Raw genomic sequence first — 461,373 nt, 5'->3', positions numbered from 1 at the left:
ATGTGCGCTCGGGGCATCGGGTTGGGGGAGTCGAAATTGGTCGTACAATGATGCATGACCGTCAATCAAGCATCGTTCCGCCACGCGGGACCCAAGGAACTGGCCGTCGCATTGCAGGATGCGCGGCATTATACGCTCGCGCTGTTCGAGGCCCTGGCTGCCGCCGGCTACGACGACGCGGCCCGCGTGCCGCGCCTGCCCATCGTGAATCCGCCGTTGTGGGAACTCGGGCATACGGCCTGGTTCGCCGAGTGGTTCGTGCTGCGCGGGGCGATGGACAGCCGGCCCGGCGCCGCCAATGGCCACTCGCTGCTGGCGCGCGGCGACGACTGGTTCGATTCCGGCACGGTCCCGCACAGTGCGCGCTGGACGCTCGACCTGCCGCCGCCGGGTGCGGTCAAAACCTATTGCCACGAGGTGCTCGACCGCATCCTGGACCGCCTTGCGCACGAGCCTCACGACGACCTCGCCCTGTATCCGTATCGTCTGGCACTGGCCCATGAGGACATGCACGGCGAAGCCTTCCTGTACTCCTTGCAGACGCTGCAGTCGCGCGACGCACCGGCGCCGGCGGGCTCGCTGGCGCCGCGCGCGCAATCGGCGGCCGCGGGCAGGGCGGGCGAGATCGCGTTCCCCGGCGGGAGTTTTCTCCGCGGCGGCGACCAGTCGACCGGCTTCGTGTTCGACAACGAGCGGAACGCCGCGCTCGTCAAGGTCGCACCGTTCGCCATCGACGCGGGACTCGTCAGCACGGCTGCCTACCTCGACTTCGTGCACGACGGCGGCTACGAGCGCCCGCAGTATTGGACGGACGCCGGCCGCGCCTGGCTCATGACGCAGGAGCGCTCGGCGCCGCGCTACTGGGCGCGGGAGGGGGAGGATTGGTACACGGTGCGCTTCGGCCGGCCGGTCGCCCTCGACCTCGCGGAGCCGGTGCGCCACGTGAACCTGTACGAGGCGCAGGCCTGGTGCGCGTGGGCGGGCCGGCGCCTGGCGACGGAAGACGAGTGGGAATACGCGGCGGCATCCAGCCAGCCGGGTTTCGCGTGGGGCGCCTTGTGGGAATGGACGGCATCCGCCTTCCTGCCGTTCGCCGGCTTCGAGGCGGACCGCTACCGCGATTATTCGGCGCCGTGGTTCGGCACGCGCCAGACCTTGCGCGGCGCATCGTTCGCGACGCCGGCGCGGCTGCGTTCGCCGCACTTCCGCAATTTCTTCACGCCGGAGCGGGACGACATCTTCGCCGGATTCCGCAGCTGCGCGTTATAAAGAAAAACCCCCGGCACCTTGCGGTGCCGGGGTTTTACGGATCGACTGACGATCAGCGGTCGCCGAACGTGCGACGAGCCGAGTCGGCCGAACGCGGATGCGCGCCGAAGGCCGGGCGTTCACGGCGCTGGCCGCCTTCGCTGCGGAAGCCGCCTTCACGACGCTGGCCCTGGTAGCCACCTTCGGTGCGCGGTGCGCCTTCCGTGCGGAAGCCACCTTCGCGACGCTGGCCCTGGTAGCCGCCTTCGCTGCGCGGTGCGCCTTCGTTGCGATAACCGCCTTCGCGACGCTGGCCTTCGTAGCCGCCTTCGCGACGGGGTGCGTCACCGCGGTAGCCTTCACCGGCCGGCTTGTGGAAGCTGCGCTGGCCCGGCTTGCCCGCATTGCGGCCGTCGCCCGGCTTCCAGCCCGGACGCGCGCCCGAACGGGGTGCTGCCGAACGCTTCGGCTCGAAGCCTTCCACCACGTCGACCGGGATGGTCTGTTTGGTGAAGCGTTCGATGCGGCGAACGTTCATGCTTTCCGCGTGGTTCACGAGCGAGACTGCCGTACCGTTGCGGCCGGCGCGGCCCGTACGGCCGATGCGGTGCACGTAGTCTTCCGGGAACTTCGGCAGGTCGTAGTTGACCACGTGGGTGATCGACGGCACGTCGATGCCGCGCGCGGCGACGTCGGTTGCCACGAGCACGCGCACCTGGCCGCGACGCATGCTGTCCAGCGTGCGGTTGCGGGCGCCCTGGTGCATGTCGCCATGCAGTGCGGCGGCCGCGAAGCCGGCGATGTTCAGGCGGTCGGCGATCATGTCGGCATCGCGCTTGGTCGCCGTGAACACGACGGCCTGGTCCATGGTTTCATCGCGCAGCAGGTGGTCGAGCAGGCGGTTCTTGTGCGACAGGTCGTCGACGAAGTGCACCTTCTGCGTGATGTTCTCGTGGCGGTTGGCCGCGCTCATGATCTGGATCACCTGGGGATTCTTGGTGATGCGGCGCGCCATGTTGCCGACGACGCCATCCAGCGTGGCCGAGAACAGCATGGTCTGGCGCGATTCCGGCGTCGCGGCGACGATCTTCTCGATGTCCTCGATGAAGCCCATGTCCAGCATGCGGTCGGCTTCGTCGAGCACCAGGATCTCGAGCTGCGAGAAGTCGATCTTGCCCGACTCCATGTGGTCGATCAGGCGACCCGGGGTCGCGACGAGGATTTCCGGATTCTTGGCCAGCAGTTGCATCTGCTTCGGATACGGCATGCCGCCCAGGATCGACACGGCGCGGATGCGGCGCATGTGCGCGGTGTACTGTTCGGTCGCGGTGGTCACCTGCAGGGCCAGTTCGCGGGTCGGGGTCAGGACCAGCATCTTCGGCTGGGCTGCCTTGAACCGGACGCGCTCGCCACGGGCGCGCGCTGCCTGCGCTTCCTGCGCGGGCGTACGGCCGGCCGCGGCCGGTTCGGTGTCAGCGAATTTGTGGAGGGAGGGCAGCATGAATGCCGCCGTCTTGCCGGAACCGGTTTGCGACGAGACCAGCAGATCGCGGCCTGCGATCGCTGCCGGCACCGCCTGCTCCTGCACCGGGGTCGGCTTTTCATAGCCGGCCTGGAAGACTGCCTTGACGATGGACGCGTGTAAGCCTAGTGCTTCAAAACTCATTGTGTACTTTACTTTCGGTATGGATCAGTGAGCGTCCACGCTATTCGGAGCGGAACGCGAAATAGCAACGCGAGCCAACAAAACGAAATGACTCTGAAACGAAAGAAATTTCGGCACAAAAGCTTTGCGCCGGGACGGTGCCAATTTCGGCACACAGGGCGGGAGGGCTTTATAGAGAGGCATCCTTCGTGGATGCCTGGGCTTGCGTAGCTGCTAGTGGTACTGCTGTCGGTGCCTGCCGTCTTTATTGCAGCGCACAACCAACACTATACCGTACTTTTGAAGAGCGTGCACGGCACGCGTCGAGATGTGCACGTATTGACGGGCCGTGGACCCGTCGCGTAGTCAAAAAGACACGAAATCAGCGGCGCTTGCGGCCGTTGGCGTTGACGGCAGGCTTGGAACCACGCGACACGCGGCTCTTGATCTCGGCCACCGCATGCACGGCACTCGCTTTGAAGCGCTGGGCGCCGGACAGCTTCTGGCCCTTGCGGCGCGACTCGCCGCGGTCCGCTTCCAGCATCACCGATGCGTTCTCGACGATGCTCTCGGCGATGTCGTTGCCGGCGGTCGCGCTCGTCTTCGGCACGAGGATGGTCGAACCGGCCTTCAGGCGCATCTGCGGCGGGATGTTGTTGGCCTGGCGGATGACTTCCGGGGTCGTGCCCAGCTTCGTCGCCAGCGAGGCGATGCTTTCGCGGGCCGACGTGATCTTGTGCGTGGTCCAGGTCGACAGTGCGCGGCCCCATTGCGCGAGGTTCAGGTTGAACTTCTCGGCATTTTCCTTCGGCAGCAGGATCTTGGTCGATTCGCCCGTGATCACCGGCTTCTTGAATTGCGGGTTCAGGGCCTTGAATTCGTCGACGGACATTTCCGCCAGCTGGGCAGCCACGGCCAGGTCGATGTCGGACGTCTTGTCGACGGCGACGAAGTATGGCGTATTGTCGATCGTCGGCAGCGCGACGCCGTACTGGGCCGGATTCGCGATGATATTCTTGACGGCCTGCAGCTTCGGCACGTAATTGCGGGTTTCCGCCGGCATCAGCTCGGCCAGGCTTTCGAAGTCGGTGGGCTTGCCCAGCGAGCGGTTCTTCTGGATCGCCTTCTGCACATTGCCTTCGCCCCAGTTATAGGCGGCGAGCGCCAGCTGCCAGTCGCCGAACATCGTGTACAGGCGCTGCAGGTAGGTGAGGGCGGCGTCGGTGGAGGCGAGCACGCCGCGGCGCTCGTCCTTGAACATGTTCTGCTGCAGGTTGAAGTCGCGCCCGGTGCCCGGCACGAACTGCCAGATGCCGGCCGCGTCGGCGGTCGACAGGGCCTGCGGGTTGAACGCGGATTCGATCACGGGCAGCAGGGCCAGTTCGGTCGGCATGCCGCGCTTTTCCAGCTCCTGCACGACGTGGTACAGGTACAGCGACGCGCGGCCCGAGGTGCGCGTCAGGTAGTCCGGACGGCTCGCGTACCACTGGACGTGCTTGGCGACGAGGGCATTGTCGATGTCGGGGATGGCGTAGCCGCTGCGGATGCGGGCCCACAGGTCGGGGTCCTTGTAGTCGTCGGACTTGGACGGGGTCAGGGCTTGCGGCAGGATCGCCTTGGCCATGGCGGCCGCGCTGCTGCTGCTCTGGGCGATCGGGCTCGGGGCGCTGTCGGCGGCGTGGCTGATCGCGGAGACTGACAGGAGCGCGATGGCCAGGGCGTAAGTGGAGCGAGTCGTTTCGTTCATAGCTTTCCAGTGTTGCGTCCAGGAACGGCAGGACTGACGAGTGAAGTCGGAGTGTACGGACCAGTTACCGAGCCAGTCAAGAAATATGTCGGCGCAGTTACAAAAAATCTTGTCTATTCTTTTTGCTAACGCAGGCAACCGATAAGATGAGTTTGGCAGGGGTATGGTTCCGGCGAACTCGTCCTTGGCTGACAAAGATCAAGCGGTTTTCAGCATACCCCCAGGTGTACCGGAAATTTCCAAGGTGAAAAACGCCGTCTTCACCGGGTCTGCATTGTCAAATTTGTACCTGGACTTCATTGACTGACGATTAATACCACCCTGCGTGTCACGTTAGTCCGGCTGGTCCGAAGTTCCATGAGAGGACGCAAAAAGCGTACAATTGCCGTCTCTGCACGACGTGGTTTTGTATTTTCTGAAAGCATCAAATGAGCACTGCCAACGAGAAACCGGACGATGCCGCGATCATCGCCGCGACCCGGCGCTGGGTCGACCGCGCCGTCATCGGCCTGAACCTTTGTCCGTTCGCCAAGGCGGTGCAAGTGAAGGACCAGGTCCGCTATGTCGTCTCGCACGCGCGCACGCCGGAATCCCTTCTGGATACGCTGATGGACGAGCTGCAGCTGCTGGCCGACACCGACCCGGAACAGGTCGACACGACGCTGCTGATCCACCCGGACGTGCTGCAGGATTTCCTGGACTTCAACGAATTCCTCGACGTGGCGGATGCCGCGGTGGAAGACATGAGCCTGGACGGCGAGCTGCAGATCGCCAGCTTCCACCCGGACTACCAGTTCGCGGACACGGACCCGAACGATATCGAGAACTATACGAACCGTTCGCCTTACCCGGTGCTGCAGCTCTTGCGCGAAGACAGCATCGACCGCGCCGTGGAAGCGATTCCCGACGCTGCCGAGATCTTCGAGAAGAATATCGACACCATGGAAAAGCTCGGCCATGAAGGCTGGGACAAGCTCGATGTCGGCCCCGCTCGTTGACGCGCAGCAGGGAACGCCCCTGCCGGTGAGACCGGATACGCCGTGCGTTGCAGTCTGCTCGACGACGTTCGACGACATCTGCCGCGGCTGCGGCCGGACCGTCGTCGAGGTGGCCCATTGGGTCTCGATGACGGCCGAGCAGAAGGAAGCGGTGTGGCAGCGTATCCTGGCGCAGGGCTACCCGCGCCGCAACACCTGATCAGAAGGTCCCGACGAAATCCCGCTTGCCGATGTCCAGCCCGTTATGGCGCAGGATGTCGTACGCCGTCGCGGCGTGGAAATAGAAGTTCGGCAGCGCGTAGTGTAATAAATAGACCTGGCCCTTGAACTGGCGCTGGTTGGCGCCCGTGCCGATCGTCACGTCGCGCTCGCCGCCGGCGTCCACCGCCTCGCGCGCCACGGTGTCCAGGAAGGCCAGCGTCTTTTCCAGGCGCGCCTGCAGGCCCGCGAAATCCGTCTCCACATCGTCATAGCGCGGCACCTCGACGCCCGCGAGGCGCGCGGCCGCGCCCTTGGCGAAGTCCGTCGCCAGCTGTACCTGGCGCACGAGCGGGAACATGTCCGGGAACAGGCGCGCCTGCAGCAGGGCGTTCGGATCCAGCTTTTTCGCATCCACGTGCGCCTCGGCCTTCGTCAGGATGGCGGACAGGCTGCCCAGGATCTGGCGGAACACGGGTACCGACGCCGTGTACAAGGAAAGTGTCATCGATGCCTCCTCAATATATAAAGAGTCCGATGATAGCAAGCCTGCATCGATGCCGCTTGGCGCCCCTGGAATAACACTTTTGGCGTTTAAAACTTCAACTATTCGTATCCTCGTAGGAGTCGATTAAAAAAATTCTACAGGGAACAGGAAACCCGAAAAGATACTTTGGGACATCGTCGGATTGAAAAGAGACGTCCAGTCAGGACGCAACATGGAGACTGTCGCCAATGAAGTGCCCTAAAACACATCGCATTGCCTTGTTATTCGATGCCAACCAGGCGTTCGCCCGCGAGGTGATCGGCGGGATCGCCGGCTACCTGTCGAGCCGGCGGACGTCCTGGGAATTGTTCATCGAGGATGATTTTAGTTTACGTCTGTCGAGTCTTGCGCGGTGGCAAGGTGATGGCATCATCGCCCACTTCGACGATCCGGCCGTGGCCGAAGCGCTGGCCGACAGCCCCGTGCCCGTGGTCGCGGTCGGGGGCTCGTACGCCAGCGAGACCGATTACCCGACCGACGTGCCGTATGTCGCCACCGACAATTTCAAGCTCGTCAACCTGGCGTATACGCACCTGATCGACGTGGGCCTGCGCCAGTTCGCGCTGTTTTCCTTGCCGGACGGGGCGCGGCATCGATGGGCGCTCGAACGCGAAAAGTCGTTCCGGGCCCTGATGCAGCGCGACAATTTCGAAGTCGAGATCTTCCGCGGGGACGGCGCCTGCAGCTGGGAGGAAGACGTCGCGCAGCAGGTCCGGTGGCTGCAAAGCCTGCCGAAACCGGTCGGGATCGTCGCCGTCACCGATGCCCGCGCGCGTCAGCTGCTGCAAGCTTGTCAGTTGGCTAATATTGCGGTGCCGGAGGAAGTGGCCATCATCGGCATCGACAACGATCCGCTGGCACGCATGCTGTCATGTATTCCCCTGAGCTCCGTGATCCAGGGATCGGCCGAGATCGGCCGCACGGCGGCCCGGATGCTGCATCAATTGCTTGAGGGAACGTATCTCGAATGCACGCGCATCCTGGTGCCGCCCGCCGGCATCAACGTGCTGGCCTCCAGCAGTCATCAGCCCGTCAAGAATCCCCGCGTCATGCGCGCCCGGCATTTCATCCGCCAGTATGCCTGCCAGGGCATCAAGGGCGACCAAGTGGCTGCCTACGTCGGCGTCTCCCGTTCCACGCTCGAGACGTATTTCCAGCAGGAGCTGGGCTGCAGCGTACACGACGAGATCCTGCGCTTCAAGCTCGATGCCGCGACCGCGCTGCTGGCGCGCGGCGACTGCAGCGTGGGCGACGTGGCGCTGCGTTGCGGCTTCACGTCGATGCAATACCTGTTCGCCGTGTTCAAGCGCGAACTCGGCTGCTCGCCGCGTGAATTCCAGCAGCGCGCGGCGCACGGTACCGCCGCCACGGCCGGGGAGGCCGCACTGCAAACCTGAGTACGCCACCCATCGACAAACCCATGCGCGACCTGTCATTATATTGACGAGGCCGCGCGACGGCCGCCCCGGCGCCGCAATGGCGCCGCCAAGCATATCTTTGTCGAGGTGGCAGCAGGGTAATGCAGAGTTTCTACAACAAGGCGCTCGCCGGCCTGCTGGGGCTTGTCGTGGCGAGCGTTCTCATCGGTTATGCCTGTGTCCGCAGCACCTATGTCCGGTTGCCGCTGCTGCCCGCCGCGGACAGCGGCCTGCCGTGGCGCGGCGAGATCATGGCCGACTCGGCGGTGGGCGGGCGTTCGACGGCCAGGATGATCGACGACACCGCCACGTTGACATTCGAGTTCACGTCCGTCAAGGCGACGGACTACCCGTTCGTCCATGCGGAACTGGCGTTCCGCGACCGCGCTGGCAAGTTCGCGCACGTCGACCTGTCCCGCTACAGCGCCGTGGAGTTCGACGTCAAATGCATGCCGGCCAACACGCTGGCGTTCGGTCTCGTGATGTTCGAGGACCAGGTATCGGTTCCCGGCCGGTTCGATACGTATCGCGCTCCCTACACCTACTTTTTCTGCAACGGGAACGGCGAACACGTCGAGCTCGACCTGGCGCGTCTCCGGACCGACCAGTGGTGGTTCGACACGCACAAGCTGAACCTCGCGCGCCAGGAACACACGTTGACCAGGATCGCCAAGCTGTCGTTCGGCAGCACGTTCCAGAGTCCCTACGGCGTGCCCTCGACAGTCCAGGTCAGGAACCTGACCCTGACCGGGCGCGACATGCGCTACCTCGTCCTGTTCGCGGCATTCATGCTTGTCGCCTGGCCCGGTTATGGCCTGTGGTTCTTCCGCCGGCATACCCAGGCATTGCTGGCGGAAGTGAAGGACAAGATGCGGCGCGACATTCCGCTGGTCGCCTACCAGCAGTTGTCCCAGGACCTGCACCGCGACAAGGAGCAGAGCGCCATCCTGCGCTTCATGGCGACGGAATACGTCAATCCGGAACTGGATGTCGAGACCACGGTGAACGCGCTCGGCATCGGCCGCAACAAGATCAACGAGATCCTCAAGGCGGAGCTGGGCTTCACGTTTTCCACGTACCTGAACAAGCTCAGGCTGACCGAGGCGGCGCGCCTGCTGGGCGCGAAGGAAGACACGAGCGTGGCGGAAATCGCGTATGCCGTGGGCTACCGGAACGTTTCCTACTTCAACAAGCTCTTCAAGGAAGAATACGGCTGCACGCCCAAGACCTTCCGCAAGCTGCGCGACAGCGCACCGGAATCCGCCGGGCCGTAACGCTCCCGCACCCACGGATTTTCACCAGCAGATTGAGGAATTTCGTTCTGGCGACGCCCGGTGGCGCTTCGTAGAATGACATCGGTGGCTCGCGCATCGTTCCCCGATCGATGCGCGGCATCATCTCCTCCCGCGTTCAAGTGGGTTAGGGGCGGCTTTGGCCGTCCCATTTTTTTCGCCCGTGCCGAAGCGCGCCTTGTTTTCGTTGGCCGTTTGAGGGATTTCGAAATTGCTGCGGCCTGGTGCGGCAATCAGAATGAAACGGATCGCCGCACATGCTCGATGGCGACGACATCCAAGACAACACGGAGACTTGACAAGGTGAAGAATACCAGGAAAACAGCGATCGCCATCGGCGTCGCGCAGCTCGCGCTGATGGCGAGCGGCGCCGCGCTGGCGCAGACCGAACCGACTACCGTGGTCGTGTACGGCCAGCGCGCGGCGCTCGAATCGGCGCAGAACATCAAGAAGAACGCGGACGAAATCGTCGACTCGATCGTCGCCGACGACATCGGCAAGCTGCCGGACAAGTCGGTGACGGAAGTGCTGCAGCGCGTGGTCGGCGTGAGCATCGACCGGACGATGAACCGCGTCGACCCGCAGCAGGGCGTGGGCGACAGCGTCAACCACTACGCGGCGGAAGGCACGGGCGTGTCGATCCGCGGCCTGGGCGCGGGCCAGGTCCGCTCCGAATTCAACGGCCGCGACGCCTTCTCCGCCAACGGCGGCCGCGCGCTGAGCTTCGAGGACGTGCCGCCCGAGCTGATGGCCGGCGTGGACGTGTACAAGAACCCGTCCGCCGAGCAGATCGAAGGCGGCATCGGCGGCCTGGTGAACCTGCGCACCGCGCTGCCGTTCGATTCGAAGGGCCGCAAGGTGTCGCTGTCGACCGAAGTGTCGCGCTCGTCGCTGCGCCAGAAGACCGCGCCGCCGTCCGTGTCCGGCCTGTACTCGGACCGCTGGGACACGCAGTTCGGCCAGGTCGGCGTGCTGATCGACCTCGCGCACTCGAAGATCGCGAACCAGAGCGACAGCCTGTCGATCGCCCCGTACAGCTCGCGCGACGACCTCGTGCCCGGCAAGCGCGTCTGGGTCACCCCGTCCGCGAGCTGGGGACAGAACACCTTCGACCGCACCCGCGACGGCCTGTACGGCGCGCTGCAGTGGAAGAAGGGCGATTTCAGTTCGTACGTGACCTTCCTGCGTTCGCGCTACAAGCAGCACTCGGACGAGCATTCCTACTTCGGCGGCACGAACCCGGCCACCCTGTCGCTGGATCCGGGCGCCACGTACGACGCCAACGGCGCGCTGCTGACCGGCACGCTGCACGACACGACCAACAGCGGTCCGGGCTTCGGCACGGGCCTCGGCTTCGGCACCGATGCGCGCGCGAGCGGCCGCACGTCCGACACGCGCGACGTGTCCTGGTCGGGCACGTGGCGCGCCAGCGAGGCGTGGACCTTCAAGGCCGACCTGCAGCACGTGCAGGCCACGACGGACGGCTACGACAACACGGTCGGCCTGGGCGGCTGGGTGCCCGGCCAGACGGTCGACCTGCGCGGCGGCATGCCGACGATTTCGTTCGACCCGGCGTCGCGGGCCTACCTGGCCGATCCGTCGCACTACTACTGGGGCTTCACCCAGGTGCACCATGACGTGGCGAAGGCGCAGATGAACACGGCGCGCCTGGACGCCAAGTACACGTTCGACCATCCGATCCTCAACGACCTGCGCTTCGGCGTGCGCGTGACCGACCGCTCGGCCGTGACGCAGTCGACCCACGATTCCGAGTGGGTCCAGATCTCGCAGGGATGGGCGGTCGGCAACCAGTCGTGGCAGCCGCTGGCGCAATTCGCCGGCCTGGGCGACCCGCGCTTCGCCAAGGGCTTCGGCCTGCACCAGTTCAAGAACTTCTTCGGTGGTTCCGCGGCGTCGCCGGCACCGGTGATCGTGCCCGACGCCTCGCTGGCCAACTCGGTCGATGCCGTCAACAAGTTGCACGACTACTACACGACCCTGTGCAACGAAGCCAATGCCACCGGCCGTAATAACGACTGCAGCTACAAGCCGCCGAAGTTCGGCGATGCGATCGGCCTGAACGACCAGCACGAACGCACGCAGGCGGCCTATGCCCAGCTGCGCTTCGCGTTCGACAAGCTGGTGTATCCCATCGACGGCACGGTCGGCGTGCGCGTCGTGCGGACCAATCCGACGTCGATCGGCTACACGCTGTTCACGCCGCCCAACAAGCCGCTGCTGCCGGGCGTGCCGGACATTCCGGCGCAATCGGAGAAACAGACCTTCGAGAGCACCTACACGCGCGTGCTGCCGAGCCTGAACCTGCGCCTGAAGGCCAGCGACGAGCTGCAGTTCCGCCTCGGGCTGTCGAAGGGCATGTCGCGTCCGGACTTCTACCTGCTGCAGGCCTACACGACGCTGGGCATGGACATCAAGACGCACACGCCGCCCGGCGACAACCAGAAGCCGGTGGTCGACTCCATTGCGTATAACGGCCAGCTGCGCGGCAATACGTCGCTCCGTCCGGTCATGGCCACCAACCTCGACCTGACGGCCGAGTACTACTTCGGCCGCGCCAGCTCGGCGACGTTCGGTGTGTTCAACAAGCGGCTCAAGGACGTCATCATCGCGCAGACGACGGTCTATCCGCTGAAGGACGTCGCCGGAACGACGCACGACTTCATGGTCACCGGTCCCGTGAACGGCATGGACGCCCGCGTCAGCGGCGTCGAGGCGGGCTTCCAGACCTATTTCGACAAGCTGCCCGGCCTGTTCTCGGGCCTCGGGGTGTCGAGCAACTTCACGTACATCGACAGCAGCACGACGTACCACAACCCGGTCAACGGCACCTGGTGCACGCCGAAGGACACGCTGATGGCCAACATGGTCCGCAACCTGCAGGGTTGCGACACGGACGGCAGGGTATTCGGCGACATGCCGCTGGTGGGCCTGTCGAAGAACTCGTATAACCTGGCGCTGTTGTACGACAAGGACGCGGTGTCGCTGCGCCTGGCGTACAGCTGGCGCTCGAAGTACCTGCAGTCGACCAACTCGTGGGGCACGGCCGGCAACGATGGCATCGACCGCAACCCGGACAGCCCGAACTACGGCAAGGGCTACTCGGTCAACTACGGCCTGCCGACCTGGGGGGCGCGTACGGCCAGCTCGACCTGGGCTTCCAGTACAAGTTCACGGACAACCTGCGCCTGGGCGGCCAGGTGGGTAACCTGACGAACCAGGTCTACCGGCAGTACATGCAGCAGCAGGTCGGCATGAAACTGCACAACGCCTTCTACACGGGCCGCACCTTCAGCGCCCAGATGAACTACACGTTCTAAGCACCTCCGCTGCGGAACAGGCCTCCCGCGACCTTCGCCGGTCGCGGGAGGCCATTTCATTCACCCCGATTGATCCACGTATGAATAAAATCTCCAATCGCCTGCTCGCCGCGGCATGCGCTCTCGCCTTGACTTCCACCTGCGCACTGGCCGCCACGCCGATCCCGCGCCTCGTCCAGCACGACGGCCGCTATGCGCTGCTGGTCGACGGCAAGCCGTTCACCATGCTGGGCGTACAGGCCCACAATTCCAGCAATTACCCGGGCGCGCTGCCCAAGGTCTGGGCCGCCGTCAAGGATGCCCATGCCAACACGCTCGAGATCCCCGTGGCCTGGGAACAGATCGAGCCCGTCGAGGGCAAGTTCGATTTCGGCTATGTCGATACGCTCGTGGCCGAGGCGCGCCGCAACGGCGTGCGCCTCGTGCTGCTGTGGTTCGGCACCTGGAAGAACACGGGGCCCGCGTACACGCCGGAATGGGTCAAGTTCGACGACGGCCGTTTCCCCCGCATGCTCGGCCGCGACGGCAAGGCCAGCTACTGCCTGTCGCCGCTGGGCGAGCAGACCCTGGCGGCCGACAGGAAGGCGTTCGTGGCCCTGATGCGCCACCTGAAGCAGATCGACGAAGCGCAGCGCACCGTGATCATGGTGCAGGTCGAGAACGAGGTCGGCACCTACGGCACCGTGCGCGATTTCGGACCGCGGGGCGAGGCGGCGTTCCGCCAGCCGGTGCCGGCGGCCGTCCTCGCGCGCAAGAAGCCGCCGGTGCCCGGTGCGGCCAACGGCACGTGGTCCGAGGTCTACGGCCCGTATGCCGACGAGTACTTCCACGCCTGGGCCGTGGCCAGCTACATCGAGGACATCGCGAAGGCGGGACGCGCCGTGTACGACCTGCCGATGTTCGTCAACAATGCGCTGCGCGATCCGCTCGAACCGCTGGCGCCGTGGAAGGGCAATTTCGCGAGCGGCGGTCCGACGTACGACGTGATCGACATCTACAAGGCCGCCGCCCCACACATCGACATCGCCGGCCCCGACCTGTACGCGCCGCAATCGGCCAGCGTGGTGGCGACGCTGGACAAGTTCCAGCGTCCGGACAACGCGCTGTTCGTGCCGGAGATGGGCAACGCGGCCGCGTATGCGCGCTATGTCTACCGGATCCTGGGCAGCGGCGCGATCGGCGTGGCGCCGTTCGGCATCGACTATGCGGACTACAGCAATTATCCGCTGGGCTCGAAGCGCACGGACAAGACCATGGTCGAGCCGTTCGGGACCATCTATGCCGCATTCGCGCCGCTGGCGCGGCAGTGGGGACAATGGGCGCTGGAAGGGCGCACGGCCGGCATCGCGGAAGGCGACGACCGCAAGCCGCAGTCGCGCGCGCTGAAGGACTGGGGCGTCACCGCCTCGTTCCGCGAGTGGCAGTTCGGCACGATGGGCGCGGACGCCAAAGAGGAAGACTATCCGCCCGGCACCACGGCCCCGAACGGGGGCGCGGCGTTCGCCCGGATCGGCGACGACGAGTTCATCGTGATCGGACAGCACGTCCGCCTGCAATTCTGGCCCACCGGCGCGAACGACGGCAAGCGCTTCATGTTCGCGCGCGTCGAGGAGGGTCGGTTCGACGCGCAGGGGCGCTGGCAGATGGAGCGCAACTGGAACGGCGACCAGGTCGACCACGGACTGAACCTGCCCACGCAGCCCACGATCCTGAAGATCCGGCTGCGCACGTATTGAGAACGGAGATCCTTGCATGAACACGCTTCGTCTCTGTGCGCTCGCAGCCTGTATTTCCGCGTCCACCTTCGCCGCCGCGCAGGTCGGCGTCACGATCGACGCGGGCAAGCCCGGTCCCGTCATCAGCCGCTACGTCTACGGCCAGTTCGCCGAGCACCTCGGCACCGGCATCTACGGCGGCCTGTGGGTCGGTCCCGACTCGAAGATACCCAACACGCGCGGCTGGCGCAACGACGTCGTGGCCGCGCTGAAGGCATTGCACGTTCCGCTCGTGCGCTGGCCCGGCGGCTGCTTCGCCGACCAGTACCACTGGCGCGATGGCATCGGTCCGCGCGCGCAGCGGCCCGTGCGCATCAACACGAACTGGGGCGGCGTCGACGAGGACAACGCGGTCGGCACGCACGAGTTCTTCGACCTCGTCGAGCAGCTGGGCGCCGCCGCCTACGTCAACGGCAACCTCGGTACCGGCACCGTGCAGGAGATGGCGGAATGGGTCGAGTACCTGACGGCGGACGGCACGTCGAGCCTTGCGCGGCTGCGCGCCCGCAACGGCCATCCGGCGCCGTACAAGGTCGCGTTCTTCGGCATCGGTAACGAGGCCTGGGGCTGCGGCGGCAATATGCGGCCGGAGCAGTACGCCGACGCCTACCGCCGCTACGCGACCTTCCTGCATCCCGGCGGCGGCAACGACACGCAATTCATCGCCGCAGGCGGCCATGACGAGGACACGGGCTGGACCGAGTACCTGAGCCAGCATATCCACGGTTGGGGCGTGCGCGCGCACGGCATCTCGTTCCACTTTTACACGTCGCCCGGCGCGGACACGAACGGCAAATATGGCGCGACCGGCTTCGACGAAAGCCGCTGGATCCATACGCTGGGCGAGACGCGGCGGATGGAAGGGTTCATCGCCGCCAACGTCGCGAAGCTGGACGCGCACGACCCGCAGAAGAAGCTCATGTTCGCCGTCGACGAATGGGGCACGTGGTACGACGCCGAGGAGGGCAGCCGGGCGGGCTTCCTCCAGCAGCAGAACACACTGCGCGACGCGCTGGTGGCGGCCCTGAACTTCAACATCTTCCACGCCCATGCGGACCGCGTGCGCATGACGAGCATCGCGCAGATGGTGAACGTGCTGCAGGCGATGGTCCGCACGGACGGCGCGAAGATGATGCTGACGCCCACCTGCCACGTCTTCAGGATGTACGTGCCGTTCCAGGATGCGGTGTCGGTGCCGGTGACGCTGGCGCACAATCCGCTGTACACGTTCGGCGCCGACGCGATACCGGCCGTCAGCGCATCGGCGGCGCGCGGCAAGGACGGCAAGCTCTATCTCGCGCTCGTCAACACGAACCCGCACGAGACGGCCGACGTCACAGTCGACGTGAGCGGCACGGCCGCGCGCGGGGCGACGGGTTCCGTGTTGACGGCGGCCGCGATGGACGCCCACAACACGTTCGCCGCACCGGATGCCGTCCGGCCGGCGCCGTTCCAGGCCGCGGCCCGGGACGGCAGGCTGGTGCTGTCCCTGCCGGCGAAGTCCGCCGTGGTCGTCGCCGTGCAGGAGTAACGCGCGTCAGAACGACGGCAGGCTGCGGCGGCCCTTCACGTTCACGTCCAGGGTGACGCCGGCCGTTTGCGGACCGGGTTGGCCGCCGCCGATCCACACGGTGGCCCGGCCCGACGCTGCGCTTGCCGGCCGCGTCGACCGTGCTCAGGGCCTTGCCATCCAAGTCGAACGTCAGCCGGCGCTTCTCGCCCGGATCCGCGCCTTGCAGGCCACGGATGTAGGCCACGCCCAGGCGCGCCGTCAGGTACGGGTCTTCGCCATAGGTCTCCTGGCCGCGCCCCCAGCGCGGATCGCGGAAGATGTTCACGTTCGGCGACCACACCGTGAGGCCGCGGTACAGGTCGGAGCCGCCGTCGGGGTGCACGGTTTCCAGGTACTTCGCGCGGAATTCGGTACCGACGGTGTCGGCGACGCGCTGGGCGAGCGCGGCGTTCCAAGTGGCGGCGAGGCCGATCGCCTGCGGGAACACGGTGGCATTGCCGGCCCGTGCGACACCGTGCAGGCCTTCGCTCCACCAGTTGTAGGCGGGGATGCCGAGCCGCGCGATGGCGGGTGACGTGGATTGCAGCTGGCCGGCCTTTTCGTCCAGCGTCATGCGGGCCAGCAGGGCTTGCGCCCGCGCGGCGGGATCGGCCTGCGCTGCCGGGGCGGGCAGGGACAGCGTCAGGGCGACGGCCGCCGCAATGGCGGTCCGGGAGAGAAGTCGAGTTGTCATGGGCGTTCGTGATGGGGTGGCGCGCGGATGCTAACACCGGTACGGCCGCGCGCCGGCGTCGTCCGCGGCGGCTGGTAAAAATTTTGCCGCCTCTGCGGAATTTCATGTCGGGCCGCGTGCACGCTCCGGGATTTCGTGGATCGCCTGAGGGTTTTCGAAATTGCCGCCGTATGGACAGTCTCACAGAATGTTTCGAACCCGGCAGTCGGGCGTGCCCGCTGCAGGTATGTCATCACACTCATTCTGGAGACACAAACATGCACAAGATGCGACTCATCGCATTGGCCGGCATCGTGGCGGGCCTGGCGGCCGGCTGCGGCGGCAGCGACGCCGATCACGGCAATGGCAACACCGTCCTGGCGGGCACCATCGGTTCGGCCAGCCCCACCATCAAGCCCGCCCGCTTCGCGAGCGTGAAGTTCGGCGGCGGCGGTTATGTGCCGGGCCTGGTCTTCCACCCGACCAGCCCGGACGTGCTGTACGCGCGTACCGACGTCGGCGGCGCCTACCGCTGGGATCCGGCCACATCAAGCTGGATCTCGATCACGGACGGCTTCGGCCCCGACGAAGGCGGCTACCACGGCAGCGAAACGCTGGCGCTCGACCCGAACGACGACCAGCGCGTCTACCTGGGCGGCGGCATGTACGTGTCGGCCGACGGTCACGCGCGCCTGTACATTTCCACCGACCGCGGCAACCACTGGACGCACGTCGAACTGCCGTTCTCCGCGGGGGGCAACAGCCAGGGCCGCGCCGTCGGCGAGCGCCTGATGGTCGATCCGAACGATTCCACGATCCTGTTCTACGCGACGCGCACGGCCGGCCTGTGGAAGAGCACGGACCGCGGCCAGACGTGGAACCAGGTGACGTCGCTGTCCACGGCGAAGATGACCAAGGCGCAGATCGAGGCGACCTACTGGAGCAGCCCGGTCGGCATGGAACAGGTGATCTTCGACACGAACACGAAGGGCACCGGCAGCGCGACGCAGACGATCTATACGGCGGTTGCGCCGGATTATGCGGGCGTGGCGGGCCTGAACCACGCCCTGTACAAGACGACCGACGGCGGCGCGTCGTGGACCGGCATCGCGACCCCGGCCGACGTGCAAGGCTACATCATCCCGCACATGGTGCGCGCCAAGGACGGCATGATGTACGTCGCGTTCACGAAGGGCATCGGCCCCGGCGCCAACGGCCCGGCGAGGCTGTACAAGTTCGACGGCACCAACTGGACTCTGTTGAAGAGCTATGACGACACCCAGTGGTCCAGCTTCGGCATCGGCGGCCTGTCCGTGTACGGCACCGGCGCCCATACCCGCATCGCGCTGGGCGTGACCAACACGTGGGGCAACTGGCAGGGCCAGCCGGTCGTGCAACTGTCCGACGACGGCGGCGCCACCTGGCGCGAAATCGCCGCGATGATGCCGCACGTTCCGGCCAACGGCAGCTTCTCCGGCTGGATGGACGACGTCGAGATCGATCCGAACAACAAGGACCGCATCCTGCACGTGACCGGCGGCGGCGTGGTGGAGACGCGCAACGCGTCGGACGCGACGCCCACGTGGACCTTCCCCAACGAGGGCATCGAGGAAGTCGCGACGAAGGCCCTGATGGCGCCGCCGGCGGGCGCGAAGTACACGCTGCTGCGCAGCGGCCTCGACGTCGGTACGTGGGTGCAGACGGAGCTCACCAAGCGCCCGACGCTCGGTCCCAACGGGTTCTTCAACAGCGCCTACAGTGCCGACATGGCGTGGTCCAACCCTGCCTACATCGCCACCATCGGCGCCGCCACATGGGATACGCCCGATCGCCTCGGCGCCTATTCCACCGACTCCGGCGCGACCTGGACCGCGTTCGCGACCAATCACCCCGACGCGAAGGCGCAGCAGGACGAAGCGGCCAGCATCGCCGTCACGAAGACCGGCAGCGCGGTCTGGGCGCCGTCCTCCTCGGTACCGGCATGGACGGCCGACAACGGCAACACATGGACCTACACGAACCTGCCCCCGCTGGCCAATGCGTGGGTGTCGCGCGGCTACCACGTCGTGGCCGACCGCAAGAACCCGAACAAGGTCTATGCGTACAACTCGGGCGGCGCATGGTGGCAGCAGTGGAGCGAGACGGCGCGCTTCTTCACGTCGACGGACGGCGGTCATACGTTCACCGAGAGTACGACGTTCCCGACGAGCGGCACGGCGCTGAATTCGTTCCAGGCGACGTCTGTCGCAGTCAATCCGAACGTGGAAGGCGACATCTGGCTGGCGGACGGATTCAACATCCTGCACTCGACCGACTCGGGCGCGAACTGGACGAAGCTGAACGTCACGCAGTCGATCCCCGACCCGGACAACGCCTTCCAGCCGAAGATCTATGGTGCCACGTCGATCGCCCTCGGCAAGGCCCCGGCCGGCGCCAAATACTCGGCCTCGATCTACGTCGTGGGCGTCATCAACGGCCAGTGGGGCCTGTACCGCTCGGATGACGGCGGCGTGAACTGGACCCGCTACAACGACGACCTGCACCAGTACGCCGGCATCAGCAACCTGGCCGCCGACCAGGCCGTGCCCGGCCGCGTGTACTTCGCCGGCGCCGCCCGCGGCGTGCTGTTCACCTACTAATCGGAGACACTCGAATGACACTGAAATCCATCCTGGCCGCCCTCGCACTGGGCGTCGCGGCCGCCAACGCCGGCGCGACCGTCCTGACGTTCGACGGCCTGACCGAGATGATGTACGGCGACGGCTTCCCGCTGGCTGCGAACATGCACTACGATGGCACCAACCTCGTGTACGAGGAGTCGGGCTACCGCCTGACCCTGAACGCGCCGTGGGCGGACGCGGGCGCGGCCCACGTCGGCGACGGCACGTTCGATCCGCAGACGTTCAACTGGCACGACGGCTTCGAGAACGGCGACAACACCTTCGTCACGCTGACCCGCATCGGCGGTGGCCGGTTCGACCTGCGCAGCTTCGACTACTACACGACCGGCAGCGCGCTATCGACCGACGGCAACCTGCAGGCCTTCCTGGTCGACGGCGGCATGTGGAACACGGCGCTGAACGGCATCACGGAACTGCGCTTCACGTCGGGCGCGGTCAATGCGCTCGCCAACGTCGACGTGGAAGCCGCGGGGACAGTGCCGCTGCCGGGCACCTTGCCGCTGCTGCTGGGCGGCGTCGCGGCCTTCGGCCTGGCGCGTCGGCGCGGGACCTGATTCGGAGGGCGGGACGCAAAGCGGAGGCTGCGTGCCTCCGCTTTTTTTTCGCGGTCAATCGGCATCGGCGGGAATGACGGACAACTCGGCCGCGCTGGCCGAACCGGAGCGCCACACGTCGTCCAGCACGGTGAAACGGAAGAAGCGCGCGGCGACCGGCGCGAAACGCGCCGTCTGCAGGTCGGGGTTGTTGTGGACGTTCGCGAACGTGCCCCGTTCGACGGCGGCCTGCCAGTGCGTCCCGTCCGCGCTCGTCTCGAAGCGGTAGTTCACGGCCGTTCCCGCCACCTGCCCATCCTGCCGGGGCAGGTAGGCGAGGCCCGCGATGCGGTGGGATTGGCCCATGTCGACCTGGATCGACCGGCCGCCGCCCCACGGCGTCTGCCAGAACGTGGCGGGATCGCCGTCGATGGCGAGTGCGGCCGCGTGGCCGCCATCCTCGCCGTCCGCCGCCACGACGGTAAAGCCGCGCGGCGACAAGCCCGTGAAGTCGCGCACGCCGACGACGCCGAGCCGCCCGCCTGGCAGCAGGCGCGCCGCCTTCACGATGCCGCTGCCCGGCACGGACAGCGGCGCGCGGTACATGGGCGACGCGGCCGTCGGGGCCGAGCCGTCGACCGTGTAGACGATCGTGCCGCCGGCCGGATGGTCGAGCCGCACGGCGCCAGCGGCGTCGCGGTCGGCGATCGTGGGCGGCAGCAGGTCTTCCGATTGCTTGTACAGCCCGACCTCGGCCAAGGTCGGCTCGAGGCGCGCGCCCGTGATGCGCACGCGCACGCGGTCCGTCGTCACCGGCGCGCGCAGCCGGATCAGGCGACGGTGGCCGACCGTCGTCGTCACGTCGGCCGGATGGCGCGCGGGCGCGGTCCAGGCTGTGCCGTCCCACGTCTCGATCTCGAACGACTCGATGCGCTGGCCGCGCCGGTCCACCGCTTCCTGCAGCGACACGACGTCGAAGCGTGTGCGCCGGGGCAGGGCCAGCGTGAGCGTGCCGTCGCTGCGCCCGGGCGTCGCTTCCCACCATGTGTCCAGGCTGCCGTCGAGGACGGCCGGGGCGGCATGCCGCGGGGCCGCGTGGTCGGCCGTCACCCGCGCCCCGCGCGCCAGGTTGACGGCGAAGGTGGCACGCACGATGTCGCCCAGCTGCCCGAGCGTCGCGACCTGGTCGGCGGGGACGAGGCCACGGTTGTCCGGCGACAGGTTCAGGATCAGGTTGGCGTTGCGGCCGATCGACGAATAAAAGATGTCGACCAGCTGCGTGAGGGGACGGGGGCGCTTGTCGCGCGCCCAGAACCACTGGCCGTTCGCCAGCATGGTCACGTTGGTCTCGGCCGGGTACCACCACAGGTGCGATCCGGGCTTGAGCTGCGCCCGGCTGCCCAGGTCGCCGCCCGTCATGTCGGGCCACTGGAATTGCTCGGGCGACGTGGGCAGCGGAACGACGCTCCATTCGGTGGTGCGGCCATAACCGCTCTCCGAGCCGACCCAGCGCACGTCCGGACCCTTGCCCATGATGACGGCCTCCGGCTGCAGCTTGCGGATCAGGTCGTACCAGGCCGCGTAATCGTAGGTCTCGGCCACGCTCGGGTCGGGGTTGGCGCCGTCGAACCACACTTCGTGGACCGGTCCGTACTCCGTCAGCAGTTCGTACAGCTGGTTCAGGAAGTAGCGGTTGTAGTCGTCGACCTCGTACGTGAACGTAGGGCGGCCCGGCGGCGGCGTGCGCCCCTGTGCGGGGTCGCTCTGGAAGCGGGCCGGGTCGGTCGGGATCGTCGACCGCCGTTTCGCGCTGCCGTTGCCGTAATAGCCGGCCGGGTTCGCGGGGTTGGTCTTCAGCTGGTACAGGTCGGCCGGCGACAGGTAGATGCCGAGTTTGACGCCTGCGGCGCGGGCCGCATCGGCCACCTCGCGCACGAGGTCGCCCTTGCCGCCGTGCCAGGGGCTCGCGGCCGACGAGTGGCCCGTATAGCGCGACGGCCACATGGCGAAGCCGTCGTGGTGCTTGGCCACCAGCACGAGCATCTTCCCGTCGAGCTGCTTTACGGCGCGCAGCCACTGATGGGCGTCCAGTTGCGTGGGGTTGAACATGGCCGGCGTCTCCTTGCCGTTACCCCATTCCACTTCGTTGAATGTATTCACGCCGAAGTGCAGGAAGAACGTGCGCTCCAGCCGCATCCAGGCGGACTGGTTGGGGCGGGGCAGCGTCTTCGCGGCCTTGGCGGCGATCGCGGCCGGCGTGTCGTCAGCGGCAATGACGTGTTCCGTCGCGTAGGGGATGGGGGCGCAGTGCGCCCCGGCGCAGGCGAGCGCGAGGGCCAGGCCGAGGCAGCCATGTGGGTGTCGAAGTGGGAGCATGATTTGTCGGTGTGATAAGTCGCGTATCGATTCTGGGATCGGCAGTATTTCGCCTGCAATCGTGAAATCCCTCAACCGGCATGGAAAATCCCGTAAGCCGGCGCGCCCAACGTGGCGACTTGGTCACGGTTATCGCTACCACGACTGGTATAAGCCAAAAAAATGTGACGTACGGCAATTGTTGCGTGCATAATCGAAAAGAACATTAACTTATTGATTTACCACAGAAAGTTGTCGTATCAGTCACAGGCTGATCGGCACCGCATCCCTCCGCCATGGCTTTCCTGTCCCGCGCCGCCTTGTCCGCGTTACCGTCGCGCCTCGCGCGGCTGTACGGCCGCTCGCTGTACACCGCACTGCTCGTGCTGGTGGCCGGCGGCCTCGCGATACCGGCCGTCGTGGGCGGCTACCTGCTGATCGGCGTTCAGGAACAGCAGGCGGCGCGCCGCGAGCTGGACGAGACGCTGCAGCGCAATGCCGACATCCTCGCGCTCGGCATGCAGGAATCGCTGTGGAACATGAACATCGACGCGGCCCGCTCGCTCGTGGATTCGCTGATGCGCGACCCGGCCGTCGTGCGCGTGCACGTGGGCGCGCAGGCGGAGGGCGATTTCATCGACCGCCGCGCGGCCGCCACGCCCGGCGGCCACGTGCTGCGCGCCGAGCGCGAGGTCGTCGTGCACGGCCAGCCGATCGGCCACGTGACGGTCGAGATGGACGACAGCCTGAGCCAGCAATCGCTGCGCGCCAAGCAGGTGCGCTATGCACTGGTGCTGGCGGTGCAGCTGGGCGTATCGCTGCTGCTGATCCTGATGCTGTTGCGGCGCCGCCTGCTGGCGCCGCTGGGCACCCTGATGAGCTTTTCCGATCACCTGTCGCGCGGCCAGTTCGACGCGCCGCTGGTGCTGCAGACGAACGACGAGCTGGGCCGGCTGGGCGGCCAGCTGGAACACATGCGTATCGCGATCGGCGACCTGTTCCAGGACATCGCGCGGCGCGAGGAACGCTTTCGCACCATCGTCTCGCAGGTGCCGGGCGCCGTGTTCCGCGCGCGTCCGGGCGGGCTGATCGACTTCGTCAGCGACGCCATCGAAGACATCTCCGGCTATCCCGCCGCGCACTTCATCGGCGCGCACACGGACCGCTGGGCCGACGTCATCTGCCCGGAGGACCGCAAGATGCAGCGGCACTTCGTCAAGGAAGCCGTGCTGGGCGTGCGGCCGTACGAGATCGAATACCGCATCACGGACGCCGCCGGCATCGAGCGCTGGGTGCTGGAGAGCGGGCAGCCGGCCGGGTTCGACGGCAACGCCGCGTTCTGGATCGACGGGATCATCTCCGACATCAGCGAACGCAAATACAACGAGATGCGCATCGAGGCGCTGCTGGCCGAGCAGGGCGCCGTGCTGGACAACGTCATGTTCGGCATCATGTACGTGCGCGAGCGGCGCGTCGTGTCGACCAACCGCCGCTTCGACGAATTGTTCGGCTACGGCGAGGGCGAGCTGCTGGGCGATCCTGTCGCGGTGCTGTTCCCGACCGTCGAGGACTGCGTGCAGGCGCTCGGTGCCGCCGGCGAGGTGCTCGCGCGCGGCGTCGACTACGGTGAAGAGCGCCAGTTCCGGCGCCGTGACGGCAGCCTGTTCTGGTGTGCCGTGAGCGGCCGCGCGCTCGACCCCGACCGGATCGACGATGGTGCGATCTGGGTGTTCGCCGACATCACGGAGCGCCGCCAGACCGAGGAAAAGCTGCGCCTGTCGGCCACCGTGCTGGAACACATCGCCGATGGCGTGATGGTGATCGACCTGCACGGCAAGATCGTCGCGACGAACCCCGCCTTCACGCAGATCACAGGCTATACGGAGAGCGAAGCGGTCGGCACGCATTCGAGCCTCACGCGCCTGGCGAGCCACGACGCCGGCTTCTCCGAGGCGCTGTGGGCCGACCTGGCGGAGACGGGCTTCTGGCGCGGCGAGCTCCTCAACCGCCGCAAGAACGGCGACACCTATCTCGAGTGGCTGACCGTGTCGGCCGTGCGCGACGATGCGGACGCGGTGACGCATTACGTCTGCGTGTTCAGCGACATCACCAAGGTCAAGGAATCGCAGGACAAGCTGGACCACCTGGCGCACCACGATCCGCTCACGGGCCTGCCGAACCGCCTGCTGTTCCACGACCGCCTGCAGCACGCGATGGTGCGCGCGGCGCGCAACCACCGCCAGCTCGCGGTGATGTTCATCGACCTCGACCGCTTCAAGACCGTCAACGACACGCTCGGCCACCATGTCGGCGACGAGCTGCTGAAGCAGGTCGCGGGCCAGCTGGCCGGTTGCCTGCGCGACGGCGACACCCTCGCACGCCTGGGCGGCGACGAATTCATCGTGCTGCTGGAAGACGTCGACGGCAACCACGGCGCGCGCCAGGTGGCGGAAAAACTGATGCAGTTGTTCGAGCGGCCCGTGCTCGTCTCGGACTACGAACTGTTCGTCACGGGCAGCGTCGGCATCAGCCTGTTCCCGCAGGATGCCGTCGACATGAACATGCTGATCCGGAATGCCGACGTGGCCATGTACCAGGCCAAGGCGCGCGGCCGCAACGGCTACCAGCTGTATGCGCCGTCGATGGACGGCGACGGCGCCGAGCGCCTGCGTATGGAAGGCCTGCTGCGGCGGGCGATCGAGCGGGGCGAAATCCGCCTGCATTACCAGCCGCAGGTCGAGATCGAGACGGGCCGCCTGATCGGCGTCGAGGCCCTCGTGCGCTGGCACAGTGCGGAACTGGGTCACGTGCCGCCCGTGCGCTTCATTCCGCTCGCCGAGGACATCGGCTTCATCGGCCAGCTGGGCGCCTGGGTGCTGGAAGAGGCGTGCCGCCAGGTGGTATGCTGGGAAACGGCCGGGCTGTACGTGCCGAAGGTGGCGGTGAACCTGTCGGGACGCCAGTTCGACCGCGGCAGCGTGGCGCCGCTGGTCGCGCGCGTGCTGGCCGACGCCGGCCTCGCGCCGCAGCGGCTGCAGCTGGAGGTGACGGAGTCCGTGATCATGAATACGGGCGACGCGCTCCAGTACATCAACGACCTGCATGCGCTGGGCGTGGAACTGGCGATCGACGATTTCGGCACGGGCTATTCGTCGCTCGCGTACCTGAAGCAGCTGCCGGTGCAGACGCTCAAGATCGACCGCAGCTTCATTAAAGACATTGCGGCGGACAAGGACGACGAGGCGATCGCGGTTGCCATCGTCCAGCTGGGCAAGAGCATGGACCTCGCCGTGATCGCGGAAGGCGTGGAGACCGCCGAACAGGCGGCCTTCCTGCTGCGCCACGGCTGCAGGCGTGCGCAGGGCTATCTGTACGGCCGGCCGGTGGAGCCGGCTGAATTATTGGAGACATGGAGGCAGGACGATGCGGGACACGGGCGGACCAGGTTCGGATAAGGAGGACGGCGGTCCTGTGCGCAACGTGCGTACGGGCCGGCGCCGGTTCCTGCTCGGCGGCCTGGCCGCGGGCACGGCGCTCGTCGTCGGCTGGGGCGTTGCGCCGCCGCGCCAGCGCCTGCGCGCGACGGCCGCCGCCGACGTGCATCACGCCGGCACCGTCGCCCTGAACGGCTGGGTTGCGATCGCGTTCGACGGCACCATCGACGTCGTCGTCCCGCGCAGCGAGATGGGGCAGGGCGTGCACACGGCGCTGCCCGTGCTGCTGGCCGAGGAACTGGATGCGCCCCTCGAAGCGGTGCGCGTCGTGCAGGCGCCCATCGACAAGATCTTCGCCAACCTCACCGTCCTGCGCGACACGCTGCCGTTCCACCCGGACGACGCGGGCAATTTCCAGATCGGGGCGCGCTGGGTCGCGGGGAAGGTGGCGCGCGAGCTGGGCATCATGTTCACGGGCGGTTCGACGAGCGTGAAAGATGCGTGGCCGACGATGCGCACGGCCGGCGCTGTCGCGCGCGCGATGCTGCTGCGCGCGGCCGCCGAACAGTGGAATGCGAAGGTGGAGACGCTCGCCACGCGCGACGGCATGGTGCTCCACCCGGACGGACGGCGCGCGCCGTACGGCCCGCTGGCCCAGCGCGCGGCCGCGCTGGGCGGCGACATCGATGCAAACGACGTCCGCCTCAAGGCGCCCGCCGAATTCCGCCTGATCGGCAAGCCGCTGCCGCGGCGCGACGCGCCGTCCAAGGTCAACGGCCGCGCCGTGTTCGGCATCGACGTGCGGCCGGAAGGCATGCTGTACGCGGCACTGCGCATGGCGCCCGTGCTGGGCGCCAGCGTCGCCGGGTTCGATGCCGGCAAGGTCGCGGCGATGCCGGGCGTGGAACAGGTCGTCGACGTATCGTCCGTGCTGCAGCCGTTCTCCGGTGCCGGCGCGGGCGTCGCGGTCGTGGCGAAGGGCTGGTGGCAGGCGAAGCAGGCGGCACTGGCGCTGCCCGTGCAGTGGACCACGAGCCCGCATGCCGCGTTGTCGAGCGAGTCCGTATTTGCCGGCTTCGCCAGGACGCTGGATGAGGACTCGGGCCATGCGTACTTCGAGACAGGCAGCCAGGATGCGCCCGAACTGGCAGGGACGCGCACCGTGCAGGCCGAATACCGCGCACCGTTCCTCGCGCACGCGACGATGGAACCGCAGAACTGCACGGCGCAGGTCCTGAACGGCAAAGTGAAACTGTGGTCGCCCACGCAGGTGCCGAGCATCGCCGTGGACGTCGCGGCGAAGGTCGCCGGCGTCGCACGCGATGACGTCACTATCGAGGTGACGATGCTGGGCGGCGGCTTCGGCCGGCGCCTGGAGACGGACATGGTGGCGCAGGCCGTCGCCGTCGCGCTGCAGACGCGCGGCCGTCCCGTGCAGCTGATCTGGACGCGCGAAGACGACACCGCCCACGACGTCTACCGCCCGGCCGCGCTGGCCCGCTACACGGCACGCCTGGACGCCGGCGGGCAGGTGCGCGCATGGGACAGCAAGCTCGCGAGCGGCGCCATCGGCCACCAGTACTTCCCGCGCAATCTCGGCCTCCCCGGCGTCGGTCCGGACAAGACGACGGCCGAGGGCGAGTACGACCTGCAGTATGCGATCGCCAACCGCCGCAGCCGCCACGTCACGGTCGACAGCGTCGTCCCGATCGGATACTGGCGCTCGGTGGGCCACTCGCACAACGCGTTTTTCAAGGAGAGCTTTGCGGACGAGGTGGCGCATGCGGCCGGCCAGGACCCGGTCGCGTGGCGGCGCGCGCTGCTGAAGGACCATCCGCGCCACCTGGCCGTGCTGGACGCCGCGCTTGCGCGTGCCGGCACGCCGGTGGAAGGCCGCGCGCACGGCGTCGCCGTGCACCAGTCGTTCGGCACGGTGGTCGCGCAGGTGGCGGAAGTGTCGGTCGAGGACAAGGAGATTCGCGTGCACCGTGTCGTGTGCGCCGTCGATTGCGGCCTCGTCGTGAATCCGAACATCGTCGCGCAGCAGGTCGAGTCGAGCGTCGTGTTCGGGCTGTCCGCCGCGCTGGCGGGAGAGATCACGTTCAGGGATGGCCAGCCGCAGCAGGCGAATTTCGGCGATTACCCCGTGCTGCGGATGGCGCAGGCGCCCGAGGTGGAAACCATCATCGTGCCGAGTGCGGAACCGCCGGAGGGCATGGGCGAACCGGCCGTGCCGCCTGTCGCGCCGGCCGTCGCGAATGCCGTGTTCAAGTTGACGGGGCAGCGGCTGCGCAGCCTGCCTTTGCGTCTGGCGTGATCAGTCGCCTGCGCCGGCGATGAGGGTGCGCAGGTTGCATTCGCGCTGCCATGTCTGCCGCTCCGGCGTGGACGATGCCTGGCGTGCGAGTTCGGCGCTGCTCAGCTCCGCCTGGGCCTGGATCAGCCGGTCGGCCACCTTCGGATCCGGCAGCATCGTGCCGAAGAACGCGACGGTATCACTGCGCTGTACGAGCAAGGTCGGGAAATTCTCGACGTCGAGGTCGCCGACGACGTCGGCCTGGTCTTCCACGTCGATCCAGACGAAGGTCTTGTCGGGATGGCGCGCGGCCAGGCCGTCGAACGCGGCGCGGTAGGACGAGCAGGTGCCGCACCAGGCGGCGCACAGGCAGGCGACGATCCAGCCGTCGCCGTGGAGGGCGGCGGCGACCTGGTCGCGGGTATCGGGCTCGAGGGTCAGACTGGACATGGGCGCGATTCTACAACGGTTCCGCGCTTTTGGCTGGCCGGGCCGCCGGGTTACAATACGCCATGCCTATCATCCTCGCCATCGAAACCTCGTCCGAGCTGGCGTCCTGCGCGTTATTGAACAGCGCGGACGGCGCGGACACCCCCGTATTGACCCGCGAATCGTCCGGCGTGCGCACGCATTCGCAGTCCGTCCTGCCGATGGTGCAGGAACTGCTGCGCGACGCCGGCATCGCGCTGGCCGACTGCGACGCGATCGCGTTCGGCGCCGGTCCGGGCTCGTTCACGGGCGTGCGCACGGCATGCGGCGTGGCGCAAGGACTCGCATTCGGTGCGCGCAAACCCGTGCTGCCGCTCGTGACCCTGGAAGCGATGGCCGAGGCGTGCCGCGCACGCACGGGCGCGACCGACGTTCTCGCCGTGCTGGATGCGCGCATGGGCGAAGTCTATTGGGCGCAGTACCGCTGGACCGGCGCGTGGGAGACCGTGCGTGCGCCCGCGCTGAGCGCGCCGGGCGCCGTCGCGCCGGAAGCGGTCGATGGCCTGGTCGCGTGCGGCAATGGCTTTGCGGCGTATCCGGAAGCCTTCGCGAACGCGCCTTTTGCGGCCGGCGCGCATAGCGACATCCTGCCGCATGCGCGCGAATTCGCGGTGCTGGGCGTGGCCGCACTGGCGGCGGGCCGCGCGGTGCCGGCCGACGAGGCGCAGCCGCTGTACCTGCGCAACAAGGTCGCGTACACGAGTGCCGAACGCCAGGCCATCAACGCGGCCAAGGCGGACGCGCGATGACGGATGTGTCGCACCTGGAACTGCGCCCGATGGTCGTGGGCGACGTCGACGAGGTGCATGCCCTCGAATGCAGCGTGTTCCCGCATCCGTGGAGCCGCGCGAATTTCATGGATTCGCTCGCGAGCGGCTACGACGCCTGGGTGCTGCGCGCGCCGGCCGGCGCGCTGGCCGGGTATTTCCTGTTGATGTATGCGGTGGACGAGGCGCACCTGCTCGACGTGGCCGTCGCGGCGCCGCTGCACGGGCGCGGCGTCGGGCGCTATCTGCTCGACCGCATCGCGGCCAGGTCGCGTGCGCAGCGCATGGCGTCGATCCTGCTCGAGGTGCGGCCGTCGAACACGCGCGCACTCGACGTGTACCGGCAGTACGGCTATGAAGAGATCGGCCGCCGCAAGGGCTATTATCCCGCGCACGAAGGACGGCGCGAGGATGCGATCGTGATGAGGTATGTGTTATGAACGGTGTCAGCGAACGCGACGCCATCTTCCTGAACGAGATGGGGCTCGGCCCGCTGTGGCAGTTGCGCACGGCGCCGGCACCTGAGCCTGCGATCGCCGAGCCGGACGTGGCCGTCGTCGCGGAACCGACGCCGCTGCAGCCGGTAGCGCAGTCGGCATCCGCACTGGCGCCGGTCGCCGCGCCGGCCGCCCCGCCGCCTGCGCCGGTCGCGCCGCCGCCACGGCCCGCGCCGGCGGGACCTCGTCCGCCCGGACCGACGCCGCTGCAACCCGTCGCGCAATCCGTGTCCGCACTGGCGCCGCCGGCCGACCACGATTCCGCGTGGGACGACGCCGCGTTGCCGAGCGACGCAACGCCGGAAGAAATCGCGGCCATGGACTGGGACCAGCTGGCCATCGCCATCGCCGCGTGCCGCCGCTGCAGCGCGTGCCGCGAAGGCCGCGCGCCGGTGCCGGGCACGGGGGCGAAGCAGGCGCGCTGGGTCGTAGCGGCGGGCGCCACGACGGCCGCCGATGAAAAAGCGCGCGTGCCGCTCGCGGGCGATCCGGGCAAGCTGCTAGACAACATGCTGGCCGCCGTCGGCATGGGCCGCGAGCGCGACGTCTACGTGACGAACCTGATCAAGTGCCGCCCGACGAGCGCAAGCGGCGGCGAGCGCGCACCCACGCCGCAGGAGGCGGCCGCGTGCCGTCCCTACCTCGAACGCGAGGTGGCGCTGACGGGCGCGGAGACCGTGCTGACCCTGGGCCAGATCGCTGCCAACACCTTGCTGGGCCGGCCGCTGCCGGAACCGCTGGCAGGCGCGCGCGGCAGCAGCCACGCGCTGGAAACGGGTGGCGGCAGCGTGAATCTCGTCGCCACCTTGCATCCGGGCGAACTGCTGCGGCGCGGCGCCGACAAGGCCCTGGCGTGGGCCGACTTGTGCAGGGCAAGGAACGCCCGTGCGCGATCAGGCTGACACCTACCAGGCACTGTTCGAACGCCGCTGGCGCCATCTACGGCGCGCGCGGGTGAGGGCGCTGGCCTGGCTGCTGGACGCTCCGGACCTGCTCGACATCCACGACCCGCACTGGGAAGGCCGCATCGCGACGCTCGGTCCGATGACGGAAGAGACGGCGCGCTGGCTGGCCGAACTCGATGCGGATCCCACGCCGCTGGACGCCGCGCTCGGCGCCAAGATGTATACGCGCCTCGGCCTGTACGCGGAAAAGCTGATGGCCTTTTATTTCGCGCACCAGGGCCGCCTCGTCGCGCACGGCCTGCAGGTGCGGGCGAGCCGCAACGATACCGTCGGCGAATTCGATTTTCTGTTGGATGCGGGCGAGGGCGGTGTGGAGCACATCGAGTTCGCCACCAAGTTCTACCTGCTGCAAGGCGATGCCACGACGGGCTTCGACACGTTCGTCGGCCCGAACCTGGCCGACAGCCTCGGCCGCAAGATGCGCAAGGTGTTCGACCGCCAGCTCGAACTGGGCAGCCACCCGGCCGCGCAGGACGTGCTGCCGCGGCCCGTCGTCGCGGCGCGCGCGCTCGTGAAGGGCTGGCTGTTCTACCCGCGGGGAACGTACCAGGCCATGCAGGGCATCACGGCGGGCCACTGCCGCGGCTTCTGGTGCGCCTTGGAAGAACTCGACGCCTTGCCCGGCGACCGCTTCCTGATCCTGCCGCGCCTGCAATGGCTGCCGCCGTTCCGCGCGCAATCGGCCGTATGGATGCTGGACAAGGCCCAACTGGCTGCGGAACTGGAAGACCACTTCATGGCGTCAAGCGCGCCGGTGCTCGTGTCGCTGGTACGCGAAGAGCCGGGCAACATCGTCGAATTCGAACGGGGCTTCATCGTCCCGAACGACTGGCGCGACCGCGCCAACGCCCGCCTACACCCCTGACCGGGGTCAGACCCCGTTTTTTGGCAATTGCTCCGAGGCCCTTACCAAGATTCGGGTCAGAGCACGTTTTCGCAAAGATTCGGGGTCAGAGCACATTTCAGCGCACTGTTTTTCTCAACATTGTTCGGCGCTGGGCACCAGCATGCGGGCCCTCACGCGGTCACGGATGGACGTCGGCGCCCGTACCGATCAATTTCTCGAAAAAGTGCTCTGACCCCGAATTTCGAATCAGTGCTTGTGCTCGCCGATCAGCGCGAGCGAATCGTGCTCGCGCTGGTTCGCCGCGTGGCGGCGGCCGATCAGCCACATGATGCCGGCCAGCGACAGGCCGAACAGGACGATGATGACGTTCAGGTCCAGGTTCAGCGTGATCATGATGGCGTACAGCGCCAGCATGGTGAGGATGGAGAGGTTCTCGTTGAAGTTCTGCACGGCGATCGAGTGGCCGGCGCTCATCAGGACGTGGCCGCGGTGCTGCAGCAGGGCGTTCATCGGCACGACGAAGAAACCGGACAACAGGCCGATGATCAGCAGCAGCGGGACGGCGATCGTCAGCGAATACACGATCGTCATCGAGGTGACGACGAGGCCCATGATGATGCCGAGCGGGATCACGGTCAGCGATTTCTTCAGCGGGATCATCTTCGCGGCCATCGCCGCACCGACCGCCGACCCGATGGCGACGACGCCGATCAGGCTCGTCGCTTTGTCGAGCGGCATGTGCAGCGAGCGCTCGGCCCATTTCAGCACGATGAACTGCAGGGTGGCGCCGGCGCCCCAGAACAGGGTCGTCACGGCCAGCGAAATCTGGCCCAGTTTATCTTTCCACAGCGTGGCGGAGCAGTCGGCGAAATCGGCGATCAGCCTCGCCGGATTGCGTTCCTGGTGTTCGTAGCGCGCGCCGGTGTCCGGAATGCGCAGGTTGAAGCCGGCGGCCAGCGCGTATACGGCGATCAGCACGGCAAGCTGGCCCTTGGTCGGCGTATTAATCCCGGTATCGATATAAGGCACGTCGAACGTCATCAGCCACTCGCTGCCGTGGGCGCTGACGAGGGCGCCGCCCATGGCGGCACCGAGGATGATGGACATGACGGTCAGGCCCTCGATCCAGCCGTTGGCCGCGACGAGTCTTTCGGCCGGCAGCAGCTCGGTCAGGATGCCGTACTTGGCGGGAGAATAGACGGCGGCGCCGAAGCCGACGACGGCGCAGGCGATGAGGGGATGCACGCCGAAGAAGATCAGGCAGCAGCCGGAAACTTTGATTAAATTGGCGATGAACATCACCCGTCCCTTGGGCATCGAATCGGCGAACGCACCGACGAACGCAGCCAGCAGGACATAGAACAGGACGAACGACAGCTTCAGCAGCGGCGCGAGCGAAGCCGGGGCTTTCATCGCCGTTAGCAGACCGATCGAGACAAATATCAGCGCGTTGTCTGCCAGCGACGAGAAGAACTGCGCCGCCATGATGGTATAAAAACCACGATTCATTCGAAGAGTTCAAAAAACTGGATGGGTTGCTTTATACCATGAAAGACCGGTTAGCCCAAGGAATCGACAATACGGCATTTCACTGCCGGGAGTAAAATAAACCTTTCGTTCTCAGCCGTCGCCCCCATCTGCAAGCCATGCCACGTCCCCTGCACGCCACCATCCACCTCGACTCCATGCAGCACAATCTGGCCCGTGCGCGCGCCTGTGCGCCGCAGGCGAAGATCTGGGCGGTGGTGAAGGCGAATGCGTATGGACACGGCCTGGAACGGGGCATGCGCGGCTTCGCCCAAGCCGATGGCCTGGCCCTGATCGAGACGGAGAACGCGCTGCGCCTGCGCGAGCTGGGCTGGGTAAAGCCTGTCCTGCTATTAGAGGGAATCTTCGACGCGTCGGACATCCCCTTGCTGGCTGAACACAATGTCAACAGTACGGTCCACTGCATCGAGCAGGTCAAGATGCTGGAGTACACCCAGCTCTACCGTCCCATCGACGTGCACCTGAAGATGAATACCGGCATGAACCGTCTCGGCTTCCGGCCGGACGAGTTCGCGGCGGCGTACCAGCGCCTGCGCGCTGTCCCGGGCATCCGCAACATCACGTTCATGACGCATTTCGCGAACGCGGACGAGCTGGAGCATCCGCGCCTGTCGATCGGCGAGCAGGTGCGCCGTTTCCGCCTCGGCGCGGACGGCTTGCCGGGCGAGCGCAGCCTCTCGAATTCCGGCGGGGTGCTGCACACGGCCGAACTGGTCCAGGAATTGCAAAGCGACTGGGTGCGGCCGGGCATCATGCTGTACGGCGGTACGCCGGGCGGCCGCTCCGCCAGGGACTATGGCCTGTTGCCGACGATGACCCTGAAATCGGAAATCATCGGCATCCAGCACCTGCAGCCGGGCGACAGCGTGGGCTACGGCAGCCGCTTCCAGGCGGACCGGGCCATGACGGTGGGCGTCGTCGCCTGCGGGTATGCGGACGGTTACCCGCGCCACGCCGAGCACGGCACGCCCGTGCTCGTGGACGGCATTCGCACGACGCTCGTCGGCCGGGTGTCGATGGACATGATGGCCGTCGACCTGTCGCCCATCGCGAACGCCAGAGTGGGCAGCAAGGTCACCCTGTGGGGCGACGGTCTGCCGATCGACGAGGTGGCGCATGCCGCCGGCACGATCGGCTATGAATTGATGTGCGCCCTGGCGCAGCGCGTCCGCGTGGCCGAGGCGCCGCTCGGGTGCGATCCCGTTTTATAAAGATAAAGCAAAGAATCATGGCTAAACCCCGTACCAGTTTCGTCTGCAGCGATTGCGGCAGCGTCGCCAGCCGCTGGACCGGCCAATGCGGCGATTGCAAGGCGTGGAACACGATGACCGAGCAGGTCGAGACCGCCGGCCTGAACCGCATGTCGCAGACGCCGCACATGCACAAGAGCCTGGCGCAGACGGCGCCCGTGCTGTCGCTCAAGGATATCGAGGCCATCGACGTGCCCCGTTTCGGTACCGGCATCGACGAATTCGACCGGGTGCTCGGCGGTGGTCTCGTTGCGGGCGGCGTCGTGCTGATCGGCGGCGACCCCGGCATCGGCAAGTCGACGCTGCTGCTGCAGGCGCTGGCGAACCTGGCCACGGCGCGCAGCACCTTGTACGTGTCCGGTGAGGAATCCGGCGCCCAGATCGCCCTGCGCGCCCGTCGCCTGCAGGTCGAGGCGAAGGACCTGAAACTGCAGGCCGAGATCCAGCTGGAAAAAATCCTCGGCACCATTGCCGACCTTAAGCCGGACGTCGCCGTCATCGACTCGATCCAGACGCTGTATTCGGACGCGCTGACGTCGGCGCCCGGTTCCGTCTCGCAGGTGCGCGAATGCGCGGCCCAGCTCACGCGCGTGGCCAAGCAGACGGGCGTGACGATCATCCTCGTCGGCCACGTGACGAAGGAGGGCGCGCTCGCGGGCCCGCGCGTGCTGGAGCACATCGTCGATACCGTGCTGTATTTCGAAGGCGATACGCAGTCCAGCTTCCGCCTCGTGCGCGCCATCAAGAACCGTTTCGGCGCCGTCAACGAGCTGGGCGTGTTCGCGATGACGGAAAAGGGTTTGAAAGGCGTGTCGAACCCGTCTGCCTTGTTCCTGTCGCAACACGACAACCAGGTGCCCGGTTCCTGCGTGATGGTGACGCAGGAGGGAACACGGCCGCTGCTGGTCGAAGTCCAGGCGCTCGTCGACGCGAGCCATTTGCCGAACGCGCGCCGGCTGTCCGTCGGCCTGGAGCAGAACCGCCTGGCGATGCTGCTCGCGGTGCTGCACCGCCACGCCGGCATCGCCGCGTTCGACCAGGACGTGTTCATCAATGCGGTGGGCGGCGTCAAGATCACGGAGCCGGCGGCCGACCTTGCCGTGCTGCTGGCGATCAACTCGTCGATGCGCAACAAGCCGCTCCCGCGCGGCCTCGTCGTCTTCGGCGAGGTGGGCCTGGCCGGCGAAATCCGCCCCGCGCCGCGCGGACAGGAGCGTTTGCGCGAGGCGGCCAAGCTGGGCTTTTCCGTCGCCGTGATCCCGAAGGCTAACGTCCCCAAGCAAAAGATCGAGGGGATGAACATCGTGGCCGTCGAGCGGATCGACGAGGCATTCAGCAAGCTGCGCGAGCTCGACTGATCGCTTTTACTTGTATAGCGGTAACACGGGCGCTGCTGTTTCCACCTATAATGCCACCTCGTTTTTAAAAGTATCACAGGCTTATCGTGGCGATAGAACAGAGGCAATCCGCGCGCAAGATCCTGAAGGTGCGGGCAGTCCTGGCGATGGAAGGCCAGGCCCCCGTCCAGGGACGTACATCCGACATCGGCGCCAACGGCGTCAGCATTACCGTGCCGCACCCGTTGCAGCCGGGGCAGACGGGCCAGGTTGGCTTCGACCTCCTCGTCGACGGCACGCCGTTCCCCCTGCACGCGCGCATCAAGGTCATGTATTGTATTTTCAGTAATGGCGAATTCAAGGCCGGGTTGCAGTTCATGAACCTGGACCTGGCGGCGATGAGCCAGGTGTCGCGCTTCCTGCGCTGATATCGTAAGTGTCGACAAGAAAAGCGGCGGGTGCCTGTGGCCCCGCCGCTTTTTCTTTGTTGAAGCCTTTCCGGCCCCCAATGCTATTCGTGATAGCGGTCATGCAACTTTTTAGTACTCCCGATGCCTTCGGAAATCACCTCGTACACGACGAGGACGATCATCCCGGTCAGCATGCCTGTAATGAATAACATACCATTCAAACGCCGTTGAGCGCTCCCTCCCCATCTGCCTTCGAGATTGTAGGACTACTCCTCCATACTGCATAAACACTTTCAAATTAGCATAAGAAAAAGTATTTACAAGGCGCTTTTTCTCGACTGTGGAAGAGGGTGGAACCGCATATTGTGACAGCGGTCCAAGCGTTGTGTGACATGTCATCCGGGACTGTCACATTATGCGCCACGCATGTCATATGGTCAGGTTGCTCATGTCATAAAGCCGTCATATTTGCTCACTACACTGCGCAGCATCAACCGTGTCACACCTAACCAAAGGACCTTGATATGCGCATGAAGCAACTGCTGGCAACCATCATCATCGGCACCACCGCTGCGTTCGCGAGCACCGCGACGCTGGCCGCCGACATCACCGGTGCTGGTTCCACCTTCGCCTACCCGATCTATGCGAAATGGGCGGAGATGTACAAGAAGACCAGCGGCAATGGCCTGAACTACCAGTCGATCGGCTCGGGCGCCGGTATCAAGCAGATCAAGGCCAAGACCGTCGATTTCGGTGCATCGGACATGCCGCTGCCGGTCGAAGAGCTGAACGAAGCGGGCCTGATGCAGTTCCCGACCATCATGGGCGGCGTCGTCGCCATCGTCAACCTGGACGGCGTGGCGCCGGGCCAGCTGAAACTGACCGGTCCGGTCGTCGCCGACATTTACCTGGGCAAGGTCACCAAGTGGAACGACCAGGCGATCGCCGCCCTGAACCCGGGCGTGAAGCTGCCGGCCGAAGACATCACCGTCGTGCACCGCGCCGACGGTTCGGGCACCTCGTTCCTGTTCACGAATTACCTGTCGCAGACCAACCCGGACTTCAAGGCGAAGATCGGTGCCGGCACCGCGGTGAAATGGGCCGTGGGCGTGGGCGGCAAGGGCAATGACGGCGTCGCCGCCAACGTCCAGCGCATCAAGGGCTCGATCGGCTACGTCGAGTGGGCGTATGCCAAGAAGAACAAGCTGGCCCACACCCAGCTGAAGAACCGCGACGGCAACTTCCTGCAGCCGGACGACGACGCGTTCAAGGCCGCCGCGGCGAACGCGGACTGGGTCAAGGCGCCGGGCTTCGGCGTCGTCCTGACCGACCAGGCCGGCAAGAACGCGTGGCCGATCACCGGCGTGACGTACGCCATCGTGCACAAGTCGCAGGCGGACGCCGCGAAGGGCAAGGAAGTGCTGAAGTTCTTCGACTACGCCTTCAAGAGCGGCGACGCCGCTGCGGCCGAGCTGGACTACGTGCCGATGCCGGATTCCGTCACCAAGCTGGTGGAAGCCGCCTGGAAGAACAACGTGAAAGACGGTTCGGGCAAGGCGATCTGGTAATCGGGCAAACCCAAATTTGAGCAAACCCGACATGTGGGTAGCGCCGCTCCCACCTCCCGGCGCGAGGTCGGGGGAGCGGCGCGTTTTTGCTTCTAGGTAATAAATTGGACAAACACATGAACGCACACCCCGCGCTCGCCGCCGACGAGACCGGCCAGGCCGCGTTGCAGGAAGAAGCCCGCAACGTCGCACTGCGCAATACCATGCGCGTGCAGCGCATTCAGGACTTCATCTTCCACAAGGTGACCCTGCTGTTCGCCGCGAGCGTCTTGATCGTCCTCGTCGGCATCATCATTTCCCTGGCGATCGGCGCGGCGCCTGCGTTCCGCGAATTCGGCGCATCCTTCCTCACGACCAACGAGTGGGATCCCGTCAACGACAAATTCGGCGCGCTGATCGCCATCACGGGCACCCTGGTCACGTCGATCATCGCGCTGCTCGTCGCTTTCCCCATCAGCTTCGGCATCGCCCTGTTCCTCACCGAGATCTGCCCGGCCTGGCTGCGCCGCCCGATGGGCATGGCCGTCGAACTGCTGGCCGGCGTGCCGTCGATCATCTACGGCATGTGGGGCCTGTTCGTGTTCGCGCCGCTGTTCGGCGACACCATCCAGCCGTTCCTGAAAAAGACGCTGGGCGTGCTGCCGTTCATCGGCCCGTTCTTCCAGGGTCCGACGATGGGCCTGGGCCTGCTGACCGCCGGCCTGATCCTGGCCGTGATGATCATCCCGTTCATCGCCTCCGTGATGCGCGACGTGTTCGAGATCGTGCCGGCCGTGCTGAAGGAATCCGCATACGGCCTCGGCTGCACCAAGTGGGAAGTCGTGCGCAAGATCGTGCTGCCGTACACCCGCGCCGGCGTGGTCGGCGGCGTGATGCTGGGCCTGGGCCGCGCTCTCGGTGAGACGATGGCCGTCACCTTCGTGATCGGCAACGCCAACGACATCAAGCTGTCGCTGTTTTCGGCGGGTAACTCGATTTCCTCCACGCTGGCCAACGAATTCGCCGAAGCCAGCTCGCAACTGCACGTGTCCTCGCTGTTCGCGCTGGGCCTGATCCTGTTCGCCATCACGTTCATCGTGCTGTCGGCTGCCAAATTGATGCTCGTCGGGATGTCCCGCAAGGAAGGGGTGAAGTAATGGATGCCGTCGTCAATAACGTCTACCGGCGCCGCCTGCTGGGGCACCGCATCGGCATCGCGCTGTCCGTGCTGGCGATGGCCGTGGGCCTCGGCTTCCTGCTGTGGATCCTGGAGACCCTGCTGGTCAACGGTTTCGGCGCACTGTCGCACACGCTGTTCACGATGGACACGCCGGCCCCGGGCAGCCCGGGCGGCGTGCGCAACGCGATCGTCGGCAGCCTCATGATGGTGGGCCTGTCCACGGCGATCTCGACGCCGGTCGGCATCCTGGCCGGCATCTATCTCGCCGAGTACGGCCAGAACAACAAGTTCGCGACGGTCACGCGCTTCGTCACGGACATCATGCTGTCGGCGCCGTCGATCGTGGTCGGCCTGTTCGTGTACGCGCTGGTCGTCGCCCGCATCGGCCACTTCTCGGGCTATGCCGGCACGATCGCGCTGTCGCTGATCGCGATCCCCGTCGTCGTGCGCACGACCGACAACATGCTGCACCTCGTGCCGAACAGCCTGCTCGAAGCGGCGTTCGCGCTGGGCGCGCCGCGCTGGAAAGTGGCGATGATGGTGCGCCTGCGCGCCGTGAAGGCGGGCGTCGTGACCGGTGTTCTGCTGGCCGTGGCCCGCATCGCCGGCGAGACGGCGCCGCTGCTGTTCACCGCGCTGAACAACCAGTTCTTCAGCCTCGACATGAAACAGCCGATGGCCAACCTGCCGGTGGCGATCTACCTGTTCGCGATGAGCTCGTACGAAGACTGGCGCAGCCTCGCCTGGGGCGCCGCCCTGCTGGTGACGTTCAGCGTGCTGCTCCTGAATATCCTGTCGCGGACGCTGTTCCGCCAAAAGACCCCGCAATAAATCGACGAAGACCCTAGATCCCATGATGACCCAGACCCTGTCCACCCCGGCCCAGACCACCAACGGCAAGCCGAAGACCAAGACCATCGAGATCTCCGGCCTGGACTTTTATTACGGTAAGACGAAGAGCCTGAAGAACGTCAGCCTGGACGTCCACGACAAGCAGGTCACCGCGTTCATCGGCCCGTCGGGCTGTGGCAAGTCGACCCTGCTGCGTACCCTGAACCGCATGTACGACCTGTACCCGGGCCAGCGCGCCGAGGGATCGATTTTGTACCGCGGCCGCAATATCCTGGAGCCGGGTGTCGACGTGAACATGCTGCGCGCGAAGATCGGCATGGTGTTCCAGAAGCCGACGCCGTTCCCGATGTCCATCTACGACAACATCGCGTTCGGCGTGCGCCTGTACGAAAACCTGTCCAAGGGCGAGATGGACGAGCGCGTGGAATGGGCACTCAAGAAGGCCGCGCTGTGGACCGAAGTGAAGGACAAGCTGAACAAGAGTGGCCTGTCGCTGTCCGGCGGCCAGCAGCAGCGCCTGTGCATCGCGCGCGGCGTCGCCGTGAAGCCGGACGTGCTGCTGCTGGACGAGCCGACGTCCGCGCTGGACCCGATCTCGACGTCGAAGATCGAGGAACTGATCAGCGAACTGAAGGGCGACTACACGATCGCCATCGTCACGCACAACATGCAGCAGGCCGCGCGCTGCTCGGACTACACGGCGTATATGTACCTGGGCGAACTGGTGGAATTCGGCGAGACCGACCAGCTGTTCCTGAACCCGGTACGGAAAGAGACGCAGGATTACATCACCGGCCGCTTCGGTTGATGCGGTAAGATTACATTATTGAACAGGATGAACACATGGTAGGCGAGCACTCTTCCAAGCAGTACGACCAGGAACTGGAAGCGATCCGGTCGAAAGTGCTGCTCATGGGCGGCATGGTGGAAACGCAGTTCGACGAAGCGGTGAATGCTTTCCGCGTCGGTAACACCGAGCAGGCCGACAAGGTGGTGGCGGACGACCACGCCGTCAACCAGCTCGAAGTGCAGCTGGACGACGCCTGCAGCCACCTGATCGTGCGCCGCCAGCCGGCCGCCAACGACCTGCGCACGATCATGGCGACGATCAAGGTGATCACGGACCTCGAACGCATCGGCGACGAGGCCGCCAAGATCGCGCGCACGGCGAAAAGCCTGCACGAGCGCGGCATGGTGAGCTTCAACCACTACGAGACCGTGCGCACGATCTCGCGCGCCACGGCCGACATGCTGCACGACGCACTGGACGCGTTCGCGCGCCTGGACGGCAAGGCCGCCGTGCAGATCATCGCCCAGGACGACGTCATCGACCACGAGTTCCGCACCATCATGCGCAGCACCATCACGTTCATGATGGAAGACCCGCGCACGATTTCGTCGGCACTGGACGTGCTGTGGGTCGCGAAGGCGATCGAGCGCATCGGCGACCATGCGAAGAACATCGCCGAGTACGTGATCTACGTCGTCGAAGGGCGGGATATCCGCCACAGCAAACCACAGGCCGTCGCGGCCGGCGGAGAAGGGTGATCGATGGCGGCCAATACGAGCGTCCTGATTGTCGAAGATGAGCCGGCGATCGTCGAACTGGTGAGCTATTCGCTGCGCGAGACGGGGTGGGAGATTCGCACGGCCGCGAACGTGGCGTCGGCCTGGGATTCGATCGTGCACGGCAGGCCCGACCTGCTGCTGCTGGACTGGATGCTGCCCGACCAGAGCGGCCTGCGGTTGCTGTCGCGCCTGCGCGGCGACCGCGATTTCCAGGACATCCCCGTCATCATGCTGACGGCGAAGAGCATGGAAGAGGACAAGATCGCGGGCCTGAACACGGGCGCCGACGATTACGTGACGAAGCCGTTCTCGCCGCGCGAACTGGTGGCCCGCTCGAAAGCGCTGCTGCGCCGCAAGAGCCCGCACCTGGCCGAGGCGCCGCTGTCGGCTGGTCCCGTCACGCTCGATCCGGCCAGCTGCACCGTCACCCTGGACGGCCGCCAGCTCGAGATGGGGAATGCCGAGTACCGCCTGCTGAAATTCCTGATGGCGCACCGCGAGCGCGTGTTCTCGCGCAGCCAGCTGCTCGACAAGGTATGGGGCGACGCGGCCGCCGTCGAGGAGCGCACGGTCGACGTCCACGTCCTCCGCCTGCGCAAGGCGCTGAAGGAAGCGGAAAAGCTGATCAAGACCGTGCGCAGCGTGGGCTACATGCTGTCCGAAAAAGAAAAATAGAAAGGCCGCCCGCTTGAATCCTCGCGTCATGTTCTGGGTCCCGGCGCTGCTGCGCCTGGGCCTGATGCTCGCGGTCGCCGGCATCGCGTGGTGGCTGCTGGGTCCTGTCTCCGGGCTGGCGCTCGCGCTGCTCATCACCCTGGGCCTGCTGATCTCCCAATTGGCCTATTTGCACAAGCTGGGCGAATGGCTCGACGACCCGCAGAGCACGAAGCTGCCGGACGGGTGGGGCGCATGGACCGAGGTCTTCGCGCGTCTGTACCGCCTGCGCCGCGACGACGAACGCAACCGCGACGAGCTGACGGAATGGCTCGCGCGCTTCCGCCAGGCGATGCACCTGCTGCCGGAAGGCGTAGCGATCATGGACGACGTCCTGTTCCTCGAATGGTGCAACCCGGCGGCCGAGCGCCACCTGGGCCTCACGCTGGAACACGACAAGGGCCGGCGCGTGACCAACCTGATCCGCCACCCGGAATTCATCGACTACCTGATCCTCGGCCGCTACGAACAGCCGCTCACCCTGTCGATCCGTGGCCGCAAGCTGATCGTGCAGATCATTCCGTTCGAGAACCGCCGGCAAATCCTCGTCACCCACGACGCGACGGACACGGACCGCATCGAGGCGATGCGCCGCGACTTCATCGCCAACGCGTCGCACGAGCTGCGCACGCCGCTGACGGTGATCGTCGGCTTCCTCGAGATCGCGCTCGCCGATCCGGGCCTGGACGAGAAGACGCGCACCGCGCACCTGCTGCTGATGACGGAACAGGCGCAGCGCATGCAGCGGCTGATCGAGGACATGCTGACCCTGTCGCGCCTGGAGTCGGACGAGTATCCCCTGAAGCGCGAGCGCGTGGATGTGCGGGCCCTCGTCGAGCAGGTGGCGAACGATGCGCGCGCGCTCTCGAACGGCCGCCACGAGATCGACTTCGCCGTCGACGGTCCGGACGTGATGGGCAGCGCGGAAGAACTGCGCAGCGCGTTCGGCAACCTGGCCAGCAACGCCGTGCGCTACACGCCGCAAGGCGGCAAGATCGAGCTGCGCTGGCTGCGCGGCCCGAACGACCTGCGCTTCGAAGTGATCGACAACGGCATCGGCATCGACGAGCAGCACATCTCGCGCCTGACGGAACGTTTCTACCGCGTCGACAAGAGCCGCTCGCGCGAGACGCAGGGCACGGGCCTCGGCCTCGCCATCGTCAAGCACGTGCTGCTGCGCCACGGCGGCAAGCTCGCGATCCGGTCGGTGCCGGGCAAGGGCAGCGTGTTTACGGCGTCGCTGCCGAATACGTCGCTGCCGGGGTGAGACGAACGACGACCTTGCCCTTTGCGCGTCCCCCGGCAAGATAATCGAGCGCTTCCTTCGCCTGCTCGAACGGGAACACCCTGTCGACCACCGGACGGATGCGTTGCGACGCCAGCAGTTCGCCGATTGCGCCGAGCTGCTCCCCGTCGGGGCGCACGAACAGGAACGAGTAGGTGGCGTCGCGGCTCGCTGCCAAACGTCTGATCTTCCGGCTCATCAACCCGAACACGAACCGCAGCACGATGTTCAGGCGCCGCGCGCGTGCAAACGCAGCATCCAGTGGGCCGACGAGTGAAACGATCGTACCGCCCGGCTTGAGGATGGCGACGGATTTCTCGAGTGTGTCGCCCCTGAGCGTGCCGAGCACCACGTCGTAGCCGCGCAGCACCTCCTCGAATTCCTGCTTGGTATAGTCGACCACCTCGTCCGCGCCCAGGCCGGCCACCAGTCCGGCGTTGCCCGTGCTGGTCGTCGTTCCCACGCTGGCGCCGAAGTGCTTCGCCAGCTGGATCGCAAACGTGCCGATGCCGCCGGACCCCGCAGGGATGAACACCTTCTGGCCCGCCTGCAGATGGGCGCGCTCCTTCAACGCCTGCCACGCGGTGAGCCCGACCATGGGAATGGAAGCGGCCTGCACGAAGTCCAGGTTGGGCGGCTTTGGTGCCGCCACGCGCTCCGGCACCGCCACGAATTCGGCCAGCGAACCTCTACCGAGATCGAAGACGCTGGCAATGATGGCGTCGCCCGGCTTGAAACGCGTCACTTGGCTGCCGACCTCGATCACGACGCCGGCGACGTCGCTGCCCAGTGTCGCGGGCAACTGGAATGCCAGGACGGCCTTGAACATCCCGGTCGGAATCATGTTGTCGATCGGGTTCAGGCCGGCCGCATGGACCTCGACCAGCAGTTCATCGGGCTGCAGCCCGGGACGGGGTATCTCGGCCAGGCCGATCCCGGGGGACTTGCCGTAGCGCTGGAATGTGAGTGCTTTCATGGTTGTTCGACCCTGATGGTGTGATGAGATTGACTTACGCTGCAAGGAACGCGAGTGCCTGCGACACGAAGTCGTCGTGGTACTGGAAGATGCTCCCGTGCCCGGCATCTTCGTAGATGACGAGCCGCGCATCCGGAAAGCGGCAGGCCATGTCGCGGCTGAGCATCGGGGGCACCATGACGTCGTTGTCGCCGTTGACGATCAGGGCCGGCATACGCAGGCGGGCCAGGTCTTGCGGGGCTTGCCGCCCCCAGGCCTTGATCGCCTCCAGCTGCCGCAGGAACGCGCGGGGAGTCGGTCCTTTGTCGCGGCCGCGCCGGCGTTCCTTCAGCCTGCCCAGGAACGCGCTGGCAGCCTCGCGGCCGGTGGGTGTCCGGCTAAAGAACAAACAGGCTTTGGGGTCGCGCAGCGTCAGCAGGGCCTCCAGCATCAGCGGCCAGGACACCGCTCCGACCCGATCGATGCCCGGGCCACCGGCCGGACCGGTACCGGCGAGGATGAGCTTGCGCACCAGGCCCGGCGTCTTCAATGCCACATCCTGCGCCACGAAACCGCCGAGCGAAAAGCCGAACAGGTCGACCCGGGCGAAACCCAGTGCCCGGACCAGTGCGATGGTGTCGCGGGCCATCTCGTCCACCGTCACCGGCGCCGTACCGCCGGAGCCGCCGATGCCTCGATAGTCGATCGCGATGACATGGTGCTGTCGGGCCAGGCCATCGACGATGCGCGGGTCGAAGTTGTCCAGTACCGCGCCCCAGTGGTTGAGCAAGACAAGCGGTATGCCGCCGCGCAGGCCCAGCTCGCGGTAGGCGAAGGCAATGTCGCCAGCCCTGACCAGGCGGTTTTCCGCCCGGACCCAGGAGGCGGTCGGTTCAAACAATGTTCTTTCGGTCATGTCGTCGGCTTCCGGTTCGCGGCGTGGGTGATAATGATGATGAACGTCATCTAAAAAGTCAAGATTTTGATTACGCCTGACATCAATGTATAGTGCGGTCTTCACGCAGACATGAACCCACGAGGTCAGGACATGAAAGTCACCAAGGCACAGGTGCAGGCCAACCGGGCGCGCGTCGTCGAGACGGCGTCCGCGCTGTTTCGCGAGCGCGGCTACGATGGGGTCGGCGTGGCCGACCTGATGGCCGCCGCCGGACTCACCCACGGCGGCTTCTACAAGCACTTCCGCTCGAAGGCCGACCTGATGGCGGAAGCGGCGGCCTGCGGCATCGCGCAGACGGCGGCACTGAGCGCCGGGGCGGACAGGCCGACGTTCGTGCGGTATTACCTGTCGCGCGCGCACCGGGACGCGCGCGCGACCGGCTGCACCATGGCCGCACTGGGCGGCGATGCCGCGCGCCAGCCCGAAGCGGTCCGCGCCACGTTCGCGGCGGGGATCGAGAGCCTGCTGGCCGCGCTGGGTGCCGGCGGCCCCACGCGCGCCGACACCCTCGACATGCTTGCGCACGTGGTCGGTGCCCTTGTCATGTCGCGCGCCTGCCCGGACGACTCGCCATTGGCCGATGAAATCCTGGCGGTCTGCCGCGACCGCATCCTCGCGGCACCGAGGCTGGCTGCGCGTGCGCCAGGCACGGTAAACGGGTAAGTCCGGCCGGCAAATCGGCGGGATCGGGTTACAATCCCATCTTTGCCCGTTTATTCGCTCGCTCCGGATGATCCTCTCCCGACGTTCCCTTCTCGCCACGCTCGGCGCGGCGGCACTGCTGGCCGGCTGCGGCTCCACGCCCACCCAGCCGGCCGCGCCCGTCGCTGCCACACCGGCTCCCGTTCCATTGCGCCACGTGAAAATCGCACTCGCCCTGGGCGGCGGCGCCGCGCGCGGCTTCGCCCACATCGGCGTGATCAAGGCCCTGGAAGCCCAGGGCATCGTGCCCGACATCGTCGTCGGCACGAGTGCCGGTTCCGTCGTGGGCGCGCTGTATGCGTCCGGCTACAACGGGTTCCAGCTGCAGAAGATCGCGCTCGACATGGACGAGACGACGATCTCCGACTGGGCCATCCCGTTCTTCAGCAAGGCCCCCGGCGTGCTGAAAGGGGAGGCGCTGCAGACCTATGTGAACAAGGCCGTGCACAACCAGCCGATCGAAAAACTCAAGATCCCGTTCGGCGCCGTCGCGACGGATCTCAAGACGGGCCAGCCGATCCTGTTCCGCCGCGGGAATACCGGCATGGCCGTGCGCGCGTCGTCGTCCGTGCCGGGTGTGTTCCAGCCGGTCGTCATCAGCGGACGCAGCTACGTCGACGGCGGTCTCGTCGCGCCCGTGCCGGTGCGCTTCGCGAAGGAGATGGGCGCCGAATTCATCATCGCGGTCAACATCTCCAGCGCGACCGAGGCGCAGGCCACCGCGAGTTCCGTGGACGTGCTGATGCAGACGTTCACCATCATGGGCCAGCGCCTGAACCAGCACGAGCTGAAGGATGCCGACGTCGTCATCACGCCCGCGCTGGGCACGATGGGCAGCGCCGACTTCACCGGCCGCAACCTGGCCGTGCTGGCCGGGGAGCAGGCCGCGGCCGGTGTCATGGCCGACCTCAAGGCCAGGCTGAAGGCCAAACAGGGCACGCCGGCCCCGCTGGCGGCCGCGCGCTGATCGTATTACCTTTTTTGCAACACCACACGAAAGAAGACTCAAGATGCAAACCAAGCCCGTCCTTACCCTCGAAGACATCAAGAAGATCGCCGCCGCTGCCGAAGCCGAAGCGGTCGCGAACGGCTGGAAAGTCGTCATCGCCATCTGCGACGACGGCGGCCACCCGCTGTGGCTGCAGCGCCTGGACGGCGCCGCCCCGGTGTCGGCCCACATCGCCCCGGCCAAGGCCAGGACGGCTGCGCTGGGTCGCCGTGAATCGAAAATCTACGAAGACATGATCAACAACGGCCGCGTGTCGTTCGCCCGCGCGCCGGAACTGGACGGCATGCTGGAAGGCGGCGTGCCCATCGTCGTGGAAGGCCACGTGGTCGGCGCCGTGGGCGTGTCGGGTGTGAAATCGGCGGAAGATGCGCAGATCGCCAAGGCCGGTATCGCCGCGCTGGGCCTGTAATTTACGTAAACGTCAGGTCGGCGGGTGTGGTGCGACGGAGCGTCGCGCCCGCCCGCCGATTTGTTTTTCCGGGCGTCATTTAGAGGAAAAACGTGGGGCAGGCGATTGCCGGCCGATATAAATCACGCTATAATTCAGAGGTTTAGCCATCACTTATCTGCCGTAGCGACTACCCACCCATACCTCTATCTAGCGACCTGTGACACTGGGCGAGATGCATGCCCACACCCCCTGTCCGGGCCGGTCTGACGTGGCGCAGCCTACGGCAACTTTATCGGGAGTTGCCCTTGCCGCCATTTTTTTCTGGCCCAGCCGTTCCAGCCATCCTCGCTCTGGCAGATGGAACCATTTTCAAAGGATATTCGATCGGCGCCGCCGGTCACACCATCGGTGAGGTGGTCTTCAATACCGCCATCACCGGGTACCAGGAAATCCTGACCGACCCCAGCTATTCGCGTCAGATCGTCACGCTGACGTACCCGCATATCGGCAACTACGGCATCAACGCCGAAGACGTCGAAGCCTCGAAAGTCCACGCCGCCGGCCTGATCATCCGCGACCTGCCGCTGTTGGCCTCGAATTTCCGCTCCACCCAATCGCTGGCGGACTACCTGAAGCAGGAAAACGTCGTCGCCATCGCCGGCATCGACACCCGCAAGCTGACCCGCATCCTGCGCGAGAAGGGCGCCCAGAACGGCGCGATCCTGACCGGCACCCAAGGCAACGAGCCGTCGGAAGCGCAGGCGCTGGAACTGGCGCGCTCGTTCCCGGGCCTGAACGGCATGGACCTGGCGAAGGTCGTCTCCGTCAAGGAACCGTACACCTTCGACCAGACCGAATGGAAGCTGGGCGAGGGCTACGGCAAGCAGGAGAACCCGCAGTTCCACGTCGTCGCGTTCGACTACGGCGTCAAGCGCAACATCCTGCGCATGCTGGCCGAGCGCGGCTGCAAGATCACCGTGCTGCCGGCACAGGCGACCGCGGAAGAAGCGCTGGCGCTGAACCCGGACGGCATCTTCCTGGCCAACGGTCCGGGCGACCCGGCCGCGTGCGACTACGCGATCGCCGCGACGAAGAAAGTGATCGACTCGGGCATCCCGACGTTCGGCATCTGCCTCGGCCACCAGATCATGGCGCTGGCCTCGGGCGCGCAGACCGTCAAGATGAAGTTCGGCCACCACGGCGCCAACCACCCGGTGCAGGATCTCGACTCCAAGCAAGTGCTGATCACGTCGCAGAACCACGGTTTCGCGGTCGATGCGGCTACCTTGCCGGCCAACTGCCGCGTGACCCACGTGTCGCTGTTCGACGGCTCGCTGCAGGGCTTCGAGCGCACGGACAAGCCGGCGTTCTGCTTCCAGGGCCACCCGGAAGCGTCGCCCGGTCCGACCGACGTCGCCTACCTGTTCGACCGTTTCATCAGCAAGATGCAAGCCCACGCCAGCAAGTGAGAAGAAATAAATGCCAAAACGTACTGATATTAAAAGCATCCTGATCATCGGCGCGGGCCCGATCGTCATCGGCCAGGCGGTCGAATTCGACTACTCCGGCGCCCAGGCCTGCAAGGCGCTGCGCGAAGAGGGCTACAAGGTCATCCTGGTCAACTCGAACCCGGCGACGATCATGACGGACCCGGAAACGGCCGACGTCACCTACATCGAACCGATCACGTGGAAGGCCGTCGAGCGCATCATCGACAAGGAACGTCCCGACGCGATCCTGCCGACGATGGGCGGCCAGACCGCGCTGAACTGCGCGCTGGACCTGCACCGCCACGGCGTGCTGGACAAGTACAAGGTCGAACTGATCGGCGCGACGCCGGAAGCCATCGACAAGGCCGAGGACCGCTTCAAGTTCAAGGAAGCGATGACCAAGATCGGCCTGGGTTCGGCCCGTTCCGGCATCGCCCACTCGATGGAAGAAGCGCGCGCCGTGCAGCGCGAACTGGGCTTCCCGACCATCATCCGTCCGTCGTTCACGATGGGCGGTTCGGGCGGCGGCATCGCTTATAACGAAGAAGAATTCGAAGCGATCTGCAAGCGCGGCCTGGAAGCATCGCCGACCTCCGAACTGCTGATCGAAGAATCGCTGCTCGGCTGGAAAGAGTACGAGATGGAAGTCGTCCGCGACAAGAAGGACAACTGCATCATCGTCTGCTCGATCGAGAACCTGGACCCGATGGGCGTGCACACGGGCGACTCGATCACCGTCGCGCCGGCACAGACCTTGACGGACAAGGAATACCAGATCATGCGCAACGCGTCGATCAACGTGCTGCGCGAAATCGGCGTGGACACGGGCGGCTCGAACGTGCAGTTCTCGATCAACCCGAAAGACGGCCGCATGATCGTCATCGAGATGAACCCGCGCGTGTCGCGTTCGTCCGCGCTGGCATCGAAGGCGACCGGCTTCCCGATCGCGAAAGTCGCGGCGAAACTGGCCGTCGGCTTCACGCTCGATGAACTGCGCAACGAAATCACCGGCGGCGCGACCCCGGCCTCGTTCGAGCCGTCGATCGACTATGTCGTCACCAAGATCCCGCGCTTCACGTTCGAGAAATTCCCGACCGCGGACAAGCACCTGACGACGCAAATGAAATCCGTCGGCGAAGTGATGGCGATGGGCCGCACGTTCCAGGAATCGTTCCAGAAAGCGCTGCGCGGCCTGGAAGTCGGCGTCGACGGCCTGAACGAAAAGACCCGCGACCGCGAAAAGATCGAGGAAGAACTGGGCGAGCCGGGTCCGGAACGCATCTGGTACGTGGGCGACGCGTTCGCGCAGGGCTTCACGCTGGAAGAGGTGCACAACCTCACCAAGATCGATCCGTGGTTCCTCATCCAGATCAAGGAAATCGTCGACATCGAACTGTGGCTGGATCACCAGAAGCTCGAGAGCGTCGACAAGCCGACGCTGTATAAACTGAAGCAGAAGGGCTTCTCGGACCGTCGTCTGGCATTCCTGATGCAGACGACGCCGGAAGCCGTGCGCGCCAAGCGTCACGAGTTCGGCATCCGTCCGGTCTACAAGCGCGTCGACACCTGCGCCGCCGAATTCGCGACCAACACCGCGTACATGTACTCCACGTACGACGAGGAATGCGAGTCGAATCCGACCGACAAGAAGAAGATCATGGTGCTGGGCGGTGGCCCGAACCGCATCGGCCAGGGCATCGAGTTCGACTACTGCTGCGTGCACGCGGCCCTCGCGATGCGCGAAGACGGCTACGAGACCATCATGGTCAACTGCAACCCGGAGACCGTGTCGACCGACTACGACACGTCCGACCGCCTGTACTTCGAATCGCTGACGCTGGAAGACGTGCTGGAAATCGTCGACCTGGAGAAGCCGGAAGGCGTGATCGTCCAGTACGGCGGCCAGACCCCGCTGAAGCTGGCGCTGGACCTGGAAAAGAACGGCGTCCCGATCATCGGCACGTCGCCGGACATGATCGACGCGGCCGAAGACCGCGAGCGCTTCCAGAAGCTGCTGCAGGACCTGGGCCTGCGCCAGCCGCCGAACCGCACCGCGCGCACGGAAGCCGAAGCGCTGGCGCTGGCGTCCGAGATCGGCTACCCCCTCGTCGTGCGTCCGTCGTACGTGCTGGGCGGCCGCGCGATGGAGATCGTCCACGAGCAGCGCGACCTCGAACGCTACATGCGCGAGGCCGTCAAGGTATCGAACGATTCGCCGGTGCTGCTGGACCGCTTCCTGAACGACGCGATCGAAGTCGACGTCGACTGCATCTCGGACGGCGAGACGACGTTCATCGGCGGCGTGATGGAACACATCGAGCAGGCCGGCGTGCACTCGGGCGACTCCGCGTGCTCGCTGCCGCCGTACTCGCTGTCGCAGGCCACCATCGATGAACTGAAGCGCCAGACCTCGCTGATGGCGAAGGCGCTGAACGTCGTCGGCCTGATGAACGTGCAGTTCGCGATCCAGCAATCGGAAGCCGACGGCCAGACCGTGGACACCGTGTATGTGCTGGAAGTGAACCCGCGCGCATCGCGTACCGTGCCGTTCGTGTCGAAGGCGACGGGCCTGCAGCTGGCGAAGATCGCCGCGCGCTGCATGGTCGGCCAGACGCTGGCACAGCAGGGCATCACGAAAGAGATCGTCCCGCCGTTCTACAGCGTGAAGGAAGCCGTGTTCCCGTTCGTGAAGTTCCCTGGTGTCGATACGATCCTGGGTCCCGAGATGAAATCGACGGGCGAAGTGATGGGCGTGGGCACGACCTTCGGCGAAGCCTTCGTGAAATCGCAGCTGGCCGCCGGCATCACCTTGCCGACGACGGGCCGCGTGTTCCTGTCGGTGAAGGGTTCGGACAAGCCGCGTACCGTGAAAGTGGCGCGCGACCTGGTCGAACTGGGCTTCTCGCTCGTCGCGACGAAGGGCACCGCCGCTGTCATCGCCGCCGCCGGCATCCCGGTCACCCCGGTCAACAAGGTGATCGAAGGCCGTCCGCACATCGTCGACATGATCAAGAACCACGAGATCGCGATGGTGGTGAACACGGTCGAAGAGAAGCGCAGCGCCATCGCCGACTCGCGTACGATCCGTACGTCGGCACTGCAGTCGCGCGTGGTCACCTATACGACCATCGCCGGCGCCGAGGCGGCCGTGCAGGGCATGCGTCATCTGGACGAGTTGCGGGTGTACGATTTACAAGGCCTGCATAAAACCTTAAACTAAGCGGCAATGCAGTAACATAGCAGTACCGTTTAGTAGTACCTAAGACCACAGAGTTCGCGCGGCTCGCGCCGTGCGGCTCTGTGGTTTTCACTTGGTACGTCCGCAAACACAGAGAACAGATAACACCATGAACACTCCATTGACCAAATTCGGCGCCGAGAAGTTGAAGGAAGAGCTGCACCAGCTCAAGACCAAGGAGCGCCGCAACGTGATCGATGCGATCGCCGAAGCGCGTTCGCATGGTGACCTGTCCGAAAACGCCGAATACGACGCCGCCAAGGAACGCCAGGCCTTCGTCGAAGGCCGCATCGCGGAGCTGGAACAGAAGCTGTCCACCGCGCAGGTCATCGACCCGTCCACGCTGGATGCGGAAGGTCGCGTCGTGTTTGCCTCGACCGTCGACCTCGAAGACCTCGACAACGGCCAGAAGGTCACCTACCAGATCGTCGGCATCGATGAAGCTGACCTCAAGGAGAACAAGGTCTCCGTCACCTCGCCGATCGCGCGCGCGTTGATCGGCAAATACGCCGGCGACGTGGTCGAAGTGCAGGCCCCGTCCGGCCCGCGCGAATACGAAATCCTCGAAGTCCGCTACGTGTAAGCACGCCGCGATGCTCGCCAACACGCGCCTGCTGCTGGCTACCCTGTGGGCCGGCAGCGTGTGGGCCGTCAGCTACCTGGCCGCGCCGAGCGCGTTCGCCGTCCTCGACAGCACGCAGGCCGGCAATGTCGTCGGTGTCATGCTGACGCGTTCGGCCTGGCTCGCGATCGCGCTGGCCGTGCTGCTCGGGCTGCTGGTTGCGCGTTCGGTCGATCTGGATGCGCGGCGTCGGCGCTGGTTGTACTGGATCGTGGGTGGGATGCTGGCGTGCAGCCTCGTCGTCTACCTCGGCCTGCAGCCGATGATGGCGGCGATCCGCGAGTCGGCCGGGCCGGCCGGCGTGCGGGCGTCGCCGCAGTGGGGGACGTTCGCGGCGCTGCACGGGGTGTCGCAGGTGTTATACCTGGCCGAGAGCATCCTCGGTGCAATGCTGGTTGTAAAGGCGCGGTAGAAGAACGAAAAAAAACCGGGGCAGCGGCCCCGGTTAATTTTTGGTGAACACGGCTTATTTCAGGGCCGTCTTCTTGGTGCTGGCCTGACGTGGCTTGGCCCGCTTGATGTTGCCGCCTTGCGTGACGCGCTCGTTACCTTTCAGCAGGACCTTGGTCACGGTCGGCTTCTTGGTGCCGCTCGGGCTCGGCTTGACGATGGTGACTTCGCGCAGGCCCTTGCCGGACTTGGTCGAACGTTCCTTGACGTCGTCCTTCTTCGGGCGGTACAGCACGAGCAGCTTGCCGATGTGCTGGACGGGCGCGGCGTCGAGTTCCGCGCAGATGCGTTCGTAGATCGCGATGCGCTCTTCGCGGTCGTCGCCGAACACGCGTACCTTGATGAGGCCGTGCGCGTCGAGGCTGGACGAGATTTCCTTCATGACGGCCTCGGTCAGGCCGTCTGCGCCGATCATGACGACAGGATTGAGTCCGTGGGCTTCCGCACGCAGCGCTGCACGCTCGACCGGTGTAAGTTTGATCATGATGTTATTTTGAGATACCTATTAAAAGCAGTATTTTACGCGAATGGCCAAGAACAAATTCAATAAAAACTGGATTCACGATCACATCAACGATCCATATGTCAAATTGGCACAGAAAGAGGGCTATCGGGCCCGTGCGGCCTACAAGCTGAAGGAAATCGACGAAAGCGAAAAGCTCATCAAGCCGGGTCAGGTGATCGTCGACCTCGGCTGTACTCCCGGCAGCTGGGGGCAGTACACGCGGCGCAAGCTGGCCGGCGGCGAGGAGGGCGGCATCAAGGGCACGATGATCGGCCTGGACATCCTGCCGATGGAGCCGATTGCAGACATGCATTTTATCCAGGGCGATTTCCGCGAGCAGGAGGTGCTCGACGAGCTGGCCGGCGTTCTCGAAGGCCGTATGGCCGATCTCGTGTTGTCCGACATGGCGCCGAATCTCTCCGGTATTCCGTCGGCGGATGCGGCGCGCATGGAGGATTTGATCGATCTCGCTATTGAGTTCTCTCAAATGCACCTCAAACCATCGGGCGCATTGTTGGTGAAATGCTTTAAGGACATGGGTTTTACCCAGATCCTGGAGAAGTTCCGCACCGAATTCAAGGTCGTCAAACAGATCAAACCGAAGGCCAGTCGCGACAAATCCTCGGAAATTTTCCTGCTGGGGCGTGGTCTGAAGAATCCTTCTGCCTGAAATTGCGAAAATCGACGGAAACGCCCTTGATTTCCTGCGGTGCAACCGCACATCAGCGAAGGACAGCCACGTCTGTGTACATGATGGCTGCGCAACGGAAATAAAAACCGGCTATAGTGGAGCATAAGTACTATGGCGGTCGTGCGTGGCACGGGCTGCTTATTGCGGTAAAATCTGCCTTTGAAAAAATGGGAAAAGATGCGTTCGCATCAGAGGAGTCTTCGTGAATAATATGTTTTCCAAATCCGCCATCTGGGTGGTGGTCGCGCTGCTGTTGTTCATGCTGTTCAAGCAGTTCGACAACCACAGCGTCGCGGGCGGCAGCAAGACCATTGCTTATTCCGAGCTGCTCGATGACGTCAAGGCGAAACGCATCAAGGACGTCGTGATCGAAGGTTCGAGCATTACCGCGACCCGCACCGACGACACCAAGGTCCGCACCACCGCGACCATGCTCGACCGCGGCCTGATCGGCGACCTGCGCGACAACAACGTGCGCTTCGACGTCAAGCCGCCCGAGGAGCCGTCGTTCCTCCAGCAAGTCTTCATTTCCTGGTTCCCGATGCTGCTGCTGATCGGGGTCTGGGTGTTCTTCATGCGTCAGATGCAGGGCGGCGGCAAGGGCGGGGCATTCTCGTTCGGCAAGTCGAAGGCGCGCATGATGGATGAAACGAACAACACCGTCACGTTTGCCGACGTCGCCGGCTGCGACGAAGCGAAGGAAGAAGTGGGCGAGATCGTCGACTTCCTGAAGGACCCGACCAAGTTCCAGAAACTGGGCGGCCGCATCCCGCGCGGCGTGCTGATGGTCGGTCCCCCGGGTACCGGTAAAACGCTGCTGGCCCGCGCCATCGCCGGCGAAGCCAAGGTCCCGTTCTTCTCGATCTCCGGTTCCGACTTCGTCGAGATGTTCGTCGGCGTGGGTGCATCCCGCGTGCGCGACATGTTCGAGAACGCGAAAAAACATTCGCCGTGCATCATCTTCATCGACGAGATCGACGCCGTCGGCCGCCACCGCGGCGCCGGCATGGGCGGCGGCAACGACGAGCGCGAACAGACGCTGAACCAGTTGCTGGTCGAGATGGACGGCTTCGAGGCGTCGTCGGGCGTGATCGTGATCGCCGCGACCAACCGCGCCGACGTGCTGGACAAGGCGCTGCTGCGTCCGGGCCGTTTCGACCGCCAGGTGATGGTGGGCCTGCCGGACATCCGCGGCCGCGAGCAGATCCTGAACGTGCACATGCGTAAAGTGCCGATCGGCACCGACGTGAAGGCCGACATCCTGGCCCGCGGCACCCCGGGCTTCTCCGGCGCCGACCTGGCCAACCTGGTCAACGAAGCCGCGCTGTTCGCTGCGCGCCGCAGCAAGCGCCTCGTCGAGATGAGCGACTTCGAAGACGCGAAGGACAAGATCTTCATGGGTCCGGAGCGCAAGTCGATGGTCATGCGCGAGGAAGAGCGCCGCAACACGGCCTACCACGAGTCGGGCCACGCGGTGATCGCCAAGTTGCTGCCGAAGGCCGATCCGGTGCACAAGGTCACGATCATGCCGCGCGGCTATGCCCTCGGCCTGACCTGGCAGCTGCCGGAGCATGACAGCCTGTCCGGTTACAAGGACAAGATGCTGGAAGAGATCTCGATCCTGTTTGGCGGCCGCATCGCCGAGGAGATCTTCGTCGGCCAGATGTCGACCGGCGCATCGAACGACTTCGCCCGCGCGACCAAGCTGGCCCGTTCGATGGTGACCCGCTTCGGCATGTCGGAAAGCATGGGCGTGATGGTGTACGAGGACGATCCGAACGAAGGCTTCTTCGGCGGCTCCGTGAAGACCATCTCCGAAGCGACGCAGCAAAAAGTCGATGCCGAGATCCGCAACATCCTCGACACGCAGTACACGCTGGCACGCCGCCTGCTGGAAGAAAACCGCGACAAGGTCGAAGTGATGACGAAGGCGCTGCTCGAATGGGAAACCATCGATGCCGACCAGATCAACGACATCATGGCCGGCCGCGAGCCGCGCCCGCCGAAGTCGGTGGTACTGACCAAGCGCACGCCTCCGAGCGACAGCGGCGTCGCCCCGAACGCGACGGCACCGGCTTGATCGCTGCGTCATAGCACACACGAAAGGCACCCCGAGCGGGTGCCTTTTATTCTTTGTCCCGTTGGTTTTTCGTCATGCGTCAATATCTGCAATGCGGCCGTTTCGGCTATGACCTCGCCCAGCGCCCACTCGTCATGGGCATCCTCAACGTCACCCCCGATTCCTTTTCCGACGGTGGCCGTTACCAGGCCCTCGAATTTGCCGTGGAGCGGGCCGAACAGATGATCAAGGATGGTGTCGACATCATCGACATCGGTGGCGAATCCACACGTCCCGGCTCGCCCAGTGTCCCCGTCGACGAAGAACTGCGCCGCGTCATGCCCGCGATCTACGCATTGCGCGAACTGGGCTATCCGCTGTCGATCGACACGTGCAAGCCGGATGTGATGCGCGAGGCGATCATCGCCGGCGCCGACATGATCAACGACATCAACGGTTTCCAGGCACCCGGCGCCATCGAGGCCGTGAAGGACAGCGACTGCGGGCTGTGCGTGATGCACATGCAGGGCACCCCGCAAGACATGCAAGCCAGGCCGGATTACGAGGACGTCGTCACCGATGTGATCGCCTTCCTGCGCGAGCGTGTCGATGCGCTGCTGGCGGCGGGTGTGGCACGTGAGCGCATCACGATTGACCCGGGATTTGGTTTTGGGAAGAGTGTCGAGCATAATTACGCTTTGCTCCGAAGCATAAGCCGCATGGAAAGCGAACTGGGCCTGCCTGTACTGGCGGGACTGTCGCGCAAATCGATGATCGGCGCCGTGACGGGGCGCAGCGTGGAGCAGCGCCTCGCCGGCAGCCTGGCCGGCGCACTCGCTGCGGTAGCGCAGGGCGCCCGGATCGTGCGGGTCCATGATGTGGCAGAGACGGTGGATGCGCTGAAGGTATGGCAGGCGGCCACTACGAATAATCAATAGATGAAGAGAATTTAATTAATGGCACGCAAATATTTCGGTACCGATGGCGTACGCGGACTGGTGGGCAAGTCGCCCATCACCCCTGACTTCGTGATGCGGCTGGGCTATGCCGCCGGCAAGGTGCTGGCCAAGGGCCGCGCAGGTACGAGCGGGCGTCCGACGGTCCTGATCGGCAAGGACACGCGCATTTCCGGCTACATGCTGGAAGCGGCGCTGGAAGCCGGTTTCTCGGCAGCCGGCGTCGATGTGATGCTGGCCGGTCCGATGCCGACCCCGGCCATTGCCTACCTGACGCGTGCACTGCGCCTGCAGGCCGGCGTCGTGATTTCGGCTTCGCACAATCCCTTCCAGGACAACGGCATCAAGTTCTTCTCCGAGCACGGCACCAAGCTGCCGGACGCCGTCGAGCTCGAGATCGAAGAGGCCATCGACCAGCCGATGGGCTGCGTGCCGTCGGAAAAGCTGGGCCGCGCCGTGCGCCTGCGCGACGCGCAGGGCCGCTACATCGAATTCTGCAAGAGCACGTTCCCGAACGAGCTCGACCTGCGCGGCCTGAAGATCGTCGTGGACTGCGCCCATGGAGCCGCCTACAACATCGCGCCGCACGTGTTCCATGAACTGGGCGCCGAGGTCGTCGAGCTGGGCACCAAGCCGGACGGCTTCAACATCAACGACGGCGTCGGCGCAACGGCACCGAAGGCGATGGCGGCCGCGGTCGTCGAGCACAAGGCCGACCTCGGCATCGCGCTGGACGGCGACGCCGACCGCCTGATCATGTGCGACGCCAAAGGCCGCCTGTACAACGGCGACGAGCTGCTGTACGTGATGGTGCGTGCGCGCATGGCGACGGGGCCGGTGGCCGGTGCAGTCGGCACGCTGATGACCAACATGGCGCTCGAGGTGGCGTTCAAGGAGATGGGCATCGGCTTCGCGCGCGCCAAGGTCGGCGACCGCTACGTGCTGGAACTGATGCAGGAGCACGGCTGGCTGCTGGGCGGCGAGGGCTCGGGCCACCTGCTGGCGCTGGACAAGCACACGACTGGCGACGGCATCGTGTCGGCACTGCAGGTCTTGACCGCGCTCAAGCGTTCAGGCAAGGGCCTGGCCGATTGCTGCAGCGACCTGACGCTGTATCCGCAGACCCTGATCAATGTGCGCGTGCAGCCGGGTACGGACTGGACGAAGAACGCGGGCGTCGTGGCCGAAAAGGAAAACGTCGAGCGCGAACTGGGCGACAATGGCCGCGTGCTGATCCGCCCGTCCGGTACGGAACCGCTCGTGCGCGTCATGGTCGAGGCAAAGAGCGCGGAACTGGCCGAATCGATGGCCAAACGCATCGCCGCGCGCTTCGAAGTCTGACCGTCCGCGGGGCGGGGGCTTCATTGACGCCTCCCGCCCGGCGGGGTATGATCGTCTCAATCGGAGTGTAGCGCAGCCCGGTAGCGCACCTGCTTTGGGAGCAGGGGGTCCAAGGTTCGAATCCTTGTACTCCGACCACCGTTTGCAAACGGGCTGTCCTCGACGGCCCGTTTTCATTTATGAAGCCCTACTGCCCATAGCTCAGTTGGATAGAGCAACGGCCTTCTAAGCCGTAGGTCGCTGGTTCGAACCCAGCTGGGCAGGCCATCCCCCATCTTTCGTTGACTGCAGGCTAGCGAACGCCGGCGTGCATACCCCCATGCTAGTCTTGACTCGACAATGGCGAGGAGGCGCGAGGGCGATATGGTGCTGGTCCGGGTGATGTTGATGATGGCGATGTTCTTGTCGGGTTGCGTGATCGCAAGCGCGCAAACGAAGCCGCCGGAATCTGCCACGTTGTCGCTCAGGCTCCCGCCTGGGGGCGCACCCGCTGAAGCGAACGGCACCGTGCAATTCATCGGCACCGCGACAGTGCTGATCCGCTACCAGGGCTTCACGATCCTGACGGATCCCAATTTCCTGCACAAGGGCGACCATGTGCACCTCGGCTACGGGATCACGTCCGAGCGCCTCACGAACCCCGCTTTGAATCTGGAGCAACTGCCGCCGATCGATCTCGTCGTGCTGTCGCATCTGCACGAAGATCACTTTGACAAGCTCGTGCAGGAAAAACTCGACAGGAATGTTCCCATCATCACGACCAAATCGGCGGCAAAAAAGCTCAAGGACATGGGCTTCCAGCGCACGTTCGGCCTGTCTACGTGGGACCGGATCGACATCGAAAAAGGCGAGGCCCGGCTGCGTATCACGGCGGCGCCCGGCCGCCACGGCAAGGCGGGCATGCAGGCGCTGCTGCCGTCCGTGATGGGATCGGTCCTCGACTTCGGTCCGAACACGGCGGCGCCGAGCTATCGCATGTACGTCAGCGGCGATACATTGATCTTCGACGACCTGAAGGCGATTCCGCAGCGCTTTCCCGGCGTCGACCTTGCCCTGCTGCACCTGGGCGGTACGCGCATCCTGGGCGTGTTCAAGGTCACGATGGACGGCAAGGATGGCGTGACCCTGATGCAGATCGTCCAGCCGAAAAAGGCGATACCGATCCATTACGACGACTACGACGTGTTCAAGTCCCCGTTGTCGGATTTTGCGCAGGAAGTGAAGGCGGCCGGGCTCGACCAGCTAGTCGTCTACGTGGCGCACGGCGAGACCTATACGTTCGCGCCCAACGCGCACTGAGCTGGTGCGCTATTCCCGCTCTTCGGTGCGCGGGGCGAGGGTCGCGTCCTCGTCGAACGGCCAGCCGCTCGGCGGCGGCACGTGGCGCTGAAACTCGTGCGGCATCACGATCGGCACCTGCAGGCAGACGCTTTGCGTCGGCAGCACTTCCATCCAGGCCCGCACGAGCTCCTTGTAGGCAATGCCGACGGGACGGATCTTGCGGTCGAGGTCGAACAGACCCAGCGCATTGACGTTGCCGTTGTTCTCGCGCAGGGCCGTGTCCCAGTCGACCTGGTCCGTCAGCGAATACCAGGTAAAACCGACGAGCGGCACGCCGTTGTTGCGCACGCGCAGGACGTTCGCCCACTCCTTGCGCAGCCAGTGCACGGCCTCGTCGCCGCGCGGTCCTTCGCACAGATTCGTTTCCGTGTGCATCACGGGCAGCCGGTAGCGGTTGTAGTACTGGTGCGTGATGACGGCATACCCGAAGATCTCGCCCGCCGCGCGCGTGAGCCCGTCCGCCGACACGTAGTGCTCGTTGGTCTGGTAATAATCGTTGCCCATGATGCAGTGGTGCTTCAGATTATTGTTCAGGAAGAAGTGATACTCCTCGCGCGTCATGCCGTTGTCCATCATGTATTCGTACATTTCCGAATCGACGCGGCGGCCGTAGTTCAAGTCCAGCGCGAGGAAGCGGCGCGCGTTGTACAGTTCGGCCGGGCCGATGGCGGATGGGCTTTCAGCGTGAAAGTATTCCGTCGATTCGCTCTGCACGAACAGGGCATCCGGACGCACTTGGAGGATCGCATGCATGGCCAGGATGTTCGCCTTGACGAGATTCTTCGTCGCCGTGACGAAACCGCGATCCGTCGTCATCTGCTCGTTCCACCAGCCGTACAGGGCAGAGAAGAGGGCGCAGATCGACATCTCGTTGATCGGCGTGTACAACTGGAGCCACGGGTACCGTCGTGCGAACGTGCCGGCATAGTCGGCGAACAGCTCAGGGAAGTCCGGGTTCTGGAAGTTGCCGATCCAGTCGGGTACGCCGAAGTGGCACAGGTCGACGATCGAAGCGATGTTCCGCTGGCGCAGGTCGTTGAGGGCCAGGTCCGCGAATTCCCAGTCGTAGCGCTTGGGCCCCAGCCACGTCTTGTGCAGGGGCGGTCCGTAGCGCAGGACTTTCAGTCCGAGTTCCTGCACGAGGTCGAAGTCCGTGCGCCAGTACTTGTAGTGGCCGCACTTTTCCATCTCGTCCATGCGCACGCGACCGTTCTCGATCGTGGGAATGCTGTTTTCGATACCCGTAGCGAAAATAAATCCTGGCGACATGCGAACCTCTGGCTGCTGATCGGTCCAATTCATTGTAGCCGGGATTGCAAACAGCGTTCCGAACCGTGCGCGCCCCCATTTGTGCGCGCCCCCATTTGTGCGCACCCTCTTTACTGTCGCGTGTAAGCTGTGCTATCAATTCAGCAACATTTCATTTGTTCATCTCCTGACGCGACACGACCAGCATGCCCAATGCCACCGCGGCACGACCCGTCATATCCAAAGACGCCTCCGAACGCCGGCTGGCAATGGGCGTGTTCGTTTCCCTGCTGCTGCACGCGCTCGTCCTGTCCTTGCAGTTCGGCATTCCCGGGCTGCGGCCCGGGCCTGGCGGTCCGATCCCGGTCCGGCTGACGGCACCCGCGGTGCCTGCGCCCGTGTCACCGCCGCCGGCACCCACGTCGCCACCAGTCGCAGTCGTACCTGCGCCCACGGCAGTGGCGCCGTTGCCCTCGCCCTTGCCCATCTCGCCCGCGCAGCCAGCCACGCCGCATCAGGGCTTCACGCTCGTCGATCCTGCCGTGCCGATACCGGCGCCCGCGGCACCGGCGCCCACACCCGCACCGCCGCCGCGGCAGGTCGCCAAACGTCGCCGCAAGCCACCCGCTACCCGCCTCGCCGATGGCTTGCATACCCGGGTGATCGCTCAGGAAACCCATCAGGACAATACCTTCGAAGTACCGCTGCCAGCCGTCGAGCCCGATCCCGCGCCGGATCCCATGGCCCGCGCCGAGCTGCCGGCCGAGGCAGCCACACCTGTCGAGGACGATGCAACGGTTCAGGAAAACACACGGGCCGAGCGCACCCGCCTGGTGCAAGAACGGGAACGCGAAAGGGCGCTGCGGCGCGACGCGGAGGAGGCACGCCTGCGTCTCGACACCGAGGACAGGCTGCGGGCCGAGGCCGAGCAGCAGCGGCAGCGTCTCGCCGAGCAATCCGCGCAATACGAGACGGCGCTGGCCGAAGAAGCGCAGGCGAAGGTACGCCAGGAAGCGGAGGAACGGCGCTTGGCCGAGCGGCGTCGCGTCGAGCAGGCCGAGCAGGAGCGTGCGCAGCAGCTGGCCGAGCAGCAGCGTCTCCAACAGGCCGAACAGGAGCGGGCACAGCAGCTGGCCGAGCAACGCCGCGCGGAGGAGGCTGTCCGGCAACAGCTGGCGGAGCAGGAGCGGGCCCGCAGGCTCGCGGAAGAACAGTCGCGCCAGGAGCAGGCGCAGGCCGAACAGGCGGCACGCCGTCAGGCGGAAGAGAACGCCCGACTGGCACAGGAGCAGGCACGCCAGGCCCGCGAGCGCGCCGTTCCCGATTCCCCATTGCCGGGGCCCGCACGCGCAGGCGCGGACGGCAGCAGCGGTGACGGCGGCGGACGCGGCAACGGCATACTCCCGCGCGGGGCACTGGGCGGCGACCTGGCGTCGCGGGCGCGCGAGATGATGCGCGGCATCGACATGTCGACACCCGTGCCGCGGGCCGTGCAGCCCGCCGAGGACGCGGCACGTGCCGTGCGGCGCGCCCTGGCCGAAGCGGCGCGCCGCGACATTCCATTGCGCATGTACATGGACAGCGTGCGCCAGAAGATCGAACGTAACGCCGTCCTGAGCGAGGCCCAACTGGCGGCCGACGTCGTGCGCACCGATCCCATCGTCAGCGTGGCGATCCGCAGCGACGGCAGCGTCGAGGACGTGACCATCCTGCGCTCCAGCGGCCGCGCCGACATCGACGATTTCGTGCGCCGCATCGTGCGCCTCAACGCGCGCTACTCGGCGTTTCCGCCGAATGTCGCGGCAAACTACGACGTGATCGAGCTGAGGCGCGTCTGGCGCTTCGCCGGCGTCCTGCGGCTGATGGAAGAGATGCGCTGACGACATCGCGCCGCCCGCTGGAACCGCATTGTCATTCGAACACTGAAGCATACGACTGTTGTTTGAGCGTTCAGTCCGCTCGTCCATTATCCCCACGGTTCGGCTAACGGTTTCCCGCACACGCCCCGCCTGACGCTTTCACCCTGTAAAGCATCAAATCGTTGCGTCCACGACATGCGGCGATGCACTCCCATGTCGACCTCATTCGATAGCGAACAGTGAATGCCCAACCTCTCAATAAGTCTTTCTTTGAGGGAATTGTTTTTTATTGTTCATTACTCCCAAAAAATTTTTCTGCAAATTCATTGAACTTAGGAAGTTTCCACGCCTCAAAGCTACTCCTTTCACTTGTTGAGGCAGTTAAATGCAAAACGCAGTCAAGCTTGTTCCGAATGTCCGTATCAACCTGTTGTCGTGCTTTGGCGCTGTCGCGCTGCTCGCAGCTGGCGGGAGCGCAGTTGCCGCCACTAACATCTACGTGTCGCCCACGGGCTCGGATTCCAACCCGGGTACCCAGACGGCCCCAGTGAAGACGATCACGCGTGCGGACGCACTGGCAAGCGCTGGATCGACGGTCCACGTTGCCGCTGGAACATATTACGTGTCGGCACCTTCGCTGAGCAGCGCCGGCATTATCACCAGGAAGAGCGGCACCTCTTACGCTCGTATTCGCTTCGTGTCGGATGTCAAGTGGGGCGCCAAGATTGTCGTGTCCGGTACCGGTATCACCTGGGATTCCCGCGGCAGCTACGTCGATATCGACGGCTTCCAGATTACCGGCTCAGGCCGTCACGGCCTGCTGGCTTCCGGTGCGTACCTGACGTTCAAAAACAACTATATCCACGATCTGACAGTCAGCGGTGGTTGCAATGGCAGCGGCGGCGCAGCGATCGACACGTACGGTCCTGTCGGCAATGTCCTCATCGACCGCAACATCGTTCGTAACATCGGTTATCGCTATATTGGCGCGTGCAACACGATCCAGGGCATCTATATCGCCAACGCAAACAATGTCGTCACGAACAATGTTGTCTCGGGCGTTGCCATGGCCGGTATTCAGCAGTGGCATGGCGCCACGGCGTCGACGATCGTCAACAACACGACGTTCCACAACAAGATCGGTATTCTGCTGGGCCAAGGCGATGCGGGCACCACGACCGGCTCGGCCAACAACTACGTCGGCAATAACGTTGTCTACGACAACGTTGCTTACGGCATTATCGAAATGGGCTTGATGGGTGGTAACAACCGTTATGCCAACAACCTGGTCGCGCGCAGCGGCACCAGCTGGCGAGTAAAAGGCTATGTGACCGGTTCGATTTCGTCGGATCCGCTGTTCAGGAATTATCTGGCAAACGGCACCGGCGACTACCGCGTGTACAGCGGCTCGCCTGCAATCGACCGCGGCACGTCGACCAAGGCGCCGACGATCGACTTCGCAGGCGTGGCACGTCCGCGTGGCGCGGCAGTGGATGTCGGCGCATACGAGTACTGATCGGAACTCTCGCGCTGATTTGATCATCTCGCAATAGGCGAGGGAGACGCCCGCATCGATTTTTCGATGCGGGCATTTTTATTTCCGCGCCACATGAGCCGCCAGAGTTAATGCAGACCTGAGCCTGCCGTTTGACGTGCGCCAAAGCCATTCTAGGTAACGGGCTTACGCTGACTCGGATCGCCAGGGGTTGGCAGCATATTCTGACAGGCAAATCATGAAAGCTTCCTCTACGCAGTGTATGGCGACCGCCTTGCTGGCGCTCGCCCTTGGGGGGTGCGCCCCCACCATCCAGTTCCGCTCACAGGACAAAGCGGGGGCCAACGAATCCGCGCCGCCGACGGAAATGATCACGGAACAGTTGATCATTGCCGAGCGGCAGCAGCGTCAGCATCAGGACGTGGCCAACCAGAACCTGGACGAGCTGCTCGTGCCGAACCCGCGCCCCTACGCGATCGGCAACGGCGACGTGCTGTCCATCGTGGTCTGGGACCACCCCGAGCTGGCCGGGACCGCCGTGAACGCGCCCCCTGGCCCGCCCGACCCGAGCGGGACGAACGCGTCGCAGCCGGGTTTCGTGGTCGACCATCTCGGGCGCATCCAGTACCCCCTGGTTGGACTCGTGCCCGTCGAGGGCCTGACCGAGGAAGAGGCCCGCGCGATCCTGACGAAGAAGCTCGCCAAGTATCTTGCCGCTCCGAACGTGACGTTGCGGGTCCAGTCCTTCCGCAGCAAGCGTGTGTACGTCGACGGCGAAGTCAAGGCGCCCGGCCTGCAGGCCATCAACGACATCCCGATGACCCTGGTCGAGGCGCTCAACCGTGCCGGCGGCCTGCTGCCCACCGCCGACCAGAGCAGGGTCGTCCTCGAGCGCGGCCAGCAGCGCTACCGCGTCAACCTGCGTGACCTCGTGCAGAAGGGGATCAATCCCGGCCTGGTCATGCTCAAGCCCGGCGACGTCGTCCGCGTGCAATCACGCGACGAAAGCAAGGTATTCGTTTCCGGCGAGGTCATCACGCCGAAGGCGCTGACGATGCACGATGGGCGGCTGACCCTGAACGAGGCGCTCGGCGAGACCGGAGGCATCAGTCCGCTGAGCGGCGATGCCCGCCAGGTCTACGTGGTGCGCAAGACCCCCGACCGGACTCGGGTCTTCCGGCTCGACGCCCGCGAGGCCAGTTCGCTGGCGATGGCCGAAGCGTTCGAATTGCAGCCGAAAGACATCGTCTACGTGGCAGCGACGCCGCTGGCCAACTGGAACCGGAACCTGAGCCTCCTGATTCCGGGCGCATTGACCTCGGCCGTCAGCGCCACCTCCAGGCCCTGAAGCCCGCGCAAAACGAACGTACGCCACATCACGCACACTGAACCCTGCAGGAGCATGACCATGAGCACCCTTGGCGAGTCGCATTCCCTGACCCCAGTGGTCCATACGCCGCCTAGCATCAGCGTCCCCTTCGACCCGCGGGCGACCACGGGTGGAGCAGACGAAGCGCCTTTCGACCTCAAGGGCCACCTGGACACCCTCTACGACAGCCGCTGGCTGATCGGCGGCATCACGGCCCTCATCACTCTGGCGGCCGTGCTGTACGCGCTGCTTGCGATGCCGGTATTCGAAGCCGACCTGTTGATCCACGTGGAGGAGGAAAGCCCGAATGCCTCGAAGAACATCCTGAGCGAGGCGTCGTCGCTGTTCGAGACCAAGAAGGCAGCCATCGCCGAGATGGAACTGCTGCGCTCGCGCATGGTGGTGTCACGGGCGGTCGACAACCTGCAGCTGTACATCGACACGCAGCCGAGGTATTTCCCGGTTGCCGGATTCTGGTTCGCCAAGCAGAACAGTGGCGCGTTGTCCGAGCCGGGCATGTTCGGCTACGGCGGCTATGTCTGGGGTGGGGAAAAGGCCGAGGTTTCGGTATTTGAGGTGCCGGAGGCCTGGCTTGGCCGCGAATTTGCACTGACGGCACTGGGTAACGGGCGCTTCCGGTTTGCCGGCGGCGGACAGCGCACTGTCTTCGACGGTAACGTCGGCCAGCTCTACCGTGTGCCGACACCGGAGGGTACCATCGAGCTGAAGGTCGATCGCATTCAGGCCAAGGCCGGCGCACGGTTCCGCCTGCGCCGCATCTCCAGGGTGGCCATGATCCAGGCGATCCAGAGCGCCCTCGTGATCTCGGAACAGGGCAAGCAGTCCGGGGTGATCGAGGTCAAGCTCCAGGGCGAGAATGCCCAGCGCACCTATGCGGTCCTGAGGGAGATCGGCCGCGAATACATGCGCCAGAATCTGGCGCGCAAGACCGAGGAAGCGGAAAAATCGCTGGCCTTCCTGAACCAGCAACTGCCGATCCTCAAGCGCCAGCTCGAACAGGCCGAGGACCGCTACAACCAGTTCCGCAATACCCACGGCACCGTCGACCTGCAGGAAGAGGCAAAGGAAATGCTCGCACAGGCGGCAGCGACGCGCACGCGCAGCCTCGACCTGAGCCAGAAAAAGGCCGAACTGCTGGGGCGCTTCACGGAAGACCATCCGATCATTGCTGCCATCAATCGCCAGCGCAAGCAGGCGGAGGCGGAAGTCGATGAAGTCAACGCGCGCATCAAGGCCTTGCCGGCACTGGAGCAGGAAGAGGCACGGCTGACCCGGGAGATCAAGGTCAGCACGGACCTGTACACGGCACTGTCGAACACGGCCGAGCAGCTGCGGCTGATTTCGGTGGGCCGGGTGAGCAACGTGCGCATGGTCGACGAGCCGGTGCCGCCTGAAAAGCCGCTCAAACCGAACCGTCCCCTGATCGTCGCGCTCGCGGTGGTTACCGGTCTGTTACTGGGCACCATGATCGCGTTCACGCGCAACGCAATGAAGGGCGGTATCGACGATCCGCAAAAGATCGAGCGCTTGCTGCATGCCCGTGTGGTCTATGCCACGATCCCGCACAGCAGCAACCAGGACAAGCTGATGCACAAGGCACGTGGCGGTATGGACGCCCTGCCTCTACTCGCCCGTGTCATTCCCAACGACGCTGCCGTGGAGAGCCTGCGCAGCTTCCGCGCTGCCCTGCAGTTCGCGATGCCTCACTTCAGGAACAACATCGTCATGTTCGCCGGGCCGACCCACGGCCTGGGCAGATCCTTCGTGCTGGTGAATTTCGCAGCCGTCATGGCCGCAAGCGGCAAGCGGGTGTTGCTGATCGATGCCGACTTCCGCAGCGGCCACCTGCACCGCTATTTCGGCATCAGCCGCGACCAGGGATTGTCCAAGGCCATCAATGGATCGATGCGGGTCGAAGACGTCGTCCACCACGAGGTCTTCGAGAACCTGGACTTCATCCCGACGGGCCCGTTGCCGCCGAACCGCTCGGATTTTTTGCTGCACGTGAACTTCACCACATTGCTCGAAGCCGCGGGCACCAACTACGACCTTGTACTGATCGACACGCCCCCGATCCTGCAGGCCTCCGACGCCCTCATCATCGGCAACCATGCCGGTGCCATCTTCCTGCTTGCACGTGCGCGCATCACCACCGACGCCGAGATCACGGAATCGATCAAGCGCCTGAACCATGCGGGCCTCTCGCCGCGGGGCGTGCTGTTCAACGACATGGCCTTGCGTATCGGGTCCGGGCGTACGCAATACATTGACGACGCCGCCCAGCTGGGATATTCGACCTGACGCTTCGCTTGCACGGAACTTCAGCAGGCCGGAGCAGAACCCAAACCCGCCAAGCCAACGAGGAAGACAATGATGCGAAGCCTGTTTGCAGCGTTCTCATTGGGGCGATCTCCGGATTCGCGCTTGAACCTGTCTGCGACCATTGGCGCGACTGTCGCCCGCCAGATCATGTCCGGTTCCTTGTATTTTGCGGGGATGTGCATCACCGCGCGGATGCTCGGGCCGGCGGGCAACGGGGTCCTGGCCACGGCGATGTTGCTGCCACAGGCACTGTACGCATTTCTCAACCTCGGCATGGGCGCGAGCCACGTGTACCACCTGAGCTCCGGTTCCGGCAATCCGCGCCAGATGCGCATCGCGAACTGGATCCTCGCGGCCCTGCTATGGATCGCGGTCGCGCTGGTGCTGGTGGCAGGCAGCGAGCAACAAATCGCCCGTTACCTTCCCGGCATACAGAAAGGCCTGGCCCTGTATGCCAGCCTCCTGTTCCCGCTGCTGCTGCTGGCAGGGTGGTCATCGTCGATGATCCGGGGCCAGCGCGACTACCGCACCTACAACAAAACGCTGTTGGTCCACCCCTTCATATTTTTCGCCACGGTTGCCGTATTGGGCGTGACCGGGAACGTCAGCGTGGCGGCCGTGGTGACCTGCCACCTCATTGGCCAACTGTCGCTCTGGCTGATGAGCGAATCGCGGCTTCGGAAAATTGCGCCCGGCGCCGCCGGCGAGTACCGATTGCGTGATGCGATTTCGTTCGGGCTGCGCGCCCATGTCAGCAATGTCATCACGTTTCTTAACTACAGGCTCGCGTTGTATCTCGTTAGCTTCATGTTGGGCGCCACCGCGACCGGATTCTACGCGCTCGCGGTACAGCTGGCGGAGATGCTGTGGCTGTTTTCGGGCGCCGCGTCGTCGATCGTGTACCCGGAGTCGGCCGCCAACAGCAGGTCGCCCGAGGCGCTGGAAGCGATGGTGACGAAAGTTGCGAGACTGGTGGTGCAGGTGACGCTGGCCGGCGCGCTGGTCGCCGCCGCCGTCTCGTGGTTCGTGATCCCCCTCGCATTCGGCAAGGATTTTCGGGGCAGCGTGGCACCGTTCATTATTTTGCTGCCCGGGATCGTCACCTGGAGCTATATGAGCATCATCTCCAATGCTCTTGCCGGGATGGGATTTCAAAGAGTGAACATCCAAGGCGCAATCCTGTGCCTTGCGGTCAATGCCGGCTGCGGCGTCCTCGCCATTCCGGTCCTGGGAACGAGCGGTGCGGCACTCGCGTCGACGGTCGCGTTTTCGATCACAGCCCTTTATACCGTCGTCATGTACAGGAAGATCATGGCAGTGAAACGGGCAGAGGCCAGTGGCATGCGAGCCGATGTCGTGACCTTTGTCGATGGAGACGAGTGAATGAAACAAGAACGCATACTGGTGGTGACCACCTCTTACCCTTACGGCCGGAACGAAGCCTTCATCAAGGCCGAACTGGAATATCTGTCCCAGTGTTTCGCGCAGGTAGAACTTGTGCCGAGCTTCTATCCACAGGACGCCGCGCCGCGCCCGACATCGTTGCCGGTCAATCTCGGTTACGCGAATGCGCGGTGGGGCGTGCGGCGAAGCTTCATCCTGGTCAGTTCATTTTTGGGAGGATTGTGGCGTTACGCATGGCTCGATGATGCGCGGCGTGTCATGCGCGGCGCGCACCGCTGGGAGAACGTGAAGGAATTGGCGCGAGCCTTGTACCGCGCTTGTCTGTTCGAGCGCTTCCTGGTCGAGCAGATCAAGCACGCGAACAAGAAAATCGACATGGTCTATTTCTACTGGATGTTTCCGGAAATCGCAGGCGCGATCCGTTTCCGGGACGTGTACCAGCCCTCGCTCAAGGTGGTGGCGCGAGCCCATCGCGGCGACCTGTATGAGGACAAGCGCAGCGGTGGCTATGCAGGGTTGCGGCATGGCGTGTTGGCAGGCATCGACGCGGTCTTCAGTATTTCGGACCATGGCAGAGCCTACGTGATGCGGGAGCATCCGGTGGCGGCACGAAAATGCTTCACGGCGCGCCTCGGTGTGGATGACCCGGGGTTCGAAAACACGCAGCCGCAGGAGGAAGCGCTCTCGGTCGTCTCGTGTTCCTTCGTCGTCGAGGAGAAGCGCCTCCACCTCGTCGTCGAAGCGATTGCGCACCTGCTGGAGGAAAAACCTTCGCTGAGCGTCCGGTGGACCCACATCGGGGACGGTGGGCTGTTCGAGGAGCTACGGGCTTACGCCCAGTCGAAGCTGGGGGAAGGCGTGCCGAGGTCGTATTTACAGGCTATCTTGCGCAGGAGGATGTCATGAAGCTGTACCGGGAGCAAAAATTTGACGTGTTCGTCAACGTCAGTTCAAGCGAAGGGATTCCGGTCAGTCTCATGGAGGCGAGTTCGGTCGGGATCCCGATGGTGGCGACCGACGTTGGCGGCAACGGCGAAATCGTCAATGAAAGCAATGGGATCCTGATCCCGGCCGATCCGGACGCCGCAACGATTGCCGGCGCGCTGGCGCACTTCCGCGACAGGGTATCGGCTGCGCCGTACCGCACGCGTGCGCGCTCCGATTGGCAAGCAAAATATAGCGCCGCCCATAATTACCCGCAGTTCGGCCAATCCCTGGTCGACATTGCATCCCGTCCCTGACATGAGCGCGCCGAGCCGCCTCGAGTCGCCTCTGGTGTTCCTGGCGTTCTTTTGCACGCTGTTTCTGTTCTTTACGCCATTCGAACAGGGCGGTCCCAATCCTTCGATGATTCCGCGGTACCTGGTGGCGGGCGTGTCATTGATGCTGCTGTTTCCCTTGTTAGCGGTCCGGTCGGTGCGGCTGCGTGCGCCCACTGTGCATGTGTCGCTCGTGCTGTCGCTAATCTTTATGCACGCAACCCTGGTCATCCTCCGACCCCGGCCAGTTCGCCATGCTCATCGCCGCCGACATGTGCGCGGCGATGCTCCTGTACGAGCTCTCGTTCCATTGGCGACGGGAATTCCGGGCGGCAATCGCATGGCTGCTGGTGCTTAACGTTCTGTTCATCGTGTTGCAGGCATTCCTGTTTTTTGCGACGTCGGCCGGGATAGTCGACTTCTACAAGATGCTCTTCGGCGCGGAGAGCCGCTTTTCCGAAGACTACCTGAACATTACGCGGTTTTCCGGTTTCCACGTCGAGCCGGGCACCTATGCGAACTATATGGGTTGCCTGCTGGCGATCATGATGCTGGTGTCCGAATTCAGCGAGCGACTGGTGTTGCTGACTTGCGTGTCGATCATCGGCATTTTCCTGACCAATTCGGGCTCGTCCGTCTATTTCGTCCCGCTGGTGACATTGTTGGGCCTCTACCTGTGGCGAAAAGAGGTCCGGCCACTCCACCTCATCGTTCTCGCCGCGGCGATCGCGACGTATCTGATCGCATCGGGCATCGTGACACATTTGGAGGAGCGGTTCATCAATCAACCGTCCGACGGTAGCTTGACGCATCGGATCGAGGGCCTTGCCGCGTACCGCGCGAAGAGTGTCGAAGAAAAGTTCGTGGGCATCGGCTTCGTTAGCGATCCATGTGTTCGTTGCCACTACCAGGACATCGGCGTCCTGTTCAACCTGACCACACGGGGCGGCGCGGTGGTGACGCTAGCTCTGTTGGGGCTGCTCGTGCGGATGATCCGGGTCAACGGGGTGCTGTTGGCGATCTTGCTGGTACTCGTCCCGTTGAACGAGAAGATGTTTTTCTATGAACCGCCAGTGTGGCTGTTCGTGTTGTTTGCGTTGACCGGGCCGACTCACGCTGCGCGGCGTAAGGCGACCACGCCAGGAACGGTGCACCCCGGCGGGGTCGCACCGCCGAGGGAGCGCTTGCCGTAGCGAGACGTCGCTCGTTGCATGCCGGCGTCCTGTTGTCCGCGGGTGGCGTCGGCACGGCCGACAATGCCTGTCGACCCAAACAGTGGCCCTTATCAGGAGCGCCTTGTCCTCGGCCGGTGGAACTGCCGCCGCTGATGGCTCCTGGACCACACGGCGCAGTTGTCGACATCGGTGCTTACGAGTTTTAACATAGCGCCGTGCCTGCCCACCGGAGACCCCGTCCGGGCCCTAGTCGGCGCGAAAGGTCGGCGAGACGCGCGCGTGGGCAGGGCGCTGCAGCAGCATGCGTTTGAGCAGCCGCCGAATCTGGTACGTGCGCGATTCGAACAGCAGGTACGACAAGTAGGCTCCTGCGAGCAACGCGGCAAGCATCCCCAGATAGATCGCGAAGTGCAGCGGCTCGTGCGGCGACAGCTCGCGCAGCCCCCAACGCTTCAACGCCCAATGCTGCAGCAGGCCAATCAGCGGCACATGAACAACATAGAGGCTGAAGGAAAATTCTGCGAAAAAGGTTCCGATTCTGCCCAGGAGCGGCTGCAGCTTCGACGTTGCAGCGGCCTTGAATTGGAGGCTCGACAAGAGCACCAGGAACACCAGGCTGCATCCCAGGTCGGGCAGTATATTGGCCAGCGTGAACGCATTCATGTCGCCGGTGAGCCGGTAATACGCCCACAGCGCGGCGACCAGGATCAACCAGCCCGCACGCTGCGCGGTGCTGCACTCGATCCTGATCCGCGAAAAAGCCACGCCCAGCAGCCAGACCGCGAAATAGGCGACGATCGCAGCGGGCAACAGGGCTGCCAGCAGGAGCAGCGTGGCGCCGCACGCAACGCGCAGGGCGAGGCCGGGGGCGCGAAACAGAACGACCAACAGCGGGAACAGTATGTAATACCAGGTCTCGTTGGCCAGGCTCCACAGCGGGAAGTTGCCGCCGAAAGTGGGGGTTGCGATGGTCTGCAGGCCGACCAGGTTGGCGCCGAAGACGATGGCGGAGTAATCGTTGGCAGGGTGAAAATCGATGCCCTGTGCATCCACGATACCGGTACCGAGACCGAACAGCAGTGTCAGCACGAAGGTCGGAATCAGCACGGTCCACAAACGCGTTATACGGTCGATCGCATAGCTGGCGATCGCATCGGGCTGCCGGATCTTGTCGAGCAGGCTGCCCCCCACCAGCCAGCCGCTGATGACGAAAAACACCAGCACCGCATGGTGTGCGAAGCCGGTGGCGAACGTGAATCCCTTGAACCAGATCGATGGATCCGTCACGGTACGGAGGCCCGGGTACATGTCGGCACGCAGGTGCGCGGCAGCAACCTCAATAGCTGCCAGCCCGCGCAACAGCGAAATAAATACTGAATGCCAACTGTCATTGCCGCTTTGGCTGTGTACCTGGAATACAACCCTCGGTATTTTTTTAGTTCTCATAATAAATTCCCTTTTTGGAATAGCTATACCTGGCCGTCGGCATGCAATCGGTTCTCCGTCGGACGATATCGAATTGGGAATTGGTCTTATTGACGCCGCACAAAGCACGGGCGAGATTTTCAAGCGGCGTGCAACTTGATTTTAATCAGTCTGGATAATTCTTCGAAATATGATAATTCATCCTATTGGGCGATCGCCGATTGGAATTATCACATTTCGAAACGATGCGAATTCTTTACATCAATCACTATGCGGGTTCTCCACGCTATGGCATGGAGTATCGGCCATATTACCTGGCACGAGAGTGGGTGCGCATGGGACATGATGTGCAGATTGTTGGCTCTTCGCAATCTCACATTCGAAGCAGACAGCCCCAGCTCGCAGGGCAATATCGCCAGGAAGAAACCATCGACGGCATTGAATACACCTGGTTTCAAACGCCCCAATATTCCGGCAACGGTATCGGGCGGGTGCGCAATATGGCTTCCTTCGTCAGCCGTTTATTCCTCGAGAGCAAGCGGATTGCCACATCGTTCAAACCGGATGTGGTGATTGCGTCGAGCACGTACCCAATGGATATCTGGCCCGCGCACCGGATAGCAAAATCGGCCGGCGCCAAACTTGTTTTCGAAATACATGACTTATGGCCGCTGACACCAATGGAACTGGGAGGGATGTCGAGGTGGCATCCTTTCATCATGGTGCTTCAGGCAGCCGAGGACTACGCCTATCGTCATGCGGATACGGTCGTGTCGATGCTTCCAAAGGTGCATGAGTACGTGGAATCCCGCGGAGTACCACGTGACAGGCTACATATCGTCCCGAACGGCGTCGATCCGTGGGAATGGTCGTCAGGACGTGCCGAACTCCAGGCAAACGTCGAGGTGGCACTTTCCGCTATCAGGAATGCAGGAAACTTTGTGGTTGGCTATGCGGGGACTCACGGCGTCTCGAACTCGCTGAACACCTTGCTCGATGCCGCGGCACTCATGCGCGACGAGAAAGTGGTTTTTGTGCTGGTTGGAAGCGGGCCGGAGAAATCAGGCTTGCAGCGCCGGGCGCGGGCGGAGCAGTTGCAAAACGTCCGCTTCATCGATCCGGTGCCCAAGGAGCAGATCCCGGCACTGCTCCAGCGTTTCGACATCGCTTATATCGGCTGGCAACGCCAGTCCCTCTACCGTTTCGGCATCGCGCCAAACAAGCTGATGGATTACATGATGGCTGCCCGCCCAGTATTGCATGCCGTCGAGGCCGGTAACGATCCGGTAGGCGAAGCTGGCTGCGGTTTGACGGTTGCACCGGAAAATCCGGAGGTTGCGGCGCAAGGTATCCGGAAGCTGCTGGCTTTGCCCCCGGGGAGCGTCAAGCCATGGGGCTGTGCGGCAAGCGTTTTGTCATGGATAACCATACTTACCCCTTCCTGAGCGAACGTTTTCTGGCTGCCTGTTGTTAATAGAGCGCAGAAGCATTGCTCATTTGAGAGGTCGATAAAATGTCCAGAATCGACATTTTATTTAAAAGAGCATTTGACATCGTTGCATCGCTTGCGGGGTTGCTGCTGTTTGCGCCGGTAATACTCCTATGCTGGCTTGTCGCGGCGCTCGATACCCACAGCAATGGATTTTTTATACAAAGGCGTATCGGGCGCCATGGCCGTGTCATTCACGTTTGCAAGATCAAGACGATGTATCCGGGTGACGGCAAGCGCAGTCCCATCGCGTCAAGAAATATCAGTTCGATTTCGCGATCCGGCCGCTTTCTTAGAAAATACAAACTCGATGAATTGCCTCAGCTGTTTAATGTATTAATCGGAAGCATGAGTTTTGTCGGGCCCAGGCCGGATGTGCCTGGCTATGCGGACCGTTTGCAAGGAGAGGACCGCATCATTCTTTCATTGCGACCCGGGATTACCGGGCCGGCCTCCATCAAGTACAGGGATGAGGAGTCCATCCTGGCGGCGGTCGACGATCCGGAGGCATATAACGACAGGATCATCTGGCCCGATAAGGTAAGAATCAACCGGGAATACTTCAATAACTATTCCCTGTTGCGCGATTTTCAGTACATTTTTAACACTATTTTCGGATAATGTCATGAGTACTTCATGCGCTACCTGGCCAAGCTTCTCCGTCGAGGAAGCAACCGCGGTCAAGAATGTCATCTTGTCGAATAAAGTCAATTATTGGACGGGCACGGAATGCCGGGAGTTCGAAAAGGAATTTGCGGCATGGGTCGGGACGCGGTACGCCGTCGCACTGTCGAACGGTACGCTGGCGCTGGACGTTGCACTCAAGGCGCTTCGCATATCGCCGGGCGATGAGGTGATCGTGACGCCAAGGACGTTCCTCGCTTCCGCGAGTTGCATCGTCAATGCGGGCGCGATTCCCGTGTTCGCCGATGTGGACCGGGACAGCCAGAATATTACGGCCGAGACCATTCGGGCAGTCCTGACACCGCGTACCAGGGCGATCATCTGTGTCCACCTGGCAGGCTGGCCATGCGACATGGACCCGATTATGGAGCTTGCCCAAGAACACGACATATTCGTAATCGAGGACTGTGCCCAGGCCCACGGGGCGCGCTACAAGGGGCAGATGGTGGGAAGCATCGGTCACATCGGCGCCTGGTCATTTTGCCAGGACAAGATCATGACCACGGGCGGCGAGGGCGGCATGGTGACCACGAATTCCCGTCAGTGGTGGAGCACCATGTGGTCATACAAGGACCATGGCAAGTCGTGGGACGCCATGTACGAACGTCAGCATCCTCCCGGGTACCGGTGGGTGCACGAGTCCTTTGGTACCAACTGGCGGATGCTGGAAACCCAGGCCGTTATCGGGCGTATCCAGCTCCAGCGCATGGCGATGTGGACGTCTCAGCGCCAGTCGAATGCCTCGAGGATTGCCGCAACATGCCGGGAATGTGCGGCATTGCGGGTTCCAGTGGTGCCGGCCGACGTGCAACATGCCTTCTACAAGTTCTATGTGTTCGTGGAGCCCGAGAAGCTGGCAGGCGGCTGGACGCGCGACCGGATCATCGAGGAAATCTCTGCAAGGGGCGTCCCATGCGTCCAGGGCACCTGTTCGGAACTCTATATGGAGAAGGCGTTCGACAACACAGGTTTCCGCCCAACGAACCGGTTGCCGGTCGCGAAGGAATTAGGCGAAACAAGCCTGATGTTCCTCGTACACCCGTCCCTGAGCAATCAGGATATCCAGAAGACCTGCCTGGTCATCAGGGAAGTCATGGCCATGGCGGAGGGCGCCGAACTGCCGGCGGGCCCGTGATGTCGTGGATGCATGTCATCGATATCGGCCATACGGCGATGATGGTGCCGATGGCGGGTGCGATCGCCGTCTGGCTCATGTCCGGTCGCGCATGGAAGCTGGGTTCGTGCTGGTGCCTGATCTTTGCCGCTGGGCTGGGGCTGGTTGCACTGTCCAAGATTTCCTTCCTCGGGTGGGGGCTGTCTGTTCCTGCGCTCGGTTTCAAGGCGCTGAGCGGTCATGCGTGGCGGACAGCGGCAGTATTGCCTGTTCTGTTTTTCGTCCTTCTGCAGGGCGCTCCCGACACATGGCGCAAGCGCGGATTCGCGTTCGGTGTGGTGCTTAGTATCGGCCTCGGCGTACTGCTCATCGTGTTCAGGTTTCACACGACATCGGAGGTTCTTGCGAGCCTGCTCCTTGGCGTCGCTGCGGGCCGTGTCTTTGTACACCTGTCGGCCACACTGCCGGCACCTGTCGCCAATCCGCAGGCAGTAGCGATCAGCTTGCTCACTTTCTTTATCATCTGCAGTTTGAAGCCGTCTGCGATCAATCACCGGCTGGTCGACGTCGCGCTGTATTTCTCCGGGCGCGACCATCCTTATCGATGGACCTGCGATGTGGACGTGTGCGCCGCTCGGCAGCACGCGCCATTGAACGGTGCGTCGAAAGCGGATCTGCGCCGCTCCGGTTAATGTCCGGCTGCCCCGGAGCTGTATGCGCCGAGCTCTACCCGCGTGTCGTGGGCAGACGCGGAAGCCACGTCTGGCGATACGGGGGACTCGACGCTTTTACGGATAGCCGGTGAGGTTTTTTGTAAACGATAATCACCAGTACCATCTGCCTGGTAATTCACGAACTCGGGATCGGCTGAGATCGTGCCGCTGATGTGGCCAGCCGCGTGCACATTGGTGCCGCTCAAGTACACCAGGTTATCAATGTAGCGGTTGTTGGCGCCGACCTTGCCGCCTTCGATAATCCCGTAGGTGATGTTGTCGTAGACGATATTGTTGGCAACGTAGTTGTTTTCTGACCCGTTCGGCAAGGTTCCAGCGTCTCCGCCGCCGATGAGTATGCCGATTTTGCAGCGGAAAACCGTGTTGTGCATGATGGTTGAATCGGTGGCGCCATGCCACTGTTGAATGCCTGCCAGTGCAACGCCAGAAACAATGTTGTCGACGACCGTATTCTTCGGGTTGGCGATGTAAATTCCCTGCACCGTGTTGCACTTTCCGATCATCGAGTAGCCGATATTCCTGACGACGTTTCCTTTGATGAGCACCTTTCCGGCGCCGCCGTTGGTATCGATCGCGGCGCCGCCGTTACCCGTGCAGCCGCCGCTGACCGTCAGGTCGTGAATGAAGTTGTTCGCGATCGTGAGATTCGTCCCGTCCGCCAAAATGCCGTGCCGCCCGGTGCCGCTGATGTCGAACCCCTCGATATCGACATAGTTCCCCTTGGAGTGCCAGGCGATGCCGGTTCCCGACACGATGATTTTTGCGCCCCATCTGACGTCCGATACGAATTTGAGCCGAGCGGACGGTGTACCGCTACGCAGCGTGTCGATGCCCGCGCTGTCGGGACCTGGGGCGGAAACCTTGTATTCGCCGGGGGCCACATGGATGGTGTAGCCGGGCGCGGCGGCGGCATCTGCTCGCCCGATCGTCAAGAAGGGCTCGTCTTTCGTCCCGGGGTTCGAGTCGGCGCCATGGGGTGACACGTACAGCTGCCTGGTGTCGGCACAGGAGGCGAGCAGGACGGCCAAGCCCAGGAGTGAAACGCCGCGCGCGGCCACTGGAAGCCACAGGTCGCCGCGGGCTCGGGCTCTGTGAACGTCTGGCACACGGCAGGGTTTATCGAATGGTGTGGTCTCCGTCATGCGTACCTCCGTGATGTCGGTCGACGCCGCTCTGGCGTCGCCCTGCCAGGCAGAGTGCCGGCGGTTCAGGCAAGCTCGTTCGATAGACGTTGCACGATCCGGACTGCGGCGTCCCCCGAGCCATAAGGGGCAATGTCGTCGCCGATACTTCCAAGGCCGGCACGCAGCGACTGCAGCACCGAGGTGGCATCGACCGGTGGCGCCAGCCGGTTCCACCCGGCGTCCACCAACTCTGTCCATTCGGTTTCGTTCCGTAAGGTTACACAGGGAACTCGATAGAAAAAGGCTTCTTTCTGTACACCACCGGAATCGGTAGCAATGATCGCAGCGTGCTTCTCCAACTGCACCATCGCCAGATAACCCAGTGGATCCAGCAGGACCACTGCGTCCTGCAATGCCTGCAATTTGCCCTGTTCCGCGAGGGTGGTGCGTGTCCGGGGATGCAGGGGCATCACTATTTGGATATCCCTGGCGAAATGCGTAAGGGCGTCGACAATCGTCGTAACTCTGACGGGATCGTCGGTATTCTCTGCGCGGTGAATGGTGGCCAGACAATACTCGCCAGCCCGGACGCCGTGCTTGTCCCGCAGTCGGGCCAGTACGCCCCCGTCTGGCGTGACCCGTGCGCCATGCCGAAGCGCGACATCGAGCATGACGTCGCCAACCTGATGAATCCGACCGGGGCTGGCCCCTTCGTCCAGCAAATGCACGCCGGCCACATGGTTGGGTGTGAAAAGCCAGCGCGAGACCCGGTCTGTGAGAATGCGGTTGACCTCTTCCGGGGATCTCATGTTAAAAGAACGCAAACCTGCTTCGACGTGCGCGATCGGGATGTGCAACTTGATCGCCGCCAAGGATGCTGCAAGCGTGGAATTGGTATCGCCATATACCAGGACGGCATCGGGCTTTTCGTGGAACAATATTTTTTCAATGTCGATCAACATGCGTCCAGTCATGTCCCCATGCGTGCCGCCGTGAATCCCGCATTGATAAGCGGGCGGCATCATCCCCAGCTCTGAAAAAAAGACATCCGACATGTTGGTGTCGAAGTGCTGGCCCGTGTGCACGACGATTTCACGAAGTTGGTCGGACTCGGCGAGGACGGCGGAGACGGCACTCGCCTTGATGAATTGGGGGCGGGCGCCGATCACTGTGACGATTTTCTTTGGATTCATGAGCTTTTTTTGCTTGCCGGTTGAGTGGGGGCGAGGCTTACCAGGTCACAGCTTCATAAAAGCGGAAAAGATTGTCCTTGGTGTTTTCCTTCCAATTCGTTTCAAACTGCCGCGGGTGGGTCACGAGACAAAAGCTGCGGTGTGCGGCGACCACATTCAGGGGAGAGGTCGGCCAGTAATATTGTGGAGGCGGCCGATCCACGATATACATGTCGATGTGGTCGAGCAGGAAGCGGTCGTAGGCCTCGCACTCGATGCCGCATTCTTCGCGCAACTGGTCGTCGGCGAGAATCTCCGTATTGTTCACCTTCAGGCGGCGGTTCGCGAAGTCCCCATGGCCGGCGACGGTGCGAAGCTTTTTTCCGAGCTGCTGCTCGAACCACTGGAAGTTGTTGCGAAAGACATTCCTGATTTCGGGAAGACGATCCCGCACGAGGGCAGGATCCTTGATCTTGTTCTTCTTGGCGAAAGATGCCACTTCTTCGTAGTGGTAGCTGGCCTCGCTGCCGTAGTCTTCAATTTCACGCATCAGGCCAAAATCAAGCGTCGACAATCGGAAGTAATAGCTCGCCTTGATGCCATACCTTCTCTCCATCTCGAATAATTTCCTGGTCGTGCGCAGGTCCGTATCGATGTCATGCCTGTGCACGATGACTGTCGAGGCCGCCGAGTGGCCGGTCCGTGTACGGTCGAGGAAATCCCGGAGCGAGGTCTGGATATAGCCGGCGTCCCTGGCGGCACAAATCAGTTTTTCGTGCGTACGCAGGCGCGACGGCATCCCATAATCGCTGTAGATGCGCCTTAGTAAGGTAGTCATTGGAGTGAATATTTCGCGCGATAGGGTTCGAAACCGAGCATCGTCTTGAAGGTCCTGAGCCCGGGACTGGCACCGAAGAACGTGTCATACATGAGGTAGCCGTAGGCGTGGGTCTCGATCATCCTGCAGATAATCTCCGTCACCATCAGGTGCATGGCGCCGTCATTGTTGCGCAGGCCGAGCAGGCGATCGAAGGCGACAAAATTGCCGAACAACCCGACGTCACTGTAGGCCGTCAGTTTTCCAGCGGGATTTAACACCCCAAAATACTTGTAATTTTTTTCCACGATAAACTGAGCCTGTTTTTGCCGATATGCCTCGGGCATCGGCCGGCCCTGGCGCTGATCGAGCGAAGTGTTGATCTCATGGATGTCCTCCACGAAATCGTTCTTGTCGATCTCTACGACCGTGTAGCCGCGCGACCTGGCCTTCCTGGCGTGGTAGGCCGCCGAGTTTCGACCCTTCACGTTCTCCATATACGTTTCGGGGTTGGCAAAGCGCTTCAGGTCGACCAGCGCCGCGCCTAACGATTTGTTCTGGAAGATTTTGTACTTCGGGTGAGGCTTGGTGAAATGGGCGTGCATGCGCCGCACCGCATCCGGATTCAGGTCCAATCGAAATTCGAGGCGTGCGACGGGGAGTTTGCTGATGTCGAGCGCCAGATTAAACAGCTGCGAAAGCTTGCCTGTCATGGGATATCGCTCCGTAGAAGTCGGTCAGCCTGTTTGCCTGGACGGTCCAGTTGTACTTCTCCAGCACGGCCCGGCGGCCGTTTTCGCCCATTGCCTGCGCGGCCTGTGGATGGGTCACAACGTAATCGATCGCGGCTGCGATCGCTTTAGGATCGAGCGGGTCGACGCAGATCCCGCACTGATTGCCTTCGATGATGTCGCGCCAGAGCGGGAAATTCGAGGCGATCACGGGAATACCGGACGACATGTACTCGAACATCTTGGTCGGGTGGGAATCCAGGTGGTTCGGGAGCGGATGAAAGGTCACGATGCCCGCCAGGGAACGCTTCATCACTTCACGCACACCCCGGCGGTCGAGGAAACCATGCGCATTCACGCGCCGCCATCCAGGGCTGGCCTTCACTTCCGCCTCGACCGACGGTTCGGAAAACGTCCCGACCAGGTTCACCCGTGCCGCCGAGTCCAGGAATTGACCCGCCTGGACCAGTTCGCGGATGCCGCGGATACCGCCGATACCGCCGACATAGCAGACCTCGGCCTGCTTGTTTTCCCATGGTCCGCCGCCATCGAGTTCTCCCACCATGGGGAAATTGTTGACGTCGACAGTGAGGGGATGAATCTTGAGGAAATTGTCTCTGATGAACGGGGTTGCGGTGATGATCCCGTCGAAGCGCGAGCAGGCATGCCGCTCCACAGCCGAATAGGCGGAGGACAGCATCATGCGCGACAAAGGGCCCAGGTATGGCTTGCCCAGGAGCTGGCGCGCAACATCCTCATGCGAGTCGAAGATGACCTTCTTGCCGCGCCGCTTGAGCCGCAATCCGACGAGGAGCAGCTCGGGATCATGCAGTTGATAGATATCTGCATCGAGAGCGATCGCCTTGTCGCCGACGCGGTGCGTGGTCGTCAGGACGCGCTTGACGCGGCCACGCAGGCACCCAACATCGGTGATCGATACCCCATCGCGTTGTTCGTCACCCAGGCCGTCGGCAACGACCAGGGTCACGTCATACCCGTGCGCGGCCAGGGTCCGACACTGCTTGATGAAGATGCGCGTGTCGTTGCGAGGGTGGGCTGATGTGAGATGCACGATCTTGCACATTGTGGGGCATCCTTCTGCGTGAACGGCCTACTCCGGCAATGCCACGGGGTCCGAGCTGCTGCGTCGGGTGACGTCCGCGGCGGTCAGCAATACAGTGGCAACCTGTTGCGCATTCGCCGTCGACAGATAGGGGCCCATCGGCAGGCTCATCACTTTTCCTGCCATCTCGACGGAAACCGGACAGGCATCCGTTGAGCCCGGCGATGCATACGCAGGCTGGCGGTGGATGGGGACCGGGTAATGGATGGCGGTCGGAATCCCGGCCCGGAGCAGCGCCGCCTGCAGCACATCGCGCTGTTCCAGTACCACGGTGTACTGGGCGTAGACGCTGGTGCGGTCATCCCGCCGGCCGACAGGACGGACTTCCGTGTCCCCGTCGAGCAACAGCGAATCGTAGACGGCGGCGGCGCGCTGGCGTTGCTGCAATTCCCAGTCGAACAGCTCCAGCTTGGCCAGCACGATTGCGCACTGCAGGGTGTCCATGCGGCCGCCAACGCCGATGCGGGTGTGCACGTAGCGCTTCGACTGCCCGTGCACGCGGATTTCGCGCATGGCCTTGGCCAGCTCGTCGTCACTGGTGAACAGGGCACCCCCATCGCCATAGCAGCCGAGCGGCTTGCTGGGAAAGAAGCTGGTGCAGCCGATCGCGGACAGGTTGCAGCTTTGTCTGCCGCGGTAGGTGGCGCCGAAGCTCTGGGCGGCGTCCTCGATGACGGTGAGACCGTGGCGCAGGGCGATCGCATTGATCTCGTCCATGTCCGCCGGCTGTCCGTACAGGGACACGGGGATGATCGCCCGGGTGCGCGCCGTGATCTTCTCTTCGATCAGCCCCGGCGCGATATTGCAGGTGACCGGATCGATGTCGACGAATACCGGGGTCGCCCCGAGCAGCACGATGGCCTCGGCGGTGGCAATGAAGGTGAAGGGGGTGGTGATCACTTCGTCGCCGCGGCCCACGCCCAGCGCCATCAGCGCAATCAGCAACGCCTCCGTCCCGGAGGCCACGGTGATGCAGTGGCTGGCGCCTGTGTACCGGGCCAGGCGCTCCTCGAGTTCGGCCACTTCGGGGCCCATGATGTACTGGCCATGGTCGAGGACAGCCTGGATGCGGCCATTGATCAGGTCGCGCGATGCTTGATATTGGGACTTGAGGTCGATGAATTCCATGGTGATCGGTCCGTTCGCGATTCAGTGTGGTTCAGGGACAGGAGTGGGTGGAAACGATGCTGCAGACGCCGTCGACCAGCAGGTACGATTCGCCGGTATGGGGACAGACCGCCTCGCCGTTGCCGGCCAGCGGCAGCGGCAGGCGTTCGCCGAAACGGCTGATCCAGCCGACCTGGCGCGCCGGCACGCCGGCCATCAGGGCGAAGTCGGGCACGTCGCGCTTGACCACGGCGCCGGCGCCGATGAAGGCATAGGAACCGATCGTCACGCCGCAGACGATGGTGGCGTTGGCGCCGATGCTGGCGCCGCGCCGGACCAGGGTGCGCCGGTATTGATCCTTGCGGACGATGCCGGCGCGCGGGTTATAGACGTTCGTGAAGACCATGCTGGGGCCGCAGAACACTTCGTCTTCGAGCGTCACCGCGTCGTAGACGGAGACGTTGTTCTGGATCTTGACGCGGTCCCCGATGACGACGTCGTTGCCCACAAAAACGTTCTGGCCGAGCGAGCAGCCGGCGCCGATGCGGGCACCGCCGCAGACATGCGCGAAGTGCCAGACCCGCGTGCCGGGACCGAGCACGGCGCCGTCGTCGACGATCGCGCTCGGGTGGACGGCCTTGCTGTCGAAGGGAGCGTTCATGGTCAGTACTCCAGCGGCAGGGCCACGCGCTTGCCGTCGCGCGCTGATTTGTAGGCGGCGATCAGCACTTCGAGCGATTTCAGGCCCTCGCGTCCGTCGGTCTCGGGCTCCGCCTCGCCGCGCAGTACCTTGATCACGTTGTCGTAGTACAGCGGGTGGCCAAAGCCGTAGACCGAGGTGGTTTCATAGCTGGCGTCGCGCACCTTGTCGTCGTCCGGATCGGACGTGGCGAATTCCCATTGCTGAATCTCGTTCACGGCCACGCCGCCGATGCGCACCGTGCCGTGCTCGCCCAGGACCGTGATCGAGCCTTCGAGGTTGCGCGGGTAAGTCAGCATGGTGACGTTCATCGAACCCAGCGCGCCGTTGCGCCAGCGCAGGCTGAGTACCCCGGTGTCCTCGACCTCGATGTCGCGCGCCAGGGTAGCGGTATAGGCCTGCAGGCTCTCGACCGGGCCGACGATCCAGTCGATCAGGTCGACGTAGTGGCTGGCCTGGTTCATGAAGGCGCCGCCGTCGAACTCCCAGGTGCCGCGCCACTTCGCGCTGTGGTAGTACTCGGGCGGGCGGGTCCAGAACACGTTCAGGTTGACCATATAGATGCGGCCGAAGCGCTTCTTGTCGACCGCCTGCTTGAGCAGCTGCAGGGTGGCGTTGCGGCGGTTCTGCTTGACCACGAACATGCGTACCCCGGCAGCGTCGGCCGCGGCCACCATGCGCTTGCCGTCCTCCCAGCGGGTCGCCATCGGCTTTTCAGTCATCACGTGCCGGCCGCTGTTGGCGATCTGGATCGATTGCTCGGGATGCAGGCCGGAAGGCGTGGTGACGACGACGATGTCGGCGTCCACGCGGCGCAGCATCTCCTGGAGACTGGTATAGCCTTCGGCGCCGGTCATCCCGACCGCGCGGTCGAGCGCACGCGGGTCGACGTCGCAGACGCCAACCAGCTCGGCGCGGTCGTGGTGCTTGCGCAGGGCCTCGAAGTGGTTGTTGGCGATGCGGCCGCAACCGACCAGCGCGAAGCGGATCTTGCGGTCCGGGATGGGAGCAGGATAGTGGCGCATCATGGCGGTCCTCAGGCTTTTACGACGTTCGGCAGGGCGGCGAGGTAGACGCCGCGTGTGTCGACGATGAGACTGGCGTACTGTCGTACAAGGTCGTAGTCGAAGGCGGAGTGTGCCGTGGCCAGCAGTACGACGTCGTAGGAAGCGATGCGCTGCGGGGTGAGTTCGACGCTTTTCAGGTCGAAGTGGTGTTCGCGCATGCGTGGAAAGACGGGTACATGTGGATCGGCATAGTCGACGACCGCCCCTTTGTCGCGCAGGATTTCCATCAGTTCGACGGACGGTGATTCCCGCATGTCCTCGACGTCTTTTTTGTAGGCGATGCCCAGGACAAGCACGCGGCTGCCCATGACCGCTTTGCCGCGCTGGTTCAGGGCATCGGCGAGTTTGCTGACGACCCAGTGGGGCATGTCGCTGTTGATTTCCCCGGCGAGTTCGATGAAGCGCGTGTGCAGCCCGTATTCGCGTGCTTTCCACGTCAGATAAAACGGGTCGATCGGGATGCAGTGCCCGCCGAGACCGGGCCCGGGGTAATAAGGGGTGAAGCCGAAGGGTTTCGTTGCGGCCGCGCGGATGACCTCGTGGATGTCGATCTTCATGCGGTCCGCGATGATCTTCATCTCGTTGACGAGACCGATGTTGACGGCCCGGTGGATGTTTTCCAGCAGCTTGGTCAGCTCCGCCGCGCGGGTTGAACTGACGGGTACGACACGGTCGATTGCCGCGCTGTACAGTGCGATCCCCGCTTCGAGACAGGCCGGCGTGACGCCGCCGCACACCTTGGGTATCGTACGGGTGTGGAAGTCGGGATTGCCCGGGTCCTCGCGTTCCGGCGAGAACACGAGAAACATGTCGCGTCCAATGACGAAGCTGCGCGATTCGAGGCGCGGCTTGAGTTCCTCGTCGGTGGTACCCGGGTACGTGGTACTTTCCAAAGACAGTACCTGCCCAGGGCGCAGGAAGGGCAGGAGAGCGTCCGTCGTGTCCAGGACGAAGGACAGGTCGGGTTCGCGATACGGGTTGAGCGGCGTCGGCACGCAGATGATCAATGCGTCCGGTTCGCCTGCGCGCGTGAAATCGGTGGTCGCTTCGAAGCCGTGGCTGCGCGCATGTGCGATGTCGGCAGCGGGGATGTGGTTGATGTAGCTTTCACCCCGGTTGAGACGCTCGACCTTGCCGCCGTCGATGTCGATCCCGAGTACGCGGAAGCCGGCTTCGGCATAGCGTAGCGTCAGCGGCAGGCCGACATAGCCCAGGCCGATGATGCCGATGAGGGCAGTGCGCTCACTCAGACGGGTAGTGAGCTGTTCGAGATAAGCCGGTTTGCTTTCGTCACGCATGTGTGTCCTCGCCAAACGGGTTGGGTAAAAGGGGCGTTCAGGTCTTCGCGCCTATATCCGGAACGGCACGAATTTCTTGATCAGGGCCAGACGTTCCTGCGGCGCAGCGATCGGGGCCTGTGTCGCAACAGCCGGGGATGAAGCCGGGGCCGGAGCCGGCGCCGCAGATGGAGCCGACACGGGCCCTTCGGCATGCCGGCCGGGGTTGTATTCGGTGACGATGGCCTTGACCATGCCTTCGATCAGGCCGCGTTCGTGCGTGTCGCAGGCCATCATCAGGCAGTTGATGAAGGTGTCCAGCACGCTCGGCCGCAAGGCGTTTTCTTTCATGCGCATGATGCGCGGGTGTTCGCTCGGGAAGACGACGCCGTCGGTCAGCAATTCCTCGTGCAGCTTTTCGCCAGGGAAGAGGCCGACAAAGCGGATTTCGACGTCCCCGCCCGGATTCTGCTGCGTTTTCTCGGTCAGGCCGGACAACGCGATCAGCGTCCGTGCGAGGTCCACGATACGTACGGGCTCGCCCATGTCGAGCACGAACACGTCGCCCCCCTTTGCCATCGCCCCTGCCTGGATCACCAACTGGGCCGCTTCGGGAATCAGCATGAAGTAGCGCGACACCTCGGGGTGCGTGATGGTGACCGGGCCGCCGCGTGCGATCTGGCGTTGGAACAGGGGAATCACCGAACCCGACGACCCCAGCACGTTCCCGAAGCGGACCATGCAGAATGTCGTGTCCGTGCCGGGTCTCGCGGCCGCTGCCTGGAAGATGAGTTCTGCGATGCGCTTGCTGGCGCCCATGATGTTGGTCGGACGCACCGCCTTGTCGCTTGAAATCAGCACGCAGGTTTCGACGCCATGCCTTGCCGCAGCCGTGGCGACCACCTGGGCGCCCATCACGTTGTTGCGCAGGCCTTCGACGATATTCGTTTCGACAAGGGGAACGTGCTTGTAGGCGGCGGCGTGGTAAATGGTGTCGACGCGATTGTCGCGGAGGATGCGTTCGACCAGGTCCGCATTGCAGACGGAGCCCAGGTGTGCTTCGACGGGGACGTCCGGAAAGCGATTGGCGATCTCCTGGCGGACCGTGTATAGCGCAAACTCGGAGTGGTCGAGCAGATGCAACCGGCTGGGCCTCAGCGTGGCGATCTGCCGACAAAGCTCGCTCCCGATGGAGCCGCCGGCCCCCGTCACCATGACGTTTTTTGCGCGTACGCAGAGAGCGAACAGGTCGAGGCGAGGCGGTACCGGCGCGCGGCCGAGAAGGTCTTCGAATTTCAGGTCGCGGATGCTCTCGCGCGGCGTGACCTTGTCGTCGGCAAGGTCGACGAGACGGCTCAGGATCTTGGTGCTGATCCCGGCCTGGGCCAGCCGCTGCATGATGTCACGCAGGCGTCCGGGGGCCGCGGCCGGGATGGCGATCACGATGGAGCGGATGCCCATGGCCTTGACCGTTTCCACCAGGCGATCGGTGTGGAAAACGCGGAGGCCGCCAATGGTGCGTTCACTGAGTGCGCGCTTGTCGTCGAAAAAGCAGACCGGACGATATTCGTCGCTGTTGCGCATCGTCTGCGCCAGTTGGGCGCCCGATTCTCCGGCGCCGTAGATGGCGACCACTTCCGACGTGCCGCGCTGGTTCCCGTTCAGAGTGCGCAGAAGATTGCGCACGCCGACGCGGGATGCAATGACATACGAAAAAGCGATAAACCAGTAAATTGCCAAAGCACTGCGTGGAAAATTCGCTTCATTCACCGAAAATGTGATGGTATATGCGCAAAGAACGGCAATTGCCAGGGCAAGGCCGGTTGCGCTCAATAATCGCTGGTCGATAAAACGGATTACGGCGCGATAAAGATCCGAAATGAAAAAAGCCGCAATGGTGACGATCGCTACGAGGACATAAGAACCGGGCCCGTAATGGGACGCGAGTTTCAAATCGCCGCCGCGCAGGAGCATCGCGGCCAGAAAACAAAATGGCAATGCGATCAGATCGGCCGTGACCATCAGCGCGATTTTCGTCGTGCGATGCAGGGACACCATCCGGGTGCAAAAGCGGTGGACGAATACGTGGTTGAGCTTGGCCATAATTCTGGAGCATCGCGTGAGTTAATGAATGCAAACTTCCAACGTGCGAAACAGGCACTGGTATCCCGGGGGAAGGAGTTTTTGTTGTTATATTTATTGGCGGATAAATTGTTGTTGGATATTTTGCTGAGCGAGTTTCGTTATTATCTCGGCGCCTATTAATAAAGGTTTGACCATGCTCAACCGGCTATAGGGAATTCTTTTCGGAATCCCAAAAAGATAATATTTGGAAATTAACCGTAGGAATATATTTCCATGATTAATTTTTAATTGAAATGGGAACGATTGGAAAAGCGATGTGGCGCCGCGCATACGACGCGGCGCAGCAGTGGAGCGGAGGCGATGAAAGGAAGGCGGCGCCCGTCGATCCCATCGGGTGCGATGGGATCGACGGGGCGCGAGTCTCAGGCGCCGGCCGGATGGCCCGGTCGGGGCTGCGGTGCCATCGGCGGCACCACGATGTCGTCGTTCAGGCGCAGGAACTTGAAGCCGGCGAGCACCTGGCCGTTCTTGCCTGCCTGGCGGTTGCGTTCCTCGCGTGCGGCGGCGCGGGCGATATAGGACTCGAAGGTTTCCTCGCGCACCTGCGGCTCGGAGGAGTGGAGGAAGTGGCGCTCGCCGTCGGGCCCGAGCACGACGAGGCCCACGTGCGAGGCCCAGTACTGGCCGTCGCGCGTCGAGATCACGTTGACGAGATCGCCTTCGCGCAGCTGGCTCGCGATGGCCGCCACGCGCTCTTTCGGCACGTACGCCTGGCGGCTCGTCTCGACGGGGATGCTGGCGTCAGTGTGATGGCGCGTCTTGAGGAAGCGGGCACGGTCGATCGTCATCGTGTACGCGGGGCCGTCGGCGCCCGCCAGGTCGGCGCTGATGTCCGTGACGAGCCAGCGGTTCGCCACGTTCCAGTCCATCTCCGTGTAGTGGTTGCGCGTGGCCACGCCGACGATGCCGTCGCGGTAGCGGATGCGCTGCAGCATCCAGAAGAATTCTTCCCATGACTGCGACAGGGCCATCGCATACGTGTGCTCCGCGAACACGACGCAGTCGCTGTGGTCCAGGCTGAACATCGGCAGGTCGTCATGCACCTGGTACGGGAATTCGCCCAGCAGGTTCAGGCGGTACGGCTGGCCGAGGTTCTTGCGGCCGATGGCGGCGATGCGCTTGCGCAGGTCGGGTTCGGCCTCGTGCGCCCACGCGATGTAGCGGCCTGCTTCGACGGGATGCATGCGGTACAGCGGCTTGCCCAGGATCGTATCGAGCGGCTCCGTGGCGGCGGCTTGCGCGGTCGTGCTGGCCTCGGCGGCGACCGGCGCGGCGACCGGCGCGGCGGGCGGCGTCGCGCAGCCGGCAACGAGCGTGGAAAACAGGAGCGCGGGCAGCGCGCGGACAGGACGCATGGCGAGGATCTCGATGAATAAAACGCTACGCTAACCCGGCCGGCGGGTGCCGTCAAAAAGAAATTTGCGGGCCACGCATTCCTTTAAGTTATACATTCTGCAACAGTAATCATTATCCAACCGCTGTGTCATCAGTCAATACTGAGCGGAGACCGGGAAACACCGGTCCCGACGATGACAACAGAGGAGAGAGAAATGTTGAAGCAGAAGCCGCTCGCGGCCGCTGTCGCATTGGCATGGCTGGGCGTGGCAGGCACGCCCGCGCTGGCCCAGAACGATGCAGGCAGCACGCAGATGCAGACGGTCGAAGTGACGGGCATCCGTGCATCGATGGCGAAGTCGCTGGCCGTCAAGCGCGACGCTACCGCCAACGTCGAAGTGATCACGGCCGAGGACGTGGGCAAGATGCCGGACAAGAACCTGGCCGATTCGCTGCAGCGCCTGCCCGGCGTCGCGGTTCGCACCGACTACGACGAAGCGGAGAAGGTGGCGATGCGCGGCACCAATCCCGACATGTCGCTGATCGTGTTCAACGGCCACGCGGTGAGCAGCGGCGACTGGTACATCGCCGACCAGGCATCGAGCAGCCGCTCCACGAGCCTGTCCTTGATGCCGTCGTCGGTGCTGAACCAGGCCATCGTCTATAAAACGTCGCAGGCGAACATCGTCGATGGCGGCCTCGCGGGCACCATCAACGTCACGACGCGCAAACCCCTGGCGCAGAAGGAGCGCCTGTCGGGCGTGGCCAGCGTCGGCGCCAGCTACGCGACCCTGCCGGGCAAGACGGCGCCGGACCTGAACGCCTCCGTCAACTGGAAGAACGAGGCGGGCACGTTCGGCTTCATCCTGCAAGGCTTCGCGGAGAAGCGCTACATCCGCCGCGACTCCGCGTCGCGCCTCGCGTACGGCACGAGCAGCGGGTGGGACGTCATCAACACGACCACCATGAAGGGCATCACGGATGCGTCGCTGGCCGGCAGCGGCTACAAGGCCGCGGACCTGAACGGCGTGCGCCTGCCGGGTTCGATGAGCACGGAATTCGTCGAGGGCGTGCGCGACCGCAAGGGCGGCATGTTCTCGCTGGAGTTCAAGCCGAACCAGGACGTCGACGTCACCGTGACGGGCTTCACGTCCACGCTGAAGGCGCCGAACTATGGCCGCCTGAAGGCCGGCGCCATGTACAGCATGCTGCTCGGTAAAGCGTCGCTGGCCGACGGTGCCACCGGCGCGACCGCGCCGAACACGGTGGGCGCCCAGGGCCAGCAGGTGTTCGCATCGATCCGCAATCCTGTCATCGTCACCGAGACGACGATGTACGGCGACCAGCTGCGCGTGCTGAAAAGCGCCGACATCATGTTCGCCGACGGGACGCCGCCCCAGTACATCGGCAACTCGGAAGGCTTTTATCGCCAGGGCGCGCGCGCCACCAGCTCCTTCCTCGACCTGGACGGCAAGTGGCGCGTGAACCCCGACCTGACCCTGAAGACGCTGCTGTCGACGACGCGCGGCGTCGGCAAGACGGACTACGACCAGGGCCTGACGTACGCCAGCTTCGGCACGGGCGTGTCGTATGCGCTGGGCGGCGTCGACAACGCGCCATATGTGAAGTACTACGGCACCGGCGTCAAACCGGACCAGCTCGTGGTGCGCACGATCTCGGGCCTGAAAACGACGGACCGCGAGACGAGCGGCCAGGTCGACGGCGAATGGCGCGTCGACAAGGGCTGGATCCAGTCGGTCGAAGGCGGCGTGCGCTACGCCGACCACCACCGCGACAGCGCGCGCCGCTACCCGGCCTATCACAACCGCGACATCACGATCGGTGCGCCGACCGGCACGATCCCGTGGCCGTCCGACTTCGGCGCGGGTCTCGACGGCCCGGCCGGCTGGGACAACACGGGCTACACGTTCGACCCGGCCGTGCTGATGGCGTACTTCCAGGGCGCGACGAAGGCGACGAGCGACCAGTACGAGCGCCGGGTCGGGACCGAGCTGCACATGCGCGAACGCCAGGGCGCGGCCTATGTGATGGCCAACCTGGAAGGCGAGCGCTGGTCCGGCAACGTCGGCTTGCGCTTCGTGCAGACCCGCATCAACGCCGACATCCCGACGCCGATCCCGGCCGGCGTGTGCCTGCGCGCCGCGCCCGGCCAGCCGGCGATTCCGTGCGCGGCCTATCCGGATGCGATCACGACGTCGGGCGACCTGCAGCCGGTCTACGACAACGAACCCTTCAAGAACAACACGGGCAACACCTACTACTTCATCAAGACGGACCGCCGCTTCAACAACTGGCTGCCCAGCATGAACGTGCGCTACGAGCTGACGAAGGACCAGATCCTGCGCTTCGGCGCGAGCCGCACGGTGGGCCGCCAGAACTACAACCTGCTCGGCGCCGGCTTCGGCTCGCCGACCTGCGATGCGCAGGGCTGCCGCGTGACGGGACCGAACCCCGGCATCAAGCCGCTCACGTCGGACAACCTGGATGCGTCGTGGGCCTGGTACTTCGCGCGCCGGTCGATGGTCGGCGTGGACCTATTCTACTCGCGCATCCAGGGCTATGCGAAGACCGGCACCACCGGCGGCGCGACGATCGACCTGTGGGATTCGGCGGCGCAGGCGATGAAGACGTACACGGTCCAGACGTCGGAGCAGCAGGGCGCCCATATCGCGGGCCTCGAGCTGTCGTACGAGCAGCCGTTCGGCACGACGGGCTTCGGCTTCACCAGCAACATCAGCCGCGCCCACACGAAGGTCGACGACGGCCGGCCGATGGTCGGCGCGTCGGAATGGGCGGCGAACCTGGGCGGCTATTTCGAGAACGACAAGGTGTCGCTGCGCCTCGTCGCGAACTACCGCAGCGAGTACGTGAACAGCTCCACGGCGCCGGCGCCGACGGCCAACAGCCAGGGGCTGTACAGCGTCAACGGCGTCCTGATGCCGACTGCGCCCACGATGGCCGCGCCGGTGACGACGCTCGCCTTCAACGCCAGTGTCAACCTCGCGTCGAACCTGCTGCTCACGTTCGACGCGACGAACCTGACCAACGTGAAGCGCGCGTACTACCGTTACAGCGAGGAAGAACAGCAGAAGCTGGACGTCAGCGGCCGCCAGTTCTACGTGAATCTGAAATATCGATTCTGACGTCATCGTCGGCAAGCTTAAGGGGGCTGCGGCCCCCTTTTTTATTGCATTTTTCGACGTCACGTAGGCCTGTTTGAAGGTGGTCTGTAGGACTGGAACTCATGGGGACGTACAGTGTGCGGCAACTAACGGTTGCGACCCCGGCGGACTCGTTACGATAGAGGCGTCGAGTGAGGCACCAGCGATCTTCCGCAGGCGGCCAACCACCTCGACAGGTCAGCCGGTCGCCTCGAGGATCGGCACCAATTTCGAAGCCGGCGCCAGGCGCGCCGGCTTCAACGGAGCGGAGGTTGCCATGACCACGACGACGACGAATCACCCCCCCAAGCATCTCGTGCGCGAGTACCTCGAGCGGCGTTCGAAAGACACGAAACCGCCGCCGACGCCGGAAGAAATCCGGCGCCAGCTGGGGTGGGGCATGCTGATGCCGTCGGACGACCGGATCGGCGCCTCCCGTTCCTGAACCAGTTTCACCGTCACCGAACAGGAGAAGCATCATGACCGCCAAGATCGGCAGCAAACACGTCGCCCAGCACCGGGGCAAGAAAGAGCGCGAGGAAATCCACAAGATGAACGTCGCGCGCGAAGCCCTCAAGATTGCCGCTGCCCGCGCCAAGTACCGCAACCAGCAGAAGGGGCAGCGTCCACAAGCCGCCGCCTGATCCATCCGCTTTCCGAGGGCCCGCCATGGCGACATGGCGGGCCCTTTGCTATTCGCCGTTCACGTCGCCATTCACCGGCACCGCGCCGCCATTGGCCGAAAAGCGCTTCCACTCGGACGGCGGTCTCCGTTATCGTGTCGACATTCGATCACAACGGAGGAAACATGAATAGCGAAGCTTCCTACCACCTGCGGCGCCAGGTGTTGTGGGGCCTGGTCCTGGTGGGGCTGGGCGTGGCCTTCCTGCTGGACCAGATGGATGTGTTCGACATCCGCTCGCTGTGGCATTATGCGCCGCTGCTGCTGGTCGTCGTGGGCATCAACCAGACCATCGGCTACCCGAGCGCCCGCGAATTCTCCAATGGCCTGTGGACCGTGTTCATCGGCCTGTGGCTGTTCGCCGTGCTGGAAGGCCTGTGGGGCCTCACGTTCGGCAACAGCTGGCCCCTGTTCATCATCATCAGCGGCATCACGATGGCGATCCGGCCGATCGCCGAGCGCCGCTTCGGCCAGAAGGGAGGCGACGGCCATGGAAAATAATACGAACCGCGCGTCGAGCCAGGTCGTGCTGGGCCTGCTCGTCGTGGGCATGGGCGTCCTGTTCCTGCTCGATAACCTCGACATCCTGAACTTCCGCCACGCGATCGGTTTCTGGCCGCTTGCCTTCATCGTGGCCGGCTGTGCCGCGCTGTTCGGCAACGGTGCGCGCAGCGGCAACTACATGGGCGGCGTGCTGATCGCGGTGGGTGTGCTGATGATCGTCGGCCGCATGGGGTATTTTTACATCAGCTGGGGCACGCTGTGGCCGCTCGTGATGATCGCACTCGGCGGACTCGTGCTGTACCGGTCGCTGGGCCCGGGGCGGGTGGCGCGCGAAGACGTCGCCGCGGGCACGAGCCCCGACAACGTCGTCGACATCGTCGCCGTACTGGGCGGCTTCGAGCGCCGCGTCAGCGCGCAGGACTTCCGCGGCGGCGAGATCACGGCCGTGATGGGCGGCTGCGCACTCGACCTGCGCGATGCGTCCATCGTCAAGGAAGCCGTGATCAACGTCTTCACGGTCTGGGGCGGCATCAACATCAAGGTGCCGCCCGACTGGACCGTCGTCCTGAACGGCACGCCCGTAATGGGCGGCTTCGCAGAGAAGACGTCCCGGCCGCCCGACGCCAGCAAGCGCCTCGTCATCTCCGGCTACGCCATCATGGGCGGCGTGGAAGTGCGTAACTAAGGGCGCGGCCAGTGCACGGCATCTTCGCGAGCTGGCGCGCGACGGCGCTCTATCTGCTGGCCTGGCTGATGCTGGGCCTGCTGCTGGCGGCCATGCTGGCCGTCAGCGGCGCGGGCTGGGGCGCGAGCGTGCTGTTCGCCGTACCGCTGGCGCTCTGGTACGCGTACGCGGCGGGCTTTTCCGCTTACTACGTGTGCCGCGCGTACCCGCTGGGACGGCGCCGTCCGCTCGCCATCGCCGCCGGCGTCGGCATGACGGCGGCCTGTGTCTCCGGGCTGTGGTGCGGCATGGGCGCGGTCTGGAACAGTCTCCTGGCCGCGCTCGCGCCGGACGCTTACGTGCCCGTCGCGAGCGGCCCCGTGCTGGCATCGATGTTCGGCCTGGGCCTGATCCTGTACGGCCTGGCGGCGGCCGTGAACTACCTGTTGATCGAGACCGAACGCGTGCGCCAGCTCGAGACGCAGCGCCTGGAGATGAAGCTGATGGCCCAGGACGCCGAACTGCGGATGCTGCGCGCCCAGGTCGATCCGCACTTCCTGTTCAACAGCCTGAACTCGATCAGCGCGCTGACGTCGCTCGATCCGGCGGCTGCGCGCGCCATGACCGTGCAGCTGGCCGAGTTCTTCCGCCACACGCTGGGCCTGCGGGCCGACCGCAAGGTGACGCTCGACCAGGAACTGCAACTCGTACGGCATTTCATCGCCATCGAGCAGGTGCGCTACGGCGACCGGCTGCGCTTCGAGGCCGCCATTGATCCCGCCGCCGGTGCGTGCCTGCTGGCGCCGATGCTGCTGCAGCCGCTCGTGGAAAACGCGATCAAGCACGGCATCGGCCAGATGATCGAGACGGGCCTCGTACGCATCGAGGCGACGCGCGCCGGATCGATCCTGCGCATCCGCGTGGAGAACGACGTCGATCCCGACAGCGTCGACGGCGCAGGCAGCGCACGCGGCACGGGCCTGGGCCTCGTCAACGTGCGCCAGCGCCTGGCGGCGGACCATGGGCATGAGGCGAGCGCGCACTGGGCCCGGCGCGACGGCCGCTTCATCGTGGAGCTGGCGCTGCCGGCGGTGACGGCCGACGAACCCCAACCTGAACCCGAAAGGACCTGACGCATGCGCGTGATCATCGTGGACGACGAACCCCTGGCGCGCGCCGTGCTGCGCGAACATCTCGGGGCCCATGCCGACGTGGAGATCGTCGGCGAATGCGCCAACGGCTTCGAGGCCGTGAAGGCGATCGCGGAGCTGGCGCCCGATCTCGTGTTCCTTGACATCCAGATGCCCAAGCTGGACGGCTTCGAAGTCGTCGAACTGGCCGGCGCGAAGACGCACTACGTGTTCGTCACGGCTTACGACCAGTTCGCGCTGCGCGCCTTCGACGTCCATGCGCTGGACTATCTCTTGAAACCGTTCACGCGCGAGCGTCTCGCGCAGGCGCTGGCGCACGCGCGCGAACGCCTCGCCGCGCCCGCGGCCGCGACCCAGGGGGAGGCGGCGATGCGCGCGCTCGTGAGCGAGGCGCAGGCGCGCCACCAGCCGCTCGAACGCATCCTGATCCGCGACGGCGCACGCGTGCAGGTGATCCCCGTCGCGCGCGTCGACTACATCGAGGCCCAGGACGACTACGTGGCCATCTGCTCGGAAGGCCGGCAGTGGCTGAAGAACCAGCGCATGGCCGAACTGGAAAGCCAGCTGGATCCGCAGGCCTTCCTGCGCGTGCACCGGTCGTACATCGTCAACCTGGGCACCATCGCGCGCATCGAGCCGACCGGGAAGGATGGCCACTGCGCCGTGCTGAAGTCCGGTGCGCGCATTCCGATCAGCCGCAGCGGCTACCAGAAGGTGCGCGACCTGATGCGCTAAGCCGCTTTCTCGACGTGCCACCACGCAGGCAGCAGGGCCTGCACTTCGGGCCGCGCGAAACGGTCGTCGATCAGCCACACGACGCCGCGGTCCTGCTCCGTGCGGATCACGCGGCCGGCCGCCTGCACGACCTTCTGCATGCCGGGATAGAGATAGGTGTAGTCGTAGCCGGCGCCGAACATCGCCTGCATGCGCTGGCGCAGCTGTTCGTTGACGGGGTTCAGCTGCGGCAGGCCGAGGGTCGCGACGAACGCGCCGATGAGACGCTCGCCCGGCAGGTCGACGCCTTCGCCGAAGGAGCCCCCGAGCACTGCGAAGCCGATGCCGCGGCCGCCCGCGACGAAGCGCGCGAGGAAATCCGCCCGTTCCGGCTCGCTCATGCGGCGCGCCTGTCTCCAGACAGGAATGCCCGGATGGTCGCGCTCGAAGCGGTCCGCCACCTGCTGCAGATAGTCGAAGCTGGAAAAGAACGCGAGGTAGTTGCCGGGCTTCTCGTGGTACTGGTCCGCCATCAGGGTCGCGATCGGCGCGAGCGAGCTGCCGCGCGCCTGGTAGCGGGTGGAGATGCCGTGCGCGACGTGCACGTCCAGCTGGCTCGCGGTGAACGGCGAATCGACGTCGATCCACGCTGTGTCCGCCGGCATGCCGAGCAGGTCGGCGAAATAATGCCAGGGACTCAGGGTTGCGGAAAACAGCGTCGTCGAATGGGCGTATGCGAAGCGCGGACCGAGGAACGGGGCGGGGACGACGTTGCGGATGCAGAGCGTCGTGTTGCGTTCGTCCTCGCGCGTGACGTCGAACAGCGAGTGCTCGCCGAACGATTCCGCGAGGCGACCGAACTGCAGCGCGCCGAAATAAAAATCCTGCAGCTCGGGATCCAACGGGACCGGAAACGCAGCCATGTGCTCCGTGATGGCGCTGGCCGCGCCCTGCAGCGCGTTCAGGAATTTGTCGGGCAGGCCGTCCAGCACCTGGTAGGGCAGGGGCGCGGACTTGCTCACGTCCGTCCACGCGCGTTTCACTTTGTCGAGTGCCTTGTGCAGCGCAGGCGGGGCGATGGCCCGTGCCGCGCGCAGGTCCGCGCGTTGCAGCGTCGCCGTGTACATCGACCGTGCCCGGGACACCAGGTTGTGCGCCTCGTCAGCCAGCACGCTGACCTTCCAGCCGCGCTCCAGCGCCAGCGCGTACAGCATCGCGCCGCCGTCGAACCAGTAGTTGTAGTCGCCCACGACGACGTCGCTCCAGCGTACCATCTCGCTGCCCAGGTAGTACGGACAGACGTCGTGCGCGAGGCCGATTTCGCGCAACGTGGCGCGGTCGAGCATGTCCGCATTCGCCGCCGCTTCGCGCGCGGCCGGCAGGCGGTCGTAGAAGCCCTGGGCGAGCGGGCAGGAATCGCCATGGCAGGCTTTGTCCGGGTGCTCGCAGGCCTTGTCGCGCGCGCTCAGTTCGAGCACGCGCAATGGCAGCGTGCCGCCGGATTTGAGTGTTGCCGCCGCGTCCAGCGCGAGCTGGCGTCCCGGCGTCTTGGCGGCCAGGAAGAACACCTTGTCGAGACCCTGTCCCGGGGCCGCCTTCAGCACCGGGAACAGGGTGCCGACGGTCTTGCCGATGCCGGTCGGGGCCTGGGCGAGCAGGCAGCGCTTGCCCGAATTCGCGCGGAAGATGGCTTCCGCGAGCTGGCGCTGGCCGGGACGGAAATTGGCATGCGGAAAGCGCAGCGCCGTCAACGCGGCGTCTCGCGCGCCGCGGTGCGCGAGTTCCCGCTCGGCCCAGGCGACGAAGCGGCGGCACTGGTCTTCGAACAGCGCGGCGAGATCGGCGCGGGTGCGGGTTTCGCGCAGCACGGTCTCCTGCTGGGTGCCGATGTCGAAGTAGACGAGCGCCAGGTTGACGTCGTCCATGCCGAGTTCCTCGCACATCAGGTGCCCGTAGACACGCAACTGGGCCCAGGCCAGACGCAGGTGGTTGTCCGGAATGCGCGCGAACTGGCCGCGGTACGTCTTGACCTCTTCGATCAGGTTGCGGTCGGGGTCGTAGCCATCGGCCCGTCCACGCACGTGCAGCGGGCCCCAATCGCCCGCGAGCGTCACTTCGCTGCGGTAGTTGTCGTCGCGGCGGGATGCCACGACGGCATGACCCGCGATACCTTCCTGCGCCGTGGGCGACGGCGTGAAGCGCAGGTCGAGGTCGCCCTGCTTGGCCGTGAACTCGCACAGGGCACGCACGGATACGACGTAGCGCGCGCTGTTTTCCGCGTCACTCATGCCGCCGCTTGTTCCCATTGCAGATAGCACACCGTGATCGGCATGCCGTGCTCGGCGCAGTAATCGATCCAGCGCAGCTGGTTGTCCTGCAGGCGGTCGCCCGGACCCTTCACCTCGATCATGTTGTAACGCTGCTCGCCGGGCCAGAACTGGATCAGGTCGGGGAAGCCCGTGCGGTTTTCCTTCACGTCCTGCAGGATGCGGCGGAACCACAGTTTCAGGTGCGCGGCCGGGATGCAGTCCAGCGCCAGTTCGATGATGTCGCGGTCGAGCCAGTCCCAGGCGACGAACGGCGATTGCAGGCCCGCCTTCTCTTCGTACGTCGCGAGCATGGCGGCACGGTGGCGGCCGTCGTCCAGCAGTGCGAGGCAGGCGTTGAAATCGTCCTTGCGGCGCCGGTAGAAGTCGGCCGCGAACAGGTCGGCCGGGCCGCGGTGGAACGGGTGGAAGAAGGCGCCTGGAATGGCCGCGAAGATGGCGCGCCAGCACAACAGCCCGAACAGCGTGTTGGCCAGCGTGTTTTCGACGTAGAAGACCGGTGCGTCGTCGCGCGCCAGATGCGCCAGCACGACGCCTTCGACGCGCCATTCTCCACCCGGCAGCGGCAGGTTCAGGTCGAGCCGCGCGACCGGCGTCGCCCGGCGCGGCGGGCCCTTCGGGTGGCCCAGCTTGCGTGCCAGGCGCGGGCCGAGGCGCAGCAGGTGCTGGCGTTCCGCCTCGCTTTCCGGGGCTTGCTGCGCCGTCTCGAACAGGGCATAGGCTGCGTCGAACTTCTCGTGCTTTTCCAGTACGCGGATCGCCCGTCCGCGCGCGCCCGGATAGCGGCAATCCACATACACGGCATACGCATTGTCCCAGTCCCGCTCTTTTTCGAGCAGTTGGCCAAGCTGGAACAGGAGGCGTTCGCGCCGGCTGTCGAGCCAGTCGTTGCCGAACGCATGGCGGGGCAGGTCGGCCAGCACGTCCAGTGCCGCCTCGCCCGCGTAATAGCGCTCCTTGCACGCGTGAAGGTCGAGATAGTGGTCGATGTCCTGGCGGGCCCGGAAGCCGCGCGACGCCGGCGAGAATTCGACGCGCTCGTAGCGGAACAGGCCCAGGTCGGACAGGACGAACTCGGTCCAGTCCTGCGAGAGGTTGCCGAAGAAGATGAGGCGCAGGCGGTCGCACAGCGGTTGTACGAGCAGGCGCAATGCGAGGTCGTCGCAGTTGCCGTGCCAATGCGAGAACGGACGCTGAGCTTCGTGCGCAGGATCCGCGCGCAGCGCTTCGAGCTGGTCGGCCTTGCGCGCGCTCTTCTGCGCGCCCGTCAGGCCGAACGCCTCGGCCAGTTCCGGCTTCGACAGCAGGTCGAACAACTCGTCGAGCGTCAGGACGGGATCGGACTCGATCCAGCCGCTGGGCAGCAGCGCCTCTGTCGCTGCGCGCGGGCAGCCGATCTCTGCGTAGTTGAGCTTGCTGGCGCGGAACAGGGTGCCCTTGCGCATGACCATCCGCACGAACAGGGCGCGGGCCGGTTGCGGCAATTGCGGGAAGGCGGCGATGAACGCATGTTCCTCGTCGATGAGCAGGTCGGCGTAGCGCTCGGCGATCCAGTCCAGCACGCGCTGGAAGTTATCCAGATAATAAAACTCGTTTTCCAGGACTCTGATCATCGTCATACCGCACCAACTGTACTTTTGTACAGTATAACGGTGCCGGCGACGATGGCCCAGCAGTTTCGGTGTCGTGATGGCCTGCGGCGTGGTTTTCCGGGATTGCCGCCCTATTGTCGGGGTGGAATGCGCGGACCGCACGGTTTGTCGCTGCACGCCGCCGTGCCCGCGCCATCGGCCGCCTCGTTACGGGGGCCGGTGTGCTGGAGGATGGCCGAGATGAGGGCGACGTCCGTATCGACCGTGGCGGCCGATGACGTGGTCCTCGAGGGGCCGGCGCTCCGCTTCTGGCGCGGCGGTGCCGGGTCCGTATGAGCGAGCGCCTGGACCGAATTCGTCCGCAGCGCCGGTTGCGGCCGCGTGGATGGAATCGACGGCGTGGCGGGGTGCGTGGCCGTATGGCGCGGCGTGGCCCGATTCGTCTCCGTGCCGGCCGGGGCGCGCACAGGCATGGCGGATGCCGTCGCCGGGGCGGGTTGCGGCAGATCGATGATGACCGCGCCGCGCGCCGGACCGGCGGCGTCAGGGGATGCGACCATGTCCGGCGCCGGCCGCGAGGATTGGGAGGGCTGTGTCGACTGCAAAGTCGGCGCGGACGCCTGCGCCGTGCCGGCCGTATCCGTGCTGCGCGCCGGCGCCGTGCCGCGGACGAGCCAGGCGAGAGCGACGAGCAGGGAGCACGCCAGCACGCCGGCGGCGCCATACCAGACGACGGCGGGCAGGGTGCGGAGCCGCCGCCCGGGCGCCTGGCCGTCGAGCACGGCAAGGATATTGATCTCGCCGGTGGTCCGGCGCGACGACGACATCAGGTTGGGACGTCTGGAGCCGGGTTGATTTTCATCTGTAGGGCGCACCGCGTTACTCCTAAGATTGGAAAACTAATTCCAATTAGAAACAAACCGGAGAAGTCGATGCTGATCTTCCTCGCATTCTTGTACTTTTGTCTGGCCTGCAGCGTCATCTGGCTCGCCCTGTTCCCCGGCGGGCGGGCGATGGTGCTGCAGATGCTCGGCATGCTGCAACGCCGCCTGCAATGGCGCGTCGGCGGTTGGCAGCGCAGCGGGAATGCGACGCTGCAGGCATCGTGGTCGGGCGCGCGCGGCGTGTTGTACGACAGCCGCCGGCTGCTGCGCCGGCACTGGGCCTGGTTTGCCGTCGGGGTGCCGCTCGTGCTGGTCCCGACGCTGCTCGCGTTGCTGATGCGCCGGCCGGACATGCTGCCCGACTACGAGCCCGCCGACACGGTCGTCGACGCCCAGGTGGCCGTGCTGCTCAAGGGCGAGCAGCTGGTGCCGCCGGCCGCGTTGCCGCCGCTCGCGTTCGGCACGCGCGAAGTGGAACTGGTACGTCCGATGCTGGTGGACGCGAGCCGCAACTGGGGACTGTTGCGGCCGGAGTTCAGCCAGCGCCTGCTGTTGGTGTTCAAGATCATGAAGGAGAAATACGGTTACGAGATGGCCCTGCTGGAAGGCTACCGCAGCCCGGCCCGCCAGGACATGCTGGCCGGCATGGGCTCGCAGGTGACCAACGCCCGCGCATTCCAGAGCTGGCACCAGTATGGGTTGGCGGCCGACTGCGCGTTCTGGCGCGACGGCAAGCTCGTGATCTCGGAAAAAGACCCTTGGGCCATGCGTGGCTACCAGCTGTACGGCGAGGTTGCCGAATCGCTGGGCCTGACCTGGGGCGGACGCTGGACGATGATGGACTTCGGTCATACGGAGTTGCGCATGCGCGGGGTGATGCGGCGTTGAGGCGGGACCGTTCCCGGAGCGTTGTCTCACCTCAAGTTTTCAAGAAGGAAATAGTGCCAGTATTGCCGGTGGTATTCACCAACCTTCCGAACGAACATGATGGCCCGACTCTGGCAGTTCCTCACCGACAGACGTGTTTTGGCCGTGATCGGCATCGGCGTGCTTGCGGCACTCGTGCTGCTGGGCGCGGAATCCCCCGATGCTGCACTCATCTGGGCCGCGCTGCTGTGCCTGCTCCTCATGTGCGCGGGGGGCATCGCCTGGTTTGTCCGTGCCTGGCTGCGCAAGCGCGCGGCCAGCCGGCTGGCCGGAGCGATGCTGACCGGCGCGGAGACCGACGGCAAGGCCCAGGCGGCGCGCAACGACGCGGCCGTGCTGCGCAAGGGCATGCTGGAGGCGATCAATACGATCAAGACCTCCAAGCTGGGCCTGACGCGCGGCGCGGCGGCGTTGTACGAGCTGCCGTGGTACATGATCATCGGGAACCCGGCGGCCGGGAAGAGCAGCGCGATCAAGCATTCCGGGCTGACGTTCCCGATCCCCGGCAGCAAGGCCGTGCAGGGCGTCGGGGGCACGCGCACCTGCGACTGGTTCTTCACGACGGACGGCATCCTGCTCGACACGGCGGGGCGCTATTCCGTATTCGAAGCGGACCGTGCCGAATGGTTCAGCTTCCTCGACCTGCTGCGCAAGCACCGCTCCCGCGCCCCGATCAACGGGATCCTGGTCGCGGTCAGCGTCGCCGAGCTGGCCGGCGGTAGTCCCGAGGCCTCGATCGAGCTGGCCAAGAGCCTGCGCACGCGGGTACAGGAGCTGACCGAACGGCTGGGCGTCCACGCGCCCGTGTACGTGATGTTCACGAAGGCCGACCTGATCGCCGGCTTCGCCGATTTTTTCCAGGACTGCGAACGGACGGAACGCGAACGCGTCTGGGGCGCGACCCTGCGCTACAACCGGCGCAGCACGCCGCAGGACGTGCTGGCGTTCTTCGACCAGCATTTCGATGAACTGCACGACGGCCTCAAGGAGATGAGCCTGGCCAGCATGGCGGGCAACCGCAGCACTGCCCTGCGTCCCGGCGTATTCACGTTCCCGCTCGAATTCGCCGCGCTCAAGCCCCAGCTGCGCGCCTTCCTGGCTACCCTGTTCGAGGAAAACACGTGGCAATTCAAGCCCGTGTTTCGCGGCTTCTATTTCACAAGTGCCCTGCAGGAGGGCAGCGTGGAGAACCAGTCGGCACGGCGCGTCGCGGGGAGGTTCGACCTGCAGCTGCGTCCGTTCGGCGAGAAGGCCGGCGAGGACGCGGCGCCCGGCACGGAGCAGTCCGGCTTTTTCCTGTTGCAGCTGTTCCGCAAGGTGATCTTCGCCGACCGCGACCTGGTCAAGCGCTATACGAGCCCGGCCGCCACACGCATGAAGATCGGCGCGTTCTTCGCCGCGACCCTGCTGCTCGGCTGTGCACTGGGCGGCTGGAGCTGGTCGTACATGGGGAACCGGCAGTTGGTCGCGAACGTCAAGGCCGACCTGGACAAGGTCATGAAGCTGCAGGCCGGCCGGACCGATCTGCAGGCGCGGCTGGAGGGGCTCGATATCCTGCAGGACCGTATCGAGCAGCTCGATAAATATCGCCAGGACCGTCCGTGGGCGCTGGCGTTCGGCCTGTACCAGGGCGAAGCGCTGGAGCGCAAGCTGCGCGACGAGTATTTCGCCGGCGTGCGCGAAGTCATGGTGCAGCCGGTGGCGGGCGCGCTGGAAAACCTGCTGACGGAGATGAATGCGAACGCGTCGCAGCTCGACCCGAACGTGCGCGCGACGCCGGCCGCCAAACCCGGGCAGCCGTACCAGGACGTCTCGGCCACGAACGTCGGCGACGCCTACAACGCGCTCAAGACATACCTGATGTTGGCGGACAGGAGCCATGCCGAGCCCGGCCACCTGAACGACCAGCTGACGCGCTTCTGGCGCGGCTGGCTCGAAGCGAACCGGGGCGCCATGCCGCGCGAGCAGATGATCCGCAGCGCCGAGCGCCAGCTGACGTTCGTGCTGGCCCATATCGACGACCAGGCGTGGCCCCAGATCACGCCCAAGCTCAGCCTGCTGGACACCGCCCGCGAGAATCTGCGCCGCGTCGTGCGCGGCACCCCCGCGCGCGAGCGCGTGTATGCCGACATCCGCACGCGCGCGTCGACGCGTTACGCCGGCGTGACGGTGGCGCGCATCGTCGGCGAGCAGGACCAGGCGCTGGTCGTCGGCAGTTACGCCGTCAGCGGCGCGTACACCCGCGATGCGTGGGAAAAATTCGTCCAGGGCGCCATCCGCGAGGCATCGACCCGCGAATTGCAGAGCAGCGACTGGGTGTTGAAAAGCGTCGCCAAGGACGACCTCACGCTGGAGGGCAGCCCGGAGCAGATCCAGAAGGCGCTCATCGAGATGTACAAGGCCGATTACGCGCGCGAATGGAGCAAGTTCGTGCAGGGCGTGACGATCGCCGACCTCAACGGCTTCGACGCCAGCGTGCAGGCGATGAACCGCCTCGGCGATCCGCTGACCTCGCCGCTCGCGAAAGTGCTCAAGACCGTCCACGAACAGACGGCCTGGGACGATCCCACGCAGGCCCGGGTCGACACCGTCAAGCTCAAGCGCGGTCTCGCCGGCTGGTTCCGTGAAGTGGTGTTGCGTCAGGCGCCGAGCGAGGCGCGCCAGGTGGCCGATGCGATGGGGCCGCTGCCGGTCGGTGGCGTGCAGGCAGCCGGTCCGGTCGGCCGCGAGTTCGCAGGGGTCGCGCGGCTGGTCGGGGTCAAGGAAAAAGATGCGTCGCTGATGACGGGCTACCTCGATGCGTTGTCGAAGCTGCGCAGCCGCCTGAACCAGTTGAAGAACCAGGGCGATCCCGGCCCCGGCGCCAGGCAGCTGATGCAGCAGACGCTGGAGGGTAGTGGTTCCGAGCTGGCCGATGCGCTGAAATACGTCGACGAGCAGATGCTGACGGGGATGACGGACACGCAGAAGCAGATGTTGCGTCCGCTGCTCGTGCGTCCGCTCGTGCAGACGTTCGCGATGATCGTGCTGCCGTCGGAATCGGAGATCAACCGGACGTGGCAGGCACAGGTCGTCGAACCGTTCCAGAAGACGCTGGCCGCCAAGTACCCGTTCGCACCCTCCGCCCAGATCCAGGCCACGCCGGCCGAGATCGGCCAGGTGTTCGGACCGGACGGCGTCGTCGCCAAATTCGTGGGTACGACGATGGGGCCGCTCGTCGTGCGCCGCGGCGACGTGCTCAGCAGCCGTACCTGGGCCGACATCGGCATCACGCTGGCGCCGCAGGTGGTCAGCGGCTTCCCCGGCTGGGTGGCACCGTTGTCGGCCAACGGCGTGGCGGCCGGCGGCGGCCCGCAGACCGTGTTCCAGCTGCTGCCGCTGACCGCGCCCGGCGTCACCGAATACACGATCGAGATCGACGGCCAGCAGCTGCGCTACCGGAACACGCCACCGGCCTGGGTCAATATGGTGCATCCCGGTCCGCAGGGCAGCAGCGGCGCGAAGATCAGCGCCGTCACGTTCGATGGCCGCACGGTCGAGCTGTTCAACGAGCCGGGCGAGTTCGGTCTGCAGAAGATGATCGAGGCGGCAACGAAGAAACGGCTGGACGCGGGCACGCACGAATTGCGCTGGAATGCGGGCAACGTCTCGGTGGCCGTGAACCTGAAGCGCGTCAGCAGCACGGACACGTCCGGGGGCAACGCCCAGGCCAGCCAGGGCTTCCGCGGCCTGCGCCTGCCGGACGCCGTCGTCGGCCGCGCGGGCGCGGTGGGCACCAGTGGCGCGGGTCCCGCGCTGGCGGGAGCGGCGCAGTGAACCGCGCCCTGAACCGTGCCGCCCCGCGCGCGCGCGCAATGAGCCGCATCGGCTATTTCGGCAAGATCCCGGCGCACAGCGACTTCGTCAAGCTGGCCGACGACCAGCCCGTCATCGGCATGCTGGACGACTGGATTGCGCAGGTCATGACGCGGCTGCCGTCCGATGCACGCTGGAAGCTGAACTATGATGCGATGGCCCCGGCCAGCTTCGCCTTCGTGGGGCCGGACCGGCGCCATGCCGTCGCCGGCCACCTCGTCGCGAGCCACGACCGCTCGGGGCGCCGCTTCCCGTTCCTGATGATGCGCACCGTCGACGTGCCCGATCCCGCCGGCTTCGTCGCGCGCTGCCCGCTCGCTTTCGCGCCGTTGTGGGATTACCTCGAGGGCATGGCACCCCAGGTGCTGGGCAGCAGCGATCCGAGTGCCTACCTGCAGGCGATCGCGGACGCTCCCGTCACGCTGGGCGAACACGATGCCGCGCTGGACAGCTATCTGGCGTTGTCCACCGTCGGCGAACTGACGGCGCAACTTGAACTGGCGGTCAACCGGATGATCCTCGGGCTCGGCCTGCTGCTGCAGCCCGTGATGCACAGCCGTCCCGCCAGCCTGCACAAGAGCCTCGTGCTGCCGCTGCCGCGCACGGGTGCCCACCGCTATGCGGCGGCCGCCTTCTGGCTGGAACTGGTGCTGCCATTCATCCGGCGCAGCGGCTTCGACCTCGTGCTGTTCCTCACTCGCGTCCGCGAGCATCCGGCACTCGTCGTCGGTTTCGGCGGGGAGGCCGCCGGTACGCTCCATGCCCTGATCGATCCGATCGTGGCCGCCGACCAGCAGGTGCACCTCGCGGACAATGCCTGGATCGACGAGCAGCTCGGCCTGGACGTCGACGTGCGTGCGCTGGCCAGCTACCTCGAACAGCCGGCGCTGCCCCTGCGGCTCGCGCACGAACTGTTCCTGAAAACCTTTATCGGAGCCGCGCCGTGATGCCGAAGACATTTATTCTTTATGCCGCCCTCGCGTGCACCCCCATCGCCTCGCTGGCGCAGGTGCAACCCCAGCCCACGCCCGCGCCCGCGCCCGCGCCTGCTGCACCCATCGTCGTGTCCGGCACGGTCGCCGACGACGCCAGCAAGGCCGCGCTGCTGGCCCGCCTGCGCACGGTGTACGGCGCGGACCGGATCGTGGACCAGCTTGCGGTCGGCCGGGTCTCGATGCCGGCGAACTGGAACGACCATGTCGGCAAGCTGATCGGCCCGAACCTGAAGCTGATCAGCCGCGGCCAGTTGCAGGTCGACGGCACCAGCGTCAGCCTGCGCGGCGACGTTGCCAGCGAAGTCCAGCGCACGCAGATCGCGAGCGACATCGCGCTGGCGCTCGATCCCGGCTACACGGTCAACAACGGCCTGCGCGTGGCGGCCTCGGAGCAGGGGATGCTGGATGCGGCGCTGGCCAACCGCATCATCGAATTCGAATCCGGCCAGGCCACGCTGACGGATTCCGGCAAGGCCATTCTCGACCAGATGAGCGTGGCGCTGCTGCGCCTGAAGGACAAGCGGGTGGAAGTCATCGGCCATACGGACAATGCCGGCTCGCGCGCCGGCAATCTGTCGCTCAGCCAGGCACGTGCGGAAGCCGTGAAAGCGTACGTCGTCGGGCGCGGCGTCAAGCCCGACATGGTCGCCGTGTCCGGCGAAGGCCCGGATCGTCCCGTGGCGGACAACCGTACGCCCGAAGGAAGGGCCCGCAACCGTCGCATCGAATTCAAGGTCGTCCAATAATCCCCACGCCTTTTTGTTGTATATTTGCAAGGTTGACATCCTTGCAATGGCGCGTATGAAAATTGGTATACAAACGTGGGGCAGCCACGGCGATATCCGGCCCTTCCTGGCGCTCGCGGAGGGCCTGCAGGCGGCGGGCAACGACGTTCACCTCGTGATCACCTGCGTCGACAGTGATGCCTACGAAGGCATGGTGTCGGCGAGCGGCGTGAAGATCAGCGTCGTCGCGTCGCCCGTGCTCACACCGGAACAGCAGGAAACCGTCGGCCGGACGGCCTACGCCATCCGCAATCCCATGACGCAGATGGCGACCGTCCTGCGGCTGTGCCTGGACCCGGTCGAAGATGCCATGTTCGACGCCGCGCGCCGCTTGTGCGCCGAGTCCGACGTGCTGATCGGCCATTACTTCATGCACCCGTTGCAGACCGCGGCGGAGGCGGCGGGAAGGCCGTATGTCAGCGTCCTGTTGTCGCACGCGGCGATCCCCAGCGACTTCGATCACCCGCTGACCATGCCCGGCGCCGGCAAGCGCATCCATCGCATGCTGTGGTGGCTGACGCGGACGCTGCTCAATCGCACGTTGAAGCACTATCCCGACCGGTTGCGCAGCCAGCTCGGCTTGCCGCCGCTGCGGGACGTCGTCACGCAGGGCTGGATCTCGCCACATCTCACGCTGGCCGCCGTGAGTCCCACGATCTGCCGCGCGCAGCCGGATTGGCCGGCGTCCGTCCGCGTGTGCGGATTCCTCGATACGCCGAACCTGGCCATGGAAGGGCAGGTCCCGCCGGGCTTCGCCCGTTTCCTCGCCGCCGGCGACGCGCCCGTCTACATGACGTTCGGCAGCTGGATGCCACGCGACCCTGCGGGACAGGCGAAGGCCCTGCATCTGCTGACTGACGCGGCGCGTCTGGCTGGATGCCGTGCCATCATCCAGGCGCCCGCGGCCGCAACGTGCGGATTCCAATCGGATGACGCCATCCTGTACGTCGCGGCGGCGCCGCACCATGCCATCTTCCCACATTGCCGCGCGGTCGTGCATCACGGCGGGGCGGGGACGACGCAGTCGGTCATGCGGGCGGGGAAGCCGTCGGTCGTCGTGGCCAACATCAGCGAGCAGGAGCATTGGGGCAGGGAATTACGCCGCCTGGGGATCGCAGGCAGGCCGGCCAGGCGTCGCGATGTAACGGCGCCCGCGCTGGCACGACGGCTCCGTCACGTGCTGGCGTCACCTGGGATGGCGGCGCGGGCCGCGGACGTCGCCGGCGCGATGCAAAACGAGCATGGCGTCGATGCGGCGGTCGCGCTCGTCATGCAGGCCTTCGCGCATCACGGCAGCGTGATCGTCACATTGGCCGACCGCGGCGGCAGCTTGACGAGGTCGTTGTAACTGGCGAGCGCGCGATCCGTCTCGCGCCCCAGCGCGCCGCGGTAACCGAGATAGGCGCCCAGGCCGGCCAGCGCGAATACGCCGCACAGGACCCACAGCGACGTATCGCTCCCAAGCTTGTGGGCGACCTGGTCGGGCCGCTCCGCATGCGGGGCGAAGGTGCGGCTCTTGCCGCGCATGCGGGCGATTTCGTCGCCCAGGCGCGCTGTCAGGTAGTTCAGCTTGTCCCGGCCGTCCAGCGCGAAGCGGCCCTGGAAGCCGAGCAGCAGGCACAGGTGGTAGACCTCGAGCGCCTGCAGGTGCGCGCTGCCTTTCGCCCGCAAGTCTTCCAGGCGCTGGAAAAAATGTTCGCCGGCCAGTTGGTCGCCGAACAGGCGCAACTGCAGCGGGCGGGTCTCCCACGCTTCGCGGATGGCGTAGTCGGAACCGAGGATGATCTCGTCGACGGCCGCGCAGAATGCATATTTGGCGGCCGTCACGTCGTCGGCGGGAATGCCGAGCGACTTGGCGCTGCGGTCGACTTCGCCGAGGAAGCCGGTCATGCGGTCGGCGAAGGCGGCCTGGTCCTGCGGACCGCAACCGCTCTTGAGGAGGAACAGGGCATAGAAACCCTCGTACATCAGATCGACAAGGGAGGCGGGGGCGGTGCCGGCGGCGCCGCGTTGGGAGGGCGCGGCGCGCCGTTCGACGGGATGGTTCATGCTGCGATCGCAATCAGTTCGAGTTTGAGGTCACGGATACCGTTCGGGACATAGATCGAGATGGCCTGCGCCTTGAGCATGCTGTCGTACAGCACGCCCCGGTTGTCGAGCACGAAATACACCATGTCCGGGCGCACGGGCAGCGCGCTGGGTACCTGGGCCGCGTGGGTCAGCTTCACGCCGGGCATGGCGGTCAGCACCAGCTTGTCGACGTCTTCCGGGGCGCCGATCTTGAAGCGCAGCGGGACGATGTCGACGAGTTGCAGCGCCGGCAGGTCGGCGGCCACGCCCAGGTACAGGGTCGTCTGGACATTGATCTTGCCGGAGTCGAGTGCGCCCAGATGATACGAAGGGCGGTCGTTCGACAGCGCGATCGCGAAATAGCGCGACGAGATCACGGTGTCGAGCAGCTCGCGCAGGATGCCGTCCAGGCGGGCGAACGCAGGTCCGGGATCCTGGTGCGCATAGGCCGGCAGGTCTTCCAGCCGGGCCGTGCGCGAAAACGTCATCAGGCCGCCCGCCAGCGACAGGAGTTCCTGGAACAGGCGTTCCGGATGCAGTTCCCGGTGGGACAGGTAATGGGTCAGCGCCGCATAGCCCGTGCTGACCGTGTGCAGCAGCCAGAACGACGCGACGTCGCCCCCGCGCAGCTCGACGACATGCCGGCCCGGTTCGCGGTAATGGCCGTACAGCGCATTCACCTTGGCCAGCAGTTTTTCCATCAGGCGCACGAGGCGCGCGTGCAGGCCCTGGGCGCCCGCGATCGACAGGCTGGGCGGCGTGAACGCCGGGTCGATCTCGAAGCCGCCCGTCGGCACGCGCTGCAGGCGCACGAGCGGAAAGCTGTCGTAGGCGTCGAGCGCGTCGAGTTCGGACACGAGGCGCACCGTGCGGGTCAGGTAGGCCACCGGGGCCGGGGCGGCTTGGCTGAACAGGTCCTGGGTGTCGTGCTCGCGCTGGCCGAAGCGGGCGTCGGGCCGCGTCGCACCCCGCTCGGCGCAATTGTCGCCGTGCGGTTTCAGCACGGGCAGGGCGGCGTGGAAGGTGATCGTCTGGACGTCGGGCGGCAGCTCGTCCAGGCGCACCTGCGCCGGCAGCGGATCCTGGTCCGGCGCGCGCACGAGGTCGCCGTCCGGGAAGATCAGCGCCAGGTCGGTCACGCGCAGCATGTCGGCCTTGAGCGCATCGGTATCGATGGCCAGCCGGCGCACGCCCCAGCAATAGGGATGCAGGGCGCTGGCCGTCTCGTTCAGGCGCGCTTCGTGGTAGCGGTCCTGTTGCTGGAAGTGCTGGGGACGCAGGAACAGCCCTTCGCCCCATAAAACCTTAGCCGGAATGTTCATGTGCCTCCCTTCGCAAATCTCTAGCTTGCTGGAAACGTTGAGGCGCTTATTGACAGTGGACAAGAGACAAAGGCTTGGCGCCGCCGGCCGACAGCGCGCACGCATGCAGGCCGATGGTCACGCCGGCGCCTTCGGCATCCGCGGCCGGGATGGCGGTGCGCCAGGCATTGCCCGCCGGCGCATGGAACAGGGCGACGATGCCGAGCCAGGGCGTGTCGCGCGCGAGCCGGTCGCTGACGTCGAGGCGCTGGCCGGGCACCAGCGTGACTTCCCTGACCTCGACGAGGTCGGCGCCGAGGGCGTCGCGCTCCGTCTGGGGCGACAGGAAAGCGGCATAGGGTGCCTGGTCGAACGTGCCGCGCTGGCGCAGCTTGTAGATCTTGACCAGCAGCGCCAGCGACTGGCCGCGCGCGTCGACGTTCAGCCGCGGCGCAGCATGCAGGTGCACCACGACGTTGCGCGGCGGCTGCTGGGATTCAGGTACCGGCGCCGGCTTGCGCAGCCCGATGGTGCCGCCGGCACAACCGCCGAGCAGGCAGGCCACGCACAACGCGATCCACGTTCGTTTCATGGGTGCTCCTTGCATCAGGTAAAGAGAACAGAGAGATTTAACGGGATCGCCCGCCATGCACCCTGAGCAGGCGCAACACCGGCGCAACAGCCTCTTCGACAAGGCGCAATGGGGCGGCAAAGCTGCGTTGATGGCACGCAATTCTTCCCAGAAATCGTTCACCAATAATGGCGTCTGATTTCAACCCGGGAGAGCCAGATGACCTTCGAACGCCTGATGCCGCTTGCGGCGGTGCCCATCACATGTGTCATGTTGTTGTCGGCCTGCGCCAGTACCGCGCCGGCGGCAAGCCATGCCCCCAAGGCGGCGCCGACCATGGCGAGTGCGATGGCCGAAGTGGATGCCGCCGTGCTCGCGGGCCAGAACGACAAGGCCTACGCGATCCTGAAGAACGCCGGCACTGCCTTCCCGACCGACAAGACGCCGTGGGTGCGCATGGCCCAGATGCACTTCGACAGCACGAATTACGGCGAAGCGATCGTCGATGCGCTGGAAGCGCTCGAGCGCGACCCGGACGATACGCTGGCCAACAGCATCGTCGCCGTCAGCGGCCTGCGCGTGACGAGCAAGGCGTTGTCCGACCTGAGCCAGAAAAACAATTTGACGGGCAACGTGCGCACGGAGGCGCAGGACCTGGCCAAGCTGCTGCGCACGAGCCTCAACGAAGACGTGCTGGTGCCGAACAACCGTCCCGCCGCGCCGCGCGTGAAGGAGACGGTCAAGAAGGCCCTCGGCGCCGCATCCGCCGCCCGTTCCACCGCATCGAGCGATCCGTTCGGCGCGCTCAAATAATCCGCCCACAGCCCACTGGAGTCGACATGGCAAAGAATGAAAGCGTGCAGAAACGCCTGCAGAAGGTGCGCGCGCCGCGCGTGCAGATGACGTACGACGTCGAGATCGGCGACACGATCGAAAACAAGGAACTGCCGTTCGTGGTCGGCGTGCTGGGCGACTTCGGTGCGGATCCGGAGGCGGCGAAGAAGCGCCTCAAGGACCGCAACTTCGTCAACGTCGACGCCGACAATTTCGACGAAGTGCTGGGCGGCGTGGCCCCCGCGACGAGCTTCCGCGTGGAGAACCATCTGTCGCCGGAAGGCGGCGAATTCGCCGTGCAGCTGCAGTTCAAGCAGATGGACGACTTTCGTCCGGAAGCCGTCGTGCAGCAGGTGGCGCCGTTGAAGGGCCTGCTGGAAGCGCGCGGCAAGCTGGCCGACCTGCGCAACAAGCTGGCCGGCAACGACAAGCTGGAAGACCTGCTCAGCGACGTGCTGTCGAATACGGAAAAACTCGGCAGTCTCCGCAAAGGCGGCAAGGGCGGCAAGGAGGAAGCATGAGCGCGATCCTCGAGACGGCGAACGCGGTACCTGGACCGGCCGGCGAACTGGACATGTCCCTGCTCGACCAGATCGTCGAACAGAGCCGGGTGGCGAAATCGAGCAGCGAACACGAACGGGCGCGCGACATCATCTCCGAGCTCGTGAGCCAGGTGATGGAGGGCACGATGGTCGTGTCGACGAATCTGTCGGCGACGATCGATGCGCGCCTGGCGGAGCTGGACCGGATGATCTCGGCCCAGCTGTCCGCGATCATGCACGCGCCGGAGTTCCAGAAGCTGGAGCGCAGCTGGACCGGGCTGCACTACCTGGTCAAGAACACGGCGACCAGCAACGGCCTGCAGGTGCGCATGCTCAATGCGAGCAAGCGCGAGCTCGTGAAGGACTTCCAGTCGGCGCTGGAATTCGACCAGAGCACGTTATTCAAGAAAATCTACGAAGAGGAATTCGGCAGCTTCGGCGGCGCGCCGTACGGCACGCTGATCGGCGACTTCGAGATCACGCGCCAGCCCGAAGACATCTATTTTCTCGAGCAGATGTCGCACGTGGCGGCGGCCAGCCATGCGCCGTTCATCACGTCCGCCGGGCCGGAATTGTTCGGCATCGAGAGCTTCGGCGACCTGGGCAAGCCGCGCGACCTGGCCAAGGTGTTCGACACCGTCGAATACGCGAAATGGAAGGCGTTCCGCGAGTCGGAGGACGCGCGCTACGTCGGCCTCACGTTGCCGCGCTTCCTGGGCCGGCTGCCGTACAACCCGGCCGACGGCACTGCCACCGAAGGGTTTAATTTTGTCGAGGACGTGGATGGCACCGATCACCAGAAATACCTGTGGTGTAACGCCGCGTATGCCTTTGCGACGAAGCTGACGAAGGCCTTCGAGGACTATGGCTGGTGCGCCGCGATCCGCGGCGTCGAAGGCGGCGGCCTGGTGGAAAACCTGCCGACGCACACGTTCAAGACGGACGAGGGCGAGATCGCGCTGAAATGCCCGACCGAGCTGGCGATCACGGACCGGCGCGAAAAGGAGTTGTCGGACCTGGGCTTCATCTCGCTCGTGCACTGCAAGAACACATCGTATGCCGCGTTCTTCGGCGCGCAGTCGGCGCAGAAGGCGCGCAAGTATGCGAACGAGGCGGCCAATGCGAACGCGCTGCTGTCGTCGCAGCTGCAGTACATCTTCGCCGTGTCGCGCATCGCGCACTACATGAAGGCCATGATGCGCGACAAGATCGGCAGCTTCACCGCCGCGTCGAACGTCGAGGATTACCTGAACCGCTGGCTGACGCAATACGTGCTTTTGGACGATAACGCGAGCCAGGAACAAAAGGCGCAGTTCCCGCTGCGCGAAGCGAGCGTGCAGGTGCAGGAAGTGCCGGGACGTCCGGGTGTCTACCGTGCCGTCTCGTTCCTGCGTCCGCATTTCCAGCTCGACGAATTGTCCGTTTCGCTCCGTTTGGTCGCGGAGTTGCCGCAATCGACCAAGAACTGAATCTCTCAACAACTTGAACTGGAGTAGAACATGGCAATTGACGTGTACCTGCAAATCGACGGCATCAAGGGTGAATCGGCCGACGACAAGCACAAGGACTGGATCGAGTGCAAATCGGTCAACTGGGGCGTGACCCAACCCAAGTCCGCCACGGCGTCGACAGGCGGTGGCCATACGGCCGAGCGCTGCGAGCACGAGGAAATCGAGATCGCCAAGCTGGCCGACCTGTCTTCGCCGCTGCTGCTGCAGACCTGCTCGTCGGGCAAGACCATCCCGAAGGCGAAGTTCGAATTCATGCGTGCCGACGGGCAGGGCGAACGCGTCAAGTACTTCGAGATCGAGATCGAGAACGTGCTGATCGGTTCCGTCAAGCCGGCGGTCGCGGAAGGCGATTTCCTGCACGAGAAGGTCGGCCTGAAATTCTCGAAGATCAAATGGAAGTACACCCAGCAGAAGATCGGCGGCGGCGCCGGCGGCAATACGTCCGGCGGCTGGGATCTTGCCACGAACCGGGTCGTCTGAATACGTCTTCCCCGCGTCTTCCGCGGCCTCCGGGCCGCGGTTTTTTTACTACCGTTTGAAACGGAGCAGCGATGACCTATCTTCCCGGCCTGCTCGACCGCCTGATGGGTGAGCGGGCCCATCCCAGCCGCGCCGGTGTCGAGCAACTCAAGGACAATGTTGCGCGCGACCTGGAAGCCCTGCTGAACGCCCGCGCCGGCCTGCCGCCCGAAGCCTTCGACGCGTGGCCCCTCGCACGCGCCTCCATCCTGAACTATGGCCTGACCGACTTCGCCGCGTTCTCCCTGTCGAGCAGCGAGGACCGGGCCGCGATCTGCGCCTGCCTGAAGGACGCGATCGAGCGCCACGAACCGCGCCTGAAGAACGTCAGCGCGACCCTGGCTTCCGGGCAGGGCAGCGTCAACCGCCTGAATTTCGTGATCAACGCGACCCTGCACGCCGGTCCCGGCGCCGCTGTCGTACCGGTCAATTTCAACGCCGTGCTGCAGCCTGACTCGCTGAACTACGCGGTCAGCAAGGCCGCTCCGTCAACTCCACAAAGGACCTCGACATGGATATCAACCTGAAGACCCTGATCGCCAAGCTGAACGACGTCACGCGCTCCGCCGCCACGCGCGCGGCCGGCATCTGCGTGGGGCTCGGCCAGTACGAAGTCGACATCGAGCACGTGTTCCTCGCGCTGCTGGAGCAGCCCGGGAGCGACCTCGTGGTGGTGGCGCGCGCGGCCGACGTCAGCCTGACGGGCCTCGAATCCGATCTGCGCAAGGAGGTGGAACGCCTGCCGTCGGGCAGCGCGCGCACGCCCGTGTTCTCGCGCCATTTGCCGGTGCTGTTCGAGCATGCGTGGCTGATCGCGTCACTCGGCGCATCGGGGCAGCCGCAGCATATCCGCAGCGGTCACCTGCTGCTCGCGCTGCTGACGGAGCCGGGCCTCGCGCAACTGGCCCAGCGCGCGTCGCGCCATTTCGCCGGCTTCCCGCTCGACCGCCTGAAACACGATTTCGACAAGCTGACGCACGGCTCCGACGAAGCACCCGCCGTGATGGCCGCCGCCCCGGCGCCGTCCGCGGACCCCGTCACCGAACTGCAGGGGAGCGCGCACGGCAAGACGCCCGCGCTCGACCAGTACACGACCTGCCTCACGGCGCGCGCGCGCGAAGGCAGGCTCGATCCCGTGATCGGGCGCGACGCCGAGATCCGGCAAGTGATCGACATCCTCATGCGCCGGCGCCAGAACAACCCGATCCTGACGGGCGAGGCGGGCGTGGGCAAGACGGCCGTCGTCGAAGGCCTCGCGCTGCGCATCGCGCAGGGCGACGTGCCGGATGTCCTGCGTGGCGTTGAGATCCACACGCTGGATCTCGGCCTGCTGCAGGCCGGTGCCAGCGTCAAGGGCGAGTTCGAGAACCGCCTGAAGAACGTGATCGACGAGGTGAAGAAAAGCCTGCATCCGATCATCCTGTTCATCGACGAGGCGCACACGATGATCGGCGCGGGCGGTACGGCCGGCCAGAACGATGCGGCCAACCTGCTGAAGCCCGCGCTGGCGCGCGGCGAGTTGCGCACCGTGGCCGCCACCACGTGGAGCGAGTACAAAAAGTATTTTGAAAAGGATGCCGCGCTGGCACGCCGGTTCCAGGTCGTGAAGGTCGAGGAACCGGACGAGGAAACGGCGAGCGCGATGCTGCGTGCGATGGCGCCGCTGATGGAGGCGCACTTCGGCGTGCGCATCTACGACGAGGCCATCGTGGAAGCCGTGCGCCTGTCGCGCCGCTACATCAGCGGGCGCCAGTTGCCGGACAAGGCGGTCAGCGTGCTCGATACGGCGTGCGCCAAGGTCGCGCTGGGCCAGAAGGCCACGCCCGCCGTGCTGGAGGATTGCGCGCGCACGGTGGAGCGTCTCGATGCGCGCATCCAGGCCCTCGTGCGCGAAGAGAGCGCGGGCGCGGACCATGGTGCCGTGTTGACCGCGCTGCACGCGGAGCGGGCCACGGCGCTGGACGAACAGGACCGCCTGCGCGCGCGCTGGGATGCCGAGCAGGCGCTGTGCGCCGAGATCCACGCGATGCGCGCGCGGCTTGAGGCGGGGCAGGAAGCGGGGCAGGGCGACAGTCCCGCGCTGCGCGCGAAGATCGCGGAACTGCATGCGCTGCAGGGCGAGACGCCGCTCGTGCCCGTGCAGGTCGACGGCCAGACGGTGGCCGCCATCGTCGCCGCCTGGACCGGCATTCCGCTCGGGCGCATGGTGAAGGACGAGATCCGCACCGTGATGAATCTGCAGGGCTTGCTGGACGAGCGGATCCTCGGCCAGGGTCACGCCAGCGGCATCGTCGCCCAGCGCGTGCGCACGGCGCGCGCGAACCTCGAGGATCCCAACAAGCCGAAGGGCGTATTCCTGTTCGTCGGCACGTCCGGCGTGGGCAAGACGGAGACGGCGCTCGCGCTCGCGGACCTGCTGTACGGCGGCGAACGGAAGCTCGTGACGATCAACATGAGCGAATACCAGGAAGCGCACAGCGTCTCCGGCCTGAAAGGCTCGCCGCCGGGCTACGTCGGCTATGGCGAAGGCGGCGTGCTGACGGAAGCCGTGCGCCGCAATCCGTACAGCGTCGTGCTGCTGGATGAAGTCGAAAAGGCGCATGCCGACGTGCTCGAACTGTTCTTCCAGGTGTTCGACAAGGGCGTGCTGGACGACGCGGAAGGCCGCCAGATCGACTTTCGCAACACGATCATCATCCTGACGTCGAATGCGGCGTCGAGCCAGATCATGCAGGCCTGCCTGAACAAGGCACCTGGCGAGCGCCCTACGCCGGACCAGCTGGCGGAACTGATCCGGCCGAGCCTCATGAAGCACTTCAAACCCGCGTTCCTCGGCCGCCTGACGGTGGTGCCGTTCTATCCGATCGACGATGCCGTCCTCTCCAACATCGTCCGGCTCAAGCTGGACCGCATCAAGCAGCGCGTGGCCGTCAACCACAACGCCCGCTTCGAATACGACGACGCGCTCGTGGCGGCCGTGCTGGCACGCTGCACCGAGGTCGACTCGGGCGCGCGCAACGTCGACACGATCCTGAATGGCACGCTGCTGCCCGAGATCGCGGACGCCGTGCTGGCGCGCATGGCGGAAGGCGGTGCGATCGGCCGGGTGAAAGTCGGCGCCACCAAAACGGGCAAGATCAGGTACGCCGTCGAACCGGCGTGAGGAGGTCACCATGTTGAACCTGGAACGGCTGCTCGCGCCCGTCAGCGCGGACAAGCCCTGCGGCGACGACCTCGCGTTTTCCAGCGAGATCGACGCCATCGTGCGTGCGCGCCAGGCCGACGATCCGTCGCTGGAGCAGGGCGCCTGGGTCACGGAGCTGAAGGAGGCGGACTGGAAGTTCGTCGGCCGGGAGTGCGCCCGGCTGATCGAACAGCGCAGCAAGGACTTGCAGCTGGCCGTCTGGCTGGCCGAGGCCAGCGTGCAGACGGCCGGCGTGCGCGCGCTCGCCGACAGCCTGCTTCTCATCGCCATGCTGTGCGAGCGTTACTGGGATGGGCTGTATCCGCTGCCGGACGAGGATGGTGCCGAGCGCCGCATCGGCAACCTCGCGTGGCTGGCCGCGCGCATTGCGCCCTGGCTGCGCGCCGTGCCGCTCACCGAAGGCGCGGACGGCCGGTCGCTCAGCGATTTCGACGTCGCGCGCATGCAGGGCGCCGACGCGCTCGCGAAGCTGGAAGGGGCGCGCCAGCGCACGTCGCAGGCGTTTTATGCGAACCTGATGCGCGACTGCGAGCATTGCGCAGACGCCATCGACCGGCTGGAAAAGAGCGTCGACGCGGCGGTGGGGACGGACGGTCCCAGTTTCGGTGCCGCGCGCTCGGGACTGGAAAGCCTCGTCCTGTTCATCAAGCCGGCATTGAAGGAAGCGGTGCCGGCCCCCGGCGCGACCGACGTCGTCGTCATGGGGGCGGCGCGGGCGCCGGCGGCGGACGGGCCGCTGCAAACTCGCACCCAGGCGCTGGCCCAGCTGCGCGCGGTGGCCGACTACTTCCGCCGCACGGAGCCGCACAGCCCGGTCGCCTACCTGGCCGACAAGGCCGCGCAGTGGGGCGAGCAACCGCTGCACGTGTGGCTGCGGTCGGTGGTGAAGGACGACGCGGCATTCGCCCACATCGAAGAGATGCTGGGCGTGGGGACCCCGCCGTCCTGACCGCTCAATGCGCCGTTGGCGGTTGCGACTGGGCGGCTTTCAGCCGCTCGGTCGCGCTCGCGACCTCCTCCTCGACGCGGCGCATGGCCTCGCGGGTCGATTGCGTCACCTGCTCGTAGCCCTTGAACGCATTCTCGATCGCGGCCTTGATGATTTCCACCGCGTTTTCCTGGCCCGGCTTGACGTTTTGCGTGACGTCGTAGATCAGCGCGGACAGGGTGTTTTTCGCTTCGGCCAGATGGGTATCGGCGGCCTGCTCGAATTCGCTCTTGATGTCGCCGATGATCTGCTTGAGCTGTTCGCCATAGGCCGTCGCTTCCGTCACGCCCGGCTGCACGCGCGCCTGCAGGGCATCGATGGCCGTCTTCGGGTCCGGCGCCTGGCTGAACTGGCGGCTGGCCTCCAGCGTGTTTTCCATCGATTGCTTGGCGGTCGCCAGGTTCAGCGCCACCACCTGCTCGACGCCCTGCACGGCCTTGGTGGCCAAGGCATTGAAAGTCTGCATCTGCAGGTCGAACAGGGTCTTGGTGGCGTTTGCGAATTGCTCGGGGTTGTTGAACATCGATTTCTCCTCGGTTAGGGGACTACGGCGACCTTCGTGTTGCTGACTCCTCTGGTGGATTATTTAGCAGGCAATGGTTTTTCGCAACGGGCGTCACGATACGGCCCATCGGCGCGCGCCCAGCCTTCGCCGAGCGGCGTCTGCGAACAGACGATCGCGCCCGTGCTCTTGCTGTGCCAGTGATACCACGGCGCCGGGGCCGCGTTCAGGACGACGGGGCCGGCCAGTGCAAGGCCCAATGCGATGAGTAAAGTCTTCTTCATGGTTCGTCGAGCTTAACCGCTTGGCGCGGCAAGTCAAGCGACCCCTTGAGCTTCCCATCGTGGGAAGGTGTATGCTGGCGTTCATGAACGACACATATTTCAACATCGGCGAGGCGGCCAGGGCGTCCGGCGTGACGGCGAAGATGGTGCGTCATTACGAATCCATCGGCCTGCTGCCGCCGGCGCGGCGCACGGAGGCGGGCTACCGGCTGTACGGCGGCGACGACGTGCGCATGCTGCAATTCATCCACCGCGGCCGCGCGCTGGGCTTTTCGCTGGACCAGATCGCGGACCTGCTGGCGCTGTGGCGCGACAAGCACCGTGCCAGCGCCGACGTGCGCCGCCTGGCACTGGAACACATCGCCGAGCTGGACCGCAAGATCGCGGAGCTGGAAGCAATGAAGCGCACCCTTGCCAACCTGGCCAGTTCCTGTCACGGCGACGCCCGTTCCGATTGCCCGATCCTGGACGACCTGGCGGCCCACTGAGTCAGCCCACTGGATCATCCGGCTGGACCGGACGCAAGCATTGCGGTCTAATGATCGACATGCCGCTCCGCCTGCCGCTCTCCGCCTGCCTGATCGCTCTTGCCGTCCTCGTGTTGGTTGGCGCCGCTATCGTGTGGGCGATCGGTTCGAAACTGATCGCGGTCGAACCGCGGCAAGTGGCGCTGGCCAGCCCCGGCTTCGAAGACGTGCTGCTGCGTGCGGCGCCGGACCAGCGTGTCGCGAGTTCCTGGCTGCCGGGGCGGGGCCGCGGCGCCGTCCTGCTGCTGCACGGAATCCACGGCGACCGCCGCGACATGGCCGACCGCGCCCGTTTCCTCAACGACCAGGGCTATGCCGTCCTGCTGATCGACCTGCCGGGCCAGGGTGCCAGTACGGCGTCCTTCGTCACGTTCGGCCTGCGCGAGGCGGATGGTGTCCGGGCCGCGCTCGAGGAGCTCAGGCGCCGCGCGCCGGGGCAGAGGATTGGCGTGATCGGCGTGTCGCTGGGCGCGGCGGCGCTCGTGCTGTGCCGCGACTGCCCGCCCGTCGATGCGGTCGTGCTGGAATCGATGTATCCGACGATCGAGGAAGCCGTCGCCAACCGCCTGCGCATGCGTCTGGGGCCCGTGGGCGGGCCGCTGTCCGCGCTGCTGCTGTGGCAATTGCCGCTGCGGCTCAGTATCCGGCCGGATGCGCTGCACCCGATCAAATACGTGGGACAGGTGAAGGCGCCGGTGCTGATCGCGTCCGGCAGCGCCGACCTGCACACGACCCTGGCCGAAACGCAGCGGCTCTACGAGGCCGCCGCGCAGCCGAAAGCATTGTGGGTGGTGAAGGGCGCCGCGCACGTGAACCTGCATGCGTACGCGCGCGAGGAATACGAGCGGCGCATCGGCGCGTTTCTGGCGGCGCATCTGGATCCGGTCGCGGTCGGCGACGTACGCTGAAACGCAAAACGCCGCAATCCTTTTGCAAAGATTGCGGCGTTTTGCGCCAGTATCCTGGTGGTCTTCAAGACCGGGTCGCGATCGACCGGGTAGCTTTTGGTGCCCACGGAGGGACTCGAACCCCCACACCTCGCGGCACATGGACCTGAACCATGCGCGTCTACCAATTCCGCCACGTGGGCATGCAAAACATCAAAACGTACAACAACTACGGTAGCTTCTGGTGCCCACGGAGGGACTCGAACCCCCACACCTCGCGGCACATGGACCTGAACCATGCGCGTCTACCAATTCCGCCACGTGGGCATGCAAAATCAAACGTACAACAACTACAGGTAGCTTTTGGTGCCCACGGAGGGACTCGAACCCCCACACCTCGCGGCACATGGACCTGAACCATGCGCGTCTACCAATTCCGCCACGTGGGCATACAAAACAACCTTGCAATGCTCGCCAGCTGGTGCCCACGGAGGGACTCGAACCCCCACACCTCGCGGCACATGGACCTGAACCATGCGCGTCTACCAATTCCGCCACGTGGGCATTGGACCGCTTTGCTTGCATTGCTCGACGTTGCCGTCGAATTCCGCTACGATATCAGGCTTTGCCATTTTGCGCTAGACCAACTTTCGTTCGATCTCGGCGCGCATCGCCTGCGTAGCATCTTCGTTTCCGGCTGGGCCGTTTCCGAAGAGACCGAGAGTATAGCGGATGGATGGCAAATGTCAAAGACCCTCCGAACAGGACATTCCCTGCACGGTTCATGGACGACGTTAGGCGAATTCGCCGGTCCTCCGTTACACTACGCGTGCCTACGTGTCAATGTAACGATATCCGCGCTGTCAGACGGACGGCGCCACCACTGAGAAGATAAAGAATACAAATTTGAAGCACCCAACTCATACCATTCCAAGCCGCGAGGAAATCCTCGGCGTGTTCCGCGAAGCCAAGGGGCCGCTCGACAGCGGTGCCCTGGCCCGAGCCCTGCAAGTCAACCCGGAAGCGGAAGGCGTGCTGGCGCGCCGCTTGAATGCGATGGAGCGCGACGGCCAGTTGCGCGCCAATCCGGCGGGCGAATTCGCGCTTACGGACCACTCCAGTTTCATTTCCGGCCGCATCAGCGCGCACCGCGACGGTTTCGGTTTCGTCATCCCGGACGAGGGCGGCGAAGACCTGTTCCTGCCCGATAAGGAAATGCAAAAAGTCCTGCACGGCGACCGCGTGCTGGCCCGCGTCGTCGGCACCGACCGCCGCGGCCGCGCCGAAGGCACGATCGTCGAAGTCACGGAACGCGCCAATACCCACGTCATCGGCCGCCTGCTGAACGAGAACGGCGTGTGGGTCGTCGCGCCGGAAGACAAGCGCATCGGCCAGGACATCCTCGTCAGCGGCTCCCCAGGCAAGGCCAAGTCCGGTCAGGTCGTCAGCGTCGAACTCCTGGAGCAGCCGTCGCGTTTCCGCCAGCCCACCGGCAAGATCGTCGAAGTGCTCGGCGAACTGGATGACCCGGGCATGGAGATCGAGATTGCCGTGCGCAAGTTCGGCGTGCCGCACATCTTCTCGCCGGCGGCCATCAAGCAGGCCAATAAACTGCCGAACGAAGTGCGCGACGCCGACCTCGCGGACCGCGTCGACCTGCGCGACGTGCCGCTCGTCACGATCGACGGCGAGGATGCGCGCGACTTCGACGATGCCGTCTACTGCGAACCCGTCAAGATCGGCCGCACGAAGGGTTATCGCCTGCTCGTCGCCATCGCCGACGTCAGCCACTACGTCAAGCCGAACGATGCGCTCGACGGCGACGCGATCGAACGCTCGACCTCTGTGTACTTCCCGCGCCGCGTGATCCCGATGTTGCCGGAAAAGCTGTCGAATGGCCTGTGCTCGCTGAATCCGGCCGTCGACCGTCTCACGCTCGTGTGCGATATGGTCGTCGCGATGGACGGCGAAGTGAAGGCCTACCAGTTCTATCCCGCTGTGATGCACTCGGCGGCGCGCCTGACCTATAACGAGGTTGCCGCCATCCTGGGCAACACGAACGGACCGGAAGCGGGCCGTCGTCCCGGCATCGTGCCGCACCTGCTGAACCTGAACGAAGTGTTCCGCGCGCTGCTGCAGGCACGCCAGGAGCGGGGCGCCATCGACTTCGAGACGACGGAGACGTACATCGTCTGCAATGCGATGGGCAAGATCGAGAAGATCCTGCCGCGTACCCGCAACGACGCGCACCGCCTGATCGAGGAATGCATGCTGGCCGCCAACGTGTGCGCGGCCGACTTCCTGATCCGCCACGACCAGCCGAGCACGTTCCGCATCCACGCGGTGCCGACCGAGGAAAAGCTGAACCAGCTGCGCACCTTCCTGAAGCAGGTGGGCCTGAACCTGGGCGGCGGCACGACGCCGCAGGCGCGCGATTACGCCGAGCTGATGCAGCGAATCAAGGAGCGTCCGGATGCCACGCTGCTGCAGACGATGCTGCTGCGTTCGATGCAGCAGGCCGTCTACAGCCCGGACAACGTCGGCCACTTCGGCCTCGCGTACGAAGCCTATGCGCACTTCACGAGCCCGATCCGCCGCTACCCGGACCTGCTGACGCACCGCGCCATCAAGGCCGTGCTGAAGGGCAAGAAATACGAGCCGACCGGCATCGACCTGTCGAAGCTGAACACGACCACGTCGAAGGCGGTGCGCAAGCAGGCCGCCAAGGACAAGGCGGAAGGCAGGCAGAAGGATCCGAAGGACCTGACGATCTGGGACGCGCTGGGCGTACACTGCTCGGCCAACGAGCGCCGTGCCGACGAAGCGTCGCGCGACGTCGAAAACTGGCTCAAGTGCTACTACATGAAGGATCGCCTCGGCGACGAATTCACGGGCGTGATCTCGGGCGTGACGCCGTTCGGCATCTTCGTCCAGCTCGACCAGTTGTTCGTCGAGGGTCTCGTGCACGTCACCGGCCTCGGCACGGATTACTTCCAATACGACGAAGCCCGCCACGAACTGCGCGGCGAGCGCACGGGGCAGGTGTACCAGCTGACGGGCCGTGTCACGGTGCAGGTGGCGCGCGTCGATCTGGAATCGCGCAAGATCGACCTCGTGCTCGCGCAGCCGAAGGCGGACGAGAAGGTCCCGGCGCCGCTGGAGCGTGCCCGCGCGGCCGCACTGGACGCCATGGAGCCGAAGCCGCCGCGTCGCCGCAAGGCGAAGGGCGCCGCTGTGCCGGTGTCGCAGCAGGAAGCCCGCGTGACGCCGGCCGAACCGTCCGCGTCGACGTTCGGCGCGACCGACGAGAGCGAAGAAGACGTCGTGTTCGTGCCGCCGACGCGCGGCCGCCGCACTCCTCGCAACACCGCACCCGCAGCAAAGCCGACCGCGACGAACAAGACCGCGGCGAAAAAAAGCGCTTCCACAAAGAGCGCCTCCAAAACCAGGAAGAAGAAGTAACGCATGAAAAATAAAATGATTTTTGGCTTCCACGCCGTCACCTCGCGTCTCCGCCACGAGGCCGCCAGTGTGGAAGAGATCTTCGTCGACGCAGGCCGCCAGGACCGCCGCATGCAGGACCTGATCGCCAACGCGAAATCGGCCGGCGTGCGCGTGATGCCCGTCGACGCCGAGCGCCTCGACAAGATCGTCGGCACCCGCCGCCACCAGGGCGTGATCGCGTTCGCGAGCCAGCTGTCACTGGCGCGCAACCTGGACGAGCTGCTGGATGCGGTGGAAGGCCCACCGCTGCTGCTGATCCTGGACGGCATCACCGACCCGCACAACCTGGGTGCCTGCCTGCGCGTGGCAGACGGCGTCGGCGCGCATGCCGTCATCGCCCCGAAAGACCGCTCCGTCGGCCTGAACGCGACGGCAGCCAAGGTGGCGAGCGGTGCCGCCGAGACCGTGCCGTACATCACCGTGACGAATCTGGCGCGCACGATGCGCGACCTGAAGGAACGGGGCATCTGGCTGATCGGCACGTCCGACGATGCCGACAAGGGCCTGTACGAAGGCGATTTCACGGGCCCGACGGCGCTCGTGATGGGCTCGGAGGGCGAGGGCATGCGCCGCCTGACCCGCGAGACCTGCGACCTGCTCGTTTCCATTCCCATGTTCGGCTCGGTCGAGAGCCTGAACGTCTCCGTGGCCTCGGGCGTCTGCCTGTACGAGGCACGCCGCCAGCGCCTGTCGCGCGAGCCGCAATAATCACTTTGGGTGGGCTCTTCGGGCTCACCCAAAATTGATTCCCTCATAAGCAAGTACGGCGCGGATAAGCTACCATGCTGTTTCACTTGCACGAATCACGACTATGTTTTCCAACCTGCGCGAAGATATCCAGAGCATCATCGAACGCGACCCTGCAGCCCGTAACGCATGGGAAGTGCTCACCTGCTACCCGGGCCTGCATGCCGTCGTCATGCACAGCTGGGCGCACGCGTGTTGGCGCGCCAATTTCCGCTGGCTGGGCAGGTTCATCTCGTACTTCGCGCGCGTTCTCACGGGCATCGAAATCCACCCGGGCGCGACGATCGGCCGCCGCGTGTTCATCGACCACGGCTTCGGCGTCGTGATCGGCGAGACGGCCGTCGTCGGCGACGATTGCACGATCTACCAGGGCGTCACCCTGGGCGGCACCACGCTCGTCGCGGGCACGAAGCGCCATCCGACGCTGGAGCGCGGGGTGATCGTGGGTGCCGGCGCGCAGGTGCTGGGCGCGTTCACGGTCGGCGAGTACGCGAAGGTGGGCTCGAATGCCGTCGTGGTCAAACCGGTCCCGGCCGGCGCGACGGCCGTCGGCAATCCGGCCCACATCGTGCGCAAGGAAGAGCAGACGCGCAGCGCCCAGATGTTCGCTGCTTACGGCGTCACGCCGAACGGCGACGATCCGTTGTCGAAGGCGCTGCGCAACCTGATCAATCACGTGGCCCAGCAGGACGAGCAGATCGAGCGCATGTGCGCGACGATGAAGGCGGCCGGCATCCGCTGCCATACGCCGGACGAGAGTGATAAACTCGACCAGGCACAACTGAACCGGCTCGTCGATTGAAGCGATCGGCGGGCGCCGAACCAACAAAGGACCACCGATGCAAGACGATATCCCGGGCAGCTTCGACCCGGCATCCGACCTCGACCCCAACGAAATCCGCGTCCTGGGCGTCCTCGCCGAAAAAGAGGCGCTGACGCCCGACAATTACCCCATGTCGCTGAATGCGGTGATGAACGGCTGCAACCAGCTGTCCAGCCGCGATCCCGTGATGCAGCTGTCGGAAGACGTCGTCCACGACACCCTGCAGCGCCTCATGCAGCGCAAGCTCGTGAACGGCATCGCGCAGGCCGGAGCGCGTGTCATCAAGTACGAGCACCGCATGCGCATCAAGTGGACGCTCGAGCAGGACAAGGTCGCCGTGCTGGCCGTGCTGATGCTGCGCGGCCTGCAGACGGCGGGCGAGATCCGCAGCCGCACGGGCCGTTTGCACGATTTCAAATCGGTGGCCGAGGTGGAAAGCGTGCTGCAATTCCTCATCGATAAGTACCCGCCGCTCGTCGTCCGCCTCGAACGCGCGCCCGGCACGAAGGAATTCCGCTACGGGCAATTGCTCGGCGGGCCGATCGACGTCGCGCGCATGGATGCGGGCGGTGCCGCGGCCGGCGGCTCGGCCGGCGGCTCGACGGGCGCCCGCGTGGCGCAGCTGGAGCAGGAAGTGATCGCGCTGCGCAGCGAAGTCGACGAACTCAAGGCGCAGTTCGCGGCGTTCCGTCAGCAGTTCGAGTAAGATCCTCGGGCGCGCCCTCGTCGAATCGCACGAGGGCGTCGTCCGGCCAGCTCGTATCGCCGATCGGCACCATCATGTTCCACCCGTGGGTTTCCAGTGTGCGCGACCGTTCGCCGTCGCGCAGCACCGCCCGCACGCCCGGCCGCGGCGCCAGCGTGCCATAGTTGAAATCCTTTTTGGCGCACCAGTCCGACGTCAGCATCAGCGTGTTGATCGCTGCCTTCGCCATGAACGGCATCTGGTCCTTGACGATGGCGATGGTCACGCGGCATTCCAGGCGCAGGTCGCCCAGCCGGCGGGTGTTGTCCGGCAGCCCTGCCGTGCGCACCTCCGGATGCCCCGTGTACAAGCCGTTCTTCTGGTTCAGGATGAACGTGGCGTCCGCATCGTACGCGGCCTGGTTGCGGCCCACGGCGAGGAGGCCGGCGGCGTCGATGGGCACGTCTTCCTGGAAGCTCCCGTCGTCGCTCGCGAGCCGCAGCCGCAAGCCGTCGCCTGCGTTTGCCGGGGCGCCCTCGGCGTGGCGCATGCGGAAGCGCAGGGTGGCGTGCGGCGCCAAGGCGCGGTGCGCGTCGAAGGCGTCGAGGCCGGCGACGACGCTGCGGTACGAGCGCATTTCCGGATCCGCGATGCCCTTGACCTGCACCGACGGCATGGGTTCGTCGGCATGCGCAGCCGGCAGGATGCAGGCGAGCGCGAACAACAAAGCGATACGTCTGGTTCTCATGGCGCGGCTCCTTCGGGCGCGACGAACGCCAGGTCGACGACGGCATCGTTCCCCCAGCTGGTGTCGTACAGCGGCAGTTCGAACTGGCGGTTCTTCACCTTCAGCGGCAGCGTGCGTTCGCCTTCGCGCAGCACGGCGGACGCCAGCGGCGATTCCACATTCACGGACCACGTGCGGTCCCGGTCCTTGAAGAAGCTGCACCAGTCGCCCGTCAGGAACACGGTGTTGGCCAGCGCGACAACCCAGAACGGCGCCTCCTTCTTGGCGACCGTGACGAAGACCTGGCATTCGAGCCGCAGGTCGCCCAGGCGGCGCTGGTTGTCGGCCAGGCCGGGCGTGCGCACGTAGGGCCAGACCCGGATCTCCTTGCGCTTGCGGCTCAGCACCAGCTCCGCGTTGGCGTCCCACGCCTGCTGGCTGCGCGGCACGTCGAACAGTGCATCGGCGCCGACCGGCAGTGCCAGCGTGAACTCGTCGGCGGTCAGCTTCGCCGTCGGCAGGTCGCCCTCCAGCAGGGCCCCGCCGGGCCGGCGCACGCGGAACCGCAGTTGCGGGACGCTGGGCGCCAGCGCGTGCTGCGCATCGAAGGTGTCGAGGCCGGCCGCGATGGCGCGGTACGAATGCATTTCCGGATTCTTGATCGCATTCACGTGCACCACGCCTTCGCGGTTGGCGCCCGGTTCGACGTCCTGGGCGGAGGCGGCCGCGGACAGCAGGGCGAGGGCGATGAGGACTGGGCGCACGGCCTCAGCCTTCATCGCGCCAGCGCCGCATGCGGACCGCGGCAACCAGCATCGCGACACCCATCGCCACGCCGATCCAGGCATCGATGCCCACCAGCGACTGGTAGGACTGTGAGACGAGTCCACCCATGTCGAAGCCGTTTTCGGTCGGGTGCATGCCCGTCTGCAGGCCCGGCTTGAACGTGAACCAGATGCCGGGTACGATGCCGCCGAGGATCCGCGCGACGACGTCGCTCGCGTAGTGCGCCAGCAGCAGCGTCTGGCCGGAGAAATTCTCGAGCGCCGCGTTGATCCATTTGAGAATGACGAGTGCGACGACGGGCACGCCCACGGCCCACAGGAACGGCTTCGATTTCGCCCAGCTCGACACGAGCATCAGCCAGCCGACGGTCGGCAGCGCCCACACGACGTACACCGGCAGGAGGGCGGCGAGGCGCAACGGTGACAGGTACAGTTCGGACGACGCCAGCACTGGCGCAAACAGGTTCAGGCCCTGCGTGCTGAGCACCATGCAGACGATGAACAACAGGGCCAGCGACGCGACGACGGCCGCGGCCAGCGTGATTGCGGGCGCGACGACCATCGCCGTGATAGCCTTCGACAGCACCGTCATCGGATCGGACACGGGCAGCGATTTCCAGAACAGGATGCTGCGGTCGCGGCGCTCGTCGTACAGCGCGCCGAGGCAGTAGAAGAACACGACGCCGACCAGGATCGCGAACAGCGGTGCCGCGGCGCCCAGGTACATGCCGGAGGCGATCTTCGCGACCATCAGCTTCGTTTCGTCGGGCAGGATCTGGTCCAGGCGTGCGTGATCCAGCGTATGGCCATTGATCGTCACGTGCGCGGGAATGCCGTGCTGCATGATGCCGAAGGTGATCGTGCAGCCCAGCAGCACGACGAGCAGCGAGCCGACGATCAGCGGCGCCCAGAACATGGAGCCCTTGTGTTCCCAGAATTCGCGCTTGAGCAGCCATTTCATGGTGTTCGTGTTCATGCGTAGGTTCCTTTCATGGTCGCGACGAACAGATCGGCGACGGACGGATTACGGGTCTCGCCGAGCGCGGCCAGCTGCTGGCGCGACGCGCCACCGGGGCCCGCATCGAACAGCAGCACGGCCTTGCCGAACACGGTGCGGCGGTCGATCGGCTGCAGCGCATTGGCGGAGCTGAGTTTTTCCTGCGGCACCATCACCTCGACATAGCGCTCGCCGATTTCTTCCATCGACGCGGCCAGCACGATGCGGCCGTCGCGGATGAACATCAGGTCGGTCAGGATGTGTTCGACTTCCTCGACCTGGTGCGTCGTGATGACGATCGTCTTGTGCTCGTCAAAATAGTCTTCCAGCAGGTTCTGGTAGAACTGCTTGCGGTAGATGATGTCCAGGCCCAGCGTGGGTTCGTCCAGTACGAGCAGCTTCGCATCGATGGCCATCACGAGGGCCAGGTGCAGTTGCACGATCATGCCCTTGGACATTTCCTTGACCTTCATGCCCGGCTGCAGCTTCGTGTTCGCGATATAGCGTTCCGCCTTCTCGCGGTTGAAGCGCGGGTGCACGCCGGCGACGAAATCGATGGCGTCGCGTACGCGCAGCCAGCGCGGCAGGATCGCGACGTCGGCGATGAAGCAGACGTCCTGCATCAGCTCGTCGCGGTGGGTGCGCGGGTCGAAGCCCAGCACCGACAGCTGTCCCTCGAACGGGATCAGGCCCAGCGCGGCCTTGAGGGTGGTGGTCTTGCCCGAGCCGTTCGGACCGATCAGGCCGACGATGCGGCCGGCGGGGATGGTGAAGTCGATGCCGTCCACAGCCGTGCGCTTGCCGTAGCGTTTCGTCAGGTTCTTCGCTTCGATCACGGCGCTCATTTGTCGCCTCCGACCGGTTCGCGCAGCAATTGCTCGATGTTGAGGCCGAGGCGGCGGATCCGTTCCAGCATCGCCGGCCATTCCTCGCGCAGGAAGCGCTCCCTTTCGCTGGCGAGCAATTTCTCGCTCGCGCCTTCCGTGACGTACATACCGATCCCCCTTCGTTTTTCTACTAAGTTGTCGTCGACCAGTTCCTGGTAAGCCTTCGAGACCGTGATCGGATTCAGCTGGTATTCGGCCGCGATCTGGCGCACGGAGGGGAGCGGATCCCCAGCCTTCAGAGCGCCATCGAGCATCATACCGATCACCCTGTCCTTCAACTGCCGGTAGATTGGAGAGTTGTCATTCCAGCCGATCGTCATTGCCGGCCTCCTTTCGTCGCGGTGCAGTCCATGTCATGCCTGCCTCCATGTTGGTGATGTAGAGTCGTGGTGTTGTAGTGAAGTATAACACCATGTCGGCAACGGTCAATACGGGGATGACCTAGCAGGATTGAGAGGGAAGTTAGATGGCTTGTCCGTCGAGATCGAAGCGCGCGATACGTCCGGCGTCGTCGATCGCGATCCAGCCGCCGCGGACAGGATCCGCGTCGAGTTCCCAGTCGGGCAGCACGTAGCGACGCAAGCCGTCGGCCTCGTGCAGGGCGGGGCGGTGCGTGTGGCCGTGGATGATGACGTCCGTGCCGCTGTCCGCATGCAGCGCGGCGACGGCGGCCGGGGTGACGTCCATGATCTCGTATGATTTTTCGCCGTGGGCCGCGCGGCTGCCTTCCCGCAGGCCGGCGATGATCGCCTTGCGTTGGGCCAGCGGCATGGCGAGGAACTGGCGCTGCCATGCCGGGTCACGCACCTGGGCGCGGAAGGCCATGTACTTGACGTCGTCCGTGCACTGGGCGTCGCCATGCACGAGGACGACCCTGCGGCCGCCGATCGTCGCCACGTGCGGTTCGGGCAGCAGGGTGAGGCCGGACGCCTCGGCGAAGCCGGTGCCGACGAGGAAGTCGCGGTTGCCGCCGAGCCAGTAGACGGCCGTGCCGTCATCGCTCAGGCGGCGCAGCGCGGTGACGACGCTGCGGTTGAACGGGTCGTCGAGGTCGTCGTCGCCGGCCCAGTATTCGAAGATGTCGCCGAGCAGATAGAGCCGCTCGGCATGCGCCGCGCGTTCGGCCAGGAAGCGGAAGAAGGCTTCGGCCGTGCGCGGGTGGGACGCCTGCAGGTGCAGGTCGGAAATGAAGAGTGCGAGCGTGCGCGCGGTCATGTGCTGCCAGGATCAATCGCCGGAGCAGGGCCCGCGCGTCATGCCTGCCTGTTCAGATTACTGGACGACTTCGACTTTCTCGATGACGACGTCTTCGCTCGGCACATCCGAGTGCATGCCGGCACGGCTCGTCTTGACGTTGTTGATCTGGTCGACGATGTCCTGGCCTTCGACGACCTTGCCGAACACGGCGTAACCCCAGCCGTCCTGGCCCGGGTAGTTCAGGAAGTCGTTGTTCTTGGTGTTGATGAAGAACTGGGCCGATGCCGAGTGCGGGGCCATCGTGCGGGCCATGGCGATCGTGTACTTGTCGTTCTTCAGGCCGTTCTTGGCTTCGTTCTCGACGGTCTGCTCGGTCGGCTTTTGCTTCATGCCCGGCTCGAAACCGCCGCCCTGGATCATGAAGTCCTTGATCACGCGATGGAAGATCGTGTTCGAGAAGTGACCCTTGTTCACGTAGTCCAGGAAGTTGGCAACGGTCTTCGGTGCCTTGTCGGCGTCCAGTTCGACCTTGATGTTGCCCTTGTTGGTGGTCATGAGTACGGTGGTCATGTTTTTATCCTATCGTTGGAGTTGCGAGTTCGTTATTTTACCGCCTTATCACCCTTGAGGAGGGTGGCGGACCGGATCGTGACGGGCGTGACGGGTACATTTTCGAGGCCGCGGATGTCGTCCACGATGACGGCCTTGATCTTGTCGACGACGTCCTGGCCCTTCACGACCTTGCCGAATACGGTGTAGCCCGAGCCCTGCATGTTCGGATAATCGAGCGCCGGGTTGTCGACCACGTTGATGAAGAATTGCGAGGTGGCCGAGTCCGGATTCGATTCGCGCGCCATGGCGACCGTATACTTTTCGTTCGACAGGCCGTTGTTGGACTCGTTCTTGATCGGTTTGTTCGTCTTGCGGCCGTGGAACTGGGCATCCATACCGCCGCCCTGGATCATGAAGCCGTCGATTACGCGGTGGAAGATCGTGCCCTTGTAGAAGCCGGATTTGACGTACTTGAGGAAATTGTCCACGGAGATGGGGGCTTTTTCCGGGTTCAGTTCCAGCACGATCTCGCCCATCGACGTTTTTAAAGACACTTGCGGGTCGGCCGCGAACGCGGCGGCGGACAGGGTCAGCGCGGCCAGGCCAACACTAAAACGGGCAAAAAAGCGGGTACCGGGCGATTTCAGGACGTGCATCGTTGCTTCCTCTCGGTGGATATAGCGCAAAGTACTGTCAAGGGTTTTGCAGAAAAATAAACCTATTGCATATGCGGCCAGTCAGGATTTTATCAATGTTATACTTTGCGACGGACTGCCGATTCTATCAAAAAGAACAAGGTTCCCAAGATTCGCTGTCCTGCTCCAACCCTCTAGCAAACATCCGATGAGCCAACTCAAGATCTACAACACGCTCGCGCGTGACAAGCAGGTATTCGTGCCCCTCCAACCCGGCAAGGTCAACATGTACGTGTGCGGGATGACGGTTTACGATTACTGCCACGTCGGTCATGGCCGGATGATGATGGCGTTCGACGTCATCTACCGCTGGCTCAAGGCATCGGGTTACGAGGTTAAATACGTCCGCAACATCACGGACATCGACGACAAGATCATCAAGCGCGCCGTCGAGAACAATGAAACGATGACGTCGCTCACGACCCGTTTCATCAAGGCGATGGACGAGGACACGGCCGCGCTGGGTATCCTGCCGCCTGATTTCGCACCGCGCGCGACGGAGTACGTGCCGCACATGCTGTCGATTATCGAAAAGCTCGAGACGAAGGAACTCGCCTACCGGGGCGAGGACGGCGACGTGAACTATGCCGTGCGTAATTTCCCGGGCTACGGCAAGCTGTCCGGCAAATCGCTGGACGACCTGCGCGCGGGCGAGCGCGTGGACGTGAACACGGGCAAGCGCGACCCGCTCGACTTCGTGCTGTGGAAGGCCGCCAAGGAATCCGAGCCGGACGAAGCGAAATGGGATTCGAAATGGGGTAAAGGCCGTCCGGGCTGGCACATCGAGTGCTCGGCCATGTCGTGCGCCATGCTGGGCGAACACTTCGACATCCACGGCGGCGGCGCCGACCTGCAGTTCCCGCACCACGAGAACGAGATCGCCCAGTCGGAAGGCGCGTTCGGCCCGCCGATGGCGAACTACTGGATCCACAACGGCTTCGTGCGCGTCGACAACGAGAAGATGTCCAAGTCGCTGGGCAATTTCTTCACGATCCGCGACGTCCTCAAGAAATATGATGCGGAGGTCATCCGCTTCTTCATCCTGCGCGCCCACTACCGCAGCCCGCTGAATTACTCGGACGTCCACATCGACGACGCGAAGGGCGCGCTGACGCGCCTGTACACGGCGCTGTCGGAGGTAGATGTCGGCAGCGAGCCTGTCAGCGTGGACTGGGACGAAGCCCACGCGCAGCGCTTCCGCGACGCGATGGACGACGATTTCAATACGCCGCTGGCGGTGGCCGAGCTGTTCGACCTGGCGTCGGAAGTCAACAAGAGCAAATCCGTCGCAGCCGCGCGCCAGCTGAAGGCGCTGGCCGCCGTGCTGGGCCTGCTCGAACGCAGCCCGCAAGCCTTCCTGCAGGCCGGCACGCCGGGCGAGGGTGGTCTGGACGAGGCGGCGATCGTCGATGCGATCGCGCGCCGCGCCGCCGCCAAGAAAGCCCGCAACTTCGCCGAGGCCGATGCGATCCGCGCCGAGCTGACCGCGGGCGGCGTCGTGCTCGAAGACAAGCCGGACGGCAGCACCAACTGGCGTCGCGCCTGACGGCCGTCCAGGTACGTAACGAGCATGGCACTTTCCAAGGACCTCGCGGGCGCCGTCCCGGCACCGCCGGACGTTCAGCCTTCCGTCCCACCGTACTGGGCGGAGGCGAAGGCCGAGCTCATGCGTCGGGATCGCATCATGAACAAGCTGATCCCGCAATTCGGCGACATGCACCTGCGCGGTCATCCCGACCCGTTCACCACGCTGGCGCGGTCCATCGTCGGCCAGCAGGTGACGGTGAAGGCCGCCGAGGTCGCGTGGACGAAGCTGCGCACCTTGTGCCCGAAGATGACGCCGTCCCAGGTCATCAAGGTCGGCGCGGAAGAACTGGCGGGCTGTGGCCTGTCGAAACGGAAGACGGAATACATCCTCGACCTGGCCGACCACTTCAAGGCGAAGCGCGTCCATGCCGACCAGTGGTCGCAGATGGATGACGAGGCCGTCATCGCCGAACTGGTCCAGATCCGCGGCATCACGCGCTGGACAGCCGAGATGTTTTTGATATTTAATCTGCTCAGACCGAACGTCCTGCCCCTGGACGATCCCGGCCTGATCCAGGGCATCAGCCAGAATTATTTCTCCGGCGAGCCGGTCTCGCGCAGCGATGCGCGCGAGGTTGCGGCGAACTGGGAACCCTGGCGGACAGTTGCCACATGGTATTTATGGCGTAGCCTGGACCCGGTTCCGGTATAGAATAACGCCCTTGCCGCCGCGCGGATGATCTTCCGCGGCCACGAACACACCCGGAGGTACAATGAGTAAAACAACTTTCCTCAGTTTCGAGCAGCCGATTGCCGAGCTCGATTCGAAGATCGAAGAGCTGCGCTTCGTGCAGGACGATTCCGCCGTCGACATCTCGGAAGAAATCGACCGCCTGGCCAAGAAGAGCCAGCAACTGACGAAAGACATCTATGCCAAGCTGACCCCTTGGCAGGTTTCCCAGATCGCCCGCCATCCGCAGCGTCCGTACACGATGGACTATGTGAACGCGATCTTCACCGATTTCCATGAACTGCACGGCGACCGTACCTTCGCCGACGACCAGTCCATCATCGGCGGCCTGGCCCGCTTCAACGGCCAGTCCTGCATGGTCATCGGCCACCAGAAGGGCCGCGACACGAAGGAACGCGCGGCGCGCAACTTTGGCATGCCGCGTCCGGAAGGCTACCGCAAGGCCATGCGCCTGATGAAGCTGGCCGAGAAATTCAACCTGCCGATCTTCACGTTCGTCGATACGCCCGGTGCGTTCCCCGGCATCGACGCGGAAGAGCGCGGCCAGTCGGAAGCCATCGGCCACAACCTGTACGTGATGGCCGAGCTGAAAGTGCCGCTGATCGCCACGATCATCGGCGAAGGCGGCTCGGGCGGCGCGCTGGCGATTGCCGTCGGCGACGCCGTGCTGATGCTGCAGTACGCGACGTATTCCGTGATCTCGCCGGAAGGCTGCGCGTCGATCCTGTGGAAGACGTCGGAGCGCGCGGCGGAAGCGGCCGACGCCCTCGGCTTGACGGCACACCGCCTGAAGGCGATGGGCCTGATCGACAAGATCGTCAACGAACCGCTGGGCGGCGCCCACCGCGATCCGGCCCAGATGGCCCAGATGCTCAAGCGCGCGCTGGCCGACACGCTGCGCCAGTTCCAGGGCATGAAGACCAAGGAACTGCTGGATGCCCGCCACGCCAAGCTGCTGGCCTACGGCAAGTTCAAGGAAACGACGCCGCGCGAAGAGTGAGCCGTCGTACGCAGGGGGCGGCCGTGATCGTCGCCCGGTTCGCGCAGGCCGTCGCGGCCCTGCGCGAAGCATACCTTCCCGAAGCCATGCCACCCGTCGCGGTCGCCCTCAGCGGCGGCCTCGATTCGATGGTGCTGCTGCACCTCGCGCACGCGCACGGACTGCAGCCGCACGCGTTCCACGTCCACCACGGCCTGAGCCCGAACGCCGACGCATGGCGCGACCATTGCGCGTCCGCCGCGGCGGCCCTGGGCATCCCGTTCGACTGGCGCGCCGTCGTCGTCGCGAAAGGGAAGAGTGGCATCGAGGCCGCTGCGCGCAAGCAGCGCTACGCGGCACTGGGTGAGATGTGCCGGGCCCACGGCGCCGGTTTGTTGCTGACGGCCCATCACCTCGACGACCAGGTCGAAACGGTGCTGCTGCAATTGCTGCGCGGCTCCGGCCCGGCCGGCCTGTCCGGCATGGACCCCGCCAACCGTGCCCCCGGCCTGCTGGGCGACGAACGCCTGGCGATGGCGCGCCCGCTGCTGGGTGTCGCGCGCGCCGATCTCGAACAGTTCGCGCGCGAGCAGGGCATCGCGTGGGTCGAAGACGAATCCAATACCGATCCGCGTTACGCCCGCAACGCGCTGCGCCACCAGGTGATGCCGGCGCTGGCTGCCGCGTTTCCCGGTTACCAGCAACGCGTGGCGCGCAGCAGCGCCCACACCCGTGCGGCCCAGCGCCTGCTGGACGAGCTGGGCGAGCAGGATCTGCAAGCCTGCCTGGCCGGCGATGGTCTGGACCTGGTCCGCGTGCGCGCCTTGAGCCGCGACCGCATCGACAATCTGCTGCGCCACTGGTTCACCACGCGCCGTCTCGCGATGCCGTCCACGGCATGGCTGGCGCAGATGGTGGCGCAGATCCTGTCCGCCCGCGAGGACGCGCAATTGCTCGTCGAGCACCCGGACGTCGACGTGCGCCGCCACCGCGACCATCTGTTTCTCGTGCCGCGCCTGCCGGAACTGGCCGGCATGCGCGATCCCGAGGACGCCGGGATCATCGACAAGCACGCCCAGGCGTTCCGCTGGAACGGCGAGGCATCGATCGCGTTCCCGGACTACGGCGGCGTGCTGCATTTCGACGCGGCCGAGCGCGGGTTCGATCCGGCCTGGCTGCGAGGGCAGGGGCTCGAGATCGATTTCCGCAAGGGCGGAGAACGTCTGCGCCTGGCGCACAACCGTCCGACCCGCAGCCTCAAGATGCATTACCAGGCGAGCGGCATCCCGGCCTGGGAGCGGGGCCGCCTGCCCATCGTGAATGCCGGCCTCGACCTGCTGTTCGCGGCAGGGCTCGGCATGGACTGCCGGCACGTGACCGAGGAGCCGGGCCGCATCGCGCTGCGTTGGGAAAGCGCGACGGCTGCCATCCCGGGTTAATACCCTTTCCGTATTACCATATTCCTATTTGGTATAGCTTTCGCATCTTGACGTCTTGTGATTCCGCGCCGCAGCATGTAGAGTAAAAGGCTCATTTGATTTTTTACAAGCGGAAATCCCTTCAGTCATGGCCTTAATAGTCCACAAATATGGCGGTACGTCGATGGGTTCGACGGAACGCATCAAGAACGTCGCGGCCCGCGTCGCCAAATGGCACGACGCCGGTCATCAAGTCGTTGTCGTCCCTTCGGCAATGTCCGGTGAAACCAACCGTCTGATCGGCCTGGCGAAAGAGATTATGTCGCAGCCGGACCCGCGTGAACTGGACATGATTGCATCGACCGGCGAACAGGTGTCCGTCGGCCTGCTGGCCATGGCATTGCTGGCGCGCGGCAAGGATGCAGTGTCGTACACGGGCTGGCAGGTGGGCATCAAGACCGACTCGGCCTTCACGAAGGCCCGCATCCAGTCGATCGACGACACCCGCGTGCGCGCCGACCTGGACGCCGGCCGGATCGTCATCATCACCGGTTTCCAAGGCATGGATGAGGACGGAAATATCTCCACGCTGGGCCGTGGCGGTTCGGACACCTCCGCCGTCGCGATTGCGGCCGCGCTGAAGGCCGATGAATGCCTGATCTACACGGACGTCGACGGCGTCTACACGACCGACCCGCGCGTCGTGAGCGAAGCGCGCCGCCTGTCCAAGATCACGTTCGAAGAAATGCTGGAACTGGCGTCGCTGGGCTCGAAAGTCCTGCAGACCCGCTCCGTGGAATTTGCCGGCAACTACCGCGTGCCGACGCGCGTGCTGTCGTCGCTGACCGACCCCCTGATGTCGCTCGAAGAAGAAGCCAACTCGGGTACCCTGATTTCGTTTGAGGAAGAAAGCAACATGGAACAAGCCGTCATCTCGGGCATCGCCTTCCACCGCGATGAAGCCAAAATCACCGTCCTGGGCGTGCCCGACAAGCCGGGCGTCGCCTTCCACATCCTCGGGCCGATCTCGGAGGCCAATATCGAGGTCGACATGATCATACAGAACCAGTCGGTCGACGGTAAGACCGACTTTACGTTCACCGTGTCGCGCAACGATTACCAGCGCGCCATGGGCGTCCTGGAAGGCGTGAAGGCCGAAATCGGCGCCGCCAAGATCCTGGGCGATGCCAAGGTGTCGAAGGTGTCGGCCGTGGGCGTGGGCATGCGCAGCCACGTGGGCGTCGCGTCGCAGATGTTCCGTACGCTGTCGGAAGAGGGCATCAACATCATGATGATCTCGACCTCGGAAATCAAGATTTCGGTCCTGATCGACGAGAAGTACATGGAACTCGCGGTACGCGCCCTGCACAAGGCGTTTAACCTCGAGCAAGCTTAACTTTTTTCAAAAAAATGGCCGTGCTTCCTTGACCAAAAAGGGTGTGGCCATTAATATGCGTGCACTCAGCGCTGACGCATAAACGTTGAAGCTGACTGGAGGCGTGGCCGAGTGGCCGAAGGCACTTCCCTGCTAAGGAAGCATACGGGCTTAAACCTGTATCGTGGGTTCGAATCCCACCGCCTCCGCCAAGATGCGAAAGAAAGCCGTCGAAAGACGGCTTTTTTTTCGTCCGTCTCATAGGAGAATGCGGCGAAAACGTTGTCCAGTGAGCTCCTCCGGAAACCGGCTCAATCCAGATCAAGCGCGGGGGTAAAAGCGGGGGTACGATTGAGGCACCATGCCGCTCAACCTGAACAAGCTGTCCGCATTGGCAGTGACTAAACTAAGCAAGCCCGGCTATTAATGCGGGCAGGACGCTTAGTCCGTTCAGCTTGCCGGCTCGGTAACGCCGGTGCCCGTGATTGATGATGTAACGGCCAGGCACGTCGGCATTGACGCGGAGGGACAAGGGAGTCTTTGGGCCTTTTGCGCCATAGCTGGCCGCGAGCTCGGCAATACTTTCAGGTCGCAAGCCCGGATTGTTCTTACTGCGTGGTTGTGCGGGGTCTTCGTCAATCAGCGCAATCTCGATCATTAACGGGCTGCCGTCGCCGCTGGCGAGCGGTTTTACAGTGCTCGACGCAGCAACCTTATGTGGGCGCCTACGCGGCTGGCCCAGAAGTGTTTCTTCGTTGACCGTCATCGCTTGGGCTCCAGTGGCCTTTGATACTGAGCAGCTTACCTGAAACCTGATAGCCAAAGTTCAATATATCGCTAGGCTTCGATATTCGCTTTCGGTAAAACAATCGGTGCTTTTATGCTGATCTACGTCAGCGGTGCGTGCTGCCTTGCTGATCGCCGACGATGTTGGCAACGTCGTTTGGCGGGTCACAAGTGCCGGCCAATGATGTCCTCGACGGAGCTGTGCATATAACGTGTTAGCGGTGCTGGCCTCGTTCGACTGCCATTCGATAGCAGGTCGAATAGGTTGCTTGGCTGCTCCCAGGCGAGGAAGTCAGTTCGCGTGGATGAGCGAGATGATCGACCTGAAAAAGAAACGCAGCTTCTTAGAGACGCACATGACCGAATACCAGCCTCGGGGCGTGCTTCGTTGGACTAAAGTATCGTTGTAGCTGGGAAAGCTCGTTTTGACTTTGATACTTTGTGTCGCCAGTTCGCGTTCAAAATTTTGTCTACTGAACTTAAGGTAGTCCAAGTTGTGGTTGCGAGCTTGCATGAACCGGTCTCAAGCCGGTTCAACATGCAAATTCGCGAAGCCGCGCAGTCCCGCATTGTCGTTCCATGCACGCATGGAGCCAGCCAGGCGGAGGCCCGGCCAACGTCGCATCACAGCGCGTAATACGACATCGGCCTCGAGCAGCGCCAAGCCACCGCCGATACACACGTGCGGTCCGCTGCCGAAGGACAGGTGACTGCCATCGCGTCGGCCGATATCGAAAGTGTCGGGATCCGCAAATCGAGCGGGATCCCGGTTTGCGGCACCAATCATTGCGAGAACGAGATCACCACGGCGGAGCGTTTTACCATGCAGCGTGAGCTCCGTCGCGATCCTGCGACCCGTGTACTGGACAGGACTGTCGTAGCGCAACAGTTCGCGCAGCGCCAATGGCAGCGCGGACGTATCAGTGCAGAGTCTCGCCCATTGATGCGGATGGGACAGCAGGGTATGCAGGCCATTGCCGAGCAGGTTACGCGTGGTTTCGTGTCCGGCAAACAGCAACATCGCGCATTGCGCCACCAGTTCTCCGTCCGCCCGGACCGTGCCTGCGGCCTCCGCCTGCAGCAACCTGCTGATCAGGTCCGCACCTGGCTCCCGGCGGCGTGAGGGCAACAGAGCCTCGAAATAACGGACCATGTTTGACAGGCTGCGTTGGGCCGCAAGCAGTTGCTCGGCCGATGGCTGAAGTGCGCCGATGAATGTGGCAAGGTCGTCCGACCAGGCAATGAAGCGCTCCTCGTCCTTGCGGTCAATCCCCAGCAGCAGGCCCATGACGCGTGAAGGCAGCGGACGCGCGATCGCGGCGATAAAATCGAAGCTTGCGCTGCCTTCGAGCGGACTGAGCAGTTCATCGGTGAGGCGCTCGACATCGGGTCGCATTCCCCGGATCAGGTCGGGATGGAAGCCTGCTGCCATGGCTTGACGAAGGCGAGCATGGTCCGCACCGTCCAGAAAGACCATGGCTCGTCCAAACAGGCGCTGGAACGTGTCGAGGCCTGACCGAACACGCTTTCCGCGCGAATCAATATCGATGCCGGGGACGCGTTTGATCCAACCCGCGGTGCGTTGCGACGAAAAATGCGGATCGCGCAACGCCAGTTCCACATCGGCATGGCGCGTCAATAGCCAAGCACCTTGAAACACGTCCTCGCGCCACAGCACCGGACCCGCTTCGCGCAGATGGCGATAGACGGGATAGGGATCTTGAAGGAACGTGTGATCGAACGTCGGCGGTCCATGTTTTGCCAATGCTTCCATTATTCCGCCGCTAAGCCAAGGTCCGACGCGACCTGGTCGCGCAGGACGTGTTTTTGAATCTTGCCCGTAACGGTCATCGGGAAGGCACTTACAAACCGCACGTAGCGGGGATCTTGTATCTTGCGATCTGGCCCGAGCAGAAGGACCGGATTTCCTCGGCATCCGCTTTCGTGCCTGGGCGCAGGATGATGCAGGCGCACAGTTCCTCGCCATACTTGGGATCCGGGACACCAACACATTGCACATCCAGGATCTTCGGATGGCGGTACAGGAATTCTTCGATCTCGCGTGGATAGATGTTCTCTCCGCCACGGATGACCATGTCCTTGGAACGGCCCACGATCCTGCAATAGCCCTGCTCGTCGATTACGGCCAGGTCGCCCGTGTGCATCCAGCGCGCTGGATCGATCGCTTCGCGGGTCTTTTCCTCATCGCCCCAATAGCCGAGCATTACGGAATAGCCGCGCGTCAGCAGCTCGCCTTTTTCGCCACGCGGGACGATGCGTCCGCCGCCGTCGACGATTTTGACTTCGAGGTGAGGGTGCACACGGCCCACCGTGGATACGCGCACATCGACTGGATCGTCCACTGAACTCTGGAAACTGACCGGTGACGTTTCCGTCATGCCGTAGGCGATTGTCACGTCTTTCATGTGCATGTGCTGAATTACCCTGGTCATGATCTCGACCGGACAGGGCGAGCCGGCCATGATTCCCGTACGTAGCCTTGACAGATCGTAGGCGGCGAAATCGGGATGGTCGAGGATTGCGATGAACATCGTCGGCACGCCGTGCAGGCCGGTGCAACGTTCGGCCTGCACGGTATCCAGCACGGATTTTGCGTCGAATCCCTCGCCGGGGAAGACCATCGTGGCGCCATGGGTGACGCACGCGAGATTGCCCAGCACCATACCGAAGCAGTGATAAAGAGGTACTGGAATGCACAACCGGTCGTGCTCCGTCAGGCGCATTGTTTCGCCAATGAAGAATCCGTTGTTGAGGATGTTATGGTGCGTCAGTGTTGCGCCCTTGGGTGAACCGGTTGTCCCCGATGTGAACTGGATATTGACGGGGTCGTCGAATTGCACGAGGGCGGATACCTTGGCGAGATGGTCCAGGTCAGCAGCATCGACGGCGTCTGCGACTTCGTCGAAGTTGAGCATGCCGACCGTCTTTTCCACGCCCAGGCGAATAACATGGCGCAGGTGAGGCAGGTTGGCGGCGTTCAACCTGCCCGCGAGGGATAGCCGAAGCTCGGGCACGACGTCGTGCACCATCGCGATGTAGTCGCTGCTCTTGAAGCTCGGCCCCAGGATCAGTGCGCTGCATTGCACTTTATCCAGCACGTATTGCAGCTCGGAGCGCCGGTAAGCTGGATTAATGTTGACCATGACGAGGCCAGCCTGCGCGGTAGCGAATTGCGTCACGACCCATTCGGCACAGTTCTGGGCCCAGATGCCGACGCGTTCGCCAGGACTCAGGCCAAGCTTCAGTAACCCGGCGGCGAAGCGGTTGACGCGATCGAGCAGCTCGCTGTAGGTCCAGCGAATGTTCTGGTGTGCCACCACAAGCGCCTCGCGGTCGCCGAAGTGAGCTGTAATGCCGGCAAGGTGCGCTCCGATCGTCTCGCCGATCAGCTGCACGTCTCGTGATCCATGGACATAGCTTGACTGGTGCATCTGTTACTCCTCCGGTGGACTCATGAGGGCGCTCCGTATGTGAGTAATACTCACATATATAGGTTTGAAAGGAGTGTAGTAAAACATGGGCCGGGAGGCAACATTCAATACTGAAAAACTGAAAAAATAAAATAATGTGAGTTTGGCTCACATGACACGGCAGTCACCAAAGACTGCGGGCTGTTCCTCACCGAGACCATGGCTTACGCGACGCCGTCGCTTACGGAGGCGAACTGCGTGCACTGCAAGATGTGAGATATGAGGGACCGACGTGGAACATCGCCTCGGTTCCCTCGGAGGGCAGTAGCGAGCGGAACTACCCGAACATGCAGGTCGACCGGATGGTATCCTTGGCAGATACAAGAATTGCAGTCAACGGATCGCATCAGGAAGCGACAACGTGAATACATCATTGAGGCCAGTACGGAGGCGGGAAGCCCAAGGCTTGCGCTCGGAGCGGCGCGTGAAGGAGATTTTGTCTGTAGCACGCCAGACGTTTTCCGAACAGGGCTATGAGCGCTCCACCACGCTCGATATTGCGCGCCAGCTGAACATTTCCGAAGCAACGATTTTTTCCTACTTCATCAGCAAGCGCGATCTCTGCATGCATGTGATCAAAGGCTGGTATGACGAGATCACGCAGGTCCTGGAAAACGAATTGCCCCTTGTGCCCGGAACCCGCGCCAAATTGCACTTCGCGGTGCATCGGCACCTCGTCACGTTGATGCAAGAGGGCAGCGGGATGTGCCGTCTTGTGCTGAGCGAAGGCCGCACCGTGGATGACGAATTCGCCGGCCTTCTGGTCGAGCTCAAGCGCCGCTATACGGGACCGCTGATGAACGTGCTCGCAACGGCACAACACGCCGGCGAGATCAGGCCGAGCTCCCCGCTATCGCTGCTGCGCGACATGGTCTACGGTTCGATGGAACACGTGTTGTGGGACTACGTGGCCAACGGGAATAAACCGGATATCGATGAGACAGCCGAACAGCTGACATCCATGCTGTGGGCAGCGTTCATGCCGGTTCAGCAAACCACGGAAAAGCTCGCGCAGTTTCGCATGGACGTCGCGGATGCGTTGCGGCGGCTAGAGCAGCCAGGATAGCGTTTCCCTTGAGCCGGCAGCCAGCTCTGACGTTCAAGCCGCGTGCTCCGCGCCTGCGTCAACTTCCTTCGAATACTGGCGAACGACTTCGAGAAACCGCATGAGGGTTGGCGACGTATCGTCCGGACGATATATGCAGCTCAGGTCGACGACTGCTTGCGGAGCATCTTTGAGAGGACGATACACAACACCGGGTAATTGAAGCCGCGCGGCGGATTCTGCCACCAGCGAGAGGCCAAGGCCGCTGGCGACAAGTGCAATTCCAGTCAGCGCGTCAGTGGTCTCTTGCGATACGTTAGGCAAGAAGCCCTCTCTGCTGCAAAGTTCGATAATCTTGTCGATGAAATTTGGACGATGGCCAGTTGGGAACATGACCATTGGCTGGCCTTTCAATGCCTGTAGGGGAATCGACGTTTCCTTGGCCAACGGATGCAGAGCGTTCACCGCGACCATGATTGCCTCGGTCGTGACGCGCTCCACGGTGATGTCTGTACAAGGGTCAAGCAAGCGGTTGAACCCGACCGTGATCCGCCGCTGTCGCAGCGCTTCAATCTGTTCGCTCTTGGCCATCGTGTGGAGAACCACATTCACGTTGGGATAAGTGTTGCGAAAACGCAACAGCAACTGAGGTATGACGTCGAATGTGCCCGAGCCAAAGATACCGATGTCGATCCGTCCGATTTCCCCCCGCCCGGCCTGCCGCGTTCGTTCAGCGGTCTGTTCGATCATCGAGCGGATGTTCAGCCCTTCTTCCAGCAGGATGCGACCAGCCTGGGTCAACTCGACTCCCTTGGACGTGCGGATGAACAACTGGGCACCAACTTCCTCTTCTAACTGCTGGATCTGGCGCGTGAGCGGGGGCTGTGAAATATTAAGAGCGACGGCGGCACGACTGAAATTCAGCTCTTGTGCGACCGCGATGAAGTATTTCATGTGACGGAAATCCATACCGCTTCCTTGTAACGCCTACAGACATGTTCATCGAGACCGCGACAGACGGGTGTCAAAAATGACATGGCACAGTACGAGCTCGAGCGAGCGACGACAGGCGATGCAGCGTCGACCTGCCGCCAAATTATAACTTTGAAAAGCGAGCCGGAAAGAGTAATAGGTAATTTAGTTGCTCTAATTGCAACTAGTGACGGTTTTTTGCCTATGAAATTCATCCTTGATTCATAATCAAAACGTGAGTCGTAAGCGGATTATCGGGCTCGCCGCTGTTTGCGGGCACCGTTGACGTTCCCCATATGCAACATCTGCTTGTATGTACATCATGCGACCGGCATAGATTGCAAAAAATATATTGAAGGAGACAGGATGAAGTCGTCGGATTTGATTGAACGCTTGCGCCTACGGATGCGCCTGCGTTTCGACCCCGAGAATGGCAAGATCTGGTTCGGGGAGCACCGTATGTTGCTTTTACATACACACGCGTTTGGGGCGCTCCGTAAGGAACTGTTTGACTCTCTCGGTACCGAGCGGGCACGCGGACTGCTGGCGCGCATGGGGTTTGCGTCAGGAAGAAAGGACGCGGAGCTGGTCAAGAAACTTGTTGGCGACGATACGCTCGAAGAGATCTTCCTTGCGGGCAGGGAAATGCACATGCTGGAGGGTATGGTCAAAGCAACAAAGCTTCGATCCGACATCAATATCGATTCCGGCACCTTTAACGGTACGTTCAGATGGGATTCGTCGTGGGAAGCAGAATCGCATGTCCAGTTGTTCGGCGTGGGCGATGAGCACGCTTGCTGGAGCCAGATCGGGTACGCGTCCGGATACGCTTCAGCCTTCATGAACCGCTTCGTGGTCTTCAAGGAGACTCAATGCACTGCTTGCGGTGCCGACCATTGTCTTATCGAAGGGCGGCTCGCCGAGGATTGGAACGATCCTGCATACCTGAGCTACTTCAGCCCGGACAATATTGTTGCCGAGCTCAAGGAACTTAAGCAGGAAGTGGCTGACCTGAGAGCCACACTACGTAAACACCGCGACCCTGGCAGCCTCATCGGCGTGTCCGTCGGGTTCCGCGAAGCATTCAATTTATTGAGCCAGGCTGCAGCAACCACAATCAACGTTCTGCTTCTCGGCGAAACCGGAGTAGGCAAAGAGCGGTTTGCCCGCTGGCTGCATGAAAACGGTCCGCGGGCAAATAAACCATTCATTGCTGTCAATTGTTCTGCCATTCCGCACGACCTGATCGAGTCTGAGCTGTTTGGCGTGACCAAAGGGGCATATACGGGAGCGGAGCAATCCCGTCCGGGCCGGTTCGAACGCGCCAACGGCGGGACGCTTTTCCTCGATGAGATCGGGGACATGAGTCAGGCAGCCCAGGTCAAGTTATTGCGTGTTTTGCAGACGGGAGAAGTAGAGCGGCTTGGTGACGAAAACGTGCGCAAAGTGGATGTGCGCCTAGTTGCGGCCACCAACGTCGACTTGCAGCGAGCGATCGTCGAAGGTCGTTTTCGTGCCGATTTGTATTATCGGTTGGCCACTTTCCCGGTTGTCATCCCGCCGCTACGTGAACGTCCGGCCGACCTGTCGCTGTTGATCGATTCATTAATCGAAAAGAATAGTCAGCGTTACCAAAAGAAGGTAAGGGGCGTGACGGACCGTGCGAGGGAGATGCTTGCTCAACATTCATGGCCGGGCAACATACGCGAGTTGGAGAACGTGATCGAACGCGGTGTTCTTCTCGTGCCCAACGGCGGTTATATCGAAATAAATCACCTGTTCGCGATCGTGCCGCAGTCCATGGCTGAAGGCATGAACCTTGCCGGTAACGGATGTCTTGCGGACAAGAGCGACCGAGCCCGTGAGGAACTTTACGAGCAGCTGCTGGAGGAGGACTTCGACTTTGAGCTACATGAGCAAAAATTGCTCAAGCTGGCCCTGAAAAAAGCTGAGGGCAATTTTACCCATGCAGCGCGTATGCTTGGTATCACCCGCCGCCAGTTATCCTACCGGTGCTCCCGCCACCAAATCGACGCCCCGTCGCACGACGATCAATAGCCAGTTGGCGCGGGTGACCAAATGGTCGCCCGCGTTTGCCTGACGAGACGAAATCGTCAGGTAAGGCATCTCCTCACAAGCCTAATAAACAAAAAGTCCTGTTAATTCAGTGGCTTACGTATTGGCACGCTTGTTGCTCCCCATGAGAACAGAAGTCGCGGGGTCTGAATAGACCAGACGCGACCGTTGCGAGTTCTCAGGAGACATCAATGCTCACTTTTCATTCAGAGACAGCGTCAGTTGGCGACCTTCCGCCTGCTTCAGCTCGTTTCTATCTCGTACGGTTTCAAGACACAGATGAGACCGTAGCCTGCCGCGCCGATGAAAGCGTACTGGCGGCACTTGTCCGTACCGGAAAAAAAGGGGTTCCCGTCGGATGCCGCGGTGGAGGTTGCGGCATTTGCAAAGTCACCGTGAGGTCGGGGCGCTTTGCCAAGTTGAAGCCCATGAGCCGTAATCGGGTCAGCGAAGCCGATGAGCTTGCGCACAACGTCCTGGCTTGCTGTATCTGCCCGCAAAGCGACATTGAAGTTCGTGTAATCGGCAAGCTAAGTGAACGTTTAGCGACCGACAGGACCGGGAGGACCCTATGAGCCCTGTCGGCCAAGACCATGCGCAGGAAACCGGCTTCGATACCACTCGTAAATTCGTCCGCGTTCGCGGTGAACGCGGCGACGGCTTCGTCGAGTTCGAGTTCGCCATTGGAGAGACCGAGCTGTTTGCAGAGCTGATTTTGCAGCGCAGCGCATTTATTGCCTTCTGCGAAGACAATCAAGTCACGCTATTGCAAGGCGACAAGATCGTAAAGCCAGGGGAGGAAGATTGGTCGTGGAGCTTGCACGATGCGACTACCGCGCGATTCAAATCAAACCAGTAACTGTATCACCGTCCGAAAAGCAAAACGATAACAACTAGGAGCATCTATGCAAATCGATCTACGCACCGTCAATATCAAGCCCCTTCGGCACACTTTCGACCACATTGCCAAGCGTCTGGGTGCAGATAAGCCCGCGACTCGTTACCAAGAGGGAACGTTTGACCTGCAGTCGACGCACAACTTCCATTACCGTCCGACATGGGACCCTGAGCACGAACTATTCGATGCGAGCCGCACGAAGGTCGTCATGAAGGATTGGTACGCATTGAAGGATCCGCGTCAGTTTTACTACGCCACCTACACCATAGCGCGCGCGAAACAACATGAGGCAGCCGACGCCAGCTTCACCTTCGTCGAATCGCGCGACCTGGCGGATTCGCTCGCGCCTGAAACATGTCAACTCGCGCTCGATCTGCTTTTGCCTTTGCGCCATTTGGCTTGGGGAGGCAATCTGAACAATATTTTTATTGCGGCCTATGGATATGGGGCCGCGATTACCCAGCCGTGCTGTTTTCATGCAATGGACCAGCTTGGTATCGCGCAGTATTTGACTCGAGTCGGCCTCCTGTTGTCAGACGCGGACGCGCTGGTCAAGGCAAAGAGCGACTGGTTGAGTAGCGGTACCTGGCAGCCATTACGCCGGTACGCTGAAAACCTGCTGGTTAAGAAGGACTTTTTCGAGTTATTCGTCGCTCAAAACTTCGCCCTGGACGGTTTGCTGTACCCATTGGTGTACCAAAACATTGTCGATAAACGGATGACGTCAACAGGCGCAGCGCCTGTAGCAATGCTCACCTCGTTCATGAGCGACTGGTATGGCGAAACCCAAAAATGGGTTGACTCCTGTATCAAGACCGCGGCTGCTGAATCCGAAGAGAACAAGGCGCTGTTGTCGCAATGGACAGTGCACTGGCGTGAGCGCGCTATCGAAGCCTTGGCTCCGCTGGCGACGATGGCGCTGAAGTGCGACGCAAACGCTACTTTGAACCTGGTGGTTGACAATTTCAATGCTCGCGCCGCCCGGCTCGGCCTCTCGGTGTAAAGGCCCTGACATGTTCAATGTATTTATCGCTTTGCAAACCAGCGACGACAGTCGCGCCATTGTCGAGGCTATTGTTGCGGACAATCCGACCGCTTCGGTCAATGAGCAGCCGGCTATGTTCAAGGTCGACGTGCCAGGCCGACTGACCGTGCGCCGCGGCACTGTCGAGGAGAAGATCGGGCGCGATTTCGATCTTCAGGAGTTACAACTGCATTTGATCAGTATTTCCGGTCACGTCGAGGAAACCGACGAAGAGTTTACGCTCTACTGGGATTGATCACTTAACGACACACTATCAGGAGACTCGAATGGACATGCAAGTCAAGAAAAAACTGGGTTTAAAAGAAAAATATGCGTTGATGACGCGCGACCTCGGTTGGGAGACCACGTATGAATCGATGGACGATGTCTATCCCTACATGAAGTTCGAAGGGATCAAGATCCACGACTGGGACAAATGGGAAGACCCATTCCGTCTGACGATGGATTCTTACTGGAAATACCAGGCTGAAAAGGAAAAAAAGCTTTATGCGATTATTGATGCCTTCGCGCAAAACAACGGGCATCTTAGCGTAACAGACGCTCGTTACATCAATGCCCTCAAGCTGATGCTTTCGGCATTCCCGTCGCTGGAATATGCTTCGCATCGCGGTTTTGCTCATATCGGTCGTCAGATGCGCGGCGTCGGTCCTTCCGTTGCTTGTCAAATGCAGTCGATTGATGAAATTCGTCATGCACAAACGCAGATCCATTCGCTGTCGAACTACAACAAGTTCTACAACGGTATGCACGACTGGCGTCACATGAATGACCATATGTGGTACCTGTCGGTGGCGAAATCGTTCTTCGAAGACGCCACGACTGCCGGTCCATTCGAATTCATCACCGCAATCGGTTTTTCGTTCGAGTATGTCCTGACCAACCTGGTCTTCGTTCCGTTTATCTCTGGGGCAGCTTTTAATGGCGACATGGCCGCGATGACGTTCGGCTTTTCCGCCCAGTCGGACGAAGCACGCCATATGACGCTAGGACTCGAGTTTATCAAATTCATGCTCGAGCAAGATCCCAATAACCTGCCCATCGTTCAGGGATGGATTGATAAATGGACATGGCGCGGTGTCCGCGTGCTGACGCTGGTGGCCATGATGATGGACTATATGCTCCCGAAGCGAGTAATGAGCTGGAAGGAAGCCTGGCATATCTATTTCGAGGAAAACGGCATGGCGCTGTTCAATGACCTGGCGCGCTACGGGATCAAGATTCCGACATGTGTCGAGCAGATTCGCAAGGAACAGGACCACATTTCGCACCAAGCATGGTTGTCATTCTATAGCGCCGGTGCAATGACAAATTTCCACACCTGGCTGCCTAGCGAGGATGAGCTTGACTGGCTGTCATCGAAATATCCTACTACCTTCGATAAATATTATCGCCCACGTTTTGACCTCTTGCGCGAACGCGCCGAGAAGGGCGAGCGCTTTTACAGCAAGACGATGCCGATGCTGTGCCAGACCTGCCAGATTCCCCTGTTGTTTACTGAACCGGACGATCCCACCACGATTGCTTATCGAGAGACAACCTACAGCGGCAACAAGTTCCATTTTTGCTCGGATCACTGCAAGTGCATCTTCGAGAAGGAGCCTGAGAAGTATTCACAGGCCTGGCTGCCGGCGCATCAGATTGCAATGGGCAACTGCTTTGCCGAGGGTGACGACCCAACTGCGCCGGGTTTCGATCCAATTGCTTCCCTTATGAAACATTGGAATCTTCGTCATGGCACGGACAACCTGGACTTCGACGGTTCGGAAGACCAGAAGAACTTCGCCGCTTGGCGTGAAGCGTCCACTAAAAACTAAGGAGCAGTCATGTCTGTCGTCTCAGTTACTCCCTATCCAATCGATATCAAAGATCGTAAAGAAAAGTTTCATGGTGCCCAGTTACTTTATGTCGGCTGGGACAAGCACTTGTTGTTCTTCGCGCCCGCCCAGTTTTGCCTGCCACCTGACACCCGCTTCCGCGATTTGTGCGAGGTTCATCTGCCGGTCGCATTTTCCGAACATCCCGACTTCGCGAGCATCAACTGGGAAGAGGCTAAATGGTTGAAGTCTGGCCAGCCGTTTGAACCTGATTTGGAAAAAACGCTCGCTGCCAACGGACTCGATCACAAAGATGTCCTGCGTCTCCAAACGCCTGGCCTCGAGGGCCTGGGTGGCGTAGGGATCTAACGGAGAAGTTTAAAGATGAGTTATCAACTAACGATCGAACCGCTGGGCCGCACGATCGAAGTGCAAGACGGGCAAACCATTCTTGACGCTAGCTTGCGCGAGGGTCTGTACCTGCCTCACGCTTGCTGCCACGGCGTGTGCGCGACTTGCAAAGTGCAGGTTCTGGACGGCGAAGTTGACCACGGCGAGGCTTCATTGTTCGCTCTCATGGATTTCGAGCGCACCGAGCAGAAATGTCTCGCCTGTTGCGCGACCTTGCAGAGCGACGTAACTATCGAGGCAGACATCGAAGAGGACCCGGACGCCCTCGAATTGCCAGTCAGGGACTTCGATGGCGTGGTCAGTCGAATTGAGAACCTCACGCCAACCATTAAAGGCGTGTGGATCAGGCTCGATCATCCGGAAGGGATGAAGTTTCAAGCCGGCCAGTATATCAACCTCAATAGCGCTGACGGTGAAACCCGGCGTGCCTTCTCACTTGCAAATTCTCCTTCTGAACGCGGCGAGATCGAGCTCAACATTCGTCATGTACCAGGAGGAAGAGTTACCGGCTGGATACACAATGAACTTGCTGTCGGGGACCGTATCAGCTTGAGCGGGCCCTACGGAAGGTTCTTCGTACGCAAATCGGCCAAACTTCCGAACTTGTTCCTGGCGGGAGGGTCGGGATTGTCGAGTCCGCGTTCGATGATTCTCGATCTCCTCGAGAACGGTTGCACCACACCGATCACACTGGTGTATGGCGCCCGCACTTTAGATGAGCTGTATTACCACAAGGACTTTGTGGAATTAGCTGTCCAATATCCAAATTTCACTTATTTGCCCACGCTGTCCGGCGCGCAGGACGGCGATGGCTGGACAGGTGCACGCGGCTATGTGCATGACGTGGCGAAGGAACACTTCAACAACGACTTCCGAGGCCAAAAAGCATACCTGTGTGGACCACCGCCAATGATCGACGCATGTATCACGACCCTGATTCAAGGACGTTTATTCGAGCGTGATATCTACACGGAGAAATTTTTCTCCGCTGCCGACGCGCAACAGGTGCGTAGCCCGTTTTTCAAATCCTTGTAAGCGCTGCCTTGAGCTAAGGCAGCCAGTACAGGGGCAGACAGCCTTACCTGTCTTTAGTCATGCTTTAAAGGTATTGGCAATGGGATAAAAAGGTATTAGACGGTATGGCTTCTGCCCCATAAACTGGATTCAATTAGCTTGAACTGCTCAGCAACCTTATAAAACTGTCACGGGACATAGACATGCGTCAGATTGAGAATTTTATCAACGGCGAATTTTGCGCCAGCATCAGTGGGAACCGGTTTGAAAAGCGATCCCCTGTTGACAATACTGTCATCGCAAGTATCGCCGAAGCTGGCGAGGCCGAAGTCGATGCCGCGGTCAAGGCGGCACGTTCCGCTTTGCGCGGTGAATGGGGGCGGCTGACGCTGGAGCAGCGCACGCAGATGTTATACGAAGTCGCCGATCAGATCACTCGTCGGTTCGATGATTTCGTCGAGGCCGAGATGGCTGACACCGGCCAGCCGCATCACGTGATGACTCATGCGTTCATTCCTCGCGGAGCAGCCAACTTCAAAGTATTTGCCGATACCGTCAAGAACGTTGCGAACGAATCCTTTCAAATGTCCACGCCGGACGGCCGCGGCGCACTGAACTATTCCACACGTTCGCCCAAGGGTGTCATCGCAGTGGTCTGTCCGTGGAATGCACCGTTTTTGCTGATGACCTGGAAGGTCGGCCCTGCGCTTGCCTGCGGTAACACGGTGGTTGTCAAACCGTCCGAGGAAACGCCGCTGACCGCCGCGCTGCTGGGCGAAGTGATGAATTCGGTAGGTATTCCCAAGGGCGTCTATAACGTCGTGCAAGGCTTCGGCCCCAACTCCGCTGGGGAATTTCTGACCAGGCATCAAGGAGTCAATGCCATCACCTTCACTGGCGAGACGCGGACCGGTACCGCGATCATGAAGGCGGCGGCAGAAGGAATGCGAGACGTTTCATTCGAACTCGGCGGCAAGAATGCCGGTATCGTATTCGCCGATTGCGACTTCGACGCCGCGGTCGATGGCATTTTCCGATCTTCTTTCCTTAACAGCGGACAAGTCTGCCTCGGTACCGAACGAGTGTATGTCGAGCGACCGATGTTCGACAAATTTGTCCAGGCACTGAAAGCGAAAGTCGAGGCGGTGAAATTCGGCAGACCACAAGACCATGGGGTGACGTACGGACCGCTGATTAGTCAAGAGCATCGGAAAAAGGTGCTGTCGTATTACCAGCGTGCAAAGGACGAAGGCGCGACGGTGGTCACCGGCGGCGGCGTGCCAGACCTGCCTGCTCCGCTGAGCGAGGGGGCATGGGTCGAACCAACCATCTGGACTGGCCTGCCCGACGATGCCTCCGTAATCAAGGAGGAAATCTTTGGTCCCTGCTGTCACGTGCGTCCGTTCGATACCGAAGACGAAGTCGTGAACCTTGCCAACGATACCGAGTACGGTCTTTCAACCACAATCTGGACCCAGGATCTGGCGCGCGCGCATCGAGTAGCTGGACGGGTGGAGGTCGGCGTGGCTTGGGTCAACAGCTGGTTCCTGCGTGACCTGCGGACGCCATTTGGCGGCGCGGGACAATCCGGCATTGGCCGCGAGGGCGGCGTGCACTCGCTCGAGTTTTATACGGAAACGCGCAACGTCTGCGTAAAGCTCTGATAAGGCAACACTGTCATGATGACATCGGAAAAAATCGAGCGCTACGGCGACGAACTGTACCAGGCGCTCGTGACGCGTACCACGGTGGCGCCGCTGATTGAACGCGAACCCAACATTACGCTTGACGACGCGTATCTTATTCAGCAGCGCATGATTTCTCGTCGTTTGAACGCTGGCGAAACGATTGTCGGTAAAAAGATCGGCGTCACCAGTAAAGCGATCCAGGACTATCTTGGGGTATTCCAGCCGGATTTTGGACAGCTGACATCGTCAATGCTGTACGTCGAAGGCGACACTATCGATCTTGGCAATTTGATTCAGCCGAAGGCAGAAGCCGAATTGGCATTTGTTTTGAAAGAGGATTTGAACGGTCCTGGAATAACGGCCGTGGACGTGCTACGAGCCACCGCGTACGTCGTACCGTGCTTCGAGATCGTTGATTCACGTATCACCAACTGGAATATCAAAATCCAGGATACGGTGGCTGACAACGCATCGTGTGGGGTCTACGTGCTGGGAAAAACCCGCGGCGATCCGCGCCTTCTCGACATTACGTTGGCCGGTATGGTCGTCGAAAAAAATGGTGAGGTGGTGTCGACAGGTGCAGGCGCTGCAGTGCAAGGGTCACCTGCCAATGCTGTTGCCTGGCTTGCTAATACATTGGGCAGACTTGGGATTTCATTCAGAGCGGGTGAAGTCATCCTTTCGGGCTCTCAGTCGTCATTGATCGCTGTTCAGGACGGGGACGAGTTGGTCTGCACGATTGGCGGGCTTGGCAGCTGCCGGGTCGCATTTACGGGGAAGAGCGCAGCATGACCACAAATCTCAAATCAACCGCAGCTGTATCCCGTACCTTGGCGGACCAGGATCTCTTGCGCTTTGCAGAGCGGGTATCCAACGCACAAGACAATGGACATACGATTCCGTTGCTGAGCGAGGAAATTCCTGGCATGAACGTGGCGGATGGCTATGCCATTCAGACACTTTTGCGACACATAACGATTGGTCGGGGAGCACGCCTCGTTGGCTGGAAAATTGGCTTAACGTCTCGCGCAAAGATGGTTCAGATGAACGTGTTCGAGCCAGCCATCGGCTTCTTAACCGACGATATGGCTCGGCCCGAAAATAGTTCAATTACCGTTGCTGACATGATTCATCCGCGCGTCGAATGCGAGATCGCATTTGTGATGAAACACGCGCTGCATGGCCCGAACTGCACGAAAGAGCAAGTCTTGTCGGCGACCGATTTTGTCCTGCCTGCCGTGGAAGTTATCGACTCCCGGTTCGAAGCATACCGTTTTGATCTATGCAGCGTTATCGCAGATAACAGTTCCAGTGCACGCTTCGTTACGGGCGGCCGGGCTCGATACGCAACTGAGCTTGACCTGCGCACGCTCGGTGTAGCGATCGAGATCAACGGGGAAGTGGTTGCAACCGGCGCGTCAGCCGCTGTCCTTGGTCATCCGGCCGAAGCCATCGCCCACCTCGTCAATATTTTACATAGTCAAGGCGAGCATTTGGCTGCGGGAAGTTTCGTCATGAGTGGCGGGATCACCGAAGCACTGCCGGTCAAGGCTGGCGACCAAGTGGTAGCGCGGTTTCAGGAACTTGGCAGTGTTGCCATGCGGTTTATCTGATCCCGGTCGCAACAAGGTCATTGCAAAAAGTCAATGAATGGGCCATGTGGCCAATCAGGAGAAAGTAATGCCAATTATCGAAATCCATATGGCAAGAGGTAGAACGGTCACGCAAAAACGTGAGCTGGTCGCAGGAGTAACCGATGCTGTCGTCGCCGCGCTCGGCGTCCGTGCCGATCAGGTACGTATTTTGATCGATGAACTGGCGCCGGAACATTTTGCCGTTTCCGGTAAGACAACGGGTCAGCGGTTAGGCAATACAGAAGCGCTTGCCGGTGCTTGTGAACCTGCTTCCGCCAATTCAATCGTCCAGAACGAAGGATCTTTATTATGAAAAAGATTAAATGTGCCCTGATTGGGTCGGGCAATATTGGCACTGACCTGATCTACAAAATCCAACGTAGTGCTGTACTCGAGCCCGTGTGGATGGTGGGCATCGATCCGAACTCCGAGGGTTTGGCGAGGGCCCGCGACATGGGCTTGAAAACGACTGCAGGCGGCGTCGATGCCTTGTTGCCTCACGTCTTCGAGGACGATATCCGCATTGCCTTTGATGCGACGTCCGCTTACGTACATGCGGAGAACTCGCGCAAGCTCAATGCACGCGGTGTCATGATGATCGACCTTACGCCAGCGGCAATTGGTCCGCTGTGTGTACCACCGGTGAATCTGCGCGAGCTTGCCGGCGGTAGCGAGATGAATGTCAACATGATTTCCTGCGCAGGGCAGGCAACCATTCCTATCGTTCACGCGGTCTCCAGAGTACAAACCGTTGGCTATGCCGAAATTATCGCCAGCATTTCGTCCAAAAGTGCGGGACCGGGCACACGCAAGAACCTCGACGAATTCATGAGCACGACGTCGAACGCTATCTGTAAGGTAGGTGGCGCGAAAACCGGCAAGGCGATGGCGATCATCAACCCTGCCGAGCCTCCGCTGATGATGCGCAACACAATTTATTGCGAATGTGAAGATGAGCCGGACCAGGCTGCCATCGTCGCATCAGTGCTGGCAATGATCGAAGAGGTACAGAAATATGTCCCTGGATATCGGCTCATTAACGGACCGGTGTTTGAAGGTCGCCAGGTTTCGGTTTTCATGGAAGTGAAGGGACTGGGCGACTATCTGCCGACTTACGCAGGCAACCTGGACATCATGACTGCGGCCGCAGCGCGTACCGCCGAAATGTTTGCCGAAGAAATCCTCAGCGGCAGGATGATCCTGCCGTCCACCCTGATGGAGTTTGCATAATGTCGCTCAAAGGTCGAAAAGTTTTTCTCCACGATATGTGTCTGCGTGATGGCATGCATGCCAAGCGCCATCAGATGACATTAGAGGAGATGGTAAGGGTCGCTATCGCGTTGGATGATGCTGGGGTCCCACTGATCCAGGTCACCCACGGAGATGGCCTGGGAGGTCACTCGCTGAATCTTGGACGCGCGCGTCATACTAACGAAGAGTATCTGAATGCCGTAATCCCGAAACTCAAGCAAGCCAAAGTGTCGGTATTGCTCGTGCCTGGCCTGGGTAGTATGGACCAGCTCCGTGAGGCACGCGCATGCGGCGTACATAGCGTTCACGTTGCTACGCATTGTACCGAGGCCGATGTCGCCGAGCAGCACATTGCGTGCGGCCGCGAGTTGGGTATGGATACCACCGGCTTTTTGATGATGGCCCATATGAACACGCCCGAAGGGCTGCTCCAACAGGGACTGCTGATGGAGTCGTACGGCGCCAACTGTATTTATGTCACCGACTCGGCGGGCTATATGTTGCCCGAAGATGTCACGGCACGAATCGAGCTGCTACGCGCCCACCTGAAACCAGAAACAGAGCTGGGCTTCCACGGGCATCACAACCTGGGTATGGGAATCGCTAACTCGATCGCCGCAATTGCTGCGGGTGCCAACCGTATCGATGGTTCGGTGGGCGGCCTGGGCGCTGGCGCCGGCAATACTCCGCTCGAAGTGTTTGCGGCGGTATGCGAACGCATGGGGATCGAGACCGGTGTCGACCTGTTCAAAATGATGGACGTGGCGGAAGAGGTCATCGTGCCAATGATGGACAGCCTGGTTCGGGTCGACCGCGAGTCGCTCACTATCGGGTTTGCTGGCGTTTATTCGACTTTCTTGCATCCGTCTCGTCGTTACGGCGCCAAATACGGCGTGCCAGCACGTGACATCCTGCTCGAAGTCGCACGCCGCAACCTCATCGGTGGGCAGGAAGACATGATCGAAGACACGGCGATGACCATGGCGAAGGCACGCGGATTACTTCAAGGTTCCGCTTGAACCACAACGCGAGCTGAAGCGCGAGACTAATGCAGTGATATCAATAAACAGGAGACAGACATGGCGTTACGAGGCGTATTAAGATTGGGTGAAGTAAGTATCCGCGTTCTGGACATGAAGGCTGCGCGCCAGCACTACGGTACGCACATGGGGCTGATCGAGACCTTGGTCGACGAGGAGGGAAAGGTCTATTACAAGTGCTGGGATGAGCACGATCATCATTGCCTCGTGCTGCGCGAGGCCGACTCGGCAGGCATGGACCACTTTGCCTTCAAAGTGTTTGACGATCAGACCCTGACTGAACTGGAAGGCAAGCTGCGGGCCTACGGCATCGAAGTCGAGCACATCGCTGCCGGGGTCTACCCGAAGAGCGGTCGACGTCTCAAGTTTCTTTTGCCAACAGGGCATACCATGCACCTGTACGCGGAAAAAGAACAGATCGGAAATACCCTCGGCACCCGTAACCCGGGCGTGATGCCTGACGAAGGCGTGATCAGGGGCTTCCGTATCAACCGTATCGATCATCTGCTGATCGGGGGCGACAAGATCGACGAAAACGCCAAGCTGTTCCAGGAGGTTTTCGAGTTTGACATGACGGAACGCCTGGAAGATGTCGATACCAAGGCTTCGCTGTCCATCTTTGTAAGTTGCTCGACCAAGCCTCACGACATCGCTTTTGTCGTGCAGCCCGAGCCAAACCGTTTCCATCACGTTTCTTTCCTGCTCGAGTCGGTTTCCGACCTGGTGCATGCAGGCGACCTGATTGGCAAATACCGGATCCCTGTCGAAGTGAATTCGAATCGGCATGGTATCACCCGCGGCGCGACCATTTATTTCTTCGATCCCTCGGGTAACCGCAACGAGGTGTTCACCGGAGGTTACGTGCACTATCCGGACACGCCGACCCTGACTTGGGATACCAGCGAGCTGGGGGCAGCCGCGTTCTCGCAAGATAACACTTTCCGCGACAGCTTCTTTACCGTGCTGACGTAGGAAACACCACGGCTAGAGTACTCGAGCAATATAACGATCCTGCAGAGACGTAGGCATTCCAACTTATTTGCACCTTTTACCCATGTGCCAATCGTAAGGCTGCCACAGGAACTACCAGTCCCGGGAGCAGACCTGGCAAGCGTGTAAGTAAGTTGGATATGTATTCTCCTTCCATATCGGACTTCAGTCCGCCTGAAGCGACATGTGCCGCGGCAGTTTCCAATGCTGGCCAGCCAGACTTTCTGGTCTGACGAAGTGCGCAAAAAACCAGCGCGAACATTCGGGATCGAAGCGAAGGTGGGCGAGAAATATAAGCACGGGTACTCGATCAGCCGAGTAAATATCTAACCTGTTCAGCGAATTTATTATGGCCTGCCGCCTTTGGCGAAGCAGTAAGGCCCCCTTTTGCCAAAAATTCGACGATCCAACTCCTGCAACTTTTAGCGTGTCAAAGCCAATACTTTATTGGTATGGCGGGATAGGTAATAAAGCATTGGACGGCATGGCCAGGTTAAAAATAGGATTGACTCATTGCAGCGCTTGTCACGACGACTTACATATGCTGCTTTCAGACGAGAGAGAAAGATGCGACGCGCTTTTCAACTATTTATGTCCGCTCTGCCACTGATGATCGTGGCTGGGCTGCTTTACGCAGGTTTCTTTATCAAGCCAGAACCTAAAGGACACGCAGTCCCTCAACCGGTGTTCGCACGCGGGGACAATTTCTATGGTGTCACGGCAGGCGGCCCCGGGCTGGTTTGGGCGGTCGGCAGTAACGGAAAAATCGCGAGGAGCGGCGATGGCGGCCGCACCTGGCACCTTCAACCAGCCGCAGTCCGCGAGACGCTCCAGGACGTGGCAGCGTGGGATGCAAAACATCTGGTCGCTGTCGGTAACCACGGTGTGGTTTTGATTACCGAGGATGGCGGCGCATCCTGGAAAAACGTCGACGTGCCGAAATCAAACATCGCAAACAAGCTCGTGCGGGTCAAAGCTTTTTCCGATGGTAGCGCCTGGGCCACCGGCGAAGCTGGCAGTGTTTTGCATTCGACAGATTTCGGCAAAACCTGGGTGCAAACAGGACCAGGCGGCGACGCCGCCTGGAACGATATTCACGTTGCCTCAAATCTGCTTTGCCTTGTCGGCGAATTCGGCCAGATCAAAATTTCGGATGATGGTGGAGCCAGTTGGAAAGACTCTGCTTCGCCGGTCAAGACCAGCTTGATGTCCGTTGCGTTCAGCGACGACAGCAAGGGCGTGGCGGTTGGGCTAGGGGGAACGGTACTCGTTACGCAAGACGCCGGCCGCAACTGGGCACAGGAAACGGCTGCATCGTCGGATGACTTGTTCCGCGTAATGTGGGACGCGCGCCGCTGGCTTGCCGTTGGGGCCAATGGCACCGTTGCCATCCGAAGCGTCGAATCGTCCAACTGGTCTACGCGACGCATCTCTGCGCTTGACCGCAACTGGTACACGGCAATCGTTCGGCAGGGCGACAGTTATTACCTGGGTGGTTCACGAGTCGTGGCCGAGCCGATTGCGGCATTGTGACCCCAAAAACTAATTAAGAGACAGCGATGGACAATACGAAATTCAGCAGGCTCGCACGATTCGTTGAGGCGTGTATTCACCACCGGGTTCCCGTGACTTTGGCATTTACGTTGATGACCTTGCTCATGGGTTTTTTTGCGTCGCAGATCGAAGTCAAGACAGTATTCGACGATCTGCTTCCGCAAAATCACCCATATGTCCAGGTGCACAAGAAGTTCCGCCAGGATTTTGGCGGCTCAAATATGGTCAGCATCAAGCTGGAAGCCAAGCAGGGCGATATTTTTCACGCCGAGTTTCTGGAAAAGGTCAAGACTCTGACTAATCAGCTTGCCCTTGTCGACGGCGTGAATCCATTTCAGATCATGTCGCTTGCATCGAGCAAAATGAAGGATATCCGGTCCTCCACCGACTCGATCGAAACCAAACCTGTCATGTTTCCGGATGTGCCGAGAAACCCGGCAGAAATGGACGCGCTGAAAAACAAGGTGCTGAACAGCCCTCTAATTTACGGCGCGTACGTGTCACACGATTTGAAGGCAGCACTGATCACGGTCGATTTTTATGAAAACGCCGTTGACTACAACAAGATCTTCCCGCAAATAATGAAACTTGCCGATGCCATGCAAAGCAATAGCGTGCGCGTCAGTGTAGTTGGCGAGCCGATCCTGTTTGGATGGGTTAACCACTATGTCCCGGAGACCATTAAGATCTTCCTGGCGACGCTGCTCTGTTTGATGGCGCTGCTTTTCCTGACTTCACGCACGTGGCGCGGCACGTTGTTGCCTCTGCTGGCTGGACTGTCCAGTTCAGTCTGGGCACTGGGTGCCGCAAGGTTGCTCGGTTTTAATCTGGATCCCCTGGTAATTGTCATCGCTTTTCTGATCACGGCACGTTCGATTTCCCATGCCGTGCAATTGGTGACCCGCTTTTCCGACGAGCTGGCAGCGGGCGTGCCGACTTCGAAGGCGGCTGCAACCTCGGCCATGCTCCAGTTGTTCAAGCCGGGCATGCTCGGTGTGATCGCGGACGCTGGATGCATGATCGTGGTCGTCCTCACTCCGATTCCGTTGATGCAAAAGATCTCATTGATCGGGACGATCTGGGTGTTGACGATTGCACTGTGTGCTTGCGTCATGACGCCGGTATTGCTTTCCTGGGTCAAGTTGCCAGCAAAATACGCCCATCCGATCGATATTTCGGGCGCTTTAGAGCGGGTCTTGGGAATTTGCATCTCCACGGCGACCTCGCGCTGGCGCTATCTCGTCCTTGCAAGCGCTACGCTTGTATTCATCAGCTCGGGAATTTACGCCTTTAAGTTACAGGTCGGCGACGCTGACGCAGGTTCGCCAATCTTATGGCAGAACTCGCGATACAACCGTGATGCTGCGGACATCAACCGTCAATTCCAAGGCGCGGACCGAATGTACGTGGTATTTGCAGGTAACAGCCCAGGCGCGGTCAAAGAGCCGGCTGTCCTCGAAAGTATGACTTCGCTTCAACGATTCATGGGCGCCCAGCCGGAGATCGGGGGGAGCTTGTCTGTTGCCGACGTTCTTCCGATCGTCAATCAGGTTTTGCGGGAAGGTAATCCTCGTTACCGCAGTTTTGGGACCACTTCCGCCGAAAACGCAGAGTTGTTCTATATGTGGGCGCCTGACGCCGGCGATGCCGCGCGATTCATGAATCCACAACTGCAAAACGCACCGGTCACATTTTTCTTTAAAGATCACCGCGGCGAAACGGTTCGCACGGCCATCCAGCGCGTAAAAGAATTTGTCGCGGCGCACCCCACAGATCTCGGCAAGTACGTCCTGGCTGGCGGATTGGTCGGCATAACCGCAGCGGTTAACGAAGTTATTTTTTCCGGTCAAGTTGAAAGCATTGCGCTCGCACTACTGGTGCTTGTGATCTGTTGCGCTGTTGCTTATCGATCCATGCGCGCAGGCATTTTCTTCCTCGTCCCAGTGATGCTATCAAACACCATCACATTCTCCGTAATGGCTTGGCAAGGCATTGGCATGACCTTGAGCACATTGCCGGTAGCAGCTCTCGGCATTGGCCTTGGCGTCGATTACGCATTCTATGTAGTTGACGCGATCAGAGAAGAGTTGCACAACCACGATGACCTGGATGCTGCGATCGCACAGGCACTCCGGACTGCGGGTAAGGGCGTCCTGATCACCTCGATGACACTTACGACAAGTGTCGTTCTTTGGTTCGCTTCTTCCCTTCGCTTTCAAGCGGAAATGGGTTATCTGATGGCAATCTGGTTGTTTATTTCGTCCGTGAGCGCGTTGTTCATCGTCCCTGCCATGATTTCTGTATTCCGTCCCGAGTTTGTAGTGGGAAAAAGGAAGCTGGTAGGTGGCGTGGCAGCAACGGCGACGGCATCACGTAGTACTGCAGCGTTAGGGTAAAACGCGATCACCAGGAGAGGAAGTGTTCTGAAGGTCGCCGATTTTTACCCGATTTATTAAAAGTATAAATGGAGAAAACATGAGTAGAGACAAAGACGCGAAAATCCTTCTGCCCCGGATGCGCACTATTCCGGCATTATTGATAATGTTGGGTGCCGTGTGCGGCGGCGCGTCTGCTCAGGAATCGCCCGATGCTGAAGCCACCGTCCAGGATTTGACTAATACGGACGGGTCCACAAGTAGCAATTTGAAACTTGCGGGTTTCATTCGTACCTGGATGTCCTGGAATCTCAAAGATAATCAGGACGTAACCGCTCCATATCCGGGCCAGCCTCCCTACAGTCCCCTGGAGGGCAAAGGGGACATGTCCATGTTCCGTACTTCGCTGCAACTCGAGGCCGATTACAAAACCGGCCCGGTGAGTTGGCATGGAGTTGCTCGAGCAGACCGTGAAAAACTCACCTCGTACGGAAAAAGATTACAGGAACGCTCGTGTACCAGCGCGACCGTCATTGGCGCGCCGACCGGGCCCGGATGCGACGTACGGCAGCAATACAACCAGATTGAACTGCGGGAGCTCTACGTCGACTTCCCGGTCGGCGATCGCATCTCGGTCCGGTTCGGCAAGCAGCAAGTGGTGTTTGGCGAGACGGACTTCTTTCATCCTAACGATTTGCTGAACGGCTTCGATTACCGCTGGCGCCTGTTCGGGGAGCCTGAGAGCGATGCGCTCCGTAAGCCGGTCATCATGGCAAACGTCCAGATCGCCGTACCGGAGGCAGATGGTTCCTTGCAGGTCGTGGTGCGTCCGGGTTGGGATCGAAATAGGGACATCGGTAATACCTATGATATCTATGGCGGTCGCTGGATGGCCTCACCGAATATGGGAGTCGATTATCTTGCCTACGCAAGTCAGTTTAATTACGATCATCCGGCAGGTCGACAGAAAGACGTGACAGGGGCGATTCGCTGGAGCGGAAAGGCTGGAGGCGCAAATTACGCCTTCAGCTACCAACGGGTATTCCAACCGGACTTCGTGCTCAACCCGTGTGGCGTCTTCGCCGGAGCGGCTGACCGCGATGCAACGGGGTGCGTCTCGAATTTGTACTATCGCCAGGCACCGGTCAACAAGGCGTACGGCGACTGGATCTACCCGGTTATCAATGTGTTTGGCGCGAGCGTCAGTGCCGAGAGCGAAACGCTTGATGCAATCCTGAACGCCGAGGTTGCGTATCAAAAGGGACGGCTATTTAACAGCAACTCGAACGTCAGTGGTACTCCCAACGCGCTGGGCTATTTCCAGACTCCGAATAATGCGGGTGTGATGGGGCGACTTGTCGAAAAGGACGTTGTTCAGACCACCCTGCGCGCCGACAAACAGCTTCGCCTGCAAAGCTGGTTTGGTACCAACGCACCGTCATTCGCGTCGGTGCAAATTTTTGACACCTGGGTACAGAGCTTTGATCCTGCCGACGACGCGATCGTCGCGGTTGGTGGCGCCGCACGTCTTCGCAAGCACAACACGATTGGTACCGCTTTTGTGCAGTTCCCATACATGAACTCGCGGCTCGTTTACCAAATTGCAGTCGGCACTGAGTTCCAGGGCCACAATAGCTTCCTTATCCCAAGCGTATCGTTCAACATTGGCAACCATTGGCGCATTAATGCAGATGCCGTGCTGTTCCACTCCAGGAAAGCGCGGACGAATAACATCTCCGATCCTGGTTACGACAGCATGGGATTTGCTGCGCTGAATGACCACGACTACGCTACCTTGCGTGTAACGTATCAATTCTGACAATAAAGGAACAAACAAAATGCGTACCAAATCGTTTCAGTTTATCGGCGTACCTTTTCTCACCGGCTTGCTGTCGCTTGGCGGGCCCGCGTTTGCTGCCGAATTGCCGGAAGGAACAGTGATCAGTAAGGCAAATCTTGATCAGGTCAAGAACGACACGTTCATGGGACACAAGATCGGCGACCTGTTGACTGACAAAATGGAACTGCTGATCAGGCAATACAATAAAAAGTATCCGCTCGTTAAAAGCCCGCCGCTTCAGATGGATCCGCAATATATTGCAGCCACTAAAAAATATGCGGACCAGGTTAAATTTGATCCAAAGACGCGCGAAGTCACCGGATATGTAGCGGGTAAGCCTTTTCCCAATATCGACCCGGCAGATCCCTCCGCCGGCGACAAGGTGATCTGGAATTACTATTATGGCGCATCGACTGGTGCAGACCTTAACCAGGCTGTCTGGTTTACTTTGGCCAGCAAGAACGGCTTTGAATCGAGCACGCACTGGAACCTGCAGCGTGTGTATAACAAAGGGCGGCTTTGGACGCCGGACGGAGCGTTTCCGAGCGAACCAACCGTTCTGCACAAAACCATCTTGGTGGCCCTTACTCCGCAGGATTTGAAGGGCGTCGGTACCTTCACTACCCAGTACGATGTCGCCAATAAGCCGGACGACCAATGGGCATACATCAAGTCAGCCCGACGCATTCGTCGTATGTCGGGCAACGCGTGGATGGACAACGTTGGTGGTTTCGACTTCATCAACGATGACATCAACCTCTGGAATTCTCGGCCGTCGCGCTACAAATCGATCAAACTGCTTGGAAAACGCTGGGTGTTGGCTAGTACGGATTACAAAGCGTATCGAGCGCGCGCCAAGGACAAAGCCGGTACCGCGGGGGAGTGGCCTCATCTCGATTTCAGCGTGCCGGTTGCACAGTCGGTCCAGCCGGTGACCCCGGTGGAAGTATGGGTCGTCGAAGGTACGCCCCCGTCGGACCACCCATATGGCAAGAAAATTGTCTACGCTGACACGAACACAAACGTCATCTATTACGCCGAAATTTATGACAAGAAGGGTGACTTCTGGCGGTGGCAGAACTACCACTTCGAGCAGCGTGTCGGTGCCAAGTCCGGGATCAAGTACGTGTCGGTGGCGGGTGGCGAATACGCCGACATGAAGGCGCAACATGTCACTTTCTACATGACTCCAGGCGTGGACGATAGCGGCATTAACGCCACCAAGTTCGGCCCTGAAATTCTCGAATCACTGCAGTAAGGCGGTACTTGGCCAGCCAGTGGATAGCCGAAGCTTCAAGGCCGAGGCGTCCACGCGTTATTTTTGAAGGCCTGCTTCCATACGCAAGGTATTGGATGGAAGCAGGCTGTGTACACGTGAACATGGGTGCAGCATCTACCGACAAGGATTACGCAGTCAAAGATTTTTTCGATTAGCCGACCGGCAGTTCTCGGATTGCTCATCAAAGACGAATAAGCACAAGGAGACAGAAAATGGTTTCGAGTGGTTTTGGTGAATTTGATGTACATCGTACGTTAAGGAGTAATCAACATGGCTGAGCCGCTGCTTCCGAGTGGATTTGATGAGTTGGAGCAGTTTGTCGAGTACTGGGTACGTGACACGAATAACGAGCGTTGGAAGCAGCGTTCAAAAGCGTCGATGGAAGAAATTCAACGCTTTTATGATCACATGCTGGCACGCGCTGAGGACGCGATCGCGCACTTGGATGCGTTTCCTCTCGATGACATGCCGCCAGCGTCCGAACGTTTGTTCAAGCTGCTGCTTGCAATTGCTCACGTCGCCATGGCAGTTGAGATGCACGGTCAACCTATCGCGCACCGCGCACAGCTCCGCAGTGACTTGCAGATGACGCAAGGGCCCTGGCCGTTCGGAGGCAGCAGCAAGGAGCAATCCAAGCGAGATCTCGAGGAGACGCAATGATGAACGATATGGTGATAGGTGCAAATCTTGGTCAGGGTGGCGCCAAGGACAGTTTTACGACCGCACTAGGTCTTGGAACCGGACCGGTTCCGGTGGATTCATACATCTCTCCAGAGTTTTTTGAACTGGAGAGAACGCGGGTATTCGGAAGGGCATGGTTATATGTTGGCCGCACCGACCAGCTCCCGGATGCAGACAGTTTTTTTGTCAAGAAGATTGAGGTATGCAAGGCGTCGGTGCTGGTCATGCGCAACGCTGCTGGCAAGGTGCAGGCCTTTCACAACGTCTGTTCACACCGCGGGAACCTCGTCGTAACGGAGCAAAGCGGTAACAGCAAACTCCACCGATGTGCCTATCACGGCTGGGCCTACGGTTCGGATGGCTCGCTCGCCGGGGTGCCCGACCAGAAGAATTTTTTTCAGCTGAATAAGAAAGAATGTGGACTGACCCCGATTGCGACGGACGTTTGGGAAGGATGGATTTTTATTAATTTGCAGCGTGAGCCGGAAATCAGCCTTAAGGAGTTCCTGGGGCCTTACGCGGAGTCCTATGCGGGCGTTCCGTACGGTGAAGGCCACGAAACCTTGGTGATCGAAGCACGATTCAAGGCGAACTGGAAGCTCATTATGGACGCCTTTTCGGAGTCGTACCATGTTCCTGCGATTCATCCCGCAACGCTGGCTCCGGGATTTTCGCATCCTGTTCATAACAAGTACGCACGCCCATTGAGCGGCAATACGTTCGGCCTGCACAGTGCCTGGTCTGCATATGGCAACCCCGAATATGCGCCTCCGCCAAACTCAGAGGTTGAGCGTCTGGCTTGCAAGGTGGATACCGGTGGCTTATTGGGTAGCGACGTGAATGATGAAGTCTTGCGACTGCGTGCTCATCCGGCTATCAACCCGACCAAAGAAACATGCTGGTCGGCTGACGTGACCGCCATCTTTCCAAATTTCAATATCGACTATTCGACGGGAGGCTATTGGACGCATGAATTCTGGCCGATCTCGCGGAATGAGACACATTGGATTCTGACGATCAGGATTCCGAAGGCGAATAGTGTGCGTCGTCGCCTTCAGCTCGAGCACTATGCGGCCCGCTGGTGCGAGATCGTGCTGGAGGACGTTACCAATTGCGAGAGTATCCAGAAGGGCCTGGAATCGGGAGCAAAGGATGTCATGTACCTGCAGGACGGGGAATTCATGATTCGACATCAGCAGGAAATCTTGCGTAAATGGGTGAATGCCCAAACCGTTGCAGAGGCCATGAAGTAAGCCACTCGGGATGGCGGCGCCTGTGCGGGGCCGTCAGTTGCACCAAGCCGGTGAGCGTCGGAGCCGGTGTTCGCATCGGTAGGCAGGTTTCCGCAGGGACGGTAGTTGAAGTCGTTGTCGGACCAACAGATTTTACCGAAAGAATTGCGATGAATATCTATCAGTGTGTGGTTTGTGGTTTCACCTATGATGAATCCCTCGGTATGCCGGAGCACGGGATCGCTTCAGGTACTCTTTGGGCAGATGTTCCCGAAGATTGGGAATGCCCGGATTGCGGCGTGAGGAAAACAGATTTCGACATGCAAGCGGTTTGACTCATGCTCGCGACAGAAACCATGAATCCCGTGATTATCATTGGTGCGGGCCTGGCCGGCTACACGGTGGCGCGAGAATTTCGCAAGCTGGACAAATTAACACCACTTGTTATTGTTACTAAAGACAGCGGTGGATTTTACTCCAAGCCCATGCTGTCCAACGCGTTCGCCCAGCGGAAAACGCCACAGCAGTTGGTGACACAAACCGCCGAGCAGATGTCAGGGCAAATAGCTGGAGCGGTACTGTCCGGCACGACTGTGCTACGCATCGACCCGGAGAACCGTAGGGTTCATACCGATAAGGGCGTACTGGCCTATCGCGACCTGATTATCGCAGCAGGGGCTGAACCTGTTCGCTTGCCTATTCCAGGTAATGCCGCCGCGGCGGTTCTCAGCGTCAATCACGTCGATGATTATGCGATCTTTCACGCCCGTGTCGGCTTGCCTGAACACGCTCCGGCTACTCGAGTGGCAATTCTTGGGGCCGGCTTAATCGGCTGCGAATTTGCCGATGATATTTCAAGTGCGGGGCACGCCGTCACCCTGATCGATCCTAATTCCATGCCTTTGGCGTCAATCGCTCCTCCGGTACTGTCACGTGGCTTACAACAGGCGCTCATCGACAAGGGCGTAGCGATGCGGCTGGGTACAACAGCAGCGTCGATTGATCACGGCAACAATGCGACGCACATTACCCTCTCGGACGGAAGCGTGGTCGAGGCCGACCTTGTACTGTCGGCGGTTGGATTGCGTCCCAACTGTACGTTGGCATCCACTGCAGGCTTGACCATCGACCGTGGCATCGTCGTAAACGCGCTGGGTCTCTCGTCCGATGCCCATATATACGCACTAGGGGACTGCGCCCAGTATACGGTGGGCGAAGCCGGCGCGACTCACACCATGCCGTACATCGCGCCATTGATGAGTGCGGCACGTGCCATTGCGCGTACTCTCGCTGGAACACCCACGCCGGTCGATCTGAAACCCACTCCCGTGCTGGTGAAAACGCCAAGTTTCCCGATTGCCTTGGTGCCGCCACCGCCCGACGCTCTCGCTGGAGGTGCATGGGTCGACGCAGTCGTCGACCAACGCATGATCTCCCGCTTTTACGACGCCACTGGCGTGATGGTCGGTTTCGGTGTCGCTCCTCAAGACGCGGCGATTCGAAATACATTGATGACATCATTGGGGCGACGTTGGTTCCATGTTAATAGAACCTGCTCGGTCGGCGCCGAGCCACTGGTGCAGGCGCAGGCGGCCGAAGTACTGTGACTACATCACAGTGGCAATCTCGTGATCGACACTATGTGTGATCGCAAGGATGGCCACGCGACCGATCACGTGTCGAGCCAATGCCAGGGCTCCGTCGACAACACCGATAGCGGCATCGTCACGGTAAATTCGTTGTAGCCCATGTACTGGCGCTACCGCGACGGCCACGTCGAAACCGGGTGAGTCTTCGAGATGACATTGCCTGGCGATGGTCCCGGCAAGGGCGGTGAGGGCTCGACTCCCCGGCATCGACTCTTGCCGCCAGCGCGATGAAAGCCAAGTGCTCAGACAAGCCCACCTACGACAAGGCCTCGTCATGAGGGCGCACGCCGGGTCGACCCGATGCCAGGGTTTTACTCGGCACCGGCATCCCAGGCCAGGTTCTTGAGGTTTGCTATGCCCGCTTTCCCGCTCCACCCGGAACACGCTCATGCCGTACGAATCCGTCAAGCGTACTCCGTTCACGTGACGATTCCGTCAACGTCTGGAGGGGCGTGAGCAAGATATATAAAGGAAATGCGGCATTTTGGCTTGGCACGTTTCCTGCATCCAACGATAAGGAGTAGACAGGCGAAGAATGGGTATCCTGAAGCCCGTTAAAAAGCCGCAAGCAATGTGCCAGTTCAAGCACGGTGGAAGTTCAGGAAAATCTTTTAAGAATGTAGAACAGGCGAAGCCGTCTCTCTGGCCCATGTCTGCGGACATCGGAGCGAGCGTATTGAGAGGGGATGTTGTCCACCTCTTTTTTAAGTAGGACGAATCTAGCGTACTTGGAGGATGTAATAGTATGAATGAGAAAGAAAAGGATTTTAAAAAAAATCCACGCAAAGAGGAGATTACCAGGCGCGGTTTCATTGGCGCAGGCGCGGCAGGGGCGCTGGGATTGGCAACAATCGCGCAATCTGCTTCCGCAGCTAGTGGCAAAAAATTGCGATTCGATGCCGAGTACGACGTCGTCGTCTGCGGCAGTGGCGCGGGTGGGCTTGGAACTGCCCTGTTTTCGCGCTGGCAGGGAAATAGCGTCGTGGTACTGGAAAAATCCGGAAGTATTGGCGGAACCACTGCAAAATCCGGATTCTGGTATTGGATACCAAATAACGAACCAATGAAGAAGGCTGGCATCCAGGATCCGAAGCCAGATTTCATGAAGCTTGTCGCACGGCTATCGGCGCCGCACTCATACAGTCCTTCGGCTCCAAAGCTTGGACTTACCGATTGGCAATATGACATGTGCGAAGCATATTATGATACGGCGTCCACTGCTGCAGAATTGCTGAACGCACGCGGGGCACTGCCATATCAGCACCCGGCGGATGTGGTCGACTATTGGGCTGATCTGCCAGAAAACAAAGCGCCAAAAGGCCGGGCCTTGCTGCCCGCCGGCGCAAGCCTGCATAACGGAGGCAAGTTCGGCATTATGTCCCTCTCGAATGCCGCGCGTCGTGACGGCATTTCGATCAAGACTTCGCATCGTGTGCAGAGCATCATCCGCAACGGCCGCGGCGAAGTTGTCGGTGTGGAAGTGACATCGCCAGAAGGGGAGACGTTGCGTTTTCGGGCGAAGAAGGCAGTGGTCTTCGCGACGGGCGGTTTCACTCATGATCCCCAATTGAGGCGTGATTTCCTTTGCGGGAACATTGTCGGCGGCTGTGCAGCGAATTCGAACGAAGGCGACTTCATTCGAATTTCGAGCCCATTGGGCGTGCAGTTGGCGAATATGAACTACGCGTGGAATTGCCCGGTCGTGTTCGAAAAAGCCGTGGCTAACGACGGATCATTGTGGGGAGCTTTCATGCCTTCCGGCGACTCCATGGTGTTTGTTAACAAGTACGGAAATCGCGTCGTCAACGAGAAACTGCAATATAACGAAGTGACACGCGCGTTCTGGGCCTGGGATGGCCCACGCCAGGAGTACCCCAACGAAGTGCTGATTGCAATATGGGATCAGCAAGCGCAGGACAATTGCGCAGAGGAACATTACGGTTCTTACATCGTCCCGCCGGGTAGTGACGACCGACATGTCATCAAAGGGGCGACGCGAGAGGAACTGGCGAAAAACATCGCTGCACGGATGGCCGTTTATCGTGACCGGTTTAATATTTCGTTGGCGCCGGAGTTTGTCGCGACTCTGAATGACACAATCCGCCGCTTTAATGAATTTGCAAAAACCGGCAAGGATCTCGATTTTCATCGGGGTGAGCGTCCGGTCGAACTCATGTTCAACGGGAATAACAAAGCCACTGGAAAGGCGAACCCGACCATGTATCCGATCAGCGACACTGGCCCGTTTTACGCTACCTTGCTCGGACCGGGCAATCTTGACACTAAAGGCGGGCCGCGAACGGATACCCATGGGCGAATCCTCGATGTCAAGGGCCAACCGATTCCGGGGCTGTACGGTGTCGGGAACTGTGTTGCATCAGCATCTGGACAAGCATATTGGTCCGGCGGAGCGACCTTGGGGCCGATCGTGACGTTCGCATATCGTGCCGCTAATGCCTTGCAAAAAGAACGGACGAAAGAGGTCACGGCATGAGAATTAGCAAATTCATCCTCAGCACAATGTTAATGTCTGCCGGCTGCGCAGTTGCGCAGACTAACGTCGGTGAGCAGAACCTGTCGCCGCTGGTAAAAAACAGTTGCGCTTATTGCCACACCTTCAGCAAGGGCGGGCCAAACGGACAGGGTCCGAATTTATACGGACTGATCGGCAGAAAAGCTGGCACCGCTCCCGGGTTCGAATATTCTCCCGCTTTTTTGAAGGCGCTTGAAGGCAAAGTGTGGACAAAAGAGCTGCTGGATGCCTGGCTTTCCGATACTCAAAAGGTTGCGCCCGGTACGCTGATGACATATTTTCTCGACGACCCGAAACTCAGAAAGAAGATTGTCGGCTATATGGCGGACCCGAAGGATAAGTAGCGTGAATATCGGCTAAGTGTCCGTCGGCACTGCTTTCCGGATGACGGAGAGCGGTGCCTATCAAATGGGATAGTTCCTCGATTTGCCGGATACGGTCGAACGCAAGAGTCGAAACTACATACGACAGGAGACAAATATGGCCCTTAGGCTTGAAGGGAAGATTGCCGTGATCACCGGTGCGGGTTCCGGTATGGGCGCGGCAATGGCGGAATTGTTTTGTGCGGAAGGCGCGCGTGTCATCGCGGTGGACATTTCCGGTGCGCAGAACGGCGTGGCTGCGCGTATTGGCGAATCGTGTACGCCGTTTCAGGCCGATATCACCAAAACGGAAGACGTCCAGGCGATGCTTGGGCTTGCTGTTGAGAAGTATGGCCGGCTCGACATCCTGTGCAACAATGCCGCAATCGATGGTCCCCTGGGCCCAGCTGCCGAATATTCCGAGAGCGATTTCGATCGAGTCTGGAACGTCACCGGGCGCTCGGTATTCATCGGGATGCGCAACGCGATACCACTGATGCTGCGTCATGGCGGCGGCTCGATCGTCAACACGGCGTCGATCGCGAGCCTGGTCGCGTTTCCGACGATGGTCGCCTATGGCGCCGCCAAGGGCGCCGTACTTCAGATGACGAAAACGTTCGCCGCCGAGTATGCGCGCCAGGGAATTCGCGTCAACGCGCTGCTGCCCGGCGCAATCAGAACGGGAATGACGGACCAGATGCCCGCACAGTATGTCGAGGCAGCCAAGAACGCGACTCCCATGGGACGCATGGGCCAGGCTGCCGAAATGGCGCAAGTCGCGCTGTTCCTCGCCAGCGACGGGGCATCGTTCGTGACAGGGGCAGGTATGGTCGCGGACGGCGGCTACACCATCGTCTGATGATTGGAATCGCAAATGCGATGACAGCGATAGCAGCATATATGGTTGGTTAATCGACACGAAAAATGGATTAGTCGCGCCGCGACGACCGTTATCGGGTAGTTCTTGTGCAATGCAGAATCATGGTGTGTCTCTTCTATCTTCCTTTGGGAAAATAGTTCAAGCCCGCTTCACAGCGGGCTTTTTTTTCCTTTTCTTGTCCTGCTTCGAATCCGCGGCAGTCAGCGGTTTCGAGTTTATTGCAGTGCCGAATGTACGGCCCGGTTGCGCTGGCGGTCTGTAGCCTGCCCGCGTAGACAGTGGCGGATTCGATGACGACTGGTTGCAGGAGCCGCTTGAACCTGATTAGGGTGTCCTGATTGACGGCTGCACCGCTTCAGCGTTGCGGAGGGAGGGAGGACGGATACGGAAATGGCAGACGACAGTGGTCCGCCATATCCCCATGGCAGCGCATGCGCTGCCATGGGGAGTGTTGCTCAGGAATTATCACACTGTGCGATCAAACGCGCAGTGTAGCGAGAATGATGCCAGTCTCGGATTGGCTGTCGGCCGGGTCGGATGTCAGATCAGTTCAGCGAAGGCGCAGTGCTGGTACTGGTGCTGCGGAGGCGGGCGCCGAGTCCTGTCGGACTGCCGGATCCACACTTGAAAGCTTGAAAACCGCCACGGTTCGGGCCAGATTGGTAGCCTGTGCCTGCATTGATTGCGAGGCTGCTGCGGCTTCCTCCACCAAGGCTGCATTCTGCTGGGTCACCTCGTCCATCTGGCCCAAAGCATTGTTGACCTCCTGGATGCCGGCGCTCTGTTCCTGGCTGGCGACCGTGATTTCCTGCATGATCGCGGTAACACGCTGGACGCTCGATACAATTTCTTCCATGGTTCGCCCGGCTCGGTCGACCAGTCGAGTGCCTGAATCGACGTTCTCCACCGATTCCGTGATCAAGCCCTTGATTTCTTTCGCTGCCGCGGCAGAACGTTGCGCCAGGTTGCGGACCTCGCTGGCGACAACGGCGAAACCTCGTCCCTGCTCGCCAGCGCGGGCCGCTTCGACGGCGGCATTCAGCGCCAGGATATTCGTCTGGAACGCGATGCCATCGATGACGCCGATTATGTCGGCGATCTTCTTTGCAGACATGTCGATAGCGCCCATCGTCCGCACCACCTCGGACACGACCTCTCCACCCTTGAGTGCGATGGCGGACGCCGACGTTGCGAGGCTGTTGGCGTGCCGTGCATTTTCCGCGTTCTGCTTCACGGTCGCCGTTAATTCCTCCATCGACGATGCCATTTCTTCGAGCGAACTCGCCTGTTGTTCAGTTCGCGACGACAGGTCGAGATTGCCCATCGCGATCTCATTCGACGCCGTGGTAATCATGTCGGTTCCGAGACGCACATCGGTAACGACGTCCACCAAGCCATCATTCATGTGCTTGAGGGCTCTCATCAACTGGCCGGTCTCGTCGGTTGACTTGACCTTGATTTCTGTCGTGAGATTGCCGGTCGCGACCGCTTGTGCGACCCCGACGGCTTCGAGCAGCGGTACCGAGACGCTGCGAGCGACCGCCAACGCCATCAGTGCGCCGAGCGCCACCGCAGCGGCGAGCACGCCGATAATCCAGATTCGGGCCCTGCCATAGCTCTGGTCGGCCAGTTTGCCGACGTCATCCGCCGCTTGAAGATTTCTCTTGATGAGTTGATCGACCTTGCCAACGATCTGCAGGAACATGTCTTGAAGTTCCCCCTCCGATATCGCCCGGGCTTTTTCCTTCTCGCCAGCGCGCGATAGCGCGAGCATTTTGCTCCCTGTTTCAAGATATCTTGCCGAGACTGCCTGCATGTCCTGCAGCACCGCTTTGTCCGCCGGGTCGGAGGCGAGTTTGGCAAACTGGCTCTGGTACTTGGCTATCTCTCCTTGGACGGCTTTCATCTGGCGCTCCGTCTCGGCTATCTTTTCCGGATCGGTGTCCATGTAATGCTTCGATTCCACATTGCGATATCGCCAGGCTGCTGCCTTCCATTCCAATATGGACGTTACAGTCGGGAGCGAAATATCGCGCATGCGTTCCGTTGTCGCAAAGACCGCCTTCGTTTGCATGATCGAAAAAATGCCCAATCCAATCGTCAACGAAAGGACGATAGCGAAGGCCACGAGGAGCTTGTTCGCGATAGTCAGGTTATGAAAATGTCTCATTTGGCTTTAGATACTGAACGTGGGCACTCCGGGAAGTGAAGTCGAGTGCTTGCCATTGCGGATTTTAAAGAGGTGACGGATGGTGGCAACTTGCCAATGCCATAATGCAGGGACGATGCGCCGGGAAAGCGCGCATCAGGGATGAGGGCTAACTTTCTTGCGAATGGATAGTTCTTAGATCAGTTTTGCGCAAACAGACAGATGCTCGGATTCGCAGACCTTGCTCCAGCGGGTGAACACGTCTTCCCAACCTTTGTCACCGGCAAGCGTCAAAAGGGCGTTGGGGACAGCATTCGCATCCGGAACTTCCCAGATATCGTATAGATGGCAAAAATGCCCGATGAGTGGAGTGTAAGTAGCGAGCAGCTTCCAGCCCTGGGGTTCCATATAGCTTGCAATTTCTTTAACGATTCCAACGGCTTCTTCTACATGGCCGTATTTGATTTTGAGCTCAGCTACAAGATACATCGACATAATTTATCTCCTCGTTATAGTTTGGGAAAGCCGGCCAGGAAGCTGGTTTCGAAAATGGATTACCTTTTCACGTTGTCGCGTCGTGATGCGAGATGTCCATACGCCGGCTTAAGCAACAGTTGTGCCAAAACCTAAGTTGTTGATACCTAAGCTTTTTGCCTCCTGTAGAAAACTGGTGGACATGTGAGAAGTGACGGTTACGTCATGCTGCTCGAGCCTTCATGACGAATTGGTCAAGCTGTTGTGGATGGAACAAACCCGCTACCTATGACATTGACTCCGTTCCTCCGTTTCCAGAAAGCGCGGCCAACGCTGTGACAGGCACGTTGCTATAAATCGCAGCGTGCGCACGGCGTAGATGAAGACTCCAAGGATGGCCGATAAGGCTTGCTGGTTTCGCTATCCGGCCGGTGCATCCTCGACCTCGGCATTCAGGTGGAAGTCGCCAATTCCCATTAACGCTCGGCGCAGCGTTATCCGCGGACATAAAGTCCCGCCCACGCACAGAAGTGATCGACCGTGCTTCTTTAAAAAGTCGCACAAATTAATTGACGCCAATCCACGACATGCTTTACGTTTACGTAAACGTAAAGTAAATCGGCTTCAAAGTGGTCACCACCGAGATGACGAAAGTGACAACGCAAGCTCAGTCCCGATTGGTATTTCTAGATTGAAAAGCGGGGAGGGCAGCAGTTGGCAAGCTGTGCTTCCACGGACTAGCAGATTAACGCCGAGCTTTACCTGGCCGACCAGAATTCATTACACAGAGGAAAATATGACAAGGTATGTTGAGCTTCCAGGTTTATCGTTCGCTCATGGCGAAGACATTGCCGCGTTGCGCGAAGCGGTACAACAGTTCGCCGCGAGCGAAATCGCCCCGCGCGCGGCCGAGATCGACCGCACCGACCAGTTCCCGATGGACCTGTGGAAAAAGATGGGCGAGCTGGGCCTGCTCGGCATCACCGTCGGCGAGGAATACGGCGGCGCCAACATGGGGTACCTGGCGCACATCGTCGCCATGGAAGAAATCTCGCGCGCATCGGCCTCCGTCGGCCTGTCGTACGGTGCGCACTCGAATCTGTGCGTCAACCAGATCAAGCGCAACGGCAACGACGAGCAGAAGCGCAAATACCTGCCCAAGCTGATCTCGGGCGAGCACGTCGGTGCCTTGGCCATGTCCGAACCGAACGCCGGCTCCGACGTCGTCAGCATGAAGTTGCGCGCCGACCTGAAGGGTGACCGCTACGTTCTGAACGGCACCAAGATGTGGATCACGAACGGTCCGGACGCGGACACCCTCGTCGTCTACGCCAAGACCGACATCGAGGCCGGCCCGCGCGGCATGACCGCCTTCCTCATCGAGAAGGGCTTCAAGGGTTTTTCCATCGCGCAAAAGTTGGACAAACTGGGCATGCGCGGTTCGCACACGGGCGAGCTGGTGTTCCAGGATTGCGAAGTGCCGGTGGAAAACGTGCTGGGCGGCGTGGGCAAGGGTGTCAATGTGCTGATGTCGGGCCTGGATTTCGAACGCACCGTACTTTCCGGCGGCCCGCTGGGCATCATGTCGGCCTGCATGGACGCGGTCGTCCCTTATATCCACGAGCGCAAGCAGTTCGGTCAGGCGATCGGCGAATTCCAGCTCATGCAAGGCAAGATCGCCGACATGTATTCGACCATGATGGCCTGCCGCGCCTATGTCTACGCGGTCGGTCAGGCCTGCGACCGCGCATCGAACCCGGAACAGGTCCGCGCCCTGCGCAAGGACGCGGCCGGCGCCATCCTGTACAGCGCGGAAAAGGCAACGTGGATGGCCGGTGAAGCGATCCAGACGCTGGGCGGCAACGGCTACATCAACGAATATCCGGTGGGCCGTCTGTGGCGCGACGCCAAGCTGTACGAGATCGGCGCCGGCACGAGCGAGATCCGTCGCATGCTGATCGGCCGCGAACTGTTTTCCGAAACCGCGTGATCGAGGCGACCATGAGCACAATCGAATCCAAACTCAACCCGCGCAGCGAGGATTTCAAGGCCAATACCGCAGCCATGCAAGCAGTGGTGGACGACCTGCGCGCGAAAGTCGCCGCTGTCGCCATGGGCGGCGGCGAAACGGCCAGCGCGAAACACGTCGCGCGCGGCAAACTGCTGCCGCGCGAGCGCGTGCAAATGCTGCTCGATCCGGGCACCCCGTTCCTCGAATTCTCCCAGATGGCGGCGTACGCCATGTACGACGATGCCGCGCCCGCGGCCGGCATCATCACGGGCATCGGCCGCGTGGCGGGCCAGGAATGCGTCATCGTCTGTAACGACGCCACCGTCAAGGGCGGCACGTATTACCCGATGACGGTCAAGAAGCACCTGCGCGCGCAGGAGATCGCCGAGCAGAACAACCTGCCCTGCATCTACCTCGTCGACTCGGGCGGCGCCAACCTGCCGAACCAGGACGACGTGTTCCCCGACCGCGACCACTTCGGCCGCATCTTCTATAACCAGGCGAACCTGTCGGCAAAAGGCATTCCGCAGATCGCCGTCGTGATGGGTTCCTGCACGGCGGGCGGCGCGTACGTGCCGGCGATGAGCGACGAATCCATCATCGTCAAGGAACAGGGCACGATCTTCCTGGGCGGTCCGCCGCTCGTGAAGGCGGCGACGGGCGAAGTCGTCACGGCCGAGGACCTCGGCGGCGGCGATGTCCACACGCGCCTGTCCGGCGTGGTCGACCACCTGGCACAGAACGACACTCACGCGCTGGCACTCGCGCGCAAGATCATCTCGAACCTGAACCGCGTGAAACCCCAGCAGGGCGCGCTGCGCGAAAGCGTCGAGCCGAAGTACGCGCCGGAAGAACTGTACGGCGTGATCCCCGTCGACACGAGAAAACCGTTCGACGTGCGCGAGGTCATCGCCCGCATCGTCGACGGCAGCGAGTTCGACGAATTCAAGGCGCGCTACGGCACGACGCTTGTCTGCGGCTTCGCGCACATCTTCGGCATGAAGGTCGGGATCATCGCCAACAACGGCATCCTGTTCTCGGAAGCCGCGCTGAAGGGCACGCACTTCATCGAGCTGTGCTGCCAGAGAAAAATCCCGCTCGTCTTCCTGCAGAACATCACCGGTTTCATGGTCGGCCGCAAGTACGAAAACGAAGGCATCGCCCGCAACGGCGCCAAGATGGTGACCGCGGTCGCGACGGCATCCGTGCCGAAATTCACCGTGATCATCGGCGGCAGCTTCGGCGCCGGTAACTACGGCATGTGCGGCCGTGCGTTCTCGCCGCGCTTCCTGTGGATGTGGCCCAATGCGCGCATCTCCGTGATGGGCGGCGACCAGGCTGCGTCCGTGCTGGCGACCGTCAAGCGCGACGGCATCGAGGCCAAGGGCGGCCAATGGTCGCCCGATGAGGAAGCCGCGTTCAAGCAGCCGATCAAGGAACAGTACGAGCACCAGGGCCACCCGTATTACGCCACCGCGCGCCTGTGGGACGACGGCGTGATCGACCCGGCCGATACGCGCACGGTGCTGGGACTGGGCCTCTCGGCCGCGCTGAACGCGCCGATCGAAGACACGAAATTCGGCGTGTTCAGGATGTAAGGGAAAAAAATGAACAAATACGACACCGTCGAGATCTCCGTTGAGGACAAGGTCGCGACCATCACCCTGAACCGCCCCGACGTACGGAATGCTTTCAACGAGACCACGATCGCCGACCTGGCGATGGCCTTCGATGAAGTGGGCCGAGAGGAGCAAATCCGCGCCATCGTGCTGGCTGCGAAGGGTCCGGCCTTCTGCGCCGGCGCCGACCTGAATTGGATGAAGAAGATGGCCGGCTACTCTCGCGAGGAAAACGAGGCCGACGCCCTGCGCCTGGCCGACATGCTGTGCACTATCTACTTCAGCCCGAAGCCGGTGGTAGCCAAGGTCCAGGGCGACTGCTACGCCGGCGGCATGGGCCTGGTAGCGGTATGCGACATCGTGGTGGCGAGCGAGGGCATGAACTTCTGCCTGTCCGAAGTGAAGCTGGGCCTGATCCCGGCCACGATTTCCCCCTACGTCATCAAGGCGATGGGCGAGCAGGCCTCGCGCCGCTACTTCCTCACCGCCGAGCGCTTCGACGCCCGCGAAGCGAAGCGCCTCGGCCTGGCCCACGAGGTGGTGCCGGCCGAAGCGCTCGACGCCACCGTCGACGGCATCGTCAAGGCACTGGTGAACAACAGCCCGAACGCGGTGCGCGAAGCGAAGAAGCTGGTGCGCGACATCGCCAGGCTGCCGATCGACGACATGCTGCTGGCCGATACCGCCCGCCGCATCGCGCATATCCGTGCATCTGCAGAGGGACGCGAAGGGGTTGCGTCCTTCCTCCAGAAGCGCAAGCCGGCGTGGCTGTCATAACATTCAAGGAGACCAAATGTTCAAGAAAATCCTGATCGCCAACCGCGGGGAAATCGCCTGCCGGGTCGCGGCGACGGCGCGCCGTCTCGGCATCAAGACCGTCGCGGTCTACTCCGAAGCGGACACGGATGCGAAACACGTCGCGGCTTGCGATGAAGCCGTCCTGCTCGGCCCGGCCTCGGCCAAGGAAAGCTACCTGAGGGCTGACAAGATCATCGAGGCCGCGCTTGCGACCGGCGCCCAGGCCATCCACCCGGGCTACGGCTTCCTGTCCGAGAACGAGGACTTTGCCGACGGCTGCGCGCGGGCGGGCCTGGTCTTCATCGGCCCGCCGGCTTCGGCAATCCGCGCGATGGGTTCGAAGTCCGCCGCCAAACAGTTGATGGAGTCGGCCGACGTTCCTCTGGTGCCGGGCTACCACGGCGAGAACCAGGATGCCGGCTTCTTGCGCCAGCAGGCCGGCCAGATCGGCTATCCGGTGCTGCTGAAGGCCAGCGCGGGCGGCGGCGGCAAGGGCATGCGCATCGTCGAACGCGACGAAGACTTCGACGCGGCGCTCAAGTCCTGCAAGCGCGAGGCGATCAACAGCTTCGGCGACGATCGCGTCCTCGTCGAGAAATACCTGATCCGGCCACGCCACATCGAGATCCAGGTATTCGCCGACACGCACGGCAACTGCGTGTATCTGTTCGAGCGCGACTGCTCGGTACAGCGCCGGCACCAGAAAGTGCTGGAAGAGGCGCCCGCGCCCGACATGTCCGAGCAGCGGAGGCGCTCGATGGGGCAGGCCGCCGTCAATGCGGCGAAGGCTGTCGGTTACGTCGGCGCCGGCACCGTGGAATTCATCGCCAACCAGGACGGCAGCTTCTACTTCATGGAGATGAACACGCGCCTGCAGGTGGAGCACCCGGTCACGGAGATGATCACGGGTACCGACCTGGTCGAGTGGCAGCTGCGGGTCGCGGCCGGCGAGTCGCTGCCGAAGCGCCAGGACGAGCTGACCATCCATGGCCACGCGCTGGAAGCACGCATCTACGCCGAGAATCCGGAAAAAGGTTTCCTGCCCTCGATCGGCACCTTGCTGCGCGTGCGTACCCCGGCCGCGGTGCAGTTCGAACTCGGCGCGGACGGCGCAGGCGCAGATCCCGCGGCGGTGCGCATCGATTCGGGCGTGCGCGAGGGCGATGCGATCTCGCCGTTCTACGACCCGATGATCGCCAAGCTGATCGTCTGGGGACGCGACCGCGACGAGGCGTTGGCCCGCATGGCGCGTGCCCTGGCCGACTACCAGGTCGTCGGCCTGGCGACCAACGTTGCCTTCCTCAAGCGCCTGGTGGAAAGCGAGCCGTTTGCCAATGCGGATCTGGACACGGGCCTGATCGAACGCCATCGTGACGCGCTTTTCCCGGTACCGCAACCGGCCGGATTGCACGTGCTGGCACTGGCGGCCGTCAAGCTGCTCGACGGCGAACATGCGTGCGGCACTCGCGACCCGTGGAGCGATACGGATGGCTGGCGCATGAACGGCACATTCACCCGCAACCTCGCGTTCACCGGCGAAGCGGGCCCGCAGGTGCTGGGACTTCGCTACAGCCGGCAGGGCTGGGCGATGCAAGCCGCGGGACAGGATGCGTTGGTCAGCGTGGCGGGACAGAACGACGGACAGATCACCCTCAAGCTCGATGGGAGTGTCGTACGAGGCACCGTGGCCCGCGAAGGCGACACCTTCCACGTCTTTACGAACGGCCAGCACGTCGTACTGCAGTACAGCGATCCGCTCGCCCATGCCGGTGAGGCCGAGGCAGAAAGCGGCAGGCTCACGGCACCGATGCCCGGCAAGATCGTCGCCCTGCTGGTGGAAAAAGGCGCGGTCGTCGAAAAAGGCTCGCCGTTGCTGATCATGGAGGCGATGAAAATGGAGCACACCATTTACGCACCTGCCAGCGGCACTGTCGAGGAACTGCTGTATACGGTTGGCGACCAGGTGACCGATGGCGTGCAACTGCTGGCCTTTACCACTGACTGACGGAACGCCAATGACACTACCCAAGCATGTGAAGCTCGTCGAAGTCGGTCCGCGCGACGGCCTCCAGAATGAGAAGGAGACCGTCCCGGCCGAGGTCAAGATCGAGCTGGTCGAACGGCTTGCCGCAGCGGGCCTGCCGAATATCGAAGCGGCGTCCTTCGTATCGCCGAAGTGGGTGCCGCAGATGGCGACCTCCGGCGAGGTGATGGAGAACCTTCGCCGCCGACCGGGCGTGCTCTATTCGGCGCTCACGCCCAACATGAAAGGCTTCGAGGCGGCCCTGGCTGCACGGGCTGACGAAGTCGTCATCTTCGGTTCGGCCTCGGAGGCCTTCTCCCAGCGGAACATCAACTGCTCGATTGCCGAATCCGTCGAGCGTTTCCGCGACGTCGCGCGTGCGGCCAAGGACAACGGCATCCGGCTGCGGGGCAGCATCAGCTGCTCGTTCGGCTGTCCCTATGAGGGCGAGATCGCGCCGGATGCGGTGGCCGATGTGGTACGCCGCATGCGCGACCTCGGCTGCGACGAGATCGACATCGCCGACACCATCGGCGTGGGCACGCCAGGCAAGATCGCGACCGTCTACGAGGCCATTGCGAAAGAGTATCCGCTTGGCCAGCTGTCTGGCCACTTCCACGATACCTACGGCCAGGCGCTCGTCAACATCTACGCCGCGCTGCAGGTCGGCGTATCGATCTTCCATGCCTCGGTTGCGGGATTGGGCGGCTGCCCGTATGCGAAAGGCGCGACGGGGAATGTGGCGACGGAGGACGTGGTCTACATGCTCGATGGGCTCGGTATCCATACGGGCGTCCACCTGGACCAGGTGGTCGATGCCGGTCAGTTCATCTCGCGCCAGCTCGGGCGCAAGGCGGCAAGCCGGGCCGGCAACGCCATCGCGAACCGGCGGGCCGGCTGATTCCGAAATTCCAAACTGGAGAGTGAAGTGAAAGCATTAGTCGCTGTCAAGCGCGTAGTGGACTACAACGTCAAGATCCGCGTGAAATCAGACGGAAGCGGTGTCGATACCGCCAATGTCAAGATGGGTTTGAATCCCTTCGACGAAATCGCCGTCGAGGAAGCTGTACGGCTGAAGGAGGCCGGCAAGATCGATGAGGTGGTCGCAGTTTCCTGTGGCGTGCAGCAGTGCCAGGAAACGTTGCGCACTGCAATGGCGATCGGTGCCGACCGTGGCATCTTCGTCGACACCACCGACGACCTGCAGCCGCTGGCCGTGGCCAAGCTGCTGCGAGCGATCATTGACAGGGAAAAGCCGCAGATCGTCATCCTCGGGAAGCAGGCGATCGATGACGACTGCAACCAGACGGGCCAGATGCTTGCCGCCCTGCTGGGATGGGGCCAGGCCACCTTCGCCTCGAAGGTCGTCATCGAGGACGGCCGTGCTGTCGTCACCCGCGAAGTCGACGGCGGCTTCGAAACCCTGGCGCTGCCGCTGCCGGCCATCGTGACCACCGACCTGCGGCTCAACGAGCCGCGCTACGTCACGCTGCCAAACATCATGAAGGCGAAAAAGAAGCCGCTGGACAGCGTTAAGCCGGCGGACCTCGGTGTGGACGTGACGCCGCGCCTGAAGACGTTGAAGATCTCGGAGCCTTCGAAGCGTTCCGCTGGCGTCATCGTCAGCGATGTGGCCGAACTGGTCAGGAAGCTGAAGAACGAAGCCAAGGTCGTCTAGCCGGGAGGTCGAATCTGGACGGCATCCGGCAACCCGGATCGACGGCGCACAAACTTAAAAAGACTATACGAACGATCATGACAACACTGGTTATTGCAGAACACGACAACGTTTCCCTCAAAGGCAGTACGCTGAACACTGTCACTGCGGCGTTGCAATGCAGCGCCGAAGTGCACGTGCTGGTGGCTGGCTACATGGCCAGCCAGGCGGCCGAGGCAGCTGCTGGGCTTACCGGCGTCACCAGGGTGTTCCTCGCCGATGGGCCGCAGCTTGCCGACGGGCTGGCCGAAAACGTGGCTGAACAGGTGCTTGCGCTGGCCGGCAACTATGGCCACATCCTGGCACCGGCGACCGCCTATGGCAAGAATATCCTGCCGCGCGTGGCGGCGCGGCTCGACGTCGCACAGATTTCGGAAATCACCAAAGTGGTGACGCCGGACACATTCGAGCGCCCGATCTATGCTGGCAATGCGATAGCCACGGTGCAGTCGACCGAACCTGTGAAGGTGATCACTGTGCGCACTACCGGCTTCGAGGCGGTCTCGATGGGCGGCTCGGCGGTCGTCGAAGGGATCGTGCCGGTCGGTGAGGAGGGCAAGTCCCGTGTCGTGGCGCGCGAGGTCGCGAAGTCGGAACGTCCCGAACTGACGGCGGCGAAGGTGATCGTCTCCGGCGGCCGAGGCATGGGCTCGGGCGAGGCATTCAAGATCCTGGAGCCGCTGGCCGACAGGTTGGGCGCCGCGATGGGCGCGTCGCGTGCGGCGGTTGACGCGGGGTTCGTTCCGAACGACTGGCAGGTGGGGCAAACCGGCAAGGTGGTGGCACCGCAGCTTTACATCGCGGTGGGCATCTCGGGAGCGATCCAGCACCTGGCTGGCATGAAGGATTCGAAGACGATCGTGGCAATCAACAAGGACCCGGAAGCGCCGATTTTCCAGGTCGCCGATTACGGCATCGTTGGCGATCTGTTCGACATCGTGCCGGCCCTGAGCAAGGCGCTGGACTGACCCATGAACCTATTGGAACAATATGGTCCGCGCGACGCCATGGAATACGACGTCGTCATCGTGGGCGGTGGTCCTGCCGGCCTGTCGGCCGCGATCCGCCTGAAGCAGCTGGCGGCCGAAAAGGGCCAGGACGTGTCGGTCTGCGTGCTGGAAAAAGGCGGCGAGCTGGGCGCGCACATCCTGTCGGGTGCCGTGATGGATCCGCGCGCGCTGAATGAACTGTTCCCGAATTGGAAAGAACTGGGCGCACCGCTGAATACGCCCGTGACGGAAGACCGCGTGCTGTTCCTCACCGAAACCAAGTCGTACCAGACGCCGTCCATGTTCGTGCCAAAGATGCTCGAGAACCACGGCAACTACGTGATCTCGCTGGCCAACGTCGTGCGCTGGCTGGGCCAGCAGGCGGAAGCGCTCGGTGTCGAAATCTTCCCGGGCTTCCCGGCCGCCGAGATCCTGTACAACGACGACGGTTCCGTGAAGGGCGTCGCCACGGGCAATATGGGTGTCAACCGCCACGGCCAGCCGACCGATGCGTTCCAGCTGGGCATGGAGCTGCACGCGAAATACACGCTGTTCGCGGAAGGCTCGCGCGGCCACCTCGGCAAGCAGCTGATGGCGAAGTACGACCTGAACAAGGGCAAGGATCCGCAGACCTACGGCATCGGCATCAAGGAACTGTGGGAAATCGATCCGGCCAGGCACAAGCCGGGCCTCGTGATCCACACGGCCGGCTGGCCGCTGGACAACGACACCTACGGCGGCTCGTTCCTGTACCACCTGGAAAACAACCAGGTTGCCGTCGGCTTCGTCGTCGGCCTGGCCTACCAGAATCCGTACCTGTCGCCGTACGAGGAATTCCAGCGCTATAAAACGCACCCGGAGATCCGCCACTTCTTCGAAGGCGGCAAGCGCATCTCGTACGGCGCGCGCGCGATCACGGCGGGCGGCCTGCAGTCGCTGCCGAAGACCGTGTTCCCGGGCGGCGCGCTGATTGGCTGCGACGCGGGCTTCCTCAACACGAGCCGCATCAAGGGCAGCCATGCCGCCATCAAGACGGGCATGCTCGCGGCCGATGCCGCCTATGCCGCACTGGGCGATGGCCGCCAGCACGATGAGCTGCTGAGCTATCCGGTCGCATTCGAACAATCGTGGCTGCACGAGGAACTGCACGTCGCGCGCAACTTCAAGCCGTGGATGAGCAAGGGGCTGATCACGGGCACGATCATGACCGGCATCGACCAGATCGTGTTCAAGGGCAGGGCGCCGTGGACGCTGCACCACAACCACGCGGACCACGAATGCCTGCGCCCTGCCTCAAGCTTCAAGCCCATCGCCTATCCGAAGCCGGACGGCAAGCTGACGTTCGACCGCCTGTCGTCCGTGTTCATCTCGAACACGAACCATGCGGAAGACCAGCCCATCCACCTTACGCTGAAAAACCCGAACGTGCCGGTCGACGTGAACCTGGCCAGGTTCGCGGGGCCGGAACAACGCTACTGCCCGGCCGGCGTGTACGAGTTCGTGAAGACGGACGAAGGCAAGGACCGCCTGCAGATCAACGCGCAGAACTGCGTGCACTGCAAGACGTGCGATATCAAGGACCCGACGCAGAACATCGTGTGGGTCACGCCGGAAGGCGGCGGCGGGCCGAACTACCCAAATATGTAGGCGACGGCGGGATCGTGACGAAGCGCCGAAGGGCGTGACTGCATTGCTCGCCTTGTCGAAGGGCGCCACTCGAACCTGTAACAAACAAATCGTCGTCCCGGTGCACGGGAAGACATGCAACGGAAAACTCTGATGACCCACGTACCTCAAGTCAAAATCCCCGCCGTCTACATGGGCGGCGGCACAAGCAAAAGCGTGTTCTTTCGCTTGCACGATCTTCCCGAAGCGGCACAGGTTCTGGGAGAAGCGCGTGACAAATTGCTGCTGCGCGTGATCGGCAGTCCCGACCCCTACGTCAGGCAGACCGATGGCATGGGTGGCGTTACGTCGAGCACCAGCAAAACCGTCATTGTGTCGAAAAGCGCGCGTCCCGGTCATGACGTGGACTGCCTGTTCGGCCAAGTCTCCATCGACAAGGCACTCGTTGACTGGAGTGGAAACTGCGGCAACCTGTCCGCGACGGTCGGGATGTTCGCGGTGCGCGGCGGACTGATTCACCGCGAGCGTATTCCTCGGGACGGAATCGTGGCCGTTCGGATATGGCAGGCAAATGTTCGGAAGACCGTCATTGCGCATGTTCCAGTCAAGGATGGAAAAATCCAGCAGACCGGAGAATGCGAATTGGGCGGCCTTGCGCTCCCGGCTGCCAAGGTAAAGCTGGAGTTCATCGATCCCGTGTGCGATGCGGGCGACCATGGTGCTTGGGACAGCGACGGTGCCATGTTCCCGACCGGTCGCATGGTTGATGAGCTCGACGTGCCAGGCATCGGCATACTCCGGGCGACGTTGATCAACGCGGGCGCCCCGACGATTTTCGTCAACGCGTCCGAGATTGGTTACACGGGCTCGGCGCTTCAGGAGGCGATCGACGCGAACCCGGAAGCGCTCGTCAAAATCGAAACCATCCGTGCGCATGGCGCCTTGCGCATGGGTCTGATCGCCCATGTCGACGAAGCGGCCCGGCGTCCGCATACGCCGGCAATCGCATTCGTGGCACCGCCGGCCGACTATGTCGCGGCGTGCGGCAAGGAGATCGCGGCGGCGGAAGTCGATCTGCTTGTTCGGGCTCTATCGATGGGCCGGCTGCATCACGCGGTGACGGGCACGATCGCGATAGCGGTCGGCACGGCAGCGGCGATACCGGGCACGCTCGTCAGCCTGGCCGCAGGTGGACAGGCACTGGAATCCGTACGCTTCGGTCATCCGTCCGGGACGCTGCACGTTGGTGCCACCGTGAAGGAAATCCAGCACCAGTGGATTGTGATTAAGGCAGTAATGAGTCGCAGGGCGCCCGCGCTGAGGGACGGCTGGGTAGACGTGTCAGGCGACGCTTCTGATGGACATGGTTCTCCGGCAGTTGGAGCGTTGCCGGTTCGTTTCACGTGCTCGAGTCGTTTTGATCTGTAGGGTTCTCTTTCATGGACAGCACCAATGCATCGTTTCCTTCCAGGCGTTCCCTGATCCAGATTGGTCGCGGAAAACCCATCGGTTCAAACGAATTGCATCAGATGGGTATCACGTTGCGTCATATAAACAACCTCGTTCAGCACGGCTGGCTTGAACCCTTGGGGCGCGGCGTCTACGTACGGCAGGGACAAGAACTGACCTTCGAACATGCGATGGAATATCTGACGAGGAGCATTCCGGATCTGCATATCGCCAGCATGACCGCAGTTAAATGGCACAACGGTATCCACTACGTGAACAAAGATGTGCCGACCGCTGTCTGGGGTACTTCAACTCCCCGATTGCCAAAATGGTTCATGGAGCGCTTCGATTGCACCTATCAGGTGACCCAGCTTTTTTCGCCCGACATGCCGAGAGACCTGGGGCTTGACGCTTTGTCGGCTACGCATCCCACGCTTTATGTGTCGTCTCCTGAGCGCGCATTGCTCGAAATGATCGGCGACATCGGGAAAAAATTCACGATCGAAGAGGTCGCCGACGTCGCAAGGAATATGCAGTCCATCAGGCTGCCGCTGTTGAATGACCTGGTGGGCTACACGGTACGTATCAAGGTGCTTCGCATTCTCTTCCGCCTCGCGCGCGAGTCGCGCGCCTCCTGGGGGGATGATGTGAATAACCAGGTGGGCAGAAGTGACGCGACAGCTCGATCAACAGGGACGCGTGGCATGAGTGCAAGCACGTCAAAGGTGTATCCACTTTGAAAACGGCGTCGTCCGTTCCCGGCTTCTTCCCGCGCGCTCGCATGCACGTGCGCATGCGGTTCAGGATTTTCCACACGATCTACGCAGACAAGACCATGTAGTCAGCGCGGGGCAGAGCTCACATGCTTGATTCGAGCGCAGACCCCGAAAAGAGTGCTTCCCTTTAACGGGTGCGCCGCGGCGGCGGTGTACCCGTTCTTTTTTTCTAGACCAGGAACTTCCCATGCTGGGCTAACGCCATGCCCGTATCCTTACCAATACTGTCCAGTATGTTATTGAGACAATAACCATTGTCTCTTTGCGGCAACAATCTATCGAATTATTTCGATGGACCTGCTCTACGTATCGATGCCGGAAGCATAATCGAGTGTCAGTCCAGTGCGACCCATACTGTCGACAGGCGACCATTCAACGACAACGACAAGTCGCTCAACTCATCAGTTTGCTCTAATCTCATGTTCGCTCCTATTACGTGCATCGGCGGTATCTGGACGACGGATCGCAAGGGCATATGCGTTTCCATTGCCGAGCATTCGCCCGGGCTTCTGCCGTCGCCCGTCGGCAAATCATTCGTCGCGTGGCTGCAGACGGTCCAGACCGCAAGTGGTTGCACGCTTGCCGAAGAAGTCGCGGGCGCGATGGATCGGGAAAAGCCATTTCGGCATGAGCACCAGCTCATGTGCACTAACGGCAATTCCAGATGGGTCGTGTCGACTGGTATTCCCCAGTTTGACCGCGACGGCAATTTTGAAGGGTTTAGCGGTGCGCTGACGGATATTAGCGAGCACAAGGGCGTCCTCGAGCGCACGCTACGCAGCGAGGCAGAGCACCGCCTTATCATGGATAACTGCCTCGACCTGATCGGTCATTGTGACGCCTCCGGCAACTACGTGCATGTATCCCGGTCGTACACCGTGGTAGTGGGATGGGAGAGCGAAGAGATGGTCGGGCGCTCGGTTCTCGCCTTTTTACACCCTGAAGATCAGGAACGCGCACGGAATGCGCTGGCCCGCATCTTGGACGGGGAGGAGCTTGCGGAAGTCATCGAAGTGCGTAAGCGCCACCGCGATAATCGCTATATTTTGCTGGGTACGAAGGTACGTAAAGTGACCGATCCCGATACGGGAGCTATTGCCGGCGCGGTTCTGGTGTCACGCGACATTACACGTGAAAAGGAGATGCTGGCGCGAATTGAACGGATGGCAGAGCAGAATACCGCACTCATCGAGCACTCCCTGGACATCACAATGCTGCTGGATTTGGAAGGAACTATTCTGCACACAAACAGGGCAGTCGAACAGGTCTTGGGGTATCGTCCCGACGAATTGATCGGCTCGACGGGCCGGCGTTTCATGACCGAGCAAGGCTATGCCGACGCCTTGGGGCAGCTGAAGTTGATGGTAACCGGCCCGGGCAACCTGTTTATCAGCGATGACTGCCTGTCAAAGGATGGCCGAACAGTTCGACTGGACTGGAGCCTTTGCCATCCTGAAGGCAGTCGTCTGGTTTATGCGACCGCCAGAGACGTCACGAACATGCACCGGACAAAGGTGGCGCTCGAGCAGGCACATGCCCAGGTACATACGATCCTCGAGAGCATCGAGGATGGCTTCTTCTCGGTGGACCGCAACTGGGAGATCACGTTTGCTAACACCATTGCGGCCGCCTTCGTTGGCATCGACCGCGAGGCATCGTTGGGCAAGGTATTGTGGGACATCGCGGACGGGCTGGCGGACACGTCCGTCGCAGCGAACCTGCGGCGCGCGATGGAAATGCGCGAAAACATGTCGTTCGAGGTCTATTATGAACCGGCAGGGGTGTGGTTGAGCGAGCGCGTGTATGCCCACGAAGATGGGCTGTCCGTGTTCTTCCACGACATCTCGGAACGGAAGCATGCGGAAGCGAGGCTTGAACAGCTGGCGACGCGCGACGTGCTGACCGGCTTGCCCAACCGTGCCTCGCTCAACCAGCACGTCGAGACTATGTTGTGTGAGCAACGCGCCGGTGCGGTGATCGCGGTGCTGTTCATCGACTTGAACCGGTTCAAGGAAGTCAACGATTCGATGGGCCATGCTGCCGGGGACTGCTTGCTGAAACAGGTCAGCGCGCGACTGCAGTCTTGCATGCGACCAGGCGACGTTGTGGCGCGCCTCGGCGGTGACGAATTTGTGGTCGCGGCCACCTGCACCGGACGTGACGCGACCGCCGCGATCGCCCAGCGGTTGATAGCGGCGCTGACGAACCCATTCTATGTGGACGTCGTTGAAATCTGCGTCGGTGCCTCGATCGGCATCAGCCTGTCGGACCAGGACGTTGAGACCGTAGAGCAGTTATTTCAAAACGCCGATACCGCGATGTACAAGGCCAAGGCGACCGGTGAAAGTACCTACCAGTTCTTCGAGCCTGAAATGAGTGCGGAAGCAAAGCGCAGGCTGCAGCTCGAGGTGACGATGCGACGTGCCCTTGAACTGGGGCAATTCGAGATTCACTATCAGCCGCGCGTCGACCTGCATGGCATGCGGCTACGGGGTATGGAAGCCCTGCTGCGCTGGAACCACCCCGAGCTCGGGCAAATATCGCCTCTTGAGTTCATTCCCATTGCGGAGGAGCGCGGCCATATCGAAGCCATTGGAGCGTGGGTGTTGCGCGCAGCCTGCCGCGAAGGAAAACGACTATGCGACAAGTACGGAATCGCGCTGCACGTATCCGTGAATGTGTCGGCACGCCAGTTGCGTCATGCCGACTTCGTACTGGAAGTCGAGCGTGCCCTGGGCGAGTCAGGCCTGCGACCTGCGGCTCTGGAACTCGAGCTGACTGAAAGCGCGCTGATCGAAGACACCGAGCAATCAGCGCTGTTTCTCCGGCGTCTTAAGGGCTTGGGCGCGACGCTGTCGCTCGACGATTTCGGAACCGGCTACTCGAGCTTATCGTACCTGAAGCGCTTTCCGGTCGACGTACTCAAGCTCGACCGTTCGTTCTTCGACGAGCAATCGGTCGATCATGGCAACGCCGCCTTCGTCGAAGCACTCATCGGCATGGCGCACGCGCTGGACCTGACGGTTGTAGCGGAGGGGATCGAGACCACCATGGTGATGGATATGTTGCGTCTGGCGGGCTGTGACGAAGCACAAGGATATGTATTTGCAAAACCGATGTCGTTGCACACGTTTGAAGAATTCCTGCAGAGTGCAAAGTCAAACGGAATTGTCCGTGATTGAGAGGACATCTCGCTGCATTTTGGGCAAGGTCTGTTCATGCCGATAAATGTGTTTTCTAAAAATTCACATTTATCGATCACTTACAATACGCTTGCCCTTTTATGCAACATCCAGCCTAAGAGATTGCATCAGGCTTTATTCAGGCGGTCCCCGTGGTGCACATCAAGGACTGCCTCATGAACTCTGGCGTGAGTTCCATCTCGACGACGGCGTAGCGGATGTCCCGCGTCACACCGCTCTGCAGGTTGACTACGCCTCTGTTGAAGATCACGCACATGCGCATTGAGGCAAACGTCATGTAGAAGTCCATGCTGGCTTCGTCGATCTCCGGGCCGCCGCTCGCGCGATAGTGCGCGAGGAAGCGGTCCCATTCGATGTGATGCGAGATGATCTGTTTCAGATAGGCCAGATCCTGCTCCGGCGCACCGAACATTGCACATTCCCAGTCAAGCACACCCGTGATGCGTTCATTCTCCACGAGGATGTTATGCACATTGAAGTCGCCGTGGATCAGCACCGGCGGACTGGTGTGCTTCGGCACGTTTTGCTCCAGCCAGTCGAACAAGTAGGAAACGAAAGGCGACGGCAAATGACCGGACGTCTCGAAATATTGCTTCCATTCCTTGATGGTGCGGCGATAGCAGGACTCAACCGTGTCGGTATACAGATCAGGATGTCCGAAACGTTCGAGATAGTTGGGATAGGTATCGAGCTTCAAACTGTGCAGGCGTGCCATGAACTCCGCCATCTGCAAGATTACCGTTTCAGGTATGTCCGCCGTCGCGCCGCCGAGGAAGGTGCTTGGCACCGTGCCAGGCAGCGGCGACATCGCGTAAAACGTCGCATCGACACCGGGAAAGTCCTTGGCCAGATACAACGGCTCCGCCAAGGGCAAGTCGCTGTTCTTGAAGGCATCCTTTATCAGATAAAATTCCTGATCGAGCAGGAAGCAACCCATGCGCCCCATCGGCGTGGGATCGCACTTACGTACAATCAACGGCTCCAGCTTGCCGGAGGCATCCTTGACGGTGACGCGGAATGTCTGCTTGGCGAAGCCCCCGGGGATGGGATTCATTTCGACGACCGAGCAGCGCTCGCCGTCGGGATGCTGGGTACGCAGGAAGGCCTCGAGCCTCTCCCTGGTCAACGGTCCTCCCGGGCCCTTTTCTGGCGCCGCAAAGGTTGGGACTGGCGTTTCCCGCTGTGCTTTCCAATACGCGTAGTCCCATACCGCCACCTTGTGCATCAATGCCGAGAGCGCCTGCTGCTGCTTTGGATCGGCGATACGGCTGCGGTGTGCCACCAGACTGTCAGCCAGGTGTGCGATGCGCTCCGTCAGCAAACTATGTTGTTCGATCAGCGACCGAAAACTGGTCTCCGCATGTCCTGTTGCCAGCGGCGTAGTACCGGTTTGCTTACCGTCGATCTGACGATGGAAGGCCTCCAGTTCCTGCACCAGCGCATTGCCGTCGGCAAGATTTTGTTCAAGCACGCGCGGGGTGAAATCCTCACGCTTGAGGATCTCGCCGAGCACCATTTTCACCATGTCGGCACCAGCCTTGGCGTCAGTCGACTGGAGCTCCGGCACAATGCTGCTTTCCAAGGTGTGCAAAGCCAAGGAAATGTATTTCTCCGTGCTGCTGATTCTCATCTTAGTCTCCGATTTTGTTTTTATGACGGGGCGGTTTTTAATAGCGGGCGAGAAGAGCTTCTCGATTGCGCCCGAGATAAGCGCGGCTGAGCACCAGTTGCTGAATACCATACCCAATCCGGCCGTTGTGATTGACCCGCATCGCCGATTGCAGGTAGGTCACTGCCGGATAAGGGGCCCAATAGGCACAGTTTGTCGTTGAATACGTGAACTCGAATGTCTTGCCGCGAATGTCGGTGACTTCCAGCTGCCCACCGATCGGAATCGACTTGCGATACTCTTGCGAGCCACGGGCACTGGTTATCCCGTAGACCTTGCCGTCTTCGAGAATGTAACCGCTGACCAGTTCGCCGAATTCGTTAGTTTTGGCGATATCATGCTTGGTGAAAAAGTGTACGGCCAGGTTCTCGCCAAACGCCGCGTGCCACCAGATGATCGAGGCATTGTCGCGCTCCGGACGCGAACCCCAACTACGGTCACCGGTTTCCACGCAGTCCACCTTGTAGCGCTTGCCGCGTGCGACCAGTTCACCCTTGATGCGGTAAGTCTGCTCGTAGTGGCCTGACCATGAGCTGTCCCAGGCTGGCCCGTTGCGCGCGGCAGCGAGCGGATCCATGTTCGGATCGTTGCAATCATAGGGCTCATGCAGTCCGAAAAATTCCAGGTCGAAGCTGGTCTCGTCGATTCCCTCGTATTTCATACGGTAGTGCTTGAGCGGTTCGATCACTTTGAAGCTCAGGCCATTGGGCAACGAAAACTCCGTCAGCGACTTCGGGCAGGGCAAATGCTGTTGGTTATCGACATACAACTGATCCTCCCACAGGTCGGTAATCTTGTCGTAGAGCGTGACATCGCACATGCACACGCCGAGCATCGGACGCGTCACAAGATACACGATGCCATTGATATTGGCCTCTGGCACGGCAAATGGGAGCGCGATCGTCTCTACCCATTGCCAGTGCGAATCGGGTTTGAAATGAAAGTCAAAATCTGCTGGCTTGATCATTGTTACTTTTCCTTGTTGATAATAGTTTTATGCGTCGAATCGGCATCAGGTCTTGCTAGTGAGTGAGCCACGCAGCATCAACATTTCCTCCTCGTTGCCCAGCGTCTTGTATGCGGGCATCGCGGCTGGAGACGTCACGTCATTGTTGTCTTTAAGTTCCAACAAATGCAGGCGCAGCAGGCGAAGGTCTCTACGGCATTTTTCCGACCGCACCAGATAAGATCCGGTCAAAATGAGCAAGGGGGCTGATAAGCGCTGTCCTGCTAGAAGAAGAAACATGTGGCGTTTCTCCTGAGGTTTTCTTACCCTGCAGTGATCTTTCGACCGTTGTGCAAGGCGCTTGTGTCCTCTGCTATCAGCAACTACCGTGCCAAAATAAAGGTCCTTTCTTTTCAAGAACTTAATAAAAGACAAATGGCGATGACACAAATCGCTTGACGTTTACGTCAGGCCCGGCAGGTGCACTTGACCATATCGGCACCCGTCATGTGAGGTCTAGGTTCTAAGCGAGAGATGATGGTGGCGTCGTCGAAATGTTGGGCAACGTTCGACGGATGCACCTACGCGACAAGCTGTCGCTGAACGAGATCGCGAAGCTACGGGAAAACCGCGTTATCCCGAATGCGCAGGTGCAGTACAGCCCCCGACGTGCGTTCGCTCGCCGGGTGTCCGATGCCACATATCGGCAGATGCTGGACCTGCTCGGCCATGTGTTGATGGTCAACCTGACTGGCCTGCTTGGTACTAGACGTTGGTCGCCATGACATTGAACGTCTTCGAAACTCGCGCCAGCACGTAAACCGCGCTCGCGTTCCCCGAGTAATGTATCGCGCGCTACAGGTGTGACGTGGCGTCTGGGCCTCTTCAAACTTCCCATCAAGCTGGGTGATGACAATCATAACCCAGCGCCTATTGCTCGCCATCTCTGCCGACCGTATTTTTAAGGTGCGCGGTGTCTGGTGCGGAGGCGCCAGCTTGTCAGTCTTCGAGACGAGCAAGTTATAGCAGGCCGATAAAACATTAGCGGAGACAATATGAAACGTCGAATTTTGCCTGCGAAAGTGACTATACGCCTCGCCCTTTCCCGGCGTTTTCGCGATGCTTTATGGCGATATGAACCTTTTATTCGCATTAGCCAACTGATTGCGATTTCATGGGTGACCATCCGTGGTGCGGAATTGGTCGCGCATGCAATCATGCATGCCGGCCGTCTGATAGCCCAGCTCGATTTGTGAAGCCGGTTTCGAAACCGTCATCCTGCAGCAGCGTCACCCCGGCCATCAAACTGTGTGATGACGGTTATACGCCTGAGTGCATTGCTCAATATTTCCACCGAACATATTCTTTAAATATGCGAGAAGCGATAAAGATGCGTGACGACTTGCGCCGGTCGGACGGAGTTTTGGTGTCTACGCTTGAGCGGCGCATGAAGCAAGGATTTCGTATTTCAATCGGCCCTTTGGATAGGGCGCATTCTGGCAAATACCAACTTAAAAATCTCGGGGACAGAACATGAAATATCTTATCGCCTCGACGTCGATTGGCGTCCTGGCAGCTGCGAATACCGTGTACGCGCAAGAAAGCAACGAAACTGCAAATGCTGATGCGCCGAAACAGGCTATCACCGAAGTGATCGTTACGGCACAAAAGCGTTCGACCAGCATTCAGAAAACTCCTGTCTCGATGGAGGTTTACAAGGGCGATGACCTGGTGACCCGAGGTGTGACCGATATCGTCGCGCTGGGCAACACGGACACGAGTGTGAACATCCAGATGAACACTGGTGTGCCCGTTGTTGCCGTTCGAGGTGTATCGAGCAGCAATACATCCGAAACCGGAGATCCCTCCGTATCGATCGCGACCGATGGTATTTTCTTGAACCGGAATTATGCGGCGTTCGCCGGCTTCTATGACATCGAACGCGTGGAAATCCTCCGCGGTCCCCAAGGTACGTTGTTTGGCCGGAACAGTACCGGCGGCACACTGAACATCATTACCAGAAAACCTGAAATTGGTGAAAACAACGGACGGCTGACCAGCGAGTTCGGGTCGTTCAATCAGCGAAATTTCGATGGGTTTGCGAACCTGAGTTTTTCCGACAACGCCGCGATGCGGGCGTCATTCTCTTCACGTCACCACGACGGTTATCGCAAGGCAAGTGACATGCCGCTTCGAGGCGACGACGAGGACGCGCAGTCGACGCGATTGCAGTTCTTGTTTGAACCGACCAAGCGCGTATCGCTCTGGTTTGCTGCTGAATCCACGAAATTGGGAGGGAACGGATCGGTTTCGGAGAACCTGCCTTTCGTTTATCCAACGACAGGTGGTAATGAACCGCTCCATTCCTTTTCTGCAAGCCAGAGTTCGGATGGCAAGCGCTTTGCGTTCGGCGGTTTCCCCAAACTGAACGCGACGATCAAGGATTACAAGTGGTCCGCGACAGTGTCCGACATTTTCCCAAATGTTACGTTGACGTATGTTGGTGGATACAATTCTACAGATTATAACCGCCAGCTGAACGTGTTCAACAATATGAATACGCGAACCATGACGTTCATCCAGCGCGAACACCCGAATACGGTCAACCAGGAGTTGCGCCTGAGTTCGGATGCAAAATCGCCGCTCGTCTGGCAAGTCGGCGCATATTACTTCAAAGAGAAATCCAAGGTCTATACCAACGAATTCTGGGACTATCTCGCCTCGAACCAGACGGAACTTCTGTTGTTCGACTTCCCCCAAGTTGATTCGAGTTCGACCGCTCTTTTCGGACAGGTTTCCTATGACCTGACGCAGCAACTGAAGTTGAGCGTAGGCGCACGCGAAACGAAGGACAAGAAAGTTCGCACCGGTATCTTTTCGCTGTTCGGCCCGTACACCGGCGCGCCTTTCACCATCAACATTCCGCAGGATGGACGGTCCGACTCGAAAAAGGCGACCTGGGCCGTCGATCTCGATTACCAGATGACGCGATCGAGTCTTCTGTACGCGAAGGTAAGCACGGGTTACAAGGCCGGCGGCTTCTCGGGGACCGAGACTTATGGACCGGAAACCGTGATTGCCTATGAACTGGGTTCGAAAAATCGCTTCCTGGACAACCGGGTGCAGCTGAACCTGGCGGCTTACAAGATGGATTACAAGGATCAGCAGGTCAGCCAGTTCGTCAGCGGTGTGACGAGTTCCGGCATTCAGACTGTCAATGCCGGCCGTTCCGAACTCTATGGCTTGGAATCCAGTTTGTTGGCAAACCTGGACTATGGCCGTGTGAACCTGTCCGCAAACTATCTTCACGCGCGTTATAAGTCATTCGTGACCACGGCGGGCTACGACAGCACGGTCAATCTCAACCTGTCCGGAAATAAAGTGCCGCTCGCACCAGCCTTGTCGTTGAGCGCCCAGTACGAATACGACATTGCCGACGTGCTTGGCGGCATGTTAACGCCGCGGGCTCGCGTCAAGCATGAGTCGGAAAAATACTTTGCTCCCACGAATTTCGCGAACCAGAGGCAGGGCGGATATACCACGCTGGATCTCAATCTGGATTTCAAGCCGGGCAAGGCCAACTGGTTGTTGCAGTTCTACGTGAATAACGCAACTGACAAGAAAATCTTTACCCAGGCAGATGAGTCCTACCTGAATGCAGACTATACGTACACGTATGCGCCGCCACGCACCTACGGTGCGCGATTGACGGTCGACTTCTGATGGCTGTGGTCCCGTATGTAGTCGTGCGGGACCGCTAGCCAGGGCATTCAGCAACGCACATGGAGTCTAAGCATATGAACGACAATATTTCGCGCCAGATCCAATTGACGGCACGGGAGAAGTACAGCTACGGCGCGGGTGAAATTGCGTCGAATCTTGCCTGGAACATGGCGACGGGTTTCCTGCTTGTCTACTATACCGACGTTGCCATGTTGCCGGTCGCCGCGCTTGGCACGCTCATGCTGGTGACACGCATTCTGGATGCGATCTTCGATCCGTTGGTGGGCATCATGGTCGACCGCACCAAATCCCGTTTTGGCAAAGCAAGACCTTACTTAATCTATGCGGCGGTCCCGTTTGGCGTGCTATTTGTCGCCACGTTCAGCATTCCCGCTGTATCGCCAACTGCCAAGCTCGTCTATGCATATGTGACGTTCGCCTTGCTGGGATTGTGCTATTCGCTACTGTACGTTCCGTATAGCTCGATGCTTCCCATGATGACGCGCAATACGAATGAGAAGGTGCAATTGGGGAGCTTTCGCGCGATGGGAACCTCATTGGCGTCGATCGTGGCTTACGGTCTTGCCATGCCCATGGTCGCATATTTCGGCGGAACGGACCGACAATGGGGCTTCACCGTCGCGGCGGCGATCATGGCCGTCGCAACTTGTGTGCTCTATTTCGTGGTTTTCTTCAATTGCCGTGAGCGCTATACGGCCTCCACCCCTGCCTCGACGTCGATCACCGCTACTTTCGGCCAGATGATAAGAAACCCGGTATGGCGCGTCGTTTTCGCCTTGGGATTGCTTGTTTTCATCCGGATTGGTGTCATGGTCTCCAGCCTTGCGTTTTTCGCCAAGGACGTCATGCAGCAGACCTGGGTGGTGTCGGTCATTCTTCCGCTGATGTCGGTCATGATCTTCATTGGCGGTTTCATATCGAGGCCTTTTCTCGCCCGCTTCGGCAAGCGACTGGGATGCAACATCGGACTGGCCGCGTCGATCCTGCTGATTCCGCTCCTGTACGTGTTCGAGTCCAACCCCGTGATGTTCATCGCCGTGTTTGTTCTTTCGAATGTGGCCGGTGGCATCCAGGCCGCGACGATATTCGTTCTGAGCGCCGACGCCGTCGAATGGCAGGAGAAAAATTTTGGCCAAAGTGATGAGGGGCTGATGGCCGCGAGCGTCAGTTTTGGCCTGAAAGTCGGGATTGCGATCGGTACCGCAATCACGGCGTACACGCTGGGGATGGCCGGTTACAAACCGGGCGTCGTTACTGAGAGCGCCAATCTGGCGCTTCGCGTCCTGACGTATGGAGGGCCGATCGTACTGATGGTCTTGATGATGATCTGCATCTCATTCTATCGCGAGGACGATCGGGTCGCCAAACCCGGCAGGAATATCAAAGCTAATTTACGAGGAGTTTGAAAAATGATGGAACATCGCGTCGTCAGTGATGGCGGCTTGCAGGTAACGCCCAATGGATGTGCTATCGATATTCGTTTGCCGTGGTATCGATCCCTTCCTCTCTCTGTCGTCGAGGTCGGCGATGTCGAGATCGATGGCACACTCATCGATCGGAGTCGTATCAGGTTCGAACTGAATGGCGAGTCGCTGCGCCTGGATGAGTTGTTGCCGCGTACCGACGACTGGTGGTATGTGCTGGACAGTGCAATGCTCAGGATCGACGGGTACGTCGTCGCCCGAAACGAGCCGCACGTCGTCTCGGTAACTGTTTCGATCCGTCCGCCCTACATTCATGGATGGACGCGCATCACCAAGACAACCAAGACGATTACCGTGCAATAAGGATAAAAAATGAACATACCCAAAGATGGCCTGAAGTTGGGCACGACTCTCTACAGCCTGACGACCGAGTTCCATGCGCGTGAATACACCTTCGAGCAGTTGGTGCGAAAGGTCGCAGCAGAAAACCTGGGACCGGGACTGGAGATTGTCGGCTTCCAGAGTTTTCGCGGCTTCCCAAATGTTTCGGACGAGTTTGCGGACCAGTTCAAGGCGTTGATCGACGAAACCGGGCTGACGCTGTCCTGCCTCGGCATCAATGCCGACGTCTGGATCAATCCGGAAGTTCCCATGTCGGAAGAGGAAAGCGTCGCCTATCACAAGCGCCAGCTGGACGCTGCGGCGAAGCTGGGCTTCCCCCTCGTGCGCTACCAGTTCCCCGCGGGTGCCAACGTCATCGAAAAGTGCGTACCCCATGCGGAAAAACTCGGTGTCAAGATGGGCCTCGAGATTCACGCGCCGCATCATACCCAGCATCCGGATATCCTTGCATATCGTGAAATGTACGAGCGCGTACGCTCGCCGCTCCTCGGTTTCATTCCTGACTTCGGTGCATCGGCTCGCGCCGTCCCGCCGAGCTATTTCGACACGCAACGAGCGAATGGCGTTCCGGATGGCTTGATCGCACTGGCCGAGGAGTACTGGCACCTCGACGTGGGCACGCCGTTCGAGCGTCGGGACCAGTATGTCCAGGCCGCACGCGCAAAAGGCTACGAGGAACGCCACATCATCGGGCTCGAAATCATTTTCGGCTTGTTCAGCCGTGCCGATCCGCGCTCGTGGAGCGAGATTATGCCGCAGGTGATCCATATCCACGGAAAATTCTTCGACTTCGACGAGAGCGGCGACGAAATTGCGGTCGATCTTGCCAAGGTCTTACCTGTGTTCGTCGAAGGCGGCTACAACGGCTTCATGTCCAGCGAGTATGAAGGCTATATGTGGACCGATGCGGATGGCTTCGACAAGATCCGCCGTCACCATCAGCTGGCGCGCCGTGTGCTTGCGCCGCTGCAGGGCTAACGCGACACGGGGCAGAAGAATGACTACCACCGTCCGGGGACCCGCAATCTTTCTCGCGCAGTTCGCAAGCGACGTCGCGCCGTTCAACAGCTGGGATGCCATCACGCGCTGGGCCGCTTCGCTGGGCTATAAAGGGGTGCAGCTTCCATCGGGCGATACGCGGTTGTTCGATCTCGCCAGGGCGGCCGAAAGCAAGGACTACTGCGAAGAGATCACCGGCATTGCCGCAGCCAACGGTATATCGATCACCGAACTGTCAACGCACCTGCAGGGGCAACTCGTCGCGGTGCATCCGGCCTATGACGAGGCCTTCGACGTATTCGCGCCGCAGGCCTTGCGGGGCAAACCCGAAGAGCGCCAGCGTTGGGCCGTAGAGCAGATGCTGCTGGCCGCGAAAGCGTCCCGGAACCTGGGCCTGGATGCCACCATCAGTTTTTCCGGTGCGCTTGCCTGGCCTTTCCTGTATCCGTGGCCGCAGCGCCCGGCCGGCCTGATCGAAACGGCATTCGATGAACTGGCGCGGCGCTGGCGACCGATCCTGGACGCGTACGACGAGCAAGGCGTGGACATCGCCTTCGAGCTTCACCCCGGCGAGGACCTGTTCGACGGCGTCACCTTCGAGATGCTGCTCGATCGCGTCGGCCGTCATCCGCGCTTGAACATCGCGTACGACCCGTCGCATTTCCTGCTGCAGCAACTCGATTACCTTGAGTTCATCGACCTGTATCACGAGCGCATCAAGGTCATGCACGTGAAGGATGCCGAGTTCCGCCCGTCCGGGCGGCAGGGGGTGTATTCGGGCTACCAGCCGTGGATCGATCGCGCCGGCCGCTTCCGCTCGCTTGGCGATGGGCAGATCGATTTCAGGGCGATCTTTTCCAAGTTCGCCCAGTACGACTTCAAGGGATGGGCCGTACTCGAATGGGAGTGCTGCCTGAAGGACCCCGAGCAGGGTGCCCTGGAGGGCGCGCGCTTCATCCAGGAACACATCATCAAGGCGACCGGCAAGGCGTTCGACGATTTCGCGGGCGGCGCGACCGACCCGCTGCAGATCCGCAGGATGCTCGGATTGCGCTGAACCATCGTAGATTAGGTTGACGACATATGGACCGAAGAACCCTCATGAAGCGGATCGCCCTGGCAGCAGGCGCCGCATACTGGACCGGGCAAACGCTGGCGACCGAGCTGGCGAAGTCCGCCGCCAACCGCGCGGACGGCGGCGACGCTCCCAAGCCGTTTCCCGCCTCGCACCAGAAGACGCTGGCCGCGTTGTGCGAGCTGATCATCCCGAAGACCGACACGCCAGGCGCGATCGAGGCTGGCGTACCCGCCTTCGTCGCGGACATGTACGCGCACTGGATGGTGCCGTCGGAGCGCCAGACCCTCCTCGACGGGCTGGTCCAGCTCGACGCGGGCGCGGCGGCGGCGCATGGACGTGGATTCGCCGCCTGCACGCAATCCGAGCAGGCCGCATTGCTTGTCCCTGCTCGCAAGGCGGCATCGAGCTACCAGTCGCACGGATTCGACGGCCGCCTGGCCGATCCGTCCGCACCGTTCTTTTACAAGATGCGCGACCTCGTCACGCTCGGCTATTTCACCGCCGAGGCAGGTGTCAACGGCGAACTGGCCTATGTGCCCGTGCCGGGGCGCTGGGACGGCGACGTCGACACCAAAACATGGAACAGGCAGATTCAGATATGACCTACGAATTCGACGCGATCGTCATCGGCTCCGGCATCACCGGGGGCATGGCGGCCAAGGAACTGACCCAGCGCGGCATGAAGGTCCTGGTGCTGGAACGGGGCCGTCCACTGGAACACCAGAAGGGTTACAAGACCGAGTTCGTGACGCCCTGGGATGCACCCAACCGCGGCACGCTCGACCGCGACGAGATGGCGCGCGATTATCCGATCCAGTCCAGGCAGCCGTTCGGCCAGTTCAAGTGGGACAACAAGCATTATTGGGTGAAGGATAGCGAGCAGCCCTATGTGCAGGCCAAACCTTATGCGTGGCTGCGTGCCAATGTGCTGGGCGGGCGTTCGTTGCTATGGGGGCGGCAGGTCTATCGCTGGTCGGACCTGGACTTCGAGGCCAACCGGCGCGATGGCCACGGTAACGATTGGCCGATCCGCTATGCCGACCTGGCGCCATGGTACAGCCGGATCGAGAAGTATATCGGCGCTTCCGGCGAAAACCTGGGGCTCGCACACTTCCCCGACATGGAGCTGTTGCCGCCGATGGAAATGACGGCGGCCGAGAAACACCTGCGCGCGAGGATCCAGGCCAGGTGGCCCGAGCGTTACGTGACGATCGGGCGCACGGTCAACCTGACGAAGGAACACAACGGGCGCGGTCCATGCAACTACCGCAACATCTGTCAGCGCGGCTGTTCCTTCGGCGCCTATTTCTCTTCGCTGTCGGCAACGCTGCCCGACGCGCAGAAAACCGGCCTGCTGACCGTCAAGACCGACGCCGTCGTACACCGCATCGTCACCGACCCGAAGACCGGCCGGGCGCGCGGCGTCGAGGTCATCGACGCGATGACAAAGAAACGCACGACCTACACGTCGCGCATCGTGTTCCTGAACGCGGGAGCCGAGGCCAGCGTGCAGATCCTGTTGCAGTCCGCCGACGCACGTCATCCGAACGGCTTGGGGAACCAGGGGGACGTATTGGGCCGCTACATCTGCGATCACGACGCCGCCAGCGTGTTCGGCGTCCTGCCCGGCCTGACGGACCGCTACTACTACGGACGGCGGGCCAACGGCATCTACATTCCACGTTTCCGCAACCTGCGCGGGGTACGCGAGGAAGGCGTCGAGTTCGACCGGGGTTACGTGCTCCAGGGCGGCTCGGCACGCCTGGGCTGGGCCGACATGGCCGGGGACGGGGACGATTTCGGTGCCGATTTCAAGAAGCGTCTCGCGACGCCGGGGCCATGGATGGTCTACCTGGCCGGCGTCTTCGAATCGCTCCCTCGGCGCGAGAACCGCATTACCCTCGACCCGCAGGCACGTGACCGCTACGGCTTGCCGCAGCTGCGGTTCGACGTGGCACGCGGCGATAACGAGAACAGGATCGCGGAAGACATCGTGCGCGAAGGGACCGCGATGCTGCAGGCGGCCGGCGTACAGGACGTGCAAAAGATGCGCATCGGCAGCCTGCCGGGCCTGATGATTCACGTGCAGGGCGGCGCGCGCATGGGCAATGATCCGTCGCAGTCGGTTCTGAACGCGCACAACCAGGTCCATGGCGTGCCCAATGTATTCGTGACGGACGGCGCCATGATGGCGTCGGGGGGCAGTGTCAATCCTTCGCTGACGTTCATGGCGCTGACCGCGCGCGCCGTGGAGTTCGCGGTCGACCAGATCAAGGCAGGTGCGTTGTGAGCCGCGCTTCCGGGCGCATACGCCTCGGCATGGTCGGTGGCGGCGAGGGCGGTTTCATCGGCGCGGTGCACCGCTACGCCGCGCGCATCGACGACCAGTTCGAGCTGGTGGCTGGCGCCTTGTCCTCGAATCCGGAAAAGGCGCTTCGCTCCGGCCTGGCGCTTGGCCTCGCTGCGGACCGGATCTATGCCGATTACCGGGACATGGCCCGCGCGGAAAGCGCGCGTCCGGACGGTATCGAGGCGGTCAGCATCGTTACTCCCAACCACCTGCATGCGCCGGTGGCACGTGCCTTCCTTGACGCCGGCATCCATGTGATCTGCGACAAGCCGGTCACGACCACCAGTGCCGATGCGCGCGCGCTCTGCGAGCTGGTCCGGAAAAATGGGTTACTGTTCGCAGTCACCCATAATTATTCGGCCAACGCCATGGTGCGCCAGGCACGTCAGATGGTGCAGGAAGGCCAGTTGGGCGAACTGCGCGTCGTGCAGGTCGAGTATGTGCAGGACTGGCTGGCGGAGCCCATCGAACTCGACGGCCAGAAGCAGGCGGCGTGGCGCACCGATCCCGCGCAGTCCGGCGGTGGCGCCATTGGCGACATCGGTTCGCATGCCTGGCAACTGGCGGATTTCATTACCGGCCTCGACATCGAATCCTTGTGCGCCGAACTCTCCAGCCTCGTACCTGGGCGCCGTATCGACGACAACGTGCAGGTCATGCTGCGTTATGCGAATGGTGCACGGGGAAGCCTGTGGGCCAGTCAGGTCGCGCCGGGGCACGGCAACGACCTGTCGATCCGCGTCTATGGAAGCAAGGGCGGCCTGCATTGGCGCCAGGAGCAACCCGATGTGTTGCACTGGACCCCGTTGGGCGAACCCACCAGGCTGATATCCCGCAACGGGGCCGGCACGCTGCCGGCGGCGGCCCGGCTCGCACGCATTCCCGGCGGTCACCCCGAAGGCTACCTGGAAGCCTTCGGCAACCTGTACCGCGAAATCGCGGCCAGCCTGTTCGCACGGCGTCCCGGCAGCGTCCCCGCCGATCCAGCGGCTGAGTTCCCCGATGTCGAAGATGGCCTGCGCGGTGTCCAGTTCATCGAAGCGGTGCAGGCATCCTCCCGTGCCGGCGGTGTCTGGTTAAAGCCCGGCGAGCCGGGTTGAAGCACGCGCACCCTCAATCGAGGGTGCCGGCCACGCGTCGCAACAGGTCGCGGAACCATGCAATGGCCGGGTCGTGTTCCTGGTACTTGTGCCATTGCAGCGTTTCCGCGAGCACGGGCATCGGGAGCGGGCAGGGCAGCAGCCTGAGCGGATGACTCAAGGCCAACAACTTCGCCAGCCGGGTCTGCACAGTGGCGATCCGGCGCGTTCCCAGCAGCAGCTGGGGAACGACGGTGAAGTTCGGGGCCATCACTTCCCTGCGCCGTACATACTCGTGCTTGGCGATAACACGTTCGTCGGAGGTGGTGAGGCGCCCCGCACCCCATTCGATGATGACATGGCCAAGGCTCAGGTAGGCGTCCAGGCTGAGTTCTTCCCGAACATCCTCGTTGCCGATCCAGCTCAGGCAAGACCAGGTGTCCTCGAACAGCGGTTCGCTGGGATGCCCCGGTGCCTTGTAGAAGTCTGGCCCAATCAACATATCCACTTCCCCGTTGTCGAGATTCGCGAGAGATTGCGTCCCGATCAGGCGCAAGTCGAACTGCATGTGCGGTGCTTCGTGCCAAGCCCGTCTCAGGACCTCCCCGAGAAACACGTTCATTACGTAGTCCGACGCTTCGATCGTGATCTTGCGCGTCGATGTCATGGGGACGAACGACGGATCCGTGGTGATGATCGCCTGGATCTGGAGCAGTACCTCGCGTACCGGCTTCTGCATGCTTTCTGCCCTGGGCGTCAATACCATGGTCTTGCCGATCTGGACCAGCAGTTCATCCTTGAAATAGTCACGCAGACGCGCCAGGGCGCAACTGGCGGCGGGCGGGCTCAGGAAGAGACGCTCAGCCGCCCGTTTCACGCTGCGTTCGCTCAATACTGCATCCAGGACAACCAGTTGATTCAAGTCGAGTTTATTCAGTCGCATGCACTACCTCCATGGCGATGAGTTTATCGCGTAAAGGTAAAAAGTGAAAAGGATAAACTGTACACAGCCATGGGAGAGGCTCATCATCGAGTCCAGATATTAAAAACCAAACATAAAACTCAGGAGACATCCCATGCTGCCCGCCGCATCTCCCGCCTAGTTTTACCCATCATTTTTCTGGCAGTGCACGGAACGGTGCACGCCGACATCCCCCGATCCTGTTTTTCTCTGCCTGGACAGAGAGGGGGTAACTCATCTTAAGGATTCGCAACATGGCAATTGTAGGAATCGAGACCTTGACTTATGGAGTGGAAAACGTGCAGGAATGCACGCGCTTCTTTACCGACTTTGGCCTTCCGCTCGTCTCCAGCAGCGAGACCGAAGCGGAATTCCGCCTGGAAGAAGGGTCGCGTGTGCGCATCTTCGACCTCAACGATAACCGCCTGCCGCAATCGAGCCTGGTCGGGCCTGGCGTGCGCGAAGTGATCTGGGGTGTCGACAGCGAGGAAGCGTTGCATGCATTGGTCGCCAACCTGCGCAGCGATCGCACGGTCACGGTCGACGACGACGGGACGGCGCACTTCCTGACCGATTGCGGCCTGGCATTCGGCCTGCGCCTCTTCACGAAAAAGCAGGTGGTGAACAGCCCGGACCCGGTGAATGCGCCGGGCGTCGTCAATCGCCTGAACACGCATCGGAAATGGCGTACGCGTGCGCGGCCGAAGGCCATCCAGCACGTCGTATTCGCCGTCAAGGATTTCCAGAAAACGTACGAGTTCATGCGGACCCGGCTGCACTTCCGTCTCAGCGATTACCAGCGCACCTTCGGGGTTTATTTGCGCGCGGAAGGCAGCAATAGCCATCACAACCTGTTCCTGCTGAACGCGAGCCTGCCATTCCCCGGCATGGATGGACAGCCGCGCTTTCACCACGCGAACTTCGGCGTCGAGGACATCGACGAAATCATGGTCGGCGCGAATTACATGGAAAGGCAGGGCTGGCCGAAATCCCACCTGGGCCTTGGCCGCCACCGCGTGGACTCGGCGCTGTTTTTCTACCTGCCGTGTCCCACCGGCGGCGAGGCCGAATACGGCACGGATGGCGACTTCCTCGATGACAGCTGGGTGCCGCGCGAATGGCCGGTGCCGTTGTTCGGCTATGCCCACTTCGTGCATAACCTGCCCGGGTGGCTCGCCGAACAACCCGAGTGGCAGGTCAAGTACCTGCCGACAGGCGACCTGCCGCACGACGCCGCCTGATCAGGTTCGCAACGTAGACACTATTCGAGAACAACATGTCCATTGTCCAGAAAGTCCTCATCATCGGCGGCGGTATCGGCGGCCTGACCGCCGCGATCGCCCTGAAACGCAAAGGCATCGATGCGGAAGTCATCGAGCAAAACCCGGCGTGGTCCGTGTATGGCGTCGGCATCATCCAGCCGTCCAACTTGCTGCGCGCGTTGCGCAGCCTCGACCTGGGCGACGCGTGCCTCGAACAGGGCAAGGGTTTTCTCGGCTGGAATTTCTGCGATGTGCAAGGCAACGTGCTGGCACAAGTCCCGAGCGAGAATGTTGCGGGCCCCGGCTATCCGCCCGTGAACGGGATCTCGCGGCCGGCCCTGCACAAGATCCTCACCGACGCCACGCTTGCGCAGGGGACCCATGTCCGGCTGGGTGTAACCGCGACCGCGTTCGAAGAGCGCAAGGAAGGCGTTCGCGTCTCCTTCAGCGACGGTACGCAAAACACCTATGACCTCGTGATCGGCGCGGACGGGGCGTATTCGAAAACCCGTGCCCAGTTGTTCGGTGACGAATGCCGGCCCCATTACACCGGCCAGGCCGTGTGGAGGTACAACTTTGCGCGCCCGCGCGACATGCACTGGGGCTCTTTGCATTACGGGAAAAAGAGCAAGGCGGGATTGGTGCCGTTGTCCGAAACCACGATGTATCTGTTTCTCGTGACGGCGGAAGCGGGGAATCCGCGCATGCTGGCAGACCAGCTTCATGTGCTGCTGAGGGAACGACTGGCGGAATACGGCGGCATCGTGGGCGGCCTGCGCGACCAGATCACCGATCCTGCCGCCGTGGTGTACCGGCCGATGGAGGTGCTGATGATGCCGGCCCCGTGGTACCGCGGCCGTGTCGTGCTGATCGGCGACGCCGCCCACTCCGGTACGCCACATCTGGCGGAAGGTGCCGCGATGGCCATCGAAGACTCGGTCGTGTTGGCCGAGCTCCTGGCACAAGATCCCGACCTCAAATCCGCCCTCAACCGCTTCGTCCTGCGCCGCCTGCCGAGGACGCAATTGGTCTATGAGACCGGTGTGCGCCTCGGCGAATGGGAGCAGGCGGAATGGGCCGGTACGCCGGATCCGGCTGCCGATCATGGCGCATTGTTCAGCCGGGCCTACGCGCAGCTGATGGGGCCGATCTAAGTGGTGCGCAAACGATATTCAATGGAAGAGGAATCATGAGCAAAGTCATTATCAGTTGTGCGGTGACCGGCGCAATTCATACGCCGTCGATGTCGGAGTATCTGCCCCTGACGCCAGACGAGATCGCGGAGCAGGCGATCGAGGCCGCGGAGGCGGGCGCCGCCATCTTGCACCTGCATGCGCGCGACCCGGTCGACGGCCGGCCAAGCGCGGATCCGGCGGTGTTCCGGCAGTTCGTGCCGAGGATCGCGGCGGCCACGAACGCGGTGATCAACATCACCACGGGCGGCAGCATCAAGATGACGCTGGAAGAGCGTCTCGCGTATCCGCTGGCAGCGGGTCCCGAAATGTGCTCGCTCAACATGGGGTCGATGAATTTCTCGATCCACCCGGCGGCGCGCAAGATCAAGGACTGGCGCCACGACTGGGAAAAGCCCTATGTCGAAGGTATGGAAGACCTCATCTTCCGCAACACCTTCCGCGACATCAAGCACATCCTGAAAGTGCTGGGCGAAGAACGCGGGACACGCTTCGAATTCGAATGCTACGACCTGGGCCACCTGTATAACCTGGCGCACTTCGTGGATGAGGGCTTGCTCAAGCCACCGTTCTTCATCCAGTCGATCTACGGCATCCTGGGCGGTATGGGGCCGGATCCCGAAAACCTGGCGATCATGCGGACCACTGCGGACCGACTGTTCGGTCGGGACAACTACATGTTTTCGATCCTTGGTGCCGGACGTCATCAGATGTCCCTGCTCACCATGGGCGCGATCATGGGCGGCAATGTCAGGGTCGGTCTCGAGGACAGCCTGTATCTCGGCAAAGGTCGCATGGCGACGTCGAACGCGGAGCAGGTCAGGAAGATCCGGCGCATCCTCGAGGAGCTGTCGCTGGAGGTGGCGACGCCGGACGAGGCGCGGTCCATGCTTGGCCTGAAGGGGCCGCAGTCGGTGAAGTTTTGACCAACAGACCAGGTACATGGCGACGCCAATGGCTCACGGGGATGACCGCTCTCGCGCAGTCCCATTGCGTCCATCCATTCGCCTCACCCGACACAGCGTTCGCCCAACCCAATCGCGCCATGCTAAAAGTCATTCTCGTCCCGCGTCGCAACCCACAAATGACGCGCCCGCAGTTCTTCGACCATCTGACCAATCACCATGCGCCGCTGGTCAAGAGCGTGCCCGAGTTCACACGCTTTTTGAAACGCTACGTGCAGAACCATACTCGCCTGCCGGCTGAAGGGGCGGACTGCGTCACGCCTTACCGCCGCGCCACCGACCGCGACTCGGTCATCGAGTTGTGGTTCGACGACGCCGACGGGCTGCATCGCGGACTCGCCGAGCCGCGCTATCAAGAGCTCATCCGGCCGGACGAGGCGAGGTTCAACGACCTGTCCAGCCTCATCATCCTGGCTACCCGTGAAAGCGGCGGCCTGGCTGCCGATGGCCAGCCATCCGACTGCAAGCTGTTCGACGTCCTGAAGCGTCGCAACGATATCTCGCGGGAAGAGTTTGCCGTCCGCTGGGAGCGGCACTGCGATCTGCTGCAGGCGCGGGGCCTCTATCGCGGCAGCGTGCGCAAGATGACACGAAACGTGGTGGTTCCCGATGACGTCAACCCGTTCGGCCACGCTGCCGACTTCGACGGCGTGATGGAAACATGGCTGGGAACGTTTGCGGATGCGGGAGCGATTGCGAAGCTGCAGTCGGAAGACCAGGAGGTCGCCGAGAGCCTGGCGCGCTTCGTCGACAGGGCGGGGTCGTTCAGCCTGCTTGCGGTGGAGCGCCCCATCATCAACGCACCTGCCTGGACGAGCGCCTGAGGCACCGCACGCGCTTGTTCACCGGCGCGGATCATCAGATTCAATGAAAGGAATTCGATATGCTTGAATATTTTCCCACTAACTATGTGTGGAACCTGTCCACCAACCTTGCCCTTGCCATGGGGGGCAACATCGGCGAAATCGACGTCATTTGCCGCCAGCTGATCGATGCGTCCAGGCGCGGGGACGATGAGGGCACCGAAGCGTTCTTCAACGCCTGGTGCGCACAGGCGGACCGCCTGGTGGAACTGGCCGCCGAGGACATCGCGGCGGGCCGCCGCCTGAGCGCGGGTGCGAAGTTCGGCCGCGCGTCCACCTACTACCTGACGGCGGAACGCATGCAGCACCGGGACTATGCGCCGCGCAAGGTGGCATACCAGAAGATGCTGGACAGCTTCGCGAAATTCACTGAGTTGGGCGAGGAGAACTGCGAGCGCGTGACGATTCCCTACAACGGGAAAACGCTGGCGGGCCTGTTCGTGAAGGCGAACCCGGCTGGCGGCAAGCCGGCGCCTTGCCTGGCGTTCTTCAATGGCCTGGACAGCACCAAGGAAATGATTTACGGCTCGGGCATCCAGCAGGCGCTGGCGGCGCGCGGCGTATCGAGTATCTCCGTCGACCAGCCGGGCGTCGGCGAAGCGTTGAGACTGGAAGAGCTGACGGCGATCGTCGAGGCCGAGCAATGGGCCGGCGCAGTCGTCGACTATCTGGAGACGCGCGCCGATGTCGCGTCCAACCTGATCGGCGTGGGCGCCTGGTCGCTTGGCGGCTATTACGCGCCCCGGGCGGCAGCCATGGAAAAGCGCTTCAGGCTGTGCGTCGCGTGGGGCGCCAATTTCAACTGGGGCGAATTGCAGCGCCGCCGTCTCGCACGCGAAGGTGACCGCCCGGTACCGCATTATTGGGAGCACGTGCAGTGGGTATGGGGCAAGAAGACGCTGGACGAGTTCATGGCGTTTGCACCTGCAGTCACGCTGCAGCCTGTCATCGACAAGATCACGGTTCCCTTCCTGATCACGCATGGCGCCAACGACCGTCAGATTCCGCAGGAATACGCGCATCAGCAGTACGAGGGCGCGGTCAACAGCCCCAAGCGCGAACTGAAGTTCTTCACGCCGCGCGAGGGAGGCGTGGAGCACTGTAGCGCCGATAACATGGCGAATGGTCGTGACTACATCGCCGACTGGGTGGCGCAGACCTTCGTGGAACTGGGTGCGGAAGGAGTGCGCACATGAGCCGTCGCATCGTGGATTTGTCGATTTTCCTGGAAAACGATGTGATCTCGGATCCTCCCATCTATCGGCCGAAGATCGACTACATCGATCACAACATGTCGGCGCCGGAACTGATCGGGTTCTTTCCTGGACTGAAGCAGGAAGACTTGCCTGACGAAGAGGCGTGGGCCATCGAACGCATCCAGCTGATCACCCACAACGGTACCCACCTGGACGCTCCCTACCATTTCGCGTCCACGATGAACGAAGGAGAACGCGCCATCACGATCGACGAAGTGCCGTTGGAATGGTGTTTCCAGCCGGGTGTCAAGCTGGATTTCCGTCATTTCGAGGATGGCTACGTGGTAACGGCCGATGACGTCGACGCTGAACTGCGGCGCATCGGGCACACGCTGAAACCGTTTGAAATCGTCGTCGTCAACACCGCTGCCGGAAAACGCTACGGTCAGGACGATTATGTGACCGCAGGCTGCGGCATGGGTATGGAAGCCACGCTGTACCTGCTCGAACGCGGTGTGCGCGTCACGGGCACGGATGGCTGGAGCTGGGATGCGCCGTTCGTGCACACGAGGGAGAAGTACGCGGCGACGCAGGACGCGTCCCTGATCTGGGAGGGCCACAAGGCCAGCCGCCATATCGGCTACTGCCACCTCGAGAAACTGCATAACCTGGAAGCGCTGCCGGCGAGCGGCTTCACCATCGCCTGCTTCCCATTCAAGATTCGAGCCGCGTCGGCGGGCTGGACCCGCGCTGTCGCGATTTTTGACGAGTAGGCATGCAGGAGCGGTTGCCGGATGCATTACCGCAGGCACCGGGAGCGTTTTCGCCCTTTCGGTGTCTTGATCTGCCGGAGCATTTTTATCGTTATCTTTTGTGACAGTGGAAGGGCACTATGCTTGATAACACTCGCCGACGCGTTTCAGATGAGCCGCTCAAAATCGACCTGAACCTCTTGAACGTCTTTGACGTGGTGATGACCGAACGAAACGTAACGCATGCGGCTGAGCGTCTGGGCCTGTCGCAACCAGCCGTCAGCAACGTGTTGAACCGGTTGCGGGCCCAGTTTCAGGATCAGTTATTCGTGAAGGCCGCCCGAGGTGTGGATCCCACGCCCAAAGCGATCGCGCTGTGGTCGGAAATCCATGGCGCCCTCAAACAACTTTACCGCACCGTGGACCCGAACAGTTTTTGTGCAGAGCATGCGGATATCAGCTTTCGCGTTTCGATCGCCGATTCACTGGCCGCGTTGCTGACCCCCTATTTATACCGGCGTATCCATGCCGCGGCGCCCAACGTGAAAATCGTGTTCGTCCCCCCCGATCCGGACCTCAATACGCCGAGACTCATGCGTGGCGAGATCGATTTCACCTTGGGCGTGGATCCGCCAAGGGCGTCTACGCTACAGAGCGCAAGAATCTGTTCGGAGACCTATGTCGTGACGGCGCGCAAAGGCCATCCGCTGTTTGACGAGGAGTTGACGCTCGAGTCGATTTGCGCCGCTCGCCATCTCGCCGTGAATCTGACCGGGGAGCCGAATCCGTCAAGCATTTTCGACGAGGCATTGACGGAGCTCGGCATGTCGCGGCAAATCTACCTGACGGTCAATCAGTTCCTGGTAGCGGCGTCCGTGCTTCAGGATTCCGACCTGATCGCGGTGCTGCCATCGAGACTCGTAATGGCGGCCGTGAAAGACGGGAAGATCAGCGTCGCGCCACTGCCGATGAAACTTCCCGACAAGGACCTCTATCTGAGTTGGCACAAGCGCAGCAATACGATGCCGGCACTGCTCTGGTTGAAGCAGCAACTGATTGAGGCGACCGAGCACTTGAACGAAGAATTCCACGAAATTTTTCCGTTGCCTTGATCATTCTTTGTCGGGTTTGCACGCCTCTGCAGTCCATCAGTCTGGCCATATCGATTGCTCCGATTCCGAATGACTTCCTTCTCAGGCAAGCATGAATATCCTTGGCATTGACCATTTGCTGTTCGGTGTAGATGACATCCCCCGTTGTGCCGAGTGGTTGATGTCGTTCGGTCTCGGCGACGTGGCCAGCGATCGTCATGGCCGCCGCCTTGCCGCAGCCGACGGCAGCGCAATCGTGTTGCGCGACAGTAAAGCATTGCATCTGCCGCCGGCGCCAACGGCAGGAGTGGCGTTTCGCGCGACGCGATACACCGTCGCGGACCGGCACGCGCTTGCCGCCATCGGCAAGGCGCTGGCGCGCGACAGGCACATCGACCAGGGGCCCGACGGCTCGCTACGCACGATGGACGACGCCGGCTTTTGTATCGAGTTCCAGTGCGACACGGATGCCGTGATATTCCGCGATGGCGACAGGAAGAAACCCGCACGGGCCCTGGTGCAGGTGGCCTATCGCGTGCCGGATGTGGAGAGGGCGGTGCGTTTCTACGTGCAGCGCCTGGGATTCCTGGTCCGCGGCCCGGATCTGTTGCGCGTGCCGGCAGGGAATACGCTGGTCCTGTTCCTTCAGGGCGCGCCTGGTCAGCCATGCATCGAACGTATTGCGTTCGCGTCCCGGGAGGCGCGCGATGCCGACGTGCATGGACCTCTGGGGTGTGCTATCGGGTGGGGCGAATGGGCCGCGGCGCGCGGCCTTCATGACGACCGGGATGGCCTTGTAGCCCATTCATTGGCCGGATACAGGCCGCAGCGCCACGTGTGCCCGTTCGACTGCCAGACGTCAAACGCGCATTTACTTTGACTGATGAAATTCCCCAGGTCCTGGCTGTGCATTGGCATCTGGTAGATCACATGGGAGCCGCGTCAACGCCCCCTTGTTGCCTGCCAACCGCCCTTAGGCCGGCAATGGCGAAGGCATACAGGTGCCTCGCCAGCACTTCCCTCGGCATCTGACGGATCGCCTGCGCGGGTCCGGGCACATCGCTCCCGGCCACGACCAGCATGAGGCAAGGCGCCGCGACGCTGACCATGCAGCGCAGCAGTGCAGGGTCGCCGGGCGCAATGCCGCTGACTTCGGAAAGGATGCGCCGCACGATCACCAGCTTGGGCTGGATTTCCTCGTTCATGAGGACGGACAGGTGAGAGCTGGGCGAAAGCACCTCGCGCGCGAGCAGGCGCGCGGGCCATCCGTTGCCGGCGAAGGCCGCGCCGAGCAGGACGTCGATCAGTCGCGCCAGTTTCTCCGTCGCCGGCAGCCCCGACGCATCGATGACCTCCAGGTCACCCAGTCCAATCAGTTGCCGATGCGCTTCAGCGAGGGCTGCCTGGTACAGGCCGCCCCGGCCGCCAAAATGGTAGTTGATGGACGCTACGTCGACGCCAGCCTGCCCGGCAATGGCCTTGTTCGTGGTTTCCGCAAACCCCGAGGCTGCAAACAGGGGGCCGGCGGCGTCGAGGATGCGCCGCGACGTAGTGTCGCCATCGGCTCTTGTCATTCGTTCTTGCTTAGTCATGGCGCACAGGATAACGCAGCGCACGTTTGGATTGCGTTTAAATCAAATTTAAATTAAATTTAAACTAATCCAGGTCATTCGCTCTCCGCCAGCGCGCGGACCGACCCCGTCATGAACAAAAAGATCGTTGGCATTGCCGTTCTCGCTGTCGTTGTCGTGGCCGCGGTTGCCGTCTGGTGGGCGCGTTCCCACCGGCGGCATGACGATGCCCTTGTATTTCAGGGTAACGTCGACCTGCGCCAGGTGACGCTGGCGTTCGACGGCAGCGGCCGGGTTGCCGAACTGCGTGCGGACGAGGGACAACGCGTGGCGGCGGGCACTGTTCTTGCCGTGCTGGATACCCAAACCTTGCGCCTGGAACTCGACCAGGCACGCGCGCAGGCCGCAGCCCAGCAACAGGTCGTCCAGCGCTTGCGCAACGGAGCGCGCCCCGAAGAAGTCGCCCAGGCACGCAGCCGCCTGGCCGCCGCCGAGGCGGACGCCGGGCGCGCCGGCCGCGATCTCGCACGGCAGCGGGAGATCGCCGCCAATACCCAGGGACGCGGCGTCAGCGCGCAGGAGCTGGACCATGCCGCCGACACGGCGCGCGGGGCGAATGCCAGGGTAGACGAAATGCGCGCCGCGCTGCGCCTCGTCGAGCGTGGTGCGCGGGCGGAAGACGTGGCCGGCGCCGAAGCGCAATGGAAGGCCGCGCTGGCGCAGGTCGCCGTACTCGAACACCAGATCGGCCAGGGCGAATTGAAGTCGCCGGTCGATGCGGTTGTCCGCGCGCGGCTGCTGGAAGCGGGCGACATGGCCACGCCCCAGCGTCCCGTCTTCACCCTGGCGCTCGACCGGCCGAAATGGGTGCGCATCTACGCCGGCGAACCCGATCTCGCGCGCATCAGGCCCGGCATGGCCGCGCGCGTGCGGACGGACGGCCACCCGGCGCCGCTGGCCGGCCACGTAGGTTATATCTCGTCGGTCGCCGAGTTTACGCCGAAATCGGTCCAGACCGAGGAGCTGCGTTCCAGCCTCGTCTACGAAGTGAGGGTGCTGGTCGACGATCCGGCCGACGTGCTCAGGCTGGGACAGCCGGCGAGCGTCCAGCTGGCGAACGGCGCGACGCCATGAACGGGGTACGCCCGGCCGTCGTGGCGGAGAACCTGGACAAGTGCTTTCACGGGCCCGGCGGCACGCTGCGTGCCGTGGACGATCTGTCGTTCAGGGTTGAGGCCGGCAGCCTGGTCGCGTTTGTCGGGCCGGACGGCGCCGGCAAGACCACCCTGATGCGCATGATGGCGGGCCTGCTGCGCCCGGACGGCGGGCGCCTGAGCGTGCTGGGTACCGACGTGGCGGCCGGGCCGCAGGCCGTGCAGGACCGCATCAGCTACATGCCGCAGCGCTTCGGCCTGTACGAGGACCTCAGCGTCCAGGAAAACCTCGACCTGTACGCCGACCTGCACGGCGTGCCCGCCGAGGTCCGGCGCGAGCGCTTCGGCCGCCTGCTCGACATGACGGACCTGGGCCGCTTCACGGCACGGCAGGCAGGACAGCTTTCCGGCGGCATGAAGCAGAAGCTCGGGCTGGCCTGCACCCTGGTGCGCTCGCCCGACTTGCTGCTGCTGGACGAGCCCAGCGTCGGCGTCGATCCCTTGTCGCGGCGCGACCTGTGGAAGATCGTGGAACAACTGGTCCGCGACGAGCGGCTCAGCGTCGTGGTCAGCACCGCCTACATGGACGAAGCCGAGCGTTGTGCGCAGGTGTTCGTCGTGAACAGGGGCAGGCTGCTGGCGCAAGGCACGCCCGATGCGTTGCGCGGACGCGCGCATGGCCTGACGTTCACGGCGGCGCCACCCGCCGGCGTGGCGGCGCGGGATTTGCAGGCCCGCCTGATCGACGCGCGCGACGTGATCCTCGACGCGGTGCCGAGGGGCGGTGCGGTGCGCTTCATCCGCGCGCCCGCCGCCGCGGGCGCCGCCGTCGATGCGCTGCTCGCCGGCGTCAGGGCCGAGGCAAGGCCGGAGGCGCTGGAAGATGCGTTCATGATGATGTTGCGCGAGCACGAGGCCGCCGCAGGCGATGGAAACGGGCCGACGCAGGCCGCGCCGCCATCGGCCCCGCGATCCGCGCCGGCGGCGGCCGACAAGCCCGCCATCGTCGTGCGCGACCTGGTGCGCAAGTTCGGCGATTTCACTGCCGTCGCCAGCACCTCGTTCGACGTGAGGCGGGGCGAGATCTTCGGCCTGCTCGGCCCGAACGGCGCGGGCAAGACGACCACGTTCCGCATGCTGTGCGGCCTGTTGCCCGCCACCTCCGGCCACCTGGAAGTGGCGGGCGTCGACCTGCGCCGCGCACGCGCCACCGCGCGCGCGCGCATCGGCTATGTCTCGCAAAAATTCGCGCTGTACGGCAACCTGACGGTGCGCGAGAACCTCGCGTTCTTCGGCGGCGCCTACGGCTTGCGCGGGCGCGCGCTGCGCGAACGGATCGATGCGGCCCTGAAGCAGTTCGCGCTCGATCCATCGGCCCCGAGCGGCGAACTTCCCGGCGGCTACAAGCAGCGCCTGGCGATGGCAGCCGGGTTGCTGCATGAGCCGGACATTCTGTTCCTCGACGAACCCACCAGCGGCATCGATCCGCTGGCCCGGCGCGACTTCTGGCGTACCATCACGGCACTGGCGCGGCGCGGCGTGACGATCATCGTCACCACCCACTTCATGGAGGAAGCGGAATACTGCGATCGCGTCGCGATCCAGGACGCCGGCCGCGTGCTGGCCCTGGGAACCCCGGAACAGGTGCGCGCGCAGGGGGGCGCCGGGCACGCCGGCGACATGGACAGCGCTTTCATCGCGATCGTCGAACAGGGGCGCAGGCAAGCGGAGAATGCGGGCGAAGGGGGGCGGGCATGACCGGTCCAGGCGCCACGCCGCGCTCCGGCTTCGCGCAACGCTTCGCCGCGCTGCTGCGCAAGGAGATGCGCCAGATGCTGCGCGACCGGGGCAACCTGGCCGTGGGCCTGCTGCTGCCGGTGATGCTGATCCTGCTGTTCGGTTACGGCCTGTCCTTCGACGTCAGGAATGCGCCGGTAGCGGTGGTATTGGAGGACCTGTCGCCGACGGCGCACGACGTCGTCGCCGGGCTGCGCGGTTCGCCTTACCTGGCACCGGTCCGGGCAGCCTCGATGACGGACGCCGTCGAGCGCATGCGACTGGGGGAGGTGGCTGCCATCGTGCGCGTGCCGCCCGACTTCTCGCGCCGGCTGGCGGCGGGCGATGCGCGCGTCCAGCTCGTGCTGAACGGCGTCGATTCCACGACCGCGACCGCGCTGGAAGGCTATGTCGGCGGCGCGATCGGCACCTGGGCGCAGCACCGGCAGGACCGGGGCGGCGGCCGGGCCGCCGCCGGAGGTATCGAGGTCGTGCCGCGCGTCTGGTTCAACGAAGCCAATACCAGCACCTGGTACCTGGTGCCCGGCCTGCTGGCGCTGGTGATGACGCTGATCGGCGCCTTTCTCACGTCGCTGCTGATCGCGCGCGAGTGGGAGCGCGGCACGCTCGAATCGTTGTTCGTGACCCCGGTGCGGCCGACGGAAATCGTGCTTGCCAAGCTGGCGCCCTACCTGGTGGTCGGCGCCATCGACCTTGTGCTGTGCCTGCTGGCCGCGCGTTTCCTGTTCCACGTGCCGATGCGCGGTTCGCTGGCGGTCATCGTCGCCGCCTCGCTGTTGTACCTGGTGGTGTCGCTGCTGCTGGGGCTGTTCATCTCCGGGGTGACACGCAGCCAGTTCAAGGCGAGCCAGGTCGCCCTGCTGGCGAGCTTCATGCCGGCCATGATGTTGTCCGGCTTTGTCTTCGACCTGCGCAACATGCCGGTCGTCGTCCAGATCGTCAGCCAGATCCTGCCCGCGACGCACTTCATGGGACTGATCAAGACCCTGTTCCTGGCCGGAGACAACTGGCGCCTGATCGTGCGCGACTGCGCCATCCTGATGCTCTACATCGCCGCGCTGTTCCTCGCCACGCGCCGCACGATGCGCAAGTCCCTGGAGTGAACCGTGACCGACCTGCTTGACTTCGTGCTCCGCATCGCCTTCCTGTGCAGGAAGGAGCTGCTGGCCTTGTTGAAAGAGCCATCGAGCCGGGTGATCCTGTTCGCGCCGGCGCTGCTGCAGTCGCTGCTGTTCGGGTATGCGGCAACCTACGACCTGACCCATGCGCCCTACGCCGTGCTGGACCAGAGCCATGGCGCCGCCTCGGCCGTGATCGTCAGCCGCCTCGACGGTACGGGGGTCTTCGAGCGAACCGCGGTGCTGCGCAGCGCCGACCAGATCGCCGGTGCCATCGACGACGACGACGTGCTGTTCGTACTCGTGTTCCCGGCCGACTTCGAGGCGCGCCTGGCCGCCGCCGGCACGGCCCCGCTGCAACTGATCCTGGACGGGCGCAACTCATCCACGGCGGGCGTGGCCGCCGCCTACGTCGGCGCCATCGTCGGCGATGTCAACCGGGCGCGCGGCGCCGCGCCGCCGGTAAGTGTCGAACGGCGTGCCTGGTACAACCCCAACCTGGAATCGCGCTGGAACATCATGCCAGGCCTGATCGCCGCGCTCAGCATGCTGCAAACGCTGCTGATCGCCGCGCTCTCGGTCGCGCGCGAGCGCGAGCAGGGCACGTTCGACCAGTTGCTGGTGACGCCGCTGACGCCCATGCAGATCCTGATCGGCAAGGCGGTGCCGGCCATCCTCGTGGGCCTGGTGCAGTCGACGATCATCCTGCTCATCATCCGCTTCTGGTTCCATATCCCGATGAACGGGGCGGCCTGGCTGCTTTACCTCGGCCTGGTCACATTCACCGTGGCCGCCGTGGGCATCGGCCTGTCGATTTCCGCCCTGGCGCTGAACATGCAGCAGGCCATGCTCTATACCTTCCTGCTGATCATGCCGATGATGCTCTTGTCCGGCCTGTTGACGCCCGCAAGCAACATGCCGCGGATTCTCCAGATCGCGACGTATGCGAATCCCTTGCGCTTCGGGATGGATCTCGTGCGCCGTGTGTACCTGGAGGGGGCGGGACTGCACGAAGTCGGCGCCGACTTCATTCCCATGCTGGCGGTTGCCGCCGTGACCCTGCCGCTGGCGGCCTGGCTGTTCCGCAACCGGCTTTCGTAACCTTTCCCGATGTCCTGAAAGTGAGACGGCGATGCCTACCCGAATCCCCTCCACCCGATTTGTCACGCGTCTCGCGACGCCGGTGTCGCGCGTCATCGCGACGGCCCTTGCGTTGACACTGGCGGGCTGCGCCGGCGGTCCCGCCTACGTGAAACCGACCGTGGCCGCACCCGATCGATGGGGGACTGGCATGGCGGGGACGCGAGCCTGCTCCCGGCCGGAACGTCGGCCGCGCCAGGCTTGACCGGCCGCTGGTGGGAAGCACTCGGCGACCCCGTGCTCGACCGGCTGGAAGCCGAAGCGCTGGACGCCAGCCTCGATCTCCGCACGGCCGCGCTGCGCTTTGCCGAAGCCAGGGGCCAGCGCGGCGTCGCCGAGGCAGAGGGCGGCCCGCGTGTCGGCCTGACGGCCGCCGCGACGCGGCAACGCCAGAGCGAGCTCGGCGCAGGCACCCGCCTGATCGACGTCATCGGTACCGACCGCGACCGGATTGCGCCGCTTCTTGCCCAACCATTTACCCTGTACCAGGCGGGTTTCGATGCGTCCTGGGAACCGGACTTGTGGGGCCGCGTGCGCCACGCCGTCGAGGCGGCGGACGCGGACGTGGCCAGCCAGGCCGCGCTGCTCGACCTTGCGCGCCTGAGCCTGGCCAGCGAAGTGGCGCGCCGCTACCTCGACGTACGTACGGCGCAGGCGCAGATCGCGCTCCTGGGCGAGGACGAGGCGGCCCTGCGCGAGCGCCTGCGCATTGTCGCGGCGCGGGTGCGAGGCGGCACGCTCGGTCACGCGGACCTTGCGCGCCAGCAGTCCGACCTCGCCGCGCGCACGGCCCAGTTGCCTGCGCTGCGCGCGCAGGAAGCGGCGGGCATCAACCAGCTCACCCTGCTTCTCGGAAAGCGGCCGGGCGAATTGCGCACGCTCCTGGCACCGGGCACACGACCCGGGGTCGGGGAACTGCCCGACCTGTCGCTCGGGCTGCCGTCGGACGTCGCGCGGCGGCGCCCCGATATCCGGAACGCCGAGGCGCAGTTACGCCGGGCCACCGCCAATATCGGTATTGCGCGTGCCGACCTCTATCCAAGCATTCGACTGGGCGCGCATGCGGGTTTCGAGTCGTATCTCAAAAGCGATTTCACCGATTGGGGCAGCCGGACCTGGTCCATCGGACCCAGCCTCGACTTGCCCCTGTTCGATCACGGCCGGCGCCAGCGCGTGGTCCAGCTCCGCGAACTGCAGCAGCAGGAGGCCGCCATCCAGTTCCAGCGGACGGTCCTGCAGGCCTGGCAGGAAATCGACGACGGGCTGAGCAGTTATGCCGCCAACCAGCAGGAACGTTACGATCTCATGCGGAGGGTGGACAGTGCCCGGGAGGCTTACGAGCTGGCACAAGCCCGTTTTGCGGGTGGGACCACGGACTATGTCGCCGTCATCGACGCGCAGCGCAACTGGCTCCAGGCGCGCTTCGATCTGGTGGCGAGCGAAGGCAAGCTTCGCACCGCGTATGTCATTCTCAACAAGGCGCTTGGAAACGTTATATCGGGAAGACCGTCGGGGTGACGACCGCTGAGGGAGTGATGCGCGAGCTTGATTGATCCCGCAAAGTGAACCCCAACGGTTCTGCAATTTCTCTTAGTCATCCGGTACGTGCGACGGGGCGACCACCACGCGGCCCGCGTGACGGTTGGCGATACGTGAGCCTTGCCGTCGGCAATGTGAATACGGTTGCGCCGGCTTCCTTGGCGGCATACAGTGCTGTGTCGGCCGCCCCCGTCAATGCCGGCGGCGCTGGTTGCCGTCCGGTGCGTGCACTAGCGACGCCCGCGCTGATCGTGACGACGTACGCGGGACTGCCGCAATGGGCGAGGCGGCGTTCGCATACGGCCTGGCGGATGGATTCGGCAAGGAAAGCCGCGCCGGCGGTCTCCGGCGCTGGCAATCGTTTCCTCCCGCAAGTAGACTGCAGTTGCCGTCGTCCGTTCTCGGTGAACGCGCACGTCAACCGCAGCGCTTCATCAACATCCGGCGGGCGGCCTGTACTCAGGGCTGCCGGCTCCCGGACCTGCCTGCCTTGATGTTTCGAAGTGCAATAAGTTGTGGCGGACTTAGCCATGAAAAAACTCGACGCACAGACCGAACATTCCTCGATGACCGTCACGCCGGACGCGAGGAGCGCCCCTCAGTCGCTGCGCGCCGCCCTGCTGTGGCTGTTGCTGGCCTCGCAGCTACCGCTGGTGCTCGTGGCGAGCGCATTCCTCTGGATGGAATGGGGCCAGCAGCGCACCACCGTGATGGACGCGCTGCGCCAGCGGACGCAGACCCTGGCGCTGGCAGTAGGGCAGGAGCTTGACGTCAATCTGGCCATCGTGGAAACGCTTGCCGCGCTGCCTGCCCTCGAATCCCGAAACTGGGCCGAATTTCACGCGGCCGCGGCGGCGGCGATCAAACCGCGTGCGCCCAGCTGGATCACACTGCAGGACCCGTCAGGGCAGCAACTGATCAATACCAACGTTCCGTATGGTGCCGCTCTTCCCAGAAAGGTCATTGAGCCGCCTGAAGTGGAATGGCATGGGCGACTCCTCCCAACCTCCGATCCACGCATGGTCGACCTGGCGTATGCGCAGCGCCCGCTCGTCAGCGCCCTGGTGTACGGACCGGTACTCAAGCGGCCGGTGCTGGGTACCGCGATCCCGGTGCTGGGCGATGGCAAGCGGAGTTATCGTCTGATCGTAGGCTTCACGCCCGATACGCTGATTGCCTTGCTGGCGCGCGAACGCAGCGCGGATGCGACAACGACGGCGATTATTGATGGCAATGGCCGCCTGATTGCACGTAACCGCGACGGCGCTCGCTTCCTTGGCATGCGCGCATCGCCGCCGTTCGACCGGGGGGCCGCGCTCGGCCCGGAAGGCATGGGGGATATGATCAGCCGCGAAGGTGAGCCGCTCGTTTATGCTTATCGGCGCATCCAGCCCTCCGACTGGACCATCGTGGTTGCCGTTCCACGTCATCGCGTTTTCGCCCCGGTGTACCGGACCTTCGTGCCCTGGCTGGCCACGACGCTGCTGATGGCCGGGGTCGGGCTTTGGCTGGCGCACCGGCTGCAGCGCCGCCTGGCCCTGCCCCTCATCGCCCTGGCCGGGTCGGCCGATGCCCTGCGGCGTGGCGAGGTCCCTCAGATTCCAGGCACACGGATCCGGGAACTCGATACGCTGAGCCGGGCGCTGCAGCGCGCCGTCCGGCAGGAACAGGCGGCACGTGACGAACTCACGCACCGCCTCGCGTCGGAAGAACAGGCGAAGGTCGCGGCGCAAACGGCGGCGCAGACACTGAGCGAGAGCGAGGAGCGCTTTCGCGCGCTCAATGCCAATCTCGAACTGCTGGTCGCCGAACGTACCGCGCGCCTGGAGGAAAAGTCGCGCCAACTGGAGCAGGCGGCGATTGCGTTACGGGTCAACGAGGCGCGGCTGCAGGGAATACTCGAGAATTCTCCGGCGGTCATCTACGTGCAGGATCCCGAAGGGCGGTATGTGCATCTGAACCGCCAGTTCGCCGAGACCTACGGCCTGCCGCGTGACGAGTTGATCGGGAAGACGGTGTTCGACTTCCTGCCCGCTCACCTGGCCCTGCAGATCCAGCAGGAAGATGCCCGGATCCTCGCCGACGGCGTGCCGCTGCAACTGGAACGAAGCTTTCCGATACCGGGCAAGGGCCTACGGGACTTTTTGCTCACCCGCTTCGCGATGCGTGGCGACGACGGGACCATTTATGGCCTGGGCGGCATCGCCACTGACATTACTGAGCTCAGGCACGCGGAGCACGAACTGGAGGCGGCACTGACTTTTCTGCGCGCCATTCTCGAAAGCGCGAACTATGCAATCATCGCCACCGATACGCATGGCATCATCCGTACCTTCAACCCGGCCGCGGAGGCGTTGCTTGGTTATGGCGCCGCCGAAGTGATCGGCAAGGCAACGCCCGAACTGTTTCACGGTCCGGGCGAGCTCGCCGAGCGCGCAGCCATATTGCAACGCGAATATGGTGAGCCCGTGGGGACCGGCTTCGATGCTCTCATTGCCGTCGCCAGGCGCCAGGGGGTGGAGGAAGGCGAATACGATCTCCTCCGCAAGGATGGGCGCCAGGTCCCGGTGCTGGTATCGATCACCGCGCTGCGCGACGCGCAGGGGTGCATCACGGGCTACCTCGGCATCGTCGCCGACATCAGCGCGCGCAGGCAGGCCGATGCCGCGATTGCCCAGCTCAACCGTACGCTGGCGCGGCGCGCGGCGGAGCTCGAGGCGGTCAACCGCGAACTGGAGTCGTTTTCCTATTCGGTGTCGCACGACCTGCGCGCACCACTGAGGAGCATCGACGGGTTCAGCCAGGTGCTGCTGGAGGACTACGCCGAGCAACTGGACGACGAGGGGCGCGACTCACTGCGGCGGGTGCGTGCCGCGAGCCAGCGCATGGCGCAGCTGATCGACGACCTGTTGACCCTGTCGCGCTTGTCGCGGACGGAAATACGACGTGAGACGGTGGATCTGTCGGCCATCGCCCGCTCGATTGCCGGCGAGCTCAGGGCGCTTGAACCCCAGCGGGAAGTCGAATTCGTCATCGAGGAAGGTGTGACCGCGCACGGGGACGCGCGGTTGCTGCGCGCCGTGCTGGAAAACCTGCTGGGCAATGCCTGGAAATACACCTCCCGGCATGCGCGGGCGCGCATCGAATTCGGCAGTGAGCTGCGTAACGATGGGCGGCGGGTGTACTATGTGCGCGATGACGGCGCCGGTTTCGACATGGCCTACGCCGGCAAGCTGTTCGGTGCATTCCAGCGCCTGCATACGGCGGCCGAATTTCCTGGCACCGGTGTCGGACTCTCGATCGTGCAGCGCATCGTGCACCGGCATGGCGGGGAGGTATGGGCCGCGGCGGCACCGGAGGCCGGGGCCATGTTCCGTTTCGTCCTTGGGGAGCATTCGGATACGCCGTGACTGCCCCATACAATATTCCTTCGAGAGGCTTCATGGCAAACAGGTCCGTGCTGCTGGTGGAAGACAATGCCGACGATGAGTCGCTCGCCTTGCGTGCCTTCCGCAAGCACAACATCACCGACATCGTGGTCAAACGCGACGGTGCCGAAGCCCTGGAATACCTGCTGGGCAGCGGCGCTCTGCCAGCGGTGGTGCTGCTCGACCTCAAGCTGCCGAAGGTCGAAGGACTCGAGGTTCTTCGACAACTGCGTGCGAGCGGCCGTACCCGAATCCTGCCCGTCGTGATCCTGACGTCGTCGCGCGAGGAGGGCGACCTGCTGGAGAGCTATGGCCGTGGCGCTAACAGCTACATCCGCAAGCCGGTCGATTTCGTCGAGTTCACGGAGGCGGTTGGCCAGTTAGGGGCGTATTGGCTGGAGCTTAATGAAACGCCGCCCGGGGGAGGCTGATTATCGTGGCGGGACTGCGGCTGCGCGTGCTGATCGTCGAAGACGTCGAAGACGATGTCCTGTTGCTGATGCGCGAGCTGCGCCGCGGCGGCTATGATCCTGTACCGACCCGCGTGGACACCGAGACCGCGACCCGGACCGCACTGGGCGATTGCGATGCTTTCGACCTCGTCATTTCCGACTACACGCTTCCCAGGTTTTCCGGCACTGCGGCGTTGGAGATCTTCAAGGCCAGCGGCTGCGACCTGCCGTTCATTATCGTGTCCGGAACGCTGGGCGAAGAAACGGCGGTGAGCCTGCTGAAAGCCGGCGCGCACGATTTCATCCTGAAGAGCAATCTGGCGCGGCTCGTGCCGGCGGTGGCGCGCGAACTACGCGAGGTCGAGGTGCGACGCGCACGGAGGGAGGCGGAGGCACGCCTGCGCATCAGCGAGGAACGCTATGCGCTGGCCGCCCGGGGCGCAAACGACGGCCTGTGGGACTGGGACCTGCGCTCCGGAGCGGTGTACTACTCGCCCCGCTGGAAAGCCATGCTCGGCTTCGACGAGCAGGACATTGGCGATGGCGTCAATGAGTGGTTTTCGCGCTTGAGCGAGGAAGATCGTCCGGTTGTGCAGGCGCGGCTACAGTCCCACCTCGAAGGCGCAACAGCCCATTTCGAAAGCGAGCACCGGATGTGCAACAAGCGCGGCGAACTGCACTGGATGCTCACGCGCGGCCTGGCGGTGCGCGACCAGGATGGGCATCCGTATCGGATCGCCGGCTCGCAGACCGACATCACGGAGCGCAAGCTGGCCGAGGAACTGTTGCGCTTCCGGGCGCAACATGACGCCCTGACGGGATTGCCCAACCGGCTCCTGTTCATGGAGCGTCTGCGTGCGGCCTTCGACTGCAACCCCGGCCAGGCTCGGTGTGCCTTTGCCGTGCTGTTGATCGACCTCGACCGTTACAAGATCATTACCGACAGCCTTGGCCATGCCGTAAGCGACGCCCTCGTCATCGCGTTCGCGCGCGAGCTGCAGGCACGGATCGGTCCTCATGACACGGTGGCCGTCCTCGGCGGGGACGAGTTCGCCGTACTGATGGCCGAGGTCGGCAGCGCCGCCGTCGCGGTGGCGTTTGCCGATAAAATCCAGGCCGCGCTGACGGCACCGCTGTCTGTCGCCGGCCACGAAGTATTCACCACCGCCAGCATAGGAATAGCGCTCGGCCCGGAACACTATGCCAGTCCGGAAGAAATGCTGCGCGACGCCGATACCGCCAACCAGCGGGCCAAGGTGCAGGGCAAGGGCCACTGCGAGGTGTTCGACGCCCGGATGCATGCCTTCGCAATCAATCAGTTAAACCTGGAGACGGACCTGCGCCGCGCGCTCGAGCGGCACGAGCTGGCGGTTTATTACCAGCCTCTGGTGAACCTGGCAAACGGCGGGATCGAGGGTTTCGAAGCGCTGGCGCGCTGGCAACACCCGGAACGCGGGCTGGTGTCGCCACTTGAGTTCATTCCCGTGGCCGAGGATACCGGGCTGATCGTTTCCATCGGGCGCTGGATCATGCAGGAAGCATGCCGGCAGTTGAGCGCGTGGCAGGCGCAGTTCCCGGGCTTGCAGGCGAAGATCAGCGTCAACGTGTCAGGCGTCCAGTTCGCCCAGCCGGACCTGGCCGATACTGTACTCCAGGTGCTGGAAGACGCGCGACTGGAGGGGCGTTACCTGAAGCTGGAAATCACCGAAAGCGTGCTCATGCATAGCAGCGAGGGCGCCAACGCCGCGCTCGGACGGCTGCAGAAGCGTGAGGTCCAGTTCCTGGTGGACGATTTCGGCACGGGTTATTCGAGCTTGTCCTACCTGCACAGTTTCCCGATCGACGTGCTCAAGATCGACGCGTCGTTCGTGCGCAGGATGGCGGTGGAGGCCAAGCACGATGAAATCGTCCAGGCGATCGTCGCGCTCGCACGCAGCCTGAAGATGGAAGTGATTGCGGAGGGCGTCGAGACGCTTGCGTCGCTGGCGCGACTGCGCGAGCTGAAAGCCGATTTCGGTCAGGGCTATGTGTTCTCGCCGCCGGTCGACGCGCAGGCTGCGACGCATTTGCTGGCGAGCCGGCCGCACTGGTAGGTGATTAAGACTCGCTGTAACGGTTTAGGAGAGTGACGGTGCAGCACCATGACTAAGGCCGCGGGGTAGCCGTGTGGGTAAATCCGATAAACCGCGATTTCTCATAGGAGAGATGGCGGACGCCGCCTGCGCCAGAACATCGTCCTTGCAGGTTTAAGGACATCAAAGAACCCGCTGTTCTCATAGAGACGGCGGGTTTTTTTGCCTCACCGTCCAGCACAGTCCCCGTCTTGCCAGAGATTTTTGGAGCTTTCTTCGGAGCCCCGTGGACAGGAGGCCCCCAAAAAGCCCAAGCGTGTACCGCCGCTGACCCAACTCCAGATCCGCAACGCGAAACCCGCGGACAGGCCCTACAAGTTAGCCGACGGGGGCGGCTTGTACGTCGAAGTGACTCCGGCTGGTGGCAGAATACGTTTGAGCATGTGGCGCGCGACTGGCATCGGACTATTATCAACAAGTGGCAGCCGCGTACGCAGAGGAGATCATGCGCCTGATGTGCTCGACGCCATCCGGGGCATCGAGCGACGCGGCGCTCTGGAGATCGCGAACAGGCAGACCGTGAACTGCTCCCGCGTGTTCAAGTACGCGATCCGCTGCGGGCTGGCGGGAACGCAGTCCCGCGGAGTTCCTCCGCGAAGTCGGATACTGATCGCAAACACGCCCGTGCCCATTGCTTGCAGCATGGACGGCATAAGCGCGATGCAGGGATGGTCCTGCGTTTAGCAGTGCCTGTCAGCATCGCAGCCAGATATCATGATTTCCATTCCCGCAGACAGACCGGCGTAAAAAAACGATGAATCCCGGCACGCGGAATGGAGGAAGGGCCCGACCATGCCCTCTTCGCAGACGATATCAGGAGACAACATGCAGATGCTTTTCGCACGCCGGGCAGCCCTGTTCGGTTTCGCACTCGCCGCGGCCACGGCGCTCGCCGCGCCTGCCCTGGCGCAGTCCGTCGAGAATTTTTACCGCGGCAAGACGCTGAAAATCCTCGTCAGCGCCGACGCCGGCACGCCGAGCGACACGGTCGCGCGGCAGTTCGCCAGCTTCTTCGTCAAGCACATTCCCGGACAACCGAAGGTCGTGGTGATGAACCTCGTCGGGGCCGGCGGCATGGTGGCGGCGAACTCGCTGCAGTCCAGGCAGCCGAGCGACGGCACCGTCATCGGTCTCCTGCAGCGTAACAACCTCTATATTCCGCTGCTCGAGCCCAGGGAGGGCAGTTTCGATCCGCGCAAGGTCAGGTGGATCGGCAGCCTCGACAAGGTCAGCTACGTGATGGTCGCGATGGCCCGATCCGGCGTGACGACGAGCGACGACCTCTTCAGGAAAAAATTCTATATCGGCGCGACCGGCTTCTCGAACGAGAACCGGATGCTGCCGGCGCTGCTCGACGAGCGTCTCGGCGCGAAGATGCAGATCGTGCCGGGCTATACGGGGCGAGGCGAGGTCTACCTGGCGATGCAGCGCGGCGAAGTCGATGGCTGGGCCTCGACTGTCGATGGACTGAAGGTGGGCGAGCCGAAGAAGCTGCTCGCCAACGGCAAACTGAAGGTATTGCTGAACGTGGGGTGGAAGAGCCACCCTGACTTCGCGAACGTTCCGAACCTGAGCGCCTATGTCACCAGGCCGGATGACAAGGCCTTGTTCGATTTCATCCTGCTGCCCTTCGAGGCCGGGCGGCCCATTGCGGTGCCGCAGAACGTGCCGCAGGACCGTCTCGATGCCCTGCGTTCCGCCTTCGCGCAAACCATCGCGGATCCCGCGTTCATCAAGGCGATGAAGGTCCAGGGTTATCCCGTCGACGCCATCGACGGGGCCGCGGTCGAGCAGATCGTCGGCAAGCTGTATGCCGCCCCCCCTTCCGTGATCGAGAGCGCGCGCAAGCTCCGACACTGATTCCAGTCTGACAGCCGGGAAGACGTGAGCGGCGGCCCGACGGGCCCGCCCTCGCGAAGGACCCGTCACGCCTGTCGCTCACATCAACGCAGATCCAAGGACCGCTCATCATGCACCCGGAAATCATCGATATCCACCCGCACATCGTCTCGACCGACACCGTGCGCTACCCGATCGCGCCCCAGCACGGGCATCGCTCGAACTGGTCCGCCACGCGGCCGGTCGACTTCGAGCAGCTCGTCGCGCAGATGGACGAAGCCGGCGTGGCCAAGGCCGCCATCGTGCATTCCTCGACCACCTACGGCCACAACAACTCGTACGTCGCCGACAGCGTGGCGCAGCAACCCGGGCGCTTCACCGGCGTCTATTCGTTCGACCTGCTCGCGCCCGACGCGCTCGCGACCTTCGACTACTGGCTGGCGCGCGGCATGGGGGGCATCCGGCTGTTCACCGGCGGCGCGACCCACCAGACCGACGGCAACTGGCTGGTCGACCCGGCCACGTTCCCGATCTGGGAACGCTGTGCCGACATCGGCATGACCATCGTCGTCCAGACCACGCCGGCCGGCCTCGGGATGGTGGCGCAGCTCGCGGAGCGCTTCCCCCGCGTGAAGATCGCGCTGGATCACTGCGGCCGTCCGGTGCTCGACGGCGGCCCGCCGTATGCCGCCTGCGCGGACCTGTTCGCCCTGGCGAAATACGACAACATCTACCTCAAGATCACGCCGAAGACCTTCGAGCTCGCGCAAGCGGCGCCCGGCGGCGCGGATGCGTTCTTCCCGCGCCTGGTCGAGGTGTTCGGCGCGGACCACTTGGCCTTCGGCTCGAATTTCCCGGCGTCCGCCGGACCGTTGAAGAAGCTGATCGAACAGGGCCACGCCTGCTTCGCCGCACTGAGCGAGGACGACCGCGCGTGGATCTGGGGCCGCACGGCGAAGGTCCTGTATCCGATGCTGGCGGAGCGGGAGGAAAAGTAATACCGAAATCGCAGGACACTGGGGTAGAGTGGTTCAGGCCGACATGACCGGTACCACGACGCCGCCCATCATCCGCAGGCTCACGGCGTGAGCCCGCCTACTTATCAGATCAAATCATGGATTTTCTGAACGACTCACCCACCCTGACGGCGGCGTTGCACGCGCTGACCATCATCCTGTCATTCGACCGCCTGATCTTTCTCATTTTCGGTGTCGTGGTCGGGCTGACCCTGGGACTGGTGCCCGGGATCGGCGGCCTGACCGGCTTCGCGCTGCTGGTGCCATTCACGTATACGATGGATCCGTACGCCGCCTTCGGCATGCTCCTGGGCATGCATGCGGTGATCGTGACCTCGGACGTCATCACCGCCGTCCTGTTCGGCATACCGGGCCATGCGGCGTCGCAGGCGACCGTGCTGGACGGGCTGCCCATGACCCGCCGCGGCGAAGCGTCGCGCGCGCTGAGCGCGTGCTACACCTCGTCCCTGATCGGTGGACTGATCGGGGCGCTCGTCCTCGCGGTGTGCCTGCCGCTGGTGCGCCCCATCGTCCTGTCGATCGGTACACCGGAGATGCTGGGCCTGACGATCTTCGGCATCGCGATGGTCGCGACGCTGTCGGGCAACGCGCCGCTGCGGGGCGTCGTCGTCGCCTGCTTCGGCATCCTGATCGGGATGATCGGCACGAACGTCCAGACGGGACAGGAGCGCTGGACCGGCGGCACGCTCTACCTGCTGGACGGTATCCCGCTGGTGCCGATCATCCTCGGCATCTTCGCGCTGCCCGAGCTGTGCGACCTCGCCATCCAGCGCACGACGCTGGCGGCCAACATCCCGCTCAAGTCGCGCGCAGGCATGCGGCAAGGCGCCATGGACACCGTGAGGAACTGGTTCCTCGTGCTGCGTTGCGGCGGCATGGGCTCCTTCCTCGGCATGGTCCCGGGCATCACCGGGGCGGTGACGGACTGGATCGCCTACGGCCATGCGATGCAGACCTGCAAGGGCGGCAAGGAGACTTTCACCAAGGGCGACGTGCGCGGCGTGATCGCGCCGGAAGCGGCCAACAATGCGCGCGAAGGCGGCATGCTGGTGCCGATGCTGGCGTTCGGCGTGCCCGGCGGCGCGGCAACCGCCATCCTGCTCGGCGCGTTGATGGTGCACGGCTTCATTCCCGGTCCCGACATGCTGACCAAGCATCTCGACATGACGTACTCGATGGTGTGGTCAATCGCGCTCGCGAACATCTTCGGCGCCGGCCTCTGCTTCCTGCTCAGCGGCCAGTTCGCCCGGATCGCGACCCTGCGCTTCTCGCTGATCCTGCCGGTCATCATGCCCGTCGTCTTCGTCGGCGCCTTCGAAGGCTCGCGCAGTTGGGGCGACCTGTTCGTGCTGCTCATCGCCGGTGCGATCGGCTGGACGATGAAGCGCCTGAAATGGGCGCGGCCGCCCCTGATCCTCGGTACCGTGCTGGGCGTGCTGATCGAACGCTATATGTCGATCTCCGTCATGCGCTACGGCGTCGAATGGATGACGCGTCCCGGCGTGCTCGCCTTGCTCACGGTGTCGGCGCTGGTGTTCCTCAGCCCCCTGTACCGGCTGGCGCGCACCGGCGGACTGGCCAGCGTGCGGCCCAGCGGCAAGGTCGCGTTCAAAGCGGCGGACCTGATGTACGTGTTCTTCATCGGCGTCGCGCTGTACATGCTGGCGACCGCGCAGCAATGGCACTTCATGGCCCGGATCGGACCGACGGTGGTCGCCGGCATCCTCGTCGCGGCCGGCGCCATCAGCCTCGCCAACAAGGTGTTCTTCACGTCGGCACGACCGGGACAGGCGCACGCCGGCATCCACATGGACGTGGGCGGCGACCACGACGGCGCGGTATCGGACGAGACCGTGCTGCGCCGCGCCGCGGGATTCCTCGGCTGGCTGCTCGGCTTCCTCGCCTGCACGTCGGTGATCGGCCTGATTCCGACCGTGCCGCTGTTCATCGTCGCCTTCATGCGTGTCGAGGGACGCGAGTCGTGGCGGACTAGCGCGATCCTGGCGCTCTGCGTGACGGCCTTCCTGTACGGGATCTTCGACCAGGTCCTGCACATTCCCTGGCCGAGCAGCCTGCTGGGCGAATGGTTCCCTGCGCTGGCCATCGGCGGCGCCTGAGTATCGTTTTCATCGAAAAGGAGATCGACATGACACAGAACCGGCTCGAACCCATCGACCCCGCACGGGCCAGCGAGGCACAGCAGAAGGTGATCGCGCGCCTGGGCGAGGGGCGGGGGCGCATCCCCACGCCCTTCAATATCTGGCTGCATAATCCCCGCCTGGCCGAGGGGATGGAAATCATCGGCACCCATGTCGACCATTCGCCGGTGTTGAGCGAGGCGGAGACTGAAGTCGCGATCCTCGCCACCGCCGTGTTCTGGCGCGCGCCGTATGTCATCGCCAACCACCGCCGGCATGCACTGAAGGCCGGCGTGCCGGAAGAGGCGGTCGCGGCGATCCTGGCCGGGCGGCGGCCGGAGAATGTCGACGGCCGTCTTGGCGTGGTATGCGACGCGGTCGGCGACATCCTCGCCGGCGGCGTGATCGACGACGCGCGCTTCGCCGCGTACGAGGCCACGCTGGGCCGCGCCGCGATCGCCGAGCTGCTCGTCACCATCGGCTACTTCACGTCCGTGTCGCTGGCCATGAGCCTGCACGCGCTGCCGCCCAGGGACGGAACGGGAGACGTGGGATGACACATACCATCGACCGCCGCGGCTTCCTGCGCGGCGCCGCGCGGCTTGGCCTGGGCCTCGCCGCGGGCGGACTCGCGGCGCCGTACGTCGCGCGCGCCGCGGCGGCCCGGCTGCGGATCGTCAGCAATCCCGGACTGGAAAACGCCACGCTGAACGCGCTGATGGCGCAGCAGGGCTTGTTCGAGCGCTACGGCGTCGACGCGGTCATCGTCGAGGCGGTCGGCATCGCCGGCCCGTTCGATGCCATCGCCGCTGGCCATGCGGACGTCTGCATGGTGTCGGGCTACAACCGGGTGCTGTCCCGGATCGGGCAGGGCGCGCCGGTGAAGATCGTCGGCGCCGGCATGAAGAAGTGCGCGCTGACGGTCTATGCGCGACCGGGCGGTATCCGGACGCTTGCCGACCTGCCCGGTAGGACGGTGGCGGTCGGACCGCACCTCGGCCTGCTGCACGAATCGATGCTGCAGCTCCTGAAGGAAAAGGGGATCGACGAGCGCCAGGTCAAATTCGTCGACAAGGGCAGCAACGACCAGTGCTATCACGCGGTCGTCGACGGCGAGGCCGACGCCTGCTGCGCGAGCATCTCGCACCTGAACGACCGCGACGGACTCGTGACGGTCGCCGGCGGCAACCTGTGGGAGGCGCTCCCGCGCTACACCTTCCAGACCGCCTACGCGTCCGACACCGCGCTCAAGGATAAGCACGAGAGCCTGGTTGCCGCGATGGCCGCGTATGGGGCGCTGTACGAGTTCCTGATGTCGCCGGCCTCGCACGACGCCTTCTTCGAAGCGCGCAGGCGCGCGCAGAAGGCGTTCGACGCGCCGTCGGCGCAGGCGATCTGGGACTTCAACCGCGTGCAGAAGCCGTATTCGAAGAACCTGGCGCTGGACGAGGACGACATCGCCTACCTGCAGCGCATGTTCATCGGCCTGGGCAGCCTGAAGACGCGCCAGCCCTTTGCCGCCGTCGCCGACATGGCGGTGGCGCGCGCCGCGGCCGCGCTTCCATGATCATGACGTTCTGCGACCTGACGATTTCCACCCGCCTGCGTTTCGGTTTCGGCATCCTGATTGCGATGACGGTGGCGATGGTTTTCCTCGGCATCGACGCCATGGAGGCCCTGAACCGCACGTCGGACGACATGGCCAACAAGGTCTGGGTGCGCGCACGCCTGGCCAATCTCGTGGCCGATAATCTGCGCGGCAGCATGACCCGCCTGGCGCAGATGGCCACCGCGAGCGATCCGGTCGTCCGCGCGATGGCGGGCAAGAAGATCGGCGTGACGACCGGTAACCTGAACAGGGCATTGGCGGATCTCGAACCGCTCGTCCCGACGCCGGAAGGCAGGGCGCTGCTGGCCGATACACTTGCGCGCCGCGACCGCTACATGGACGCGTGCCGGCAGGTCGTGGCCCTGGCGAACGAGGGCAGGCGACAGGAGGCCGTCGCCCTGGCGTACGGCCCCGCCTACGACACCAACCTGGCATTCGCCTACGCGATCCGCAGGCAGATCACCTTCGAGGAAAAGAACTTCGAGTCGCGGGCCGCGGCGGCAGCGAAGATCTTCGCCGATGCGCGCCGGATGATGTGGGGCGCGGCCGGCGGTGCGCTGGTACTGGGCCTGGGGGCGGCGCTGCTGATCACGCGTTCGATCGTGCGTCCGATCAGGCGCGCCGTCGACGTGGCCCGCACGGTGGCGGCCGGCGACCTGTCGGCAGACATCCCGGTACACGGCCGCGACGAAACCGGCCAGCTGATGCGGGCGCTGAAGGACATGAATGCCGCGCTCCTGAAAATCGTGGCGCAGGTGCAGGCCGGCAGCGGTGAAATCGCCGCCGCGTCGCGCCAGATCGCCGGCGGCAATCTGGATCTGTCGGTGCGTACCGAACAGCAGGCCGGCGCGCTCGAAAAGACCAGCGTATCGATGGAACAGATGACGTCGACCGTATCTCTCAATGCCGCGCATGCGGAGGAAGCGAGTGCACTGGCCGTGGCCGCATCGGACGTGGCACGCGACGCCGGCGCGGTCGTGGCGCGCGTGGTCGACACCATGCGCGGCATCGACGCAACGTCGCGGCGGATCGTGGACATCGTGTCCGTGATCGACAGTATCGCGTTCCAGACGAATATCCTGGCGCTCAACGCGGCCGTCGAGGCGGCTCGGGCCGGCGAACAGGGGCGCGGCTTCGCGGTCGTCGCCGGCGAAGTGCGTAATCTCGCCCAGCGCTGCGCTGCGGCGGCCAGGGAGATCCATGCCTTGCTGGCCGCATCGGTCGCGCAAGTCGACACGGGTTCGGCGCTGGTGAGCGAAGCCGGTGCGACGATGGACCGGGTGGTCGACAGCGTCCAGCGCGTCACCGACATCGTCGGCGCGATCAGCAGCGCCAGCCGCGAACAGGCGGCGGGTATCGGCGACATCAACGGGGCGGTCGCGACCCTGGACGAGATGACGCAGCGGAACGCGGCGCTGGTGGAGGAGGCGGCCGGCGCGGCGGGCGGCCTTCAGGACCAGGCAGCGCGGCTGGAAAAGCTCATCAGTGCGTTCAAGGTCGGTGGCGTCACGTGCGGGAGCGCCGGGCCCATGTAGAAGTCCCGCGCAACCCGTTGTCCCGTGCACCCACGCGGCGCACGCACACGCCAGGCATGACGATGCGCTGGCGTTTTTCGTTTTCACGCGTGGCTGCCGGGCATAAGCAGCCAGCAGGGGCCGTGCGGGGTTTTGCAGTGCCCGCGAACAGCCCCGCGACCTATCATGATCTTCGTATTTTCCAATACAAAACAAGGAGATCTGACATGCAGAAAAAGGTTCACCTCAAGATCGCGATCGCCGATCACCCGCAGACCGCCGCCATCCGCAACGGTTCCATCCCTATCGAAGGCGTCGACGCTGAATTCGTCACCGTCAAGCCGCAGATCGGCGCGTTCCGCCGCATGGTGCGCGACGTCGAGTTCGACGTCTGCGAACTCGCGCCGACCACGTACATCATCGCCCGCGCCTACGGTGCCCCGTTCGTCGCGCTGCCGATCTTCGTCGTGCGCCGCTTCCACCACAGCGGCCTGCTCGTGCGCCCGGATGCCGGCATCAGGACGCCGAAGGACCTGGAAGGCAAGAAGGTCGGCGTGCGCGCCTACTCGGTGACGACGGGCGTGTGGACGCGCCAGGTGCTGATCGACGAATTCGGCCTCGATGCCTCGAAAGTGACCTGGGTCGTCGACGACGAGGAACACGTCACGCAGCTGCAGCTGCCGCCGAACGTCATCCACGCGCCGGCGGACAGCTCGCTGGCCGACATGATGGCCAAGGGCGAACTGGCGGCCGGCTTCGCGGCCAACGCGGGCATCGGCCGCACGGGCGCCCCGACCGGCGGCTGGCAGGAAGTCGAAGCAGACTACCCGGACCTGTTCCCGAACGCGACGGCGCTCGAGGCGGATTACTATGCGCGCACCGGCATCTACCCGATGCACGGCACCATCGTCGTCAAGGATTCGGTGCTGGCCGAGCATCCGTGGGTCGCCAGGGCGATCTACGACGCGTTCGACAAGGCCAAGCAGCAATGGCTGGCGCGCCTGGATGCGGGCGAAGCCACGACGGCGGGCGACAAGAAGTATCTCAAGCTGCGCGAGATCGTCGGCCACGATCCGCTGCCGTACGGCCTGCAGGAAAACCTCAAGACCATCGAAGCGCTGGAAGCCACGGCGTTCAAGCAGGGCCTGACCCCGCGCCGCATGTCGATCTACGAACTGTTCGTCGATCCCCAGCACTGATTCGCGAGGAAAGCACCATGATCATCGATTGCCACGGCCATTTCACCACGATCCCCAAATCGCTGCGCGACTGGCGCGCCCAGCAGACCGACGCCGTCAAGGATCCGTCCAGGACGCCGCCGCTGACCGGCGCGCGCGTGTCCGACGACCAGATCCGCGACGCCATCGAGAACGGCCAGCTGAAGCTGCAGCAGGAGCGCGGCAGCGACCTGACCTTGTTCTCGCCCATCGCCGGCCTGATGAGTCACCACCTGGGCGACGAGCGCACGAGCCTCGAATGGGCCGCGATCTCGAACGACCTCGTGTACCGCGTCACCGAGATGTATCCGGATAACTTCGCACCAGTCGGCATGTTGCCGCAGTCGCCGTACGCGCCGCCGAAGAACAGCATCCCCGAGCTGCGCCGCATCGTCGAGGAACTGGGCTTCGTCGGCGTCAACCTGAACCCGGACCCGACCGGGGCTACTGGACCGGCACCCCGGTCACCGACCGCTCGTGGTATCCGCTGTACGAAGTCCTGTCCGAGCTCGATGTGCCGGCGATGATCCACGTGGCCGCGTCGTGCAACCCGTGCTTCCACGGCACCGGCGCGCACTACCTGAACGCCGACACGTCGGTCTTCATGCAGATCCTGCAGTCGGACCTGTTCAAGGATTTCCCCACGTTGCGCTTCGTGATCCCGCATGGCGGCGGCGCGGTGCCGTACCACTGGGGCCGTTACCGCGGCATGTCGCTGGAGATGATGGAGCGCCCGCTCGAAGGCCTGCTGGACAACGTGTTCTTCGACACCTGCGTGTACCACCAGCCCGGCGTGGAACTGCTCACCAAGGTCATCCCGGCCGACAACGTGCTGTTCGGCTCCGAGATGATCGGCGCCGTGCGCGGGCGCGATCCGAACACCGGCAACTATTTCGACGACACGAAGCGCTACGTCGACGGCATCGCCGCGCTGAGCGACGACGACCGCTACAAGATCTACGAAGGCAATGCCCGCCGCGTGTACCCGCGCCTGGACCAGCGCCTGAAGGCACAAGGAAGATAAGCCATGAAACAGGACATCATCGATATCCATCCGCACATCGTGTCGGACGACGAGACCCGCTACCCGCCGGCACCGCTGTTCGGCAGGCGCTCGGACTGGTCGAAGGAACACCCCAATACCGTGGCGTCGCTGATCGCCGCGATGGACGAAGCGGGCGTCGCCAAGGCCGCCGTCGTGCATTCGTCGACGACCTACGGTTTCGACAATTCCTATGTGCTCGACGGCTGCCGGCAGTATCCGGACCGCCTCGTCGCGGTCGGGTCGGTCGACGTGCTTGCCGACGACGTGGTCGCGACCATCCACGACCTGAAGGACAGGGGCCTGGCCGGGCTGCGCATCTTCACCGGCGGCTCGACCAAGGACTTCGACCCGAGCGAGCTCGATAACCCGAAGTCGTTCCGGGCGTGGGAAGCGCTGGCGGAGCTGGGCCTGCCGATGTGCATCCAGACCGGGCCGATCGGCCTGCCGCAGGTGACGATGCTGGCGCAACGGTTCCCGACCGTGAACATCATCCTCGACCACCTGGCCCGTCCCATCGTGGCCGACGGGCCGCCGTACAGGGAGGCGGCCAGCCTGTTCGAGATGGCGGCGCTGCCGAACATCTACCTGAAGCTGGCGCCGCGCATCTTCAACGACGCGCGCAAGGACAAGGCGAGCCCCGACACCTTCTTCCCGCGCCTGGTGGAAGCGTTCGGCGCCGACCGGATGGCGTGGGGTTCGAACTTCCCGACCTCGCCCGGCTCGGTGGCGGAAATCCTGGCCACGGCCCGGGAGTGCCTGGCCTGCCTGAGCGAGGAAGACCGCGCCTGGATCTTCGGCGGCACCGCCAAGAAGCTGTACCCGGCGCTGGCATGAGCGGCCGACACCCACAACAGGAGACGAACCATGAGCAATAACCGCCTGAACGGCATCATCCGCGCCTGGGAACAGGGCAAGCCGGCGTTCACCGCCTTTTCCAAGATCGACAGGCAGAGCGCCATCGACATGAGCGAAGCGCCGTACGACGGCATCGTGTTCGAGATGGAGCACAACCCGTACGACGTGTCCGCGCTCGGCGACGCGCTGCAATACCTGCTGAACCGCAAGCAGATCGCCGAAGCGGGCTCGGTGGCGCCCGGCGTGACGCCGCTGGCGCGCATCCCGGCCAATGGCGCCGAGATGAACCAGAGCTTCGCCAAGCAGGTGCTGGACCGCGGCGTCTACGGCGTGATCACGCCGCACGTCGCAACCGTCGAACAGGCTTGGAACGCCGTCGCGTCGTGCCGCTATGCCCGTCCGAAGAGCGCGCCGCTGTACGAGCCGAAAGGCATCCGCGGCGACGGTCCGGCTAACGCCGCCCGCTACTGGGGCCTGTCGCAGGCCGAATATTACGCGAAGGCCGACGTGTGGCCGCTCGCGCCGCAGGGCGAGCTCCTCGTCGGGCTGATGATCGAGAGCACCCAGGCGATCGCGAACCTGGACGACATCCTGTCCAACGTGCCCGGCGTAGGCTTCGTCCTGATCGGCGAGGGCGACCTGTCGCAGGAGCTGGGCCTGGCGCGCCAGTACGAGCATCCGGAAGTGCTGGCCGCGATGAAGCAGATCGTCGACACGTGCCACAAGCACAAGGTCGTGGTCGGCAATCCGCACGTCACGGCCAAGAACTACGAGCGCCTGCTGAACGAAGGCTACAAGTTCCTGATGTCGGCGCCGCAGCGCAGCTACGGCGTGATCGGCAAGGCGCGCGAGATGGCGGGGTATTGACATGAATGGCGCCGAAAGCCTCGTCCAGACATTGACCGACCAGGGCGTCAACATCTGTTTCGCCAATCCCGGCACGTCCGAGATGCATTTCCTGAAGGCGCTGGAGAACCCCCGGATGCGCAGCGTGCTATGCCTGTTCGAGGGCGTCTGCACGGGCGCCGCCGACGGGTACTACCGCATGAAGGGCACCCCGGCCTCCACTCTGCTCCACCTGGGGCCGGGGCTGGCGAACGGGCTGGCGAACATCCATAACGCCAAGCGCGCGTCGTCGGGCATGGTGAACATCGTGGGCGAGCATTCGGCCGCGCACCTCAAGTACGATCCGCCGCTGACGTCGGACATCGAGGGCCTGGCCCGGCCGCTGAGTCACTGGGTGCGCCGGGTGCAATCGCCGCGCACGGTGGCCTGGGACGTGGCGACCGCGGTCGCCAGGGCCAGCGAACTGCCGGGGCAGATCGCCACCCTGATCCTGCCCGGCGACGCCTCGTGGCAGGAGGCCGGCGACCATCCGCTGCTGCCGTCGCTGGCGCCGCCGGGGCCGCGTGCGCCGGACCCCGCACGCGTGGAGCATGTCGCGCGCGTGCTGCGGTCCGGGGAGCCGACCCTGATCATCCTGGCCGGACAGGCCACGCGCGGGCGGGCGCTCGAGTTGGCGGGCCGGGTCAAGGCGGCCACCGGCGCGCGCCTCGCGACGCAGTTCTTCACGTCGCGCATCGAACGCGGGGCAGGGCGCGTGACGCTGGAACGCATTCCGTACGCGGTCGGCCAGGCGGTGGAGTACCTGAAGGGCTTCAGGCACATCGTTACCGTCGAGACCACCGAACCGATCGCCTTCTTCAGCTACCCGGACAAACCGAGCCTGCTGAAGGCGACCGGTACCAGCGTGGATGAACTGGCCGCCATCGGCGAGGACCCGGTGGCCGCGTTCGAGATGCTGCTCGACGCGCTCGGCGCCGCGGACACGGCGCCGGTACTGCAGGAGCGTGCGCCAGCCGTCGTGCCGAGCGGTGCGCTCGGGCCCGCGACGATCGCCCAGGCGCTGGCGGCCGCGCTGCCCGAGGGCTGCATCCTCGTCGACGAATCGCTGACGACGGGACGCGAGACGATGGGCCTGACGGTCGGCGCCGCGCCGCACGACCTGATCAACAACATGGGCGGCTCGATCGGCTACGCCACGCCGGTCGCCACCGGTGCGGCGCTGGCCTGCCCGGACCGGCGCGTGTTCTGCATGGTCGGCGACGGCAGCGCCATGTACACGATCCAGTCGCTGTGGACCCAGGCGCGCGAGGGCCTGAACGTCACGACGATCATCTTCGCCAACAACAGCTACGCCATCCTCAAGGCCGAATACGCGAACATGGGGGCCGGCGCGCCGGGACCGCAGGCGCTGGCCATGATCGACATCGACCGGCCGCGCATCGACTGGCTGGCGATGGCGAAAAGCATGGGCGTGCCGGCGGTATCCGTGGACAGTGCCGAAGCGTTTCACCGGGCCATGGTCGATTCGACCCGCGAGCAGGGGCCGATGCTGATCGAGGTGCGGCTCTGATCGGCCTGGCGGCCTAGGCGGATGCGGCGGTTTCCCGCTCCATCGCCTTGGCCGCCAGGTGCAGTTCTTCCCGCAACGCCTTGACGCCCGGCGACGGCGAGCCGTCGCGCCGCAGGGTCAGCCCGATCCTGCGCTGGGTGGCGTCCAGCGCAATGGGCAGCACGGTGAGTCGTCCCGCGGCGATCTCCGGTTGGATCTGGTGGGTGCAGAGCAGCGCCAGGTAATCGCTTTTTTGCAGGATCGAACAGACGGCCACGGGATTGTGGACTTCCAGCCGGGCTTCCGGCGGGGCGATGCCTTCGGACTGGAATGCCGCCGCGAACGAGGTCCGCATGGCGGTGTTGGGTACCGGCGCGATCCAGGATGCGTCGACGACATCGGGCAGCGAGAGAGTGCCCGCCTGTGCATACGGATGGCCGACGCGGCAAACGACGGACAGCGTGTCGTCGAACAGGATTTCCTGCTCGACGTCGTCGAACGTGGAATCGCGCAGGGCGCTGACGATGATGTCGATATCGGCATTGCGCAGCTGGTAGATCAGCGACGCGTGCGTGCCGTCGACGAGCGTGACCTTGATCTGCGGATGGCGGGCCAGGAATTGCGTGATGGCGCGCGGCACCAGGTCGGCGCTCGCATACGGTGACGCCGCGATGGTCACCCGGCCCTGCAGGACGCCCTGCATGCTCGCGAGCTCTTCCGAAGCCACCCTGAGCTCCATGAAGGCGAGCTTGATCCGGCGCAGCAGGATTTCGCCGGCGCCGGTGAGGCGCACGCCGCGCGGCGTGCGTTCCACGAGGGATGTATCGGCCAGGTGTTCCAGTTCCCGGATGGCCTGGCTGACTGCCGGCTGGGAGAGGTCAAGCCGCTCGGCGGCCTGGGTCGCACTGCCGGTTTCCGTGACCGCGATCAGCACGAACAGGAGGCGCTCGTTGACCATCCGCGAAAGGCGCGACGGCCGCAAGTCCTGCCTGGGCGCGCCGGCAGCCGTTTCGTGAACTTCCCTGGCGCCGAGTTCCAACTGGTCGAACGCGCGCGTCGCCCGCGCCACGACGATCCGGCCCGCGGCCGTCGGCACCATGCCGCGGGTATGGCGTTCGAACAACGGCAGCCCGACCGCTGTTTCCAGCAGCTGGATGCTGCGCGTGATCGCCGTCGCGGATTTGTTGATCGCGACGGCGGCGCGCGCCGTGCTGCCGTGGGCGACCACCGCGACGGCGGAACGCAGCGTCTTGAGAGAAAAGGGCAGGCCGTATTCGGCGTTGTCCACCGCCGCGCCGTCGGCGTCGGGTGTGACGGGAATGTCGTTCAACATGATGTCTCCTGTAGAGCACTCAGGCACGTCTGCGCGTGCTATTCCATTTGCATTGTATATCCGTCCACTGTGACGCTCAAGGCGCGGATTTCGCCGTGCGATTCGCGCACAGAACAACGATATATACGGTTTATACCGAACCAATCCGGCGGGCGCCATGGTAAGGCAGCGGCGCCCGTCCGGACGCCGGCCATAAGAAGGTCGCAGGGGATGTGCGGCGTTTCGCAGTGCCCGGCGGGGTAGTGGCGGCATATGATGGACTCGTACTTTTTGCATTTCACATCAGGAGCTGACAAGTATGACAACCACGACAAGCACGGTGCCGACGCTGCGCATCAACCTGGCCGAATACCCGGTGACGAAGGCGCTGCGCGACGGGCGCGTGCGTTCCGATATCGTGAATCTCGATTTCTGCGGCCCCACCCCGGCGCACAACGGCTTCAAGGCGATGGTGCGCGAGAGCGCCTTCGACGCGGGCGAACTCGCGATCGTGACGTTCCTGCAGGCGAAAGCCTACGGCAAGCCGTACGTGCTGCTGCCCACGCCGATCTCGGGCCGTTTCCAGCATCACTGCGCGGGCTTCAACAGCGACTTCGGCCACCTCGATCCGAAGGATATCGAGGGCAAGCGCGTCGGCGTGCGTACCTATACGCAGACGACGGCCCTGTGGATCCGCGGCATCCTGCGCCACGAATACGGCGTCGATCTCGACAAGGTGACCTGGATGACCCTGGGCGACGGCCACCTGGCCGAATTCACCGACCCGCCGAATTGCGAGCGCCTGCCGAAGGGATCGTCGATCCCGCAGATGATGCTGGACGGCGAGCTGGCGGCGGCCCTCCTGGGCGAGGACATGCCGAAGGATCCGCGCGTGCGCACGCTGGTGCCGAACGCGCAGGAAGCGGCAAAGGACTGGTTCGCGCGCGAGGGCGTCGTGCCGATCAACCACATGTTCGTCGTCCACCAGGACCTGTCGAAGCAGCGTCCCGACATCGTGCGCGAGCTGTACCGCATGGTCGTCGCGAGCCGCGAGCTGACCGAGGGCGGCATTCCCAAGATCTTCCCGCCGATCGGCTACGAAGCGAACCGCAAGGGCATCGAGCTCGCGATCGACTGGGCACTCGACCAGAAGATCATCCCGCGCCGCCTGTCGTACGAAGAGCTGTTCGACGACGTCACGGGCAGCCTGGGCTGACGCACTTCGACGAACAAGAACGTTTGCAGCTTTCATTGCCACACCAGATCACCATTACAATGACAACGGAGACAACCATGAAAGACGTTAACACCAACCGTATTCGACCTTTGCTCGCGGCGGCGGCATTCGCGGCCTGCGCGCCGGCGTGGTCCCAGACCGGCAACAATGTCCAGTTCTACGGCGCGCTCGACCAGGGCGTGGAATCCATCCACGGCACGTCCGCCACCAACCAGGGCTCGTCGGTCCGCATCAGCAACGGCATCATCACGCCGCACTGGGGCCTGCGCGGCGGCGAGGACCTGGGGGGCGGCATGAAAGCCAGTTTCAACCTCGAAGGCAGCTTTTCGGTGGACGACGGCACGATCGGCCTCGGCGGCCGGCTGTGGGGACGCCAGGCCCACGTGGACCTGTCCGGCCGGTTCGGCACGGTGAGCATCGGCCGGCAGTACACGATGGTGCGCTTCGGCTGGACCGGCGCCAACCCGTTCGGGACCGGCAACCAGGGCCTGAAACTGCTGGACCCGCGCATATCGAACCCGCGCGCCGACAATGGCATCACGTATGTCGGGACCTGGGGCGCGTTCAGTGCCGGCGTCAATTACAGCACCGGGTGGGACAACGTGAACGGCAATCCGGCCACCGTCGCCGCCGCCAACTGCCCGGGCGAGACGGCCAACCGGCGCCAGTGCCGGGAGTGGTCGGCGGGCGCGAAATACGACGGCGGCACCTGGGGCGTGGCGACGGCCTACGAGCGCCTGTATGGCGGGACGGCGGCCACGTTCGGCGGCCTCACGTCGCCGGACAAGACGGACAGCCGCTTCGTCCTCACCGGTCACATGAAATTCCGCGGCACCGGGACGCTGGCGGCCGGCTGGATCCGGCGCGACAACATGGGCATCGCCACGCCGAAGAGCGACATGGCGTGGGTGCAGGCCATCGTCCCGGTCGCCGGCCCGTATTTCCTGGACGGCATGCTGGCCGAACTGAAATACAAGGATTCCGCGAACAAGGCGGTGCTGGTGAACCTGCGTGCCAGGTACTTCCTGTCGAAGCGTACGAACCTGTACATCACCGCCGCCCACATGGCCAACAGCGGTACGCTGGCCTTGTCCGCCACCGGCAGCACGCCCGCCCTGAAACCCCTGGCCGGCGGCGCGCAGACCAGCGTCATCGCGGGCATTCTGCACCGGTTCTGACCCGGCACCACGGCGCGAGGCGCTGCGCCTCGCGCCACACATCAGGAAAGACACATGCCAGGAACAATCCAGCTCCATGGCCGGCACTTCGTCGCCGGCGAACGCATCGCGACCGAGGCGCGATTCCATTCGGCCCCGGTCGACGGCCCCGCGCACGCCTTCTCGGCCGGCACGCCGGCCCTCGTCGACGCGGCCTGCCAAGCGGCCGAAGCGGCATTCGAATCCTTCGGCTACGGCACGCGCGAAGAACGCGCTGTCTTCCTCGAGACGATCGCGGAGGAGATCGAGGCGCGCGCCGATGCCATCACCGACATCGGCGCCCGCGAAACCGGCCTGCCGCGGGCGCGCCTCGCCGGCGAGCGTGGCCGCACCGTGGCGCAACTGCACCTGTTCGCGCGCCATATCCGTGGCGGCGACTATCTCGAGCGCCGCCACGATCCGGCACTGCCCGAGCGGCAACCGCTGCCGCGCCCGCACCTGCGGCTCATGCAGCGCCCCGTCGGCCCGGTCGCCGTGTTCGGCGCCTCGAATTTTCCGCTCGCGTTTTCCGTGGCCGGCGGCGACACCGCGTCGGCACTGGCCGCCGGCTGCCCGGTGGTCGTGAAGGGACACTCGGCCCATCCCGGCACCTCCGAGATCGTGGCGGAAGCGGTCGTCGCGGCCGTCGCCCGCTGCGGCCTGCACCCCGGCGTGTTCTCGCTCATCCAGGGCGGCCGGCGCGACGTGGGCGAGGCGCTCGTGCGCCACCCGCTGATCCGCGCCGTCGGCTTCACCGGTTCGCTGGCCGGCGGCCGCGCGCTGTTCGACCTGTGCGCCGCGCGCCCCGATCCGATTCCCTTCTTCGGCGAACTGGGTTCGGTCAACCCGATGTTCCTGCTGCCCGCCGCGCTGGCGGCGCGTGGCGCGTCCATCGGCGCGGGCTGGGCCGCGTCGCTCACGATGGGGGCGGGGCAGTTCTGCACCAATCCCGGCATCGCCGTGGTCATGCGCGGTCCGGAGGGCGACGCCTTCGCCGATGCGGCCCGCGCCGCGCTGGGCGGGACGGGACGGCAGGCCATGCTCACCGACGGCATCGCGGCGGCCTATCGCGCCGGCCGCGACCGCATTGCCGCGGGCAGCGGCGTGCAGGCGCTGTTCGCCTCGACCTGCGACCGGCGCGATGCCACGCCATACCTGTTCCGCACGACGGCCGCCGACTGGCTCGCCGACCACGCGCTGGCCGAAGAGGTCTTCGGGCCGCTCGGCCTGATCGTCACGGTGGACAGCCTGGCGCAAATGCGCGATGTCGCGCGTGCCCTGTCCGGCCAGTTGACGGTGACGATCCACATGGACGACGCCGATACCGACCTTGCCGCCAGCCTGCTGCCCATCCTGGAGCGCAAGGCCGGCCGCGTGCTCGCCAACGGCTATCCGACGGGCGTCGAGGTCTGCGACGCGATGGTGCACGGCGGCCCGTATCCGGCCTCCACCAACTTCGGCGCGACGTCGGTCGGCACGTTGTCGATCCGCCGCTGGCTGCGCGCCGTCTGCTACCAGAACCTGCCCGACCAGGTGTTGCCACAGGATCTGCGCTGATGCGAACGTATCCGGCCCCGCTGCGGGTGCTGCTGGACACCCAGTTCGGCGTGTTCCTCGCGGGGAATGGACTGTCCCTCATCGGTACCTGGATGCAGCGCATCGCGTGCAGCTGGCTGATCTGGGACTGGACCCATTCGGCCTTCTGGCTCGGCATCCTGTCCGCCGGCGACCTGCTGCCTTCGGTCGTCGTCGGACCCTTCGCCGGGGTGGCCGCGGACCGCTGGGACCGGCTCAGGCAGAACATGCTGGCCCAGGCCGTATCCGCCGTGCTCGCGGCGCTCACCGCGGTCCTGCTCGCCACGGGCCACCTCGGCCTCGTCGGCATGGTGTTGTTGATCACGGCGCAGGGCACGCTGAGTGCCGCGATCCAGCCGGCGCGCCTGGCGATGGTCCAGCAGATGGTGGCGCGCGCCGACATGGGCACGGCGGTCGCCCTCAATTCGGTGAGCGTCAACCTGACGCGCCTGCTCGGGCCGGCCGTGGCGGGCGCGATGATCCTGCACATGGACGTCGTCTGGATCTTCGTCGCCAATGCCGCTGTCACTGCCGCCTTCGTGCTGATTTTGGCCCGCCTGCGTCTCGCACCGCATGCGCGGGGTGGGCGCGGACACGGCTTATTCGGCGAGATGGCGGAAGGCGTCGTCCACATCCTGCGCGTCCGGCCGTTGCGGCTGATCCTGCTGGCGATGTTGTGCGGCGGTGCCATGGTGCGCGCGATGATCGAGCTGATCCCCGCCATCGCCGCCGGGAAATTCGTGAACGACGCCACCGGCCTTGCGGTGCTCAGCGGCGCGGCGGCGTTCGGCGCGGTGGCATCGGGCCTGACCGCGGGCCGCGGCAGGACCGCGCACCTGCTGCAGGACGTCCTGTTGTGGTGGGGTCTCGGCGCGGTGGCGGCGATCGTGCTCACCTGGTCGCAGGGCCCCGTGCCGGCCGTCGCCGCCGCGGTGGCCATCGGCTTCGCGATCACGCGCGGCCTCGTGTCGACCCAGACCTTCGTGCAGCTGACCACGCCGGACGCATTGCGCGGACGCGTGCTGAGCATGCACGGCCTCATCGCGCGGGGAAGCCCGGCGCTCGGTGCGCTGGTGATCGGCTTCGCCGCCGACAGGATCGGTCTGGCGCGTGCCGTCGAGGTGTCGTCGGTGGCGTTGATCGTCCTGTGTGTCGCGCTCGTTCCGCAGGCCCGCAGCGTCTCCGCAAGCGTCGAGGAGGCGGCCTGAACGCGGGCGTGTTCCCGGCGGCGGCTCAGGCGAATCCCGGAATCGCCATGCCGGCGGCGCGCACCCCGATCCACGCCAGCGCCATCGCCGCCGCGACGACGGCCGTCGCCTGCCTGACCCGCGCAAAGTAATCTGTGCGCGCCAGCAGTACCAGCAGCGGCGCCGCCAGCAGCACCAGCATTGCCTGGACGGCTTCGACGCCCAGGTTGAAGGCGAGGATACCGGCCGCGAGCCGCGTCCCTTCGAGGTGCAGGTCGCGCAGGGCCGATGCGAACGCGAGACCGTGTACCAGCCCGAAGCCGCCGGCGATCCAGCCTTCGCGGCGCGGGAAGATGGGGCCCATGCATGGGCGGCCGAGACGAGAATCGACAGGGCGATCGCGACCTCCACCGGCCGCGCCGGCGCCACGACGAGCCCGGTCGCGCCGAGGGCGAGCGTCAGGGAGTGCCCGAGCGTGAAGGCGGTGACGACCGTCAGCAGGCTGCGCACGAGCTGGCGCGTGCCCGCGAAGCCGGCCCAGCGCCCGCCGTCGGCGCGCAGGGCGGCCGGTAGCAGCAGCGTCAACAGGAACAGCAGGTGATCGGTGCCGTGCGCGATGTGGTGCATGCCCAGCGCGAACAGGCCGCCGAAGCCGGCCCAGGGCGACGGCGCGACGTCGTGGATCCGCACCACGCGATGGCCATAGTACAGGGAACCGAGCAGGCGGGGTTGCGCGCCCGGCGTGCCGTCACGCAGCGCGACCAGCGTCGCGTGGTTCGGCACCTGGTGGCCGATGGCGTCGATGGTCAGGTCGAGCGTGCCGGGCGGCGCGCCGGGCGGCGGCCGCAGGACGACGTCCGCGACGATGTCGGCGGGCCTGCGCTCCAGTTCCCAGCGCACGCGCGCCACGCTGACCGTCCAGGCGCGGCCATCCGGCGCCACCGGCCGGATGTGCGCCGCCAGGTAGGCCGCGACCTGGCGATCGCTCGCCATCGCCCAGCGACCCGACGCATCGAGCAGCGGGCCCGGGAACGCCAGCTTCAGTTCGTCGACGGGCAGGGTGACTTCCGCGGCGATCGTACTCGCGCCCACGGTGAGGAACACCTGCGACGACGGCGACGGGTGCGCGTCCGCCGGCGCCATCGATGCGAACAGGCCGCACGCGAGCATGAGCGCCGCGATCAGCATGCGCATGCGGTCAGAAACTGCCACCGTAGTCCGCCGTCTTGTCGCGCCAGATCGTGTGATAGTGGACGTTGGTACCGTACAGGACACCCTGCTGCACGACGAATTCGATCCAGACGCGGGGCCGTCGATGCGCAGATAGGAATGCTGGGCGTCGAGCGGCGCGGTGCCGGCGTTCGGATAGGCGCCGAAATCGGCCTTCGTGCCGTTCTGGCCGACGCCGTACGCGACGTACGTGTCCTTCAGCGCGTCGTCGCCCAGGTAGGCCGCGAGCAGGACGCTCGCCACGTCCGCGGCCTGGTTGTCGACCCAGGCCCTGATCGCCGCGCGCACATAGGCCTGCTGGGTCGCGTTCATCGCACCATACTGCAGGCCGCGCCCGCTGGTCGGATACGCCAGCGTCTTGAAATTGGCGTCGGTGTTGCCGGACGCGCCCATGATGACGTCGGTGAACGTGCCGGACAGTTTCGCGGCCCCCGCGCTCGCGCTGTCGGACTGGATCGCTTCGGCCAGGTCGTACACCGCCTTGCGTTGCGCCTCCAGCGGGGCGTGCTGGACGCCGGGGCCGTGGCGGCGGCCGTGACGGTCACGGCGCCGTTCGCGTCGACGGTCCAGTTGGGCGGTTCGACGCCGAGGAAGTTCGGTGTGGCGCTTGGCTTGCCGGTGTTGTACGTGATGTTGTAGGCGAGGTGGTGGCCGGCCAGTTGCAGCATCCACGGGGACGTCTTCGACGGCGTGCCGACGAAGGCGATCGAATACTGGCCGCTGCCGTAGCCGCCCGCCATGCCGCCCGCGCCGCCGGCGGGCGGGGTGCCGGCACCGGCCGGGGCGTGGCGGTGCCTGCGGGCGGGGTGCCTGCGGGCGGCGCGCCGCCACCGATGCCCGTGCCGGTGCCGCTGGTCTGTGCGTTCGCGAGCACGTCGTCGGCCGTCCGCAATTCGTTCATCACGGAGATGCCGGTGGCGCCCAGCGCCTGGGCGACCAGCGCATTGGCGGCCGCCAGCTGGGCGCTGGTCAACGTCGTGCCGTTCAGGCGCAGGCCGTGGCGGTCGCCCGGCAGGTTGGTCCACTGGATCGCGTTGTCCAGCGCGTAGTCGAACAGCACGGTGGCCGACGACGTGCTGGACGTGGCGACCGTCTTCTGGTCGGTCGACAGGGTGGCGAGGAAGGCGTTCGCCGCGTTCACGACCGCGGCCGTGTTGATGCCGGCGGCCAGCACATTGACGGCCAGGGTGGCGCCGGCGCTGGTGACGCTGCCGGCCGTGTTCTTCACGGTGACGGTGTAGGTGCCGGCGTCGGCACCGGTCGCCACCGGGATGGTGTAGGCGCTGCCGGTGGCGCCCGCGATCGCGGTGCCGTTGCGGTACCACTGGTACGCGATGCTGGTCCCGCCGGCGGCGACTTTCAACGTGGCGCGCGTGCCCGAGTTGACGGTCACGTTCGCCGGCTGGGCCGTGATCGTCGGCGCGGCCAGGGTGGCGCTGACGGCGACCGCCGCCGTGCTGCTCGACACACTGCCGGCGGCGTTCGTCACCACGACGTCGTACGTGCCGGTTTCGGCGGCGTCATAGGCGGGTTGCGTCGCCCCGGCGATCGCGTTGCCGTCTTTGTACCACTGGTACGCCAGGCCGGCGCCCGTAGCTTCGACCCGCAGGGTCTGGGTCGTGCCGGCGAGGATCGTGGCCGGCAGCGGCTGCGTGACGATGGCCGGCCCGTCGGTGACGGTCACCATGGCGTTCGCGCTGCTGACCGTGCCGCTCGGGTCGGTGACGACGACGTAATACGTGCCGGCCGCCGTGGCCGTATAGGTCGGGGCGGTCGCTTCCGCGATCGGCGCGCCGTCCTTGTACCACTGGTAGCTGGGGGCGACGCCGTTCGCCACGACCGTCAGCACCGTGTTGCTGCCCGTCGCGATGACGGCGGAGGCGGGCTGGCTCGCGATCGCGGGCATGTCGTCGTTGCTGCCGTTGCCGCAGCCGGCCAGCAGCAGGGCCAGCGCGGCGGCGCAGGCGGCCGGCGGGCGGATTGTGAATGTCATTGTTCCGGTCTCCGTGTAGATGATGTCGCGGAGTCTAGGCAATGGCGATACCGCCGTGGCCGTTGCGGTTGGCGTTTTGCACGCTTTTACGCCGCTTAACAGGTTTTCGCCATCGCTTTACGTTTGTACGACGCGGCCAGCGCGCCGAGCCACAGAAGGGCGGCCAGCGCGAGCGGGATGGCCCCGCCGTCGGCCAGCCATGCGGGATCGCCGAAGCTCGCCAGCTCCAGGCGTTGCGCCACCCACGCGCAGGCCATCAGCCCCGCCAGCGTGGCGAGGGCCCGCCGCGCGTGCGCATACCAGACGGGACGCGCGGTGCCGAGCAGGAGCAGCGCCGGCATGACAAAGGCCAGCACCATCAGCTGCATCGCCTCGATCCCGAGGTTGAACGCGAGCAGCGCCTGTGCATGCTGCCACGGCGTGAGTCCGGCGCCGGACAGGCTGGCCGAAAACGCCATGCCGTGGATCGATCCGAACCCGAGCGCGATCCACGTCTCGGCGCGCGCGAACAGCGGGCGCCACGCGTGGACGGCCGCGATGGCAATGGTGAGCGCGACCGCGACTTCGACGGACCGCTGCGGCGGCGCGATCACGCCGGTGCTGCCGAGGACGAGCGTCACCGTGTGACCGACGGTGAAGGCGGTGACCACGAACGTCGTGTGCTTCAGCGTGTCCGTGGGCCGGCGCAGCGCGTTCCAGCGGCCGTGCCCGGCCGCCAGCGGCGCCACGAGCAGCAACAGCAGCAGGAACAGCAGGTGGTCGGTACCCTCGGCGATGTGATCCAGCCCGCCTTCGAACAGGCTGGCGAATCCGGCGCCTGTGCTTTCGTCGCCCAGCGGAATGGACAGGGCGTTGTTCTCGTGATCGAGTTCGCCGATCAGTCGCGGCGGCTGGCCCAAGAAGCCGCTCTTCCAGTCGGTGCGCAGGAAGACTTGCACCCGATGCGTGCGCACCTCGTGCGTGATGGCGTCGTACAGCAGGTCGGGCGCGCGCGGGTCCGCACCGGCGGGCGCGCGCAGGACGAACGTCGCCTGCAGCTCTTCCGCACCGCGCGTGCCGGTGACCGACAGCGCCGGCCGCAGCACCTGCCAGCCGGTCTCGCCGCTCTTCGCGCCCACGTGCACGAGCAGGTAGGCGGCGAGGGCGTCGCGGTAGCGCGCCAGCACCGTTTCCGGATGGTCGGTCAGCGTGTGCCCGAACGCGAACTCGAGCCGGTTCAGCGGCAATTGAGCCGTCAGGCGCAGGCCATCGGGCGCGGTGTCGATCCAGACCACGCTTTCCGGCATTGGGTGGGCGCCCGCGAGGGCCGCCCACCACAGGAACAGCAGGCTCGCGCCGAGCCGGCGCAGCCAGCGTTTAATTGACGCACTTGCCACCGTAGTCCCCGAACTTGTCACGCCAGATGGTGTGGTAGTGGATGTCGCTGTTGAAGATGACACCGCGCTGCACCGAGAACTCGATCCACAGGCGCGGCCCTTCGATGCGGAAGTAGTTGCCGTTGGCGGTCACGGTGCCCGTGCCGGCGTAGGCGACGTACGTCTGCGCCAGTGCGTCCGCGCTCAGGTAGGCGCCGAGCAGGTCGTTCGCGTATTCCGTCGTCTGCGTGTTCACGTAGGCGCGGATCGCCGCCTGCGCGAGGGCCTGGTCGGCGGAGGACAGGGCCGAGTAGGCGATGCCGTGCGTGGTGACGCCCGAGTAGGCACGCGGGCACGTGCCGTCGATGCCGCCGGAACCGTTGGCGCCGAACAGCAGGTCGCTGTAGGTGCCGGACAGTTTCGCGGCGGCGTAGGCGGTGAGTGCGGTGCCGAGGTTGGCGAACGCCGTGCGCTGCGCCGCCATCGGATCGTAGGTCGTGCCATTCACCGTGAAGGTGCCCTTTGGTTCGATGCCGAGGAACAGCGGGGTGGGCGACTTGTAGCTGCCGTTCAGCGCGATGTTCCACGTCAGGTGGTGGCCGGTGATCTGCAGCATCCAGAACCCGGTCGCCGTCGGCGTGCCGACGAAGGCGATGTAGTAGTTGCCGGTGCCGTAGCTGCTGCCGCCGCCGTTCGCGGCCAGGTAGTCGTCGGCGGCCTGCATGCCGGCCTGCAGTGAGCTGCCGGTATCGCCCAGCGCGGCCTTGATCAGGGCCAGGGCGGCGGTCTGCTGCGCGGTGCTCAGGTTGCCCCATTTGAGGCCGTTGCGCGACACCATCGCGGCCGGCAGGTTCGACCAGCGCCGTGCCGCGTCGACGCTCCACGCGACCTGCACCGTGCCTTGCTGGGTGCTGCTCAAGGTATTGTAGAACGCCGTGGCGGCGTTGTAGACGGCGGTGCCCGTCGACGACGTCGTGGTCGTGGTCACATCGAGCGCGACGGCGGTACTGGTCACCGAGCCGTTGGCGTTGCTGACGACGACGTCGTACGTGCCGGCGTCGGTGCCGGCCACCGTGGCGATGGTGTAGCTGCTCGCGGTGGCACCGTCGATCGCGGTGCCGCCCTTGCGCCACTGGTAGGCCAGCGTGCCGCTGCCGCTCGCGCTGACGGTCAGCGTGACGCTGGATCCGGTGGCGACGGACTGCGCCACCGGCTGCGTGAGGATGACGGGGGCGGCGTTGACCGCATTCACGGTCAGCGTCGCGGCCGCACTGGTGACGCTGCCCGCGCTGTTGCTGACGACGACATCGTAGCTGCCGGCGTCGCCGGTGGCCGCCGCTGCGATCGAATAGGTGGCCGAGGTCGCGCCGCTGATGGCGGTGCCGCCCTTGCGCCATTGATAGGCGAGCGTGCCGCCGCCGGTCGCGCTGACCGTGAAGCTGGCGGCGGCGCCGGCGTCGACGGCGAGGGAGGCAGGCTGCGTGGCGATCGACGGCGCCGTGACGCCGGAACCGGTGTCGCTGCTGGTGGTCGTGCCGGAAGTGGAACTGCCGCCGCTGCCGCAGCCGCTCACGGCGAGCGCCACGCACAGCAGCAGGGTGGGAAGACGTTTGATCATGAGAATTCCGAAGTAGTCGTTTGGACCTTCGGAATTCTAGGGAGTAAATATGTGGCTGGATGACAAGGCCCGTAAAACCGGGTAAATGCTTGTAAAGATGGGGGCGCAGGTGCCCGTCTCGCCGCAGTCACGGCCCCTTCGGTGCCGGGCACCGGGTTCCATGAGCCGATCCATTCGCAGGAGCCACATCGCTCAACTGCTGCGTTGGGCGTGGTCACGGGAGGCTGCCCGGAACTGGCTCGGCGTCTGTCCGACTTCCTTGCAGAAGAAGCGCGTGAAGTAGGCGGCGTTCGAGAAGCCCAGCGACAACGCGATCTGCTCGATCGACGTATCGCCGAAAATCAGACCGCGCCTCGCTTCCGTGACGAGACGCGCATGAATCATCTTGGTCGGGCTTTGTCCGAACGCGGCGGCGCAAGCCGCGCGCAATTGGGTCAACGACACTGCCAACATCGAGGCGTAATCGTGCGCCGACAGGTTTTCCCAGTAATGCTGGTCGATCAAATCGCGAAAGCGTTCCGTCAACTGGATCTCGTTGTGCTTCGCCCCTTCGTCGTCCAGCGGAGTCAAGCCGGCGCCGCGCACCAGCATCAGCAGCAGCACCGTCAGCAGCGCCTCCGTTTGCACCTCATGGCCAACCGTCCTGGCCGCAATTTCCTTGTCCAGTTTCCTGATCTGGTCATGCAACGCCATTGGCGCGTCCTGCCGATCCGACAAAGGAATCATCCGGGGCTCGGACCATAGCTGGATGAATTCGTCGAGCTTGCCGTTCACCCGCGCCAGATAGGCTGCTTCGACCGTTACCACCCAGCGGTCCACATCGAGCTCATAGTCCAGCCCATGTACGCATTCGGCCGGCAGCAGCAGGACACACGGGCCTTCGAAAGATACGATCGAACCGTCGAGGTTCATGACGCCACGTCCGCTGCGCACGAAGATCACCTGGCCATAGCCGGGATGCGCATGCGGCGACGTTTGCCGGCGGCCTCGGTTGACGACGTGGCCGACGTGCACGGACCAGTTCCCCGTCTCCTCGGCACGTTCGACATACAGGCGGACCTTGGGCACCGTCGCCAGCGGCACGATGTTGCTCAGGTAGCGTGTGCCATTTGTCGACGTGTTGCGTGTCATGCTTGTCTCCTTGACGACGTTTGATCAGCCAATCTGACGTTGGCCCTGTTGTCGATGGCAAGAGCCTGTTTTCGCGGCATTCCGTCATCGAGCGGTATTAATACTACATGCAGTTTTCTGCTAACGCTACATTCTGAACGCGGCTTTTATTTCACCCAGGCCTGGTAACAAAAGTGCCAGCGTTTATGATTTTTGTGCAGAGTCGCGCGAAGCCGGCTCAGCTATTCTCCTCTCAGAGCCTGTCTTAAAACTACATACGGCACGGAGGAGAACTTATATGCGGAATGATAAAAAGACCGCCATCATGGCGTCGAAGCGGAGCGGGAACCGGCGACCTGCGGACATCAACCTCAACGCCGTCACGCGCGGGATCAGATCAATCGGTTTTGCCTCCGCATTGGTCGGCACAGGCACGCTCCTCATCGGATCGTGCGCTCATGCGCAGTCCGAACAGCAGCCGTCCGCGCAGGCGATCAGCGAGGTGGTCGTCACCGGCTCGCGGGTAAGCCCGGGCAGCCAGAGCCCGACGCCGCTCACGGCCGTGAATGCCGACGACCTGCTCACCGTGAAACCCGGCAGCATCTCCGACGCGATCAACGAGCTGCCGATTTTCGCCGGATCGCGTGGCCAGAACGGCAATCCCGGCAACGGCACCACGAACAATTCGGGCAATCTGCAGAATCTGCGCGGTCTCGGGTATGCCCGTACGCTGGTCCTGTGGGATGGCCACCGGCTGCCGGCGACGACGCAGGACCAGCTGGTCGACACCGACATGATCCCGCAGATGCTGCTGAAACGCGTGGATATCGTGACGGGCGGTGCGTCGGCGGTCTATGGTTCCGATGCCGTCGCCGGTGTCATCAACTTCGTCACGGATACGCATTTCACGGGCGTCAAAACCCAGGTGCAGGGTGGCGTGTCGACCTATGGCGATGACAAGACTTCCGATATCGGTATCGCGGGCGGCAAGGATCTGTTCAATGGAAAAGGTCACGTCATCGCGAGCTATCAATACCGCGACGATCCGGGTGTCCCGTACCGGACGGACCGTCCGTGGGGCACGCATCAATGGACCGTGCAGGGTGCGGGGACGGCGGCGAATCCTTATCGACTCGCCGACAACACGCGCATCGCGACATCGTCGTTCGGTGGCCTGGTGCGTGGCGGCCCGCTGGGTGGCCTCGACTTCACCCAGAACGGCGTGCTGACTCCCTTCGTGCACGGTGCGCCAACCGGAAACGCCAACTATGAAAGCGGCGGCGGCGGCGCGTATTACAACGGCTCGATCCGTGGGTCGATGCGCTCGCACCAGGCGTTTGCACGGCTCGACTATGATGTCAGCGACAGCGTCCACGGCTATGTCGAAGGCAGCCTGACCGACAATCGCACGCAGAACTTCGGTGCCTACAACGCGCTTCTCAACGGGGTGACGCTCAGCGCGACCAATCCGTATCTCGCGCAGAATTACCAGAACCAACTGGCCGCGGCGAATGCCGCGACCTTCAACGTCGCGCGGGTATTTGCCGACGCGCCGCGCATCAACACCGCCGGCAAGAGCGACCAGTATTTCCTCAACGGCGGCTTGAACGGCGAGCTCGCCAATGGCGCGAAATGGAATATCGCCGGCACCCACGCACGCGCCAGGCTCGACACCCGCAACGACAACAACTGGAACAATCAGCGGCTGGCCGCGGCACTCGACGCGGTCGTCAATCCCGCTACCGGACAGGTCGTCTGCCGGGCCTCGCTCACCAGCAGCGCCTACGCAAATTGCGTGCCGCTGAATATCCTTGGCCCGACCGCGCCGAGCCAGGCGGCCCTTGGCTATATCACGCAGGCCACCTCGTTCGCCGTGACGAACACCCTCGACGAGATCGAAGGCACGATTTCCGGCGCGCCGTTCTCGACCTGGGCCGGACCGGTCGACGCCGCCCTGACGGGCCAGTGGCGCAAGCAAACCTACGCCGTCGCGACCGACGCGCTGCCGACCGATAAAGCCGACTGCAGCGGCATCAGTTTCAACTGCACGTCGTCGACCTTCCTGTATCTGGATCCCACGATCGCCGCACGTTCGAAGGTGTCGCAGACCGTGAAGGAAATCGCCGGCGAATCCGACATCCCCCTCCTCAAGAACGCGGGCTTCGCCAGGAACCTCAATCTCAACCTCGCGGCGCGATTCACCGACTACGACACCAGCGGCCGCGCCTGGACTTACAAGGCAGGCGTCGACTGGGACGTCAGCAGGGAGCTCAAGTTGCGCAGCAGCTATTCGCGCGACATCCGTGCGCCCAACCTCAACGACCTGTTCCAGCCGGCGACGTCGAACGCCGGATCGTTCACGGATCTGCTGACCGGACTCAGTCCCAGGGTGCCTGTCACGGTCGGCGGCAATCCCGACCTGAAGCCCGAGGTGGGCAAGACTTTCGCCGCCGGCATCGTGATCAAACCGGCGTTCCTGCCGGGATTCAACGCGTCGCTGGACTACTTCAACATCAAGGTGATCGACGCGATCACCAACATCCAGGGTACCAACCCTTCGGTGCAGGCAACCTGCTATGCCAGCGGCGGTACGTCGCCCTACTGTGCGCTGCAGACGCGTCCGCTGGGCTTCGCCAACACCAGCGCGGCCAATGCCGTCACCTCGTTCATCAACACGGTCATCAATATCGGCAGCATGAAGACACGGGGTTTCGACTTCGAAGCCAACTACCGGACCAAACTGCTCGGCAATCCGCTCGGCCTGCGTCTGCTGACGACCTATCAGCCGAGCATCGTGTACGAAACACCGGGTCTGCAGACCATCGATGTGGGCGGCGTCGGCTTCAGCTCCAACGCGCTCCAGGCCAGCGCGCGGGTGCGCGGCACCTTCTTCGTCGACTACAAAGTCGGAGATTTCTCGGTCAACGCCAGCGAGCGCTGGCGCAGCAGGCTGGCATTCACCGGCGATCCGACGCAGATCGTCTCGTCGCCCGACGCGCCGGCCATCGCCTACACCAACCTCAACCTCGGCTGGAACTTCAGTGCGGGCGCCGGGCGCAAGGCACAGCTGTTCTTCAACGTGCAGAACCTGTTCAACCGGCAGCCGCCACCCATCGCCTTCCTGGGCGGTAACGGTGCGGTCGGGACCTTCGGCGGCTTCGCGCAGGGCGACGACCCTGTCGGCCGCTACTTCACGGTCGGGCTGCGGATCAACCTGTAACCAGCCATCGGTCCGCGGCGGCCGGGGCCACCGCGGACTGTTCCAGACGTCGTCGATCGTGTCCCGCAAGCGACACGTCGGCTGCTTGCGCCTTGAATTTTTAACATCATGAACCTCGACCTCACACACACCACCTCGAGCGATCCCGTTCCCGCCGACGATGGGGCAGAAACGAACGCCGACCGTCCCGACCTGCGCGCATTCGTGTTTGCGCTGTTCTTCGTCTTTGGCGACTCTGCGCCGGGGTCTGCATGAAGGCCGGCGTCGAAGGTCTCCCGCTGTCGCCGCAGCCGAAATACGGCGCCGGTGCCATGCTGTTCCACTGGCTGCTGGCAGCGATGATCGTGCTGGCCCTGGTGCTCGGCTGGTACATGGCCGGCCTGCCGTTCTCGCCCGCGCGCGTCAGGCTGTTCAATTGGCATAAGTGGCTGGGCATGACCGTCCTGCTGGTCGCCGCGCTGCGCCTGGCCTGGCGGCTGGGACATCCGGCACCGCCCCTGCCGCCGTCCATGGCGGGGTGGGAGAGGGGGCTTGCCCATCTCAGCCACGGTCTGATGTACCTGCTGTTCTTCGCGGTGCCGCTGATCGGCTGGGCACGCAGCAGCGCGGCCGGATTCCAGATCGTCTACCTCGGCCTCGTGCCCTTGCCTGACCTGGTCGGCAAGGACAAGGCGCTCGCGGCCTTGCTGGCGCAGGCGCACATGGTCGGCGCCTGGCTGCTCGCGGCGCTGGTCGTGCTCCACGTCGCGGCCGCCGTCAAGCACGCCGTCATCGACAGGGACGGAGTCTTTTCCAGGATGCTCCCATCACTCTTCACCAACAGGAACCCATGAACACATTTTCCACTTCGAGGTTGACGGCAGTCGTCGCACTGGTCGCCGCCTGCGGGACCGGCGTCGCGGCGCCGGTCAAGTACACCATCGATCCAAGCCATACCTACCCGAGTTTCGAGGCGGACCACAAGGGCGGTTTGTCAGTGTGGCGCGGTAAGTTCAACAAGACGGCCGGCACCGCGGTGCTGGACCGCGAAGCGAGGACGGGCACCGTCGACGTCACGATCGACATGGAGTCGATCGACTTCGGCCTCGATGCGCTGAACACGCACGCCAGGAGCGCCGCGATCTTCGACACGGCGCGATTCCCCGTCGCCGTCTACAAGGGGACCATCGTTTTCGATGGCGATGTTCCCGCCGCCATCGACGGCGCGTTGACGATGCATGGCGTGACCAGGCCGGTCAGGCTGTCCCTCAATTCTTTCCTCTGCAAGCCCGACAACATGACCAAGGTCGAAGTGTGCGGTGCCGACGCGCTCGGCAGCTTCGACCGCGCCGATTTCGGCGTCACGTTCGGCACGGGATTCAAGATGCAGACGGTCTTGCGGATCCAGGTGGAGGCCCGCAGGGATCAGTGACGACGAACGGGCAAGCAGGGTCTTCCAAAAAATACAAGACAGGAGAGAGAGACAATGAATCATGCACCACGCACGCGCCTGGCCGGCGCGCTCGCACTCGCGTTCCCCTTGCTGGGCCAGGCCCAGACGACCGATCAGGACAAGCCGATGGAATCGGTGGTCGTCACGGGTTCGCGCGTCATCGTCAACGGCGACAACAGCCCGACACCCGTCACGGCGGTGCGCGCGCAGGATCTGCTGTCCCTGCAGCCGTCCACGATCGCCGACGCGCTGAACACGCTGCCGGTCTTTTCCAGCCCGCGCAACCAGACCTCGAATCCGAGCGCGGGCGGCGCGGCCGTTTCGGGTGGCGGCAACCCGGCCTCGAACCAGCTGAACCTGCGCAACCTGGGCGCGGTGCGGACCCTGGTCCTGTTCGACGGCCATCGCGTCGCGCCGACGACGGCGAACGGCACGGTCGACGTGGACATGATCCCGCAGATGATCCTGAAACGGGTCGACGTCGTCACCGGCGGCGCCTCCGCGGTCTATGGTTCCGACGCCATCTCGGGCGTCGTGAACTTCGTCACGGACAACCGCTTCAATGGTCTGAAGACGAATATCCAGGCCGGCATCGCGGAGAAGGGCGACGCACGCCAATCGCAGTTTGGCGTCGCCTACGGCACGAGCATCGGCGACAAGGGCCACTTCGTGGGCAGCTACGAATTCCGCGACGACAAGGGTATTTTGTACCGCTCGTCGCGCCCGGCCACGGCGCTGACCACCATCCAGGGTGCAGGGACGGCGGCGCTGCCGTACTTCGTCGCCGGCGACACGCGGCTGGCCACCAGTTCCTTCGGCGGGTATGTCCGGACCGGCGTGCTGGCGGGGCAGCAGTTCGGCGCCAACGGTGTGTTGACCGCATTCGACAAGGGCAACCGCACCGGCTTCAATCCGACGGTGCCGACCCAGAGCGGGGGCGACGGTGCCTACTATGACGGCTCGCTCAAGGCGCCCTTGCGCAGCCACCAGCTGTTCGGCCGGTTCGACTACGACTTCTCCGACACTACGCGTGGCTATGTCGAAGTGGCGGGCAATCTGAAACGCAATGCGTTCTATGCCAACTGGCCCTTGCTGAACGGCGTGACCATCAGCAGGGACAATGCCTTCCTGCCCACCGCCTACCGTGACCAGCTGCTCGCCGCCAACCAGGCCACGTTCACCCTGGGCAAGGTAATCCAGACCGCGCCGCGCATGAATCCGGTGATCGACGAGCACCAGCTCTTCGTGAATGCCGGCCTCGATGGCGAGTTCGGCAACGGCTACAAATGGGAAGCGGGCTATGTCCACAGCGTCTCGTCGATGCTGGTGACCACCAACGGGAATCTCAACAACCTGCGCCTCTCGGCCGCGCTCGATGCGGTGGCAGGGGCGGACGGCACGCCGGTGTGCCGCGTGACCCTGACGAATCCGACGGCCTTTCCGGGATGCGTGCCGCTGAACGTGTTCGGCCCCGGCTCGGAAAGCGCCGCGGCGATCTCCTATATTCTGGGTGACACCCATTTCAACGCCCACACCTTCCAGGACGATATCTCTGGCAGCATCAGCGGCGCGCCGTTCAGCACGTGGGCGGGACCCGTCAGCGTCGCGGTGTCGGGCGACTGGCGCCGCCAGGCCTATCGTGCGACCAGCGATGCAACGTCTTCGGACCCGGCGAACCTGTTTGGTTGCGCGGCAAACGGGTTGCGCTTCAACTGCACGCAGGCGACCCAGCCCTGGTTCCAGCCTTACTCGAACCGTTCGCGCGTGGCCCAGACGGTCAAGGAAGCCGCCCTCGAATTCAATGCGCCCGTGCTCAAGGACGCCGCATGGGCCAGGACCTTCGACGTGAACGGCGCCGTGCGCTACACCAACTACGATACCAGCGGCACGTACCTGACGTGGAAGGTCGGCGCCGACTGGCACCTGAACGACGAGGTCCGGCTGCGCTCGACGCGTTCGCGCGACATCCGTGCCCCGACCCTCGACGACCTGTTCGCGTCCGCGACGACGGCATCCGGATCGAACGCCACCGACAGCCTGCTGGGCGTGCAATCGACCGCGCCCAACACCACGAAAGCAAACCCCGACCTCAAGGCGGAGAAGGGCGACACGACGACCGTCGGCGTGGTGTACCAGTCGAGCCGTGTGCGCGGTTTCAGCCTCGCGCTGGATGCCTTCGACATCAAGGTCAGCGACGCCATCACCCAGGTGCAGGGAACGAATTTTTCCTATCAGGCCGCCTGCTACGCGAGCGGGGGCACGTCGCCGCTCTGCGCGACGCAGATCCGGGCGCTGGGCAACTTCCAGAACACGCCGGGCAACGTGGTGACCCAATGGTTCAGCTTCCCGATCAATTTCGCGAAGGTGCATACCTGGGGCGCGGATTTCGAGGCGAACTACGCGACGAGCATCCAGGGGCGTCCTCTGACCTTGCGCGGCCTGGTCACGTGGCAGCCGCATCTGCGCTACATGACGCCCGGCTTGCCGACCCAGGACATGGGCGGCGTCGCCTACGGCGCCAACGGCCTGCAGGCGAGCCCGGTCTGGCGCACGACCCTGTTCGCCCGCTTCAACCCTACCAAGGCGCTCACCCTCGACGTGATGGAACGCTGGCGCAGCGCGCTGGCCTTGAGCGCGGACCCGACCCAGGTCACGACCGGAAGCGTGAAGTCGTTCGCCACGACCAATCTGAACATCGACTACAGGATCAAGCTGGCGTCGGGCACCGTGAACCTGTATGCCAATGTGCAGAACCTGTTCAACCGGATTCCGCCGGGGGCGAACTTCAGCGGGACGCAACAGAACCCGGGCCAGTTCGGCGGCTTTCCGATGGGGGACGATCCGGTCGGGCGGTATGTCGCGGCCGGTTTGCGCTTCAATTACTGATGAACCCGGGAGCAATCCAATGAAACGAATTTTCACATACGCATGCCTGTGGCTGTTGCCGCTGTGCGCCTTCGCCGGGGAACCGGCAACGCAGAACATCCTTGAACTCGAAGACCAGTGGACGGCGGCGCTGATCAAGGGCGACACGGCGTTTCTCGAGCGGCTCTACAGCGACGATATCGTCTACACCCACACCAACGGCGCGGTGAACACCAAGGCGCAGGTGCTCGATGCGATCAAGGCCGGCAAGGCGAAGTATTTTTCCGTCGACCGCAGCGACGTCAAGGTGCAAAGCCATGGCGACACACGGATCGTCACGTTCCGCGCCGTCATCAAGGTCAATGCGGTCACCTTGCCGTCACGGATGATCCACGTGTTCGTCCGGCAGGATGGCGAGTGGCGGATGGCGGCCTACCAATCGACCCGCCTGCCGGACTGAGGGGGCCACGATGACGTTTCGCATCGGCCTGGCATTGGCCTTGTTGATCGCAGCGGTGCACGGTGCGGCCGGCGCGGAGGGCGCGCTGCGTGCCGCCGCGGCACGCGTCGACATCACGCCGCCACTCGAAGAATTGCCGGCGCCGTACAAGTCGGTTTACGACCCCATCTACGTGCGGGCGCTGGTGCTCGACAATGGTACGGCGCGCGCGGCCGTGATCGTCGCCGATGTGCCGGCCATCCAGGCCGGCATCCACGCGGATCTGATCAGGCAGGTCGCGGCGCACGGCGGCATCCCGCCCGACAACATCCTCCTGGGCGCCAGCCACACGCACAACTCGATCCGCGTGGCTGCCAGCAACTCGGGCGGTATCATCGCCGGTTCCGACGCGTTCACGCGCCGCGTGACCGATGCGACGCTGGCGGCTGTCCGGCAAGCCGTGGCGGGCCTGCAGCCGGCACGTGCAGGCTACGCGGTGGGCAAGAGCCATCTGATCGCCAACCGCAACGAATGGTCGCCGGCCGAACACCGCTACATCGATGGCATCGACCGCAGCGGCTCCCAGTTCGTCGATCCGTCGCTGGCCGTGCTCAAGGTCGAGACCTTGTCCGGCGAACCGCTTGCGCTGCTGTTGAATTACGGGATCGAACCGGTGGTCGACGAAGCGCAGCCGGACGAAATCAGCGGCGACGTGCCGGGAGCCGCGGCGCGCTACGTCGAACAGGCGAGCGGCGACAAGGCGGTGGCGCTGTTCACCATTGGACCCGCGGCCAGTCCGGCCTACCGGGTGTGGACCCGGCCCGTACCCGATCCGCGCGACGCGGCGCGCGCGCACCGCCTGCTGAGCGCCATGGGTACGCTGCTGGGCGAGGAAGCCCTGGCCACCGCCCGCGATGTCAAGCGCATGTCGGCACGCATGCGCATCACGGGCGGGGTGCAGACGCTGCAGTGTCCGGGCAAGGTCACGACGCCGCAGAACCTGGCGCGCGAATGCTCGAACGCGCCGGGCGCAACGGTGCCGGCATGCCGCTTCAGGGATGCGGAAGGGCCGCCGGTCGCCTTGCACTACGGCTTGTTGCAGCTGGGGGATGTCGCGCTGGTCCACGCGGACGCCAACATCGTGCCGTCGGTCGGCTATCGCCTGAAACAGGCGTTGCCGCTGGCGAATGCCATGGTGGTCCTCGACAACTTCGGACCATTCCGCTTCCTGGTCGACGATGCCAGCTATCCCTTGAATACGTACGAGGCCACGGCGACCCGTGCTCGGCAGGGTTGCGGGGAACAGGGACTGGTCGACGGGGTTCTGCAATTGCTGGACCGGTCGCGCTAAGTGCGCGGAATGTAACGGGAGAGAATCAGCATGAAGATGAAATCGATGTGCCTGGTGTTCGCGCTGGCCGGCGCGCTTGGTCCGGCATCCGCCGCGCTCGCGCAGCCCTTGCAGGTGCAGGCACCGCCCACGGGGTTCTCGGGCGAACTGGTGAGCTATACGGACGACAGCGTCACGCTGACGGACAAGGATGGCAGGCAGGTCGTCGTGGCCATGACGCCCGGCTGGTCCGTGTCGCGGCCGCGCAGCCTGCCGGCCACGGCGCTCAAGCCCGGCGATTTCGTCGCCACGGCCAACAAGGTCGTCGATGAGCGTACCGGCCAGTCCACCGAGCTGCGCATCATGGAGCCCGGCTATCGTCCCGAATACGGCACGCACCTGATGGCCCGGAGCGGGACCGCAATGACGCACGGCACGGTCGGCAACGTGAGGCAGACCGCCGCCGGCGTCGAGCTGGACGTGGCGTATCCTGGCGGCGCCCGCCACCTGATTCTGGCGGACGGTATGACGATCACCGGTTACGAGCCGCTCGCGCGCGGCGTACTGAAGCCCGGCACCCGCGTCAGCGCGGTCGTGCGCAAGGGCGAGGATGGCATTCCCCGCGCGGGCCGGCTGACCCTCGACCAGAACATCAACGAGAAGGAAACAGGACATGAGCAGTAGCAGACTCACATTCGGACTGGCGCTCGTACTCGCCGCGGCGCTGCCGGCCGCCGCGATGGCGCAAGGCGCGCCCGACGTCGGGCACGTGCCCGAGCTCGCGATCGGCCTGGCGAAGGCGCCGTCGGCGAACGGGCTTGCCGTGACGAGTCCGGCGTTTGCGCAGGGCGACGGGATTCCGCTGGCGAACACACAATACGGCGCCAACCGCTTTCCCGGCCTGCACTGGACAGCAGGGCCGCGCGGAACGGCGTCATACGCCGTCATCGTGCAGGGCGACCCGCGTGCGGACGGACATGCCGCCGCCACGTCGATCCATTTGACGGCGGTTAACCTGCCAGCCGACGCCACCAGCCTGCCCGCCGGCATGACGACCTTGCCGGCCGGCGCCGCTTACGGGCCGAACGTGCACGGGCTGGCGCAACCCTATGCCGGACCCCACACACATACGGCGGCCCGGCAGCCTTACCACTTCCAGGTGTTCGCCCTCGACACGACGCTGGCAACCGACCCGTCGCTGACGTTCGACAAGGCCATCGCGGCGATGCAGGGACACGTGCTCGCCAGCGGTGACCTGGTCGGCATGTCGGGCAAGCCCGCGGAGGAAAATTATGCGAAGGCCGTGCCCACCGAATCGGGCCTGGTCGCCGGCATTCCCGGCCGCGATCCATCGGTGACGGTGTACAAGGGCATCCCGTATGCCGCGGCACCGGTCGGCGCGCTGCGCTGGCGCCCGCCGGCACCGGCGCCCGCCTGGGACGGCGTGCGCAAGGCCGACCGGTTCGGCCACCTCTGCCCGCAGCCCGCCGGACCCGGCGCGTCCGAGGAGGACATGAGCGAGGACTGCCTGACACTGAACATCTGGACGGGCGCCCGGCCCGAGAGCCGGCCGCGCCCGGTGCTGGTGTGGATCTATCCGGGCGGCTTCATCGGCGGCAGCGGATCGGACCCGCTGTTCGACGGCGAAGGACTGGCCCGCAAGGGCATCGTCGTGGTCACGTTCAACTATCGCCTGGGCGTGTTCGGGTTTCTCGCGACGCCGGAACTCAGCAGCGAAGCCGCGCGCGAGTCGGGCCATGCGGCCTCGGGCAACTATGGCTTGCTGGACGACCTCGCGGTCTTGAAGTGGGTCCAGCGCAATATCGCGGCGTTCGGCGGCGATCCGAAGCGCGTGACGATCGCCGGCCAGTCGGCGGGCGCGGGCTCGGTCGGCTTCCTGTCGATCTCGCCGCTGGCCAAGGGATTGTTCCAGCATGCGATCGCGGAAAGCCACGCACGCGATCCGCGCGATCCGGAGCTGCGCTACCTGTCCGTGTCGTACCGGCTGATGAAGCCGGCCGAGGAAGCCGGCGCGCGCTTCGCCGAGGCCAAAGGGACGCGCGATCTTGCCGCACTGCGCGCCATGTCCTGGCAGCGGATGGTCGAGGGCAGCAACACGGTCGACGGCGGCATCGACACGCTGAGCACCGCCAAACCGCCGCTGTTCCGGCCGGTGATCGATGGCTGGGTGCTGCCGCGCAACTATAGCGCGACGCTGGCCGCGCACGCGCAGAACAAGGTCGTCTTCATAGCCGGCAGTAACAAGGACGAAACCGGCGCCGTTCCGGACACGGCCTTCGCCGCCATACGCGCGCGCTCGGGGCCGCCGCGGGCAGGCGCGCCGCAGGTCAACGTCACCCTCGATGGCTTCAGGCAGTACGCGCACGCCAAGTTCGGCCGGCTCGCCGAACAGTTCCTCAAGCTTTATCCGGCTACCAACGACGAGGAAGCTGCGCGCGCGAGCAACGAGGCGGCACGCGACAACTCCCGTATCTCGACCTGGTCCTGGGCGCGCGACTGGACGAAAGGATCCGGACGCCCGGTCTATACCTTCTTCTGGACCCATGCGCCGCCCGGGCCGGATGCGGCCCTGCGCGGGGCCTATCACGGGGCGGAGATCAACTATGCCCTCGGCAACCTGTACGCGACGGACCGCCCCTGGACCGAGGACGACCGGAGGATCGCGGATACGATGTCATCGTACTGGGCGAACATCGTCAAGACCGGCAATCCGAATGGCGCTGGCTTGCCGGACTGGCCCGCCTATGATGCCCGGGCCTCTTCGGTGATGTTGTTGGGCGATCGCTTCGAGACGGCGCCGATCGCGACACCGGAACGGATCGCCTTCTGGCAGCGCTTCTTCTCGACTCAGAAACCATGGTAAATCAGGAGCATCCGATGACATACCGAACCCTGCTTTTCGCGGCGGTCCTGTACGCGGCAACGGCAGCGGGCCCGGCACGTGCCCAGGTGTCGCCGTCGATCGACCCGAACCAGATCACCCAGGCCGAAGCGCTCGCTATCGCACAGGCCGCCATACGCGCGTGCAAGGCGCAGGGCATGTCCGTCAACGTACAGGTGGCCGACGCGGATGGCCACCTGCGAGTGGCGCTGGCGAGCGAGAACGCGACGCTGGCCGGGCTCACGACGGCGCCCCAGAAGCTCGCCGCCGTACTCGCCTTTCACACGTCGACGCGTGCGCTGCAGGCGCGCGTGGCGAGCGATCCCGGCTTCGCGGCACAGTACGGCAAGGATCCGCGATACCACTTTTCGCCTGGCGGGCTGCCGATCTACAAGGCCGGCAACTTCGTCGCGGTGATCGCCGTGGGCGGCGGACGGAACGTCGATGAAAGCTGTGCCATCGACGCGTTGAAATTACTGCCGTGGGCGAAGACCGGCAACTGATGTGGGGATGACGTCAATGAAGAGAATTCTCGAGCTCATGGTTGTACTGGTTTCGCTGGCCCCGGCCGGGTCGTACGCGCAGTTTTCCGCGGCGCCGCACAGCGAGGTGGCCACCCGGACGACTTTCGTGCGCCTGGCGGATAACGCGAACGCCATTGTCATCGAGCCGGCGGTGCCCAATCCCGCCAAACGCCGCATCGGTTTGCTGGTGACCCATCCCGACCGGATCAATAATTTCAACTACTTCACCGGACTGGCGCTTCCCGCTTACGGTTACACGGTGATGATCTTGAATTACTATGGCCCGGAGCAGACCTATGACGAGTTCATTGCGCCGATCGCGGCTGCGATCAGGGCGTTGAAAGCGCTGCCGGGCGTGCAGAAGGTCGTCATGGTCGGCCATAGCACGGGCGGGCCGGAAATGACGTATTACCAGGACATCGCGGAGAATGGACCGGCCGCATGCCGGGAGCCGCAACGCATCTACAAATGCCGTGCCGGCGACCTGGCGGGCCTGCCGAGGGCCGATGGTGTCGTGCTGCTCGATAGTAACTCAGGGGCGCCCGAGCGAACGATGGCGCTGAACCCGGCCGTCGATCCGCATCACCCGCGCCGGCGCGACGCGGCGCTCGACATGTTCGATCCGAAGAACGGCTTCGACCCCGCCACCAAAGGCGCGACTTACCGCCCTGAATTCCTCGCGCGATTCTTTGCGGCCCAGAGCAAGCGTGCCAATGAACTGATCGACGAGGCGCTGGGACGCCTGCGCAAGATCGAGAACGGGGAGGGCGAATTCATCGACGACGAGCCTTTCGTGGTCGCCGGGGCGAGCCTGTACGTCAATGGCGCCCGGCCGGAACTGGCGGACCTGCGTCTCCTGTCGAGAACGCACTCGTCCCATCTGCTGCTCAAGGCCGACGGATCGACACCGGTGCAGGTGATCCCGCTGGTCATGGAGCCGCGCGCGGCGCCGCAGGACGAGAACAAGCTGTTCCAGACCACGCTCAATGTCACGGTGCGCCATTATCTGTCGTTTCAGGGCCTGCGTACCGATCCCGGCTATGCGCTGACGGAGAACGACATCATCGGCGTGCAGTGGCGCAGCACGCCGAACAGCATCCAGGGAAATCTGGAAGGCATCCGCGTTCCTACCCTGGTGATGGCCGCCACGTGCTCGCCCCATCTGGTCTTGAACGAAATCGCCTATGACCATGCGGCGGCGGGCGACAAGGCGTTCGTCGGCGTCGAAGGCGCGAATCACGGCTTTCTTCCGTGCCGGCCCGAATACGGCGGCACGTTCGGGAAAACCTTCGACTTTGTCGACAAGTGGCTGAGCAAGCCCGGGCGCTTCTGAACGGGGACAGCCGTTCACGGCTGGTCTAAGGCCGCGGCGCCGCGCCGCCTGCGTGAATACCGCGCAGGAAAATCTCGAGCCGTTTCTTGATGTGCTCGCGCCTCAGCGCGCGGTCGGGTGCGCGCTGTAGCCTGCGGCGCGGCAGCAGGGCGCCGAACACGATATCCATCAGCATGCCCGCGTAGACGGCCGGATCCTCCACCACGATCCGGCCGCGGGACGCCTCCTCCTGCAGCCATTCGATCAAGGCTTCACGCGAGCGTATGGCCTCCGTTTCGTACAGGTAGTCGGACAATTCCGGGAACAGCACCGATTCCTTTGTCATCAGGTTCAGGATCGCTTCGCGCGAGCGCTCGGCGTCCTCGTCAATGTCCAGGCGGAACAGGCGGATCATCGTGTCGAGCAGCGGCAGATTCTCGTCCGGCGGGCGGGGCAGGTCGAGGATGAGGTGCTGGTGTTCGCGGATCACGGCCGCGAACATTGCCGTCTTGTCGGCGAAGCTTTCATAGATCGTACGCTTCGACACTTTTGCCCTGGCCGCCACGATCGCGGTCGTCGTGCCCGCGAAACCCAGTTCCACGAAAGCTTCATGCGCAGCCCGCAGGATGGCCTGCCGGCGTTCGGCATCTCCCGTCGACCGGGGCCGTCCGCGCCTGGCGGCCGGGTGACCGTTTTCCTCTGTCATTTACGTCCTTTTACTTCTGCCATGTTGACACACGAATTTTGCGGAGTTATGGTACTCAATGGGTACCAAAAATGCGATATTAATCGGTATCGAATCCGATCCGACGCGGTAGGAAAATATATGGCGGGCGCCCCGGCGTCAAGGGAGAGCAAATGCGAAACGGAATTGGCACTGAAGTTTCGGTGAAAGGTTCAACAGACAAATGATAAATACACGAACACGCAGGGAATTCCTGGTCATGGGCGCGCTGCTGACGATCGGCGCGGCAGCCGTCGCGCAAAACCGCCACGGCGACGTGCTCGGTGCGACCGCCATTACCGAGGTCTTCGGCGATGGCATCCGCCTGACCGCCGTGGCCGTCGAGTACGACGCGCCGGTCGACGGGGCACGGCTGTCCGCCGGGGCCTTCCGGGTCGAGGGGCGGACAGTCACGGCGGTCTTCACGAGCGCCTCCGCCTCGCCTACGGACCAGGCACCCAGCGGCCGCTTCGTCATCGTGGCGTTGTCGCCCGCCGACCGCGGCGCGGCCCTGGCGCAGCGTACCGGGCCGGCACCCGGCATGCGCAAGCCGCCCGGCGGGCCAGGGGGGCCGGGCAAGGCCGGTGACGTTCCCGCCTACGACACCGTGTACAGGAAGGCCGAGGCCGGGATCGTCCAGTCCGGTGCCGTGACGCTCGTCAACGGCGCCAGCGTGCCCGCAAGCGGCGCGACGGTGAAGACGACGAAGGTATTGAATGCGGTCGTCGACGACTTCCGCCAGCTCGAATTCCACGATCCCAAAACAGGCAAGCTGCTGCGGTACAACCTGTTCGTGCCGCGGGATTACGACGCGGCCAGGTCGTACCCTCTGGTACTGTTCATGCACGACGCCGGCGCGACGAGCGATGTCACGCGCACCACCCTGTTCCAGGGCCTCGGTGCCGTCATCTGGGCGAGTCCGCAGGAGCAGGCCAGGCGGCCATGCTTCGTGCTGGCGCCGCAGTATGCCGAGCTCATCGCCGATGACGATTCGAAAACGTCGGCGATGCTCGATACGACCATCGACCTGGTCGAAGCGCTCGCCGGCCAGTACAGCATCGATCGCAAGCGGCTCTACACGACCGGCCAATCCGGCGGCTGCATGATGTCGATTGCGATGGACATCAAATATCCGGACTTCTTCGCGGCCTCCCTGCTCGTCGCGGGCCAGTGGTCGCCTGCGCTTGTCCAGCCGCTGGCACGGCAAAAACTGTGGATCATCGTGTCGCAGGATGACGCGAAAGCCTACCCGGGCCAGAACGCGATCGTCGTCGTGCTGGAAAAAGAGGGTGTAAAGGTCGCGCGCGCCGAGTGGGACGCAACCTGGACGCCGGCGCAATTCCGGAGCGCGTTCGAGCGCATCGATCATCAGCATGCGCCGGTCAATTATGTCACCTTCAGCAAGGGCAGCGTCATTCCGCCGGGCCAGTCCACTGCCGGTGCCGCGGGACATACAAATACCTGGAGAATTGCCTACACCATCGAACCGGTGCGCGAATGGCTGTTCCGGCAGCATCGCTGATATTGGCGGTTTTAGGTATTAATACTACAAATAGTTTTGCAAAAGCCATTACCGTTTTCGGTAATGGCTTTTGCACGTCTTTTTATTTGTTCATGCGATTATAAATTCCACCGATTATAAAAAAAGTCCCAGCGATTCTGGTTTTTGTGCAAAGCCAGATTACTTGCGGTGGGCTAATCTCCAGCCCTAGAAACTGTTTGAAAACTACATGAAACAGCTGATTTATTTCATTCTTGTTTTCAAGGTTTTCGAGCCGCTTCCATTTTAGATTAATAACGATAAAAGTCGATTGCTTTCGCAATTCGTAATAAAGGAGATACGGTATGGGACGTTTTAAAAGGACCAGTGCAACGCTTGCATCGCAGTTGCGGATGAGCGACGTGCAAGCAGGTTTGTCGACTATTCGTCTGAACAAGATCGCGCTGGCCTGCGCCGGTACGCTCGCGGTCGGGTCCGCCGCCTGGGCGCAGTCGCAGCCGGACACCGCGTCTGAGGCGCTGAGCCAGGTCGTCGTCACGGGGTCGCGGGTGAGCCCCGGCAGCCAGAGCCCGACGCCGCTCACGACCGTCAACGCAGACGAACTGCTGACCAACAAGCCGGGTAGTATCTCGGATGCGATCAACGAACTGCCGATTTTCGCTGGATCCGCCGGCCAAAACCAGAACGCCGGCAACGGCGTCATGAGCAACGCGGGCAATGTGCAGAATCTGCGCGGCCTCGGCGGGGCGCGCACGCTGGTCCTGTGGGACGGCCACCGCCTGCCGGCAACGACGCAGGACCAGCTCATCGACACGGACATGGTCCCGCAGATGCTGCTGAAACGCGTGGACGTCGTCACCGGCGGCGCATCGGCGGTGTACGGTTCCGACGCGGTCTCGGGCGTCGTGAACTTCATTACCGACACCCGGTTCACCGGCGTCAAGGCCGAGGTCAGCGGCGGCGTGTCGACCTATGGCGACGACAAGCGGTCCAACCTGGGCATCGCGGGCGGCAAGGACCTGTTCGATGGTCGTGGACATGTGATCGCCAGCTACGAATACAGCAACGACCCCGGTGTGCCGTATCGGACGGATCGTCCATGGGGCGCGCACCAATGGACGATGCAGGGTGCCGGCACGGCGGCAAATCCTTACCACCTGGTCGACCATACCCGTATCGCGACGACCACGTTCGGCGGACTCGTGCAAGGCGGTCCGCTCGGTGGCCTCAACTTCACGCAGAACGGCGTATTGAGTCCGTTCGTGCATGGCGCCGCGACCGGTAACGGCAGCTTCGAAAGCGGGGGCGACGGCGGATACTACAACGCGTCGATCCGCGGCTCGATGAAATCGAACAAGGCATTCGTCCGCGGCGACTACGACATCAGCGACAGCGTGCATGGCTACGTCGAAGCCAGCTTCGCCGACAACCGCACGGTCAACTACGGCGGCTACAACAATCTCGGCAACGGCGCCACGCTGAGCGCGACCAATCCCTTCCTCGCGCAAACCTACCAGGACCAGCTTGCGGCCGCGAATGCGTCGACGTTCAGCGTCTCGAAGATTTTCGCCGACACGCCGCGCACGGATACCGCCAGCCACAGCCGGCAGGCCTTCGTGAACGGTGGCCTCAGCGGCGAGCTGGGCAATGGCTGGAAGTGGGACGCGTCCGGTACCGCTGCGAAAGTGACGTTGACAACGCGCGACGACAACAACTGGAACAAACAACGCCTCGCCGCGGCGCTCGATGCGGTCGTCAATCCCGCAACCGGGCAGGTCGTATGCCGCGCGTCGCTGACGAGCAGCGCCTACGCCAACTGCGTTCCGCTGAATATCCTGGGCCCGACGACCTCCAGCGAGGCTGCGATCGCCTACATCACGCAGCCGACCTCGTTCCAGGTGCAGAACACGCTGAACGAGTTTGAGGGCACGGTGTCCGGATCGCCGTTCTCGACCTGGGCCGGCCCGGTCGACGTCGCGTTGACCGGCCAATGGCGCAAGCAAACCTATGCCGTCACCAGCGACGCGCTGCCATCGGACACCGCCGATTGCACGGGGATCGCGTACAACTGCGGTGCATCGACGCCGCTGTATGCGAATGCGACCGTGACCCCGCGCTCCAAAGTCTCGCAAAGCGTGAAGGAAGTGGCGAGCGAATTCGACGTCCCGCTCCTGAAGAACGCGGCGCTCGCGAAGGAACTCCATCTCAACCTGGCAGGGCGTTACACGAATTACGACACCAGCGGCAGCGCGTGGACCTACAAGGCGGGCATCGACTGGGATGTCAGCAAGGAGCTCAAACTGCGCACCAGCTATTCGCGCGACATCCGCGCGCCAAGCCTGAACGACCTGTACCAGACCACCACTACCACGCCAGGCACCTTCACGGATTTGCTGACCGGCCAAAGCCCCACCGTGCCGACCACCAATGGCGGCAATGCGAACCTCAAGCCCGAGGTCGGCAAGACCCTGGCGGCAGGCTTCGTGATCACGCCGAAGGCACTCCCTGGATTCAGCGCATCGCTCGACTATTTCAATATCAAGGTCATCGACGCGATCACGAACATCCAGGGCTTCAATCCGTCCGTGCAGGCTGCCTGCTACGCCAGCGGCGGCAGTTCGCCTTACTGCGCCCTGCAGACGCGTCTGCTCGGTTACGCCGACACCAGTGCCGCCAACGCCGTCACGTCGTTCACGAACACGGTCATCAACATCGGCAGCATGAAGACGCGGGGATTCGATTTCGACGCGAACTACCGCTCCAGGGTGTTCGGCAACCCGCTCGGTCTGCGCCTGCTGGCAACGTACCAGCCGAGCATCGTGTACGAGACCCCGGGCGTGCAGACGGTCGACATGGCCGGCGTGGCCTACGGGCCCAACGGCCTCCAGGCCACTGCCAAGGTGCGCGCGACCCTCCTCGCCAACTACAAGTTCGGCGACTACTCGGTGGACGTCAGCGAGCGTTGGCGCAGCCCCCTGAGCTTCACGGGGGACTCGACGCAGATCGTATCGACGCCGAACACCTCCTCGGTCGCCTATACGAACCTTAATCTTGGCTGGAACATCCATCTCGGCGGCGGACACACCGGACAGCTGTTCTTCAACGTGCAGAACCTGTTCAACAGGCAGCCGCCGACCACCGCCTTCATCGCCGGCAACGGCGCGGTCGGACTGTTCAGCGGTTTCGCCCAGGGTGACGATCCGATCGGCCGCTACTTTACCGTCGGGCTGAAGGTAAGCATGTAATGTCGCGCGTCCCGTGGCGGCCTGCGCCGTTCGGGACGCGGAATAGTTTTCGGAGAAATTTATATGTCATCGTTGTTTGGAACTGCCGTCGCGCGCGCTGCGCGCCGATCGGGCGGCCTGCTCGCACTGCTGCTTCTGGCCGGTGCCGCACAGGCGGGGCAGCTGCGCGCCGGTGCGGCCCGCGTGGAGATCACGCCGACCGACCTGGCCGCCCTGAATCCCATGGGCGGCTCGTTCAAGGGCGTGCACGATCCGATCTACCTGCGCGCGCTCGTACTCGATGACGGGCACGGCAGCGTCGCCCTCGTCTCGACCGACCTGATCGAGGTCGGTACCATGGATGCGGTACGCCAGCGCATCGCACGCGAGGTCGGTATCGCGGCCGATCACGTGATGATCGGGGCCAGCCACGACCACAGCGCACCGCGGCTGGGCCGGGTCACGCCCGGCGCGCTGGCGCACGACGGCGGCCCGGAGTCGGACGCCTACAGCGCATGGGTCTACGACAAGATGGTAGGGGCACTCAAGCAGGCCAAGGCCGCGCTGCGTCCGGCAAGGTTGGGAAGCGGGCGTGGCCAGGTCGACGTCAACGTCAACCGCGACGTGTACGGTGCGCACGGCTGGGGACTCGGGTATGCGCCGGACGCGCCTTCCGACAAGCGTCTTGGTGTACTCAAGATCGAGAGCCTCGACGGCACGCCGCTGGCGCTGCTTCTGAATTACGGCGTGCATTCGACGGTGACGCTCGGCACCAACGAGATTTCCGGCGACCTCGCGGGCGCTGCCGAGCGCTATGTGGAAGACGCGCTTGGGCACGGGGTGGTCGCGCTGTGGACGCCGGCGGCACTGGGGGACCAGGCCCCGCGGGTGTCGCGGCCTCGAGGCGGGGATGCAAGGCGGTCGGATGCGGTCGCGTACGACGCGATGAACGCACAGGGCCTGCTGGTTGGGGCGGAGGCGGTACGGGTCGCGTCGACGATGGCGCCGCTGAAGACCGATGTCCGTCTTGCCGCCGCTGAACGCGTGGTCGCCTGTCCGGCCAAGCAGGGACGCAATCTGATGGCCGACATGAAACAGCAGCAAGTCGACAGCGTGCCGCTGCGTTTGAACCTCATCATGATCGGCGATGTCGCGCTGACAGGCGTGTCGGGCGAAGTGACGAATGCGATCGGCACCCGTTTATATGCGTTGTCGCCCCTGACGCAAACCTTCCTCGTCTCCATCGCCAACGACCGCATCGGCTACCTGCCGTCCGATGCCGCCTATGACCAGCCGCTGTTCGAAGTCAACGGCAGTCCGGTGGCCCGAGGCTGTGCGGAGGATGCGATCGTCAACGGCCTGAGCGACATGATCCGCGCAGCGTTACAAGAAAGATCTCCATGATGTCGTCAGCCAGTCTCGGGTTCGCTTGCTGGCCACCCGAAGTTTCATCCTGTTCCGCCCCAGGTCCGACACCCGGCTTTCCGCGCCTGCTCGGCGACATCGGCGGCACCAACGCGCGCTTTGCCCTTGTCGACGGCCCGGGCGAGGCGCCGCGCCATGTGCGCAGTCTGCGCGTAGCCGACCACGCCGGGCCGGTGGCCGCGGTCGAGGCCTACCTTGCCGCGCTTGGGCAGGATAAGATTGCACACGCCCCTCCGCGCGCGGCCGCGCTCGCGCTTGCGACACCGATCGATGGCGATCAAGTGACCATGACCAACAGCCGCTGGCGCTTTTCGCGCAGTGCCGTGCGCGCCGAACTCGGCCTTGACGTGCTGCTGTTATTGAACGATTTCGAAGCGCTCGCGCTGTCGCTGCCGGGACTGGGTAGCGGGCAGATTCGCACCGACGAGGCGCGCGCGCCGCGCGGGAACGTGATGGCGGTGGTCGGGCCGGGCACGGGCCTCGGCGTCGCCGGCGTCCTGCACACGCCCGCCGGCTGGGTGGCCGTACCGGGCGAGGGCGGGCATGCGACGCTGGCGCCGATGGACGAGCGCGAGAGCGCCTTGCTGGCCTGCGTGCGCCATTACGTGCCCCACGTGTCGGCGGAACGTTTATTGTCGGGCATTGGCTTGCCCGTGCTTTACCGGGCGGTGGCGCAGGTCGATGGCCTTTACGCCGACGTATTACAGGCGGACGACATCGTAGCGCGCGCGATCGCCGATGCCGATCCGTTATGCACCGCGACACTGGACAGCTTTTGCTCGCTGCTGGGGAACTTCGCTGGCAACGTGGCGCTGACCCTCGGCGCGCGCGCCGGGGTCTTCGTTGGCGGCGGCATCGTGCCGCGCCTGGGTGAGGGCTTCTTCGCCTCGCGCTTTCGCGCACGCTTCGAGGCGAAGGGAAGATTCCAGGCCTATCTCGAGCAGATCCCGACGTATGTCATCACCGATACGCTGGCGGCACTGGGCGGCGCCGCTTATGCGCTGGAACGCGCGAACCAAATGGGGAAGACCGTATGAAGACCGTCGCCGACATCAAAGAAGCCATATCAGGCGCGACGGTATGCGTGCTGTTCGGGTTGGGAGTCTTCGGCTGCGGCAGCACTGCGGTCAACCCCGTTGCTGGAACGGCCTCGGCCGGCCTGAAGGCAGGCGCCGGTGCCGCGGAGATCGTATTTCCGAGCGCGCTATTTGCGAATCCCCATGCGGTCGAAGGGTTTGGCGGGATCATTCACGACAATCCCCATGCCCGCGTCATGGTGCTCGAAACGAACGACAAGGTCGCGATCGTTTCGCTGGAACTGGTCAGAACCGATGCGGATGGTATCGCGCTGGTCAAGGACATCGTCAATCGCTATACCGGCACGCCGAAGGACAGGATCTGGGTCCATTCGAATCACACCATCAGCACTCCGCACGAGCCTCGCGATGCCGCGTTGAAGCGCTTGTGGATGGGAGCCCTGGAAGCGGCGCTCGCTTCGGCCGCGCAACAGGCTGCGGCGTCTTTTCAACCCGCGACCGCGGGTTTTGGCAGCGGCACCAGCGACGTGAACGTCAACAGGAACGTCTTGATGTCGGACGGCCAATACCATATCGGCTTGGACGGCACGCTGCCATCCAATAAAACCATGACGATCCTGCGGGTGAATTCACGGGCATCCGGCAAACCGGTCGGCTTCATCCTTGGCTATGGCATCAAGCCCACCGCCATCGACAATGCCGGGCAGGCGGCCGGCGTGCGGCAAGTCTCGGCCGATGTGCCGGGCGTGGCGTGCAATATGATGGAGAGGGAATTTGGTGCGCCCACATTGTTCCTGATGGGGGCAAGCGCCGATCAGGTGCCGAAGTACGATGCCTGGCGTGCCGTCGATAACGGGAACGGCGATGTGACGGACAACGTCGATTTTTATTCGCAGGTCGGCATGGACTACATTATCCAGCGCATGACGGCACTGGGCACGCAGATGGGTACCGACGCCATTGCAATCGCAAAAGGCATTGCGACCAGGGACGCCGCGCCGACGATAGCGTACGGTGTCACGACGTTCGAATGGCCCAATGCCGAAAAAAATGCGTCGACGGCGGTAAGGGTCGATGCCATCCGCGTTGGCAATGCGGCATTCGTCGGCGTGAAACCGGAGGTCGACTCGGTGACCGGACAGCAATTGCGGGCCGCAGCCGCCCGGTTGGGCTATGCGCACGTGATGCTCCATTCCTTCGTCGCCGGCGATGCGAAATACATGCCGCACGCGGCTGCCTATACTGCGCCGTTGACGGTCGAAGCCAGAAAAACCGGATTTGCGGCCGGTGGCGCCGAGGAGCTGGTGGCCAGGTCGATCGCGCTGCTGGGCAGCCTTGGGAAGGCCGGGAAAACCTCCGGGTTATGACCTTCGTCCTGTTATCCCTTCCGGTTTGCGCGGCCGCGCGGTCGTCGGCTCGGTGACGCGCATGACGGCGCATACAACGAGTTGTGAAACTTCCTTCATCAATGGGCTACGACAATGCGCCTGTAAAACCCTACCAGCACATCGCACAGTGTTTGCGGCGCTTCAAGCGGAATCATGTGTCCGCTGTTGGCGATAATCTCGAGCGTCGCGCCCGGCACCTGTTCCGCCATCGCACGCAGGTCGGCCGCCCGGACCATCGCATCCTCTTCCGCACCGACGATCAGCACCGGGCAGCGCAGCTCGCGCAGGCGCGCCATCAGGTCGGGCCGTTCCATCGACGCGGCAAACTGGGCCAGCATCGTTTCCTTGCCGAGATCCACCGACATCTGCCGGATGACGCCGGCAATCGATGGATCGTCGAGGTGAGCGGGCAGCACGAAGCTGCGCAACTGGGTCGTGGTCGTGCCGGCAAACGCGTGCTGTGCCAGCACGGCCATCGAGCGCTGGCGGCGCTCCTTTTCTTCCGCACGCAGGCCGCGTGCCGAACTGGAGATCAACACGAGCGACGCGACGCGGTCCGGATGGGCCAGCGCATGTTCCAGCGCCAGGTAGGCGCCCATCGAGAACGCAACGATATGGGCCGCAGGCGCGGTGCGCGCCGATATCAGGGCCTGCATCTGCGCACGCGTGCGCGCCTTGAACAGCGGCACATGGCTGACCACGAAGTCGGCCGGCAGGAGCGGTACGAGCTTGCCCCACAGGCGCTGGTCGCAGAGCGTACCCGGAATCAGGTCGAGGCGGGAAGGAGAATTCATGACTTGTCGGTGGTGTTGGAATTGGCGTGGCTGGCGTCGCGGGCATGGTGAGGAAAGCGGTCCATGCGCGACAGCACGGGAAACAGGCGCATCCAGGAGGCGGTCACGCACAGGGTGGCGGCGCCACCAATGACGATGGCGCGCACCAGGCCGAACCATCCCGCCGTCAGGCCCGATTCGAACTCGCCGAGTTCGTTGGAGGCGCCGATGAAGACCGAATTGACGGCGCTGACGCGGCCACGGATCGCGTCCGGCGTTTCGTACTGTACCAGCAGGTGGCGGATATAGACGCTGACGCTGTCGCCGAGGCCAAGCAGGAACAGGGCGGCCAGCGCGACGGCGAAGCTCGTGCTCAGTCCCATGATGACCGTGGACAGGCCGAACAGCGCCACGCCGCCGAACATCCAGGCGCCCACGCGTCGCTGGACGGGCCAGATGGCGAGCGCAACGGAGCCGAGCGCGGCGCCGGCGCCCGGCGCTGTACGCAGGAGACCGAGGCTGGCCGGGCCGGCGTGCAGGACATCCTGCGCATAGGCCGGCAATAGCGCGGTGGCGCCGCCGAACAGGACGGCGAACAGGTCGAGCGAGATCGCGCCCAGCACGACCGGCCGCGAGCGGACGAAACGCAGGCCTTCGAGCAGGGTGTGCCAGCTCACCGGACCCTTTGCCGCGGCGCGGCGGGTGCTGTGCGTCCCGGCCATCAACAGCACCGACACGGCCAGCATCACGCTCGATATCAGATAAACGACGTTCGCGCCGAAGCCGTACAGCAGGCCGCCCACCACCGGGCCGAGGATGCGCGCCACCGTCATGGTCGACGAATTCAGGGCGACGGCGCGCGCGAAGACCTGGTCCGGCACGAGGTTGCGCAGTACGGCCTGCTGGGCGGGCATCATGAATGCCCGTGCGCTGCCGTACAGGACGAGTACGGCGAACGCGGGCCAGACGGCCCCGGTACCGGACAAGGTCAGCGCCATCAAGCCGAGGTTGCACAGCAGCTGGATGGCCATGCACAGCATGACGATCACACGCCGGTCATGGCTGTCGGCCACATGGCCCGCCCACAGGATCAGCACCAGGAAAGGCGCGAACTGCGCCAGGCCGATCAGGCCGAGATCGAACAGGCTGTGGGTGAGGGCATAGATTTGCCATCCCACCGCCACGTTCATCATCTGGACGGCGATGGTTCCCAGGAAGCGTGCCAGGAGGTAGAAAGAAACGTTACGGTTACGCAGGGCGGACATAGGACGCATGCCGTGGAGGATACCCGGGGCTGGCCCGGATGTCCCTGCACAAAACGGACATTCGCTGGCATTTTAGCGAGACTTGCAACCAGGCTGCGCGGTACGAAAAAAGTACCAGCGAATCGATGATGCATGCAAGGACGCGCGTCGGCCGCTCTCCTATCCTTTTCGGATTACAAGGAGACGATGCGTGACGAAACAATCGATGAAAACGTGGATCGCCCTGTCGGCCTGTGTCTGCGGTACGGCATGCGCCCAGGTGTCGGTAACACCTTATGGCGTCGTCGACACCGCCATGGAATACCAGAACGGCGGTGCCGGTTCGCAGGTGCGGGAAGTCTCGAGCGGCCTGTACGCAACCGTGTATGGATTCAAGGGCACCGAGAACCTGGGCAATGGCCTGCATGTGAATTTCCAGCTCGAGCAAGGCTTCGATAATTCGACCGGCCAGGCCTCGGCCGCCGGGACGGCCTTCAACCGGCTTGCCTGGGTCGGCTTGTCCGGCGCATTCGGGGAACTTCGCGTCGGACGCCAGAAGAAGCCCGAATACCTGTTGCTGAACAACGAGTCCGATCCGAGCGGCGTGAAAAGCATTGCATCGCCGCTCAACAATTTCGGCGACAATGCGGTCCGCTCCAGCAACGCGCTGGCCTATTTCACGCCCACGCTGTACGGCTTTACCGAGCAGTTCATGGTCGCGCTGCGGGAAGAAGAGGACAAGCCCACGCTGCTGTCCTACAACGCGGTCGTGCGCTATGTGAATGGGCCCCTGCATGTGCTGGCGGGCTATGAAAAGACCGGCACCGCCGGCACGGATGCGTTCCAGAAGGTGTGGCGCGAAGTCGTCTCCTACGGGATGGGAAACGCGCGCCTCTACCTGGCCTACCAGAAGGAAAGCCGTAGCGATGGCCGCGAAAACCTGCAGATTGTCGAAGTGTCGGGTTCCTGGCGGTTCAATCCGGCGAACCAGCTGTCGGTGATGGTTGGCGATGCCCGCGATTGCACGGGACGCGGGAACGGCGGCCGGCAACTGGGCCTGCTGTACCAGTATCACCTGTCCAGGCGAACGGAGCTGTACAGTGCCGCAGGCATCCTGCAGAACCGCAACCAGGCGCAATTCACACTGGACGGTACGCAATATGCCGGCATTCCCGGCGCGCCGGGCGCCTTCGTGCGCGGGATGAACCTCGGGATTGCCCACCATTTCTGAGACCGGGCCGGGGCGCCCGGTCTCCAGGCGAATTACTGCGGCGCGCGCAGCTGGCCGTCGACCATGCGGACCAGTCCGAGCGGATTGTCGTCGCGCAGCGCTTCCGGCAACAGATCGATGGGCACGTCCTGGTAGCACACCGGGCGCAGGAAGCGTTCGATCGCGGTGGCGCCGACGCTGGTGGTGCGCGCATCGGACGTGGCCGGGAACGGCCCACCGTGGACCATCGCATGGCACACTTCGACGCCGGTCGGGTAGCCGTTGAACAGCACGCGGCCGGCCTTGCGCTCGAGGACAGGCAGCAGCGTCGCGGCAAGTTCACGATCGTCGCCGGTCGCGTGCACGGTCGCGGTCAACTGGCCTTCGAGATGGCGCGTCACGGCCAGCAGATCGGCTTCGTCGCGGCAGGCAACGACGAGCGAAGCGGGGCCGAAGATTTCTTCCTCCAGGTCCGGGCTGGTCAAAAACGTGGCGGCATCGGTCTCGTAGAGCGCGGCCCGGGCGGCACAACCCTGGCCCGTTTCGCCACCCTGCGCGACCAGCCGTACGCCGGCGATGCCGTTGCGCTTGCCGACCGCGCCTGCATAGGCCTTGTGGATGCCGGCAGTCAGCATGGTGCCCGCGGCCTTCGTCCGCAGCGCTTCACCGGCAGCATCACGAAAGGCGTCGAGACCGGCGCCCGCCAGGCCGATCACGAGGCCTGGGTTGGTGCAGAACTGGCCGACGCCCATCGTCAGCGAGTCGACGAAGCCCCGGCCGATGCCCGCGGCGTCGCGGGCGAGGGCGCCCGGCAGCACGTAGAATGGATTGATCGAACTCATCTCCGCATACACCGGAATCGGTTCCTTGCGCGCGTTCGCAGTCTGCACGAGCGCCATGCCGCCCTGGCGCGACCCGGTGAAACCGACCGCCTTGATGGCCGGGTGGGCGACCAGCGCCTGGCCGGCCTGCCGGCCTTCCCCGATCAGCATCGAGAACACGCCTTCCGGCATGTCGCACGCGATCGCCGCCTCCAGGACGGCCTTCCCGACCAGCTCCGCGGTGCCGAGGTGGGCGCCGTGGGCCTTCACAACCACCGGGCAGCCGGCGGCCAGCGCCGACGCCGTGTCGCCGCCGGCGACCGAGAAGGCCAGCGGGAAGTTCGACGCGCCGAATACGGCGACCGGGCCAAGCGGGATGCGGCGCATGCGCAGGTCCGGGCGCGGCGGGATGCGTTGCGGCAGTGCCGGGTCCAGCGTCGCCGCCATGAAGTGACCCGCGCGGACCACGCCGGCGAACAGGCGCAGCTGGTTGCAGGTCCGGGCGCGTTCCCCTTCGAGGCGCGCGACCGGCAAGCCCGACTCGTCGTGGGCGCGTTCGATAAGGAGGGGGCCGGTCGCCATGATGTGGTCGGCGATGGTTTCCAGGAACCGTGCGCGGCGCTCGGGCTGCAGGTTGCGGTAGGTGTCGAAGGCCTGCTCGGCCAGCGTGCACGCCGCATCCACGTCGGCCGTCGTCGCCAGGCCGAAGGCCGGTTCCATGGCGGCGCACGTGGCCGGGTTGAAGGCGCGCACGGTACCGGCGCTGCCGCGCACGGCGCGACGGCCGATGATCATTTCGCCTTTGACAGGCATATTGGACTCCTTGAGTGATGAAAATCCGTGCTCAAGCCAGGGCGCGCCGGCGGCTGTGCGGTGCCGGCACGGGCGGTGCCATCGTGGCGGCGGGTGCGGCCAGCGTGAACGCCGCGACTGCTCGCGCCAGCTCGTCGGCCTGCTGCTGCATGGCCTTCGACGCGGCGGCTGCCTGCTCGACGAGGGCGGCATTCTGCTGGGTGAGGCCGTCCATGCCGATGACCGCGACGTTGACCTGCTCGATGCCCGTGCTCTGTTCCGCGCTCGCGGCCGAGATCTCGGCCATCATGCCGGTCACGCGGCGCGTACTCTGCTCCACGTCGGCTATCGTCGTTCCGGCCTGTCGTACCAGCGCCTGGCCCTCGGCCGCGGCATCGCTCGATGCCGCGACGAGCGCCTTGATCTCGCCGGCCGCGGTGGCCGAACGTTGCGCCAGCTTGCGCACTTCCTCGGCCACCACCGCGAATCCGCGGCCATGTTCGCCCGCGCGCGCCGCTTCGACGGCGGCATTCAACGCGAGGATGTTGGTCTGGAAGCTGATGCCGTCGATGACGCTCGTGATGTCGGCGATCCGCGCCGCGGCGCCGTCGATCCGTCCCATCGTCCGGATCACGTGCGACATCGTCGCGCTGCCCTGCGCCGCGACTTCCGAGGCCGCCTCCGCCAGTACGCGTGCTTCGCGGGCATGATCGGCGTTGCGGCGCACGGTACAGGTCAGTTCCTCCATCGTCGACGCGGTTTCCTCGAGCGAGGCCGCCTGGTGCTCGGTGCGCGCCGACAGGTCCTGGTTGCCGGCGGCCACCTCGGTGGCGATGGCGGCGATCGTGTCGGTGCCCGTACGGACTGCGCCGACCGTGCTCCCGAGGTTGTCGTTCATGGTTTTCAGCGCGGCCAGCAACTGGCCCAGCTCGTCGCGGCCGTCGGCGTCGATCCGGCTGCTCAGATTCCCCGCCGCGACGGTGCGCGCGGCCGCAAGCGCCCTCGCCAGCGGACCCGTGATCGAGCGCGTGATGCGGTACGCCAGCAGGGCGCTCAACGCAAGGACCGCCGCGGCAAGGATGATCATCAACCTGCGGGTCTCGGTATAAGTCGTTTCGGCCTGCGCGCCGGCGCGGCGCGCGAGTTCGTTCTGGGTGTCGATCTGCTCGGCGACCAGGGCCTTGAAGTTCCTGAGCACCGGACGGAACCGGTTGACCATGTAGGCCTGCGCATCCGCCGGCGGACCGTCGGCGATCAGCTTGAACAGGTCGTCCTGGCCGCCGACGTACGCGGCATTCGCGGCGACGGCCCTGGCCAGCCATGCGCGCTCGCCGGCATCGGACATGGTCCGGTCGAAGGCGCCGAGGATCCGGGCCGCGTCCTTGCGCCGTGCGAGGATGTTGTCGACCTGGCGCTTCCGGTCGGCCGGGTTATCGTTCAACATCATGTTGCGCAGCGCGATGTCGGTGTCGGTGATCGTGTTGCGCAGGTTGTTCGCCGCCTCGATGCGCGGCATGTAGCCGCCCACGATCGCGCGCGTGCTCGCATCCAGCCGCGCCAACGTGACGATGCCCAGCCCGGCGAGAATGACCAGCGTGGCGCAGATGGCGCCGAACGCGGCGCCGAGCCGGCTGCCGATCCTGAAATCCGTCAGCTTCATGCGCCCGCCTTGTGTTCCCGACCATGTGCGTCGTGTGTTTCACCGGGGAGCAGGTCGTTCACGCGTGGCGCCCACTCGCGCCGCAGCAGGACGAGGGCCGCCGTCGCGCCGAGTATGAGAAAGCCGAAGATGGCCATCATGGGCAGCTCGTAGCTGCCGCCCACGTGGAGGAGCCAGCCCGACAGGCTGGCCGACACGCCGCCCGCCAGGCTCGTGGCGACCTGCTGCAGGCCCGTGTTCAAACCGACCGCCTGTTTCGGGATCAAGGTCAGCTTGCACAGGGCGAGGATGTTCGCGGTGACGAGGCCGAGCAGCGACAGCGACAGCACGTTCCAGAACAGTGCCATGCCGAGCGTCGGTGCGTGCGCGCCGAGCAGCACTGTGGTCGCGCCGGCATAGCCCGCGACGATGAACGATTTGCGGACCCGCACGGCGTCACGTCCACGTGCGATCAGCCGGTCCGCCATCCAGCCGGCCCACGCGGCGACGAGCGCGATGCCGGCGAAGCTGAAGAAGGTGTACAGGCCCGACCTTTCGAGCGACAGGCCGCGTTGCTCGACGAGATAGGCGGGCATCCAGGTCATGCAATAGAAATTGAAGTAGGCGTAGCAGAAATTGCAGACCAGGCCGCCCCACACGACGGGGCTGCGCAGCAGGTTGCGCAGCGGGACGGACGCCGCGCGCCGGTGCGCAGCCAGCAGTTCGGTCCGCGACGGGTAATCGTTGCGCACGAGGCGCAGCCACGGCGCGAGCCAGAGGAGTCCGGCCAGGCCGGTCGCGACGAACATCCAGCGCGGCGACCAGTGGACGATCATCCAGGCCGCGACGGGCGCGCCCAACGCGGGTCCCATCTTGCCGCCGATCGAGAAGATGCCGAGCGCCGTGCCCTTTTCGGACTCTTCGAAATGGTTGGCGAGGTAGCGGTACGTCGCGGGCACCGCCACCGATTCCGCCACGCCGATCAGGAGGCGCATCAGGATCAGCGCGTGGAGCGTGGTCGCCAGGCCCGTGGCGGCGGCCGCAAGGCACCACAGCGAGAAGCAGACGGCGTACGGCCACTTCACGCCATAGCGGTCGACCAGCCAGCCCATGGGCATCTGCAGCAGGCCATACGACCAGAAGAACGCCGCATTGAGCCAGCCCCGCTGCACATTCGTCAATCCGAGCGCGCCCGTGAAACCCTTGTCGGCCAGCGCGGACGAGAGGCTCGTGCGGTCGACGAAGGAAATCATCAGGCCCAGCGCGAGCAGGACGACGATGGCCCAGCGGGGTTCGGGCCCGGATCGGCGGGTGTGCATGGCGCGGTTCAGCCCAGGCTGGCCGTGAGATCGTCGAACAGCTCTTCGTACGACAGCCGGCGCGGGATGATCTTCTGGTCGAGCGCCCAGTCGATCGCCAGCTCGATGCCCTTGTGGTTCGCCTCGTAGCCGATCGGCGGGAACACCTTCGGCACGCCACCCTCGGTCAGGTCGCGGCTCTCGACGACCATGCGGTACAGCGCGCGCACGATGTCGGGGCGCTGCTTCGACAGGTCCTGGTGCACGACGAACATGTGATTGATGGGGACGACGCCTTCGCGCGCGAACCAGTCCTTCGCCGCCTCCTGCGCATTCGGCACCAGCGTGCGCACGCGCGCGTCCTTCGGCATGTCCTCGCCGAGCAGGGCGGCGGCCAGCTCGCCGTCCAGCATCATCTGCGGGATCGACGATCCCTTCGGCAGGCGCTCGCAATTCGCCGGGTCGCTGTACTCGGCCAGGTGGCCGTCGTTCAGTGTCATCCACGTCACCTTGTCGAGGTCCACGCCGTATTCGTGGCGCAGGATGCCGCGGATCCACAGGGCCGTCGTCTGCGTATAGGTACGCACGCCGACCTTCCTGCCCTCGATGTCCTTCGGATTCAGATGCCCGAAGTCGCTGTTGAAGCCCGCGCAGTGGTGCTGGAAGCGGCCGGAGATGGGCGTCGGCAGCAGCACGTACGGCTTGCCGTAGGCTTTCGCCTGCAGGAACGTGACGATCGCCAGTTCGCCGGCGTCGAAGGCGTTTTCGCGCACCATCGCCTTGAAGCCGTTGTGCGCCGGCGTGGGACCGCAGAAGTCGAGGTTGACGATATCGGATTTGACGCGGCCGTCGCGCAGCGCCTTCGTGACCGCGTATTCGGCCAGGTTCACCTTCAGCGTCGGCACGCCGGTGTAGTCGGTTCCAGTGGAAGTCATGGTTGTCTCCAGATGTTTCAGATAACTCAAAGCCTGACCTCGATGAGGGTCGGCCCATGCTCGCGCGTCGAATCCACCATCGCCTTGTGGAACGCGTCGGCGCTGTCGACGGAGACCGCCGGCACGCCCATGCTTTTGGCCATCGCCAGCCAGTCGATGCGCGGCCGGTCGATGTCGATCATGGCGAGCGCCTGCGGGCCCGGCGCGCCGGCGCCCATGTTCGCGTACTCGGCCTTGAGGATCGCGTAGCTGTTGTTGGCGAAGATGATCGTCGTGACGTTCAGGCCCTCGCGCGCCTGGGTCCACAGCGACTGGATCGTGTACATGGCGCTGCCGTCGCCGACCATGCAGAACACGCGCCGGTCGGGGCAGGCGAGGGCGGCGCCGGTGGCGACCGGGGTGCCGTAACCGATCGAGCCCCCCATGTTGTTGATCAGGTCATGCGGCGCCGCGCCGACCGTGAGGCCCATGGTTTCGCGGCCCGTCGTCAGCGATTCGTCGACGAGGATGCACTGTTCCGGCAGCGCGGCCGCCAGCGCGGCGGCGATGCTGGCCGGGTTCAGCGCGCCGGTCGGTACGATCGGATCAAGCCGCGCCTGCAGGACCGGCGTCGCATCGGCGGCGCCCAATGCGTCGAGCAGCATCTCGAACGCGGCGGCGCTGTCTTCGTCCGGCTCGGCCAGGGTGTGCACGCTCGTGCCCTCGGCTTTCAGGAGGCTCGGCTTGTCCGGGTAGCTGAAGAACGCCACCGGCTCGGTCGTCTCGACCGTGACGATGTGCTTGAAACCTTTGAGGAACTCGAGCGCCTGCGGTACCGCGTACGGGATCCGCTCCAGCGTGACGCGGCCCGCGCCGCGCTCGATGCGCGACGTGAAGAATTGCGTGGCGAGGCGGCAGCCGGCGGCGGCTTTCAGGCGGCCCGCCAGCGCGAGTGCGCGCCCGCGGGTCGCATGCCCAGCGAGGATGACGAGCGTCGGCTCGCCCGAGCGCAGCACCCGGGCGATGTTCTCGACGCGGGAGACGTCGGGGGCCTTTGGCCGCGCCACGGCGTGCGGCACGGCCGCGAGGGGCTCTCCGGCCTCCTGCCACGACGCGTCGCCGGGCAGGATCAGCGTGGCGATCCTGCCGGGCTTCTCGCTGGCCGTCGCGATGGCGGCCGACACGTCCCAGCCGACCGTGCGCGCCGAGTCGACCGTGCGCACCCAGTGCGACAGCGGCCGTGCCAGCCCTTCGATATCGGACGTCAGCGGCGGATCGTACTTCAGGTGGGCGCGCGAATGCTCGCCCACGATGTTGACCATGCCGGACGACGCGCGCCTGGCGTTGTGGATGTTGGCCAGACCATTCGCCAGCCCTGGTCCCAGGTGGAGCAGGGTGGAGGCCGGCGTGCCCTTCATGCGGTAGTAGCCGTCGGCGGCGCCGGTGCAGACGCCTTCGAACAGGCACAGCACGCTGCGCATCTTCGGATTCTCCAGCGCTTTTAAAAAGTGCATCTCGGAGGTGCCGGGATTGGCGAAGCAGATGTCGACGCCCTGGCCGACGAGGGTCGAGACGAGGGTTTCCGCGCCGTTCATCTCAATACCCTGCCAGTTCGCGTGCCTGGCCGACCACGCCATAGCTGCGCGACGGTGCCGACATCAGGAAACGGTAGCCTTCCTGCAGCAGGCGCTCGTAGTTTTTCCCGGTCACGTGCGGATTGCCGACGATGACGTTGTGCTTGTGGCAGGTGTCGACGATCTGCTTCATCGCCGCCAGCACTTCCGGGTGCTCGTACTGGCGCGCCAGGCCGAGTTCCTGCGACAGGTCGCCTTCGCCGATCAGGCAGAAGCCGATGCCCGGGACGTTCTTGAGCATGTCGTCCAGGTTCTCGATCGCCTGCGTGCTTTCGATCATCAGGCCGACCAGCAGCTCGCCGTGCGGCGCCAGCGGCCAGACGTCCGCCTTCGCATAGTATTCCTGCTGGCTCAGGCCCCAGTAGCGGGCTGCCGTCGCGGGACCGTCGCCGCGCACGCCTTTCGGCTCGTACAGCGGCGCGTTCTTCGGACGGGCGTAGCGGCAGGACGCGACGGCGTTCCATGCCTGTTCGACCGTGGCGACGTGCGGCGTGATCACGCCATAGACGCCGCGGTCCAGCACCTGCTTGGCGAACGACTGGTTCATCTCGACGCCGTTGGCGGGGATGCGCGCCAGCGGCGTCACCGCCGGGGCGACGGAGCCGGAACCCGCGATCTGCTTGCGGTTCAGCAGGTATTGCAGGGAGTCGCCCAGCGCCGACACGTCGTACGGATTGTGCTCCATCTCGTACACGATGCCGTCGTAGGGGGCGTCGCTCATCTCGATCGCCGTCTGCTTGTCCAGTTTCGCGAACGCGGTGAACGCGGGCTTGCCCTGTTCCCAGGCGCGGATGATGCCGTTCAGTCGGGTGTTGCTCATCGTAGTCCTCGTGATTGATTGTTATTCGTTCGCGTTCCAGTACATGAAGCCCATGCCCTCGCCGGTGCCGGCGGCGGTGCGGTAGCAGGGCACGTAGTCGACGAGCGTCATCTGCGCGCCGGTGTCCTGCAGGGCCATCATCACGGAGACGTACAGCTTGATTTCCGACGTGCCGGACTGGTACGAGCGCTCGTCCACGTTGGCCAGGCCTTCGTAGTCGTAGTTGCGCAGCATGGCCATGATCCGTTGGTCGAATTCGGTGTCGCAGACGAAGTGCGACAGGCCGCCAGACGCGATGATCGCCACGCGCGCGTCGCTCTTCCACGCCTTGATCGCATCGCGCAGCGTGCGGCCGAATTCGATGCAGCGGCTCATCGGCGGCTGCGTCGGCGGATAGAAGCAGTTCATCAGGATCGGCACGTGCGGCGGCGGGTTGTCGCCCATGATCTGGCGGTACACGAAGCTGAACGCGTGCGGCGCGATCGGCGCGGCGGGCTTCATCCACACGTTGTCCGGCCAGGACATCAGGTCGGTCAGGTCGAAATTCTCCCGCTCGAACGTCTCGAGCAGGTAGGTCGCCAGCTCCGGATGGGCCTTGTGCGTCACCGCGTGGTCCGGCGCATACACCGAACGCTGCGGCGGACCGTTGAAGACGTCCTCGCCGCTGTAGATCGCGATCGACGGCGACATGTGGGTGAAGATCTCTTTCTGGTCCTTGCCGAGGATGATCGCGACGTCGGGCGCGGCGCGTTCGTACGCCGCGCGCATCTCGTCGAGTGCGGCGCGGCAGCGCGCGGCGCGCGCGGTGCGTTCCTCGATCGTCAGGAGGGCTTCGAAGCCCTCGTCGCGGCGTTCGGCTTCCAGCTCGGGGTAGGTCCAGGTGCGGTTGCGATACCACAGCTCGGGATTGTTGCGGTCGCGCTCACCGTTCTTGAGCCAGTCTTCCGGCGCCTGGCCCAGCATGCCGCTGTGCGGCACGGCCATGCCGAACACGATTTCTGCCATGTTTGTTACTCCTTCAGTGATTCGTTGTTATGTACGGGGCAGCGGATGGGCGTCCGCCTGCGGCTGGTCGAGCGGCGTGTCGTTCACTTTCGGCGCCCACTTGCGCTGCAGCAGGACGAGCGAGTTCACGGCGCCGAGCACGAGGAAGCCGAAGATGGCCAGCATCGGCAGCTCATAATTGCCGCCGACATGCAGCAACCAGCCGGACAGGCTCGCCGAGACGCCGCCGGCAAGGCTGGTCGCCACCTGCTGCAGGCCCGTGTTCAGGCCGATGGCCGGTTTCGGGATCAGGGTCAGCTTGCACAAGGTCGTGTTGTTGGCGGTGACAAAACCGAGCAGCGACAGCGACAGCACGTTCCAGAACAGCGCCATCGTCAGCGACTCGGCATAGGCGCCCAGCAGGACGGTCGTGCCGCCGATGAAGCCGGCGATCACGAACCCCTTGCGCACCTTCACCGCATCGCCGCCGCGGGAAATCATCCGGTCCGCCACCCAGCCCGCGATCGTCGCCACGATGGCGATGCCGGCGAAGCTGAAGAACGTGTACAGGCCGGAATTCTCGAGCGACAGGCCGCGCTGCTCGACCAGGTAGGCCGGCATCCACGTCATGCAGTAGAACGTGAAGTAGCCGTAGCAAAAGTTGTTGATCATGCCGCCCCACACGACCGGGCTGGCGAGCAGGCCGCCGAGCGTCACGGACGATGCGCGCTTCTTCGCCGCCGCCATCTGGGCGCGGGAAGGCAGGTCGCTCTTGAGCATCAGCAGCCACGGCGCGAGCCACAGCAGGCCCACCACGCCTGTCAGGATGAACATCGCCTGCCACGAGTGGTTCACGATCATCCATGCCGCCACCGGTGCGCCGATCGCGGGACCGAACTTGCCGCCCATCGTGAACAGGCCGACGGCGAGACCCTTCTGGCTTTCCTGGAAGTTGTCGCCCATCCAGCGGTAGCTGGCCGGGATCACGATCGCTTCCGCCGCGCCGATCACGAGCCGCATGGCGATCAACGCGCCCAGGGTCGTCACGATGCCGGTCAGCGCCGTCGCCGCGCACCACAGGGCGAAGCAGACGGCGTACGGCCACTTGACGCCGTAGCGGTCGACGATCCAGCCCATCACGAGCTGGAACAGGCCGTACGTCCAGAAGAAAGCCGAGTTGAGCCAGCCCCGTTCCACGCTGGTGAGGCCGAATTCGCGCAGGAAGTTCTTGTCCGCCAGCGCGGAGGACAGGCTCGTCCGGTCGATGAAGGAAATCAGCAGGGCGATCGCCAGGAGCAGCAAAATGCTCCAGGGGTTCGCCGCCGCCGGCCGTTGCGTGTCGCTCGTCTCCATTATTGTCTTTCGTCGTCAGGCCAGGGCCGGATACAGCTTTTGCGCGGTGCGCTCGAAGATCCAGGCGCGGTCGTCTTCGCTCAGCGAGGCCAGGCCCGCCTGGGCCGTCGCGAGGATTTCGGACAGCGTACCCGGCGACGTCGGAAAATTCGAGCCCCACGCGAGGCGGTCTGCGCCGAACGCCTGCACCATGCGCGGGAAGAACGACTCAGCGCTTGCTTGCCCCTTTTTCACGTCGTCGAAAATGCGCGGCGTGAGCTTCAGGTAGATGTTCGGCAGCGGCGCCAGGTCGAACAGGCTCTGCGCCTTCGCGTACGGCGGACCGTCGAGGACATCCGGGCGGCCAAGGTGGTCGAGAATGATGTTCACGCCGGGGAAGCGCTTGGCGAGTGCCGTCACTTGGGGCAGGCCGACGGGGCCCGTCTGGATGCACATCGGGATGCCGAGTTGCGCGAGCAGGTCCCAGGCGGGGAACGAGCGCGGGTCATCCAGCTCGCTCGGGTCGAATTCCTTCGTGCTGCCGCCCGTGAACAGACGAAGGCCCGCCAGGCCGCGTTCGACCCAGTCGCGGATCACGGCCGGCGCGTCCGGCTGCAGCACATCGACCGAGCCGACGGCGGCCAGGCGGCCGGGATACCGGTTGCAGCCGTCGACGACGTAGCTGTTGTCGAAGCCGTAAGTCGTCGACGAGTGCACGACGGCGGCCTTGGCGACGCCCGCGTCGTTCATCGCGGCGATCAGCGTTTCGACGGTGGTGGGGCGTTCCTTCGACCATTCCGAGCGCTTGCCGAACAGCGGTGCCGGCGGGTAGCGGGTCTCGTCGTCGGAGATGATGTGGGGGTGAATGTCGATGATCTGGTACGTCATGGGGATTCCTTTACTTTCCTTGTGCCTTCAGGCGGGCGTCCAGGCGCGGGTACACGCGCCGGGCATTGCCTTCGTAGATCTTGTAGCGGTCTTCGTCGCTCAGCGCGGCAATGCCGTCGACGTAGCGCTTGGTATCGTCGAAATACTGGCCCGTGGCCGGGTCCTTGCCGCGCACGGCGCCGATCATTTCGGAGCCGAACAGCACGTTGTCGGCAGGGACGACCTTCGTGAGCAGTTCCACGCCCGGCTGGTGGTACACGCAGGTGTCGAAGAACACGTTGTCCAGCAGGCCCTCCAGCGGACGCTCCATCATCTCAAGCGACATGCCGCGGTAACGGCCCCAGTGGTAAGGCACCGCGCCGCCGCCGTGCGGGATCACGAAGCGCAGGTTCGGGAAGTCCTTGAACAGGTCCGACTGCAGTACCTGCATGAAGACGGACGTGTCGGCGTTCAGGTAGTGTGCGCCGGTGCCGTGGAAGCACGGGTTGCACGATGCCGCCACGTGGATCATCGCCGGGACGTCCAGCTCGGACAGCACTTCGTACAGCGGATACCACGAGCGGTCGGTCACCGGGGTGCCGGTCCAGTAGCCGCCCGTCGGATCCGGGTTCAGGTTGACGCCGACGAAGCCCAGTTCCTCGACGATACGGCGCAGCTCGGGGATGCTGTTCTTCGGCGGCGCATAGGGCGACTGCGGCAGCATGCCGACGGGCGCAAAGTTATCCGGGTACATCTCAGTGACGCGGTACACCAGGTCGTTCGAGATCTCGGCCCATTCGAGGCTCGTGCGCTCGTTGCCAAGGTGGTGGCTCATCAGGCCGGCGATCGGCGAGAACAACGTGAGGTCGCTGCCGCGCTCCTTCTGCAGCTTGAGTTGGCCGTTCTCGATGGCATCGCGGATCTGGTCGTCCGAGACGTGGGCGCCGGCGAGCAGCGGCGCCTTCGACGGGTCCTTGACGGCGTCGGTCTGCTGCGCGCGCCAGTCGCGCAGGGACTTCGGGATCGTGGTGAAGTGGCCGTGGCAATCGATGATCATTGTGATTCCTTTCAACGTGCCTGCGGATCGACGAACAGTTCACCCATCGACATGCGGCGCGGCGTCAGGCCCTGCTTGAACGCGGTCTGTTCCAGCGCTTCGATGGTCTTGCGGTTTTCCTCGATCCCGTAGGGGAGCGGGTCGTAACCGACGATCTCGCGCAGCTTGAGGTATTTCTTGTCGCCGGCGGTCGTGGCTTCGCCGGCGTCCAGGCGCGCGAGCCATTCCTTCTTAGCGCGGTCGAACGCGGTGTACAGCGATTGCGCGATCCATGGATGCTCGGCCAGTACCGAGTCCTTGACGACGATCGTGCCGTGCATCGGGTAGATGCCGGTGCGGGCATACGAATCGGCTTCCAGGGCGGCCGCATTCGGAAGCAGGTCGGGGTAGTCCGCCTCGACTTCCTGCCAGCCGCCGGTCGGGGCGCCGGTGCGGCCGATGCCCGCCGCGCCTTCGACGCCGGCCACGAGTTCGCCTTTGGCCATCATGTCCGCCAGCGAGGTGCCTTCAGGCGCGTGGATGACGTTCGGCGGCAGCTGCAGCTGGGTGACATGTTCCTCGTCGTCGACGACCCAGGTCACCTTCGACGTGTCCAGGCCGAAGTCGTCGATCAGCGCCTGGCGCAGCCACACGCCCGTCGTGACGGAATACGCGCGCACGCCGACCTTCTTGCCTTCCAGGTCCTTCGGCGTCCTGATGCCGGCATCCGGGCGGACGAGCAGGCCGCCATGGTGGAAGCGGCGCACGACGAAGATCGGCAGGGCGACGAATGGGGCACCGTAGGCACGGGCGATGATGTAGGTGGTCGGCGCCAGTTCGCAGACGTCGAATTCGACGTCGCGCACCATGCGGCGGAACGCGCCGATCTGCGGCTTGACGGTGACGAATTCGGCATCCACGCCTTCGATGGGGATGGTGCCGTTACGGATTGCGGCGGTATGCGGATGCTCGGCGATTGCGATCTTGAGCGGAACTTTGCTGGCCAATTGGTTCTCCTTTGGGTTGCCTGCCTGGGGCATGGGCGTTGTGTCTATGGACATAAGAATAGGGTTTGGCCCAGGCGTCGTCCCTACACAAAAGCGCGATTCGCTGGCACTTTTCGGCGGACGCGGAAACGACTTGCTGTTTTCTTGCAAGAGGGATATGGTTGTGATCTGAAGGCCGGCTGACCACCACCGCAACCGATCGGCGCCAGACCGAACACATGGCCGTCCTTGCCGAGGAGACGCGAGCAATGAAGCACAGTTTCGTCACGAAACCCATCCCGTATACAAATCACAACACTGCGCTGACGACGGTTCCGAAAGTCCGTCTGTACGTCGAGCGGCCGGAGCGCAAGGAAAACTGGTTCGTCAACGTCGGCCACGTCACCGACCGCGGCCGCTGGCGCACGGAACCCCATGCGCACCCCGGCTATGGCCAGGTCATCTTCGTGCGCAACGGGCGCGGCGTCATGAACCTGGAGGGCAGCAGCGTGCCGTTCGAGGCGCCGTGCGCGTTGCTGCTGCCGACCGAGTGCGTGCACGGCCTCGATTACGAGGTCGACGTCGACCGCTGGGTCGTCACCATCGAGGTGTCGTATCTCAAGCAGGTCAATACGAAGCTGCGCGAGTTCATCCAGCTGTGGAACGGGCCGCGCATCATTCCGTTCGCGGAGGCCCCCGAGACGGCCGCAGAGTTCCATCGCCTGATCCAGGCGCTGCGCGACGAGGTCGAAACCAGGGCGATGGGCCATATTGTCGCCACCGAGGCCCTGCTGACGTCGCTGCTGTTGATGCTCGTGCGCGGCGTGAAGCTGGACGATGCCGCCAACGAAGGCGCGGTCGAGGCAACGAGCCAGGAGCTGCGCCTGACCGAGCGTTTCCGCGACCTGATCGACCGGCACTACCGCGACAACCTGCAACTGCAGGATTACGCGTCGAAGATGGGGGTGTCGCTCGTGCAGTTGCGTGCCGCCTGCGCCGCGGCCACGGGCCAGAGCCCGGCGAAGCTGATCCACGCGCGCATCCTGACGGAGGCCAAGCGCAACCTGATCTTCGGCGACATGACGATGGAGCAGATCGCCTATTCGCTGGGCTTTTCCGACGCGGCGTATTTCACGCGCTTCTTCCGCAAGGAGATCGGGCAGACGCCGAGCCAGTTCCGGCTGGCCGCGAGGGAGCGGCCGTAGGCATGAAAAAGGGCAGCCGCGCGGCTGCCCTTTTGGTTAGAACATCGACCGGATCCCGACCGTGAAATAGCGTCCACGCGGATCGTCACCCAGCGCAAAGCCATCCCTCAGCCCCGCCCGGGTACCATTGCCCGAAAACGCCCCGATCGGCGGCACCTTGTTGAACACGTTGTCGACGTTGACATACACCTGCACGTCGCCATCGCCCCATCCCAGCTTGTATGCCAGATTGATGCCCGCCGTGCCGAACGACGCGATGTGGTTGTCCAGCCAGACCTCGGTCGGATCACCGCTCAGCTTCATCGCATTGCGCCAGCGTCCCGTGACGTCCACCGTCAGGTCGTCCATCGGGCGGAAGCGCAGGTAGGCCGACACGCGCACGGACGGCGTCGCCGCCATGCCGCCGGCGCCGAACGCGGCGCCGCCCTGGTCGATCGTCGCGAGCCCCGGCTGGCGGTAGATGACGTGTGGCTGCCACGCCGTCAGGAAGCGCAGCGATGCCGGGCGGTCGAACAGGCGCGTCGACCAGTTCGTCTCGAAGTCCAGGCCATACGTCTCGATGTTCGAGATGTTCACGCTGCGGTTGATCCACGTGGTGACGGCATTCGCCGTCGACTTGTCCGTGTACCCGTTCGGCCGTACCTGCAACGAGCAATAGGGCGACGTGCCGCCGCTTTGGTAGCACGCGGTCTGGAACGCCGTCGTCGAGCCGGACACCGTGGTGATCGCGTCCGAGATCTTGATGCGGTAGGCGTCGACCGCGAAGCTCAGCTTCGCTGCGGGCTTCCACACGACACCGAGCGTCGTCGTGTTGCCGATTTCCGCGGTCAGGTTCGGGTTCGATTCGTCGATCTGCGGCACGGCGGGGCTGGCGCCCGTCAGCAGGTCGGTCGGGCGCACGATCACCTGCGAACGCGGCGCATACAGGTCGTACAAGGTGGGAGCGCGGATGTCGCGCGACCGTGCACCGCGCACGCGCAGCTGGTCCGTGATGCTCCACTCGATGCCCGCCTTCCACGTCCAGTAATTGCCGCTGCGGTCGTACTTCGTGTAGCGCGCCGCCGTGTTCAGGTCGAGTTTCTTCGCGAACGGCAGGTCGCGCAGCAACGGTACGTCCAGTTCGCCCGCGATTTCAGCCACACGCTGGCCGACGCCTTGCGGACTTTCGCCGAACACGTATTCCGTCAGCGTGCTGCCGGTCGCGCAGTTCAGGCCCAGGCCCGTGCAGTTGACGAGGTCCGTCGGCCGTGCGCTGCTGTGCGACGAGAAGGTCAAATCCCGCCATTCCGCCGACAGCGCCGCGTTCACGGGACCCGCCCAGCCGTCGAACGGGCTGCCCGTGATGGCCGCGGTCACGTCGTGCATCACGGTCGTGGAATCGAAGCGGGCGGTGTCCGTGACGTAGTCGATCGCCTGCTGCGACGCGGCCGTCGGGCCGAAGGCGTTGAACGGGACGCAGTTGTCGGCGAGGCCCGGATTCGTCACGGTGATGTTGCAGACGGTCTGGCCGTTGCTCGTCACCGCGTCCAGCGCCGCGGACAGGTTCTGGCGGTTGATGACGTTGGACAGGGACGTCTCGAGGTGCGACCGGCCGTAGGTGTAGTCGACGTTCCACCTGGCGCCGCCCAGCTTGCCGTCGAGGCCCGTCACGAACACCCATTGCTTCGTGTCCGAATCCGCCTGCAGGCGCGGGATCTCGCTCAGGAACTGGCTGTACGTGAAGGTCGGCTGCGTCGTCGGGATCAGCGCCTGGTATTGCGCGGGCAGGAAGGCGTTCGTGCGGCGCAGTGTCACGTTGTTCAGCTGGTCCGTCTCCGCGAAACTCGTGTTGGTCTTGAGGTTGCCCGACACCTGCGCATAGGCGTGCGTGCCGGCGGCGACGTCGTAGTCGATACGGCCGAACAGCTGCGTGCCTTTCAGCCGCGCGAGCAGGCCGGAATCCCAGTAGCCGCCGTCGCCGCCCTGCTGGATGGCCGTCGTGCCGGTCGCGGTGCCGGCCACGAACGGGCTCAATACGCCGTTCTGCTTGAACGTCTGGCCGTTCAGCGCGCCGCTCGTGACCAGGCCGCCGAACGGGAACGACTTCTGGTGCAGGTTCGTCTGCAGCACGTAAGGATTGGTGGCCGTGCCGGCACCCGTCACGCCGACGAGGTTCAGCCAGTCGCGGTCGGAACGGTGGTCGATGCCGTCGTCCTTGCGCGCTTCGATGCCCGCTTCCACGTGCAGCCCTTTGCCGAGCTTCGCGCCCCAGGCGAGGCTGAGGTCGCGCTTGCCGGCGTCGCCGTAGGTCGACTGGCCATAGCTGGCGTCGGCCTTGAAGCCGTTGAACTTGCGGTCGATGATGTAGTTGACGACGCCGGACATCGCATCCGAGCCGTACACGGCGGAGACGCCGCCCGTGACGATGTCCACGCGCTCCACGAACGCCTGCGGGATCAGGTCGACGTCGACGGCGCTGTTGTACAGCGTGGGCGGTACGCGCTTGCCGTCCATGAGGACCAGCGTGCGCGTGGCGCCGATGTTGCGCAGGTTGAGCTGGTTGGCCGAGCCGCTGCCGCCGGCCGCGCTGCCGGCGGTCGTCGGGTTGCTGGACGCGCCGCGCGAGCCGGCGAACACGGGCAGCGTGTTCAGTGCCTCCGCCAGCGTGGCGCCGGGCTTCGCCGTCAGCAGGTCGTCCGTGCTCACCACCGTGACCGGCGACGGACTGCTGTCGCCGTTGCGGATCACACGCGAGCCCGTGACGACGATCGACGTGATCGGTGCCGCGGGTGTTGCTGTATCGGTGGATGGTGCGGGCGCCGCGTTGTCGCTTTGCGCCGATGCCGGTGCGGCGATGGCGAATACGCCCGCGCCGCAGACCAGAAGGTCTTGTAGTCTACTCACATTGTCTCCTTGATTGTTGTGCTGTCTGCCCCTGCGCTGCGGCCTGGCTGTCGTTGGATCGGGATGTGCAATGCGTGTTACGGACCGGGCGAGGGGTGTTGCCTGTGTCGCGAAAGTGGTGTGCTGCCTCCATCGGTATTGCGATGGAGGCAAGCGTAAAGAAACGGGCGGCGCAAGGCTCTGCACAAAACCGACATTCGCTTGCACCTTTGTGCGCTGGCCTCCGAAATGAAAACGCCCGCGTGGCGCGGGCGTTCAGGGGCGAGCGGGAAAACGTCAGAAGTGGACTTCGCCGACGAGCGTGAAGGCCGAGCGCCGCGTGCCGGCCGCTTCCGTCGGCGGCGTGCCGAACATGTTGTGCCAGTATTCGTAGCCCGGTCCGAAGTAAAACGTGCGCGGGTGGCCGGCGAGGGCGCCGACGTCGACCAGCAGCGACATGCGCGTGAGGGTTTCCGTCTTCGTCTCGGTATGGAAGCCGTCCTTGCCCTTCGGTCCCGTGAGCGACAGGAAGCCCTTGAACACGACGGGCGCCGGACCCAGGCCGAACGGGATCATCCAGGCCGTTTCCGCGTGCGCGGCCGTGTCGTATTTGACGTCCTTGTGGACGATGCCGTTGTAGTTGTCCTCGGTGCGCCAGCCGACCATCGCGTTCCAGTAGCCGCGCGGGACGGCGAACTGCACGCTCGGTCCCAGCACGAGCATGCGTGCGCGGTTGGCGAAGGCATCGTCCTTGGCGCTGAATTCGTAGCCGGTGGTGAGGCCGACGTCGCGGACGATGCCGCCGCCGATGGGATGGCCGAACACGCGCGACGCGCTGAAATCGACGCGGCCGACGCTGTAGACTTCCTGCGCGCCGCGGGTGCCGCCCGCTTCGGGGTTGTTCTTGTCCGAGACGAGGAAGTCGGCGTTGAACACATAGGTGCCGTACCTGAAGCCGCCGGCCGTGCTGAGGAAGCCGATCTTCTGCGTGACCTTCGCGGCGTTGCCGGGAAAGTGGAAGTTGTCGGAATAGCGGGCGCCGATATACGTGTCGTTCCAGTTGCCCGGCGGGCCGTGCGGCTCCACCGTTTCCTGGGCCTGGGCACAGGCGCCGACACAGAAGGCGAGGGAAAGGCCCAGTGCGGCCTTGCGCGAATTGTTCGTCATGTCTCCATCCGGTTTCGATTTGTTGTCAAGGGGGCTCATCGGCGGCCGCTTATCGTCGGGTAGCCGCGATGGCCAATGGATGCTATGCGATACGCTTCGTCCTGCCTTTGGACGGAAAGGCGATTCGCTGGCACTTTTTTCGGAACGCTTCCACGCGCAAAAAAAATCCCAGCGAACATGAGATTCGTGCAGGGACGGGCGTGCGGATGCCGCCTACAATGGCGCACATGACACCGAATCTCCGCCGCCGTTCATTCATGCGCGGCGCAGGCGCCCTGGTCGCCTGCGCCGCAGTTCCCGTCCGCGCGCACGATGTCCCTGCGGAGCTGGTTTACGTGGGCACGCAGGGCCGCGAGGTCCACGCGCTGCGCTTCGATCCGGGCAGCGGTGCGCTGGCCGCGATCGGCCCGGCCGCGCAAGGCGCGCGCACCACGTGGGCCGTCGCGCATCCGCGCCTGCCGATCCTGTACGGCGTGGACGACGACAATGCGCGTCCCGGCAGGGTCATCGCCTACGCGATCGACCGCGCGACGGGCGCGCTGGCGACGATGGGCGAGGTTGCCGCCGGCGGCAACGGTACGACGTTTCTGGCGCTGGACGCGCCGGCGCGCACGCTGCTGGCGGCGAATTTCGCCGGCGGGTCGGTGTCCAGCATCGCGCTCGACCAGGCCGGCCGCCTCGGCGCGCTCGTCTCCACGCTGGCGGAGACGGGTTCCGGCCCGCACCGGCGCCAGGCCAGCGCGCATGCGCATGGCGCGGCCGTCGATCCGTCGGGCCGCTTCGTGCTCGTGCCCGACCTCGGCGCCGACCGGGTCTTCGTGGTCGCGTTCGACCGGGCCACGCGTGTCCTCGCGCCACACGGTGCCTTCGCTGTTCCGCCGGGCAGCGGCCCGCGCCATCTCGTGTTCGGTGCGGATGGGCGCTACGCCTACCTGGTGAACGAATTGACGGCACAGTTGATGGTGCTGCGCTGGGATCCCCGTGAAGGCCGGCTCGCGCTCGTGCAGGCGCTGGCGATGGACGATGCCGCGTTCACGGGGCAGTCCAGCGGCGCCGAGGTCGCGGTAAGTCCCGACGGGCGCTTCGTGTATGCCGCCAACCGCGGCGACAACACGCTGCTCGTGTACCGCGTGGACGCTGCGACGGGGATGCTGGCCGAAATCCAGCGCGTGCCGTCGGGCGGACAGGCGCCGTGGAGTTTTACGCTGCACCCGTCGGGACGCTGGCTGCTGGTCGCGCACCAGAAGAGCGGGACGGTCAACGTGTTCGGCATCGATCCCGCCTCCGGCTTGCTGGCGGACAGCGGGCGTTCCGCGGCCGTGCGTGCGGCGGTGAGCGTGACCGTCGTGCGGTAGGCGCTGTCCGAAAGTGCAGGTGAATATGAGTTTTGTGCAGTGACTTCGCCGGCGCGCACCGGTATCGTGAATCCTGAAGCACTCAAAAATTATTATCAGGAGCACACGGAATGGATCGCAGAAGGGCTTTACGACTGATCGGCGCGGCCGCCACCATGGCAACGCAACTGCCGGCATTTGCCGCCACCACGGCGGCAAAGAAAGGGGTGATGCTGATGAACCGCATCGCGCCGTCGGTCTCGGAACTGTACATCGCCAGCCTGGACGGCTCGAACGAGCGCAAGCTGCTGGCCGACAGCGCGTACGAGTACAACGGCAGCCTGTCGGCGCACGGCGACTGGCTGGTGTTCACGTCCGAACGGCGCGCCGACGGCCAGTCCGACATCTACCGCGCCCGTGCCGACGGCACCGGCATCGAAGCCCTCGTCGACAGCGACGCCATGGACGACGCCGCGGCATTGTCTCCCGACGGCGGCAGGCTCGCCTTCGTCTCCACGCGCAACGGCTACCGCGCCAACATCTGGGTGAAGGACGTCAAGACCGGCAAGCTCAAACAGTTGACGGGCGCGGGCGCCGTGCGCGGCAAGGAAGGCATGCCAGACTGTTATTTCCGCCCGTCGTGGTCGCCGGACGGCCAGTGGATCGCCTTCTCGAGTGACCGCAACACCACGTGGACGGGTCACGACCAGGGCCACGGCTGGGAGCATACGCAGGAGTGCAGCATCTACATCATCCGTCCCGACGGCACGGGCTTCCGCAAGGTCTCGTCGCGGCCGGGTTACTGCCAGGGTTCGCCGAAGTGGTCTCCTGACGGCAAGCGCATCGTGTTCTACGAGATGCTCGTCGAGGCGACGTGGGGCGCGCGCCGTCCCAATTATTACGGCAAGGCGGTCTCGCAGATCGTGTCGGTCGACGTCGCGAACGGAGAACGGATCGAGCACACGTCGGGCAACGAATTGCGCCTGTCGCCGCAATTCATCAACGACACGGAAATCGGCTACCTGATCAAGTACGGTCCGAACGAGGGCCTGGCCTACACGTCGGACCGGCCGCCGGTCAAGATGGCGTTCGTGCGCTCGCCCAGCTGGACCGGGGACGGCAAATCGGTCATCTACGAAAAGGTGTCGTTCAAGCCCGTGCGGTCCATGTTCAAGCCGCTGTTCAGCTGGGATGCGCAGTGGGATTACCGCTTTACCGACGTGTATCCGCAAATGTCGCACGACGGCTGGATCGTCTACACGGACAAGCAGACGGGTAACAGCTCCATCGAGATCATGCGTCCGGACGGATCGGACAAGCGCAAGGTCTTCGAATCGTCCGGCCGCGGGCTCGAGGAAGCGAAAGTGCGCATGGGCCTCGCCGGCGCGTTCCAGCCCGCCTGGTCGCCGGACGGCCAATGGATCGCCTTCGGCCTCGGCTACTGGTTCGCGGAGCGCCAGACGATGACCGCGGCCATCTGGCGCGTGCGCCGCGACGGCAGCGGCGCCGAGCAACTGACGGACGGCAGCATCCACTCGGGTTTCCCGAGCTATTCGAAGGATGGCAAGGAAATCGTGTTCCGCGTGTGGAGCGAGAAGGAGAAGGGGCTGCGCATCCTGAACCTGGAAACGAAGACCATCCGCGTGCTCACGCAGGGGTTCGACAACCTGCCGGGCTGGTCGCCGGACGGCAAGCGCATCGTCTTCACCCGTCGCCGAGAGGACAACAACTACGACGTCTACACGATCCGGCCCGACGGCACAGGGCTGTTCCGCTGTACCGATCATCCGTCCAGCGACGGTCATGCCGTGTGGTCGGCGGACGGGCGCATCATGTGGAGCGGTTCGCAGCACGGCTTCCGCGATGAAGCCGCACTGTACGACCAGACCTTCCAGCAGTACGGACAGATCTACATCATGAACGCCGACGGTACGAACAAACGGATGCTGACCGACAGTAAGTGGGAAGATTCGATGCCGCTCTACGTCCCGGGCGGTATCTGATGGACTAGCGCGCGAGCGGGCGGAAACAGTTACGGCCGCCGCGCTTGGCTTCGTACATCGCGTCGTCCGCCGCCTTGATCAACTGGCTGGCAGTCATGGTGCCGTCGAACACCGCGATGCCGATACTGGTACTGATCCGGAGCGCCTGTCCGTCGATAGCGAGCGGTTCTTCCATCGACGCCAGCAGTTTGCCCGCCAGATGGCGTGCAACGTCCGGCTCCGCCATGTCTTCGACGATCAGCACGAATTCATCGCCTCCAAGGCGGGCGACGAAATCGGATGCGCGCAGGTTGGCGCAGACGCGGTCGGCGAACAGGCGGATCACCTGGTCGCCGGCGTCGTGCCCATGCGTGTCGTTGATTTGTTTAAAACGGTCGATATCGAAATACATGAGGGCCATCCCCGTGCGACGCCGTTGTGCGCGGACGATGGCGTGGTTCAGCTGGGAATGGAAGAACGCGCGGTTCGGCAAGCCTGTCAGGCTGTCGTGGTTGGCGCGCCTGGTCAACTCTTCTTCCATCCGCTTGTGCTGCGTAATGTCGCGCACGATCCCGAGCACGCCCGCGACCGTGCCGGCATCGTCCGTCAGCGGCAGCTTGCTGACGTCGAACCAGCGGACCTCGCCGTCCTCCGTCGTTTGCGGGCGTTGCATGTTCAGGAGGCTGCGGCCGCTCGCGAGGATTTCCCGGTCCTCGTCCTGGTAGTGGGCGGCAGCACCCATCCAGGGCATGTCGGCATCGGTCAGGCCGACGATACGTTCGGCGGAAGGCAGGCCGGCCGCGTCGACCATATGGCGGTTCGCCCCGATGAAACGCGACTCGCGATCCTTCCAGAACACGCGGTCCGGAATCGTGTCGAGGATCAGCCGCAGCATTTCGCGCGACTCGTGCAGTTCCCGTTCGAAGCGCTTGCGCTCGGTGACGTTCTCCGCGAAGCCGAGCACCCGATCCACCTGTCCCGCCACGATGACCGGTACCAGGACGACGGCCAGGTCCACTTCCGCGCCGTGCCCGTTGTGCACGGACGCGTGATAGGCCAGGGCCTCGCCATGCAGGGCCTTCCGGAATGCCGCCCCGGCCACCGCCTGGCTGGACGGGGCCATGAACAGCGTGGACGACGCGCCGATTAACTGCTGCTGAGAGAGTCCCAGCTCCTGCTGCATCTTGCGGTTCACGAATACGAAATTGCCGGCCCGGTCGGCGGCGTACACGGCGAACGGATGGGAGTCCAGCAAGACCTCGAAGCGTTGTGCCATCTCCGACCGGATACGGCGGTCGCGCTGGCGCAGCGCGAGCCTGTAGGTTCCGAACGCGGCGATCAGCGACGCGAGCAGGGTGGCTGTCAGCCATGGCCAGTCGCCGAAGGCATCGGCCGACCGCCCGGATGGCTTGGACAGGATTCGCATGTGCCAGGTCCTGTCGGTAAAGCGAAGCGTGGTCGCGTAGACGACGTGCGCGGGATCGGCATCGGCCTGGCGGAAGGCGTCATTGTCGGACGCATATACCAGCCGCCTGGCCGGCCCGTCCTGCTCGTGGACGGCAAGGGCAAAGGCGCGCGTCAACTTGCCGTTATCGATGCCTTCGAAAAGCTCGGCGACACGCATGACGGAGAACACGACACCGGCCCCGACGCCGCGATCGACATGGCGATCGGCAGTTCGTACCGGGGTGAACGTCAGCACGACAGGAATCTTCGCAAAATCGTGCACGGATGCGTGCACGCGAGTCGCTGCGGGCGCACCGGTGGCCAATGCCTTGCGGATGGCGGCCAGACGCTCCGGAAAGATGGAAAAGTCGATGCCGCGCACGATCGCCGCCCGCGCCGGGTCCGGATCGGCCAGGTAAAGCACGGGATAATAAAAATCGGCGCGCGGACGCTTGCCGCGGATGTGGTACCCCGGCATGTCGGCTTGCACGCGATGCTCGAATTCGTCGGCGAGTTCGGGGGCCAGCCGCGGCAGGTAGCCGTAGGCACGAATTCCCTTCAGTCGTTCGAAGTGGCGCGCCGAATCGACATAGGCATTGACGGTCGCATCGCTGATGGCATTGCTGGTGCCGATGTGGGCCGCCAGGCTGAGGCCCGTGCTCGCGTAGGCGTCGAGCTGGCGCTGGGCGAGAAAAGCATATTGTCGGGCCGCCTCTTCATTGTCCAGCGTGAGCCGGCGCTGTGTACGTTCCACTCGCTGGCCGTGCAGTCCGAGGCCGGATGCAATTCCAAACAGGAAAACGGTCGTTGCCAACACGAGCGGCCGCCATGTTCCTTTCTCCTGATGTTGTTGCGACATGGCTCGATACCCGGTGACGTGCACGTTTCTGGTGAAATTCCAAGTCTAGGGCAGGCCTCGCGCAAAAAGTGACAATATGCATTGTTTGTTGCATCAAGACAACTAAAAATGTTGTTTTTGACAATGACAGTGGTAATTCTGGTCAATCTCTCATGTTCACCAGCCGCGACCATGTTGAACGGTCACGCATGCAGCCGACCACGATCGCACTCGCCGCAGCCGCGGCAAGTCCCGCTGCCAGGAAGCCATGCGCAAACCCGGATTCGAAACTGCGCCGCAGCAGCCCGGCCAGCCCGGCCGGCAGCGCGCCGCCGTCGCCCGCGACCAGGCGCTCGACCATGTCCGGCGCGATCCCGACGCCCGCGTGCTGCAGGCCGGCCAGCAGGGCCGAGCGCACGCCGCCGGCCAGCACGGCGCCGATGCCGGCGAAGCCCAGCAGGATGCCGCAGAAGCGCGACGTGGTGCTGATGCCGGAGGCCATGCCTGCCCGCTCCGGCGGGATGGTCCCCATGATGGCCTTCTGGGTCTCGCCGTTGAGGAGTCCTCCGCCGACGCCGAGGATCGCCATGCCGATGACGTCCAGCAGCCGGTGGCCCGGCACGCTCGCCGACCACGCCATGACCAGGTTGCCGGTCGCAACGATTGCCAGGCCGAGCGCCAGAATCCGGTAGCCCGCCATGAACGCGGCCAGGCGCCGTCCCGCCATCGGCAGCAGCAGCATCGCGAGGGCGAAGGGGAGCATGCCGACGCCGGCTTCCAGCGCGGTGGCGCCGCGCGCGTTCTGCAGGTACAGCGGGAGCAGGGACGCCATCACCTGGGCGCACGCCGCATACGCCAGCATGGCCGCGACGGCGCCGACGAAACGGCGCTGCGCGAACAGGGACAGGTCGAGCATCGGTGCGCGGACCCGGCGCTCGGTGGCGACGAACAGCGCGAACAGGGCCAGCGCCGCGGCGGCGCGTGCCAGCACGGCCAGGCTGGTCCAGCCCTGGGCGGGCCCGGAGATCAGCGTCCAGGTGAAGGCGAACATCGCGGCCGCGAACAGGCCGATGCCCGGCAGGTCGAGCGTGCGCTGCGCCGCGCCGCGCGATTCGGGCACCCAGCGCAGGACGGCGAGCGCCAGTCCGGCGCAGACCGGCAGGTTGGCGAAGAAGGCCCAGCGCCAGCCGAACCAGCGGCTGATGACACCGCCGATCAGCGGTGAGCACACCATCGTCAGGCCCATGACCGTGCCCCAGAAGGCCACACGCGCGCACGTTCCTGCTCGCCATGGAAGGCATGCCCGATCACGGCCAGCGAGGGCGCCAGCAGGAACGCCGCGCCGACGCCCTGCGCGGCGCGCGCCACGTAGAGCGCCTGCGCGTCCGGGGCGGCACCGCAGGCCAGCGACGTCGCGGCGAAGATGGCGAGACCCAGCAGCAGCACGCGCCTGCGCCCGGCCCGGTCGGCGATGGCGCCCGCGGGGAGGAGCAGGGCCGCGAAGCACAGCAGGTAGGCGCTCACGACCCATTCGATGTCGGCGAACGTCGCCGCCAGGTCGCGCGCGATGGCCGGCAGGACGATCCCGACCAGGTTCGTATCGAGGACCGTGACGGCGCAGCCCAGCGAGGCCGTCAGCAGCAGGCGCGTCGACGAGGAGCGCGTGGGGGAGTCGGCAGGCATCGTGGGGGCTCCTGGGATCGGCGGGAAGTGCCATTACACCGCATGTGGGAATTTCATTCATTAACGGAAAAACGTGAAATAATTCGCTCTTGCCGAATATTCATGCCTGCCTGGAGACCGATGGAGCTGCGACATTTCCGCTATTTCGTGGCGGTGGCCGAGGAGTTGCATTTCGCCCGCGCCGCCGAGCGGCTCGGCATCGCCCCGTCCACGCTGACCGTGCAGATCCAGGAAATCGAGCGGACGCTCCAGGCCCGGCTGTTGCAGCGGACCAAGCGCAGCGTGCGCCTGACCGGCGCCGGCGAGCTGTTCCTCGAGCAGGCGCGCGCCAGCCTGCGGCAATTCGACCAGGCCATCGGCGTCGGCCGCCGCGCCGGTCGCGGCGAGCTTGGCCGGCTCGTCGTCGGCTACGTCGGTTCCGCCGCCCTGGCCAGCATCCTGCAGCAGCAGATGCGGCGGTTTCGCGCCGACTGGCCGGATGTCCAGCTGCAGGCGAGCGAACTGCCGATGGGGCGGCTGCCGGGCCTTGTCGCGGAGGGGCATGTGGATGTCGGCTTCGTGCGCCTGCCGATGGCGCTGCCCGACGAATTGCGCGTGCACGTCGTGCAGCGCAACCGTTTCTGCGTCGCGCTGCCGGCCAGCCACCGCCTGGCCGGCGCCGCCGCGGTCGACGCCGGGGCGCTGGCGGACGACGACTTCATCGTGCCCGAACAGGACCTGGGGACGCGTGAAGTCGGGCGGCGCGGCCGCTTCGTGCCCCGCATCGTGTCGGTGCCGGGCAATCTGTTGACGGTGCTGACCGAAGTGTCGTTGTGGATGGGTGTCGCGGTCGTGCCCGACGTGGTGGCCTCGACCCTGGTGCTGCCGGACGTGGTCTACAAGCCGCTGGCCGGCGAGCCCGTCACGTCGGAGCTGGCCGCCATCTTCCGCCGCAGCGAAGGGGCGCCGGCCGCGAAGAACCTGATCCGGCAGCTGGTGGCGGAGTTGTCGCCATGCTGATCGCCGACCCGCTGTTCTATGCCGTCGCCGTGCCGGCCGTCCTGCTGACCGGCATCTCGAAAGGCGGCTTCGGCGGCGTGCTCGGCGGCGTGGGCGTGCCCCTGATGGCGCTGGCGATCCCGCCTGTCCAGGCGGCCGCGATCCTGCTGCCGGTGCTGTGCCTGATGGACCTCGTGGGGCTGCGCGCCTACTTCGGCAAATGGGACAGGCCGACGCTGCGCATCATGTTGCCGGGTGCTTTCCTCGGCATCGTCGCGGGCTTCCTCACGTTCGGCATGCTGAGCGAGGACGTCATCCGTATCCTGATCGGCGGCATCGCGGTGGCCTTCACGATCAACAACGTGCTGGGCCTGACCGCCCACCAGCGCCAGGCCGGGCCCTCGGTGGCGAAAGGCACCTTCTGGTCCGCGGTCTCGGGCCTGACCAGCTTCCTCGCCCATGCCGGCGGGCCGCCCGCCATGGTCTACCTGCTGCCGCAGCGCATGGACAAGGTGCGCTATGTCGCCACCATCAGCGTGTTCTTCGCGGCCGTCAACGCGGTCAAGCTGGTCCCGTACGCATGGCTGGGCCAGCTGTCGCTCGACAACCTGGGCACCAGCTTCGTCCTCGCGCCGCTCGTGCCGCTGGGTGTGCGGCTGGGCATCTGGCTGCAGGACCGGATCAACCTCGTGTGGTTCTACCGCATTTCGCAGGCCTGCCTGCTCGTGACCGGGATCCAGCTGGTCTGGCAGGGCGGGGCGCGTTTCCTGTAGACAGGGAGCCCGATCAGTCGATGTAGGTCAGGCCCGCGGCCGCCAGCGGCTCGCGCATCTTGTACATGTCCAGGCCCAGCACGCCCGACGCCAGCTTCGCGCGCTTCTCGCCCTCGAACGATTCGCGCTTTTCGGCGACGTCGGCGACGCGCGCGGCATCCGGTGCCGGCACCACGACGACGCCGTCGTCATCGGCCACGATCACGTCGCCCGGGTTCACGAGCGCGCCGGCGCAGAGCACCGGGATGTTGACGGAGCCGAGCGTCGCCTTGATCGTGCCCTTGGCGCTGATTGCCTTGCTCCAGACAGGAAACCCCATCTCCTTCAGCACGCGCACGTCGCGCACGCCGGCGTCGATGACGAGCGCCTTCGCGCCGCGCGCCATGAAGCTCGTCGCCAGCAGGTCGCCGAAATAGCCGTCCGTGCACTCGGCCGTGATCGCCGCCACGACGATGTCGCCCGGCTGGATCTGTTCCGCCGCCACGTGCATCATCCAGTTGTCGCCCGGGTGGAGCAGGACGGTGACGGCGGTGCCGGACACCTGCTGGTCCGGGAAGATCGGCCGCATGTAGGGCTTCAGCAGGCCCACGCGGCCCATGGCTTCGTGGACGGTCGCGCTACCCAGTTTGCCGAGGCGCTCCGTCGCGGCGCGGTCCGCGCGCCCGATATTGCGTTTCACGATACCCAGTTGGTTCATCAGCGGTGTGGTCATTTTTTACAATCCTTTCTGTTTCAGTGCGGCGTCCAGGCGAGCAAAGACGCTGCGCGCATTGCCTTCGAAGATCTGGAAGCGGTCTTCGTCGGACAGCGCCGCGGCCTGGATGTAGCGCTTCGTGTCGTCGTAGTAGTGGCCCGTTTCCGGATCGATGCCGCGCACGGCGCCGATCATTTCGGACGCGAACAGCACGTTCTTCGTCGGGATGACTTTCGTGAGCAGGTCGATGCCCGGCTGGTGGTACACGCAGGTGTCGAAGAAGATGTTGTTCAGCAGGTGATCCTGCAGCAGCGGCTTCTTCATCTCCTGCGCCAGGCCACGGAACCGGCCCCAGTGGTAAGGCACCGCACCGCCGCCGTGCGGGATCAGGAATTTCAGCGTGGGGAAATCCTTGAACAGGTCGCTCGTCAGGCATTGCATGAACGCGGTCGTGTCGGCGTTCAGGTAGTGCGCGCCCGTCGTGTGGAAGCACGGGTTGCAGCTCGTCGACACGTGGATCATTGCCGGGATGTCGTACTCGACCATCTTTTCGTAGATCGGATACCAGTGGCGGTCGGACAGCGGCGGCGACGTCCAGTGGCCGCCCGACGGATCGGGGTTCAGGTTGATGCCGACCATGCCGTATTCCTTCACGCAGCGCTCCAGTTCGGGAATGCACGTGCGCGGATCGACGCCGGGCGATTGCGGCAGCATCGCGGCGCCGATGAAGTGATCGGGGAACAGCTGCGACACCCGGTAGCACAACTCGTTGCAGATCGCGGCCCACGTGGCGCTGGTCTCCCTATCGCCGATGTGGTGTGCCATGAAGCTGGCGCGCGGCGAAAAGATCGTCAGGTCGGAACCGCGTTCGCGCATCAGGCGCAGCTGGTTCGTCTCGATCGACTCGCGCAGCTCGTCGTCGCTGATGTTGAGGTCCGAGACGCGCGGGCCCAGCTCGGGCGTGTTCAGGTTCGCGACCTGCGCGTTGCGCCAGTCTTCCAGCGCTTTCGGCGCCGTCGTGTAGTGGCCGTGGCAGTCGATGACCAGGGGCTTACGCATATTATTTTCCTCTCCAGATGTCTTGCGATACCAGTACTTCGCCGCGCATGATTGGGCGCGCGGTGCGCAGCAGGGCGGCACGATTCACCTGCTGCGGATTGTCCTTGTCGAGTTCCAGCTCGACGCTGAATTCCCCGGTCGGATGCTCGACCGAGACGGTCTTGACGAGACCCGCAGGCACGCTGGCGATGCCCTGCGTGACCGAGCCTTCCAGCACGCACGCCGTGGCGACGGTGACGGCGGCCAGCACGCCGATCGCCTCGTGGCACACATGCGGGATGAAGCAGCGCGTGGCGATGCTGCCGCCGGCGCGCGGCGCCGCGACGAGGCACATCTTCGGGTAGCTCTTCGTCGTGACGTCGCCCAGTCCCATCCGCGGGCCCACGGTCAGGCGCAGCGCTTCCAGCTTCGCCTTCAACGCCTCGTTCGCGTTCAGGTCGGCGACGCTTTCGTAGCCGGTGACGCCCATGTCGCCGGCGCGCACGAGCACCATCGGCATGCCGTTGTCGATCAGCGTGACGTCGATGCCGTCGCCATCCACGTCAAAGCGGTCGAGCACATGGCCGGTCGGCAGCAGCGACGGACACACGGAACCGGCCGTGTCCAGGAAGTCGATGGAGATCGGCGCCGCCGTGCCGGGCACGCCGTCGATGCGCGCGTCGCCCGTGTACTGCAAACGGCCGTCCCGCGTCTGCACCGTGACGTCGCACTGCATGCCGGTGTTCAGGGTCAGCACGCGCGCCGTGGTCGTGCCTTGCCGGATCGGCAGCAGGCCGCGTTCCAGCGCGAACGGCAGCACGGCGGCGAGCATGTTGCCGCAGTTGGGCGACGTGTCGACGGTGTCCTGGTCCGGCTGCAGTTGGGCGAACAGGAAATCGAGGTCGACGCCTGGTGTCTTGCTGCGGCGGACGATGCCGACCTTGCTCGTGAGCGGATGCGCGCCGCCCAGGCCGTCGATCTGGCGCCTGTCGGGCGAGCCCATGGCCGCGAGCAGCACCTGGTCGCGCAGGGCCGGCTCCAGAGGCAGGTCGGATTCGAGGAAGAATGGGCCGCGGGACGTCCCGCCGCGCATCAGGATGCAGGGCACCGGGACGAGGTCGGAGTGGTGGTCAGTGGTCATGGTCGCGGTTGTGATACGTGCGTTGTTGTGCAGTGAGTATCGGTGCCGGCGACTGTTCGATGGTTGCTTTGTGGGGGCGAGTTTGTTCTAATCTGCTTATTGTTGCTTCCTGAAAGGACCCAGGCACCATGCCGCTCGTCAGCCTGCGCCACCTCCACGCCTTCAGCGCCGTCGCCGCCGCCGGCGGCATCCGTCGTTCCTCGGAGAGCCTGTTCCGTGCCTCGTCGGCCGTGGCCCGCTCCGTGGCCGCCCTCGAAGACAGCCTGGGTGTGCAGCTGTTCGAGCGGAAAGGACGCGGCATGCTTCTGACGCGGGCCGGCGAGACGGTCCGGTTGCGTGCCGACCGTATCGAAGCCGAGTTGCGCGAGGTGCGCGACGACGCCTTGCGGATGAACGGACGAGGCACGGAACGCGCGGGAAACAAGGTGGGCGGCATCGATGCCATGCTCAACGAGCGGCGCCTGCAGTCGGCGGCGTTGCTGGCCGAGGCCCATTACATGCCCGGCGTGGCGCACGCGCTGGGCGCGTCGCAGTCGGCCATCAGCCAGGCGATCACGCACCTGGAGAACATGCTGGGGCAGCCATTGTTCCTCCGCACCGCGCACGGGATGTTGCCGACCGATGCGGGGCGGCGCTGGATCGAACGGTTCGAACGCGTGCTCGCCGAACTGCGCCATATACCCGAGGATATCGCGGCGCTCGCGGGCATCGTGCGCGGCGTCGTCACGATCGGCGCGTTGCCGCTCGCGCGCTCGCAATTCCTGCCGCTCGCCATCGCGGCGGTCCAGGCCAGGCACCCGCACCTCGTCATCCGTTCGCTCGAAAGTCCTTATGACGAGCTGACGGCCGGCCTGCTGAGCGGGCGCATCGACTTCATCCTCGGCGCCCTGCGTCCGTCGTCCGGCGTGGCGTTCGTGTCGGAGGCGCTGTTCGAGGACAAGGTGGCCCTGGTGGCGCGTGCGGGCCATCCGCTGGCCGGCGAGAAGTCGATCGCGATGCGCGACCTGGAGCGCTATCCCTGGGTCCTGTCACGCGCCGGCACGCCGCTGCGCGAACAGTTCGACCGGTTCTTCGAGGGCGAAGGCGCCGTGCCGCCGGCGCCCGTGGTGGAAACGGGCGACCTCGCGCTCGCGCGCGGGCTATTGTTGGCGGGCGATATGCTGACGGTGCTGTCCGTGCACCAGCTGTATCACGAAATCCGTGCCGGCCAGCTGGTCGAACTGCGTTTCGCTTTGCGCGGCATGGAGCGCGCCATCGGCATCACCACGCGGCGCGGCGCGCACCTGTCGCCCGGCGCGAGCGCGCTGATCGGGGAACTGCGGCAACTCGGGGCGTCCTGGAGCTGACATACGCAATAAGCAGATTGCAACGCTGGGGTGGCTGAAAGCAATACATTAGGGCAAGTCAAAACGTACACTGGGAAACTGATGGTGCCGGGATTCTACGGTCGTAGACGATCCGGGCGCCGGCAGTCCATAACACGCGTATTGACCAGGAGACTTAATGAATACGGCACACACCCTCGATGTGCGGGCGCACATCAACGGCCGCAAGATGTCCGGCTACCAGTGGCTCTTGCTTTTCCTCTGCTTCCTCATCATCACCACGGACGGTATCGACGTCGCCATCATGGGCTTCCTCGCGCCGGCGATCACGAAGGAGTGGGGCATTTCCAAGGCGGCGTTCGGCGTCGTGATGAGTGCGGCGCCGATCGGCCTGGCCATCGGCGCGCTGATGATCGGCCCACTGTCCGACCGCTACGGCCGCAAGCGCCTGCTGATGGTGGCCGTCGGCTGGTTCGGCCTGTTCAGCGTGCTGGCCTCGCAGGCGAACGACGTCGTGTCGCTGTCCGCGCTGCGCTTCCTGACCGGTCTCGGTCTCGGCGCCGCCATGCCCAATACGACGACCCTGCTGTCCGAGTACGTGCCGGAGGCGCGCCGCAGCACGCTGCTCGCCATCATGTTCACAGGTTTTAACCTGGGCTCGGCCCTCGTCGGCTTCGGCGCGGCCGCGCTGCTGCCGGAGTACGGCTGGCGCATGGTGCTGGTCGTCGGCGGCGCGATCCCGCTCGCCTGCCTGCCGTTCTACATCTTCCTCGTGCCGGAGTCCGTGCGCTTCCTGGTCGTCAATAAGTATCCGGCAGCACGTATCGCCACCACGCTCCAGCGTGTCGTCGGCGGCGACGTGCCGGCGGGCGCCGCCTTCACGATCAGCGAGCAGAAGGTCGAGGGCAAGGCCAAGGTCGGCGCGCTGCTGGCGCCCAGCTTCCGCGGCATCACGCTGTCGCTGTGGGCCACCTATTTCATGGGCCTGCTGGTCATCTACCTGCTGTCGGGCTGGCTGCCGACACTCATCAAGGAAGCGGGCCTGCCGATCGAGCGCGCCGCCAACATCACCGCGATGTTCCAGCTCGGCGGCACCGTCGGCGCGCTGTTCGTCGGCTGGCTGATGGACCGCTGGACGCCGAACAAGGTCATCGCCGCGACGTATCTCATCGGTGCCGCGTTTATCCTCGCCGTCGCATCGAGCGGCGTGCAATCCGGTTTCTTCGGTATCCTCGTGCTGCTGGCAGGCTTCTGCATGAGCGGTGCCCAGACCGGCCTGAACGCCTTCGCGCCGCAATGCTACCCGACCGCGGTGCGTGCCACGGGCGTCAGCTGGATGCAGGGCATCGGCCGCTTCGGCAGCATCTTCGGCTCGGCCGCGGGCGGCATCCTGCTGTCGATGGGCTGGGGCTTCTCGGCGGTGATCGCGATCCTCGCCATCCCGGCCACGCTCGCGGCGCTGTCCATCGTCTTCACCCGGTTCGCGGCACGGGCCGTACCGGCAACCGCATAAGGAAACATCATGGCCAGGATCATCGGCGCAATCGCCTCCTCGCACACCCCGACCATCGGCTTCGCCCTGGACGCCAACAAGCAGAACGACGCCGTCTGGGCACCGATCTTCAAGGCGTACGAACCGGTGCGCCAGTGGCTCGACGAGAAGAAGCCGGACGTCCTGCTGGTCGTCTACAACGACCACGTGACCTCGTTCTTCTTTGATCACTACTCGGCGTTCGCGCTGGGCATCGGCGACCGCTGGCTGCCGGCCGACGAGGGCGGCGGCGCGCGCGACCTGCCAGCCGTGGGCGGCCATGCGGCACTGGCGCGGCACATCGGCCAGTCGCTGGTCGCCGACGAGTTCGACATGTCCTTCTTCCAGGGCAAGCCGCTCGATCACGGCTGCTTCTCGCCGCTGTCGATCATGTGGCCGCAGACGGCGGAGGACGGCTGGCCCGGCACGATCGTCCCGCTGCAGTGCGGCGTGCTGCAGTTCCCGGTGCCGTCCGCGCGTCGCTGCTTCAAGCTGGGCCAGGCCCTGCGCCGCGCCATCGAGAGCTATCCGGACGACGACCTGAAGGTGGCCATCGTCGCCACCGGCGGCCTGTCGCACCAGGTGCACGGCGAGCGCTGCGGTTTCAACAACACATCGTGGGACGACGAGTTCCTCGACCTGTTCGAAAAGGACCCCGAGGTCATCCTGAACATGACGCAGGCCGAGCTGGCGAAGCTGGGGGCTGGGAAGGCGCCGAGATCATCATGTGGATGATCATGCGCGGCGCGATGCCGGCCCGCATCAACTGCCTGCACCGCGAGTACTACCTGCCGTCGATGACGGGCATCGCGGTGGCGGTGTACGAAAGCGACGTCGCGGTCGACCCGGCGCGCCAGGCCCGCGCCATCGCCGAGCACCGCGCGCACATCGCCCATCAGACGGCGGGCGCGGAGGAGCTCGAGGGCACGTATCCGTTCACGCTCGAGCGCAGCGTGGCGCACTACCGCATCAACAGCTACCTGCACCAGCTGATCGAGCCGGCATTCCGCGCGCGCTTCCTGGCCGACCCTGTCGCCACGTACGAGGAGGCGGGTCTCACGGAAGAGGAGCGCGACCTGGTCTCGCGGCGCGACTGGCGCGGCATGATCCGCTACGGCGTCATCTTCTTCCTGCTGGAGAAGCTGGGCGCGGTGGTGGGCGTCTCGAACCTGCACATCTATGCCGCCATGCGCGGCGAGTCGCTGGAAGACTTCCAGAAGACCCGCAACACCAAGGTCTTGTACTCGGTCGCCGGCAAGGGCGCCACCAGGTCCTGATCCGCGGGCGCGCCCTGGCGCGCCCATCCCCCTGAACACGAACCGGCGGACGCCTCGCGCGTCCCGCCCGGGCGGCGCTCGCCCCTGCGCCGCCGACGACAGCATTCATTCACTAAAAAACCAAGGAGATACCATGAAGAAGATCATCGCGCTCGCCGCCATCGCCGCGTGCGGCGTTGCCCACGCACAGACCAACGTCACGATGTACGGCCTGCTGGATACGGCCATCGACTACAACACGAACGCCGACGCGGCGGGCCACAGCCGCACGTGGATGCCGAGCCTGGGCGGCGGCATGTTCCCGTCCCGTATCGGCTTCCGCGGCACGGAAGACCTCGGCGGCGGCCTGAAGGCGATCTTCACGCTGGAGACGGGCATCTACACGGACAGCGGCACGACCGGCCAGGGCAACCGCCTGTTCGGCCGCCAGGCGTGGGTGGGCCTCGCCGGCAGTTGGGGCCAGGTCACGCTGGGCCGCAACTACAACATGCTGTACAACTCGATGCCGGAAGTGGAGATCATCGGCCCGGCGCAGTACGGCCTCGGCTCGCTCGACGCCGGCATCCCGAACGGCCGCACCGACAATTCGGTCGCGTATAAAGGCACGTTTGGCGCGGTGACGGTCGGCGCGACGTACAGCCTCGGCCGCGACGTGTCGAACGCCGGCGGTCCGGGCGGCACCAACTGCCCGGGCGAGGCGGCGGCCGACGCGCAAGCCTGCCGCGAGTGGTCGGCCATGCTGCGCTACGACACGCCGGCGTGGGGCATCACGAGCGCCTACGACCGCAAGAACGGCGGCACCGGCGCGGCGGCTGGGCTCACCACGAGCAACCTGACGGACAGCCGACTGCACCTCGCCGGCTACACGAAGTTCGACGGCTGGCGCCTGGCCGCCGGCGCCGTCGTGCGCGACAACGAAGGTTCCTCGGCCACCCCGCGCAGCAACCTGTATTACTTCGACGGTGCCTATAAACTGTCGCCGGTCGTGACGATCGACGGCCTGGCCGGCCGCCTGGACTACAAGAACAGCGGCAACGACAGCACCCTCTATATGCTGCGCGCGATCTACGATCTGTCGAAGCGCACGTCGACCTACGTCGCGATCGGCCACGTGAGCAACAGCGGCACGGCGGCGGTCGCGCTGTCCGCCGGCGGCGCCGTCGGCGCGGGCATGGCGCAGAACGGCATCATCACCGGCATCAAGCATTCGTTCTGAACGGGAGGCCGATCATGATGAAAGCATTCCACCCCCTGCAAGGGTTGCTGGCCATTACCGTGCTGCTGGCGGGCTGCCACGGCGGTGCCGCCGTCGCTCCCGCCGACACCACCGCGGCCGCGCTCGCCGTCGTCAAGCCCGTTGCCGACTGCACGCAGCTGGCAGCGGTCGACGTGACCGATATCGGCGGCGCCGGCAGCAAGATCAACTCGGCCACGGTGGTCGCCACGACCGTCAACGGCAGCAGCGTCAGCCTGTGCGTCGTGAAGGGCACGCTGGCGCCGTCGAACACGTTCGAGGTGGCGCTGCCGGTCGGCACCTGGACCCAGCGCTTCGCGGCGCTGGGCTGCGGCGGGCTGTGCGGCAATGTCGCCGATCCGACGAAGGAAGATGCCATCAGCTTCAGCTACAAATGTCCGCTGGTGCAGCAGGGCGGCTTCGTGACCGCGGCGACCGACATGGGTCACCAGGGTTTCGATCCCGGCTGGACCGCCGACGCGCAGAAGCAGGCCGACTTCGCCTACCGCGGCCAGCACATCACCACCTTGGCCGCGAAAAAGCTGATCAAGGCCTATTATGGGCAGGAGCAGAAGTTTTCGTACTTCGTCGGCTGCTCGGACGGTGGCCGTGAAGCGCTGATGGCCGCGCAGCGCTATCCGAACGACTACAACGGCATCGTCGCGGGCGCGCCCGCCGCCCACTTCCAGTTGCAGAACTCGGTGTTTCACGGCTGGAGCGTCGTCGCCAACAGCACGACCGGCGACAGCAGCGGCAACTCGATCCTGTACCCGGACAAGGTGGCCGTGCTGCACAAGGCCGTGCTGGCCGCCTGCGCCGACACGCCCGACGGCCTGATCTCCGATCCACGCGCGTGCCGCTTCGATCCGGCCTCGATCGCCTGCCCAGCCGGCGCACAGGACACCAGCCAGTGTCTGACCCAGGCCGAAGTGCTGGCCGCCGGCCGGATCTACGGCGGCCCGGCCGATGCGAAGACGGGGGCACCGATGCAGGCCGGCCGCCCGGTATTCGGCTCGGAAGGCAACTGGGTGGGCGTCGAGGTGCCGACATCGGGCTCGTCGAGCGCGCCCGTCCCGGTGAAGTCCGGCGTGTTCAGCTACAACATCGTGACCGGCGCCTACAACCTCATCTTCACGGGCACGCCGGCCAGGCCGGACATCGACACGTTCGGCTATACCGACAGCAGCTTCTACGCGACCTACCTGGCGGAGAACCATCCGCTCAACGACGCGACCAACCCCGACCTGTCGGCCTTCCGGAAAGCCGGCGGCAAGCTGATCCTGTGGCATGGCTGGGCCGACCAGCACATCTCGCCGCTGTACACGATCCAGTACTACGAGGCGATGCAGGGCCAGATGGGACAGGCCACGGTCGACGAGTTCGCGCGCCTGTACCTGGTGCCCGGGGTGGCCCACTGCGGCGGCGGCGAAGGCAACGACAACATCGACCTGGTGTCGGGCATCACCGGCTGGGTGGAGCAGGGCACCGCGCCGGGCTCGGTCATGACCTACAAGCTGGACAGCGCCGGCGCCCAGACGGCATCGCGTCCCGTCTATCCGTATCCGGCCGTGGCCCAGTACACCGGCAGCGGCGACTGGCACGACGGCGCCAACTACGCCAGCGGCGCACCGCGCTACAACGTGCGCACGCCGTCGTGGCCGGGCTCGATCTTCTACACGCCGTACGCGCCGAAGGTGCAGGGCGTGCCCGCGCCGTGAACCTGCTGACGCACATGGGTATCGGCCACCGCCTCGGCCTCGGATTCGGGGCCATCCTGGCCACGATGGTGCTGACCACCGCGGTCGGCATCCATCGCCTGGACGCGGTGACGAACGCGACCCGGACCATGACGTCCGAGCCGTTGACGAAGGAACGCCTCGTTTCCGACTTTCATACGCTGATCTTCGGATCGGTGCGCCGCACGACCGCCATCGTCAGGAGCACCGATCCGCAGCTGGCCACGTTCTTCAAGGAAGAGACGGCCTGGTCGATGAAGCAGGGGGACGTCATCCTCGGGCAACTCGTTCCTCTGCTCACCGAGGAAGAGGAAAAGGCCCAGTACCGGCGCGCGATGGCCAGGCGCGAGGCCTATAACGCCGCGCGCGACCGGGCGACCAGGGCCAAGGCCGAGGGCAGGATGGACGAATCCGCCGCCGTCTTCGAGAAAGAATTCCTGCCGGCGGCGCGGGACTTCCAGCAGGCGTTGCAAGACCTGGTGACCTTGCAGCGCAGGAAGATCGATGCGCATGCGCAGGCGATCGGCGCTCTCGGCCGGCTCGGCACGCTGACGATGGCGCTCCTCACGGCAGCCGCCGTCGTCGCGGGTGCGGTCGGTGCGTGGTGGCTGACGCGGTCGATCGTGCGGCCGATCCGCGTGGCCGTCGCCGTCGCCGAGACCGTCGCCAGCGGCAACCTCACGCGTCGCATCGACTCATCATCCGGCGACGAGACCGGCGCCCTGTTGCGCGCGCTGCGCCACATGAACGACAGCCTCGTGGGCATCGTGGCGCAGGTTCGCCAGGGTACCGATACCATCGCCACCGCCGCGCAGCAAATCAGTGCCGGCAACCTCGACCTCTCGGCGCGCACCGAACAGCAGGCCGGCTCGCTGGAGGAAACCGCTTCGTCGATGGAAGCGCTGACGGCCACCGTGCGCCGGAATGCGGACAGCGCGCACGAAGCCAACCGCCTCGCCATCGACGCGTCGCAGGTGGCGGCCCAGGGCGGCGCCGTCGTCGGCGACGTCGTGGCGATGATGGGGGCGATCGACGCCTCGGCAAAGAGGATCGTCGACATCATCGGCGTCATCGACGGCATCGCATTCCAGACCAATATCCTGGCGTTGAACGCCGCCGTCGAAGCCGCGCGCGCAGGCGAACAGGGACGCGGCTTCGCGGTCGTGGCCTCGGAAGTGCGCAACCTGGCGCAGCGCTCGGCCGCCGCCGCCAGGGAAATCAAGGCGCTGATCTCCGCCTCGGCGGCCGAGGTCGATGCCGGGACGCGGCTCGTCCACCAGGCCGGCGCGACCATGGAGCAGGTGGTGACGAGCGTGCGCCGGGTCGCCGGCATCGTCGCCGGGATCAGCAGCGCGAGCCGGGAACAGACCCACGGCATCGAGCAGGTCAACAGCGCCATCGGCCAGATGGATCGGGTGACCCAGCAGAACGCCGCTCTCGTCGAACAGGCGGCCGCGGCCGCCGCGTCGATGCAGGAGCAGGCTAACCGGCTCGCGGACATGGTCAGCGTGTTCCAGATCGATGTCCCGCGCCGCTTCGTGAAGCCGCCAGCAATACCTTTTATGAATCAATTGATATAAACAAAACATTGGTTTTGGTTATTTTATTGACATAGAGTGGCTGCCACGCAGAATTGGGGAGCTCGATCCGACATGAAACGATATTCCGTACAGGCCATGGTGTTATCGGGGGCACTGGCCCTGGGTCTTGCTTCTTCCATGACGATGGCGGTCGCGGCGGACGACGCAAGCGCGACCGTCGCGCGCTTCGAGAAGTTTTCCTATCAGGGACGGGCCCAGGAAAACGTCCGGCCGCGCGACGGCGAGTTCGTCAATCCGATATTGAGCGGCTATTACCCGGACCCGTCGATCGCGCGCGTCGGCGACGATTATTACCTGGTGAATTCCTCGTTCACGAATTTCCCGGGACTGCCCGTGTTCCACTCCAGGGATCTCGTCAACTGGACGCAGGTTGGCAACGCGCTCGACCGGCCCGGCCAGGCCGATTTCACCGGTGTGCGCGCCTCGCAGGGCATTTATGCCCCGGACATCTCGTATCACGATGGCCTGTTCTACATTATCACCACGTGTTCGAGCTGCCCGGGCGGCACGGGGAATTTCGTCATCACGGCAAAGGATCCGGCCGGCCCGTGGTCGCAGCCGGTCACGATCCGGGGCCTGCAGGGTATCGATCCATCCCTCGTCCGGGATGGCGACAAGCTCTATGTCGTGTACAACAATGCACCGGAAGGCAAGCCGCGCTACGAAGGCCATCGCGCGATCTGGATCGCGGAGCTGGACCCGCGCACCTTGCAGTTCGCCGGCAAGCCGAAGGTCCTCGTCGACGGCGGCGTGGTCCCCGCGAAGCGGCCGATCTGGATCGAGGGGCCGCACATCTTCAACAAGGACGGCTACTACTACCTCATCTGCGCTGAAGGCGGGACGGCGGACGAGCACTCCGAAGTCGTGTTCCGCTCCAGGACGATCACGGGCCCCTATGTGCCGGGACCCGTCAATCCGATCCTGACGCAGCGCGACCTGGACCCGAAGCGCCCGAACCCCGTCACCACGGCCGGTCACGCCGACTTCGTCCAGACGCAGAACGGGCAATGGTGGGCCGTCTTCCTGGCGACCCGGCCTTATCCGGGCAATTTCTATAACATCGGGCGCGAAACCTTCATGCTGCCCGTCGACTGGAAGGATGGCTGGCCGCTGATGCTGGAGCAGGGCAGGACGGTGCCGTATGCCGTCACGAAGCCGGCATTGCCGCCGCAACCGGCGGCGCCGGTGCCCACCAGCGGCAACTTCGCGTATGTCGACGAATTCGACGGTCCGCTGTCGTCCGCCTGGATCGGCATCCGCATTCCCCGGGCGCCGCTGTACACCGTCGAACGCGGTGCACTGGTGCTGCGCGCCGGCGCGCCGCTGGGCGATCTGCGCGGCGTGCCCGCCTTCGTGGGCCGGCGCCAGCAGCATCACGTCGCCACCGTATCGACCGTGGTCGACGCCGTGCCGCGCCACGACGGCGACCGCGCGGGCCTCGTCGCGATGCAGAACGACGACAACCACGTGTTCCTTGGCGTGACGCGCAGCGGCGGCAAGGACGTGGTGGCCCTCTACAAGACGGAGGGCGGCAAGGAGACGCTGGTGGCGAGCAGGCCGGCCGCGTCCGGGCGGGTGGAGCTCGTCATGGACATGGACGGCGGCCAGGCCAGCTACCGCTACCGCGACGGGGACGTGACCACGACCCTGGCCGACAAGGTCGATATCCGCTTCCTGTCGACGCAGAAAGCGGGCGGATTCGTGGGTGTCGTGATCGGTCCCTACGCTGCGTCCGGAAGCAACTGACTCAGGTTTCGTACAGCTCGAGCGGCAGGCCGTCCGGATCGGCGAAGAAGGTAAAGCGCCTGCCGGTGTATTCGTCCGTGCGCACCGGTTCCACGGCGACGCCGTGCGCTTCGAGATGCCGGATGCAGGCCGGCAGGTCGCCGACCGCGAACGCGAGGTGCCGCAGGCCGCAGGCTTCCGGGTACGACGGCCGTGCGGGCGCGTTCGGGAATGAGAACAACTCGATCTGCGACCCATCGGGCAGCGCCAGGTCCAGCTTCCAGGAGTCGCGTTGCGCGCGGTGGTTTTCGGCGACGATGCGCAGGCCCAGCACGTCCGTGTAGAAGTGGCGGGAGCGGGCATAGTCGACGCAGATGATGGCGGCGTGGTGGATGCGGGTGAACATGGCGGTAGCGGTGCAGGGTGACGGGTCAGGGAAGGTCGGAGAGATCCAGGTAGCCGCGCCGCATGCAGATCGCCACGGCGTGCGCGCGATCTCGCGGTTGGAACTGCCGCGCGCGACCAGGTGCATGATATCGCATTCGCGCGGCGTCAGATCGTCCTTCGTGCCGCCGGCGGAGAATCGCGGCCATCTCCGTCAGGCCATCGCCGGCCAGCGTGCGCAGGTCCATCAACGTCACGTCGGGAATGGTCTCGGAAACCCGTGGAGCAGCAGTACGGGTGCGTTGGCCGGCCCGGCCTCGCGGTAGAAGACGTTCACGCCGTCGATCTTTTCCGTCTTGTAGTGGATGACCGGTACGGCCGGTTCGGAGCGTGTGAGCTGGGCAGTCGAATGAAGCTGGTTCATGGATTCCTCCGTCGGGTTGGTGGTGCGTCCCGACTACTGTAGGTCCGGCCAGCTTCGTGTCGCCAGTTAAGCGAGGTTAAATAAGGTGAAGCGTCCCGGCTTCGACCGCCATCTCCCACGATTGCTGCGGCCGTACACGGGGCGCCGCATCGGATTGACGACGCATCAGTTCATAGTCGATGCGCAGATGCTCGGGCGTGCGCTCCACGCCCCGATGCATCCGGTACACATCGCGTACCAGCGACCGCACGGCGGCACGCGCCATCTCGGCGCTGGGCTGGCGTATCGTGGTCAGGGCAGGCCAGATCGTCGTTGCCAGCATGCCGTCGCCGAAGCCGGTGACGGTGAGGTCGCCCGGGATATCGAGCCCGCGCCGCTGCGCCGCGGCGACGGTTGCCGCCGCCAGGTCGTCGCTCGTGGCGAAGATCGCCGTCGGCGCGTTGGCCAGGTCCAGCAGACAGCCTGCCGCAGCCAGGCCGCAGCGATACGATGACGTTCCAGTCACCAGCAGGGCGTCGTCGCGGGCGACACCCATCGCGTCCAGCGCAAACCGGTGGCCGGCCAGCCGCCGGGCGACCATGACGTCGTCGGGCGACCCCGTGATGACGCCGATGCGCCGGTGGCCGAGCGACAGCAGGTGGCGCGTCATCTGGTAAGCCGCGCGGTCGTCGTCGATGCCGACCGTGCCGACGCGCGGGTCGGTCGGGCCGCAGCCGACCGCAACGGTCGGGATATCGGCCGCGGCCACGACGGCGAGCGCGTGTCCGGTGTCCGCCAGCGGCGTCAGGATAATGCCGTCCACGCCGGACGCGATCAGGGACGCGAGCCGGGTGGCTTCCTCGTCGGCGGATTCGCACCGTTCGACCAGCACCTGCGTGCTTTCCACGTTGGCCTGGTTCGACAGCCCGATCAGGAATTGTCCCAGGTCGCCGGTGAAGCGGCTGCCGTACAGGACGCCGATGCGGATCGCCTTGCGGCCCGCCAGCCTGCGCGCTTCGCGGTTGGGCGCGTAGCGCAACGATGCCATGGCGTCGTCGACCCGGGTGCGGGTGCGCGCGTCGACGCGGCCATTGCCGTTCATGACGCGCGAGACCGTAATCGGCGACACGCCCGCGAGCGCCGCCACATCGCTCATGGTCGGGCGGGCAGGGGAGCCGGCAGCTGGACGCTTCATGTGTGCCTCACGCCTGGCCGGCCACCGCGCGGTAGCGGAAATCGCGCAGGCGCACGGTCCCTTTACCCGCGGCGTAGACGCCCACTTTCAGGCTCAGGAAGCCGCCGAACACGTTGTGGTGGATCCCCGACACTTCCATGCGCGTGCCGTGCAGGATCCATGTCGTGCCGCCGTCGAACGAGTAACGGAAGGTCACCACGTTCGCGTCGTTCGTGATGCGCACGCGCACGCTGGAGATGGCTTGCGGGCGGCGCGCCCACGTCTGCTCCTCGGCGTACTGGTACGTCTTGACGGTGTCCGGCGTGAAGCCGACGCCGACGTACGCCTTCGGGTTGTAGTACAGGAGCAGGCCGCCTTCGGCCGGGCCGACCAGGTCGAGCGTGATCTCGGCTTCGTACGACCGGTCGCCGACGCCGCACGTGAGCGGCGTGCTGTCGGCCGGCATCAATCCTTTGCCCTTGATTTCCAGACCGCCGTTCGCGAAGCGCACGCGCGTCATCTCGTCCGGCGCCGGGTCGTGGAACGACCACTGGACACCGAAACGGTCCTTCGAAAAATCGTCGGACAAGGCAAACCCGTTCGGGCCGGCCTTGCCGCCGCGCGGCTTCCTGATCGGCTTCGAGAGGTCGCCGCCCTTGGCGCGGAACCAGCCGTCGGCCGTCCATTCCATCGGCTCGAGCAGGGTCTGGCGGCCCAGCGTGCGGTAGCCGTTCTCGTAGCCGTGATAGACCATCCACCAGTCGCCGGCCGGTCCCTCGACGAGCGACGCGTGCCCGCGCGACCACCACGGCTCGTGGGCGCTGGTCGTGCGCACGAGCGGGTTGTGCGGGCAGTGTTCCCACGGGCCGTGAATCGATGTCGAACGGGCCGCGATCACCATGTGCCCGGTCACAGGACCGGCCGTGCCGCCCACCGCCGTGATCAGGTAAAAATACTCGCCGTGGCGCAGCAGCTTCGGGCCTTCCGGCGCGAAGTTCTCGGTGACCCAGTCTTCCGGATAGCGCCATGGCTGATACGCCTGTTCGACGGTGCCGTCGGTCGCGAGGCCGTCGTCCGTGAGGCGGATGCGGCGGATGCCGTTGACGAACAGGTAGCGCTTGCCGTCCTCGCCGACGACGTGGCCCGGGTCGATGCAGCCGGAGATTTTCAGGTCGACCGGATCGCTCCACGGCCCCTCGATGCGGTCGGCCCAGATGGCGTAGATCGACCACGCGTTGCCGTCCGGCGCGGCCGGGATGTAGATGAAGTAGCGGCCATTGTGCTTGCACAGGTCGAGCGCCCAGATCGTGCCCAGCGGCTTTTTCAGTGCAGGGCCGACGGGCGCCCAGTTCACGAGATCCGTCGAATGCCAGATCACGATGCCCGGGTAGGAGAAGAAGGACGAAAAGGTCATGTAATAGTCCTTGCCGTCCTTGAGGATCGTCGGATCCGGGTGGTCGCCCGCGATGATCGGGTTGACGTACGTGCCGTCGCCGCGGTCGGCCTTGCGCTGGCCTTCGATGCCGCGGCCCCAGCCTGGATGGGCGACTTTGGATGCGGCGGCGTGCGCGGGCAGGGCAATGGGAAGCGATGCGGCGCCAGCGCCGGCCAGCAGGGTTTTGAAAGCGTTGCGGCGTGATGAGGAAGTCATGGTCTTGCGGTGGTGGTTGATCAGCGGTTGCGGTTCAGTTCGAGCAGGTAGACGTCGTTCTCGCGCAGCGGCAGCGACAGGTGCAGCCGGCCATCCGCGCCGACGCGCATCCGCTTTTGCTGCGACGGTTTGCCGGTGGCGGCCGCCTTCAGGTCCTTGACCTGCCGGATCGTGAGCTGCCTGGGCGAGCCCATGCCGACGTAGGCCGTGAACGCGTCGTTCTGCCGGTAGCCCACCTGCGAGGTGGCGAGGGTATAGCTGCCGGGCTTCAGGCCCTTCAGGTCGACCTCGACCTGGCCCTTGCCCTGGGCCGGCAGGTCGCGGATGAAATATTGCTGGTTGTTCGTCTTCGGCGGCAGCGTGTACGTGTAATCCCAAAGCAGGACCTGGACATTGCCCTTGCCGTCCGTCGTCGCGATGGACTGCTTGTCCGCATTGTCCAGTTCATGCGGCGCGAGACGGTTCAGGAACTGATAGGCGAAATATGCGGGCTTCTTGATGCCCTGCGTGTTCATCAGCCCGAATCCACCGTGGAAGGCTTCGAAACGCGGACCCGGTTCTTCGAAAATGTCGGTGAATACCCAGTACGACATCGATTGCGCGGTATTGCCGACCTGTTTCAGTTTCTGGAGAATATAGGCGGCCTGGTGGTAGCTGTCGTGGGTCGGATCCGCCGGCGTATAGGACGAGCTCCATTCCGTGTAATGCAATTCGAGATTCGGCATGGCCGAGGCCGCGATTTCCTTTCGATTCTTTTCGACGTCGTTGCTGATCGCGCCATGGTCCGGACTGAGTACCGTCCCGGTCGTTCCATATTCGTCGAGATAACCCTGGTTGACGCCGTACGTATGGGTGCTGACGAAATCGAGCGGCACGCCGTTGCGATGGCAATAATCGATCATTTCCGGAATCCAGGCAGCGCCCGCGGTCGCCGGTCCGCCGACCTTGTATTTCGGATTCACGCTCTTGATCGCCTGCGCCGCCGCAGTGTAGAGCTTGAAATACTCCTGCTGCGTACCGGCCCAGAATCCGTCGAGATTCGGCTCGTTCCAGACTTCGAAATACCAGGTCGCGACTTCATCGGCACCGTAGCGTTCGGTCCAGTGGTCGGTCAGCGCTTTGACGAGTTTTCCCCACTTTTCATAACTGCGCGGCGGCGTGACATTGCCGCGCCACCAGAAAATCGTTTTATCGCCGCTGGCCATTGCCGCCGGCATGAATCCCAATTCGACGAATGGTTTGATGCCGATACTCAGCAGGTAATCGTAGAGCGCATCGATATACTGGAAATTATAGAGCTCATTGCCGCGGGCATCGACGCGGTACACACCCATGTCGTCGCTGAGCAGTCCGTGCATGCGGATATACCGGAAGCCGGCATCGCGTTTAATGTCGGCCAATTGTTGCTGCCAGTCGGCGCGCAGGCCTTCGTTGGCGCGCCCGGCGCCGACCGCCATGTTGAACGTTTTATTCAATGGCCCCTGCACCCGATTGACGTCGACGTCGATATGGCGTTGCTGGGCCTGGCTGTGGATCGTGAAGAGGGAAAGGGCGCAGAACAGCGCCGTGGCGATGGTTTTGGATGTCATGTGCCTGACCGTGGTTGTCGTATCGCCGCGAGCCGCCGCGGCGATTTGTCTCGGGCAACATGCTAGGCCGGCCGGGAGGTCGGCATTAACGCCGCCTCGGGAAAACCTTCAACAACGGCGGAAGTTGAAGGTTTTCCGCCAAAAGTGTTAGAACGAGGCCCCTGCTAGGCGCGCGTCACGGCCCGGAACGCCTTCGGTGTGGAGCCGTACTCTTCCTTGAACAGCTTGTTGAAGTAGGAAACGTTGCTGTACCCGACCGAATAGGCGATTTCCGCGACGGTGGCGGATTCTTTTTCGGACAGCAGCCGCGCCGCTTCCGTCAGGCGCAATTTGTTCAGATAACCGCTGAACGTGAAGCCGAATTCGCTCTTCAATACGTCGTTGATCTTTCCGCGCGTTACACCGACTTCCCTGGCCATCGATTCGACATCGAGGTCCGGATCCGTATAATGCAACGCCATATGCCGCAAAATGGCCGCTTTTTCCTTGTCGCGATGCGGTTCCATCGATAATTGCTGATAAGCGATCAGCGGCAAATCCCTCTGCATCCGGGAATTGAGGTGCGCGACGAGGGCCCGGGTGTGGGCGCGGAAAAACCACACCCCGAATATCGCCCAACCGACAACGAGAACAAGCGCGGTAACGACCGGATAACGATAATCGCGGCCATTCAGCTCGAGTTCACGAATGTCGACTTCGGAATGCGTATCCATCGGACTTTGAAGAGTGCTCCCGAACGCGAATTTCGGCACCTGGTCGAGCCGGTAATGATGGCTCGATAAATCCGTTTTAAACCTGTCGAACCACCATTGCTGGGTTTCCATGCGCGTGAGATCGATCACGACCCGGGACGGTTTTTCATTGCATTTGAAGAATGCCGACATGATCCGATAACTCACCATATCGTCGCGCCGGGACGTCGTCGGATCGAATGTCGGAATCGTCAGCGTCAGAGTATTGGCCGGCACGCATTTCACGATGAATGACGCCGTCGCATATTTCGTCAGGTCGTGCCATACCTGTTTGCCGTTTCCATCGTCGAACAGCATATCGACCGCGGCATGCGGATGTGGCGTCAGCGGCGATACCGTGAATGCGAGACGCAGCGTCGGACTCGTTTCGCGAATCTCCATGACGGATCTGCCACGTTCGCCCACATCGGCATCGGGCTGGACGTGCCATGAGATGTCGCGATCGCCCAATTCCTGCAGGGGTGTCGATACATGGGCGCGATCGATGCAGAACAACACCAGTAAAACACTTGCGGCCAGCATGCACAGGAAAACGATCAGGGTGCGGTTGTAAAACTCGTGCATGTCGAACGGCGAATGGCGAATAGGATGCTCGGAATGGGGCCTGCGTGGCCGGTGCATCATGATAAGCCATGTTGCGTGCCGATACCGGCTAGAGCAGGATGTGGCCACCCGGCGGTGGCGACGTCCGGTCGTGTGCCAGGCCATGCAGCGCACTCAGTTCGTGCTCGATCGACCGCGCCAGGTACGTGATCGGGACGTCGTTGGCACTGCCTTCGAACGGATTCTCCGTGCTTTCGCCGACCTGGTCGAGCGCCAGGTACATCCAGCCGATCAGCACGCTGAAGGGGATGGCGAGCCATGCGGCCTGCGCGCCAAGGCGCGCGAATTTCCCGACCGTGCCTACCGGAAGCAGCAGCGCGAACAGCCAGACGAACAGCGAATTGACGATCGCGTACTGGCGGGGATACGGAAAATTCTTGATGCGCTGGGCGCGCGCATGCTGGTCGATCAGGTCCTTCAGCGTTTTCTGCATCTCCGCGTATTGCAGCATCTGCAGCGCCTGCTTGCGGAACAGGTCGCGGATGGCGCGACTTTGCGTGGATATCAGCGCCCCCGGAATGTCGTCGCCGGCCAGCAGTTGCGCGACGGCGTCCGGCGGCAGGTATCGGGCAAGTTCGGTCCCGAGCGGCACGCTGTGTTCCGCCACGACGAACGTACGTTCCTGGTACTCGGCATTCTGCGCGGACGCGGCCGCTTCCCAGACGCGGGGCGCGCGCAGCTGGTAACGGACGGCGGTCAGCCAGGCCAGGTGCCTGGCGACGAGGTCGTGGACGGCATGCTCGTCGGTGGGAAAGTCGCGGCAGAGCAGGCCCCAGTAGCGGCTGGCCGCCGTGATCGACGACCAGATCTGTTGCGCTTCGACTGTGCGGCCGTAGCTTTGCGAGTTCTTGAACCCGACGATGAACGACGCGGCCGTGCCCAGCAGCGCGAGCACGGGCCACGGCACGGACAACCCGTGCCAGCCGCCCAGCTGGTGCAGCGCCACCACCGCGCCGGCGACGGCCGCGAGCGGGTAGATCCGGCGCCGGGTCCAGTGCAGGAACTCGAACAGTCCGTAGGATCTGCCGATATGCACGGTTCTCTCCTCCGGCGTCAGTCTTCCTCGGCGCGCAGCGCCTGGCGGACGGCCGGGTCGAGCGACATGCGCTCGTGGAACGCCGCCAGCGCATCCAGGCCCGCCATGTCGACGCCTTTCGCGTGCGCCCAGCGCAGCACGACGTACAGGTAGGGATCGGCGATCGAGCGGTGTCCCGCGAGCCAGTCGCGGTCAGCGAGCTCGCCGTCGAGCCGTTCGAGGTAGGTCCGGACATGGCGGCACGCGTTGATTGCCAGCGCTTCGTCCAGGTCGCGTTCGTCGAGGAAGCGCGCCGGCGCGAACAGGGGCTTGAAGGCCTTGTGGACGTCGGAGTTGAGGAAGGCCAGCCAGCGCATGACCTCGGCCCGGCCGCGCGGCGTGCCGTCGCCCGCCAGTTGCGCGTGCGGGTGGAGGTCGGCCAGGTAGCCGAGGATGGCGACGTTTTCCGTCAGGGCGAAAGCGTCGTGCACGAGCAGCGGCACGTTCCCGCCCGGATTGAGCGCCAGGTAGTCCGGCGACTTGATCGAGTCGAGCGTCATCGGCACGATCTCGTGCGGCACGCCGAGCCAGCCGAGAACGATCAGGTCGGCCAGCGAACAGGCGCCGCGCATGTGGTAGAGCTGCATGGTGTCTCCAGGATGGTCGAAAGCGTTGCCACTATCGCACCGGACGACGCCGCGCATTGGTGTATTTTCCGCACCGGGTTGCGTCCCGCGGCGCACGGCATGGTCAAGCGGGCGCCAGCGCCTGCCCCACGGGTTCCAGCCGGCGCAGGCGCAGCGCGATCAGCAGGGCGGCGCCGAGCAATACGCCCAGCAGCGCCACGACACCGCCCCAGCCGCCGTGTTCCCACAACACGCCGCACAGCCAGCCGACGACGCTCGAGCCGAGATAATAAAAGCACAGGTACAGCGCGGAGGCAAGCGCCTGCTGCGTGCGGGCGCGCCGGCCCACCCAGCTGCTGGCGATCGAATGCGACGCGAAGAAGCCGAACGTGAAGACCGCCATGCCGGCCACGATGACGGCGACGTTGTGGGCGAGGGTCAGCAGCAGGCCCGCGAGCATCGTGCCCATCACTGTCCACAGCACGTGGCGCCGGCCCAGGCGGTCGGCGCGGCGGCCGGCCCACACGGAACTGAAGATGCCCAGCAAATACAGCAGGGAGATGCCGCCCACCACGCTCTGGCGCAGCCCGAACGGTGCGCTCAGCAGCCGGAAGCCGATCACGTTATAGGCGCTCACGAAACAGCCCATCAGCAGGAACGACAGGGCGAACAGCCAGGGCAGGCCGCCGTCGCCGAAATGGCCGCGCAGGCCGTGCAGCAGCGCCGGCACGCCGCCCGACGACGGCCGGAAGTTGCGCGACACCGGCAGGCTGCGCCAGAATTCCCAGGCCGCCAGCAGGCCCGCGACGCCCATCACGGCGAACGCGGCGCGCCACGACACGAAGTCGGACAGCACGGCCGCCAGCACGCGGCCGACCATGCCGCCGAATGCATTGCCGCTGATGTACAGGCCCATCGACACGCCGAGCGACGCCGGCTCGATCTCCTCGCTCAGATAGGCCATCGCGACGGCGGGCATGCCGCCCAGCGCGAGGCCCAGCAGCGTGCGCGCCGCCAGCAGCTGCGGGTACGTACGGGCGCCCGCGGCCAGCAGCGTCATCAGCGCGGCGACGACCAGCGCGACAACCATCATCGTCTTGCGGCCCAGCCGGTCGGACAGGACGGACGAGAACAGCAGCGACACGGCCAGCGCACCTGTCGAGAGCGACAGCGACAGGCTGCTCTGCGCGGGCGTGAGCCCGAAATCGTGCGCCAGCAGGGGCATCAGCGGCTGCACGCAATACAGCAGGGCGAAGCAGGAAAAGCCGCCGAAGAACAGGGCGCGGTTGGTACGATTCGTCATGGCCCCATCCTAGGATTGCCGGATACGACCGTCCAATATATATTTGTGGCGTTACTTATCGTTTAAAAATATAAGATGGAACTCAGGCACCTGCGTTACTTCGTGGCCGTGGCGGAGGAGCTGAGCTTTACGCGCGCCGCCGAGCGGCTGCACATCGGCCAGCCGCCACTGAGCCAGCAGATCCAGGCGCTGGAACACGAGATCGGCGCCCGGCTGTTCGAGCGCAACAAGCGGCGCGTGCTGCTGACGGAAGCGGGGCGGGTGTTCCTCGCCGACGCGCGGCGCATGCTGGCGCTGGGCGAGCAGGCCAAGGAGACGGCGCGCCGCGCCCACCTGGGCGAAACGGGCGAGCTGCGCGTCGGGTTCACGTTTTCCACGCCGTTCACGCCGCTGTTCGCCCGGGTCGTGCGGCGCTACCGCCAGCAGTATCCGGGCGTGCGGCTGACGTTCCACGAAATCCCCACGCAGCCGCAGCTGGCGAAGATCGAGGCGCGCGAACTGGACGTGGGCTTCGTGCGGCCGGGGCCCATGCCGCTGCCGCGCACGGTGGCGCTGACGATGCTGCGCCAGGATCCGCTGCGGCTCGTGCTGCCTGCCGACTCGCCGCTGGCGCGGCAAAAGAAGATCGCGGTGAAGGAGCTGGCCGACCAGGCGTTCGTCGTCTTCCCCGAAAAGACGGGCACGGGCATCTACCACCAGATCTTCGACCTGTGCCGCGCTGCCGGCTTCGTGCCGCAGATCGCGATGGAGGCGGGCGAGCCGTCGACGATCATCGGCCTCGTCGCCGCCGGTTGCGGCATCTCCGTGCTGCCCAGCTCATTCGAAGGCATCCACATGGACGGCGTCGTCTACCGGCCGCTCGCCGACCCGGATGCCACCACCGCGATGCTGCTCGCGCGCCACGCCGAGGGCGGCGGCCCGCTCGTGGATGCGTTCGTGGCGCTGGCCCGGGCAGCGGCGGAAGCCTAGAAGAAGCCCAACCTCGCGATGTTGCGGCGCACCATGGCAAACAGTCGTATGTTTTGAATTTATAGAATACAATTGACGCGTCATCGTTCAAGTCAGCCGTAAAGGATCGTCATGTCCAGCACCACCCCAGCGCAGGCGGGCAGCCTGCTGCTCATGTCGCGCGAGGATAACTGCCTCATCGCGCGCGTCGACCTCAAGGCCGGCGCCACGGTCGTCATCGACGGCCGCGAGGTGGCGCTCCCCGGCGACGTCCGCCTGGGCCACAAGGTCGCACGGCACGACCTGGCCCCCGGCGACAAGGTCCTGCGCTACGGCGCCATCATCGGCACGGCCACGGTGCCCGTCGCCATCGGCGCGCACATCCACACGCATAACCTCGAAAGCGACTACATCCCGACCTTCACGCTGGATGAAGACGGCCACCATTTCATCGGAAACAAAGCACCATGACCACCTCCACCGACATCGCCCTGGCCGACCTGGCCGGCTATCCGCGCGCGGACGGGCGCAAGGGCATCCGCAACGTCGTCGTCGTCGCCTATCTCGTCGAATGCGCGCACCACGTCGCGCGACTGATCGTGAATGCCTTCCCCGGCCAGCCCGTGCACCTGATCGGCTTCCCGGGCTGCTACCCCAACGAATACGCCGACACGATCATGCGCCGCGTGCTCACGCACCCGAACGTGGGCGCGGCGCTGCTCGTGTCGCTCGGCTGCGAGAGCTTCGACAAGAACGGCGTGGCGCAAGCCGTGGCCGACAGCGGACGGCCCGTCCACACGGTCACGATCCAGGACGTCGGCGGCACGCGTTCCGGCGTGAAGAGCGGCGTCGAATGGGTGCAGTGGGCCGTCGAGGACCTGGCGCGCCAGGAGCGCGTGCCGATGCGCCTCGACGAACTGGTCGTGGCGACGATCTGCGGCGGTTCCGACAGCACGAGCGGCATCACGGCCAATCCGGCCGTCGGCGCGGCGTTCGACCGCCTGATCGCGGCGGGCAGCGCCTGCGTGTTCGAGGAGACCGGTGAACTGGTCGGCTGCGAATTCCACATGAAGCGCCGCGCCGTCACGCCGGAACTGGGCGACGAGATCGTCAAGACGGTCGAGAAGGCGTCGCGCTACTACACGATCATGGGCCACGGCAGTTTCGCGCCGGGCAATGCGGACGGCGGCCTGACGACGCTGGAAGAAAAATCGCTGGGCGCATACGCGAAAAGCGGCGCGTCGCCGATCAGCGGCATCATCAAGCCGGGCGACCAGCCGCCCACCGGCGGCCTGTACCTGCTGGACGTGGTGCCGGACGGCGAGCCGCGCTTCGGTTTCCCGAACATCTCCGACAATGCCGAGATCGTGGAACTGATCGCGTGTGGCGCGCACGTGACCCTGTTCACGACGGGCCGCGGGTCCGTGGTCGGCTCGGCCATTTCTCCCGTCATCAAGGTGTGCGCGAACCCGGCGACGTATGAACGCCTGGCGGACGACATGGACGTCAACGCGGGCCGCATCCTGACGGGCCATGCGAGCATCGAGGAAGTCGGCGACGAAATCGTCGGCCTCGTCGCCCGCGTGGCGAACGGCGAGTGCACGAAATCGGAAGACCTGGGCCACCAGGAATTCATCCTCACGTACAAGCAGTTCGAGCCGATCGGGCCGCGCTGCCTGCCGTTGAAGGTGGCGTGACATGAACGTCTCCAGACTGGGCCTCGGCTGCGCGCAACTGGGCGGCCTGTACGACCCGATGACGGAAGCGGACGCGTACGCGCTCGTCGACGCCGCCTGGGACCTCGGCATCCGCTATTTCGACACCGCGCCATACTACGGTTTTACCCTGTCCGAACACCGCCTCGGCGCCGCGCTGCGCGCGCGGCCGCGCGGCGACTACATGATCAGCACCAAGGTCGGCCGCCTGATGTGGCCCGATCCGGCCGTGCGCCCGGGCGAATGCGGGTGGGCGGCGCCGCTGCCGTTCCGGCCCCATTACGACTACACGTACGACGGCGTCATGCGCTCGTACGAGGACAGCCTGCAGCGCCTCGGCCTGGACCGCGTGGACATGCTGTACGTGCACGACATCGGCCGCGTCACCCACGGCGACCGCCATGCGCACTACTGGAAGCAGCTGGGCGACGGCGGCGGCTTCCGCGCGCTCGAGCAGTTGCGCGACGAAGGTGCGATCAAGGGATTCGGCCTCGGCGTCAACGAGTGGGAAGTGATCGCCGACGCGCTGGACGTGTGCGCGCTCGACTGCGTGCTGCTGGCCGGGCGCTACACCCTGCTGGAGCAGGCTTCCCTGGGCCCGCTGATGGACCGTTGCGCGCGCGACGGGACGGACGTCGTGATCGGCGGCCCGTTCAACTCCGGCATCCTGGCGGGCACGAACAAATTCAATTACGAGGAGGCCCCGGCGGCCGTCGTCGAGCGGGTGCGCGCCATTGCCGCCGTCTGCCGCGACTTCGACGCGCCTTTGCAGGCCGCCGCGCTGCAATTCCCGATGGCGCATCCGGCCGTCGTGTCGTGCATCCCCGGCGCCCAGAACATCGACCAGCTGCGCCGCAACGCGCACTGGTTTTCCCAGCCGCTGCCGGCGGGCCTGTGGACCGCGCTCAAGGATGCGGGCCTGCTGGACCCGGCCGCGCCAGTGCCGTCGACTTGATCTTCCGCTTGATCTTTTCATATCACCGTACCAAAGGAATACCATGAAACTGCTGCGATTCGGCCCGAAGGGCGCCGAGAAACCTGGCCTGATGGACGCCGACGGCGTGATCCGCGACCTGTCCGGCGTGCTGCCCGACCTGACCTCGGCCCAGCTGGCCGCCGGCGCGATCGCGCGCCTGTCCGACGTCGACCCGAGCCGCCTGCCCGTCGTGGAGCAGCCGGTCCGCTACGCACCCGTCGTCGCCGACATCGGTAAGCTGATTTGCGTGGGCCTGAACTACTCGGACCACGCGGCCGAATCGGGCATGGCCGTTCCCGCCGAGCCGGTGTTGTTCACGAAGGCGACCAGTTCGATCATCGGCTGCAACGACGCCGTCGTGCTGCCGCGCGGTTCGGTCAAGAGCGACTGGGAAGTGGAGCTCGGCGTCGTCATCGGCAAGCGCGCGCGCTACGTCGACGAAGCCAGCGCCCTCGATTACGTGGCCGGCTATTGCGTCGTGAACGACCTGTCCGAGCGCGAATACCAGCTGGAGCGGGGCGGCCAGTGGGACAAGGGCAAGGGCTGCGACACGTTCGGCCCCGTCGGTCCGTGGCTCGTGACGACCGACGAAGTGCCGGATCCGCAGAACCTGGACATGTGGCTGGAAGTGAACGGCAAACGCTACCAGACGGGCAACACCCGCACGATGGTGTTCACCGTCGCGCACCTGGTCAGCTACATCAGCCGTTTCATGACGCTGCAGCCGGGCGACGTGATCAGCACCGGCACCCCGCCGGGCGTGGGCCTCGGCCAGAAGCCGGATCCGGTCTACCTGGAACCGGGCGACCGCATGCGCCTCGGCATCGAAGGGCTGGGCGAGCAGGAACAGACCGTCCACGCCTGGAACGAGGCACTGATCGACGGCTGATCGTTTCTCATCAAAAAAGGCGCACGAGCGCCAGCACGGAGACTTTGCAGACATGACGGACCCCTCGACGCGGCAGTACCGGTTTTCCCTCGTGATGATCACCACACTGTTTTTCATGTGGGGGTTCGTCCACAATCTCGACCCGATCCTGATCCCGCACCTGCGGCGTTCGTTCAGCCTGACGGTGCTGCAGTCGGCGCTGGTGGATTCGGCCGTGTTCATCGCCTACTTCGTGATGGCGCTGCCGGCGGGCCTGCTGATCCGCCGGGCAGGGTACAAGGCGGCGATCATCTGCGGCCTGCTGCTGTTCGCGACCGGCTCTATGATGTTCATCCCGGCCGCGAACACGCAGCAGTACGTGGTGTTCCTGGCCGCGCTGTTCACCATCGCGTGCGGCCTGACGATCCTGGAAACGGCGGCCAATCCGTATGTGACGCTGCTGGGCCGGCCGGACCGCGCGGCCCAGCGCATCAACCTGGCCCAGTCGTTCAACGGCCTGGCCGCCACCCTGGCGCCGATCATCGGCGCGCGCCTGATCCTCGTGCACGGCGCCGACGACGCGCAGCTCGCCGCGATGCCGGAAGCGGCGCGCCAGGCGGCGCTGGCGGCGGAAGCGGCCAGCGTGAAGGGGCCGTACATGATGCTGGGGCTCGTCATCCTCGCCATCGCCGTCGTGTTCTGGTTCCTGAAACTGCCGGAAGTCGGCGGCCGGTCGGACAACGCGCCGGCCAAGAGTTCGCTCGGCGAGGCGCTGGCCGTGCCGTCGATCCGCCGCGGCGCGATCGCCCAGTTTTTCTACGTGGGCGCGCAGGTGTGCGTGTTCAGCTTCTTCATCCTGTACGCCACCCGGTCGGCGGGCGTGTCGCCGGTGACGGCGGCGGACTACCTCGGGTGGGGCTGCGGCATGGCGTTCATGGTGGGCCGCTTCGTCGGCACGGGCCTGATGCGCGTCGTGGCGCCGGCCCGGCTGCTGTGGATGTACGCGCTGGCCTGCATGGCGCTGGCGGCGGTGGCGATGGTGGCGCAGGGCGTCGCCAGCCTCGCGGCGGTGATCGGCATCGCGTTCTTCATGTCGATCATGTTCCCCACCATTTTCTCGCTGGGCCTGCAGGGCGCCGGCCATCACGCCGACATGGGCAGCGGCCTGATCATCATGGCTATCGTGGGCGGCGCGTTGCTGCCGCTGCTGTTCGGCTACGTCAGCGACGTGACGCACAACGTGCAGTACGGCTATGCGGTGCCGCTGCTGTGCTTCGTCGTCATCGCCTGGTTCGCGCGCGCCTGCCTGCTGCAGGACAGCCGGGATGCGCGCACCGCCACGGCATCTTCCATGGGAGTCACGAAACGTGTTTGAACTGAATGACAAGACCGCCGTCGTCACTGGCGGCGGCAGCGGCATCGGCAAGGCGATCGCCCAGCTGTTCGCGCGCCAGGGGGCGCATGTCCACGTGGTCGACCTGAACGACGCCGCCTGCGTGCAGGTGGTGCGCGAGATCCGGGAAGAGGCCGGCCGCGTCACCTCGCACGCCTGCGACGTGTCGCGCCAGGCCGACGTGGAAGCGCTGATGGCAACGATCGGCCCGTTCGACATCCTCGTCAACAACGCCGGCATCGCCCACATCGGCAAGGCCGACACGACGAGCGAAGAGGACTTCGACCGCGTCATGAGCGTGAACGTCAAGGGCGTCTACAACTGCCTGCACGCCGCGATCCCGCAACTGCGCGCGAACGGCGGCGGCGTCATCCTCAACATGGCGTCCGTGGCCGCGTGGGTGGGCATCAAGGAGCGCTTCGCGTATTCCACGGCGAAGGGCGCCGTGATGGCGATGACGCTGTCGGTCGCGAAAGACTACCTGCAGGACGGGATCCGCTGCAATTCGATTTCTCCGGGCCGCGTGCACACGCCGTTCGTGGACGGCTTCCTCGCGCGGAATTATCCGGGCCGCGAAGCGGAGATGTTCGAGCAGCTGTCGAAGACGCAGCCGATCGGCCGCATGGCCAGGCCGGACGAAGTGGCGGCGCTCGCGCTATACTTGTGCAGCAAAGAGGCTGCCTTCATCACCGGAACCGATTATCCGATCGACGGCGGCTTCATCACCCTGAACACATAAAGCCGCTCGATGATCATTTCTTCCGCCACCGACTATCGCGAGGCGGCGCGCCGCCGTTTGCCGCCGTTCCTGTTCCATTATCTCGACGGCGGCTCCGGCACCGAGTCGACGTTGCGCCACAACGTGGACGATCTGCAGGCCGTGAGCCTGCGCCAGCGCGTGCTGAAGGGTTCCGAAACCCTCGATCTGTCGACCGAGTGGTTCGGCGTGAAGCGCGGCCTGCCGCTGGCGCTGGCCCCGATCGGCCTCGCGGGCATGTACGCGCGCCGCGGCGAGGTGCAGGCGGCGCGGGTGGCGGCGGAACGCAATATCCCGTTCATCCAGTCGACCGTCTCCGTGTGCCCGCTGGCCGAGGTGGCGGCGGAATCGTCGCAGCCGCTGTGGTGCCAGCTGTACGTACTGAAGGACCGCGGCTTCATGCGCGACTACCTGCGCCGCGCGCGCGAGCTGAACATCGATACGCTCGTGTTCACCGTCGACATGCCGGTGCCGGGCGCACGCTACCGCGACGCCCATTCCGGCATGAGCGGCCGCCACGGCCCGCTGCGCCGCGTGCTGCAGGCGATGCTGCATCCGCGCTGGGCCTTCGACGTGGGCCTGTTCGGCCGGCCGCACGACCTGGGCAACATCTCCGCCTACCGCGGCCACGCGACGGGCCTCGCGGACTACATCGGCTGGCTGGCCGCCAACTTCGATCCGGGCATCAGCTGGAGCGACCTGCAATGGATCCGCGACGAATGGCAGGGCCCCATGGTCATCAAGGGCATCCTCGACGCCGACGACGCGCGCGACGCGAAGGCGTTCGGCGCGGACGGCATCGTCGTCTCGAACCACGGCGGGCGCCAGCTGGACGGCGCACTGTCCACGGCGAAGGCGCTGCCGTCCATCGCGGCGGCGGTGAAGGGCGACCTGACGATCTTCGCCGATTCCGGCGTGCGCACGGGCCTGGACGTCGTCCGGCTGCTGGCGCTGGGCGCGGACGGCGTCCTGATCGGCCGCGCGTTCATCTACGCGCTCGCGACGGGCGGCGCGGCCGGCGTGCGCAACCTGCTCGCCATCCTCGAAAAAGACATCCGGACCAGCATGGTCCTGACGGGCGTGCAATCCGTGCGCGACATCGGGCCGGACTGCCTGGCCTGAGCCTTTCCGCCGGCGCGCTCGCGCCGGCTGCGCAATTTCATACGTGCTGATAGCGGTTTTCGTTTGCTTTGCAGCTATAAATGTTTTAAATTTATAGAATACAAAACGAAAGGCGACAACATGAGTCAGATGAAGTGCGTGGTATGCGAATCCCCCGGCGACCTGCAGCTGGGCTTCAAGCCCGTGCCGGAGGCCGGTCCGGGCGAAGTGCTGCTGCGCGTACGGCGTATCGGCGTGTGCGGCACGGACATGCATATTTTCCGCGGCACGCAGCCGTTCCTCGCGTATCCGCGCGTGATGGGGCACGAGCTGTCCGGCGAAGTGGCCACGGCGCCAGCGGGCTCCGGCCTCGCGCCGGGCGACGAGGTGTTCGTGATGCCGTACCTGTCGTGCGGCGACTGCGTCGCCTGCCGCAAGGGCAAGACGAATTGCTGCACGCGCATCCAGGTGCTGGGCGTGCACCGTGACGGCGGCATGGCCGAGTACCTCACGGTCCCGGCGCAGTTCGTCCTCAAGACGGAAGGCATCTCGCTCGACGATGCCGCGATGCTGGAATTCCTCGCCATCGGCATGCATGCGGTCCGCCGCGGCGCCGTGACCGAGGGGCAGCGCGTGCTGGTCGTCGGGCGGGGCCGATCGGCGTGGCCGTCGCCCTGTTCGCGGCGCTGAAGGGCGCGCAGGTGACGGTGCTCGACGCGCGCGCGGACCGCCTCGGCTTCTGCCGCGACGTGCTGAAGGTCGCGCACACGGTGACGGCGGGCGAGGGCGACCTCGACGCGCTGCGCGAGATCACGGGCGGCGACTTCTTCGACGCCGTGTTCGACGCCACCGGCAACATCAAGGCGATGGAGCGGGGCCTGGATTTCGTCGCCCACGGCGGCACGTACGTCCTCGTGTCGATCGTGCCGGAACGGATTTCGTTCGCCGACCCGGAATTCCACAAACGCGAGACGACCCTGCTCGGCAGCCGCAACGCGACCGTGGACGATTTCCGCGAGGTGCTCGCGGCCATGAAGGCCGGGCTGGTGCCGACGCGGGCGATGAACACGCACCGCGCCACGCTGGACGAGTTCATCGACACGCTGCCGCGCTGGATGGACCCGGCCAGCGGCGTGATCAAGGCCATCGTCGAGGTGTGAATGATGCCGCTTCCCAGCGCGGCGGCGAGTTCCGGTAGAATGGGGGATTGTCCACCCGGCGTTCTCGATTCCGGACTTCATGGCCCGACCTCCGACCATCTTCAAGCGCAGTGCGAACCTGCTGCTCCAATACATTGCCGACCACGTAAGGGTCGGCGAACCGCTGCCGACCGAGCAGCACATGGCCGAACTGGGCGAGGGCAGCCGCACGGCGATCCGCAGCGCGCTGGCGCACTTTCACGAGTGCGGCCTGATCAGCGACCTGAAGGAACGCCGGCTGCTGCGCAAGCCCGTCCGCACGGATTACTTCGACCTGGACGAGCTGCGCACGGGCGCCGACCGCATCCGCGAAGTGCTGATGGAGCGCATCTATCACAGCGACCTGCCGCCCGGCGCCGAGTTCTCGGAGACGGAGCTGGCGCGCGCGGCCGGCACGAGCACGATCAGCGTGCGCGAATTCCTGATCGGCTTCTCGCATTCGGGCCTGATCGAAAAGAAGCCGCGCGGGGGCTGGCGCCTGTGCGCGTTCGACCGCTCGTTCGCGATGGAGCTGGCCGACGTGCGCCAGATGTTCGAGTTCGCCGCGATCGACCGCTTCGCCGCGCTGCCGCCGGATTCGCCGGCCTTCGCGGAACTGCAGCAACTGATCGCGCGGCACGAGCAGCTGGGGTCCGTCATGCCGACGCACCACAAGGATTTTCCGGCGCTCGACCGCGATTTCCACGCGTTCCTGATGGGGCAACTGGACAACCGCTTCGCGCAGGGCTTCTTCGACCTCGTGTCGCTCGTGTTCCACTACCACTACCAGTGGGACAAGTCGCAGGAAATGGTGCGCAACGAGTACGCGGTGCACGAGCACCTGGACATCCTGCGCGCGCTGGCGCGGCGCGACGTCGCGGGCGCGCGCGAGGCGATGCGCGTCCACCTGAGTTCCGCACGCAGCACCCTGCTGCAATCGATCCGTGTCAGGGAAATGAAGGCGCACCCGGGCTGACGCTCCCGCGGGCGCGGGAGGAAGCATGATGCTCGTCGACGCCCATCAACACTTCTGGCGGCTGGCCGACCGCAACGGCGCATGGCCGCCGCCGGACCTGGCCGCCATCTACCGCGATTTCTTCCCCGCCGACCTGGCGCCGCTGCTCGCGCAGCACCGCGTCGCGAAGACGGTGCTCGTGCAGTCGATGCCCAACGAGGACGACACGCGCTTCATGCTCGGCCTGGCCCGCGCGCACACCTTCATCGGCGGCGTGGTCGGCTGGGTGGACCTGAAGGCGCCCGACGCGCCGGCGCGGATCGCCGCGCTCGCGGGGGACTCCCTGCTCAAAGGCTTGCGGCCCATGCTGCAGGACCTCGAGGACGACAACTGGATAGCCGACGCGGCGCTGGCGCCTGCCGTCGACGCGATGCTGCGCCATGGCCTCAGCTTCGACGCGCTGGTGCTGCCGCGCCATCTGCCCGCCCTGCATGCGTTCGCGGTACGCCATCCGGACCTGCCCATCGTGATCGACCACGGCGCCAAGCCGCTCGTCGCGGAAGGCACGCTGGAGCCGTGGCGGACCGACATCGCGCGGCTGGCCGCACTGCCGCAGGTGAGCTGCAAGCTGTCCGGACTCGTCACCGAAGCAGGCGCCGGCTGGGACGTCGACCGCCTGCGGCCGTACGTTGACCACCTGCTCGACTGCTTCGGGCCGCGCCGCCTGATCTGGGGCAGCGACTGGCCGGTGTTGAACCTGGCCGCCGATTATGCGCGCTGGCTCGGCGCCTGCGCGTCCCTGCTGGAGGGTCTGTCCGGTGCCGACCGGCTTGCCGTGTTCGGGCTGAATGCCCTGCGTTTCTACCGTATCGACTGAGGAGCTCTACATGCAAAGAATGGGAATGGTCATCGGCATCGTGCCGGAAAAGATCGCGGAATACAAAGCGCTGCACGCGGCCGTGTGGCCGCAGGTGCTGGCCCGTCTTACGGAAGCCAATGTGCGCAATTACACGATTTTCCTGCGTGAGCCGGAAAACCTGATGTTCGGCTATTGGGAATACCACGGTACGGATTTCGCCGCCGACATGGCGCATATCGCGGCCGACCCGGAAACGCAGCGCTGGTGGACGTTCTGCAGCCCGTGCCAGGTGCCGCTGGCCAGCCGCGCCGAAGGCGAGCACTGGGCGATGATGGAGCCCGTGTTCCACATGGATTGACCTGCACCCACAGCGCCGGCCGCGGCCGGCGCGTCCGTCTTGCCCCACCTGTGTTTCTCCGCCGTGCAATGCGGCAGATCCCGAATTCCCGCTTCTATCCGATCCGTGTAAATGTGTGAGAAATGTCCTTTCGGGAGGGATGATGACGTCTTTATCTTTTCAATTATCTCCGCCGCATATCGCATTTCTGTTTTGATCGATTTCATTATAAGTGTTGAGGAATTTAACATTGTCGCGGGATATGCGGCTGATTAGGATCGATATGATTCGGATGCATAAGGCAGGGATTTTCCGGCGCCGGAGTCGCAGCATCCGATGACAACCGTTGTGGTGTTCCTTTGAATTTTTTTCAGGAGTCGACCCGTATGAAAATCTCTCCCGGCATGTCGTTCAAGCTCCTCGCCCTCGCAGGCGCGATGATGGTTTCCACCGCTTTCGCGGCGAGCTACGAAGTCTGCAATGGTGCGTGTACCCGATACGCGCAGGACGCCTATGCCTCGGCGAAATCGTATTACACGACGCAGCAGACCAATTACTGCAACGGGCTGGCGGACCCGAACGCCCGATCCGCCTGCCTGGCCAGCGTGCCGGGGTACGCGGAGCAGCAGGCTCAGGGTGTCTACAGCTACGTGTACAACGAGTGCATGCGGAGCTGCAGGGCCTCGCCGTAATTTCGGATTTCCGGCAGCTCAAGAACGTCAACATTTGACATTTGAAGGAGTGCAGTCATATGAAATTCCTGTCCAGAATGCCTTTTAAATCCCTGGCGCTTGGCGCCGCCGTGGCGCTGGTCGTCTCGACCGCCTATGCCGCCACCTGGGAGCAATGCCTGCCCACGTGCACGCAGAACGCGGAGAATGCCTATAACCAGTCGAAAGCGTATTACACGCAGGCGCAAACGAATTACTGCAACAGCCTGGCGGATCCGGCGGCGAAGAATGCCTGCCTGGCCGGCGTGCCCGCGTACGCGGAACAGCAGGCGCAGAACGTGAAAACCCAGGCGTTCAATTCCTGCATGAACGGGTGCACCCACGTATAAACGCGTCGTGTCGCGTCCCGTCCGGCCAGTCCGGCCGGGACGCTTTTCATTCATCCATCGATACGGGGCCGATATGCGCCATCACCCACTCGCAGTCATGCTGGTGTCCTGCCTTTTTCCCGCGGCCGCCTGGGCCGCTCCCGCGCCGTGCAGCCTGGTCGACCAGGAAACGCTCGCGGCGCTCTCCCTCGGCGATGCCGTCATGAAGGTCGAACACAAGACCGTGCCGGCCAAGGGTCAGGTGCCCGAGCAGCACGCCGACATGTGCACGATCACGCCGCGCGTCGGGGCGTCGCCGTCCCTCGGCATCATGGTGATGCCGCTGCCCAGCAAGACCTCGTCGGCCAAACCGGTCTGCAACGACAGCACCGTGAACAATGTCGGCATGGCGTCCTGCTTCGGCGTCGCGCGCGGCCAGATGGTGAGCGTGTCGCTGACGTCTCCGATGGCGACCTTCGCCGCGCTGAACGCGACCCTGCGTGCGCGCTTCGGGCGCCTGGTCGACGGCGGCGCCGCGAAGTGACCGTCAGCCGTCGCTGCGCAGCGCGGCGATGGGATCCAGCGCGGCCGCCTGGCGCGCCGGGTAGACGCCGAACGCGAGCCCGACCGCCACGCATGCCAGTACGGCCAGCAGCAGGCTCACAGGCGACCACGCCACCGACCACCCGGCCAGCGCGGCGATGCTGTAGGCCGCGACGCCGCCCAGTACGAGGCCGAGCAGGGCGCCGCTGACCGCGATCACGAGCGCCTCGGCCAGGAACTGTTCCACCACGTCGCGGCGGCGCGCACCCAGTGCGCGCTTCAGGCCCACTTCGCGCCGCCGCTCCAGCACGTTGGCCAGCATGATGTTCATGATGCCGATGCCGCCCACCAGCAGCGACACGGCCGCGATCGAACTCATGACGATGGTGAAGATGCGCTGCGTCTGCTGGTTCTGGCGGTACAGGCCCATGGGCACGATGAGGTTCGTGTCGTCGACGCCGCCGTGCCGCTGGTGGATGACCGCCTGCAGCACGCGCGCCGCGTCGTCCGGCGCGACCTGGGCGTCCAGGCGCACGCTGATGCCGTCCACTTCGTCCTCGATGCGGCGGAAACCGAAGCGCGCGCGTGCCGTTTCCCACGGCACGAACAGGCGCTCGTCGTCCAGGCCCAGCTTGACGCCTTCGAACTCCGCCTTGCTGGGCGTGCGGTCGGCCAGCACGCCCACCACCTGCAGCCACACGTGGTTGACCTTGACGCGCTGCCCGACGGCCGGCGCCGCGCCGAACAGCGTCTGCGCCAGGCGCGCGCCCAGCACGCAGACGGGGGCCAGGGTCGCGCCGTCGGCAGGCAGGAGCCAGCGGCCGGCCTTGAGCTGCAGGGCGCCGTGTTCCGCATACGCCGGCGACACGGCGAACGCGCGCCCGCTCACGACGCGGTCGTCGACGATCAGCTGATCGACCTTGATTTCCTTTTTCAGCGCGACCGACTGCGCGCCGGGTACGACGGACAGCGCCGCCGCCGCGTCGGCCGCGGACAGGCCCAGGGAGCGGGTACGGACGTCCTTCAACTGCTCGGCGTCGATGCCCTTGCTTTCGACGATGACGTTGTTGAGACCCAGTTCCGCGACGAGGCGCAGCGCCTCGCGCCGGCTTCCTTCGCCCACGGCCAGCATCGCGACGATGGCGCCCACGCCGAAGATCATGCCCAGCAGGGTGAGGCCGGTGCGCAGTTTGCGGCGCTTCAGTTCGGCGACGGCTTCGAGCAGGAGGGCACGGTTCATGTCTTGTCTTTCGGGGGAAGGAGCACGTTCGGAGGAAGAAGCACGACATGCGCGCCGGAAGCGAGACCGCTCCTGATTTCGCTGCGTACCGGGCCGCGCCGGCCCAGTTCGACCTTGTGCTTCACGGTGCGGCCCCCGTCGGCCGTGTACACGGCGTAGGCGGCGCCATCCTGCACGAGCGCGATGTTCGGCACCGTCAGCGCCGCCGCCTTCGTCACGAGGTGCACGGTGCCGTGCAGCGCCTGACCGGGCTTCAGCCCCAGTTTGCGCGCCGTCTCGGTGCCGATGGCGGCGTCGAAATCGCTGTACTTGACGGGCGACTCGGGCGAAATGACGCCGGCGCTGCTGCCGACCCGCGTCACGGTGAGGTCCAGTTCTGTGCCCGTGCCGGCCAGGCGCACGCGCACCGGCAGGCCCGGCTTGAGTCCGTAGGCCTGGCCCTCGGCCACGCTGAAGTGGGCGACGAGCTTGTCGAGGTCGGGCAGGGCGCCGAACGGCTCGCCCGCCATCTGGTTGGCGCCGACCTGGGGCTTGGCGCCGTCCCAGCGCGCGGCCAGCAGGAACACGCCGTCGTGCGGCGCCACCAGTTCCAGCGCGTCCAGGCTCCTGCGCTGCTGCGCCGCGTTCTGCGCCACGCTGTCGCGCTGCGAGTGCAGCACGGCGTCCTGCGCGGCGGCGCGCGCCTGGACCTGGCTGCCCTTCCAGTCCAGGTACGTTCTCTTCTTCGTGAGGAAACCGACGTCGGCCAGCGCATCGAGGATCGTGTTGCGGGCGAAGACGGACAGGTCGACGCCCGCATAGCGGCGCGACAGGCCCAGGTCGTCCTCGACGCGCGCGCGGTCGCCGGCCAGCACGCCTTTCTCGACGGCCGCGTTCTGGCGGTTGGCTTCCTCTGCCAGCGTCTTGCGCAGCAGTTCGATGTCGGCCTGCGACAGTTCCGCGCGTGCCTGCGGGGCGTCGAAGCGGGCCACGACCTGGCCTTTCGTGACGCTGCTGCCGTCCGGGACCATGTCCACCAGCACGCGGCTGGACCAGCCGCTGCCCGGCACCGCCAGCGGCGTGTTGGCGGCGGCCTGGATCTCGCCGTCCGCTTCCAGGGTTTCGGTCCACGCGCGCGGCGCCAGCGTTTCGACGGGGCCGCCGGCCGGCGACGATACGCCGCCGCAACCGGACAGCAGGGCCGCCAGCGCGGCGGCGAATGTATATGGGCGCAGCATCGGAAGTCTCATGGTCGAAGTCCGGCGATGCGGCGGGGGGCGCCCGGCAGCAGGTCCACCTGGACGGCGGCCCCGGGCTTGAGGTCTTTCGCGGGCGTGTCGAATTCGAGCTGCACGTCGCGCACGACGGCCGCCTGCGCCGCCGATTTGCCGTGGAAGGCGCGTCCCAGACCGGTCACGTGCGCGGCCAGTGTCTGCCGCGTGCCGGCCACGACGACGCGTGCCGCCTGGCCCACCTGTACGCCGGCGGCCTGCGCTTCCGGCACCCGGGCGTTGACGCCCAGCTGGTCCGGATCGGCCAGGGTTGCGACCGACAGGCCGACAAAGACCTGGCTGCCGATGGCGAACTTCTCGCCGTTGAAGCCGATACGGTGCAGGACCAGTCCCCGCCGCGGCGCCACGACGGTCAACGCCGCCTGGCCCTTGACCAGGGCGGCGATCTTTGCCCGCAACTGCGCCACGTCGGACTGCAGGCCGGCGCGCTCGGCCTGGCGCGCGCGCCGCTGCGCCTCGTACTGGGCCTGCATCAGCTTCGCCAGCTGGGCCTTTTCGACGCGGTCGATCACGAGCTTGTCGTAGTCGACGCGGCGGATGAGTTCCTTCGGCATGGTGGCCTTGCGCGCGGCCTTGTCGGCATTGCTTTGCGCCTCGGCCTGCGCCAGCACGCCGGCGCGGTCGGCCTCGGCCTGGTCCAGCTGCAGCTTGTCCAGCGCCCGCTCGCGTTCCTTCAGCGTGCCTTGCAGCGAGATCAGCTGGTTCATCACCTCCGTGGATTCGAACACGGCGATGGGCTGCCCGGCCTGCACCATCGTCCCTTCCGGCGCGAGGAACGCCAGCTTGTAATTCCAGACATACGAGATGGTCGGCGGCGACACGGGCATGGTCCGGCGCGACGCGATCTCGCCTTCGATCGCCAGCGCGGCGGGGGCGGCGGCCTTCGCCTGCCGGACGCCCGCAGCCGCGGCGCCGGGCGCCAGCGGTTCGACCAGCACGCTCATGCCCGCGACGAGCGGCAGGCCGTGGTCGTCCGGCAGGGCGATGCGCGCCCGGAAATAGCGGCCGAGCCCCCAGCGCGGCCGCGCTTCCGGCGCACTCGTGATGCCGGCCAGCTTCCCGGTCACGACGACGCCCGGCAGCGCGTCGAAGCGCACGTTGACGGCCTGGCCGTCACGCAGATACGGGCGGTCCGCTTCCAGCACCCAGGCCGTGACGACCATGCGGCCGTCGCCCAGCACCGTGCCGGCCGCGTTGCCCGGCCAGGCCGTGGAGCCCTCGTCCATGCGCTCGCCGTTGAACGGGCTGTAGCCGTGGACGACGATGCCGTCGCGCGTGGCGCGCACTTCCGACTGCGCCAGCTGGGCGAGCTGGAACGCCTCGTTGATCTGCAGTTTTTTCACTTCGAGCGCGCCGTCTTCCTTGCGGCGGGCGACGGCCGCGCGGGCGTTCTTGAGGCTGTCCTGCTTGATCGCGAGGTCCCGTGTGGCGCGGCCCAGTTCCGCCTGGTAGCGGTCGTAGTCCAGCGCCGTGATCTGCTGCTTCGGCAGCGCCGCGTCGACCTTCGCCTTGTCCAGCGCGGCCTGGGCGTTGACCAGCGCTTTTTCCGCCTCGATGGCCGCGACTTCCAGGGTGGCCGTCTCGCTGTCGGTCTTCGCGCGGGCGCGCTCGCGGTCCATCCGGAGCTGGTCGATATTGGTCGTGCTGGCCGAGTCGATCCGCAGCACGACGTCGCCCTTCCTGACCGGCGCGCCCTCGGGAAGGAAGTTGCGGATGACGATCGGCGACGTGTTCGACGGCGGCACGAAGATCGTCTGCGAATCCAGGGCTTCCACTTCGCCGGAGATAAGAACGGGGCGTGTGTCCGAGGCCGTGGCGGCCATGGCGACGAACGCCAGCAGCGGGACGAGGCGCTTCATGGCTGGGCGGCGACGCGGCCGTCGCGCAGGTGGATCGTGCGTTGCGCGCTTGCGGCGATGGCCGGATCGTGCGTGACCATCACGAGCGTCTGGCCGCCCGCATGCAGTTCGCGCAGCAGGGCCATCACGTCGGCCGCACTGTTGGAATCGAGGTTGCCGGTCGGCTCGTCGGCCAGCAGCAGGTCCGGCTCGTTCAGCAGCGCGCGCGCGATGGCGGCACGCTGCAGCTGGCCGCCGGACAACTGGCCGGGCAGGTGGTCGAGGCGCTGGCCGAGGCCGATGCGCTCCAGCAGGGCGCGTGCCCGGTCGGGCGCCTGCGGGTCGGGCTGGCGCGCATAGCGCTGCGGCAGGAGCACGTTCTCCAGCACGGTCAGGCGCGGTAGCAGATGAAAGGACTGGAACACGAAACCGATGCGGCGGTTGCGCACGTCGGACGCGGCATCGTCGTCGAGGGCGCTGATCTCGTCCTGCGCCAGGCGGTAGCGGCCGCTGTCCGGGCGATCCAGGCCGCCCAGCACGTTCAGCAGGGTCGACTTGCCGGAGCCGGACGGCCCCATCACGGCGACGAATTCACCGCGCGCCACGTGCAGGTCGATGCCGTCGAGGGCATGGATGTCGCTGCCGCCCAGGCGGTAGGTCTTGCGGATGGCACTCAGTTCTATCATGCCGAAAAGTATTTCTTACGGCACAACAGCTTGTCAATTGTTAAAAGCGTCAACCGGTAGATTATTTTGGCATGGCGGCAAGCCCGGCCAGCCGGCGGCAATCGGCCACGAGCCGGCGCCCGTCGACGTTGGTCACGCCCAGCAGCAGGCCGGACGTGGCTGGCGTATGCACATACCACGGCGACAGCGGCACGGGTGCGAGGCCGGCCTGCAGGGCGCGCGCGGCCAAATCGACGTCGGACGTCCCGGTGCGCAGGCGCGTGACGACGGCCATGCCGGCCGTCGCCTGCACCTCCAGCACATCGGCGGCCTCCTTGCGCAGGCAGCGCAGCAGGGCTTCGCGCCGCGCCGCATACAGACGTTTCATGCGGCGCAAATGGCGCAGGTAGTGGCCCTCCTGCAGGAAGTCGGCGACGGCGCGCTGGACGGGCGCGCCGGGCGCCGGTGCGAGGCACGCCGCGACGTCGCCGAACCGGCGCGCCAGTTCGGCCGGCACGACGAGGAAGCCGAGGCGCAGCGCGGGGCTGATCGTCTTGCTGAACGTCCCGATGTGCAGCACGCGTCCGCCCTGGTCGAGCGACGCGAGGGCCGGCGCCGCGCGGCCTTCCAGCTGCAGCTCGCTGAGGTAGTCGTCCTCGACGATCCAGGCGTCGTTGGCGCCGGCCCAGTCGAGCAGGGCGCGGCGGCGCGCGAGCGTCATCGTCATGCCGAGGGGCGCCTGCTGGCCCGGCGTGACGACGGCGAGCCGCGCATCCGGCGCCATGCGGATGCCGGCGGCGACATCCAGCCCGTCGGCATCGACGGGAACCGCCGTCACCGCCATGCCCGCGAGCGACAGCGCGGTGCGCGTCAGCGGAAAACCCGGATCCTCGAACCACGCGCCCTGGCCTTCCAGCGCGAGCGCGCGCACGACGAGCCCCAGCGCGCCCGCGAAGCCGGCCGTGATCAGCACCTGGGACGGGCTGCAGCGGATGCCGCGCGCGATGCCGAGATAGGCCGCGACTTCGCGCCGCAGGTCCGGATCGCCGCGCGGATCGGGGTAGCCGACGGGGCTGGCCGCCGTGTGCCGGGCCGCGCGCACCATCACGCGCGACCAGAGTTTATAAGGGAACGCATCCTGCGCCGGGACGCCCATCTGGAACGGCAGCGGCGTCGCGCCGAAGCTGTGGAACAGCTCGGGGATCGGTGAAGTGTCGGGCGCGCGGTCGGACGTGACTGCCGTGGCCGGCCGGCCGTTGACCCGGGTGCCGGCAGCGCCATAGCTCGTCGCGAGCTGCTCGTCGACGAGGCGTTCGTAGGCGATGCGCACCGTGCCGCGCGATACGCCCAGTTGCGCCGCCAGGTCGCGCCACGACGGCAGTTTCGCCTCGGCCGGGATCTGGCCCGATTCGATGGCGGCACGGATGGCGGCGTAGATCTGCGTGGCGAGAGGGGTCTTCCTGGCGCGGTCGAGGCCGATGGACAGGGTGGTCATCGGCCGATGGTACATTAAAAATGATCAAACTTGGCACTGTTTTTTGGCCATCAGCCGGCGCATCATGTCCTCATTCGGTTCAACCAGGAGAAGCAAAATGACGCAGCGCATGGATTACAACGCGGCCACCCCGGCCGGCATGAAGGCACTCGGCGGCGTGTACGGCCACATCATGAACAGCGGTTTGACCAAGGTGCTCGTCGACCTCGTCTACCTGCGCGTCTCGCAGATCAACGGCTGCGCCTACTGCATCGACATGCATTCGCGCGACCTGTTGAAGGAAGGCGTGAATGTCGAGAAGCTCGTGCTGGTGCCGGCGTGGCGCGAGGCGGGCAGCCTGTTCGACACGACCGAGCGCGCGGCACTCGCGTGGGCCGAGACGGTAACGAAGGTGGCCGAGACGGGCGTGCCGGATGCGGAATATGCCGCCGCCGCGGCCGTGTTCAGCCAGCAGCAGCTGGCCGATCTCACCATCGCCATCGGCCTGATGAACGCGTACAACCGGATGGCGATCAGCTTCCGCGCCCAGCCGGCCGCCGTGACGGCGGCGCGCTGAGGAGACGGCGATGAAATCCGCGATCGCTCTGTGTCTCGCGCTGCTGGCCGGCGCGGCCGGTGCGCACGAGACGGTGAAACCCCTGTTCCACCGCGCGCTGCCGAACGTGCCCGGCAAGGCGCTGGTGGCGGTGGAGGTGTCGTTCGCGCCCGGTGCCGAGTCGCCGCCGCACACGCATCCGAAATCGTCCTTCATCTATGCGCATGTCCTGTCCGGCGAGATCGTCAGCGCCGTCGACGATGCGCCGCCGAAGGTCTACCGCACGGGCGAGTCCTGGTACGAGGACCCGGGGGCCCGCCACCAGGTGACCCGCAACGCCAGCAAGGACAAGCCGGCCACGCTGCTCGCCGTGTTCGTGCTGGACGAGGGGGAGCAGAAGCTCGTGCTCCCGGCGGCGAAATGAACGCGCTGCCCGACAGCCGCATCGCCCGGGAGATCACGGAGTACGTGCGCGACACGGCCGGCGACATGCTGTTCCACCACTCCGCCCGCGTGTACTGGTGGGGTGCGCTGCTGGGCAGGCAGCTCGGTCTCGCGTTCGATCCCGAGCTGCTGTACGCCGCCGCCATGTTCCACGACATCGGCATTACGCCGCACTACCACGGCAGCCGGCAGCGCTTCGAGGTCGACGGTGCGAACGCGGCGCGCGATTTCCTGCGCGGCCACGGGATCGGCGAGCAGGACATCGACAAAGTCTGGCTGGCGATCGCGCTGCACACGACGCCCGGCATCCCCGAGCACCTGTATCCGGAAGTCCGTCTCGTGCAGGCGGGCGCCGGCATGGACATGGTGGGCCGGGGCATCGACGCCATCCCGGCGGCGGCGCGCGACGCGGTGCTCGCGGCGCACCCGCGCGGCCGCGACTTCGCGCACCAGGTCATCGACACGTTCTATGAAGGCCTGAAGCACCGGCCCGAGACGACGTTCGGCACCTTCAACGACGACTTCCTCGCGTTCAGGGACCCGGCATTCCAGCGCGGGAATTTGTGTAGCCTGCTGCTCGCGGCACACCCATGATGCCGTCGCCCATGCGCCGGCCCCAGTCGACCAGGTCGCGTCCGGCGCGCAGCTGCAGGACTTCCCATTCCCGCAGGCGCGCGTCGATCGGCCGGTCCGTCCGTTGCAGGGCATGCGCGAGCGCCAGCGCATTGGCCGCCGCCTTGGCCGCGCCGCCGGCCGTGTGCGGGCGCGGGACGAACGCGGCGTCGCCCAGCAGCAGCACGCGGCCGAATACCATGCGCGGCACGGCAAGGTCCAGGATCGCCTGCACGAACGGTTCCTTGGTTGTTTGAACCAGCGCGTTGAACTGCGGTGCGAGCAGCTCGCGGGCGTCGGCGCGCAGCATGGCCGCCCGGGCATCGGGCAGCGCGCCCGGCGGCAGCGAGAACGCGTGCGTGCGGCCGGTACGGTCGGTCAGCAACGCCGGGAGGTCGTCCTGCCCGACCTTGCGATACCACACCCAGTTCCAGCGCCTGTGGCCCGGTGCCGTCGAACCGTCTTCGCCGGGGACGAGATATTCGAGCAGCATCTGTTCGCCGTCGTCGTGCTGGAATGCGAAGACGCCGTCCAGCACCGCGCGGCTGTCCGCGTCGAGATCGGGCTCCGGCACGAGACCGCGCCACGCGACATACCCCGAGTAATCCGGCCGCACGTCGGGCAGCATCAGCGAACGAACCGTGGAGCGGGCGCCGTCCGCACCGATCAGCAGGTCGCCCGTCTCCACGCGGCCGCTCGCGAACACCGCGCGCACCTGGCCGCCGGCCTGCTCGACGCGCTCGAGCGTCTCGCCCGGATGGATGCAGTCGTCGGGCAGCGCGCGACGCATGGTCCCGTGCAGCATGTTCCACGACGTCTGCGTCTGCGGTTGATGATCGCGCCGCACGACATCGCCTTTGCGGTCGAGATAGATACGGTCGCCGGACGCCACGCCCAGCGCGCCGGCCGGCCGGATGCCCGCAAAGTGGAAGGCGTGCAGCACGTCCGGCTGCAGCACGATGCCGCCGCCGCGGCTGTCCAGCGCATGGGGCGAGCGCTCGAACACGTCGACTCTCCAGCCGATGGTTTTCAACGTGTTCGCGGCCAGCAGCCCGCCGAGCGAGCCGCCGATGATCAGGGCGCGCGGGCTCATGATGCGGCTGCGCCCGTGGTGGCGCGGCGGCCGGCCAGCTCGCCGAACCAGACGAGCAGCGCGGCGGCCGGGAAAGCCATGCCGGTCAGCAGGGCGGCATGCCAGCCGTGGTGGGCATAGACCCAGGCGCCGGCCGCGGAACCGAGCGCGCCGCCCGCGAAGAACAGCGCGAAATAAATGCCGTTCAAACGGCTGCGCACTTCGGCGCCCAGGGCGAAGATGGCGCGCTGGCCCAGCACGAGGTTGGCGGCGACGGCCATGTCCAGCACGATCGAGGCGACGACGAGGATGCCCAGCGCCAGCGTGCGGGAGTCCGGTTGATACAGCGGCAGCGCGAAGCCGACGATGCCGAGGACAAGCGCGGCGGCCGTCGCCATCAGCGTGTGGCCGGCGTCGGCGAGGCGTCCCGCGACCGGCGACGCGACGGCGCCCGCCATGCCGACGAGGGCGAAGATCGCGATGCCGGTTTGCGACAGGTGGAATTGCGGGCCTTCCAGCATCAGCGGCGTGACGGTCCAGAACAGGCTGAACGATCCGAACAGGCCCGCGTGGTAGGCGGCGCGGCGGCGCAGCACGGGCGTCGTCGCGAGCAGGTGCCACAGCGATCCGATCAGGCGGCCGTACGACAGGCTGTGCACGGGCACGCGCTGCGGCAGTCTGGCGCGCAGGACGAAGGCGAGGACGAACACCGCGACGGCGGCGCCGCCGAACACGACGTGCCAGCTGCCGTGGTCCGCGATCAGGCTCGCGGCCGGGCGGGCCAGCATGATCCCCAGCAGCAGCCCGCTGACGACCTTGCCGACGGCCTGGCCGCGCGTCGCTTCGTGCGACAGATGCGCGGCGAACGGGACGAGGATCTGCGCCGCGACGGAACCGAGGCCGATGCCCAGCGACGCGACGAGGAAGACCCAGGCGTTGGTGCTGAACGCGGCGGTGGCCAGCGCAGCGGCCGTGGCGAGGAGGGCGGAGAATACGAGCTTGCGGTTCTCGAGCAGGTCGCCCAGCGGCACGATGAACAGCAGGCCGAGGGCGTAGCCAACCTGCGTCAGCGTGACGATCAGGCCGGCCGCTTCCGGCGACAGGCCGGTCGCGGCGCTGATCGGGCCGACCAGCGTCTGGGCGTAATAGAGGTTGGCGACGATCAGGCCGGCGGACGTGGCCAGCAGCCGGACCATGCCCGGCGCGATGTCGGGTGCGTGTTTGGCAGGGGTGTGCATGAAAACTCCTTGTGATGGTGACGGAATCTACGCCCGTCGTGAAACGGGCGCGACTTCCTTTCGGTCAGGCGGCCAGCGGTTCGTAGTCGAGATAACCATGGACGCCGCCGCCGTAGAACGTGAACGGATCGGGCGTGTTGTACGGGCCGCCGCGGCGGATGCGGTCGACGAGGTCGGGGTTGGCGATGAAGCTGCGGCCGAACGAGGCCAGGTCGGCCATGCCTGACGTGATCAATGCGTCGGCCGCGGCGGGATCGAGGCCGCCGTTGGCGATGATGGCGCCGCCGAAGTTCGGGCGCAGCACGGCGAGGATGCGGTCCATGTCCGGCGCGCCGGCCCACGCGTTCGAATCGGCGGCGTGAATGTAGGCAACGCCGGCGGCATCCAGCATCCGGGCGACGTAAGCGTATGTCTCTTCCGTCGCCGGATCGGTCGCGTTGTTGTAGGCGGCGAAGGGCGACAAGCGCACGCCGATGCGGTCCGCCGGCACCTCGTCCAGCACGGCGCGCAGGACCAGTTCGAGGAAGCGTGCGCGGTTGGCGAGCGAGCCGCCGAACGCATCGTCGCGGCGGTTCGTGTGCGGCGACAGGAACTGGTGCGGCAGGTAGCCGTTGGCGGCGTGCAGTTCGACGCCGTCGATCCCGGCGCGCATCGCGTTGCGGGCGGCGCTGCGGAATTCCTCGACGGCCGCGTGGATGTCCTGCACGGTCATGGCGCGGGACGGCGACGCCGCGATGCGCGTATAAAAGCCGTTTTCCAGTGCGGCATACGGCTGCAGCAGGTGCAGGTCGTCGTTGACGGCGGACGGCGCCAGCGGTGCGCGGCCGTCCAGCAGCGCGTAGGAACTCACCCGGCCGCTGTGCCACAGCTGCGCGAACAAACGGCCGCCGGCCGCGTGCACGGCGTCCATCACGCGGCGCCAGCCGGCCACCTGGGCGTCGTCGTGGAGACCCGGCGCCAGTTCGAACGCGGCGGAGTGGCGCGACACGTTGGTCGCTTCGCTGACGATCAGGCCGGCCGATGCGCGCTGCGCATAATAGGCGGCGTTGGCGGCGGTCGGGACGCCGTCGGCGCCCGAGCGGGCGCGCGTGACGGGGGCCATCGCGATGCGGTTCGGCAGCGTCAGGTCGCCGAGGCGGGCGGGAGCGAGAAGGTAGGACATGTGAGGACTCCGTTGAAAAGATGGCCTCACTGTAGCGGCGCGGGCCGCCGGCGATAATCCGGCGGCAGCCGGCAACACCTTTGCGCAAACCGCAACGTCGTTCGGTAATCGCACACGTGGTTGACTATCGAACGACACATTGTTAAGCTGGATCGAAACGGCGACCAACAGCCGGCACTTTTGGAGACCGTCATGACCCATCAGGACCTCGACGTCCAGGCATTCATCAACCGCCATCCCTTTTCGCCCTACCAGTGGCTCGTGTTCGCCACGTGCTTCTTCATCGTCCTGCTGGACGGGTTCGACACGGCCGCCATCGGATTCATCGCGCCATCGCTGCTGAAGGAGTGGGGAGTCGGCAAGCCGGCGCTGGCGCCCGTGCTGTCGGCGGCGCTGTTCGGCCTCGCGGCCGGAGCGCTCGTCGCCGGCCCGCTCGCCGACCGCCTCGGACGCCGCATCGTGCTGCTCGGCTCCGTCCTCGTGTTCGGCGCGGCCTGCGGCGCATCGGCGTTCGCCACCGGCCTCGAAGGGCTCACCGTGCTGCGCTTCGTCACGGGCATCGGCCTGGGCGCGGCGATGCCCAATGCCGTCACCTTGATCAGCGAATTCTGTCCGGACGGGCGCCGCGTCGTCATCACCAACGCGATGTTCTGCGGCTTCCCGCTGGGCGCGGCGTGCGGCGGCTTTCTCGCCGCGTGGATGATCCCGCAGTGGGGCTGGCGCAGCGTGCTGGCGCTGGGCGGCATCGCGCCGGTCGCGCTGCTGCTCGTGATGGCGTTCACCCTGCCGGAGTCCGTGCGCCACATGGTCGCGCGCGGCGCGCCGGCCGAACGGATCCGCGCCGTGCTGCGCCGGATCCACGCCTCGGCGGCCGACGCCACGCGCTACGTGATGGCGGAGCAGGGCGCGCCGACCGGCGGCGGCTTCGCCGTGCTGTTTTCGCGGTCGTACGCCGTCGGCACCCTCATGCTGTGGCTCGCCTATTTCATGGGCCTCGTGATCTTCTATGCGCTGATCAACTGGATGCCGATCCTGTTCAAGGAGGCCGGCCTGCCCGCGCAGACGGCGACCCTGATCGCCGCGCTGTTCCCGCTGGGCGGCGTGGGCGCGATCCTGTTCGGCTGGCTGATGGACCGCTACGACGCCAACCGCGTCATCGCCATCGGCTTCGGGCTGACGGCGCTGGCCGTCTTCCTGATCGGCCAGGTGGCGGGCAACGTGGGCCTGTTGACCGTGACCGTGTTCGGCGCGGGCGCGCTGATGAACACGGCGCAGTCGTCGCTGCCCGCGCTGGCGGCCGCGTACTACCCGACGCAGGGCCGCGCCACCGGCGTCGCGTGGATGCTGGGGATCGGCCGCTTCGGCGGCATCGCCGGCTCGTTCCTCGTCGCGGAGTTGGCGCGGCGCCAGCTGCCGTTCGGCCAGGTGTTCATGGTGGTGGCCGCGGCGGCGCTCGTGTCGATGGCGGCGCTGCTCGTGAAGCGGGTGGCCGACCGCAACAGGCCTGCCGCCGGCGGGCCGGCGCTGCGCCCGCAGGTGGACCTGCACTGAGTTCCTTGCAACCTCCGGTCTTGCCTGTTCGCTACCATTCAGGTAACGTTGGGGGATGCAGAAGACAAGTACGTTGACGGAAGTGGCCGAGGAGGCAGGCGTATCGCTGATCACGGCGTCGCGCGCGCTGCGCGGCGTGGGGCGCGTGGCGAAGGAGACGCGGGAACGCGTGCTCGCGGCGGCCGCGAAGCTGGACTATACGCCGGACATGATCGCGCAGAAGATGCGGGGCGGGAATTCCGGCCTGATCGGCGTCTTCGTCAACGGCTTCCGCTCGCTCGTGATGCACGAGCTGCTCAGCGCCCTCAACGACGAGGCGCGCCGGCTCGGCTTCGACCTCATCGTCTTCAACGCCGACCACTTCGACGATTCGCGCCGCGCCGGCACGGCCGAGATGCTGCGCAAGCTGTGCGACGGCCTGCTGCTCCTGTTGCCGGATGCGAACGACGGCCTGCTGGTCAAGCTGGAACGCGCGCACGCCCCGTGCGTGCTGGTGAGCTTCGCCGCGCGCCCGATCGACCTGCCCGTCGTCCTCGGCTCCAACCGCATGGCGGCGAAAGGCGCCGTCGAGCACCTGCTCGGGCTGGGCCACCGCCGCATCGCGTTCATCGCGGGCACGTCGTTCACGGGCCAGAGCGAGGAACGCCAGCGGGGCTACGAGGATGCGCTGCGCGCGGCCGGCATCGCGATCGAGCCGGCCTATTTGCGCCAGGGCGATTTCAACGATGCCAGCGGCTTCACGGAGACGCAGGCGCTTCTCAAACTGCCGACACCGCCCACCGCGATCTTCGCCGCCAACGACGCGATGGCGTTCGGCGCCATGGATGCGATCTCGGACGCCGGGCTGAAGGTCCCGGACGATGTTTCCGTCGTCGGCTTCGACGACGTGATCCGCGCGGCCGTCGTCTTCCCCAAACTGACGACCGTGCGCCAGCCGCTGAACGAGATCGCCGTGCGCGCCGTGGCGGAACTGGTCGGCGCCATGCGCAACGGCCGGGCCGAGGGCTTCCGCATCGAGCTGCCGGCCCGCCTCGTCATCCGCGATTCCACCGGGCCTGCACCGAAGGGCTGACGGCCCTGATGGCATCGTTACCACGAAGTTCTCCGCTCTGAATCGACCATCGGGTTGAGCGAAACCCTATTGTCTTTTGCGAACGTGAGTGGTAACGTTGTCACACTCATCAGGGAGACGACATGAATCGACGGAATGCGCTGACCCGCGGGCTGGGTGCGCTGGCGCTGCTGGGCACGCCCGGCCTGCGCGCGGCGGCCGGGCCGGCGGGGGAGCAGGGCAGTGCGGCCCCGGCGCCGCGCGTGCCGAAGCGCTACCTGCGGTCCGTCGTCGACGAGGCCCTGCTGCGCCGCCGTCTGCTGCCGCCCGGCGCCTGGCATCCCTATCCGCGGGCGGGCGACCGTACTGCCTGGGCGCAGGTGCCGGCCGACGTGGCCGCGGCGTTGATCGCACGGGCCGACGCCTGGCTGGGCACCGAGTGGCCGCAGCTGCCGGCCAGCCTGTTCCTGGAGTTTGCGGAAAACGGCAACCGCACGCATTACGAACAACGCTATTTCGAGCGCCGCAGCCGGCTCGCGGGCCTCGTGCTGGCCGAATGCGTGCAGGGGCAGGGCCGTTACGTGCACGCGATCGCGGACGGCGTCTGGCTCGTGTGCGAGGAAACGTTCTGGGGCCTGCCGGCCCACAGCGGCATGCAGAAGCGCGGCGTCGGCCTGCCCGATGCGGGCGAACCCGTGATCGACCTGTTCGCAGCGGAGACGGGCGTCACGCTCGCGTACGTGCACGAACTCGTGGGCGACCAGCTGCGCGCTGTGTCGCCGCTGCTCCCCGTGCGCATCGCGGCCGAGGTGAAGCGGCGCATCCTCGATCCCGGCCTGGCGCGCGACGATTTCAAGTGGATGGGCCTGAAGGACAAGAAGGAACCGCTGAACAACTGGACGTCGTGGATCGCGTCGAGCTGGCTGGAGGCGAACCTGCTGCTGGAGACGGATCCGGCGCGCCGCATCGCGTCCACCTTGAAGATCTGCGGCTGCCTGGACGGCTTCCTGGCCGATTATTCGGACGACGGCGCGTGCGAGGAAGGACCGGGCTACTGGACGCTGTCCGCCGGTCCTTATCTGGACAGCCTGATGGCGCTGGACTCGGCGACCGGTGGCGCGCTTAATCTGGCGACCGATCCGTTCGTGCGCCGCATGGGCCATTACGTGCTGGACGTGCACGTGGCCGGCGACTGGTACGTGAACTATGGCGACGCACACGCGAAGGTGCACCATTCGCCGCCGCTGCTGCACCGTTTCGGCCGCGCCACCGGCGACGCCGACCTGGCTGCGTTCGGCGCATTCCGTGCCTCCGCGCGCGGCGTCAACCTGTCCGACCAGGGACGGCTCGCGCGCGACGTGGCCGACGTGCTGGAGGTCGCGCGGATGCGGGCGACACCAGGGCGCGACGCATTGCAGCGCGCGTCCTGGTATCCCGCTCTCGGCCTGATGACGGCGCGGGCCCAGGGCGGATCGGACCGGGGATTCTTCCTCGCCGTGCAGGCGGCGTCGAACGCGCGCAGCCACGGCCACCACGATTCCGGCAGCTTCATCGTGTTCCACGACGGCCAGCCGGTGTTCGTGGATCCCGGCGTCGAAGCCTATACGGCGAAGACGTTCAGCAAGGACCGGTACACCATCTGGACCATGCAGTCGGGCTGGCACAACCTGCCGCTCGTGGACGGCCGGATGCAGGTTGGTCGTGATGCACGCGACCGGGCGAGCAGGGTACGGGTCGACGATATGGGGATGACGATGGACCTCTCCACCGCGTACGGTCCGGAGGCGGGCATCAGGACGTGGGAGCGGCGCATCGCCCTGGACCGCGCTGCCGGCAAGGTGAACCTGCGCGAGACGTTCGCGCTGGCCCGTCCCGCGCCGGTGGCCCTCGTCTTCGTCACGCCGCGCAAGCCCGATGCGGCGCAGGCGGGCGTCGTTTCCCTTCCGGTGGCCGGCGGTCGTGCCGTGCACCTGAGGTTTGATCCCCGCGCGCTGCGTGCCGACGTCGAACGGCTGCCGCTGGAAGACGCGGGCCTGAAACATGAATGGGGCGACGTGCTGTACCGCATCCGGCTGGCGTCCGCGCAGCCGCTCGGTACCGGCGATCTCGCCATCTCGATAGCGACATGACATCAGAAGGAGTCACATGAAGAAGCGAACGATGGCGGCCATCCTGGCGGGCGGCATGCTGCTGCTGGCCGGCTGCGCGGACATGGCGGGACATCGCGCGGCCGTCCCGGCGCAGGAAGCGCGCACGACGATCCCGACGCGGGCCGAAGCGCTCGCCGTCATCGACAAGGTGAACGGCTACTGGCAGCGCACGACGCCAGCGACGGAATGGTCGTTCTGGAACGTGGCCGTCTACCACACGGGGAATCTCGCCGCCTACGAGGTCACGCGCAACGAGGCGTATCGCCAGTATTCGGAACGGTGGGCCGAGTACAACGGCTGGAAGGGCGCGAAGTCCGACAACAAGGCCGAGTGGAAGCTCACGTACGGCGAAACGGACGACCACGTGCTGTTCGGCGACTGGCAGGTCTGCTTCCAGGCGTATCTCGACCTGTATCGCCTCGGCCCGCAGGATCCGCGCCGCGTCGCCCGTGCGCGCGAGGTGATGGGCCACGAGATCGGCACGGACCGCGTCGATTACTGGTGGTGGGCGGACGGCCTGTACATGGTCATGCCCGTGATGACGAAGATGTACCACCTGACGGGCGACCGCCGCTACCTCGACAGGATGGTCGCGTATTTCGAGTACGCGAACGGTCTGATGTACGACAGTGAAACGCACCTGTACTACCGCGACGCGCGCTACGTCTATCCGAAGCACCGGAGCGTGAACGGCAAGAAGGACTTCTGGGCGCGCGGCGACGGCTGGGTGTTCGCCGCGCTGGCCAAGGTGCTGGCGGACCTGCCGCGCGACGATCCGTACCGGCCGATGTTCGAGGAGCGCTTCCGCGCGATGGCGCAGACGCTGCAAGGCATCCAGGCGCCGGAGGGTTACTGGACGCGCAGCCTGCTCGACCCGGCCCACGCGCCGGGCCCGGAAACGAGCGGCACCGCGTTCTTCACTTACGGCATGCTGTGGGGTATCAACAACGGTCTGCTGGACCGCGGCACGTACCTGCCGGTGGCGGCGAAAGGCTGGGATTACCTGACCCGTACGGCCATCCAGCCGGACGGCAAGGTCGGCTACGTGCAGCCCATCGGCGACCGCGCGATCCCCGGCCAGGTGGTGAATCGCGATTCGACGGCGCATTTCGGCGTGGGCGCGGTGCTGCTGGCCGCATCCGAAATGGCGAAACTGGCCCACTGATTCTCTCCTTCGCGAACCTCCGCGTTCGTGTTCGACCTGCCCAGGGATGGCAGGTCTTTTTTTTTGAAAAAGCTTGCGCTTTTTTTAAGCTGCGGCGATGCTTTAGCTCTTGTTAGTGGGAAACGCGTCCATGTTGGAAGACAAAAGCGCCCACGCCGTCGGTACGTTGCGCTACACGACGGCGGGCCTCGCCATCGTCCTGTTCTGGCTGCTGTTCGGCGAGTTCGCCATCGCCTTCCGCGACCGCTCGGCCATCCCGGGCGTCATGGAACTGCTGCGGCAGCACCACGCCAGCGATACGATGATCGCCGTGCTCGTGTCCGCGCTGCCGGCGCTGCTGGGCGCCGTCCTCGTGCCCATCATCGGCTTCCGCTCCGACCGTTTCCGCAGCCGCTGGGGCCGGCGCCTGCCGTTCCTGATGGGGATCACCCCCGTCGCCGCGCTCGTCCTCATCGCCCTGGGCAACTGCGCCACGTTCGGCCGCGTCACCGACCAGCTGCTCGGAACACTGTCGCCCGGCGTGGACACGTGCGTGCTCGCGTGGTTCTGCCTGTTCTGGACCGTGTTCGAAGGCGTCGCGCTCGTCACGCTCGCGCTGTACGCGGGGCTCGTGAACGACATCGTCCCGCGCCCCGTGCTGGGGCGCTTCTACGCGGGGTTCCGCATCGTCAGCCTCGTCGCCGGCATCCTGTTCAACCTGTGGGTCTTCCGCCTGACGGAACACCATCTGCGCGAAGTCTTCCTCGGCATCGGCCTGTTCTTCGGCGTCGCCGTCATGCTCATGTGCCTGCGCCTGAAGGAGGGGGAATACGGCCCGCCGTCGGTGGACGGCCAGGACGCCGTGACGTGGCGCGCAATGGGCCGGGCGTACTGGCGCGAATGCCTGTCGGACCGTTACTTCCTGCTCGTGTTTTTCGCCCTGACCGCGTCCGAGCTGACCTTCATGCCGTTCAATACGTTCTCGCAGCTGTACGCGGAATCGATCGGGATGGACAAGGCCACGCTGGGCCGGCTGCTGGCCCTGTCGTACACCTTGTCGATCGGGCTGTCGTCCGTGATCGGCTGGCTCGTCGACCGCTACAGCGCCGCCATCGTCACCGTATGGTCGATGGGCCTGTACCTGTGCGTGGGGGCCGGCGGCTTCCTCGCCGTGCACGATCTGCAGAGTTTTTCCATCGTCTACGTGCTGCACGCCGTCGTGGCGGGCACGTATTACACGGCGTCCGCGTCGCTGCCGATGGTGCTGTTCCCGCGCGCCCGCTTCCTGCAGTTCGACGGCGCCAAGCGCTTCCTGTTCTCCACGTCCAACATCGTGCTGAGCTTCCTGCTCGGCCCCCTGCTGGACGCGACCGGCCACTTCTACGGCCTGACGCTGCTCGTGGGCGGCCTGCTCGCGGGGACCAGCCTGATCATGTTCAGGACACTGGCACGCGCCGCGCGCGGGCGGGTCGGCGCGGCGTCGTCGGCGTAGCCTCGGCCTGCGGCGCGGGTCCCGTCGAATCGCGTACGGTGAGCTTCGCGGGAAACGCGATGCGCGCCGGTCCCGTCGTCTGGCCCGCGATCATGCCCACCACTTCGCGCACGGCATAGGCGGCGATGGCATCGAACGGCTGGTGCATCGTCGTCAGTTTCGGGAAGACGCAGCTGGCGGTCGGGATGTCGTCGAAGCCGATCACGGAAATGTCGTGAGGGACCTTCAAACCGCGGCTGTTGATGGCATCGATGGCGCCGAACGCCATCTCGTCGTTCGCGGCGAAGATGGCGGTCGGCGGGACGGGGAGGGCGAGCAGCTGCTCCGTCGCCGCATAGCCGCCCGGCTGCACGAACGCGCCGTTGACGACGAGCGCCGGGTCGGGCGTAATGCCGGCCGCCTGCAGCGCATCCACGTAGCCACGTTCGCGTTCCGCGCTCTGGCCCGTGCCCGGATTGCCGGCGATGTAGGCGATGCGGCGGTGGCCCAGCTCCAGCAGGTGAGTCACGGCCACGCGCGCGCCGAGGCGGTTTTCCGCCGCCACGACGGGTACCGCGAGGGGGCGCGCGTCGAAGCAGATCACGACGCTGGCCACCTGCTGGCGTTCGATGGCGTCCAGGAAGCGGTCGTCCGCGCCCGGCATCACGACCATCAAGCCGTCGCACAGCTTGCCCAGCAGGTCGCACGTCGCCATGCGGTCCGGGCTGTCGAAGCGTTCCGCGTTGAACAGCAGCAGATCGTAGCCCTGGGCACGCGCATGCGTGGAGAGGGCGCGGATGATCTCGTGCAGCACCACCGGGCCGTAATTGTTGACGAATACGCCCAGCAGCCGGCTGCGGTCCCCGCGCATACGCCGCGCCAGCGGATCGGGCGTGTAATTCAATTGCGCGGCGGCGGCCATGATGCGCTCGCGCGTCTCGGCCGACACATAACCTGCGCCGCGGATGGCGCGCGATGCCGTGATCGGGGCCACGCCCGCGAGCCGGGCGACTTCACTGAGTTTGCTGACTTTACGCATGGAGGGAAGTCTGACGGAAAAATGAGACAACGTACATCACAAAATTCGTCAAAGGTATGACCGTTTGACATGGCTGTCGTTGTTGCGCGACACGAAATTTGTCAAAATGACTTGCTATGTTCAGCAAAAACAAGGACTTGCGTGCCGATTTGATTCGTGTGCGCACTATTGCCCTTTAATAATCGCTTGTGGTAACGTGACCACCAGCCGGCGTAAAGACCACAGCAATAGTGCCCCAGACCGGCACCCCATGTTCCAATAACGACACAAGAATGGAGACAAGATGAACAAGAAGTTGCTCGCCACGCTGCTGCCGATGGCGCTGGCCGCCGCCTATGGGAACCAGGCCCTGGCACAGGAGGCGTCCATGCCCGCCGCTCCCACGACCGCACCCGCGACCGAGCCGGCACCGCCGGCACCGCCGGCCGCCGATGCCCCCGCAGCGACGACCGTCGTCGTCACGGGCTTCCGTTCCAGCCTGCAGAAGGCGCTGAACCTGAAACAGCAGGCCATCGGCGTGCGCGATTCGATCGTCGCCGAAGACATCGGCAAGTTCCCCGAGGCGAACGTGGCCGAGTCGCTGCAGCGCGTGCCGGGCGTGATCCTGAACCGCGACGAAAGCTCGGCGGAAGGCCAGCGCATCTCGATCCGCGGCCTGCCGACGGAATACACGGTGACCACGCTGAACGGCGCGCCCGTGAACACGACGTCGACGAGCACGATCGGCAGCGCGGCGCGTGGCTTCAACTACGACGTGTTCGCGTCCGAACTGTTCGGCCGCGTCGACTTCTACAAGTCCCCGCTGGCCGAACTGCCGGAAGGCGGCATGGGCGGCGTCGTCGACCTGCAGACGCCGCGCCCGTTCGACAATCCGAAGCGCACCGTCCGCTACGGCGTGTCGGCCGCCTACAACACGATGTCGGAGAAGACCGATCCGAATCTGTTCGCCCTGTATTCGAACACGTGGGGCAACTGGGGCTTTCTCGCCGGCGCGTCGCATTCGAAGGCCGTCAACAACCGTTCCGGCTTCGAGGCGACGGGCGGCTACAACAGCTCGCGCCGCGGCAGCGCATCGCCCGTGCTGGGCAACTTCGCCATGCAGCTCGACTACGACGATCCCCGCGCGAACCTGTCCGGCTACACCCGCGACCAGATCGACAACGCGCTGCTGCCCCGTATCTACCGCTTCTACGGCTCGCAGAACCGGCGCACGCGCGACGGCCTCGTGACGTCGCTGCAGTACAAGGAAGGCGGCCTGAATATCAGCCTGGACGGCCTGGCTTCGCAACTGCAGAACAGCCGCGACGAACTCTATTACGGCATCCTGATCCGCAACAGCAAGACGACCAACCGCAACGCCCCGGCCGGCCAGTCCGGCCACAACGGCCTCGTGCCGCTGGACGTGCACATCGACCCGGCGTCGAACCTGCTGACGGGCACCTTCGGCAATACGTCGTACAGCAGCGGCGTCACCTACGGCGAGGACAAGACGAAGTTCGGCTACCTCGCGTTGAACGGCCGCTGGGAAGTGAAAAAGGGCACCGTGCTGACCGGCCAGCTGTCGGCCAACAACAGCGACGCGAAGAGCTACCAGGACACGCTGTCGGGCCAGATCTTCGGCGTCGATTCCACCATCGACTACGGTTCGGATCACGTGTACCCGTCGATGTCGTCGACCGTCGACTACACGAATCCCGCCAACTTCACGGGCTTCGACATCAACACCGGCTGGACGCGCGAGACGGACAAGGGCCGCCAGGCGCGCCTCGTGCTGGACCAGGACTACGACCTGTGGGGCGACTGGACGGGCCACTTCAAGGGCGGCGTCGTGTACGTCGACACGACGAAGACGATCGAGAAGCGCAATGCCACGTCCGCGATGGTGGCCAAGCTGAAGTCGTTCGGCGACGCGGGCCTGCGCAGCAACATGGTGACGACCCTGCCGGTCCCGAACCTGGACATGGGCGACGGCTGGCCGCACAAGTTCGGCACGTTCACGCGCAGCTACGCCTACTCCACGTACGACCCGGTGGCCTTCAACACGCCCGCCGCATTCACGCCGGCGCAGAGCTTCGGCGCGGAAGAGAAGGTCACCACCGGTTTCGTGCAGTCCGACTTCAAGGGTGAAGTGCTGGCGCGCGAACTGCGTATCAATGCCGGCGTGCGCTGGGCGCAGACGAAGCTGGGCATCGACAACTACAAGAAGTCGGGCGCGGGCGGCACCTACCTGCCGAACCAGGAACACGGCAAGTACACGAACGTGCTGCCGGCCGTCAGCGCCGCGTACGACGTGGCGGAAGACCTGATCTGGCGCGCGTCGTACGGCAAGACGATCAGCCGCGCGTCGCTGTCGATCATCGCCGCGCAGACCGTCATCCCGAACCCGTTCGACAACACGGCCACCGCGGGTAACCCGAACCTGAAACCGCAGCAGTCGAAGAACCTCGACACGAGCCTGGAATGGTACTTCAAGCCGGGCAGCCTCTTGTCCGCCGCGTACTTCAAGAAGGAGCTGACCGACGCCACCGTGTCGAGCACGACGCAGACCACGTTCGGCGCACTGGGCCTGCCGGATACGGCGCTGGGCGCGATCTTCCAGGACAAGAACGGCAAGGTCGACCCGAACCTGCCGATGAACCTGCGCACCTACGGCAACGCGGGCCAGCAGACGTTGAAAGGCTATGAACTGGCGTACCAGCAGGACTTCAACTTCCTGCCCGATCCGTTCAAGGGCCTGGGCGCGCTGGCCAGCTACACGCACATCGACCCGTTCAACAGCCAGAAATGGATCACGACGGCCGGCAAGGAAATCGAAGTCAACTCGGTGCCGAAGTACGCGTACAGCTTCACGACCTATTATGAGCGTGGCCCCCTGGCGATGCGCCTGTCGTACAACTACAAGGGCCGCTCGCTGCACGGCGACAATCCGAAGAACAACGGCGACGATTTGATCCGCTGGCGCGCCGCCCGCGGTTACCTGGACGGCACCATCAGCTACAAGCTGACCGAGAACCTGGAGCTGCGTCTGGACGCACTGAACCTGACCAACACGCTGTCGTACGATTACTTCGAGGATGCGACGGGCAAGTACGGCGACGGCCACCGCACCCGCATGGACTATGCGAAGTATGACGGCCGCACCATCAAGTTCGGCCTGCGCGGCAAGCTCTAAACTTTTACGATCGACGACATGACCATCAGCTTCCAACGCCGCCGCCTGCTGCAGGGCGCGGCTGCATCTGCGCTCTTGCCCGTCACGGGCACCCTGCACGCGGCCGCCTCCCAGCGCTTCGCGATCGGCGACCACGACTTCCTGCTGGACGGGAAGCCGATCCAGATCCGCTGCGGCGAGATGCACTTCGCCCGCGTGCCGCGCGAGTACTGGTCGCACCGCCTGAAGACCATCAAGGCGATGGGCCTGAATGCGGTGTGCGCCTACCTGTTCTGGAACTACCACGAATGGAGAGAGGGCCGCTACGACTGGGCCGCGCAGCGCGACGCCGCCGAATTCTGCCGCCTCGCGCAGCAGGAAGGGCTGTGGGTGATCCTGCGCCCGGGGCCCTACGCCTGCGCCGAGTGGGAAATGGGCGGCCTGCCGTGGTGGCTGCTCAAACACGACGGCGACTCTTTCCTGCGCACGCGCGACGAAGCCTACCTCGCACCCGCGCGGCGCTGGCTGAAGGAAGTCGGACGCGTGCTCGGGCCGCAGCAGGTCACGCACGGCGGAAACATCCTGATGGTGCAGGTCGAGAACGAGTACGGCTTCTTCGGCGACGACGTGGGCTATCTGCGCGTGCTGCGCCAGGCGTTGCTGGACGCCGGTTTCGACGTCCCGCTGTTCCAGTGCAATCCGACGAACGCGGTCGCACGCACGCACATCCCGGAACTGTTCTCGGTGGCGAACTTCGGCAGCGATCCGGCGGCCGGCTTCAAGGCGCTGGACGCCGTGCAGAAGGGGCCGCGCATGTGCGGCGAGTACTACTCCGGCTGGTTCGACACCTGGGGTTCGCCGCACCGCCGCGGCGGCGTGGAAGGTGCGACGAAGGACATCGCGGCGATGCTGAAGGCGAACGGTTCGTTCAGCCTGTACATGGCGCACGGCGGCACGACGTTCGGCCTGTGGGGCGGCTGCGACCGCCCGTTCCGGCCCGATACGACGAGCTATGACTACGATGCGCCGATCAGCGAGGCCGGCTGGATCGGCGAAAAATTCGATGCGTACCGCGCCGCGATGACGCCGTTCCTGGCACCGGGCGAAAAGCTGCCGGAGCCGCCGCCGCGCATGCCGACGATGACGATTTCTCCGTTCGCGCTGGCGGAATCCGTGTCCGTGAAAGCGTCCCTGCCGGCGCGCGTCATCAAGGACGTGTCGCCGCGTCCGATCGAGCAGTACGACATCAGCCGCGGCCTCGTGTCCTATCGCGTGACCCTGCCGGCCGGCCCGGCGGGCGTCGTCGAAGTGGCGCGGGCGCGCGACCTCGCGTGGATCACGCTCGACGGCAAGCAGATCGGCACCTTCGACACGCGCTACCGCCGCTACAAGGTCGACGTGCCGGCCCGCAGCAAGCCGGCCGTGCTGGAGATCCTGTTGTACACGATCGCGCGCGTAAACTTCGGCCCCGAAGTGCACGACCGCAAGGGCATTCACGGTCCGGTGACGTTCACGCCGAAAGGGGCGGCCGCGCAGCCGCTGGAAAACTGGGAAATCCGCGCGCTCGATTTCGACGCGGACGGTGTGCTTCCCGCGCTGGCGTTCAAGAAGGGCCGCGGCAAGGGTGCGGCATTCTACCGCGGCGGGTTCGACGCGGCGCGCACGGAAGATACCTTCCTCGACATGTCCGCGTGGGGCCAGGGCGTCGTGTGGATCAACGGCCGCTGCCTAGGCAGGTTCTGGAGCATCGGCCCCACGCAGACGATGTACCTGCCGGGACCGTGGATCCGCAAGGGCCGCAACGAGGTCGTTGTCCTCGACCTGACGGGACCGCGCGGGCAGGGCACGCCGACGATCTCCGGCCTGGAAATCCCGATCCTCGACCAGCTGCACCGCGAACGCGACTTCCCGCGTCCGCCCAGCACCGCACGCGTGCAGCTGGATGGCGTGAAGCCGGCCCATGAAGGCGAATTCGCGCCAGGCTCGCAGACACAGGACGTGCGCTTCGCGGCGGCAGCGAAGGGCCGCCAGTTCTGCCTGGAGTCGCTCGACGCTTTCGACGGCAAGCCGTACGCCGCGGTGGCGGAACTGTCCCTGCTGGACAAGGACGGCAAGACGCTGGACCAGTCCAACTGGACCATTGCCTGGGTCGACAGCGAGGAAGCGACGAAGGAGGACGGCGGCGCGCTGAATGCCATCAATGGCCAGAACAGCGATTACTGGATCACGGCGGACAAGGCCGCGTATCCGCACCGCCTCGTGATCGACCTGGGACGCAGCATGGACGTGGCGGGCCTGCGCTACGTGCCGCGCCAGGGGCCGGACGGCGTCGCGGGACGCATCCGCCACTTCCGCGCCTACGTGGGCGATACTCTGGTCGTGGAAAAATAATGAACGAAGGAGACGCATGAAACGACGACACTTCATGGGCAGCTTCGCGGCCGCCGCCGGTGCGATGGGCCTGAAGGGGGCGGATGCCGCCACAGGAGGGGCCACCCCGGCAGCGCGCAACGCGGGCAATGATCGCGAGTGGATGCTGAACCTGCTGCGCCGGATGGCCGAGCCGGTGCTGGAAGCGATGGCGAAGGGCGAGCTGAAAAAACGCTTCGCGCTGGAACTGAGCCCCACGTGGGACGGCCGCAGCCCGCAGGTCGCGTACCTGGAATGCTTCGGGCGACTGATCGCCGGCATCGCGCCGTGGCTGGCGCTGCCCGACGATGCGACGCCGGAAGGCCGGCTGCGCGCGCGCCTGCGCCAGCTTGCGTTGCAGTCGTATGCGCACGCCGTCGATCCCAACAGCCCGGATTACCTGTCCTGGCGCGAGCACGGCCAGGCGCTCGTCGACTCGTCGTATTTCACGAACGCGCTGCTGCGTGCGCCGAAGGCGTTGTGGGATCCGCTCGACGCGACGACGAAGCAGCGCATCGTCACCGAGATCAAGGGCCTGCGCCGCGTGGAGCCGCCGTACATCAACTGGATGCTGTTCGCGGCGATGAACGAAGCGTTCCTGCTGTCGGTCGGCGAGCAGGCCGACCCGATGCGCACGAACGTCGCGATCCGCAAGGTGAACGAGTGGTACGTGGGCGACGGCTGGATCAAGGATGGCGAGACGTTCCACTTCGATTACTACAACTCGTACGTGATGTACCCGATGCTGGTCGAGATCCTGGAGGTGCTGGAGCGGCACAATGCGCCGTTCTGGAACGGCAAGCCGGCGGACCTGCGCGCCCAGGCTCTGAAGCGCATGCAGCGGTATTCGGAACACCTGGAGCGCTTCATCTCGCCGACGGGCACGTATCCGCCGATCGGACGTTCGCTCACGTACCGCACGGCCGTGTTCCAGCCGCTCGGGCTGCTGGCCTGGCGCAAGCAGCTGCCGGCCAGCCTGCCGGAAGGGCAGGTCAGGGCGGCGCTGCAGGCCGTGCACGAGGCCGTGTGGTCGGACCCGACGAACTTCACGAAGGACGGGTACCTGACCATCGGCTTCGTCGGTCACCATCCGGCGCTGGCGGACATCTATTCGAACAACGGCAGCATGTACATCGCCGCGGAAAGCCTGCTCGCGCTGGGCCTGCCGGCGGGGGATTCCTACTGGACGAGTCCCGCCCAGGACTGGACGCAGAAGAAGGCGTTCGCGGGCAGGGCATTCCCGAAGGATTACGCCGTCAACTACTGAAAAGTACCGGGCGCCCATGCGGTGCGCATCGTCTTATATGTTTTTGGCATGCCAGAGCGTAAAGAAGCCATAGTGGTAACGATTGCACTGCTACGTACAATAAATCCCGGAGGGCGTAAAGACAACGGCGATCGCGACGCCAGGGCCCCCTTTTTGCGTCGCGATGCGACAACGTTGTCGCCCCGTAAGAACCACATATTCGAATAACGGAGATTGGAGACAAGGATATGATCAAGAACCGGATCAGCAAGACCATACTGGCGACGGTGATCGCCGAGCTGTGCGTCACGGCGTATGCCGGCGCGCAGACCACGAACGAACAGCCCGCGGGCGGCGACGTGCAGCAGGTGGTCGTCAGCGGCATCCGCGCGTCGCTGTCGTCGTCGCTGATGACGAAGCGGCTGCAGGACGGCGTGGTCGATGCCGTGTCGGCCGAGGATGCCGGCAAATTCCCGGACACGAACATCGCCGAATCGCTGCAGCGCGTGACGGGCGTGCAGATCCAGCGCAACAACGGCGAGGGCCGCTACATCTCCGTGCGCGGCCTCGGACCCGAATTCAATAACGTCCTGCTCAACGGCCGCACGATCACGAGCGATACGGGCGGACGCGAATTCTCGTTCGACGTGCTGTCGTCCGACCTGATCTCCAAGGCCATCGTGTACAAGACGTCGCAGGCCTTCCTGCCGGAAGGCGGTATCGGTTCGACGGTCGACATCCAGACGGCGCGCCCGCTGTCCGGCAAGGCCGGCCAGTCGACCGTGCTCAACGTGTCGGATTCGTGGGACTCGAATTCGCGCAAGAACACGCCCAACCTCAGCGCCCTGTACTCGTACGCGAACGCGGAAAAGAATTTCGGCGTGTCCGGCTCGCTGTCGTACACGGACCGCAAGTCGCGCCAATACAAAGCCCTGAACGACGCCTGGAACCTGCTGGACGTGAAGACGATCAACGGCAACCTGGATTCCAGGGGGTTGACGGCCGCCGACGTCACGACGAAGAAGCTGCTCATGCCGCAGAGCTACGGCTTCCAGAACGAAGACGAAAGCCGCAAGCGCCTGGTCGCCAGCACGACGGTGCAATACAACCCGTCGTCCACCTGGAAGATCACGGCCGACGCCCTGTACTCGCGCCTGGACCAGCGCAACAAGGTCATCGCGATCAGCGACTGGATGAATCCGACCCAGTTGAACGTGAAAGCCGACGCGAACGGCCAGGTGACGGGCTTCGACCGTCCGGGTTCGAACTTCGTCGCGAACAATCCGGGCCTGAAGGCGGCTGGCATCCTGTCCGAAGCCAATTCGAACGACATGATCGTCAAGGGCGGTGACCGCCTGTCGACCACGCTGGCCTATGGCGTGAATTCGAAGTGGAACCTGACCCCGGACTGGAAACTGGAAGCCGACCTGGCGACGTCGCGCACGGCGATCGGCTATCCCGACCTGTGGATCGTGGCCGGCATGGTGCCGAAGAACGGCGACGTGCTGACCTTCGGCTCGACGCCGACCGTGACGTTCGGCGATGGCATCGCCGATCCGGCGGCCGTGCGCGCCCACGCCGTCGGGAACACCATCGCCACCAACCACGACAAGCTGCATGAAGGCCGCCTGAACGCATCCTGGGCGACGGACATGGGCTGGTTCAAGGGCCTCCAGATGGGCACCGCGTACTCGCAGCGCAAGGTCGAGCACATCCAGTGGAGTTCCGATTCGTGGAACGCCTTCTCCGGCTACCACGTGGCGCTGCCGTCGTCGCTGTTCACCGTGACGCCGCTGGGCAATCCGTTCGGCAGCGGCGGCGGCGTGCCGGCGAACTTCCTGAGCTTCGATCCGTACGCCTACATGGCGTACCTGAACCAGCCGTCCCTGATCCCGCAATCGAACGACCCGGCCCATTACGCGGACAAGTCGATCTATCCGAACGGTCCGATGGCGATCGACTACACGAAGCCGTCGCTGTGGGCCGTGCGTGAAAAGGTGGCGAATGCCTTCGTCCAGTCGAAGTGGGAAGGCGAGGGCTGGTCCGGCGACCTGGGCCTGCGCTACATGAACGTGAAGTCGCAGTCCATGGGCACCAGCCGCATCCTGCTGTCGGCCGTGCAAAGCCCGAACGACACGACCTACATCCAGAACTGGGGCCCGATGCAGACGAATTCGGTCGACAACAGCTACAACGCCTGGCTGCCGTCCGCCAACCTGAAGATCGACCTCACGGCCGACACCCTGCTGCGCTTCGGCGCGTCGAAGACGCTGACCCGTCCGACGCTGAACCAGATGGGCGTCAGCAACTGGTATGGCGGCCGTACCGGCTACGTGACGAGCGGCGGCGGCAACCCCTACCTGAAGCCGATGCGTTCGAATAACTTCGACGTGTCGTACGAATGGTATCTGTCGAAGACGAACTACGTCAGCGGCGCCCTGTTCATGAAGAAGGTGTCGGACTTCCTGGAGACGTCGCTGCAGGACACGAAGGTGCCCCAGTATCCGAACGAAATCGTGCACGACACCCGTATCCGCAACGGCCAGAAGGGCACGATCAAGGGTGCGGAACTGGCGGGCCAGTATGCGTTCGACAATATCCACCCGCTGCTGCAGGGCTTCGGCGTGACGGCGAACTACACCTACGTGGATGCGGAAGCGAACCGCGATTCGTCCGAGGGTCCCGTGACCTGCGGTTATCCGGGCCTGTCGCGCCAGTCGTACAACGCGTCGCTGTTCTTCGAGAACAGCAAGTTCCAGGCACGGGCCAGCTATAACTGGCGCAATCACTTCTCCATCGATTGCGGCGGCGGCAGCACCTTGCCGCGCAACCGCGCGGCCTACGGCCAGACGGATGCGAGCCTGCGCTACAACCTGACGCCGCAACTGTCGCTGTACCTGGATGTCATCAACCTGACGAACGCCAAGGTGCACGAGTACGCCAACAACGACAGCCAGTTCCTCATGCTGGAAAACGACGGCCGCCGCATCAACGCCGGCCTGCGCATGCAGTTCTGACGGGGACGCCTAGTCCAGGGGTTACTGCGCGATCAGCTTGTGGTCGCGCAGCCATTCCTCGGCACGCCGCGGCCAGCGCGAAAAGTCGGCGCTGCCGCCCATGCCCGCGCCGTGGCCGCCGTGTTCGACCAGGTGCATCTCGGCCGGCACCCTGGCGCGGGTGAGGGCCTGGTAGAACAGGATGCTGTTCTCGACCGGCACGGCGCCGTCGTCCTGTGCGTGGACGAGGAACACGGGCGGCGTCTGCGCGGTGACCCGCGTTTCCACCGACATGGCCTTCACCTGTTCCGGCGTCGGATGCGCGCCCAGCAGCGCGTAGCGCGAGCCTTCGTGCGCCGCCGGCGGCGTCAATGTGATCACCGGGTAGACGAGCAGCGCGAAGTCCGGGCGCGCGCTGACGGTATCCAGCGCGGCGCCCGTGCGGCCGGCCGGATCGTCGAACAGCGTGGCCGCGCTGGCGGCAAGGTGGCCGCCGGCCGAGCTGCCCATCACGCCGACGCGGTCGGGTGCCACGCCGTAGTCGGCGGCATGCGCGCGCACGGTGCGCAGCGCACGCAGCACGTCCTGCAGCGGCGCTGGATGGCCATGGTCGGCCAGGCGGTACTTCAGCACGAAGGCGGCGACGCCGAGCTTCGACAGCCACTGGGCGTACTGTTTGCCTTCATGGTCGGACGCGAGGAACTGGTAGCTGCCGCCGGGGCAGATGATGACCGCGGTCCGGGCCGGACGGTCCGACGCCGCGGGGTAATAGGTGAGCGACGGCTGCGACACGTTGCTGATGAACGTCCCGTCGACCTTTTCCGGACCGGGATGCGGCTTCGCGTTCGGCACCCCTTCCGGCCAGAGTGGAATCACGGTCGTCTGCGCCTGGGCGCCGGCGCCGGCTGTGAGGCAGAGAAGCAGTGTCAATAACAGTTTGCGCATGGAAAACCCCTTGAAATAAACGCGATTGTCGTCACGGGCGCGCGCACGGCGCAATTATGAAAATGGCGGAGTGTGTCAATGATTTCTGCCGATGCTGCGATTTCATGTGCCGCGTTCGCGGTTTTCGTAATTGCCGCCCCGGCGCGGCCCGGCCACCATCTCTCCTTTTTGCCGGGGATATGCAAGTGGACCGTCTCGCGACTATCAGGAACCGCATCGCGCTGTTGTGCGCCACCGCCGTCTGCTGCGGCGGCGCGCTGGCCGCCGAGCCATGGATGAATGCCCAGCTCCCCGCGGACGAGCGGGCCGCCCTCGTGCTGCGCGAGATGACGCAGGACGAAAAGCTGAAGCTCGTCTTCGGCTACCTGGGCGCGGACCACGAGCAGAAGAAGACGAAGCGCCCGGAGCCGTCGCACAACCAGTCGGCCGGCTTCGTGTACGGCGTGCCGCGCCTCGGCATCCCGCACCTGTGGGAAACGGACGCCGGCCTCGGCGTCGCCAGCCAGGGAGGTCCCAACGTGCGCCACGCGACGGCGCTGCCGTCCGGCCTGAACACGGCGGCCACGTGGGACGTGAATACGGCGTACGCGGGCGGCGCGATGATCGGCGCGGAAGCGCGTGCGCGCGGCTTCAACGTGCTGCTGGCGGGCGGCGTCAACCTGATGCGCGACCCGCGCAACGGCCGCAATTTCGAATACGGCGGCGAGGACCCGCTGCTGGCCGGCCGCATGGTGGGCGCGCAGATCCGCGGCATCCAGTCGAACCACGTCGTCTCCACGCTGAAGCACTTCGCACTGAACGACCAGGAGACGGGCCGCACGACGTTGAACGTCCTGATTTCCGAGCAGGCCGCGCGCACGTCCGACCTGCTGGCGCTGCAGATCGCGAACGAGGAGGGCAACCCGGGCGCCGTGATGTGTTCCTATAACCGCGTCAACGGCGTCTACGCCTGCGAGAACACCTGGCTGCTGACCGACGTGCTGAAGGGCGACTGGGGCTTCAAGGGCTGGGTGATGTCGGACTGGGGCGCCGTCCACAGCACGGTGCCGGCGGCGAACGCGGGACTGGACCAGCAGTCCGGCATGCCGTTCGACCTGGCCGACTACTTCGGCGCGCCGCTGAAGGAAGCCGTCGCGAACGGCTGGGTGCCGCAGGCGCGCCTGGACGACATGGCGCGCCGCGTCCTGCGCACGATGTTCGACCACGGCGTCGTCGATCACCCCGTTGCGCCCGCGCCGGATGCCATCGACTTCAGGAAGCATGCGGCCGTGTCGATGAAGGATGCGCAGGACGGCATGGTCCTGCTGAAGAACACCGCCCGGGCGTTGCCGCTGGACCGCGCCGTGAAGCGCATCGCCGTCATCGGCGGCCACGCGGACAAGGGCGTGCTGGCGGGCGGCGGCTCGTCGCTCGTGTACCCGGTGGGCGGCAACGCGGTGCCGGGCATCGCGCCGACGTCGTGGCCCGGCCCCGTCATGTATTACCCGTCGGCGCCGCTGGAGGCGATCCGCCGGCGCGCGCCCGGCGCGACGGTGACGTATGCCGACGGCGCCGACCGCGCCGCGGCGGCCGCGCTGGCGCGCAACAGCGACGCCGTCGTCGTGTTCGCGACCCAGTGGGTGGGCGAGGGCGTGGACGCGGCGGACCTGGCGCTGCCGGACCGCCAGGACGACCTGATCGCGGCCGTGGCGGCGGCCAATCCGAAGACGGTCGTGGTGCTGGAGACGGGCGGCCCCGTCGCCATGCCGTGGTTGCCGAACGTGGCGGCCGTACTGGAAGCATGGTATCCGGGCACGAGCGGCGGCGACGCCATCGCGGGCATCCTGTTCGGCGAGGCCAACCCGTCCGGCCACCTGCCGGCCACGTTCCCGGCGTCCGTGGCGCAACTGCCGCGCCCCGTGCTGGACGGCTATCCGGACGCAAACGAGCGCCGCTTCGACGTCGATTACCACGAAGGCGCGGCCGTCGGCTACAAATGGTTCGACCTGAAAGGGCTCAAGCCGCTGTTCCCGTTCGGGCACGGCCTGTCGTACACGGACTTCACGCTGTCCGGCCTGGAGGCCACCGTGAAGGATGGCGTCGTGTCCGCGTCGTTCACCGTCGCAAACACGGGCAAGCGGGCGGGCCGGGAAGTGGCGCAGATCTACGTGGCGCCCGTCGGCGCGCGCTGGGAAGCGCCGAAGCGCCTGGGCGGCTTCGCGAAGGTGGAAGTGCAGCCCGGCGCCGCCGCGCAGGCGTCCGTCACGGTCGATCCGCGCCTGCTGGCCGTCTACGATCCGGCCACGAAGCGGTGGAACGTGGCGGCCGGCGACTACCGCGTCATCCTCGCGGCCAGCGCGGCGGACGACAAGGCCAGCGAGACGACCGTGCGCCTGGAGGCGGCCGCGTACGACGTCCATGGCAAGCCCCTGCGCACGCGTTCGGCGCCGTGACAGGTGGGTCGCGGCGTTGTGTAACTACAACGCCGCGACGAAACCGCGATCCGGCATGGGTGGGCTGTTATGATTCGAGCGACGTCCCCATGAGAGGTGACGGCCGGAGACAATCAGCCACCATGCCATATGCAAGAGTTTTATAAGAAGGCGCTGTACGCATTCATTCTCATCGTGCTCGCCGACGCGTTGCTGGCGATCGTGCTCGTCGACCGCAGCTATCTGTCGCAGCCGCTGCTGCCGGCGCAGGAGGGCGGCGACGAGCGGGCGCTCCGCTGGCGCCACGGTTTCACGTCGATACCCTATGACGGGCGGCTCATCCGCCTGGACAGCACGGCGCGCGACCAGCTGAAGTTCGACCTGAACCTGCCCGCGGACGGCACGGATCCCAACGTGTCCGCCGACCTGCTGGCGGTCGACGGCAAGGGCAGGCCGCTCCAGGCGGACCTGTCGAAGTACCGCACCGTGTCGTTCGTCGCGAAATGCTCGCCCGCGAGTTCCATGTTCTTCCTCGCGTCGATCTTCGACGAGCACGTGTCGCAGCCCGGGAATTACCTGACTTACCCGCCGGCCCAGACCTTCTTCTCGTGTAACGAGCAGGGCGTGCCCGTCACCATCGACCTGACGCGGCTGACGATACCGCCATGGTGGTTCGACACGGTGCATCGCGACCTGTCGCGCCAGGATTACGTGCTCGACCGCGTGGAGCGCTTCGTCTTCGGGGCGACGGGGCAGAGCCCGCGCGGCGTCCCGGCCCATGTCGAAATCAGCTGGATTACGCTGCACGGCCGCGACTACCGCTACCTCGCCTGGCTGGCGGGCCTCGTGGCGGTGGGATGGGTCGGGTTCGGCGTGTGGTTCTTCCGCGCGCAGGCGCGTGCGATGCTCGCGAGCGTGGACACGCATCTCAAGAAGGACCTGCCGCTCGTCGCCTACCGCCAGCTGACGCTGGAGCCTTACCGCGACAAGGAAAAGGCAGCGGTGCTGAAGTTCATCGCGACGAATTACACGAATCCGGAACTGGACCTCGAAGGCGTCGTCGCCGCCACGGGGACGAACCGCACCAAGGTCAACGACGTGCTGAAATCGGAACTGGGCATGACGTTCACCAGTTACCTGAACAAGCTGCGCCTGACCGAGGCGGCGCGGCTGCTCACCGAGAACGGCGACACGACGGTCGCCGAGATCGCGTATTCGGTCGGGTATGCCAACGTCTCGTACTTCAACAAGCTGTTCAAGGAAGAATACGGGTGCACCCCGAAAGCCTTCCGCACGCTGGCGGACCAGCAGGAGCCGCCGGCCGATCCTGTGCAGGAAACCGCAGCGCCCTGAGTGAAGACGTTGCGCTGGCCATACACATCGCAATTTTCATGTGCCGCGCTGGTGATTTTCAGAATTGTTCCATTGTTTGCTCCTCATCAAAATTGTTGCACCGCCATTAAGGGGTACATGCCGCCAGCCGGCATCCCGAAAAAACGGACGCACAAAAACGCAGAGGAGAAACCAAGTGAAGCAGTTTCAAAGAACCGCCATCGCCACCGGCGCAGCCCAGTTCGTGCTGACGGCCAGCGGGGCCATGTTTGCGCACGGCGCGTACGCCGCCGACGCCGCAAAGAAGGATGAGACGACCACCGTCGTCGTCGTGGGCCAGCGCGCCGCACTGGAATCGGCCGCCGCCCGCAAGAAGAATGCGGACGAGATCGTCGACTCCATCGTCGCCGACGACATCGGCAAGCTGCCCGACAAGTCCGTGACCGAGGTGCTGCAGCGCGTGACCGGCATCACGATCGACCGTACGCTGAACCGCGTCGACCCGCAGCAGGGCGTGGGCGACGGCATCCAGCACTTCGCCGCCGAAGGCACGGGCGTGGCCATCCGCGGCCTGACGTACGTGCGTTCGGAGCTGAACGGCCGCGATTCGTTCTCCGCGAACGGCGGCCGCTCGCTCAGCTTCGAGGACGTGCCGCCCGAGCTGATGACGGGCCTGGACGTGTACAAGAACCCGTCGGCCGAGCAGATCGAAGGCGGCATCAGCGGCCTCGTGAACCTGCGCACGGCGCTGCCGTTCGACTACAAGGGCAGCAAGGGCGCCGTGTCGGTGGAAGCGTCGCGTTCCCAACTGCGCGGCAAGAATGCGCCGGCGTTCTCCGGCCTGCTGTCCAACCGCTGGAACACGGACTACGGCCAGTTCGGCGCGCTGGTCGACGTCGCCCATTCGCGCATGCGCACGCGCAGCGACGGCACCAGCCTCAGCCCGTACATCCCCCGTACCAATGCGGTCGTGGGCGACAACAGCGGCGCGACGCGCTGGATCACGAACGGCGCCAGCTGGACCACCAATAACTTCGACCGCGACCGCGACGGCCTGTACGGCGCGCTGCAGTGGAAGAAGGACCGTCTGTCGTCCTACCTGACCTATTTCCGCTCGAAGTACGAGATGACCACGACGGAAACGTCGGTATCCCAGAACTCGCCCCCGTCCGCGGCGATGCTGGATGCCGGCGCCGAATTCGACAGCCGCGGCGTGCTGCTGCGGGGCGTCGTGCGCGATCCGTCGAATCCTGGCATCAGCATCGGTACCCAGAGCCGCGTCGCGGCCCGCAAGTCCGATACGACCGACATCGCGTGGAACACGCAATGGCGCGCCACCGACCAGTGGACCGTGACCGCCGACCTGCAGCACACGACCGCCTCGTCCTACGGGTACGACAACACGCTGGGCATCGGCACCTTCCTGCCGAAGCTGACCACGAACGTGACCACGTCGCCGCCGACGCTGGCGTTCGACGCCGCCGACACCGCCTACCTGGCCGATCCGAGCCACTACTACTGGAGCTTCACCCAGGAACACCGCGACGAGTCGATCGCCACCCAGAACGCGGCGCGCCTGGACGCCAAGTTCACGTTCGACAGCACCGTGCTGAACGACCTGCGTTTCGGCGTGCGCTTCACCAACCGCGACGCGATGACGCGCTCGACGCACGACAGCGACTGGGCCCAGATCTCGCAGACGTGGTCCGTCGACACCGCCGGCGGCGGCTGGCAGCCGCTGTCCGACTTCGCCCGGCTGAGCAAGCCGAACCTGCGCATGCCGAACGACGTCGCGACGGCACAGTTCGCGAATTTCTTCGGGGGCAAGGCCGGAATGCCGCCGGCCGTCGTCGTCCCGAACCAGGGGTTGCTGGCGGGTGGTCCGCCGGCGTCCTTCACCACCCTGCACAGCTTCACGCAGGCGGTCTGCAAGCAGCCGTGCTCGCAAAGCTGGAACCCGGCCGCCTACGGCGACGACAAGGGCCTGAACGGCCAGCATGAGAAGACCAAGGCCGCGTACGCGCAGCTGCGCTTCGGCGTCGACACCTTGCGCTTCCCGGTGGACGGCAACGTGGGCGTGCGCGTCGTGCGTACCGACATGTCGGCGACCGGCTATACGCTGTTCGATCCGCCGCAGAACCCGTTGCCCGTGGTGCCGCTGATCCCGCGCCTGGCGGACAAGCGCGACTTCAACCACAAGTACACGAACGTCCTGCCCAGCCTGAACGTGCGCATGAAGGCCAGCGACGAGCTGCAGTTCCGCGCCGCGTACTCGAAAGGCATGACGCGTCCGGACTTCTACCAGATGCAGGCCTACACGACGCTGGAACAGAAGGTGAACACGCACCAGGAAAACGGCCAGTCGGTGGTGGACTCCATCGATTACCAGGGCAGCGCCCGCGGCAATCCGGTGCTCAAGCCCGTCACGTCGACCAACTTCGACTTGACGGCCGAGTACTATTTCGGCAAAGGCAACTCGCTGACGCTGGCCCTGTTCAACAAGCGCCTGAAGGACATCATCATCGGCAAGACGTCGGCGTACACGGTGAACGACACGACGGGGACGCCGCACGACTTCCTGATCACGTCGCCAGTGAATGGCGCGTCGGGCCGCCTGAACGGCGCGGAAATCGGCTACCAGCAGTATTTCGACAAGCTGCCCGGTCTGCTGTCGGGCTTCGGTGTGTCGGCCAACTACACGTACGTCGACAGCCGCCAGAACATGGGCAAGTCGCTGGTCAACGGCTGGTGCACGCCGAAGGGCACCCTGAACGCGAACCTCGCCCGCGATCTCTCCGGTTGCGACACGGACGGCCGTCTGCTGAACGCGGACAACACGCCGCTGATCGGGCTGTCGAAAAACTCGTACAACCTGGCCCTGCTGTACGACAAGGGCCCGTGGTCCGGCCGCCTGGCCTACAGCTGGCGCACGAAGTACCTGCAGGCCGTCAACGCCTACGGCACGAACGGCTCCGACGGTATCGACGGCAATCCGAACAGCCCGACCTACCACCAGGGCAGTTCGGTGGGTTATGCGCTGCCGGTTTGGGGCGGTTCGTACGGCCAGCTGGACGCCGGCGTCCACTACAACTTCAACGAGCACCTGAACGTATCGGTGGAAGCGTCCAACCTGACCAATGCGCTGTACAAGCAGTTCATGCAGCAGAATATCGGCATGATGGAACGCGGTAACTTCTACACGGGCCGCCGATTCACGGTGCGGATGGGCTACACTTTCTGATAGCCGCCCCGTGAGTAATATGCCTCCCGCGACCCGGCCGGTTGCGGGAGGTTTTTTGCATTTCCGAACTGGAGAAGATTATGCTCGACAAGGCCATTCGTAAAATCGTCATCGTGGGCGGCGGCACCGCCGGCTGGATGACCGCCGCGCCGCTGGCGCTGAAGCTGGGCGCGTCGTGCGAGATCGTCCTCGTCGAATCGCCGGAGATCGGCACCGTCGGCGTGGGCGAATCGACGCTGCCGACGATCCGCTACTACAACCACGCGCTCGGCATCGACGGCGCCGATTTCGTCCGGCGCACGAAGGCCACGTTCAAGCTCGGCATCGACTTCCGCGACTGGGGCCACATCGGCAACCGCTTCTTCCACGGCTTCAGCGATTTCGGCCCATCCATCGAAAACCGCCCGGCCTTCATGTACTGGCTGCGGCTGGCGCGCGACAATCCGGACATGCCGTCGTACGAGGAATGGTCGATCTCGACGGCGATGGCGCACGCAATCAAGTTCGTGCCGCCGCACGGCGACCAGCCGGGCCCCACCAACGCGTATTCCTATGCGTTCCAGTTCGACGCGGGCCTGTACGCCCTCTACCTGCGCGAGTACGCGACGGCGCGCGGCGTGCAGCGCATCGAGGGCACGGTCGGCGACGTCGAGCAGCATCCGGAAACGGGCTTCATCACGGCCGTGAAGCTGCGCGACGGCCGCCGCATCGAGGGCGACCTGTTCGTCGACTGCACGGGGTTCCGCGGCCTGCTGATCGAAGGCGTCTACAAGGCCGGCTACGAGGACTGGAGCGCCATGCTGCCCTGTAACAGCGCCCAGGCCGTGCCCAGCGCGCTGGCCGACCAGCTCACGCCCTACACGCGGTCGACGGCGAAGCCCGCCGGCTGGCAATGGCGCATCCCGCTGCAGCACCGCAACGGCAACGGCCACGTGTACTGCGACGCTTTCATGTCGGACGAGGAAGCAGGGCGCGTCCTGCTGGCGGGCGTGGATACCGAGCCGCTGGAAGCGCCGCGCCAGCTGCGCTTCACGACGGGCCGGCGGCGCAAGTCGTGGATCAAGAACTGCGTGGCGGTGGGGCTGTCGAGCGGCTTCCTCGAGCCGCTCGAATCGACGAGCATCAACATCATCGAACTGGCGGTCGGCTGGCTGATCCAGTATTTCCCCGACCGCGACTGCAGCCCCGAACTGGCCGAGGAATTCAACCGGCTGGCCGCGCAGCGCTACGAATTCGTGCGCGACTTCATCGTCCTGCACTACAAGCTGACGAACCGCACGGATTCCGAATTCTGGCGTTATTGCGCGAACATGGCCATCCCCGACACGCTGCAGCACCAGATCGACCTGTTCCGCACGTCCGGCCGCATCACCATCTACGATCGCGAAGGGTTCCAGGCCGATTCTTACGCGTCGATGATGCTGGGCCACGGCATCCGCCCCGAGCGGACCGATCCGCTGATCGACCGCATGGACCAGGCACGCCTGCTGGATCACTTCCACAAGGTGCATGCGACGATCCGGCAGGTGGTCGGCACGATGCCGGACCACGCGGCGCTCGTGGCGCAGATCACGGGTGAGCCGATACGAAAATTGTAATCCCGGCTGGCGGATTTCATAATTGCCGGCGCCGGAGCCCACGGGCACCATCCCGTGGATATACGAAGAGCCGCCCTCGAGCGGCCGTCACCTACCTTGGAAAGATTACCGATGAAACGACGTGAACTCCTGCAGCACATGGCGGCCGCCATTCCGGCGCTCGCCATGTCCCCGTATGCCGGCGCCGCCGGCGCCCGCGTGCCCATGGCCACCGGCCCGTTCGAGCCGACCTGGCCTTCGCTGTCCAAGTATGAAACGCCGGACTGGTTCCGCAATGCGAAGTTCGGCATCTGGGCGCATTGGGGGCCGCAGTGCGAACCCGAACACGGCGACTGGTACGCGCGCGGCATGTACGAGGAGGGCAGCGATCACTACAAGTATCACGTCGCGAAATACGGTCACCCGTCGAAGTTCGGCTTCAAGGACGTGATCCACGCCTGGCGCGCACAGCGCTGGAATCCGGACGAACTTGTGGGCCTGTACAAGAAGGCCGGCGCGAAGTACTTCGTCGCACTGGCGAACCACCACGACAACTTCGACCTGTACAAGAGCCGCTACCAGCCCGAGTGGAACTCGACGAAGCTGGGACCGGGCAAGGACCTGGTCGGCGGCTGGCGCGACGCGGCCCGCAAGCACGGCCTGCGCTTCGGCGTGTCCGTGCACGCGGCGCACGCGTGGAACTGGTACGAGACGGCGCAGGGCGCCGACAAGACCGGCCCGCTGGCCGGCGTGCCGTACGACGGCCGCCTGAAGAAGGCCGACGGCAAGGGCCAGTGGTGGAACGGGCTGGACCCGCAGGCGCTGTATGCGCAGAACCACCCGCTCAGCAAGGACGGCGGCAGCACCGACCAGCGCTGGGCATGGGGCGGCGGCGTCCTGCCGCCGGACAAGGCGTATGCGGACAAGCTGTACAACCGCACCGTCGACCTGCTCGACAACTACGACCCGGACCTCGTCTATTACGACGATACCGTGCTGCCCCTGTATCCGGTCAGCGACATCGGCATGCGCCTGGCCGCGCACATGTACAACCGCAGCCTCGCGAAGCACGGCAAGGTGGAAGCGGTCGTTAACGGCAAGATCCTCGACGAGGTGCAGCGCAAGTCGATGGTGTGGGACATCGAGCGGGGCCAGAGCCCGCGCATCGAACCGCTGCCGTGGCAGACCTGCACCTGCATCGGCAGCTGGCACTACGACCGCCGCATCTACGACAACAAGGCGTACAAGAGCGCGCAGACGGTCGTGCACACGCTGATCGACATCGTCAGCAAGAACGGCAACCTGCTGCTGTCCGTGCCCGTGCGCGGCGACGGCACGATCGACGACCAGGAACGCGCGATCGTCGAGGAAATCGGGCGCTGGATGGCCGTCAACGGCGAGGGCATCTACGATTCGCGCCCCTGGGCGATGTACGGCGAGGGTCCGGTGGCGGAAGCGGCCGCGGCGCCCATGCAGGGGCCCGGCTTCAACGAAGGCAAGGGCAAACCGTTCTCCGGCGCCGACATCCGCTTCACGGCCGGCAAGGATGCCGTGTACGCGTTCGTGATGGGCTGGCCGGAAGACGGCAAGGTGACGATCAAGTCGATGCGTGCGGGCGGCGAACACCTGAAGCAGGCCGTGTCGCGTGTCGAACTGGTCGGCGGCGGCACGCTCGCCTTCCGCCAGACACAAGAAGGCCTGCAGGTCACGCTGCCGCAGGCGAAGCCGGCACTCCCGTATGCAATCGCCTTGAAAGTCGCTTGAACATGAAACACGTACACCTGATCCCGGCGCTCGTCGCCGTTGCCGCCGCCCTGCCGGCGCACGCCGCCGCGCCGTACACGGTCGTCTCGCCCGACCACCGCACCCGCATCGAACTCACCGCCGCCGACGGCAAGCTGGAATATACGGTCATCCGCGACGGCGTCACGGTGATCGCACAATCGCCCCTCGGCCTCTCCACGACCCAGGGCGCGCTGGACGGCACCACGCTGCGCGTGACCGGCGTCGAGAACAAGACCGTCGACGAGACGTGGCGCCCCGTCGCCGGCAAGGCGTCCAGCGTGGCGGACCGCTACAGCCAGGTCGAGCTGCAGCTGGCCGGCAAGGACAAGCCGATCAAGGTGAACCTGGTCGCCCGCGCCTACGACGACGGCGTCGCCTTCCGCTACGTGCTGCCGCGCCAGCAGGTGGCCGACCTGGGCATCAGCGGCGAGGCCACGCGCTTCGACTTCCCGGCCGACTACCGCTGCTGGGGCTTCAACCCGGGCCGCTTCGACAGCTCGCACGAAGGCGAATTCGACCCCGTGCCGGCATCCACCATCCGTCCGCACCACACGTTCGACGCGCCGCTCGTGTGCAAGACGGGCAACAAGAAGACCACGTTCGCCATCGCCGAAGCGGACAAGCGCGGCTATGCGGGCGCGTATTATTCCGGCCGCGGCGACGGCGGCCTGGGAGTGTCGGTCGTGCTGGCGCCTCACTACGATGGCGACGTCCAGGTGCAGGGGCCGGCCGTGCGCACGAAGCTGACCGACGCGCCGCTCGCCACGCCATGGCGCGTGGTGATGGTGGCCGACACGCCGGGTGGCTTGACGGCGTCCAGCCTGATCCCGACCCTCGGCAGCCCGTCGGCGATCGCGGATACCAGCTGGATCAAGCCGGGCAAGGCGTCGTGGGACTGGTGGAACGGCTGGGCCGTCGATATGCCCGGCGCCGGCATCAACACGGCGACGTATAAAGCCTATACCGACTTCGCCGCGAGCCTGGGCCTGCAGTACATCCTGATCGACGAAGGCTGGTACGAAGGCAGTTCGGAAAAACCGCTGCCGTCCAATCCGTTGAAGCCGGTCCCCGAGATGGACATGCAGGAGATCATCCGCTACGCGAAGGAGAAGGGCATCGGCGTCTGGGTCTGGCTGCAGTGGAAGCAGCTCGACCGCCAGATGGACGACGCGTTCGCGCTGTACGAATCGTGGGGCATCAAGGGCATCAAGGTCGACTTCATGGACCGCACCGACCAGGACATGGTGGACTTCTACCACAAGATCCTGTCGAAGGCGGCCAAGCACCACCTGATGGTCGACCTGCACGGCGCGTATCCGCCGGACGGCCTGACGCGTACCTATCCGAACTACATGACGCAGGAAGGCGTGATGGGCGCCGAGTACAACAAGTGGAGTGCGCGCGTCACGGCGACCCACAACGTGACCCTGCCGTTCACGCGCATGATCCTCGGTCCGATCGACTACACGCCGGGCGGCTTCCGCTCGATCGCGGCCAAGGATTTCATGGGCCAGCGCCGCAACGTGAAGCCGTTCGTGCAGACGACGCGCGGCCAGGGCGTCGCGATGTACGTCGTGTACGACTCGCCGTTCGGCATGGTGGCCGACAGCCCGGACGTCTACCGCAACGCGGACGGCACGTGGGCCGACGGCGCGAAGTTCATCGGCGCCGTGCCGACCACGTGGGACGAGACGCGCGTGCTGGACGGCGACATCGGCCAGTACATCGTGACCGCCCGCCGCAAGGGCAGCACGTGGTACATTGGCGCGATGACAAACGAATCTGGACGCACGGTCGACGTGCCGCTGGACTTCCTGGCGGCGGGCGCGAATTATTCGGCCGAGATCCTGGAAGACGGCAAGGACCGCAACCACCTGGCCGCGCGCAGCGCACGCGTCACGAACAAGACGCGGCTGAAGCTGACGCTCGCCGGTTCGGGCGGCGCCGTGGTCACGCTGACAAAAGCGGCGCAATGAGCCGCGCAATGATGCGGCGGCCGCTCCGGATCGCGCTGGCGGCATCCCTGCTCGTGCTGTGCCAGGACGCGGCCTTTGCCGCGATCCGGGACGTGCGCGAGGCCGGCGGCGGTATCGAGTACCGGGTGGACGACACCCGTGTCAGGGTCGATTTCGTCACCGACCGTATCGTGCACGTCACGGCCACGCGCAACAAGGACTGGTCCTCGTCCGCGCACCTGATGCGGGCGGAGGTCGCCGAGCGGCCGGGTACGGTGACGGCAAGAGACGAAGGCGAGGCCCGCGTCCTGCGCTCGGCGCAGCTGAGCGTGGCCGTGAACCGGACGACCGGCGCGCTCGTGTTCCGCAACGCGGCCGGCGAGGTCGTCCTGCGCGAGGACGATGCGGCGCCGCGCGCGTTCCAGCGGGTGGCCGTCCTCAAGTCGGTGCCCGATCCGGCGACGGTTTCCATCGTCAAGACGGTCGACGGCGACCGCCAGGTGGCCGGTAAATATGTCCAGGAGAAGGACCGCGACGCGTGGAAGGCGACGGCGCGCTTCCGCCTGGGCGACGGCGAAGCGCTGTACGGCCTGGGCTTCGACGAGACCGCGGACCTGAACCTGCGCGGCAAAACCAGGCGGCTGTACCAACACAACCTGCGGATCGCCATCCCGTTCGTCGTGTCGACGCGCGGCTACGGACTCCTGTTCGACACCTACAGCGCCATGACGTTCGCGGATGGGAAGACGGGGACGTCGGTCACGGGCGACGTCGTGGACGATCTCGATTACTACTTCATCCTCGGGCCGTCGATGGATGGCGCGGTCAAGGGCTATCGCCAGTTGACCGGCGCCGCGACGATGCTGCCGCGCTGGGCGTTCGGCTATGCGCAGTCGAAGGAGCGCTACAAGACGCAGGACGAAGTCGTCGACACCGTGAAGGAATTCCGCAAGCGCCGCATCCCGCTCGACGTCATCGTGCAGGACTGGAATTACTGGACGGAGGGCCGCTGGGGCAGCCCGGTGCCGGAAGCGGCGCGCTATCCGGACCTGTCCGCGATGACGAAGGGCGTGCACGACCGGAACGCGCACGTCATGATCTCGATCTGGCCGAATCCAAGCCCGCTCGATGCGCCCGGCAAGGAACTGAAGGAGGGCGGCTACCTGAGCGGCGGTACGCCGTACGTCGATTTCTTCCGGCCAGAGGCGGCGGACGTCTATTTCCGCAATGTGTGGAAATACCTGGGCCGGCACGGCATCGATGCGTGGTGGTGCGATTCGACGGAACCGGAAGTGGCCGACTGGACGTGGGATGCCAAGCGTTCCGACCGTGCCGACGACGTCAACGTCGACGGCCTGGCGCGCGTGATGGATCCGCAGTACCTGAACGCCTATGCGCTCGTCGACGCGCAGCATTTCATGCGCAACTGGCGCCGGCAGGCGCCCGACAGGCGGCTCGTGAACCTGACGCGGTCCGCCTATCCCGGCAGCCAGGCGGCGGGCGTCGTCGCATGGACCGGCGATATCTCGGCCAAATGGCCCGTGTTCGCGCAACAGGTTGCGGCGGTCCAGAGCTACAGCGCGTCGGGCAACCCCTACATCACGTTCGACATCGGCGGATTCTTCACCGCACACGGGAAGCCCTGGTTCATGGATGGCGACTACGACAAGGGCGTCGCCGACCTGGGCTATCGCGAGCTGTACACGCGCTGGCTGCAATTCGGCGCCTTCCTGCCCATGTTCCGCAGCCACGGCACCGACACGCCGCGCGAGCCCTGGCACTTCGGCGAGCCGGGCACGCCGTTCTACGACGCTATCGTGGATGCCATCCGGCTGCGCTACCGCCTGCTGCCGGCGATCTATTCGCAGGCCGGTCTCGTGCACCTGCGCGGCGCCTCGTTCATCCGCCCGGTGGCGTTCGCGTTCCCTCATGACCCGCGCACGCACGACCTCAAATCGCAGATGCTGTTCGGCGACGGCATCATGGTCAGCCCCGTGACGGCGCCGATGTATTACGCGGCCGGCTCCACGCCGATCGATGGCGCGGCGCGCACCCGCGACGTGTATCTGCCGGCGGGAACGTGGTTCGATTTCTGGACGGGCGAACGCGTCGCCGGCGGCCGGACGGTGACGGTGGCCGCGCCGCTCGCCCGCATCCCGCTGCACGTGAAGGCCGGAAGCATCGTGCCGATGGGCCCGGGCGTGCAATATGCGTCGGAACAGCCTGACGCGCCGGTCGAACTGCGAATCTATCCGGGCGCGGACGGCGACTACACGTATTACGAAGACGCCGGAGAGGGATGGGGCTACGAGCGCGGCGAATATGCGCTCACCGACATGCACTGGGACGACGCGGCGCGCAAGCTGACGATCGCGCAACGCCGCGGTACGTTCCCCGGCATGAAGACGAAGCGCCGGTTCAAGGTCGTCGTCGTCGGACGGGACGGCAAGGCGCGCGATCTCGTGTACGATGGCCGGGCCGTGACGATCAAACAATAATCCCATTCAGGAACCGAGACATGAAGATGCAATTCGCTTCGACCCTGGCGGCTGCCGTCCTGTGCACGCTGGGTACCGCCGCCCACGCGCAGGACACGGACGTCAATGCCGAGAAGGCCCGCGCCAACTTCGCCCGCCCGATCGTCCTCGCCGCCGACGACGTGCGCGCCTTCGCGCCGCCGCCGGCCGGATTCGCGGATGCGCAGCCGGGCCGCGCGCAAGGAAAGGTGGAGACGTTCACGTACGCGTCCAGCGTCACGGGCAAGCGCCGCACGGCCAACGTGTGGCTGCCGCCCGGTTACGACAAGGCGCGGCGCTATCCGGTGCTGTACCTGTTGCACGGCATCGGCGGCAACCAGGACGAGTGGCGCGGCTACGTGCGCGCGCAGGACGTCCTCGACAATCTCACGGCTGCCGGCAAGATCGTGCCGATGATCGTCGTGATGCCGAACGGCCGTGCGCTGGCGGACGACCGCTCGCCGCCCGAGAACAAGGTCTTCACGCCGGAAAACGCGGCCGGCTTCGCGCGCTTCGAACGCGACCTGCTGGATTCGCTGGTTCCCGCCGTCGACGCCGCGTATGCGACGCTGAAGGACAGCGCGCATCGCGCGATCGGCGGCCTGTCGATGGGTGGCGGGCAGGCGCTGAACTTCGGCCTGGGGCATCCGGAAGCGTTCAACTGGGTGGCGGGCTTCTCGCCCGCGCCGAACACGGAAGCGCCCGCGACACTGGCGGGCGAGGCGGCGCAGGCGAAGGGCAGGCTGAAACTGGTGTATCTGTCGTGCGGCAACCGCGATGGCCTGATCAACGTCGCGCAGGGCGTGCATCGCCAGCTGCGCGAGCAGGGTGTCGCCCACGTGTGGAACGTGGACGGGTATGGGCATGACCGGGACAGCTGGGCGGAAAACCTGTACCACTACGCCCAGCTGCTGTTCCGATAATCAGCTTTCTTCGACGATGACGAGATCCCACGGCGCCAGCGTGACGGTCTCGTCGCCCTTGACGGCGCGCGACGTCAGCAGGTCCGTGCCGGCCTTGTGGCGGTACGTGAACGTCGCGGGGCTGCCCGAGTAGTTGAAGTAGTAGCGGACCGTTTTGCCGAACCGATTGACGCCCGTGCGCGCCTGGATGTGGGCCGGCAGTTGCTGGTCCGGTCCGATCAGGCCTTTCTCCTGCAGCACGGATTGCAGGACGGCCTTCTGCAGCTTGTCCGACAAATACGTGCCTTCGTAGACGGCCTTGCCCGCGCCGTACTGGTTCGCCGTGATGGCCGGCCAGCGGCCGAAGAACGGGTGGTCGTACCAGGCCAGCGCCTTCGCCGTATCGAGCTGCAGGAACTCGGCCCAGTGGCGCACCTTGTTGTCGTCGCCGGCCTGGTACGGGTCGCCCTTCAGCGCGAGCGGTTGCGCGAGGTTCGAGAATTCCTGGTAGTGGAAGCCGAGCACCTGGCGCAGCGGGCCCGGGGCCATCGTCCAGCGCACGGCCGCGTTCTCGTTCGCGACGCCGCTCTTCATGCCCATCACGACGTGGCCGCCCTTGCGCACGAACTCGGCGATCCGCTGCAGCAGGGCGTCGTCGGCGATGTACAGCATCGGGACGACCAGGACCTTGTACGCGGACAGGTCGGCCGTGTCCGGGAACACGAAGTCGGTGCCGACGTTCAGGTCGTACAGCGCGCGGTGGATCTGGCGCACTTCCGAGCCGTAGTCGGCATTGCTGCCGCCGCCGCCCCATTGCGACTGCTTCGCGAACGGCATGTCGTTGATGGCGTTCAGGGAGTCGCGGCTCCACAGGATCGCCACGTCGTTACGGATGCGCAGGCCGACGAGGCGCTGGCCGATTTTCTGCAGTTCCTTGCCGGTGCGGCTCATTTCCGCGTACGCGCGGTTCGGTTCCAGGTCGTGCGAGAGGACGCCTTTCCAGTACGTCTCCTGGTTCGCGTGGATCGACGCCCAGTGCCAGTACTCGACCATGTCGGCGCCGTTGGACAGGTGCGTGTAGACGTCCTGGCGGAACTGGCCGTCGTACGGCGGGTACTGGAACGAGGAGCTCCAGTCGGTCGTCTGCGCGTTCGTTTCCGTGACGAGGAAGTTGCCGCCCTTGAGCGAGCGCGTGAAGTCGCCGTCCAGCTTCTGGGCCGCGCCGTTGTACTGGTCCTGCGTGCCCCAGTGGTAGATGTTCACGCCGGCGACGTCGAGCTTCTGCGCGACGGCGCTTTCGTTGACGTCGCCGTGCAGCGCGCCGGCGAAATCGTGCGTGACGAACTGGCGCGGGCCCGCGGCTTCGCGCACGAGCTGCGCCTGCCAGTGCAGGAAGTCCGTCACGCGCATCTGGCTCCAGCGCGACCATTCCAGCTTGTAGCCCGTGCTCTGGGCGCCGTCCGGGCGGGGCAGGTCCGTCCACGAATGCAGGTCCTGGCCCCAGTAGTTCAGGAACCAGGCGCGGCTGAGGTTTTCCGGCGTGCCGAATTTCTTTTCCAGGTAGTGCTGGAAGCGGATGAAGACGTCGTCGTTGGCGGCGCCGTAGCTGGCCGTCTCGTTGTCGACCTGCCAGCCGATGACGTTCGGATTGTCCTTGTAGTGCGCGACGATGCGGCGGATCAGGCGCTCCGCGTAGAAGCGGTACGCTGGGGAATCCGTGTTCATGTTCTGGCGCATGCCGTACGTGTTCTTCGCGCCGTTGAATTTCGTGGCGAGGATTTCCGGGTACTGGCGCGCCATCCACGCGGGGATCGAATAGGTGGGCGTCCCCATGATGACCTTGATGCCGGCCTTGCCCATCGCGTCGACGACGCGGTCCATCCACGCCGTGTCGAAGCGGCCGTCTTCCGGCTCCCACAGGCTCCACGTCGATTCGCCCAGGCGCACGACATTGAAGCCGGCCGCCTTGATCATCTGGACGTCCTTGTCCAGCCGCTCGTAGGGCATGTATTCGTGATAATACGCGGCGCCGTACAGGACGGTCGGCAATTCCGGCTGCGCGGCCGCCGCCGGCGCGCATGCGCCGCCTGCGAGTGCGCACGCCAGCGCGAGCGGGAGGAGTCTCCGTGTGAACATTCGTTGCCTTTCTTATGGATACAGGTCTGGATAGTCAGGCATTCTGACGTGTCGGGCAGGGTGGAGCAATTACGAAATTCGCTTCCTGCCATACGATTTGTCGCAGGTCCCGGCGCTGGGCAATTTCGTATGGGGGGCTGGCATTTTTCACAATTGCGGCGGCGCGTCATGGCTTCCACAATGGCGGGGTAGTCTCCTACCGCCTGGCATGGTAGGTTTTACGGGGCGGCCCTGGGCCGCCCCTTTTTTTTGCCATCGTATTGACCGGGCTGTTATGATCGGGGCGATCGGAGATCACTCAACGGCCGTACGTCAATGCAAGAGTTTTACAAGAAGTCGCTGCTTTATTTGATCGCGCTGTTGATCGTGGATGCGCTGCTGGCGGCGCTGTTCATTTTCCTCAGCCATCCGACCTATTCGCTGTCGCCGGTGCTCCGCAACGGCACCCGCTGGGAACCCGTTGCCGTGAGCGACAGCATCATGGGCGGTACGTCGACGTCCAAGCTGCGGGAGTCCGCCCCCGGCTCGGTGGCGTTCGACTACCGGCTGACAAAGGTCGGCAAGTATCCGTTCATCGGCGCGCGCTTCATTGCCAAAGACGCGAAGGGCGAGCAGGCCACGGTCGACCTGCGCGGATACGACACCATCACGTTCGTCGCGCGCTGTTCGCCCGCCTATCCGCTGACGCTGGGTATCACGGCGTTCGACGATAAAGTCTCCGTCAAGGGAGATCTTTACACCCACCGGCCGACCAGTACGTTCTTTTCGTGCAACGAGCAGGGCGTCCCGGTGACCATCGACTTGCGCCGGCTGACCGTCGCCGGGTGGTGGCTGTCGGTGATGAAGCTGCCGATATCGTCCCAGGATTACCAGTTGGGCAAGGTGGCGGTCATTTCATTCGGGTCAAGTCCGCAGACGCCGTTCGACGTCGATTCCCATGTGGAGTTCAGTAATATCAAATTACAGGGGCGCGATTATCGGTATATTGTCGCGCTCGCGGTGATTCTGGCGATGAGCTGCGTTTTATTCGGATTCTGGTTTTTTCGCACCCATACCCGGACTTTGGCCGCGAGCCTGAATTCCAGATTGAAAAAGGATTTGCCGCTGGTCGCCTATCGCGAGCTGACCGTGCAACCGTATCGGGACGAGGAAAAGGCATCCGTCCTGAAATTCATCGCGACGAATTACACGAATCCCGAGCTGGATCTGGAAAGCGTGGTGGCGGGCACCGGCGCCAACCGGAATAAAGTGAACGACCTGCTCAAAACCGAACTCGGCATGACGTTTACCGGTTATGTGAATAAATTGCGGCTGACGGAAGCGGCGCGCCTGCTGACGGAAAAAAGCACCGCTACCGTGGCCGAGATCGCCTATTCGGTCGGCTACGCCAACGTGTCGTATTTCAACCGTTTGTTCAAGGAAGAATACGGCTGCACGCCGAAGTCCTTCCGGACGCTGGCACCCGACGCCGCGTCCGCGGCCACCGAGCCGCCGCCAAAAATGGTGGGAAACGGCTGATCCAGCCTTCCAATCCCTGCAAAAGTGATCGTACTTTCTGCACGGTGAAAGAAATCCACTTGCTGACGTTATAGGCGCCCCGGGGTGGGGTCCTATTCTTGAGCTGAAGGGGGGCCGCCACCGGTACCCCGTCACGCTACGAGGAACCATCCCATGACTGCGCATGTCCCGTGCCCATCCCATTCCAGCCGCGTGCTCGCAATGAGCGCATCTATCCGGCTGCCGGAACACATCATCCATTGTTTGCCCCGATTTGCCGGGCGTGATGCCGCCTGATCTCCTCGTTGCTGTTTTATCTGTTTACTAAACATGCCATACCGGGCCGTTTAGCCCGGAAACAAAATAAAAATAGTTTCACAGGGAGACGACAATAGTGAAAACGACGAAAGCTTATCGGATAGCGCTGCTATTCAACGGAAACAAAACCTTCGATCGCGACGTGATTGCCGGAATTGCCGGCCATTTGGGCGGTACGCGTGTGGCTTGGGATTTGTTTTTGGAAGAGGATTTCCGCCTGCGCTTGAATGGAATGGATCGCTGGCAGGGCGATGGCGTCATCGCCGATTTCGACGATCCGGCCGTCGTGAGGGCGTTATCCGGCTGCACGGTACCGGTGGTCGGCGTCGGCGGTTCCTATGCGAACGAGGCCGCATACCCGCCCGGCGTCCCGTATGTCGCGACCGACAATTTCAAGCTCGTCAAGCTGGCGCGCGACCACCTGATCGACGTCGGCCTGCAACGCTTTGCCATGTTCAGCCTGCCCGAAGCGCAGGAAAGCCGCTGGGCCCAGGAGCGCGAGCGGGCGTTCCGCACCCTGATGGCGGAAGACCGGATGGAAGCGGAGATCTTCCGCGGCTGCGAGACCAGCGCCGCGTCGTGGGACGCGGCGGTCCAGGGCCAGATCGACTGGCTGCGCAGCCTGCCCAAGCCGGTGGGCGTCATCGCCGTCACGGACGCGCGCGCGCGCCAGCTGCTGCAGGCCTGCGCGATCGCCGGCATCTCGGTGCCGGAGCAGGTGGCGCTGATCGGCATCGACAACGACCCTCTCGTGCGCATGCTGACCCGCATCCCGCTCAGTTCCGTGATCCAGGGCGCGCACGAGATGGGCCGCACGGCGGCGCACCTGCTGGAACAGATGCTGCACGGCGTGCGCCTGTCGAACACGCGCATCCTCGTGCCGCCGGCCGGCATCAACGTGCTCGCGTCGAGCCGCTTCCAGGCCGTCAAGCATCCGCACGTGATGCGGGCCTGCCACTATATCCGCCAGTACGCGTGCCAGGGCATCAAGACGCACCAGGTGGCCGAGTACGTGGGCGTGTCGCGCTCCTCGCTGGAAGTCTACTTCCGCCAGGAGCTGGGCTGCAGCGTGCACGACATGATCCTCAAGTCGAAGCTGGAAGCCGCCAAGGCGGGACTGGAGAGCGGCGAACGCAGCATCGCGGACGTGGCGCTGGGCTGCGGGTTCACGTCGACGCAATACATGCACCTCGTGTTCAAGCGCGAACTCGGCTGCACGCCGCGCGCCTGGCGCGACCGGGCGATGGGAGAGCGCACCGCGGCGTAGCATCGGCGAGAATCGTTCGGCCCGTTGGTGAATTTCGCAATTGAAACACCATGCGCGGGCCGGGAGAATGGCTTCATATCGGAAATCGGGAAGCCAGACTGCAATGACGATCCACCTCATTCCGGGCGCTCCGGCAGCAATGGCCGGCGAACGCTCGTTCACGCTCGAGAACGCGGCCGGCATGACCGTGACGATCGGCGAACGGGGCGCGCAGCTGCGCGCCTGGGTCGCGCCGGACCGTTACGGCCGCATGGCAGACGTGGTGCAGTCCGACGCCGCCGGCCCGCCGTCCGGCGGCCGCTCCGCCCGCTGGGAGGGACGCCAGGCGGACGGCGTCGTCTCGCTGGCGCTCACGTCGGGCGGCGACGGGGCCGGGATGCTCGTGCATTACCGGCTGGACGACGAGGGCGGTCTCTCGATCGAGTACCAGGCCGTGGCCGGCGTGCCGATCCCGCTCGCGTCGCTGGCACATCCCGCCTTCAATCTCTCCGGCGGCCTGGCCGGCGTGGGCGACCACATGGTGCAGATCGACGCCGACTATTTCGAGGAGACGGGACCGGCCGGCACGGCCGCCGGCGTGGCCGCCGTGGGCGGGACGGCATTCGACTTCCGCCAGGCCGCCGCCATCGGCCCGCGCCTGCGCTGGACCGACACCCAGCTGCAGCGGGCCGGCGGCTTCGATCACTGCTTCTGCTGCCGCAACCACTTCACCGGCGGCCAGGGCCAGTTGCGCGAAGTGGCCCGCGTGTTCGACCCGGCCTCCGGGCGCCGCCTCCAGATCCACACGACCGAGGCGGCGGTACGGTTCAGCAGCGGGGCGGGCGTCCCGGGCCTGCAGCGCCTGGACGCGTTCCGCATCGAAGCCCAGGCACGGCCCGGCCTCATGAGCGCGGCCTGGCCGCGCGTGATGCTGCATCCGGGGCAGGTGTACCGGCAGACGACCGTCTACCGGCTTTCACTGCAGGCGTAACTGTCAAGGCAGCGTGATCGTCAGGTTCGCCGCCCGCGGCGCCATCTTGACGACATCGTTGTACGCATTCATGCGCGCCTCGCTCGTGTGCCCGAGCGACGTGCGCAGTCCCACGTAGCCCAGCACGCAGATCAGGCCGAACACCGAATACAGCACCCACAGCGGCAGGTCGCTGCGCAGCTTGTGGCGGATCTGGTCGGGACGTTCCGCGTGCGGCGCGAAGCCGCCGCGCTTGCCCTTCATGTGCGCGATCTCGTCGCCCAGGCGCGACGTCAGGTAGTTCAGCTTTTCCGTCCCCTCGAGAATGTAGCGGCCCTGGAAGCCGAGCAGGAGGCACATGTGGAAGACTTCGAGCGCTTCCACGTGGGCGCTGCCGCGCGCGCGCAACTGTTCCAGGCGTTCGAAGAAGTGTTCGCCCGCGAGCTGGTCGCCGAACAGCTGCAGCTGCAGCGGGCGGCGTTCCCACGCGTCGCGGATCGTGAAGTGCGAGCGCAGGATGATCTCGTCGACCGCGGCGCAGAACGCGTACTTCGCGGCGTCGACGTCGTCCGGCGACGCGTTCTGCTTGCGCGCGTTGCGGCCGAAGTCGTCGAGGAATTGCGTCATCTTGCGCGCGAACGCGGCGTCGTCCTGCGGGCCGTTGCCGTTCTTGAGCATGAACAGGGCGTAGAAGCCGTCGTACATCAGGTCCAGCAGCGTCTGCGGCGCGGCCGGCGCGGACGCCGGGCTGCCGGCGGCCATGAGGGAAGGTGCGGTTGCGGTGGTCATGGTGGGTCTCTAGGGTTCAGGAGGTCACGGCGACGAGGTCGGGCTTGAGGTCCGCCATGCTGCCGGGGACGTAGATCGAGATCGACTGCGCCTGCAGCATGCGCTCGTACATCTGGCCCTTCGCTTCGATCGCGAAGTAGACGGCGTCCGGCCGCACCGGCACGGCGGCCGGCACCTGCGGCGCGTGCACGAGACGCACGCCGGGCATCGCGGACAGCACGAATTTTTCCACGTCGTCCGGCGCGCCGATCTTCAGGCGCAGCGGTACCACGTCCAGCAGTTCGCTGGCCGGCATGTCGCCGGAAACGGCCAGGTAGAACGTCGTCTTGTCGTCGATCTTTTCCGAGTCGAGCATGCCGTGCCAGTACGACGGCTTCACTTCGCGCAGCGCGATGGCGAAGTAGCGCGACGAAATCACGGTGTCGAGCAGTTCGCGGATGATCTGGTGCAGCGTCGCGAACGCGGGGCCGGGGTCCGCGTGCTGGTAGGGCGGCAGGTCGGCCAGCGTCCAGCTCTTCGAAAACGTCATCAGGCTGCCCGCCAGCGACAGCAGTTGTTCGTACAGCCGTTCCGGATGCAGCGACGGATGGTGGAAGTAGTGCGACAACGTCGCGCACGCCGTGCTGGCCGTGTGCAGCAGCCAGAACGACGACATGTCGCCCGAGCGGAATTCGATCACGTGCCGGCTCGGTTCGCGGTGGTGGCCGTACAGCGCGCTCACCTTCGCCTGCAGCGCATCCAGCAGGCGGCGCAGCTGCAGGAACAGCAGCGGCGCGCTCCTGATCGTCAGGCTGGGCGGCACGAACGAGCCATCCAGCTCGAAGCCGCCGGTGGCCGCGCGGCGCAGGCGCAGCACGGGCACGTGCACATAGGCGTCCAGCGGTTCCGCGTCCGACACGAGGCGCACCGTCTTGCGCAGGTAGGTCAGTTGCGCGCTCGCGGCCTGCGTGTACAGGTCCGGCGTGTCGCGGTCCAGCTGGGAAAAGCGTGCGGCGTGCGCGCCGTCGCCGTCTGTCCGCTGGCCGCTGAAGTTGGCGCCGTACGGCTTGAAGCCGGGCAGGGCGGCGTGCCACGTCACGGTCTGCACGGATTGCGGCAGCTGGCTCAGGTCGACGGCGTCCGGCAGTTCATCGCCGCCCGGCGCGGAGTACAGCTCGCCGTCCGGGAACCGCAACGACAGTTCGAGCAGGCGCAGCGCGTCGTTGGCCAGCGCGTCGCGATCGACCTGCACGGCGACGACGCCCCAGGCATACGGGTGCAGCAGGCCCGCCGTGCGGTGCAGCCGCTCCTCGTGGTACTGGTCCTGTTGCTGGAAATGCTGGGGGCGGAGGAACAGTCCCTCGCCCCATAAGATTTTGCCGCTCATGCGTTGGTTATCCCTTGGCGCTGCTGAAAATGAAAATGGCAGAAGAGTAACATTTCTTATGGAAATGGAGCGCACGATTATGACACAAATTTTCCGTGTGATAATTTGTGATATTTCTTTGGCATAACGTGAAATGCCGTCGGGTTACAAGCGAAATCATAGGGAAATAGTGGGAATTGGTGAGCATTTCACTACTCAGAGACCCGCGTACGATTGTAAATAAAATTGAGGTTGATCAATAAAACAATTCTGATACTATAAAAAAAGTTTTACAAAGTTAATACCAAGGCATCACTTAGTTCACCCTTTTGCGAGGACCCGCATGACCCCTGCATTTCCCGTTGGCCGCTTGAGCCGTTTCGTTGGCGCCGCCGCCTGCGCCATCCTTTTGTCCGCCTGCGCGACGACGAAACCCGAGTTGGCCGAAAAGCCGCCGGTGCCCACGATGGACGAGCTGCTCGCCAAGGCCAACGAGGCCAGCACCGCCGGCCGCAAGGAAGACGCGGTCACGCTGTGGAAGGAGGCGGCCGCCGCCTACCCGTCCGACAAGGCACCGTGGTCCAGCATCGCCCAGGCCCGCTACGACGCCGGCCAGTACGGCGACGCGATCGTCAGCGCCCAGGAAGTGCTGGTGCGCGACCCGAACGACCGCCTGGCCAACAGCATCATCGCGATCAGCGGCCTGCGCCTGTCGACGCGCGCCCTGGCCGACCTGAGCCGCCAGAACAACTTGTCCGGCTCGATCAAGACGGAGTCGCAGGACCTGGCCAAGCTGCTGCGCGAGAGCCTCGGCGAGCAGATCCTCGTGCCGCCGCCCGTGCAGGCCACGCCGCCGGCAAAAGCCGTCGCGAAGGGCCGCATCAAACCGAAGGCGAAGCAGGCCGTCGCCGCCGGCGCGTCCGGTGCCGATCCGTTCGGCGCACTGAAATAACACGTCCGCAACAAACCCACAGGGGAATCCCATGTCCAGAAATTCCAGTGTGCAGAAAAAACTGCAGAAAGTCCGCCCGCCGCGCGTGCAAATGACGTACGACGTGGAGATCGGCGACGCGATCGAGAACAAGGAGCTGCCGCTGGTCGTCGGCGTCGTCGGCGATTTCGGCGGGAACTCCGAAGTCCCGCAAAAACGCCTGAAGGAGCGCAGCTTCGTCGGCATCGACCGCGACAACTTCGACGAAGTCATGAAGGGCATCGAGCCCCGCGCCACGTACCGCGTGGACAACGAACTCACGGGCGAGGGCGGCCAGTTCGCCGTCGACCTGACGTTCCGCTCGATGGACGACTTCCGTCCCGAGTCCGTCGTGAACCAGGTCGAGCCGCTGCGCAAGCTGCTCGAGGCGCGCACCAAGCTGGCCGACCTGCGCAACAAGCTGGCCGGTAACGACAAGCTCGAAGACCTGCTCAACGACGTGTTGAACAGTACCGAAACCCTGGCCAAGCTCGGCCAGCCGACGACGAAAGAGTGATCATGTCCGCACTCCAGAACGCGGCCCTCGCGGCCGATACTCCCATCGCACCCGAGGCCGACCTGCTCGACCAGATCGTCGAGCAGAGCAAGGTGGCGAAATCCAGCGCCGAGCATGCGCGCGCCCGCGACCTGATCGCGGAACTGGTCAACCAGGTCATGGACGGCACGGTCGTCGTGTCCGACAACCTGGCCGCCACCATCGACGCCCGCGTGGCGGAGCTGGACCGCCTGATCTCGGCCCAGCTGTCGGCCGTGATGCACGCACCGGAATTCCAGAAGCTGGAGTCCAGCTGGACGGGCCTGAACTACCTCGTCAACAACACGGCGACGGGCCCGAACCTGAAGGTCAAGATGCTCAACGCGACCAAGCGCGAACTGGTGAAGGACTTCCAGAGCGCCATCGAGTTCGACCAGAGCACCATGTTCCGCAAGGTCTACGAAGAAGAATTCGGCACCTTCGGCGGCGCGCCGTTCGGGGCGCTGCTGGGCGACTTCGAGATCACGCGCCAGCCGGAAGACATGTATTTCATCGAGCAGATGTCGCACGTGGCGGCAGCCGCGCACGCGCCGTTCATCACGGCCGCGTCGCCCGAGCTGTTCGGCCTCGAAAGCTATTCGGATCTCGGCAAGCCGCGCGACCTGTCGAAGATCTTCGACACCGTCGAATACGCGAAATGGAAGGCGTTCCGCGAATCGGAAGACGCGCGCTACGTGGGCCTCACCTTGCCGCGCTTCCTCGGCCGCCTGCCGTACAACCCGGCCGACGGCGCCACCACCGAAGGCTTCAACTACGTCGAGGACGTGGACGGCACCGACCACCACAAATACCTGTGGTGCAACGCGGCCTATGCGTTCGGCACCAAGCTGACGGGCGCGTTCGAGGACTACGGCTGGTGCGCGGCGATCCGCGGCGTGGAAGGCGGCGGCCTGGTGGAAAACCTGCCGACCCACACGTTCAAGACGGATGAAGGCGAGATCGCGCTGAAATGCCCGACGGAGATCGCCATCACCGACCGCCGCGAAAAGGAGCTGTCGGACCTCGGCTTCATCTCGCTCGTGCACTGCAAGAACACGGACTACGCGGCCTTCTTCGGCGCGCAGTCGGCGCAGAAGGCGCGCAAGTACGCCAGCGACGCGGCCAACGCGAACGCCGTGCTGTCCGCCCAGCTGCAGTACATCTTCGCCGTCTCGCGCATCGCCCACTACATGAAGGCCATGATGCGCGACAAGATCGGCAGCTTCGCCGCCGCGTCCAACGTCGAGGACTTCCTGAACCGCTGGCTCACGCAGTACGTCCTGCTGGACGACAACGCGAGCCAGGAGCAGAAGGCGCAGTTCCCGCTGCGCGAAGCGAGCGTGCAGGTGCAGGAAGTGCCGGGCCGTCCGGGTGTGTACCGGGCCGTCTCGTTCCTGCGTCCGCACTTCCAGCTCGACGAACTGTCCGTGTCGCTGCGCCTCGTCGCGGAGCTGCCCGCATCGGCCACCTGATTCACTTTGTAGTCCCCCCCGTATCAACTGAACTGAAAGGAAGAACACAACATGGCAATCGACGTCTACCTGCAAATCGACGGCATCAAAGGCGAGTCCGCCGACAACGCACACAAGGACTGGATCGAAGTGAAGAGCGTCCAGTGGGAAGTCCTGCAACCGAAATCGGCCACCGCGTCGACCGGCGGCGGCCACACCGCCGAGCGCACCGAGCACAAGGACATCGTCGTCTCGAAGCTGGCCGACCTGGCCACCCCGATCCTGCTGCAGACCTGCTCCTCGGGCAAGACCATCCCGAAGGCGAAGTTCGAGTTCCTGCGCGCCGACGGCCAGGGCGAGCGCGTCAAGTACTTCGAGATCGAACTGGAAAACGTCCTGATCTCCAGCGTCTCGCCGTCCGTCGAGCAGGGCAACATCCTGACCGAAGACGTGTCGATCAAGTACTCCAAGGTGAAATGGAAGTACACCCAGCAGAAGGTCAACGGCGGCACGGGCGGTAACACGTCGGGCGGCTGGGACCTGTCGGCCAACAAGATCGCGGCCTGATAGCGCGCCGGCACGATGTCCGCCAAAGGATTCATGCCGGGCCTGTTCGATCGTCTGATCGACCGGCCGGGCCAGCCCCAGACGGGCACCGTGCCGCGCGTCTCGCTCGAGGAAATGAAGGATTCGGTGGCGCGCGACCTGGAGGCGCTGCTGAATACCCGTGCCGTGATGCCGGAAGAGGCATTCCGGCGCTTTCCCGAATGCGCGCGTTCCATCGTCGCGTACGGCCTGCACGATTTCGCGGGCCTGTCGCTGTCGAGCACCGACGACCGCGCCTTCATCTGCAGAAGTCTGGAAGCGGCCATCGCGCGCCACGAACCGCGCCTGCGCAATGTGCAGGCCCGCCTCGAACTGCGCGACGATGCCGTCAACCGCCTGAATTTTTCGATCACCGCGCTGATGGTCGTGAGCGCGGCGCACGAGCCGGTCAACTTCGACGCCGTGCTGCAGCCCTCCAGCCAGCATTACACCATCAGCAAGGCCCGCCGTCCGGCGGCGCCGGGAGCCTGAGTTGGACCAGTTATTACCGTATTACGAGCAGGAGCTCGGTTTCCTGCGCCGCCATTCGCGCGAATTCTCCGAGCGCTACCCCAGGATCGCCGGCAAGCTGCTCATCGGCGGCGAAGTGTGCGAAGACCCGCACATCGAACGCATGATCGAATCGTTCGCGCTGCTGAACTCCCGCATCGCCAAGCGCCTGGACGACGACTACCCCGAATTCACCGAGGCGCTGCTCGACGTCCTGTACCCGCACTACCTGCGCCCGTTCCCGTCCTGCTCGATCGCGCGCATGGACTTCGGCGGCGCCGCCGCGCAGCCCGGCGCCGCCGGCGAGATCCCGCGCGGCACGCAGCTCGCCACGCGCCCCGTGCGCGGCGCGCCGTGCACCTTCCGCACCGCGTACCCCGTGACCGTGGCGCCGCTGGACCTGGCGCGCGCCCGCTTCGACGCCATCCTCGACGCGCCCGACGCCGTGCGTCCGCCGCCGCAGGCGACGTCAAAGCTGTCGATCACGCTGGCCGCCACCGGCGCGAATCCGATCGCGGGCCTGAAGCTCGCGAGCCTGCGCGTGTTCATCGACGGCGAGCCGTCGTTCTGCGCCGCGCTGCGCGACGCGCTGTTCATGCGCGGCGTGTGTGCCTATGCGGAAGCCGACGGCAATGGCCGCTGGGTGCCGCTGTCGAAGATTCCGCTGCAACCGGCCGGCTTCGGCGAGGACGAAGCGCTGATCGATTTCCCGGCCCGCTCGCACACGGCCTACCGCCTGCTCACCGAATACTTCTGCTTCCCGGAGAAGTTCAACTTCTTCGACATCGACCTGGCCGCATTGACCGCCGTGCTGCCGGCGGGGACGCGCACCATCACCTTGCACCTGGCCTTGTCCGGCCTGCGCGCCGACTCGAACGCCGCGCGCATGCTGGGCACCCTGTCGGCGACGAACCTGCTGCTGGGCTGCACACCTGTGGTGAACCTGTTCCGCCAGCGCGGCGAGCCGATCCGCCTGACGCACACGACGGCCAGCTATCCGGTGCTGGCGGACGCGCGCCGCGCCTTCGCGTTCGAGGTGCAATCCATCGACAGCGTGCGCCTCGTGCGCCAGACGCCGCAGGGCGAATCCATCGTGGAATTCCGGCCGTTCTATTCGCTGCGCCACGGCCAGATGCCCGACAAGAGCGGTCATTACTGGATCATGCGGCGCGACCCGCTGCTGGCCGAACGCAGCCCGGGCTACGAGACGCAGATCTCCCTCGTCGACATCGATTTCGACCCGGCCGAGGTGGAGACAGACACGCTCAGCATCGAGCTCACGTGCACCAACCGCGACCTGCCGGCCCTGTTGTCGTATGGGGTGCGCGGCGGCGACCTGTTCATCGAGGGGGGATCGACGGTGCAGTCGATCAGCTTCCTGCGCAAGCCCACGCCGTCGTACCGCTTCGAGCGCGGGCGCGGCGCCCACTGGCGCCTGATCTCGCACCTGTCGCTGAATCATTTGTCGCTGTCGGGCGGCGGCATCGCCGCGTTCCGCGAGATGCTGACCCTGTACGACCTGCCGCGCTCACCCTCGACGCAGCGCCAGATCGGCGGCATCCTCGCCGTCGAGCACCGGCCCGCGACGGCGTGGCTGCCGGGGAACCCGTTCGCGTGCATGGTGCGCGGCATCGAGGTGCGGCTGACGATCGACGAAGAGGCGTTCGTCGGCAGCGGCGTCGACGCCTTCGCCCACATCGTCGAGCGCTTCCTCGGCCTGTACGTGCACGCCAACAGCTTCACGCAACTGGTGATCATTTCGAACAAGACCGGAGGAGAGCTGCTGCGATGCACGCCACGAAGCGGCGATTTGAGCCTGCTGTAATCGAGCGGCTGTTCGCGCAGCCGTACCGCTTCCAGTATTTCCAGGCCGTGCGCATGATCGAGCTGTGGCTGCGCCGGCGCGGCATGGCGGAAGAGGGCGCGCTCGCGAACTTCCTGCGCTTTACCAATTCGACCTCGCTCGCCTTCCCGGCCAGCGAGATCGAGTCGCTGCAGCCGGAACCGCGCGCCGTCGCGCCGACGAGCGCCGCGCTGGCCGCCGCGCTGCAGTCGCAGGAGCTGAAGTACGTGCGCCTGACGCCCACGTTCATGGGCCTTCTGGGTTCAAGTGGCGCCTTGCCCGCCCACTACACGGAACGGGTGGCCGCGCAGCAGATCGCCGAACGGGACGACAGCGCGCGCGCCTTCCTCGACACGTTCTCGACCCGCACGCTGGCCCTGTTCTACGAAGCGTGGCGCAAGTACCGGCTCGAGCTGAAATACGGCGGCCGCCAGGACGGCTTCCTGCCACTGCTGCTGTCGCTGGCAGGCATGGGCCACACGGCGCTGCGGCGGCGCCTGTCCGACCATGGCGACGGCGTGCTGGACGAAACCGTCGCGTACTTCGCCACCGCGATGCGCCAGCGGCCCGCGTCCAGCGTGCAGATCGCGCGCGTGCTGTCCGAGTATTTCGGACAACAAGTGCGCGCCGAACAGTTCATCGGCCGCTGGTACGACGTGCCCGCCGCGCAGCAGACGGCGCTCGGCCTTGGCAACGCCATGCTGGGCGGCGGCGCCATGGCCGGCACGCGCGTGTGGCAGCGCGACCTGCGCCTGCGCCTCGTCATCGGCCCGCTGGATCTCGCTTCCTACGAATCCTTCCTGCCGGGCGGCCGCGCGGCGCGCGCGCTGGGCAATATGGTGACCATGTTCACGGGCTGTCGCTCGAATACGAAGTGCAGCTCGTGCTGCGTGCGGACGAGGTGCGGGGCAGCACGCTGACCGGCACGCGGACGGCAGGCGGCCGCCTGGGCTGGGACGGCTTCCTCGTCGACGGCCCGCAAAAACAACACCGCGCCGACGTGCGCTACGAAATCCACGCCAACTGAAAGAGGACACTCGATGAGCATCAACCTGAAAACCCTGATCGGCAAACTGGACGACACGTGCCGTGCGGCCGCCACGCGCGCGGCGGGCCTGTGCGTGTCGCTGGGGCAGTACGAGGTCGACATCGAGCACCTGCTGCTGGCGCTGCTCGAACAGCCGGCCTGCGACGTGGCCGTCATCGCGCGCCGCTGCGGCGTGTCGATCGAGCGGCTGGAAGCGGACCTGCAGGCGGAAGTGGCGGGCTTCAAGAGCGGCAACTCGCGCACGCCCGTGTTCTCGGAGCGCCTGCCGAAACTGTTCGAGCATGCCTGGCTCATCGCGTCGCTCGACCTGCGCGCGGGCCAGCAGGCCGGCATCCGCAGCGGCCACCTGCTGCAGGCGCTGCTCAGTTCTCCCGAGCTGTCGCAACTGGCGCACCGCGTGTCGCCGCAGTTCGCGGAATTCGACCTGGACCGCATCAAGCACCATTTCGACGACGTCACGGCGGGCTCCGACGAAGCCCCGGCCATCGCGGCGGCACCGGTACAGGCCGAGGGCGCGGATCCTGTGGGCGAGCTGCAGCGCCAGGGACCGTCGAAGACGCCCGCGCTGGACCAGTTCACGACGAACCTCACGCAGCGCGCACGCGACGGCAAGGTCGACCCGGTGATCGGCCGCGACGCGGAAATCCGCCAGCTCGTCGACATCCTCATGCGCCGCCGCCAGAACAACCCGATCCTGACGGGCGAGGCGGGCGTCGGCAAGACGGCCGTCGTCGAAGGCCTCGCGCTGCGCGTCGCGACGGGCGACGTGCCCGAGGTGCTCCGCGGCGTGGAAATCCACGTGCTGGACCTGGGCCTGCTGCAGGCCGGCGCCAGCGTCAAGGGAGAATTCGAGAACCGCCTCAAGAACACCATCGACGAGGTCAAAAAGAGCCCGCACCCCATCATCCTGTTCATCGACGAGGCGCACACGATGATCGGCGCGGGCGGCCAGGCGGGCCAGAACGACGCGGCGAACCTGCTGAAACCCGCGCTGGCGCGGGGCGAGCTGCGCACGATCGCGGCGACGACGTGGAGCGAGTACAAAAAATACTTCGAGAAGGACCCCGCGCTGGCGCGGCGCTTCCAGGTCGTGAAGGTCGAGGAGCCGAGCGAGGAACTCGCGTGCGCGATGCTGCGCGGGATGGCGCCGCTGATGGAAAAGCATTTCAACGTCCGCATCCACGACGAGGCCATCACGGAAGCCGTGCGCCTGTCGCACCGCTACATCAGCGGTCGCCAGCTGCCGGACAAGGCGATCGGCGTGCTGGACACCGCATGCGCGAAAGTGGCGCTCGGCCGCGACGCGGCGCCGGCCCGCATCGAAGATCTCACGCGCCGGCTGGAGCGCCTCGATGCCGAACGCGCGGCGCTGGAGCGCGAGCAGGCGGCGGGCGAGGGCGCGCACGATGCGCGGCTGGGCGAACTGTCGGCCGCGCGCGGTGCCGCCGAAGACGAACTGGCCACGTTGCGCGCGCGCTGGGAACGCGAGCGCGATCTCGTGACCCGCATCCGCGAAGCCGCCGACGCGCGCGGCCTGCGCGACGAACTGAAGGCCGTGCAGGGCGAGGCGCCGCTCGTGCCGCTGCAGGTGGATGGCCACGTGGTCGCCGGCATCGTCGCCGGCTGGACCGGCATCCCGCTCGGCAAGATGGTCAAGGACGAGATCCGTACCGTGCTGAATTTGCAGGACCTGCTGGAGGAACGCGTGCTGGGCCAGTCGCACGCGATCGACGCGGTCGCGCAACGTGTGCGCACGGCGCGCGCGAACCTCGACGATCCGAACAAGCCGAAAGGCGTGTTCCTGTTCGTGGGCCCGTCCGGCGTCGGCAAGACGGAGACGGCGCTGGCGTTGGCCGACGTGCTGTACGGCGGCGAACGCAAACTCGTCACCATCAACATGAGCGAATACCAGGAAGCGCATAGCGTCTCCGGCCTGAAAGGCTCGCCGCCGGGCTATGTGGGCTATGGCGAAGGCGGCGTGCTGACGGAAGCGGTGCGCCGCAACCCGTACAGCGTAGTGCTGCTCGACGAAGTGGAAAAGGCCCACCCGGACGTGCTCGAACTGTTCTTCCAGGTGTTCGACAAGGGTGTGCTGGACGACGCGGAAGGCCGCGAAGTCGACTTCCGCAACACGATCATCATCCTCACGTCGAACGTCGCGTCGAGCACGCTGATGCAGGCCTGCCTGAACAAGGATCCGGAGGAGGTGCCGTCGGCCGAGGAGCTGGAAGCGCTGATCCGTCCGGCGCTCGTCAAGCAGTTCAAGCCGGCGTTCCTGGGCCGCCTGAAGGTCGTGCCGTTCTATCCGATCCCGGACGACGTGCTGGCCGGGATCATCGAACTGAAGCTCGGACGCATCGGCCAGCGCGTGGCCGCGAACCACAAGGCGACGTTCGCGTACGGCGAGTCGCTCGTGGATGCCGTGCTGGCCCGCTGCACGGAAGTCGATTCCGGCGCGCGCAACGTCGACAACATCCTCAACGGCACCTTGCTGCCGCAGATCGCCGAGGCCGTGCTGGCACGCATGGCAGAGGGGGCCGCGATCGAGCGGATCGAGGTCGGGGCGGACGGGAACGGCGATTTCACGTACGCGATCGTGTAGGCCGAGTCGGTCGATATCGATAACAAACAGGCCGTGGGCGGCGCGGGTGCGCGCCGATCCACGCCGCATGGTTTTCCGGCTGTGTTAGCGATAACGCCCGTCTCCACCGTATCTTCCTCGCATCGCTGGTAAAAATCATAACGCCGAATGGTTGCTTTTATTACTCGGCGAACTCCTATAATCCATTCGCATTGTTATCGATATCTAAAACGGTGACCGGCTGCATGGCACGCCGTAAAACCAGCGAAACAATAAGACGACAAGTCCATTCGGATTACTTGGAGGAGAAGAAGATGCACCAGAAATACTACACCGTCCCGCGCATGACCCTCGTCGCACTGGCCCTGTCCCAGGCCTTTGCGTCGCAAGCAATGGCACAGGTGGCGCCGGTCGAAGCCAACACCGTCATCGTCAAGGGCATCCGCGCCAGCGCGGAATCGTCCCTGTCGATCAAGAAGAACGCGATGGAAGTCGTCGACTCCATCACTGCCGACGACATCGGCAAGCTGCCCGATCCTAACGTAGCGGAAACGCTCACACGCCTGCCGGGCGTGCAGGGTTACCGCTACGGCGGCGAAGGCGCCTCGCCGGGCGGCAACGGCTCCGGCCTGACCATCCGCGGCCTGTCGAACCAGACGGCGTCGCAAGTCAACGGCCGCGCCTATTTCACCGCCGGCTCGCGCGAATTCAACATCGAAGACGCGGTTCCGGCCATGGTCGCCGGCATCGACGTCTACAAGAACCCTTCCGCCGAACACGTCGAAGGCGCCATCGGCGGCCTGATCAACCTGCGCACCCGCAATCCGAGCGATTTCAAGGAATTCACTGCCGTGGTGAACGGCAGTATGCGCTACAACGATCTCGTCCGGAAGAAAGAACCTGAAGTAAGCGGCCTGCTCGCCAACCGCTTCGATCTCGGCGGCGGTTCGCGCATCGGCGTGATGGCCGCCTTCGCCTACCAGAAGACCACCAGCCGTAACGACGCTGCCGGCACCAATGGCGGTATGAATTACCGGCGCATGGTCCGTGGCGACAGCGCCGAGTACGCGAACCTGGCGGCCGCGAACACGGGCAATAACGTGGCCCAGCCCATGTCGAAGTATGTCGGCCGCAGCGACATCACTTACCTGGCGCCCGTGGATCTGAGACCGGCCTCGGGCACCACCGCTCCCAACGTAGTACCGGACACGTCCAAGCTGACGCCCGCAGAGGCCGCCAACATCATCTCCGCCAACACCCTCGGTCCCTGGCCCAGTGTGGAAAGCATCGCGCGCACGCGCAAGGCCCTGAACCTCGCGGCCGATTATCGCGTCAACAATACCTTGCGCTTCTACACCGAAGGCGCCTACACCTCTTACCTGTACAACCAGAACTATCTTTTTACCCGCATTTTCAACGACTACGGGGGTAACGTCCAGAATCTGACGCTCACGCCGTTCACGATCAACGAGTACATGGTCAACCGCAACGCCAACGGCGGCAGCAACGACCTCGTGACCAGCCAGCGTGCGCTCGGCGGTACCTTCCTGAACCAGCCGATCGGTACGTGGGGCGGCGATGAGCACAGCCTGTACACGACCTGGAACGTGGCCACGGGCGTCGAGTGGAGCCCGACCCCCGCACTGTCGCTCAAGGGCGATATCAACTACATCAGGGCGGACCGTATCAAGGATAACCGCCGTGTCGAGATGGGCAACGCACCCGGCCAGTACTTTGACATTACTCGCGTCAACCAGAACTGGAACGACGGTCACTACACCGATATTCACGGCAACGATTGGTCCGATCCAGCCAAATTCGTCTTCCAGAAATACAGCGGCGACGGCTACCAGGAATTCCACGACAATGGCGCCGCAACCGCGCTCAGCGGCATCTATACGTTCGAAGACGGCTTCTTCAGCAGGTTGAAGTTCGGCACGCGCTTTGCGCATCAGACCAACCGGTACTTCGACAAGAATCCCTACAACGGGGGCAAGTGGTTGACGACGGACGGCAAGCCGCTCGCCGCCGATTACTCGAACGCGATTTCCGCCGCGTCCAAGCCGGGTGTGCTGGGACAGGCGCCGACGAACATGCTGGGCAACCAGAACGGCTATACGGGGGGCTTTGTCGTGTACAACCCGGACGCGCTGCTGGGCAACCAGGTTGCCGCACAATTCCCGCAAGCGAATATCATCCCCGAGGGCAGCTACCCCGAATATCAGCTGGGCCGCCGTTATCTCAACGAGAATACGCTGGCCGGTTACGTCTCCACCGACTTCGCGGCGTTCGACGATCGCCTCAAGGGTAACGTCGGCGTACGCGTCGTCCGCACCAAGTCCCAGGCGACCGCGCGCGTCCTCTCCGACCCGGCCCAGGCGACGTCCCCGCTGATCGACAATACGAAGACGACGACCTACACGAATGTCCTGCCGGCGTTGAACTTCACCTACGACATCGCGAAGGACTTCCTGGCCCGCTTCGGCTACGGCCGTGGCTTGACCCGTCCCAATCTGGACCTGCTGAATCCGAACTACTCGTACAACTTCGGAAACGGCACCGTCAACGTGGGCAATCCGGACCTGAGCCCGCAGAAAGCCGACAGTGTCGACCTCTCGCTCGAGCGCTATTTCAGCCCGACGAACTATGTGGCGCTCGGCCTGTTCAACAAGGACATCAGCGGCTTCTTCAGCCAACTCTCGAGCTGCGGGATGCCGCAGAATGCGGTGTCCTACACGGGGCCCAGCAACGGCTGCTCGAATGGCCAGTGGATGGTCTCGAAGAACGTCAATGCCGCGAACGGCTATGCGCGCGGCGTGGAATTGTCCGGGCAGTGGTTCTTCAACGACAAGGATAGCTGGCTGAAGAACTTCGGTGTCGCAGGCTCCTATACGTATGTCGATACGTCCGCTCCGCTGAATATCGGCACGAACTCGGCGCCCATCTTCATCGATGCGCAGCAGAACTTCGTGTCCAAGAACAGCTACAGCCTCACCAGCATGTACGAGGACAGCAAGCTGTCGGCCCGCCTCGTGTACACCTGGCGTTCGTCCCAGAACCGGGGTTACAACGGACTCATTCCGTTGTTCAGCACTTACATCGGGTCCTACGGTCTGCTCGACGGATCGATCAACTACGCGATCGACGAGCACCTGACCCTGTCCTTCAATGCGTCGAACATCACGAACACGGCGCCCAACCGCTACGCTGGCGAAGTGCAAACCATGGAAACGGGCCGCGAGTACTCGCACATGGACAACGGCCGCTCGTTCAGCCTCGGCCTGCGTTACAAGTTCTGATCACGGCAAGCACCGGCACGACCGTCCGCATTGCGCGGCCGGCCGTGCCGGTTTTTTCTTTGGATACCGACCACATGACCATCAGTTTCCAGCGCCGCCGCCTGTTGCAGGGCGCGGCCCTGTTGCCGTTTACGGGCACGCTTCACGCGGCCGCCTCGCACCGCTTCGCGATTGGCGACCACGACTTCCTGCTGGACGGGAAACCGATCCAGATCCGCTGCGGCGAGATGCACTTCGCGCGCGTGCCGCGCGAGTACTGGTCGCACCGCCTCAAGACCATCAAGGCGATGGGCCTGAACGCGGTGTGCGCCTACCTGTTCTGGAACTACCACGAGTGGAGAGAGGGCCGCTACGACTGGGCCGCGCAGCGCGACGCCGCGGAGTTTTGCCGGCTCGCGCAGCAGGAAGGGCTGTGGGTGATCCTGCGTCCCGGTCCGTATGCCTGCGCGGAGTGGGAGATGGGCGGCATGCCGTGGTGGCTGCTCAAGCACGACGGCGACGCCTTCCTGCGCACGCGCGACGAAGCCTACCTCGCACCCGCGCGGCGCTGGCTGAAGGAAGTCGGGCGCGTGCTCGGTCCGCAGCAGGTGACGCAGGGCGGAAACATCCTGATGGTGCAGGTCGAAAACGAATACGGTTTCTATGGCGACGACGTGGGGTACCTGCGCGTGCTGCGCCAGGCGCTGCTGGACGCCGGCTTCGACGTGCCGCTGTTCCAGTGCAATCCGACGAACGCCGTCGCCCGCACGCACATCCCGGAACTGTTCACGGTGGCGAACTTCGGCAGCGACCCGGCCGCCGGCTTCAAGGCGCTGGACGCCGTGCAGAAGGGCCCGCGCATGTGCGGCGAGTATTACTCCGGCTGGTTCGATACATGGGGTTCGCCGCACCACAGCGGCGGCGTGGAAGGGGCGACGAAAGACATCGCCGCGATGCTGAAGGCGAACGGTTCGTTCAGCCTGTACATGGCGCACGGCGGCACGACGTTCGGCCTGTGGGGCGGTTGCGACCGTCCATTCCGGCCCGATACGACGAGCTATGACTACGATGCGCCGATCGGCGAAGCGGGCTGGATCGGCGCGAAGTTCGACGCCTACCGCGCCGCGATCACGCCGTTCCTCGCACCGGGCGAAACGCTGCCGGAACCGCCGCCGCGCATGCCCGTCATGACGATTGCGCCGTTCGCGCTGGCCGAATCCGTGCCGGTGAAGTCCGCGCTGCCGGCGCGCGTCATCAAGGCGGTGTCGCCGCGGCCGATCGAGCAGTACGACATCAGCCGCGGCCTCGTCTCGTATCGCGTGACGTTGCCGGCCGGCCCGGCGGGCGTCGTGGAAGTGGCACGCGCGCGCGACCTCGCGTGGGTCACACTCGACGGCAAGCAGGTCGGCACCTTCGACACGCGCTACCGCCGCTACAAGGTCGACGTGCCGGCGCGCGGCAAGCCGGCCGTGCTGGAGATCCTGCTGTACACGATCGCGCGCGTCAACTTCGGCGTGGAGATCCATGACCGCAAGGGCATCCACGGTCCCGTAACGTTTACGGCTAAGGGCGGCGCCACGCAGCCGTTGGAGAACTGGGAATTCCGCGCCATCGATTTCGATGCGGATGGCATCCTGCCGCCGCTGGCGTTCAGGAAGGGACGGGGCAAGGGCGCGGCGTTCTACCGCGGCGGCTTCGACGCGGCGCGCACGGACGATACCTTCCTCGACATGTCGGCGTGGGGCCAGGGCGTCGTCTGGGTCAACGGCCGCTGCCTCGGCAGGTTCTGGAGTATCGGCCCCACGCAGACGATGTATCTGCCGGGACCGTGGATCCGCAAGGGCCGCAACGAGGTCGTCGTGCTCGACTTGACCGGACCGCGCGGGCAGGGCACGCCCACGATCGCGGGACTGACGACGCCGATCCTCGACCAGCTGCACCGCGAGCGTGACCTGCCGCGTCCACCGAGCACCGTCCGCCTGCAGCTGGACGGCGTGAAGCCGGCACACGACGGCGAATTCGCACCGGGGTCGCAGACGCAGGACGTGCGCTTCGCCGCGCCAGTGACGGGCCGCCAGTTCTGCCTGGAGGGACTCGATGCCTTCGACGGCAAGCCGTATGCCGCCGTCGCGGAACTGGCCCTGCTGGACAAGGACGGCAAGACGCTGGACCAGTCCAACTGGACCATCGCCTGGGTCGACAGCGAGGAAGCGACGAAGGAAGACGGCGGGGCGCTGAACGCGATCAATGGCCAGAACAGCGATTACTGGATCACGGCCGAGAAGGCCCCGTATCCGCATCGCCTCGTGATCGACCTGGGACGCGGCATGGACGTGGCCGGGCTGCGCTACGTGCCGCGCCAGGGGCCGGACGGCACAGCGGGACGCATTCGCCGCTTCCGCGCGTACGTGGGCGACAGGCTGGTGGTGGAATAATCAAGGAGACGCACATGAAAGTATTCCTGGCAGCGGCGGTGCTGGCCATGGCGGCCCATGCGCATGCGGACAGCGTGTTCCGACCCGGCGCGATCTGGCCCGACGACAAGGGCGTGCACATCAACGCGCACGGCGGCGGCATCCTGGAACAGGACGGTGTGTACTATTGGTTCGGCGAGCACAAGGTCGCCGGCACGGCGGGCAACCGCGCCCAAGTCGGCGTGCACGTGTACAGCTCGCGCAACCTGACCGACTGGAAGGACGAAGGCATCGCGCTCGCCGTCACCGACGACCCCGCGAGCGACATCGTGCGCGATGCCATCATCGAGCGGCCGAAGGTGATCCGCAATCCGAAAACAGGAAAATTCGTGATGTGGTTCCACCTGGAGCTCAAGGGCAAGCGTTATGACGCGGCGCGCGCGGGCGTGGCCATCGCCGACAAGGTGACGGGACCGTACGTCTACCAGGGCTCGTTCCGCCCCGACGCGGGCGCGTGGCCCCTCGACGTGACGCCGGCGGACAAGGACCCGGCGACGTCCTTCCTCGCGCGCGACCACGCGGGCGGGCAGATGTCGCGCGACATGACGCTGTTCGTGGACGACGACGGCGCGGCCTACCAGCTGTATGCGTCCGAGGAAAACCACACAATGCACGTATCGCGCCTGACGGACGACTACCTGCGTTCGGCCGGGCGGTACGCACGCGTGAAGCAGAACGGCGACGACGAAGCCCCGGCCATCTTCAAGCACGGCGGCAAATACTACCTCGTGACGTCGGGCCTGACGGGCTGGGCGCCGAACGCGGCGAAGTCGTATGCGGCGGACAACATGCTGGGTCCGTGGACGGCGCTGGGCAATCCGGTGCGGGGCACGCCGGAGCAGCAGAAGATCACGTTCGGCGGCCAGTCGACGTATGCGCTCACCCTGCAGCGCAACGGCTGCACGCGGCATATCCTGATGCTGGACGTGTGGCGCAAGGAGAATGCCATCGACGGGCGCTACGTGTGGCTGCCGGTCGAGTGGGAAGGCGGCAAACCGGTGGTGCGCTGGCGCGACCAGTGGACCTTGGCGGAGATGGACAAGCTGCCCTGCGACGGGCCTGGCACCGCGGGAGACAGGCGATGACCGAATCCGGCAAGACCGAGCGCTCCGCGGGCGGCGCGACGGTGTGGGACGTCGCCAGCCGGGCCGGGGTCTCGGCGATGACCGTCTCGCGCGTCATCAACGGCAATACCAGCGTCAGCGTCAAGAACCGGGAAAAGGTCATGCGGGCGATCGGCGAACTCAATTACGAGGTCAACGTGGCGGCCCGCGCGGCGCGCATCGGCACGCTGCGCGTCGGCCTGCTGTACAGCAACCCCAGCGAGGCCTTCCTCAGCGCGTTCCTCGTCGGCGCGCTGACCGAGTGCGGCCAGAGCGGCGCCCACCTGATCCTCGAGCACTGCGACAACCTGAAGAGCCAGCGCAAGGCGATCGACCGCCTGATCGACGACGGCGCCGACGGCATCCTCGTGCCGCCGCCGCTGTGCGATTCGAAGTCCGCCCTCAGGATGCTGGCGGAACTGGGCATCCCGTCCGTGGCCGTCGCCACCGCGCGGCCGTCGCCGCAGATGTCGGCCGTGCGCATCGACGACTACGAAGGCGCGCTGACGATGATGCGGCACCTGCTGGCCCTGGGCCACACGGACATTGGCTTCATCAAGGGCGACCCGGAGCACACGCCGACCCAGTTGCGCTACCAGGCGTTCATCGACGCCATGCGCGGGGCCGGTCTCGACGTGCCCGCGGAGCGGGTCGCGCAGGGCATGTTCACCTACCGTTCGGGCCTGCTGGCGGCGCGCGAGCTGCTGGGGCAACCGACGCGGCCGACGGCCATCTTCGCCAGCAACGACGACATGGCGGCGGCCGTCATCGCCGTGGCGCACGGGATGCACCTGCAGGTGCCGGACGACTTGACCGTCTGCGGGTTCGACGACACGCCTGTCGCGACGACCGTGTGGCCGGAACTGACGACGATCCACCAGCCGATCACGGAAATGGCCCGCGGCGCCGTCGCCCTGCTGATCGAGCATATCCGCTCGCAACGCTCGGGCCACGCCTACGACCGGCGGCACCAGCTGATGCCGTACACGCTGGTGGTGCGCGAATCGACCTCGGGGACCGACTGACCGTTACTGCGCCGGCGGCACCCCGAGCAGTTCTTCGACATGCGCCAGCGCCGCCTGGTCCTTGATGACGGCCCGCAGCCACGTATGCAGATCCTGCTCGCCGGCGCTCGCGGCTTTCTCGGCGAAGTACGAGACGGGGCTGTGCGGCTCGGTCTCCCGGAAGAACTTCGCAATCGTGCGCAGCTGCGCGATCGCGTCCGCGCGCGAGCGGATCGAGCCGGCGACGACGGCCTGCGGTTGCGGCGTTGCCACGACGGCTTGCGCTCCAGCGGCTGGGTCAGCGGGCGCTTCGGCGGGTACGACCGCCTGCGGTGCGGCAGCCGGTGCCGGCAGCGCATGCAGCAGCGCCTGCACGGCTTCGCGCGCCTGCGAGAAGCCCGGGCTGTCCTGGCCCAGGCGTTCGTCGGCCGCCCGTTCCAGTTGCGCGAGCGCGTCCAGGCAGCCTTCCGCGTTGGCGCGCATGGCCTCGATGTAGGCGGTGGAGTTGCCGCGCTTCGCGGCTTCCATGTCGGCCAGGCGCGGCGGCGTCTCGGTGTCGCCGGCGGCGGCGCGGCGCCGTGCGGCTTCGAAATCGACCGTCGAATACGCGGTGCCGCGGCCTTCCGTCAGCGGCATCTCGCGCACGAGGGCGCGCGTGCGCGACAAAATCCACGCGAGGTTGCCGATGCGCTGTTCCTGGTCGCCGCCGTCCGCTTCCGGGTACAGGCCCTGGTCCCAAAAGCGGTCGCACAGGCCCGCCAGCACGCGGAAACCTTCGCCCAGGCCGCGCAGGTGGTGGCGCCTGGCGGCGGCTTCCGTGAGCCAGACGGCGAGGCGCAGGTCCTTCGTCTGTTCGGCCAGCAGGCGCGCGCAGCGGTCGACGACGAAGCCCCAGTCGGCCTCCTTCAGGTCCGTCACCCACTCGCCCTGAGCGAGCGACGGGTCGTCGAACTGGCGCGCGCGGGCGATGGCGTCCAGTTCGGGCGAGAAGGCGAGGTCGGCGCCGCACGGGGCGGCGTCGGAAATCGGGGCGAGCAGGGCGGCGGCGGTAAACATGGTGTCTTTCAATGGAAAATCATTCTCATTGCGCGAGGCGGAATTCGATGCGGCGGTTGCGCGCGCGGCCCTCGGCGGTGTCGTTGCTGGCGATCGGGCGGTCCGGGCCCTGGCCGCTGGCGGCAAGGTTCTCTTCCGCGATGCCGTGCGCGGCCAGGTAGGATTTCACCGTGGCGGCGCGCGCCTGGCTCAGGCTCACGTTGCTGGCGCGCAGGCCGGCGCTGTCCGTGTGGCCGATGATCTCGATGCGGCGGCCCTTCAGCTTCTGCATCGCGGCGACCATCTCGTCGAGGATCGCGCGCCCGGTCGGCGTCAGGGTCGCCTTGCCGCTCTCGAATTCCACGGTGCGGTTGGCCAGCGTGTTGTCGAGCAGGGCCTGTTCGGCGGCGGAGACGCGCAGGCCGTTGTTGACGGTGTAGGTCGGATTCAGGCTCGTGGCGACGTTGCTGGCGATGCGCTGGCGCTGCGCCTCGTTCGCGACTTCGCCGCGCAGGCTCACGTTGCTGCCGTCGATCTTGAGCTGGCCGCGGCTGATCTGGCGCAGGTCCGGCGTGATGAGCTTTTGCACGTAGCCGTTCCAGTTGGCCGGCATGGCGACGGGGCCGATGGCGATCTGGTCGACCACGCGGTCGGCGCCGTAGACCTCGCGCAGCTTCGCGAGCACGGCGGCCTTGGTCGCCTCGTCCGGGACGGTGCCGCTGGCCGTGACCTGGCCAGGTTGCGGCGCGGCGGGCGCGGGCGCGGTGTTCTGCGCGGCGGCGATACCGGCGTGGCACATGACGAAGAACGCGAGGAGGGCGCGCTGGGTAAAGAATCGCATATCAGGTTCCGATGAATGCCGCGGCGACGGAATCGAGCGCGGACTTGAGGGACAGGCTGCCCTGCGCCAGCCAGGCGGAGAGCTTGCGCACGGCGTAGTCGCCGTCGACCTGGTCTTCGACCCATTCGAGGTCGGCGAAGCCGATGAGGTGGTCGAGGCCGGCCTGCGGGTCGATGAGGGTGCGCAGGGTCTGCGCCGACGCGCCGGAAAAGCCGACGACGAGCGCCGGCCGGTCGTCCAGCCGGGTGACGAACAGGGCCAGCTCGAAGTCGGCGCGTGCGAGGAACGGCGCGATCACGTGCATCCAGAACGCGGCCACGAGGTTGCGGTGGATCGGGTCTTCCGGCAGCGGCAGCACGAGGCTTTTTTCCAGGCGTCCGGACCCGCTGGCCAGCACGGGCTGCAGCAGCATGCCCAGCGCCAGCAGCACCTGGCGCGTGGAGACGGCGAAGCCGGCGCCGGCCAGCAGCGCGTCCAGCGCGGTGATCGTCTGCACTTCCAGGAAGTCGTCGAACGCGGGGTCGTAGGCGGCCGCGCGCAGGTCGAGGTCGATCGGCTGGCTGCTCGCCGCAAGCAGCGGCGCGGCCGGATCGCCCGCGTTGCGCACCCCCGCCGTCAGCGTCTCGAGGCGGCTCCACAGGCGCGTGAACACGAGCGGCGTCGTGGGCAGGAACGCGGCCGGTTCCGGGATTTCCATCGCCCCGGCCATCAGGAACGGATAGCGGCGGCTCGATTCGTCGCTGCTGGCGACGATGTGGCCGCCGATCGCGTGGCGCCGGCGCGGGCCGACGAACGCGAAGTGCAGCGGCGCGGCGGCGTCGTACGCGAGCTTCCAGCGCGCGTTGGTGCTCATCAGGTCCATCGCTTCCGACAGCCAGTCATCCAGCACCTTGAGGAGGGCCGGGCTGGCGCTGCCGCGCACGAAGTCGCCGCGGCTGGGCAGCTTGCCGAAATAGCCGACGCTGACGGGGGTCGTGAGGCGGCTCATTGCGCACCTCCCGCCTGGGCCGTGCGCACCGGCGCGGCCGGCGCAGGCGCGGCGGCCGGCGCCGCTGCCGGTGTCACTGCAGCGGTGCGCGGCGCCGTGATCGTCTCCGGCAGGCGCAGGCGCTTGAAGCCCTGGCCGGACGATGACGCTTGCACGGCCGCCGGTGCCGGAGCGGCCGGCAAGACCTTCAGGTTTGCATTCACCGTGACACCGCCGGCCTGCCACGACAGCTCGAACGAGCCGTCCGGCTTGCGCTTGCGCTGGGCCGCGTCGATCATTTTCTTGAGGCCGAAGTGGCCCGGCTCGTCCAGCACGACGACGTTGCGGCCTTCCGGCGTGAGCGCGGTGATCTTCGCGCCCGGCACGCCCTGCGGATTCGGCCACACCATGTGCACCCACGGTTGCGGCTGGCCGCGCCAGCGCAGCGACTGGCCGTCGATCTCCACCGTGAATTCGGTGGCGCCCTGCGTGCCCAGCGCCTGCAGGTCGAAGCAGGTCTGCGCCTCGCCGCCGCTGCTCGCCGCCGCGTTGGCGACGCCGCCGGCCGCCAGCGGCGCGACCCAGCCCGGGAAGCTCGCGACGACGTTCGGGGCCAGGTTCACGCCCATGTCGGCCCACGTGCGCGGGCTGAGCGAATCGCCGCGGCGCACGACCAGTGGACCCACCGTCGTGTTGAAGAATTTCGCGATCGCGCCGTCCGGGCCGAAGACCTGGCCGATCTCGGCGTTGCTCGCCTCGGCCTTGGACTCCGTCGAGAACGGATACTTGGTCGCCAGGTCGCGGTTGAACGGCTGCACGACCTGCGCGGCCCACACCTTGTTGATCTCCGCTTCGGCCGGCTGCACGATCACGGCGAATGTCTGCATCAGCGGGCGCACGAGCACGGGACGCAGCGCCTGGCGCTGGACATCCGTCATCCCGACGAGCATCTGTTCATCGACGTATTTCAGCGCGTCGGCCAGCTCGGAGCCGCTGCCGTCCAGCGTCTGCTGCATCAGCTGCTTGGCGCCGGGGCCGGGGTCGCCCTGGTTCTTGATCTGGTTGAAGCGCGCGCGCAGCTTCGACAGGTTGTCGACATAGCCGCGCATCAGCGACGCATCCTTGTCGCGGGCGACCACGAGGCGGGCGACGCCGGCGAACTCGCGGCCGACGGGGCCCAGCGCCGGCGCGTTGGCCGGTTGCGAACCCGGTGCCGGCAGGCTGACGTTCACGATGGCCGGCTTCTGGCGCAGGATCGTCTCGCGGAACCAGCCCGTCAGGCCGCTCTGCGCGCGCTGCAGCGTGGCGCCGGCCAGCGTCGGGTTGTCCCACGACGTCTGTTCGTACACGGTCGACACGAGCTTGTTGATGGGCGAATTCTGCGGATCGCCCAGGCGGTTCATGGCGGCGGCCGCGCCGTCGAAGCCGTCCAGGTCCTTCACCGTCACACCCTGCATGAACTTCTGCCACTCGCGCGCATACTCGGCCTTGTACAGGTCGACGAGCGATTTCTGGATCTGTTCCGGGCTGCCCTCCAGCGTGAGGTCGTCGCGCGCGGCGGTCTTCAGGACCCAGTCGGCGCTTTGCAGTTCGCGGTTGGCCGCGTCGCGGAACGCCTGCTGCACGAAGCCTTCCCAGGCCTGGCGCGTGAAGGCGCCGGAGATCGCGTAGCTGCCGAGGACGAGGTCCTTGTCCTGGTCGCCGACGATGCGCGCCACGGTGATCGACGGATAGCGGGTGGCGGCGCGCGCCTTCACGTCCGCGTACACGCGCTCCCGCGCCGGCATGCCGCGCACGACCTTGCGCAGGCTGTCGCGCGTCTGGTCGACGAGCGCGAGGCGCGTGTCGATGACGGGCCACGACGTGTCGTTGACCTGCGCGAGGTAGAACGAGATCATGCGCTCGGCGCTGCGGATCATCTGCTCGCGCGGCATCGCGCCGCGGTTCGATTCCAGCCAGTTGCGCCAGAAGCGCGTGAGCTGGTCGTTCAGGTGGGCGCTCTCGGCGCGCGATTTATCGCCCAGCATCAGGTACGTCTTCAATGCGTTGTACGCGTCCTCGGTGTCGGCCGGCGACGCATCCTTGAACTGCTGCGGCGCGTCGGAGGCGGCCGTCGGCGCGCCAGCCGGCTTGTTCATCGGCTGCAACTGGCCCGCGTTGCCGTTCACGTCGGCCAGGTACGATTCCAGCGACTGCGCGACGGGCTTCAGCATCACTTCGCGCACGCCGTTGAAATACTCTTCCTTCAACTTCCGGTTCAGGAGGTTGCCCTGGTACAGGCCGAGGCTGAGGCCCAGCGGGCGGTGTTCGGCGTAGCGGTCGAGCTGTTCGATGCGGTCCTGCAGGATCTCCAGCGCCTGGAAGCGCGACTGCAGGTCGAGGCTCTTGCCCTGCACGCGGATGGCCTGGTCCAGGTCGGCCTGGACGTTGGCGACGAGCTGGCGGTTGTTCATGTACGACCAGCTCCAGCCCGCGAGCGCGAGGCCGACGATGGCCGTCGCGGCGAAGAACGCGGCATAGCGCAGGCGCGTCTTGGCCGGGCTGGCGTACTGCGCGACGAGGTCCTTGTCGGCGAAGATCACCTTGCGGAACAGGTTGAGGAGGAAGTAGCCCTGCTGCTGGTGCTGGTCTTCGTGGGCCGGCGGCGCGAGGCGCAGGTCGAAACGCTGCGCGACGCGGGCGGACGACGTCGACACCGTCTCGCCTTCCTGCAGCGCGCTCGTGAAGTAGAAGCCGCGGAAGACGGGCTTGAACTGGAACGGGTTGTCCTCGAACAGCGTGGCGACGAACGCACGCAGCGCCGGCTTGATCGACGAGAATTCGAGCGGGAAGGTGAACACGCCGGACGGCATGCTCTCGCGCCGCTGCAGCGCCATGTTCGCGAGGCTCAGTTCCTTGAGGCCGTCGTACAGTTCGTCGAAGCGGGCGTCGAACTGGTCGAGCAGGCGTTCGCTCGTCACGTTCTGGTCGTAGGGGAGCGTCGCGCCCCACACCTTCTCGCGCTCGGCGCGCTCGGCGTCCTGGAAGAATTCGTTGAAACCGTCGATCAGGTCGGCCTTCGTGAACACGACGTAGACGGGCGCATGGACTTCGAGACGCTCGGTCAGTTCCTGCACGCGCTGGCGCAGGTTCTTGGCCAGGTTGATCGCGAATTCGGGACGGTTGCGGGTCAGTTCCGCGATGCTGACGGCGATGATCACGCCGTTGATCGGCGCCTTGCGGCGGTGCTTCTTCAGCAGGTCGAGGAAACCGAACCACTCGGCGCGGTCCTGGTCGACGACGGAGTAGCGCCCGGCCGTGTCGAGCAGGATGCCCTCGGTCGTGAAGAACCAGTCGCAGTTGCGCGTGCCGCCCACGCCCTGCACGACCTTGCTGTCGGCGAACGGGAACTGCAGGCCGGAGCTGGCGATCGCGGTGCTCTTGCCGGCCGCCGGGTTCCCGATGATCATGTACCACGGCAGTTCGTACAGCGCGGCGCTGCCGGACAACTGGCCCAGCTTGGAACCCTTGATCGTCGCGATGGCGTCGAGCAGGCGCTTGCGGATCACTTCCGTTTCCTGGCGCTGGGTGGCGTCGGCGACAGGTTTGTCGGCTTGCTGTTCGAGCATGTCGCCGATCTGCTTCGCCTTTCTCGCATGGCGCCAGCGGCGGAACAGCCAGATGGCGGCGCCGACGGCCAGCGCAATGCCGAGCACGATCCACGGCAGCGAGGCAGGCCATTGCAGCAGCCGCGCGGCCACGAACAGCAGCGCGGCGAAGGCCACCCAGCCGATGACGGTCAGGCTGGCGCGGGCGGTCAGGAAATCCCAGGTTTTTTGCATGATTACGAGAGTGTGATTAATGCTTCATGACGCCGGGCACGCGCAGTTCCGTGTGCCCGAAGTCCATCATTTTCCAGCGTCCGCCCCACGTGAGGCCGACGGATTCGGCCACCTGGCCGTACAACTGGTAACCGCGCATCGCCCATGGATCCTTTTCCGAGATCACGAGCTTGCCGTCGCGGACGAATGCGCAATCGGCGGCGAGGCCGTACTGGTGCCAGCTTTGCCACGACCGCGCGTTCGTGACGCCCGGTCCCAGCGCGGCCAGCGCGTCCTGGCGCGCGGGGCTGCGATAGCCTTCCAGGATCGCCATGTCGTAGCCATGACGCTCCTTCATGATCCGGAAGACGGTCAGCAGGCGCTGCGTGTAATCGGCGTTCAGCATGGCCCAGTCGCGGCTGGCCGAGGCGAGCAGCGGACGTTCCTGCGCCACTTCGGCCGTCGCGAACACGAGCGGCGGCAGCGGGGGCGGCGGCACGAGCTGCTCGCCCTGCAGCAGGTCGGCCACCTGCGTGTTCATGGGGCGCTCCGTCGACTCGTAGCCGTTCAGCATGGGCCGTTCCGCGAGCAGCAGGGCGGCCAGCGGCGGCAGGCAGACGAGCGCCGCGCCGCACGTGCAGGCGATCCAGTGGCGCCGCACGAAGCCGGCCAGGCTGCCCGCTGTCGCGCGGCCGTTCGCGGCCAGCGCATCCGCGTCGCGCAGGCGCTGCTGCGCGAGCATGCCCGCGCGCCGCCCGAGCCGCTGCCCGGCTCCCGCGAGCGCGTTCAGGACGAACTCGCGGCCGGCCGGGAACAGCACCATCCAGCTGATCGCGCACGCCAACACGAAATACACCGTCACTGCCAACACCCACACCGTACTCTCCGGAAGCCGTTCACATTGTTGTCGAAGAAATATTTCCCGAAAGTATAAATCCGGTAAGCGACAACCCCGCGCACGATTGAAAAAACGCAAAAACTCACCAAATGTGTTAATCGCGCACGATTAAAAGCAAAATAGAGGCACAATTGTCTTGATTCTTGTAAAGTAATGCAAACTTTTTTAAGGAGCTGATTTGCAACATCAAGGCGATCGCCCGGTCCGTGGCGGCCGGCCCAGCCTGCTCTCGCCCGAAGAGCAGCCGGTTCAGGAGCGGCAGGGCATCCTCAGTTCGCTGGATGGCATGCCCGGGCAGGCAGCTGCCGCGCAAGCGCCACGGCCCCGTTCACGCGCGCTGGTGTGGGGCGGCGTGGCCGCGGGCCTGGTCGCCGTGTGCGGCGCGCTGTTCCTGTTCGGCGGGAGCGACGAACGTGCCGTGCTGACCCCAGCGCCGGTGCAGGTCGCGGCCGCATCGGCTGCAGCTGCTGCGCCGGCCATTCCCGTGACCCCGGTCGCGCTGCCGGCACCGGCACCAGCTCCGGCGGCTGCCGTGCTGCGCGACGAGCCGGCGGCGCCGGCCGAGCCCATGACCAATCCGCTGGCCGACATGGCCGCGCCGCCCGCGCCCGCGCACCGCAAGGAACGTACGGCGAAAGCGGAGAAGGCTGCGAAGGCAGAGAAGGCCGAGCGCAGGGAAGCGCACGCGAAGACTGTGCACGCCAGGGCACAGGACAAGTCACGCGAGGCCGCGAAGGACAAAAAGACGAAGGCGAAGGCGGGCGGGACGCGCGAGCAGGACAGCGACGTCGTCCTGCTGGCGGCCCTGATGAGCCACATGGACCCGAAGAAGGGCAAGGCCACGCCGGCGGAACAGCTGGCGTCGTGCCGCCGCTACAACGCGGCCGGCGAGGAACAATGCCGCGCGCGGGTGTGCGCGGCGGCGGGCCCCAAGGAGCCCGCGTGCAAGCGCGTGCAGGCTGTGCGCGCAGACACGGGGAACTGAGCGGAGTCGTGACCTAGCGACGTCCTGCGGGCGCCCGGTACGCGCCGTAGCGTCGTCCGATCGCCGCGATCGCGCCGTCCGCCAGGCGCGATCGCACGATGCCGTTCACGCGCGCCAGCGTGGCGGCGTCCGTGTCGAGCAGGTCGATCGCCACGTCGAAGCCGAATTCGTCCGGATCGAGCAGCGTGTCCAGCACGCGCAGGTTCGCCGCGCCGGCCTGCTGCCGATACCAGCCCACCGCCACGTCCGACACGACCCCGGCGTCCGCGTCCCCCCGGACCACGGCGTCGATGATCTCGGGATCCGTCCGGAACCGCACCCATACGGGCACGCCGTGCGCATCGAGCCAGCGGTGCGCCCACGAGCCGCTCGGCACGGCCACGTGGCCCGTGCGCAGCGCGTCCAACGAGTCGACGCGACCGCGCCCCGTGTCCACCACGACGGCACCGGCCCGCATCCACGGTATCGTCGGCACGTTGCGCCATGACGCCGGGCGGTCGTCCACCTTGACGACGGCCGTGCCCATGATGGCGTCGCAGCCCACCCGGCGGGCCAGTTCGCGGCGCGGGATCCAGCGCACGCCGAGCGCGAGACCCAGGTCGGAGGCGACGAGGCGGCCCAGGTCGACGTACAACCCGGCCGGCGTGCCGTCGCGCCGCGAGAACGGCATGTCGTCCGGCGCCGCGCAGATCACGAACTCGTTCGACGCCGCCATCTCGGGCAGCGTACGCGCCTGTGCGGTGGCAGCCACGCAAGCCAGGGCGAACAGCCAGTGTTTCCGAAGACGGGCCATGGCGGCCTCCTATTTCGCCGCGCCGGCGTTCTTCAGCGACAGGATGTACGCGGTCAGCTCCTGGATCTGCTGCTCGTTGAACGCGCCTTTCCACGCCGGCATGTTGAACGAGCCGCGCTGCTTGCCGTTGGCGATCGTCTCCGCGACGTATTCCTTCGTCAGGTCGTCGCGGCCCTGCAGCGGGGCCGCCTTGCCGCCCGAGCCGGCATTGCCGTGGCAGTAGACGCAGCTCTGGGTGAAGCGCTTGGCGCCGGCGTCGATCATGGCCTGGTCCGGCTTGGCGGGGCCGGAGATGGTCGGTGCGACGGCCATGGCGGCCGATGCGCACAGCAGCTGGACCGCGAGGGCACAGACGATGGGTTTGAACATGAGAGTCTCCTTGATTATCGTTGGTGGTGAAAGCGGGCGCGCGCGGCGCCCGCGTTGAAGATCAGTCGAGCGCGAACACGACCATCGCCGCGCCGCCCGTGAGCTGTTTCACGGCCGGGAAGGCGGAGGCCATGAAGCCCGGCGCCAGCGAACCCCAGCCGCTCGGCACGGCGATGTACTGCTTGCCGTTCACGGCATAGCTGACGATGCCGCCGCGGATGCCGGAGCCGGTCTGGAACTGCCACAGCTCCGCGCCCGTGTCGGCGTCATACGCGTGCACGAAGCCCTGCGGATCGCCGTTGAACACGAGGCCGCCGCCCGTCGTGAGCACGCTGCCCAGGCCCGGGACCGGATACTTGACGCTCCATTTCAGCTTGCCCGTGAGCGGATCGCGCGCATCGAGGCGGCCTTCGGCGGGACGGTCCGGCGGCGGCACGGCTTCCAGCTTGTCGACGCCGAGGTACAGGCTCGCGATGCCCATGCCGGACGTCTCCTGCTTGGCCGGGATCACGTTCTGGCAGACTTCCATCGCGTTCGTGTACCACAGCTTCGTCTTCGGGTTGTACGCGCCCGCGTTGTAGCTGCGCGTGCCGAGCAGGTAGGGGCACAGCAGGGTCTCTTTCCCGACCGGCATCTCGCGCCGGCCGATCAGTTCTCCGGTCTTCGGATCGATCGTCTTGACGAAGTTGTAGGTCTGGCTCAGCGGCCACACGTTTTCCAGTTTGCCGTCCGCCTTGTCCATCACGAACACGAAGCCGCTCTTGTTCAGGTGGACGACGACGTCCTTGCCGTCCTTCTTGAGGAGCAGGGCTTCGTACGTGGAGTCGTAGTCGAACGTGTCGTGCGGGATTTCCTGGCGATGCCATTTCAGCTTGCCCGTCTTCGGATCGAGCGCCAGCAGGCTCGCCGTGTACAGGTTGTCGCCCTTGCGGCCGTCGCCGTAGAAGTCCGGGGCCGCGTTGCTCGTGCCGATGAAGAACGTGTCCGACGCCGCATCGTAGGTGCCCGGCATCCAGGCGCCGCCGCCCGCGACTTCGCCCGTGTCGCCGGGCCAGCTGGCCGGGTCGTCGCGGATCGTGTCGAAGGTCCACATCTTCGCCCCCGTGATGGCGTTAACGGCGTAGATCTTGCCGCGCTGCGCCTGGTCGCCGCCTGTCGTGCCGCCGATCAGGACGTCGCCAGCCAGCACGGGCGACGACGAGAACAGGCAGCCGAAGCATTTCTTCAGGTCCGTGAGCTGCGTGGACCACACTTCCTTGCCCGTCTTGTCGTCGATGGCGACGAAGCGGCCGTCCAGGGTGCCGAGGTAGATGCGGCCATGGCCCATCGTGATGCTGCGGCCCAGCGACGCATAGAAACTTTCGGAGGCGACGGCGGCCAGCTTCGGCTGGTAGTGCCACAGCGCCTTGCCGGTGGCGCCGTCCAGCGCGAACACGTGGTTGTTGGGGCCGACGTAGTACAGCACGCCGTCCTTGACGAGCGGCGTGGAGACGAGGCCGGATGTGATGTCGCCCGGCTGGTGGATCCATACGGGTTTCAGGCGCTTGACGTTCTTCGACGTGATCTGGTCCAGCGGCGAATAGCGCCAGGCGTTGGACGTGCGGTGGTATTGCGTCCAGTTGGCGGCGTCATCGTCGTCGCCGTGCGCGGCCGACGGTTGCGCCAGCGAGAGGGCGAGCAGGAAAGCGGCGACGGCGGCCGCCGTGTTGGAACGGGTGGTCGGGTGCATGTTGGGGTCCTCGGAATGCGTTGGATGGATTACCACACGAAGCGGCCGCCGAGGGTCGCGTAGCGGGTATTGGTCGGCCGCGCGAACACGGGGTTCAGCGAGAACGTCGAGCGCGCGAGTTCGGCATACACCGTCACGTGCGGATTCACCGCGTAATAGGCGCCGCCGATGTTCGAGCGCGCGAGGTGGCCGGGCGTGGCGGCCGTGTCGTCGATGCGCGTGCGGCCGTAGCTGTAGCGCAGCGACAGCGCGTCGGTCGCATGCCACACCACCTGCGCGAAGCCGCCGCGGCTGCGGCGTTCCCGGCCGGCGGCATCGAGCGCGTCGAGGTCCTGCATCAGCACGGAGCCGAGGCCGTCCGCCTTGAAGCCGGACAGGTGGAAGTTCAGCGGCCCGACGTCGACCGTCGTGCCGGCCGAGATGCCGCGCGTGTGCACGTCGTCCTGCACGCAGGCGGCGCCGCCCGCAACGGTGCAGTGGCGCGCCGTCTGCCAGGTGAAGTCGCCGTAGATCTTGAACTTGGCGCCGCCCAGCTGGTCGTTGTAATACACGCCACCTTCCACGCGCGGCGAATTCGTCTGGTCCGCGCCGGCGCCCGTGAACACGTTGCGGATCTGGCTCGGGTCGTACACCGCCATCGAGAACGACAGCGGCACCGTCTTCGGCGAGTTGTAGCGCAGCCCCGCGTTGAAGTTCGTGTACATGTAGCCCGCGTTGAACGTGGCGGCCAGCGCATTGGTCGTGTTGACGACGTCGTAGCCCGTCAGGCCGCCCGCCAGCACGGAGGCGTCGGCCAGCACGGGTTCCGCCTGGTAGATGCCGTAGGACTTGCCGATCACGATCTCGCCCCAGGCCGCCGACGCCTTCGCCCACATCTCGCGCGGGTCCAGCGCTTTGCTGCCCGTGTTGCCGACGTTGCCCGCGTTGCGGAAGTTGCCTTCGCCCGATTGCGAGTTGATGTACAGGCCCACGCGGCTGCTGTACGTGATGCCGTCGATGGCGGGCGAGGTGACGGTGAATGCGAACAGGCTGGGCGTCGTGCCCGAGGTCATGCGGAAGCCCGTCGTACCGGCGGCGTCGCCGTTCTGGCGGTGCGCCTGCACGATGATCCAGCCGTCCGTGCCGAGCTTCCAGCCGCCCGGGGTTTCGAATTCCACGGCGGCGTGGGTGGAACCTGCGGCCGCGCAGGCCACCAGCGCGACCAGCATGCGGGTCTTGTGTGTCTCTTTCATGTCGTCTCCATTGATTGTTGTGGGTGCTGCGCTGGTGGCTTCTGCAAAAACGGTGCCACCGGCCGCTTCTCTCTGGCAGAGCCGCGCGCGCTGAAACAGATGTCGCAGCCGGGTAGGCCGTGCCTGCGACAGATGACGCGTCCACGGGCCCGAAACGGCCCGTTTTGCCCGCCGCGACGGGGGAAACAGGCATGGCATCGAATTTGCTGAAGGGGTAGGTGCATGCACCAACCCACAGACAAGGAGACAGCAACATGCAGCCGACACGGGAACACCTGCTCTGGATGTACGAGAAGATGATCGAGATCCGCGAGTACGAAGAAACGATGGCGAAGGTTTACCTCGAGGGCAAGCTGCCCCCGAAGATCCAGAAGGGCCTCGCGTTCGACATCGGCGCCGGCCCCGTGCCGGGCGAGATGCACCTCGCGGCCGGCCAGGAACCGGTCGCCGTCGGCGTGTGCGCGCACCTGGGCAATGACGACAGCGTCGTCGGCGCGCACCGCTCGCACCACTTCGCCATCGCCAAGGGCGTGCCGCTCGATGCGATGACGGCCGAGATGTTTGGCAAGGACACGGGCCTGGGCCGCGGCAAGGGCGGCCACATGCACCTGTTCCACGTGCCGACCAAGTTTTCCTGCAGCGGCATCGTGGGCGCCAGCGCCCCGCAGGCCTGCGGCGCCGCGCTCGCCGCGCGCAAACTCGGCAAGGACTGGGTCGCGATCGCCTTCTTCGGCGAAGGCGCCGCCAACCAGGGGGCGTTCCACGAAGCGCTGAACCTGGCCGCCGTCTGGAAGCTGCCCGTCGTCTTCGTCTGCGAAGACAACAAGTACGGCATCTCGGTCGAGAAATCCGTGTCCACGTCCGTCGCATCGAACGCCGTGCGCGGCGCCGCCTACGGCATGCCCGGCGTGCTGGTCGAGCGCAACGATGCCGTCGAGGTGTACGCGGCGGCCGGCGCCGCCATCGCCCGCGCGCGCCGCGGGGAAGGGCCGACCCTCATCGAAGTCAAGACGGACCGCTATTTCGGCCACTTCCAGGGCGACCCCGAAACCTACCGTCCGAAAGGCGAGAGCGCCGCGCTGCGCCAGGACGACCCGATCGTGCGGTTGGGCGCGCGCCTGCGTGCGGAAGGGCTGATCGACGACGCGCAGGACCGCGACCTGCGTTTGAAAGCGTCCGCCCGCGTGGAAGCGGCATTCGCGTTCGGCCGCAACAGCCCGTATCCGGATCCGCAGGACGCCCTGAAACACGTATTCGCCGATTGAGAGAAGGAGACACAGCATGCAAAACAACACCAAGAGCGGCGTACGCACGCTCACCATGGCGCAAGCCATCGCCGAAGCCATCGGCCAGGAGATGGAACGCGATTCGTCCGTGTTCGTGATGGGCGAGGACATCGGCAAGTACGGCGGCATCTTTTCCGCCACCACGGGCCTGCTCGACCGCTTCGGCCCCGAGCGCATCATGGAGACGCCGATCTCGGAAACCGCGTTCATGGGCGCGGCCGTCGGTGCCGCAGCGGAAGGGCTGCGTCCCATCGCGGAACTGATGTTCGTCGACTTCTTCGGCGTCTGCTTCGACCAGATCTACAACCACATGGCGAAGAATTCGTACATGTCCGGCGGCGCGTTGAAACTGCCCGTGGTGATCACGACGGGCATCGGCGGCGGCTACAACGACGCGGCCCAGCACTCGCAATGCCTGTACGCGAGCTTCGCCCACATGCCGGGCCTGAAGGTCGTCGTGCCGTCCAACGCCTACGACGCCAAAGGCCTCATGGTGCAGGCGATCCGCGACGACAACCCGGTCGTGTTCTGCTACCACAAGGGGATCATGGGCCTGTCGTGGATGTCCTACTTCGAGGGCAGCACGAACGCCGTCCCAGAGGAAGCCTATGCGATCCCGTTCGGCGAATCGCGCATCGTGCGCGAAGGCCGCGACGTCACCATCGTCACCCTGAGCCAGATGGTGCAGAAGGCCGCCATCGCGGCCGAACAGCTGGCGCAGGAAGGTATCTCCGTCGAGGTGCTGGACCTGCGCACCATCGTCCCGCTCGACCGTGCCGGCGTGCTGGCGTCGGTCGCGAAAACGGGCCGCGTGCTGATCGCGGACGAGGACTACCTGAGCTTCGGCCTGTCCGGCGAAATCGCCGCGCTCGTCGCCGAACACCTCGACACCATTCAATTGCGCGCGCCCGTGAAGCGCCTGGCGGTGCCGGACGTGCCGATCCCGTTCAGCCGTCCGCTCGAACAGGCCGTCATCCCGCAGGTCGACGCCATCGCCGACGCCGTGCGTGCCCTGGTGCGCGCAGAACCCATTCATCAACTTCAACAAGGAGCACAAGCATGATCGACGTGAAACTGGACGGCGCCGTCTGGGACGATGTGGAAGAGGGGACCGAGGCCCTGCTGCAGGACTGGCAGGTCGAGGTGGGCCAGCAGGTGACGGCGGGCCAGACCCTCGTCGTCGCGGAACTGGTCAAGACGACGCACGAGGTGACGGCGCCGGCCGCGGGCCGCCTGGCCGCCATCGAGGTCGCCGCGGGCGACACGTTCGGCCGCCACACCGTGCTGGCGCGGATCGAGGGGTAGGCCATGGATGCCGTGACCGTACCCGCGACGGTGCCGCTGACCGGGATGCGCGGGGCCATCGCACGCAACATGGAGCAGGGCTGGCGCGTGCCGCGCGTGGCGCAGTCGGTCGAGGTGGACGTGACCGCGCTGCAGGCCCTGCGCGCGGCCGCGCCCGACGACGAACGGGTGAGCCTGACGGCGTACGTGCTGCGCGCCGTCGCGCTGTGCCTGCGCGAGCATCCGCGCCTGAACGCCCGCATGCGCGAGAAGGACATCGAGCTGCTGGACGACGTCAACCTGGGGCTCGCCGTGAGCCTGGAGGACGGCCTGATGGTGCCGGTCTTGCGCAACGCCGACCGCAAGAGCGCGGCCGAGCTGGGGCGCGAGGCGCGCACGCTGGCGGAAGGGGCGCGCGCCGGCACCCTGTCGGCCGGCAGCTACCAGCGCGGCACGTTCACCGTGACGAACCTGGGCAATACCGACATCGACAGCTTCACGCCGATCATCAACAGCCCGCAGGTGGCCATCCTCGGCGTCACGCGCGTCGCGGCCCGGCCGGTGGCGCGGGGGAACGAGGTCGCGATCGCGCCGATGATGGGCCTGCACCTCGTGTTCGACCACCGTGCCGTCGACGGCTTCCCGGCCGCGCTGTTCCTGACGGACCTGAAACGGCGGCTGGAAGCCGCAAAGGAGCTGTAATGGATGCCCGGATGGTCTTCATCGACACCGTGACCTCGTACGAGGAACAGGCGTGGAACGCGGCCCAGCTGCGCGAACCCGTCACCGAGCCGCGCGTGCGCCTGTGGACCTACCGGGTGCCCGGCGTCGTGCTGGGCTGCTCGCAGACGGCGCTGCGCGAGCGGCTCGCGGCCGGCCATGCGCTGGCCGGGTCCGTCGTGCAGCGCGGCTCGGGCGGCGGCGCCGTGCTGACGGGGCCCTGGATGGTCAGCGCGTCCGTCGTGCTGCCGCCCGACCATCCGCTGCTCGGGCGCAGCACGCTGTCCAGTTACCGCTGGCTGGGCGCGCTGCACGCGGGCCTGCTGCGCGACGCCGGCATTCCCGCGTATGCGATCCCGCCCGAGGAAGTGCGGCTGCGGCCGGGCGACGCGCGCCTGAAGTGGGCCTGCTACGGCGGCCTGTCGCCGTGGGAAGTCGTCGTCGGCAGCCGCAAGATCGTCGGCCTGGCCCAGCTGCGGCGCCGCACCGGCGTATTGATGACGTCGGGGACGCTGATCGCGCCGCCCGACTGGTCGCTGCTGTGCGGCGCCCTCGGGCAAGACGCCTGCGATGCGGCGCTGCTCGACGATTGCACGACGTCGTTCGCCCAGCAGCTCGGCGCGCCCGTGCTGGCGGAGGTGCTGGCCGAGCGCCTGCACCACATGCTGACCGACGTGCTGGGCGCCGCGTCCGATGCGCTGCCTGCGCGTCCGCCCGCTCCCGTGCCGGAGCGCTTTTCCACTGTGTCCTATTGAAAGAGGAATCACCATGAAAGATCAACCATCGAACACCTGCACCGGCATGCGCGTGCTGCCGAAGGTCGTCACCGTCACCCGCCGCGGTTTCCTGCGCGGCGGCGCCATGGCCATCGGCGCGGCGGCCGCAGGTCCTGCGGCGCTGGCCGCCTCGGGCGACACTCACCTCGCGCAGGACTTTCCGACGCTGGGCGCGGCCACGGCGCAGACCCTGTTGCGCATGGCGCGCGACGTGTTCCCGCACGATAGGCTCGCCGACCGCTACTACGTCGAGGCGATCCAGCCGTTCGAGCGCGCGGCCGCGAAGGATGCGAAGCAGGCGGCCCTGTTCCGCGACGGCGTGCGCGCCCTGGACAAGGCCGCGCAGAAGCGCTTCGGCAAGCCCTACGCGGCCGTCAAGCGCGAGCCGGAGCGCGTCAGCCTGCTGAAGGCCATCGAACCGTCGCCGTTCTTCCAGAAGGTACGCGGCGAGATGGTAACGAGCCTGTACGACAACAAGGCCGTGTGGCCGCTGCTCGGCTACGAAGGGTCGTCGTGGGAACAGGGCGGCTACATCAACCGCGGTTTCAACGACATCGACTGGCTGTAAGCGCCCGCCGCACTCATAAAAAAGACAGGAGACAGCAATGAGCAAGAACATCGAACTGGGCGACGAGGACGCAATCGTCATCATCGGCTCGGGCGCGGGTGGCGCGACCTTGGCCAACGAACTGGCCCAGCGGGGCGTCGACAAGATCGTGATCCTCGAGGCGGGGAAGCATTTCACGCAGGCGGATTTCGAGAACGACGAGTGGGCCATGTTCAACAAGATCTCGTGGCTCGACAAGCGGATATCGGCCGGCGGCTGGCACCACACCAAGACCTACCCGAACCTGCCGGCATGGATCGTCAAGGCGGTGGGCGGATCGACCGTGCACTGGTCCGGCGTCGCGCTGCGCTTCCAGGAGCACGACTTCAGGACGCGCACCATCTACGGCAAGGTCGATGGCGCCAACATCCTCGACTGGCCCATCACCCTGGCGGAGCTGGAGCCGTACTACGAACTGGCGGAAAAGAAGATGGGCGTGGCCGGCACCCGCGCGAGCGGCCTGCCGCCGATGCCGGAATCGAACCAGACCAAGGTCGTGGCGGCCGGCGCGCGCAAGATCGGCTACAACAAGATCATCCGCCCCGTCGCATCGAATTCGCAGCCGTACGACGGGCGTCCCGGCTGCCAGCAGATCGGCTTCTGCATGCAGGGCTGCAAGATCGGTGCGAAGTGGTCGACCCTGTACACGGAAGTGCCGAAGGCGCTGGACACGGGCCGCGTCGAACTGCGCCCCGAAAGCATGGTGCTGCAGATCCAGCACGACAAGTCGGGCAAGGTGAACGGGGTGCTGTACGCGGACAACCAGGGCCGCCACGTGCTGCAGAAGGCGCGTCTCGTGGCCGTCGCCGGCAACTCCATCGAGTCGCCGCGCCTGCTGCTGAACTCCGCCTCGTCGATGTTCCCGAACGGCCTCGCGAATTCGTCCGGCCAGGTGGGCCGCAACTACATGAACCACGCGACGGCGGCCGCCGTGGCGATCCACAAGAAGCCCGTGTACATGAACCGCGGCTTCGACATCGGCGCCGTCGTCGCCGACGAGGTGGCCCTGAACACGCAGCGCGGCTTCAATGGCGGCTATTACCTGGAAGGCCTCTCCCTCGGCCTGCCGTACACGGCGGCCTTCATGAAGCCCGGCGGCTGGGGCCGGGATGTCACGTCGGCGCTGGAAATGTACGACCACATGACCGCGATCTGGGTCTGCGGCGAAGACATGGCGCGCGAACAGAACGGCATCACCCTGCACCCGACCGAGAAGGACCAGTACGGCCTGCCCATCCCGATCGTGTCCAAGACGTACCACAAGAACGACAACGCGATCGCGGCGCACGGCCTGGTCCAGTTCCGCAAGCTGTCCGAAGCCGTGGGGGCCACGCGGGTCGTCGACATGCCCGCATACCCGGCCAGCCACAACCTCGGCACGAACCGCATGAGCGAACACGCGCGCGACGGTGTCGTCAACAAATGGGGCCGTACGCACGACGTCAAGAACCTGTACATCTCGGACGGCAGCCAGTTCGCGTCGAGTTCCGCCGCGAATCCGACGCTGACCATCGTCGCGCTCGCGATCCGGCAGGCCGAGCACATCGCGGGCGAGCTGGCACGCGGCGCGGTCTAGGAGCGGCGATGACGCCTACCTCCAAACAGCTGGGCGCGGCCAAGACGAGCCGCATTCCCATCAAGATCGTGCCGGCGGAGCGGTTGCCGAAGCCGGACTGGATCCGCACGCGGGCGCCGGCGCCGTCGTCGCGGTTCTTCGAGATCAAGGCTATCCTGCGCGAGAACGCGCTGACGACCGTGTGCGAGGAAGCGAGCTGCCCGAACATCGGCGAGTGCTTCGGCAAGGGTACGGCCACGTTCATGATCATGGGCGACAAGTGCACGCGCCGCTGCCCGTTCTGCGACGTGGGCCATGGCCGGCCCGATCCGCTCGACCCGGCGGAACCGGAACGGCTGGCGCGCACGGTAGCGGCCCTTAATCTGCGCTACGTGGTGATCACGTCCGTCGACCGCGACGACCTGCGCGACGGCGGCGCCGGCCATTTCGCCGCCTGCATCCGCGCCGTGCGGGCCGCCACGCCGTCGACCCGCATCGAGGTGCTCGTGCCGGACTTCCGCGGCCGCCTCGATGCGGCGCTGGATGCGCTCGACGCCGCGCCGCCCGATGTGCTGAACCACAACATCGAGACGGTGCCGCGCCTGTACGGCCCCGTGCGCCCCGGTGCCGACTATGCGCATTCGCTGGCGTTGCTGGAACGTTTCAAGGAGCGGCACCCGGAGGTCAAGACCAAATCGGGCCTGATGGTGGGCCTGGGCGAGACCGACGACGAGGTCGAGGACGTGCTGCACGACCTGCGCGCGCACGGCGTGGACATGGTCACGATCGGCCAGTACCTGGCCCCGTCCGGCGCGCACCTGCCCGTGCGCCGCTACGTGACGCCGGACGCCTTTGCACGCCTGCGCGATGCGGCGGAGGCGCTGGGTTTCGCGCATGCGGCCGTCGGCCCGCTCGTGCGGTCGAGCTACCACGCGGACGTCCAGCACGCGCAAGCAGACCTGGACCGCGGCTGGCTGTTCGGCGCCAGCGATCCGCTGGACGATATCCAGCCGTTCCGCGCCGCGCCCGAACACATGGGATGAGTTTTTAGCTCATAAATGGAGTACCATAAACCGTAAGTACACGACCGGCGAACGACGAGTCGCCGGCGCTGCAGGAGACGACGATGACGAATCAGGCACAGAACCGGCATATCGACAACGTGATGTCGGTGGCCATGCACGGTACCGCCGCAAATGGCGCCAACGAGTTGATCCACAACTCGTGGCGCCGTTGCGTGAACGACTACGGGCTCGATCCGGCGCGCCCGAAGGCGCCGCACATCGTGACGTCCGCGACGCTGCGCGCGCACCAGGAACAGATCGAGGAATTCATGCAGGTGGCCCGCGTGGGCATGGAGCAGATGTACAAGCGCGTATCGAGCCTCGGCTACGTGCTGCTGCTGACGGATGCGCAGGGCGTCACCGTCGACTACATCGGCAACGACGTACGCGCGCCGGAGCTCAAGAGGGCCGGCCTGTACCTGGGCGCGGAATGGAGCGAACGGTCGGCCGGCACGTGCGGCGTGGGCACCTGCGTGGCCGAGCAGACGGCGCTGACGTGCCACCAGGACGACCACTTCGATCCGACCCACATCCCGCTGACGTGTTCCGCCGCGCCCCTGTTCGACCCGGAAGGCAAATTCCTCGCGGTGCTCGACATGTCCGCGCTGACGTCGCCCACGTACAAGGAAAGCCAGCATCTCGCGCTGCACCTGACGATGATGTATGCGGAAATGATAGAGGATGCGAACTTCCTGCGCCATTTCCAGGACCGCTGGATCCTGCGCCTCGGCACCGCGTGGGCGCTCGTCGAGGTGAGCGGCGAGATCATGCTGGCCTGCGACGACGACGGCATCGTGGTCGGCGCCAATACGGGCGCGCGCCGCCTGTTCGGCCGCGCGCCGGGCGACATCGTCGGCCAGCCGTTGACGGCGCTGTTCGACCTTGCGCCGGACGATTTGCTGCGCCTCGCGCGCGCCGGCACGATGGGCGAGCGCTCGCTCGTCACGCGCGGCTCGAACCAGATGTTCTATGCGAGCGTGAAAGCGCCGCGCCAGCGTCCCGCGGCGCGCAACACCGTCGTCGAGGTGGCGGACAGCGTCGCGCCCGCGCACCATCCGGAACTGGATTGCCTGGCCGGCGACGACAACACGATGCGGCGCCTGCTGGACCAGGCCAAGCGCCTGCTGAATCGCAAGCTGAACATCCTGATCCACGGCGAGACAGGCACCGGCAAGGAAGTCATCGCCAAGGCGCTGCACCGGTCGAGCGTACGCGCCCACAAGCCGTTCGTCGCCGTGAACTGCGGCGCGATTCCCGAGTCGCTGATCGAAAGCGAGTTGTTCGGCTACACGGCGGGCGCGTTCACGGGCGGCCGCGCGAAAGGCATGAAGGGCCTGATCCTGCAATCCGACGGCGGCACCCTGTTCCTCGACGAGATCGGCGACATGCCCCTGCACCTGCAGACCCGGTTGCTGCGCGTGCTGTCGGAAAAGGAGGTCCTGCCGCTGGGTGCCGATAAACCCGTTCCCGTGGACCTGACCGTGATCGCCGCATCGCACCGCGACCTGCGCAACCTGATCAGCGCCGGCAGCTTCCGCGAAGACCTGTATTACCGCCTGTGCGGTGCGACGCTCCATCTGCCGGCGCTGCGCGACCGCGCCGACAAGCGCTACCTCATCGAAAAGGTCCTGGCCGAGGAGGGCGAACTGCTCGGCATGGAGGCGCACCTGTCCCTGGACGCCATGCACGCGATGCTGTGCTTCGCGTGGCCGGGCAACATCCGCCAGCTGCGCAACGTGCTGCGCTTCGCGCTGGCGGTGTCGGACGGGCACACCATAACGGCGGCCGACCTGCCGCAGGAATTGACCGAGCAGTTTTCCGGCATGCCGGCCGCGCCCGTGGTCCCGGCCATTACGTCCGGCGGCGAGGATTGCGAGGCGGCGCCGCTGCTCGACGCGCTCGTGCGCCACAAGTGGAGCGTGACCAAGGTGTCGGAAGAGCTCAACCTCGCCCGCGCCACGGTCTACCGCTACATGAAGAAGTACGGCATCGTGCCGCCGAACCAGCGCTGACCGTCACGCCAGGCCCGTCTGGAGCGCATCCCAGACGGGCGCCATCCTTTCCGCCACCCACACCAGCGACACCATCGCGACGCCCAGCGCGACGCAGCGGCGCACCCGCCCGTCCTGGCCGGGCACCGCGCGCCGCGCACCCGCCAGCAGCAGCCACACGGCTGCGCCGACCAGCAACTGGCCCGCTTCCACGCCCACGTTGAACGACACGAGCGATGCGGCGACGTTCGGCCCCGTGTCCGACAACAGTTCGCGCAGCCCGACGGCGAGGCCGCAGCCGTGCACGAGGCCCACGACGAAGGTCAGCGCCGGCGCGCCGCCGTGCTGCCGCCTTCCCATCATCAGCAGCGCGGTGCCGAGCACGGACAGCGCGATGAGCAGTTCCACGCCGGGGATCAGCCAGGGGCGGTCGGGCAGCAGGCCGTAGAAGCTGGCCGCGATCGAGCACGCATGCCCCACGCTGAACGCCGTGATGCGCAGGGCGATCGCACGCGCCCGCAGGTCCGCCGCGACGAGGCAGACCACCAGCAGCAGATGGTCGAAGCCTTCCAGGATGTGGGCGGCTCCCGCGCGGATGAACTGCCAGGCCGACAGCCACGGCGGCGGATTGACGTCGATGGCCGCGCCGTCCATGCGGTACTGGTCGGTCGTGCCGGCGCGGTGCGACAGCAGGATCGTGTTCAGCGGCGCATCGCTGAGCGTTCCCGGCGCGAGCGTGCCGGCGAAGCGGAACGCCGCCGGGCGCACGCCGGGATAGGCGATGGCGGTGTCCAGCACGACGTCGCCGATATCCGGCATCTGCGCCGGCAGCGGCGTGGGCGCCCCGGCCGCCGCACGCGCCTGCGCGGGCGTGGCGAACGGCGGCACGCTGCCCTTCACGTGGACGGCGGCCGCCAGCACCCGCGGCGCCACCGCCCGGCCAGCGACGGACACCGTGTGCGCGGCGGCGAGCACCCGGGCCGCCGCGAGCGGATCGACAGCGGCCGTGTCCACGTAATGGAACCACTGGCCGCTTTCCTTGCGCGAGACGACGTACGGTGCCTGGCCTAATGGTGCAAGCGACACGCGGTAGTACGCGGTCATGCCGGCGGCGTCGTAGGTGAAATGCACGACCCGCACGTTGACCCGGCCGTCGAAGTGCGCCCACGCGCTGGCGGGCAGGCACATCGCGACGAGGACCGCGGCGCAGATCGCGACGCATTTCGCGGCCAGCACCGCCATCGTCGCCGGCTTCATTTTGCCGGGGCGCGCGGATCCCACAGGGCGCGCCTGGCCGTCTTTTCGTAGGCCATGCCCTTGGGCGTGCTGACGATTTCCAGCTGCAGGCCCCATGGCGCGAGGAAGTACATCCACGTCAGGCCGGCCGCCGGACCTTCCGTGAACGTGCTGGGCGCGCCCAGTGTGCGCACGCCTTTCGATTTCAGGTAGGCGACCGCCTTGTCCATGTCGTCGACGTAGAACGCGAGGTGATGGCCGCCGACGTCGCTGTTGCGGGGCGGCGTCTTGCCCTGGCCAGGGGCCGAGTACTCGAAGATCTCCAGGTTCGTGCCGTGGCCGCAGCGGACCATCTGGAAGCGCTTGATCTCGGCGCGCGGATTGACGTTCAGGTGCACGTTCATCCAGTCGTCGGCGAACTTGAACGCACCGAGCTTGATGGATTCCTCGCAGCCGATGACGTCGACGAAGAAGCGGACCGCGTCGTCCATGTTCGGTACCGTGAGCCCCACGTGGTGGGCGCCTTCCATGCCGGGCATGCCGGCGTGGGCGCTGAAGGGCAGGGCCAGTGCGAGGGATGCGGCGGCGAGTGTGTGCTTGAAGTTCATGCTGTCTCCTGATGATGTGGTGGTCCGCCGTCGCTGCGGCGGCATCTATCGGAGAGCAAATTGCAAGCCAGGCCGGCGCAAGGGCCGCATGCCCCTGCGTCGGCCGGCCCGGGGCCGCGCGGACGGCACATCTGTCGCGCGCGCCCGCAACATCTGTCGCAGCGCGCGTCAGCCGTGCGCCGCCGCCACGTCGCCGATGACGGAGTGCGGCGCGACGGGCAGCACGCGGCCATCGACGACGAGGCAGGGCAGGTCATGCACGCCGAGCGCCATCGCGTCGAACGCGGCGTCGGGGGCGAGGCCGAGGTCGACGATGGCGAGGCCCGGCATGGCCGTCCGCAGGACGCGCGCGATGTCGAGGCACACGTTGCAGCCGTCGTGGTAGAGGGTCGGGGTCATGAGGTCTCCTTGATGTGGATGCCGGCCAGCCAGCGGCGCAGCAGTTCGTTGCCCGCGAGGGCGAGATCGCGGCCGTGGCGGGCGGTCGCGGCGCGCAGGGCGTGCAGGTCGATGCCGGCATGGGCCAGTTCCACCGCATGCCCGGTCAGCCATTCCTCGAGCGCGGCGGCAAACTCCACGTGGCATTGCAGCGCCAGCGCGTGGCTGTCCACCGCGAAGGCCTGGCAGGGCGTGCCGTCGGTCGCCGCGAGGCTCGCTACGCCGTCCGGCGGCACGATGTTATCGCCATGCCAGTGCAGCACCGGGATGCCGCGCAGGGCGTCCAGCGGGCCCGCGCCAGGGGCGACGTCCAGGCGCGACCAGCCGATCTCCATCGCATGCCGGCGCTCGATGCGGCCGCCGAGGGCGACGGCCATCAGTTGCGCACCGAGGCAGATGCCGAGCGTCGGCCGGCGCAGCGCAAGCCGCTGTGCCAGGCCGTCGATCTCCGCGTCCAGCCACGGATACGCCGCCGCATCGCCGGCGCCGATCGGGCCGCCCAGCACGACGACGAGGTCCGCGTCGCGCCATTCGTCCGCCGACAGCGGCGCCGCTCCCGCATGGCGGTATTCGATCGCGTAGCCGGCGCGTTCGAGGGGATCGGCAAACGTCCCGAGATCCTCGAAGCGCACGTGATAAAGGGCGAGGCACTTCATCATTTGGCGCGCAGGCGGACGTGCGGGAAGTCGACCGGCACGGTGAAGGCGACGTTCACGTAGTTGGTGAAGAGGTTCAGGGCCACGTGCGCCATGATCTCCATGATCTGCCCGTCGTCGAAGCCGGCGTGGCGCAGCGCATCGACGTCGGCCGCATCGATCTTGGCGCGCTGGCGCACGACGCGGACGGCGAAGGCCAGTGCAGCGGCCGTCTTCGGATCGGGGGAGTGTCCGGCCTGCGCCGCGGTCATCTCGTCGGCCGTCGCGCCGGCCTTGCGGCCCAGGACCGTGTGCGCGGCCAGGCAGTATTCGCAATCGTTGATGTCGGCGACGGCGACGGCGATCTGCTCGCCGAGCTTCGCACCGAGCGTGCCGCCGCCGAGGGCGCCGAACGCGCCCCACATGCTGGCCAGCGCGGCCGGCGAATTGGCGACGGCACGGAACATGTTCGGCGTGGCGCCGAACGCGCCGTGGATCTGGTCGAGCAGGTTGCGCGATGCCGGGGTGGCGGTGTCGCGGGTCTGGAGGGCGAGGCGTGCGGTCATGATGGTTCCTTTCGTGTTGAACTGCATTAGGAGTCCTAAATAATTAGGACAAAAAAAACCTTAGGCGAACGCCGTCCAGTTGCGCCGTTCCGTGACCGGATCCGTCGGTTCCTGTTCGGCGCAATCGATCCTGAGGAAAGCGATCGGCAGCGGCGCCTTGACGAGTGCGCAGTGGTGCGGGGCGGGACTGCCCGGGAACTTGTTCGCCTCGAAGTAGCGGCACGACAGGCATGCGCGCAGGGCGGGGAAGCGCTCGGTCTTCTGCAGTTCCGCGATCAGCTTGAACAACCCGACGAGCAGCCGCTCCTGCACTTCCCGGTCGAGCGCGGCCGCGGCATCGTCCGCGAACCCCAGCGCCTTCGCCTGCTTTTCGGCCAGCGTCTTGCCGGCGTCCGTCAGCCATAGCGCAGTTGCCCGCTTGTCGTCCTCGGCCCGGTCCTTGCGCACGAGCCCCTTGGCGACGAGGGCCGCCACGGAATCGCTGGCGCTCGCCGCCGACACGGACAGCTGCACCGCGAGCCACGACAACCGCACGCCATGCGTGCGGTCGCGCAGCAGCTGCAGGATGTCGGCCTGCGTCGGGTTCAGGTTCTCCGCCGTCGCGAACTCCCACATGCCCGCCCGCAGCACGCTCGCGACGCGGTTGATCGCGACGACGATGCGGGCCGAGATGTCCGGGGTGCCATCCCATGGGGTTTCGGGTTTCAGTTCCATGGACGGCATCATAACACGGTCCGAATATTAATCAAGAGTCCTAACTAATATTTTTCGCGCCGGCGTTGTAGACTGGGCATAGCCAAGGAGAAGCAAATGGATGACCTGACGAGAGCCGACATCATCAAGACGAGCTGGGGGATACACCGCGTGGTCGAGGAGCGCCTGCTGGGCCACCCCGCGACACGGGGCACCGAGGACTGGCTCGACAAACAGCGCCTGCTGCTGGCCGACATGGCGATCCACCTGCTGCAGACGGCGCTGAAGCCGGGCGAGATCGAGCTCGACAAGCTCAGGAACAACCTGCACGCGGTCCTGACGATCTCGGACCAGTTTCTGCCGCAAGCCGGCCTGAAACAGGCGACCGCGACTATTTACGACGGCGGGTGACGCGCCAAAAGGTGATAAAGTGCGGCCCGGCATAACCATCATCTTGAGAATCGCATGAGAGATTTCGCGCCAGACGCGGCAGACATGGCACCGTTCGACGCCGCCTTCCTGCACGATCCGTATCCCACCTACCGCCGCCTGCGCGAGACGGGACCGGTGCTGTGGCGCGACGACGTGTTCCAGGGCGCGTGGGTCCTCACGCGCCATGCGGACATCGAACTGGCGCTGCGCGACCCGCGCTTTTCGTCGCAGCGCACGGGCGGCTGGGTCAAGCGCATCCCCGGCGTCGACGCGAGCTTCGCGGGACGCCGCGCCCAGGCCGGACTGGACCTGTTCCAGCGCCTGTTCGGCAGTGCGATGGTCTTCCTGGACGGCGACGAGCACCAGCGCGTACGCAAGGCGATGGCGGCCGGTTTTCATCCGACCTTGATCCGCACCTTGCGCGCCGACGTCGAGCGGCTCACGGACGAACTGCTGGACGGCCTCGACGCGCACGCCGGCTTCGACTTCATCGCGCAGGTCGCGCGTCCGCTGCCGTCGCGCGTCATCGGCATGATGCTGGGCATAGCCCGCAAGGACGAGGCGCGCTTCATGGCATGGTCGGACGACCTCGCCGCATTCATCGGCGCGCTGCAACCCACGGCCGAGCAGTTACGCGCGGCCCAGCGCAGCCTGCTGCAGATGGTGCGCTATTTCGACGCGTTGCTGCCCGCGCGCAGGGACGCCCCCGGTACGGACCTCGTCAGCCGCCTCCTGCAGGCCGAAGCCGCGGGCGAATTGCGGGCGGACGGCGAGCTGCTGGCGCAATGCGCGATGCTGCTGTTCGCCGGCCACGAGACGACGCGCAACCTGCTCGGCAACGGCCTGTACACCCTGCTCACGCACCCGGACTCTTGGGCGCGACTCGTCGCGGACGAGGAGGGCATGACCCTGGCCATCCGCGAACTGCTGCGCTACGACAGCCCCGTGCAATACACGGGCCGCCGCGTCGCCACGGACCTGACCCTGCACGGCACGACGCTGAAGCGGGGCGACCTCGTGATCGCGCTGATCGGCGCGGCGAACCGCGATCCGGACCGTTTCGCCGATCCGGACACGTTCGACATCACGCGCCGCGCCGGCAGCCACCTGTCGTTCGGCAGCGGGCCGCACGTGTGCATCGGCGCCGGGCTGTCGCTGCTGGAAGCCGACGTCGTGCTGCGCGCCGTGCTGCGCCGCTGGCCGACGCTCCGCCTGCGCGACGCGGCGCCGCGCTGGAACGGCATTGCCGGCCTGCGCGGACTGGCCGCGCTGCCCGTCAGCGTTTCGTGAAGCGCTCGACGGCGTCGTAGTTGACGCCGTTCGACTTGACCTCGACCAGTTCGCCGCCCACGATGGCCAGGCCGTCGAACGGCGCCGGCTCGGCCGCGTAGATCCGGTCGGGCACGCACACGGAACCGCCCGCGTAATCGATGCACCAGTTGGGCTGGCCGTCGACGATCTTGCGGCTGACGAAGGTGCCCGTCAACGTGACGCTGCGCTGGGGCTGCTGCGCCGTCATCTTGTCGATGGAGGCGGCGACCGACCCCGGCATGATGGAGGAGGCGACGGTGCCGACATAGGTCGCCGTCGTGGCCGCGCTCCACACCTGCGTGGCGATGATGTCGCCCGTGCAGGCCGTGTTGGCGTAGTAATTGGTCGTGACGGCGATCGTGAGCGCATTGCTGGAGCCTGCCGCGCGCGCGATGACGGCCGTGTCGATCGCGTGCGACGCGCACGCGGACGTCCACGTGCCGACGTACGCGTCGAGGTTGCCGCTGCTGGACACGGGCGGCGTCAGCGGGGTATTCCCCGAGCCGGCATTGCCGCCGCCACCGCCGCAGGCGGTCAAGGAGGCCGTCAGGCAGGCCGCGAGCGCGGTGGTAATCATTCTTCTTTTCATCTCACTCTCCTGGCATCAGCTTCTGGAAGGCTGTTCAAGAGTGATGATACGCGATCAGCGCACGCCCAGCTGCTGCAGGATCTCGCGGTCGATCGCCTTCAAGGGCACGGACTTCTCGACGCCGCCCCGTTTGACGGCTTCCTTCGGCATCCCATACACGACGCAGCTCTCCTCGTCCTGCGCGACGGTGCGCGCGCCCGCCTTGCGCATCTCGAGCAGACCGGCCGCGCCGTCGTCGCCCATCCCCGTCATGATGATGCCGAGCGCGTTCGCGCCCGCGTGCCTGGCCACGGAGCGGAACAGCACGTCGACGGACGGACGATGGCGGTTCACGAGCGGGCCGTCGATGACGTCGACGTGGTAGTTGGCGCCGTCGCGCCGCAGCAGCATGTGCTTGCCTCCCGGGGCGATCAGTGCGCGGCCCGGCAGCACGCGGTCGCCGTGGCGCGCCTCGCGCACTTCGATCTGGCACAGGCCGTTCAGGCGGTCGGCGAAGGCGGCCGTGAATTTTTCCGGCATGTGCTGCACGATGACGATGCCGGGCGTGACGCGCGGCAGCGCCGTCAGCACTTCTTCCAGCGCCAGCGTGCCGCCCGTGGACGTGCCGATGGCGACGACGCGCTCGGTCGTGCGCAGCAGGGGGCGCGCGTCGGCGGCGGCCGGCAGCACGGCATCCGCGCTCAGCTTCGCGGGGACCGGCGCGGGCGCAGAGGGCACGCGCGCGGCGAGACGCCGCACGTTGACCTGGCTCGCGGCGCGCACGGCGGCGATCAGCTCTTCCGCGCTCTCGCTGAGGAAGTCCTTCAGGCCCAGCTTGGGCTTGGTGATGATGGACACGGCGCCCGCGGCCAGCGCGGCCATCGTCGTCTCGGCGCCTTTTTCGGTCAGCGTCGAGCAGATCACGACAGGCGTGGGCCGCTCCGCCATGATCTTGCGAAGGAACGTGATGCCGTCCATGCGCGGCATTTCCACGTCCAGCAGGATCACGTCGGGCCAGGCCTGCTTCATGCGCTCGATGGCGAGCAGCGGGTCGGCCACGGCGTGCAGCAGGCGGATGCCGGGCGCGGATTCCAGCACGGCGCCGACGACCTTGCGCACGACGGCCGAGTCGTCGACGACCATCACATCGATTGGTTTCATGCGGATTTACGGTAAACGGTAGACGGAGGGAATCACGGGACGCACCACGTCGCCCATGTCCTGCAGGCTCTCCGAGTGGCCGATGAACAGGTGGCCGCCCGGCTTGATGCGCTGCATGATGCGCGTGACGACCTGGCGCTTGGTGTCGCCGTTAAAGTAGATCATCACGTTGCGCAGGAAGACGAGGTCGTAGGTGCCCAGGTCGCCGGGCAGGGCCGTGTTCAGGTTCACCTGGCGGAAGTGCACGCGCTCGCGCAGGCTGCGTTCCACGAGCAGCGTGCCCTGCTGGTCGCGGATGCCCTTCAGGCAGTAGCGGCGCAGGTAATCCTGCGGCACGTGGGTCGCGCGCTCCATCGGATAATGGCCCGCGCGGGCACGCTCCAGCACGCGCGTGCTGATGTCGGAGGCCGTCACCTCCCACGGCGCCGATCCGAGCACGTCGGCCAGCACCATCGCGATGCTATACGGTTCCTCGCCGGACGAGCAGGCGGCGCTCCACACGCGGAAGGGTGCATTCGCCCGCAGCGACGGGCGCGCGGCTTCCGCCGCTTCGCGCAACAGCTCGAAATGGCGCGCCTCGCGGAAGAAATAGGTCTCGTTCGTCGTCAGCAGGTCGACGGCCAGCTGCACCTCGTCCTTGTGCGCGCCGTCCGTCAGCAGGCGGAAATAGGCGTCGTACGAGGGCAGGCCGAAGTGCTGCAGGCGCTTGGCGAGGCGGCCGCTGACCAGCGCCTTCTTCGAATCGGACATCGAGATGCCGGCGATATCGAAGATGAACCGCTGGAAGCGCGCGAACTCGCCCTGGCTGATCGCACAGTGCTGCATGGCGCTCAGGCGGCGAGGGCGTCGGCGGCCGGCAGGTCGGCCAGGCCGTCCAGCGCCAGCACCTGCTGCACGTTCAGCAGGATGACGAATTTGCCGTTCAACTTGCCCATGCCGGCGATGAAGTCGCCGCGGATGCGCGTGCCGAACGACGGCGCCGGCTCGATCTCGGATGCCGGGATGTCCAGCACGGCGCTGACGGCATCGACGACGACGCCCGTCAACTGGCGCTCGCCGTCGTGTTCCAGCTCGACGATGACGATGCACGTGCGCTTGCCGGGCACGGATTGCGGCCGGCCGAAGCGGGCCGCGAGGTCCATCACGGGCACGACGGCGCCGCGCAGGTTGATCACGCCGCGGATCGAGTCCGGCATCATCGGCACGTCGGTGATGCCGGAGAACTCGATGATCTCCTTGACGGCCATGATGCCGATGCCGAAGGCTTCGCCGCCCAGCATGAAGGTGAGGTATTGGGCGGACTGGCTGTCGGTCGCCGCGTTCGATGCTTTATTCGTCTGGTTCATTCGATCACCACCGGTCAGAAATTGGTGAAGCTGGCTTCGTCGGGCGCGGCCATCGATGGCGCGGCACCGGCCAGGCGCAGCGTGGAGCGCTTCGCGCGGGGCGCCGGGCGCGTGCGGGCGGGCTGGCCCGCGGCGCCGGCCGCCAGGCGGAAGAAGGCCATCGTCTGCTGCAGCTGTTCGGCCTGGGAACTCATTTCCTCGGCCGTCGCCGCCAGCTCTTCCGAACTGGACGCGTTCTGCTGCGTCGTCTGGGACAGCTGGCCCACCGCCGCGTTGATCTGGCCGACACCGGCCGACTGTTCTTCCGACGCCGCCGTGATCTCCTGCACAAGGTCGGACGTCTTGCGGATGTTCGGCACCATCTGGTCGAGCAGGGTGCCGGCACGTTCCGCCAATTCCACGCTGTTGGTCGCCACTTCGCCGATCTCCTGCGCCGCAACCTGGCTCCGTTCGGCCAGCTTGCGCACCTCGGCCGCGACGACGGCGAAGCCCTTGCCGTGCTCGCCCGCGCGGGCCGCCTCGATGGCCGCGTTCAGCGCCAGCAGGTTGGTCTGGTAGGCGATGTCGTCGATGATGCCGATCTTCCTGGCGATCTGGTTCATGGCCACCACGGTTTCCTTCACGGCCGCGCCGCCTTCGGTCGCTTCCTGCGCGGCCTTGGTCGCCATGCCGTCGGTGACTTTCGCGTTCTCGGTATTCTGTGCGATCGACGCCGTCATCTGCTCGATCGACGCGCTGGTTTCTTCGACGCCGGCCGCCTGTTCGCCCGACGCCTGCGACAGCGATTGCGCGGTCGCGCTCACCTGTTCGGAGGCGCTGGCGAGGGAATCGGCGGCCGCGTTGACCTCGGCCACCACCTGCGCCAGCTTGTCTACGGTGTTGTTGGCGTATTGCTTCAGCTTGGCGAACTCGCCCTCGTAGGACTTGTCAATGCGCTTGGTCAGGTCGCCTTCCGACATCGCGCCCATCACGCGCACCACGTCTTCGATGGCATCGCGGGTGGTCGTCACGAGCTGGTTCAGGCCTTCGCCCATCTCCTTCTGGAAGCCCTGCAGGCCCGTGAGTTCCACACGCTCGTCGAAGTTGCCGCGGTTGGCTGTCTGCACGACGCGACGCTGTCCCTCGATCACCTGCGTCAGCTTGTGCACGGTGTTGTTCGTATATTCCTTCAGTTCGCCGAACGCGCCCTGGTAAGGCTTGTCGATCTGGTTCGACAGGTCGCCGCGCGACACCGCGCCCATCACGCGCACCACGTCGGCGATGCTGGCGCCGGTAGTCGTCATCAGCTGGTTCAGTCCTTCGCCCATCTCCTTCTGGAAGCCCTGCAGGCCCGTAAGATCCACGCGCGCATCGAAATTCCCGCGGTTCGCGGCTTCCACCGCGGCGCGCTGGCCTTCGATGACCTGCTTGAGCTTCGCGACCATGCCCTTGACGGCGGCCAGCATGCTGGCGTCGTCGCCCGACCGGGTCCGGATCTCCACGTCCAGGTCGCCGCCGGCGATGCGCGCCATGATGGCTTCCGCGTAGGCCGGTTCGCCGCCGAGCTGGCGCAGCAGGCTGCGGGTGATATAGAAGCCGAGCAGACCCACGGCCGCCAGCGTCGCGAGCGAGAAGGCGAGCGACAGCGTCTCGGCCGAGTTCTGGATGGCCACGGCCGTCGCGCCGCCGTTCCTGGCCATTTCCTCGTTGTACTTGCGATGTTCGTTGAACGACGTCCAGTTCTTGTCCACGACAGCGGCGTTAGACAACAGCATGTCGCGCGCCTCTTCGCTCCGGTTGTTGCGCGAGATCTTCAGCACGTCGTCCGCCAGGCGCTGGTAATCGGCGAGGCTGGCGCGGTCGGCTGCGAGCAGGGCCTTGTCCTTGTCGTCGGACACGAGCCCTTCGTATTTCTTCAGGGCCTCGTCGATCTTGCGGCGATGCTCGGCGATCTGGACGTCGATCGCGGCCATCCTGGCGGAGTCGGTCACGGCGATGTGCTGCCAGATGCGGGTCCGCAGCAGCGCCAGCTGCTCGAACGCCTCGTCGAGAGCGATGAAGCTGGGTACGGAATTGACCGTGCCGTAGCTCGCCGCGTCGTACACGCGGCCGATCTGGACACGCGCCATTGCGGTAAGGCCGGCGATGCCGATGAGCGCCGCCAGCACGAGCAACACCATCTTCTTTGCGACTGTCATGATATTTCCTCAATGTTAAATAGAGCACGCGCTTCAGAAGCGCGTGAAGCTGGCCTCGTCCGGCGCGGCGGCGGCCGCGAGCACTTGTCCCGCGAGCGCCTTCGCGCTGCCGCGCCGCGTGCGGGCCGGCTGGTCGGTCACGGCCTTGCGCGCGCCCTGCGCGGCGTCCAGGCGGAAGAACGCCATCGTCTGCTGCAGCTGCTCGGCCTGGGAACTCATCTCCTCGGCCGTCGCCGCCAGTTCTTCCGAACTGGACGCGTTCTGCTGCGTCGTCTGGGACAGCTGGCCCACCGCCGCGTTGATCTGGCCGACACCGGCCGACTGTTCTTCCGACGCCGCCGTGATTTCCTGCACGAGGTCGGACGTCTTGCGGATGTTCGGCACCATCTGGTCGAGCAGGGTACCGGCGCGTTCGGCCAGCTCCACGCTGTTGGTCGCCACTTCGCCGATCTCCTGCGCCGCAACCTGGCTGCGTTCGGCCAGCTTGCGCACCTCGGCCGCGACGACGGCGAAGCCCTTGCCGTGTTCGCCCGCGCGGGCCGCTTCGATGGCCGCGTTCAGCGCCAGCAGGTTGGTCTGGTAGGCGATGTCGTCGATGATGCCGATCTTCTTGGCGATCTGGTTCATCGCGGCCACCGTTTCCTTCACGGCGGCGCCGCCTTCGGTGGCTTCCTGCGCCGCCTTGGTCGCCATGCCGTCGGTGACTTTCGCGTTCTCGGTGTTCTGCGAGATCGATGCCGTCATCTGTTCGATCGAGGCGCTGGTCTCCTCGACGCCGGCCGCCTGTTCGCTCGACGCCTGCGACAGCGATTGCGCGGTCGCGCTCACCTGTTCGGACGCGCTGGCGAGGGAATCGGCCGCGCCGTTGACCTCGGCCACCACCTGCGCCAGCTTGTCGACCGTGTTGTTCGCGTATTCCTTCAGCTTCGCGAACTCGCCCTCGTAGGACTTGTCGATGCGTTTGGTCAGGTCGCCTTCCGACATCGCGCCCATGACACGCACCACGTCCTCGATCGAGGCGCGGGTAGTCGAGACGAGCTGGTTCAGGCCGTGACCCATCTCTTTCTGGAAGCCCTGCAGGCCGGCCAGTTCGACACGGCTGTCGAAGTTGCCGCGGTTGGCGGCTTCCACCACGCGCTGCTGTCCGTCGATTACCTGGGACAGGCGCGTGATCATGTCCTTCATTGCGCGCAGCAGCTGGCCCGTTTCGTCCGTGGACGTCGCTTCGATGTCGATCGCGAGGTCACCCGCCGCGAGACTGTCGGCCGCCTGCACGGCCTTGTGCAGCGGACGGGTCACGCTGCGGCTGATCAGGAAGCCGAGCGCGATGCCGACCAGGATGCCGATGGCGATGGCGCACAGCATCAGGGTGCGGCTGTTGTTGTACACGGTCGTGGTCTCTTCCGACGCCGTGCGGGCATTCGCTTCCTTCATGCGCGACAGCTCGGTCATCGCGTCGTCGACCTTGTCCACGATGAGGCGCACTTCCTTCAGCGCGTACTCGGCGGACTTGCGGTCGTGCTGCTGCAGGCCGGCCGCTTCTTCCTTCTTCGCCATCGCGATGGTCGCGTCCTGCGCTTCGATATAGGTCTTGTAATGGGCCTCCATCTCGGCGAATTTCTGCTTGCCGGCCTCGGTATAGAACAGCGGCCGTGCCTTGTCCAGGTTCGCGCGCGTCATCTCGCGCGCCTTCATCAGGGTGTCGAGGTAGGGCGCGGCGTCGACCGACGGCAGCGTTTGCGCGAGCAGGTAGTTGCGGATCGCGCGCGCCTGGTAGACCAGGTCGATGTTGGCTTCCTTGATGTACGAGAGGCCCTGCAGCTCCTTCTCGTACATGCGGTCCGCCATGTCGTTGATGCGGCTGGCGTTCGAGATGCCGATCGCGCCGACGACGGCGCTGATGGCGGCCACCAGCACGAAGCCCCCGATCAGGCGGGTGCCGATTTTCATGTTCTTGAACATTGTGGTTTTCCTTTAAAACCGGGTGAAGTCCGTTTCGTCCGCCGGCTCGGCAGCGAAGGCAAGTGCGCCATGCCCCGTCACCTTCGCGCCGTGTTTCGTCGCGAGGACCGGCCGGCCCTGGCGCCGGGGCGCGGCGGCCGGGCCGTGGCCGGGCACGTGCGCCAGTTTGAAGAACGCCATCGCCTGTTGCAGCTGCTCGGCCTGGGAACTCATTTCCTCGGCCGTCGCCGCCAGCTCCTCGGAGCTCGACGCGTTCTGTTGCGTGGTCTGGCTCATCTGGCCGACCGCTGCGTTGATCTGACCGACGCCGGCCGATTGCTCTTCCGATGCCGCCGTGATTTCCTGCACGAGGTCCGACGTCTTGCGGATGTTTGGCACCATGCGGTCGAGCAGGTTGCCGGCGCGTTCCGCCAGCTCCACGCTGTTCGTGGCCACTTCGCCGATCTCCTGCGCCGCCACCTGGCTGCGTTCCGCCAGCTTGCGCACCTCGGCGGCGACGACAGCAAAACCCTTGCCGTGTTCGCCGGCGCGGGCCGCTTCGATGGCGGCATTCAGCGCCAGCAGGTTGGTCTGGTAGGCGATGTCGTCGATGATGCCGATCTGTTTCGCGATCTGCTTCATGGCGACGACCGTGGCCTTCACGGCTTCGCCGCCTTCGGCCGCTTCGCGCGCGGCCTGCGCGGCCATGCCGTCGGTGACGCGGGCATTTTCCGTGTTCTGCGCGATCGATGCCGTCATCTGTTCCAGCGAGGCACTCGTCTCTTCGACGCCGGCTGCCTGCTCGGACGCCGCCTGCGACAGCGCCTGCGCCGTCGCGCTGACTTCTTCCGACGCGGACGCCAGCGACTGCGCGCCGCCGTTCACGTCCCCGACGACCTGCGTCAGCTTGGCGATCATGTTCTTCATCGCGGCCAGCAACTGGCCGGCCTCGTCGCGCGAGTGGCTCTCGATGTGCACCGTGAGGTCGCCGGCCGCCAGGCGGTCGGCCGCATCGACGGCGACGCGCAGCGGACGGGTGACGGACAGCGTGATGAAGGCGGCCACGCACAGCGCGAGCAGGGCGGCGCCCGTCGTCATCGCGAGCACCAGCCGGCGCGTCTCCTCGTACGTGCTGCGCGCCTCGTCGGCCCTGTCCTGCATCTTGTCCGACTGGTGCTTGGCGAGTTCCTCGACGGCCGCGATCAGTTCGCGGTTCAGCGGGACGTACGTCTTGCTGACGAATTCCGCCGCATGCTGGCGGTCGCTGCGCACCAGGCCATAGAACTGGGCATACGCCGGTTCCAGGGCCGCATGCTTGTCGGTGATCTGCTTGAGCATCTTCTTGCCGGTCTCGCTGGCGACGAGTTTCGTCAGCTCGGCGATGCGACCGTTCGTGTCCGCGCGCAGCTGTTCGATCACCTTGCGATAGCGCTCGTTCTCCGCCTCGTCGCCGGTGAGCAGCATGCCGCGCATCTGGCGCGGGGCGTCGACGACGTCGCGGATCAGGTCCTTGGCGATGACGACCTTCGGGTACGCGTCCGCCGTGATGTAGGCGGTGGCGTCGTTCATGGCCGCCATGCGGTTCGTGGCCAGCAGGGCGATCGCCAGTAACAGCAGCAGTACCGCACCGAAGCCGAGGCCCAGGCGGATGCCGATTTTCAGGTTCTTAAGCACGTTGGCTCTCCACTTCAGTTCAATGTCAGGCCGCCGCGGCCTGGCTTTCGTTTTCGACGCCGGCCAGCAGGGCCGCCATGTCGAGGATCAGTGCGACCTCGCCGTTGCCGAGGATCGAGGACCCGGACAGGAAGCGCGCGCCGGCGAACACCTTGCCCAGCGGCTTGATCACGGTCTGGAACTCGCCCAGCAGGCTGTCGACGACGAGGCCCGCCTTGCGGCCGCCGTAGCGCACGACGACGATGCTGCGGCGCCGTGCCGGCACGCCGTCAATGCCGAATCGTTCGCGCAGGCGCACGAAGGGCAGGGGTTCGCCGCGCAGGTCGACCCAGTCGCAGTCGGGCTGTTCGACGAACTCGATGCATTCCTCGACCATGTCCATCGGGATCACGAACACGGACTTGCCGACGCCGACCTGGAACCCGTTGATGATCGCCAGCGTGAGGGGCAGGCGCACCGCGACCGTGGTGCCTTGTCCTTCGGTGCTGGCGATGTCCACGCTGCCGCGCAGGGCGACGATGTTGCGCTTGACGACGTCCATGCCGACGCCCCGGCCGGACAGGTTCGTCACCTGTTCCGCCGTCGAGAAGCCCGGTTCGAAGATCAGGTTGAAGATTTCCTTGTCGGTGAGCGTGCGGCCCGGCTCGACGAGTCCGCGCTCGACGGCCTTCGCGAGGATGCGGTCCCGTTTCAGGCCGCCGCCGTCGTCCGACACTTCGATCACGATGCTGCCCGAGTCGTGGTACGCGTTCAGCGCGACGGTGCCTTGCGCCGGCTTGCCGCGCGCGGCGCGCACGTCGGCCGGCTCGATGCCGTGGTCCATCGCGTTGCGCACGAGGTGCGTGAGCGGGTCGCCGATCTTTTCGACGACGGTCTTGTCCAGTTCCGCATCCTCGCCGCTGACGTCCAGGCGGATGTCCTTGCCGAGTTCGCGCGCCACGTCGTGGACGACGCGCTGGAAGCGGTTGAACGTGGCGCCGATCTTGACCATGCGCAGCTGCAGCGCGCTGTCGCGCACTTCTTCCACGAGGCTGGACAAGGTCGACGTGCATTCCAGCAGTTCGGGGATCTGCGTGCGGCGCGCGACGAGGTTGGCGCCGGCGCCCGCGATGATCAATTCGCCCACGAGGTTGATCAGACGGTCCAGCTTGTCCGCATCCACGCGCACGGAACGGTTTTCCTGCTGCTGGCGCGGCGCTTCCGGCGCCTGGCGCTGCTTCGCGAGGGCTGCCTCGACGACGGGCGCGCGTACGGCGCCCTGTTCGACGAGGATGGCGCCGATCGGCTGGGCCGGCGCGCCGCCGGCCGCCTGCGCCGCCAGCGCGTGTTCCAGTTCATGCGCCGTGACGCTGCCGCAGCGCACGAGCATCTGGCCCAGGCGTTCGCGCTGCGCCGGCGCCTCGTCCAGCCAGGCGAGGTATTCGGCGATGCGGTTCTCGGGCGGCAGGATGCGGATCGCGCAGTCGTCGCGCACGAAGTCGAACACGCCGTCGATCGTGGCCTTGTCGGCCGTGCTGTGGAAGCCGATCTCGAAGCCGAGGTAGCACGACTCCGGATCGAATTCGTCCGGGACCGGCAGCGCGTCGGCGATCGTCGCGATGCCGGTGACGGTGCCCAGCTGGCCCAGGTAGCGGATGAACGACAGCGGGTCCATGCCGTTGCGCAGCACGTCGCGGCCGAAGCGCAGCGAGATGTGCCAGTGGCCGGCGGCGCCGTCCCTCGCTTCGGGTTCATGCGCGGCGCCGGCGGACACCGGTGCGGCGCCGCCGTCCAGGTAGGCCTGCAGTTGCGCGACCAGCGGCGCGCCTGCCGCGGCGAGATCCGCGTCGTCCAGCGTGCCGTTTTCCACCGCATCGACGAGCGCGCCGATGTGGTCGCGGCACGCGAGCAGCAGCGCCACCAGTTCGTCGCCGACGGGGATGGCGCCGTCGCGTACCTTGTCCAGGACGCTCTCGGCCACGTGCGTGAATTCCACGACGGGGTCGAGACCGAACATGCCGGCCGAGCCCTTGATCGTGTGCGCCGCGCGGAAGATCGCATTGACGGCGTCGGGGCCGTCGCGGGTCACGGCGAGCAGCGCGGTCTCCATCTGCTCCAGCAGTTCGCGGCTCTCGGCGATGAAGGTGGCCGTCACCTGGTCGATGTCGATGCTCATACCGGTTCTCCTTCGGCCGTCATGCCGAGCAGCGCGAACGCGTCGCGCACGGCGGGGCTGGCGCCCTGCAGCACGAGCGCCTTGCCGAGCCGCTGTGCTTCACGCCGCGCCACGAGCAGCAGCTGCATGCCTGCGCAGTCGAATTCCGTCACCTCCGAGAGGTCGAGCGCGGGCGCATCATTCGCGCGCACCGCGTCCAGCAGCACGGGATGCAGCTCGGCCGCGCGGTAGATCGTCATCTCGCCTTCGACCGCCAGGCATGCGGCGGCCCCTTGGCTCGTTTCGCCAATAATCGTCATTGCATCATTGCTCCGGGATGGCCGGCGTGCGCCGGCGCGGTGGATCAGCCGAACGTCAGCTTCTGGACGGCGGCCAGCAGGGCTTCCGGCTTGAACGGCTTGACCATCCACGCTTTCGCGCCGGCGGCCTTGCCCTGTTCCTTCTTGTCGTCCTGCGACTCGGTGGTCAGCATCAGGACCGGGGTGAACTTGTAGGCGGGACGGGTCTTCAGCTCGCGCACGAACGAGATGCCGTCCATGTTGGGCATGTTGACGTCGCTGATGATCAGGTTGACCTTCTGGCCGGTCAGCTTGGCCAGCGCATCCTTGCCGTCGACGCCTTCGATGACGTCATAGCCGGCCTGCTTCAGTGCGATGCCGACGACCTGGCGGATCGAGATCGAGTCGTCGACCACCATGATGGTTTTTGCCATGTGTAACTCCTGGACTAGAAAAATGTGATTTCTTCGGCCTGCTGGGGCGCGGGTTTCGTGGTGCTCTTGTGGAGCGTGCGTTCCTCGGCCATCGCGTAGGTGCTTTCGAGTTCGGCCAGCAGGCTGCGGGCATCGAGGGTGCCCAGTTTGTCGCTGTGCGGTTGTTCGTCCAGCCAGGAGGGCAGGCGGGCGATGTTCTCGCGGACGTGCGACAGGATCTGGCTGACGCGGTCCTGGAACTGCAGCTGCACGATCGCGTCGCCCACTTCGGCCTGGATGCCGGCGCTCTCGCGCTGGAGCAGGTCGGAGGACGCCACGAGGGCATCGGTGACGCCGCGCAGCGAGCCGAGGACGTTGCCGATCATCTGTTCCGACGCCTGCACGGCGCGCGTCTCCTCGCGCATCGACTCGCCCGCCGCGCGGCACGTGGTATCGATGGCGGCGCTGATGCGGCCGACCTGTTCGGCGATGTGCTTGCCCGCGTCGGCCGAGCGGTTCGACAGCATGCGCACCTCGTTCGCGACGACCGCGAAGCCGCGTCCCGCCTCGCCCGCGCGCGCCGCCTCGATGGCCGCGTTCAGCGCCAGCAGGTTGGTCTGCCATGCGATGCTGGCGACGTCCGCCGCCATCGTCTGCAGCGTCGCCGTGACTTCCTGCAGGCCTTCGATCTTCTGCAGCATCTGCTGCTTGCTCGCGGCGGCGCCGGCCAGCATGTCCAGCAGCGAGCGCAATTCGGTTTCGCTGGCCGCGAACGCGGCGACGATGTTGTCGCCGTTGCGCGCGGTGCCCGAGGCGTCCAGCGCCTGGCCGAGGCGGGTGACGATGCCGGAGAAGCGTTCGACGAGGGCGACGACGGCCGTCTCCATCTGGTCGCGCGACGCGTCGATGTGCGACGTCCACACGCCGGCCACATCGGTGCAGAACGCGCGGCCGCTGGCGGCGAGATCGGCGTCGGCGGATGGGTCTGCCTGCGGCGCGGAAGCGCGCAGTGCGGCGAACGCGCCGCCGGCCAGGAGGAGGGCGGCAAACAGCCAGCCATGCCACTGCCAGCCGGCCAGCGGGACGATGACGCAAGACGCGGCCACGGCCACGATCAGCGGGGAATAGGTTTGCAGGGGGCGTAGTCGCAGCACGCGGCGCTCCGTCGATGTTTGGATGGGTTTCGTGTTTGCGGTATTTGTGAACCGCAACGGTGCTGATAATGTCAGATGAAGTTGCCGTGTCGCAAGCTTTATGCCGTGAAATGTCACAAATAAGAGGTGAAAACAACAGAACATTGAGGCATGGCTAACACATTGTGACAAAACGACTTTTCTATCAATTATGCGTTTTTGATCCAATGCTAAGTGTCGGAAATAACATCATTACTGTTAGATCATTTAACAATGCAATCGTCATCGATGCTTTTTAGCCTTCGCTACAGCCGAAGTCTAACGCCGGAATTGCCGGATTGCGGGACCGCGCTCCGCCCACTACCATCGTGACATGAACACAATGATTCCCACGTTTGCGGCAGGCATGGTGGCCGGTGCGATGAATGCGCTGGCGGGCGGCGGTTCGTTCGTCAGCCTGCCGGCGCTGATCGCGGCCGGGGTGCCTCCGGTGCAGGCGAATACGTCGAGTACGGTCGCGCTGTTTCCAGGCGGACTGGCCAGCGCGTGGGCCTACCGTGACGGCCTGGGACCGGTGGGCACCGTGCCGCTGCGCGCGCTGCTGGCCGCGACGTTGTGCGGCGGCCTGGTCGGCGCCGTGCTGTTGCTGCGCACGTCATCCGGCGCGTTCACGTTCGTACTGCCGTGGCTCCTGCTGGTGGCATCCATCGCGCTCGCGTTCGGACGGCGCATCGGCGACGCCCTGCGTGCGCGCTGGCGCATCCATGCGCGCGCCGTGCTGGCCGTGCAGTTCGCCCTGGGCGTGTACGGCGGCTATTTCGGCGGGGCGGTGGGGATCATGATGATCGCGATGTGGGGCCTGCTCGACAACCGCGATTTGAAACTGTTGAATGCGCCGCGCACGTTGCTGGTCAGCGCGGCGAACGCGGTGGCCGTGCTCGCATTCATCGCGGCCGGCGCGGTGCGCTGGCCGGAGACGCTGGCGATGCTGGCGGGCGCGATGCTGGGGGGCTACGGCGGCGCGCATATCGGACGGCGGGCGCCGCCGGGCGTCATCCGCGCCGTCACGCTGTGCGCGACGACCGCCATCACGCTCGCCTTTTTCGTGAAAACCTACTTTGTGTGAGGACACCATGCTGCAGGCATTGCTCGCAACCATAGGCGTGCTGGCCATCGCGGCCAGCATCGCCGCCAAGTTCGTCAGGCTGCCGGTCAGCGCTTCAGCTGCGACAGGTCGCGCACGGCGCCGCGATCGGCCGACGTGGTCAGGGCCGCGTAGGCACGCAGCGCCTGCGAGACTGCGCGCTCGCGGTTGACCGGCTGCCACGCGGCGTCGCCGCGGGCCTCCATCGTGGCGCGGCGGTGCGCCATTTCCTCGGCCGACACGCGCAGGTTGATGGTGCGGTTCGGGATGTCGATGTCGATCGTGTCGCCTTCCTCGACGAGGCCGATCGCGCCGCCTTCCGCCGCTTCCGGCGAGGCGTGGCCGATCACCAGGCCCGACGAGCCGCCGGAGAAGCGGCCGTCCGTGAACAGCGCGCACGCCTTGCCGAGACCTTTCGACTTGATGTACGACGTCGGGTACAGCATCTCCTGCATGCCCGGACCGCCTTTCGGGCCTTCGTAGCGGATGATGACGACGTCGCCCGCGTGGACGGTGTCGCCCAGGATGCCTTCGACCGCGGCGTCCTGGCTTTCGAACACGCGCGCTTTACCCGAGAATTTCAGAATGCTTTCGTCGACGCCGGCCGTCTTCACGATGCAGCCCTTCTCGGCGATGTTCCCGTACAGGACCGCGAGGCCGCCGTCCTGCGAGTACGCGTGCGCGCGGTCGCGGATGCAGCCTTCGGCGCGATCGAGGTCGGCGCTGTCGAAGCGCTCGGCCTGCGAGAACGCGACCTGCGTCGGCACGCCGCCCGGCGCGGCGCGGAACAGCGTGTGCACGGCCTGGTCGTCGCTGCGCTTGATGTCGTATTTCTCGATCGCGTCGCCCAGGGTCGGGGAGTGCACGGTCGGCAGCGAGGTGTCGAGCAGGCCGGCGCGGGCCAGTTCGCCGAGGATGGCGATGATGCCGCCGGCGCGGTGCACGTCTTCGATGTGGTATTTGTTCGTCATCGGCGCGACCTTGCACAGGCACGGCACGTTGCGCGAGATGCGGTCGATGTCGGCCATCGTGAATTCCACGCCCGCTTCGTGCGCGGCGGCCAGCAGGTGCAGCACGGTGTTGGTCGAGCCGCCCATCGACACGTCCAGCGCCATCGCGTTTTCAAAAGCGGCCTTGGAAGCGATGGAGCGCGGCAGCACCGAGTAGTCGTCCTGCTCGTAGTGGCGCTTCGCCACTTCCACGATCAGGCGCCCGGCGCGCAGGAACAGTTCCTTGCGGTCGGCGTGCGTGGCGAGGATCGTACCGTTACCCGGCAGCGACAGGCCCAGCGCCTCGGTCAGGCAGTTCA

Annotated in this window: 375 protein-coding genes, 7 tRNA genes and 10 pseudogenes (2 of these 392 running past the window's edge); 257 read left to right on the top strand and 135 right to left on the bottom strand. The window is 64.9% G+C overall.

Features of this window, described 5'->3' with window-relative positions:
* On the bottom strand, nt 1-17 hold the beginning of the coding sequence (gene senB / locus P0M04_RS31380) for a selenoneine biosynthesis selenosugar synthase SenB (RefSeq protein ID WP_259450442.1). 970 nt of this gene lie to the left of the window's left edge; only the first 17 of its 987 coding nucleotides appear in the window; its start codon is at nt 15-17; its stop codon lies beyond the left edge, outside the window.
* 37 nt (nt 18-54) lie between these two features.
* Between senB and senA the strand changes: the two genes are divergently transcribed.
* On the top strand, nt 55-1,269 hold the full coding sequence (gene senA / locus P0M04_RS31375) for a selenoneine synthase SenA (protein WP_259450441.1): 1,215 nt from the start codon (nt 55-57) through the stop codon (nt 1,267-1,269).
* Nucleotides 1,270-1,321: 52 nt separating this feature from the next.
* On the opposite strand, the gene P0M04_RS31370 is transcribed toward senA, so the two are convergent.
* Complete coding sequence (locus P0M04_RS31370; RefSeq protein WP_259450440.1) at nt 1,322-2,914, bottom strand: DEAD/DEAH box helicase; 1,593 nt, start codon at nt 2,912-2,914, stop codon at nt 1,322-1,324.
* Between the two features lie 361 nt (nt 2,915-3,275).
* Nucleotides 3,276-4,640 carry a transglycosylase SLT domain-containing protein gene (locus P0M04_RS31365; protein WP_371877348.1) on the bottom strand — a complete coding sequence of 455 codons (1,365 nt, stop codon included), beginning with the start codon at nt 4,638-4,640 and terminating at the stop codon, nt 3,276-3,278.
* 428 nt (nt 4,641-5,068) lie between these two features.
* On the opposite strand from P0M04_RS31365, the gene P0M04_RS31360 reads away from it, so the two are divergent.
* Both P0M04_RS31360 and P0M04_RS31355 read left to right on the top strand, forming a co-directional pair.
* Nucleotides 5,069-5,638, top strand: a complete 570-nt coding sequence (locus P0M04_RS31360) for a DUF1415 domain-containing protein (RefSeq protein ID WP_259450439.1) — start codon at nt 5,069-5,071, stop codon at nt 5,636-5,638.
* The gene (locus tag P0M04_RS31355; RefSeq protein ID WP_259450463.1) at nt 5,619-5,837 is read left to right on the top strand and encodes a DUF1289 domain-containing protein; all 219 of its coding nucleotides are present in this window, start codon (nt 5,619-5,621) and stop codon (nt 5,835-5,837) included. Before P0M04_RS31360 ends, P0M04_RS31355 begins: the two co-directional genes overlap by 20 nt.
* Here P0M04_RS31355 and P0M04_RS31350 read toward each other — a convergent pair whose 3' ends face one another.
* Nucleotides 5,838-6,344 carry a DUF1993 domain-containing protein gene (locus P0M04_RS31350; RefSeq protein WP_259450438.1) on the bottom strand — a complete coding sequence of 169 codons (507 nt, stop codon included), beginning with the start codon at nt 6,342-6,344 and terminating at the stop codon, nt 5,838-5,840.
* A gap of 227 nt (nt 6,345-6,571) precedes the next feature.
* On the opposite strand from P0M04_RS31350, the gene P0M04_RS31345 reads away from it, so the two are divergent.
* The 5 genes from P0M04_RS31345 (at nt 6,572) to P0M04_RS31320 (ending at nt 15,737) form a co-directional block, all read left to right on the top strand.
* Nucleotides 6,572-7,780 (top strand): XylR family transcriptional regulator, encoded by a 1,209-nt coding sequence (locus P0M04_RS31345; RefSeq protein ID WP_259450437.1) that lies wholly within the window; start codon nt 6,572-6,574, stop codon nt 7,778-7,780.
* A 122-nt stretch (nt 7,781-7,902) separates the two neighbouring features.
* A complete protein-coding gene (locus P0M04_RS31340; RefSeq protein ID WP_259450436.1) occupies nt 7,903-9,075 on the top strand; it encodes a helix-turn-helix domain-containing protein in 1,173 nt (390 codons plus the stop codon).
* Nucleotides 9,076-9,396: 321 nt separating this feature from the next.
* On the top strand, nt 9,397-12,324 hold the full coding sequence (locus P0M04_RS31335; RefSeq protein ID WP_281042230.1) for a TonB-dependent receptor: 2,928 nt from the start codon (nt 9,397-9,399) through the stop codon (nt 12,322-12,324).
* A gap of 187 nt (nt 12,325-12,511) precedes the next feature.
* The gene (locus tag P0M04_RS31325) at nt 12,512-14,167 is read left to right on the top strand and encodes a DUF5597 domain-containing protein (protein ID WP_259450434.1); all 1,656 of its coding nucleotides are present in this window, start codon (nt 12,512-12,514) and stop codon (nt 14,165-14,167) included.
* 16 nt (nt 14,168-14,183) lie between these two features.
* Nucleotides 14,184-15,737, top strand: coding sequence for an alpha-N-arabinofuranosidase (locus tag P0M04_RS31320; protein WP_259450433.1), 1,554 nt, complete (start codon nt 14,184-14,186; stop codon nt 15,735-15,737).
* Between the two features lie 256 nt (nt 15,738-15,993).
* Here P0M04_RS31320 and P0M04_RS31315 read toward each other — a convergent pair.
* Nucleotides 15,994-16,332 (bottom strand): annotated as a pseudogene (locus P0M04_RS31315) (glycoside hydrolase family 3 N-terminal domain-containing protein); the annotation flags it as partial.
* A gap of 377 nt (nt 16,333-16,709) precedes the next feature.
* Between P0M04_RS31315 and P0M04_RS31310 the strand changes: the two are divergent.
* Both P0M04_RS31310 and P0M04_RS31305 read left to right on the top strand, forming a co-directional pair.
* Nucleotides 16,710-19,070, top strand: a complete 2,361-nt coding sequence (locus tag P0M04_RS31310; RefSeq protein ID WP_259450432.1) for a sialidase family protein — start codon at nt 16,710-16,712, stop codon at nt 19,068-19,070.
* A 14-nt stretch (nt 19,071-19,084) separates the two neighbouring features.
* A complete protein-coding gene (locus P0M04_RS31305; RefSeq protein ID WP_259450431.1) occupies nt 19,085-19,666 on the top strand; it encodes a hypothetical protein in 582 nt (193 codons plus the stop codon).
* A gap of 54 nt (nt 19,667-19,720) precedes the next feature.
* On the opposite strand, the gene P0M04_RS31300 is transcribed toward P0M04_RS31305, so the two are convergent.
* The gene (locus P0M04_RS31300; RefSeq protein ID WP_259450430.1) at nt 19,721-22,021 is read right to left on the bottom strand and encodes an alpha-L-fucosidase; all 2,301 of its coding nucleotides are present in this window, start codon (nt 22,019-22,021) and stop codon (nt 19,721-19,723) included.
* 275 nt (nt 22,022-22,296) lie between these two features.
* Between P0M04_RS31300 and P0M04_RS31295 the strand changes: the two genes are divergently transcribed.
* Both P0M04_RS31295 and P0M04_RS31290 read left to right on the top strand, forming a co-directional pair.
* On the top strand, nt 22,297-25,455 hold the full coding sequence (locus tag P0M04_RS31295; protein ID WP_259450429.1) for a sensor domain-containing protein: 3,159 nt from the start codon (nt 22,297-22,299) through the stop codon (nt 25,453-25,455).
* A gap of 16 nt (nt 25,456-25,471) precedes the next feature.
* Nucleotides 25,472-27,751 (top strand): xanthine dehydrogenase family protein molybdopterin-binding subunit, encoded by a 2,280-nt coding sequence (locus P0M04_RS31290; RefSeq protein ID WP_259450428.1) that lies wholly within the window; start codon nt 25,472-25,474, stop codon nt 27,749-27,751.
* Here P0M04_RS31290 and P0M04_RS31285 read toward each other — a convergent pair whose 3' ends face one another.
* Complete coding sequence (locus P0M04_RS31285; protein ID WP_259450427.1) at nt 27,752-28,180, bottom strand: thioredoxin family protein; 429 nt, start codon at nt 28,178-28,180, stop codon at nt 27,752-27,754.
* 62 nt (nt 28,181-28,242) lie between these two features.
* On the opposite strand from P0M04_RS31285, the gene tsaB reads away from it, so the two are divergent.
* From tsaB to P0M04_RS31265, 4 genes are read left to right on the top strand one after another with little or no spacing between them, the layout of a single operon-like run.
* A complete protein-coding gene (gene tsaB, locus P0M04_RS31280) occupies nt 28,243-28,968 on the top strand; it encodes a tRNA (adenosine(37)-N6)-threonylcarbamoyltransferase complex dimerization subunit type 1 TsaB (protein ID WP_259450426.1) in 726 nt (241 codons plus the stop codon).
* Nucleotides 28,965-29,426: a ribosomal protein S18-alanine N-acetyltransferase gene (rimI, locus tag P0M04_RS31275; RefSeq protein ID WP_259450425.1), complete on the top strand. Its 462-nt coding sequence runs from the start codon at nt 28,965-28,967 to the stop codon at nt 29,424-29,426. The genes tsaB and rimI overlap by 4 nt, the downstream gene beginning before the upstream one ends.
* Entirely contained in the window at nt 29,423-30,385 is a 963-nt protein-coding gene (locus P0M04_RS31270) for a uracil-DNA glycosylase (protein ID WP_259450424.1), read from the top strand. The genes rimI and P0M04_RS31270 overlap by 4 nt, the downstream gene beginning before the upstream one ends.
* The gene (locus P0M04_RS31265) at nt 30,369-31,313 is read left to right on the top strand and encodes a DUF1853 family protein (protein ID WP_259450423.1); all 945 of its coding nucleotides are present in this window, start codon (nt 30,369-30,371) and stop codon (nt 31,311-31,313) included. Before P0M04_RS31270 ends, P0M04_RS31265 begins: the two co-directional genes overlap by 17 nt.
* A gap of 228 nt (nt 31,314-31,541) precedes the next feature.
* Here the strand turns inward: P0M04_RS31265 and lplT are convergent, their stop codons facing one another.
* Nucleotides 31,542-32,804, bottom strand: coding sequence for a lysophospholipid transporter LplT (gene lplT, locus P0M04_RS31260; protein ID WP_259450422.1), 1,263 nt, complete (start codon nt 32,802-32,804; stop codon nt 31,542-31,544).
* 137 nt (nt 32,805-32,941) lie between these two features.
* Here lplT and alr point away from each other — a divergent pair, with 137 nt between their 5' ends.
* From alr to phoR, 10 genes are all read left to right on the top strand, one after another.
* Nucleotides 32,942-34,054 (top strand): alanine racemase, encoded by a 1,113-nt coding sequence (gene alr, locus P0M04_RS31255; RefSeq protein ID WP_259450421.1) that lies wholly within the window; start codon nt 32,942-32,944, stop codon nt 34,052-34,054.
* Nucleotides 34,055-34,071: 17 nt separating this feature from the next.
* Entirely contained in the window at nt 34,072-35,451 is a 1,380-nt protein-coding gene (radA, locus tag P0M04_RS31250; RefSeq protein ID WP_259450420.1) for a DNA repair protein RadA, read from the top strand.
* Nucleotides 35,452-35,537: 86 nt separating this feature from the next.
* The gene (locus tag P0M04_RS31245) at nt 35,538-35,858 is read left to right on the top strand and encodes a PilZ domain-containing protein (protein ID WP_259450419.1); all 321 of its coding nucleotides are present in this window, start codon (nt 35,538-35,540) and stop codon (nt 35,856-35,858) included.
* 506 nt (nt 35,859-36,364) lie between these two features.
* On the top strand, nt 36,365-37,408 hold the full coding sequence (gene pstS / locus P0M04_RS31240; RefSeq protein ID WP_259450418.1) for a phosphate ABC transporter substrate-binding protein PstS: 1,044 nt from the start codon (nt 36,365-36,367) through the stop codon (nt 37,406-37,408).
* Nucleotides 37,409-37,611: 203 nt separating this feature from the next.
* Entirely contained in the window at nt 37,612-38,544 is a 933-nt protein-coding gene (gene pstC / locus P0M04_RS31235) for a phosphate ABC transporter permease subunit PstC (RefSeq protein ID WP_371877349.1), read from the top strand.
* The gene (gene pstA, locus P0M04_RS31230) at nt 38,544-39,398 is read left to right on the top strand and encodes a phosphate ABC transporter permease PstA (protein ID WP_259450416.1); all 855 of its coding nucleotides are present in this window, start codon (nt 38,544-38,546) and stop codon (nt 39,396-39,398) included. The genes pstC and pstA overlap by 1 nt, the downstream gene beginning before the upstream one ends.
* A gap of 22 nt (nt 39,399-39,420) precedes the next feature.
* On the top strand, nt 39,421-40,227 hold the full coding sequence (pstB, locus tag P0M04_RS31225) for a phosphate ABC transporter ATP-binding protein PstB (RefSeq protein ID WP_307727204.1): 807 nt from the start codon (nt 39,421-39,423) through the stop codon (nt 40,225-40,227).
* Between the two features lie 35 nt (nt 40,228-40,262).
* Entirely contained in the window at nt 40,263-40,967 is a 705-nt protein-coding gene (gene phoU / locus P0M04_RS31220; protein ID WP_056127954.1) for a phosphate signaling complex protein PhoU, read from the top strand.
* Between the two features lie 3 nt (nt 40,968-40,970).
* A complete protein-coding gene (locus P0M04_RS31215) occupies nt 40,971-41,663 on the top strand; it encodes a response regulator (RefSeq protein ID WP_036234156.1) in 693 nt (230 codons plus the stop codon).
* 13 nt (nt 41,664-41,676) lie between these two features.
* Nucleotides 41,677-42,969 carry a phosphate regulon sensor histidine kinase PhoR gene (gene phoR / locus P0M04_RS31210; RefSeq protein WP_259450415.1) on the top strand — a complete coding sequence of 431 codons (1,293 nt, stop codon included), beginning with the start codon at nt 41,677-41,679 and terminating at the stop codon, nt 42,967-42,969.
* Here the strand turns inward: phoR and P0M04_RS31205 are convergent.
* Both P0M04_RS31205 and P0M04_RS31200 read right to left on the bottom strand, forming a co-directional pair.
* Entirely contained in the window at nt 42,932-43,963 is a 1,032-nt protein-coding gene (locus P0M04_RS31205) for an NADP-dependent oxidoreductase (protein WP_259450414.1), read from the bottom strand. The two genes, phoR and P0M04_RS31205, sit on opposite strands and share 38 nt — an antisense overlap.
* Before the next feature lie 34 nt (nt 43,964-43,997).
* Entirely contained in the window at nt 43,998-44,858 is an 861-nt protein-coding gene (locus tag P0M04_RS31200; protein WP_259450461.1) for an alpha/beta fold hydrolase, read from the bottom strand.
* 132 nt (nt 44,859-44,990) lie between these two features.
* On the opposite strand from P0M04_RS31200, the gene P0M04_RS31195 reads away from it, so the two are divergent.
* From P0M04_RS31195 to P0M04_RS31165, 7 genes are all read left to right on the top strand, one after another.
* A complete protein-coding gene (locus tag P0M04_RS31195) occupies nt 44,991-45,563 on the top strand; it encodes a TetR/AcrR family transcriptional regulator (RefSeq protein ID WP_259450413.1) in 573 nt (190 codons plus the stop codon).
* Nucleotides 45,564-45,630: 67 nt separating this feature from the next.
* Entirely contained in the window at nt 45,631-46,569 is a 939-nt protein-coding gene (locus P0M04_RS31190; protein WP_259450412.1) for a patatin-like phospholipase family protein, read from the top strand.
* 43 nt (nt 46,570-46,612) lie between these two features.
* Nucleotides 46,613-47,020 carry a heme-binding protein gene (locus P0M04_RS31185; RefSeq protein WP_259450411.1) on the top strand — a complete coding sequence of 136 codons (408 nt, stop codon included), beginning with the start codon at nt 46,613-46,615 and terminating at the stop codon, nt 47,018-47,020.
* 287 nt (nt 47,021-47,307) lie between these two features.
* Nucleotides 47,308-48,471 (top strand): glutamine-hydrolyzing carbamoyl-phosphate synthase small subunit, encoded by a 1,164-nt coding sequence (gene carA, locus P0M04_RS31180; protein WP_259450410.1) that lies wholly within the window; start codon nt 47,308-47,310, stop codon nt 48,469-48,471.
* Between the two features lie 10 nt (nt 48,472-48,481).
* Nucleotides 48,482-51,712 carry a carbamoyl-phosphate synthase large subunit gene (gene carB / locus P0M04_RS31175; protein ID WP_259450409.1) on the top strand — a complete coding sequence of 1,077 codons (3,231 nt, stop codon included), beginning with the start codon at nt 48,482-48,484 and terminating at the stop codon, nt 51,710-51,712.
* A gap of 127 nt (nt 51,713-51,839) precedes the next feature.
* Nucleotides 51,840-52,313 (top strand): transcription elongation factor GreA, encoded by a 474-nt coding sequence (gene greA, locus P0M04_RS31170; RefSeq protein WP_105377904.1) that lies wholly within the window; start codon nt 51,840-51,842, stop codon nt 52,311-52,313.
* A 10-nt stretch (nt 52,314-52,323) separates the two neighbouring features.
* Nucleotides 52,324-52,764 carry a DUF4149 domain-containing protein gene (locus P0M04_RS31165; protein WP_259450408.1) on the top strand — a complete coding sequence of 147 codons (441 nt, stop codon included), beginning with the start codon at nt 52,324-52,326 and terminating at the stop codon, nt 52,762-52,764.
* Between the two features lie 54 nt (nt 52,765-52,818).
* Here the strand turns inward: P0M04_RS31165 and yhbY are convergent, their stop codons facing one another.
* Nucleotides 52,819-53,286: a ribosome assembly RNA-binding protein YhbY gene (gene yhbY / locus P0M04_RS31160; protein ID WP_105377902.1), complete on the bottom strand. Its 468-nt coding sequence runs from the start codon at nt 53,284-53,286 to the stop codon at nt 52,819-52,821.
* 43 nt (nt 53,287-53,329) lie between these two features.
* On the opposite strand from yhbY, the gene P0M04_RS31155 reads away from it, so the two are divergent.
* The 7 genes from P0M04_RS31155 (at nt 53,330) to P0M04_RS31125 (ending at nt 59,653) form a co-directional block, all read left to right on the top strand.
* Entirely contained in the window at nt 53,330-53,977 is a 648-nt protein-coding gene (locus P0M04_RS31155; protein ID WP_259450407.1) for an RlmE family RNA methyltransferase, read from the top strand.
* Between the two features lie 223 nt (nt 53,978-54,200).
* Nucleotides 54,201-56,078, top strand: a complete 1,878-nt coding sequence (ftsH, locus tag P0M04_RS31150) for an ATP-dependent zinc metalloprotease FtsH (protein WP_036234132.1) — start codon at nt 54,201-54,203, stop codon at nt 56,076-56,078.
* Between the two features lie 74 nt (nt 56,079-56,152).
* A complete protein-coding gene (gene folP / locus P0M04_RS31145) occupies nt 56,153-56,995 on the top strand; it encodes a dihydropteroate synthase (RefSeq protein WP_259450406.1) in 843 nt (280 codons plus the stop codon).
* A gap of 18 nt (nt 56,996-57,013) precedes the next feature.
* Nucleotides 57,014-58,354, top strand: a complete 1,341-nt coding sequence (glmM, locus tag P0M04_RS31140; protein ID WP_259450405.1) for a phosphoglucosamine mutase — start codon at nt 57,014-57,016, stop codon at nt 58,352-58,354.
* A 61-nt stretch (nt 58,355-58,415) separates the two neighbouring features.
* Nucleotides 58,416-58,492, top strand: a tRNA-Pro gene (locus P0M04_RS31135).
* 52 nt (nt 58,493-58,544) lie between these two features.
* A tRNA-Arg gene (locus tag P0M04_RS31130) sits at nt 58,545-58,621 on the top strand.
* A gap of 120 nt (nt 58,622-58,741) precedes the next feature.
* Nucleotides 58,742-59,653, top strand: coding sequence for an MBL fold metallo-hydrolase (locus P0M04_RS31125; RefSeq protein ID WP_259450404.1), 912 nt, complete (start codon nt 58,742-58,744; stop codon nt 59,651-59,653).
* Nucleotides 59,654-59,662: 9 nt separating this feature from the next.
* On the opposite strand, the gene P0M04_RS31120 is transcribed toward P0M04_RS31125, so the two are convergent.
* Nucleotides 59,663-60,964, bottom strand: a complete 1,302-nt coding sequence (locus P0M04_RS31120; protein ID WP_259450403.1) for a family 1 glycosylhydrolase — start codon at nt 60,962-60,964, stop codon at nt 59,663-59,665.
* Nucleotides 60,965-61,776: 812 nt separating this feature from the next.
* Between P0M04_RS31120 and P0M04_RS31115 the strand changes: the two genes are divergently transcribed.
* The 8 genes from P0M04_RS31115 to P0M04_RS31080 all read left to right on the top strand — a co-directional run bounded on the left by P0M04_RS31115 (nt 61,777) and on the right by P0M04_RS31080 (nt 71,865).
* Entirely contained in the window at nt 61,777-62,823 is a 1,047-nt protein-coding gene (locus tag P0M04_RS31115) for a TonB C-terminal domain-containing protein (RefSeq protein WP_259450402.1), read from the top strand.
* 364 nt (nt 62,824-63,187) lie between these two features.
* Nucleotides 63,188-64,318 (top strand): right-handed parallel beta-helix repeat-containing protein, encoded by a 1,131-nt coding sequence (locus tag P0M04_RS31110; RefSeq protein ID WP_259450401.1) that lies wholly within the window; start codon nt 63,188-63,190, stop codon nt 64,316-64,318.
* 253 nt (nt 64,319-64,571) lie between these two features.
* Nucleotides 64,572-65,645, top strand: a complete 1,074-nt coding sequence (locus P0M04_RS31105; RefSeq protein ID WP_259450400.1) for a polysaccharide biosynthesis/export family protein — start codon at nt 64,572-64,574, stop codon at nt 65,643-65,645.
* A gap of 60 nt (nt 65,646-65,705) precedes the next feature.
* Nucleotides 65,706-67,988 (top strand): polysaccharide biosynthesis tyrosine autokinase, encoded by a 2,283-nt coding sequence (locus P0M04_RS31100; RefSeq protein ID WP_259450399.1) that lies wholly within the window; start codon nt 65,706-65,708, stop codon nt 67,986-67,988.
* A gap of 69 nt (nt 67,989-68,057) precedes the next feature.
* Nucleotides 68,058-69,392, top strand: coding sequence for an oligosaccharide flippase family protein (locus tag P0M04_RS31095; protein ID WP_259450398.1), 1,335 nt, complete (start codon nt 68,058-68,060; stop codon nt 69,390-69,392).
* Nucleotides 69,393-70,319 carry a glycosyltransferase family protein gene (locus P0M04_RS31090; RefSeq protein ID WP_281042228.1) on the top strand — a complete coding sequence of 309 codons (927 nt, stop codon included), beginning with the start codon at nt 69,393-69,395 and terminating at the stop codon, nt 70,317-70,319.
* Nucleotides 70,316-70,654: a glycosyltransferase gene (locus P0M04_RS31085; protein ID WP_281042227.1), complete on the top strand. Its 339-nt coding sequence runs from the start codon at nt 70,316-70,318 to the stop codon at nt 70,652-70,654. Before P0M04_RS31090 ends, P0M04_RS31085 begins: the two co-directional genes overlap by 4 nt.
* 272 nt (nt 70,655-70,926) lie before the next feature.
* The gene (locus P0M04_RS31080; RefSeq protein ID WP_259450396.1) at nt 70,927-71,865 is read left to right on the top strand and encodes a hypothetical protein; all 939 of its coding nucleotides are present in this window, start codon (nt 70,927-70,929) and stop codon (nt 71,863-71,865) included.
* A 228-nt stretch (nt 71,866-72,093) separates the two neighbouring features.
* Here the strand turns inward: P0M04_RS31080 and P0M04_RS31075 are convergent, their stop codons facing one another.
* A complete protein-coding gene (locus tag P0M04_RS31075; protein WP_259450395.1) occupies nt 72,094-73,293 on the bottom strand; it encodes an acyltransferase family protein in 1,200 nt (399 codons plus the stop codon).
* Nucleotides 73,294-73,517: 224 nt separating this feature from the next.
* On the opposite strand from P0M04_RS31075, the gene P0M04_RS31070 reads away from it, so the two are divergent.
* From P0M04_RS31070 to P0M04_RS31055, 4 genes are all read left to right on the top strand, one after another.
* Entirely contained in the window at nt 73,518-74,717 is a 1,200-nt protein-coding gene (locus P0M04_RS31070; protein ID WP_307734317.1) for a glycosyltransferase family 4 protein, read from the top strand.
* Between the two features lie 68 nt (nt 74,718-74,785).
* Nucleotides 74,786-75,382 (top strand): sugar transferase, encoded by a 597-nt coding sequence (locus tag P0M04_RS31065; RefSeq protein ID WP_259450393.1) that lies wholly within the window; start codon nt 74,786-74,788, stop codon nt 75,380-75,382.
* Nucleotides 75,383-75,386: 4 nt separating this feature from the next.
* Nucleotides 75,387-76,580 carry a DegT/DnrJ/EryC1/StrS family aminotransferase gene (locus tag P0M04_RS31060; RefSeq protein WP_259450392.1) on the top strand — a complete coding sequence of 398 codons (1,194 nt, stop codon included), beginning with the start codon at nt 75,387-75,389 and terminating at the stop codon, nt 76,578-76,580.
* An 8-nt stretch (nt 76,581-76,588) separates the two neighbouring features.
* The gene (locus P0M04_RS31055) at nt 76,589-77,251 is read left to right on the top strand and encodes a hypothetical protein (RefSeq protein ID WP_259450391.1); all 663 of its coding nucleotides are present in this window, start codon (nt 76,589-76,591) and stop codon (nt 77,249-77,251) included.
* Here the strand turns inward: P0M04_RS31055 and P0M04_RS31050 are convergent.
* From P0M04_RS31050 to P0M04_RS31000, 11 genes are all read right to left on the bottom strand, one after another.
* The gene (locus tag P0M04_RS31050) at nt 77,248-78,435 is read right to left on the bottom strand and encodes a right-handed parallel beta-helix repeat-containing protein (protein WP_259450390.1); all 1,188 of its coding nucleotides are present in this window, start codon (nt 78,433-78,435) and stop codon (nt 77,248-77,250) included. The two genes, P0M04_RS31055 and P0M04_RS31050, sit on opposite strands and share 4 nt — an antisense overlap.
* 65 nt (nt 78,436-78,500) lie before the next feature.
* On the bottom strand, nt 78,501-79,610 hold the full coding sequence (wecB, locus tag P0M04_RS31045) for a non-hydrolyzing UDP-N-acetylglucosamine 2-epimerase (RefSeq protein ID WP_259450389.1): 1,110 nt from the start codon (nt 79,608-79,610) through the stop codon (nt 78,501-78,503).
* Between the two features lie 37 nt (nt 79,611-79,647).
* On the bottom strand, nt 79,648-80,388 hold the full coding sequence (locus P0M04_RS31040; protein ID WP_259450388.1) for a polysaccharide deacetylase family protein: 741 nt from the start codon (nt 80,386-80,388) through the stop codon (nt 79,648-79,650).
* 35 nt (nt 80,389-80,423) lie between these two features.
* A complete protein-coding gene (locus P0M04_RS31035; protein ID WP_259450387.1) occupies nt 80,424-81,119 on the bottom strand; it encodes a hypothetical protein in 696 nt (231 codons plus the stop codon).
* Complete coding sequence (locus P0M04_RS31030; RefSeq protein WP_259450386.1) at nt 81,091-82,221, bottom strand: glycosyltransferase; 1,131 nt, start codon at nt 82,219-82,221, stop codon at nt 81,091-81,093. The genes P0M04_RS31035 and P0M04_RS31030 overlap by 29 nt, the downstream gene beginning before the upstream one ends.
* A 27-nt stretch (nt 82,222-82,248) precedes the next feature.
* Nucleotides 82,249-83,388, bottom strand: a complete 1,140-nt coding sequence (locus P0M04_RS31025) for a DegT/DnrJ/EryC1/StrS family aminotransferase (RefSeq protein WP_259450385.1) — start codon at nt 83,386-83,388, stop codon at nt 82,249-82,251.
* 31 nt (nt 83,389-83,419) lie between these two features.
* Nucleotides 83,420-84,028 carry an acyltransferase gene (locus P0M04_RS31020; RefSeq protein ID WP_259450384.1) on the bottom strand — a complete coding sequence of 203 codons (609 nt, stop codon included), beginning with the start codon at nt 84,026-84,028 and terminating at the stop codon, nt 83,420-83,422.
* Nucleotides 84,029-84,030: 2 nt separating this feature from the next.
* Nucleotides 84,031-85,092 (bottom strand): Gfo/Idh/MocA family protein, encoded by a 1,062-nt coding sequence (locus P0M04_RS31015; RefSeq protein ID WP_259450460.1) that lies wholly within the window; start codon nt 85,090-85,092, stop codon nt 84,031-84,033.
* 11 nt (nt 85,093-85,103) lie between these two features.
* The gene (locus P0M04_RS31010) at nt 85,104-86,432 is read right to left on the bottom strand and encodes a nucleotide sugar dehydrogenase (protein ID WP_259450383.1); all 1,329 of its coding nucleotides are present in this window, start codon (nt 86,430-86,432) and stop codon (nt 85,104-85,106) included.
* Nucleotides 86,433-86,483: 51 nt separating this feature from the next.
* Nucleotides 86,484-88,514, bottom strand: a complete 2,031-nt coding sequence (locus P0M04_RS31005) for a polysaccharide biosynthesis protein (protein WP_259450382.1) — start codon at nt 88,512-88,514, stop codon at nt 86,484-86,486.
* Nucleotides 88,515-88,918: 404 nt separating this feature from the next.
* Complete coding sequence (locus P0M04_RS31000) at nt 88,919-89,911, bottom strand: N-acetylmuramoyl-L-alanine amidase-like domain-containing protein (RefSeq protein ID WP_259450381.1); 993 nt, start codon at nt 89,909-89,911, stop codon at nt 88,919-88,921.
* Nucleotides 89,912-90,106: 195 nt separating this feature from the next.
* Between P0M04_RS31000 and P0M04_RS30995 the strand changes: the two genes are divergently transcribed.
* The 7 genes from P0M04_RS30995 to P0M04_RS30965 all read left to right on the top strand — a co-directional run bounded on the left by P0M04_RS30995 (nt 90,107) and on the right by P0M04_RS30965 (nt 96,809).
* Nucleotides 90,107-93,055, top strand: a complete 2,949-nt coding sequence (locus P0M04_RS30995; protein WP_259450380.1) for a TonB-dependent receptor — start codon at nt 90,107-90,109, stop codon at nt 93,053-93,055.
* A 295-nt stretch (nt 93,056-93,350) separates the two neighbouring features.
* Entirely contained in the window at nt 93,351-93,518 is a 168-nt protein-coding gene (locus tag P0M04_RS30990) for a hypothetical protein (protein WP_176936492.1), read from the top strand.
* 34 nt (nt 93,519-93,552) lie between these two features.
* Nucleotides 93,553-93,717: a hypothetical protein gene (locus P0M04_RS30985; RefSeq protein WP_197071587.1), complete on the top strand. Its 165-nt coding sequence runs from the start codon at nt 93,553-93,555 to the stop codon at nt 93,715-93,717.
* 164 nt (nt 93,718-93,881) lie between these two features.
* Nucleotides 93,882-94,256, top strand: a complete 375-nt coding sequence (locus P0M04_RS30980; RefSeq protein WP_091666612.1) for a LiaF transmembrane domain-containing protein — start codon at nt 93,882-93,884, stop codon at nt 94,254-94,256.
* Entirely contained in the window at nt 94,246-94,944 is a 699-nt protein-coding gene (locus tag P0M04_RS30975) for a LiaI-LiaF-like domain-containing protein (protein ID WP_259450379.1), read from the top strand. Before P0M04_RS30980 ends, P0M04_RS30975 begins: the two co-directional genes overlap by 11 nt.
* An 11-nt stretch (nt 94,945-94,955) precedes the next feature.
* The gene (locus P0M04_RS30970; protein WP_259450378.1) at nt 94,956-96,056 is read left to right on the top strand and encodes a sensor histidine kinase; all 1,101 of its coding nucleotides are present in this window, start codon (nt 94,956-94,958) and stop codon (nt 96,054-96,056) included.
* A 3-nt stretch (nt 96,057-96,059) separates the two neighbouring features.
* Nucleotides 96,060-96,809 (top strand): LytR/AlgR family response regulator transcription factor, encoded by a 750-nt coding sequence (locus tag P0M04_RS30965; RefSeq protein WP_259450377.1) that lies wholly within the window; start codon nt 96,060-96,062, stop codon nt 96,807-96,809.
* Here P0M04_RS30965 and P0M04_RS30960 read toward each other — a convergent pair.
* The 3 genes from P0M04_RS30960 to P0M04_RS30950 all read right to left on the bottom strand — a co-directional run bounded on the left by P0M04_RS30960 (nt 96,806) and on the right by P0M04_RS30950 (nt 101,582).
* The gene (locus P0M04_RS30960) at nt 96,806-99,076 is read right to left on the bottom strand and encodes an ATP-dependent DNA helicase (protein ID WP_259450376.1); all 2,271 of its coding nucleotides are present in this window, start codon (nt 99,074-99,076) and stop codon (nt 96,806-96,808) included. The genes P0M04_RS30965 and P0M04_RS30960 overlap by 4 nt on opposite strands.
* Nucleotides 99,073-100,728 (bottom strand): VRR-NUC domain-containing protein, encoded by a 1,656-nt coding sequence (locus P0M04_RS30955; protein ID WP_259450459.1) that lies wholly within the window; start codon nt 100,726-100,728, stop codon nt 99,073-99,075. The genes P0M04_RS30960 and P0M04_RS30955 overlap by 4 nt, the downstream gene beginning before the upstream one ends.
* A 110-nt stretch (nt 100,729-100,838) precedes the next feature.
* Complete coding sequence (locus tag P0M04_RS30950; RefSeq protein WP_259450375.1) at nt 100,839-101,582, bottom strand: hypothetical protein; 744 nt, start codon at nt 101,580-101,582, stop codon at nt 100,839-100,841.
* Between the two features lie 57 nt (nt 101,583-101,639).
* Between P0M04_RS30950 and P0M04_RS30945 the strand changes: the two genes are divergently transcribed.
* From P0M04_RS30945 to P0M04_RS30925, 5 genes are all read left to right on the top strand, one after another.
* Nucleotides 101,640-102,479 carry a M15 family metallopeptidase gene (locus tag P0M04_RS30945; protein ID WP_259450374.1) on the top strand — a complete coding sequence of 280 codons (840 nt, stop codon included), beginning with the start codon at nt 101,640-101,642 and terminating at the stop codon, nt 102,477-102,479.
* A gap of 99 nt (nt 102,480-102,578) precedes the next feature.
* The gene (gene tssM, locus P0M04_RS30940) at nt 102,579-106,334 is read left to right on the top strand and encodes a type VI secretion system membrane subunit TssM (RefSeq protein ID WP_259450458.1); all 3,756 of its coding nucleotides are present in this window, start codon (nt 102,579-102,581) and stop codon (nt 106,332-106,334) included.
* Nucleotides 106,331-107,320, top strand: coding sequence for a type VI secretion system-associated protein TagF (gene tagF, locus P0M04_RS30935; protein WP_259450373.1), 990 nt, complete (start codon nt 106,331-106,333; stop codon nt 107,318-107,320). The genes tssM (P0M04_RS30940) and tagF (P0M04_RS30935) overlap by 4 nt, the downstream gene beginning before the upstream one ends.
* A complete protein-coding gene (locus tag P0M04_RS30930; RefSeq protein WP_259450372.1) occupies nt 107,320-108,114 on the top strand; it encodes an OmpA family protein in 795 nt (264 codons plus the stop codon). Before tagF (P0M04_RS30935) ends, P0M04_RS30930 begins: the two co-directional genes overlap by 1 nt.
* A gap of 46 nt (nt 108,115-108,160) precedes the next feature.
* Nucleotides 108,161-109,501: a glycosyltransferase gene (locus tag P0M04_RS30925; RefSeq protein ID WP_259450371.1), complete on the top strand. Its 1,341-nt coding sequence runs from the start codon at nt 108,161-108,163 to the stop codon at nt 109,499-109,501.
* Here P0M04_RS30925 and icmH (P0M04_RS30920) read toward each other — a convergent pair.
* Genes icmH (P0M04_RS30920) through tssJ form a run of 3 tightly spaced genes read right to left on the bottom strand, consistent with a single transcriptional unit; the run spans nt 109,441 to nt 112,116 of the window.
* Complete coding sequence (gene icmH / locus P0M04_RS30920) at nt 109,441-110,202, bottom strand: type IVB secretion system protein IcmH/DotU (RefSeq protein ID WP_259450370.1); 762 nt, start codon at nt 110,200-110,202, stop codon at nt 109,441-109,443. The genes P0M04_RS30925 and icmH (P0M04_RS30920) overlap by 61 nt on opposite strands.
* Nucleotides 110,199-111,545 carry a type VI secretion system baseplate subunit TssK gene (gene tssK, locus P0M04_RS30915; RefSeq protein WP_259450369.1) on the bottom strand — a complete coding sequence of 449 codons (1,347 nt, stop codon included), beginning with the start codon at nt 111,543-111,545 and terminating at the stop codon, nt 110,199-110,201. The genes icmH (P0M04_RS30920) and tssK (P0M04_RS30915) overlap by 4 nt, the downstream gene beginning before the upstream one ends.
* 46 nt (nt 111,546-111,591) lie before the next feature.
* Nucleotides 111,592-112,116 (bottom strand): type VI secretion system lipoprotein TssJ, encoded by a 525-nt coding sequence (tssJ, locus tag P0M04_RS30910; RefSeq protein WP_259450368.1) that lies wholly within the window; start codon nt 112,114-112,116, stop codon nt 111,592-111,594.
* 55 nt (nt 112,117-112,171) lie between these two features.
* On the opposite strand from tssJ, the gene P0M04_RS30905 reads away from it, so the two are divergent.
* From P0M04_RS30905 to tssA (P0M04_RS30870), 8 genes are all read left to right on the top strand, one after another.
* Nucleotides 112,172-112,294, top strand: a complete 123-nt coding sequence (locus P0M04_RS30905; RefSeq protein WP_259450367.1) for a hypothetical protein — start codon at nt 112,172-112,174, stop codon at nt 112,292-112,294.
* A 20-nt stretch (nt 112,295-112,314) separates the two neighbouring features.
* Nucleotides 112,315-112,908, top strand: coding sequence for a tetratricopeptide repeat protein (locus tag P0M04_RS30900; RefSeq protein WP_259450366.1), 594 nt, complete (start codon nt 112,315-112,317; stop codon nt 112,906-112,908).
* Nucleotides 112,909-112,934: 26 nt separating this feature from the next.
* Entirely contained in the window at nt 112,935-113,450 is a 516-nt protein-coding gene (gene tssB / locus P0M04_RS30895) for a type VI secretion system contractile sheath small subunit (RefSeq protein ID WP_259450365.1), read from the top strand.
* Entirely contained in the window at nt 113,447-114,940 is a 1,494-nt protein-coding gene (gene tssC, locus P0M04_RS30890) for a type VI secretion system contractile sheath large subunit (protein ID WP_259450364.1), read from the top strand. Before tssB (P0M04_RS30895) ends, tssC (P0M04_RS30890) begins: the two co-directional genes overlap by 4 nt.
* A gap of 30 nt (nt 114,941-114,970) precedes the next feature.
* Entirely contained in the window at nt 114,971-115,462 is a 492-nt protein-coding gene (locus P0M04_RS30885; protein ID WP_259450363.1) for an Hcp family type VI secretion system effector, read from the top strand.
* A gap of 71 nt (nt 115,463-115,533) precedes the next feature.
* A complete protein-coding gene (tssE, locus tag P0M04_RS30880) occupies nt 115,534-116,028 on the top strand; it encodes a type VI secretion system baseplate subunit TssE (protein ID WP_259450362.1) in 495 nt (164 codons plus the stop codon).
* Complete coding sequence (gene tssH, locus P0M04_RS30875) at nt 116,013-118,664, top strand: type VI secretion system ATPase TssH (protein ID WP_259450361.1); 2,652 nt, start codon at nt 116,013-116,015, stop codon at nt 118,662-118,664. Before tssE (P0M04_RS30880) ends, tssH (P0M04_RS30875) begins: the two co-directional genes overlap by 16 nt.
* 10 nt (nt 118,665-118,674) lie before the next feature.
* Nucleotides 118,675-119,655: a type VI secretion system protein TssA gene (tssA, locus tag P0M04_RS30870; RefSeq protein ID WP_259450360.1), complete on the top strand. Its 981-nt coding sequence runs from the start codon at nt 118,675-118,677 to the stop codon at nt 119,653-119,655.
* 4 nt (nt 119,656-119,659) lie between these two features.
* Here tssA (P0M04_RS30870) and phaP read toward each other — a convergent pair whose 3' ends face one another.
* Nucleotides 119,660-120,217: a TIGR01841 family phasin gene (gene phaP, locus P0M04_RS30865; RefSeq protein ID WP_259450359.1), complete on the bottom strand. Its 558-nt coding sequence runs from the start codon at nt 120,215-120,217 to the stop codon at nt 119,660-119,662.
* Between the two features lie 59 nt (nt 120,218-120,276).
* Nucleotides 120,277-120,480: a hypothetical protein gene (locus tag P0M04_RS30860; protein WP_259450358.1), complete on the bottom strand. Its 204-nt coding sequence runs from the start codon at nt 120,478-120,480 to the stop codon at nt 120,277-120,279.
* Between the two features lie 83 nt (nt 120,481-120,563).
* Here P0M04_RS30860 and cueR point away from each other — a divergent pair, with 83 nt between their 5' ends.
* Both cueR and P0M04_RS30850 read left to right on the top strand, forming a co-directional pair.
* Entirely contained in the window at nt 120,564-120,968 is a 405-nt protein-coding gene (gene cueR / locus P0M04_RS30855) for a Cu(I)-responsive transcriptional regulator (RefSeq protein ID WP_259450357.1), read from the top strand.
* 59 nt (nt 120,969-121,027) lie between these two features.
* Nucleotides 121,028-121,915: an alpha/beta hydrolase gene (locus tag P0M04_RS30850; RefSeq protein WP_259450356.1), complete on the top strand. Its 888-nt coding sequence runs from the start codon at nt 121,028-121,030 to the stop codon at nt 121,913-121,915.
* A gap of 97 nt (nt 121,916-122,012) precedes the next feature.
* On the opposite strand, the gene P0M04_RS30845 is transcribed toward P0M04_RS30850, so the two are convergent.
* From P0M04_RS30845 to P0M04_RS30830, 4 genes are all read right to left on the bottom strand, one after another.
* A tRNA-Leu gene (locus P0M04_RS30845) sits at nt 122,013-122,097 on the bottom strand.
* A gap of 39 nt (nt 122,098-122,136) precedes the next feature.
* Nucleotides 122,137-122,221: transfer RNA gene (locus P0M04_RS30840), tRNA-Leu, on the bottom strand.
* A gap of 37 nt (nt 122,222-122,258) precedes the next feature.
* A tRNA-Leu gene (locus P0M04_RS30835) sits at nt 122,259-122,343 on the bottom strand.
* A gap of 30 nt (nt 122,344-122,373) precedes the next feature.
* Nucleotides 122,374-122,458: transfer RNA gene (locus P0M04_RS30830), tRNA-Leu, on the bottom strand.
* A 342-nt stretch (nt 122,459-122,800) separates the two neighbouring features.
* Here P0M04_RS30830 and rnr point away from each other — a divergent pair.
* The 4 genes from rnr to P0M04_RS30810 all read left to right on the top strand — a co-directional run bounded on the left by rnr (nt 122,801) and on the right by P0M04_RS30810 (nt 127,674).
* Nucleotides 122,801-125,356, top strand: coding sequence for a ribonuclease R (gene rnr, locus P0M04_RS30825; RefSeq protein ID WP_259450355.1), 2,556 nt, complete (start codon nt 122,801-122,803; stop codon nt 125,354-125,356).
* A gap of 3 nt (nt 125,357-125,359) precedes the next feature.
* Nucleotides 125,360-126,106 carry a 23S rRNA (guanosine(2251)-2'-O)-methyltransferase RlmB gene (gene rlmB, locus P0M04_RS30820; RefSeq protein ID WP_259450354.1) on the top strand — a complete coding sequence of 249 codons (747 nt, stop codon included), beginning with the start codon at nt 125,360-125,362 and terminating at the stop codon, nt 126,104-126,106.
* Nucleotides 126,107-126,209: 103 nt separating this feature from the next.
* A complete protein-coding gene (cysE, locus tag P0M04_RS30815) occupies nt 126,210-126,947 on the top strand; it encodes a serine O-acetyltransferase (protein ID WP_259450353.1) in 738 nt (245 codons plus the stop codon).
* A 37-nt stretch (nt 126,948-126,984) separates the two neighbouring features.
* Nucleotides 126,985-127,674: a YceH family protein gene (locus tag P0M04_RS30810; RefSeq protein WP_259450352.1), complete on the top strand. Its 690-nt coding sequence runs from the start codon at nt 126,985-126,987 to the stop codon at nt 127,672-127,674.
* Here P0M04_RS30810 and P0M04_RS30805 read toward each other — a convergent pair.
* The 8 genes from P0M04_RS30805 to P0M04_RS30770 form a co-directional block, all read right to left on the bottom strand.
* Nucleotides 127,634-128,401 (bottom strand): hypothetical protein, encoded by a 768-nt coding sequence (locus P0M04_RS30805; RefSeq protein WP_259450351.1) that lies wholly within the window; start codon nt 128,399-128,401, stop codon nt 127,634-127,636. The two genes, P0M04_RS30810 and P0M04_RS30805, sit on opposite strands and share 41 nt — an antisense overlap.
* Nucleotides 128,398-129,144, bottom strand: coding sequence for a hypothetical protein (locus P0M04_RS30800; RefSeq protein WP_259450350.1), 747 nt, complete (start codon nt 129,142-129,144; stop codon nt 128,398-128,400). The genes P0M04_RS30805 and P0M04_RS30800 overlap by 4 nt, the downstream gene beginning before the upstream one ends.
* A 4-nt stretch (nt 129,145-129,148) precedes the next feature.
* On the bottom strand, nt 129,149-130,141 hold the full coding sequence (locus P0M04_RS30795; RefSeq protein ID WP_259450349.1) for a hypothetical protein: 993 nt from the start codon (nt 130,139-130,141) through the stop codon (nt 129,149-129,151).
* Nucleotides 130,138-131,007 (bottom strand): ABC transporter ATP-binding protein, encoded by an 870-nt coding sequence (locus tag P0M04_RS30790; RefSeq protein ID WP_259450348.1) that lies wholly within the window; start codon nt 131,005-131,007, stop codon nt 130,138-130,140. Before P0M04_RS30790 ends, P0M04_RS30795 begins: the two co-directional genes overlap by 4 nt.
* The gene (locus tag P0M04_RS30785; protein WP_259450347.1) at nt 131,004-131,369 is read right to left on the bottom strand and encodes a GntR family transcriptional regulator; all 366 of its coding nucleotides are present in this window, start codon (nt 131,367-131,369) and stop codon (nt 131,004-131,006) included. Before P0M04_RS30785 ends, P0M04_RS30790 begins: the two co-directional genes overlap by 4 nt.
* A 142-nt stretch (nt 131,370-131,511) precedes the next feature.
* Nucleotides 131,512-132,264 (bottom strand): UDP-2,3-diacylglucosamine diphosphatase, encoded by a 753-nt coding sequence (locus P0M04_RS30780; RefSeq protein ID WP_259450346.1) that lies wholly within the window; start codon nt 132,262-132,264, stop codon nt 131,512-131,514.
* Nucleotides 132,265-132,321: 57 nt separating this feature from the next.
* Nucleotides 132,322-132,816 (bottom strand): peptidylprolyl isomerase, encoded by a 495-nt coding sequence (locus P0M04_RS30775; RefSeq protein ID WP_259450345.1) that lies wholly within the window; start codon nt 132,814-132,816, stop codon nt 132,322-132,324.
* Nucleotides 132,817-132,848: 32 nt separating this feature from the next.
* Nucleotides 132,849-133,454 carry a peptidylprolyl isomerase gene (locus P0M04_RS30770; RefSeq protein ID WP_259450344.1) on the bottom strand — a complete coding sequence of 202 codons (606 nt, stop codon included), beginning with the start codon at nt 133,452-133,454 and terminating at the stop codon, nt 132,849-132,851.
* Between the two features lie 187 nt (nt 133,455-133,641).
* On the opposite strand from P0M04_RS30770, the gene cysS reads away from it, so the two are divergent.
* The 6 genes from cysS to P0M04_RS30740 all read left to right on the top strand — a co-directional run bounded on the left by cysS (nt 133,642) and on the right by P0M04_RS30740 (nt 139,755).
* Nucleotides 133,642-135,039: a cysteine--tRNA ligase gene (gene cysS / locus P0M04_RS30765; RefSeq protein WP_259450343.1), complete on the top strand. Its 1,398-nt coding sequence runs from the start codon at nt 133,642-133,644 to the stop codon at nt 135,037-135,039.
* A gap of 24 nt (nt 135,040-135,063) precedes the next feature.
* Complete coding sequence (locus P0M04_RS30760) at nt 135,064-135,732, top strand: DNA-3-methyladenine glycosylase family protein (protein ID WP_259450342.1); 669 nt, start codon at nt 135,064-135,066, stop codon at nt 135,730-135,732.
* 61 nt (nt 135,733-135,793) lie between these two features.
* A complete protein-coding gene (locus P0M04_RS30755) occupies nt 135,794-136,771 on the top strand; it encodes an acetyl-CoA carboxylase carboxyltransferase subunit alpha (protein WP_259450341.1) in 978 nt (325 codons plus the stop codon).
* Complete coding sequence (gene tilS, locus P0M04_RS30750; RefSeq protein WP_259450340.1) at nt 136,768-138,189, top strand: tRNA lysidine(34) synthetase TilS; 1,422 nt, start codon at nt 136,768-136,770, stop codon at nt 138,187-138,189. Before P0M04_RS30755 ends, tilS begins: the two co-directional genes overlap by 4 nt.
* A 127-nt stretch (nt 138,190-138,316) precedes the next feature.
* Nucleotides 138,317-139,564, top strand: coding sequence for an aspartate kinase (locus tag P0M04_RS30745; RefSeq protein WP_258849907.1), 1,248 nt, complete (start codon nt 138,317-138,319; stop codon nt 139,562-139,564).
* 97 nt (nt 139,565-139,661) lie between these two features.
* A tRNA-Ser gene (locus P0M04_RS30740) sits at nt 139,662-139,755 on the top strand.
* Between the two features lie 194 nt (nt 139,756-139,949).
* Here the strand turns inward: P0M04_RS30740 and P0M04_RS30735 are convergent.
* The 3 genes and pseudogenes from P0M04_RS30735 to P0M04_RS30725 all read right to left on the bottom strand — a co-directional run bounded on the left by P0M04_RS30735 (nt 139,950) and on the right by P0M04_RS30725 (nt 143,781).
* Entirely contained in the window at nt 139,950-140,309 is a 360-nt protein-coding gene (locus P0M04_RS30735) for a ParB/RepB/Spo0J family partition protein (protein WP_259450339.1), read from the bottom strand.
* Nucleotides 140,310-140,852: 543 nt separating this feature from the next.
* Complete coding sequence (locus P0M04_RS30730; RefSeq protein WP_259450338.1) at nt 140,853-142,103, bottom strand: cytochrome P450; 1,251 nt, start codon at nt 142,101-142,103, stop codon at nt 140,853-140,855.
* Nucleotides 142,103-143,781 (bottom strand): annotated as a pseudogene (locus P0M04_RS30725) (AMP-binding protein). Before P0M04_RS30725 ends, P0M04_RS30730 begins: the two are co-directional and overlap by 1 nt.
* A gap of 463 nt (nt 143,782-144,244) precedes the next feature.
* Here P0M04_RS30725 and P0M04_RS30720 point away from each other — a divergent pair.
* Nucleotides 144,245-144,886, top strand: coding sequence for a TetR/AcrR family transcriptional regulator (locus tag P0M04_RS30720; protein WP_259450336.1), 642 nt, complete (start codon nt 144,245-144,247; stop codon nt 144,884-144,886).
* A gap of 33 nt (nt 144,887-144,919) precedes the next feature.
* Here P0M04_RS30720 and P0M04_RS30715 read toward each other — a convergent pair whose 3' ends face one another.
* The gene (locus tag P0M04_RS30715; protein ID WP_259450335.1) at nt 144,920-145,819 is read right to left on the bottom strand and encodes a LysR family transcriptional regulator; all 900 of its coding nucleotides are present in this window, start codon (nt 145,817-145,819) and stop codon (nt 144,920-144,922) included.
* Nucleotides 145,820-146,203: 384 nt separating this feature from the next.
* Here P0M04_RS30715 and P0M04_RS30710 point away from each other — a divergent pair, with 384 nt between their 5' ends.
* The 26 genes from P0M04_RS30710 (at nt 146,204) to P0M04_RS30585 (ending at nt 174,062) form a co-directional block, all read left to right on the top strand.
* A complete protein-coding gene (locus P0M04_RS30710; RefSeq protein ID WP_259450334.1) occupies nt 146,204-147,895 on the top strand; it encodes a sigma-54-dependent Fis family transcriptional regulator in 1,692 nt (563 codons plus the stop codon).
* A gap of 209 nt (nt 147,896-148,104) precedes the next feature.
* Nucleotides 148,105-148,488, top strand: a complete 384-nt coding sequence (locus P0M04_RS30705) for a 2Fe-2S iron-sulfur cluster-binding protein (protein ID WP_259450333.1) — start codon at nt 148,105-148,107, stop codon at nt 148,486-148,488.
* On the top strand, nt 148,485-148,772 hold the full coding sequence (locus P0M04_RS30700; protein WP_259450332.1) for a phenol hydroxylase subunit: 288 nt from the start codon (nt 148,485-148,487) through the stop codon (nt 148,770-148,772). The genes P0M04_RS30705 and P0M04_RS30700 overlap by 4 nt, the downstream gene beginning before the upstream one ends.
* Nucleotides 148,773-148,818: 46 nt before the next feature.
* Nucleotides 148,819-149,814, top strand: coding sequence for an aromatic/alkene monooxygenase hydroxylase subunit beta (locus tag P0M04_RS30695; RefSeq protein WP_259450331.1), 996 nt, complete (start codon nt 148,819-148,821; stop codon nt 149,812-149,814).
* A gap of 10 nt (nt 149,815-149,824) precedes the next feature.
* Nucleotides 149,825-150,091: an MmoB/DmpM family protein gene (locus P0M04_RS30690; RefSeq protein WP_259450330.1), complete on the top strand. Its 267-nt coding sequence runs from the start codon at nt 149,825-149,827 to the stop codon at nt 150,089-150,091.
* Nucleotides 150,092-150,122: 31 nt separating this feature from the next.
* Entirely contained in the window at nt 150,123-151,670 is a 1,548-nt protein-coding gene (locus P0M04_RS30685; RefSeq protein WP_259450329.1) for a YHS domain-containing protein, read from the top strand.
* 9 nt (nt 151,671-151,679) lie between these two features.
* A complete protein-coding gene (locus tag P0M04_RS30680; protein ID WP_259450328.1) occupies nt 151,680-152,039 on the top strand; it encodes a phenol hydroxylase subunit P4 in 360 nt (119 codons plus the stop codon).
* Nucleotides 152,040-152,054: 15 nt separating this feature from the next.
* A complete protein-coding gene (locus P0M04_RS30675; protein WP_259450327.1) occupies nt 152,055-153,116 on the top strand; it encodes an NADH:ubiquinone reductase (Na(+)-transporting) subunit F in 1,062 nt (353 codons plus the stop codon).
* A 182-nt stretch (nt 153,117-153,298) separates the two neighbouring features.
* Complete coding sequence (locus P0M04_RS30670; RefSeq protein ID WP_259450326.1) at nt 153,299-154,759, top strand: 2-hydroxymuconic semialdehyde dehydrogenase; 1,461 nt, start codon at nt 153,299-153,301, stop codon at nt 154,757-154,759.
* An 18-nt stretch (nt 154,760-154,777) separates the two neighbouring features.
* Entirely contained in the window at nt 154,778-155,575 is a 798-nt protein-coding gene (gene dmpE / locus P0M04_RS30665) for a 2-oxopent-4-enoate hydratase (protein ID WP_259450457.1), read from the top strand.
* A complete protein-coding gene (gene dmpH, locus P0M04_RS30660; RefSeq protein WP_259450325.1) occupies nt 155,572-156,396 on the top strand; it encodes a 2-oxo-3-hexenedioate decarboxylase in 825 nt (274 codons plus the stop codon). Before dmpE ends, dmpH begins: the two co-directional genes overlap by 4 nt.
* 67 nt (nt 156,397-156,463) lie before the next feature.
* Nucleotides 156,464-156,730 carry a tautomerase family protein gene (locus tag P0M04_RS30655; protein ID WP_259450324.1) on the top strand — a complete coding sequence of 89 codons (267 nt, stop codon included), beginning with the start codon at nt 156,464-156,466 and terminating at the stop codon, nt 156,728-156,730.
* On the top strand, nt 156,724-157,647 hold the full coding sequence (locus P0M04_RS30650; RefSeq protein ID WP_281042465.1) for an acetaldehyde dehydrogenase (acetylating): 924 nt from the start codon (nt 156,724-156,726) through the stop codon (nt 157,645-157,647). The genes P0M04_RS30655 and P0M04_RS30650 overlap by 7 nt, the downstream gene beginning before the upstream one ends.
* A complete protein-coding gene (dmpG, locus tag P0M04_RS30645) occupies nt 157,647-158,687 on the top strand; it encodes a 4-hydroxy-2-oxovalerate aldolase (protein WP_259450322.1) in 1,041 nt (346 codons plus the stop codon). Before P0M04_RS30650 ends, dmpG begins: the two co-directional genes overlap by 1 nt.
* A 60-nt stretch (nt 158,688-158,747) precedes the next feature.
* Entirely contained in the window at nt 158,748-159,680 is a 933-nt protein-coding gene (locus tag P0M04_RS30640; protein ID WP_259450321.1) for a catechol 2,3-dioxygenase, read from the top strand.
* A gap of 585 nt (nt 159,681-160,265) precedes the next feature.
* Nucleotides 160,266-161,231, top strand: a complete 966-nt coding sequence (locus tag P0M04_RS30635) for a WD40/YVTN/BNR-like repeat-containing protein (protein ID WP_259450320.1) — start codon at nt 160,266-160,268, stop codon at nt 161,229-161,231.
* A gap of 26 nt (nt 161,232-161,257) precedes the next feature.
* A complete protein-coding gene (locus P0M04_RS30630; RefSeq protein WP_259450319.1) occupies nt 161,258-163,648 on the top strand; it encodes an efflux RND transporter permease subunit in 2,391 nt (796 codons plus the stop codon).
* A 79-nt stretch (nt 163,649-163,727) separates the two neighbouring features.
* Complete coding sequence (locus tag P0M04_RS30625) at nt 163,728-165,446, top strand: DUF1302 family protein (RefSeq protein ID WP_259450318.1); 1,719 nt, start codon at nt 163,728-163,730, stop codon at nt 165,444-165,446.
* 19 nt (nt 165,447-165,465) lie between these two features.
* On the top strand, nt 165,466-166,725 hold the full coding sequence (locus P0M04_RS30620; protein ID WP_259450317.1) for a DUF1329 domain-containing protein: 1,260 nt from the start codon (nt 165,466-165,468) through the stop codon (nt 166,723-166,725).
* Between the two features lie 291 nt (nt 166,726-167,016).
* Complete coding sequence (locus P0M04_RS30615) at nt 167,017-167,406, top strand: hypothetical protein (RefSeq protein ID WP_259450316.1); 390 nt, start codon at nt 167,017-167,019, stop codon at nt 167,404-167,406.
* Complete coding sequence (locus tag P0M04_RS30610; RefSeq protein WP_259450315.1) at nt 167,403-168,680, top strand: aromatic ring-hydroxylating oxygenase subunit alpha; 1,278 nt, start codon at nt 167,403-167,405, stop codon at nt 168,678-168,680. The genes P0M04_RS30615 and P0M04_RS30610 overlap by 4 nt, the downstream gene beginning before the upstream one ends.
* A gap of 149 nt (nt 168,681-168,829) precedes the next feature.
* Nucleotides 168,830-168,994, top strand: coding sequence for a rubredoxin (locus tag P0M04_RS30605; protein WP_259450314.1), 165 nt, complete (start codon nt 168,830-168,832; stop codon nt 168,992-168,994).
* Nucleotides 168,995-168,997: 3 nt separating this feature from the next.
* Complete coding sequence (locus P0M04_RS30600; protein ID WP_281042203.1) at nt 168,998-170,266, top strand: FAD-dependent oxidoreductase; 1,269 nt, start codon at nt 168,998-169,000, stop codon at nt 170,264-170,266.
* Nucleotides 170,267-171,053: 787 nt separating this feature from the next.
* Entirely contained in the window at nt 171,054-172,802 is a 1,749-nt protein-coding gene (locus tag P0M04_RS30595; protein WP_259450312.1) for an FAD-dependent oxidoreductase, read from the top strand.
* Nucleotides 172,799-173,185 (top strand): c-type cytochrome, encoded by a 387-nt coding sequence (locus P0M04_RS30590; RefSeq protein ID WP_259450311.1) that lies wholly within the window; start codon nt 172,799-172,801, stop codon nt 173,183-173,185. The genes P0M04_RS30595 and P0M04_RS30590 overlap by 4 nt, the downstream gene beginning before the upstream one ends.
* A 136-nt stretch (nt 173,186-173,321) precedes the next feature.
* On the top strand, nt 173,322-174,062 hold the full coding sequence (locus P0M04_RS30585; protein ID WP_259450310.1) for an SDR family NAD(P)-dependent oxidoreductase: 741 nt from the start codon (nt 173,322-173,324) through the stop codon (nt 174,060-174,062).
* A 571-nt stretch (nt 174,063-174,633) separates the two neighbouring features.
* Here P0M04_RS30585 and P0M04_RS30580 read toward each other — a convergent pair.
* Nucleotides 174,634-176,211 (bottom strand): methyl-accepting chemotaxis protein, encoded by a 1,578-nt coding sequence (locus tag P0M04_RS30580; RefSeq protein WP_281042201.1) that lies wholly within the window; start codon nt 176,209-176,211, stop codon nt 174,634-174,636.
* A gap of 216 nt (nt 176,212-176,427) precedes the next feature.
* Nucleotides 176,428-176,727, bottom strand: a complete 300-nt coding sequence (locus tag P0M04_RS30575) for a hypothetical protein (RefSeq protein WP_259450309.1) — start codon at nt 176,725-176,727, stop codon at nt 176,428-176,430.
* A gap of 775 nt (nt 176,728-177,502) precedes the next feature.
* Here P0M04_RS30575 and P0M04_RS30570 point away from each other — a divergent pair.
* The 11 genes and pseudogenes from P0M04_RS30570 to P0M04_RS30520 all read left to right on the top strand — a co-directional run bounded on the left by P0M04_RS30570 (nt 177,503) and on the right by P0M04_RS30520 (nt 192,896).
* Nucleotides 177,503-178,696 (top strand): isovaleryl-CoA dehydrogenase, encoded by a 1,194-nt coding sequence (locus P0M04_RS30570; RefSeq protein ID WP_259450308.1) that lies wholly within the window; start codon nt 177,503-177,505, stop codon nt 178,694-178,696.
* 11 nt (nt 178,697-178,707) lie between these two features.
* Nucleotides 178,708-180,315, top strand: coding sequence for a carboxyl transferase domain-containing protein (locus P0M04_RS30565; protein ID WP_259450307.1), 1,608 nt, complete (start codon nt 178,708-178,710; stop codon nt 180,313-180,315).
* Between the two features lie 9 nt (nt 180,316-180,324).
* On the top strand, nt 180,325-181,113 hold the full coding sequence (locus P0M04_RS30560) for an enoyl-CoA hydratase/isomerase family protein (RefSeq protein WP_259450306.1): 789 nt from the start codon (nt 180,325-180,327) through the stop codon (nt 181,111-181,113).
* Nucleotides 181,114-181,129: 16 nt separating this feature from the next.
* Nucleotides 181,130-183,139: an acetyl-CoA carboxylase biotin carboxylase subunit gene (locus P0M04_RS30555; RefSeq protein ID WP_259450305.1), complete on the top strand. Its 2,010-nt coding sequence runs from the start codon at nt 181,130-181,132 to the stop codon at nt 183,137-183,139.
* Nucleotides 183,140-183,149: 10 nt separating this feature from the next.
* Nucleotides 183,150-184,058, top strand: a complete 909-nt coding sequence (locus P0M04_RS30550; protein WP_259450304.1) for a hydroxymethylglutaryl-CoA lyase — start codon at nt 183,150-183,152, stop codon at nt 184,056-184,058.
* 27 nt (nt 184,059-184,085) lie between these two features.
* Nucleotides 184,086-184,835: an electron transfer flavoprotein subunit beta/FixA family protein gene (locus P0M04_RS30545; protein ID WP_259450303.1), complete on the top strand. Its 750-nt coding sequence runs from the start codon at nt 184,086-184,088 to the stop codon at nt 184,833-184,835.
* A gap of 77 nt (nt 184,836-184,912) precedes the next feature.
* Nucleotides 184,913-185,842 (top strand): electron transfer flavoprotein subunit alpha/FixB family protein, encoded by a 930-nt coding sequence (locus P0M04_RS30540; RefSeq protein ID WP_259450302.1) that lies wholly within the window; start codon nt 184,913-184,915, stop codon nt 185,840-185,842.
* A 39-nt stretch (nt 185,843-185,881) separates the two neighbouring features.
* Complete coding sequence (locus tag P0M04_RS30535; protein WP_307727219.1) at nt 185,882-187,510, top strand: electron transfer flavoprotein-ubiquinone oxidoreductase; 1,629 nt, start codon at nt 185,882-185,884, stop codon at nt 187,508-187,510.
* Between the two features lie 132 nt (nt 187,511-187,642).
* Nucleotides 187,643-188,842, top strand: a pseudogene (gene prpF, locus P0M04_RS30530) (2-methylaconitate cis-trans isomerase PrpF); the annotation flags it as partial.
* 86 nt (nt 188,843-188,928) lie between these two features.
* The gene (locus tag P0M04_RS30525) at nt 188,929-189,678 is read left to right on the top strand and encodes a type IV toxin-antitoxin system AbiEi family antitoxin domain-containing protein (RefSeq protein WP_259450300.1); all 750 of its coding nucleotides are present in this window, start codon (nt 188,929-188,931) and stop codon (nt 189,676-189,678) included.
* 455 nt (nt 189,679-190,133) lie between these two features.
* Complete coding sequence (locus P0M04_RS30520) at nt 190,134-192,896, top strand: sensor domain-containing protein (protein ID WP_259450299.1); 2,763 nt, start codon at nt 190,134-190,136, stop codon at nt 192,894-192,896.
* Nucleotides 192,897-193,035: 139 nt separating this feature from the next.
* On the opposite strand, the gene P0M04_RS30515 is transcribed toward P0M04_RS30520, so the two are convergent.
* Genes P0M04_RS30515 through P0M04_RS30505 form a run of 3 tightly spaced genes read right to left on the bottom strand, consistent with a single transcriptional unit; the run spans nt 193,036 to nt 195,832 of the window.
* Nucleotides 193,036-194,547, bottom strand: coding sequence for a phosphotransferase family protein (locus P0M04_RS30515; protein WP_259450298.1), 1,512 nt, complete (start codon nt 194,545-194,547; stop codon nt 193,036-193,038).
* 37 nt (nt 194,548-194,584) lie between these two features.
* Nucleotides 194,585-195,553, bottom strand: coding sequence for a DUF7064 domain-containing protein (locus P0M04_RS30510; RefSeq protein WP_259450297.1), 969 nt, complete (start codon nt 195,551-195,553; stop codon nt 194,585-194,587).
* A 45-nt stretch (nt 195,554-195,598) separates the two neighbouring features.
* The gene (locus P0M04_RS30505) at nt 195,599-195,832 is read right to left on the bottom strand and encodes a hypothetical protein (protein WP_259450296.1); all 234 of its coding nucleotides are present in this window, start codon (nt 195,830-195,832) and stop codon (nt 195,599-195,601) included.
* A gap of 254 nt (nt 195,833-196,086) precedes the next feature.
* Between P0M04_RS30505 and P0M04_RS30500 the strand changes: the two genes are divergently transcribed.
* From P0M04_RS30500 to P0M04_RS30455, 10 genes are all read left to right on the top strand, one after another.
* Nucleotides 196,087-196,317 (top strand): hypothetical protein, encoded by a 231-nt coding sequence (locus tag P0M04_RS30500; RefSeq protein WP_259450295.1) that lies wholly within the window; start codon nt 196,087-196,089, stop codon nt 196,315-196,317.
* Between the two features lie 270 nt (nt 196,318-196,587).
* Nucleotides 196,588-196,788: a hypothetical protein gene (locus P0M04_RS30495; protein ID WP_259450294.1), complete on the top strand. Its 201-nt coding sequence runs from the start codon at nt 196,588-196,590 to the stop codon at nt 196,786-196,788.
* 277 nt (nt 196,789-197,065) lie between these two features.
* Entirely contained in the window at nt 197,066-199,255 is a 2,190-nt protein-coding gene (locus P0M04_RS30490) for a TonB-dependent receptor (protein WP_259450293.1), read from the top strand.
* A gap of 74 nt (nt 199,256-199,329) precedes the next feature.
* Nucleotides 199,330-200,682: an MFS transporter gene (locus P0M04_RS30485; protein ID WP_259450292.1), complete on the top strand. Its 1,353-nt coding sequence runs from the start codon at nt 199,330-199,332 to the stop codon at nt 200,680-200,682.
* 3 nt (nt 200,683-200,685) lie between these two features.
* Entirely contained in the window at nt 200,686-201,063 is a 378-nt protein-coding gene (locus P0M04_RS30480) for a C-glycoside deglycosidase beta subunit domain-containing protein (RefSeq protein WP_259450291.1), read from the top strand.
* A 9-nt stretch (nt 201,064-201,072) separates the two neighbouring features.
* Entirely contained in the window at nt 201,073-202,080 is a 1,008-nt protein-coding gene (locus tag P0M04_RS30475) for a sugar phosphate isomerase/epimerase family protein (protein ID WP_259450290.1), read from the top strand.
* 19 nt (nt 202,081-202,099) lie between these two features.
* A complete protein-coding gene (locus P0M04_RS30470) occupies nt 202,100-203,158 on the top strand; it encodes a sugar phosphate isomerase/epimerase family protein (RefSeq protein ID WP_259450289.1) in 1,059 nt (352 codons plus the stop codon).
* A 44-nt stretch (nt 203,159-203,202) separates the two neighbouring features.
* Nucleotides 203,203-203,781: a gluconate 2-dehydrogenase subunit 3 family protein gene (locus P0M04_RS30465; RefSeq protein WP_259450288.1), complete on the top strand. Its 579-nt coding sequence runs from the start codon at nt 203,203-203,205 to the stop codon at nt 203,779-203,781.
* Entirely contained in the window at nt 203,778-205,469 is a 1,692-nt protein-coding gene (locus tag P0M04_RS30460; protein ID WP_259450287.1) for an FAD-dependent oxidoreductase, read from the top strand. Before P0M04_RS30465 ends, P0M04_RS30460 begins: the two co-directional genes overlap by 4 nt.
* Nucleotides 205,470-205,498: 29 nt before the next feature.
* The gene (locus P0M04_RS30455) at nt 205,499-206,629 is read left to right on the top strand and encodes a Gfo/Idh/MocA family protein (RefSeq protein ID WP_307727218.1); all 1,131 of its coding nucleotides are present in this window, start codon (nt 205,499-205,501) and stop codon (nt 206,627-206,629) included.
* 13 nt (nt 206,630-206,642) lie between these two features.
* Here the strand turns inward: P0M04_RS30455 and P0M04_RS30450 are convergent, their stop codons facing one another.
* Nucleotides 206,643-207,551: a LysR substrate-binding domain-containing protein gene (locus tag P0M04_RS30450; RefSeq protein ID WP_259450285.1), complete on the bottom strand. Its 909-nt coding sequence runs from the start codon at nt 207,549-207,551 to the stop codon at nt 206,643-206,645.
* A gap of 272 nt (nt 207,552-207,823) precedes the next feature.
* On the opposite strand from P0M04_RS30450, the gene P0M04_RS30445 reads away from it, so the two are divergent.
* The 8 genes from P0M04_RS30445 to P0M04_RS30410 all read left to right on the top strand — a co-directional run bounded on the left by P0M04_RS30445 (nt 207,824) and on the right by P0M04_RS30410 (nt 215,771).
* Nucleotides 207,824-208,810 carry a VOC family protein gene (locus P0M04_RS30445; protein WP_259450284.1) on the top strand — a complete coding sequence of 329 codons (987 nt, stop codon included), beginning with the start codon at nt 207,824-207,826 and terminating at the stop codon, nt 208,808-208,810.
* Nucleotides 208,811-208,845: 35 nt separating this feature from the next.
* Nucleotides 208,846-209,985 carry an FAD-dependent oxidoreductase gene (locus P0M04_RS30440; protein ID WP_259450283.1) on the top strand — a complete coding sequence of 380 codons (1,140 nt, stop codon included), beginning with the start codon at nt 208,846-208,848 and terminating at the stop codon, nt 209,983-209,985.
* A 35-nt stretch (nt 209,986-210,020) separates the two neighbouring features.
* Nucleotides 210,021-210,950 carry a 3,5-dioxohexanoate:acetyl-CoA acetone transferase gene (gene kce / locus P0M04_RS30435; protein ID WP_259450282.1) on the top strand — a complete coding sequence of 310 codons (930 nt, stop codon included), beginning with the start codon at nt 210,021-210,023 and terminating at the stop codon, nt 210,948-210,950.
* A gap of 41 nt (nt 210,951-210,991) precedes the next feature.
* Nucleotides 210,992-211,813 carry an EthD domain-containing protein gene (locus P0M04_RS30430; protein ID WP_259450281.1) on the top strand — a complete coding sequence of 274 codons (822 nt, stop codon included), beginning with the start codon at nt 210,992-210,994 and terminating at the stop codon, nt 211,811-211,813.
* A 59-nt stretch (nt 211,814-211,872) separates the two neighbouring features.
* On the top strand, nt 211,873-213,048 hold the full coding sequence (locus tag P0M04_RS30425) for an alpha/beta hydrolase family protein (protein WP_259450280.1): 1,176 nt from the start codon (nt 211,873-211,875) through the stop codon (nt 213,046-213,048).
* A complete protein-coding gene (locus P0M04_RS30420; RefSeq protein ID WP_259450279.1) occupies nt 213,045-213,821 on the top strand; it encodes a cyclase family protein in 777 nt (258 codons plus the stop codon). Before P0M04_RS30425 ends, P0M04_RS30420 begins: the two co-directional genes overlap by 4 nt.
* 119 nt (nt 213,822-213,940) lie before the next feature.
* Complete coding sequence (locus tag P0M04_RS30415; RefSeq protein ID WP_259450278.1) at nt 213,941-214,912, top strand: LysR family transcriptional regulator; 972 nt, start codon at nt 213,941-213,943, stop codon at nt 214,910-214,912.
* Between the two features lie 91 nt (nt 214,913-215,003).
* Nucleotides 215,004-215,771 (top strand): VOC family protein, encoded by a 768-nt coding sequence (locus P0M04_RS30410; RefSeq protein WP_259450277.1) that lies wholly within the window; start codon nt 215,004-215,006, stop codon nt 215,769-215,771.
* A gap of 46 nt (nt 215,772-215,817) precedes the next feature.
* Here the strand turns inward: P0M04_RS30410 and P0M04_RS30405 are convergent, their stop codons facing one another.
* Nucleotides 215,818-216,483 (bottom strand): TetR/AcrR family transcriptional regulator, encoded by a 666-nt coding sequence (locus P0M04_RS30405; protein WP_281042192.1) that lies wholly within the window; start codon nt 216,481-216,483, stop codon nt 215,818-215,820.
* Between the two features lie 111 nt (nt 216,484-216,594).
* On the opposite strand from P0M04_RS30405, the gene P0M04_RS30400 reads away from it, so the two are divergent.
* The 5 genes from P0M04_RS30400 (at nt 216,595) to P0M04_RS30380 (ending at nt 223,189) form a co-directional block, all read left to right on the top strand.
* Nucleotides 216,595-217,596 carry an HlyD family secretion protein gene (locus P0M04_RS30400; protein WP_259450275.1) on the top strand — a complete coding sequence of 334 codons (1,002 nt, stop codon included), beginning with the start codon at nt 216,595-216,597 and terminating at the stop codon, nt 217,594-217,596.
* Complete coding sequence (locus P0M04_RS30395) at nt 217,593-219,374, top strand: ATP-binding cassette domain-containing protein (RefSeq protein ID WP_259450274.1); 1,782 nt, start codon at nt 217,593-217,595, stop codon at nt 219,372-219,374. Before P0M04_RS30400 ends, P0M04_RS30395 begins: the two co-directional genes overlap by 4 nt.
* Nucleotides 219,371-220,516 carry an ABC transporter permease gene (locus P0M04_RS30390; RefSeq protein WP_259450273.1) on the top strand — a complete coding sequence of 382 codons (1,146 nt, stop codon included), beginning with the start codon at nt 219,371-219,373 and terminating at the stop codon, nt 220,514-220,516. The genes P0M04_RS30395 and P0M04_RS30390 overlap by 4 nt, the downstream gene beginning before the upstream one ends.
* Before the next feature lie 12 nt (nt 220,517-220,528).
* A complete protein-coding gene (locus P0M04_RS30385; RefSeq protein WP_259450456.1) occupies nt 220,529-221,632 on the top strand; it encodes an ABC transporter permease in 1,104 nt (367 codons plus the stop codon).
* Nucleotides 221,633-221,908: 276 nt separating this feature from the next.
* Complete coding sequence (locus tag P0M04_RS30380) at nt 221,909-223,189, top strand: efflux transporter outer membrane subunit (RefSeq protein WP_281042190.1); 1,281 nt, start codon at nt 221,909-221,911, stop codon at nt 223,187-223,189.
* A 76-nt stretch (nt 223,190-223,265) separates the two neighbouring features.
* Here P0M04_RS30380 and P0M04_RS33000 read toward each other — a convergent pair whose 3' ends face one another.
* Nucleotides 223,266-223,742, bottom strand: coding sequence for a diguanylate cyclase domain-containing protein (locus tag P0M04_RS33000; protein ID WP_371877343.1), 477 nt, complete (start codon nt 223,740-223,742; stop codon nt 223,266-223,268).
* Between P0M04_RS33000 and P0M04_RS30375 the strand changes: the two genes are divergently transcribed.
* The 15 genes and pseudogenes from P0M04_RS30375 (at nt 223,741) to P0M04_RS30310 (ending at nt 242,892) form a co-directional block, all read left to right on the top strand.
* Entirely contained in the window at nt 223,741-226,620 is a 2,880-nt protein-coding gene (locus tag P0M04_RS30375; protein ID WP_259450271.1) for a PAS domain S-box protein, read from the top strand. The two genes, P0M04_RS33000 and P0M04_RS30375, sit on opposite strands and share 2 nt — an antisense overlap.
* Nucleotides 226,621-226,652: 32 nt before the next feature.
* Nucleotides 226,653-227,069: a response regulator gene (locus tag P0M04_RS30370; RefSeq protein ID WP_259450270.1), complete on the top strand. Its 417-nt coding sequence runs from the start codon at nt 226,653-226,655 to the stop codon at nt 227,067-227,069.
* 26 nt (nt 227,070-227,095) lie between these two features.
* Nucleotides 227,096-229,183, top strand: coding sequence for an EAL domain-containing protein (locus tag P0M04_RS30365; protein ID WP_259450269.1), 2,088 nt, complete (start codon nt 227,096-227,098; stop codon nt 229,181-229,183).
* A 420-nt stretch (nt 229,184-229,603) separates the two neighbouring features.
* Nucleotides 229,604-229,906, top strand: coding sequence for a phage integrase central domain-containing protein (locus P0M04_RS32995; RefSeq protein ID WP_371877342.1), 303 nt, complete (start codon nt 229,604-229,606; stop codon nt 229,904-229,906).
* Between the two features lie 141 nt (nt 229,907-230,047).
* Nucleotides 230,048-231,082 carry a Bug family tripartite tricarboxylate transporter substrate binding protein gene (locus tag P0M04_RS30360; RefSeq protein ID WP_259450268.1) on the top strand — a complete coding sequence of 345 codons (1,035 nt, stop codon included), beginning with the start codon at nt 230,048-230,050 and terminating at the stop codon, nt 231,080-231,082.
* 110 nt (nt 231,083-231,192) lie between these two features.
* Nucleotides 231,193-232,059 carry an amidohydrolase family protein gene (locus tag P0M04_RS30355; protein WP_259450267.1) on the top strand — a complete coding sequence of 289 codons (867 nt, stop codon included), beginning with the start codon at nt 231,193-231,195 and terminating at the stop codon, nt 232,057-232,059.
* 116 nt (nt 232,060-232,175) lie between these two features.
* Nucleotides 232,176-234,215, top strand: coding sequence for a tripartite tricarboxylate transporter permease (locus P0M04_RS30350; RefSeq protein ID WP_259450266.1), 2,040 nt, complete (start codon nt 232,176-232,178; stop codon nt 234,213-234,215).
* 29 nt (nt 234,216-234,244) lie between these two features.
* Nucleotides 234,245-234,793, top strand: coding sequence for a carboxymuconolactone decarboxylase family protein (locus P0M04_RS30345; protein ID WP_259450265.1), 549 nt, complete (start codon nt 234,245-234,247; stop codon nt 234,791-234,793).
* The gene (locus P0M04_RS30340; RefSeq protein ID WP_259450264.1) at nt 234,790-235,803 is read left to right on the top strand and encodes an ABC transporter substrate-binding protein; all 1,014 of its coding nucleotides are present in this window, start codon (nt 234,790-234,792) and stop codon (nt 235,801-235,803) included. Before P0M04_RS30345 ends, P0M04_RS30340 begins: the two co-directional genes overlap by 4 nt.
* Nucleotides 235,800-237,380: a methyl-accepting chemotaxis protein gene (locus P0M04_RS30335; protein ID WP_259450263.1), complete on the top strand. Its 1,581-nt coding sequence runs from the start codon at nt 235,800-235,802 to the stop codon at nt 237,378-237,380. Before P0M04_RS30340 ends, P0M04_RS30335 begins: the two co-directional genes overlap by 4 nt.
* Before the next feature lie 206 nt (nt 237,381-237,586).
* Entirely contained in the window at nt 237,587-238,558 is a 972-nt protein-coding gene (locus P0M04_RS30330) for an ABC transporter substrate-binding protein (RefSeq protein WP_259450262.1), read from the top strand.
* 17 nt (nt 238,559-238,575) lie between these two features.
* Nucleotides 238,576-239,600 (top strand): annotated as a pseudogene (locus P0M04_RS30325) (amidohydrolase family protein).
* Nucleotides 239,601-239,603: 3 nt separating this feature from the next.
* On the top strand, nt 239,604-240,455 hold the full coding sequence (locus P0M04_RS30320) for an amidohydrolase family protein (RefSeq protein ID WP_259450260.1): 852 nt from the start codon (nt 239,604-239,606) through the stop codon (nt 240,453-240,455).
* Between the two features lie 30 nt (nt 240,456-240,485).
* Nucleotides 240,486-241,343, top strand: a complete 858-nt coding sequence (locus tag P0M04_RS30315; RefSeq protein ID WP_259450259.1) for an HpcH/HpaI aldolase family protein — start codon at nt 240,486-240,488, stop codon at nt 241,341-241,343.
* Between the two features lies 1 nt (nt 241,344).
* On the top strand, nt 241,345-242,892 hold the full coding sequence (locus tag P0M04_RS30310; RefSeq protein WP_259450258.1) for an acetolactate synthase large subunit: 1,548 nt from the start codon (nt 241,345-241,347) through the stop codon (nt 242,890-242,892).
* A gap of 13 nt (nt 242,893-242,905) precedes the next feature.
* Here P0M04_RS30310 and P0M04_RS30305 read toward each other — a convergent pair whose 3' ends face one another.
* Nucleotides 242,906-244,204: a LysR family transcriptional regulator gene (locus P0M04_RS30305; protein WP_259450257.1), complete on the bottom strand. Its 1,299-nt coding sequence runs from the start codon at nt 244,202-244,204 to the stop codon at nt 242,906-242,908.
* Nucleotides 244,205-244,502: 298 nt separating this feature from the next.
* Between P0M04_RS30305 and P0M04_RS30300 the strand changes: the two genes are divergently transcribed.
* The 4 genes from P0M04_RS30300 to P0M04_RS30285 all read left to right on the top strand — a co-directional run bounded on the left by P0M04_RS30300 (nt 244,503) and on the right by P0M04_RS30285 (nt 249,399).
* Nucleotides 244,503-245,399: a substrate-binding domain-containing protein gene (locus tag P0M04_RS30300; protein WP_259450256.1), complete on the top strand. Its 897-nt coding sequence runs from the start codon at nt 244,503-244,505 to the stop codon at nt 245,397-245,399.
* A 77-nt stretch (nt 245,400-245,476) separates the two neighbouring features.
* A complete protein-coding gene (locus tag P0M04_RS30295; RefSeq protein ID WP_259450255.1) occupies nt 245,477-246,598 on the top strand; it encodes a porin in 1,122 nt (373 codons plus the stop codon).
* 54 nt (nt 246,599-246,652) lie between these two features.
* A complete protein-coding gene (locus tag P0M04_RS30290) occupies nt 246,653-248,173 on the top strand; it encodes an aldehyde dehydrogenase (NADP(+)) (protein ID WP_259450254.1) in 1,521 nt (506 codons plus the stop codon).
* The gene (locus P0M04_RS30285; protein ID WP_259450253.1) at nt 248,173-249,399 is read left to right on the top strand and encodes an MFS transporter; all 1,227 of its coding nucleotides are present in this window, start codon (nt 248,173-248,175) and stop codon (nt 249,397-249,399) included. Before P0M04_RS30290 ends, P0M04_RS30285 begins: the two co-directional genes overlap by 1 nt.
* A 25-nt stretch (nt 249,400-249,424) precedes the next feature.
* Here P0M04_RS30285 and P0M04_RS30280 read toward each other — a convergent pair whose 3' ends face one another.
* Nucleotides 249,425-249,742, bottom strand: a complete 318-nt coding sequence (locus P0M04_RS30280; RefSeq protein WP_281042183.1) for a HupE/UreJ family protein — start codon at nt 249,740-249,742, stop codon at nt 249,425-249,427.
* A 44-nt stretch (nt 249,743-249,786) separates the two neighbouring features.
* Nucleotides 249,787-250,005 (bottom strand): annotated as a pseudogene (locus P0M04_RS32990) (HupE/UreJ family protein); the annotation flags it as partial.
* A 115-nt stretch (nt 250,006-250,120) separates the two neighbouring features.
* On the opposite strand from P0M04_RS32990, the gene P0M04_RS30270 reads away from it, so the two are divergent.
* Nucleotides 250,121-250,345 carry a hypothetical protein gene (locus P0M04_RS30270; protein WP_281042181.1) on the top strand — a complete coding sequence of 75 codons (225 nt, stop codon included), beginning with the start codon at nt 250,121-250,123 and terminating at the stop codon, nt 250,343-250,345.
* Nucleotides 250,346-250,576: 231 nt separating this feature from the next.
* Here P0M04_RS30270 and P0M04_RS32985 read toward each other — a convergent pair whose 3' ends face one another.
* The 6 genes from P0M04_RS32985 to P0M04_RS30245 form a co-directional block, all read right to left on the bottom strand.
* The gene (locus P0M04_RS32985) at nt 250,577-250,663 is read right to left on the bottom strand and encodes a hypothetical protein (RefSeq protein WP_371877896.1); all 87 of its coding nucleotides are present in this window, start codon (nt 250,661-250,663) and stop codon (nt 250,577-250,579) included.
* 253 nt (nt 250,664-250,916) lie between these two features.
* A complete protein-coding gene (locus P0M04_RS32980) occupies nt 250,917-251,267 on the bottom strand; it encodes a hypothetical protein (RefSeq protein ID WP_371877895.1) in 351 nt (116 codons plus the stop codon).
* On the bottom strand, nt 251,150-252,601 hold the full coding sequence (locus P0M04_RS30260) for an immunoglobulin domain-containing protein (RefSeq protein ID WP_281042179.1): 1,452 nt from the start codon (nt 252,599-252,601) through the stop codon (nt 251,150-251,152). Before P0M04_RS30260 ends, P0M04_RS32980 begins: the two co-directional genes overlap by 118 nt.
* Nucleotides 252,602-252,696: 95 nt before the next feature.
* Nucleotides 252,697-253,977, bottom strand: a complete 1,281-nt coding sequence (locus tag P0M04_RS30255; RefSeq protein ID WP_259450250.1) for a HupE/UreJ family protein — start codon at nt 253,975-253,977, stop codon at nt 252,697-252,699.
* On the bottom strand, nt 253,958-255,574 hold the full coding sequence (locus P0M04_RS30250; RefSeq protein WP_259450249.1) for a DUF3500 domain-containing protein: 1,617 nt from the start codon (nt 255,572-255,574) through the stop codon (nt 253,958-253,960). The genes P0M04_RS30255 and P0M04_RS30250 overlap by 20 nt, the downstream gene beginning before the upstream one ends.
* Nucleotides 255,575-255,766: 192 nt before the next feature.
* Entirely contained in the window at nt 255,767-256,705 is a 939-nt protein-coding gene (locus tag P0M04_RS30245; protein ID WP_259450248.1) for a helix-turn-helix domain-containing protein, read from the bottom strand.
* A 277-nt stretch (nt 256,706-256,982) separates the two neighbouring features.
* Here P0M04_RS30245 and P0M04_RS30240 point away from each other — a divergent pair, with 277 nt between their 5' ends.
* The 11 genes from P0M04_RS30240 to P0M04_RS30190 all read left to right on the top strand — a co-directional run bounded on the left by P0M04_RS30240 (nt 256,983) and on the right by P0M04_RS30190 (nt 270,729).
* Nucleotides 256,983-259,904: a TonB-dependent receptor domain-containing protein gene (locus P0M04_RS30240; RefSeq protein ID WP_259450247.1), complete on the top strand. Its 2,922-nt coding sequence runs from the start codon at nt 256,983-256,985 to the stop codon at nt 259,902-259,904.
* Nucleotides 259,905-260,012: 108 nt separating this feature from the next.
* Entirely contained in the window at nt 260,013-260,159 is a 147-nt protein-coding gene (locus P0M04_RS30235) for a hypothetical protein (RefSeq protein ID WP_259450246.1), read from the top strand.
* Nucleotides 260,156-260,737, top strand: a complete 582-nt coding sequence (locus P0M04_RS30230) for a cytochrome b (protein ID WP_259450245.1) — start codon at nt 260,156-260,158, stop codon at nt 260,735-260,737. Before P0M04_RS30235 ends, P0M04_RS30230 begins: the two co-directional genes overlap by 4 nt.
* Nucleotides 260,734-261,315 (top strand): YceI family protein, encoded by a 582-nt coding sequence (locus tag P0M04_RS30225; RefSeq protein WP_259450244.1) that lies wholly within the window; start codon nt 260,734-260,736, stop codon nt 261,313-261,315. The genes P0M04_RS30230 and P0M04_RS30225 overlap by 4 nt, the downstream gene beginning before the upstream one ends.
* A gap of 54 nt (nt 261,316-261,369) precedes the next feature.
* Nucleotides 261,370-264,222, top strand: a complete 2,853-nt coding sequence (locus P0M04_RS30220; protein ID WP_259450243.1) for a TonB-dependent receptor plug domain-containing protein — start codon at nt 261,370-261,372, stop codon at nt 264,220-264,222.
* 19 nt (nt 264,223-264,241) lie between these two features.
* Nucleotides 264,242-264,661: a nuclear transport factor 2 family protein gene (locus P0M04_RS30215; RefSeq protein WP_259450242.1), complete on the top strand. Its 420-nt coding sequence runs from the start codon at nt 264,242-264,244 to the stop codon at nt 264,659-264,661.
* 10 nt (nt 264,662-264,671) lie between these two features.
* On the top strand, nt 264,672-265,991 hold the full coding sequence (locus tag P0M04_RS30210) for a hypothetical protein (protein WP_259450241.1): 1,320 nt from the start codon (nt 264,672-264,674) through the stop codon (nt 265,989-265,991).
* Nucleotides 265,992-266,021: 30 nt separating this feature from the next.
* Nucleotides 266,022-266,654 carry a hypothetical protein gene (locus P0M04_RS30205; RefSeq protein WP_259450240.1) on the top strand — a complete coding sequence of 211 codons (633 nt, stop codon included), beginning with the start codon at nt 266,022-266,024 and terminating at the stop codon, nt 266,652-266,654.
* On the top strand, nt 266,644-268,854 hold the full coding sequence (locus tag P0M04_RS30200) for a carboxylesterase family protein (protein WP_259450239.1): 2,211 nt from the start codon (nt 266,644-266,646) through the stop codon (nt 268,852-268,854). Before P0M04_RS30205 ends, P0M04_RS30200 begins: the two co-directional genes overlap by 11 nt.
* A gap of 14 nt (nt 268,855-268,868) precedes the next feature.
* Entirely contained in the window at nt 268,869-269,375 is a 507-nt protein-coding gene (locus P0M04_RS30195) for a GlcG/HbpS family heme-binding protein (protein WP_259450238.1), read from the top strand.
* A 16-nt stretch (nt 269,376-269,391) separates the two neighbouring features.
* On the top strand, nt 269,392-270,729 hold the full coding sequence (locus P0M04_RS30190; protein ID WP_259450237.1) for a hypothetical protein: 1,338 nt from the start codon (nt 269,392-269,394) through the stop codon (nt 270,727-270,729).
* Between the two features lie 25 nt (nt 270,730-270,754).
* On the opposite strand, the gene P0M04_RS30185 is transcribed toward P0M04_RS30190, so the two are convergent.
* Nucleotides 270,755-271,414 (bottom strand): TetR/AcrR family transcriptional regulator, encoded by a 660-nt coding sequence (locus P0M04_RS30185; RefSeq protein WP_259450236.1) that lies wholly within the window; start codon nt 271,412-271,414, stop codon nt 270,755-270,757.
* A 202-nt stretch (nt 271,415-271,616) separates the two neighbouring features.
* Here P0M04_RS30185 and P0M04_RS30180 point away from each other — a divergent pair, with 202 nt between their 5' ends.
* The 5 genes from P0M04_RS30180 to P0M04_RS30160 all read left to right on the top strand — a co-directional run bounded on the left by P0M04_RS30180 (nt 271,617) and on the right by P0M04_RS30160 (nt 279,986).
* Complete coding sequence (locus tag P0M04_RS30180) at nt 271,617-272,954, top strand: carboxylesterase family protein (protein ID WP_259450235.1); 1,338 nt, start codon at nt 271,617-271,619, stop codon at nt 272,952-272,954.
* A 371-nt stretch (nt 272,955-273,325) separates the two neighbouring features.
* Nucleotides 273,326-276,178, top strand: coding sequence for a TonB-dependent receptor domain-containing protein (locus tag P0M04_RS30175; RefSeq protein ID WP_259450234.1), 2,853 nt, complete (start codon nt 273,326-273,328; stop codon nt 276,176-276,178).
* Nucleotides 276,179-276,241: 63 nt separating this feature from the next.
* Nucleotides 276,242-277,561 carry a neutral/alkaline non-lysosomal ceramidase N-terminal domain-containing protein gene (locus tag P0M04_RS30170; protein ID WP_259450233.1) on the top strand — a complete coding sequence of 440 codons (1,320 nt, stop codon included), beginning with the start codon at nt 276,242-276,244 and terminating at the stop codon, nt 277,559-277,561.
* Nucleotides 277,558-278,619, top strand: coding sequence for a glucokinase (glk, locus tag P0M04_RS30165; protein ID WP_259450232.1), 1,062 nt, complete (start codon nt 277,558-277,560; stop codon nt 278,617-278,619). Before P0M04_RS30170 ends, glk begins: the two co-directional genes overlap by 4 nt.
* The gene (locus P0M04_RS30160; protein ID WP_259450231.1) at nt 278,616-279,986 is read left to right on the top strand and encodes a hypothetical protein; all 1,371 of its coding nucleotides are present in this window, start codon (nt 278,616-278,618) and stop codon (nt 279,984-279,986) included. The genes glk and P0M04_RS30160 overlap by 4 nt, the downstream gene beginning before the upstream one ends.
* A 98-nt stretch (nt 279,987-280,084) precedes the next feature.
* Here the strand turns inward: P0M04_RS30160 and P0M04_RS30155 are convergent, their stop codons facing one another.
* Both P0M04_RS30155 and P0M04_RS30150 read right to left on the bottom strand, forming a co-directional pair.
* Nucleotides 280,085-280,801: an alpha/beta fold hydrolase gene (locus P0M04_RS30155; protein WP_259450230.1), complete on the bottom strand. Its 717-nt coding sequence runs from the start codon at nt 280,799-280,801 to the stop codon at nt 280,085-280,087.
* On the bottom strand, nt 280,798-282,045 hold the full coding sequence (locus P0M04_RS30150; protein ID WP_259450229.1) for an MFS transporter: 1,248 nt from the start codon (nt 282,043-282,045) through the stop codon (nt 280,798-280,800). Before P0M04_RS30150 ends, P0M04_RS30155 begins: the two co-directional genes overlap by 4 nt.
* Before the next feature lie 190 nt (nt 282,046-282,235).
* Here P0M04_RS30150 and P0M04_RS30145 point away from each other — a divergent pair, with 190 nt between their 5' ends.
* On the top strand, nt 282,236-283,255 hold the full coding sequence (locus P0M04_RS30145; RefSeq protein WP_259450228.1) for a porin: 1,020 nt from the start codon (nt 282,236-282,238) through the stop codon (nt 283,253-283,255).
* A 32-nt stretch (nt 283,256-283,287) separates the two neighbouring features.
* Here the strand turns inward: P0M04_RS30145 and P0M04_RS30140 are convergent, their stop codons facing one another.
* Genes P0M04_RS30140 through P0M04_RS30090 form a run of 11 tightly spaced genes read right to left on the bottom strand, consistent with a single transcriptional unit; the run spans nt 283,288 to nt 296,378 of the window.
* The gene (locus P0M04_RS30140) at nt 283,288-284,868 is read right to left on the bottom strand and encodes an aldehyde dehydrogenase (NADP(+)) (RefSeq protein WP_259450227.1); all 1,581 of its coding nucleotides are present in this window, start codon (nt 284,866-284,868) and stop codon (nt 283,288-283,290) included.
* 31 nt (nt 284,869-284,899) lie between these two features.
* The gene (locus P0M04_RS30135; protein ID WP_259450226.1) at nt 284,900-286,507 is read right to left on the bottom strand and encodes a methyl-accepting chemotaxis protein; all 1,608 of its coding nucleotides are present in this window, start codon (nt 286,505-286,507) and stop codon (nt 284,900-284,902) included.
* Entirely contained in the window at nt 286,504-287,805 is a 1,302-nt protein-coding gene (locus P0M04_RS30130) for an MFS transporter (protein ID WP_259450225.1), read from the bottom strand. The genes P0M04_RS30135 and P0M04_RS30130 overlap by 4 nt, the downstream gene beginning before the upstream one ends.
* 8 nt (nt 287,806-287,813) lie before the next feature.
* Nucleotides 287,814-288,719 (bottom strand): substrate-binding domain-containing protein, encoded by a 906-nt coding sequence (locus tag P0M04_RS30125; RefSeq protein ID WP_259450224.1) that lies wholly within the window; start codon nt 288,717-288,719, stop codon nt 287,814-287,816.
* 26 nt (nt 288,720-288,745) lie between these two features.
* Complete coding sequence (locus tag P0M04_RS30120) at nt 288,746-290,293, bottom strand: acetolactate synthase large subunit (RefSeq protein WP_259450223.1); 1,548 nt, start codon at nt 290,291-290,293, stop codon at nt 288,746-288,748.
* Nucleotide 290,294: 1 nt separating this feature from the next.
* The gene (locus tag P0M04_RS30115) at nt 290,295-291,152 is read right to left on the bottom strand and encodes an HpcH/HpaI aldolase family protein (protein WP_259450222.1); all 858 of its coding nucleotides are present in this window, start codon (nt 291,150-291,152) and stop codon (nt 290,295-290,297) included.
* A gap of 21 nt (nt 291,153-291,173) precedes the next feature.
* Complete coding sequence (locus P0M04_RS30110; RefSeq protein ID WP_259450221.1) at nt 291,174-292,157, bottom strand: DODA-type extradiol aromatic ring-opening family dioxygenase; 984 nt, start codon at nt 292,155-292,157, stop codon at nt 291,174-291,176.
* A gap of 27 nt (nt 292,158-292,184) precedes the next feature.
* Entirely contained in the window at nt 292,185-293,489 is a 1,305-nt protein-coding gene (locus P0M04_RS30105; protein WP_259450220.1) for an MFS transporter, read from the bottom strand.
* A 15-nt stretch (nt 293,490-293,504) separates the two neighbouring features.
* Nucleotides 293,505-294,356, bottom strand: coding sequence for an amidohydrolase family protein (locus P0M04_RS30100; protein ID WP_259450219.1), 852 nt, complete (start codon nt 294,354-294,356; stop codon nt 293,505-293,507).
* Between the two features lie 10 nt (nt 294,357-294,366).
* Complete coding sequence (locus P0M04_RS30095) at nt 294,367-295,392, bottom strand: amidohydrolase family protein (RefSeq protein ID WP_259450218.1); 1,026 nt, start codon at nt 295,390-295,392, stop codon at nt 294,367-294,369.
* Nucleotides 295,393-295,403: 11 nt separating this feature from the next.
* A complete protein-coding gene (locus tag P0M04_RS30090; RefSeq protein WP_259450217.1) occupies nt 295,404-296,378 on the bottom strand; it encodes an ABC transporter substrate-binding protein in 975 nt (324 codons plus the stop codon).
* A gap of 248 nt (nt 296,379-296,626) precedes the next feature.
* Here P0M04_RS30090 and P0M04_RS30085 point away from each other — a divergent pair, with 248 nt between their 5' ends.
* Complete coding sequence (locus P0M04_RS30085) at nt 296,627-297,562, top strand: helix-turn-helix domain-containing protein (RefSeq protein WP_259450216.1); 936 nt, start codon at nt 296,627-296,629, stop codon at nt 297,560-297,562.
* 36 nt (nt 297,563-297,598) lie between these two features.
* On the opposite strand, the gene P0M04_RS30080 is transcribed toward P0M04_RS30085, so the two are convergent.
* A complete protein-coding gene (locus tag P0M04_RS30080) occupies nt 297,599-300,445 on the bottom strand; it encodes a TonB-dependent receptor domain-containing protein (protein WP_259450215.1) in 2,847 nt (948 codons plus the stop codon).
* A gap of 276 nt (nt 300,446-300,721) precedes the next feature.
* Nucleotides 300,722-301,591, bottom strand: a complete 870-nt coding sequence (locus tag P0M04_RS30075) for a hypothetical protein (RefSeq protein WP_259450214.1) — start codon at nt 301,589-301,591, stop codon at nt 300,722-300,724.
* Nucleotides 301,592-301,818: 227 nt separating this feature from the next.
* Between P0M04_RS30075 and P0M04_RS30070 the strand changes: the two genes are divergently transcribed.
* A complete protein-coding gene (locus tag P0M04_RS30070; protein ID WP_259450213.1) occupies nt 301,819-302,946 on the top strand; it encodes a lactonase family protein in 1,128 nt (375 codons plus the stop codon).
* A gap of 155 nt (nt 302,947-303,101) precedes the next feature.
* Complete coding sequence (locus P0M04_RS30065) at nt 303,102-304,928, top strand: TolB-like translocation protein (RefSeq protein WP_259450212.1); 1,827 nt, start codon at nt 303,102-303,104, stop codon at nt 304,926-304,928.
* A 4-nt stretch (nt 304,929-304,932) separates the two neighbouring features.
* Here P0M04_RS30065 and P0M04_RS30060 read toward each other — a convergent pair whose 3' ends face one another.
* Both P0M04_RS30060 and P0M04_RS30055 read right to left on the bottom strand, forming a co-directional pair.
* Entirely contained in the window at nt 304,933-307,212 is a 2,280-nt protein-coding gene (locus P0M04_RS30060) for a sensor domain-containing diguanylate cyclase (RefSeq protein WP_259450211.1), read from the bottom strand.
* A gap of 142 nt (nt 307,213-307,354) precedes the next feature.
* Nucleotides 307,355-308,874, bottom strand: a pseudogene (locus P0M04_RS30055) (MFS transporter).
* A 120-nt stretch (nt 308,875-308,994) separates the two neighbouring features.
* Between P0M04_RS30055 and P0M04_RS30045 the strand changes: the two are divergent.
* Together P0M04_RS30045 and P0M04_RS30040 are read left to right on the top strand one after the other, a co-directional pair.
* Nucleotides 308,995-309,873 carry a LysR substrate-binding domain-containing protein gene (locus P0M04_RS30045; RefSeq protein ID WP_259450208.1) on the top strand — a complete coding sequence of 293 codons (879 nt, stop codon included), beginning with the start codon at nt 308,995-308,997 and terminating at the stop codon, nt 309,871-309,873.
* Entirely contained in the window at nt 309,867-310,625 is a 759-nt protein-coding gene (locus P0M04_RS30040; RefSeq protein ID WP_259450207.1) for a sulfite exporter TauE/SafE family protein, read from the top strand. The genes P0M04_RS30045 and P0M04_RS30040 overlap by 7 nt, the downstream gene beginning before the upstream one ends.
* A gap of 13 nt (nt 310,626-310,638) precedes the next feature.
* Here the strand turns inward: P0M04_RS30040 and ligK are convergent, their stop codons facing one another.
* From ligK to P0M04_RS30025, 3 genes are read right to left on the bottom strand one after another with little or no spacing between them, the layout of a single operon-like run.
* Nucleotides 310,639-311,322, bottom strand: coding sequence for a 4-carboxy-4-hydroxy-2-oxoadipate aldolase/oxaloacetate decarboxylase (gene ligK / locus P0M04_RS30035; protein WP_281042464.1), 684 nt, complete (start codon nt 311,320-311,322; stop codon nt 310,639-310,641).
* A gap of 18 nt (nt 311,323-311,340) precedes the next feature.
* Nucleotides 311,341-312,366 carry an amidohydrolase family protein gene (locus tag P0M04_RS30030; protein ID WP_259450455.1) on the bottom strand — a complete coding sequence of 342 codons (1,026 nt, stop codon included), beginning with the start codon at nt 312,364-312,366 and terminating at the stop codon, nt 311,341-311,343.
* 13 nt (nt 312,367-312,379) lie between these two features.
* Entirely contained in the window at nt 312,380-313,498 is a 1,119-nt protein-coding gene (locus tag P0M04_RS30025; RefSeq protein WP_259450205.1) for a 4-oxalomesaconate tautomerase, read from the bottom strand.
* A 128-nt stretch (nt 313,499-313,626) separates the two neighbouring features.
* Here P0M04_RS30025 and P0M04_RS30020 point away from each other — a divergent pair, with 128 nt between their 5' ends.
* The 7 genes and pseudogenes from P0M04_RS30020 to P0M04_RS29990 all read left to right on the top strand — a co-directional run bounded on the left by P0M04_RS30020 (nt 313,627) and on the right by P0M04_RS29990 (nt 323,948).
* Nucleotides 313,627-314,844, top strand: coding sequence for a LysR family transcriptional regulator (locus P0M04_RS30020; RefSeq protein ID WP_259450204.1), 1,218 nt, complete (start codon nt 313,627-313,629; stop codon nt 314,842-314,844).
* Between the two features lie 157 nt (nt 314,845-315,001).
* Nucleotides 315,002-316,336, top strand: a complete 1,335-nt coding sequence (locus P0M04_RS30015) for an MFS transporter (protein WP_259450203.1) — start codon at nt 315,002-315,004, stop codon at nt 316,334-316,336.
* Between the two features lie 9 nt (nt 316,337-316,345).
* Nucleotides 316,346-317,631, top strand: a pseudogene (locus P0M04_RS30010) (gallate dioxygenase).
* Nucleotides 317,632-317,764: 133 nt separating this feature from the next.
* On the top strand, nt 317,765-318,847 hold the full coding sequence (locus P0M04_RS30005; RefSeq protein ID WP_259450201.1) for a porin: 1,083 nt from the start codon (nt 317,765-317,767) through the stop codon (nt 318,845-318,847).
* A gap of 14 nt (nt 318,848-318,861) precedes the next feature.
* Complete coding sequence (locus P0M04_RS30000) at nt 318,862-320,583, top strand: tannase/feruloyl esterase family alpha/beta hydrolase (protein ID WP_259450200.1); 1,722 nt, start codon at nt 318,862-318,864, stop codon at nt 320,581-320,583.
* Nucleotides 320,580-322,181 carry a methyl-accepting chemotaxis protein gene (locus P0M04_RS29995; protein WP_281042171.1) on the top strand — a complete coding sequence of 534 codons (1,602 nt, stop codon included), beginning with the start codon at nt 320,580-320,582 and terminating at the stop codon, nt 322,179-322,181. Before P0M04_RS30000 ends, P0M04_RS29995 begins: the two co-directional genes overlap by 4 nt.
* A gap of 72 nt (nt 322,182-322,253) precedes the next feature.
* Nucleotides 322,254-323,948, top strand: a complete 1,695-nt coding sequence (locus tag P0M04_RS29990; protein WP_259450199.1) for a glycoside hydrolase family 43 protein — start codon at nt 322,254-322,256, stop codon at nt 323,946-323,948.
* 1 nt (nt 323,949) lies between these two features.
* Here the strand turns inward: P0M04_RS29990 and gloA2 are convergent, their stop codons facing one another.
* The 9 genes and pseudogenes from gloA2 to P0M04_RS29945 all read right to left on the bottom strand — a co-directional run bounded on the left by gloA2 (nt 323,950) and on the right by P0M04_RS29945 (nt 333,427).
* On the bottom strand, nt 323,950-324,459 hold the full coding sequence (gene gloA2, locus P0M04_RS29985; protein WP_307734314.1) for an SMU1112c/YaeR family gloxylase I-like metalloprotein: 510 nt from the start codon (nt 324,457-324,459) through the stop codon (nt 323,950-323,952).
* A 123-nt stretch (nt 324,460-324,582) separates the two neighbouring features.
* Nucleotides 324,583-324,735, bottom strand: a pseudogene (locus tag P0M04_RS29980) (alpha/beta fold hydrolase); the annotation flags it as partial.
* Between the two features lie 76 nt (nt 324,736-324,811).
* Entirely contained in the window at nt 324,812-325,909 is a 1,098-nt protein-coding gene (locus P0M04_RS29975) for a LacI family DNA-binding transcriptional regulator (RefSeq protein WP_259450198.1), read from the bottom strand.
* 7 nt (nt 325,910-325,916) lie between these two features.
* Nucleotides 325,917-327,539 (bottom strand): family 43 glycosylhydrolase, encoded by a 1,623-nt coding sequence (locus P0M04_RS29970; protein ID WP_259450197.1) that lies wholly within the window; start codon nt 327,537-327,539, stop codon nt 325,917-325,919.
* 20 nt (nt 327,540-327,559) lie between these two features.
* Complete coding sequence (locus P0M04_RS29965) at nt 327,560-329,128, bottom strand: GH39 family glycosyl hydrolase (protein ID WP_259450196.1); 1,569 nt, start codon at nt 329,126-329,128, stop codon at nt 327,560-327,562.
* Between the two features lie 164 nt (nt 329,129-329,292).
* Nucleotides 329,293-330,444, bottom strand: a complete 1,152-nt coding sequence (locus P0M04_RS29960) for a helix-turn-helix domain-containing protein (RefSeq protein ID WP_259450195.1) — start codon at nt 330,442-330,444, stop codon at nt 329,293-329,295.
* Nucleotides 330,445-330,532: 88 nt separating this feature from the next.
* A complete protein-coding gene (locus P0M04_RS29955) occupies nt 330,533-331,519 on the bottom strand; it encodes a bestrophin family protein (RefSeq protein ID WP_259450194.1) in 987 nt (328 codons plus the stop codon).
* A 17-nt stretch (nt 331,520-331,536) separates the two neighbouring features.
* Nucleotides 331,537-332,145 (bottom strand): glutathione S-transferase family protein, encoded by a 609-nt coding sequence (locus tag P0M04_RS29950; RefSeq protein ID WP_259450193.1) that lies wholly within the window; start codon nt 332,143-332,145, stop codon nt 331,537-331,539.
* Between the two features lie 103 nt (nt 332,146-332,248).
* The gene (locus P0M04_RS29945) at nt 332,249-333,427 is read right to left on the bottom strand and encodes an MFS transporter (protein WP_259450192.1); all 1,179 of its coding nucleotides are present in this window, start codon (nt 333,425-333,427) and stop codon (nt 332,249-332,251) included.
* A gap of 75 nt (nt 333,428-333,502) precedes the next feature.
* Between P0M04_RS29945 and P0M04_RS29940 the strand changes: the two genes are divergently transcribed.
* From P0M04_RS29940 to P0M04_RS29870, 15 genes and pseudogenes are all read left to right on the top strand, one after another.
* Complete coding sequence (locus tag P0M04_RS29940; RefSeq protein WP_259450191.1) at nt 333,503-334,396, top strand: LysR substrate-binding domain-containing protein; 894 nt, start codon at nt 333,503-333,505, stop codon at nt 334,394-334,396.
* A gap of 111 nt (nt 334,397-334,507) precedes the next feature.
* A complete protein-coding gene (locus P0M04_RS29935; RefSeq protein WP_259450190.1) occupies nt 334,508-334,846 on the top strand; it encodes a UxaA family hydrolase in 339 nt (112 codons plus the stop codon).
* On the top strand, nt 334,843-336,072 hold the full coding sequence (locus P0M04_RS29930) for a UxaA family hydrolase (RefSeq protein WP_259450189.1): 1,230 nt from the start codon (nt 334,843-334,845) through the stop codon (nt 336,070-336,072). The genes P0M04_RS29935 and P0M04_RS29930 overlap by 4 nt, the downstream gene beginning before the upstream one ends.
* A gap of 1 nt (nt 336,073) precedes the next feature.
* Complete coding sequence (locus tag P0M04_RS29925) at nt 336,074-337,045, top strand: aldo/keto reductase (protein ID WP_259450188.1); 972 nt, start codon at nt 336,074-336,076, stop codon at nt 337,043-337,045.
* Between the two features lie 43 nt (nt 337,046-337,088).
* Nucleotides 337,089-337,955 carry a fumarylacetoacetate hydrolase family protein gene (locus P0M04_RS29920; RefSeq protein WP_259450187.1) on the top strand — a complete coding sequence of 289 codons (867 nt, stop codon included), beginning with the start codon at nt 337,089-337,091 and terminating at the stop codon, nt 337,953-337,955.
* Nucleotides 337,956-338,007: 52 nt separating this feature from the next.
* Nucleotides 338,008-339,309, top strand: coding sequence for an L-fucose:H+ symporter permease (gene fucP, locus P0M04_RS29915; RefSeq protein WP_259450186.1), 1,302 nt, complete (start codon nt 338,008-338,010; stop codon nt 339,307-339,309).
* Nucleotides 339,302-340,066, top strand: coding sequence for an SDR family NAD(P)-dependent oxidoreductase (locus tag P0M04_RS29910; protein WP_259450185.1), 765 nt, complete (start codon nt 339,302-339,304; stop codon nt 340,064-340,066). Before fucP ends, P0M04_RS29910 begins: the two co-directional genes overlap by 8 nt.
* A 9-nt stretch (nt 340,067-340,075) precedes the next feature.
* The gene (lldD, locus tag P0M04_RS29905; RefSeq protein WP_259450184.1) at nt 340,076-341,206 is read left to right on the top strand and encodes an FMN-dependent L-lactate dehydrogenase LldD; all 1,131 of its coding nucleotides are present in this window, start codon (nt 340,076-340,078) and stop codon (nt 341,204-341,206) included.
* A 129-nt stretch (nt 341,207-341,335) separates the two neighbouring features.
* Nucleotides 341,336-342,345 (top strand): annotated as a pseudogene (locus P0M04_RS29900) (zinc-binding alcohol dehydrogenase family protein).
* 79 nt (nt 342,346-342,424) lie between these two features.
* Nucleotides 342,425-343,339 carry a GntR family transcriptional regulator gene (locus tag P0M04_RS29895; protein ID WP_259450183.1) on the top strand — a complete coding sequence of 305 codons (915 nt, stop codon included), beginning with the start codon at nt 342,425-342,427 and terminating at the stop codon, nt 343,337-343,339.
* Nucleotides 343,340-343,364: 25 nt separating this feature from the next.
* Complete coding sequence (locus P0M04_RS29890; protein ID WP_259450182.1) at nt 343,365-344,195, top strand: amidohydrolase family protein; 831 nt, start codon at nt 343,365-343,367, stop codon at nt 344,193-344,195.
* Nucleotides 344,196-344,205: 10 nt separating this feature from the next.
* Complete coding sequence (locus P0M04_RS29885) at nt 344,206-344,535, top strand: L-rhamnose mutarotase (RefSeq protein WP_259450181.1); 330 nt, start codon at nt 344,206-344,208, stop codon at nt 344,533-344,535.
* 365 nt (nt 344,536-344,900) lie between these two features.
* Nucleotides 344,901-345,206: a hypothetical protein gene (locus P0M04_RS29880; protein ID WP_259450180.1), complete on the top strand. Its 306-nt coding sequence runs from the start codon at nt 344,901-344,903 to the stop codon at nt 345,204-345,206.
* Between the two features lie 77 nt (nt 345,207-345,283).
* Nucleotides 345,284-345,574 carry a hypothetical protein gene (locus P0M04_RS29875; RefSeq protein WP_259450179.1) on the top strand — a complete coding sequence of 97 codons (291 nt, stop codon included), beginning with the start codon at nt 345,284-345,286 and terminating at the stop codon, nt 345,572-345,574.
* Nucleotides 345,575-345,647: 73 nt separating this feature from the next.
* Nucleotides 345,648-346,097: a hypothetical protein gene (locus P0M04_RS29870; protein ID WP_259450178.1), complete on the top strand. Its 450-nt coding sequence runs from the start codon at nt 345,648-345,650 to the stop codon at nt 346,095-346,097.
* A 3-nt stretch (nt 346,098-346,100) separates the two neighbouring features.
* Here the strand turns inward: P0M04_RS29870 and P0M04_RS29865 are convergent, their stop codons facing one another.
* The 5 genes from P0M04_RS29865 to pdxR form a co-directional block, all read right to left on the bottom strand.
* Nucleotides 346,101-347,336, bottom strand: coding sequence for an ABC transporter permease (locus P0M04_RS29865; RefSeq protein ID WP_259450177.1), 1,236 nt, complete (start codon nt 347,334-347,336; stop codon nt 346,101-346,103).
* Complete coding sequence (locus P0M04_RS29860) at nt 347,333-348,553, bottom strand: efflux RND transporter periplasmic adaptor subunit (RefSeq protein ID WP_259450176.1); 1,221 nt, start codon at nt 348,551-348,553, stop codon at nt 347,333-347,335. The genes P0M04_RS29865 and P0M04_RS29860 overlap by 4 nt, the downstream gene beginning before the upstream one ends.
* Nucleotides 348,554-348,561: 8 nt before the next feature.
* Complete coding sequence (locus tag P0M04_RS29855; protein WP_259450175.1) at nt 348,562-350,466, bottom strand: HlyD family secretion protein; 1,905 nt, start codon at nt 350,464-350,466, stop codon at nt 348,562-348,564.
* Nucleotides 350,463-351,131, bottom strand: a complete 669-nt coding sequence (locus tag P0M04_RS29850; RefSeq protein ID WP_259450174.1) for an ABC transporter ATP-binding protein — start codon at nt 351,129-351,131, stop codon at nt 350,463-350,465. The genes P0M04_RS29855 and P0M04_RS29850 overlap by 4 nt, the downstream gene beginning before the upstream one ends.
* Before the next feature lie 61 nt (nt 351,132-351,192).
* On the bottom strand, nt 351,193-352,605 hold the full coding sequence (pdxR, locus tag P0M04_RS29845; RefSeq protein ID WP_259450173.1) for a MocR-like pyridoxine biosynthesis transcription factor PdxR: 1,413 nt from the start codon (nt 352,603-352,605) through the stop codon (nt 351,193-351,195).
* Between the two features lie 97 nt (nt 352,606-352,702).
* On the opposite strand from pdxR, the gene P0M04_RS29840 reads away from it, so the two are divergent.
* From P0M04_RS29840 to P0M04_RS29830, 3 genes are read left to right on the top strand one after another with little or no spacing between them, the layout of a single operon-like run.
* Nucleotides 352,703-353,161, top strand: coding sequence for a carboxymuconolactone decarboxylase family protein (locus P0M04_RS29840; protein ID WP_259450172.1), 459 nt, complete (start codon nt 352,703-352,705; stop codon nt 353,159-353,161).
* Between the two features lie 10 nt (nt 353,162-353,171).
* Entirely contained in the window at nt 353,172-353,564 is a 393-nt protein-coding gene (locus P0M04_RS29835) for a cupin domain-containing protein (protein ID WP_259450171.1), read from the top strand.
* Entirely contained in the window at nt 353,561-354,178 is a 618-nt protein-coding gene (locus P0M04_RS29830; protein ID WP_259450170.1) for an HD domain-containing protein, read from the top strand. Before P0M04_RS29835 ends, P0M04_RS29830 begins: the two co-directional genes overlap by 4 nt.
* Here the strand turns inward: P0M04_RS29830 and P0M04_RS29825 are convergent.
* From P0M04_RS29825 to P0M04_RS29815, 3 genes are all read right to left on the bottom strand, one after another.
* The gene (locus P0M04_RS29825; protein ID WP_259450169.1) at nt 354,117-355,289 is read right to left on the bottom strand and encodes an FAD binding domain-containing protein; all 1,173 of its coding nucleotides are present in this window, start codon (nt 355,287-355,289) and stop codon (nt 354,117-354,119) included. The genes P0M04_RS29830 and P0M04_RS29825 overlap by 62 nt on opposite strands.
* Nucleotides 355,286-356,506 carry an MFS transporter gene (locus tag P0M04_RS29820; protein ID WP_259450168.1) on the bottom strand — a complete coding sequence of 407 codons (1,221 nt, stop codon included), beginning with the start codon at nt 356,504-356,506 and terminating at the stop codon, nt 355,286-355,288. The genes P0M04_RS29825 and P0M04_RS29820 overlap by 4 nt, the downstream gene beginning before the upstream one ends.
* A gap of 64 nt (nt 356,507-356,570) precedes the next feature.
* Nucleotides 356,571-357,668 carry an alkene reductase gene (locus P0M04_RS29815; RefSeq protein WP_259450167.1) on the bottom strand — a complete coding sequence of 366 codons (1,098 nt, stop codon included), beginning with the start codon at nt 357,666-357,668 and terminating at the stop codon, nt 356,571-356,573.
* 192 nt (nt 357,669-357,860) lie between these two features.
* On the opposite strand from P0M04_RS29815, the gene P0M04_RS29810 reads away from it, so the two are divergent.
* The 5 genes from P0M04_RS29810 (at nt 357,861) to P0M04_RS29790 (ending at nt 365,056) form a co-directional block, all read left to right on the top strand.
* The gene (locus tag P0M04_RS29810; RefSeq protein WP_259450166.1) at nt 357,861-359,219 is read left to right on the top strand and encodes an MFS transporter; all 1,359 of its coding nucleotides are present in this window, start codon (nt 357,861-357,863) and stop codon (nt 359,217-359,219) included.
* A gap of 55 nt (nt 359,220-359,274) precedes the next feature.
* Entirely contained in the window at nt 359,275-360,291 is a 1,017-nt protein-coding gene (locus P0M04_RS29805) for a LacI family DNA-binding transcriptional regulator (protein ID WP_259450165.1), read from the top strand.
* Between the two features lie 122 nt (nt 360,292-360,413).
* On the top strand, nt 360,414-362,399 hold the full coding sequence (locus P0M04_RS29800) for a heparinase II/III domain-containing protein (protein ID WP_259450164.1): 1,986 nt from the start codon (nt 360,414-360,416) through the stop codon (nt 362,397-362,399).
* A 16-nt stretch (nt 362,400-362,415) separates the two neighbouring features.
* On the top strand, nt 362,416-363,585 hold the full coding sequence (locus P0M04_RS29795) for a glycoside hydrolase family 88/105 protein (RefSeq protein ID WP_259450163.1): 1,170 nt from the start codon (nt 362,416-362,418) through the stop codon (nt 363,583-363,585).
* A gap of 130 nt (nt 363,586-363,715) precedes the next feature.
* A complete protein-coding gene (locus tag P0M04_RS29790; RefSeq protein WP_259450162.1) occupies nt 363,716-365,056 on the top strand; it encodes an MFS transporter in 1,341 nt (446 codons plus the stop codon).
* On the opposite strand, the gene P0M04_RS29785 is transcribed toward P0M04_RS29790, so the two are convergent.
* Nucleotides 365,001-366,074 (bottom strand): LacI family DNA-binding transcriptional regulator, encoded by a 1,074-nt coding sequence (locus P0M04_RS29785; RefSeq protein WP_259450161.1) that lies wholly within the window; start codon nt 366,072-366,074, stop codon nt 365,001-365,003. The two genes, P0M04_RS29790 and P0M04_RS29785, sit on opposite strands and share 56 nt — an antisense overlap.
* A gap of 283 nt (nt 366,075-366,357) precedes the next feature.
* Between P0M04_RS29785 and P0M04_RS29780 the strand changes: the two genes are divergently transcribed.
* From P0M04_RS29780 to P0M04_RS29765, 4 genes are all read left to right on the top strand, one after another.
* Nucleotides 366,358-369,246 (top strand): TonB-dependent receptor, encoded by a 2,889-nt coding sequence (locus tag P0M04_RS29780; protein ID WP_259450160.1) that lies wholly within the window; start codon nt 366,358-366,360, stop codon nt 369,244-369,246.
* Between the two features lie 18 nt (nt 369,247-369,264).
* Nucleotides 369,265-371,616: a beta-galactosidase gene (locus P0M04_RS29775; protein ID WP_259450159.1), complete on the top strand. Its 2,352-nt coding sequence runs from the start codon at nt 369,265-369,267 to the stop codon at nt 371,614-371,616.
* 16 nt (nt 371,617-371,632) lie between these two features.
* Nucleotides 371,633-372,901 (top strand): DUF2264 domain-containing protein, encoded by a 1,269-nt coding sequence (locus P0M04_RS29770; RefSeq protein ID WP_259450158.1) that lies wholly within the window; start codon nt 371,633-371,635, stop codon nt 372,899-372,901.
* Nucleotides 372,902-373,128: 227 nt separating this feature from the next.
* On the top strand, nt 373,129-375,897 hold the full coding sequence (locus P0M04_RS29765; RefSeq protein ID WP_259450157.1) for a TonB-dependent receptor: 2,769 nt from the start codon (nt 373,129-373,131) through the stop codon (nt 375,895-375,897).
* Between the two features lie 21 nt (nt 375,898-375,918).
* On the opposite strand, the gene P0M04_RS29760 is transcribed toward P0M04_RS29765, so the two are convergent.
* A complete protein-coding gene (locus P0M04_RS29760; protein ID WP_259450156.1) occupies nt 375,919-376,821 on the bottom strand; it encodes an alpha/beta hydrolase in 903 nt (300 codons plus the stop codon).
* 275 nt (nt 376,822-377,096) lie between these two features.
* Between P0M04_RS29760 and P0M04_RS29755 the strand changes: the two genes are divergently transcribed.
* From P0M04_RS29755 to P0M04_RS29720, 8 genes are all read left to right on the top strand, one after another.
* Entirely contained in the window at nt 377,097-379,253 is a 2,157-nt protein-coding gene (locus tag P0M04_RS29755) for a glycoside hydrolase family 3 C-terminal domain-containing protein (RefSeq protein ID WP_259450451.1), read from the top strand.
* 129 nt (nt 379,254-379,382) lie between these two features.
* Nucleotides 379,383-380,585 (top strand): helix-turn-helix domain-containing protein, encoded by a 1,203-nt coding sequence (locus P0M04_RS29750; RefSeq protein ID WP_259450155.1) that lies wholly within the window; start codon nt 379,383-379,385, stop codon nt 380,583-380,585.
* A 175-nt stretch (nt 380,586-380,760) separates the two neighbouring features.
* On the top strand, nt 380,761-383,805 hold the full coding sequence (locus P0M04_RS29745; RefSeq protein ID WP_259450154.1) for a TonB-dependent receptor: 3,045 nt from the start codon (nt 380,761-380,763) through the stop codon (nt 383,803-383,805).
* An 80-nt stretch (nt 383,806-383,885) separates the two neighbouring features.
* Nucleotides 383,886-385,403 carry a tryptophan halogenase family protein gene (locus tag P0M04_RS29740; protein ID WP_259450153.1) on the top strand — a complete coding sequence of 506 codons (1,518 nt, stop codon included), beginning with the start codon at nt 383,886-383,888 and terminating at the stop codon, nt 385,401-385,403.
* A 111-nt stretch (nt 385,404-385,514) separates the two neighbouring features.
* The gene (locus P0M04_RS29735; RefSeq protein ID WP_259450152.1) at nt 385,515-387,146 is read left to right on the top strand and encodes an alpha-L-fucosidase; all 1,632 of its coding nucleotides are present in this window, start codon (nt 385,515-385,517) and stop codon (nt 387,144-387,146) included.
* Between the two features lie 2 nt (nt 387,147-387,148).
* Nucleotides 387,149-389,143, top strand: coding sequence for a glycoside hydrolase family 97 protein (locus tag P0M04_RS29730; RefSeq protein WP_259450151.1), 1,995 nt, complete (start codon nt 387,149-387,151; stop codon nt 389,141-389,143).
* On the top strand, nt 389,140-391,620 hold the full coding sequence (locus P0M04_RS29725; RefSeq protein WP_259450150.1) for a glycoside hydrolase family 31 protein: 2,481 nt from the start codon (nt 389,140-389,142) through the stop codon (nt 391,618-391,620). Before P0M04_RS29730 ends, P0M04_RS29725 begins: the two co-directional genes overlap by 4 nt.
* 20 nt (nt 391,621-391,640) lie before the next feature.
* Nucleotides 391,641-392,561 carry an alpha/beta hydrolase gene (locus P0M04_RS29720; protein WP_259450149.1) on the top strand — a complete coding sequence of 307 codons (921 nt, stop codon included), beginning with the start codon at nt 391,641-391,643 and terminating at the stop codon, nt 392,559-392,561.
* Here the strand turns inward: P0M04_RS29720 and P0M04_RS29715 are convergent, their stop codons facing one another.
* Complete coding sequence (locus P0M04_RS29715) at nt 392,562-394,676, bottom strand: beta-galactosidase (RefSeq protein ID WP_259450148.1); 2,115 nt, start codon at nt 394,674-394,676, stop codon at nt 392,562-392,564.
* Nucleotides 394,677-394,991: 315 nt separating this feature from the next.
* On the opposite strand from P0M04_RS29715, the gene P0M04_RS29710 reads away from it, so the two are divergent.
* The 3 genes from P0M04_RS29710 to P0M04_RS29700 all read left to right on the top strand — a co-directional run bounded on the left by P0M04_RS29710 (nt 394,992) and on the right by P0M04_RS29700 (nt 398,728).
* On the top strand, nt 394,992-396,194 hold the full coding sequence (locus P0M04_RS29710; protein WP_259450147.1) for a helix-turn-helix domain-containing protein: 1,203 nt from the start codon (nt 394,992-394,994) through the stop codon (nt 396,192-396,194).
* Nucleotides 396,195-396,567: 373 nt separating this feature from the next.
* Entirely contained in the window at nt 396,568-397,758 is a 1,191-nt protein-coding gene (locus P0M04_RS29705) for a XylR family transcriptional regulator (RefSeq protein WP_371877338.1), read from the top strand.
* 103 nt (nt 397,759-397,861) lie between these two features.
* Nucleotides 397,862-398,728 (top strand): aldose epimerase family protein, encoded by an 867-nt coding sequence (locus P0M04_RS29700; RefSeq protein WP_259450146.1) that lies wholly within the window; start codon nt 397,862-397,864, stop codon nt 398,726-398,728.
* A gap of 3 nt (nt 398,729-398,731) precedes the next feature.
* On the opposite strand, the gene icmH (P0M04_RS29695) is transcribed toward P0M04_RS29700, so the two are convergent.
* Complete coding sequence (gene icmH, locus P0M04_RS29695; protein ID WP_259450145.1) at nt 398,732-399,496, bottom strand: type IVB secretion system protein IcmH/DotU; 765 nt, start codon at nt 399,494-399,496, stop codon at nt 398,732-398,734.
* Nucleotides 399,497-399,512: 16 nt separating this feature from the next.
* Nucleotides 399,513-400,862, bottom strand: a complete 1,350-nt coding sequence (tssK, locus tag P0M04_RS29690) for a type VI secretion system baseplate subunit TssK (RefSeq protein WP_259450144.1) — start codon at nt 400,860-400,862, stop codon at nt 399,513-399,515.
* A gap of 322 nt (nt 400,863-401,184) precedes the next feature.
* On the opposite strand from tssK (P0M04_RS29690), the gene P0M04_RS29685 reads away from it, so the two are divergent.
* The 12 genes and pseudogenes from P0M04_RS29685 (at nt 401,185) to P0M04_RS29630 (ending at nt 418,244) form a co-directional block, all read left to right on the top strand.
* The gene (locus P0M04_RS29685; RefSeq protein ID WP_259450143.1) at nt 401,185-401,793 is read left to right on the top strand and encodes an outer membrane protein assembly factor BamD; all 609 of its coding nucleotides are present in this window, start codon (nt 401,185-401,187) and stop codon (nt 401,791-401,793) included.
* 31 nt (nt 401,794-401,824) lie between these two features.
* Nucleotides 401,825-402,328 carry a type VI secretion system contractile sheath small subunit gene (gene tssB, locus P0M04_RS29680; protein ID WP_259450142.1) on the top strand — a complete coding sequence of 168 codons (504 nt, stop codon included), beginning with the start codon at nt 401,825-401,827 and terminating at the stop codon, nt 402,326-402,328.
* A 2-nt stretch (nt 402,329-402,330) separates the two neighbouring features.
* Nucleotides 402,331-403,818, top strand: coding sequence for a type VI secretion system contractile sheath large subunit (gene tssC / locus P0M04_RS29675; RefSeq protein WP_259450141.1), 1,488 nt, complete (start codon nt 402,331-402,333; stop codon nt 403,816-403,818).
* Nucleotides 403,819-403,869: 51 nt separating this feature from the next.
* Nucleotides 403,870-404,364, top strand: a complete 495-nt coding sequence (locus P0M04_RS29670; protein WP_105377364.1) for an Hcp family type VI secretion system effector — start codon at nt 403,870-403,872, stop codon at nt 404,362-404,364.
* Nucleotides 404,365-404,379: 15 nt separating this feature from the next.
* On the top strand, nt 404,380-404,874 hold the full coding sequence (gene tssE / locus P0M04_RS29665; RefSeq protein ID WP_259450140.1) for a type VI secretion system baseplate subunit TssE: 495 nt from the start codon (nt 404,380-404,382) through the stop codon (nt 404,872-404,874).
* 1 nt (nt 404,875) lies between these two features.
* On the top strand, nt 404,876-406,717 hold the full coding sequence (gene tssF / locus P0M04_RS29660) for a type VI secretion system baseplate subunit TssF (protein ID WP_259450139.1): 1,842 nt from the start codon (nt 404,876-404,878) through the stop codon (nt 406,715-406,717).
* Nucleotides 406,681-407,762 (top strand): annotated as a pseudogene (tssG, locus tag P0M04_RS29655) (type VI secretion system baseplate subunit TssG). Before tssF ends, tssG begins: the two are co-directional and overlap by 37 nt.
* Before the next feature lie 13 nt (nt 407,763-407,775).
* Nucleotides 407,776-410,385, top strand: a complete 2,610-nt coding sequence (gene tssH / locus P0M04_RS29650; RefSeq protein ID WP_259450137.1) for a type VI secretion system ATPase TssH — start codon at nt 407,776-407,778, stop codon at nt 410,383-410,385.
* A gap of 293 nt (nt 410,386-410,678) precedes the next feature.
* The gene (locus P0M04_RS29645; RefSeq protein WP_259450136.1) at nt 410,679-413,663 is read left to right on the top strand and encodes a TonB-dependent receptor; all 2,985 of its coding nucleotides are present in this window, start codon (nt 410,679-410,681) and stop codon (nt 413,661-413,663) included.
* 74 nt (nt 413,664-413,737) lie between these two features.
* A complete protein-coding gene (locus P0M04_RS29640) occupies nt 413,738-416,077 on the top strand; it encodes a beta-galactosidase (protein WP_259450135.1) in 2,340 nt (779 codons plus the stop codon).
* A gap of 14 nt (nt 416,078-416,091) precedes the next feature.
* Entirely contained in the window at nt 416,092-417,201 is a 1,110-nt protein-coding gene (locus tag P0M04_RS29635) for a glycoside hydrolase family 43 protein (protein WP_259450134.1), read from the top strand.
* Nucleotides 417,198-418,244 (top strand): LacI family DNA-binding transcriptional regulator, encoded by a 1,047-nt coding sequence (locus P0M04_RS29630; RefSeq protein ID WP_259450133.1) that lies wholly within the window; start codon nt 417,198-417,200, stop codon nt 418,242-418,244. Before P0M04_RS29635 ends, P0M04_RS29630 begins: the two co-directional genes overlap by 4 nt.
* A gap of 3 nt (nt 418,245-418,247) precedes the next feature.
* Here P0M04_RS29630 and tssA (P0M04_RS29625) read toward each other — a convergent pair whose 3' ends face one another.
* From tssA (P0M04_RS29625) to P0M04_RS29605, 5 genes are read right to left on the bottom strand one after another with little or no spacing between them, the layout of a single operon-like run.
* Nucleotides 418,248-419,279, bottom strand: a complete 1,032-nt coding sequence (gene tssA / locus P0M04_RS29625) for a type VI secretion system protein TssA (RefSeq protein ID WP_259450132.1) — start codon at nt 419,277-419,279, stop codon at nt 418,248-418,250.
* A 25-nt stretch (nt 419,280-419,304) separates the two neighbouring features.
* The gene (locus P0M04_RS29620; RefSeq protein ID WP_259450131.1) at nt 419,305-420,099 is read right to left on the bottom strand and encodes an OmpA family protein; all 795 of its coding nucleotides are present in this window, start codon (nt 420,097-420,099) and stop codon (nt 419,305-419,307) included.
* 1 nt (nt 420,100) lies between these two features.
* Complete coding sequence (gene tagF / locus P0M04_RS29615) at nt 420,101-421,087, bottom strand: type VI secretion system-associated protein TagF (protein WP_259450130.1); 987 nt, start codon at nt 421,085-421,087, stop codon at nt 420,101-420,103.
* Complete coding sequence (gene tssM / locus P0M04_RS29610) at nt 421,084-424,887, bottom strand: type VI secretion system membrane subunit TssM (protein ID WP_259450129.1); 3,804 nt, start codon at nt 424,885-424,887, stop codon at nt 421,084-421,086. Before tssM (P0M04_RS29610) ends, tagF (P0M04_RS29615) begins: the two co-directional genes overlap by 4 nt.
* Before the next feature lie 16 nt (nt 424,888-424,903).
* Nucleotides 424,904-425,743, bottom strand: a complete 840-nt coding sequence (locus tag P0M04_RS29605; RefSeq protein ID WP_259450128.1) for a M15 family metallopeptidase — start codon at nt 425,741-425,743, stop codon at nt 424,904-424,906.
* 199 nt (nt 425,744-425,942) lie between these two features.
* On the opposite strand from P0M04_RS29605, the gene P0M04_RS29600 reads away from it, so the two are divergent.
* Nucleotides 425,943-426,749, top strand: coding sequence for a hypothetical protein (locus tag P0M04_RS29600; RefSeq protein WP_259450127.1), 807 nt, complete (start codon nt 425,943-425,945; stop codon nt 426,747-426,749).
* A 13-nt stretch (nt 426,750-426,762) separates the two neighbouring features.
* Here the strand turns inward: P0M04_RS29600 and P0M04_RS29595 are convergent, their stop codons facing one another.
* From P0M04_RS29595 to P0M04_RS29580, 4 genes are all read right to left on the bottom strand, one after another.
* A complete protein-coding gene (locus P0M04_RS29595; RefSeq protein ID WP_259450126.1) occupies nt 426,763-427,542 on the bottom strand; it encodes a substrate-binding periplasmic protein in 780 nt (259 codons plus the stop codon).
* Nucleotides 427,543-427,551: 9 nt separating this feature from the next.
* On the bottom strand, nt 427,552-427,911 hold the full coding sequence (locus P0M04_RS29590) for a c-type cytochrome (RefSeq protein WP_259450125.1): 360 nt from the start codon (nt 427,909-427,911) through the stop codon (nt 427,552-427,554).
* A gap of 61 nt (nt 427,912-427,972) precedes the next feature.
* Nucleotides 427,973-429,640, bottom strand: coding sequence for a pyrroloquinoline quinone-dependent dehydrogenase (locus P0M04_RS29585; protein ID WP_259450124.1), 1,668 nt, complete (start codon nt 429,638-429,640; stop codon nt 427,973-427,975).
* 29 nt (nt 429,641-429,669) lie between these two features.
* Complete coding sequence (locus tag P0M04_RS29580; protein WP_259450123.1) at nt 429,670-430,872, bottom strand: porin family protein; 1,203 nt, start codon at nt 430,870-430,872, stop codon at nt 429,670-429,672.
* Between the two features lie 254 nt (nt 430,873-431,126).
* Here P0M04_RS29580 and P0M04_RS29575 point away from each other — a divergent pair, with 254 nt between their 5' ends.
* The 9 genes from P0M04_RS29575 (at nt 431,127) to P0M04_RS29535 (ending at nt 440,176) form a co-directional block, all read left to right on the top strand.
* Nucleotides 431,127-432,137 carry a thiamine pyrophosphate-dependent dehydrogenase E1 component subunit alpha gene (locus P0M04_RS29575; protein ID WP_259450122.1) on the top strand — a complete coding sequence of 337 codons (1,011 nt, stop codon included), beginning with the start codon at nt 431,127-431,129 and terminating at the stop codon, nt 432,135-432,137.
* A 16-nt stretch (nt 432,138-432,153) separates the two neighbouring features.
* Nucleotides 432,154-433,221: an alpha-ketoacid dehydrogenase subunit beta gene (locus tag P0M04_RS29570; protein WP_259450121.1), complete on the top strand. Its 1,068-nt coding sequence runs from the start codon at nt 432,154-432,156 to the stop codon at nt 433,219-433,221.
* A complete protein-coding gene (locus tag P0M04_RS29565) occupies nt 433,218-433,463 on the top strand; it encodes an acyl-CoA carboxylase biotin carboxyl carrier protein subunit (protein WP_259450120.1) in 246 nt (81 codons plus the stop codon). Before P0M04_RS29570 ends, P0M04_RS29565 begins: the two co-directional genes overlap by 4 nt.
* 3 nt (nt 433,464-433,466) lie before the next feature.
* A complete protein-coding gene (locus P0M04_RS29560; protein WP_259450119.1) occupies nt 433,467-434,144 on the top strand; it encodes a dihydrolipoamide acetyltransferase family protein in 678 nt (225 codons plus the stop codon).
* Nucleotides 434,144-434,917: a lipoate--protein ligase family protein gene (locus tag P0M04_RS29555; RefSeq protein ID WP_259450118.1), complete on the top strand. Its 774-nt coding sequence runs from the start codon at nt 434,144-434,146 to the stop codon at nt 434,915-434,917. Before P0M04_RS29560 ends, P0M04_RS29555 begins: the two co-directional genes overlap by 1 nt.
* Nucleotides 434,918-434,930: 13 nt before the next feature.
* Nucleotides 434,931-435,506, top strand: a complete 576-nt coding sequence (locus tag P0M04_RS29550; protein ID WP_259450117.1) for a gluconate 2-dehydrogenase subunit 3 family protein — start codon at nt 434,931-434,933, stop codon at nt 435,504-435,506.
* 37 nt (nt 435,507-435,543) lie between these two features.
* The gene (locus tag P0M04_RS29545; protein ID WP_259450116.1) at nt 435,544-437,121 is read left to right on the top strand and encodes a GMC family oxidoreductase; all 1,578 of its coding nucleotides are present in this window, start codon (nt 435,544-435,546) and stop codon (nt 437,119-437,121) included.
* Nucleotides 437,122-437,129: 8 nt separating this feature from the next.
* Nucleotides 437,130-438,143, top strand: coding sequence for a lipoyl synthase (lipA, locus tag P0M04_RS29540; protein ID WP_259450115.1), 1,014 nt, complete (start codon nt 437,130-437,132; stop codon nt 438,141-438,143).
* Nucleotides 438,144-438,226: 83 nt separating this feature from the next.
* Nucleotides 438,227-440,176 carry a sigma-54-dependent Fis family transcriptional regulator gene (locus P0M04_RS29535; protein WP_259450114.1) on the top strand — a complete coding sequence of 650 codons (1,950 nt, stop codon included), beginning with the start codon at nt 438,227-438,229 and terminating at the stop codon, nt 440,174-440,176.
* A gap of 3 nt (nt 440,177-440,179) precedes the next feature.
* Here the strand turns inward: P0M04_RS29535 and P0M04_RS29530 are convergent, their stop codons facing one another.
* The 6 genes from P0M04_RS29530 to P0M04_RS29505 form a co-directional block, all read right to left on the bottom strand.
* A complete protein-coding gene (locus P0M04_RS29530) occupies nt 440,180-441,436 on the bottom strand; it encodes a HupE/UreJ family protein (protein WP_259450113.1) in 1,257 nt (418 codons plus the stop codon).
* Nucleotides 441,409-441,999 carry a VOC family protein gene (locus tag P0M04_RS29525; RefSeq protein WP_259450112.1) on the bottom strand — a complete coding sequence of 197 codons (591 nt, stop codon included), beginning with the start codon at nt 441,997-441,999 and terminating at the stop codon, nt 441,409-441,411. The genes P0M04_RS29530 and P0M04_RS29525 overlap by 28 nt, the downstream gene beginning before the upstream one ends.
* A 168-nt stretch (nt 442,000-442,167) precedes the next feature.
* Nucleotides 442,168-442,398, bottom strand: a complete 231-nt coding sequence (locus P0M04_RS29520; protein ID WP_259450111.1) for a hypothetical protein — start codon at nt 442,396-442,398, stop codon at nt 442,168-442,170.
* Nucleotides 442,395-443,096 (bottom strand): glutamine amidotransferase, encoded by a 702-nt coding sequence (locus P0M04_RS29515; protein WP_259450110.1) that lies wholly within the window; start codon nt 443,094-443,096, stop codon nt 442,395-442,397. The genes P0M04_RS29520 and P0M04_RS29515 overlap by 4 nt, the downstream gene beginning before the upstream one ends.
* Nucleotides 443,093-443,638 carry a carboxymuconolactone decarboxylase family protein gene (locus P0M04_RS29510; protein WP_259450109.1) on the bottom strand — a complete coding sequence of 182 codons (546 nt, stop codon included), beginning with the start codon at nt 443,636-443,638 and terminating at the stop codon, nt 443,093-443,095. The genes P0M04_RS29515 and P0M04_RS29510 overlap by 4 nt, the downstream gene beginning before the upstream one ends.
* Nucleotides 443,639-443,698: 60 nt before the next feature.
* Nucleotides 443,699-444,352 carry a MarR family winged helix-turn-helix transcriptional regulator gene (locus tag P0M04_RS29505; protein WP_259450108.1) on the bottom strand — a complete coding sequence of 218 codons (654 nt, stop codon included), beginning with the start codon at nt 444,350-444,352 and terminating at the stop codon, nt 443,699-443,701.
* 96 nt (nt 444,353-444,448) lie between these two features.
* Between P0M04_RS29505 and P0M04_RS29500 the strand changes: the two genes are divergently transcribed.
* Together P0M04_RS29500 and P0M04_RS29495 are read left to right on the top strand one after the other, a co-directional pair.
* Nucleotides 444,449-444,742, top strand: coding sequence for an ELKS/Rab6-interacting/CAST family protein (locus P0M04_RS29500; RefSeq protein ID WP_259450107.1), 294 nt, complete (start codon nt 444,449-444,451; stop codon nt 444,740-444,742).
* A 54-nt stretch (nt 444,743-444,796) separates the two neighbouring features.
* A complete protein-coding gene (locus P0M04_RS29495; protein ID WP_259450106.1) occupies nt 444,797-446,053 on the top strand; it encodes a cytochrome P450 in 1,257 nt (418 codons plus the stop codon).
* Here P0M04_RS29495 and P0M04_RS29490 read toward each other — a convergent pair.
* The 11 genes from P0M04_RS29490 to P0M04_RS29440 are packed head-to-tail and all read right to left on the bottom strand — an operon-like array spanning nt 446,040 to nt 458,941.
* Nucleotides 446,040-446,663, bottom strand: a complete 624-nt coding sequence (locus P0M04_RS29490) for a hypothetical protein (RefSeq protein ID WP_259450105.1) — start codon at nt 446,661-446,663, stop codon at nt 446,040-446,042. The two genes, P0M04_RS29495 and P0M04_RS29490, sit on opposite strands and share 14 nt — an antisense overlap.
* A gap of 54 nt (nt 446,664-446,717) precedes the next feature.
* A complete protein-coding gene (locus P0M04_RS29485) occupies nt 446,718-447,803 on the bottom strand; it encodes a protein-glutamate methylesterase/protein-glutamine glutaminase (protein WP_259450104.1) in 1,086 nt (361 codons plus the stop codon).
* Nucleotides 447,804-447,809: 6 nt separating this feature from the next.
* Complete coding sequence (locus P0M04_RS29480; RefSeq protein ID WP_259450103.1) at nt 447,810-448,628, bottom strand: CheR family methyltransferase; 819 nt, start codon at nt 448,626-448,628, stop codon at nt 447,810-447,812.
* A gap of 5 nt (nt 448,629-448,633) precedes the next feature.
* A complete protein-coding gene (locus tag P0M04_RS29475; protein WP_259450102.1) occupies nt 448,634-449,149 on the bottom strand; it encodes a chemotaxis protein CheW in 516 nt (171 codons plus the stop codon).
* A 14-nt stretch (nt 449,150-449,163) separates the two neighbouring features.
* The gene (locus P0M04_RS29470; protein ID WP_259450101.1) at nt 449,164-451,326 is read right to left on the bottom strand and encodes a HAMP domain-containing methyl-accepting chemotaxis protein; all 2,163 of its coding nucleotides are present in this window, start codon (nt 451,324-451,326) and stop codon (nt 449,164-449,166) included.
* A 33-nt stretch (nt 451,327-451,359) separates the two neighbouring features.
* Nucleotides 451,360-453,288 (bottom strand): HAMP domain-containing methyl-accepting chemotaxis protein, encoded by a 1,929-nt coding sequence (locus tag P0M04_RS29465; RefSeq protein WP_259450100.1) that lies wholly within the window; start codon nt 453,286-453,288, stop codon nt 451,360-451,362.
* 12 nt (nt 453,289-453,300) lie between these two features.
* A complete protein-coding gene (locus P0M04_RS29460) occupies nt 453,301-454,941 on the bottom strand; it encodes a methyl-accepting chemotaxis protein (RefSeq protein WP_259450099.1) in 1,641 nt (546 codons plus the stop codon).
* A 25-nt stretch (nt 454,942-454,966) separates the two neighbouring features.
* On the bottom strand, nt 454,967-457,090 hold the full coding sequence (locus tag P0M04_RS29455; protein ID WP_259450449.1) for a chemotaxis protein CheA: 2,124 nt from the start codon (nt 457,088-457,090) through the stop codon (nt 454,967-454,969).
* Between the two features lie 2 nt (nt 457,091-457,092).
* Nucleotides 457,093-457,395, bottom strand: coding sequence for an STAS domain-containing protein (locus tag P0M04_RS29450; protein ID WP_259450098.1), 303 nt, complete (start codon nt 457,393-457,395; stop codon nt 457,093-457,095).
* 44 nt (nt 457,396-457,439) lie between these two features.
* The gene (locus P0M04_RS29445; RefSeq protein ID WP_259450097.1) at nt 457,440-457,808 is read right to left on the bottom strand and encodes a response regulator; all 369 of its coding nucleotides are present in this window, start codon (nt 457,806-457,808) and stop codon (nt 457,440-457,442) included.
* A gap of 14 nt (nt 457,809-457,822) precedes the next feature.
* Entirely contained in the window at nt 457,823-458,941 is a 1,119-nt protein-coding gene (locus P0M04_RS29440) for a methyl-accepting chemotaxis protein (RefSeq protein ID WP_259450096.1), read from the bottom strand.
* 352 nt (nt 458,942-459,293) lie between these two features.
* On the opposite strand from P0M04_RS29440, the gene P0M04_RS29435 reads away from it, so the two are divergent.
* Nucleotides 459,294-460,046, top strand: a complete 753-nt coding sequence (locus tag P0M04_RS29435; RefSeq protein WP_259450095.1) for a sulfite exporter TauE/SafE family protein — start codon at nt 459,294-459,296, stop codon at nt 460,044-460,046.
* Nucleotides 460,047-460,132: 86 nt separating this feature from the next.
* Here the strand turns inward: P0M04_RS29435 and ilvD are convergent, their stop codons facing one another.
* Nucleotides 460,133-461,373 carry the 3' portion of a dihydroxy-acid dehydratase gene (gene ilvD, locus P0M04_RS29430; RefSeq protein WP_259450094.1) on the bottom strand. It continues 622 nt past the right edge of the window, so only the last 1,241 of its 1,863 coding nucleotides appear in the window; its start codon lies beyond the right edge, outside the window — the gene reads right to left on this strand; the stop codon is at nt 460,133-460,135.

Source organism: Telluria mixta (assembly GCF_029223865.1).
Lineage (GTDB): Bacteria > Pseudomonadota > Gammaproteobacteria > Burkholderiales > Burkholderiaceae_D > Telluria > Telluria mixta.
Note: the sequence above shows the minus strand (reverse complement) of the source record. Positions and strands in the feature narration are given on the sequence as shown.

Coding starts and splice junctions, on each gene's coding strand:
- senA (WP_259450441.1), top strand. CDS start 55: ATGACCGTCAATCAAGCATCGTTCCGCCACGCGGGACCCAAGGAACTG.
- P0M04_RS31370 (WP_259450440.1), bottom strand. CDS start 2,914: ATGAGTTTTGAAGCACTAGGCTTACACGCGTCCATCGTCAAGGCAGTC.
- P0M04_RS31365 (WP_371877348.1), bottom strand. CDS start 4,640: ATGAACGAAACGACTCGCTCCACTTACGCCCTGGCCATCGCGCTCCTG.
- P0M04_RS31360 (WP_259450439.1), top strand. CDS start 5,069: ATGAGCACTGCCAACGAGAAACCGGACGATGCCGCGATCATCGCCGCG.
- P0M04_RS31355 (WP_259450463.1), top strand. CDS start 5,619: ATGTCGGCCCCGCTCGTTGACGCGCAGCAGGGAACGCCCCTGCCGGTG.
- P0M04_RS31350 (WP_259450438.1), bottom strand. CDS start 6,344: ATGACACTTTCCTTGTACACGGCGTCGGTACCCGTGTTCCGCCAGATC.
- P0M04_RS31345 (WP_259450437.1), top strand. CDS start 6,572: ATGAAGTGCCCTAAAACACATCGCATTGCCTTGTTATTCGATGCCAAC.
- P0M04_RS31340 (WP_259450436.1), top strand. CDS start 7,903: ATGCAGAGTTTCTACAACAAGGCGCTCGCCGGCCTGCTGGGGCTTGTC.
- P0M04_RS31325 (WP_259450434.1), top strand. CDS start 12,512: ATGAATAAAATCTCCAATCGCCTGCTCGCCGCGGCATGCGCTCTCGCC.
- P0M04_RS31320 (WP_259450433.1), top strand. CDS start 14,184: ATGAACACGCTTCGTCTCTGTGCGCTCGCAGCCTGTATTTCCGCGTCC.
- P0M04_RS31310 (WP_259450432.1), top strand. CDS start 16,710: ATGCACAAGATGCGACTCATCGCATTGGCCGGCATCGTGGCGGGCCTG.
- P0M04_RS31305 (WP_259450431.1), top strand. CDS start 19,085: ATGACACTGAAATCCATCCTGGCCGCCCTCGCACTGGGCGTCGCGGCC.
- P0M04_RS31300 (WP_259450430.1), bottom strand. CDS start 22,021: ATGCTCCCACTTCGACACCCACATGGCTGCCTCGGCCTGGCCCTCGCG.
- P0M04_RS31295 (WP_259450429.1), top strand. CDS start 22,297: ATGGCTTTCCTGTCCCGCGCCGCCTTGTCCGCGTTACCGTCGCGCCTC.
- P0M04_RS31285 (WP_259450427.1), bottom strand. CDS start 28,180: ATGTCCAGTCTGACCCTCGAGCCCGATACCCGCGACCAGGTCGCCGCC.
- tsaB (WP_259450426.1), top strand. CDS start 28,243: ATGCCTATCATCCTCGCCATCGAAACCTCGTCCGAGCTGGCGTCCTGC.
- rimI (WP_259450425.1), top strand. CDS start 28,965: ATGACGGATGTGTCGCACCTGGAACTGCGCCCGATGGTCGTGGGCGAC.
- P0M04_RS31270 (WP_259450424.1), top strand. CDS start 29,423: ATGAACGGTGTCAGCGAACGCGACGCCATCTTCCTGAACGAGATGGGG.
- lplT (WP_259450422.1), bottom strand. CDS start 32,804: ATGAATCGTGGTTTTTATACCATCATGGCGGCGCAGTTCTTCTCGTCG.
- alr (WP_259450421.1), top strand. CDS start 32,942: ATGCCACGTCCCCTGCACGCCACCATCCACCTCGACTCCATGCAGCAC.
- radA (WP_259450420.1), top strand. CDS start 34,072: ATGGCTAAACCCCGTACCAGTTTCGTCTGCAGCGATTGCGGCAGCGTC.
- pstS (WP_259450418.1), top strand. CDS start 36,365: ATGCGCATGAAGCAACTGCTGGCAACCATCATCATCGGCACCACCGCT.
- pstC (WP_371877349.1), top strand. CDS start 37,612: ATGCGCGTGCAGCGCATTCAGGACTTCATCTTCCACAAGGTGACCCTG.
- pstA (WP_259450416.1), top strand. CDS start 38,544: ATGGATGCCGTCGTCAATAACGTCTACCGGCGCCGCCTGCTGGGGCAC.
- pstB (WP_307727204.1), top strand. CDS start 39,421: ATGATGACCCAGACCCTGTCCACCCCGGCCCAGACCACCAACGGCAAG.
- phoU (WP_056127954.1), top strand. CDS start 40,263: ATGGTAGGCGAGCACTCTTCCAAGCAGTACGACCAGGAACTGGAAGCG.
- P0M04_RS31215 (WP_036234156.1), top strand. CDS start 40,971: ATGGCGGCCAATACGAGCGTCCTGATTGTCGAAGATGAGCCGGCGATC.
- P0M04_RS31205 (WP_259450414.1), bottom strand. CDS start 43,963: ATGAAAGCACTCACATTCCAGCGCTACGGCAAGTCCCCCGGGATCGGC.
- P0M04_RS31200 (WP_259450461.1), bottom strand. CDS start 44,858: ATGACCGAAAGAACATTGTTTGAACCGACCGCCTCCTGGGTCCGGGCG.
- P0M04_RS31195 (WP_259450413.1), top strand. CDS start 44,991: ATGAAAGTCACCAAGGCACAGGTGCAGGCCAACCGGGCGCGCGTCGTC.
- P0M04_RS31190 (WP_259450412.1), top strand. CDS start 45,631: ATGATCCTCTCCCGACGTTCCCTTCTCGCCACGCTCGGCGCGGCGGCA.
- P0M04_RS31185 (WP_259450411.1), top strand. CDS start 46,613: ATGCAAACCAAGCCCGTCCTTACCCTCGAAGACATCAAGAAGATCGCC.
- carB (WP_259450409.1), top strand. CDS start 48,482: ATGCCAAAACGTACTGATATTAAAAGCATCCTGATCATCGGCGCGGGC.
- greA (WP_105377904.1), top strand. CDS start 51,840: ATGAACACTCCATTGACCAAATTCGGCGCCGAGAAGTTGAAGGAAGAG.
- P0M04_RS31165 (WP_259450408.1), top strand. CDS start 52,324: ATGCTCGCCAACACGCGCCTGCTGCTGGCTACCCTGTGGGCCGGCAGC.
- yhbY (WP_105377902.1), bottom strand. CDS start 53,286: ATGATCAAACTTACACCGGTCGAGCGTGCAGCGCTGCGTGCGGAAGCC.
- P0M04_RS31155 (WP_259450407.1), top strand. CDS start 53,330: ATGGCCAAGAACAAATTCAATAAAAACTGGATTCACGATCACATCAAC.
- folP (WP_259450406.1), top strand. CDS start 56,153: ATGCGTCAATATCTGCAATGCGGCCGTTTCGGCTATGACCTCGCCCAG.
- glmM (WP_259450405.1), top strand. CDS start 57,014: ATGGCACGCAAATATTTCGGTACCGATGGCGTACGCGGACTGGTGGGC.
- P0M04_RS31125 (WP_259450404.1), top strand. CDS start 58,742: ATGATGGCGATGTTCTTGTCGGGTTGCGTGATCGCAAGCGCGCAAACG.
- P0M04_RS31120 (WP_259450403.1), bottom strand. CDS start 60,964: ATGTCGCCAGGATTTATTTTCGCTACGGGTATCGAAAACAGCATTCCC.
- P0M04_RS31110 (WP_259450401.1), top strand. CDS start 63,188: ATGCAAAACGCAGTCAAGCTTGTTCCGAATGTCCGTATCAACCTGTTG.
- P0M04_RS31100 (WP_259450399.1), top strand. CDS start 65,706: ATGAGCACCCTTGGCGAGTCGCATTCCCTGACCCCAGTGGTCCATACG.
- P0M04_RS31095 (WP_259450398.1), top strand. CDS start 68,058: ATGATGCGAAGCCTGTTTGCAGCGTTCTCATTGGGGCGATCTCCGGAT.
- P0M04_RS31090 (WP_281042228.1), top strand. CDS start 69,393: ATGAAACAAGAACGCATACTGGTGGTGACCACCTCTTACCCTTACGGC.
- P0M04_RS31085 (WP_281042227.1), top strand. CDS start 70,316: ATGAAGCTGTACCGGGAGCAAAAATTTGACGTGTTCGTCAACGTCAGT.
- P0M04_RS31080 (WP_259450396.1), top strand. CDS start 70,927: ATGCTCATCGCCGCCGACATGTGCGCGGCGATGCTCCTGTACGAGCTC.
- P0M04_RS31075 (WP_259450395.1), bottom strand. CDS start 73,293: ATGAGAACTAAAAAAATACCGAGGGTTGTATTCCAGGTACACAGCCAA.
- P0M04_RS31070 (WP_307734317.1), top strand. CDS start 73,518: ATGCGAATTCTTTACATCAATCACTATGCGGGTTCTCCACGCTATGGC.
- P0M04_RS31065 (WP_259450393.1), top strand. CDS start 74,786: ATGTCCAGAATCGACATTTTATTTAAAAGAGCATTTGACATCGTTGCA.
- P0M04_RS31060 (WP_259450392.1), top strand. CDS start 75,387: ATGAGTACTTCATGCGCTACCTGGCCAAGCTTCTCCGTCGAGGAAGCA.
- P0M04_RS31055 (WP_259450391.1), top strand. CDS start 76,589: ATGCATGTCATCGATATCGGCCATACGGCGATGATGGTGCCGATGGCG.
- P0M04_RS31050 (WP_259450390.1), bottom strand. CDS start 78,435: ATGACGGAGACCACACCATTCGATAAACCCTGCCGTGTGCCAGACGTT.
- wecB (WP_259450389.1), bottom strand. CDS start 79,610: ATGAATCCAAAGAAAATCGTCACAGTGATCGGCGCCCGCCCCCAATTC.
- P0M04_RS31040 (WP_259450388.1), bottom strand. CDS start 80,388: ATGCCGTCGCGCCTGCGTACGCACGAAAAACTGATTTGTGCCGCCAGG.
- P0M04_RS31035 (WP_259450387.1), bottom strand. CDS start 81,119: ATGACAGGCAAGCTTTCGCAGCTGTTTAATCTGGCGCTCGACATCAGC.
- P0M04_RS31030 (WP_259450386.1), bottom strand. CDS start 82,221: ATGTGCAAGATCGTGCATCTCACATCAGCCCACCCTCGCAACGACACG.
- P0M04_RS31025 (WP_259450385.1), bottom strand. CDS start 83,388: ATGGAATTCATCGACCTCAAGTCCCAATATCAAGCATCGCGCGACCTG.
- P0M04_RS31020 (WP_259450384.1), bottom strand. CDS start 84,028: ATGAACGCTCCCTTCGACAGCAAGGCCGTCCACCCGAGCGCGATCGTC.
- P0M04_RS31015 (WP_259450460.1), bottom strand. CDS start 85,092: ATGCGCCACTATCCTGCTCCCATCCCGGACCGCAAGATCCGCTTCGCG.
- P0M04_RS31010 (WP_259450383.1), bottom strand. CDS start 86,432: ATGCGTGACGAAAGCAAACCGGCTTATCTCGAACAGCTCACTACCCGT.
- P0M04_RS31005 (WP_259450382.1), bottom strand. CDS start 88,514: ATGGCCAAGCTCAACCACGTATTCGTCCACCGCTTTTGCACCCGGATG.
- P0M04_RS31000 (WP_259450381.1), bottom strand. CDS start 89,911: ATGCGTCCTGTCCGCGCGCTGCCCGCGCTCCTGTTTTCCACGCTCGTT.
- P0M04_RS30995 (WP_259450380.1), top strand. CDS start 90,107: ATGTTGAAGCAGAAGCCGCTCGCGGCCGCTGTCGCATTGGCATGGCTG.
- P0M04_RS30990 (WP_176936492.1), top strand. CDS start 93,351: ATGACCACGACGACGACGAATCACCCCCCCAAGCATCTCGTGCGCGAG.
- P0M04_RS30985 (WP_197071587.1), top strand. CDS start 93,553: ATGACCGCCAAGATCGGCAGCAAACACGTCGCCCAGCACCGGGGCAAG.
- P0M04_RS30980 (WP_091666612.1), top strand. CDS start 93,882: ATGAATAGCGAAGCTTCCTACCACCTGCGGCGCCAGGTGTTGTGGGGC.
- P0M04_RS30975 (WP_259450379.1), top strand. CDS start 94,246: ATGGAAAATAATACGAACCGCGCGTCGAGCCAGGTCGTGCTGGGCCTG.
- P0M04_RS30965 (WP_259450377.1), top strand. CDS start 96,060: ATGCGCGTGATCATCGTGGACGACGAACCCCTGGCGCGCGCCGTGCTG.
- P0M04_RS30960 (WP_259450376.1), bottom strand. CDS start 99,076: ATGAGTGACGCGGAAAACAGCGCGCGCTACGTCGTATCCGTGCGTGCC.
- P0M04_RS30955 (WP_259450459.1), bottom strand. CDS start 100,728: ATGATCAGAGTCCTGGAAAACGAGTTTTATTATCTGGATAACTTCCAG.
- P0M04_RS30945 (WP_259450374.1), top strand. CDS start 101,640: ATGCTGATCTTCCTCGCATTCTTGTACTTTTGTCTGGCCTGCAGCGTC.
- tssM (WP_259450458.1), top strand. CDS start 102,579: ATGGCCCGACTCTGGCAGTTCCTCACCGACAGACGTGTTTTGGCCGTG.
- P0M04_RS30930 (WP_259450372.1), top strand. CDS start 107,320: ATGCCGAAGACATTTATTCTTTATGCCGCCCTCGCGTGCACCCCCATC.
- P0M04_RS30925 (WP_259450371.1), top strand. CDS start 108,161: ATGGCGCGTATGAAAATTGGTATACAAACGTGGGGCAGCCACGGCGAT.
- icmH (WP_259450370.1), bottom strand. CDS start 110,202: ATGAACCATCCCGTCGAACGGCGCGCCGCGCCCTCCCAACGCGGCGCC.
- tssK (WP_259450369.1), bottom strand. CDS start 111,545: ATGAACATTCCGGCTAAGGTTTTATGGGGCGAAGGGCTGTTCCTGCGT.
- tssJ (WP_259450368.1), bottom strand. CDS start 112,116: ATGAAACGAACGTGGATCGCGTTGTGCGTGGCCTGCCTGCTCGGCGGT.
- P0M04_RS30905 (WP_259450367.1), top strand. CDS start 112,172: ATGCACCCTGAGCAGGCGCAACACCGGCGCAACAGCCTCTTCGACAAG.
- P0M04_RS30900 (WP_259450366.1), top strand. CDS start 112,315: ATGACCTTCGAACGCCTGATGCCGCTTGCGGCGGTGCCCATCACATGT.
- tssB (WP_259450365.1), top strand. CDS start 112,935: ATGGCAAAGAATGAAAGCGTGCAGAAACGCCTGCAGAAGGTGCGCGCG.
- tssC (WP_259450364.1), top strand. CDS start 113,447: ATGAGCGCGATCCTCGAGACGGCGAACGCGGTACCTGGACCGGCCGGC.
- P0M04_RS30885 (WP_259450363.1), top strand. CDS start 114,971: ATGGCAATTGACGTGTACCTGCAAATCGACGGCATCAAGGGTGAATCG.
- tssE (WP_259450362.1), top strand. CDS start 115,534: ATGACCTATCTTCCCGGCCTGCTCGACCGCCTGATGGGTGAGCGGGCC.
- tssH (WP_259450361.1), top strand. CDS start 116,013: ATGGATATCAACCTGAAGACCCTGATCGCCAAGCTGAACGACGTCACG.
- tssA (WP_259450360.1), top strand. CDS start 118,675: ATGTTGAACCTGGAACGGCTGCTCGCGCCCGTCAGCGCGGACAAGCCC.
- phaP (WP_259450359.1), bottom strand. CDS start 120,217: ATGTTCAACAACCCCGAGCAATTCGCAAACGCCACCAAGACCCTGTTC.
- P0M04_RS30860 (WP_259450358.1), bottom strand. CDS start 120,480: ATGAAGAAGACTTTACTCATCGCATTGGGCCTTGCACTGGCCGGCCCC.
- cueR (WP_259450357.1), top strand. CDS start 120,564: ATGAACGACACATATTTCAACATCGGCGAGGCGGCCAGGGCGTCCGGC.
- P0M04_RS30850 (WP_259450356.1), top strand. CDS start 121,028: ATGCCGCTCCGCCTGCCGCTCTCCGCCTGCCTGATCGCTCTTGCCGTC.
- rlmB (WP_259450354.1), top strand. CDS start 125,360: ATGAAAAATAAAATGATTTTTGGCTTCCACGCCGTCACCTCGCGTCTC.
- cysE (WP_259450353.1), top strand. CDS start 126,210: ATGTTTTCCAACCTGCGCGAAGATATCCAGAGCATCATCGAACGCGAC.
- P0M04_RS30810 (WP_259450352.1), top strand. CDS start 126,985: ATGCAAGACGATATCCCGGGCAGCTTCGACCCGGCATCCGACCTCGAC.
- P0M04_RS30805 (WP_259450351.1), bottom strand. CDS start 128,401: ATGAGAACCAGACGTATCGCTTTGTTGTTCGCGCTCGCCTGCATCCTG.
- P0M04_RS30795 (WP_259450349.1), bottom strand. CDS start 130,141: ATGAACACGAACACCATGAAATGGCTGCTCAAGCGCGAATTCTGGGAA.
- P0M04_RS30790 (WP_259450348.1), bottom strand. CDS start 131,007: ATGAGCGCCGTGATCGAAGCGAAGAACCTGACGAAACGCTACGGCAAG.
- P0M04_RS30785 (WP_259450347.1), bottom strand. CDS start 131,369: ATGACGATCGGCTGGAATGACAACTCTCCAATCTACCGGCAGTTGAAG.
- P0M04_RS30780 (WP_259450346.1), bottom strand. CDS start 132,264: ATGACCGCGCGCACGCTCGCACTCTTCATTTCCGACCTGCACCTGCAG.
- P0M04_RS30775 (WP_259450345.1), bottom strand. CDS start 132,816: ATGACCACCGTACTCATGACCACCAACAAGGGCAACATCAAGGTCGAA.
- P0M04_RS30770 (WP_259450344.1), bottom strand. CDS start 133,454: ATGCACGTCCTGAAATCGCCCGGTACCCGCTTTTTTGCCCGTTTTAGT.
- cysS (WP_259450343.1), top strand. CDS start 133,642: ATGAGCCAACTCAAGATCTACAACACGCTCGCGCGTGACAAGCAGGTA.
- P0M04_RS30760 (WP_259450342.1), top strand. CDS start 135,064: ATGGCACTTTCCAAGGACCTCGCGGGCGCCGTCCCGGCACCGCCGGAC.
- P0M04_RS30755 (WP_259450341.1), top strand. CDS start 135,794: ATGAGTAAAACAACTTTCCTCAGTTTCGAGCAGCCGATTGCCGAGCTC.
- P0M04_RS30745 (WP_258849907.1), top strand. CDS start 138,317: ATGGCCTTAATAGTCCACAAATATGGCGGTACGTCGATGGGTTCGACG.
- P0M04_RS30735 (WP_259450339.1), bottom strand. CDS start 140,309: ATGACGGTCAACGAAGAAACACTTCTGGGCCAGCCGCGTAGGCGCCCA.
- P0M04_RS30730 (WP_259450338.1), bottom strand. CDS start 142,103: ATGGAAGCATTGGCAAAACATGGACCGCCGACGTTCGATCACACGTTC.
- P0M04_RS30715 (WP_259450335.1), bottom strand. CDS start 145,819: ATGAAATACTTCATCGCGGTCGCACAAGAGCTGAATTTCAGTCGTGCC.
- P0M04_RS30710 (WP_259450334.1), top strand. CDS start 146,204: ATGAAGTCGTCGGATTTGATTGAACGCTTGCGCCTACGGATGCGCCTG.
- P0M04_RS30705 (WP_259450333.1), top strand. CDS start 148,105: ATGCTCACTTTTCATTCAGAGACAGCGTCAGTTGGCGACCTTCCGCCT.
- P0M04_RS30700 (WP_259450332.1), top strand. CDS start 148,485: ATGAGCCCTGTCGGCCAAGACCATGCGCAGGAAACCGGCTTCGATACC.
- P0M04_RS30695 (WP_259450331.1), top strand. CDS start 148,819: ATGCAAATCGATCTACGCACCGTCAATATCAAGCCCCTTCGGCACACT.
- P0M04_RS30690 (WP_259450330.1), top strand. CDS start 149,825: ATGTTCAATGTATTTATCGCTTTGCAAACCAGCGACGACAGTCGCGCC.
- P0M04_RS30685 (WP_259450329.1), top strand. CDS start 150,123: ATGGACATGCAAGTCAAGAAAAAACTGGGTTTAAAAGAAAAATATGCG.
- P0M04_RS30680 (WP_259450328.1), top strand. CDS start 151,680: ATGTCTGTCGTCTCAGTTACTCCCTATCCAATCGATATCAAAGATCGT.
- P0M04_RS30675 (WP_259450327.1), top strand. CDS start 152,055: ATGAGTTATCAACTAACGATCGAACCGCTGGGCCGCACGATCGAAGTG.
- P0M04_RS30670 (WP_259450326.1), top strand. CDS start 153,299: ATGCGTCAGATTGAGAATTTTATCAACGGCGAATTTTGCGCCAGCATC.
- dmpE (WP_259450457.1), top strand. CDS start 154,778: ATGACATCGGAAAAAATCGAGCGCTACGGCGACGAACTGTACCAGGCG.
- dmpH (WP_259450325.1), top strand. CDS start 155,572: ATGACCACAAATCTCAAATCAACCGCAGCTGTATCCCGTACCTTGGCG.
- P0M04_RS30655 (WP_259450324.1), top strand. CDS start 156,464: ATGCCAATTATCGAAATCCATATGGCAAGAGGTAGAACGGTCACGCAA.
- dmpG (WP_259450322.1), top strand. CDS start 157,647: ATGTCGCTCAAAGGTCGAAAAGTTTTTCTCCACGATATGTGTCTGCGT.
- P0M04_RS30640 (WP_259450321.1), top strand. CDS start 158,748: ATGGCGTTACGAGGCGTATTAAGATTGGGTGAAGTAAGTATCCGCGTT.
- P0M04_RS30635 (WP_259450320.1), top strand. CDS start 160,266: ATGCGACGCGCTTTTCAACTATTTATGTCCGCTCTGCCACTGATGATC.
- P0M04_RS30630 (WP_259450319.1), top strand. CDS start 161,258: ATGGACAATACGAAATTCAGCAGGCTCGCACGATTCGTTGAGGCGTGT.
- P0M04_RS30625 (WP_259450318.1), top strand. CDS start 163,728: ATGAGTAGAGACAAAGACGCGAAAATCCTTCTGCCCCGGATGCGCACT.
- P0M04_RS30620 (WP_259450317.1), top strand. CDS start 165,466: ATGCGTACCAAATCGTTTCAGTTTATCGGCGTACCTTTTCTCACCGGC.
- P0M04_RS30615 (WP_259450316.1), top strand. CDS start 167,017: ATGGCTGAGCCGCTGCTTCCGAGTGGATTTGATGAGTTGGAGCAGTTT.
- P0M04_RS30610 (WP_259450315.1), top strand. CDS start 167,403: ATGATGAACGATATGGTGATAGGTGCAAATCTTGGTCAGGGTGGCGCC.
- P0M04_RS30605 (WP_259450314.1), top strand. CDS start 168,830: ATGAATATCTATCAGTGTGTGGTTTGTGGTTTCACCTATGATGAATCC.
- P0M04_RS30600 (WP_281042203.1), top strand. CDS start 168,998: ATGCTCGCGACAGAAACCATGAATCCCGTGATTATCATTGGTGCGGGC.
- P0M04_RS30595 (WP_259450312.1), top strand. CDS start 171,054: ATGAATGAGAAAGAAAAGGATTTTAAAAAAAATCCACGCAAAGAGGAG.
- P0M04_RS30590 (WP_259450311.1), top strand. CDS start 172,799: ATGAGAATTAGCAAATTCATCCTCAGCACAATGTTAATGTCTGCCGGC.
- P0M04_RS30585 (WP_259450310.1), top strand. CDS start 173,322: ATGGCCCTTAGGCTTGAAGGGAAGATTGCCGTGATCACCGGTGCGGGT.
- P0M04_RS30575 (WP_259450309.1), bottom strand. CDS start 176,727: ATGTCGATGTATCTTGTAGCTGAGCTCAAAATCAAATACGGCCATGTA.
- P0M04_RS30570 (WP_259450308.1), top strand. CDS start 177,503: ATGACAAGGTATGTTGAGCTTCCAGGTTTATCGTTCGCTCATGGCGAA.
- P0M04_RS30565 (WP_259450307.1), top strand. CDS start 178,708: ATGAGCACAATCGAATCCAAACTCAACCCGCGCAGCGAGGATTTCAAG.
- P0M04_RS30560 (WP_259450306.1), top strand. CDS start 180,325: ATGAACAAATACGACACCGTCGAGATCTCCGTTGAGGACAAGGTCGCG.
- P0M04_RS30555 (WP_259450305.1), top strand. CDS start 181,130: ATGTTCAAGAAAATCCTGATCGCCAACCGCGGGGAAATCGCCTGCCGG.
- P0M04_RS30550 (WP_259450304.1), top strand. CDS start 183,150: ATGACACTACCCAAGCATGTGAAGCTCGTCGAAGTCGGTCCGCGCGAC.
- P0M04_RS30540 (WP_259450302.1), top strand. CDS start 184,913: ATGACAACACTGGTTATTGCAGAACACGACAACGTTTCCCTCAAAGGC.
- P0M04_RS30535 (WP_307727219.1), top strand. CDS start 185,882: ATGGAATACGACGTCGTCATCGTGGGCGGTGGTCCTGCCGGCCTGTCG.
- P0M04_RS30525 (WP_259450300.1), top strand. CDS start 188,929: ATGGACAGCACCAATGCATCGTTTCCTTCCAGGCGTTCCCTGATCCAG.
- P0M04_RS30520 (WP_259450299.1), top strand. CDS start 190,134: ATGTTCGCTCCTATTACGTGCATCGGCGGTATCTGGACGACGGATCGC.
- P0M04_RS30515 (WP_259450298.1), bottom strand. CDS start 194,547: ATGAGAATCAGCAGCACGGAGAAATACATTTCCTTGGCTTTGCACACC.
- P0M04_RS30510 (WP_259450297.1), bottom strand. CDS start 195,553: ATGATCAAGCCAGCAGATTTTGACTTTCATTTCAAACCCGATTCGCAC.
- P0M04_RS30505 (WP_259450296.1), bottom strand. CDS start 195,832: ATGTTTCTTCTTCTAGCAGGACAGCGCTTATCAGCCCCCTTGCTCATT.
- P0M04_RS30500 (WP_259450295.1), top strand. CDS start 196,087: ATGTTGGGCAACGTTCGACGGATGCACCTACGCGACAAGCTGTCGCTG.
- P0M04_RS30495 (WP_259450294.1), top strand. CDS start 196,588: ATGAAACGTCGAATTTTGCCTGCGAAAGTGACTATACGCCTCGCCCTT.
- P0M04_RS30490 (WP_259450293.1), top strand. CDS start 197,066: ATGAAATATCTTATCGCCTCGACGTCGATTGGCGTCCTGGCAGCTGCG.
- P0M04_RS30485 (WP_259450292.1), top strand. CDS start 199,330: ATGAACGACAATATTTCGCGCCAGATCCAATTGACGGCACGGGAGAAG.
- P0M04_RS30480 (WP_259450291.1), top strand. CDS start 200,686: ATGATGGAACATCGCGTCGTCAGTGATGGCGGCTTGCAGGTAACGCCC.
- P0M04_RS30475 (WP_259450290.1), top strand. CDS start 201,073: ATGAACATACCCAAAGATGGCCTGAAGTTGGGCACGACTCTCTACAGC.
- P0M04_RS30470 (WP_259450289.1), top strand. CDS start 202,100: ATGACTACCACCGTCCGGGGACCCGCAATCTTTCTCGCGCAGTTCGCA.
- P0M04_RS30465 (WP_259450288.1), top strand. CDS start 203,203: ATGAAGCGGATCGCCCTGGCAGCAGGCGCCGCATACTGGACCGGGCAA.
- P0M04_RS30460 (WP_259450287.1), top strand. CDS start 203,778: ATGACCTACGAATTCGACGCGATCGTCATCGGCTCCGGCATCACCGGG.
- P0M04_RS30455 (WP_307727218.1), top strand. CDS start 205,499: ATGGTCGGTGGCGGCGAGGGCGGTTTCATCGGCGCGGTGCACCGCTAC.
- P0M04_RS30450 (WP_259450285.1), bottom strand. CDS start 207,551: ATGCGACTGAATAAACTCGACTTGAATCAACTGGTTGTCCTGGATGCA.
- P0M04_RS30445 (WP_259450284.1), top strand. CDS start 207,824: ATGGCAATTGTAGGAATCGAGACCTTGACTTATGGAGTGGAAAACGTG.
- P0M04_RS30440 (WP_259450283.1), top strand. CDS start 208,846: ATGTCCATTGTCCAGAAAGTCCTCATCATCGGCGGCGGTATCGGCGGC.
- kce (WP_259450282.1), top strand. CDS start 210,021: ATGAGCAAAGTCATTATCAGTTGTGCGGTGACCGGCGCAATTCATACG.
- P0M04_RS30430 (WP_259450281.1), top strand. CDS start 210,992: ATGACCGCTCTCGCGCAGTCCCATTGCGTCCATCCATTCGCCTCACCC.
- P0M04_RS30425 (WP_259450280.1), top strand. CDS start 211,873: ATGCTTGAATATTTTCCCACTAACTATGTGTGGAACCTGTCCACCAAC.
- P0M04_RS30420 (WP_259450279.1), top strand. CDS start 213,045: ATGAGCCGTCGCATCGTGGATTTGTCGATTTTCCTGGAAAACGATGTG.
- P0M04_RS30415 (WP_259450278.1), top strand. CDS start 213,941: ATGCTTGATAACACTCGCCGACGCGTTTCAGATGAGCCGCTCAAAATC.
- P0M04_RS30410 (WP_259450277.1), top strand. CDS start 215,004: ATGAATATCCTTGGCATTGACCATTTGCTGTTCGGTGTAGATGACATC.
- P0M04_RS30405 (WP_281042192.1), bottom strand. CDS start 216,483: ATGACTAAGCAAGAACGAATGACAAGAGCCGATGGCGACACTACGTCG.
- P0M04_RS30400 (WP_259450275.1), top strand. CDS start 216,595: ATGAACAAAAAGATCGTTGGCATTGCCGTTCTCGCTGTCGTTGTCGTG.
- P0M04_RS30395 (WP_259450274.1), top strand. CDS start 217,593: ATGAACGGGGTACGCCCGGCCGTCGTGGCGGAGAACCTGGACAAGTGC.
- P0M04_RS30390 (WP_259450273.1), top strand. CDS start 219,371: ATGACCGGTCCAGGCGCCACGCCGCGCTCCGGCTTCGCGCAACGCTTC.
- P0M04_RS30375 (WP_259450271.1), top strand. CDS start 223,741: ATGAAAAAACTCGACGCACAGACCGAACATTCCTCGATGACCGTCACG.
- P0M04_RS33000 (WP_371877343.1), bottom strand. CDS start 223,742: ATGGCTAAGTCCGCCACAACTTATTGCACTTCGAAACATCAAGGCAGG.
- P0M04_RS30370 (WP_259450270.1), top strand. CDS start 226,653: ATGGCAAACAGGTCCGTGCTGCTGGTGGAAGACAATGCCGACGATGAG.
- P0M04_RS32995 (WP_371877342.1), top strand. CDS start 229,604: ATGTGGCGCGCGACTGGCATCGGACTATTATCAACAAGTGGCAGCCGC.
- P0M04_RS30360 (WP_259450268.1), top strand. CDS start 230,048: ATGCAGATGCTTTTCGCACGCCGGGCAGCCCTGTTCGGTTTCGCACTC.
- P0M04_RS30355 (WP_259450267.1), top strand. CDS start 231,193: ATGCACCCGGAAATCATCGATATCCACCCGCACATCGTCTCGACCGAC.
- P0M04_RS30350 (WP_259450266.1), top strand. CDS start 232,176: ATGGATTTTCTGAACGACTCACCCACCCTGACGGCGGCGTTGCACGCG.
- P0M04_RS30345 (WP_259450265.1), top strand. CDS start 234,245: ATGACACAGAACCGGCTCGAACCCATCGACCCCGCACGGGCCAGCGAG.
- P0M04_RS30340 (WP_259450264.1), top strand. CDS start 234,790: ATGACACATACCATCGACCGCCGCGGCTTCCTGCGCGGCGCCGCGCGG.
- P0M04_RS30335 (WP_259450263.1), top strand. CDS start 235,800: ATGATCATGACGTTCTGCGACCTGACGATTTCCACCCGCCTGCGTTTC.
- P0M04_RS30330 (WP_259450262.1), top strand. CDS start 237,587: ATGCAGAAAAAGGTTCACCTCAAGATCGCGATCGCCGATCACCCGCAG.
- P0M04_RS30320 (WP_259450260.1), top strand. CDS start 239,604: ATGAAACAGGACATCATCGATATCCATCCGCACATCGTGTCGGACGAC.
- P0M04_RS30315 (WP_259450259.1), top strand. CDS start 240,486: ATGAGCAATAACCGCCTGAACGGCATCATCCGCGCCTGGGAACAGGGC.
- P0M04_RS30310 (WP_259450258.1), top strand. CDS start 241,345: ATGAATGGCGCCGAAAGCCTCGTCCAGACATTGACCGACCAGGGCGTC.
- P0M04_RS30305 (WP_259450257.1), bottom strand. CDS start 244,204: ATGTTGAACGACATTCCCGTCACACCCGACGCCGACGGCGCGGCGGTG.
- P0M04_RS30300 (WP_259450256.1), top strand. CDS start 244,503: ATGACAACCACGACAAGCACGGTGCCGACGCTGCGCATCAACCTGGCC.
- P0M04_RS30295 (WP_259450255.1), top strand. CDS start 245,477: ATGAAAGACGTTAACACCAACCGTATTCGACCTTTGCTCGCGGCGGCG.
- P0M04_RS30290 (WP_259450254.1), top strand. CDS start 246,653: ATGCCAGGAACAATCCAGCTCCATGGCCGGCACTTCGTCGCCGGCGAA.
- P0M04_RS30285 (WP_259450253.1), top strand. CDS start 248,173: ATGCGAACGTATCCGGCCCCGCTGCGGGTGCTGCTGGACACCCAGTTC.
- P0M04_RS30280 (WP_281042183.1), bottom strand. CDS start 249,742: ATGGGCCCCATCTTCCCGCGCCGCGAAGGCTGGATCGCCGGCGGCTTC.
- P0M04_RS30260 (WP_281042179.1), bottom strand. CDS start 252,601: ATGACATTCACAATCCGCCCGCCGGCCGCCTGCGCCGCCGCGCTGGCC.
- P0M04_RS30250 (WP_259450249.1), bottom strand. CDS start 255,574: ATGATCAAACGTCTTCCCACCCTGCTGCTGTGCGTGGCGCTCGCCGTG.
- P0M04_RS30245 (WP_259450248.1), bottom strand. CDS start 256,705: ATGACACGCAACACGTCGACAAATGGCACACGCTACCTGAGCAACATC.
- P0M04_RS30240 (WP_259450247.1), top strand. CDS start 256,983: ATGCGGAATGATAAAAAGACCGCCATCATGGCGTCGAAGCGGAGCGGG.
- P0M04_RS30235 (WP_259450246.1), top strand. CDS start 260,013: ATGAACCTCGACCTCACACACACCACCTCGAGCGATCCCGTTCCCGCC.
- P0M04_RS30230 (WP_259450245.1), top strand. CDS start 260,156: ATGAAGGCCGGCGTCGAAGGTCTCCCGCTGTCGCCGCAGCCGAAATAC.
- P0M04_RS30225 (WP_259450244.1), top strand. CDS start 260,734: ATGAACACATTTTCCACTTCGAGGTTGACGGCAGTCGTCGCACTGGTC.
- P0M04_RS30220 (WP_259450243.1), top strand. CDS start 261,370: ATGAATCATGCACCACGCACGCGCCTGGCCGGCGCGCTCGCACTCGCG.
- P0M04_RS30215 (WP_259450242.1), top strand. CDS start 264,242: ATGAAACGAATTTTCACATACGCATGCCTGTGGCTGTTGCCGCTGTGC.
- P0M04_RS30210 (WP_259450241.1), top strand. CDS start 264,672: ATGACGTTTCGCATCGGCCTGGCATTGGCCTTGTTGATCGCAGCGGTG.
- P0M04_RS30205 (WP_259450240.1), top strand. CDS start 266,022: ATGAAGATGAAATCGATGTGCCTGGTGTTCGCGCTGGCCGGCGCGCTT.
- P0M04_RS30200 (WP_259450239.1), top strand. CDS start 266,644: ATGAGCAGTAGCAGACTCACATTCGGACTGGCGCTCGTACTCGCCGCG.
- P0M04_RS30195 (WP_259450238.1), top strand. CDS start 268,869: ATGACATACCGAACCCTGCTTTTCGCGGCGGTCCTGTACGCGGCAACG.
- P0M04_RS30190 (WP_259450237.1), top strand. CDS start 269,392: ATGAAGAGAATTCTCGAGCTCATGGTTGTACTGGTTTCGCTGGCCCCG.
- P0M04_RS30185 (WP_259450236.1), bottom strand. CDS start 271,414: ATGACAGAGGAAAACGGTCACCCGGCCGCCAGGCGCGGACGGCCCCGG.
- P0M04_RS30180 (WP_259450235.1), top strand. CDS start 271,617: ATGATAAATACACGAACACGCAGGGAATTCCTGGTCATGGGCGCGCTG.
- P0M04_RS30175 (WP_259450234.1), top strand. CDS start 273,326: ATGAGCGACGTGCAAGCAGGTTTGTCGACTATTCGTCTGAACAAGATC.
- P0M04_RS30170 (WP_259450233.1), top strand. CDS start 276,242: ATGTCATCGTTGTTTGGAACTGCCGTCGCGCGCGCTGCGCGCCGATCG.
- glk (WP_259450232.1), top strand. CDS start 277,558: ATGATGTCGTCAGCCAGTCTCGGGTTCGCTTGCTGGCCACCCGAAGTT.
- P0M04_RS30160 (WP_259450231.1), top strand. CDS start 278,616: ATGAAGACCGTCGCCGACATCAAAGAAGCCATATCAGGCGCGACGGTA.
- P0M04_RS30155 (WP_259450230.1), bottom strand. CDS start 280,801: ATGAATTCTCCTTCCCGCCTCGACCTGATTCCGGGTACGCTCTGCGAC.
- P0M04_RS30150 (WP_259450229.1), bottom strand. CDS start 282,045: ATGTCCGCCCTGCGTAACCGTAACGTTTCTTTCTACCTCCTGGCACGC.
- P0M04_RS30140 (WP_259450227.1), bottom strand. CDS start 284,868: ATGCCTGTCAAAGGCGAAATGATCATCGGCCGTCGCGCCGTGCGCGGC.
- P0M04_RS30135 (WP_259450226.1), bottom strand. CDS start 286,507: ATGAAGCTGACGGATTTCAGGATCGGCAGCCGGCTCGGCGCCGCGTTC.
- P0M04_RS30130 (WP_259450225.1), bottom strand. CDS start 287,805: ATGCACACCCGCCGATCCGGGCCCGAACCCCGCTGGGCCATCGTCGTC.
- P0M04_RS30125 (WP_259450224.1), bottom strand. CDS start 288,719: ATGACTTCCACTGGAACCGACTACACCGGCGTGCCGACGCTGAAGGTG.
- P0M04_RS30120 (WP_259450223.1), bottom strand. CDS start 290,293: ATGAACGGCGCGGAAACCCTCGTCTCGACCCTCGTCGGCCAGGGCGTC.
- P0M04_RS30115 (WP_259450222.1), bottom strand. CDS start 291,152: ATGAGCAACACCCGACTGAACGGCATCATCCGCGCCTGGGAACAGGGC.
- P0M04_RS30110 (WP_259450221.1), bottom strand. CDS start 292,157: ATGGCAGAAATCGTGTTCGGCATGGCCGTGCCGCACAGCGGCATGCTG.
- P0M04_RS30105 (WP_259450220.1), bottom strand. CDS start 293,489: ATGGAGACGAGCGACACGCAACGGCCGGCGGCGGCGAACCCCTGGAGC.
- P0M04_RS30100 (WP_259450219.1), bottom strand. CDS start 294,356: ATGACGTACCAGATCATCGACATTCACCCCCACATCATCTCCGACGAC.
- P0M04_RS30095 (WP_259450218.1), bottom strand. CDS start 295,392: ATGATCATCGATTGCCACGGCCACTTCACCACGATCCCGAAGTCCCTG.
- P0M04_RS30085 (WP_259450216.1), top strand. CDS start 296,627: ATGAAGCACAGTTTCGTCACGAAACCCATCCCGTATACAAATCACAAC.
- P0M04_RS30075 (WP_259450214.1), bottom strand. CDS start 301,591: ATGACGAACAATTCGCGCAAGGCCGCACTGGGCCTTTCCCTCGCCTTC.
- P0M04_RS30070 (WP_259450213.1), top strand. CDS start 301,819: ATGACACCGAATCTCCGCCGCCGTTCATTCATGCGCGGCGCAGGCGCC.
- P0M04_RS30065 (WP_259450212.1), top strand. CDS start 303,102: ATGGCAACGCAACTGCCGGCATTTGCCGCCACCACGGCGGCAAAGAAA.
- P0M04_RS30060 (WP_259450211.1), bottom strand. CDS start 307,212: ATGTCGCAACAACATCAGGAGAAAGGAACATGGCGGCCGCTCGTGTTG.
- P0M04_RS30045 (WP_259450208.1), top strand. CDS start 308,995: ATGGAGCTGCGACATTTCCGCTATTTCGTGGCGGTGGCCGAGGAGTTG.
- P0M04_RS30040 (WP_259450207.1), top strand. CDS start 309,867: ATGCTGATCGCCGACCCGCTGTTCTATGCCGTCGCCGTGCCGGCCGTC.
- ligK (WP_281042464.1), bottom strand. CDS start 311,322: ATGAACCAACTGGGTATCGTGAAACGCAATATCGGGCGCGCGGACCGC.
- P0M04_RS30025 (WP_259450205.1), bottom strand. CDS start 313,498: ATGACCACTGACCACCACTCCGACCTCGTCCCGGTGCCCTGCATCCTG.
- P0M04_RS30020 (WP_259450204.1), top strand. CDS start 313,627: ATGCCGCTCGTCAGCCTGCGCCACCTCCACGCCTTCAGCGCCGTCGCC.
- P0M04_RS30015 (WP_259450203.1), top strand. CDS start 315,002: ATGAATACGGCACACACCCTCGATGTGCGGGCGCACATCAACGGCCGC.
- P0M04_RS30005 (WP_259450201.1), top strand. CDS start 317,765: ATGAAGAAGATCATCGCGCTCGCCGCCATCGCCGCGTGCGGCGTTGCC.
- P0M04_RS30000 (WP_259450200.1), top strand. CDS start 318,862: ATGATGAAAGCATTCCACCCCCTGCAAGGGTTGCTGGCCATTACCGTG.
- P0M04_RS29990 (WP_259450199.1), top strand. CDS start 322,254: ATGAAACGATATTCCGTACAGGCCATGGTGTTATCGGGGGCACTGGCC.
- gloA2 (WP_307734314.1), bottom strand. CDS start 324,459: ATGCACCTGGTCGCGCGCGGCAGTTCCAACCGCGAGATCGCGCGCACG.
- P0M04_RS29975 (WP_259450198.1), bottom strand. CDS start 325,909: ATGAAGCGTCCAGCTGCCGGCTCCCCTGCCCGCCCGACCATGAGCGAT.
- P0M04_RS29970 (WP_259450197.1), bottom strand. CDS start 327,539: ATGACTTCCTCATCACGCCGCAACGCTTTCAAAACCCTGCTGGCCGGC.
- P0M04_RS29965 (WP_259450196.1), bottom strand. CDS start 329,128: ATGACATCCAAAACCATCGCCACGGCGCTGTTCTGCGCCCTTTCCCTC.
- P0M04_RS29960 (WP_259450195.1), bottom strand. CDS start 330,444: ATGCACGAGTTTTACAACCGCACCCTGATCGTTTTCCTGTGCATGCTG.
- P0M04_RS29950 (WP_259450193.1), bottom strand. CDS start 332,145: ATGCAGCTCTACCACATGCGCGGCGCCTGTTCGCTGGCCGACCTGATC.
- P0M04_RS29945 (WP_259450192.1), bottom strand. CDS start 333,427: ATGACGAATCGTACCAACCGCGCCCTGTTCTTCGGCGGCTTTTCCTGC.
- P0M04_RS29940 (WP_259450191.1), top strand. CDS start 333,503: ATGGAACTCAGGCACCTGCGTTACTTCGTGGCCGTGGCGGAGGAGCTG.
- P0M04_RS29935 (WP_259450190.1), top strand. CDS start 334,508: ATGTCCAGCACCACCCCAGCGCAGGCGGGCAGCCTGCTGCTCATGTCG.
- P0M04_RS29930 (WP_259450189.1), top strand. CDS start 334,843: ATGACCACCTCCACCGACATCGCCCTGGCCGACCTGGCCGGCTATCCG.
- P0M04_RS29925 (WP_259450188.1), top strand. CDS start 336,074: ATGAACGTCTCCAGACTGGGCCTCGGCTGCGCGCAACTGGGCGGCCTG.
- P0M04_RS29920 (WP_259450187.1), top strand. CDS start 337,089: ATGAAACTGCTGCGATTCGGCCCGAAGGGCGCCGAGAAACCTGGCCTG.
- fucP (WP_259450186.1), top strand. CDS start 338,008: ATGACGGACCCCTCGACGCGGCAGTACCGGTTTTCCCTCGTGATGATC.
- lldD (WP_259450184.1), top strand. CDS start 340,076: ATGATCATTTCTTCCGCCACCGACTATCGCGAGGCGGCGCGCCGCCGT.
- P0M04_RS29895 (WP_259450183.1), top strand. CDS start 342,425: ATGGCCCGACCTCCGACCATCTTCAAGCGCAGTGCGAACCTGCTGCTC.
- P0M04_RS29890 (WP_259450182.1), top strand. CDS start 343,365: ATGATGCTCGTCGACGCCCATCAACACTTCTGGCGGCTGGCCGACCGC.
- P0M04_RS29885 (WP_259450181.1), top strand. CDS start 344,206: ATGCAAAGAATGGGAATGGTCATCGGCATCGTGCCGGAAAAGATCGCG.
- P0M04_RS29880 (WP_259450180.1), top strand. CDS start 344,901: ATGAAAATCTCTCCCGGCATGTCGTTCAAGCTCCTCGCCCTCGCAGGC.
- P0M04_RS29875 (WP_259450179.1), top strand. CDS start 345,284: ATGCCTTTTAAATCCCTGGCGCTTGGCGCCGCCGTGGCGCTGGTCGTC.
- P0M04_RS29870 (WP_259450178.1), top strand. CDS start 345,648: ATGCGCCATCACCCACTCGCAGTCATGCTGGTGTCCTGCCTTTTTCCC.
- P0M04_RS29865 (WP_259450177.1), bottom strand. CDS start 347,336: ATGAACCGTGCCCTCCTGCTCGAAGCCGTCGCCGAACTGAAGCGCCGC.
- P0M04_RS29860 (WP_259450176.1), bottom strand. CDS start 348,553: ATGCTGCGCCCATATACATTCGCCGCCGCGCTGGCGGCCCTGCTGTCC.
- P0M04_RS29855 (WP_259450175.1), bottom strand. CDS start 350,466: ATGAAGCGCCTCGTCCCGCTGCTGGCGTTCGTCGCCATGGCCGCCACG.
- P0M04_RS29850 (WP_259450174.1), bottom strand. CDS start 351,131: ATGATAGAACTGAGTGCCATCCGCAAGACCTACCGCCTGGGCGGCAGC.
- pdxR (WP_259450173.1), bottom strand. CDS start 352,605: ATGACCACCCTGTCCATCGGCCTCGACCGCGCCAGGAAGACCCCTCTC.
- P0M04_RS29840 (WP_259450172.1), top strand. CDS start 352,703: ATGACGCAGCGCATGGATTACAACGCGGCCACCCCGGCCGGCATGAAG.
- P0M04_RS29835 (WP_259450171.1), top strand. CDS start 353,172: ATGAAATCCGCGATCGCTCTGTGTCTCGCGCTGCTGGCCGGCGCGGCC.
- P0M04_RS29830 (WP_259450170.1), top strand. CDS start 353,561: ATGAACGCGCTGCCCGACAGCCGCATCGCCCGGGAGATCACGGAGTAC.
- P0M04_RS29825 (WP_259450169.1), bottom strand. CDS start 355,289: ATGAGCCCGCGCGCCCTGATCATCGGCGGCTCGCTCGGCGGGCTGCTG.
- P0M04_RS29820 (WP_259450168.1), bottom strand. CDS start 356,506: ATGCACACCCCTGCCAAACACGCACCCGACATCGCGCCGGGCATGGTC.
- P0M04_RS29815 (WP_259450167.1), bottom strand. CDS start 357,668: ATGTCCTACCTTCTCGCTCCCGCCCGCCTCGGCGACCTGACGCTGCCG.
- P0M04_RS29810 (WP_259450166.1), top strand. CDS start 357,861: ATGACCCATCAGGACCTCGACGTCCAGGCATTCATCAACCGCCATCCC.
- P0M04_RS29805 (WP_259450165.1), top strand. CDS start 359,275: ATGCAGAAGACAAGTACGTTGACGGAAGTGGCCGAGGAGGCAGGCGTA.
- P0M04_RS29800 (WP_259450164.1), top strand. CDS start 360,414: ATGAATCGACGGAATGCGCTGACCCGCGGGCTGGGTGCGCTGGCGCTG.
- P0M04_RS29795 (WP_259450163.1), top strand. CDS start 362,416: ATGAAGAAGCGAACGATGGCGGCCATCCTGGCGGGCGGCATGCTGCTG.
- P0M04_RS29790 (WP_259450162.1), top strand. CDS start 363,716: ATGTTGGAAGACAAAAGCGCCCACGCCGTCGGTACGTTGCGCTACACG.
- P0M04_RS29785 (WP_259450161.1), bottom strand. CDS start 366,074: ATGCGTAAAGTCAGCAAACTCAGTGAAGTCGCCCGGCTCGCGGGCGTG.
- P0M04_RS29780 (WP_259450160.1), top strand. CDS start 366,358: ATGAACAAGAAGTTGCTCGCCACGCTGCTGCCGATGGCGCTGGCCGCC.
- P0M04_RS29775 (WP_259450159.1), top strand. CDS start 369,265: ATGACCATCAGCTTCCAACGCCGCCGCCTGCTGCAGGGCGCGGCTGCA.
- P0M04_RS29770 (WP_259450158.1), top strand. CDS start 371,633: ATGAAACGACGACACTTCATGGGCAGCTTCGCGGCCGCCGCCGGTGCG.
- P0M04_RS29765 (WP_259450157.1), top strand. CDS start 373,129: ATGATCAAGAACCGGATCAGCAAGACCATACTGGCGACGGTGATCGCC.
- P0M04_RS29760 (WP_259450156.1), bottom strand. CDS start 376,821: ATGCGCAAACTGTTATTGACACTGCTTCTCTGCCTCACAGCCGGCGCC.
- P0M04_RS29755 (WP_259450451.1), top strand. CDS start 377,097: ATGAATGCCCAGCTCCCCGCGGACGAGCGGGCCGCCCTCGTGCTGCGC.
- P0M04_RS29750 (WP_259450155.1), top strand. CDS start 379,383: ATGCAAGAGTTTTATAAGAAGGCGCTGTACGCATTCATTCTCATCGTG.
- P0M04_RS29740 (WP_259450153.1), top strand. CDS start 383,886: ATGCTCGACAAGGCCATTCGTAAAATCGTCATCGTGGGCGGCGGCACC.
- P0M04_RS29735 (WP_259450152.1), top strand. CDS start 385,515: ATGAAACGACGTGAACTCCTGCAGCACATGGCGGCCGCCATTCCGGCG.
- P0M04_RS29730 (WP_259450151.1), top strand. CDS start 387,149: ATGAAACACGTACACCTGATCCCGGCGCTCGTCGCCGTTGCCGCCGCC.
- P0M04_RS29725 (WP_259450150.1), top strand. CDS start 389,140: ATGAGCCGCGCAATGATGCGGCGGCCGCTCCGGATCGCGCTGGCGGCA.
- P0M04_RS29720 (WP_259450149.1), top strand. CDS start 391,641: ATGAAGATGCAATTCGCTTCGACCCTGGCGGCTGCCGTCCTGTGCACG.
- P0M04_RS29715 (WP_259450148.1), bottom strand. CDS start 394,676: ATGTTCACACGGAGACTCCTCCCGCTCGCGCTGGCGTGCGCACTCGCA.
- P0M04_RS29710 (WP_259450147.1), top strand. CDS start 394,992: ATGCAAGAGTTTTACAAGAAGTCGCTGCTTTATTTGATCGCGCTGTTG.
- P0M04_RS29700 (WP_259450146.1), top strand. CDS start 397,862: ATGACGATCCACCTCATTCCGGGCGCTCCGGCAGCAATGGCCGGCGAA.
- icmH (WP_259450145.1), bottom strand. CDS start 399,496: ATGACCACCGCAACCGCACCTTCCCTCATGGCCGCCGGCAGCCCGGCG.
- tssK (WP_259450144.1), bottom strand. CDS start 400,862: ATGAGCGGCAAAATCTTATGGGGCGAGGGACTGTTCCTCCGCCCCCAG.
- P0M04_RS29685 (WP_259450143.1), top strand. CDS start 401,185: ATGACCCCTGCATTTCCCGTTGGCCGCTTGAGCCGTTTCGTTGGCGCC.
- tssB (WP_259450142.1), top strand. CDS start 401,825: ATGTCCAGAAATTCCAGTGTGCAGAAAAAACTGCAGAAAGTCCGCCCG.
- tssC (WP_259450141.1), top strand. CDS start 402,331: ATGTCCGCACTCCAGAACGCGGCCCTCGCGGCCGATACTCCCATCGCA.
- P0M04_RS29670 (WP_105377364.1), top strand. CDS start 403,870: ATGGCAATCGACGTCTACCTGCAAATCGACGGCATCAAAGGCGAGTCC.
- tssE (WP_259450140.1), top strand. CDS start 404,380: ATGTCCGCCAAAGGATTCATGCCGGGCCTGTTCGATCGTCTGATCGAC.
- tssH (WP_259450137.1), top strand. CDS start 407,776: ATGAGCATCAACCTGAAAACCCTGATCGGCAAACTGGACGACACGTGC.
- P0M04_RS29645 (WP_259450136.1), top strand. CDS start 410,679: ATGCACCAGAAATACTACACCGTCCCGCGCATGACCCTCGTCGCACTG.
- P0M04_RS29640 (WP_259450135.1), top strand. CDS start 413,738: ATGACCATCAGTTTCCAGCGCCGCCGCCTGTTGCAGGGCGCGGCCCTG.
- P0M04_RS29635 (WP_259450134.1), top strand. CDS start 416,092: ATGAAAGTATTCCTGGCAGCGGCGGTGCTGGCCATGGCGGCCCATGCG.
- P0M04_RS29630 (WP_259450133.1), top strand. CDS start 417,198: ATGACCGAATCCGGCAAGACCGAGCGCTCCGCGGGCGGCGCGACGGTG.
- tssA (WP_259450132.1), bottom strand. CDS start 419,279: ATGTTTACCGCCGCCGCCCTGCTCGCCCCGATTTCCGACGCCGCCCCG.
- P0M04_RS29620 (WP_259450131.1), bottom strand. CDS start 420,099: ATGCGATTCTTTACCCAGCGCGCCCTCCTCGCGTTCTTCGTCATGTGC.
- tagF (WP_259450130.1), bottom strand. CDS start 421,087: ATGAGCCGCCTCACGACCCCCGTCAGCGTCGGCTATTTCGGCAAGCTG.
- tssM (WP_259450129.1), bottom strand. CDS start 424,887: ATGCAAAAAACCTGGGATTTCCTGACCGCCCGCGCCAGCCTGACCGTC.
- P0M04_RS29595 (WP_259450126.1), bottom strand. CDS start 427,542: ATGGCCCGTCTTCGGAAACACTGGCTGTTCGCCCTGGCTTGCGTGGCT.
- P0M04_RS29590 (WP_259450125.1), bottom strand. CDS start 427,911: ATGTTCAAACCCATCGTCTGTGCCCTCGCGGTCCAGCTGCTGTGCGCA.
- P0M04_RS29585 (WP_259450124.1), bottom strand. CDS start 429,640: ATGCACCCGACCACCCGTTCCAACACGGCGGCCGCCGTCGCCGCTTTC.
- P0M04_RS29580 (WP_259450123.1), bottom strand. CDS start 430,872: ATGAAAGAGACACACAAGACCCGCATGCTGGTCGCGCTGGTGGCCTGC.
- P0M04_RS29575 (WP_259450122.1), top strand. CDS start 431,127: ATGCAGCCGACACGGGAACACCTGCTCTGGATGTACGAGAAGATGATC.
- P0M04_RS29570 (WP_259450121.1), top strand. CDS start 432,154: ATGCAAAACAACACCAAGAGCGGCGTACGCACGCTCACCATGGCGCAA.
- P0M04_RS29565 (WP_259450120.1), top strand. CDS start 433,218: ATGATCGACGTGAAACTGGACGGCGCCGTCTGGGACGATGTGGAAGAG.
- P0M04_RS29560 (WP_259450119.1), top strand. CDS start 433,467: ATGGATGCCGTGACCGTACCCGCGACGGTGCCGCTGACCGGGATGCGC.
- P0M04_RS29555 (WP_259450118.1), top strand. CDS start 434,144: ATGGATGCCCGGATGGTCTTCATCGACACCGTGACCTCGTACGAGGAA.
- P0M04_RS29550 (WP_259450117.1), top strand. CDS start 434,931: ATGAAAGATCAACCATCGAACACCTGCACCGGCATGCGCGTGCTGCCG.
- P0M04_RS29545 (WP_259450116.1), top strand. CDS start 435,544: ATGAGCAAGAACATCGAACTGGGCGACGAGGACGCAATCGTCATCATC.
- lipA (WP_259450115.1), top strand. CDS start 437,130: ATGACGCCTACCTCCAAACAGCTGGGCGCGGCCAAGACGAGCCGCATT.
- P0M04_RS29535 (WP_259450114.1), top strand. CDS start 438,227: ATGACGAATCAGGCACAGAACCGGCATATCGACAACGTGATGTCGGTG.
- P0M04_RS29525 (WP_259450112.1), bottom strand. CDS start 441,999: ATGAACTTCAAGCACACACTCGCCGCCGCATCCCTCGCACTGGCCCTG.
- P0M04_RS29520 (WP_259450111.1), bottom strand. CDS start 442,398: ATGACCCCGACCCTCTACCACGACGGCTGCAACGTGTGCCTCGACATC.
- P0M04_RS29515 (WP_259450110.1), bottom strand. CDS start 443,096: ATGATGAAGTGCCTCGCCCTTTATCACGTGCGCTTCGAGGATCTCGGG.
- P0M04_RS29510 (WP_259450109.1), bottom strand. CDS start 443,638: ATGACCGCACGCCTCGCCCTCCAGACCCGCGACACCGCCACCCCGGCA.
- P0M04_RS29505 (WP_259450108.1), bottom strand. CDS start 444,352: ATGGAACTGAAACCCGAAACCCCATGGGATGGCACCCCGGACATCTCG.
- P0M04_RS29500 (WP_259450107.1), top strand. CDS start 444,449: ATGGATGACCTGACGAGAGCCGACATCATCAAGACGAGCTGGGGGATA.
- P0M04_RS29495 (WP_259450106.1), top strand. CDS start 444,797: ATGAGAGATTTCGCGCCAGACGCGGCAGACATGGCACCGTTCGACGCC.
- P0M04_RS29490 (WP_259450105.1), bottom strand. CDS start 446,663: ATGAAAAGAAGAATGATTACCACCGCGCTCGCGGCCTGCCTGACGGCC.
- P0M04_RS29485 (WP_259450104.1), bottom strand. CDS start 447,803: ATGAAACCAATCGATGTGATGGTCGTCGACGACTCGGCCGTCGTGCGC.
- P0M04_RS29480 (WP_259450103.1), bottom strand. CDS start 448,628: ATGCAGCACTGTGCGATCAGCCAGGGCGAGTTCGCGCGCTTCCAGCGG.
- P0M04_RS29475 (WP_259450102.1), bottom strand. CDS start 449,149: ATGAACCAGACGAATAAAGCATCGAACGCGGCGACCGACAGCCAGTCC.
- P0M04_RS29470 (WP_259450101.1), bottom strand. CDS start 451,326: ATGACAGTCGCAAAGAAGATGGTGTTGCTCGTGCTGGCGGCGCTCATC.
- P0M04_RS29465 (WP_259450100.1), bottom strand. CDS start 453,288: ATGTTCAAGAACATGAAAATCGGCACCCGCCTGATCGGGGGCTTCGTG.
- P0M04_RS29450 (WP_259450098.1), bottom strand. CDS start 457,395: ATGACGATTATTGGCGAAACGAGCCAAGGGGCCGCCGCATGCCTGGCG.
- P0M04_RS29445 (WP_259450097.1), bottom strand. CDS start 457,808: ATGGCAAAAACCATCATGGTGGTCGACGACTCGATCTCGATCCGCCAG.
- P0M04_RS29435 (WP_259450095.1), top strand. CDS start 459,294: ATGAACACAATGATTCCCACGTTTGCGGCAGGCATGGTGGCCGGTGCG.